General features: G+C 71.4%; 395 protein-coding genes and 1 tRNA gene (1 of these 396 only partly in view). 235 read left to right on the forward strand and 161 right to left on the reverse strand.

Annotation, left to right across the window (positions count from 1 at the left end):
- Positions 1 to 640, reverse strand: the 5' portion of a protein-coding gene (locus ACIOD2_RS11310; RefSeq protein WP_400536666.1) for a TIGR03619 family F420-dependent LLM class oxidoreductase. Its footprint begins 140 nt before the window's first position; 640 of the gene's 780 nt are visible here — the first part of the coding sequence; its start codon is at positions 638 to 640; its stop codon lies off the left edge, out of view.
- Positions 640 to 1,407: an alpha/beta fold hydrolase gene (locus ACIOD2_RS11315; RefSeq protein ID WP_400536667.1), complete on the reverse strand. Its 768-nt coding sequence runs from the start codon at positions 1,405 to 1,407 to the stop codon at positions 640 to 642. The genes ACIOD2_RS11310 and ACIOD2_RS11315 overlap by 1 nt, the downstream gene beginning before the upstream one ends.
- A 52-nt stretch (positions 1,408 to 1,459) precedes the next feature.
- Between ACIOD2_RS11315 and ACIOD2_RS11320 the strand changes: the two genes are divergently transcribed.
- From ACIOD2_RS11320 to aroA, 17 genes are all read left to right on the forward strand, one after another.
- On the forward strand, positions 1,460 to 1,810 hold the full coding sequence (locus ACIOD2_RS11320; RefSeq protein WP_400536668.1) for a MerR family transcriptional regulator: 351 nt from the start codon (positions 1,460 to 1,462) through the stop codon (positions 1,808 to 1,810).
- Positions 1,811 to 1,907: 97 nt separating this feature from the next.
- Positions 1,908 to 2,774 (forward strand): peptide chain release factor N(5)-glutamine methyltransferase, encoded by an 867-nt coding sequence (prmC, locus tag ACIOD2_RS11325; RefSeq protein ID WP_400536669.1) that lies wholly within the window; start codon positions 1,908 to 1,910, stop codon positions 2,772 to 2,774.
- Between the two features lie 231 nt (positions 2,775 to 3,005).
- Complete coding sequence (locus tag ACIOD2_RS11330; RefSeq protein ID WP_400536670.1) at positions 3,006 to 4,979, forward strand: M6 family metalloprotease domain-containing protein; 1,974 nt, start codon at positions 3,006 to 3,008, stop codon at positions 4,977 to 4,979.
- A gap of 69 nt (positions 4,980 to 5,048) precedes the next feature.
- A complete protein-coding gene (locus tag ACIOD2_RS11335) occupies positions 5,049 to 5,699 on the forward strand; it encodes an L-threonylcarbamoyladenylate synthase (RefSeq protein ID WP_400536671.1) in 651 nt (216 codons plus the stop codon).
- A gap of 74 nt (positions 5,700 to 5,773) precedes the next feature.
- Positions 5,774 to 6,928: a glycosyltransferase family 4 protein gene (locus ACIOD2_RS11340; protein WP_400536672.1), complete on the forward strand. Its 1,155-nt coding sequence runs from the start codon at positions 5,774 to 5,776 to the stop codon at positions 6,926 to 6,928.
- Positions 6,929 to 7,027: 99 nt separating this feature from the next.
- The gene (locus ACIOD2_RS11345) at positions 7,028 to 7,477 is read left to right on the forward strand and encodes a hypothetical protein (RefSeq protein WP_328449525.1); all 450 of its coding nucleotides are present in this window, start codon (positions 7,028 to 7,030) and stop codon (positions 7,475 to 7,477) included.
- A 532-nt stretch (positions 7,478 to 8,009) separates the two neighbouring features.
- Complete coding sequence (gene atpB, locus ACIOD2_RS11350) at positions 8,010 to 8,795, forward strand: F0F1 ATP synthase subunit A (protein WP_400536673.1); 786 nt, start codon at positions 8,010 to 8,012, stop codon at positions 8,793 to 8,795.
- A 55-nt stretch (positions 8,796 to 8,850) separates the two neighbouring features.
- Positions 8,851 to 9,111: an ATP F0F1 synthase subunit C gene (locus ACIOD2_RS11355; RefSeq protein WP_155541270.1), complete on the forward strand. Its 261-nt coding sequence runs from the start codon at positions 8,851 to 8,853 to the stop codon at positions 9,109 to 9,111.
- A gap of 44 nt (positions 9,112 to 9,155) precedes the next feature.
- Positions 9,156 to 9,701, forward strand: a complete 546-nt coding sequence (locus tag ACIOD2_RS11360) for a F0F1 ATP synthase subunit B (RefSeq protein WP_400537996.1) — start codon at positions 9,156 to 9,158, stop codon at positions 9,699 to 9,701.
- 6 nt (positions 9,702 to 9,707) lie between these two features.
- The gene (locus ACIOD2_RS11365) at positions 9,708 to 10,532 is read left to right on the forward strand and encodes a F0F1 ATP synthase subunit delta (protein WP_400536674.1); all 825 of its coding nucleotides are present in this window, start codon (positions 9,708 to 9,710) and stop codon (positions 10,530 to 10,532) included.
- A gap of 57 nt (positions 10,533 to 10,589) precedes the next feature.
- The gene (atpA, locus tag ACIOD2_RS11370) at positions 10,590 to 12,230 is read left to right on the forward strand and encodes a F0F1 ATP synthase subunit alpha (RefSeq protein ID WP_400536675.1); all 1,641 of its coding nucleotides are present in this window, start codon (positions 10,590 to 10,592) and stop codon (positions 12,228 to 12,230) included.
- A gap of 11 nt (positions 12,231 to 12,241) precedes the next feature.
- Complete coding sequence (locus tag ACIOD2_RS11375; RefSeq protein ID WP_400536676.1) at positions 12,242 to 13,180, forward strand: F0F1 ATP synthase subunit gamma; 939 nt, start codon at positions 12,242 to 12,244, stop codon at positions 13,178 to 13,180.
- Complete coding sequence (gene atpD / locus ACIOD2_RS11380) at positions 13,180 to 14,607, forward strand: F0F1 ATP synthase subunit beta (protein WP_323322809.1); 1,428 nt, start codon at positions 13,180 to 13,182, stop codon at positions 14,605 to 14,607. The genes ACIOD2_RS11375 and atpD overlap by 1 nt, the downstream gene beginning before the upstream one ends.
- Before the next feature lie 114 nt (positions 14,608 to 14,721).
- On the forward strand, positions 14,722 to 15,087 hold the full coding sequence (locus ACIOD2_RS11385; protein WP_400536677.1) for a F0F1 ATP synthase subunit epsilon: 366 nt from the start codon (positions 14,722 to 14,724) through the stop codon (positions 15,085 to 15,087).
- 25 nt (positions 15,088 to 15,112) lie between these two features.
- Entirely contained in the window at positions 15,113 to 15,547 is a 435-nt protein-coding gene (locus ACIOD2_RS11390) for a DUF2550 domain-containing protein (RefSeq protein WP_400536678.1), read from the forward strand.
- 70 nt (positions 15,548 to 15,617) lie between these two features.
- Positions 15,618 to 15,938, forward strand: coding sequence for a putative quinol monooxygenase (locus ACIOD2_RS11395; RefSeq protein WP_400536679.1), 321 nt, complete (start codon positions 15,618 to 15,620; stop codon positions 15,936 to 15,938).
- A gap of 10 nt (positions 15,939 to 15,948) precedes the next feature.
- Positions 15,949 to 17,187, forward strand: a complete 1,239-nt coding sequence (gene aroA / locus ACIOD2_RS11400; protein ID WP_400536680.1) for a 3-phosphoshikimate 1-carboxyvinyltransferase — start codon at positions 15,949 to 15,951, stop codon at positions 17,185 to 17,187.
- Here the strand turns inward: aroA and ACIOD2_RS11405 are convergent.
- Positions 17,184 to 17,759, reverse strand: coding sequence for a cob(I)yrinic acid a,c-diamide adenosyltransferase (locus ACIOD2_RS11405; RefSeq protein WP_400536681.1), 576 nt, complete (start codon positions 17,757 to 17,759; stop codon positions 17,184 to 17,186). The genes aroA and ACIOD2_RS11405 overlap by 4 nt on opposite strands.
- A 61-nt stretch (positions 17,760 to 17,820) precedes the next feature.
- On the opposite strand from ACIOD2_RS11405, the gene murA reads away from it, so the two are divergent.
- Entirely contained in the window at positions 17,821 to 19,095 is a 1,275-nt protein-coding gene (murA, locus tag ACIOD2_RS11410; RefSeq protein ID WP_400536682.1) for a UDP-N-acetylglucosamine 1-carboxyvinyltransferase, read from the forward strand.
- Between the two features lies 1 nt (position 19,096).
- Here the strand turns inward: murA and ACIOD2_RS11415 are convergent, their stop codons facing one another.
- Entirely contained in the window at positions 19,097 to 19,690 is a 594-nt protein-coding gene (locus ACIOD2_RS11415; protein ID WP_400536683.1) for a TetR/AcrR family transcriptional regulator, read from the reverse strand.
- A gap of 94 nt (positions 19,691 to 19,784) precedes the next feature.
- On the opposite strand from ACIOD2_RS11415, the gene ACIOD2_RS11420 reads away from it, so the two are divergent.
- The 5 genes from ACIOD2_RS11420 (at position 19,785) to ACIOD2_RS11440 (ending at position 23,191) form a co-directional block, all read left to right on the forward strand.
- Entirely contained in the window at positions 19,785 to 20,222 is a 438-nt protein-coding gene (locus ACIOD2_RS11420) for a nuclear transport factor 2 family protein (protein WP_400536684.1), read from the forward strand.
- Positions 20,215 to 21,033 carry an NmrA family NAD(P)-binding protein gene (locus tag ACIOD2_RS11425; RefSeq protein ID WP_400536685.1) on the forward strand — a complete coding sequence of 273 codons (819 nt, stop codon included), beginning with the start codon at positions 20,215 to 20,217 and terminating at the stop codon, positions 21,031 to 21,033. The genes ACIOD2_RS11420 and ACIOD2_RS11425 overlap by 8 nt, the downstream gene beginning before the upstream one ends.
- Positions 21,030 to 22,220, forward strand: a complete 1,191-nt coding sequence (locus ACIOD2_RS11430) for an alpha/beta hydrolase family protein (protein ID WP_400536686.1) — start codon at positions 21,030 to 21,032, stop codon at positions 22,218 to 22,220. The genes ACIOD2_RS11425 and ACIOD2_RS11430 overlap by 4 nt, the downstream gene beginning before the upstream one ends.
- Before the next feature lie 117 nt (positions 22,221 to 22,337).
- Positions 22,338 to 22,847, forward strand: a complete 510-nt coding sequence (locus ACIOD2_RS11435) for a DUF6232 family protein (protein WP_400536687.1) — start codon at positions 22,338 to 22,340, stop codon at positions 22,845 to 22,847.
- Positions 22,844 to 23,191, forward strand: coding sequence for a hypothetical protein (locus ACIOD2_RS11440; RefSeq protein WP_400536688.1), 348 nt, complete (start codon positions 22,844 to 22,846; stop codon positions 23,189 to 23,191). The genes ACIOD2_RS11435 and ACIOD2_RS11440 overlap by 4 nt, the downstream gene beginning before the upstream one ends.
- A 28-nt stretch (positions 23,192 to 23,219) precedes the next feature.
- Here ACIOD2_RS11440 and ACIOD2_RS11445 read toward each other — a convergent pair whose 3' ends face one another.
- Together ACIOD2_RS11445 and ACIOD2_RS11450 are read right to left on the reverse strand one after the other, a co-directional pair.
- Positions 23,220 to 23,843, reverse strand: coding sequence for a LysE family translocator (locus ACIOD2_RS11445; protein WP_400536689.1), 624 nt, complete (start codon positions 23,841 to 23,843; stop codon positions 23,220 to 23,222).
- The gene (locus ACIOD2_RS11450) at positions 23,843 to 24,472 is read right to left on the reverse strand and encodes a LysE family translocator (protein ID WP_400536690.1); all 630 of its coding nucleotides are present in this window, start codon (positions 24,470 to 24,472) and stop codon (positions 23,843 to 23,845) included. Before ACIOD2_RS11450 ends, ACIOD2_RS11445 begins: the two co-directional genes overlap by 1 nt.
- A 422-nt stretch (positions 24,473 to 24,894) precedes the next feature.
- On the opposite strand from ACIOD2_RS11450, the gene ACIOD2_RS11455 reads away from it, so the two are divergent.
- The 3 genes from ACIOD2_RS11455 (at position 24,895) to ACIOD2_RS11465 (ending at position 28,068) form a co-directional block, all read left to right on the forward strand.
- Positions 24,895 to 25,416, forward strand: coding sequence for a PH domain-containing protein (locus ACIOD2_RS11455; RefSeq protein WP_400536691.1), 522 nt, complete (start codon positions 24,895 to 24,897; stop codon positions 25,414 to 25,416).
- Positions 25,417 to 25,475: 59 nt separating this feature from the next.
- Entirely contained in the window at positions 25,476 to 25,967 is a 492-nt protein-coding gene (locus ACIOD2_RS11460; protein ID WP_400536692.1) for a hypothetical protein, read from the forward strand.
- 85 nt (positions 25,968 to 26,052) lie between these two features.
- Positions 26,053 to 28,068: a protein meaA gene (locus tag ACIOD2_RS11465; RefSeq protein WP_400536693.1), complete on the forward strand. Its 2,016-nt coding sequence runs from the start codon at positions 26,053 to 26,055 to the stop codon at positions 28,066 to 28,068.
- Here ACIOD2_RS11465 and ACIOD2_RS11470 read toward each other — a convergent pair.
- Positions 28,061 to 28,600, reverse strand: a complete 540-nt coding sequence (locus tag ACIOD2_RS11470) for a cysteine hydrolase family protein (RefSeq protein ID WP_400536694.1) — start codon at positions 28,598 to 28,600, stop codon at positions 28,061 to 28,063. The two genes, ACIOD2_RS11465 and ACIOD2_RS11470, sit on opposite strands and share 8 nt — an antisense overlap.
- A gap of 71 nt (positions 28,601 to 28,671) precedes the next feature.
- Between ACIOD2_RS11470 and ACIOD2_RS11475 the strand changes: the two genes are divergently transcribed.
- From ACIOD2_RS11475 to ACIOD2_RS11490, 4 genes are all read left to right on the forward strand, one after another.
- Positions 28,672 to 29,634, forward strand: coding sequence for a GlxA family transcriptional regulator (locus ACIOD2_RS11475; RefSeq protein ID WP_400536695.1), 963 nt, complete (start codon positions 28,672 to 28,674; stop codon positions 29,632 to 29,634).
- A complete protein-coding gene (locus tag ACIOD2_RS11480; RefSeq protein WP_400536696.1) occupies positions 29,631 to 30,404 on the forward strand; it encodes an enoyl-CoA hydratase-related protein in 774 nt (257 codons plus the stop codon). Before ACIOD2_RS11475 ends, ACIOD2_RS11480 begins: the two co-directional genes overlap by 4 nt.
- A gap of 72 nt (positions 30,405 to 30,476) precedes the next feature.
- A complete protein-coding gene (locus tag ACIOD2_RS11485; protein WP_400536697.1) occupies positions 30,477 to 30,977 on the forward strand; it encodes a TetR/AcrR family transcriptional regulator in 501 nt (166 codons plus the stop codon).
- Positions 30,974 to 31,447 carry a DUF2867 domain-containing protein gene (locus tag ACIOD2_RS11490; protein WP_400536698.1) on the forward strand — a complete coding sequence of 158 codons (474 nt, stop codon included), beginning with the start codon at positions 30,974 to 30,976 and terminating at the stop codon, positions 31,445 to 31,447. The genes ACIOD2_RS11485 and ACIOD2_RS11490 overlap by 4 nt, the downstream gene beginning before the upstream one ends.
- Here the strand turns inward: ACIOD2_RS11490 and ACIOD2_RS11495 are convergent.
- Positions 31,419 to 31,964 (reverse strand): NUDIX domain-containing protein, encoded by a 546-nt coding sequence (locus ACIOD2_RS11495; RefSeq protein WP_400536699.1) that lies wholly within the window; start codon positions 31,962 to 31,964, stop codon positions 31,419 to 31,421. The genes ACIOD2_RS11490 and ACIOD2_RS11495 overlap by 29 nt on opposite strands.
- A 36-nt stretch (positions 31,965 to 32,000) precedes the next feature.
- Here ACIOD2_RS11495 and nucS point away from each other — a divergent pair, with 36 nt between their 5' ends.
- From nucS to ACIOD2_RS11545, 10 genes are all read left to right on the forward strand, one after another.
- A complete protein-coding gene (nucS, locus tag ACIOD2_RS11500; RefSeq protein ID WP_328449579.1) occupies positions 32,001 to 32,660 on the forward strand; it encodes an endonuclease NucS in 660 nt (219 codons plus the stop codon).
- Positions 32,661 to 32,873, forward strand: a complete 213-nt coding sequence (locus ACIOD2_RS11505; protein WP_400536700.1) for a DUF1653 domain-containing protein — start codon at positions 32,661 to 32,663, stop codon at positions 32,871 to 32,873.
- A gap of 345 nt (positions 32,874 to 33,218) precedes the next feature.
- Positions 33,219 to 33,995, forward strand: coding sequence for a hypothetical protein (locus ACIOD2_RS11510; RefSeq protein ID WP_400536701.1), 777 nt, complete (start codon positions 33,219 to 33,221; stop codon positions 33,993 to 33,995).
- 197 nt (positions 33,996 to 34,192) lie between these two features.
- Positions 34,193 to 35,887, forward strand: a complete 1,695-nt coding sequence (locus ACIOD2_RS11515; protein ID WP_400536702.1) for a sodium:solute symporter family protein — start codon at positions 34,193 to 34,195, stop codon at positions 35,885 to 35,887.
- A gap of 10 nt (positions 35,888 to 35,897) precedes the next feature.
- Positions 35,898 to 36,209: a hypothetical protein gene (locus ACIOD2_RS11520; protein WP_400536703.1), complete on the forward strand. Its 312-nt coding sequence runs from the start codon at positions 35,898 to 35,900 to the stop codon at positions 36,207 to 36,209.
- A 47-nt stretch (positions 36,210 to 36,256) separates the two neighbouring features.
- Positions 36,257 to 37,261 carry a DUF3558 domain-containing protein gene (locus tag ACIOD2_RS11525; protein WP_400536704.1) on the forward strand — a complete coding sequence of 335 codons (1,005 nt, stop codon included), beginning with the start codon at positions 36,257 to 36,259 and terminating at the stop codon, positions 37,259 to 37,261.
- 67 nt (positions 37,262 to 37,328) lie between these two features.
- Complete coding sequence (gene dhaK / locus ACIOD2_RS11530) at positions 37,329 to 38,330, forward strand: dihydroxyacetone kinase subunit DhaK (protein ID WP_400536705.1); 1,002 nt, start codon at positions 37,329 to 37,331, stop codon at positions 38,328 to 38,330.
- Complete coding sequence (gene dhaL / locus ACIOD2_RS11535; protein WP_400536706.1) at positions 38,330 to 38,959, forward strand: dihydroxyacetone kinase subunit DhaL; 630 nt, start codon at positions 38,330 to 38,332, stop codon at positions 38,957 to 38,959. The genes dhaK and dhaL overlap by 1 nt, the downstream gene beginning before the upstream one ends.
- The gene (gene dhaM / locus ACIOD2_RS11540; protein WP_400536707.1) at positions 38,956 to 39,630 is read left to right on the forward strand and encodes a dihydroxyacetone kinase phosphoryl donor subunit DhaM; all 675 of its coding nucleotides are present in this window, start codon (positions 38,956 to 38,958) and stop codon (positions 39,628 to 39,630) included. The genes dhaL and dhaM overlap by 4 nt, the downstream gene beginning before the upstream one ends.
- A gap of 118 nt (positions 39,631 to 39,748) precedes the next feature.
- Entirely contained in the window at positions 39,749 to 41,518 is a 1,770-nt protein-coding gene (locus tag ACIOD2_RS11545; protein ID WP_400536708.1) for a 3-hydroxyacyl-CoA dehydrogenase family protein, read from the forward strand.
- On the opposite strand, the gene ACIOD2_RS11550 is transcribed toward ACIOD2_RS11545, so the two are convergent.
- From ACIOD2_RS11550 to ACIOD2_RS11560, 3 genes are all read right to left on the reverse strand, one after another.
- The gene (locus tag ACIOD2_RS11550) at positions 41,519 to 42,007 is read right to left on the reverse strand and encodes a hypothetical protein (protein WP_400536709.1); all 489 of its coding nucleotides are present in this window, start codon (positions 42,005 to 42,007) and stop codon (positions 41,519 to 41,521) included.
- 113 nt (positions 42,008 to 42,120) lie between these two features.
- A complete protein-coding gene (locus ACIOD2_RS11555; protein ID WP_400536710.1) occupies positions 42,121 to 42,549 on the reverse strand; it encodes a nucleoside deaminase in 429 nt (142 codons plus the stop codon).
- Positions 42,546 to 43,388 carry an LLM class flavin-dependent oxidoreductase gene (locus ACIOD2_RS11560; protein ID WP_400536711.1) on the reverse strand — a complete coding sequence of 281 codons (843 nt, stop codon included), beginning with the start codon at positions 43,386 to 43,388 and terminating at the stop codon, positions 42,546 to 42,548. Before ACIOD2_RS11560 ends, ACIOD2_RS11555 begins: the two co-directional genes overlap by 4 nt.
- Positions 43,389 to 43,481: 93 nt before the next feature.
- Here ACIOD2_RS11560 and ACIOD2_RS11565 point away from each other — a divergent pair, with 93 nt between their 5' ends.
- Together ACIOD2_RS11565 and ACIOD2_RS11570 are read left to right on the forward strand one after the other, a co-directional pair.
- Positions 43,482 to 43,946, forward strand: a complete 465-nt coding sequence (locus ACIOD2_RS11565) for an Lrp/AsnC family transcriptional regulator (protein ID WP_392758958.1) — start codon at positions 43,482 to 43,484, stop codon at positions 43,944 to 43,946.
- Positions 43,930 to 44,454, forward strand: coding sequence for an adenylate kinase (locus ACIOD2_RS11570; protein WP_400536712.1), 525 nt, complete (start codon positions 43,930 to 43,932; stop codon positions 44,452 to 44,454). Before ACIOD2_RS11565 ends, ACIOD2_RS11570 begins: the two co-directional genes overlap by 17 nt.
- Before the next feature lie 16 nt (positions 44,455 to 44,470).
- On the opposite strand, the gene ACIOD2_RS11575 is transcribed toward ACIOD2_RS11570, so the two are convergent.
- Positions 44,471 to 44,947, reverse strand: a complete 477-nt coding sequence (locus ACIOD2_RS11575; protein WP_400536713.1) for an Lrp/AsnC family transcriptional regulator — start codon at positions 44,945 to 44,947, stop codon at positions 44,471 to 44,473.
- A 58-nt stretch (positions 44,948 to 45,005) separates the two neighbouring features.
- On the opposite strand from ACIOD2_RS11575, the gene ACIOD2_RS11580 reads away from it, so the two are divergent.
- On the forward strand, positions 45,006 to 46,124 hold the full coding sequence (locus tag ACIOD2_RS11580) for a trans-sulfuration enzyme family protein (RefSeq protein ID WP_400536715.1): 1,119 nt from the start codon (positions 45,006 to 45,008) through the stop codon (positions 46,122 to 46,124).
- Here ACIOD2_RS11580 and ACIOD2_RS11585 read toward each other — a convergent pair.
- Positions 46,121 to 46,330: a zinc ribbon domain-containing protein gene (locus ACIOD2_RS11585; RefSeq protein WP_400536717.1), complete on the reverse strand. Its 210-nt coding sequence runs from the start codon at positions 46,328 to 46,330 to the stop codon at positions 46,121 to 46,123. The two genes, ACIOD2_RS11580 and ACIOD2_RS11585, sit on opposite strands and share 4 nt — an antisense overlap.
- A 45-nt stretch (positions 46,331 to 46,375) precedes the next feature.
- Here ACIOD2_RS11585 and ACIOD2_RS11590 point away from each other — a divergent pair, with 45 nt between their 5' ends.
- The 3 genes from ACIOD2_RS11590 (at position 46,376) to ACIOD2_RS11600 (ending at position 49,306) form a co-directional block, all read left to right on the forward strand.
- Positions 46,376 to 47,500, forward strand: coding sequence for an alkaline phosphatase family protein (locus tag ACIOD2_RS11590; RefSeq protein WP_400536719.1), 1,125 nt, complete (start codon positions 46,376 to 46,378; stop codon positions 47,498 to 47,500).
- An 89-nt stretch (positions 47,501 to 47,589) separates the two neighbouring features.
- The gene (locus ACIOD2_RS11595; protein WP_400536721.1) at positions 47,590 to 48,690 is read left to right on the forward strand and encodes an NAD/NADP octopine/nopaline dehydrogenase family protein; all 1,101 of its coding nucleotides are present in this window, start codon (positions 47,590 to 47,592) and stop codon (positions 48,688 to 48,690) included.
- Positions 48,691 to 49,000: 310 nt separating this feature from the next.
- Positions 49,001 to 49,306 (forward strand): hypothetical protein, encoded by a 306-nt coding sequence (locus ACIOD2_RS11600; protein WP_400536723.1) that lies wholly within the window; start codon positions 49,001 to 49,003, stop codon positions 49,304 to 49,306.
- 31 nt (positions 49,307 to 49,337) lie between these two features.
- On the opposite strand, the gene ACIOD2_RS11605 is transcribed toward ACIOD2_RS11600, so the two are convergent.
- Entirely contained in the window at positions 49,338 to 49,877 is a 540-nt protein-coding gene (locus ACIOD2_RS11605) for a GNAT family N-acetyltransferase (RefSeq protein WP_400536724.1), read from the reverse strand.
- Here ACIOD2_RS11605 and ACIOD2_RS11610 point away from each other — a divergent pair.
- Positions 49,876 to 50,637, forward strand: a complete 762-nt coding sequence (locus ACIOD2_RS11610) for an alpha/beta fold hydrolase (protein ID WP_400536726.1) — start codon at positions 49,876 to 49,878, stop codon at positions 50,635 to 50,637. The genes ACIOD2_RS11605 and ACIOD2_RS11610 overlap by 2 nt on opposite strands.
- On the opposite strand, the gene ACIOD2_RS11615 is transcribed toward ACIOD2_RS11610, so the two are convergent.
- Positions 50,625 to 51,452, reverse strand: coding sequence for a phosphotransferase (locus ACIOD2_RS11615; protein WP_400536728.1), 828 nt, complete (start codon positions 51,450 to 51,452; stop codon positions 50,625 to 50,627). The two genes, ACIOD2_RS11610 and ACIOD2_RS11615, sit on opposite strands and share 13 nt — an antisense overlap.
- Positions 51,453 to 51,588: 136 nt before the next feature.
- Between ACIOD2_RS11615 and ctaD the strand changes: the two genes are divergently transcribed.
- The 4 genes from ctaD to ACIOD2_RS11635 all read left to right on the forward strand — a co-directional run bounded on the left by ctaD (position 51,589) and on the right by ACIOD2_RS11635 (position 55,917).
- Positions 51,589 to 53,370, forward strand: coding sequence for a cytochrome c oxidase subunit I (gene ctaD / locus ACIOD2_RS11620; protein ID WP_400536730.1), 1,782 nt, complete (start codon positions 51,589 to 51,591; stop codon positions 53,368 to 53,370).
- Positions 53,371 to 53,490: 120 nt separating this feature from the next.
- Positions 53,491 to 54,720 (forward strand): phosphoserine phosphatase SerB, encoded by a 1,230-nt coding sequence (serB, locus tag ACIOD2_RS11625; RefSeq protein ID WP_400536732.1) that lies wholly within the window; start codon positions 53,491 to 53,493, stop codon positions 54,718 to 54,720.
- Positions 54,717 to 55,496, forward strand: coding sequence for a peptidyl-tRNA hydrolase (locus ACIOD2_RS11630; RefSeq protein ID WP_400536734.1), 780 nt, complete (start codon positions 54,717 to 54,719; stop codon positions 55,494 to 55,496). The genes serB and ACIOD2_RS11630 overlap by 4 nt, the downstream gene beginning before the upstream one ends.
- A 16-nt stretch (positions 55,497 to 55,512) precedes the next feature.
- On the forward strand, positions 55,513 to 55,917 hold the full coding sequence (locus ACIOD2_RS11635; protein WP_392758985.1) for an OsmC family protein: 405 nt from the start codon (positions 55,513 to 55,515) through the stop codon (positions 55,915 to 55,917).
- Between the two features lie 4 nt (positions 55,918 to 55,921).
- Here ACIOD2_RS11635 and ACIOD2_RS11640 read toward each other — a convergent pair whose 3' ends face one another.
- From ACIOD2_RS11640 to ACIOD2_RS11650, 3 genes are all read right to left on the reverse strand, one after another.
- The gene (locus ACIOD2_RS11640; RefSeq protein ID WP_400536736.1) at positions 55,922 to 56,263 is read right to left on the reverse strand and encodes a hypothetical protein; all 342 of its coding nucleotides are present in this window, start codon (positions 56,261 to 56,263) and stop codon (positions 55,922 to 55,924) included.
- 160 nt (positions 56,264 to 56,423) lie between these two features.
- Complete coding sequence (locus ACIOD2_RS11645) at positions 56,424 to 58,475, reverse strand: ATP-dependent DNA helicase (RefSeq protein ID WP_400536738.1); 2,052 nt, start codon at positions 58,473 to 58,475, stop codon at positions 56,424 to 56,426.
- A gap of 113 nt (positions 58,476 to 58,588) precedes the next feature.
- Positions 58,589 to 59,176 (reverse strand): biotin transporter BioY, encoded by a 588-nt coding sequence (locus tag ACIOD2_RS11650; protein ID WP_400536740.1) that lies wholly within the window; start codon positions 59,174 to 59,176, stop codon positions 58,589 to 58,591.
- Positions 59,177 to 59,426: 250 nt separating this feature from the next.
- Here ACIOD2_RS11650 and ACIOD2_RS11655 point away from each other — a divergent pair, with 250 nt between their 5' ends.
- Positions 59,427 to 60,044, forward strand: a complete 618-nt coding sequence (locus ACIOD2_RS11655) for a choice-of-anchor P family protein (RefSeq protein ID WP_400537998.1) — start codon at positions 59,427 to 59,429, stop codon at positions 60,042 to 60,044.
- Here the strand turns inward: ACIOD2_RS11655 and ACIOD2_RS11660 are convergent, their stop codons facing one another.
- The 3 genes from ACIOD2_RS11660 to ACIOD2_RS11670 are packed head-to-tail and all read right to left on the reverse strand — an operon-like array spanning position 60,045 to position 62,569.
- Complete coding sequence (locus ACIOD2_RS11660) at positions 60,045 to 60,689, reverse strand: bifunctional 4-hydroxy-2-oxoglutarate aldolase/2-dehydro-3-deoxy-phosphogluconate aldolase (RefSeq protein ID WP_400536742.1); 645 nt, start codon at positions 60,687 to 60,689, stop codon at positions 60,045 to 60,047.
- A complete protein-coding gene (locus ACIOD2_RS11665; protein ID WP_400536744.1) occupies positions 60,686 to 61,255 on the reverse strand; it encodes an isochorismatase family protein in 570 nt (189 codons plus the stop codon). Before ACIOD2_RS11665 ends, ACIOD2_RS11660 begins: the two co-directional genes overlap by 4 nt.
- A gap of 12 nt (positions 61,256 to 61,267) precedes the next feature.
- Positions 61,268 to 62,569 (reverse strand): nicotinate phosphoribosyltransferase, encoded by a 1,302-nt coding sequence (locus ACIOD2_RS11670; protein ID WP_400536746.1) that lies wholly within the window; start codon positions 62,567 to 62,569, stop codon positions 61,268 to 61,270.
- Between the two features lie 74 nt (positions 62,570 to 62,643).
- Here ACIOD2_RS11670 and clpS point away from each other — a divergent pair, with 74 nt between their 5' ends.
- The 3 genes from clpS to ACIOD2_RS11685 are packed head-to-tail and all read left to right on the forward strand — an operon-like array spanning position 62,644 to position 64,477.
- Positions 62,644 to 62,943, forward strand: a complete 300-nt coding sequence (gene clpS, locus ACIOD2_RS11675) for an ATP-dependent Clp protease adapter ClpS (RefSeq protein WP_103348337.1) — start codon at positions 62,644 to 62,646, stop codon at positions 62,941 to 62,943.
- The gene (locus tag ACIOD2_RS11680; RefSeq protein WP_400536748.1) at positions 62,940 to 63,497 is read left to right on the forward strand and encodes a DUF2017 domain-containing protein; all 558 of its coding nucleotides are present in this window, start codon (positions 62,940 to 62,942) and stop codon (positions 63,495 to 63,497) included. The genes clpS and ACIOD2_RS11680 overlap by 4 nt, the downstream gene beginning before the upstream one ends.
- Complete coding sequence (locus tag ACIOD2_RS11685; protein WP_400536750.1) at positions 63,494 to 64,477, forward strand: P1 family peptidase; 984 nt, start codon at positions 63,494 to 63,496, stop codon at positions 64,475 to 64,477. The genes ACIOD2_RS11680 and ACIOD2_RS11685 overlap by 4 nt, the downstream gene beginning before the upstream one ends.
- Here the strand turns inward: ACIOD2_RS11685 and ACIOD2_RS11690 are convergent.
- Positions 64,474 to 64,854, reverse strand: coding sequence for a hypothetical protein (locus ACIOD2_RS11690; RefSeq protein WP_400536752.1), 381 nt, complete (start codon positions 64,852 to 64,854; stop codon positions 64,474 to 64,476). The genes ACIOD2_RS11685 and ACIOD2_RS11690 overlap by 4 nt on opposite strands.
- Before the next feature lie 71 nt (positions 64,855 to 64,925).
- Between ACIOD2_RS11690 and ACIOD2_RS11695 the strand changes: the two genes are divergently transcribed.
- The 3 genes from ACIOD2_RS11695 (at position 64,926) to ACIOD2_RS11705 (ending at position 66,626) form a co-directional block, all read left to right on the forward strand.
- Positions 64,926 to 65,333, forward strand: a complete 408-nt coding sequence (locus ACIOD2_RS11695) for a Mov34/MPN/PAD-1 family protein (protein WP_400536754.1) — start codon at positions 64,926 to 64,928, stop codon at positions 65,331 to 65,333.
- Positions 65,334 to 65,399: 66 nt separating this feature from the next.
- A complete protein-coding gene (locus tag ACIOD2_RS11700) occupies positions 65,400 to 65,672 on the forward strand; it encodes a MoaD/ThiS family protein (RefSeq protein WP_323322686.1) in 273 nt (90 codons plus the stop codon).
- A gap of 3 nt (positions 65,673 to 65,675) precedes the next feature.
- On the forward strand, positions 65,676 to 66,626 hold the full coding sequence (locus ACIOD2_RS11705) for a PLP-dependent cysteine synthase family protein (protein WP_400536756.1): 951 nt from the start codon (positions 65,676 to 65,678) through the stop codon (positions 66,624 to 66,626).
- Position 66,627: 1 nt separating this feature from the next.
- Here the strand turns inward: ACIOD2_RS11705 and ACIOD2_RS11710 are convergent, their stop codons facing one another.
- A complete protein-coding gene (locus ACIOD2_RS11710) occupies positions 66,628 to 67,461 on the reverse strand; it encodes an MBL fold metallo-hydrolase (RefSeq protein WP_400536758.1) in 834 nt (277 codons plus the stop codon).
- Positions 67,462 to 67,470: 9 nt separating this feature from the next.
- Between ACIOD2_RS11710 and ACIOD2_RS11715 the strand changes: the two genes are divergently transcribed.
- On the forward strand, positions 67,471 to 68,178 hold the full coding sequence (locus tag ACIOD2_RS11715; RefSeq protein ID WP_400536760.1) for an aspartate/glutamate racemase family protein: 708 nt from the start codon (positions 67,471 to 67,473) through the stop codon (positions 68,176 to 68,178).
- A 1-nt stretch (position 68,179) separates the two neighbouring features.
- Here the strand turns inward: ACIOD2_RS11715 and ACIOD2_RS11720 are convergent, their stop codons facing one another.
- Positions 68,180 to 69,022: an arylamine N-acetyltransferase gene (locus tag ACIOD2_RS11720; RefSeq protein ID WP_400536762.1), complete on the reverse strand. Its 843-nt coding sequence runs from the start codon at positions 69,020 to 69,022 to the stop codon at positions 68,180 to 68,182.
- 554 nt (positions 69,023 to 69,576) lie between these two features.
- On the opposite strand from ACIOD2_RS11720, the gene ACIOD2_RS11725 reads away from it, so the two are divergent.
- Genes ACIOD2_RS11725 through rdgB form a run of 5 tightly spaced genes read left to right on the forward strand, consistent with a single transcriptional unit; the run spans position 69,577 to position 73,246 of the window.
- Positions 69,577 to 70,239, forward strand: coding sequence for a rhomboid family intramembrane serine protease (locus tag ACIOD2_RS11725; RefSeq protein ID WP_400536764.1), 663 nt, complete (start codon positions 69,577 to 69,579; stop codon positions 70,237 to 70,239).
- Positions 70,236 to 71,042, forward strand: coding sequence for a glutamate racemase (murI, locus tag ACIOD2_RS11730; RefSeq protein WP_323322675.1), 807 nt, complete (start codon positions 70,236 to 70,238; stop codon positions 71,040 to 71,042). Before ACIOD2_RS11725 ends, murI begins: the two co-directional genes overlap by 4 nt.
- A gap of 29 nt (positions 71,043 to 71,071) precedes the next feature.
- Positions 71,072 to 71,839, forward strand: a complete 768-nt coding sequence (locus ACIOD2_RS11735; protein WP_400536766.1) for an MBL fold metallo-hydrolase — start codon at positions 71,072 to 71,074, stop codon at positions 71,837 to 71,839.
- Between the two features lie 25 nt (positions 71,840 to 71,864).
- On the forward strand, positions 71,865 to 72,641 hold the full coding sequence (rph, locus tag ACIOD2_RS11740; protein ID WP_400536768.1) for a ribonuclease PH: 777 nt from the start codon (positions 71,865 to 71,867) through the stop codon (positions 72,639 to 72,641).
- Positions 72,638 to 73,246 carry an RdgB/HAM1 family non-canonical purine NTP pyrophosphatase gene (gene rdgB / locus ACIOD2_RS11745; RefSeq protein WP_400536770.1) on the forward strand — a complete coding sequence of 203 codons (609 nt, stop codon included), beginning with the start codon at positions 72,638 to 72,640 and terminating at the stop codon, positions 73,244 to 73,246. Before rph ends, rdgB begins: the two co-directional genes overlap by 4 nt.
- Here rdgB and ACIOD2_RS11750 read toward each other — a convergent pair.
- Genes ACIOD2_RS11750 through ACIOD2_RS11770 form a run of 5 tightly spaced genes read right to left on the reverse strand, consistent with a single transcriptional unit; the run spans position 73,243 to position 79,575 of the window.
- Positions 73,243 to 76,044: a transcriptional regulator gene (locus tag ACIOD2_RS11750; RefSeq protein ID WP_400536772.1), complete on the reverse strand. Its 2,802-nt coding sequence runs from the start codon at positions 76,042 to 76,044 to the stop codon at positions 73,243 to 73,245. The genes rdgB and ACIOD2_RS11750 overlap by 4 nt on opposite strands.
- 45 nt (positions 76,045 to 76,089) lie before the next feature.
- Positions 76,090 to 76,635 carry a hypothetical protein gene (locus tag ACIOD2_RS11755; RefSeq protein WP_400536774.1) on the reverse strand — a complete coding sequence of 182 codons (546 nt, stop codon included), beginning with the start codon at positions 76,633 to 76,635 and terminating at the stop codon, positions 76,090 to 76,092.
- A 53-nt stretch (positions 76,636 to 76,688) separates the two neighbouring features.
- On the reverse strand, positions 76,689 to 77,867 hold the full coding sequence (locus ACIOD2_RS11760) for an ABC transporter permease (protein ID WP_400536776.1): 1,179 nt from the start codon (positions 77,865 to 77,867) through the stop codon (positions 76,689 to 76,691).
- Complete coding sequence (locus ACIOD2_RS11765; RefSeq protein ID WP_400536778.1) at positions 77,864 to 78,535, reverse strand: ABC transporter ATP-binding protein; 672 nt, start codon at positions 78,533 to 78,535, stop codon at positions 77,864 to 77,866. The genes ACIOD2_RS11760 and ACIOD2_RS11765 overlap by 4 nt, the downstream gene beginning before the upstream one ends.
- Positions 78,532 to 79,575 carry an HlyD family efflux transporter periplasmic adaptor subunit gene (locus ACIOD2_RS11770; RefSeq protein ID WP_400536780.1) on the reverse strand — a complete coding sequence of 348 codons (1,044 nt, stop codon included), beginning with the start codon at positions 79,573 to 79,575 and terminating at the stop codon, positions 78,532 to 78,534. Before ACIOD2_RS11770 ends, ACIOD2_RS11765 begins: the two co-directional genes overlap by 4 nt.
- Positions 79,576 to 79,654: 79 nt before the next feature.
- Here ACIOD2_RS11770 and ACIOD2_RS11775 point away from each other — a divergent pair, with 79 nt between their 5' ends.
- Positions 79,655 to 80,347 (forward strand): response regulator transcription factor, encoded by a 693-nt coding sequence (locus tag ACIOD2_RS11775; RefSeq protein ID WP_400536782.1) that lies wholly within the window; start codon positions 79,655 to 79,657, stop codon positions 80,345 to 80,347.
- The gene (locus ACIOD2_RS11780) at positions 80,337 to 82,100 is read left to right on the forward strand and encodes an ATP-binding protein (RefSeq protein ID WP_400536784.1); all 1,764 of its coding nucleotides are present in this window, start codon (positions 80,337 to 80,339) and stop codon (positions 82,098 to 82,100) included. Before ACIOD2_RS11775 ends, ACIOD2_RS11780 begins: the two co-directional genes overlap by 11 nt.
- Here ACIOD2_RS11780 and ACIOD2_RS11785 read toward each other — a convergent pair.
- The 6 genes from ACIOD2_RS11785 to ACIOD2_RS11810 form a co-directional block, all read right to left on the reverse strand.
- Entirely contained in the window at positions 82,063 to 83,076 is a 1,014-nt protein-coding gene (locus ACIOD2_RS11785) for a trypsin-like serine peptidase (RefSeq protein ID WP_400536786.1), read from the reverse strand. The two genes, ACIOD2_RS11780 and ACIOD2_RS11785, sit on opposite strands and share 38 nt — an antisense overlap.
- A 76-nt stretch (positions 83,077 to 83,152) precedes the next feature.
- Entirely contained in the window at positions 83,153 to 83,626 is a 474-nt protein-coding gene (gene bcp, locus ACIOD2_RS11790; protein WP_400536788.1) for a thioredoxin-dependent thiol peroxidase, read from the reverse strand.
- Between the two features lie 24 nt (positions 83,627 to 83,650).
- Positions 83,651 to 84,190: a hypothetical protein gene (locus tag ACIOD2_RS11795; RefSeq protein ID WP_400536790.1), complete on the reverse strand. Its 540-nt coding sequence runs from the start codon at positions 84,188 to 84,190 to the stop codon at positions 83,651 to 83,653.
- Positions 84,191 to 84,383: 193 nt separating this feature from the next.
- Positions 84,384 to 84,566, reverse strand: coding sequence for a hypothetical protein (locus ACIOD2_RS11800; protein ID WP_328449668.1), 183 nt, complete (start codon positions 84,564 to 84,566; stop codon positions 84,384 to 84,386).
- Positions 84,567 to 84,884: 318 nt separating this feature from the next.
- Positions 84,885 to 85,772 carry a hypothetical protein gene (locus ACIOD2_RS11805; protein ID WP_400536792.1) on the reverse strand — a complete coding sequence of 296 codons (888 nt, stop codon included), beginning with the start codon at positions 85,770 to 85,772 and terminating at the stop codon, positions 84,885 to 84,887.
- 963 nt (positions 85,773 to 86,735) lie between these two features.
- The gene (locus ACIOD2_RS11810) at positions 86,736 to 87,620 is read right to left on the reverse strand and encodes an AraC family transcriptional regulator N-terminal domain-containing protein (RefSeq protein WP_400536794.1); all 885 of its coding nucleotides are present in this window, start codon (positions 87,618 to 87,620) and stop codon (positions 86,736 to 86,738) included.
- A 118-nt stretch (positions 87,621 to 87,738) separates the two neighbouring features.
- On the opposite strand from ACIOD2_RS11810, the gene ACIOD2_RS11815 reads away from it, so the two are divergent.
- Positions 87,739 to 88,821, forward strand: coding sequence for an aldo/keto reductase (locus ACIOD2_RS11815; RefSeq protein WP_400536796.1), 1,083 nt, complete (start codon positions 87,739 to 87,741; stop codon positions 88,819 to 88,821).
- On the opposite strand, the gene ACIOD2_RS11820 is transcribed toward ACIOD2_RS11815, so the two are convergent.
- Positions 88,815 to 89,585, reverse strand: coding sequence for an NAD(P)-binding domain-containing protein (locus ACIOD2_RS11820; protein WP_400536798.1), 771 nt, complete (start codon positions 89,583 to 89,585; stop codon positions 88,815 to 88,817). The genes ACIOD2_RS11815 and ACIOD2_RS11820 overlap by 7 nt on opposite strands.
- Positions 89,586 to 89,593: 8 nt before the next feature.
- Positions 89,594 to 90,511 (reverse strand): helix-turn-helix domain-containing protein, encoded by a 918-nt coding sequence (locus ACIOD2_RS11825; protein WP_400536800.1) that lies wholly within the window; start codon positions 90,509 to 90,511, stop codon positions 89,594 to 89,596.
- Positions 90,512 to 90,581: 70 nt separating this feature from the next.
- Here ACIOD2_RS11825 and ACIOD2_RS11830 point away from each other — a divergent pair, with 70 nt between their 5' ends.
- On the forward strand, positions 90,582 to 91,526 hold the full coding sequence (locus tag ACIOD2_RS11830) for an NAD(P)H-binding protein (protein WP_400536801.1): 945 nt from the start codon (positions 90,582 to 90,584) through the stop codon (positions 91,524 to 91,526).
- 143 nt (positions 91,527 to 91,669) lie between these two features.
- Here ACIOD2_RS11830 and ACIOD2_RS11835 read toward each other — a convergent pair.
- A tRNA-Leu gene (locus tag ACIOD2_RS11835) sits at positions 91,670 to 91,743 on the reverse strand.
- 121 nt (positions 91,744 to 91,864) lie between these two features.
- Here ACIOD2_RS11835 and ACIOD2_RS11840 point away from each other — a divergent pair.
- A complete protein-coding gene (locus ACIOD2_RS11840; protein ID WP_247056962.1) occupies positions 91,865 to 92,086 on the forward strand; it encodes a DUF3618 domain-containing protein in 222 nt (73 codons plus the stop codon).
- Positions 92,087 to 92,089: 3 nt separating this feature from the next.
- Here the strand turns inward: ACIOD2_RS11840 and ACIOD2_RS11845 are convergent, their stop codons facing one another.
- The gene (locus ACIOD2_RS11845) at positions 92,090 to 92,539 is read right to left on the reverse strand and encodes a hypothetical protein (RefSeq protein ID WP_400538000.1); all 450 of its coding nucleotides are present in this window, start codon (positions 92,537 to 92,539) and stop codon (positions 92,090 to 92,092) included.
- 217 nt (positions 92,540 to 92,756) lie between these two features.
- Positions 92,757 to 93,314 (reverse strand): TetR/AcrR family transcriptional regulator, encoded by a 558-nt coding sequence (locus ACIOD2_RS11850; protein ID WP_400538002.1) that lies wholly within the window; start codon positions 93,312 to 93,314, stop codon positions 92,757 to 92,759.
- A gap of 116 nt (positions 93,315 to 93,430) precedes the next feature.
- On the opposite strand from ACIOD2_RS11850, the gene ACIOD2_RS11855 reads away from it, so the two are divergent.
- Entirely contained in the window at positions 93,431 to 94,888 is a 1,458-nt protein-coding gene (locus ACIOD2_RS11855; RefSeq protein ID WP_400536803.1) for a flavin-containing monooxygenase, read from the forward strand.
- A 68-nt stretch (positions 94,889 to 94,956) separates the two neighbouring features.
- On the opposite strand, the gene ACIOD2_RS11860 is transcribed toward ACIOD2_RS11855, so the two are convergent.
- From ACIOD2_RS11860 to ACIOD2_RS11870, 3 genes are all read right to left on the reverse strand, one after another.
- Positions 94,957 to 95,427 (reverse strand): helix-turn-helix domain-containing protein, encoded by a 471-nt coding sequence (locus ACIOD2_RS11860; RefSeq protein ID WP_326958311.1) that lies wholly within the window; start codon positions 95,425 to 95,427, stop codon positions 94,957 to 94,959.
- A 202-nt stretch (positions 95,428 to 95,629) separates the two neighbouring features.
- Positions 95,630 to 97,285 carry an LCP family protein gene (locus tag ACIOD2_RS11865; RefSeq protein ID WP_400536806.1) on the reverse strand — a complete coding sequence of 552 codons (1,656 nt, stop codon included), beginning with the start codon at positions 97,283 to 97,285 and terminating at the stop codon, positions 95,630 to 95,632.
- A gap of 319 nt (positions 97,286 to 97,604) precedes the next feature.
- On the reverse strand, positions 97,605 to 99,758 hold the full coding sequence (locus ACIOD2_RS11870; protein ID WP_400536808.1) for a phospholipase: 2,154 nt from the start codon (positions 99,756 to 99,758) through the stop codon (positions 97,605 to 97,607).
- A 154-nt stretch (positions 99,759 to 99,912) separates the two neighbouring features.
- Here ACIOD2_RS11870 and ACIOD2_RS11875 point away from each other — a divergent pair, with 154 nt between their 5' ends.
- Positions 99,913 to 100,713: a hypothetical protein gene (locus tag ACIOD2_RS11875; protein WP_400536810.1), complete on the forward strand. Its 801-nt coding sequence runs from the start codon at positions 99,913 to 99,915 to the stop codon at positions 100,711 to 100,713.
- Between the two features lie 284 nt (positions 100,714 to 100,997).
- Here the strand turns inward: ACIOD2_RS11875 and ACIOD2_RS11880 are convergent, their stop codons facing one another.
- Together ACIOD2_RS11880 and ACIOD2_RS11885 are read right to left on the reverse strand one after the other, a co-directional pair.
- Positions 100,998 to 102,398: a GGDEF domain-containing protein gene (locus tag ACIOD2_RS11880; protein ID WP_400536812.1), complete on the reverse strand. Its 1,401-nt coding sequence runs from the start codon at positions 102,396 to 102,398 to the stop codon at positions 100,998 to 101,000.
- A gap of 365 nt (positions 102,399 to 102,763) precedes the next feature.
- Complete coding sequence (locus tag ACIOD2_RS11885) at positions 102,764 to 103,972, reverse strand: MFS transporter (protein ID WP_400536814.1); 1,209 nt, start codon at positions 103,970 to 103,972, stop codon at positions 102,764 to 102,766.
- 385 nt (positions 103,973 to 104,357) lie between these two features.
- On the opposite strand from ACIOD2_RS11885, the gene ACIOD2_RS11890 reads away from it, so the two are divergent.
- Positions 104,358 to 105,257 carry an SDR family NAD(P)-dependent oxidoreductase gene (locus tag ACIOD2_RS11890; protein ID WP_400536816.1) on the forward strand — a complete coding sequence of 300 codons (900 nt, stop codon included), beginning with the start codon at positions 104,358 to 104,360 and terminating at the stop codon, positions 105,255 to 105,257.
- 70 nt (positions 105,258 to 105,327) lie between these two features.
- Here ACIOD2_RS11890 and ACIOD2_RS11895 read toward each other — a convergent pair whose 3' ends face one another.
- Positions 105,328 to 107,184, reverse strand: a complete 1,857-nt coding sequence (locus ACIOD2_RS11895; RefSeq protein ID WP_400536818.1) for an AMP-dependent synthetase/ligase — start codon at positions 107,182 to 107,184, stop codon at positions 105,328 to 105,330.
- Between the two features lie 172 nt (positions 107,185 to 107,356).
- Between ACIOD2_RS11895 and ACIOD2_RS11900 the strand changes: the two genes are divergently transcribed.
- From ACIOD2_RS11900 to ACIOD2_RS11920, 5 genes are all read left to right on the forward strand, one after another.
- Positions 107,357 to 108,013 (forward strand): transcriptional regulator, encoded by a 657-nt coding sequence (locus ACIOD2_RS11900; RefSeq protein WP_400536820.1) that lies wholly within the window; start codon positions 107,357 to 107,359, stop codon positions 108,011 to 108,013.
- 701 nt (positions 108,014 to 108,714) lie between these two features.
- Complete coding sequence (locus tag ACIOD2_RS11905; protein WP_400536822.1) at positions 108,715 to 111,255, forward strand: nitrate- and nitrite sensing domain-containing protein; 2,541 nt, start codon at positions 108,715 to 108,717, stop codon at positions 111,253 to 111,255.
- Positions 111,255 to 111,674, forward strand: coding sequence for a roadblock/LC7 domain-containing protein (locus ACIOD2_RS11910; protein WP_284745731.1), 420 nt, complete (start codon positions 111,255 to 111,257; stop codon positions 111,672 to 111,674). Before ACIOD2_RS11905 ends, ACIOD2_RS11910 begins: the two co-directional genes overlap by 1 nt.
- Positions 111,671 to 112,042, forward strand: a complete 372-nt coding sequence (locus ACIOD2_RS11915; protein ID WP_247056937.1) for a DUF742 domain-containing protein — start codon at positions 111,671 to 111,673, stop codon at positions 112,040 to 112,042. The genes ACIOD2_RS11910 and ACIOD2_RS11915 overlap by 4 nt, the downstream gene beginning before the upstream one ends.
- The gene (locus ACIOD2_RS11920; protein ID WP_400536825.1) at positions 112,023 to 112,625 is read left to right on the forward strand and encodes a GTP-binding protein; all 603 of its coding nucleotides are present in this window, start codon (positions 112,023 to 112,025) and stop codon (positions 112,623 to 112,625) included. Before ACIOD2_RS11915 ends, ACIOD2_RS11920 begins: the two co-directional genes overlap by 20 nt.
- Positions 112,626 to 112,646: 21 nt before the next feature.
- On the opposite strand, the gene ACIOD2_RS11925 is transcribed toward ACIOD2_RS11920, so the two are convergent.
- The gene (locus tag ACIOD2_RS11925) at positions 112,647 to 113,102 is read right to left on the reverse strand and encodes a DoxX family protein (protein ID WP_400536827.1); all 456 of its coding nucleotides are present in this window, start codon (positions 113,100 to 113,102) and stop codon (positions 112,647 to 112,649) included.
- Between the two features lie 132 nt (positions 113,103 to 113,234).
- Here ACIOD2_RS11925 and ACIOD2_RS11930 point away from each other — a divergent pair, with 132 nt between their 5' ends.
- Positions 113,235 to 113,702, forward strand: a complete 468-nt coding sequence (locus ACIOD2_RS11930; protein ID WP_400536829.1) for an NUDIX domain-containing protein — start codon at positions 113,235 to 113,237, stop codon at positions 113,700 to 113,702.
- Here the strand turns inward: ACIOD2_RS11930 and ACIOD2_RS11935 are convergent.
- Positions 113,692 to 114,339 carry an HAD family hydrolase gene (locus ACIOD2_RS11935; protein WP_400536831.1) on the reverse strand — a complete coding sequence of 216 codons (648 nt, stop codon included), beginning with the start codon at positions 114,337 to 114,339 and terminating at the stop codon, positions 113,692 to 113,694. The two genes, ACIOD2_RS11930 and ACIOD2_RS11935, sit on opposite strands and share 11 nt — an antisense overlap.
- Positions 114,340 to 114,368: 29 nt before the next feature.
- Positions 114,369 to 114,890, reverse strand: a complete 522-nt coding sequence (locus tag ACIOD2_RS11940) for an O-acetyl-ADP-ribose deacetylase (protein WP_400536833.1) — start codon at positions 114,888 to 114,890, stop codon at positions 114,369 to 114,371.
- A gap of 57 nt (positions 114,891 to 114,947) precedes the next feature.
- Between ACIOD2_RS11940 and ACIOD2_RS11945 the strand changes: the two genes are divergently transcribed.
- Entirely contained in the window at positions 114,948 to 115,379 is a 432-nt protein-coding gene (locus ACIOD2_RS11945) for a hypothetical protein (RefSeq protein WP_400536835.1), read from the forward strand.
- On the opposite strand, the gene ACIOD2_RS11950 is transcribed toward ACIOD2_RS11945, so the two are convergent.
- From ACIOD2_RS11950 to ACIOD2_RS11960, 3 genes are all read right to left on the reverse strand, one after another.
- Positions 115,376 to 116,173: an alpha/beta fold hydrolase gene (locus tag ACIOD2_RS11950; RefSeq protein ID WP_400536837.1), complete on the reverse strand. Its 798-nt coding sequence runs from the start codon at positions 116,171 to 116,173 to the stop codon at positions 115,376 to 115,378. The two genes, ACIOD2_RS11945 and ACIOD2_RS11950, sit on opposite strands and share 4 nt — an antisense overlap.
- 29 nt (positions 116,174 to 116,202) lie before the next feature.
- Positions 116,203 to 116,841 carry a DUF998 domain-containing protein gene (locus ACIOD2_RS11955; RefSeq protein ID WP_400536839.1) on the reverse strand — a complete coding sequence of 213 codons (639 nt, stop codon included), beginning with the start codon at positions 116,839 to 116,841 and terminating at the stop codon, positions 116,203 to 116,205.
- Positions 116,842 to 116,938: 97 nt separating this feature from the next.
- Complete coding sequence (locus ACIOD2_RS11960) at positions 116,939 to 118,060, reverse strand: metallophosphoesterase (RefSeq protein ID WP_400536841.1); 1,122 nt, start codon at positions 118,058 to 118,060, stop codon at positions 116,939 to 116,941.
- A gap of 74 nt (positions 118,061 to 118,134) precedes the next feature.
- Between ACIOD2_RS11960 and ACIOD2_RS11965 the strand changes: the two genes are divergently transcribed.
- Positions 118,135 to 118,407: a DUF6412 domain-containing protein gene (locus ACIOD2_RS11965; RefSeq protein ID WP_400536843.1), complete on the forward strand. Its 273-nt coding sequence runs from the start codon at positions 118,135 to 118,137 to the stop codon at positions 118,405 to 118,407.
- Positions 118,408 to 118,470: 63 nt separating this feature from the next.
- Positions 118,471 to 119,148 (forward strand): YidC/Oxa1 family membrane protein insertase, encoded by a 678-nt coding sequence (locus ACIOD2_RS11970; RefSeq protein ID WP_400536845.1) that lies wholly within the window; start codon positions 118,471 to 118,473, stop codon positions 119,146 to 119,148.
- Here ACIOD2_RS11970 and ACIOD2_RS11975 read toward each other — a convergent pair.
- Positions 119,131 to 119,544, reverse strand: a complete 414-nt coding sequence (locus tag ACIOD2_RS11975) for a DUF1992 domain-containing protein (protein ID WP_400536847.1) — start codon at positions 119,542 to 119,544, stop codon at positions 119,131 to 119,133. The two genes, ACIOD2_RS11970 and ACIOD2_RS11975, sit on opposite strands and share 18 nt — an antisense overlap.
- 109 nt (positions 119,545 to 119,653) lie before the next feature.
- On the opposite strand from ACIOD2_RS11975, the gene ACIOD2_RS11980 reads away from it, so the two are divergent.
- A complete protein-coding gene (locus ACIOD2_RS11980; RefSeq protein WP_400536849.1) occupies positions 119,654 to 120,454 on the forward strand; it encodes a TetR/AcrR family transcriptional regulator C-terminal domain-containing protein in 801 nt (266 codons plus the stop codon).
- A 57-nt stretch (positions 120,455 to 120,511) separates the two neighbouring features.
- Here the strand turns inward: ACIOD2_RS11980 and ACIOD2_RS11985 are convergent, their stop codons facing one another.
- The 3 genes from ACIOD2_RS11985 to ACIOD2_RS11995 form a co-directional block, all read right to left on the reverse strand.
- Positions 120,512 to 120,787 (reverse strand): hypothetical protein, encoded by a 276-nt coding sequence (locus ACIOD2_RS11985; protein WP_400536851.1) that lies wholly within the window; start codon positions 120,785 to 120,787, stop codon positions 120,512 to 120,514.
- Positions 120,784 to 121,935, reverse strand: coding sequence for a lytic transglycosylase domain-containing protein (locus ACIOD2_RS11990; RefSeq protein ID WP_400536853.1), 1,152 nt, complete (start codon positions 121,933 to 121,935; stop codon positions 120,784 to 120,786). The genes ACIOD2_RS11985 and ACIOD2_RS11990 overlap by 4 nt, the downstream gene beginning before the upstream one ends.
- A 205-nt stretch (positions 121,936 to 122,140) precedes the next feature.
- On the reverse strand, positions 122,141 to 123,043 hold the full coding sequence (locus ACIOD2_RS11995; protein ID WP_400536855.1) for a LysR family transcriptional regulator: 903 nt from the start codon (positions 123,041 to 123,043) through the stop codon (positions 122,141 to 122,143).
- 102 nt (positions 123,044 to 123,145) lie between these two features.
- Here ACIOD2_RS11995 and ACIOD2_RS12000 point away from each other — a divergent pair, with 102 nt between their 5' ends.
- Both ACIOD2_RS12000 and ACIOD2_RS12005 read left to right on the forward strand, forming a co-directional pair.
- A complete protein-coding gene (locus tag ACIOD2_RS12000) occupies positions 123,146 to 123,841 on the forward strand; it encodes an SDR family oxidoreductase (protein WP_400536857.1) in 696 nt (231 codons plus the stop codon).
- A 90-nt stretch (positions 123,842 to 123,931) separates the two neighbouring features.
- A complete protein-coding gene (locus ACIOD2_RS12005; RefSeq protein ID WP_400536859.1) occupies positions 123,932 to 124,495 on the forward strand; it encodes a hypothetical protein in 564 nt (187 codons plus the stop codon).
- Here the strand turns inward: ACIOD2_RS12005 and ACIOD2_RS12010 are convergent.
- Positions 124,492 to 124,932: a GNAT family N-acetyltransferase gene (locus tag ACIOD2_RS12010; RefSeq protein WP_400536861.1), complete on the reverse strand. Its 441-nt coding sequence runs from the start codon at positions 124,930 to 124,932 to the stop codon at positions 124,492 to 124,494. The genes ACIOD2_RS12005 and ACIOD2_RS12010 overlap by 4 nt on opposite strands.
- Before the next feature lie 132 nt (positions 124,933 to 125,064).
- Between ACIOD2_RS12010 and ACIOD2_RS12015 the strand changes: the two genes are divergently transcribed.
- The 10 genes from ACIOD2_RS12015 to ACIOD2_RS12060 all read left to right on the forward strand — a co-directional run bounded on the left by ACIOD2_RS12015 (position 125,065) and on the right by ACIOD2_RS12060 (position 135,523).
- Positions 125,065 to 125,292 carry a hypothetical protein gene (locus ACIOD2_RS12015; RefSeq protein ID WP_400536863.1) on the forward strand — a complete coding sequence of 76 codons (228 nt, stop codon included), beginning with the start codon at positions 125,065 to 125,067 and terminating at the stop codon, positions 125,290 to 125,292.
- A gap of 409 nt (positions 125,293 to 125,701) precedes the next feature.
- Positions 125,702 to 126,583 (forward strand): SIS domain-containing protein, encoded by an 882-nt coding sequence (locus ACIOD2_RS12020; RefSeq protein ID WP_400536865.1) that lies wholly within the window; start codon positions 125,702 to 125,704, stop codon positions 126,581 to 126,583.
- Between the two features lie 7 nt (positions 126,584 to 126,590).
- The gene (locus ACIOD2_RS12025) at positions 126,591 to 127,496 is read left to right on the forward strand and encodes a 1-phosphofructokinase family hexose kinase (RefSeq protein WP_400536867.1); all 906 of its coding nucleotides are present in this window, start codon (positions 126,591 to 126,593) and stop codon (positions 127,494 to 127,496) included.
- A gap of 3 nt (positions 127,497 to 127,499) precedes the next feature.
- Positions 127,500 to 128,354 carry a ketose-bisphosphate aldolase gene (locus ACIOD2_RS12030; protein ID WP_400536869.1) on the forward strand — a complete coding sequence of 285 codons (855 nt, stop codon included), beginning with the start codon at positions 127,500 to 127,502 and terminating at the stop codon, positions 128,352 to 128,354.
- A gap of 126 nt (positions 128,355 to 128,480) precedes the next feature.
- A complete protein-coding gene (locus ACIOD2_RS12035; protein ID WP_400538004.1) occupies positions 128,481 to 129,857 on the forward strand; it encodes an ABC transporter substrate-binding protein in 1,377 nt (458 codons plus the stop codon).
- Complete coding sequence (locus ACIOD2_RS12040; protein WP_323322564.1) at positions 129,857 to 130,810, forward strand: sugar ABC transporter permease; 954 nt, start codon at positions 129,857 to 129,859, stop codon at positions 130,808 to 130,810. The genes ACIOD2_RS12035 and ACIOD2_RS12040 overlap by 1 nt, the downstream gene beginning before the upstream one ends.
- 10 nt (positions 130,811 to 130,820) lie before the next feature.
- Entirely contained in the window at positions 130,821 to 131,750 is a 930-nt protein-coding gene (locus tag ACIOD2_RS12045) for a carbohydrate ABC transporter permease (RefSeq protein ID WP_400536871.1), read from the forward strand.
- A gap of 6 nt (positions 131,751 to 131,756) precedes the next feature.
- Positions 131,757 to 132,818, forward strand: a complete 1,062-nt coding sequence (locus ACIOD2_RS12050; RefSeq protein WP_400536873.1) for an ABC transporter ATP-binding protein — start codon at positions 131,757 to 131,759, stop codon at positions 132,816 to 132,818.
- Positions 132,815 to 134,635, forward strand: a complete 1,821-nt coding sequence (locus ACIOD2_RS12055; RefSeq protein ID WP_400536875.1) for a DUF5107 domain-containing protein — start codon at positions 132,815 to 132,817, stop codon at positions 134,633 to 134,635. Before ACIOD2_RS12050 ends, ACIOD2_RS12055 begins: the two co-directional genes overlap by 4 nt.
- Positions 134,636 to 134,737: 102 nt before the next feature.
- Positions 134,738 to 135,523, forward strand: a complete 786-nt coding sequence (locus ACIOD2_RS12060; RefSeq protein WP_400536877.1) for a DeoR/GlpR family DNA-binding transcription regulator — start codon at positions 134,738 to 134,740, stop codon at positions 135,521 to 135,523.
- A gap of 219 nt (positions 135,524 to 135,742) precedes the next feature.
- Here the strand turns inward: ACIOD2_RS12060 and ACIOD2_RS12065 are convergent, their stop codons facing one another.
- The 4 genes from ACIOD2_RS12065 to ACIOD2_RS12080 form a co-directional block, all read right to left on the reverse strand.
- On the reverse strand, positions 135,743 to 136,579 hold the full coding sequence (locus tag ACIOD2_RS12065) for an SGNH/GDSL hydrolase family protein (RefSeq protein ID WP_400536879.1): 837 nt from the start codon (positions 136,577 to 136,579) through the stop codon (positions 135,743 to 135,745).
- 72 nt (positions 136,580 to 136,651) lie between these two features.
- Positions 136,652 to 138,154 (reverse strand): alpha/beta hydrolase, encoded by a 1,503-nt coding sequence (locus tag ACIOD2_RS12070; RefSeq protein ID WP_400536881.1) that lies wholly within the window; start codon positions 138,152 to 138,154, stop codon positions 136,652 to 136,654.
- 81 nt (positions 138,155 to 138,235) lie between these two features.
- A complete protein-coding gene (locus tag ACIOD2_RS12075) occupies positions 138,236 to 139,645 on the reverse strand; it encodes an MDR family MFS transporter (protein ID WP_400536883.1) in 1,410 nt (469 codons plus the stop codon).
- Between the two features lie 90 nt (positions 139,646 to 139,735).
- Entirely contained in the window at positions 139,736 to 140,731 is a 996-nt protein-coding gene (locus ACIOD2_RS12080; RefSeq protein WP_400536885.1) for a LacI family DNA-binding transcriptional regulator, read from the reverse strand.
- 95 nt (positions 140,732 to 140,826) lie between these two features.
- Here ACIOD2_RS12080 and ACIOD2_RS12085 point away from each other — a divergent pair, with 95 nt between their 5' ends.
- Complete coding sequence (locus tag ACIOD2_RS12085; protein ID WP_400536888.1) at positions 140,827 to 142,317, forward strand: FGGY-family carbohydrate kinase; 1,491 nt, start codon at positions 140,827 to 140,829, stop codon at positions 142,315 to 142,317.
- A 32-nt stretch (positions 142,318 to 142,349) separates the two neighbouring features.
- On the opposite strand, the gene ACIOD2_RS12090 is transcribed toward ACIOD2_RS12085, so the two are convergent.
- On the reverse strand, positions 142,350 to 142,679 hold the full coding sequence (locus tag ACIOD2_RS12090; protein WP_400536890.1) for a hypothetical protein: 330 nt from the start codon (positions 142,677 to 142,679) through the stop codon (positions 142,350 to 142,352).
- Between the two features lie 507 nt (positions 142,680 to 143,186).
- Here ACIOD2_RS12090 and ACIOD2_RS12095 point away from each other — a divergent pair.
- A complete protein-coding gene (locus ACIOD2_RS12095; protein WP_400536893.1) occupies positions 143,187 to 146,321 on the forward strand; it encodes a TIM-barrel domain-containing protein in 3,135 nt (1,044 codons plus the stop codon).
- A 988-nt stretch (positions 146,322 to 147,309) separates the two neighbouring features.
- Here ACIOD2_RS12095 and ACIOD2_RS12100 read toward each other — a convergent pair.
- Positions 147,310 to 147,777 (reverse strand): GNAT family N-acetyltransferase, encoded by a 468-nt coding sequence (locus ACIOD2_RS12100; RefSeq protein ID WP_400536895.1) that lies wholly within the window; start codon positions 147,775 to 147,777, stop codon positions 147,310 to 147,312.
- A 69-nt stretch (positions 147,778 to 147,846) separates the two neighbouring features.
- On the opposite strand from ACIOD2_RS12100, the gene ACIOD2_RS12105 reads away from it, so the two are divergent.
- Positions 147,847 to 148,443, forward strand: a complete 597-nt coding sequence (locus tag ACIOD2_RS12105; RefSeq protein WP_400536897.1) for a TetR/AcrR family transcriptional regulator — start codon at positions 147,847 to 147,849, stop codon at positions 148,441 to 148,443.
- Between the two features lie 359 nt (positions 148,444 to 148,802).
- Here the strand turns inward: ACIOD2_RS12105 and ACIOD2_RS12110 are convergent, their stop codons facing one another.
- A complete protein-coding gene (locus ACIOD2_RS12110; protein WP_400536899.1) occupies positions 148,803 to 149,768 on the reverse strand; it encodes a helix-turn-helix domain-containing protein in 966 nt (321 codons plus the stop codon).
- A gap of 51 nt (positions 149,769 to 149,819) precedes the next feature.
- On the opposite strand from ACIOD2_RS12110, the gene ACIOD2_RS12115 reads away from it, so the two are divergent.
- Positions 149,820 to 150,203: a cupin domain-containing protein gene (locus ACIOD2_RS12115; protein WP_400536901.1), complete on the forward strand. Its 384-nt coding sequence runs from the start codon at positions 149,820 to 149,822 to the stop codon at positions 150,201 to 150,203.
- Here ACIOD2_RS12115 and ACIOD2_RS12120 read toward each other — a convergent pair.
- Positions 150,196 to 151,086, reverse strand: coding sequence for a LysR family transcriptional regulator (locus ACIOD2_RS12120; RefSeq protein WP_400536903.1), 891 nt, complete (start codon positions 151,084 to 151,086; stop codon positions 150,196 to 150,198). The two genes, ACIOD2_RS12115 and ACIOD2_RS12120, sit on opposite strands and share 8 nt — an antisense overlap.
- A 132-nt stretch (positions 151,087 to 151,218) precedes the next feature.
- On the opposite strand from ACIOD2_RS12120, the gene ACIOD2_RS12125 reads away from it, so the two are divergent.
- The 8 genes from ACIOD2_RS12125 (at position 151,219) to ACIOD2_RS12160 (ending at position 158,348) form a co-directional block, all read left to right on the forward strand.
- Complete coding sequence (locus tag ACIOD2_RS12125; protein WP_400538006.1) at positions 151,219 to 152,640, forward strand: MFS transporter; 1,422 nt, start codon at positions 151,219 to 151,221, stop codon at positions 152,638 to 152,640.
- A 14-nt stretch (positions 152,641 to 152,654) separates the two neighbouring features.
- Entirely contained in the window at positions 152,655 to 153,542 is an 888-nt protein-coding gene (locus ACIOD2_RS12130; protein ID WP_400536906.1) for an SDR family oxidoreductase, read from the forward strand.
- 11 nt (positions 153,543 to 153,553) lie between these two features.
- Positions 153,554 to 154,552: a YncE family protein gene (locus tag ACIOD2_RS12135; RefSeq protein WP_400536908.1), complete on the forward strand. Its 999-nt coding sequence runs from the start codon at positions 153,554 to 153,556 to the stop codon at positions 154,550 to 154,552.
- 40 nt (positions 154,553 to 154,592) lie between these two features.
- Positions 154,593 to 155,096 (forward strand): winged helix-turn-helix transcriptional regulator, encoded by a 504-nt coding sequence (locus tag ACIOD2_RS12140; protein ID WP_400536910.1) that lies wholly within the window; start codon positions 154,593 to 154,595, stop codon positions 155,094 to 155,096.
- A 69-nt stretch (positions 155,097 to 155,165) separates the two neighbouring features.
- Positions 155,166 to 155,657, forward strand: a complete 492-nt coding sequence (locus ACIOD2_RS12145; RefSeq protein ID WP_400536912.1) for an SRPBCC family protein — start codon at positions 155,166 to 155,168, stop codon at positions 155,655 to 155,657.
- Complete coding sequence (locus ACIOD2_RS12150) at positions 155,654 to 156,691, forward strand: LLM class flavin-dependent oxidoreductase (protein WP_400536915.1); 1,038 nt, start codon at positions 155,654 to 155,656, stop codon at positions 156,689 to 156,691. Before ACIOD2_RS12145 ends, ACIOD2_RS12150 begins: the two co-directional genes overlap by 4 nt.
- A 17-nt stretch (positions 156,692 to 156,708) precedes the next feature.
- Positions 156,709 to 157,245 (forward strand): dihydrofolate reductase family protein, encoded by a 537-nt coding sequence (locus ACIOD2_RS12155; RefSeq protein ID WP_400536917.1) that lies wholly within the window; start codon positions 156,709 to 156,711, stop codon positions 157,243 to 157,245.
- Entirely contained in the window at positions 157,242 to 158,348 is a 1,107-nt protein-coding gene (locus tag ACIOD2_RS12160) for an epoxide hydrolase family protein (RefSeq protein WP_400536919.1), read from the forward strand. The genes ACIOD2_RS12155 and ACIOD2_RS12160 overlap by 4 nt, the downstream gene beginning before the upstream one ends.
- On the opposite strand, the gene ACIOD2_RS12165 is transcribed toward ACIOD2_RS12160, so the two are convergent.
- Entirely contained in the window at positions 158,345 to 158,674 is a 330-nt protein-coding gene (locus ACIOD2_RS12165; RefSeq protein ID WP_400536921.1) for a hypothetical protein, read from the reverse strand. The genes ACIOD2_RS12160 and ACIOD2_RS12165 overlap by 4 nt on opposite strands.
- Positions 158,671 to 160,194, reverse strand: coding sequence for an AMP-binding protein (locus tag ACIOD2_RS12170; protein ID WP_400536923.1), 1,524 nt, complete (start codon positions 160,192 to 160,194; stop codon positions 158,671 to 158,673). The genes ACIOD2_RS12165 and ACIOD2_RS12170 overlap by 4 nt, the downstream gene beginning before the upstream one ends.
- 81 nt (positions 160,195 to 160,275) lie before the next feature.
- On the opposite strand from ACIOD2_RS12170, the gene ACIOD2_RS12175 reads away from it, so the two are divergent.
- Positions 160,276 to 161,142, forward strand: a complete 867-nt coding sequence (locus ACIOD2_RS12175) for a hypothetical protein (protein WP_400536925.1) — start codon at positions 160,276 to 160,278, stop codon at positions 161,140 to 161,142.
- A gap of 177 nt (positions 161,143 to 161,319) precedes the next feature.
- A complete protein-coding gene (locus ACIOD2_RS12180; protein ID WP_400536927.1) occupies positions 161,320 to 161,646 on the forward strand; it encodes a nitroreductase/quinone reductase family protein in 327 nt (108 codons plus the stop codon).
- A 136-nt stretch (positions 161,647 to 161,782) separates the two neighbouring features.
- On the opposite strand, the gene ACIOD2_RS12185 is transcribed toward ACIOD2_RS12180, so the two are convergent.
- Genes ACIOD2_RS12185 through ACIOD2_RS12205 form a run of 5 tightly spaced genes read right to left on the reverse strand, consistent with a single transcriptional unit; the run spans position 161,783 to position 166,465 of the window.
- Positions 161,783 to 162,631: a TIGR03620 family F420-dependent LLM class oxidoreductase gene (locus ACIOD2_RS12185; protein ID WP_400536929.1), complete on the reverse strand. Its 849-nt coding sequence runs from the start codon at positions 162,629 to 162,631 to the stop codon at positions 161,783 to 161,785.
- Between the two features lie 41 nt (positions 162,632 to 162,672).
- Positions 162,673 to 163,362, reverse strand: coding sequence for a TetR/AcrR family transcriptional regulator (locus ACIOD2_RS12190; protein ID WP_400536931.1), 690 nt, complete (start codon positions 163,360 to 163,362; stop codon positions 162,673 to 162,675).
- 28 nt (positions 163,363 to 163,390) lie between these two features.
- Complete coding sequence (locus ACIOD2_RS12195) at positions 163,391 to 164,335, reverse strand: phosphotransferase enzyme family protein (RefSeq protein WP_400536933.1); 945 nt, start codon at positions 164,333 to 164,335, stop codon at positions 163,391 to 163,393.
- A gap of 11 nt (positions 164,336 to 164,346) precedes the next feature.
- Entirely contained in the window at positions 164,347 to 165,537 is a 1,191-nt protein-coding gene (locus tag ACIOD2_RS12200) for a pyridoxal phosphate-dependent aminotransferase (RefSeq protein WP_400536935.1), read from the reverse strand.
- Between the two features lie 19 nt (positions 165,538 to 165,556).
- On the reverse strand, positions 165,557 to 166,465 hold the full coding sequence (locus tag ACIOD2_RS12205) for a hypothetical protein (RefSeq protein ID WP_400536937.1): 909 nt from the start codon (positions 166,463 to 166,465) through the stop codon (positions 165,557 to 165,559).
- Between the two features lie 200 nt (positions 166,466 to 166,665).
- On the opposite strand from ACIOD2_RS12205, the gene ACIOD2_RS12210 reads away from it, so the two are divergent.
- Complete coding sequence (locus ACIOD2_RS12210; protein WP_400536939.1) at positions 166,666 to 166,965, forward strand: YciI family protein; 300 nt, start codon at positions 166,666 to 166,668, stop codon at positions 166,963 to 166,965.
- A gap of 308 nt (positions 166,966 to 167,273) precedes the next feature.
- Here the strand turns inward: ACIOD2_RS12210 and ACIOD2_RS12215 are convergent, their stop codons facing one another.
- The 4 genes from ACIOD2_RS12215 to ACIOD2_RS12230 form a co-directional block, all read right to left on the reverse strand.
- Positions 167,274 to 167,669: an NUDIX domain-containing protein gene (locus ACIOD2_RS12215; protein WP_400536942.1), complete on the reverse strand. Its 396-nt coding sequence runs from the start codon at positions 167,667 to 167,669 to the stop codon at positions 167,274 to 167,276.
- 15 nt (positions 167,670 to 167,684) lie between these two features.
- Positions 167,685 to 169,355 carry a hypothetical protein gene (locus tag ACIOD2_RS12220; RefSeq protein WP_400536944.1) on the reverse strand — a complete coding sequence of 557 codons (1,671 nt, stop codon included), beginning with the start codon at positions 169,353 to 169,355 and terminating at the stop codon, positions 167,685 to 167,687.
- A gap of 81 nt (positions 169,356 to 169,436) precedes the next feature.
- Entirely contained in the window at positions 169,437 to 169,799 is a 363-nt protein-coding gene (locus ACIOD2_RS12225; RefSeq protein ID WP_400536946.1) for a VOC family protein, read from the reverse strand.
- 36 nt (positions 169,800 to 169,835) lie between these two features.
- Positions 169,836 to 170,252 carry a hypothetical protein gene (locus ACIOD2_RS12230; RefSeq protein WP_400536948.1) on the reverse strand — a complete coding sequence of 139 codons (417 nt, stop codon included), beginning with the start codon at positions 170,250 to 170,252 and terminating at the stop codon, positions 169,836 to 169,838.
- A gap of 103 nt (positions 170,253 to 170,355) precedes the next feature.
- On the opposite strand from ACIOD2_RS12230, the gene ACIOD2_RS12235 reads away from it, so the two are divergent.
- The 3 genes from ACIOD2_RS12235 to ACIOD2_RS12245 all read left to right on the forward strand — a co-directional run bounded on the left by ACIOD2_RS12235 (position 170,356) and on the right by ACIOD2_RS12245 (position 174,696).
- Positions 170,356 to 171,504: a serine hydrolase domain-containing protein gene (locus ACIOD2_RS12235; protein WP_400536950.1), complete on the forward strand. Its 1,149-nt coding sequence runs from the start codon at positions 170,356 to 170,358 to the stop codon at positions 171,502 to 171,504.
- A gap of 330 nt (positions 171,505 to 171,834) precedes the next feature.
- Positions 171,835 to 171,996: a hypothetical protein gene (locus ACIOD2_RS12240; RefSeq protein WP_400536951.1), complete on the forward strand. Its 162-nt coding sequence runs from the start codon at positions 171,835 to 171,837 to the stop codon at positions 171,994 to 171,996.
- A gap of 90 nt (positions 171,997 to 172,086) precedes the next feature.
- A complete protein-coding gene (locus ACIOD2_RS12245) occupies positions 172,087 to 174,696 on the forward strand; it encodes a CHAT domain-containing protein (protein WP_400536953.1) in 2,610 nt (869 codons plus the stop codon).
- A 371-nt stretch (positions 174,697 to 175,067) separates the two neighbouring features.
- On the opposite strand, the gene ACIOD2_RS12250 is transcribed toward ACIOD2_RS12245, so the two are convergent.
- Complete coding sequence (locus tag ACIOD2_RS12250) at positions 175,068 to 175,988, reverse strand: alpha/beta fold hydrolase (RefSeq protein WP_400536956.1); 921 nt, start codon at positions 175,986 to 175,988, stop codon at positions 175,068 to 175,070.
- A 269-nt stretch (positions 175,989 to 176,257) separates the two neighbouring features.
- Here ACIOD2_RS12250 and ACIOD2_RS12255 point away from each other — a divergent pair, with 269 nt between their 5' ends.
- The 11 genes from ACIOD2_RS12255 (at position 176,258) to ACIOD2_RS12305 (ending at position 186,998) form a co-directional block, all read left to right on the forward strand.
- Positions 176,258 to 176,953, forward strand: coding sequence for a GNAT family N-acetyltransferase (locus ACIOD2_RS12255; RefSeq protein ID WP_400536958.1), 696 nt, complete (start codon positions 176,258 to 176,260; stop codon positions 176,951 to 176,953).
- A 102-nt stretch (positions 176,954 to 177,055) separates the two neighbouring features.
- Entirely contained in the window at positions 177,056 to 177,655 is a 600-nt protein-coding gene (locus ACIOD2_RS12260; RefSeq protein ID WP_400536960.1) for a hypothetical protein, read from the forward strand.
- Between the two features lie 73 nt (positions 177,656 to 177,728).
- Positions 177,729 to 179,066 carry a DUF2252 domain-containing protein gene (locus tag ACIOD2_RS12265; protein WP_400536962.1) on the forward strand — a complete coding sequence of 446 codons (1,338 nt, stop codon included), beginning with the start codon at positions 177,729 to 177,731 and terminating at the stop codon, positions 179,064 to 179,066.
- 108 nt (positions 179,067 to 179,174) lie between these two features.
- Positions 179,175 to 180,497, forward strand: a complete 1,323-nt coding sequence (locus ACIOD2_RS12270) for an MSMEG_0569 family flavin-dependent oxidoreductase (RefSeq protein WP_400536964.1) — start codon at positions 179,175 to 179,177, stop codon at positions 180,495 to 180,497.
- Entirely contained in the window at positions 180,497 to 181,333 is an 837-nt protein-coding gene (locus ACIOD2_RS12275; protein WP_400536966.1) for an amidohydrolase family protein, read from the forward strand. The genes ACIOD2_RS12270 and ACIOD2_RS12275 overlap by 1 nt, the downstream gene beginning before the upstream one ends.
- A 4-nt stretch (positions 181,334 to 181,337) precedes the next feature.
- Entirely contained in the window at positions 181,338 to 181,850 is a 513-nt protein-coding gene (locus tag ACIOD2_RS12280) for an MSMEG_0572/Sll0783 family nitrogen starvation response protein (protein WP_285484086.1), read from the forward strand.
- Positions 181,851 to 181,860: 10 nt separating this feature from the next.
- Complete coding sequence (locus ACIOD2_RS12285) at positions 181,861 to 182,931, forward strand: MSMEG_0568 family radical SAM protein (protein ID WP_400536968.1); 1,071 nt, start codon at positions 181,861 to 181,863, stop codon at positions 182,929 to 182,931.
- 1 nt (position 182,932) lies between these two features.
- Positions 182,933 to 184,303 carry an MSMEG_0567/sll0787 family protein gene (locus tag ACIOD2_RS12290; RefSeq protein WP_400536970.1) on the forward strand — a complete coding sequence of 457 codons (1,371 nt, stop codon included), beginning with the start codon at positions 182,933 to 182,935 and terminating at the stop codon, positions 184,301 to 184,303.
- Positions 184,300 to 185,130 carry a carbon-nitrogen hydrolase family protein gene (locus tag ACIOD2_RS12295; protein WP_400536972.1) on the forward strand — a complete coding sequence of 277 codons (831 nt, stop codon included), beginning with the start codon at positions 184,300 to 184,302 and terminating at the stop codon, positions 185,128 to 185,130. Before ACIOD2_RS12290 ends, ACIOD2_RS12295 begins: the two co-directional genes overlap by 4 nt.
- Complete coding sequence (locus tag ACIOD2_RS12300; protein WP_392759197.1) at positions 185,131 to 185,961, forward strand: carbon-nitrogen hydrolase family protein; 831 nt, start codon at positions 185,131 to 185,133, stop codon at positions 185,959 to 185,961. It begins immediately after the preceding gene.
- Positions 185,961 to 186,998 (forward strand): MSMEG_0565 family glycosyltransferase, encoded by a 1,038-nt coding sequence (locus ACIOD2_RS12305; protein ID WP_400536975.1) that lies wholly within the window; start codon positions 185,961 to 185,963, stop codon positions 186,996 to 186,998. The genes ACIOD2_RS12300 and ACIOD2_RS12305 overlap by 1 nt, the downstream gene beginning before the upstream one ends.
- Here ACIOD2_RS12305 and ACIOD2_RS12310 read toward each other — a convergent pair whose 3' ends face one another.
- Positions 186,999 to 187,457: a hypothetical protein gene (locus ACIOD2_RS12310; RefSeq protein ID WP_400536978.1), complete on the reverse strand. Its 459-nt coding sequence runs from the start codon at positions 187,455 to 187,457 to the stop codon at positions 186,999 to 187,001. It abuts the gene before it with no gap.
- A gap of 282 nt (positions 187,458 to 187,739) precedes the next feature.
- Between ACIOD2_RS12310 and ACIOD2_RS12315 the strand changes: the two genes are divergently transcribed.
- The 5 genes from ACIOD2_RS12315 to ACIOD2_RS12335 are packed head-to-tail and all read left to right on the forward strand — an operon-like array spanning position 187,740 to position 191,781.
- A complete protein-coding gene (locus tag ACIOD2_RS12315; protein WP_400536980.1) occupies positions 187,740 to 188,930 on the forward strand; it encodes a PP2C family protein-serine/threonine phosphatase in 1,191 nt (396 codons plus the stop codon).
- The gene (locus tag ACIOD2_RS12320) at positions 188,927 to 190,480 is read left to right on the forward strand and encodes an ATP-binding protein (RefSeq protein ID WP_400536982.1); all 1,554 of its coding nucleotides are present in this window, start codon (positions 188,927 to 188,929) and stop codon (positions 190,478 to 190,480) included. Before ACIOD2_RS12315 ends, ACIOD2_RS12320 begins: the two co-directional genes overlap by 4 nt.
- A complete protein-coding gene (locus ACIOD2_RS12325; protein ID WP_400536985.1) occupies positions 190,477 to 190,917 on the forward strand; it encodes a response regulator in 441 nt (146 codons plus the stop codon). Before ACIOD2_RS12320 ends, ACIOD2_RS12325 begins: the two co-directional genes overlap by 4 nt.
- A 46-nt stretch (positions 190,918 to 190,963) precedes the next feature.
- Positions 190,964 to 191,323 carry an STAS domain-containing protein gene (locus ACIOD2_RS12330; protein ID WP_400536987.1) on the forward strand — a complete coding sequence of 120 codons (360 nt, stop codon included), beginning with the start codon at positions 190,964 to 190,966 and terminating at the stop codon, positions 191,321 to 191,323.
- Between the two features lie 32 nt (positions 191,324 to 191,355).
- On the forward strand, positions 191,356 to 191,781 hold the full coding sequence (locus tag ACIOD2_RS12335; protein WP_400536989.1) for an ATP-binding protein: 426 nt from the start codon (positions 191,356 to 191,358) through the stop codon (positions 191,779 to 191,781).
- Positions 191,782 to 191,841: 60 nt separating this feature from the next.
- Here the strand turns inward: ACIOD2_RS12335 and ACIOD2_RS12340 are convergent, their stop codons facing one another.
- The 5 genes from ACIOD2_RS12340 to ACIOD2_RS12360 all read right to left on the reverse strand — a co-directional run bounded on the left by ACIOD2_RS12340 (position 191,842) and on the right by ACIOD2_RS12360 (position 197,615).
- Positions 191,842 to 193,464 carry a phospholipase C gene (locus tag ACIOD2_RS12340; protein WP_400536991.1) on the reverse strand — a complete coding sequence of 541 codons (1,623 nt, stop codon included), beginning with the start codon at positions 193,462 to 193,464 and terminating at the stop codon, positions 191,842 to 191,844.
- A 29-nt stretch (positions 193,465 to 193,493) separates the two neighbouring features.
- Entirely contained in the window at positions 193,494 to 194,651 is a 1,158-nt protein-coding gene (locus tag ACIOD2_RS12345) for a Dyp-type peroxidase (RefSeq protein ID WP_400538008.1), read from the reverse strand.
- A gap of 89 nt (positions 194,652 to 194,740) precedes the next feature.
- Positions 194,741 to 195,898, reverse strand: a complete 1,158-nt coding sequence (locus tag ACIOD2_RS12350; protein WP_400538010.1) for an EfeM/EfeO family lipoprotein — start codon at positions 195,896 to 195,898, stop codon at positions 194,741 to 194,743.
- A 210-nt stretch (positions 195,899 to 196,108) separates the two neighbouring features.
- Positions 196,109 to 196,885 (reverse strand): ArsR/SmtB family transcription factor, encoded by a 777-nt coding sequence (locus ACIOD2_RS12355; protein WP_400536994.1) that lies wholly within the window; start codon positions 196,883 to 196,885, stop codon positions 196,109 to 196,111.
- Between the two features lie 79 nt (positions 196,886 to 196,964).
- Positions 196,965 to 197,615: a hypothetical protein gene (locus tag ACIOD2_RS12360; protein ID WP_400536997.1), complete on the reverse strand. Its 651-nt coding sequence runs from the start codon at positions 197,613 to 197,615 to the stop codon at positions 196,965 to 196,967.
- Between the two features lie 300 nt (positions 197,616 to 197,915).
- Between ACIOD2_RS12360 and ACIOD2_RS12365 the strand changes: the two genes are divergently transcribed.
- Together ACIOD2_RS12365 and ACIOD2_RS12370 are read left to right on the forward strand one after the other, a co-directional pair.
- Positions 197,916 to 198,719 (forward strand): hypothetical protein, encoded by an 804-nt coding sequence (locus ACIOD2_RS12365; protein ID WP_400537000.1) that lies wholly within the window; start codon positions 197,916 to 197,918, stop codon positions 198,717 to 198,719.
- A complete protein-coding gene (locus tag ACIOD2_RS12370; RefSeq protein WP_400537002.1) occupies positions 198,716 to 200,422 on the forward strand; it encodes a serine/threonine-protein kinase in 1,707 nt (568 codons plus the stop codon). The genes ACIOD2_RS12365 and ACIOD2_RS12370 overlap by 4 nt, the downstream gene beginning before the upstream one ends.
- 5 nt (positions 200,423 to 200,427) lie before the next feature.
- Here the strand turns inward: ACIOD2_RS12370 and ACIOD2_RS12375 are convergent, their stop codons facing one another.
- Positions 200,428 to 200,850 (reverse strand): hypothetical protein, encoded by a 423-nt coding sequence (locus tag ACIOD2_RS12375; RefSeq protein WP_400537005.1) that lies wholly within the window; start codon positions 200,848 to 200,850, stop codon positions 200,428 to 200,430.
- A 285-nt stretch (positions 200,851 to 201,135) separates the two neighbouring features.
- On the opposite strand from ACIOD2_RS12375, the gene ACIOD2_RS12380 reads away from it, so the two are divergent.
- From ACIOD2_RS12380 to ACIOD2_RS12425, 10 genes are all read left to right on the forward strand, one after another.
- Positions 201,136 to 201,693 (forward strand): AAA family ATPase, encoded by a 558-nt coding sequence (locus ACIOD2_RS12380; RefSeq protein ID WP_400537007.1) that lies wholly within the window; start codon positions 201,136 to 201,138, stop codon positions 201,691 to 201,693.
- 714 nt (positions 201,694 to 202,407) lie between these two features.
- Positions 202,408 to 204,183 carry a chitinase gene (locus ACIOD2_RS12385; RefSeq protein WP_400537010.1) on the forward strand — a complete coding sequence of 592 codons (1,776 nt, stop codon included), beginning with the start codon at positions 202,408 to 202,410 and terminating at the stop codon, positions 204,181 to 204,183.
- Positions 204,184 to 204,229: 46 nt separating this feature from the next.
- Positions 204,230 to 204,973: an IclR family transcriptional regulator gene (locus tag ACIOD2_RS12390; RefSeq protein WP_400538012.1), complete on the forward strand. Its 744-nt coding sequence runs from the start codon at positions 204,230 to 204,232 to the stop codon at positions 204,971 to 204,973.
- Positions 204,974 to 205,045: 72 nt separating this feature from the next.
- Complete coding sequence (locus ACIOD2_RS12395; RefSeq protein ID WP_400537012.1) at positions 205,046 to 206,197, forward strand: 4-hydroxybenzoate 3-monooxygenase; 1,152 nt, start codon at positions 205,046 to 205,048, stop codon at positions 206,195 to 206,197.
- 254 nt (positions 206,198 to 206,451) lie between these two features.
- A complete protein-coding gene (locus ACIOD2_RS12400) occupies positions 206,452 to 208,074 on the forward strand; it encodes an FAD-dependent oxidoreductase (protein WP_400537014.1) in 1,623 nt (540 codons plus the stop codon).
- 47 nt (positions 208,075 to 208,121) lie between these two features.
- The gene (locus tag ACIOD2_RS12405; RefSeq protein WP_400537017.1) at positions 208,122 to 209,177 is read left to right on the forward strand and encodes a LacI family DNA-binding transcriptional regulator; all 1,056 of its coding nucleotides are present in this window, start codon (positions 208,122 to 208,124) and stop codon (positions 209,175 to 209,177) included.
- A 76-nt stretch (positions 209,178 to 209,253) separates the two neighbouring features.
- Positions 209,254 to 210,561 carry an ABC transporter substrate-binding protein gene (locus ACIOD2_RS12410; protein WP_400537020.1) on the forward strand — a complete coding sequence of 436 codons (1,308 nt, stop codon included), beginning with the start codon at positions 209,254 to 209,256 and terminating at the stop codon, positions 210,559 to 210,561.
- Positions 210,558 to 211,442, forward strand: coding sequence for a carbohydrate ABC transporter permease (locus ACIOD2_RS12415; protein ID WP_400537023.1), 885 nt, complete (start codon positions 210,558 to 210,560; stop codon positions 211,440 to 211,442). The genes ACIOD2_RS12410 and ACIOD2_RS12415 overlap by 4 nt, the downstream gene beginning before the upstream one ends.
- The gene (locus tag ACIOD2_RS12420; protein ID WP_400537025.1) at positions 211,432 to 212,259 is read left to right on the forward strand and encodes a carbohydrate ABC transporter permease; all 828 of its coding nucleotides are present in this window, start codon (positions 211,432 to 211,434) and stop codon (positions 212,257 to 212,259) included. Before ACIOD2_RS12415 ends, ACIOD2_RS12420 begins: the two co-directional genes overlap by 11 nt.
- A 9-nt stretch (positions 212,260 to 212,268) precedes the next feature.
- Positions 212,269 to 214,176: a hypothetical protein gene (locus tag ACIOD2_RS12425; protein ID WP_400537028.1), complete on the forward strand. Its 1,908-nt coding sequence runs from the start codon at positions 212,269 to 212,271 to the stop codon at positions 214,174 to 214,176.
- A gap of 93 nt (positions 214,177 to 214,269) precedes the next feature.
- Here ACIOD2_RS12425 and ACIOD2_RS12430 read toward each other — a convergent pair whose 3' ends face one another.
- A complete protein-coding gene (locus ACIOD2_RS12430; protein WP_400537031.1) occupies positions 214,270 to 216,009 on the reverse strand; it encodes a sensor histidine kinase in 1,740 nt (579 codons plus the stop codon).
- Positions 216,010 to 216,043: 34 nt separating this feature from the next.
- On the reverse strand, positions 216,044 to 216,739 hold the full coding sequence (locus tag ACIOD2_RS12435; protein WP_400537034.1) for a response regulator transcription factor: 696 nt from the start codon (positions 216,737 to 216,739) through the stop codon (positions 216,044 to 216,046).
- Between the two features lie 158 nt (positions 216,740 to 216,897).
- Here ACIOD2_RS12435 and ACIOD2_RS12440 point away from each other — a divergent pair, with 158 nt between their 5' ends.
- Positions 216,898 to 220,053, forward strand: a complete 3,156-nt coding sequence (locus ACIOD2_RS12440; protein WP_400537037.1) for a GH92 family glycosyl hydrolase — start codon at positions 216,898 to 216,900, stop codon at positions 220,051 to 220,053.
- Positions 220,054 to 220,139: 86 nt separating this feature from the next.
- Here ACIOD2_RS12440 and ACIOD2_RS12445 read toward each other — a convergent pair whose 3' ends face one another.
- Complete coding sequence (locus ACIOD2_RS12445) at positions 220,140 to 221,006, reverse strand: esterase/lipase family protein (protein ID WP_400537039.1); 867 nt, start codon at positions 221,004 to 221,006, stop codon at positions 220,140 to 220,142.
- Positions 221,007 to 221,173: 167 nt separating this feature from the next.
- Here ACIOD2_RS12445 and ACIOD2_RS12450 point away from each other — a divergent pair, with 167 nt between their 5' ends.
- The 3 genes from ACIOD2_RS12450 to ACIOD2_RS12460 all read left to right on the forward strand — a co-directional run bounded on the left by ACIOD2_RS12450 (position 221,174) and on the right by ACIOD2_RS12460 (position 223,270).
- Positions 221,174 to 222,244: a PucR family transcriptional regulator gene (locus ACIOD2_RS12450; protein WP_400538014.1), complete on the forward strand. Its 1,071-nt coding sequence runs from the start codon at positions 221,174 to 221,176 to the stop codon at positions 222,242 to 222,244.
- Between the two features lie 100 nt (positions 222,245 to 222,344).
- Entirely contained in the window at positions 222,345 to 222,827 is a 483-nt protein-coding gene (locus tag ACIOD2_RS12455; RefSeq protein WP_400537042.1) for a hypothetical protein, read from the forward strand.
- A gap of 8 nt (positions 222,828 to 222,835) precedes the next feature.
- Complete coding sequence (locus tag ACIOD2_RS12460; RefSeq protein WP_400537044.1) at positions 222,836 to 223,270, forward strand: hypothetical protein; 435 nt, start codon at positions 222,836 to 222,838, stop codon at positions 223,268 to 223,270.
- A 1-nt stretch (position 223,271) separates the two neighbouring features.
- Here the strand turns inward: ACIOD2_RS12460 and ACIOD2_RS12465 are convergent, their stop codons facing one another.
- Positions 223,272 to 224,903, reverse strand: a complete 1,632-nt coding sequence (locus ACIOD2_RS12465; RefSeq protein WP_400537046.1) for a DUF885 domain-containing protein — start codon at positions 224,901 to 224,903, stop codon at positions 223,272 to 223,274.
- Positions 224,904 to 224,967: 64 nt separating this feature from the next.
- Complete coding sequence (locus tag ACIOD2_RS12470) at positions 224,968 to 227,565, reverse strand: glycoside hydrolase family 3 protein (RefSeq protein WP_400537048.1); 2,598 nt, start codon at positions 227,563 to 227,565, stop codon at positions 224,968 to 224,970.
- 269 nt (positions 227,566 to 227,834) lie between these two features.
- Here ACIOD2_RS12470 and ACIOD2_RS12475 point away from each other — a divergent pair, with 269 nt between their 5' ends.
- Positions 227,835 to 228,257: a GNAT family N-acetyltransferase gene (locus tag ACIOD2_RS12475; protein WP_400537050.1), complete on the forward strand. Its 423-nt coding sequence runs from the start codon at positions 227,835 to 227,837 to the stop codon at positions 228,255 to 228,257.
- Between the two features lie 458 nt (positions 228,258 to 228,715).
- Here the strand turns inward: ACIOD2_RS12475 and ACIOD2_RS12480 are convergent, their stop codons facing one another.
- Positions 228,716 to 229,249, reverse strand: a complete 534-nt coding sequence (locus ACIOD2_RS12480; protein ID WP_400537052.1) for an Lrp/AsnC family transcriptional regulator — start codon at positions 229,247 to 229,249, stop codon at positions 228,716 to 228,718.
- A 77-nt stretch (positions 229,250 to 229,326) separates the two neighbouring features.
- Between ACIOD2_RS12480 and pdhA the strand changes: the two genes are divergently transcribed.
- From pdhA to ACIOD2_RS12505, 5 genes are read left to right on the forward strand one after another with little or no spacing between them, the layout of a single operon-like run.
- Positions 229,327 to 230,403, forward strand: a complete 1,077-nt coding sequence (gene pdhA, locus ACIOD2_RS12485; protein WP_400537054.1) for a pyruvate dehydrogenase (acetyl-transferring) E1 component subunit alpha — start codon at positions 229,327 to 229,329, stop codon at positions 230,401 to 230,403.
- Positions 230,403 to 231,398, forward strand: a complete 996-nt coding sequence (locus ACIOD2_RS12490) for an alpha-ketoacid dehydrogenase subunit beta (protein ID WP_400537056.1) — start codon at positions 230,403 to 230,405, stop codon at positions 231,396 to 231,398. The genes pdhA and ACIOD2_RS12490 overlap by 1 nt, the downstream gene beginning before the upstream one ends.
- Positions 231,391 to 232,575, forward strand: coding sequence for a dihydrolipoamide acetyltransferase family protein (locus ACIOD2_RS12495; RefSeq protein ID WP_400537058.1), 1,185 nt, complete (start codon positions 231,391 to 231,393; stop codon positions 232,573 to 232,575). The genes ACIOD2_RS12490 and ACIOD2_RS12495 overlap by 8 nt, the downstream gene beginning before the upstream one ends.
- A gap of 55 nt (positions 232,576 to 232,630) precedes the next feature.
- The gene (locus tag ACIOD2_RS12500; protein WP_400537060.1) at positions 232,631 to 233,200 is read left to right on the forward strand and encodes a hypothetical protein; all 570 of its coding nucleotides are present in this window, start codon (positions 232,631 to 232,633) and stop codon (positions 233,198 to 233,200) included.
- Entirely contained in the window at positions 233,197 to 234,195 is a 999-nt protein-coding gene (locus tag ACIOD2_RS12505; protein WP_400537063.1) for a hypothetical protein, read from the forward strand. Before ACIOD2_RS12500 ends, ACIOD2_RS12505 begins: the two co-directional genes overlap by 4 nt.
- On the opposite strand, the gene ACIOD2_RS12510 is transcribed toward ACIOD2_RS12505, so the two are convergent.
- The 5 genes from ACIOD2_RS12510 to ACIOD2_RS12530 form a co-directional block, all read right to left on the reverse strand.
- Entirely contained in the window at positions 234,192 to 235,337 is a 1,146-nt protein-coding gene (locus ACIOD2_RS12510; RefSeq protein WP_400537065.1) for an NAD(P)/FAD-dependent oxidoreductase, read from the reverse strand. The genes ACIOD2_RS12505 and ACIOD2_RS12510 overlap by 4 nt on opposite strands.
- The gene (locus ACIOD2_RS12515) at positions 235,334 to 235,654 is read right to left on the reverse strand and encodes a bifunctional 3-phenylpropionate/cinnamic acid dioxygenase ferredoxin subunit (protein WP_400537068.1); all 321 of its coding nucleotides are present in this window, start codon (positions 235,652 to 235,654) and stop codon (positions 235,334 to 235,336) included. Before ACIOD2_RS12515 ends, ACIOD2_RS12510 begins: the two co-directional genes overlap by 4 nt.
- A gap of 185 nt (positions 235,655 to 235,839) precedes the next feature.
- Positions 235,840 to 237,507, reverse strand: a complete 1,668-nt coding sequence (betA, locus tag ACIOD2_RS12520) for a choline dehydrogenase (protein WP_400537070.1) — start codon at positions 237,505 to 237,507, stop codon at positions 235,840 to 235,842.
- A 9-nt stretch (positions 237,508 to 237,516) separates the two neighbouring features.
- Entirely contained in the window at positions 237,517 to 239,085 is a 1,569-nt protein-coding gene (locus ACIOD2_RS12525) for an amino acid permease (protein ID WP_400537073.1), read from the reverse strand.
- A 35-nt stretch (positions 239,086 to 239,120) separates the two neighbouring features.
- The gene (locus ACIOD2_RS12530; RefSeq protein WP_400537075.1) at positions 239,121 to 240,587 is read right to left on the reverse strand and encodes an aldehyde dehydrogenase family protein; all 1,467 of its coding nucleotides are present in this window, start codon (positions 240,585 to 240,587) and stop codon (positions 239,121 to 239,123) included.
- Positions 240,588 to 240,687: 100 nt separating this feature from the next.
- On the opposite strand from ACIOD2_RS12530, the gene ACIOD2_RS12535 reads away from it, so the two are divergent.
- Together ACIOD2_RS12535 and ACIOD2_RS12540 are read left to right on the forward strand one after the other, a co-directional pair.
- Entirely contained in the window at positions 240,688 to 241,266 is a 579-nt protein-coding gene (locus tag ACIOD2_RS12535) for a TetR/AcrR family transcriptional regulator (protein WP_400537076.1), read from the forward strand.
- 285 nt (positions 241,267 to 241,551) lie between these two features.
- On the forward strand, positions 241,552 to 242,673 hold the full coding sequence (locus tag ACIOD2_RS12540) for an aromatic ring-hydroxylating dioxygenase subunit alpha (protein WP_400537078.1): 1,122 nt from the start codon (positions 241,552 to 241,554) through the stop codon (positions 242,671 to 242,673).
- Here the strand turns inward: ACIOD2_RS12540 and ACIOD2_RS12545 are convergent.
- Positions 242,670 to 243,317, reverse strand: a complete 648-nt coding sequence (locus tag ACIOD2_RS12545) for a GntR family transcriptional regulator (RefSeq protein ID WP_400537080.1) — start codon at positions 243,315 to 243,317, stop codon at positions 242,670 to 242,672. The two genes, ACIOD2_RS12540 and ACIOD2_RS12545, sit on opposite strands and share 4 nt — an antisense overlap.
- Positions 243,318 to 243,372: 55 nt before the next feature.
- On the opposite strand from ACIOD2_RS12545, the gene ACIOD2_RS12550 reads away from it, so the two are divergent.
- The 7 genes from ACIOD2_RS12550 to ACIOD2_RS12580 are packed head-to-tail and all read left to right on the forward strand — an operon-like array spanning position 243,373 to position 251,715.
- Entirely contained in the window at positions 243,373 to 244,602 is a 1,230-nt protein-coding gene (locus ACIOD2_RS12550; protein ID WP_400537082.1) for a sarcosine oxidase subunit beta family protein, read from the forward strand.
- A gap of 9 nt (positions 244,603 to 244,611) precedes the next feature.
- Positions 244,612 to 244,890, forward strand: coding sequence for a sarcosine oxidase subunit delta (locus ACIOD2_RS12555; RefSeq protein WP_400537084.1), 279 nt, complete (start codon positions 244,612 to 244,614; stop codon positions 244,888 to 244,890).
- Positions 244,887 to 247,424: a 2Fe-2S iron-sulfur cluster-binding protein gene (locus ACIOD2_RS12560; protein WP_400537086.1), complete on the forward strand. Its 2,538-nt coding sequence runs from the start codon at positions 244,887 to 244,889 to the stop codon at positions 247,422 to 247,424. Before ACIOD2_RS12555 ends, ACIOD2_RS12560 begins: the two co-directional genes overlap by 4 nt.
- A complete protein-coding gene (locus tag ACIOD2_RS12565; RefSeq protein ID WP_400537088.1) occupies positions 247,414 to 247,887 on the forward strand; it encodes a sarcosine oxidase subunit gamma in 474 nt (157 codons plus the stop codon). The genes ACIOD2_RS12560 and ACIOD2_RS12565 overlap by 11 nt, the downstream gene beginning before the upstream one ends.
- The gene (purU, locus tag ACIOD2_RS12570) at positions 247,884 to 248,726 is read left to right on the forward strand and encodes a formyltetrahydrofolate deformylase (protein ID WP_400537090.1); all 843 of its coding nucleotides are present in this window, start codon (positions 247,884 to 247,886) and stop codon (positions 248,724 to 248,726) included. Before ACIOD2_RS12565 ends, purU begins: the two co-directional genes overlap by 4 nt.
- A gap of 10 nt (positions 248,727 to 248,736) precedes the next feature.
- Positions 248,737 to 251,172: an FAD-dependent oxidoreductase gene (locus ACIOD2_RS12575; protein ID WP_400537092.1), complete on the forward strand. Its 2,436-nt coding sequence runs from the start codon at positions 248,737 to 248,739 to the stop codon at positions 251,170 to 251,172.
- A gap of 3 nt (positions 251,173 to 251,175) precedes the next feature.
- Positions 251,176 to 251,715 carry a cyclodeaminase/cyclohydrolase family protein gene (locus ACIOD2_RS12580; protein ID WP_400537094.1) on the forward strand — a complete coding sequence of 180 codons (540 nt, stop codon included), beginning with the start codon at positions 251,176 to 251,178 and terminating at the stop codon, positions 251,713 to 251,715.
- On the opposite strand, the gene ACIOD2_RS12585 is transcribed toward ACIOD2_RS12580, so the two are convergent.
- Positions 251,705 to 252,100: a hypothetical protein gene (locus tag ACIOD2_RS12585; RefSeq protein ID WP_400537096.1), complete on the reverse strand. Its 396-nt coding sequence runs from the start codon at positions 252,098 to 252,100 to the stop codon at positions 251,705 to 251,707. The two genes, ACIOD2_RS12580 and ACIOD2_RS12585, sit on opposite strands and share 11 nt — an antisense overlap.
- A gap of 150 nt (positions 252,101 to 252,250) precedes the next feature.
- Between ACIOD2_RS12585 and ACIOD2_RS12590 the strand changes: the two genes are divergently transcribed.
- Positions 252,251 to 253,729, forward strand: a complete 1,479-nt coding sequence (locus tag ACIOD2_RS12590) for a trypsin-like peptidase domain-containing protein (protein WP_400537098.1) — start codon at positions 252,251 to 252,253, stop codon at positions 253,727 to 253,729.
- Between the two features lie 3 nt (positions 253,730 to 253,732).
- On the opposite strand, the gene ACIOD2_RS12595 is transcribed toward ACIOD2_RS12590, so the two are convergent.
- Entirely contained in the window at positions 253,733 to 254,107 is a 375-nt protein-coding gene (locus ACIOD2_RS12595) for a MarR family winged helix-turn-helix transcriptional regulator (RefSeq protein ID WP_400537100.1), read from the reverse strand.
- A gap of 101 nt (positions 254,108 to 254,208) precedes the next feature.
- On the opposite strand from ACIOD2_RS12595, the gene ACIOD2_RS12600 reads away from it, so the two are divergent.
- A complete protein-coding gene (locus tag ACIOD2_RS12600) occupies positions 254,209 to 255,666 on the forward strand; it encodes an MFS transporter (protein WP_400537102.1) in 1,458 nt (485 codons plus the stop codon).
- 71 nt (positions 255,667 to 255,737) lie between these two features.
- On the opposite strand, the gene ACIOD2_RS12605 is transcribed toward ACIOD2_RS12600, so the two are convergent.
- Positions 255,738 to 256,193, reverse strand: a complete 456-nt coding sequence (locus tag ACIOD2_RS12605) for a carboxymuconolactone decarboxylase family protein (RefSeq protein ID WP_400537104.1) — start codon at positions 256,191 to 256,193, stop codon at positions 255,738 to 255,740.
- 46 nt (positions 256,194 to 256,239) lie between these two features.
- Between ACIOD2_RS12605 and ACIOD2_RS12610 the strand changes: the two genes are divergently transcribed.
- Positions 256,240 to 257,646, forward strand: coding sequence for a PLP-dependent aminotransferase family protein (locus tag ACIOD2_RS12610; RefSeq protein WP_400537105.1), 1,407 nt, complete (start codon positions 256,240 to 256,242; stop codon positions 257,644 to 257,646).
- A 7-nt stretch (positions 257,647 to 257,653) separates the two neighbouring features.
- Here the strand turns inward: ACIOD2_RS12610 and ACIOD2_RS12615 are convergent, their stop codons facing one another.
- Positions 257,654 to 258,454: a hypothetical protein gene (locus tag ACIOD2_RS12615; protein WP_400537107.1), complete on the reverse strand. Its 801-nt coding sequence runs from the start codon at positions 258,452 to 258,454 to the stop codon at positions 257,654 to 257,656.
- Positions 258,455 to 258,715: 261 nt separating this feature from the next.
- Between ACIOD2_RS12615 and ACIOD2_RS12620 the strand changes: the two genes are divergently transcribed.
- Both ACIOD2_RS12620 and ACIOD2_RS12625 read left to right on the forward strand, forming a co-directional pair.
- Complete coding sequence (locus ACIOD2_RS12620) at positions 258,716 to 260,296, forward strand: substrate-binding domain-containing protein (RefSeq protein ID WP_400537109.1); 1,581 nt, start codon at positions 258,716 to 258,718, stop codon at positions 260,294 to 260,296.
- Between the two features lie 7 nt (positions 260,297 to 260,303).
- On the forward strand, positions 260,304 to 262,058 hold the full coding sequence (locus ACIOD2_RS12625; protein ID WP_400537111.1) for a hypothetical protein: 1,755 nt from the start codon (positions 260,304 to 260,306) through the stop codon (positions 262,056 to 262,058).
- 4 nt (positions 262,059 to 262,062) lie between these two features.
- Here ACIOD2_RS12625 and ACIOD2_RS12630 read toward each other — a convergent pair whose 3' ends face one another.
- Entirely contained in the window at positions 262,063 to 262,713 is a 651-nt protein-coding gene (locus ACIOD2_RS12630) for a class I SAM-dependent methyltransferase (protein WP_400537113.1), read from the reverse strand.
- 143 nt (positions 262,714 to 262,856) lie between these two features.
- On the opposite strand from ACIOD2_RS12630, the gene ACIOD2_RS12635 reads away from it, so the two are divergent.
- Positions 262,857 to 266,864 (forward strand): alpha-(1->3)-arabinofuranosyltransferase, encoded by a 4,008-nt coding sequence (locus tag ACIOD2_RS12635; RefSeq protein WP_400537115.1) that lies wholly within the window; start codon positions 262,857 to 262,859, stop codon positions 266,862 to 266,864.
- Between the two features lie 43 nt (positions 266,865 to 266,907).
- On the opposite strand, the gene ACIOD2_RS12640 is transcribed toward ACIOD2_RS12635, so the two are convergent.
- Entirely contained in the window at positions 266,908 to 267,855 is a 948-nt protein-coding gene (locus ACIOD2_RS12640; RefSeq protein ID WP_400537117.1) for a hypothetical protein, read from the reverse strand.
- A gap of 311 nt (positions 267,856 to 268,166) precedes the next feature.
- Complete coding sequence (locus tag ACIOD2_RS12645; RefSeq protein ID WP_400537119.1) at positions 268,167 to 269,372, reverse strand: polysaccharide biosynthesis protein; 1,206 nt, start codon at positions 269,370 to 269,372, stop codon at positions 268,167 to 268,169.
- A gap of 70 nt (positions 269,373 to 269,442) precedes the next feature.
- On the opposite strand from ACIOD2_RS12645, the gene ACIOD2_RS12650 reads away from it, so the two are divergent.
- Positions 269,443 to 271,134: a hypothetical protein gene (locus ACIOD2_RS12650; RefSeq protein ID WP_400537121.1), complete on the forward strand. Its 1,692-nt coding sequence runs from the start codon at positions 269,443 to 269,445 to the stop codon at positions 271,132 to 271,134.
- 3 nt (positions 271,135 to 271,137) lie between these two features.
- Positions 271,138 to 271,320, forward strand: a complete 183-nt coding sequence (locus ACIOD2_RS12655; RefSeq protein WP_323322329.1) for a hypothetical protein — start codon at positions 271,138 to 271,140, stop codon at positions 271,318 to 271,320.
- Positions 271,321 to 272,249: 929 nt separating this feature from the next.
- On the opposite strand, the gene ACIOD2_RS12660 is transcribed toward ACIOD2_RS12655, so the two are convergent.
- The gene (locus ACIOD2_RS12660; protein ID WP_400538016.1) at positions 272,250 to 273,497 is read right to left on the reverse strand and encodes a glycosyltransferase family 4 protein; all 1,248 of its coding nucleotides are present in this window, start codon (positions 273,495 to 273,497) and stop codon (positions 272,250 to 272,252) included.
- A 173-nt stretch (positions 273,498 to 273,670) separates the two neighbouring features.
- Here ACIOD2_RS12660 and ACIOD2_RS12665 point away from each other — a divergent pair, with 173 nt between their 5' ends.
- Positions 273,671 to 274,366 (forward strand): class I SAM-dependent methyltransferase, encoded by a 696-nt coding sequence (locus ACIOD2_RS12665; protein ID WP_400538018.1) that lies wholly within the window; start codon positions 273,671 to 273,673, stop codon positions 274,364 to 274,366.
- 1 nt (position 274,367) lies between these two features.
- Here ACIOD2_RS12665 and ACIOD2_RS12670 read toward each other — a convergent pair whose 3' ends face one another.
- Positions 274,368 to 275,435 carry a DUF3068 domain-containing protein gene (locus ACIOD2_RS12670; RefSeq protein WP_400537123.1) on the reverse strand — a complete coding sequence of 356 codons (1,068 nt, stop codon included), beginning with the start codon at positions 275,433 to 275,435 and terminating at the stop codon, positions 274,368 to 274,370.
- Positions 275,436 to 275,677: 242 nt separating this feature from the next.
- Here ACIOD2_RS12670 and ACIOD2_RS12675 point away from each other — a divergent pair, with 242 nt between their 5' ends.
- The gene (locus ACIOD2_RS12675; RefSeq protein ID WP_400537125.1) at positions 275,678 to 276,193 is read left to right on the forward strand and encodes a hypothetical protein; all 516 of its coding nucleotides are present in this window, start codon (positions 275,678 to 275,680) and stop codon (positions 276,191 to 276,193) included.
- Here ACIOD2_RS12675 and ACIOD2_RS12680 read toward each other — a convergent pair.
- Complete coding sequence (locus tag ACIOD2_RS12680) at positions 276,190 to 277,299, reverse strand: pentapeptide repeat-containing protein (RefSeq protein ID WP_400537127.1); 1,110 nt, start codon at positions 277,297 to 277,299, stop codon at positions 276,190 to 276,192. The two genes, ACIOD2_RS12675 and ACIOD2_RS12680, sit on opposite strands and share 4 nt — an antisense overlap.
- A gap of 12 nt (positions 277,300 to 277,311) precedes the next feature.
- Positions 277,312 to 277,719, reverse strand: a complete 408-nt coding sequence (locus tag ACIOD2_RS12685; protein WP_400538020.1) for a RidA family protein — start codon at positions 277,717 to 277,719, stop codon at positions 277,312 to 277,314.
- A gap of 86 nt (positions 277,720 to 277,805) precedes the next feature.
- On the opposite strand from ACIOD2_RS12685, the gene ACIOD2_RS12690 reads away from it, so the two are divergent.
- Both ACIOD2_RS12690 and ACIOD2_RS12695 read left to right on the forward strand, forming a co-directional pair.
- Positions 277,806 to 278,279 (forward strand): MarR family winged helix-turn-helix transcriptional regulator, encoded by a 474-nt coding sequence (locus ACIOD2_RS12690; RefSeq protein ID WP_400537129.1) that lies wholly within the window; start codon positions 277,806 to 277,808, stop codon positions 278,277 to 278,279.
- A gap of 110 nt (positions 278,280 to 278,389) precedes the next feature.
- A complete protein-coding gene (locus ACIOD2_RS12695; protein WP_400537131.1) occupies positions 278,390 to 278,908 on the forward strand; it encodes a hypothetical protein in 519 nt (172 codons plus the stop codon).
- On the opposite strand, the gene ACIOD2_RS12700 is transcribed toward ACIOD2_RS12695, so the two are convergent.
- The 4 genes from ACIOD2_RS12700 to ACIOD2_RS12715 form a co-directional block, all read right to left on the reverse strand.
- Positions 278,905 to 279,111 carry a helix-turn-helix transcriptional regulator gene (locus ACIOD2_RS12700; protein ID WP_247056639.1) on the reverse strand — a complete coding sequence of 69 codons (207 nt, stop codon included), beginning with the start codon at positions 279,109 to 279,111 and terminating at the stop codon, positions 278,905 to 278,907. The two genes, ACIOD2_RS12695 and ACIOD2_RS12700, sit on opposite strands and share 4 nt — an antisense overlap.
- Positions 279,111 to 279,590, reverse strand: coding sequence for a DUF2975 domain-containing protein (locus tag ACIOD2_RS12705; protein ID WP_400537133.1), 480 nt, complete (start codon positions 279,588 to 279,590; stop codon positions 279,111 to 279,113). Before ACIOD2_RS12705 ends, ACIOD2_RS12700 begins: the two co-directional genes overlap by 1 nt.
- A 50-nt stretch (positions 279,591 to 279,640) precedes the next feature.
- Positions 279,641 to 280,819, reverse strand: coding sequence for a PucR family transcriptional regulator (locus tag ACIOD2_RS12710; protein ID WP_400537135.1), 1,179 nt, complete (start codon positions 280,817 to 280,819; stop codon positions 279,641 to 279,643).
- Between the two features lie 105 nt (positions 280,820 to 280,924).
- Positions 280,925 to 281,554: a class I SAM-dependent DNA methyltransferase gene (locus ACIOD2_RS12715; RefSeq protein ID WP_400537137.1), complete on the reverse strand. Its 630-nt coding sequence runs from the start codon at positions 281,552 to 281,554 to the stop codon at positions 280,925 to 280,927.
- Between the two features lie 161 nt (positions 281,555 to 281,715).
- On the opposite strand from ACIOD2_RS12715, the gene ACIOD2_RS12720 reads away from it, so the two are divergent.
- Positions 281,716 to 283,698, forward strand: a complete 1,983-nt coding sequence (locus ACIOD2_RS12720; protein WP_400537139.1) for a glycosyl hydrolase family 28-related protein — start codon at positions 281,716 to 281,718, stop codon at positions 283,696 to 283,698.
- Between the two features lie 100 nt (positions 283,699 to 283,798).
- Positions 283,799 to 284,266 (forward strand): nitroreductase family deazaflavin-dependent oxidoreductase, encoded by a 468-nt coding sequence (locus ACIOD2_RS12725; protein WP_400538022.1) that lies wholly within the window; start codon positions 283,799 to 283,801, stop codon positions 284,264 to 284,266.
- On the opposite strand, the gene ACIOD2_RS12730 is transcribed toward ACIOD2_RS12725, so the two are convergent.
- Positions 284,256 to 284,789 carry a GNAT family N-acetyltransferase gene (locus ACIOD2_RS12730; protein ID WP_323322308.1) on the reverse strand — a complete coding sequence of 178 codons (534 nt, stop codon included), beginning with the start codon at positions 284,787 to 284,789 and terminating at the stop codon, positions 284,256 to 284,258. The genes ACIOD2_RS12725 and ACIOD2_RS12730 overlap by 11 nt on opposite strands.
- 85 nt (positions 284,790 to 284,874) lie before the next feature.
- Here ACIOD2_RS12730 and ACIOD2_RS12735 point away from each other — a divergent pair, with 85 nt between their 5' ends.
- Both ACIOD2_RS12735 and ACIOD2_RS12740 read left to right on the forward strand, forming a co-directional pair.
- Positions 284,875 to 285,456: a YdeI family protein gene (locus ACIOD2_RS12735; RefSeq protein ID WP_400537141.1), complete on the forward strand. Its 582-nt coding sequence runs from the start codon at positions 284,875 to 284,877 to the stop codon at positions 285,454 to 285,456.
- Positions 285,457 to 286,001: 545 nt separating this feature from the next.
- Positions 286,002 to 287,354, forward strand: coding sequence for a pyridoxal phosphate-dependent decarboxylase family protein (locus ACIOD2_RS12740; RefSeq protein WP_400538024.1), 1,353 nt, complete (start codon positions 286,002 to 286,004; stop codon positions 287,352 to 287,354).
- Here ACIOD2_RS12740 and ACIOD2_RS12745 read toward each other — a convergent pair.
- The gene (locus tag ACIOD2_RS12745) at positions 287,348 to 287,740 is read right to left on the reverse strand and encodes a hypothetical protein (RefSeq protein WP_400537143.1); all 393 of its coding nucleotides are present in this window, start codon (positions 287,738 to 287,740) and stop codon (positions 287,348 to 287,350) included. The two genes, ACIOD2_RS12740 and ACIOD2_RS12745, sit on opposite strands and share 7 nt — an antisense overlap.
- 144 nt (positions 287,741 to 287,884) lie before the next feature.
- Here ACIOD2_RS12745 and ACIOD2_RS12750 point away from each other — a divergent pair, with 144 nt between their 5' ends.
- Positions 287,885 to 289,102 carry a glycoside hydrolase family 18 protein gene (locus ACIOD2_RS12750; RefSeq protein WP_400537145.1) on the forward strand — a complete coding sequence of 406 codons (1,218 nt, stop codon included), beginning with the start codon at positions 287,885 to 287,887 and terminating at the stop codon, positions 289,100 to 289,102.
- Between the two features lie 47 nt (positions 289,103 to 289,149).
- On the opposite strand, the gene ACIOD2_RS12755 is transcribed toward ACIOD2_RS12750, so the two are convergent.
- A complete protein-coding gene (locus ACIOD2_RS12755; protein ID WP_400537146.1) occupies positions 289,150 to 290,289 on the reverse strand; it encodes an MFS transporter in 1,140 nt (379 codons plus the stop codon).
- A gap of 64 nt (positions 290,290 to 290,353) precedes the next feature.
- On the opposite strand from ACIOD2_RS12755, the gene ACIOD2_RS12760 reads away from it, so the two are divergent.
- A complete protein-coding gene (locus ACIOD2_RS12760; protein WP_400537148.1) occupies positions 290,354 to 290,722 on the forward strand; it encodes a MerR family transcriptional regulator in 369 nt (122 codons plus the stop codon).
- Between the two features lie 61 nt (positions 290,723 to 290,783).
- Here the strand turns inward: ACIOD2_RS12760 and ACIOD2_RS12765 are convergent, their stop codons facing one another.
- Positions 290,784 to 290,936 (reverse strand): hypothetical protein, encoded by a 153-nt coding sequence (locus ACIOD2_RS12765; RefSeq protein WP_400537150.1) that lies wholly within the window; start codon positions 290,934 to 290,936, stop codon positions 290,784 to 290,786.
- Positions 290,937 to 291,107: 171 nt separating this feature from the next.
- Between ACIOD2_RS12765 and ACIOD2_RS12770 the strand changes: the two genes are divergently transcribed.
- Positions 291,108 to 291,278 (forward strand): hypothetical protein, encoded by a 171-nt coding sequence (locus tag ACIOD2_RS12770; RefSeq protein WP_400537152.1) that lies wholly within the window; start codon positions 291,108 to 291,110, stop codon positions 291,276 to 291,278.
- Between the two features lie 764 nt (positions 291,279 to 292,042).
- Here the strand turns inward: ACIOD2_RS12770 and ACIOD2_RS12775 are convergent.
- The 3 genes from ACIOD2_RS12775 to ACIOD2_RS12785 form a co-directional block, all read right to left on the reverse strand.
- Positions 292,043 to 292,993 carry a LuxR C-terminal-related transcriptional regulator gene (locus ACIOD2_RS12775; protein WP_400537153.1) on the reverse strand — a complete coding sequence of 317 codons (951 nt, stop codon included), beginning with the start codon at positions 292,991 to 292,993 and terminating at the stop codon, positions 292,043 to 292,045.
- Positions 292,994 to 293,189: 196 nt separating this feature from the next.
- Positions 293,190 to 295,943, reverse strand: a complete 2,754-nt coding sequence (locus ACIOD2_RS12780) for a BTAD domain-containing putative transcriptional regulator (RefSeq protein WP_400537155.1) — start codon at positions 295,941 to 295,943, stop codon at positions 293,190 to 293,192.
- A 279-nt stretch (positions 295,944 to 296,222) separates the two neighbouring features.
- Positions 296,223 to 296,648 carry a DUF5709 domain-containing protein gene (locus ACIOD2_RS12785; RefSeq protein WP_400537157.1) on the reverse strand — a complete coding sequence of 142 codons (426 nt, stop codon included), beginning with the start codon at positions 296,646 to 296,648 and terminating at the stop codon, positions 296,223 to 296,225.
- Between the two features lie 99 nt (positions 296,649 to 296,747).
- Between ACIOD2_RS12785 and ACIOD2_RS12790 the strand changes: the two genes are divergently transcribed.
- Positions 296,748 to 297,572, forward strand: a complete 825-nt coding sequence (locus ACIOD2_RS12790) for a cyclase family protein (protein ID WP_400537159.1) — start codon at positions 296,748 to 296,750, stop codon at positions 297,570 to 297,572.
- Here the strand turns inward: ACIOD2_RS12790 and ACIOD2_RS12795 are convergent.
- From ACIOD2_RS12795 to ACIOD2_RS12810, 4 genes are all read right to left on the reverse strand, one after another.
- The gene (locus tag ACIOD2_RS12795) at positions 297,569 to 299,887 is read right to left on the reverse strand and encodes a putative bifunctional diguanylate cyclase/phosphodiesterase (protein WP_400537161.1); all 2,319 of its coding nucleotides are present in this window, start codon (positions 299,885 to 299,887) and stop codon (positions 297,569 to 297,571) included. The genes ACIOD2_RS12790 and ACIOD2_RS12795 overlap by 4 nt on opposite strands.
- An 87-nt stretch (positions 299,888 to 299,974) precedes the next feature.
- On the reverse strand, positions 299,975 to 300,796 hold the full coding sequence (locus ACIOD2_RS12800; protein WP_400537163.1) for an ABC transporter permease: 822 nt from the start codon (positions 300,794 to 300,796) through the stop codon (positions 299,975 to 299,977).
- Complete coding sequence (locus tag ACIOD2_RS12805) at positions 300,786 to 301,685, reverse strand: ABC transporter ATP-binding protein (protein WP_400537165.1); 900 nt, start codon at positions 301,683 to 301,685, stop codon at positions 300,786 to 300,788. The genes ACIOD2_RS12800 and ACIOD2_RS12805 overlap by 11 nt, the downstream gene beginning before the upstream one ends.
- A complete protein-coding gene (locus tag ACIOD2_RS12810; RefSeq protein ID WP_400537167.1) occupies positions 301,594 to 302,181 on the reverse strand; it encodes a hypothetical protein in 588 nt (195 codons plus the stop codon). Before ACIOD2_RS12810 ends, ACIOD2_RS12805 begins: the two co-directional genes overlap by 92 nt.
- Positions 302,182 to 302,297: 116 nt before the next feature.
- Between ACIOD2_RS12810 and ACIOD2_RS12815 the strand changes: the two genes are divergently transcribed.
- Positions 302,298 to 302,918: a sulfotransferase family protein gene (locus ACIOD2_RS12815; protein ID WP_400537168.1), complete on the forward strand. Its 621-nt coding sequence runs from the start codon at positions 302,298 to 302,300 to the stop codon at positions 302,916 to 302,918.
- A 27-nt stretch (positions 302,919 to 302,945) separates the two neighbouring features.
- On the forward strand, positions 302,946 to 303,572 hold the full coding sequence (locus tag ACIOD2_RS12820; RefSeq protein ID WP_400537170.1) for a TetR/AcrR family transcriptional regulator: 627 nt from the start codon (positions 302,946 to 302,948) through the stop codon (positions 303,570 to 303,572).
- A gap of 85 nt (positions 303,573 to 303,657) precedes the next feature.
- Here ACIOD2_RS12820 and ACIOD2_RS12825 read toward each other — a convergent pair whose 3' ends face one another.
- From ACIOD2_RS12825 to ACIOD2_RS12835, 3 genes are all read right to left on the reverse strand, one after another.
- Complete coding sequence (locus ACIOD2_RS12825; RefSeq protein WP_400537172.1) at positions 303,658 to 303,810, reverse strand: hypothetical protein; 153 nt, start codon at positions 303,808 to 303,810, stop codon at positions 303,658 to 303,660.
- 398 nt (positions 303,811 to 304,208) lie between these two features.
- Positions 304,209 to 306,392, reverse strand: coding sequence for an ATP-binding protein (locus ACIOD2_RS12830; RefSeq protein ID WP_400537174.1), 2,184 nt, complete (start codon positions 306,390 to 306,392; stop codon positions 304,209 to 304,211).
- Positions 306,393 to 306,578: 186 nt separating this feature from the next.
- The gene (locus ACIOD2_RS12835; protein ID WP_400537176.1) at positions 306,579 to 306,737 is read right to left on the reverse strand and encodes a hypothetical protein; all 159 of its coding nucleotides are present in this window, start codon (positions 306,735 to 306,737) and stop codon (positions 306,579 to 306,581) included.
- A 433-nt stretch (positions 306,738 to 307,170) separates the two neighbouring features.
- Between ACIOD2_RS12835 and ACIOD2_RS12840 the strand changes: the two genes are divergently transcribed.
- Positions 307,171 to 307,968, forward strand: a complete 798-nt coding sequence (locus tag ACIOD2_RS12840) for a hypothetical protein (protein ID WP_400537178.1) — start codon at positions 307,171 to 307,173, stop codon at positions 307,966 to 307,968.
- On the opposite strand, the gene ACIOD2_RS12845 is transcribed toward ACIOD2_RS12840, so the two are convergent.
- Entirely contained in the window at positions 307,961 to 310,717 is a 2,757-nt protein-coding gene (locus ACIOD2_RS12845; protein WP_400537180.1) for a TIR domain-containing protein, read from the reverse strand. The genes ACIOD2_RS12840 and ACIOD2_RS12845 overlap by 8 nt on opposite strands.
- A gap of 349 nt (positions 310,718 to 311,066) precedes the next feature.
- Between ACIOD2_RS12845 and shbA the strand changes: the two genes are divergently transcribed.
- A complete protein-coding gene (gene shbA, locus ACIOD2_RS12850) occupies positions 311,067 to 311,708 on the forward strand; it encodes an RNA polymerase sigma factor ShbA (protein WP_400538026.1) in 642 nt (213 codons plus the stop codon).
- Between the two features lie 3 nt (positions 311,709 to 311,711).
- Here shbA and ACIOD2_RS12855 read toward each other — a convergent pair whose 3' ends face one another.
- Positions 311,712 to 312,014: a cupin domain-containing protein gene (locus tag ACIOD2_RS12855; protein WP_400537182.1), complete on the reverse strand. Its 303-nt coding sequence runs from the start codon at positions 312,012 to 312,014 to the stop codon at positions 311,712 to 311,714.
- A 174-nt stretch (positions 312,015 to 312,188) separates the two neighbouring features.
- On the reverse strand, positions 312,189 to 315,755 hold the full coding sequence (locus tag ACIOD2_RS12860) for a BTAD domain-containing putative transcriptional regulator (RefSeq protein ID WP_400537184.1): 3,567 nt from the start codon (positions 315,753 to 315,755) through the stop codon (positions 312,189 to 312,191).
- A 90-nt stretch (positions 315,756 to 315,845) separates the two neighbouring features.
- On the opposite strand from ACIOD2_RS12860, the gene ACIOD2_RS12865 reads away from it, so the two are divergent.
- On the forward strand, positions 315,846 to 316,715 hold the full coding sequence (locus tag ACIOD2_RS12865; protein WP_400537187.1) for an alpha/beta fold hydrolase: 870 nt from the start codon (positions 315,846 to 315,848) through the stop codon (positions 316,713 to 316,715).
- A 4-nt stretch (positions 316,716 to 316,719) separates the two neighbouring features.
- Positions 316,720 to 317,103 (forward strand): glyoxalase, encoded by a 384-nt coding sequence (locus ACIOD2_RS12870; RefSeq protein ID WP_400537189.1) that lies wholly within the window; start codon positions 316,720 to 316,722, stop codon positions 317,101 to 317,103.
- Between the two features lie 195 nt (positions 317,104 to 317,298).
- Here the strand turns inward: ACIOD2_RS12870 and ACIOD2_RS12875 are convergent, their stop codons facing one another.
- Positions 317,299 to 317,664, reverse strand: a complete 366-nt coding sequence (locus tag ACIOD2_RS12875) for an RNA-binding S4 domain-containing protein (RefSeq protein ID WP_400537191.1) — start codon at positions 317,662 to 317,664, stop codon at positions 317,299 to 317,301.
- A gap of 207 nt (positions 317,665 to 317,871) precedes the next feature.
- Here ACIOD2_RS12875 and ACIOD2_RS12880 point away from each other — a divergent pair, with 207 nt between their 5' ends.
- Complete coding sequence (locus tag ACIOD2_RS12880) at positions 317,872 to 319,428, forward strand: GMC oxidoreductase (RefSeq protein ID WP_400537193.1); 1,557 nt, start codon at positions 317,872 to 317,874, stop codon at positions 319,426 to 319,428.
- A gap of 30 nt (positions 319,429 to 319,458) precedes the next feature.
- Here ACIOD2_RS12880 and ACIOD2_RS12885 read toward each other — a convergent pair whose 3' ends face one another.
- Both ACIOD2_RS12885 and ACIOD2_RS12890 read right to left on the reverse strand, forming a co-directional pair.
- Positions 319,459 to 319,944 (reverse strand): carboxymuconolactone decarboxylase family protein, encoded by a 486-nt coding sequence (locus ACIOD2_RS12885; protein ID WP_400537195.1) that lies wholly within the window; start codon positions 319,942 to 319,944, stop codon positions 319,459 to 319,461.
- On the reverse strand, positions 319,941 to 321,017 hold the full coding sequence (locus ACIOD2_RS12890) for a dihydrodipicolinate reductase (protein ID WP_400537197.1): 1,077 nt from the start codon (positions 321,015 to 321,017) through the stop codon (positions 319,941 to 319,943). Before ACIOD2_RS12890 ends, ACIOD2_RS12885 begins: the two co-directional genes overlap by 4 nt.
- 115 nt (positions 321,018 to 321,132) lie before the next feature.
- Here ACIOD2_RS12890 and ilvD point away from each other — a divergent pair, with 115 nt between their 5' ends.
- Positions 321,133 to 322,824 (forward strand): dihydroxy-acid dehydratase, encoded by a 1,692-nt coding sequence (gene ilvD / locus ACIOD2_RS12895; RefSeq protein WP_400537199.1) that lies wholly within the window; start codon positions 321,133 to 321,135, stop codon positions 322,822 to 322,824.
- On the opposite strand, the gene ACIOD2_RS12900 is transcribed toward ilvD, so the two are convergent.
- Both ACIOD2_RS12900 and ACIOD2_RS12905 read right to left on the reverse strand, forming a co-directional pair.
- Positions 322,803 to 324,176, reverse strand: coding sequence for a class I adenylate-forming enzyme family protein (locus tag ACIOD2_RS12900; RefSeq protein WP_400537201.1), 1,374 nt, complete (start codon positions 324,174 to 324,176; stop codon positions 322,803 to 322,805). The genes ilvD and ACIOD2_RS12900 overlap by 22 nt on opposite strands.
- A gap of 13 nt (positions 324,177 to 324,189) precedes the next feature.
- Entirely contained in the window at positions 324,190 to 324,603 is a 414-nt protein-coding gene (locus ACIOD2_RS12905; RefSeq protein ID WP_400537203.1) for an SsgA family sporulation/cell division regulator, read from the reverse strand.
- A gap of 390 nt (positions 324,604 to 324,993) precedes the next feature.
- Between ACIOD2_RS12905 and sigK the strand changes: the two genes are divergently transcribed.
- The 4 genes from sigK to ACIOD2_RS12925 all read left to right on the forward strand — a co-directional run bounded on the left by sigK (position 324,994) and on the right by ACIOD2_RS12925 (position 328,699).
- Complete coding sequence (gene sigK, locus ACIOD2_RS12910) at positions 324,994 to 325,590, forward strand: ECF RNA polymerase sigma factor SigK (RefSeq protein ID WP_400537205.1); 597 nt, start codon at positions 324,994 to 324,996, stop codon at positions 325,588 to 325,590.
- Entirely contained in the window at positions 325,587 to 326,309 is a 723-nt protein-coding gene (locus ACIOD2_RS12915) for an anti-sigma factor domain-containing protein (RefSeq protein ID WP_400537207.1), read from the forward strand. The genes sigK and ACIOD2_RS12915 overlap by 4 nt, the downstream gene beginning before the upstream one ends.
- 33 nt (positions 326,310 to 326,342) lie before the next feature.
- On the forward strand, positions 326,343 to 327,923 hold the full coding sequence (locus ACIOD2_RS12920) for a molybdopterin-dependent oxidoreductase (protein ID WP_400537209.1): 1,581 nt from the start codon (positions 326,343 to 326,345) through the stop codon (positions 327,921 to 327,923).
- A gap of 104 nt (positions 327,924 to 328,027) precedes the next feature.
- On the forward strand, positions 328,028 to 328,699 hold the full coding sequence (locus ACIOD2_RS12925; protein WP_400537211.1) for a fasciclin domain-containing protein: 672 nt from the start codon (positions 328,028 to 328,030) through the stop codon (positions 328,697 to 328,699).
- 60 nt (positions 328,700 to 328,759) lie between these two features.
- Here ACIOD2_RS12925 and ACIOD2_RS12930 read toward each other — a convergent pair whose 3' ends face one another.
- Together ACIOD2_RS12930 and ACIOD2_RS12935 are read right to left on the reverse strand one after the other, a co-directional pair.
- Positions 328,760 to 329,761 (reverse strand): LLM class flavin-dependent oxidoreductase, encoded by a 1,002-nt coding sequence (locus ACIOD2_RS12930; protein WP_400537213.1) that lies wholly within the window; start codon positions 329,759 to 329,761, stop codon positions 328,760 to 328,762.
- Positions 329,762 to 329,843: 82 nt separating this feature from the next.
- Positions 329,844 to 330,515: a TetR/AcrR family transcriptional regulator gene (locus ACIOD2_RS12935; protein WP_400537215.1), complete on the reverse strand. Its 672-nt coding sequence runs from the start codon at positions 330,513 to 330,515 to the stop codon at positions 329,844 to 329,846.
- Positions 330,516 to 330,613: 98 nt separating this feature from the next.
- Between ACIOD2_RS12935 and ACIOD2_RS12940 the strand changes: the two genes are divergently transcribed.
- Complete coding sequence (locus tag ACIOD2_RS12940) at positions 330,614 to 331,582, forward strand: NAD(P)-dependent alcohol dehydrogenase (RefSeq protein ID WP_400537217.1); 969 nt, start codon at positions 330,614 to 330,616, stop codon at positions 331,580 to 331,582.
- Here ACIOD2_RS12940 and ACIOD2_RS12945 read toward each other — a convergent pair.
- Positions 331,569 to 332,411, reverse strand: a complete 843-nt coding sequence (locus tag ACIOD2_RS12945) for an aldo/keto reductase (protein WP_400537219.1) — start codon at positions 332,409 to 332,411, stop codon at positions 331,569 to 331,571. The two genes, ACIOD2_RS12940 and ACIOD2_RS12945, sit on opposite strands and share 14 nt — an antisense overlap.
- Positions 332,412 to 332,511: 100 nt before the next feature.
- Between ACIOD2_RS12945 and ACIOD2_RS12950 the strand changes: the two genes are divergently transcribed.
- On the forward strand, positions 332,512 to 333,357 hold the full coding sequence (locus ACIOD2_RS12950) for a helix-turn-helix transcriptional regulator (protein ID WP_400537221.1): 846 nt from the start codon (positions 332,512 to 332,514) through the stop codon (positions 333,355 to 333,357).
- A 22-nt stretch (positions 333,358 to 333,379) separates the two neighbouring features.
- Here ACIOD2_RS12950 and ACIOD2_RS12955 read toward each other — a convergent pair whose 3' ends face one another.
- Both ACIOD2_RS12955 and ACIOD2_RS12960 read right to left on the reverse strand, forming a co-directional pair.
- Positions 333,380 to 334,315, reverse strand: coding sequence for an alpha/beta hydrolase family protein (locus ACIOD2_RS12955; RefSeq protein WP_400537223.1), 936 nt, complete (start codon positions 334,313 to 334,315; stop codon positions 333,380 to 333,382).
- A gap of 630 nt (positions 334,316 to 334,945) precedes the next feature.
- Positions 334,946 to 335,533: a QsdR family transcriptional regulator gene (locus ACIOD2_RS12960; RefSeq protein ID WP_323333726.1), complete on the reverse strand. Its 588-nt coding sequence runs from the start codon at positions 335,531 to 335,533 to the stop codon at positions 334,946 to 334,948.
- A gap of 138 nt (positions 335,534 to 335,671) precedes the next feature.
- Between ACIOD2_RS12960 and mdlC the strand changes: the two genes are divergently transcribed.
- Positions 335,672 to 337,258: a benzoylformate decarboxylase gene (gene mdlC, locus ACIOD2_RS12965; RefSeq protein WP_400537225.1), complete on the forward strand. Its 1,587-nt coding sequence runs from the start codon at positions 335,672 to 335,674 to the stop codon at positions 337,256 to 337,258.
- Positions 337,259 to 337,351: 93 nt separating this feature from the next.
- Here mdlC and ACIOD2_RS12970 read toward each other — a convergent pair whose 3' ends face one another.
- Positions 337,352 to 338,359 (reverse strand): ABC transporter substrate-binding protein, encoded by a 1,008-nt coding sequence (locus tag ACIOD2_RS12970; RefSeq protein WP_400538028.1) that lies wholly within the window; start codon positions 338,357 to 338,359, stop codon positions 337,352 to 337,354.
- Between the two features lie 601 nt (positions 338,360 to 338,960).
- Here ACIOD2_RS12970 and ACIOD2_RS12975 point away from each other — a divergent pair.
- Positions 338,961 to 339,584 carry a DsbA family oxidoreductase gene (locus tag ACIOD2_RS12975; protein ID WP_400538030.1) on the forward strand — a complete coding sequence of 208 codons (624 nt, stop codon included), beginning with the start codon at positions 338,961 to 338,963 and terminating at the stop codon, positions 339,582 to 339,584.
- Here the strand turns inward: ACIOD2_RS12975 and ACIOD2_RS12980 are convergent.
- Together ACIOD2_RS12980 and ACIOD2_RS12985 are read right to left on the reverse strand one after the other, a co-directional pair.
- Positions 339,581 to 339,763: a hypothetical protein gene (locus ACIOD2_RS12980; RefSeq protein ID WP_400537227.1), complete on the reverse strand. Its 183-nt coding sequence runs from the start codon at positions 339,761 to 339,763 to the stop codon at positions 339,581 to 339,583. The two genes, ACIOD2_RS12975 and ACIOD2_RS12980, sit on opposite strands and share 4 nt — an antisense overlap.
- A 142-nt stretch (positions 339,764 to 339,905) precedes the next feature.
- Positions 339,906 to 340,892: a LacI family DNA-binding transcriptional regulator gene (locus ACIOD2_RS12985; RefSeq protein WP_400538032.1), complete on the reverse strand. Its 987-nt coding sequence runs from the start codon at positions 340,890 to 340,892 to the stop codon at positions 339,906 to 339,908.
- 206 nt (positions 340,893 to 341,098) lie between these two features.
- Here ACIOD2_RS12985 and ACIOD2_RS12990 point away from each other — a divergent pair, with 206 nt between their 5' ends.
- Genes ACIOD2_RS12990 through ACIOD2_RS13020 form a run of 7 tightly spaced genes read left to right on the forward strand, consistent with a single transcriptional unit; the run spans position 341,099 to position 348,098 of the window.
- Positions 341,099 to 341,923, forward strand: coding sequence for a carbohydrate ABC transporter permease (locus tag ACIOD2_RS12990; protein WP_400538034.1), 825 nt, complete (start codon positions 341,099 to 341,101; stop codon positions 341,921 to 341,923).
- The gene (locus ACIOD2_RS12995; RefSeq protein WP_400537229.1) at positions 341,923 to 342,786 is read left to right on the forward strand and encodes a carbohydrate ABC transporter permease; all 864 of its coding nucleotides are present in this window, start codon (positions 341,923 to 341,925) and stop codon (positions 342,784 to 342,786) included. Before ACIOD2_RS12990 ends, ACIOD2_RS12995 begins: the two co-directional genes overlap by 1 nt.
- 34 nt (positions 342,787 to 342,820) lie before the next feature.
- Entirely contained in the window at positions 342,821 to 344,158 is a 1,338-nt protein-coding gene (locus ACIOD2_RS13000) for an ABC transporter substrate-binding protein (RefSeq protein WP_400537231.1), read from the forward strand.
- Complete coding sequence (locus ACIOD2_RS13005; protein ID WP_400537233.1) at positions 344,155 to 345,615, forward strand: alpha-N-arabinofuranosidase; 1,461 nt, start codon at positions 344,155 to 344,157, stop codon at positions 345,613 to 345,615. Before ACIOD2_RS13000 ends, ACIOD2_RS13005 begins: the two co-directional genes overlap by 4 nt.
- Positions 345,608 to 347,341 (forward strand): beta-galactosidase family protein, encoded by a 1,734-nt coding sequence (locus ACIOD2_RS13010; RefSeq protein WP_400537235.1) that lies wholly within the window; start codon positions 345,608 to 345,610, stop codon positions 347,339 to 347,341. The genes ACIOD2_RS13005 and ACIOD2_RS13010 overlap by 8 nt, the downstream gene beginning before the upstream one ends.
- 49 nt (positions 347,342 to 347,390) lie before the next feature.
- A complete protein-coding gene (locus tag ACIOD2_RS13015; RefSeq protein WP_400537237.1) occupies positions 347,391 to 347,525 on the forward strand; it encodes a hypothetical protein in 135 nt (44 codons plus the stop codon).
- A gap of 45 nt (positions 347,526 to 347,570) precedes the next feature.
- The gene (locus ACIOD2_RS13020; RefSeq protein WP_400537239.1) at positions 347,571 to 348,098 is read left to right on the forward strand and encodes a hypothetical protein; all 528 of its coding nucleotides are present in this window, start codon (positions 347,571 to 347,573) and stop codon (positions 348,096 to 348,098) included.
- Position 348,099: 1 nt separating this feature from the next.
- Here the strand turns inward: ACIOD2_RS13020 and ACIOD2_RS13025 are convergent, their stop codons facing one another.
- Entirely contained in the window at positions 348,100 to 348,975 is an 876-nt protein-coding gene (locus ACIOD2_RS13025) for a MurR/RpiR family transcriptional regulator (protein WP_400537241.1), read from the reverse strand.
- Between the two features lie 127 nt (positions 348,976 to 349,102).
- Between ACIOD2_RS13025 and ACIOD2_RS13030 the strand changes: the two genes are divergently transcribed.
- From ACIOD2_RS13030 to ACIOD2_RS13040, 3 genes are read left to right on the forward strand one after another with little or no spacing between them, the layout of a single operon-like run.
- Positions 349,103 to 350,494, forward strand: coding sequence for an MFS transporter (locus ACIOD2_RS13030; RefSeq protein WP_400537243.1), 1,392 nt, complete (start codon positions 349,103 to 349,105; stop codon positions 350,492 to 350,494).
- Positions 350,491 to 350,928 (forward strand): GAF domain-containing protein, encoded by a 438-nt coding sequence (locus tag ACIOD2_RS13035; RefSeq protein ID WP_400537245.1) that lies wholly within the window; start codon positions 350,491 to 350,493, stop codon positions 350,926 to 350,928. Before ACIOD2_RS13030 ends, ACIOD2_RS13035 begins: the two co-directional genes overlap by 4 nt.
- Positions 350,925 to 352,136, forward strand: coding sequence for an amidohydrolase family protein (locus ACIOD2_RS13040; protein ID WP_400537247.1), 1,212 nt, complete (start codon positions 350,925 to 350,927; stop codon positions 352,134 to 352,136). Before ACIOD2_RS13035 ends, ACIOD2_RS13040 begins: the two co-directional genes overlap by 4 nt.
- On the opposite strand, the gene ACIOD2_RS13045 is transcribed toward ACIOD2_RS13040, so the two are convergent.
- The 3 genes from ACIOD2_RS13045 to larB form a co-directional block, all read right to left on the reverse strand.
- Positions 352,133 to 353,206, reverse strand: a complete 1,074-nt coding sequence (locus ACIOD2_RS13045; RefSeq protein WP_400537249.1) for an aldo/keto reductase — start codon at positions 353,204 to 353,206, stop codon at positions 352,133 to 352,135. The two genes, ACIOD2_RS13040 and ACIOD2_RS13045, sit on opposite strands and share 4 nt — an antisense overlap.
- Before the next feature lie 88 nt (positions 353,207 to 353,294).
- Positions 353,295 to 354,500 (reverse strand): nickel pincer cofactor biosynthesis protein LarC, encoded by a 1,206-nt coding sequence (gene larC / locus ACIOD2_RS13050; RefSeq protein ID WP_400537250.1) that lies wholly within the window; start codon positions 354,498 to 354,500, stop codon positions 353,295 to 353,297.
- Positions 354,497 to 355,192 carry a nickel pincer cofactor biosynthesis protein LarB gene (gene larB / locus ACIOD2_RS13055; RefSeq protein WP_400537251.1) on the reverse strand — a complete coding sequence of 232 codons (696 nt, stop codon included), beginning with the start codon at positions 355,190 to 355,192 and terminating at the stop codon, positions 354,497 to 354,499. The genes larC and larB overlap by 4 nt, the downstream gene beginning before the upstream one ends.
- A gap of 195 nt (positions 355,193 to 355,387) precedes the next feature.
- Here larB and ACIOD2_RS13060 point away from each other — a divergent pair, with 195 nt between their 5' ends.
- From ACIOD2_RS13060 to ACIOD2_RS13135, 16 genes are all read left to right on the forward strand, one after another.
- Positions 355,388 to 356,212: an ExsB family transcriptional regulator gene (locus ACIOD2_RS13060; protein WP_400537253.1), complete on the forward strand. Its 825-nt coding sequence runs from the start codon at positions 355,388 to 355,390 to the stop codon at positions 356,210 to 356,212.
- Between the two features lie 341 nt (positions 356,213 to 356,553).
- Entirely contained in the window at positions 356,554 to 358,404 is a 1,851-nt protein-coding gene (locus ACIOD2_RS13065) for a BTAD domain-containing putative transcriptional regulator (protein ID WP_400537255.1), read from the forward strand.
- Positions 358,405 to 358,560: 156 nt separating this feature from the next.
- Entirely contained in the window at positions 358,561 to 360,231 is a 1,671-nt protein-coding gene (locus tag ACIOD2_RS13070) for a class I adenylate-forming enzyme family protein (protein ID WP_400537257.1), read from the forward strand.
- A 29-nt stretch (positions 360,232 to 360,260) separates the two neighbouring features.
- Positions 360,261 to 361,313 carry a 3-deoxy-7-phosphoheptulonate synthase gene (aroF, locus tag ACIOD2_RS13075; protein ID WP_400537259.1) on the forward strand — a complete coding sequence of 351 codons (1,053 nt, stop codon included), beginning with the start codon at positions 360,261 to 360,263 and terminating at the stop codon, positions 361,311 to 361,313.
- Positions 361,314 to 361,338: 25 nt separating this feature from the next.
- The gene (locus ACIOD2_RS13080) at positions 361,339 to 363,306 is read left to right on the forward strand and encodes an FAD/NAD(P)-binding protein (RefSeq protein ID WP_400537261.1); all 1,968 of its coding nucleotides are present in this window, start codon (positions 361,339 to 361,341) and stop codon (positions 363,304 to 363,306) included.
- On the forward strand, positions 363,303 to 364,655 hold the full coding sequence (locus ACIOD2_RS13085) for an adenylosuccinate lyase family protein (protein ID WP_400537263.1): 1,353 nt from the start codon (positions 363,303 to 363,305) through the stop codon (positions 364,653 to 364,655). Before ACIOD2_RS13080 ends, ACIOD2_RS13085 begins: the two co-directional genes overlap by 4 nt.
- The gene (locus tag ACIOD2_RS13090) at positions 364,652 to 365,752 is read left to right on the forward strand and encodes a branched-chain amino acid aminotransferase (RefSeq protein ID WP_400537265.1); all 1,101 of its coding nucleotides are present in this window, start codon (positions 364,652 to 364,654) and stop codon (positions 365,750 to 365,752) included. The genes ACIOD2_RS13085 and ACIOD2_RS13090 overlap by 4 nt, the downstream gene beginning before the upstream one ends.
- Entirely contained in the window at positions 365,749 to 366,351 is a 603-nt protein-coding gene (locus ACIOD2_RS13095) for a disulfide bond formation protein DsbA (RefSeq protein WP_400537267.1), read from the forward strand. Before ACIOD2_RS13090 ends, ACIOD2_RS13095 begins: the two co-directional genes overlap by 4 nt.
- Before the next feature lie 10 nt (positions 366,352 to 366,361).
- Positions 366,362 to 367,612 carry an ATP-grasp domain-containing protein gene (locus ACIOD2_RS13100; RefSeq protein ID WP_400537269.1) on the forward strand — a complete coding sequence of 417 codons (1,251 nt, stop codon included), beginning with the start codon at positions 366,362 to 366,364 and terminating at the stop codon, positions 367,610 to 367,612.
- An 89-nt stretch (positions 367,613 to 367,701) separates the two neighbouring features.
- A complete protein-coding gene (locus tag ACIOD2_RS13105) occupies positions 367,702 to 368,925 on the forward strand; it encodes an ATP-grasp domain-containing protein (protein ID WP_400537271.1) in 1,224 nt (407 codons plus the stop codon).
- The gene (locus tag ACIOD2_RS13110) at positions 368,922 to 370,175 is read left to right on the forward strand and encodes an MFS transporter (protein ID WP_400537273.1); all 1,254 of its coding nucleotides are present in this window, start codon (positions 368,922 to 368,924) and stop codon (positions 370,173 to 370,175) included. Before ACIOD2_RS13105 ends, ACIOD2_RS13110 begins: the two co-directional genes overlap by 4 nt.
- Before the next feature lie 14 nt (positions 370,176 to 370,189).
- Positions 370,190 to 371,533, forward strand: coding sequence for a hypothetical protein (locus ACIOD2_RS13115; protein ID WP_400537275.1), 1,344 nt, complete (start codon positions 370,190 to 370,192; stop codon positions 371,531 to 371,533).
- Between the two features lie 15 nt (positions 371,534 to 371,548).
- Positions 371,549 to 372,223: a cyclase family protein gene (locus ACIOD2_RS13120; RefSeq protein WP_400537277.1), complete on the forward strand. Its 675-nt coding sequence runs from the start codon at positions 371,549 to 371,551 to the stop codon at positions 372,221 to 372,223.
- A complete protein-coding gene (locus ACIOD2_RS13125; protein ID WP_400537279.1) occupies positions 372,216 to 373,385 on the forward strand; it encodes a DUF362 domain-containing protein in 1,170 nt (389 codons plus the stop codon). The genes ACIOD2_RS13120 and ACIOD2_RS13125 overlap by 8 nt, the downstream gene beginning before the upstream one ends.
- Positions 373,382 to 374,728, forward strand: coding sequence for an anthranilate synthase component I family protein (locus ACIOD2_RS13130; RefSeq protein WP_400537281.1), 1,347 nt, complete (start codon positions 373,382 to 373,384; stop codon positions 374,726 to 374,728). Before ACIOD2_RS13125 ends, ACIOD2_RS13130 begins: the two co-directional genes overlap by 4 nt.
- Positions 374,725 to 375,327 (forward strand): anthranilate synthase component II, encoded by a 603-nt coding sequence (locus tag ACIOD2_RS13135; RefSeq protein WP_400537282.1) that lies wholly within the window; start codon positions 374,725 to 374,727, stop codon positions 375,325 to 375,327. Before ACIOD2_RS13130 ends, ACIOD2_RS13135 begins: the two co-directional genes overlap by 4 nt.
- 15 nt (positions 375,328 to 375,342) lie before the next feature.
- Here ACIOD2_RS13135 and ACIOD2_RS13140 read toward each other — a convergent pair whose 3' ends face one another.
- Positions 375,343 to 375,609 (reverse strand): hypothetical protein, encoded by a 267-nt coding sequence (locus tag ACIOD2_RS13140; protein WP_400537284.1) that lies wholly within the window; start codon positions 375,607 to 375,609, stop codon positions 375,343 to 375,345.
- A gap of 154 nt (positions 375,610 to 375,763) precedes the next feature.
- Positions 375,764 to 376,369, reverse strand: coding sequence for a TetR/AcrR family transcriptional regulator (locus ACIOD2_RS13145; RefSeq protein WP_400537286.1), 606 nt, complete (start codon positions 376,367 to 376,369; stop codon positions 375,764 to 375,766).
- 55 nt (positions 376,370 to 376,424) lie between these two features.
- Here ACIOD2_RS13145 and ACIOD2_RS13150 point away from each other — a divergent pair, with 55 nt between their 5' ends.
- Entirely contained in the window at positions 376,425 to 376,970 is a 546-nt protein-coding gene (locus tag ACIOD2_RS13150; RefSeq protein WP_400537288.1) for a GNAT family N-acetyltransferase, read from the forward strand.
- Between the two features lie 136 nt (positions 376,971 to 377,106).
- Here the strand turns inward: ACIOD2_RS13150 and ACIOD2_RS13155 are convergent, their stop codons facing one another.
- Positions 377,107 to 377,859 carry a nitronate monooxygenase gene (locus tag ACIOD2_RS13155; protein ID WP_400537290.1) on the reverse strand — a complete coding sequence of 251 codons (753 nt, stop codon included), beginning with the start codon at positions 377,857 to 377,859 and terminating at the stop codon, positions 377,107 to 377,109.
- A gap of 117 nt (positions 377,860 to 377,976) precedes the next feature.
- On the reverse strand, positions 377,977 to 378,462 hold the full coding sequence (locus ACIOD2_RS13160; RefSeq protein ID WP_400537292.1) for a MarR family winged helix-turn-helix transcriptional regulator: 486 nt from the start codon (positions 378,460 to 378,462) through the stop codon (positions 377,977 to 377,979).
- 61 nt (positions 378,463 to 378,523) lie between these two features.
- Here ACIOD2_RS13160 and ACIOD2_RS13165 point away from each other — a divergent pair, with 61 nt between their 5' ends.
- The 3 genes from ACIOD2_RS13165 to ACIOD2_RS13175 all read left to right on the forward strand — a co-directional run bounded on the left by ACIOD2_RS13165 (position 378,524) and on the right by ACIOD2_RS13175 (position 380,979).
- Positions 378,524 to 379,747: an MFS transporter gene (locus ACIOD2_RS13165; RefSeq protein WP_400537294.1), complete on the forward strand. Its 1,224-nt coding sequence runs from the start codon at positions 378,524 to 378,526 to the stop codon at positions 379,745 to 379,747.
- Positions 379,748 to 379,765: 18 nt separating this feature from the next.
- On the forward strand, positions 379,766 to 380,350 hold the full coding sequence (locus tag ACIOD2_RS13170; RefSeq protein ID WP_400537296.1) for a nitroreductase family protein: 585 nt from the start codon (positions 379,766 to 379,768) through the stop codon (positions 380,348 to 380,350).
- 128 nt (positions 380,351 to 380,478) lie between these two features.
- Entirely contained in the window at positions 380,479 to 380,979 is a 501-nt protein-coding gene (locus tag ACIOD2_RS13175; RefSeq protein WP_400537298.1) for a hypothetical protein, read from the forward strand.
- A gap of 39 nt (positions 380,980 to 381,018) precedes the next feature.
- Here the strand turns inward: ACIOD2_RS13175 and ACIOD2_RS13180 are convergent, their stop codons facing one another.
- Complete coding sequence (locus tag ACIOD2_RS13180) at positions 381,019 to 382,056, reverse strand: hypothetical protein (RefSeq protein ID WP_400537300.1); 1,038 nt, start codon at positions 382,054 to 382,056, stop codon at positions 381,019 to 381,021.
- A 90-nt stretch (positions 382,057 to 382,146) separates the two neighbouring features.
- On the reverse strand, positions 382,147 to 382,509 hold the full coding sequence (locus ACIOD2_RS13185) for an STAS domain-containing protein (protein ID WP_400537302.1): 363 nt from the start codon (positions 382,507 to 382,509) through the stop codon (positions 382,147 to 382,149).
- Between the two features lie 172 nt (positions 382,510 to 382,681).
- Here ACIOD2_RS13185 and ACIOD2_RS13190 point away from each other — a divergent pair, with 172 nt between their 5' ends.
- Positions 382,682 to 383,632 carry a methanogen output domain 1-containing protein gene (locus tag ACIOD2_RS13190; protein ID WP_400537304.1) on the forward strand — a complete coding sequence of 317 codons (951 nt, stop codon included), beginning with the start codon at positions 382,682 to 382,684 and terminating at the stop codon, positions 383,630 to 383,632.
- A gap of 110 nt (positions 383,633 to 383,742) precedes the next feature.
- Here ACIOD2_RS13190 and ACIOD2_RS13195 read toward each other — a convergent pair whose 3' ends face one another.
- The 8 genes from ACIOD2_RS13195 to ACIOD2_RS13230 form a co-directional block, all read right to left on the reverse strand.
- Positions 383,743 to 385,299 (reverse strand): SpoIIE family protein phosphatase, encoded by a 1,557-nt coding sequence (locus tag ACIOD2_RS13195; RefSeq protein WP_400537306.1) that lies wholly within the window; start codon positions 385,297 to 385,299, stop codon positions 383,743 to 383,745.
- Complete coding sequence (locus ACIOD2_RS13200; RefSeq protein WP_400537308.1) at positions 385,296 to 387,056, reverse strand: ATP-binding protein; 1,761 nt, start codon at positions 387,054 to 387,056, stop codon at positions 385,296 to 385,298. The genes ACIOD2_RS13195 and ACIOD2_RS13200 overlap by 4 nt, the downstream gene beginning before the upstream one ends.
- On the reverse strand, positions 387,053 to 388,084 hold the full coding sequence (locus ACIOD2_RS13205) for an ATP-binding SpoIIE family protein phosphatase (protein ID WP_400537310.1): 1,032 nt from the start codon (positions 388,082 to 388,084) through the stop codon (positions 387,053 to 387,055). Before ACIOD2_RS13205 ends, ACIOD2_RS13200 begins: the two co-directional genes overlap by 4 nt.
- On the reverse strand, positions 388,081 to 388,491 hold the full coding sequence (locus ACIOD2_RS13210) for an anti-sigma regulatory factor (RefSeq protein WP_400537312.1): 411 nt from the start codon (positions 388,489 to 388,491) through the stop codon (positions 388,081 to 388,083). Before ACIOD2_RS13210 ends, ACIOD2_RS13205 begins: the two co-directional genes overlap by 4 nt.
- On the reverse strand, positions 388,488 to 388,892 hold the full coding sequence (locus tag ACIOD2_RS13215) for an STAS domain-containing protein (protein WP_400537314.1): 405 nt from the start codon (positions 388,890 to 388,892) through the stop codon (positions 388,488 to 388,490). The genes ACIOD2_RS13210 and ACIOD2_RS13215 overlap by 4 nt, the downstream gene beginning before the upstream one ends.
- On the reverse strand, positions 388,892 to 389,749 hold the full coding sequence (locus ACIOD2_RS13220) for an STAS domain-containing protein (protein ID WP_400537316.1): 858 nt from the start codon (positions 389,747 to 389,749) through the stop codon (positions 388,892 to 388,894). Before ACIOD2_RS13220 ends, ACIOD2_RS13215 begins: the two co-directional genes overlap by 1 nt.
- A gap of 454 nt (positions 389,750 to 390,203) precedes the next feature.
- Positions 390,204 to 390,593 carry a PaaI family thioesterase gene (locus ACIOD2_RS13225; RefSeq protein WP_400537318.1) on the reverse strand — a complete coding sequence of 130 codons (390 nt, stop codon included), beginning with the start codon at positions 390,591 to 390,593 and terminating at the stop codon, positions 390,204 to 390,206.
- Positions 390,590 to 391,168: a TetR/AcrR family transcriptional regulator gene (locus tag ACIOD2_RS13230; RefSeq protein ID WP_400537320.1), complete on the reverse strand. Its 579-nt coding sequence runs from the start codon at positions 391,166 to 391,168 to the stop codon at positions 390,590 to 390,592. Before ACIOD2_RS13230 ends, ACIOD2_RS13225 begins: the two co-directional genes overlap by 4 nt.
- Positions 391,169 to 391,231: 63 nt before the next feature.
- On the opposite strand from ACIOD2_RS13230, the gene ACIOD2_RS13235 reads away from it, so the two are divergent.
- The 5 genes from ACIOD2_RS13235 to ACIOD2_RS13255 all read left to right on the forward strand — a co-directional run bounded on the left by ACIOD2_RS13235 (position 391,232) and on the right by ACIOD2_RS13255 (position 396,955).
- On the forward strand, positions 391,232 to 392,434 hold the full coding sequence (locus ACIOD2_RS13235) for an MFS transporter (RefSeq protein ID WP_400537322.1): 1,203 nt from the start codon (positions 391,232 to 391,234) through the stop codon (positions 392,432 to 392,434).
- Positions 392,431 to 393,579: a glycoside hydrolase family 1 protein gene (locus tag ACIOD2_RS13240; RefSeq protein ID WP_400537324.1), complete on the forward strand. Its 1,149-nt coding sequence runs from the start codon at positions 392,431 to 392,433 to the stop codon at positions 393,577 to 393,579. Before ACIOD2_RS13235 ends, ACIOD2_RS13240 begins: the two co-directional genes overlap by 4 nt.
- Positions 393,576 to 394,778, forward strand: coding sequence for a serine hydrolase domain-containing protein (locus tag ACIOD2_RS13245; protein WP_400537326.1), 1,203 nt, complete (start codon positions 393,576 to 393,578; stop codon positions 394,776 to 394,778). Before ACIOD2_RS13240 ends, ACIOD2_RS13245 begins: the two co-directional genes overlap by 4 nt.
- A complete protein-coding gene (locus ACIOD2_RS13250; RefSeq protein ID WP_400537328.1) occupies positions 394,775 to 395,719 on the forward strand; it encodes a glycoside hydrolase family 130 protein in 945 nt (314 codons plus the stop codon). The genes ACIOD2_RS13245 and ACIOD2_RS13250 overlap by 4 nt, the downstream gene beginning before the upstream one ends.
- Positions 395,720 to 395,887: 168 nt before the next feature.
- Entirely contained in the window at positions 395,888 to 396,955 is a 1,068-nt protein-coding gene (locus tag ACIOD2_RS13255; protein ID WP_400537330.1) for a fatty acid desaturase family protein, read from the forward strand.
- Here ACIOD2_RS13255 and ACIOD2_RS13260 read toward each other — a convergent pair.
- Positions 396,947 to 397,390 carry a DUF5994 family protein gene (locus tag ACIOD2_RS13260; RefSeq protein ID WP_400537332.1) on the reverse strand — a complete coding sequence of 148 codons (444 nt, stop codon included), beginning with the start codon at positions 397,388 to 397,390 and terminating at the stop codon, positions 396,947 to 396,949. The two genes, ACIOD2_RS13255 and ACIOD2_RS13260, sit on opposite strands and share 9 nt — an antisense overlap.
- A 144-nt stretch (positions 397,391 to 397,534) precedes the next feature.
- Here ACIOD2_RS13260 and ACIOD2_RS13265 point away from each other — a divergent pair, with 144 nt between their 5' ends.
- The 3 genes from ACIOD2_RS13265 to ACIOD2_RS13275 are packed head-to-tail and all read left to right on the forward strand — an operon-like array spanning position 397,535 to position 400,222.
- Entirely contained in the window at positions 397,535 to 398,686 is a 1,152-nt protein-coding gene (locus tag ACIOD2_RS13265) for a N(5)-(carboxyethyl)ornithine synthase (protein ID WP_400537334.1), read from the forward strand.
- A 29-nt stretch (positions 398,687 to 398,715) separates the two neighbouring features.
- Positions 398,716 to 399,438 carry a GAF and ANTAR domain-containing protein gene (locus ACIOD2_RS13270; protein ID WP_400537336.1) on the forward strand — a complete coding sequence of 241 codons (723 nt, stop codon included), beginning with the start codon at positions 398,716 to 398,718 and terminating at the stop codon, positions 399,436 to 399,438.
- A gap of 46 nt (positions 399,439 to 399,484) precedes the next feature.
- Entirely contained in the window at positions 399,485 to 400,222 is a 738-nt protein-coding gene (locus ACIOD2_RS13275) for a GAF and ANTAR domain-containing protein (RefSeq protein WP_400537338.1), read from the forward strand.
- A 4-nt stretch (positions 400,223 to 400,226) separates the two neighbouring features.
- On the opposite strand, the gene ACIOD2_RS13280 is transcribed toward ACIOD2_RS13275, so the two are convergent.
- Complete coding sequence (locus ACIOD2_RS13280; RefSeq protein ID WP_400537340.1) at positions 400,227 to 400,580, reverse strand: hypothetical protein; 354 nt, start codon at positions 400,578 to 400,580, stop codon at positions 400,227 to 400,229.
- Positions 400,581 to 400,814: 234 nt separating this feature from the next.
- On the opposite strand from ACIOD2_RS13280, the gene ACIOD2_RS13285 reads away from it, so the two are divergent.
- Positions 400,815 to 401,123 (forward strand): hypothetical protein, encoded by a 309-nt coding sequence (locus ACIOD2_RS13285; protein ID WP_400537342.1) that lies wholly within the window; start codon positions 400,815 to 400,817, stop codon positions 401,121 to 401,123.
- Positions 401,124 to 401,866 lie beyond the last annotated feature (743 nt).

Raw genomic sequence — 401,866 nt, forward strand, 5'->3', positions numbered from 1 at the left:
GCATCCGCGCCGTGGCCCGGACGAGCCGGTCGCCGGCCAGCGACCGCAGGGTCGCGGCGCGCTCCCCGAAGTCGGCGGGGGACAGCCCGGCGCTCTGCCAAGCCGAGCCGATCCGGGCGGCGCGCCGCAGCGCGACCACGGAGTTGCCCCCGACGGTGATCGGCACCGGGCCCGCCGGCCGCGGCTCGAAGTACCCGCCGCCGGGGCCGCGGCCGGTGCGGAACAGCTCCCCGAGCAGGTCGAGGGTGGTGTCGGTCCGCCTGCCGCGGGCCGCGAAGTCGGCCCCGACCTCCGCGAACTCGGGCTCGTTCCAGCCGGTGCCCACACCGAGGTCGAAGCGGTGCCCGGCCAGCCGGTCGAGCGTCGCGACCTGCTTGGCCAGCGCGAACGGCTCCCGCAGCGGCACGATCAGCACCGACGTCCCGAGCCGGATCCGGCTGGTCAGCGCGGCGATGTGGGCGAGGGTCACCAGCGGCTCGTAGACGCCGCCGAAGACGTCCCCGAACGCGCCGGGCGGGATCAGGTGGTCGGGCAGCCACGCGGTGCGGTAGCCGAGGTCCTCGGCGACGCGGGCCAGCTCGGCGGGGCGGCCGGGCGGCAGGTCTGCCTGCTCGTTCGGCAGCACGACTTCGAGGTCCATCAGATCCTCCCGAGGAATTTTTCGATCGCGGCGAGCCACTCGTCGCGGGCTTCGGCACCGATGTCGTGCCCGGCTTCGATCTCGACCAGTTCGGCGCCGGGAATCCCGGCGGCCAGCTCCCGCGACAGCGCGGGCGACGCGAGCCCGTCGAGGGTGGTGGCGACGACGAGCGCAGGCACGGCGATCCCGGCCAGCTCGGCGCGGGTGTCGACCTCCGCGACCAGGCCGACGTGCTCCGGGCTGCCGTCGGGGACGAACGCGGCGAGCCGGTCGACAGCCGTTTCCAGCTGCTCGGGCGTCAGGGCTTCGAGGTGGTCGCGGCCGGTCGCGACCAGCGTGAGGAACTTCGCCAGCAGCTTCCGGTCGTCGTGCAGCAGTGCCGCCCAGACGTCGACGGCGAGCCGGATCCGGTTGTCGAGCCGGGCGAACCCGCTGGTCAGGATCAACCCGGTGACGCGGTCCGGGTGCCGGGTCGCAGCCCGGACGGCCACGGCGGTGCCCAGCGAGTAACCGAGGACCGTGAAGCGTCCGAGGCCGGCGTCGACGGCGATCGCGACCAGCTCGTCGGCGAGTTCGTCCAGGTCGAGCGGGGTCTCGCTGCGCGGCGTCGCGCCGGAGCCGGGGTAGTCGGGGCCGACGACGGTGTGCGTCCGCGCGAGATCGTCCAGGATGGCGCCGAAGTTGCCCTCGACGCTGCCGCCCCCGCCGTGGGCGAGCAGCAGGCCGGGGCCCGACCCGCGGACGACGTGGTGGAAATGTTCGGTCATGCCGGCGACGTTAGGTCTTCACATCGGTGTGAAGGTCAACCCCGGGGGTCGGATGCGGATCGGCGAGCTCGCGGAACGGACGGGTGTCAGCACGCGGCTGCTGCGCTACTACGAGGAGCAGGGCCTGCTGGTGGCCTCGCGCGACGGCAACGGCTACCGGTGCTACGACGGGGAGGCGCTCGTGCGCGTCCGGCAGATCCGCCGGCTCCTCGGCGCCGGGCTGAACACGGAGGTCATCGCGTCGGCGCTGCAGTGCGCGCGCGGCGAGGAGGCCCACCTGGACCTCTGCCCGGAGCTGGCGGAGGTGCTGCACCGCGAGCTGACGGCGATGGACGACCGGATCGGGACGCTCCAGCGCCGTCGCAGCGCCCTGGCCGGGTACCTGACCGAAGAGGGCGGATGACCGCCCGCTCGATACGCTGGACGGCGCGGGACCGGCGCGTGTCCTGACAGGGGAGTTCCGCCTGGTGTGCCAGGCTTGACGAGGTGAAGGACGACGAGTGAATCGGCAGCCGCTGCGCCTGGCCATCATCGAGGCCACCCGCATTCTCGAACGCGCGGGTGTCGCGTCGCCGCGGTTCGACGCCGAGGTGATCGCCGCGCACGTGCTCGGGGTCGAACGCGGGCGGCTGCCGATGGTGCCGCTGGTCGACCCGCCGGTCATCGAGGCCATCGGGCAGCTCGTCCAGCAGCGCGCGAAGCGCATCCCGCTGCAGTACCTCACCGGCTGGGCCGCGCTGGGTGACATCACCGTCGCGGTCGGGGCCGGGGTGTTCGTGCCGCGGCCGGAGACCGAGCTGCTGCTCGAATGGGGCGTCAAGTTCCTGCAGGGCCGGGAGTTCCCGGTCGTGGTCGACCTGTGCACCGGCTCCGGGGCGCTCGCGCTCGGCGTCGCGCACGCGCGCCCGGACGCGGTCGTCTACGCGGTGGACGTCGACCCGCAGGCGCTGGCCTGGGCGCGGCACAACGCGGACGTCCACGCCGACGCCGGGGACACCCCGATCCGGCTGTACTCCGGCGACATCGCCGACCCGACGATGTTCGCCGAGCTCGACGGCCTGGTCGACCTGGTGCTGTGCAACCCGCCGTACGTCCCGGACGGCACGCCGGTGCCGCCCGAGGTCGCCGAGCACGACCCGCCGCGCGCGGTGTTCGCCGAGGAGAGCGGCCTGGCGGTGATCCGCCACGCGATCGCGGCGGGCGCGCGGCTCCTGCGTCCGGGCGGCGGCCTGGCCATCGAGCACGACGACACCCACGGCTCGGCGGTCCCGGCCCTGGTCCGCGCCCGCCGGGTGCTCACCGGCGTCGAGGGCCACCTCGACCTGGCGGGCCGCGCCCGCTTCGTCACGGCGAAGCGGCTGGGCTGAGCAGCCCCCGTTTTCCACGCTACCGCCGGCCACCGACAGTTCCCGGTGCCCGACAGCTGCGCGGCCGGACTTGTCCACAGCGCCGGGTCGGGGCCTGACAAACCGGCCAGACTTTCGTCGTGGGGCAAGCGGGTGGACCCTCGCTTCGAGGCAGAAGCCAGACAGCGCGGCTCAATACGGTCGATCACGGGAAACCGCCACCCCCGCCGGTTCCCAGTGAAGGAGCCGCAGATGCGCGCCAGAACCCCGAAAGCGCTCGCCCTGCTCGCGGCCGTCGTCGTGCTGTCCGGTCTCGGTGCCGGGACCGCCGCCGCCGAGCCGCTCACCCGTGACTGGCCCGCCCCGATCGACGCCGCGCACTGGGAGAACCAGGACCACATGACGTGGTCCGACTACAAGAAGGTGCCCGGGACGAACTGGGCCGACCCCTCCCTCAAGCCGACGCAGCGCACCTTCAAGGGCGCTGTCGTCCTCGCCGACTACCCCGACCAGGACTTCGTCGTCACGAAGGCACCGAGCTCGACCGTGTTCGGCAACCCCGGCCCCGCCGCCGCGAACATCCCGCGCGCGAACGTCGCGCAGTACTACCAGGACTTCCTCAACAAACCCGAAGCCCTCAACAACGGGCACACCATCAACGAGTACTGGATGGAGGACTCCGGCGGCCGCTTCGGCGTGCAGCTGACGGCGTTCGGGCCGTACCGGATGCCCGGGCAGTCCTACGAGTACGGCATGGAGTTCCAGCCGGACGCGTGCCCGCCGTCCGCGAACTGCGACCGCGACATCCGCACGGACGCCGGGAACGCCTGGCGCGCCGACGTCGGTGACGCGGCGAACCAGTTCGACTTCGTCTTCTATCTCTCCGCCGGCCAGGACGAAAGCTCGACCTGGCAGGAGTTCGGCGAGATGAAGTTCGGCACCAAGGAGAACGTCCCGGACGCGTTCGGCCCGCCGAACCACGACCTGCCGAACTACGCCGCCACCCGGTACGTCCCGTGGACGTCGTGGGCGTCGGCCGCCAGCATCTGGCCCAACGCCGGGAACGGCAGCTCGGTGCAGGCCGAAAGCTCCGGGCAGTCGACCTACGCCCACGAGTTCAGCCACATCCTCGGCATCGGCGACAACTACAACAACCCGTTCGGGATCCCACCGTGGCGGGACTACTCCGGCGCCTGGGAAATGCTGTCTCGCGGCACGTTCAACGGTCCCGGCGGCCCGCACACCCGCTGGCAGATCCCGGCGACGCAGGGCAGCTCGATGGGTGCCCAGCACATGCTGCGCAACAAGATGAAGCTCGGCATCGTCGACCCGGCCGACGTCCTGCAGCTCGACCGCAACCAGCTGGCGGCTTCCGGGCCGGTGTCGGCGCGCATCACCGCCCGCGAGGCCGACCCGCAGCCCGGCGCGTTCACCGGGCTGAACATCAAGCTCACCGGCGGCGACAAGAGCCCGAAGTGCGACAAGGCGACCGACCCGTTCTGCGACGGCGGCGGGTACGACAACTACACCCTCGAGGTCGTCGACCGGATGGGCGCGGACTCCTTCTCGCCCGACTCCGGCGTGCTGCTCGCCAAGACGAAGGACAAGGACAACGCGCCCTTCGAGTGGGTGATCGACGCCAACCCGGCCGACATCGGCATCACCGACTACACCAAGCCGGACGGCACCCCGGTGAAGATCACCATCGGTGACTACCGCCAGCTCAACGACGCCCTGTTCAAGGCCGGCACCGAGGCGGCGAGCCCGTACGAGTACACCGACCAGGCCAACCGGCTGAAGTTCCTGGTCACCGACCTCGCCCGGGACCGCAAGGGTGTGCTCTCGTACACCGTCACGGTCGCTTCGCTCGACGGCGCGGGCAGCCAGGCGCGCGGCGCGGCGGTGACCCCGGCGCTGCCGGCGTTCGCCCGCGGCGGGCTCGCGACCTGCGACTTCGGCCTGTTCAACACGGGTTCGGCGAAGGGCGCGAAGGCGCCGTACGACACCGACACCTACCGGCTGAGCGTGGCGACCGACGCCAAGGGCTGGCAGGTCCGGCTCCCGAACGAGCTGGCCACGGCGAAGTTCGGCCAGCACGTGACGGTGCCGGCCTACGCCAAGCGCGGCCCGGGCGGCGACCTCGCGGCCCGCGTCAAGCTGACCGCGACGTCGGTGAGCGACCCGTCGAAGACGGCCACCGCGACCTGCGCGGCGTTCGGCTTCTGATCCCCGCCCTCGTGGGTGGTGAGGAGGGTTCCGACCCTCCTTACCACTCACGAGGCTAGGCTTGCCGCCATGAGCGTGGTCTACGACTGCAGCAAGCGCGACTCCCGGGCCGACGGACTCTCCGCGGCGGCCGGCGCGGTCCGGTCGAGCAGGCTGGTCGTGCTGCCGACCGACACGGTCTACGGCATCGGCGCCGACGCGTTCGACGCGGGCGCCGTCCAGGCGCTGCTGCGCGCCAAGAACCGCGGCCCGGACATGCCGGTGGGCGTGCTCGTCGGCTCCTGGTCCACTGTGGACGGTCTGGTGCTCGGCGTGCCGCCGCAGGCGCGTGCGCTCATCGAAGCGTTCTGGCCCGGCGATCTGTCCATTGTGCTCCCGCACGCGCCGAGTCTGCAGTGGAACCTCGGCGACGCGCGCGGCACCGTGATGCTCCGGATGCCGCTGCACCCGGTGGCACTGGAACTCCTGCGCGACGTCGGCCCGATGGCCGTCTCGAGCGCGAACGTCTCCGGCCGCCCGCCGGCGAGCACCGCGCAGGACGCGCAGGAACAGCTCGGCGACTCGGTCGCGGTGTACCTCGACGGCGGCTCCAGCGGCGAGGCCGTCGCGTCGAGCATCGTGGACCTCACCGGCACCGAACCGGTGGTGCTGCGCGAAGGCGCCGTGAGCAAGGACGCCATCGCGGAGGTGCTCGGTGTCCCCGCGGAATCGTTGGCGTGAAGCCGGATCAAGGCGCCCGGCGCGGCACGATAGCGTGTCGCGGGTGACCCCGACCCCGCGAGCGTGACGCACCCGTGCCGCCCACATCCGGTCTTCTCCCGATCCGGGAATACATCCTCGTCGCGCTGACCGCGACGGCCGTGACCTACCTGCTCACCGGCGTCGTGCGCCGGATCGCGATCCGCGTCGGCGCGATCGCGAACCCCCGCGCGCGCGACGTGCACGTCGCGCCCATCCCGCGGATGGGCGGGATCGGCATCCTCCTCGGCGTCGCCGGCGCGATGGGCCTGGCCCACCAGCTGCCCGCGCTGTCACACGGTTTCGACGCCTCGTTCGACTCGGTCGGCGTGCTGCTCGCCGCCGCCGTCATCTCGCTGATCGGCGCGCTGGACGACCGGTTCGAGCTGGACGCCTGGACGAAGCTGGCCGGCCAGGTCATGTGCGCCGGGATCCTGGTCATCTTCGGCGTGCAGTGGGTGTCGTTCTGGGTGCCGTGGGGCGGCACCGGCGGCTCGTTCGGCTCGGTGCTGGTGCTCGACAAGAACCAGGGCGCGCTGCTGACCGTCGTGATGGTCGTGGTGATGGTCAACGCGATGAACTTCGTCGACGGCCTCGACGGCCTGGCCGGCGGCCTCGGCTTCATCGCGGCGGCGGCCACGTGCGCGTTCTCGCTGGGCCTGCTCGACAGCTCCGGCGGCGACGTCGGCACGTACCCGCCCGCGCTGATCGCGGCCACCCTCGCCGGCGCCTGTCTGGGGTTCCTCCCGTACAACTTCCAGCCCGCCAAGATATTCATGGGCGACTCCGGGTCGATGATGATCGGCCTGATGCTCGCGGGCGCGACGACGTCGGCGTCCGGGCGCGTGCCCTACCCGCAGTTCAGCGGCAAGGACGCGATCGCGCTGCTCTCGCCGCTGGTGGTCGTGGCGGCGGTGCTGTTCGTGCCGATGCTGGACCTGATCATGGCGGTCGTGCGCCGCACCCGCCGCGGGGAGAGCCCGTTCGCGGCCGACAAGATGCACCTGCACCACCGGCTGCTGGAGATCGGGCACTCCCAGCGCCGCGCGGTGCTGCTGATCTACTTGTGGGCCGGGATCCTGGCGTTCGGCGCGGTCTCGGTGACCCTGTTCGACGACGCCGCGGCGCTCTGGATCATCGGGGTCGGCCTGGTGTTCGCGGTGGGGGTCTCGATCATCCCGCGGCTGCGTTCGCGCAACCGCCTCGGCTGAACCCGGCCCGCGGCCGTGGCCGGACGTCCGGGCGGGTGGCCGGGACCCCGTGCCACCAGGGTCTCTACACTCGGGGACGAACCGAGCAGGGAGCCGACCGTGAGCGAGACCGAAACCTCGACCGAAGCGCAGGAGAACCCGCACGCCAAGGTGGTGCTGCAGGCGGCCCGCGCCATGACGAAGGCTTCGCTGCTGGTGACCCCGCCGGCGGTGCTGGTCTGCATCGTGCTGTTCAGCATCCTCAACGGCATGCCGGGCTTCTGGGGCTCGCTCGTCGGCGGGGCGCTGGCGATGCTGGCCTCGCTTTCGACCCTGGGCATGATGCGCTTCAGCGCCGGCCAGGACCCGATGTTCGTCATGGTGATCGCGCTCGGCGGCTACGTCGTGAAGGTCGTCCTGCTGTTCGGCGCGCTGACGCTGCTGAAGGGCGTCACGGCGCTGCACCCGATGTCGCTCGGCATCACCATGATCGTGGCCATCCTGCTGGCCGCCGCGGCCGAGTTCGCCGCCTTCCGCAAGACCAAGATCCCGACGATCATCCCGTCCTGACGGCTGTCCGGTTTGCCGGGCAGGTCCGTTACTCAGGGTGAGTCCGCGTGCGGCCGCCCGGGTGTGACCGGGACCACAGTCGTGCGCTTGCGCGCGGCCTCCGGAAAGGTCCCGGAGGGCTCGCCTGCGGCGTTCCGGACGCGGTCCCGGCCGGCGCCGGACCTGGGTCCCGGGTCGACCCGGGACCTAAGTCCTGGGCTGATCGGTTGGTATGGAGTACGCCTGTACGGCACTGATTGACCTGCTGGTATGGTCCGCGTCAAGGGTGGCGGCCTCGGCCGCACGCTCCCTAAGACGAACCGCGATCAGCAGTGTGGCGACCGTGTAGTTCCGCCTCTTCCGCCGCTGGTCCGAAGTAGACCGTGGGCAGTGTTCACGCGAGACAACCCCGTGTGCAGAACGTGAAGCCGTGTTCATCGCACAGTGGGGCAGCCGCCTCCGACGTCCCGATGCGTATCGGGTACGTTAAGTCCAGATCGTGACGATTCCCCCGGCGGAGTGAACGCCGGCCGGGAGAACCGGAAGGAGCCCAGTGGGCGCGCTGGTATTGGCCGAGGGTGCTGTGTTCGCACCGCCCGGCGCCGAAAGCTTCGAGTTGCCGCCGTTGTTCGGCGATGTCACCAAGCCGATGCTGCTCGTCGTGCTTTCGGTGGTCATCATCGCGACGTACTTCCTGCTGGCGACCCGCAAGCTGCAGGTCGTGCCCGGCAAGGGGCAGTTCGTCGCCGAGTCGATCTACGACTTCAGCCGCAACAACATCGCGCGCGAACAGATCGGCTCGAAGGACTTCAAGCGGTATGTGCCGCTCGTTTTCTCGTTGTTCACTTTCGTACTGGTGAACAACCTCTACGGGATCATCCCGTTGCTCCAGTTCCCGACCATGGCGCGATTCGGTTTCCCGGTCGCCCTGGCGGTCCTCGTCGTCTACCCGGTGTACCACTACGCGGGCTTCAAGAAGCACGGCTTCGCCGGCTACTTCAAGAAGGAACTCGCGCCCCCGGGTGTGCCGAAGGCGGTCCTGCCGCTCTTCTCGCTGATCGAGTTCGCGGAGAAGTTCTTCCTCAACCCGCTCACGCTCGCCATCCGTGTTTTCGCCGCCATGTTCGCCGGTCACCTGATCCTGGCGGTGTTCACCCTCGGCGGCACCTTCCTGCTGACCGAGACGTCGAGCTGGGCGCTGAAGCCGGTTTCGATCGTGGCCTGGATCTTCGCCATCGGGATGACCTTCCTCGAGGCCTTCATCCAGGTGCTGCAGGCCTACATCTTCGCCCTGCTTTCGGCGGGGTACATCGGCGCCGCGCTGGCGTCGGAGCACTGAGAACACAAGCCCCCGATCCACGCGAGCGCGTGGACCGAAGTGAAGGGAAACGCACGTGAGCAACATCGTTCTGGCCCAGGCCGCCGCCGAGCAGGCCGCCAACATCAACCCCGGCCTCGCCGCCATCGGTTACGGCCTCGGCGCGATCGGCCCGGGCATCGGTGTGGGTCTGATCTTCGCCGCCGTCATCAACGGCACCGCGCGTCAGCCGGAGGCCCAGGGCAAGCTGCAGGGCATCGGCTTCTCGACCTTCGTGCTGACCGAGGTTCTGGCCCTGATCGGCATCGTCATCTACTTCATCGCCTCCGCCGCCTGAGTCAGCAGCTCATCGCTTAAGGAGACGCCGTGCTGAAGAGTGCAATGCTCCTCGCCGCAGAAGGCGAGACGCACAACCCGATCATCCCCGACATCTCGGAGCTGATCCTCGGCATCGTCGCCTTCCTGATCCTGCTGTTCATCCTCAAGAAGTACGTCGTCCCTCGCTTCGAGGCCGCGTACGAAGAGCGTGCGCAGAAGATCGAGGGTGGCATCGAGAAGGCCGAGAAGGCCCAGGCGGAAGCCGAAGCCGCGCTGGCGCAGTACAAGGCGCAGCTGGCCGAAGCCCGGTCCGAGGCCGCGAAGATCCGCGACGACGCCCGGCTCGAAGCCGAGCAGATCAAGGCGGAGCTGCGGGCCGACGCCGAGGCCGAGTCCCAGCGGATCGTCGCCCAGGGGCAGGCCCAGCTGCAGGCCCAGAAGGCGCAGATCATCGCCGAGCTGCGGGCCGACATGGGCCGCAACGCCGTGGAGCTGGCCAGCCGCATCGTCGGTGAGTCGCTCGAAGACGAGGCGCGCCGTCGTGGCACCGTCGACCGGTTCCTCGCGGAACTGGACACCGCCGGTGCCGCTGGTGGAGCGGGGAAGTAGACCCGAATGACGCTGCATGCTGCGAGCCGTGAAGCGCTCGGCCTCGCCGAGGAACGCCTCGGCGAGGTTCTGGCCGACGCGGGAGCCGACGCGGCCACGGTCGGCGACGAGCTGCTCTCGGTCGTCGACCTGCTGGACCGGGAGATCGGTCTGCGCCGGGCGGTGAGTGACGCCTCGGCGACGCCGGAGTCGCGCACCACGCTGGTGCGCCGGCTGTTCGACGGCAAGCTGTCCGAACCGGCACTGAAGGTGCTCGACGCCGTGGCGGGCAGCCGCTGGTCCAGCCCTCGTCAGCTGGTCGACGGGCTCGAGTCGCTCGGTCACTCCGCGCTGCTCACCGCCGCCGAGAAGACCGGCAACATCGACGCCGTCGAGACCCAGCTGTTCCAGGTCTCGCGCGTCGTGGCCAACCACCCGGAGCTCGAGACCGCGCTGTCGGACCTCGCCGGTCCCGCCGACGCGAAGCGTTCGCTGGTGCGCGGGCTGTTCGCCGACAAGGTGGACGTGGTCACCGAGACCCTCGTCGAGCAGGTCGTCCGCCGGGCCAAGGGCCGCGGTGTCGGCGCCGGGCTCGACGCGCTGGTCAAGCTGGCCGCGGAACGCCGTCAGCGCTCGGTCGCCTACGTGACCAGCGCGAGCCCCCTGACCGACGAGCAGACCGCCCAGCTGGGCGCGAAGCTCGACACCATCTACGGGCGGTCGATCGCGCTGCACGTCGAGGTCGATCCCGGTCTCGGCGGCGGGCTCGTCGTCCGCGTCGGCGACGAGATCATCGACGGGAGCGCGGCGGGTCAGCTCGCTGCCCTGCGCAGGCGGCTGGCCCGGGCCTAGTCCCCGGCCACACAAGACTTTGCATACTGGCAAGAACGAAGCGAGAGCGGGAAGAACATGGCCGAGCTGACGATCTCCTCGGATGAGATCCGTAGCGCGATCGAGAACTACGTCTCGAGTTACGCCCCGGACGTGAGCCGGGAAGAAGTTGGCGTCGTGATCGACGCGGGTGACGGTATCGCCCACGTCGAGGGCCTCCCCTCGGCCATGGCCAACGAGCTGCTCGAGTTCCCCGGCGGCGTCCTGGGCGTCGCACTGAACCTGGACGCGCGCTCCATCGGTGCCGCGATCCTCGGCGACTTCGAAAGCATCGAAGAGGGCCAGCAGGTCAAGCGCACCGGCCAGGTCCTGTCCGTGCCGGTCGGCGACGGCTACCTCGGCCGCGTCGTCAACCCGCTGGGTGCCCCGATCGACGGTCTCGGCGACATCGAGACCGTCGACCGCCGCCCGCTGGAGGTCAAGGCCGCTTCGGTGGTCGAGCGCCAGCCGGTGTCGGAGCCGCTGCAGACCGGCATCACCGCCATCGACGCGATGACCCCGATCGGGCGCGGCCAGCGCCAGCTGATCATCGGTGACCGCAAGACGGGCAAGACCGCCGTCGCCGTGGACACGATCATCAACCAGAAGTCCAACTGGGACACCGGCGACGAGAAGAAGCAGGTCCGCTGCATCTACGTCGCGATCGGCCAGAAGGGCTCCACGATCGCCGCGGTCAAGAAGTCCCTCGAGGACGCGGGCGCGATGGAGTACACCACCATCGTCGCCGCCCCGGCTTCGGACTCGGCCGGCTTCAAGTGGATCGCGCCGTACACCGGCTCGGCCATCGGCCAGCACTGGATGTTCGAGGGCAAGCACGTCCTCATCGTGTTCGACGACCTGACCAAGCAGGCCGACGCGTACCGCGCGATCTCGCTGCTGCTGCGCCGCCCGCCGGGCCGCGAGGCCTTCCCCGGCGACGTCTTCTACTTGCACTCCCGTCTCCTCGAGCGGTGCGCGAAGCTCTCGGACGAGCTGGGCGCCGGCTCGCTGACCGGGCTGCCGATCATCGAGACGAAGGCCAACGACGTGTCGGCCTACATCCCGACGAACGTCATCTCGATCACCGACGGCCAGTGCTTCTTCCAGTCGGACCTGTTCAACGCCGGTCAGCGCCCGGCCATCGACGTGGGTATCTCGGTTTCCCGCGTGGGTGGTGCCGCGCAGGTCAAGGCGATGAAGTCGGTCTCCGGCTCGCTGCGCATCGACCTGTCCCAGTACCGCGAGCTGGAGGCGTTCGCCGCCTTCGCCTCGGACCTCGACGACGCCTCCAAGGCGCAGCTCGAGCGCGGTGCCCGGCTGTACGAGGTGCTCAAGCAGCCGCAGTACTCGCCGATCCCGGTCGAGGAGCAGGTCTGCACGGTGTGGCTGGGCACGAACGGCCACTACGACTCGGTCCCGACCGAGGACGTGCGCCGCTTCAACCACGAGTTCCTCGACTCGGCCCGCCGCAAGCACGACGACGTCCTGGGCGCGATCCGCGACTCGGGCAAGTTCGAGGACGCGACCGCCGACAAGCTGGTCGCCGCGGTGAACGAGTTCAAGAAGGAGTTCACCACCTCCGAGGGCAAGTCCCTGGTCGAGTCGGACGCCGACGCGATGGACTCCGACAAGGTCGGGCAGGAGACCGTCAAGGTCAACAAGCCCGCCCCGAAGAAGTGAGCTGATAGCTCATGGCCGCACAACTCCGGGAACTTCGGTCGCGCATCAAGGCGACCAAGTCGATCGGCAAGATCACCAAGGCGATGGAGCTCATCGCCACCGCGCGCATCACCAAGGCGCGGGCGAAGGTCGCCGCTTCCCGGCCGTACGCCGACGAGATCACCAAGGTGCTCTCGGCGCTGGCCGGTGCGGCGGCCAACCTCGACCACCCCATGCTGGTCGAGCGCCCGAACCCGAAGCGGGCCGCTGTCCTGGTCGTGACCAGTGACAAGGGCCAGTGCGGTGGTTACAACTCCAACGTGCTCCGCGCGACCGAGGAGCTCCTCGCCCTGCTCCGCAAGGAGGGCAAGGAAGCCCGGGTCTACGTGACCGGCAACAAGGGGCTGAACTACTACCGGTTCCGCAACCGCGACGTGGTGGACGGCTGGACGGGCTTCTCCGACCAGCCGGGCTACACCGACGCGGTCGCGGCCGGTGAGGCCCTGGTGGAGTCGTTCATGTCCGGCGTCGACGACGAGCACGGCAACGCCGACGGTATCGAGGGTGTCGACGAGATCCACATCGTCTACACCGAGTTCGTGTCGATGCTGACCCAGCGTCCGATCGCCAAGCGCGTCGCGCCGCTCGAGGTCGAGTACTCCGAAGGGGAAGAGGAGAAGCCCGCCGGGCTGCTCCCCAGCTACGAGTTCGAGCCGAGTGCCGACAAGCTGCTGGACGCGCTCCTGCCGAAGTACATCAACACGCGGCTCTACGCGGCGTTGCTCGAGTCGGCGGCGTCCGAGCTGGCCGCCCGCCGGACGGCCATGAAGGCCGCGTCGGACAACGCGAACGACCTGGTGGGGAACCTGACGCGGGAGATGAACCAGGCCCGCCAGGCGCAGATCACCCAGGAGATCTCCGAAATCGTCGGTGGCGCGAACGCGCTCACCGCAGCAGGAAGTGATGATTGATGACCAGTACTGAAGCCCCGCGCGCCAAGGGGCGCATCGTGTCGGTGACCGGTCCGGTCGTCGACGTCGAGTTCCCGCGCGGTTCCGTGCCCGACCAGTTCAACGCGCTCAAGGTCGAGATCGAGTTCGAGCAGCTCCGCAAGACCGTGACGCTCGAGGTCGCCTCCCACCTGGGTGACAACCTCGTCCGCACCATCTCGCTGCAGCCGCAGGACGGTCTCGTCCGCGGTGCCGAGGTCACCGACACCGGCGGCCCGATCACCGTTCCGGTGGGCGACAAGGTCAAGGGCCACGTCTACAACGCCCTCGGCGAGTGCCTCGACGAGCCCGGCTACGGTGACGACCTCGAGCGCTGGGGCATCCACCGCAACCCGCCCTCCTTCGACCAGCTCGAAGGCAAGACGGAGATGCTGGAGACCGGCCTCAAGGTCGTCGACCTGCTCACCCCGTACGTCCAGGGTGGCAAGATCGGCCTGTTCGGCGGTGCCGGCGTCGGCAAGACGGTGCTCATCAAGGAGATGATCACCCGTGTCGCCCGGAACTTCGGTGGTACGTCGGTGTTCGCCGGGGTCGGCGAGCGCACCCGTGAGGGCAACGACCTCTTCCTGGAGATGAGCGAAGACGGCGTCATCAACGACACCGCCCTCGTGTTCGGCCAGATGGACGAGCCGCCGGGCACGCGCATGCGCGTCGCCCTGTCCGCGCTGACCATGGCGGAGTACTTCCGCGATGTGCAGAACCAGGACGTGCTGCTGTTCATCGACAACATCTTCCGGTTCACCCAGGCCGGTTCCGAGGTGTCGACCCTGCTGGGCCGGATGCCTTCGGCCGTGGGTTACCAGCCGACGCTGGCCGACGAGATGGGCCAGCTGCAGGAGCGGATCACCTCGACCCGAGGCCGTTCGATCACCTCGATGCAGGCGATCTACGTCCCCGCGGACGACTACACCGACCCGGCCCCGGCCGCGACGTTCGCCCACCTGGACGCCACCACCGAGCTTTCGCGTGGTGTCTTCCAGAAGGGCATCTTCCCGGCGGTGGACCCGCTGGCGTCGACGTCGACGATCCTCGACCCGGCCATCGTCGGTGAGGACCACTACCGCGTGGCCTCCGAGGTCATCCGGATCCTGCAGAAGTACAAGGAACTGCAGGACATCATCGCGATCCTCGGTATGGACGAGCTCTCGGAAGAGGACAAGCTCACCGTCCAGCGCGCCCGCCGGATCGAGCGCTTCCTCTCGCAGAACATGCTGGTCGCGGAGGCGTTCACGCAGATCCCGGGCTCGACGGTGCCGCTGTCGGAGACCATCGAGTCGTTCGACCGCATCGCCAAGGGTGACTTCGACCACTACCCGGAGCAGGCGTTCCTGGGTATCGGTGGCCTCGAAGACCTCGAGAAGAAGTACAAGGAAATCACCAAGAAGTGACTTCCCTGAGGCGGCGGGGGCGGTGTCCACTGTGGACTCGAGCCCCCGCCGTTCTCATACCGGGATACGGACCTATTACACTCGGTGGTAACACCCCGAGCGAAGGAGTGCTACGTGGCTGAGATGTCCGTGGAGCTGGTGGCTGTCGAGCGCCGTCTCTGGTCGGGTACCGCCACTTTCGTGGTGGCCCAGACCACCGAAGGCGAAATCGGCATCATGGCCGGTCACGAGCCCGTGCTCGGGCAGCTCGTCGAGGGTGGCGTGGTCAAGGTGACGACCACCGAAGGCGAGTCGGTGTTCGCGGCCGTGCACGGCGGTTTCCTTTCGGTCACCGGCACCGGGGTGAGCATCCTCGCGGAGAGCGCCGAGCTCTCCGACGAGATCGACGTAGAAGCGGCGAAGGCGGCCCTGACCGGGGACGACGAGACCGAGCGGGCGAGGGCCTCGGCCCAGCTCCGCGCAGCAGGTCAGTCGGCCTGAGCGAGCGACGGGCAGGAGCCGGGCCGTGCAGATCACCGTGGTGGTAGTCGGGCTCCTGATCGTGCTCGTGGTGCTGGCCGGCTGGTACGGCCAGCGGTGGATCCGGATGCGCCGCGGCGGGGGCGTGAGCGTCGCGCTGCGGTGGCGTCCGGACAGCGCGCGGGCCAGCTGGCACCTGGGGCTCGGCCGGTACGAGGGTGACGAGTTCGTCTGGTACCGCGTGTGGAGCCTGCGCAGCGGCCCGGACCGCGTCTTCCAGCGGGCGAGCATGCAGATCGCCGACCGCCGTGACCCCTCCGGCACCGAGGCCTACGCCGTCCCCGAAGGCGCCATCGTGCTGCGCTGCGAGTCCGAGACCCAGGAGGCGATCGAGATCGCCATGGGCCCGGGTGCGCTCACCGGCTTCCTCTCGTGGCTCGAATCGGCCCCGCCCGGGCGACGTCTCCCGCGCGCTTCCTGACACCGGCTGTCTCAGGTGCTGTCTCAAACCGAGACAGCCATGGCGGCCGTTTTGGCCTACGGTTGAACGCATGATCTTCATCGTGGTCAAGTTCCCGGTCAAACCGGAGCACGCCGAAGCCTGGCCGGACATCGTGGCGGACTACACCAAGAACACCCGCGGCGAGGCGGGCAACCGGTTCTTCGAGTGGTCCCGCAGTCTCGAAGACAAGAACACGTACGTGCTGGTCGAAGGCTTCGAGGGCCAGGACGCCGCCGTCGCGCACGTCGGCTCCGACCACTTCAAGTGGGCCGTCGCGAACCTGGGTGCCTACATCTCGGACAACCCGCAGATCATCAACGTCCAGGACGCCTCCGACTGGGGTCCGATGGCGGAGATCTCGCCCCACTAAACTGGGGTTCGTGACTCTCGTCGAGATCCCCGGCTCCAAGTCCGTCACCGCTCGCGGCCTGTTCCTCGCGGCGGCCGCGCACGGCACCACCGTGCTCGGCCGTCCGCTGCATTCGGACGACACCGAGGGCTTCGCCGAGGGGCTCGTGAAGCTCGGCTACCAGGTGGACCGGCAGCCGGGCGCCTGGACGATCGAGGGCCGGCCGTCCGGACCGGGTGTCGCCGAGGCGGACGTCTTCTGCCGCGACGGCGCCACCACGGCCCGCTTCCTGCCCGCGCTCGCCGCGGCCGGCACCGGCACGTTCCACTTCGACGCCTCCGACCAGATGCGCCGCCGCCCGCTGGGGCCGCTGACCGGCGCGCTGCAGGAGCTGGGCGTCGACCTGACCTTCGAGGGCGAGCCGGGCCACCACCCGCTGACCGTCCGCGCGAACGGCGTCAAGGGCGGCGACCTGACCCTGGACGCGGGCCTGTCGTCGCAGTTCCTGACGGCGTTGCTGCTGCTCGGGCCGCTGACCGCGGAGGGGCTGCGGATCACGGTGACCGACCTCGTGTCGGTGCCGTACGTCGAGATCACGCTGGAGATGATGCGGCGCTTCGGCGTCGACGTCCGCCGTGAGGGCAAGACGTTCATCGTCCCGCCGCGGCCGTACCAGGCGTGCGACTACCCGGTGGAGCCCGACGCGTCGACGGCCAGCTACTTCCTGGCCGCGGCGGCGGTCACCGGCCGCACGGTGACCATCCCCGGCCTCGGTTCGTCGGCGCTGCAGGGGGACGTGCGGTTCGTGGACGTCCTCGAGCAGATGGGGGCCCACGTCCAGCTCGAAGAGGACTCGGTGACCGTCGCGGGCCCGTCGGAAGGCCTGCGTGGGGTCACGGTGAACATGCGCGACATCTCCGACACGGTCCCGACGCTGGCGGCGATCGCGCCGTTCGCGTCCGGCCCGGTGCGGATCGAGGACGTCTACAACACCCGCATCAAGGAGTGCGACCGCCTGGACGCGTGCGAGGAGAACCTGCGCGCACTGGGCGTCTCCGTGGAGACGGGCCGCGACTGGATCGAGATCCAGCCCGGTGTGCCCACCGGTGCGCTGGTCAAGTGCCGCCGCGACCACCGGATCGCGATGGCGTTCAGCATCACCGGCCTGCTGGTCGACGGCGTCACGCTGGACGACCCGGAGTGCGTGAAGAAGACGTTCCCCGGCTTCCACCAGGCCCTGCGGTCGCTGCGCGACAGCTGGGGGATCTAGGCGGGCTGCCCGCCCGGCTGCCAGAGCACGTCACCTTCGGGGTTGGCCAGCCGGGCCAGGATGAACAGCAGGTCCGAGAGCCGGTTGAGGTACTTCACCGCGATCGGGTTCGTCGTCTCCGGCTCGGCCTCGTACAGCTCCCACGCCGAGCGCTCCGCGCGGCGGGACACCGTGCGCGCCTGGTGCAGGAACGCCGCGCCCGGCGTGCCGCCCGGCAGGATGAACGACGTCAGCTTGGGCAGGCGGTCGTTGAAGTCGTCGCACCAGCCTTCGAGCCGCTCCAGGTACTTCTCCGTGATGCGCAGCGGCGGGTACGGCGGGTCGTCCTGGATCGGCAGGCACAGGTCGGCGCCGACGTCGAAGAGATCGTTCTGCAGGGTGCGCAGGACGCCGGTGATCTCGTCCGGCAGCGCGCCCATCGCGACGGCCAGCCCGATGACGGAGTTCGCCTCGTCGGTGTCGGCGTAGGCCCCCAGCCGGGGGGACGTCTTCGGCACGCGCGACCCGTCGCCGAGCGCGGTCGTGCCGTTGTCGCCGACCTTGGTGTACACGCGGTTGATGCGAACGACCATGAAGCCACCATAGCGGCCCCCGCCCGGGCCGAATCCGGGCGAGAGGGCATGATTGGCGGCCATGAGCGAGCACTTCGACGTGCATGGCGGAGCCCGGCTGGTCGGCGAGGTCGACGTGGTCGGCGCGAAGAACAGCGTGCTGAAACTGATGGCCGCCGCCCTCCTCGCGGAGGGCACCACGACCATCACGAACTGCCCGCAGATCCTCGACGTCCCGCTGATGGGCGACGTGCTGCGGAGCGTCGGCTGCGAGGTCGTCATCGAGGGCGACACCGCCACGATCACGACGCCCGCCGAGCTTTCGCACCGCGCGGACTCGGCGGCGATGGGCAAGCTGCGCGCGTCCGTCTGCGTGCTGGGGCCGCTGGTCGGCCGGCTGAAGCAGGCCGTCGTGGCGCTGCCGGGCGGTGACGCGATCGGCTCGCGGCCGCTGGACATGCACCAGAACGGCCTCCGCAAGCTGGGCGCGACGAGCACCATCGAGCACGGCTGCGTCGTCGCCAAGGCCGACACGCTGGTCGGCGCGCAGATCTGGCTGGACTTCCCGAGTGTCGGCGCGACCGAGAACATCCTGATGGCCGCCGTCCTCGCCGAGGGCACCACGGTGATCGACAACTGTGCGCGCGAGCCCGAGATCGTCGACATCTGCACGATGCTGGTGGAGATGGGCGCGAAGGTCGAAGGCGCCGGCACGTCGACGCTGACCGTGCACGGCGTGGAGCAGCTGCACCCGACCCAGCACAGCGTGATCGGCGACCGGATCGTCGGCGCGACCTGGGCCTTCGCGGCGTCGATGACCCGCGGCGACCTGACCGTGCGCGGGGTCAACCCGCACCACCTCGACCTGGTGCTGAACAAGCTCGAGCTGGCCGGCGCCGAAGTCACCACGTTCGGCGACAAGGGTTTCCGGATCGTGCAGCCCGAGCGGCCGCAGGCGGTCGACTGGGTCACCCTGCCGTACCCGGGTTTCGCGACCGACCTGCAGCCGTTCGCGGTCGCCCTGTCGGCGGTCTCCGAGGGCACGTCGATGATCACGGAGAACGTCTACGAGGCGCGCTTCCGCTTCATCGAGGAGATGATCCGGCTCTCCGGCGACGCCCGCACCGACGGCCACCACGCGGTGGTCCGCGGCGTCGAGCGGCTGTCGAGCGCACCAGTCTGGGCGTCGGACATCCGCGCGGGCGCGGGGCTGGTGCTGGCCGGCCTGTGCGCGGACGGCGTCACCGAGGTCTGGGACGTCTTCCACATCGACCGCGGCTACCCGCACTTCGTCGAGAACCTGAACCGCCTGGGCGCGAACATCAAGCGCGTCAGCGGCGAGCCCGACCGGACCTGAGTCAGCCGTCCTGCGCGCCCAGCGCGCGCAGGACGTACTCCACCAGCTGCTCCAGGTAGTCCGGCTCCACCGGGGCCCGGCGGACCACCATGCGCCAGTAGATCGGCGCGCCCAGGACGTCCATCGCCATCTCGACGTCCAGGTCCGCCGGGATTTCGCCCCGGTCCATCGCGCGGCGCAGCATCACCTCCGCGCGGTCGCGCCGGGGGCCGCCGATGCTCGTGCGCGCGCTTTCGGCCATCTCCGGGTTGCGCGCGCCCTCGGCGACGAGGTCCGGCAGGATCCGCGAGAACAGCGGGTGCGTGAGCCAGTCGATCATCCCCTGCAGCGTCACCCGCAGGTCGCCGCGCAGCGAACCGGTGTCCTCGAGGACCGCGCGTGACACGCTGAACTCCGCGACGACCGCGGTGATCATCTCGTGCTTCGACGTCCATCGCCGGTACAGCGCGCTCTTGCCGACCCCGGCCCGCTTCGCCACGGCTTCCATCGACAGCCGCCCGTAACCCTGTTCGGCGAGCTCGTGCAGCACCGCGTCCGTGATGGCCAGGGTGACTTCGGGCTGGAGGACCGCGGCGCCGGTCGGGGTGCGTGCCATGAGGCGCAGTCTAGCTGGTGGACGGGACGGTACCGTCCCGTCTATATTGACGTCGGGACGGTACCGTCCCGTCCAAACGTTCTAGGAGGCACCCGTGCGACCGAGCGAACTCGTCGAGCACGCGCTCGACCTGCTGGTGAAGCACGACATGGCCGGGTTCGCCGGGCTGTGGGCCGAGGACGGCGTCCTCGAGTTCCCGTTCGCCGCGGCGGGCTACCCGCCGCGCGTCGAGGGCCGGAACGCCATCGCCGACTACCTGCGTGGCTACCCGGACCTGCTCGACGTCCGGGCGATCACGGCGAAGACCGTGCACGAGACCGCCGACCCGGCCGTGGTGGTCGTCGAGATGACCGCGGCCGGTGTTGTCGTGGAGACGCAGAAGCCGTACGAGCTGTCCTACATCGCCGTGCTCACCATCAACGACGGCGAGATCCGGCGCTACCGCGACTACTGGAGCCCGCTCGCCGCGGCCGAGCTGATGGGGGGCGTCGACGAGCTGACGTCGGCGTTCGCCGGGAGCGACCGTGGCTGACGTCCTGGTCCTCGGCGGCACCGGCACCACCGGGAGCCGGGTGGTCGCGGGCCTGCGCGAACGCGGTGCCACGGCACGGGCCGCCACCCGCAAGGTGCACGAACCCGGCCATGTGCGCTTCGACTGGACCGACCGCGCCTCGCAGGTGGCTGCGCTGCAGGACGTCTCCGCGGTGTACCTGCTCGCCCCGATCGGCGAGGCCGAGCCGGCGCGCCTGGTCGCGCCCTTCCTGGCCGACGCGCTCGACGCCGGCGTGCGCCGGGTCGTGCTGCTCAGCTCGTCGGCGATCACCGAAGACTCACCCGGGCTCGGCGAGCTGCAGCGCCTGGTGCGCACGGCGCCGGAGTGGGCCGTGCTGAAGCCGTCGTGGTTCATGCAGAACTTCACCGGCGAGCACGTGGTCGCCCAAGGTGTGCGGGACGGCGAGATCGTCACCGCGACCGGCGACGGCCGGGTCGCGTTCGTCGACGCGGGTGACATCGCGGCGGTCGCCGTCCGCGCGCTGACCGACGCCGAACCGCACAACACCGAACACGTGCTCACCGGTCCTTCGGCCCTGAGCTACGCCGAGGCCGCAGAGATCGTCACCGCGCACACCGGACGTCCGGTGCGCCACCGCCCGGTGAGCACCGCCGAATTCGCCGCTTTGGTTGCGGCGTCGGGAGTTCCCGCGGAGTTCGCCACCGTCCTCGCCGCGCTCGACGAGGACATCCGGCGCGGCACCGAAGACCGCGTCACCCCGGCCGTCGAAGAGGTCACCGGCCGGCCCGCCCGAACGTTTCGCACTTTTGTGGAGGAGGAAATCCGATGAAGCAGCTCATGTTCACCGAGGACCCGCAGTTCTGGTTCGAAACCCTGCGCCTGTTCGGCCACGCGGCCTACGGCGGCTCGGACTTCGGCGAGGTGCTCGCCGCGGCGTCGACCGTCACGCCGGGGGACTACGACAGCTGGCACGACGCCTACCGCCGCCTGGCCGACCGGCTCTACGCCGAGGCGGCCGACGCGAGCCCGGTCACCGCGCGGGACCTGCTGCTGCGCGCGTCGACGTACTACTTCTCGGCGGACTTCTTCCTGCACGGCGACCCGGCGGACCCGCGGATCGCGGCGGCCTACGACCGCAGCGTCGAATGCTTCCGGCGCGCCGGTGTCGCCGAGCCGGTCGAAATCCCGTACGAGGGAACGGTTCTGCAGGGCTACTTCTACCGCGCGCCCGGCGCCGGGCCGAAGCCGGTCGTGGTCATGCACAGCGGTTTCGACGGCAGCGCCGAGGAACTCCACTTCTTCGGCGCGGCGTCCGGCGCCGAGCGCGGCTACCACGTGCTGACCTTCGACGGCCCCGGCCAGCCGTCCGCGATGCACCGCGACAAGCTCGTGTTCCGGCCGGACTGGGAGCACGTCGTCACCCCGGTGGTGGACTTCGTGCTCGGGCTCGACGGTGTCGACCCGGAGCGGATCGCCTTGCTGGGCGTGAGTTTGGGTGGCGTCCTCGCCCCGCGCGCAGCGGCGTTCGAGCCGCGGCTGGCGGCGGTCATCGCGGTCGACGGCGTCTACGACGCGGGCTCCGCGGTGACGTCGATGCTGCCCTGGGACCGCGACGAGATCGTCCGCCGCGCTCGGGCGGAGCAGGACGAGGAGTTCGACGCACTGCTCGCCGCCGGCCGGCAGGCGAACTCGACGCTGCGCTGGGCGTGCGACCACGGCCGCTACGTCCTGGGCGCGGCGTCCGACCGCGAGTTCGTCGCGAAGTACCTCGAGTACACCCTCGACGGCGGCATCGCGGAGAAGATCACGTGCCCCACGCTGATCTGCGAAGCGGCGGACGACCTGTTCTTCGGCGGCGAAACGGAAACCGAGCCGCGCCGGCTGCACGCGCACGTGAACGCTCCGAAGACGCTGCTGACGTTCACCGCGGAGGAAGGCGCGGACGCCCACTGCCACGTCGGCGCCCAGCGCCTCGCGGCCGGCCGCATCTACGACTGGCTGGACCGCACGCTCTGACTCTGGGCCGAACAGGTGACGGCCGAATGCCGTAGTAACAAAGAATCAGGGGTGCCGACTATGAGCGGGTATCGAGGAGGTCGCACCAGGCGATCCACGTGACCGGAAAGCACCGAAATGGCAGAGGAAACCGGCGACACCCGTGTCGTGATCAATCATCGAACCCTCCGGATCGGGCGGGAGAACTATGCGCTGAACAACATCGCCCGCGTGCAGGTGATCGGCGTCAAGCCGCCCCCGGACGCCGGCCAAGGAAACGCGAAGCTCGGCTGCATGTCGGCGTTCGGGGTCTTCCTCCTGTTCTCGATCCTGACCGCGAGCACGCAAAGCGGCGCACTGGCGACGATCGGGTTCGTGGCGGCGATCGCCGTGGGGATCCTGGTTTTCATCAAGTCGAAGAAGGCGTATACGCCGCGCTACGCGCTCATGCTGGAAAGCACGGGAAACCCGAAAGCCGGCCTCATCTCCCCGGATCGGGAGAGCCTGGAGTGGGTTTCCGATCGGATTGTCGACGCCATCGAGAACCCGCCGGAGACGGAGCAGTCCTACACGGTGAGCAATGTTTTCCTGGGTGATCAGTTCAACCAGTACGGCGACGGCAACATCGGCCGGATGGTGAACCCGTGACGATGTGGGGCGGCGACCAGATCAACCAGTACGGCAACGGCAACATCGGCAAGATCGACCAGCGTTCGGGCGACGGGCGCAACCAGGTCAACGACGCCGAACGGGCCGGCGCCTCCGCCGAACTGACCGCCTTCATCGCCCACCTGCACGAGGTGGGGCTGCTTTCGCCCGACGGTGACCCGGTGGACCCCTCGGCCATCGAGGCGGAGATCGTGAAGGAGAAGTCCACGCTGCGGAAGGTGGCGAACGTGATCGGCCGGGGCGCGAAGGAGGCGTTGGCCAAGACGGTGAACCACGTCGTCGTCCCGCTGCTGTTGAAACTGGTCGAGAAGCAGCTTCGCTGAGTCCGCCGCGTGCCGAGCGCGGCCCCGGTCAGCCTTCGAGGGCCAAAGCCGCGCCGAAGCCGAGCAACGCGGTACCCGTCACGCCGTCCATCGCGCGGCGCACCTTGCGCCGCTGCAGCCAGCCCCGCACCCGGTGCACGAACAACAGCAGCAGCACCTGCCACACCACACCCAGCGCCGCGACCGTGTACGCCAGCAGCAGCGAGTCCCCGAACCCCGACTCGGGGGTCAGGAACTGCGGCAGCACCGACAGGTAGAGCACGATCACCTTCGGGTTGGTGATGTTGGACAGGAACCCCTCCCGGAACCGCCGGCTCCGGGAGGCGCGGGCGCGGCGGACGTCGTCCAAGGCCTCGTAGTCGCCGCGCCAAGCGCCGCGCAGGGCCTGGATGCCCAGGTACACCAGGTAGGCCGCGCCGAGCCACTTCACCGTCTCGAACACCGGCTGGTAGCGGGTGATCACCGCGCCCAGGCCGAGCGCGGCCGCCGTGCCCTGCAGGAAGTTCGCGACGCTGATCCCGGCGCACGCCCAGCCGCCGCCGCGCGCGCCGCCGGTGAGGGCGTTCTTCAGCACCACCATCGTGTCCGGGCCCGGCATCATCGCCAGCAACGCCATCATCGCCGCGAACCCGGCGTAGGTGCTCCACGTCATCAGGACTCCAGGGCGAGGACGGCGCCGAAGCCGACCAGGGCGGTGCCGGTGACGCCGTCCAGTGTGCGACGGACCCGCCGCCGCCCGAGCCACGCGCGCACCCGGTGCACGAACACCAGCAGCACCAGCAGCCACAGCCCGCCGAGCACCGCGACGGTGTAGGCCAGCGCGAGCGCGTCCCACGTCGTCGTGCGCACCGGGTCGAGGAACTGCGGCAGCACCGACAGGTACAGCACCAGCACCTTCGGGTTGGTGATGTTGGACAGGAACCCTTCGCGGAACCGGCGGAAGCCCCCGCCGCGACGTCGTTGCTGCGTCTGCTCGACGACGTCGTAGTTCCCGCGGAACGCACCGCGCAGCGCCTGGAAACCGAGGTAGACGAGGTAGGCCGCGCCGACCCACTTGAGGGCGAGGAACACCGGCTGCGACTTCGCGATGAGCACGCCGAGCCCGAGCGCGGCGGCGCTGCCCTGAACGACGTTCCCGGTGACGATGCCGAGCGACGCGAGCAGCCCGCCGCGGAATCCGCCGGAGAGCGCGTTCTTCAGCATCACCATCGTGTCCGGCCCCGGCGCCAGCACGATCAGGACCACGATGACCAGGTAACTCCCGTACGAACTCCACGTCACGGCTGCCCACGCTAACCGACGGGTATCGGTCCGGTCTCGCGGATTTCCGTCACACCGTCCGGCGCGTAGTTTGTCCGTGTGTACCGGGGGGAACTGAGGCTGCAAGCCGGCGAAAACCTGCTGTGGCAGTGCTCGCCGCGACCCGAACCGCCCGAGGAGCGGAACAAGGCGGTGCTGGTGGCGCTGACCTCCGGCCGTATGAACGAGCTGCCGGAACCCACGCTGGAGATGCACGCCGACGGCACCGGCACGATCGTCTTCGCCGGCGCCGAAGATCGGCGCCTGCACCGGACCATCCCCATCGACCGCTACGCCGAACCAGATCTCCGGCTCCGCGAGGTCAACCACGACAGAGGGTGTTCGCGCACGTACAGCGTGCTCGGGATTCGGCGCCGGGCACCTCGGCAGAGTAGTGTTCGGCCATGTCAGCAGGGGAAATCGATCTTCTACCCGGTGAGCGCGTGCTCTGGGCGGGAGAGCCGGTCCAGCGCCCGTTGTACATCGCCGCCGACGGGGTGATCGCCCCCGCCGGACTCGTTCTCGCCGCCGTCGCGCTGTGGTTCCTCCTTACCCAGGTGCACGAAGGCGCCGGCACGCTTGCCGGGCTGATCGTGCTCGTGGTCGGCGTGTACGGCGCGATCGGCCGTTCCGCCGTCCGCTACCTCGCGCTCGGCCGGACGACCTACGCCGTGACGGACAGCCGGATCATCGCGCGGTCGGGCCTGTTCCGGCAGAAGGAACTCGCCAGCGAACTGGCCACCCTGTCGCCGCCGGCCCTCAAGCGCGGCGGCACGGGCACCGGCACGATCAGCTTCGGCGACACCGGATCGGTGACGCTGATCGGCGTCGGCGAGCCCAAGCGGGTCCGCGACCTGCTCACCAAGGCCATCGACGAGGCCCGGGCGCGCCAAGCCCCGCCGGAGGCGGACACCTCGGCCGCCTGAGGGCAACCGGTACGGCCTTCTCGAGCGTCAGCCCGGCAAAGAGCGCTGGGGAGGCCGCCGTGGAAGAGCCGATCATCGTTGTGCAGCCGGGTGAGCTGCTGCTGTGGTCGGGGCGCCCGCAACGGGTCGTCCCGGTCGGCGGGGAGTGGTGCCGCCTCGTTGTCGGCTCGATCCTGGTGGCAGTGATCATCTCCTTCGCCGGACTGTACGTGCTTCCCGTGCTCGTGTGGTTCGTGATCGTCTGCGGGCCGGTGGCCTTCCGGCTGTGGACGACGTATCGCGCGGTGTACGCGGTGACCGATCAGCGGGTCGTCGTGGCCGACCGCATCTCGGGCCACATCCGCAAGTGGATGGACGTGACCACCCCGGAGGTCTCCTCGCTCCGCGGCGACGGCGTCGGCACGCTCACCTTCCACCCGCTGTTCGAGACGGTGGACATCCTCGGCTTCGGCTTACCGAAGCAGAACCCACAGCGTCCGATCGCGCTGTTCGCTGTGCCGGACGCCAGGCAGGTCCAGGCGCTGATCGTGCGGGCTCTGATCGCGGACTGACTCACCCGGACGTGTCCGATTCCACTCCGCCACACAAGTTACCGGCCGGTACACTCGTTGGGTCGTCCAGTGCCGGAGGTGCACAGTGCCGTACCCATCCGACCACGAGCGGGATCGCCCCTGGGTGATGCGCACGTACGCGGGCCACTCCTCCGCCGCCGCGTCGAACGAGCTCTACCGGCGCAACCTCGCGAAGGGGCAGACCGGCCTCTCGGTGGCGTTCGATCTGCCGACCCAGACCGGCTACGACCCGGACCACCAGCTGAGCCGCGGTGAGGTCGGCAAGGTCGGGGTGCCGATCTCGCACATCGGCGACATGCGGCGGCTCTTCGACGGCATCCCGCTCGCCGAGGCCAACACGTCGATGACGATCAACGCGCCGGCCATGTGGCTGCTCGCGCTGTACGTCTCCGTGGCGCGCGAGCAGGCCGAGACCGAAGGCCGGGACGTCGACGAAGTCCTCGCGAAGCTCACCGGCACCACGCAGAACGACATCATCAAGGAGTACCTGTCCCGCGGGACCTACATCTTCCCGCCGGGTCCGAGCCTGCGGCTGATCACCGACATGATCGCGTGGACCGTGCACCACGTGCCGAAGTGGAACCCGATCAACATCTGCAGCTACCACCTGCAGGAGGCCGGCGCGACACCGACGCAGGAGGTCGCGTACGCGCTGTGCACCGCGATCGCCGTGCTCGACGCCGTCCGCGACTCCGGGCAGGTCGAGCAGGCCGACATGGCCAAGGTCGTCGCGCGGATCTCGTTCTTCGTCAACGCCGGCGTCCGGTTCGTCGAGGAGATGTCCAAGATGCGCGCGTTCACCGCGCTCTGGGACGAGATCACACGGGATCGTTACGGCGTAACGGATCCGAAGGCGCGCCGGCTGCGCTACGGCGTCCAGGTCAACTCGCTCGGGCTTACCGAGGCCCAGCCGGAGAACAACGTCCAGCGGATCGTGCTGGAGATGCTCGCGGTGTCGCTCTCCCGGGGCGCGCGGGCCCGCGCGATCCAGCTGCCGGCGTGGAACGAGGCGCTCGGCCTGCCCCGGCCGTGGGACCAGCAGTGGGCGCTGCGGATGCAGCAGGTCCTCGCCTTCGAGACGGATCTGCTGGAGTACGAGGACATCTTCGACGGTTCCCACGTCATCCAGGCCAAGGTCGACGAGATCATGGCCGGCGCGCGCGAGGAGATCGCCCGCGTCCAGGACGTCGGCGGCGCGGTCGCCGCGGTCGAGAGCGGCTACATGAAGTCGCAGCTGGTCGGGTCGCTGGCCGAATACCGCCGCGGCATGGAGAACGGCGAGCGGGTCCTGGTCGGGGTCAACAAGTTCGCCACGACCGAGCCGTCGCCGCTGCAGGCCGAAGGCGCGAAGGCGATCGAGACGATCGACCCGGCCGTCGAGAAGGAAGCTGTCGCGGCGCTCGAAGACTGGCGCAGCCGGCGGGACAACGACGCCGTCGCGCGGTCGCTGGCCACCTTGAAGGAGACGGCGCAGACGTCCGCGAACCTCTTCGAGGCCACTGTGGACTGTGCGCGGACCGGGGTGACCACCGGCGAGTGGGCCGGCGCGCTGCGCGAGGTGTTCGGCGAATACCGGGCGCCCACCGGGGTTTCCGCGGCCGCCGCCGGTGGTGGCGACCCGGGGATCGAGCGGGTCCGGGAGCGCGTCCGTGCCACCGAGGCGGAACTGGGCGAGCGGCTGCGGATCCTGGTCGGCAAGCCGGGCCTCGACGGGCACTCCAACGGCGCCGAGCAGGTCGCCGTCCGCGCCCGCGACGTCGGCTTCGAGGTCGTCTACCAGGGCATCCGGCTGACGCCCGAGCAGATCACCGCGGCCGCCGTGCAGGAGGGCGTGCACGTCGTCGGGCTGTCGGTGCTGTCCGGCTCGCACCTGGAGGTCGTGCCGCACGTCGTCGACGGCCTGCGGGCCGCGGGCGCGGGGGACGTCCCGGTGATCGTCGGCGGCATCATCCCGCCCGACGACGCCGCGTTGCTGACCGAACGCGGCATCGCGCGGGTGTTCACGCCCAAGGACTACGAGCTGACCGACATCATGGACGGCATCGTCTCGCTCATCCGGGAGCGGCACGGCCTCAGCTGAGATCGGCCAGGATGTCCTTTGTGGACTTGACGGTGGCGAACTGGTTGGCCAGGTTCGCCGCCGTGACGCGGTACAGCTCGTCGGCGGTCACCTCCGGGAGGTCGAAGGTGAACGTGGCGTCGAGCGCGAAAGTCACGTCGTAGCCGAGGTTCCCGCCCATCCGCGCGGTGGTCTCGCAGCAGAAGTTCGTCTGGATGCCGGCGAGCACGAAGCTCGTGATGCCGCGCTTGCGCAGCCACGCGTCGAGGTCGACGTCGCCGAGGAACGCCGAGTTGACCTGCTTGCCAAACACCAGGTCCGGGCGGGCGCCGTCGAGTTCGGGTTTGAAGTCGTTGCCGGGCTGGCCGGGCCGCAGCGACGACTTCGGGCCCGTCGAGTCGTGGTGCACCAGCACCACCGGGAGCCGGCGCTCCTGCCAGGCGTCGAGCAGGGCCTTGATGTTCGCTTCGGCGCCGGGGTTGTTGCGCGGACCCCAGACAGGCTCGTCGAACCCGCGCTGGACGTCGATCAGGATGAGTGCCGTTTCGGTCATGACGTCGAGCTTCCTTGGTTCACGACGTCCGGGGGAGTGGCAGAAGACGCGCGATGCGGTACTTTTCTGCCATGCGCACGATCGGCGTCCTGCTCCTGCCCGGTACCCGGATGTTCGACCTCGCGGTGATCGGCGAGGTCTGGGGCCAGGACCGCACCGACAGCGGGATCGGCCCGTTCACCCTGCGACTGTGCAGCCCAGGCCGGGTCCGCACGGCCGTCTCGCCGTTCGGTGACGTCGCGGCGACCCACGGGCTGGCCGGGCTCGACGGTTGCGACCTCGTGCTGGCACCGGGCCGCGACGACCCGCTCGCTCCGGTGCCGTCGGCGGCGGCCGCAGCGCTGCGGCGGGCCCACCGCGCGGGGACGACGGTGGCCGCGTTGTGCTCGGGCGCGTTCACGCTGGCCGCCGCCGGCCTGCTCGACGGCCGCGCCGCGACCACGCACTGGCGTGACTTCGACACCCTGATCGTCGCCGCGCCGCGCGCCGACCTCCAGCGCGACGTGCTCTACACCGACGACGACGGCGTCCTGACCTCGGCGGGTGTGGTCGGCGGCCTCGACCTGTGCCTCTACCTGGTCCGCCGCGACCACGGCGCGGACGTCGCCGCCGCGCTCGCGCGCCGCCTGGTGATGCCGCCGGCGCGGGAAGGCGGGCAACGCCAGTACGTCGACAACCCCTTGCCGCCGTCGAACGCCCAGCCGGGCATGGCGTCCACAATGGACTGGGCGCTGGCCAGGATCGGTGACGACATCGGTGTCGAGGACCTGGTCGGGCACGCGCGGATGAGCGAGCGGACGTTCCACCGGGAGTTCGCCGCGGCCACCGGCGTGACGCCGGGACGCTGGCTGCGCGTACAGCGCGTCCGATACGCGCAGCGGCTGCTGGAGACGACCGAGCTGCCGGTCGAGCGGGTCGCGCAGCGGTCCGGGCTGGGCACCGCGGCGAACCTGCGGCGGCGGATGCGCGCGGAGGTCGGCGTGGGTCCCGACAGTTACCGGCGCACGTTCAGAAGAGTTACCGTCGAGGCATGACCGAGTACGAGCACATCCTGGTCAAGCGCGACGGCGACACCGTCACGATCACCATGAACCGCGCGGCACGGCGCAACTCGCTGTCCGCCGAGCACCTCGCGGAGCTGCTCGCCGCGTTCCACGAGGCCGGGACGTCCGACGCGACCGGCATCGTGCTGGCGGGCGCCGGGCCGGTGTTCTCGGCCGGGCACGACTTCGGCGACGTCGCCGCGCGCGACCTCATGGGCGTGCGCGAGCTGCTGACGCTGTGCACGGACCTGATGCGCACGATGCAGTCGGTCCCGCAGGTCGTCATCGCGCGGGTGCATGGCCTGGCCACGGCCGCGGGCTGCCAGCTGGTGGCCTCCTGCGACCTCGCGATCGCCGCCGAATCCGCGGGCTTCGCGCTGCCGGGCGGCAAGGGCGGCTGGTTCTGCCACACACCGGCGGTCCCGGTGGCGCGCTCGATCGGCCGCAAGCGCCTGATGGAGCTGGCCCTGACCGGCGACGTCGTCGACGCCCCGACCGCACTCGACTGGGGCCTGGTGAACCGGGTCGTCCCGGACGAGCAGCTGGACGACGCCGTCGCGGAGCTGCTGGCGCGAGCGACCCGCGGCAGCCGGGCGAGCAAGGCGATGGGCAAGGTGACCTTGTACGCCCAGCTGGATCGTCCCGAGGCCGACGCGTACGCGATCGCGCTGGAGGTCATGGCCTCGGCGTCCCAGCTGCCCGGTGCCCGCGAAGGCATGGCTGCGTTCCTCGAGAAGCGCAAGCCCTCCTGGCCCGACTGACCCGAAGCGGCACTTTCACGTGAAAGTGCCGCTTTCGTGCCCGACGGCCGTACCATACGGTATGGTATGGCCATGGTGAGCAAGCGGGACTGGCTGGACGCGGGGCTGACGCTGCTGGCGGAGCAGGGCGCGCCGGCGGTGACGATCGAGCGGCTGACCGAGCGGCTCGGCCTGTCGAAAGGCAGCTTCTACCACCACTTCCGCGGCATCGGCGGCTACCGGACGGCGCTGCTGGAGCACTTCGAAGCCGAGCGCACCACGCGGTTCAAGGACGAGGCCGAGCGCGTGCAGGGTGACCGGCTGCGCACGCTGATGAAGCTCGTCCTCGCGCCCGGGCCGGGCCCCGAGCTGGAGATCGCCGTCCGGGCGTGGGCGCTGCAGGACGCTGAGGCGCGGGCGGTCCAGGAGCGCGTCGACCGGACCCGCGCCGACTACCTGACCGAGGTCTGCGGCGACGCGGAGCTCGGGCAGGCGCTGTACCTGGTCGTCGTCGGCGCCGGGCAGGTCGTGCCGCCGCTGTCGGGCGACCGGCTCAAGAGCGCGCTGGAACTCGTACTGGGGAGACGATCATGACCGAGCTCGAGCCCTTCCTCGACGGCGCCGACTACGTCGAGTTCAAGGAGATCGAAAGCGAGAACAGCCTGCGTGAGTTCGTCGCGGGCGTCTTCGGCTGGAGTCCCGGATGGGTGAAGTTCCTGTTCGGCGTCCGGTACCTGCTGGCCCGGGCGCTGCGCCTGGAGACGGCGCGGGTGCCGCGCCGCCGCCGGTCCGCGGACATCGGCTTCGAGCCCGGTGACGCGGCCGGGCTCTTCACTGTGCGGGCGGGCGACCCGGAGCGCTACCTGGTCGTCGGCGCGGACGACAGTCACCTGAGCGGGTACCTGACGGTCGAGGTGGTTCCCAGTGCGCGCCGCCGGTTCCGGGTCGGCACGATCGTGCACTTCCACAACCGTGTCGGGCCGGCCTACTTCGCGCTGATCAGGCCGTTCCACCACCTGGTCATCCGCGGGATGCTCAGGGCCGGAGCCGCTCGGCCAGCATGAGCTGGGCCCACGCGGCGATCGACTGGGCGTCGGTGATCCCGCCGGTGAGGATCAGTTTCTCGATTTCGTCACGCGAGAACCAGGCGCTGCGCATGTCCTGCTCTTCGAGCTCACGCTCCGGCTCGCCCTCGGTGAGCTCGGTGGCGAGGAACACCCAGCCGCGCTGGCTGCTCATGCCGGGCGCGACGTCGAGCTGGCCGAGCGTGACCATCGAGCCGGCGCGCAGCCCGGTCTCCTCGCGCAGCTCGCGGGCCGCGAGCTCCTCGGGCGGCACGTCGGCCAGGTCCGGCGCGGTGCCCTGCGGGAACTCCCAGCGGCGCTCGCCGATGGGGTAGCGGAACTGCTCGACCAGCCGGAACCGGTCGCCGTCCTGGGCGACGACGAGCGCGTACGCCGGTTTGTCGATCACGCCGTAGATGCCGGCCGAGCCGTCGGGGCGGCGGATTTCGTCCTCCCGCACGGTCATCCAGTTGTTCCGGTACACCTCGCGGGACGCGACACGCTGAATGGGGTCCACCCGACCAGTATCCCGGACCTGTCCTACCCTCCTCGGGTGCGTCTCGTGATCGCGCGGTGCCAGGTCGACTACGCCGGCCGGCTCACCGCCCACCTGCCGATGGCCACCCGGCTGCTGCTCGTCAAGTCCGACGGTTCGGTGTCGGTCCACTCCGACGACCGCGCGTACAAGCCGTTGAACTGGATGAGCCCGCCCTGCTGGCTGATCGAGGACGGCAAGATCTGGATCGTCGAAAACAAGCAGGGCGAGAAGCTGGTGATCTCGATCGAGGAGATCTTCCACGACTACTCCCAGGCGCTGGGCGCGGAACCGGGCCTGCAAAAGGACGGCGTCGAGGCGCACCTGCAGGAACTGCTGGCCGAGCACATCAAGACCCTCGGCGACGGCTACACCCTGGTCCGCCGCGAGTTCCCCACGCCGATCGGCCCGGTCGACATCATGGCCCGCGACGCCGACGGCAAGTCGGTGGCGGTGGAGATCAAGCGCCGCGGCGAAATCGACGGCGTCGAGCAGCTGACGCGCTATCTGGAACTCCTCAACCGCGACCCGCTGCTGGCCCCGGTGCAGGGGGTGTTCGCGGCCCAGATCATCAAGCCGCAGGCGCGAACCCTGGCGGAGGACCGCGGAATCCGCTGCCTGACCCTGGACTACGACGAGCTGCGCGGCATCGAGTCCGACGAGTTCCGGCTGTTCTGAGTGGTCGAGCCGGGGCGCTACGTCCACTACAAGGGCAACGAGTACGAGGTGCTCGGCGTGGCGTCGCACAGCGAGACCGAAGAGCAGCTGGTGGTGTACCGCGCGCTCTACGGCGCGATGGGGCTGTGGGTCCGCCCGGAGGCGATGTTCACGGAGACCGTCGAAACACCGAGCGGTCCGGTGCCGCGGTTTCGCCGGCTCGGTTGCCCATGAGGGCGGTCTTCGGTGCGATACCGAATCGATGCCTTATTCGTGTATCTGATTCTGCGGCTATTACTCCGGCCGGGGAATTGTTTACGAGATAGCACTCGTTGCGGTGGGCCGTTCATTTCATCCGGTTATCTTAATGCGCTGTTCGGGTGAGGGGCGGATCCATTTCGTCCCGCTCGTGGGATACTCGATTCGAGGGGTTCCGCCGGTGGGTCCGGCGTGGCCGGAGGGTGGGGCGCTCGGCAGTCTTTCTTTGCCGTGCCAACGTTTTCTTTCCGCCTTGAGCTTGGTGTGCGCATGTTCTCCGGTCGGCGTGCGCGCGTTTTCGCCTGCACGGAGGAGGAAGTCATGCGTTATCGCCCGCTCGGTTCCGATCCGCTCGACCCGCGGCTGGGCCGGTTCATTCCGGACGACTGGGAGCACGTCGAACGGTATCCGCTGTCCGCGCTCGCGGACGACGACCGGCCGACGCGGTCGCCCGTGGTCATCGGGGTCAACTGGTACTCCGCGTTCGACAAGCCGGAGAAGGACGAGAAGTCCGGCGAGTTCTTCATCGCGAAGGCGGGCGCCGCCGCGCTCGGCCGGGTCCGCGGTGGGCACTGCGTCTGCCTCGAACCGGGCGGCACCCCGGACACCGACGCCAACTACGCGTTCTACGACCAAGGCGCGGAAGGCGCCTGCGTCGGCTTCGGCTGGTCGCGCTGCATGTCGCTCTTCAACGGCGGCGAGTACACCGCCCGCTGGCTCTGGGACGCGGCCAAGAAGCGTGACGAGTGGCCCGAGACCAACCCCGGTGACGACAACGGCACGTCGGTCCGCGCCGGCGCCGAGGTGCTCAAGGACGCCGGGCACGTTCTCTGGGACGACTCGTACAAGAACGACGACTGGGAGGCGCGGGAGAAGTACGTCCCCGACGCCAAACAGGGCATCACGGCCTTCCGCTGGGCCAAGTCGGTCGACGACGTGCACGCCGTCCTCGCCAACCCGCGGGCCGACGAGCTCGGCGCGGTGCCGCTGCTCAACTCGTGGGGCCCGGGCTACCCGCACCGCACCTACCTGCCCGACGACGTGCTCGCCCGGCTGATCGAAGAGGAGGGCGAGATCGCCGTCCCGACCGATCGATGATCCACAACTGAGTCGCTCCCGCGGCGTCGAGGGCGCGTTTCCGCTGGTCAAAGGCCAGGAAACGCGCCCTCTGTGCACAATGGACAGGTCAGCGTGCCGACCCTGAATCCATGCAGTACTGTCCGGATCCGACGGGACAGTGGTGATTCCTGTCGGTTGTTGTCCAGTTTGAAAAGTACAGCCGGGAGGTGGGTCGGGTGCTTCTCGCCGATGCGAACCTGCGACTCGACGCCAACGCGATCGACTACGTCGAGTTGGCGTTCTATTTCGTCCTGGTGCTCGGCATCGGGTACCTGGCACGACGGCAGGTGTCGAGCAGCCTCGACTTCTTCCTGTCGGGCCGTTCGCTACCCGCCTGGGTGACGGGCCTGGCGTTCATCTCCGCGAACCTCGGCGCGGTCGAGGTCATGGGCATGTCCGCCAACGGCGCCCAGTACGGCCTGCCGACCGTCCACTACTTCTGGATCGGCGCGATCCCGGCGATGCTGTTCCTCGGCATCGTGATGATGCCGTTCTACTACGGCTCCAAGGTCCGCAGTGTTCCCGAGTTCATGCGCCGCCGCTTCGGCAAGCCGGCGCACCTGCTCAACGGCATCAGCTTCGCCGCCGCTCAGATCCTGATCGCGGGCGCGAACCTGTTCCTGCTGGCCAGTGTCGTGAACCTGCTGCTGGGCTGGCCGATCTGGGTGTCGATCATCATCGCCGCCGTGATCGTGCTCTCCTACACCGCGCTCGGCGGCCTCTCCGCCGCGATCTACAACGAGGTCCTGCAGTTCTTCGTGATCGTGATCGCGCTGGTGCCGCTGACGATCATCGGCCTGGTGAAGGTCGGCGGCTGGAACGGCCTGGTCGACAAGGTCACCAACAGCCCGGGCGGCACCGCGCAGCTGCACTCCTGGCCCGGTGACAACCTCACCGGCTTCGGCAACAACATCCTCTCGATCCTCGGCATCGTGTTCGGCCTGGGCTTCGTGCTCTCGTTCGGCTACTGGACGACGAACTTCGTCGAGGTCCAGCGCGCGATGGCGTCGAAGAGCATGTCCGCCGCGCGGCGCACGCCGATCATCGGCGCGTTCCCGAAGATGCTGGTCCCGTTCATCGTGATCATCCCCGGCATGATCGCCGCGGTCACCGTGTCCGAGTACGTCAAGGACAAGCAGGTCCTGCTCGACGGCGGCACCGCGGAAAGCGGCGTCACGTTCAACAACGCGCTCCTGCTGCTGATGCGCGACCTGCTGCCCAACGGCATGCTCGGCATCGCGATCGCCGGCCTGCTGGCCTCGTTCATGGCCGGCATGGCCGCGAACCTCAGCTCGTTCAACACCGTCTTCACGTACGACATCTGGCAGACGTACGTCCAGAAGGACAAGCCGGACGGCTACTACCTGCGGCTCGGGCGCATCGTGACGTCGGTCGGCACGGTCCTCGCGATCGGCACCGCGTTCATCGCGTCGAACTCCGGCAACATCCTGGACTACCTGCAGGACCTGTTCTCGTTCTTCAACGCGCCACTGTTCGCGACGTTCATCCTGGGCATGTTCTGGAAGCGGATGACGCCGCACGCGGGCTGGAGCGGCCTGCTGCTCGGTACCGCGTCCGCGATCACCGTCTGGGGCCTGTCCCAGGCCGGGGTGATCGGCCTGAGCGGCCAGGGCACCAGCTTCGTCGCCGCCGGTACCGCGTTCGTCGTCGACATCGTGGTGAGCGTCGTGGTGTCGCTGGCCACCAAGCCGAAGGCGGACGAAGAGCTGGTCGGTCTCGTCTACTCGCTGACCCCGAAGTCGACGCGGCAGCACGACAACACCGGCGAGAACTCGGGCTGGTACCGCAAGCCGGGCCTGCTCGCGGGCATCGTGCTCATCCTGACCATCGCCCTCAACGTCATCTTCTAGGAGGTCCGTCATGGCTACCGAGTCCGGCGCGCGTCCCAAGAAGGCCGGCGCTTTCGACATCCGGCTGATCATCGCCCTGCTGATCGGCGTCTACGGCGTCATCCTCACGGTGATGGGCATCGGCTTCACCTCCGACGCCGAGCTGCAGAAGGCGGCCGGGGTGAACATCAACCTGTGGGCCGGCATCGGCATGCTGGTGGTCGCCGCGCTGTTCTTCACCTGGGCGCAGGTCCGGCCGCTGGTCGTGCCGGCGGAGCCCGAGGCGACCGAGGCGACCGAGGCCGACGAGACCACCGGCACCACACCCGCGGCGGGGGAATAGCCGGGTTGTCCGGACAGCGGCACGATCGTGCCGCTACCGTGCATCGCGTGCTCCCTGACGTTCGGCGCCGCCGTCTCCCGAAGCTGTTCCTGCTGGTCACCGCCCTCACGCTGACACTGACCGCGTGCGGGCAGGACCTCGGCAGGTCCAACTTCGCGCGGACGACGGTGCCCGCCGCGGCGGGCACCGGCCAGGTCTCCGACGGCCCGATCACCGACGCCGCGGTGGCCGCGAACGTGCTGCGCACGGTCAAGCCGTGCCAGTTCCTCACCAAGGACGCCCTCGGCGCGCTCGGCCTCGGCACGGTCGAGGAGGACCCGACGCCGTCGTCGATCGCCTACGACCGCTGCGCCAACAAGGTGAAGGACCCCGGCGGCAAGGAGATCCGGCTCGACTTCGAGATCGGCAACACCCTGCTGCCGCGGGCGGACAAGACGACCGGGCAGGTCGGCGGGCTGCCGCTGCGCGTCGACAAGACCGACGACTCCGACTGCACGGTCGCGGCGATGACGGCCCTGAACCCGGACACCGCCCTCACGCTGACGGTCGCCTACCCGGGTGACCCGTGCCGTCCCGGGCAGACGGTGCTGGACGCCGTCGTGCAGAAGCTGCACAACTCGCCGGAGAAGTACTCGACGCCGCCGGGCACCCTGCTGACCGCCGACCCGTGCACGATGGCGGAGTCCTCAGTGGTCGCCTCGGCCGCGCCGTCGCCGAAGCAGGCGCCGACGGGCCTGCACAGCTGCGACTGGGCGAGCAACGCCGCCAACCCGACGGTGTCGGTCGAGTTCCTGCCGGGCCTGCCCCCGCTCGTGGGTGACGGTTTCTCCAAGGTGGACCTCGGTGGCGGGATCACCGGCTTCCAGAAGAAGGGCACCTCGAGCTCGGCGGAGTGCGAGGTGGAGTGGCAGCACCGGCCGTGGCAGGGCGACGACGTCGAACTGGCCCAGGTCCGCTACCGGAACTACAACACCAAGCCGGACACGGACGACGCGTGCGGCAAGGCCGTCACCGTCGCGAAGAACGTCGTCACGAAGCTCCCGAAACCCTGACCTGGCGTACGGCCGCGCGGAGATGTAGGAAGAGGGCACCCACCCGCCGATGTTGCCGGAGGTTGCCGTGAAGAAGATCATCAACGATCCGGCGAACGTGGTCGTGGAGTCGCTGCGGGGCCTCGCCGCCGCGCACGCCGACATCCTCCGCGTGCAGGAGGACCCGGACGTCGTGGTCCGGGCCGACGCCCCGGTCGCGGGCAAGGTCGCCGTGATCTCCGGCGGCGGATCCGGGCACGAGCCGCTGCACGGCGGGTTCGTCGGCCTCGGCATGCTCGCCGCCGCCGTCCCGGGCGCGGTGTTCACCTCGCCCACCCCGGACGCCGTGCAGGCCGCCGTCACCGCGACGACCGGTGACGCCGGTGCCCTGCTGATCGTCAAGAACTACACCGGCGACGTGCTCAACTTCGAGACGGCCGCCGAGCTGGCCGCCGCCGAGGGCCTCGAGGTGCGCAGCGTCGTGATCGACGACGACGTCGCGGTCAAGGACTCGACCTACACCGCGGGCCGCCGCGGGGTCGGCGGCACGGTGCTGCTGGAGAAGATCACCGGCGCGGCCGCCGAGCGCGGCGACTCGCTCGACGCGGTGACCGCGCTGGCGCAGAAGGTGATCGGCCAGGTGCGCTCGATCGGCGTCGCGCTGACCGCGCCGACCGTGCCGCACGCCGGCACCCCGAGCTTCGAGCTGGCCGACGACGAGATCGAGTTCGGCATCGGCATCCACGGTGAGCCCGGCCGCGAGCGGATCTCCCTCGAACCGGCCGACGCGCTGGTCGAGCGGCTGGTCGAAGCGGTCGTCTCCGACCTGCCGTTCGCCTCCGGGGACAGGGTGCTGCTGTTCACCAACTCGATGGGCGGCACCCCGCTGGTCGAGCTGTACCTGGCGCACGGCATCGCCGAGCGACTGCTGGCCGAGCGTGGGATCGTGGTCGAACGCCGGCTGGTCGGCCCGTACATCACCAGCCTCGAGATGCAGGGGATGAGTCTGACGTTGCTCAAACTGGACGACGAGCTGACCGAGCTCTGGGACGCACCGGTCAACACCGCGGCCCTGCGGTGGGGGCTCTGATGACCTGCAAGTCCGAAGGGGTCGCGGCGGCCGTGCGCGCCGCCGCGGCGGTGGTCGCCGAGCACCGGGCCGAGCTGGTCGAGCTCGACCGCGCGATCGGCGACGGCGACCACGGCGAGAACCTGAACCGCGGCTTCACGGCGGTCGTCGCGGCGCTCGACGCGGCCGAGCCGGATACCCCGGGCGGTGTCCTGAAGCTCGTCGCGACCACCTTGATCTCCAAGGTCGGCGGCGCGGCGGGCCCGTTGTACGGCACGGCTTTCCTGCGTGCCTCGGCCAAGCTGGGCACGACCGCCGAGCTCGACGTGCCGGCATTGCTGGACGCCCTGCGCGCCGGCCTCGAAGGTGTCCAGGCCCGCGGGAAGGCCGTGGAAGGCGACGCGACCATGGTCGACGCCCTGATCCCCGCGCTCTCGGCCGCGGAGAAGGTGGCCGAGGACGGTGGCGACGTCGCCACCGTGCTGACCGCGGCCGCCGACGCGGCCGACAGCGGCGCCGAGTCCACAGTGGAGCTGGTGCCGCGCAAGGGCCGGGCGTCCTACCTGGGCGAGCGCGCGGTGGGCCACATGGACCCGGGCGCGCGGTCGTCGGCGCTGCTGCTGCGGGCGTTCGCGGGAGCCGCCCGGTGAGCGTCGGCATCGTGCTCGTGTCGCACAGCGCGAAGATCGCGGAAGGCCTCGCCGAACTGGCCGCCCAGATGGCCCCGGACGTCACGATCGTGGCGGCCGGCGGCCTGCCGGACGGTGAGATCGGCACGGACTACGACGAGGTCGTCGCGGCCACCCAGCGTGCCGACTCCGGTGCCGGGGTCGTCCTGCTCTACGACCTCGGCAGCGCCCAGATGACGGCCGAGCTGGCCGTCGAATCGCTCGCTGACCCCTCGGCCGCCCTCGTCGCCGACGGCCCGCTGGTCGAGGGCGCGATCGCCGCGGCCGTCGCGGCGCAGGCCGGGCAGGACCGCAAGGCCGTGGCGGAGGCCGCGGCCGGGGCCGGGTTGCCCGAGGACCTCATCCCCGCACCACCCGTCACCGGTGGCGCCGACGAGATCGAGCTGGAGCTGCACAACGAGGTCGGGCTGCACGCGCGGCCGGCCGCGGTGCTGGTGCGCACGCTCAGCGCGTTCGACGCCGAGGTGAAGGTCCGGCTGGGCGAGCAGGAGGCCGACGGGCACAGCGTGCTGGCGCTGATGTCGCTCGGTGCCCGCCAGGGTGACCGGATCCGGCTGCTGGCGAGCGGCCCGCAGGCGGCCGAGGCGCTGGCGAAGGCGAAAGAGCTGGTGGACGGCAATTTCGGCGAGTGACCCCGCGTCGCCGACCGGGTGACGTGCGCGGTTCTGACTCGATTCCGTCTGGGCTTCAGATGGCGGCGCGTGGCAGTATCGGGGCAATTACCGGCGAGTAACATCACTGGAGGCCTCGATGGCGCGGGACATCTCGACAGTCGGAGTGGTCGGCCTCGGCACGATGGGGGCCGGTATCGCCGAAGTGCTCGCGCGCAGCGGCCTCGACGTCGTCACGGTCGAGCTCGACGAGACGGCGGTCACCCGGGGCCGCGGGCACCTGGAGCACTCCACCGAACGCGCCCTTTCCGGCGGCAAGCTCGACGAAGCCGGCCGGGAGGCGCTGCTGGGCCGGATCCGGTACAGCACCTCGCTCTCCGATCTGTCCGATGTGGACCTCGTGGTCGAGGCGATCCCCGAGAGCCTGGCCGCCAAGGCCGACGTGTTCGCGCAGCTGGACAAGATCACCCGGCCGGAGGTCGTCTTCGCGTCCAACACGTCGTCGCTGTCGATCACCGAGATCGGCGTGCACACCGCGCGCCCCGGCAAGGTCGTCGGCATGCACTTCTTCAACCCGGCGCCGGTGCAGAAGCTCGTCGAGATCGTGAAGACCGTGGTCACCGAGCCGGAGGTGGTCACCGACACCGTCGCGTTCGCCGAGCGGCTGGGCAAGGTGCCGGTGGTGATCGGCGACCGGGCCGGGTTCATCGCCAACGCGCTGCTGTTCGGCTACCTCAACCACGCGGTGCGGATGTACGAGCAGCGCTACGCCACGCGTGAGGACCTCGACGCCGCCATGCGGTTCGGCTGCGGTTACCCGATGGGCCCGCTCGCGCTGCTCGACCTGATCGGGCTGGACACCGCCAACGAGATCCTCGACACGATGTACCACCAGTCCCGCAACCGGCTCCACGCCCCGGCGCCGCTGCTCAAGCAGATGATCACGGCGGGCCTGCTCGGCCGCAAGACCGGCCGCGGCTTCTACACCTACGACGCGCCGGACTCGCCGAACGTGGTCGCGGACGCCGCGGTGACGTCCACTGTGGACGGAGTCGCGCCGAGGCCGGTCGCGAAGGTCGGGGTGGTCGGGACCGGGACGATGGCCACCGGCATCGCGGAGGTCTTCGCCAAGCGCGGCCTCGACGTGGTACTGCGCGCCCGGAGCCTGGAGAAGGCGCAGGCGTCGGTGGCCAAGGTGAAGAAGTCGCTCGACAAGGCCGTGGTCAAGGGCAAACTGTCCGAAGAGGACGCGGCTCTCGCGTTGGCGCGGATCACGCCGGTCACCGATTTCGAAGCCCTCGCCGACGTCGACCTGGTCGTCGAGGCGGTGGCCGAGGAGCTTTCGGTGAAGCAGGCGGTGTTCGCGGCGCTGGACGAGGTCGTCCGCCCCGGCGCGATCCTGGCCACGACCACGTCGTCCCTGCCGGTGATCGAGTGCGCCGCGGCGACCTCCCGGCCGTCCGACGTGGTCGGTCTCCACTTCTTCAACCCGGCCCCGGTGATGAAGCTGGTGGAGGTGGTGTCGACGATCGCGACGGCCCCGGACGTCGTCGCCACGGCGAGCGCGGTCTGCCAGGCGGTCGGCAAGCACGCCGTCCACTGTGGAGACCGCGCCGGCTTCATCGTCAACGCGCTGCTTTTCCCGTACCTCAACGACGCGGTGAAGATGCTGGAGGCCCACTACGCGGGAGCCGACGACATCGACACGGCGATGAAGGTCGGCTGCGGCCTGCCGATGGGTCCCTTCGAGCTGCTGGACGTCGTCGGCCTCGACGTCTCGCTGGCCATCCAGCGGACGCTCTACAACGAGTTCCGCGAGGAGGGGTTCGCGCCGGCGCCGCTGCTGGAGCACCTGGTCACGGCCGGGCGGCTGGGGCGGAAGACCGGGAAGGGCTTCAAGGACCACTGATCATTTTCCCAGGCTCAGCGCGACGTTCCCGTCCCGCGCGTCCTCGGGCCGCACCATGATCCGGCCGCGGTGCGAGACCTCGACCAGGTAGAACTCCTCGCCCGCGGGGACGTTCGGCGCGGACAGGGTGAACACGCAGGTGCCCATGCCCGCCGGTCGTCCGGTGCCGAGCGCGCCCTGGGAGAGCACGTTGCCGGCGGCGCCGTAGACCGTGACCGCGGCGCCGCCGGTGATGTCCGCGTAGCCGCCGGAGCCGGCGCACGTGCCGAACCCGTCCCCGCCGCCGGTCAACGTGTACGTGCCTCGGAGATCGAACGTCTCCGGACCGGCGGGGCCGCCGGAACCGGCCAGGTCGAGGCCGGCCCACAGCACACCGACCAGCGCCGCGCCGCCCGTGGCCGCGAGCAGCAGGTGCCAGGGTCTGCTCCTGGTCCGCACCCGCGGGGAAGCCGGGGCCACGTCGGGTTCCGGTTCGTACAGGTCGGTCAACGGGCACCTCCGGTCGGCACGATCGGCGGGTCCGTTCGCGCGAGGGAGGTCGTCCGGGAGGAGGCGCTCGTTACCCCGTGCGCCGGATCGTGCTCGGTTGGCGCAACGCCTCGCTACTTGTAGTACCCCTCGACCGGGACGCGGGCCTCGTCGAACAGGGCGGGGCCTTCCAGCTTGTGGCCGCCCCAGGTGACCGGCGGGCGCAGGGTGAGGAACTGCTCGGTCGACAGTGCGTAGACGACCCGGCCGAGCCCGGACCGCTCGATCGCGCCGGCGCACATGCCGCACGGCTGGGTGCTGGTGAACATCGTGGTCGTCGCCGCGACCTCCGGGGCCAGGTTCTGCGCCGCCCAGCGGGCGAGCTTCAGCTCCGGGTGCGCCGTGATGTCGTTGTCGGTGAGCGAGGTGTTGCGATCCTCGACGAGGACCCGGCCGTCGGCGTCCGCCAGCAGGGAGCCGAACGGCGGGTTGCCGTGCACCTCCCGCGCCTCGCGGGCCAGCTCGATCGCCCGCCGCAGCAGGGTTTCTTCGGTGTCCTTCACAGCTTCTCCTTCCAGGACGCGGCAATCGCCGCGAGGTCTCGCCAAGGTGCCTCCGGGTGGAGGGTTTCCGCCGGGTCGCCGTCGAACGGGTCGAGCACGACGGTGTCCGCGCCCATCGCCCGCAACTGTGTGAGGTCGTCGAGGACCTGGTCGAGCGTGCCCTCGCCGGCGCGCCGGTCCGGTCCGGTCACCGGCGTGTCCGTCAGCCGCAACAGGATCCGCGGCGCGAACGCCGGCACCGGCTCGTCGCCGGCCAGGCTCTTCAAGCGTCCCAGCCCTTCCCGCAGCCCGGACATGGTCAGCCGCAACGGGTGCCACGCGTCGCCGAGCGCGATGGCGCGGCGCAGCCCCGCGTCGCTGTGCCCGCCGAGCCAGATCGGGATCGGGCCTGCGCGGTAGTCGTCGTGCTCCGCCCAGGCCGCGCGGATCGCCCGCAGGTACTCGGTGGTGAGCTTCCCGCGCTTCTCGAACGGGACGCCCAGCGCGTCGAACTCCTGCTTGGCCCAGCCGATCCCGGCGCCGAGCACCAGCCGGCCGCCGCCGCTGAGCTGGTCGAGGTTGGCCGCCATCCGGGCGACCAGCAGCGGGTGGCGGTAGGGCACGACCAGCACGGTGGTGCCCAGGCGCACCCGGTGCGTGATGCCGGCCAGCCACGACAGCGTCGTGAACGGCTCGTAGAACGGCGCCGGGTACTGGGCCGCGACGTCCGGGGTGATCGCGACGTGGTCGGACACCATCAGCAGGTCGTAGCCGAGGCCCTCCACGGTCTGCGCCCACGAGCGCAGTGCGCCGGGATCCGTGCCGGGGCCGAAGTTGGGGACGTTCACGCCGATCTTCACCCGACAAGGCTATCGAGGTGAAAGCGCTGATCGGAAGGGATCGATCACGGCGTTCCCCGGCTTCGGCCGTGGATCTCGCGGTATATTCGGCGGATGACCGAGAGTCTCGATCCGACCGACTGGGCCATCCTGGTCGAGCTCCAGCGGGACGCCCGGCTGCCCCTCACCGAGCTGGGCCGCCGGGTGAACCTCAGCGCGTCCGCCACGACGGAACGCCTGCGCCGGCTCGAATCCACCGGCGTGATCACCGGCTACCGCGCGGACATCGACCTCGGCAAGGTCGGTTACGCGGTGCTCGCCGTCGTCCGGCTCAAGTACCCGGGCAGCCGCCACGAGCCGTTGCACAAGCTGCTGGCCGAGCGCTTCGAGATCCTCGAATGCGTGCGCACCACCGGAGACGACTGCTACACGCTCAAGGTCGCCGCGGCGTCGATGGCTCACCTCGAGCAGACGATGGACGAGCTGGCCCAGTTCGGCAGCACGACCACGAGCATCGTCTACAGCCAGACACTGCCCTACCGAGGACCGCAGGAGCCCGCCCGTGACCTCGATTCCTGACCGGATCGTCGTCTACGGCGTCACCGGCTCGGGCAAGTCGACGCTCGCCGCGCGGATCGCCGAGCGCACCGGCCTGCCGTACCACTCCGCGGACGACCTGACCTGGGAGCCGGGCTGGGTCGCGGTGCCCGACGAGGAGCAGCGCCGCCGCATCGCGGAGGTCTGCGCGGGGGAGCGCTGGGTCCTCGACGCCGCCTACGGCAGGTGGAGGGACGTCGTGCTGCCCCGCACCCAGCTCATCGTGGGGCTCGACTACCCGCGCTGGCTTTCGCTGGGCCGCCTGGTGCGCCGGACGGCCGTGCGCTCGGTGACCCGCGAGCGGATCTGCAACGGCAACGTCGAGTCGTTCCGCCAGATGTTCTCCGCGGACTCGATCATCCGCTGGCACTTCGCGTCATTCGCGCGCAAGCGGGCGACCATCCGGGGCTGGGCCGCCGAACCGCCGTGCCCTGTGGTCCTCCGCATGACGTCCCCGCGCCAGACGCGCCGCTGGCTCGGGACGCTGTGACGTCAACGGCCGGACGTCACGCGCCCGGCGGCAGCAGCGGGCCGCCGCTCCAGTGCTGGAACACGAGGTTCGTGTGCACGCGGGCGACCTCGTCGCGGGCGGTCAGCTCGTCGAGCACCAGCCGCTGCAGCTCGCCGGCCGAGCTGGTGGCGACGTGCGCGAGGAAGTCGTCCGGCCCGGTCAGGTGGTAGACCGCGCGGACCTCCGGCAGGGACAGCAGGTGCTCGATGAACGGGTCCACCAGCGGCCGCCGGTGCGGGCGCACCTGGACGAACAGGAACGCCTCCAGCGGCCGCCCGAGCTTCGCTGCGTCGACCGACGCGTGCTGCCCGGTGATCACCCCGGTGTCCCGCAGCCGCGCCACCCGGTCCAGGCACGTCGACGGCGCGAGGCCGACCGCGGCCGCGAGGTCCTTGTTGGTGATCCGGGCGTCGTTCTGCAGCATGCGCAGAATGTCAAGATCAACCGGACTGAGTTCGACGTTCTCGGACATCGGCGAATGATATCCGAGACTGTTGCCTTGGATCCGGTGAAAGATCGAGCATGCTCGTATGACTTCCGCGCTGCGCACCCGAGCTGTCCACGCCGGCCGTGACGATCTCACGGACCTGGGCGTGCACGCCGCTCCGCTCGACCTGTCCACGACCTACCCGTCCCGTGACAGTGCCGGCGAAGCCGCGCGGATCGACGAGTTCGCCGCCGGTGGCGAGCTCGCCGGCCTGCCGATCTACGGCCGGGTGGGCAACCCGACCGTCGACCGTTTCGAGCGGGCGCTGGCCGAGCTCGAAGGCTTCGACCACGGCGTCGCGTTCGCCAGCGGCATGGCCGCGGTGTCCGCCTGCCTGCTTTCCGCGGTGGCGCAAGGGAAACGGCACGTCGTCGCCGTGCGCCCGCTGTACGGCTGCAGTGACCACCTGCTCGAGTCGGGCCTGCTCGGCACCGAGGTCACCTGGGCCGCGCCGGACGCCGTCGCCGCCGCGCTGCGGCCCGACACCGGTCTCGTGTTCGTCGAAACCCCGGCGAACCCGACGCTCGCCGAGGTCGACATCGCCGCGCTCGCTGCTGTCTGTGGCGACGTGCCTCTGTTGGTGGACAACACCTTCGCGACGCCGGTGCTGCAGCGCCCCGGCCGCCACGGCGCCCGGATCGTGCTGCACAGTGCGACGAAGTTTCTCGGCGGCCACGGCGACGTGATGGGCGGGGTCGTCGCGTGCGACGCCGAGGAAGCCGCCCGGTTGCGGCAGATCCGCTTCGCCACCGGTGGCGTGTTGCACCCGCTCGCCGGATACCTGTTGCTGCGCGGGCTTTCCACGCTGCCGCTGCGCGTCAACGCGTCGTCGGCGACCGCGGCGACGCTCGCCGAACGGCTCGCCGCCCACCCGGCGGTGACGGCCGTCCACTACCCGCGGCTCGGCGGGCCCCTGGTGGCGTTCGAGGTCGACGGCGACCCGCACGCCGTGATCGGCGCCGTCCGGCTGATCACGCCGGCCGTCAGCCTGGGCAGCGTCGACACGCTGATCCAGCACCCGGGGTCGATCAGTCACCGGATCGTCGACGCCGGCGACCGTCACGACGCCGGGGTGTCCGAGCAGCTCGTCCGGCTTTCGGCCGGGCTGGAGGACGTCGAGGACCTCTGGCACGACCTCGACCAGGCGCTGAAGGCGGTCTAGCCGCAGCAGCCGCCACCACAGCACCCGCCGCCACCGGCCGGGGCCGCGCCACCGCTCGCGGCCCCGGTGAGGGCGACCGTGGTGAGCAGCTTGACGGTGTCGTGGTGGCCCTCCGGGCAGGCGGCCGGCGCGCCGGATTCGCTCATCGGGCGCAGGAGCTCGAAGGTCTCGGTGCACTCACGGCAGCGGTAGGCGTAGGTCGGCATGCACGGATTATCGCCGGGCCGGGCCCCGGATGGGAAGCTGGGCGCGTGCAGCCCCCTTCGCTCGCCGACGTCGCGCACCTCGGCCAGGTCGTCCCGTCCCTGCTCGCCACGCTCGGTGTCCCCGGCTGCGCGAACACCCTCGCGCTGCCGGAGGCGCGGAGCGCGGCGGTCCTGCTGGTCGACGGGCTCGGCTGGGAGCTCCTGACCGAGCACGCCGCGGACGCCCCGGTGCTGACGGAGCTCGCCACCCGGACGTTGCGCGTGGGCTTCCCGTCGACCACCGCCGCCGGGGTGGCCGCGATCGGGACCGGGCTCGCGTCCGGTGAGCACGGCATGGTCGGCTACACCTTCGAGATGCCGGGCAACGGCGTCCTGAACGCCTTGCGCTGGCGCAGCCACGAGGACGGCAGCGACCTGCGCGGCGCCCTCCCGCCGCGTGAGGTGCAGCCGCTGCCGACGACGTTCGAGCGCGCCGCCGAGGCCGGGATCGACGCCGCGGTGGTGTCTTCCGCGCAGTACGCCGACACGGCGTTGACGCGGGCGACCCAGAGCGGCGCGCGCTACGCCGGGGTGCACGCGCTCGGCGACCTCGCCGCCCGGACCTTGTCGGTGCTCGAAGGGCGGGCGTTCTGCTACGCCTACCACAACGAACTCGACCTGCTGGGGCACGTGTACGGCCCGGGTTCGCTCGCGTGGCGGATGCAGCTGCGGCAGGTCGACCGGCTTGTGGAGTCCCTTGTGGACGGTCTGCCGGCCGGTGCGCTGCTCGCCGTCGTGGCCGACCACGGGATGGTCACCGTCGAGGACAAGCTCGACCTCGAGGACGTGCCGGAGCTGCTGGACGGCGTCCGGACGTTCGGGGGTGAGGTCCGGGCCCGGCACGTCTACGCCGAGCCGGGTGCCGCCGCCGACGTCCTCGCCGCTTGGCGCGCGGTGCTGGGCGAGCGGGCGTGGGTGCGCTCGCGGGAGGAGGCCGTCGCCGAGGGGTGGTTCGGCCACACGGTCAGCGACCGGGTGCTGCCGCGGATCGGTGACGTCGTGGCCGCGGCCCGGGACCGGTTCGGGATGGTGCGCGGGCTGGCCGAGGCCGTCGAGACGTCACTGGTCGGGCAGCACGGTTCTCTGACCACCGCCGAACAGCTGGTGCCGCTGGCGATCGCCCGGGGGTGACCCGATTGCGGGAATGGGCGGCCGCGGGAACTTTCGGGTGAGTGGTGCCGACCTGTCCACTACGTGCCGGACTGACGGGAGTGGGCGGAATGAGCGTGCTGGACGGGATCGGGGTCGTCGGGGCGGGTGGTGAGGGCCGGGCCGTGGCGGCGTGGCTCGCCGCGCGGGATCTGCCGGTGCACCTGTACACGCGGGATCCGGGCGCCGTGGGGGAGATGGTGCGGCGCCGGGAGATCGTCGCGAGCGGGACGCTGTCCGGGCGGTTCCCGCTGCGCGCGGTGACCGGCGACCCGGCCGGCCTCGCCGGGCGCGCGGTCGTGCTGGTCGCCACCGTGACCACCGCCTACCCGGAGGTCGCCGCCCGGCTCGCGCCGTACTTGAGCGCCGGGCAGGTCGTCGTGTTGTTCTCGAGCAAGCTGTGCGGGAGCGTCGAGTTCGCGCACGCGCTGGCCGGCGCCGGGGCACCGCACGTCGACGTCGTCGAGACCGACGCGCTGTTCGCCGCGCGGCCGTGCGGGACCGGTGGGGTGACCGTGCTCGGGACCAAGGGCTGGAACCTCGTCTCCGGCAGCACCTCCGGCGCGGTCGAGCGGCACGCCGGGCTGCTGCGCGAGTGGTTCCCGATGCTGGAGGTCGCGCGCAACCCCGTCGAGCGCGGGTTGCACGACTTCGGGGCCGTCGCGCACGTGCCGATCGCGCTCGCCAACCTCGGCGCCATCGACCGCGCCGAGGAGCTGCTCTTCTACGTCGAAGGGGTTTCCTCGCGCACGATCGCGTTGCTGGAGCGCACCGAGGCGGAGTTCGCCGCCGTGGCGCAGGCGTACGGCGCCCGGCTGCTGCCGATGACCGAGGTCCTCGACCGCTACTACGGCTGCCCGGCCACCACGCTGCTCGACGCACTGCGGACGGTGAAGCCGTATCGGACGATCGCGGCTCCGACCAGCCTCGACCACCGGTTCCTCACCGAGGACATCCGGTCCACGCTCGTGCCGCTGCAGGCATTGGCGAGGTGCGCCGGGGTCGCCACGCCGATGGTCGACGCCGCGATCACGATCATGTCCGTGCTGAGCGGGGAGGACTTCCGCCGCACCGGGCGGACGCTGCGGCGGCTGGCCTGGGACGGCCTCGGCCACGACGGGATCCTGCGCCGCTTGCGGGCCGGCGACCGGGAGACGGACCGGGCCGCCTAAGCCACGGCCGCCCGTGCCCAGGCGGGCATCACACGTGACGGGAGGAGCATCACGTGTGATTGGAGAGGCATCACGCGTGATTGGGAGGTCGACTCGCGTGATTGCGGAGTCAACTCGCGTACCTAGGTAGACGACTCGCGTACCCAGATGGACGACTCGCGTGCCTGGATGGACGACTCGCGTACCCAGGTGGACGACTCGTGTGCCTGGATGGTCGGTTCGTGTGGCTGGAGGGTTGGTTCGGGTGGCTGGGGCGACACGGGTGGGTGCGCTGGACCGTGGGGGTGTGCGGGGCGGTTAACGTTCGGGGGTGCCTCGACGTAACCGTCCTGGGCCCCGGTCGGGCGGTGGGCCGCCCGAGCGGGAGCTGGGTGCTGCCACCGGGTGGGCGCGTGCCGAAGCCGCGGACGACGGCGAGTGGCTGGTGCGGACCGTGCCGGGGGCGCAGGCCACGAAGTTCTACCGCTGTCCCGGCTGCGACCACGAGATCCGGCCGGGCACGCCGCACCTCGTCGTCTGGCCCGCCGACGAGACCGGGTCCGTCGCCGACCGGCGGCACTGGCACCGGCCCTGCTGGGACGCCCGGGCCCGGCGGCGGCCGAACCGCCGCCGATGATTCGCTCTGGAGTTGTCAAACAACGCCCGGCTCAGCGCCGGTAGTGCCGCGACAGCGCGCCCTCGTACACCTCCTCCGTGTACTCGGTGAAGCCGAGCCGCTCGGCCACCCGCAGCGACGGCTTGTTGTCCACGTTCACGCTCGCCAGCACCGGCAGGGACGCCTGCTCGCGGGCGCACCACTCCAGTACCGCGCTCCCGGCTTCGACCGCGTAGCCCTTGCCCCACGCGGACGGCCGGAACCGGTAGCCGAGGTTGAGCACCTTCTCGCCCTGGAAATCGCGCATCCGCACGCCGCACACGCCGATGACCTCGGTGCCGCCCGGTTCGGTCACCGCCAGGTAGCCGAAGCCGTGCTCGGCCCAGTGCGCCAGCCAGGCCGAGAACATCTCCGACGCCTGCCGGACGCCGGGTGGGTCGGGGTGGAAGCGGTTGGTGCGCGGATCCGTGTGGATGTCGACCATCGCCTGCCGGTCCGCCTCGTGGAGCGGACGCAGCAGCAGCCGGCCGGTTTCGATGTCGGTGAACACGTCGGCGAAGCTAGCGCGGGGGTCCGACAAAATGACGCGCATGACCGAACTGCCGCTGGTCCTCCTCCACGCCTTTCCCCTGGACGCCCGCATGTGGAACGCGGTGCGCGAACCCCTCGCTTCACACCTTCGGGTGATAACGCCGGACCAGCGCGGGCTCGGCCGCTCGCCGCTGCCGGAGTCCGATCGCGAGCCGAGCATCGAGGACGCCGCGCGGGACGTGATCGCCCTGCTCGACCGCCTGGACCTGGACCGCGTGGTGCTCGGCGGCTGCTCGATGGGCGGCTACCTCGCGATGGCCGTGCTGCGGCTGGCGCCGGACCGGGTCGGCGGGCTCGTTTTCGTCGACACCAAGGCCACGGCCGACACGCCCGAGGCCGCGCAGAGCCGCCTGGACGTCGCCGTGCGCGTCGAGCAGGAGGGCACCGCGGGCTGGCTGGCCGAGGCGAACCTGCCGAACCTGCTGGCCGAAGCGACGCGGGAGCAGCGGCCCGGCGTCGTCGAGACGGTCCGGGAGATCATCGAATCGCAGCCACCAGCCGGGATCTCGTGGACCGCGCTGGCGTTGCGGACCCGGCCGGACTCCCTCGACCTGCTGCGGGACGCCGGTGTCCCGGCGCTGGTCGTCGTCGGGGAGGAGGACCGGATCACCCCGGTCGAGGCCGCGAGCGCGATGGTCGAGGCCATGCCCGGCGCCACGCTCGTGGTGCTGCCCGGTGCCGGCCACCTGACGCCGCTGGAGGACCCGGCGGGTGTCGTCGAAGCGATCCTCTCCTGGTACCCGGCAACTCACGAGAAGTAGGCAGTGAGCGCTTCGCGTGCTTCGGGAAGGCGGTGCGGGAACCGCTTCGCGATGAGGAAGCGCCACGCGACGGCGAAGAGTTCTCGCAGCTGTATGCAGGCTTCGAGCGGGACGTCCGCCGCGCCGGGGTAGGCGGCGAGGTACTCCGGGCCGCCCTGCCGGGCCAGGATCCCCAGGTCCCAGCCGAGGGGCCCGCACCAGGTGTCCTCGAAGTCCAGCCAGCAGGGCCCGGCCTCGGTGGCGATCAGGTTGCCGGGGTGCGCGTCGCCGTGCAGCGGCTGCACGGCGACGTCCGGCAGGGCGGCCTCGATCCGGGCGGCCTCGGCGCGCAGCCGGGGCGCCGCGCCGTCCATCGCGCCGCCGTGCCGGTCGAGCATCCGGCCGAGGTCGTCGAGCGGGCCGCGGCGGGGCAGTTCGCCCGGGTACTCCCGCAACGCCGAATGCAGCCGGGCCAGCGAACCGGCGACGACGTCCGGTGCGTACCGGTGGTCCGGATCGTGCGGTGTGTGGTGCCAGAGCGTGACCGGCAGGCCGTTCGCGAAATGCGGTCCGGCCGGGGGATCCGCGGCGGGTGAGACGACGAGCACACCACGTTCGGTGAGGTACCGCGAGACGGCCACGTCGCGGGCCAGCCAGGCCGCCGGCTCCGGCCGGGCGAGCAGCGTCGTCGCGGGCACCCTCGCGACCAGCGGACCCAGTCTCACCAGCACGTTCGAGCGTTCGTGCAGCACCTCCGGGGAGTGCTCCGGCAACCCCAGCCGGGTGGTCACGGCGAGGGCCGCCCGCACCGCCGCCAGGGTGTACTCGTCGGCCATGCGCCGATCTTGCCAGCCGGTGCGCGCGACTGTCGGTAGCGAGGGCTACGATCCCTCCAAGCCGTCGGACCGGGTGTTCCCGGGCTCCGGTGGCACGACGATGACCACCACAAGGTTTCAAGTGTTGGAGGCAGGAGTGACGGCCGTAGCCCCCAAGCCGATCGCGACGCGCCCGTACCCCGCGCACGAGTCGGTCAAGGGTTCGTACCTGCTGCGGTTGTTCCGCACGACGGACCACAAGCAGATCGGGATCATGTACCTGGTCACGTCGTTCGCCTTCTTCATGGCGGGCGGCGCGATGGCCATGCTCATCCGGACCGAGCTGGCGCGACCCGGGCAGCAGTTCCTTTCGCAGGAGCAGTACAACCAGCTCTTCACCATGCACGGCACGGTGATGCTGCTGCTGTACGCGACGCCGATCCTCTTCGGCTTCGCGAACTTCATCCTCCCGCTGCAGATCGGTTCGCCGGACGTCGCGTTCCCGCGGCTCAACGCGTTCTCCTACTGGCTGTACCTCTTCGGCGGCCTGATCGTGCTGTCGGGCTTCCTGACGCCGGGTGGCGCCGCCGACTTCGGCTGGTTCGCCTACACCCCGCTGTCGGACGCGATCCACTCGCCGGGCGTCGGCGCGGACCTGTGGATCTCCGGCCTGGTGGTCTCCGGTCTGGGCACCATCCTCGGCGCGGTCAACATGGTCACCACCGTGGTCTGCCTGCGCGCGCCGGGCATGACGATGTACCGGATGCCGATCTTCACCTGGAACATCCTGGTGACGTCGATCCTGATCCTGCTCGCCTTCCCGATCCTGACCGCGGCCCTGATGGGCCTGCTGGCGGACCGGCATCTGGGCGCGCACGTGTTCGACCCCGAAAACGGCGGGGTGATCCTCTGGCAGCACTTGTTCTGGTTCTTCGGGCATCCAGAGGTCTACATCGTCGCTCTACCGTTCTTCGGGATCGTGTCGGAGATCTTCCCGGTCTTCAGCCGCAAGCCCATGTTCGGCTACAAGAGCCTGGTCTGGGCGACGCTGGCCATCGCGGCGCTGTCGGTCGCGGTGTGGGCGCACCACATGTACGCCACCGGCGCCGTGCTGCTGCCGTTCTTCTCCTTCATGACGTTCCTGATCGCGGTCCCGACCGGCGTGAAGTTCTTCAACTGGATCGGCACGATGTGGAAGGGCCAGCTGTCCTTCGAGACGCCGATGATCTTCTCGATGGGCTTCATCGTCACGTTCCTCTTCGGCGGCCTGACCGGCATCCTGCTGGCCGCGCCGGCGATCGACTTCCACGTGTCGGACAGCTACTTCGTCGTCGCGCACTTCCACTACGTGCTCTACGGCACGATCGTGTTCGCCACCTTCGCCGGCATCTACTTCTGGTTCCCGAAGATCACCGGCCGGATGATGGACGAGAAGCTCGGCAAGTGGCACTTCTGGACCACGTTCATCGGCTTCCACGGCACGTTCCTCGTCCAGCACTGGCTGGGTGCGGAGGGCATGCCGCGGCGGTACGCGGACTACCTGACCAGTGACGGCTTCACGACGCTGAACACGATCTCCACGATCGGCGCGTACATCCTCGGTGCCTCGACGCTGCCGTTCATCTGGAACGTCTTCAAGAGCTACAGGTACGGCGAGATCGTCACGGTGGACGACCCGTGGGGTTACGGCAACTCGCTCGAGTGGGCGACGTCCTGCCCGCCGCCGCGGCACAACTTCACCGAGCTGCCCCGGATCCGGTCCGAGCGGCCGGCGTTCGAGCTGCACTACCCGCACATGATCGAGCGCATCCACAAGGAGGGCGAGATCGGGTTCTTCGGCAAGCAGAAGCTGAACAGCCACGGCTCGGCGCCGTCGCAGGTGCTCACCGAGAAGCTCATGCCGGGTGACCACAGCAAGGACAACTCGGGCGAGCAGTAGAACACCCCGAACGAGTGAGAGCGTGTGCCCGGCTTTTGTGAAGCCGGGCACGCGCTCTACTTATGTCCAAGGCCGGACCGGCAGACTGATCGTGCAGCGTTGCCGAGCGAGGGATGACCAGTGACCCAAACCCCCGTCCTGATCACGACGACCGGCCCCGACAAGCCCGGCGTCTCGTCCGTGCTGTTCGCCGTGCTCACCAGGCACGACGTCGACGTGCTCGACGTCGAGCAGGTCGTCATCCGCGGGCAGCTCGTGCTCGGGGTGCTCGCCGGGGTCTACCGCGACCCGGAGGGGCTGCAGGAGTCCGTCGAGCAGGCGATGGCGTCCGTCGGCATGGACGTCGACGTCAAGATCGGGGCGGCGATCGGCGCGGACCCGTTCGCGCTCGGCCGCCGCGACTCCACGCACGTGCTGGTGGTGCTGGGCCGCCCGGTGACCGCCCGGGGCTTTTCCGAGGTCGCGCGCCGGCTCGCGGCGCTCGGGGTGAACATCGACGGCATCCGCAGCGTCGCCGACTACCCGGTGACCGGCCTGGAGCTGTACGTCTCGGTCGACGAGGACACGCCCGACGCCGACGCCGCGTTGCGGTCGGTGCTCGCCGACGCGGCGGTCGAGGTGGGCGTCGACATCGCGGTGGAGCGGGCCGGGATCACGCGGCGGGCGAAGCGGCTGGTGGTCTTCGACGTCGACTCGACCCTGATCCAGGGCGAGGTCATCGAAATGCTGGGCGCGCACGCCGGGGTCGAGCCGGAGATCCGCGAGATCACCGAAGCCGCGATGCGCGGCGAGCTGAACTTCACCGAGTCGCTGGAACGGCGCGTCGCGCTGCTGGCCGGGCTGCCGGCGACGGCGATCGACGAGGTCGCCGCGTCGATCGAGCTGACGCCGGGCGCCCGCACGACGATCCGCACGCTCAAGCGGATGGGGTTCCGCACCGGGGTGGTCTCCGGCGGGTTCACGCAGGTCATCGGCAGTCTGGTGAAGGACCTCGGCCTGGACTTCGCGGCGGCGAACGAACTCGAGATCGTCGACGGCAAGCTCACCGGCCGGGTGGTCGGCGAGGTGGTCGACCGCGCGGGCAAGGCGAAGGTGCTTCGCCGCTTCGCCGGCGAGTACGACATCCCGCTGGAGCAGTGCGTCGCGGTCGGCGACGGTGCCAACGACATCGACATGCTGTCCGCGGCCGGGATGGGCGTCGCGTTCAACGCGAAGCCCGCGCTGCGCGAGGTGGCGGACACCGCCCTTTCGCACCCCTACCTCGACGCCGTGCTGTTCATGCTCGGTCTCACCCGCGGCGAGGTCGAAGCGGCCGACGCCGCCGACGGACTCGAGCTGATGCGTCCGTGAGCAGCGTTCTCGACCCGTTGGGTGCCCGCTACGCCTACTGGCTCGGCTTGCCGCCCGAGGACACTTCGGACACCTCCGACGAGCTGCCGGAGGAGGTGCGGGCGATGCCGGTCATCCTGCGCATCGAACGCGCCGAGCCGCCGGGCCGCACGCCGCTGCTGGAGGCCGCGGCGGCGGCCGCGCTGGCGGTCTGCCTGGACAAGCGGGCCGAGCCCGAGGGCGAGTGGGCCGAGCCGATGCACGCGTGGCTCGACAACCGGATCCGCAAGGTCGCGCGGCGGGCCCGGGGCGCGCACTGGGCGGCGGTGCAGGACCTGCCGGGCATCACCGTCGAGGTCGACGGCGCCGAGGCGCGGGCCCTGGTGCCGGGCCTGGTCACCGAAACACCCAAAGAGGTGGCACGGCTCCAGATTTCCGGCAGCGAGCTGCCACCGGACGAGCCGGGCCCGATCCCGGACGGCGTCCCGCTGCTCCTGCTCAACCCGCAGGTCCCGATGACCGTCGGCAAGGGCGCCGCGCAGGTCGGCCACGCCACGATGATCCTCGCGGCGTTGCTGGACGACGAGCAGCTCGCCGGCTGGGCCGCCCAGGGCTACCGGACCGCGGTGCGCACGCCGAGCGTGGCGCGGTGGAAGGAACTGCACCCGGGTGACGACCCCGAAGGCGCCTGGCGGCGCGACCGCGTCATCGCCGTGCGGGACGCCGGGTTCACCGAGGTCGACCCGGGCACCATCACCGTTCTTGCCCAGTGGGACCCGGAACAAGTGTTGTCCTGACCCGGTTGGAGCCGACATGGGACTCGAAGTACAGCGTGACGGCCAGCATTCCTTCGTCGGGCGCAACGACCGCGGCGCCGAGGTCCGGCTGGGCCGGACCGGTGCCGAAGGGGCGTTTTCGCCCGCCGAGCTGCTGCAGATCGCGGCCGCGGGCTGCAGCGCGGTGACGGCCGAAGAACTGATCACCCGGCGGGTGGGCGAGGACGCGAAGTTCCGCGTCAACGTCACCGCCGATCGGCGTGAAGGCGCTTCCGAGCTGGACGCCGTGCACGTCGCGTTCGATGTCGACGTGTCGACTTTGGCGGAGGATCAGCGGGAAGCCCTGGCCGGTGCCGTGGACCGTGCGATCGAGCGGCTCTGCACGGTGAGCCGGACGCTCAAGAAGGGAATCCCGGTGACGGAGGAGTTCCCGACCGCGTAGGCGGTCAGTTCTCGCTGGATTCCCAGACCACGTACGCCTGGTCCGCGTCGGTCGTCATGGCTTCGATGAACTTCTCGTTGTCGAAGCCCGGCAACGCCTGCAGGCGCTCGATGAGCGCGTCCGCCGCCGGGTCACCGCTCGGCACCGCGGTGCCCTTGCCGTCGGCGCCCACCAGCATGAAGAAGACGTCTTCGTTCCAGGGGCCGTCAGGGATGACTCTGACCATCACCGAGGACAAGGTGGACCACGTGACGGCCTCTTCGCTGCCGTCCGCTAGGCGCCGCCGCACTCCGGTGTCATCGACACTGACAGTCCGGGACTGTGCGCTGGACGAATCCTGGGTCAACCGGTGCTCCCTTTTCGCTGTGCCGCTTGTGCTGATCCGACCACAGCCACGGCCGAACGACTTCGCCGCGGCGGTTGCGTTCTGCGTGGGGCGGCGGCCTGCTTTTGGTCGGATCAGTACTAGGGTTGCTTCACCGTACCGGTCGGTGTTGTGGACCGCGTCACGCGGGCGCGGCTGCGTCCAGCCGGCGCAGGGCGTCGCGCGCCACCTTCGGATCCATCGTGGGCCAGAACGGCGGCAGCGACGCACGGAGGAATCCGCCGTAGCGGGCGTTCGCCAGCCGCGAATCCAGCACCGCGACGACCCCGCGGTCGGTCACCGAGCGGTGCAGCCGGCCGGTGCCCTGCGCCAGCAGCAGCGCCGCGTGCGTGGCCGCCACGGTGAGGAATCCGTTGCCGCCGCGGGCTTCCACGGCACGCTGGCGGGCCGAGGACACCGGGTCGTCCGGGCGCGGGAACGGGATCCGGTCGACGACCACGAGCTGCAGTGACGGCCCGGGGACGTCCACGCCCTGCCAGAGGCTGAGCGTGCCGAACAGGCAGGTCCGGACGTCCTCGGAGAACTTCTGGACCAGCAGCGACGTCGCGTCTTCGCCCTGGCAGAGGATCGGGAAGTCCAGCCGCTCGCGCATCTCCTCGGCCGCCTGCTTGGCCGCGCGCATCGAGGAGAACAGGCCCAGCGTGCGCCCGCCCGCCGCCTCGATCAGCTCGGCCAGTTCGTCCATTGTGGACGAGGCGAGGCCGTCACGCCCTGGTGGCGGCAGGTGCTTGGCCAGGTAGAGGATCCCGTTGCGCTGGTGGTCGAACGGCGAGCCGACGTCGAGGCCGATCCACTTCGGGCCGGTGTCCGCGTCGGACGGTGCTTCCTTGTCCGTCGCGGCTCCCGGCGCCTTCTCGACGCGCGCCGCGCCCGGCGGCAGGCCCCACTGGCGGGCCATCGTGTCGAACGTGCCGCCCAGCGTCAGCGTGGCCGAGGTCAGGATCGTGGTGTGCAGGTTGAAGACGCGCTCGCGCAGCAGGCCGGCGACGCCCAGCGGCGCGACCTTCAACGCGGGCGGGCGCGGGTTGGACGAGAACTTGTCACCCGCGAGCCACACGACGTCGCGCTGGTGCGCCTGGTCCTCGTCGAACGCCTCCAGCAGCCGGACCGCGGTGTCGTGCACCTCGTCGAGCAGGGTGCGCGCCAGCTTGCGCGCGGTGGCCCCCTCGACGTCCTCCTTGCGGTCCGAACCGAGCGCGGAGATGCACGCGTGCGCGGCGTCGCGGACCGCCGGGATGGCGCCCTTCAACGCCTGTGGCAGCGCGTCCATCCGGCCGGGAGGCAGGTCGTCGACGATCAGGGCCAACCCGTCACCCGCTTCGAGCAGGCGGTCGGCGACGTCGGCGTCGATCAGCTTGCCGCAGCGGCGGGCGGCGGACGCGCACATCGCGCTGGTCAGCTCGCCGGTGGCGACCGAGGTGACGCGGTCGACCAGGTCGTGGGCCTCGTCGATGATCACGACGTCGTGGTCCGGCAGGACCTGGTAACCCTGCAACGCGTCGATGGCCAGCAGCGCGTGGTTGGTGATGATGACGTCGGCCCGGCCGGCCTCGGCGCGGGCCTTCTCGGCGAAGCAGTCCGTGCCGATCGGGCAGCGGGACGCGCCGAGGCATTCCCGTGCTGTCACGGACACCTGGCGCCACGCCTGGTCCGTCACGCCCGGGACGAGCTCGTCGCGGTCGCCGGTTTCGGTGTCCGACGCCCACTCCCGCAGCCGCGTGACCTCCTTGCCGAGGCGCGAGACCGCGAACGGGTCGAAGAGCTGGGCGTCCTCCGGCTCGTCCGGCGCGCCGGAATCCAGCCGGTGCAGGCACATGTAGTTGCGGCGGCCCTTGAGGATCGCGAAGGTCGGTTCGCGGCCGAGGGGCTTCTTCAGCGCCTTCGCGAGCCGGGGGAGGTCGCGGTCGACGAGCTGGCGCTGCAGCGCGATGGTGGCCGTCGACACCACGACCGTGGCTTCCTTCTCGACGGCGTGCCGGATCGCGGGCACCAGGTAGGCCAGCGACTTGCCGGTGCCGGTGCCGGCCTGCACGGCCAGGTGCTCACCGGTGCGGATGGCGCGGCCGACCGCGTCGGCCATCTCGACCTGCCCGGGCCGCTCGGCTCCGCCCACCGACTCCACCGCGTGGGTCAGGAGTTCGAGGACGCCGGGGAAGTCAGTTCGAGCGGGCACAGCGACACATTAGCCGCCACGACCGACAGGATCGGTGATCCGTCGCGAACGGGCCACTCGCGCCGTCGTGTAGGCGGCGAAGGGCCCGCCACCGTGATGGCGGGCCCTCACCGTCAGTCTTCGGTGCGGCGCGAGACCAGCTTCCACGTGAGCGGCAGCAGGCCGGCGGCCACGACGATCTTCAGCGCGTCGCCGATCAGGAACGGCGTGACGCCCTTGGCGAACGCCGTCGACAGGTCGAACCCGGTCGAGGCCATCAGCCACGGCACGCCGAACGCGTAGATCACGACGTTGCCGAGCACCATCGTGCCCGCGGTGCGCAGGGGCGTCCGGTCGCCGCCGCGCCCGGCGAGCGCGCCGACGAGGGCGCCCGCGAGCACGAACCCGACGATGTAGCCGGCGCTCGCGCCGGACAGGCCCGCGGTGCCGTTCTGGAACCACGGCACGCCCACGGCGCCGACGAGCAGGTAGACCAGCATCGACGCGGCCCCGCGCGACATGCCGAGCGAGGCGCCGACGAGCAGCGCGGCGAACGTCTGGCCGGTCATCGGCACCGGGCTGCCCGGCACCGGGATGACCAGCTGCGCGGCGGCGCCGGTGAGCACGGCACCGCCGGCGACCAGCGCGATGTCGCGGACGAGCGTGCCGGGCACGAGGTCGGCCAGCACGGGCCGCTTGGCGGCGAAGGACAGCGAAGACACAGAACCTCCCGAGTTGGGTCCGAGGCGTGGTCCGGTCGGCCACCCCGGTCCAGCCTCACACGCGATGATCGAGGTTAACGCTGGTTATCTCCCCGAGTACCGCTCGAGTTGCGTTCCTCACCGGCCACTCGTCCGGGTGGACCCGCGCGGACGGCCGTGCGCGCCCGCCGATCGGCGAAGAGGCTGGCTGCGAACCGTCACGGAACGAGGAGGCCGGTGCATGCGAAACGCCAGGAAGAGGACGATCCGGTTGCTGGCCGTGACGGCGCTGGCCGGCCCGCTCCTGGTCGCCGCGGCGCCCGTGACCTCCACCGGCTGGGCGGCCACCGGCTCGGTCGACGTGACGATCGACAACGAGCACGTCGTCACCGGTGACCTGGCCAAGTGCACCGCCGACGGCCCGGCGAGCGCCCGGACCGACGGCGGCGCGACGGGGGACGTCGCGACGTTCGGGATCGGGGAGTCCGGCTGCGGGCGCTCGGGTGAGGTGGCCATCGCGCAGGCGTCCGGGCACCGCTTCGAGGCGTCGGTCCTCAAGCGCTACGGCGGCCCGGTGATCACCGTCCGGACGTTCTCGGCGAAGTGCGCGACGTCCGCCACCGGCAGCGGTGGCGAGGTGGCGATCGGCACCGTCACCGGTATCTCCGTGCCCGCCGAGATCCCGCCGAACGACCGGATCGTCATTCCCGGCGGCCCGGCGGGCACCGCGCTGGCCACGGTGATCCTCAACGAGACGGTGACGCCCCAGCCGCCGGACGGCAGCCTGGTGACGCACGCGCTGCACATCGTGCTGTTCCCGCAGGGCGGGCCGGCGAGCGGCGACATCTACCTGGGCACGGCCGCCTGCGACCCGTTCGGCAAGAAGTAGCTACGCGGTCTTGAAGCGGCTTGCCGCGGCGACGAACTCGCCCGCCCGGGTCGCCAGGTCCGGGAGGCTGCCGGCCGACGTCAGGGCGTCACCCAGCAACGGGGTCGCCGCGGCGACCGCGATCGCGCCCGAGCGCAGGTAGCTCTCGACGTCGGACAGGTGGACGCCGCCGGTCGGCACCAGCGGCACGTCCGGCAGCGGGGCGCGGACCGCGCGCAGGTAGGCGACCCCGCCGACGGCCGCGATCGGGAACACCTTCACCGCGGCCGCGCCGAGGCGCCAGGCCTGGTCGATCTCCGTCGGCGTCAGCGCGCCGCAGATCACCGGGACGCCGAGGGCGTCCGCGCGTTCCAGGACGGCCGGGTTGACCGTCGGGGTGACCAGGTAGCGCGCGCCCGCGTCGACCGCGATGTCCACATCGGACGCCTCCCGGACGCTGCCCGCGCCGACCAGCGCGTCTTCGCCCAGGGCCAAGCGCAGGGCGTTGATCGCCGCGGGGGCGCCCGGCGTCGTCAGGGTGGCTTCGAGCAGGCGGATGCCCGCCGCGTGCAGGACGACGCCCGCGTCGGCGAAGCGCGACGCGTCGGAAGAACGCAGGATCGCGACGAGCCGGTGTTCCGCCAGAGCGGCCTTCAGGTCCTTCATCCGACGTGCGCCGTCCCCGTGTGCGTGACCCCGGCCTCGTCGAAGTCCCGCAGCGCACTGTCGACCGAAGACTGGGCGATCCCGGCCGTGTGGTCGAGCAGCACGCGGACGCCGAACCCGGCCCGCGCCGCGTCCAGGGCCGTCGCGCGCACGCAGTAGTCGGTGGCGATGCCGACGACGTCGACGTCGGTCACGTCGTGCTCGCGCAGCCAGGTCTCCAGGGACTTCCCGTCCCCGGACGCGCCTTCGAAGCCGGAGTACGCCGCGCTGTACTCGCCCTTCGAGAACACCGCGCCGATCGGGGCGACGTCGAGCGCGGGGTGGAAGGACGCGCCGGGCGTGCCCGCCACGCAGTGCGGCGGCCAGCTCGCGACGAAGTCGGGCGTCTCGCTGAAGTGGTCACCCGGGTCGACGTGGTAGTCGCGGGTGGCCACGACGTGCGAATAGCCGCCGGTCGCCGACAGCGCGGAGATCGTCTCCGCGGCCGCGGCGCCGCCGGCGACCGCGAGCGAGCCGCCTTCGCAGAAGTCGTTCTGCACGTCCACCACGATCAGCGCGGTTGCCATGGTGACCTCCGGTCAGAGGAACAGGGTCGGGATCGCCGGGTCGCCGTGCGAGAGCTTGAGGCCCTCCCACGGCAGGCTGACCAGGCCGCGGCGCAGCCGCTGCCGCGCGTCGTCGAGCGTAGGCAGGTCCGGCTCGACCCGGCCAGCCCGGATCAGCGGCAGCTGCAGCGGCCGGTCGTTCGGCTCCGGCTCGGGTGCGGCCCCCGACGTCGTCCAGACGACCTCTTCGACCGCCGTGCCGGTGCCGCGGTGGCGCCGCAGCGCGGACTTGCGCCCGCCGCGGGACTCCTTGTGCGCGCTGCGCTTGGCGACCGGCTTGCCGTCGACCTCGACCAGCTTGTAGACCATGCCCGCGGTCGGCGCGCCGGACCCGGTGACCACCGAGGTGCCGACGCCGTACGCGTCCACCGGCTCGGCGCGCAGCGCGGCGATGGCGTGCTCGTCGAGGTCGCCGGAGACGACGATCCGGGTGTCCTTGGCGCCGAGGGAGTCCAGCTGCTCGCGGGCGCGGCGGGCGAGCGGGCCGACGTCACCGGAGTCGATCCGGATCGCGCCGAGCTCGGGGCCCGCGACGCGGACGGCGGCCTCGATGCCGGCGGTGATGTCGTAGGTGTCGACCAGCAGGGTCGTGTCCGGGCCCATCTTGTCGACCTGGGAGCGGAAGGCCTCCTCCTCGCTGTCGTGCAGCAGCGTGAAGGCGTGCGCGACGGTGCCGCGGGTCGGGATGCCGTAGCGGCGGCCGGCCTCGAGGTTGGACGTCGTCGCGAAGCCGGCCAGGTAGGCGGCGCGCGCGGCCGCGACGGCGGCCCACTCGTGCGTGCGGCGCCCGCCCATCTCGATGATCGGGCGGCCGTGCGCGGCACCCGACATCCGGGCCGCGGCCGAGGCGATCGCGCTGTCGTGGTTGAGGATCGACAGGACCAGCGTCTCCAGCAGCACGCACTCGGCGAACGAGCCGGTCGCGGTCAGGATCGGCGAGCCGGGGAAGTACAGCTCGCCCTCGGCGTACCCGTCGATGTCGCCGGAGAACTCGTAGTCCGCGAGCCAGGCCAGCGTCGTGTCGTCGACCACCGCGGTGGCCTCGAGCTGCGCCAGCTCGGCGTCGGTGAAGCGGAAGTCCGCGATCGCGTCGAGCACCCGGGCGGTGCCCGCGACGACGCCGTAGCGGCGGCCGTCCGGTAACCGCCGGGCGAACACCTCGAACACACAAGGACGCTCGGCTGTCCCGTCGGCCAGCGCGCTGCCCAGCATGGTCAGCTCGTAGTGGTCGGTGAGCAGCGCGGTGCTGGCCGTGGCCGGCTCGGGTGAACCCATGCCGCCACCCTATTCACCCACATGGCCGGACCTGGCGCGGCGTACCCTCGCGCCCCCGTGACACCATGGGGTGCATGTCCACGCCTGTCGCATCCGAGCAGACGCAGGTCGAACCGGCCGGTGCCGAGGTCGCCGAGTCGGACACACCGTGGCGGACCGTGGTGTGGAACGACCCCGTCAACCTGATGTCGTACGTGACGTACGTCTTCCAGAAGCTGTTCGGGTACAGCCGCGACCACGCCACCAAGCTGATGCTGGACGTGCACCACAAGGGCAAGGCGATCGTGTCGTCGGGCAGTAAGGAAAAGGTGGAGGTGGACGTGGCGAAACTCCACGCGGCGGGCCTCTGGGCCACCATGGAGCAGCCCTCGTGAACGGTTGGCGACGCAAGGGCGCGGTCATCCACGCCGGGTTCGAGCAGCAGGAAGCGGCCGTGCTGCGCGGCCTGGTCAGCCAGCTCGAGGACATGCTCACCGCGCGCGCCGAAGAGGCGCCGCAGGACGAGCTCGCCGAGCTGACCGGCATCCGCACCGGCCCGACCGAGTCGCCGGACGACCCGGTGCTCTCGCGGCTGCTGCCCGACTTCCACCGGCTCGACCCGGACAACCCGACCCGCGAAGACCTCGACTCGGCGTCGGCGATGCGCTCGCTGCACGAGCCGGAGCTGCTGGACATCAAGGTCGGCGTGGCCAAGATCGTGCTCGACACGCTGCCTCGCGACGGCGGCAACGTCCGGTTGACCGAGGAGCAGGCCGACGCCTGGCTGGCCGCGCTCAACGACGTCCGGCTGGCGCTGGGCACCGCCCTCGACGTCACCGAGGACATGCCCGACGAGCTGCCCGAGGACGACCCGCGCGCGCCGCACCTCGGCGTCTACCACTGGCTGACCTGGGTGCAGGAGACGCTGATCCAGGCGCTGACCGGATGATCACCGACGTTCCCGGCGTACTGGTCGGGCACCACGAGCGGCTCGGGGACGGCTGGGCGACCGGGACGACGGTGGTGCTCGTGCCGGACGGCGCGGTCGGCGCCGTCGACCAGCGCGGCGGCGCGCCCGGGACCCGCGAGACGAACCTGCTGGAGCCGGAGAACCTGGTCCAGCGCGTGAACGCGGTCTGCCTCTCCGGTGGCAGCGCGTACGGGCTGGCCGCGGCCGACGGCGTCATGCGGTGGCTCGGCGAGCGGAACCTCGGCTTCCCGGTGGGCGCGCAGCCGCACGAGGTCGTGCCGATCGTGCCCGCGGCGGTGCTGTTCGACCTGCCGCGCAGCGACTGGGGCAACCGGCCCGACGCGTCCTTCGGCTACGCGGCCTGCTCCGCCGCATCCGCGGGCCCGGTGGTCCAGGGCACGGTCGGGGCCGGCGCGGGTGCGGCCGTCGGGTCGCTGAAGGGCGGCATCGGCACGGCGAGCGAGGTCGTGAGCGAGTTCACGGTCGGGGCGCTGGCGGCGGTCAACGCCGCGGGCGAGGCCGTCGACCTCACGACGGGCCGGGCGTACGCCGCCGACCACGGCGACTTCGGCGTCACGTGGCCTTCGCGGCCCGCCGACCTGCCGTCCCGGCGGACGGACCTGAACACGACGATCGGGGTCGTCGCGGTCGACGCGGCGCTGTCCAAGGCCGAGGCGCGGCGGCTCGCGGTCGCGGCCCAGGACGGGCTGGCCCGGGCGGTCCGCCCGGCCCACACGATGTTCGACGGCGACACGGTGTTCGCGCTGGCCACGGGCGCGCGGGAGCTGCCCGAGGCGAGCGGCCCGTTCGGCGCCGCGGTGCGCGCGGGGGCACTGGACGCGCTGTGCTCGGCGGCGGCGCGGGTGTTCGCCAGGGCGATGGTCCACGGCCTGCTGGCCGCGACCACGGCCGGCGGCGTCCCGGCCTACCGCGAGGTCTGGCCCGAGGCGTTCGGCTAGAGGTCCGGCAGCGGGTCTTCGGGCAGGCCCTCACGGCTGCCTTCGAGGTTGGCGGCCCGGACGGCGCTGACGTACTCCTCGTCGATCTCCAGGTGCAGCCCCGCGACGGTGAGCACCGGGCCGAGCGACGGGTGGACCTCGACCGGCCCCATCTCGGTGTGCCGCGGCAGCCGGTCGTAGACGGTCTTCGGCGTGTAGCGCCGGAAGCGGCCGCCGTAGAGCACGGTGATGCCGCGGTCGGTTACCACGACGAAGAACGCGGCCCGGGTGCGGACGCCGTTGACGTACAGCGAGATGCCCGGGATCAGGTACTGGATCCGCTCGCCCTTCTCGAGGAACTCGCGGCACCGTTCACGGGCTTTCGAGGACATCGGCATGCCCTGATTGTCCCGGTGAGCGCAATATCTCAGATTCTGGACAGCTTGTGTCCACCACCTAAGATGGTGGTGTGCTCCGGATCCGCCGTGAACTCGTCGACGAGATCGTCGCCCACGCCCGCCGTGACCACCCCGACGAGGCGTGCGGGGTGATCGCCGGGCCGGAAGGCTCGGATTCACCCGAGCGGTTCATCCCGATGCTCAACGCGGCTCGGTCGCCGACGTTCTACGAGTTCGACTCGGGCGACCTGCTGAGGCTTTATCGCGAGATGGACGCCAAGGACGAAGAGCCGGTGGTCATCTACCACTCGCACACCGCCACCGAGGCGTACCCGTCGCGGACCGACGCGTCGATCGCGGCCGAGCCCGGCGCGCACTACGTGCTCGTGTCGACCCGGGACCCCGAAGTGCACGAGTTCCGGTCGTACCGGATCGTGGACGCCGAGATCACCGAGGAGCCGGTCGAGATCGTCGGCTGAGCCCGCTCGGAACAAACCGCGCGCCGCAGGCGTCTGCGTGTAGGAACCCACCGGAGGTAAGAACCCATGGCCGTGACCGTCTCCATCCCGACGATCCTGCGCACCCACACCGGCGGCGAGAAGTCCGTCGAGGCGAAGGGCGCGACCGTGCTCGAGGTCATCGACGACGTCGAGGCCCGGCACGCCGGCCTCAAGGCGCGCCTGGTGAAGGAGGAGAAGCTGCACCGCTTCATCAACGTCTACGTCAACGACGAGGACGTGCGCTTCGCCGGCGGCCTCGAGGCCGAGGTCAAGGACGGCGACACGCTGACCATCCTCCCCGCCGTGGCCGGTGGCTGATCGATGGCTCGCTTCGAGTCCCTGCTCGACGCGCTCGGTGGCACCCCGCTGGTCGGGCTGCCCCGGCTCTCGCCGACGCACGACGTGCGTCTGTGGGCGAAGCTGGAGGACCGCAACCCGACCGGCTCGATCAAGGACCGCCCCGCGCTGGCCATGATCGAAGCCGCCGAGCGTGAGGGCAAGCTGCGGCGCGGCTCCACGATCCTGGAGCCGACGTCGGGCAACACCGGCATCTCGCTGGCCATGGCCGCCAAGCTCAAGGGCTACGGGCTGGTCTGCGTGATGCCGGAGAACACCTCGACCGAGCGCAAGCAGCTGCTGCAGGCCTACGGCGCGCGGATCGTGTTCTCCCCGGCCGCGGGCGGCTCGAACGAGGCCGTGCGGCGGGCGAAGGAGCTGGCGAAGGCGAACCCGGAATGGGTGATGCTCTACCAGTACGGCAACCCGGCCAACGCCGACGCGCACTACCGCGGCACCGGCCCCGAGCTGCTCAAGGACCTGCCGACGCTGACGCACTTCGTCGGCGGCCTCGGCACGACCGGCACGCTCGTCGGCTGCGGGCGCTACCTGCACGAGGCGAAGCCGGACGTCCAGATCATCGCGGCCGAACCGCGCTACGGCGAGCTGGTGTACGGCCTGCGCAACCTCGACGAGGGGTTCGTCCCGGAGCTGTACGACCCCAGCGTGCTCAACGGCCGGTACTCCGTCGGCGCGTACGACGCGCTGCGCCGGACGCGGGAGCTGCTGGAGCACGAAGGCATCTTCGCGGGCATCTCGACGGGCGCGGTGCTGCACGCGGCACTGGCCGTCGCCGAGAAGGCCGCGGCCGCGGGTAAGCCGGCCGACGTGGCTTTTGTCGTCGCCGACGCGGGGTGGAAGTACCTGTCGACGGGGGCTTACGCGGGCTCGCTGGACGAGGCCGCCGAGCGGCTCGACGGGCAGCTCTGGGCCTGACCTACTCGGTCTTCCAGAGCTCCGGGAGGGCGAGGTCGACGTCGTCTTCGGCGGCGAGCCGCTTGAAGGTGTCCATGGTCGTGTCCAGGTCGTCGAACAGCTTCGGGAGCAGCTTCAACGGCTTGGACAGCGGGCGCCAGAACGCGTCCCAGTGCACCGGGCGGACGGTCCGCGGCCCGAGCGCGCCGACCGTCTCGCGCCAGTACTCCTCCCGCCACTCTTCGGACTGCTTCCCGGCCGCTCCGGCGCCCAGGTAGACGACGTCGGCCGAGTAGCCGGCCAGCGCGCCCGGGACGAAGTTCGCCGACGGGTGGACCAGGACGTTCCCCGCGGGGTGCGCGATGTGGAACGAGTAGCAGCGGCCGGTCTTGAACGCACTCGCCTTCGCCGGCACCCGGACGGGTCCGGTGATCTCGCCCGGCACCCGGTCGCCGTCGCTGTGACGGGCGTCGACGCCGGTCACCGTGAACTCGCCGAACTTCACCGGCTCACCCGGCACCAGCTCGTGGAACGGCTCGGCGGCGAGCTCGTAACCCTCCTGGACCCGGCGCGTCGACGGCGAGCCGCAGAGCGTGGCGCCGGTCAGCTGGGCGACGACCGGCGCGTCCAGGACGTGGTCCACGTGGGAGTGCGACACCAGGACCGCGTCCAGCTTCGTGACTTCGAGCTTCCGCAGGCACTCGTCGATCCGGCTTCGGGACGGCGAGACCCGGGTGGCCATCTTCAGCAGCGACGGGCGTGAGAAGAAGCCGTCGACGAGGATCGCCGACGTCCCGTCGCCGACCAGGACGTTGGACACCCCGGCGAACGTGGTGCGGATCTTCCGTTCGGGCATGCTGACAGCATGAAGGTCATCGGGCTGCTCGGCGGGATGAGCTGGGAATCGTCCAGCGAGTACTACCGGCTGATAAACGAACGGGTGAAAGCCGCGCTCGGGGGCTTCCACTCGGCCTGCACGGTGCTGTATTCGGTGGACTTCGCCACGATCGAAGCGATGCAGGCCGAGGGGCGCTGGGACGACGCGGGCGCGGAGCTGAACCGCGCCGCCCGCGCGCTCGAGGCGGCCGGTGCCGACTTCGTCGTGCTCTGCACCAACACCATGCACAAGGTCGCCGACCGGCTGACCGACGGGCTGGGCATCCCGCTGCTGCACCTCGCCGACGCGACGGCGGCCGCCGTCACGGCCGCCGGGATCCGCCGGGTCGGCCTGCTCGGCACCGGGTTCACCATGAGCCAGCCGTTCTACCGCGACCGGCTCGCCGCGCACGGCCTCGACGTTCTCGTGCCGGACGAGGGCGACCGCGACCTCGTGCACCGGGTCATCTACGACGAGCTGGTGCTCGGCGTCGTCAAACCGGAGTCGCGCGAGGCCTACCGGGGCGTGATCGCGCGGCTCGTCGAGGCCGGGGCCGAAGGCGTGATCTACGGGTGCACCGAGATCGAGCTGCTGGTGGGTCCCGAAGACAGCGCGGTGCCGACCTTCCCGACGACCCGGCTGCACGCCGAGGCCGCCGTCGACTACGCCCTCGGAAAGGCTCCGCTGCCCGCTTGAGTCACACGGCGACCACCGGCCCGCCGCTCGCGTGCGCTTCGTGCTGGGCGACGAGGTTGCGCCACAGCCGGTCGCGCTCCTCGGCCGTGAACAACGCCGACGGGATCCCGAAGACGTCCCCCGCCGCCGTCCACCAGGCTTCGGGTGAGTCGACGAGTTCCTTGGCGCCGTGGCGGTTCAGGGTGAGCGCCCGCAGGGTGTCGACGCCCGCCGCGTCCCGCCGCTGGATGACGCAGACCCGCACGAACCCGGACTCCGGCGCCGTCGACAGCCACGCGTGCTTCTCGGTGAAGTCGGCCATCTCGGCCGGGCCCGGCGCGAAGTCGAAGCCCACGAAGCTGCCCGACGGGTCGTGGTCGAAGCGCCAGCCGCCCGGCGCCACCTCCGACGGCCGCAGCCGGTAGGTGTGCGGGCCTTGCGTGTAGGTGCCTTCCCGTAGGGGGAGCGGCTCGTGGATGCCGTCACCCAGCCCGGCGTCCACCAGCCACGACGCCGATGGGTCCTCCGGCAGGCCCGTGACGGTCAGGGCCAGGTGGTTCCGGTCCAGGTTCGGCGCGTCGGCCGCGCTGCCCTGCACCCCGCCCAGGTGCCGCGTGACGTTGTAGCCGAGCTCGCGCAGCAGCGCCGAAAAGGCGCCGTTGAGGTGGTAGCAGTAACCGCCGCGGCCGCGCAGGATCCGCGCCAGCGACGCCGACGGCTCCAGCGGGGTCGGCCGGCCCAGCTGAACCTCGATCGCCTCGTACGGCACGCGCTCGACGTGCGCCGCGTGCAGCCGCCCCAGCGCGGCCAGGCCCGGCGGCTCCGCGTCGAGGCCGAGCCGCTGCAGATATCCGGTGACATCCATGGCCCGAACGCTAGCGGCGGGCACCGACAAAAACCGGATCTCCGGCCCGGCGCCCGAAGGTGGCCTTGGGTGCGTGGGACGCACCCGAGGCGGCCTTCGGTGCGTGGGACGCAACCAAGGCCGCCTTGGGGCGCGGTGCTGGCCCGGCCGTCGGCGACCTCGAGCGCTCGGCAGGAGCGGGTGGGTATCGGCAAAACCCCGGATCTCCGGCGAACCGGCGCCTGCCTTGGTGTGGGACGCACCCAAGGTGGCCTTCGGTGCGTGGGACGCAACCAAGGCCGCCTTGGGGCGCGGTGCTGGCCCGGCCGTCGGCGACCTTGGGTGCTCGGCGGGAGCGGGCGGGCACCGGCAAACCCCGGATCTCCGGCGAACCGGCGCCCCAAGGCGGCCTTCGGTGCGTGAGACACAGCCAAGACCGCCTTGGGCGCGGTGCCGGGCGCCGGCCGTCGGCAACCGCAGTCGTGTGAACACGAGCGGGCGGGCACCGGCAAAAACCCCGGATCAGGGATTTCACCCGAGGCGGCGGCGCCGGACCCGGACGTAGCCTCGAAGACGTGAGCACCTTGCCTGTGACCCCGGACCCGGCTTCCGACACCGCGACCGACGCCCGCAAGCGCGTGCTGCCGGCGAAACCGAAGGCGGCCGCGCTCGTCGCGTTGTCCTTCACCCTGCTGCTCTACCTGGTCGAGCTGGCCGACGTGATCCTGCCCGGCGACCTGACCCAGGGCGGCATCCACTCGCGCGAGCTGTCCGGCCTGGACGGCGTGCTGTTCGCGCCCGTGCTGCACGCCGGCTGGTCGCACCTGTTCGCCAACACGGTGCCGGTGCTGCTGTTCTCCTTCCTCGCGATGGCCGCCGGGATCGGCCGGTTCGCGCTGGTCACGGCCATCATCTGGCTCGTGTCCGGGCTCGGGGTGTGGCTGATCGGGCCGGCGAACGCGGTCACCGTCGGCGCGTCCGGGCTGGCCTTCGGCTGGCTCGCCTACCTGCTGGTCCGCGGTATCTTCAACCGCGCGGCCGGGCAGATCCTGGTCGCCGTCGTGCTGCTGGGCATCTGGAGCGGGATGCTGCTGGGCCTGCTGCCGGGCAACACCGGCGTCTCCTGGCAGGGGCACGTCTTCGGCGCGCTGGCCGGTGTCCTGGCGGCCTGGCTGACCGGCCGCACGGGGAAGTCGCGCAAACCCGCTCCCGCGGCCACGGGTAACCTCGGGGTGTGACCCTGCCGCTCGCTGATGCCCCGATCGGTGTGTTCGATTCCGGTGTCGGCGGCCTGACGGTCGCCCGGGCGATCCTCGAGCAGCTGCCCGCCGAGCAGCTCCGCTACGTCGGCGACACGGCGCACAACCCGTACGGCCCGCTCCCGATCGCCACCGCCCGCAGCTACGCGCTCGCGGCGCTCGACGAGATCGTCGAGAGCGGGGTGAAGGCTCTGGTGATCGCCTGCAACACGGCGTCGGCGGCCTGCCTGCGCGACGCGCGCGAGCGCTACGACGTCCCGGTGATCGAGGTCGTCCTGCCGGCCGCGCGCCGCGCCGTCGTCGCGACGCACACCGGGCGGGTCGGCGTGATCGGCACCGAGGGCACCGTCCGGTCGCGGGCCTACGAGGACGCCTTCGCCGCGGCGCCGGGCATCTCGCTCACCAGCGTCGCCTGCCCGCGGTTCGTGGACTTCGTCGAGCGCGGCATCACCTCGGGGCGGCAGGTGCTCGGGCTCGCCCAGGGGTACCTGCAGCCGCTGCTGGACGCCGAGGTCGACACGGTCGTGCTCGGCTGCACGCACTACCCGCTGCTGCAGGGGGTGCTGCAGATCGTGATGGGCCAGGAGGTCACCCTGGTGAGCAGCGCCGACGAGACCGCGAAGGACGTCGTCCGCGTGCTGACCGAGCGGGACCTGCTGACGACCAGGGAAACCCCGCCGCGGCACGAGTTCCTGGCCACCGGCTCGGCCGAGCCGTTCACCCGGCTCGCCCAGCGTTTCATGGGCTTCGCCCCGGGTGTCCTCGCTCCCACCACCGCGTGATCACGCCTTCGGGCGCTTAGGGTGGCGAAGTGCGACTGACCATCCTCGGGTGCTCCGGCAGCATCCCCGGGCCGAACGCCGCCGCGTCCGGTTACCTGGTCGAGGCCGAGGGCTTCCTGCTCGGCCTCGAACTGGGCAACGGCACGCTGGCGCAACTGCAGGCCGTGGCCGACCCCTTCGACCTCGACGCGCTCGTGCTCACCCACCTGCATCCCGATCACTGCGCCGACGTCAGCGCACTCACCGTCCTGCGCCGCTACCACCCGGCGCCGCCCTACCCGGCCCGGCCGCGGCTGCTGCCGCTGTACGGGCCTGACGACGCGCCCGTCCGGCTCGCGAACGCGTACGCGCCCAACGAGACCGAGCGGGCCGGCACGGACCTCTCCGACGTCTACGCCTTCCACCCGCTGCGGCCCGAGCCGTTCCGGATCGGGCCGTTCGAGGTGCTCGCGGTCGAGGTCGACCACCCGACCCCGGCGTTCGGCCTGCGCGTCTCCTACGGCGGCCGGATCCTCGCCTTCACCGGTGACACCGGCCCGTGCCGGGCGCTGAACGAGCTCGCCGACGGCGTCGACCTGCTGCTCGCCGAGGCGTCCTGGACGGACTCGGCGGAGCGCCCGGCGGGGGTGCACCTGTCCGGCAAACAGGCGGGTGAACTGGCGCGCGACGCCGGTGTCGGGCGGCTGCTGCTGACGCACATCGCGCCGTGGACCGACCCGGGAGCGGTGCTGGCCGAGGCCGCGGCCGAGTTCCCCGCGGCCGAGGTCGTCAAGCAGGGTGCCGTCTACGACGTCTGAGCGGTGCGGTCCTAGAGTGCTCTTCGTGGCTCGAAAAGATGGCAGGAACGACGACCAGCTCCGCGACATCAAGATCACCCGGGGGTTCCAGCAGTGGCCGGCGGGCTCCGTGCTGATCGAATTCGGCAACACCCGGGTCCTGTGCGCCGCGAGTGTCACCGAAGGGGTGCCGCGCTGGCGGGCCGGCTCCGGCCTCGGCTGGGTGACGGCCGAGTACGCGATGCTGCCGTCCGCGACGAACACCCGCAGTGACCGCGAATCGGTCAAGGGCCGCATCGGCGGCCGCACCCACGAGATCTCCCGGCTGATCGGCCGCTCGCTGCGCGCCTGCATCGACCTGGCCGCGCTGGGCGAGAACACGATCGTCATCGACTGCGACGTCATCCAGGCCGACGGCGGCACCCGCACGGCCGCGGTGACCGGCGGTTACGTCGCGCTCGCGGACGCCATCACGTGGCTGGCCGCGGCGAACCGGCTCAACGACCCGCAGCCGCTGTCGTCGTCGGTGGCCGCGGTGAGCGTCGGCGTCGTCGACGGTCGCGTGCGCCTCGACCTCCCGTACGAGGAGGACTCGCGCGCCGAGGTCGACATGAACGTGGTCGCCACCGACGCGGGCACCCTGATCGAGGTCCAGGGCACCGGCGAGGGCGCCACCTTCGCCCGGTCCACTTTGGACAAGATGCTGGACCTGGCCCAAGCCGGCTGCGAGGAGCTGACCCGGCTGCAGAACGAGGCGCTGGCGCTGCCGTACCCGGGCGAGCTGCCGGAGCCGCGTCCGGACAAGAAGAAGGGCTCGAAGTGACGAAGCTGCTTCTGGCCACCCGCAACGCGAAGAAGCTCGGCGAGCTTCGCCGGATCCTGCTCGCCGAGGGAATCTCCGGCATCGAGGTCCTCGGTCTCGCGGACGTCCCCTCGTTCCCCGAGGCGCCGGAAACCGCGCCGGACTTCGAGGGCAACGCGATCGCGAAGGCCCGCGACGCGGTGGCGGCCTGTGGTTTGCCGGCCATCGCCGACGACTCGGGCATCGCGATCGACGCGTTGAACGGCATGCCGGGCGTGCTGTCGGCCCGCTGGTCGGGCGGCCACGGCGACGACGACGCCAACCTGAACCTGGTGCTGGCCCAGCTCGGCGATGTCCCGGACGAGCGCCGCGGCGCCCAGTTCGTCTGCGCGGCGGCTCTCGTTTTGACGTCCGGTGAAGAGACCGTCGTCCGCGGCGAGTGGCGCGGAACCATGGTCCGGGAACGCCGTGGCACCAACGGGTTCGGTTACGACCCGATCTTTCGGCCGGACGGCGAGACCCGGACCTCGGCGGAGATGGAACCGTCCGAAAAGGACGCCGTCTCGCACCGCGGAAGGGCGCTGCGGGCGTTGCTCCCGGCGCTGCGGGAGCTGGCGGAGGGCTAGCCTCCTGTCGTTTGTGGACGGTCGTCTTCGCCTGGCGGGCGGACGGTCTCCAGGCGCCACGCCTCGCGGAAGGCGCTGATGGTGAGCCAGGCGAGCCGGGCGTTCACCGGGAACAGCTGGCGCACCGAGGTGAGGGTGTCGAAGGACGTGTCGCCTTCGGTGCGGCCGAGGTCGAGGGACCGCGGGGTGAAGGAGGGGCCGAAGACCTCCAGGACCGTGCCCAGGTAGTAGAGGTACCCCAGGGTTTCGAGCTGCAGCCGGTGCAGCGCCGCCGTTTCCGGCGTCGGCCCGCCCGCGACCGGCGGGTGCGCGGCCGCGTGCAGCAGCTTCGCCGGCTCGGCGACGGCGTGCGCGTCGATGTGGCGGACGAGGTCGCTGACGAGGACCTCGTCGTACGCGCCGCGGGTCACGACCGTGCGCAGGGCGCCGCGTTTCTCCAGCAGGTCCTGCTCGACGAGACGGCGCGTGACGCGGTCGAGGGAACCGCTGTCGCCGACCAGCTGCCGTGCGACGCGGATGAGCTCCCGCGGCAGCCCGCCGGCCAGGCAGTGGCACAGGCAGATGAACGGCTCGGGCAGGCCGAGGACGCGGCCGGTCAGCACCTGCCGCGCGTCGCCCAGCTTGAGGTACTCCACGCGGAAGATGACGTCGAAGGCGCTGTCGAACGCGTCCCGCACCGGCAGGCCCCGGCGCTCGAACGAGGCCAGGGCGTCCTCCGACACGGAGACGAGGAGCAGGAAGCCCGGGACGTCGAGGGTCAGCAGTGCCTTCACCTCGTTGACGAAGTCCTGGGCCGCGTCGGGGGCGACGATCTTGTCCAGCTCGTCGAGGATGATGACCACCGCCGGGCTCGAGACCTCCGGCTCCCGGGCGACGCACGTGATCGTCAGGTCGAGGAAGTCGCGGAACCCGCGGATGATCTCCGGGTACGTGCGCGGCTGCCGGGTCGTCTCCCGTGCCCTGGTGGTGGTGGCCTCGACGCCGATCGGCAGGCCGGCCTTGCCCGACCAGCCCGCGGTGTGCTTCTGCTGGAACTCGATCTCGGCGAGCCGGTGGGTGGCGATGGTCCGCAGCTCGGCCAGGCTGCCGGGCGCCGTCCCGGTGTGCTCGGCCGCCGGTGTGGCGGCCGAGCCGGGACGGCGGCGGGCGGCCATCGCGGCCAGCCCGGCCACCGCGACCACGGACACCACCGGCCACCACATCGAGGTGAGCCACACCCGGAAGTCGAACTTCGGGTCGCGCAGCGCGAACGTGCCGGCGAAGCCCAGTCCGAGCCACGCCACCACCACCGCCGCGAACGGCCACAGCCGGCGAAGCCGGGCACGACGAGCCGGCCAGGCGCTGGGCGGCTTCGCGCCCGTGGGGGCCCGGCCGGCGCAGAAGTCGATCACCGCCGCGCACATCCGGGCGTAGAGGTACAGCGTGAACTCGCGGACGTCGTAGCGCACCGGGACGCTCTCGAGCAGCGCGACGTGCACCCCACCGGTCTTCAGCAGCTGGCCGGCCTGGTAGGCCTCCAGCAGGGTGGACTTCCCGACGCCGCGTGGCCCGGCCATGCCGACCGCGCCGCCGCTGATCCCCGCCAGGAGCGACTTCAGCCGGATGCCGGCCGCCGTGTCCGTGACCACCCGGTCACCGGCCCGCATCTGGCCGAGCGAGCCGCGCTCGAGCTCCGGCAGCACCGTGCTGAACGGCGGCTCCAGGACCGCGTTGAGGTGGTGCCGCACGCTGCGCTCGACGGGTGCCGCGGCCGCGGCCGACCACGCTTGGTCGGCGGCCTCCTGCTCGCGCCGCAACTCGTCGTGTCGCTGTTCCCACGCCCGGCTGCCGTACCGCGCGACGTCGTCCGACAACGTGAGCGGTGCCAGCCTCGTACTCAGCGACAGCGGTCCACCGAGCGCCGTACCCGCGAGCAGGAGCGCGTCCAGCGACAGCCAGACGACCCATTCGGGCCACGGCAGCGGGATGACACCGGTCAGCGCCGGAGCCAGGAGCACGGCCACGACGACCGTGACGAGCAGCTCCCGGCGGACGACGGCCGGCGCGAGGCACTTCGACCGCGGCTTCGTCTGGGTGGGCTCGTTGACGATGCTGTAGACGATCCAGGTCACGAACCAGGCCAGCAGGGCCACGACGACCCAGACCACGACCGCCAGGACCGGGCCCATGCCCTCGTCCGACGACCTCCAGAGCCGCCAGAGGGACAGCGCGTACGTCGTGGGAACCCCGAGCACGAGCAGCCAGCCGCCGCCGTCAGTGACCGTCTCACCGGCGAGCCTCCGCCCGGCCCGCACCACGACCCGGCTGGTCAGCCACATCAGGAAAAAGCCGGCCACCACGATCGCCACCGAGGTCCAGACGTGCCCGGACGTGCTCATCGGCACCTGGAGCAGCTGCCAGAAGACCAGGGGGACCAGCACGCCGATGCCGAAGACCAGCCCCAGGCCGGCGTGGGCGCGCTTGTCCCGTACGTCCGGCAGCCGCCGGGCCGAGGGCTCCGGCCGCCGTTCGTGCGCGGCCAGGTCCCGGCGGGCCTGCCGCAGCCGGGAGATCTGCTCGTTGGTTTCGCTGAGGAAGGTCGCCGCGTCCTCGGTCACGCGGTCCTTGATCTTCGTGCGCGCCGTTTCGCGATCGGCCGCGTGGATGCTCCGGTCCAGCCGATCCTCGAACCTGACCAGCACCTGCTCGGCCAGCATCGGGATCCGGGCGTACAGCTCTTCGACCAGCTCGTCGGGGCCCTGGTCCGCCGGGACGGTGAGCTCGGCGACGTCGGCGGGGATCTGGCTCGGCACGGACACGGGACAAAAGCCTATCGGGATGTCACACGTCCGAATGGGCGAATTCTACTTGTCACTCGGGCCGAGGATCGCCACTTCGCAGTCGTGTTCGATCTTGTCCGCGTTCGGCGGCTGGGTGTCGCTTCCGTACGTCCACGGGGACTCGTCGTTGTCCGGGGTCTCCACCACGTGCATGCCCTTGTCGTTCATGCACTGCACCCACTTGTGCATGTTGTCCTGGTAGGCCGGGTTCTCGCGGTCCATGCCCCACGGCAGCAGCGGCAGCTTCGGCCGGCACGCGTCACCCGCGGCCTTGTGGTCCGCGCTCCACTTCTCCGCGCCCTCGATGGTGTTCGGCTGGGTGTCGACGTCCGCGTCGTGGTCCTTCATGCACGTGCGCCACGGCTCGATCAGGCGCTGGGACTCCTCCGCCGTCTCGTCGACGCGGTGGCGGGGGCGGCCGCCGTCCGCGTCCGTCGACGGGGGAGCGGAAGTCGACGGCGAGGACGCGGGTGTCGAGAGTGAAGCCACCTGGGGTGCCGCGGGAGGTGGGGACGAGCACGCGGCCACGCCGAGAGCCAGCACCAGGAGCACAACCAACCGAAATGCCATGGGACGAGCATGACCGGCGCTTTTCAGGAACTCGTCAGCACGGCGTGAGCGACTCATGCCAGCGCCTGCGTCGGCGGCATCCGGGCGGCGCGCAGCGACGGGTGCAGGCCCGCCAGCACCCCGACGACCAGCGCGCCGAGCACCCCGCCCAGCACGGACAACGGCGGGATCACCGGCGGCCAGCCCTGGTACGTCGCGTAGCCCCAGGTCACGAGCACGCCGACGGAAGTCCCGGCGAGGCCGCCGAGGCCGGACAGCGCCACCGCCTCCGTCAGGAACTGGTCGCGGATCTGGCCTCGCGTTGCCCCCAACGCGCGTCGCAGGCCGATTTCGCGTCGGCGTTCCAGGACCGAGATGAACATCGTGTTGGCCACGCCGACGCCGCCGACCAGCAGCGCAACCCCGGCCAAACCCAGGAACAGCGCGGAGAACGCCGTCTGCGCCGCCTGTTTCGCCGCCAGCGCGTCCGACGGCCGCGACACCTGGACCAGCCCGGGCAGCTCCGGGTTCAGCGTCGCCGGGAGCACCGCGCGGACGTCGGTGATCGCGTCCTCGCGGGACTTCACGTAGACCACCGTCGGGTGGCCGTCGAAGCCCAGGAACCGTTTCGCCGAGCCCCAGCCGACGACGACCGCGCGTTCGACGTCCGGGGCCAGCGGCATCGGCGCGAGGACCCCGGTGACCGTGTACCAGGTCGTGCCGATCATCACGACCGGTGGCGGCTGACCCGGGACCAGGTAAGGGATCCCGAGCCGGGACGCCGCGACGTAGCCCAGCGTCACCACGGGCAGGTCCGAGGTCTCGAACCGTCCTGATTGGACACTGCCGTTCAGTGCGTCGAGCAGATCCGGCGAAGCGGCCAGCACCGAAAGGCCCGAGCCGTCCTGGGGATCCGTGCGGTCGGACCGGCGGACGACGGCGTGGGTGTTCGCGACGGCCGCCGCCGTGGTCACCGGGCCGATCCGCCGGACACTGCCCAGCGCCGACTCCGGCAGCACCACCGGCGGCGTCTGGTTCGGCTGCGGCTCGGCGCGGAGCATGTTCGTGCCCAGCGCCGTCAGCTTGTCCAGCAGCGCCGCCTGGCTGGACGCCGGGATGCCGGTGACCACGATCATCGTCGCGATGCCCAGTGCGATCCCGAGCGCGGACAACGCCGCCCGCAGCCGCCGGGTGCGGATGCCGAGCAGGCCGAGGGACAGCACGTCCACCAGCGAAAGACGCACTGCTTTCATGCCGAATCCCGCACGATCCGGCCGTCGCGGAACTCGACGCGCCGGGGCAGCCGCGCCGCGATGTCCCGGTCGTGCGTGATGACCGCGAGCGTCGTGCCGTCGGCGTGCAGCCCGGTCAGCAGGTCCAGCACGGCCTGGCCGTTCGTGGTGTCCAGGGCGCCGGTCGGCTCGTCGGCCAGCACCAGCGCCGGGTCGTTGACGACGGCGCGGGCGATCGCGACGCGCTGGCGTTCACCGCCGGAGAGCTCGTGTGGCCGGTGCGCGACGCGGTGCGCGAGCCCGACCCGGCCGAGGGCCTCCAGCGCCAGCGGGCGACGCCGCTTGCGCGGCACGCCCGCGTACAGCAGGCCGGTCGCCACGTTGTCCACAGCGGACAGTCCGTCGGTCAGGTGGAACTGCTGGAACACGAACCCCAGCCGCCTTCCGCGCAGCGCGGACAGCTGCCGGTCGGACAGGCGCGTGACGTCTTCGCCGTCCAGCTCGACCGTTCCCGACGTCGGCAGGTCGAGCGTCCCGGCGATGTGCAGCAACGTCGACTTGCCGGAGCCGGACGGCCCGACGATGGCCAGGAGTTCGCCGTCGGACACGGTCAGCGTGACGTCGTCGAGCGCGACCACGTCCCCGGGATAGCGCTTGCTCACCCCGCGCAGGGCCAGCACCGGCGTCACGACGTCGTCACCACCCGCAGGCCTTCGGTGACGCCCGCGCCGCGGATCTCGACGAGGTCGCGCGCGAACATCCCGGTCTCGACGGCCTTCAGCGTCCCGTCCGGCAGCTGCACGGCGTACCCGCCTTCGCGCAGCGCGATCAGCGCGCCGACCGGAACCGCGAGCACCCCCGCGTGCGTCTCGGTCGCGATCCGCACCTGCACCGCCGCGGAATCGAGGTCCGCCACGGACTGCGGGTCGTCCGGCGTGACCACGACGTTCACCTTGGGCGGTCCCTGGCCCTCCGCGACGTCCGTGCTGACCGACGTCACCTTCGCCGGGACGCCCTTGCCGTCCGGCCGCACCACCGAGACCGCCGCGCCGGTCTTGATCGCCGCGACGTCCGAGGCGTCCACCGGCGCGACCACCACCTTCGTCGTGGACGTGACCGTGAGCAGCGGTTCCGCGACCGGGTCACCGGGCTGCGCGGTCACCGAGTTGACCCGAACCGGGCCGGCCAGCACCGCGACCTGGCCGACGTCGAGGGTGCCGGTCTCGTCCAAGCCGGCCTTCTTCTGCCACTTCTTCAGGGTTTCGGCGAACGTGAACGTCTTCGGGTGCCCGATCTTGTACCCCAGCGCGGTCAGGTTGGCGGCGACCATCGTGACGTCCGGACCGGTCAGGTCCGGGTTGTCGAGCTTGCGGAACAACGGCGTGTCACCGAAGAACACCGGCACCGGGTGACCGTCCACTGAGTACAGCGGCTTGCCGCGCTGGGCGACGTCCCCGATCGCCGGCAGCTTCGTCACGGTCCCGGCGCCGGTGCCCTTCAACGGCTGGGGCGTGCCGAAGCCGAGGGTGCCGGTGAAGGACTGGGTGTTCGCGAGGTCGGTCTTGCGGACGGCGACGGTCTGCACCGCGGGTGGCGGCGCGGCCGTGGCGGCGGTACCGCGCCCGTGCCGGACCACGAAGAACGCCGTGGCCCCCAGCAGGACCACGACGACGGCGGTGACCAGCAGCCACACCCACCGGCGCCGGCCACCCGATCGGGTTGTGCTCATGGCGTCACCCTCACAGCGGAATGTCAGGGACCCATGAGGAAATCGTGGTCTTCCGGTAGCCGCGCTTATGCTCGGGATCATGTGCGCCCACATCGTGCTGGCCGAGGACGACGCCAAGCAGGCCGAACTCGTCCGGCGCTACCTCGAGCGGGAGCGGCACACCGTGGTCGTCGTCGCGGACGGCACCGCCGCGCTGGACCTGGTCCGCCGGCACCCGCCGGACCTGCTGGTGCTCGACGTGATGCTGCCCGGCACGGACGGCCTCGAGATCTGCCGCACGCTGCGGGCCGAGACGGACCTGCCGGTGCTGATGCTCACCGCACGCTCCACAGAGGACGATCTGCTCGCCGGGCTCGACCTCGGCGCCGACGACTACGTCACCAAGCCGTTCAGCCCGCGCGAGCTGATGGCGCGGATCCGCACGCTGCTGCGTCGCGCCGCCCCGGCCCGTCCCGGCGGCACGACCCGGGTGGGCACGCTGACGGTCGATCCGCTGCGGCACGAGGTGACCGCCGACGGCCGGGCGATCGACTGCACACCGGGCGAGTTCCGGCTGCTGGAGCTGATGGCCACCCAGCCGGACCGGGTGTTCACCCGCGGCCAGCTGCTGGAGCACCTGCACGGCTTCGACCGCTACATCACGCAGCGCGCGATCGACGTGCACGTGATGAACCTGCGCAAGAAGATCGAGGCCGACCCGCGGCGCCCGGCGCGACTCGTCACGGTCTACGGCGTCGGCTACAAGCTGACCGCGGGCGCCGATGCGCCGTAGCCTCCTCCTGCGGTTGTTCGTGCTCTCGGCGCTGGTCGCGGTGGCCTCGATCGCCGCGACCGCGTGGCTCGCCGCGCGCACGACGTCCGGTGCGATCCAGCAGGAGCAGGGCCAGGCGCTCGCCGACGACGGCAACATCTACCGCGGCCTGCTGAAGTACGCCGCGACCCACCCGAACTGGCACGACGTCGCCACCGAGGTGCGCGGCACCGCGTCGATCACCGGCCGCCGCATCGCGCTGACGCTGACCGACGGCACGCCCGTCTTCGACTCGGCCACCGACGGCCGGCCGCTGCCGCTGCGGCCCTCGATCGTCGTCGACCCGCTGCAGGTCGACTCCGGGCTGGGGCAGGAGACCACCGCCGACCGGATCGACCCGGACGCCGTCGGCCCGTACGCGCTGCCCGACGCCGACCGCACCCGTCTCGGCGCGCTCGCCCAGCGGGTTCTGCGGTGCGTGCAGGCCCGCTCCGGGGTCGGCACCGTCGTGACGTCGCCGGGCGGGCACCCGCGGATCGAGGGTGCCGACCCGTTCGTGCTGTCGTCGTGCAACGGCAGCACGCTCAGCCTGCCGACGAAGACCGAGCAGGCCGCGCTGGACCAGCTGTCGACGCTGGTCAGCGCGTGCCTCAACCGCGGGCCCGAGCCCAAGCCGCTCGCCCAGGTGCAGGTGCTGCTCGACTTCACCTGGGTGCAGAAGGGCGTGGTGCGCGACGCCGAGTCGAACCAGGCCGTGCAGTCGTGCCTGAGCGCGGCAAGGCGGGAGCAGCTGACACCGTTCGTCGCGCCCGCCGCGTCGCTCTACCTCACCGCGCCGGGTGGCGAAGCACCGGCGGGATTCACGTTGTCGCCCGAGAACAAGGTCCGCCTGTTCGAGGTCGCGGGCGGGATCCTGCTGCTGACCCTGCTGGTCACGGTGCTCGCCGGGGTGCGGCTGATCCGGCCGCTGCGCGCGCTCACCGGCGCGGCGAAGCGGATGGAAGGCGGCGAGAGCGGCGCCCAGGTCAAGGTGCGCGGACGCGACGAGATCGCCCGGCTCGGGACCGCGTTCAACGCCATGTCCGCCAGCCGTGAACGCCTGGAGGAGACGCGCAAGGCGATGGTCAGCGACATCGCGCACGAGCTGCGGACGCCGCTGAGCAACATCCGCGGCTGGCTGGAGGCGACGCAGGACGGCATCAGCCGGCTCGACGACGAGCTGGTCGACTCGCTGCTCGAGGAGGCCGTCCACCTGCAGCACATCGTCGACGACCTGCAGGATCTGGCGCTCGCCGACGCCGGTGCGCTGCGGCTGCACCCCGAGCCGGTGGACGCGGCACACCTGCTGGCCCAGGTCGTGGCGGCGCAGAGCCCGGCGGGCGTCGCGCTGTCGGTCGAAGCACCGGACGCCCTCGAGGTGACGGCCGATCCGGTGCGGCTGCGCCAGGCCGTCGGCAACCTGGTGTCCAACGCCGTCCGGTACACCCCGGCCGGCGGTGCGGTGGTGGTCCGCGGCCGCCGGGACGGCGACGACGTCGTCATCGAGGTCGCCGACACCGGCGCCGGGATCGACGCCGCCGACCTGCCGCACGTGTTCGACCGGTTCTGGCGGGCCGACAAGGCGCGGACCCGGGGCACCGGCGGCAGCGGCTTGGGGCTGGCCATCGTCAAGAAACTGGCGGAGGCCCACGGCGGCGCGGTCGCCGCGGCCTCCGCACCGGGTCAGGGCTCGACGTTCACGCTGCGGCTGCCCGCCGGTACAGCGGCTGGGTGATCGCGGTCGTGAACTGCGGGCCGAAGAGGTAGCGCGTGCAGTCCGGCGTCTGGTCGAGGCAGAGCGAGCCGTCGGCGTGCAGGTACCAGGCCTCGGTGTTGACACCGACGACCACGCCGTAGCCGGTCTTCTCGGAGAACGCCGTCAGCCGCGGGCCGCCGCTGGCGCCGCCGCCCATGTCGCACGGCACGCCCCACTGGCCGCGCGGCACCGGCACCTCGTCGTTGCCCGGGTTCTCCTTCGGCGCGCCCCAGCAGTGCGCGACGCGCTGGCCGGTGAACTCCGGACGGCCCTGGTGACCGGGCTGTTTCGCGGCGCGCGGGTAGCCGAACTCCTGGGCCGGCCGGTTTCCGGGCAGGCCGATGCCGAGCGGCTGGGCGGCCCGGGTGACGTCGGCGGCGCGGCGGCCGTGGTCGTCCGGGTTCAGCACCAGGAACGCCTGGTCGTGGCCGCTCTGCTGGTCGTCGGTCACCCAGGTCGTGTCGGCGAAGGCCGTCCGGGCGACAAAAGCGCCGTACGGGCGGGTGTTGTCGCGGAAGCCGGGGACGAACAGCAGCTTGTCCGTCCACTGTGGATCGTTGCCGATCAGGTCCATGGTGTGCACGCAGTGCCCGCCGGTGACGATCGTGCTGCGGTTGGCCGCGGCGACGAGTGTCGCGGTGCAGCTTTCGTCTTCACCGCGGTCGACGAAGAACAGCCGTCCGATGGTGCGGTCGACGGCGGTGCCGACGGGGAAACCGGCGCCGTCCGGGCCGTCCTGCGGTGGTGCTTGGCCGGTGACCGGCCCGGTCGGCATCGCCGCGATGCGTTCGGGCGTCCAGTAGCCGAGCACGGCCTGGCGCTGGGCGGCGGTCACCGCGAGGTCGTGCGTGACGACGGTGCCGGCGGTGTCGGCGGCTTGCGCGGGTGTCGCCCCGAGCGTCGCCGCGGCCAGCACGGCCGCGGCGAGCACCGGGATCTTGGTTGCCTGGAACAAAAGAACCTCCCTTTCGTGACCCGGGCAGCGTCCCGAAAGGGTGTGTGGAACCGATGAGCGAGCGGTCAGGCGGTGATCAGGCGGCCAGGCCGAGGTCCCGGATCAGCTTCGCCACGTGGCCGGTCGCGCGGACGTTGTAGAAGGCGTGGGCGATCTTGCCGTCGGCGTCGACGACGAACGTCGAGCGGATCACGCCCATGTACTTCTTGCCGTAGTTCACCTTCTCGCCGTACACGCCCCACTCGGTGATCACGGTCTTCTCCGGGTCACCCAGCAGGGGGAACGTCAGCTCTTCCTTCTCGACGAACTTCGCGAGCTTCGCCTGCTTGTCCGGCGAGATGCCGACCACCTGGTAGCCGGCGTCGTTCAGCTCGGCGAGGTTGTCGCGGAAGTCGCAGGCCTGCTTGGTGCAGCCCGGCGTGCTCGCCGCCGGGTAGAAGTACACGACGACGGACTGGCCGCGGAAGTCGCGCAGCGACACCTCCTTGCCCTCGCTGTCGGGCAGGGTGAAGTCCGGGGCGTCGTCACCCGGGGAGAGGCGATCGGTCATGCGTCGAGCCTAACGGGCGCCGGCTCAGGCGGTTCCGCAATACGTGACCACGGCTTCTTCGGTCGTGCTCGGCCGGATCCGCAGCCGGAGCTGAGTCTGGTCCTGGGGCATCGCGAAGGCGAAGGTGACGCGCACCGAACGGCCCGGCGGGATGTCCTTGCCCGCGTCGGCGATGCCGGTGAAGCCCTGCGTCGTGTCGACGACCTGCTTGACGGCCGTGCCCTGCGCGGTGGCCGTGACCGTGAGGCCCGAGAGCTTGTACGTCGCGGAGCCGGCGTTCGTCAGCTGGACGTCGAAGGCCGCGCCGCGCGGGCTCTGCGGGTACGCCGACAGGCTGGGCTTGAACGACTGGGGTGAGCCGACCGAGATGGTGACGCCGCTGGCGAACCGGTGGTCGGCGCCGAACTTCAGGTCGTTGCCCGCCTGCGCGGCCGCGGCGCCCGCGGGGGAGCCGCCCGCGCCGAGCGCGGCGGTGCCTTCCTGCGCCGAAGGGACCCCGCACGCCACCGCCAGGCCCAGCAGTCCTGAGGTGAACATGATCTTGCACGTGCGCGCGAGCGCCATCGCGGGTACTCCAGTCGGCGGTTCGGGGGATGCCGTTCGGCAGCGGGGTGTGCCGGGCGAACGCGCTCCACTCTGGCCGTGATCGCTCGGGGTTACGAGGCGCCACGGGGGGTTGTCGCGCACCTGGTGCCGCCCCGTGGCCAATCCGTGACCGGAACGGCACGGGTGGTGACAATCACCACCTACATGCCACTTAAACGGCGAGTGCGAACAGCAGGATGAAGATCGCCACCCCGGCCACCCAGGCGGCCATGAGCCAGCCGAAATCGCGGACCGGGTCGACCGCGCGGCTCTCCTCGCCGGGCACGTAGACGCCGCGTTCCTCGAACCAGTCCGCCCAGCGGGCGAACCAGCCCAGCGGGTTCCGCGACGCCATGGTTCACCTCCGGGTACGGGCTTCCCCGTCACCCTACGGGTTCGGCGCCGGAGACCGGAAGGCGCGTGATGATCAGGAGTTTCGCTCCGGCCGGCCGCTCATTCGAGCGCGTTCGACGCCATCGATCGGACGTCGTGGACGACGGCGGGCCGAGCCCGTGCCACCCCGAGTGGTCCGGTCGCCGGGCGGCGCCTCGGTAACCGGACCCGATCGGTGTGACAGAGGCGGTCGCGCTGGGTGATCCCCTCACCGCCTGCGATTCGATGTCCCACGGTCGAGTGAACCTCGGCGTCACTCGTGTAGAGCTTTCCCGGGGCCTCAGACGACCCCGTTGCGCTGCAGCACCGACACGGCACGCACCGTGGCGTACCCGCGCCATTCGAGCTCGGCCGCGGGCGAGTAGCTCGCGAAGTCGACCCGCCAGCCGCCGTCGTCCTGCTGCTCACCGGCGAGCCGCCGCAGCTCGGCGTCGATGACGTCCTGCTTGAACAAGGCGCGCACCGGGCGGTCCGGCAGAGGTGCGAAGTCGAGGGCGCGCAGGGTCTCGCCCTCGGATCCCCCGGCCACCGCGGCCAGGCCGTCGGCCGGGACGAACGCGCCGAGGTGGTCCAGCAGCTCGCCCGCCTCGGGGTGGAGGTCGTGGGCCGCGTCGGCGAACTGCACCGCGAACGAGAGCGCGATCGCGTGCGGCGCCTCGGAAAGCGCCCGGATCGCGTCGAAGCAGTACCGCGTCGCGCCGGCCAGCCAGGGGTGTTCGCGCACGGCCCGGTCGTGGCGCGCGACGCGCAGGGCGACGGCGGCCGCGAAGGCCGTGCTCTGCAGCGTGGCTACCTCCGGGTCGGACTGGACCCAGAACGGCGCGCAGCCGGCCGGGTCGGCCACCGGCAGCGCGAACGGCAGCCCGCCGTCGGGACGGGAGGCGTCCGCCAGCCAGTCACAGAGCCGGGCCGCGTGCGGCGAGGTGTCCGGAGCGACGTCCTCGAAGACCTCGAAGGCGTGCAGGGCGCCGCCGGGCTGGCTTTCCGGCGCCCGCAGGTCCGGCTCCAGTCCCCAGCCGTAACCGCCGTCGGGATTGCGATAACCGTCGACGGCGGCGAGCACGGCTTGCGCGTCCGTCTTGCCCTGCAGCAGCTCGAAACGGCGTCGGTCGAGGAGCCGGGCGTGCGTGGCCATGAAGGACGCCGCGGCGGAGAGGTTCGCAGTCACCCGGCCAGGGTCGCACCCACCGGGGCGGCGGTCTTGAACGGATCGGCGCGTCAGGGGGTTGTGCCTGAGTGGGCGGCGTCGCTGGTCCGGATCCGGTGGTGCTTCGGCCGGCGGCGGGTGGGCGGTCGGATGCGCCGGTCAGGCAGCCGCGGTGGCTTCGCTCGGGCGGTAGCGCTTGAGCGGGCGGCGTCGGTGCGTCCGGATCCCGGCGGTGCTTCGGCGGGCCGGCGGTCGGCGTGAGCGGCAGCTGCGGCGCTTCGCGTGGGTGGGTCGTGACTGAGCGGGGGATTTCGGTGTGTCCCGGTCAGGCGGCCCTTCGGCCGGAAGCGGAGCCGGCGAGTGGGCGGTCGGATGCGCCGGTCAGGCAGCTGCGGTGGCTTCGCGCGGGCGGGTCGCGCTTGAGTGGGCGGCGTCGGTGCGTCCGGATCCGGCGGTGCTTCGGCCGGCGGCGGGTGGGCGGTCAGCGTGAGGCGGCAGCTGCTGTGGTTTCGCGTAGGTGGGTCGGGCTTGAGTGGGCGGCGTCGCTGGTCCCGATCCGGCGGTGCTTCGGCCCGCGGCGGGTGGGCGGTCGGCGTTAGCGGCAGCTGCGGCGGCTTCGCGTGGATGGGTCGCGACTGAGTGGCGACGTCGTCGCGTCCGGGTCCGGCGGTGCTTCGGCCCGGCGGGCGGGGTCGGCGTGAGGCGGGGTTCGCGTGGGTGGGTCGTGCCTGAGTGGGCGATATCGCCGCGTCCTGATCCGGGGCGCTTTGGCGGGCGGGGGTCGGCGTGAGGCGGCAGCTGCGGTGGCTTCGCATTGGCGGATCGCGGCCGAGCGGGCGGCGTCGCTGCGTCCGGAACCGGCGAGTGGGCGGTTGGTGTGGAGCCGGATGCGCTGCTTCGGGCAGCTATGGCGGCGCCGAGCGGGCGGCGCCGCCGCGTCCGGATCTGGCGGCACAGCGGCGGGCGGGCGGTCGACTACGCCGATCAGGGCAGCTGCGGCGCCGGCGCCGCGGCCTCGCGCAGCCTGGCCGCGTCCTGGCCGGGCGGGGCGCCGAACAGGCGCCGGTACTCGCGGTTGAACTGCGATGGGCTGTCGTAGCCGACCAGGTGCCCGACACCCGCGACGTCCCCCGCGTCGGCGACCAGCAGGGACCGCGCCTCCTGCAGCCGGATGCGCTTCTGGAACTGCAGCGGGCTCATCGACGTCACCGCGCGGAAGTGCCGGTGGAACGCCGACGGGCTCATTCCGGTCAGCCGCGCCAGCTCGTCGATCCGCATCGGCTCGGCGTAGTTCTCGCGGACCCAGCGAATCGCCCGGCTGACATGCGACAGGCTGCTGTCGGCCAGCCCGATCTGGCGCAGCAGCGCGCCGTGCGGGCCGGTGAGCAGGCGCCAGAGGATCTCCCGCTCGATCAGCGGGGCCAGCACCGGCGCGTCCGCGGGGTGGTCGAGCAGGCGCAGCAGCCGGGCGACGGCGTCCAGCAGGTCGTCGCCGGCGTCGCCGGTCGCGATGGGGGACGTGTCGCGCGGCCACTGCTGGGGCGGCGTCTCCAGCAGCAGCGGCGCGATGGCCGCGGGCCGCAGCTCCAGGCCCATGCCCAGGGCCGGCGTCTGCGGCGAGGCGCCGACGAAGTGGCCGGTCACCGGCAGGTCCGTGGTGACGAGCAGGTACTGCCCGGCCCGGTATTCGTGCAGCTGCTCGCCGAGCAGCAGGCGCTTCCCGCCCTGCGCCATGACGACCAGCAGCGGCTCGGTCAGCGAGTGGTGCGGCTCGGCGGAGTCCACTTTGGACAGCAGCAGGCCCGGCACACGCGTCCGCAGGTCGGGGTGGGCGTGCGCGGCGATGAGGTCGCGGATCTCGTCGAGCATGCCCTCAAGAGAACCAAGGTCGGCAGGATTGTGCAAGAGGTCGAGTGGATCGATCTACCGCTGAGCTGGCGAATCGCGTTTCCTGGTAGTAGCCAATCCGACACGCAAGGAGCGTTTCATGTCACTCGACCAGTACGTGACCCTCGGCCGGTCCGGACTCCGCGTCAGCCCGTTCGCCCTCGGCGCGATGACCTTCGGCGAGGACCCGGGCGGCGCCGGCTGCAGTGTCGAGGAGTCCGAGAAGATCCTCGCCTCCTACCTCGACGAGGGCGGGAACTTCGTCGACACGGCCAACTTCTACACCAACGGCCACTCGGAGAAGATCCTCGGCGACTTCTTCGCCGCCCAGCCGGGCCGGCGGCAGCACGTCGTGCTCGCGTCGAAGTTCTTCGGCAACATGTTCCCCGGCGACCCGAACGGCGGCGGCGCGGGCCGGGCGTCGATCATCGCCCAGCTGGAGCAGACGCTGCGGCGCCTGCAGACCGACTACCTCGACCTCTACTGGATGCACAACTGGGACCGCGCCACGCCGATCGAGGAGACCATGCGGACCCTCGACGACCTGGCGCGCGCGGGCAAGATCCGCTACGTCGGCTTCTCCAACACCCCGGCGTGGGTCACCGCGCAGGCCCAGACGACCGCGCAGCTGCGCGGCTGGACGCCGCTGATCGCGCTGCAGGTCGAGTACTCGCTGCTGGCCCGCACGGTCGAGGGTGAGCTCGCGCCGTTCGCACGGGACCAGGGGATCGCGCTGACGCCGTGGAGCCCGCTGAAGAACGGCTTCCTGTCCGGCAAGTACCGCCGCGGCGCCGACACCCCCGACTCGGCCCGCACGGCGTACGTCGGCGGCCCGAGCGAGGCGGAGTTCGACGTCATCGACGTCGTCGCCGCGATCGCCGACGAGCTCGGCACGACGTCCGCGGCGGTGTCACTGGCCTGGCTGCGCGCCCGCCGGGGCACGGTGGTCCCGATCGTCGGCGCGAGGCGCCTGGAGCACCTGACCGGCAACCTCGCAGCGCTGGAGATCGCCCTGTCGGCCGACCAGCTCGCCCGGCTGGACGAGGTGTCGGCGCCGACGCTGGACTACCCGGCCCCGATGCACGGTGCCCAGCGCGCGATGCTCCAGTTCGCGGGCACCACGGTGGACGGCGAGCCGTCGACGGTCTACCCGCCGCTGCTGCAGAGCGACGTCCGCTACTGACCGCTCACCCGGGCCAGGACGGCGTCGAGGCTGTTCCGGACGCTGTCGCGCAGGCCGTCGCCACGCAGGTCGGCCAGGAACTGCTCGTTGATGCCGCCCGGCGTCATGTGCTTCCCGGCCAGGTCCTCGAGCGTGCCGGGGTGCGTGAGCAGCGTCCGGCCCAGCTCGCCGAAGACGTGCGCCACGTAGGCGTCCGCCTCTTCGGGCGCGACGCCGTGCTCGGTCATCCAGTGCGCGATGGTGGCCAGCTGGTCGAGGTGCGCGGCGAAGGTGGCGGTCGCCGTGGAGAACGTGGCCAGGGCCGCCTCGTCCCGCGGGACGACGACGTCGCCGACGCTCTCGAACAACGCCCGGGCAACGACGTCGTCCGGGTAGACGGCGGTGCGGCCGGCTCGCCGGCTCACGGTCGGCAGCGGGATGGACCGGACCTGCCGGGCGGCCGGCGCGGTCCACTCCCGCAGCTGCTCCAGCGACACCCCGGCCAGCACGCTGACCACCACGTGCGCCGGCCGGAAGACGAGACCGGTCAATACGTCTTGCGCGACCTGCGGGCGTACCGCGACGACGATCGTGGTGGTGCTGTCGAGCACTTCCTGGTTGGTGCCGCACACCCGCACGTTCGGGAACCGGGCGGCCAGGGCGTGCGCGACGTCGTGGTTGCGCGGCGACAGGAAGACGTCCGGCGGGTCGGCGACATCGGTGCCGAGACCTTCGACGATCGCGGCGGTGATCTCGCCGGTGCCCACGAACCCGTACGACTGCATGGCGAACCCTAACCGCGGAACGTGCGGCGGTAGGCGTCCGGGGCCACGCCGACCGTGCGGTGGAAGTGGCGCCGCAACGTCGTCGCCGTGCCCATGCCGACCGCCTCCGCGATGGCGTCCACGCTGCTCGCCGACGTCTCCAGCAGCTCCTGCGCGCGGCGGATGCGCTGGGTCAGCAGCCACTGCAGTGGGGTGGTGCCGGTGACCGCGTGGAAGTGGCGGGTCAGGGTGCGGGCGCTCATGTTGGCCTGCCGCGCCAGGTCGTCGACCGACAGCGGCCGGTCCAGCCGCTCGGCCGCCCACGGGAACAGCTCGGTCAGCGGGTGGTCGGCCCGGTCGGGCACCGGGGCCGGGACGAACTGGGCCTGTCCGCCGTCGCGGTGCGGGGGCACGACCAGGAGGCGGGCGATCGTGTTGGCGGCGGCCGAGCCGTGGTCGGTGCGGACCAGGTGCAGGCACAGGTCCATCGCCGCGGCCTTGCCCGCCGAGGTCAGGACGCTGCCGTTGTCGACGTAGAGCACGTCCGGGTCGACCTGGATGCCGGGATAACGCGCGGCGAGTGCGCCGGTGTGGGCCCAGTGGGTCGTCGCGCGCAGGCCGTCGAGCAGGCCGGCGGCGGCCAGCACGAACGCGCCGGTGCACAGCGACGCCACCCGCGCGCCCCGCGCGTGGGCCTCGCGCACGGCGTCGAGCAGGTCGGCCGGCGGATCCACGTCGACGTCGGCCCAGCCCGGCACGAGCACCGTGTCGGAGCGGGCCAGCCGGTCGAACCCGTGCTCCGGCTCCAGCCGGAACCGGCCGACCATGACCGGGGCCGAGCCGCAGACGGCGAAGTCGTACCGAGGGTTCTCGCCGAAGACCTCGGACGCGATGGCCAGCTCGAAGGACAGCATCCCGTCGGTCGCGGCGAGCGCCACAGTCTTCATGTCCGGAATTGTACGCATGATGGCGTTCCGGACACTGGTAGCGCGACGCCACCGTCGTGAGGATGGCTGTATGACATCGGTACTGGTTTACGGCGCCTACGGGCACACCGGGCGTTTTGTGGTGGCCGAGCTGCGCGAACGCGGGTTCGAGCCGATCCTCTCCGGCCGTGACGCGGCGCGCCTGCCGGGCGGCCGGGTGGCGACGGTCGACGACCCGGCGTCGCTCGACCGCGCGCTGGAGGGCGTGGCCGCGGTGATCAACACGGCGGGGCCGTTCGCGGAGACGGCCGCGCCGCTGATCGAGGCGGCGCAGCGGGCGGGTGTGCCCTACGTGGACGTCGCGGCCGAACTCGAGGCCAACGTCGACACCTTCGCGCGCGCCGCGGACGGCGTCGTCGTCCCGGCGATGGCGTTCTTCGGCGGCCTCGGCGACCTGCTGGCCACCGCGGCCATGGGCGATTGGACGAGCGCGGACGAGATCCACGTCGCGTACGGCCTGAGCGGCTGGCACCCGACGGCGGGAACACTCGCCGCGGGCCGCGTCTCGCACTCGCGGCGTGGTGGCAGGCGCATCCGGTTCGCGGACGGCCGCCTCGAGTACCACGACGACGCGCTGCCGAAGCTGACTTGGCCGTTCCCCGAGCCGCTGGGTCCGCAGCCGGTGCTGGGCGAGTTCACGATGGCCGACGTGGTGACGATCCCGAGCCACCTGGCGGTCCCGTCGGTGACGACGTACATGACGGTCGTTGCGGCCGCGGGCCTGTCGGCGGCGCAGGAGCGCGAGGGAGCGCCGGAGACGTTCGTGGTCGACGTCCTGGTCCGGTCGGGCGGGGAGGAACGCCGCATCACGGCCCGCGGCCAGGACATCTACGCGGTCACGGCGCCGCTCGCGGTGGAGGCGGTGGAGCGGATCCTGACGGGCCACACCAAGACGAAGGGCGTCGCGTCGGCGGGGGAGCTGTTCGACGCCCCGGACTTCCTGAAGGCGCTGGCGCCCCACGTCACGATCGACTGAGCTCGGGGGAATCAGTGCTGGGGAATCGAGTGGGCCCGGAGAGGCCTGCCCGGGTTCCACCGGCGGGTGTGGCACGTTTGAGGCACGCGCCGTCTCGGGCGGTTGGTACCTGTGGGGATCGTCGCAGTTCAGACCAACCTGAGTGGGCCCGGAGAGACTCGAACTCTCACTGGCACGGACCTAAACCGTGTGCCTCTGCCAATTGGGCTACGGGCCCTGCGCATCCGGAAGCGTAGCGTGCTGCGGCGTCCGCCACGCCGGGCCGTGGCCGGTGCGGGGTCCCGGCGGGGGGCCAGCTAACGTTGGCGCCGGCAGTCCCTTGCGGCGGAGGAGGACACGTGGCCCGCGACCCCGAGACGATCGAGCGTGAGATCGAGCAGGCTCGAACCGCCCTGGCGGCGACGCTCGACCAGCTGACCGTCAAGGCCGACCCGAAGAAGCTCGCGGACGCGGCCAAGAACGGCGTGCGCGCCAAGCTGGACAACCCCAAGGTCAAGTACCCGCTGATCGGCGCGGGCGTCCTCGTGCTCGCCCTGCTGGTGCGCAAGCTCCTCAAGTAGCGCTCAGGCGCGAGCCGGCTTGGCCGGAGCCTTGCTCTCGACCTCGGGGGCGGGCTCGGCCACCGGCTTAGCCTCCTCGACCGCCTTCGGCAGCTGCTTGCCCGTAGGCAGCGCAGGCTTCTTCTCCACCGCCTTCGCCGGCTTCTCGTCGGCCTTCTCCGCGGTCTGCTGCTTCGGCACACTGCCGGGCGGCGGGACCTCGAGCGGCGGGAGCTTCGGGAGCGTCAGCCGGGCGGTCATGTAGGTGCTGGTGAAGTCCAGCGCACTGCCGTTGATCAGGTGGACCACCGTGTTCCGGCCCTCCCCGCCGAGCTCCTCGACCAGCTGGTCGGCCCGGTCCCGCGCGGCGATGATGCCCGGCGCCCTGGCGGTCAGCTCCTTGCCGTGGCCGCTGACCGTGATCGCCCAGTCGGCGTCCTGTTGGACGTACGTCGCCGTGATCGCTTCCACCATCTGCCTCACGCCCCTCTCCCTCTCCGGCAAAACCCTCACGCGTACGTGACCCGGTCACCGCGTCGCTATGACGTGGTTTCCGCCACCCTGTGCACGGCCGCGCAAGTCCAGCATTCCTTTGTACCGTGTCATCGATACCGTAGAGCAACTCTGTGTCACAAGACACGGAGCGCAATGTGCGCTGAGTAACGACCGAATGGCCTAATGCACGAGCAGATTACCGTGCACGGCCCCGAAGTCCAGCCCAGAGGACGGCCATCGCGTACTCGGTGGCCATTTCGGGGGTCACTTCATCGTGGCGCTCGCACCAGATCGCGAGGCGTTCGCACGCTCCGACGACGAATTCCGCGGCCGCCTCGGCCTGTAGCTCGTCATCTCCGGTGAAATATCCGCTCATCAGTGCGGCGATGAGGTCGGTCTGCTGACGGCGGGTTTCTTCGACCTCGTCGGCGGCCGGCGTGCCGATCAGCGCCATCTCGTGCCGCAGCAATGACCACGCCTCGCGCCGCTCCCGGATGAACACGAAGAACGCCAGCAGACCGCGCCGCAGGGCGTCCTCGGCGCTGGTCGCGCCGACCATCGCCTGCTCGGTGACCTCGCGCAGGATCGCCCGCGACTCCTGGATGCACGCCAGGAGCAGGCCTTCCTTCGAGTTGAAGTACTCGTAGAGCATCGGCTTCGAGACGCCCACCAGCTCGGCGATCTCGTCCATGGACGCCGCCGCGTAGCCGCGCGCCGAAAACACCTGCTCGGCGACCTCGATCATCTGCCGCATCCGCTCGGCCCGGGGCATGCGCTTGCGTTTCGCGGTGGTCACGGGCAACACTCTACCGGTAGTAACCTACTCTGAGTAAGCTGGACGACGGGTAACAGGCAATCGGGAGGCGTGCCATGGGCAACCGCACGGAGACCGGGGTCGTCATCGTCGGGACCGGGTTCTCCGGTCTCGGCATGGCGATCCAGCTGCGCAAGGAGGGGCGCGACGACTTCGTCATCCTCGAGAAGGCCGACGACGTCGGCGGCACCTGGCGCGACAACAGCTACCCGGGGTGCGCCTGCGACATCCCGTCGCACATGTACTCGTTCTCCTTCGAGCAGAACCCGGGCTGGTCACGGGCCTACTCGCAGCAGCCGGAGATCTGGCGCTACATGCGCGAGGTGGCCGACAAGCACGACCTGCGCCGGTTCGTCCGCTTCGGCCAGGAGATGACCGGGGCCCGCTGGGACGCCGACGAGAACCGCTGGCACGTCGCCACGAGGGGCGGCGACGAGTTCGTGGCGGGCGCGCTGGTCGCCGGCGTCGGGGCGCTGCACCTCCCGCAGATCCCGGAGCTGCCGGGCATCGAGACGTTCGCCGGGCCGGCGTTCCACTCCGCGCGCTGGCGCCACGACGTCGACCTCGCGGGCAAGCGCGTCGCGGTGATCGGCACCGGCGCCAGCGCCGTCCAGTTCGTGCCGAAGATCGCGCCGGACGTCGAGCGGCTGACGCTGTTCCAGCGCACGCCGCCGTGGATCATGCCGAAGGGCGACCACGAGATGTCCGGCCGCGCGCGGGCGCTGTTCAAGGCGTTCCCGCCGGCCCAGCGCGCCTACCGCAACCTGCTCTACTGGATGCTCGAGGCGCGCGCGATCGGCTTCAACGGCCAGTCGTGGGTGATGAAGATCGGCCAGCGCCTGGCCAAGCGCAACATCGACGGCGCGATCAAGGACCCGGCGCTGCGCCGCAAGGTCACCCCGGACTACACCATGGGCTGCAAGCGCGTGCTCATCTCCAACGACTACTACCCGGCGCTGGCGCGGGACAACGTCGACGTCGTGACCGAGGGTGTCCGGGAGGTCCGCGAGCACAGCGTCGTCGACGCGGCCGGGGTCGAGCACGAGGTCGACGCCATCGTCTACGGCACCGGGTTCCACGTCACCGACGCCTTCGACGACCTGGAGATCGTCGGCCGCGACGGCCGCAACCTCGGCAAGGAGTGGGCGACCGAGGGGATGCGGACGCACCTCGGGATCACCGTCGCCGGGTTCCCCAACCTGTTCTTCCTGCTCGGCCCGAACACCGGCCTGGGCCACAACTCGGTGGTGTTCATGATCGAGGCGCAGATCTCGTACGTCGCCGAGGCGCTGCGGCTGGCGGCCGGGCGCGCGCTCGAGCCTAGGCCCGAGGCGCAGGAGCGGTTCAACACGCAGATCCAGCGCAAGCTCGCGAAGGGCATCTGGACCCGCGGCGGCTGCAAGAGCTGGTACCTCGACGCGAAGGGCGTCAACCGGACGATCTGGCCCGGGTTCACGTGGCGCTACTGGCTGGACACGCGGAAGGTGCGGCGCGAGGACTACCTGGTGGGCTGACGATCTGCCGTGAAGGGCACCCTCATGGCCTTGACCGCCATGGGGGTGCCCTTCACGGCTTTCGGGGATCAGCGGGAGACGTAGCGGCGGAGGCTGGCGATCAGGTCCACGGTCGGCAGCTCGCACAGCTCCGCCATCCGCTCGAGGGCCGGCAGGTCGAGGGCGACCTCGCCGGGACCGTGGTCACCGGCGGTGCGCAGGCGGTCTTCGGCCCAGCGGCGCAGGGGGAGCAGCTCGGGCGGGGCGTCGGCGACGACCTTGCGCAGGTCGACGCGGACCCGGCCGGGCTCGTCGACGAAGACCCGGCGGTGCACCTTGGCCAGCAGGTCCTGGGGCAGCTCGTCCATCGCGACGCACAGCTCCACCAGCCGCACCACGGAACACTGTCTGGTGCCCAGTTCGTAGGTGGCCAGCGTCTGCAGCGAGATCTCGCTCTGCAGGTGCTGGTTGAGCTCCTTGCGCGTCCAGCCTCGGCTGCGCCTGAGCTTGCGGAGCTCGTCCCCGAGTATCCGCTGGTAGTCCTCGGCGTCGATCAGCACATCAATGTCCCCTGCCGTGTTCCTCCCACGGCACCTTCACGGAGGTGACAGTTTCCGTGCAGGTGCACCCTCACGTGTATGTAAGTGCGCAGGTGCCCGCGCATTACGCGGATTCGGGCATGTCTTTGATACCGATTGCGCGAGTTAGGCCGATCGGGTTAACAGCAGATGACAAGATCGTGCAACTTGCAGGGGCCGTTGCTCAGTTGACGCAGGGGACGCCTTCGGCGGTGATCGGCTTTTCCTCGTCGGCGGGCGGCGGCGCGGGCGCCTGGGACGTCGCGCCCCCGGCGCTGGAGCCGGCGTTCGAGTCGGCCGAGCTCGGCGGCTCGTAGTCGGCGCCGAGGAACACCATCACGTGCCCGGCCTGGACGCTCTTGTCCTCCTGGACCGTCGGCGAGCCGCCGAGCGCGTCCGCGACCTTCTGGCCGGTGTCCTTGCCACCCTTGGGCACCCAGATCACGGTGGTCTTGCGCGAGGTCGAGTTCGCCGTGTCACCCGAGGTGAAGCCCTTGGCCGAGAGGGCCTTGGCGACGGTCGCGGCCAGGCCGGTCTTGCCGGAGGCGTTGCGGACGTCGACCGTGGTCGCCTTGTTCGCGCTGTCGGCCTGGTCGGCGGTCGGCGTCGTCTGGCCCGGCTGCGGCCCGGCGAGACCCTGGACGAAGTCCTTGACCTCGGCCGGGTCGACCTGGATGGCCGAGCCGTCTTCGGGGGTCTTGTAGTCGACGTTCTTCACCGGGATGGTGCGGAACTCGAGCTGGCCGCCGGTCAGGCCCTTCATCTGCTGGGCGAACCCGAAGATGTCCCAGTTCTGGTTGAGCACGACCGACTTCTTGATCGCGTCGATCAGGTCGGTGAGCTTGCCCGGGTTGGTCAGCGTGCCCGCCGAGAGCACCTTGCGCGCCATGCCGGCCATGAACACCTGCTGCCGGACGACCCGGTCGAGGTCGCCGTTGGGCAGGCCGTGGCGCTGGCGGACGAACTCGAGCGCCTCGACGCCGGAGATCGTGTGCTGGCCCTTGGTGAAGTTCGCGCCGGAGTACTGGTCCTTGACGGTGTTGTTCAGGCAGACGTCGACGCCGCCGACGGCCTTGGTGATGTCGCTGAAGCCGAGCAGGTTGACCGCGGCGTAGTTGTCGATGGTCGACCCGGTGAGCTTCTCGACGGTCTGGATCAGCTCCTTGGCGCCGGCCTGGTTGGCCTGGACGTCGAGCTGCTTGGGATCGGTCACGCCCTGCTTCTGCAGGTCCTTGCGGGCCGAGAGCATCGCGCGGGCGTACGCCGAGTTGATCTTGTGCTTGCCGTAGCCGCCGGGGATGTCGACGTAGGTGTCGCGCGGCAGCGAGATCGCGACGGCCTTGCTGCCGTCGTTCGGGATGTGCACGAAGATCAGCGAGTCGGTGTTGAGCTCGCCGTCGGACTCGCCGGCCCGCAGCTCGTCGAGCACCTCGCGCGACAGGGGGTTGCCCTGGGCGTCGGTGCGGCTGTCCAGGCCGACCAGGAGGATGTCGCGGGCGCCGTCGGCGGGCTTGTCGCCACCACCGCCGTCGCTGATCACGTTCGCGTAGTTCAGCCCGTTGACCAGGCCCTGCATCGCGGCCCACGCGTAGCCGGTCAGGCCCATCACCAGCAGCGAGACGACGGTCAGCGCGATCTTCGCGCCCCGGAAGGAGTTGCGGCGCGCCCGCGCCGGCGGCCGGCGCTGCGGCTCGATGCGGCGTGCGTCCACCGGCTCACGGCGAGGTGCGGGACGGCGCGGCGGCGGGGTGCCGCGCCGGGCGTCGGCCCGGCCGGGCTCGTCCTGCCAGGGCCGAGCGGGGCGGCGGCCGCCTTGCCCGTTCCGAGGCGGGTGATCCACGCGGGCGACTCCTCACTGCTCGATCGACGGTGCTAACCGGTGGGGCTACAGGATGGGACGCATGGTGCCTTCCCCTGGTTGCCGTAGCGTTACACATCCCCCTGTGGATGTGGCGTGCACCACCCATTTTCCCGCACGGCCGCCGGTTTCGCCTGGTCAGGGCACCGCGCTCGCCGGAGGCCGCGGCGCTCGCCGCGAACCGGCTTCGCATCCGGGTGCCGGAGATCCCACGAACGAGTGAACGCCGGGCCCAGCTTTCGCTGGGAAAGATGCGTCTCCGGGGTCCGCGGACGCACCTTTCCTGGCGAAAGCTCGCCCCTCAGGGGGCCGCGTTGGCGGCGCTGCGGGCGGGCAGGAGGGTGCCGGCCGCCGCGAGGAGGGCGAACACCGCCGTCGCCGCGTGGAGGGTCACGCCCAGCAGGCCCGGGGTTCCGCCGTCGGCCGCGAAGAGCAGGGACGGTGCGCACGCCAGGGCCGTGGCCAGCCAGGTGCCCGTCGCCGCGCTCGCGCCGATGCGGATCGTGTGCAGCAGGAAGACCCCCAGCAGCAGGTGCACCAGGCTCTGGATCGGGTCGAGCCGCAGGCCGAGGATGTCCGCGTCCGCCGCGACGCCGCCGAAGCGCGTGAGGGCGAAGCCGAACACCCCGAGCGTCGCGTAGCCGATGCCGAGCGCGGCCGCGGCCCTGGTCAGCACCGCCGTCCGGCGGCCGGGGTGCTCCGCCGCGCGCGGGCGGCCGTCGCCGTGGGCGTGCCGCTCGAACCACCAGAACACCAGCGCGCCCGGGACCGCGAGCAGGCCGACCGCGACCAGCGTGCGCGGCCGGACCAGCCAGGTCAGTCCGTCGGCGATCCGGCCGGGCAGGTAGACGACGGCCACCAGCAGCAGCATCGCCGCGAGGAACGCCAGGTACAGGCTCATCGGCGCGCGCAGGACGAACCGGCACGCCCGGACGACACGAGGCCGCGAGCCGAGCCGGACCAGCGGGCCCGCCAGCAACCCGAGCAGGCCGAGCTGGACCAGGCCGAGCAGCAGCACACCCCACGGCGGCGCGGAGAACGCGGCCGGGGCGCCCGGGCTGCCGAGCAGCACCGGCGGCCCGCCCCGGACGACGCTGACCGCCGCGAGGCCCGCGACACCGGCGAAGGCCGCGAAGCCGAGAAGACGTCGAGACGGCCGTACGCCGTCAGCGTGCGCGAAGGCGAGTTGCTGGGCGAGGAGCGCGAGAGCGAACGTCGCCGCGTAGCGGGGCAGCGGCGAGCCCGCCCAGCTCGCGGCCAGTTCGCCGCCGACGACCAGCACGAGCAGGCCGGCCGCGGCCGCCACCGGGGCCCGGCGGTGCAGCGCCAGCAGCGGCGGCGCGCAGACGATCGTCAGCAGGTAGACCCCGAGCAGCCAGAGCGGGTGCAGCGCGATCCGCATCACCGTGGCGGTGGTGCCCGCCGGGATGCCGAGCAGCTCGAGCGCGAGCGGCGTCAGCAGCGCGACGACGGCGAAGATCAGCGCCGGGCGCAGCAGCGGGCTGGCGCGTTCGGCCAGGTAGTGGCGGTAGCCGCCGCCCGACTCCTGCTCGGTGCGCCAGCCGGCCGCGTTTGCGTGCCCGCCGGCGAAGAAGATCAACGGCGTGAGCTGGGCGAGCCAGGTCAGCGGCCACAGGGCCGGTTCGGGCGCGCCGGCCCAGTCCGCGAGCGCCGTCACGGACTCGCCGAGCAGCAGGAGGACGACACCGCAAGCACCGAGCAGCGCCCAGCGGCTGACCGACGCGGGTACCGGCGCGGGGCGCGGCAGCGGCATCGCGCGGCGGGCGTACAGCCAGCCGCGCAGCCGGAAGACCAGCAGGCAGGCGATCACCAGCACCCCGGCGACCATCGGGCCGATCGGGTCGCCGACCGGCGGGCCCCACCGCTGGTGCCAGGAGTTGACGACCAGCCCGGCCGAGTAGAAGGACGCGACGACCCCGCAGGTGCCCGCCGAGTCCATCGGGTTGAGGTCGCAGGCGTGGTGCATGTCGTAGGAGAGCCGGTCGTCCAGCGCCTCGCGGACCTCCGGGCCGAGCGGGTGGCCCTTGCGGTCGGCGTAGCGCAGCAGGTCGTAGCCGAGGTCGTGGGCCTTGCACGGCACCGCGTAGTCCCACTTGGTGTTGTCGTCGCCCCAGGGCGTCGAGCAGCCGCCGTCGACGTGCACCGCGCGGACCGTGCCGTCGCGGGCCGGCATCGACCCCGGCGTGACGCCGCTGAGCGCGGTGAAGTCCTTCGGGAGCGACGCCAGCGCGTCCGGGTGCGGGCCGGGGTGGACCAGGGCCTCGATCGCGTTCTGCGCGGCCAGGACGTCCCCGGTGGGCGGGCCCTGGTCGGGCGGCGACGGCGGGCGCGAGGCGATCAGCCCGAACGCGAACACCACCAGCAGGACCAGCAGCAGCCAGCCGGACGTCGACCAGGGTCGGCGGACACGCGGCGGCTCGGTCGGGGCTGGCATGCGTCAAGGGTGCCAGCCCCGCCGCCGGGCCGACACGGGGCTAACCCCCGGGCGCGCGGTGGGGGTTGCCCGATCGGCTGCCCGTTCTCGCCTTCCGCGGCCGGGCCGCGGTGCGGAGACTCGGGGCGGGGGCGCGGCGACCAGGAGGCGTGACGTGGGCTCGGTTCCCGTGGAGAACACCGTGCGCGCGCTGCGCCGGCTCGCTCCCGGCGCGTCCCTGCGGACGCCGCGTGACGCCGACGTCCGGATGCTCGCCCGGGCCCTGCGCAAGGTGGAGCCGGGGACGCTGGCGCGCTGCTGCCCTGCGGAGGTCGCGCGCGTGGCGCTGGCCGATCAGGTGCGCGCGCTCGACCGGGCCTCGACGGGCTTCTTCGGCGCCGGTCCGCCGGAAGCGGCACGGTTGTGTGCCGGACCGGGTCTGCGTGCCGCGGCGCTGGCTTGGGCGGAGGCGGTCGGTCACCGGGCCTTGAGCGACTTCTTGCGAGGCGTCCCGCCGGTCGCTTCGGCCGACGACGGCCGCCGTGCGGCGGAGCTGACGGTCGCCGCGCTGCTGCCCCGCGCCGACCGGCTGCCGGGCGAGGTGGGATCGCCGAGGGGCGGCGCGATCCTCGAGGTCCGCGGGATCCGGGTGGGGCCGAGCGGGTTCCGCGTCGACGTCGACGCGGACCCGCCGGTGGAGCTGACGGCGGGGCCGACGCTGCGGGCCCTGTGGTGGAACGGCCTCGACCGGGTGACCGACGATCTGGGGTACGAGTACCTGATCCTGGCGAAGGACCCGGCCGGGACGGGGACGGTCCGCCACTGGTGCCACCCCCGCCCGGCGTGGGGCGCGCGGGTGCTGCGGCTGGAGTCCGCGGGCTACCGAGGCGAGCGTTTGCGGCTGAGCCCGGCGGGGGCGGGGACCTCGGCGGAGGTGCTGGTGAAGGCCCAGCTCACGGTCCGGCTGGAGGCCTGAGCTTCGAGACTTGCCACGGTGTGCAGTCGGCGGTCGGGGGCGCCGGCAGGCGGTTCGCCCCGGTGGCTCGCGGTCTGGCCTTCGCGAGGAGACTGCTCGCCCAGGGCGCGGCTTGCGATTCGCCGGGGGAGCTTGACCTCCACGAAACAGGCCGCTCATCCGGAGCGAAGCTTCCGGTCCGGCGGCTCGAGCCGCCGGGGGCGAGCATTCCGTGAAGGCCACCTTGAGGGACTCAGAGTCCCTCAAGGTGGCCTTCACGGCTTTGAGACGAGGGGGCCCGAGAATCAGGGCGCGGGCAGCTCGTCCGGGGTGTCCGGGGCGAAGCTCACCTGGTCACGGCCGTTCTCCTTCGCCAGGTAGACCGCCGCGTCGGCGGCCTGCAGCAGGCGCTCCAGGGTCTCGCCGTGCCTGGGGTAACGCGCTACGCCGATCGAGGTCGTGCGGTCGGCGATCGTGGCCGGGTCGCCGCGCTTGTCGGTGGTCACGATGTGTGACTTCGCGATCGCGATGCGGATGCGCTCGGCCGCGTCGCGGGTGGCCTCTTCGTCGATGTCCGGCAGCAGAATGAGGAATTCCTCACCGCCGAAACGGCCGACCGAGTCACTCGGTCTGGTCACCTCGTCGAGGGTTTGCGCAACAGTGCGCAGCACGTCGTCACCCGCCGGATGTCCATAGGTGTCGTTAATCCACTTGAAGTGGTCGAGATCGACCATCAGCAGCGCCAGCTGATCACCCGATCGAGCAGTCCGTTCCAGTGCTCGCTCCGCTGTCTCCGACCAGCCGCGCATGTTGAGAATGCCGGTTTTCGGATCCGTCCGGACGTCGTTCTGCAGCTGATCGAGTTCGGCGAGGCGATTGAACACGACCGTGACCACGGCCATCACCGCCACCATCGGCGGGACCACGGCGAGCAGGATCGCGGTCACCGCGCCGAGGCCGATGGTGATCGCTTCGAGCATGTTGTCGGCCGGGCTGCCGAGGACGTTGCGAACCGTGGGCTCGGAGGACATGCCGAGCGCGAGCGCCCCGCCGACGTAGACGATCTGGATCGCCTCGTAGATCGCGCCGGTGAGGACGATCGCGCCGAACTCGTACAGGAAATCGGTCCAGCCGGTGCCCAGCAAATGCGGCCCGAGTGCCGTGTACGTGACGTGCGCGAGGACGCCGGCGAGGCCGTGCGTGATCGACGAGAAAATGAAGTTGTGCGCCGGGCGGCGGGCGATGAACCAGTGCTGCAGCCGAATGACGAAGATGACCAGGAGAATCAACGGCGCGGGCAGGATCAGCGCGGCCGAAAACGTCCACACCGCGGTGAGGTCGATGAGGACCGTCTTTTTGCGGTTCCGGCGCCTTTCTTCCTGGCGCTGGGTCAGCTGGATGTGAATGGTGGCGCCGGCGGCGAGAATTCCGAAATTGATCCAGTCTCGCGGCACGAGTGCCGGTGAACGGGTGAGCGAAACGGCGAGCACGGCGAGGGCGATCGCCTCGCTGGTGAGGATGAAGGCGACGACCCGCGGACGGCGGCGCCAGAGCGCCCAGTTGCGGGGCGAGTACGGGTGGTCGCGCCAGACCGTCCCGGGTGGACCACCGGCCGTGGTCGCGGCGTGGTCCGGTTGGCGGCGCGACGATGCGCGCCGTCGTGCGCCGCGGCCGCCCGTCACGGCGTCGTCTGGTCCGGGATGCAATTGGTCACCTCCTTTCCAGCCTACTTGGGGTGTTGAGTAATCTCATCGGTACCTGCCAGAGTGGTTCACGCATTCCGCTGCCGGGTATCATCCCACTGCAACGGAACTGCCGCGCCCTCGGCGGAACTGCCGGGAACGTGGACCAAAGGCATCTTCAGGCTCCCCACACGGAGGTGGCACCGTTGAGCAACCGCGATCTCTGATGCGTCGGCGAATTGTCGTCCCTTGATTACTACGAGAGGTGGCTCCTGTGCGCAACCGCGACCTGTGACGAGTGCGAATCCCATTCACGATCTTGACTTCACGGAGAGGTGGCTTCCGATGGCGAACCGTGACCTCTGAACCCCGGTCCTTGCACCCTCGAGTCACGACGGGCGGGCTTCCGTCCCGCCGACCCGGCGCCAGGCGAGCGCGACCGGGACGGCCAGCAGCAGGCCCACCGCACCGGCGAGCGCGATCGTGGCGTTCGCGGAGCCGGCCCACTGCGCGACCAGCCCGCCGATCCCCACGCCCACCCCCTGGGCGACCCGCAGCCCGGTCCGGTACAGCCCGCCGGCGCTGCCGCGGATGTCGTTGGGGACCCACGTGATGAACGTGGCCGACACCGTGATGACGTACGCACCCGTCGCGCCGGCCAGCGCGAGCAGGACCAGCGCGAGCACCAGGCCCGGCCGCAGCGCGAAGGCCGCCAGCGCGGCCAGCGGCAGCGCGGCCAGCACTCCCAGCAGCTTCCGGCGGTGTTCCGTCGAGACGTACCGCGACAGCAGGAACGTGCCGAGCACGAACCCCAGCGGGTCGGCGGCCAGCAGCCAGCCGACGGCCTGGTCACCCTCGCCCAGCTGCGCCGCGAGCGGCGCGGCGAGGCCCTCCGGGATCACCGCCAGGCCGACCAGCCAGGACAGGTAGAGCAGCACCCGCAGCCGTTCGTCGCCGAAAACCTGCCGGACGGCGCCGAACCACGGGGCGCCCCCGTCCCCGGCCGCCGCGCGCCGGAGCACCAGCAGCTGCACAGCGGCCGCGGCCACCAGGAACGTCAGCGCGTCGATCGCCAGGGCCCACGACGTGCCGATCGTCGTCACCAGCAGGCCGCCGACGGCGAGGCCGCCCAGCATGGCCGTGTTGTTGGTGATCCCGCGCAGGTCCTGGCTCTGCAGGTAGACGTCGTCGTCGGTGAAGATCTCCCGGCCCAGCGCGTTCTGCGCGGCGTTGCCCGGCGCGTTCGCCAGCCGGGCGAGGACGAACAGCACGAACAGCCACGCCATCGGCATACCCGGGATGGCCATCAGCCCGATCAGCACGGCCTGCGCGAGCGACCCGGCGGCCAGCACCGCCCGCCGCGGGAAGCGGTCGGCGAGCTGGGACAGGCCCAGGCCGCCGGCGAGCGCGGGCAGGAACGTCAGCGAGTAGACGATGGCCGAGAGCAGCGGCGACCCGGTCCGGTCGAACACGAGGATGGCCAGCGCGACGATGGTGAGCTGGTCGCCCAGCATCGACTGCGTCTCCGCGAACCACAGCGCGCGGAACTCCCGGTTGGCCAGGACGGCCCGGAGCCGGGGTGTCGCACGGGTCGTCACCTCGTCACCACCGTCCCCCGATCGAGTGAATATGGACCGCCCCGCATTGTGCCTCGCCAGTGACGACCCGGTCCGGGGGCGTCACATTCACGGCCTCCGGCAGCACTAACAGTATGCCGCCGACTACGCGCCGATGTACGGGGAACGACGTACTACTGCACCCTTGAGCCGATCGGGTTACGCCGCCTGACCGGCGACGGACGGTGGCTTTGACCGGTGCGCGGGTATCTCCGGACTGATCGAACCCGACTCGTTCGGCGCAAGGCGGCGGCCGTTCGTCGTCGTGGCGATGCCCCGTTGGGCCGAACGGGCCAAGACTGGACTCAGGACCGGCCGGGGTGGACGGGCCGCCGCGCCGACGGCGCCGCAGATCGGGGAGATGACGATGGACGACTTGATGCAGGGCAAGGCGGTCGTGGTGACCGGCGCCGGGCGGGGGCTGGGCGAGGCGTTCGCGGTGCACGTCGCACGGGCGGGCGGGTCGGTGGTCGTCAACGACGTCGACGTCGAGCTCGCCGAGCGGACGGCGCAGAACATCCGGGACCACGGCGGCCGGGCGGTGGCCAGCGGTCACAGCGTGGCCGAGGCGGGCGAGGCGCAGGAGATCGTCGACCTGTGCGTCAAGGAGTTCGGCGGGATCGACGGCCTGGTCAACAACGCCGGCCTGAACTACGAGGCCCTGCCCTGGGAGGACGACGCCGACCAGGCCCGCGAGCTGGTCCAGGTGAACGTCCTGGGCGTCGTCAACACCGGCCTGGCCGCGATCAAGGCGATGGTCGACGCGGGCACCGGCGGCTCGATCGTCAACATCTCCTCCGGTGCCTCGCTCGGCCAGCGCAAGCTCGGCGTGTACGCGGCGAGCAAGGGCGCGGTCGCGTCCCTGACCTACTCGTGGGCCCTGGACCTCGAGGACGTCGGCATCCGCGTCAACGCCGTCTGCCCGCTCGCGCACACCCGGATGGTCTGGAAGTCCGAACGCTCCCTGCGCGCCTGCCCGCCGGACCGCACGCCGTCGCGGATCGCGCCGGTGGTGCTGTTCCTGCTCGGCGAGGGTTCGCACGGCATCACCGGCCAGATGATCCGCTGCAACGGCCCGCAGCTGCACGTCATGGGCCAGCCGTTCCTCAAGCAGCCGATCCTCGAGCGCCCGGTCTGGGACACCGAGACGGTGCAGAAGGCGTTCGACGAGGTCTTCAGCGCCCACCTGGAGAACTACGGCCTGGAGAAGCGCGTCCCGCCGCGCCTGCGCAAGTGGACCGACACCACCTCGCCCCGCACCGCCTGAGGCGTCACTTTCACGTGAAAGTGACCACCTGGGGGCGTCACTTTCACGTGAAAGTGACGCCCTTCGGCGGTCAGGAGCCGGCGGTGGGGGCCGGGTCCCGGACGGCCGCGTAGAGCGCTTCGATGTCGGTCGAGTAGCGGTCGTTGATGATCCGGCGCTTGAGCTTCAGCGTCGGGGTCAGCTCGCCGGACTCGGGCGTCCACGCCTTCGGGAGCACGTGGTAGCGCTTGATCTGCTCGATCCGCGCCAGCCTGCTGTTGGCCGACTCGACCGCGCGCTCCAGCTCCGCGCGGACCGCCGGGTGCTCGGCCAGCTCCTCGGGCTTGGCGTCGACGCCGTTCGCGGCGGCCCAGCCCGGGGCGATCTCGTCGTCGAGGACGATCAGCGCCGTGACGTACGGCCGGTCGTCGCCGATCGCGACGGCCTGGCCGATCAGCGGGTGCTCCTTGAGCAGCCCTTCGATCCGCGTCGGGGCGATGTTCTTGCCGCTCGAGGTGATGATCAGTTCCTTCTTGCGGTCGGTGATCGTCACGAAGCCGTCTTCGTCGATCGTGCCGATGTCGCCGGTGGCGTACCAGCCCTCGGCGTCGGTGGCGTCGGCGATCGTGCCGTCCTCCTGCAGGTAACCGAGGAAGACGATCGGGCCGCGGACCAGGAGCTCGCCGTCTTCGGCGACGCGGACGTCGATGTCGGCGAGCGGCTTGCCGACCGTGCCGGCGCGGAACGCGGCGCCGGAGTTCGACGTCGCCGCCCCGGTCGTCTCCGACAGGCCCCAGACCTCGGAGATCTCGATGCCGAGGCCGGCCAGGAAGTAGATGATCTCCACCGGCAGCGCGGCCGCGCCGCTGGAGGCGACGAGCACCTTGTCCAGCCCGAGCAGCGCGCGGACGGGGGCGAGGGCGGCCGCGTCGGTCTGCGCGATCTGCTCGGCCAGCTCCGGCGGCACCGGCTGCCCGGCACTGCGCAGCTTGTAGCCCTTCTGCAGCAGCTCGTTCGCCGCGAGCAGCGCCGTGCGGCGGTCCTCCGGCACGCCGCCGAGCATGTTCTTCAGCCCGGCGACCATCTTCTCCCAGACGCGCGGGACGCCGAAGAAGCTCTGCGGGTGCACCTTGCCGAGCGCGCCGACCACGCCGGACGGGTCGGCGAGCGTGTGCACGTGCCCGGCCCAGACGATCGGCAGGTAGACCGACAGCTCCCGCTCGGCGATGTGCGCGAGCGGCAGGTACGCGATGTTCGTCGCGTGCATCGGCGGGTTGTGCAGCACCGTCACCGCGTACGCCTGGTGGATCGCGTTGCGGTGCGACAGCACGACGCCCTTCGGGTCACCGGTGGTGCCCGAGGTGTAGATCATCGACAGCGGGTCGTCCGGCTGGATGCCCTGCCACGACTGTTCGAACGCCTCGGGGTCGGCGGCAAGCGCTTCCCGGCCGCGTGCCCGGAGGTCGGCCAGCGAGACGAACCGGTCGTCGCCGTCCGGGATCGCTTCGGCGTCCATCACGACGATGTGGCGCAGCGCCGGGAGGTCGTCGAGGACCGGCCGCCAGCGGGCCAGCTCGGTCTCGCCGCCGAGGATCACGACCGGCGCCGCGCTGTGCCGCGCGACGAACCGGATCTGGTCCGGGCTGAGCGTGGCGTAGGCGGTGCACGGGATCGCGGACAGGTGCGTCGCGGCGAGGTCGGCGACGATGTGGTCCGGGCAGCCGGGCGCCATGATCAGCATCCGGTCGCCCCGGGCGAGGCCGAGCCCGGCCAGGCCGCGGGACACCTCGGCGATGGCGGTGCGGAACTCCAGCCAGCTGAGCGTCGGCTGCCCCTCGATGTCGAGCGAGGTGATCGCCGGCAGGTCGGGATAGTCGACCGCGTTGCGGTGCAACAGGCGCGGGATCGTCTGACCTTCGGCCTGCTCGGCGACGGACGGGGTGGTCAACACTGGCCTCCTGGTGGTCCGGATGGCCACACTTTAGGGGCTTCGCAGGCTGGTGGATAGAGAATCGCGGCCAGGTCAAATGTCTCCTTCATCCGGTTTCGGCCGGTCAGCTCCTCACGACCGTCCACAATGCACTCGGGCGGCCGCACCCGAAAGTCGGTTGAATGGGGTGATGACCCGACAGGCTCGCGAACTGCTCGACCAGATCCAGTCCGAGCTCGCGTCCCGCGACGACGACAACCGGCTGGTGCCGCTGATCACCGCCGGCCGGGCGCCGCGGCGGGTGTTCGCCGCGCTCGCCGCGGAGGAGAAACGGATCACGCTCAGTGATTGGCGGAGCTTCCACGCGCTGGCCGCGCGGGCCGACGAGCCGAACGCGCGCACGTTCTTCGGCGGTCTCGCGCCGGGGGAGCAGCAGGCCAACCTGATGCTGGACGCGCTGATCGCCGCGGCTGGTCCAGACCACGGGGAAGAGCGCCCGCGCGCGGGCTGCCAGGCGTACCCGGCCTACGTGGCGTGGCTGGCGCTGAACGGCGAGTCGTCGGCGGCCGTCGCCGGGATCTTCGCCAACTTCTCCGCCTTCGGCCGGTACTGCGCGGACGTCGCGGCCGGCATGCGGGCGCACTACGGCTTCGACGACGCGGCCTGCGCGTTCTTCGACTTCTTCGCCGCGGACGTCCCGGAGATCGAGGAGCAGGCGCTCGCCGCGATCCAGGCCGGCATCGACGCGCACCGGCTCGACGTCCACGAGGCGCTGCTCTACGCCCGGCTCTTCCAGAGCTACGAGCTGCAGTTCTGGAACACCCTCGCCGACGAGTTCCCGGGCTGAGGATTCCCTTGGCGGGCAAGGACTTCCGGCGCCGACGGCAGCGTCTCCCGGCTGTCGGGCCCCGGAGGCCGGTAATCGAATTCTTCGACGGCGCGCTATTCCATTCGGACCAGCGTGTTCCGGAACCGGTTCCGGCGCTAGCGGAGACCCGCTGAACGCCCACTTCGCGGAATGGTGGGAATTCCGGCCCGCCCTCCGGTGAATCCGTGGTGCCGGCCGGGAATCGTGCGCATTTCCGCTTTCCGGGAGCCGTCCGGCCCGGACGAAGGGGTGGCGAGGCCCGGCTGTGTCGTACCCGTGATGTTTCTCACCGAACGATTCGGCGCCGCCGTACGTAGCGACCCCCAGGTCGGCGGCCGGTTCGACCGGCACCGGTACCAGCGTGCACCCGTGGCGTGAAAGAGAAGCCGCCCTGGGACGAACCTCACGACTTTCGGTGGTGGACTTTCCAAGCGCAGGCAGCGAGTGTGGATGGGTCACCGTTTCCAAGATCACGTTATCGCCACGGACTTGACGTGCCCTGAAGGGCTGCCTAACGTCGTCGCGGGCGAAGCAGACCACGGTGATGTTGATCCGGCTGGTCGGAATCCGGGTGTTGACCGCCTCGGGCGACCCGAAACCATGTACTGCCGGAAGGAAAACGGACCCAGGTGAAGCAGATTTCTCTTCGACGCAACCGGGGATCCTCGATTCGGAAGCGCGTGCTCACGATCGCGCTCATCCCCAGTGTCGCGCTGTTGCTCGTCGGCGTGGCACTCGCAGGTTACCTGATTTACGACGCCGTCACGGGCCGTGACTACGTGAACCGGATCCGGGGTTCGGAAGCTCCGTCGATCCCGTTCTTCGGCGCGCTGCAGCAGGAGCGCCTGGCGACCCTGAGCCTCCTCGCGGGGCAGGGCAACCAGCGCGCGGTGCTCGCGGCCGTCCGCCCGAAGACGGACCAGAACGCCGCGAAGACGATCGAGTACCTCAAGGACAGCTTCGCGGGCTACGACGACACCCCGCCGAGCGTGCAGAAGAACATCGCCACGTTCTTCGCGCTCTACCAGCAGCTGCCGCAGACCCGCCAGGCGGTCGACAGCGGCCAGATCCAGATCAGCCAGGCCTTCACCTTCTACAACAAGATCATCGACCAGTTCACCGACGGCCTGGCCGGGCTGGCGCAGAACGCGCGTGGTGCGCAGAACGCGTTCGACCGGCTGACCGCCATCCCGATGTTCACCGCCGCGGAGGCGATGCAGCGCAGTGACGCGCTCGCCGCCGCGGGGCTGGCCGCGGGCGGGCTGACGAACGACGACTTCCGCACCTACGTCGGCCAGGTCGGTGCCTACCACGCGCAGCTCGACGCGTCGGCGCCGAAGATGATCCCCGACGTCAAGGCCAAGTACGACCAGCTGCTGGCGAGCCAGCCGTGGCAGATCGTGAACCAGGTCGAGACCGCGTTCCTGCGCGGCGACCTGACCAAGCTGCCGGTGCCGCAGGACCAGTGGCGCACCGCGGCGCGGCAGGTCGGTGACGCCCTGTCGGGCATCTTCGTCCTGCAGAGCTCGAACGCCAGCCAGGCCGCGATCAACGACGCCGACTCGACGTTCACCGAGTCGCTGATCGCCGGTGTGATCGCGGTGCTGTTCGCGGTCTTCGTCGTCTTCGTCGCCGTCCGGCTGTCGAACCGGCTCATCGGCCGGCTGCACCGGCTGCGGGAGGACACCCTCGACGCGGCCGAGGTCCGGCTGCCCGAACTGGTCGCCAGGGTCCAGGCGGGTGAGCCCGTCGACCTCGAAGAGGGCGGGCACTTCCTCGACCACGGCACGGACGAGATCGGCCAGGTCGCCGACGCGTTCAACAAGGCGCAGCAGACGGCCATCGCGGCCGCCATCGACGAGGCCAAGACCCGGGAGGGCACCAAGACGGTGTTCCTCAACATCGCGCACCGCAGCCAGGTCATCGTGCACCGCCAGCTCAAGGTGCTCGACCAGGCCGAGCGCAAGCAGGAGGACCCGGAGCAGCTGGACACGCTGTTCCAGCTGGACCACCTCTCCACCCGCGCCCGCCGCAACGCCGAGAACCTGATCATCCTCGGCGGCGGGCAGCCGGGACGGCAGTGGCGCAACCCGGTCGGGCTGGCCGAGGTGGTCCGCGGCGCGTCCGCCGAGACCGAGGACTTCGCCAGGGTGAAGACGGCGGCGCTGCCGCAGATCGCCATCCGCGGCCCGGTCGTCGGCGACCTCGTGCACCTGCTGGCCGAGCTGATCGACAACGCGACGTCGTTCTCGCCGCCCCAGTCGCGGGTCGAGGTCCGCGGCAACGTGGTCGGCAAGGGCGTCGTGATCGAGGTCGAGGACCAGGGCCTCGGGCTCGAGCCGGACCAGACCGAAGAGATCAACACGCTGCTGTCCGACCCGCCGGACTTCGGCATCATGGCGCTGTCCGACGAGCCGCGCCTCGGCCTGTTCGTGGTCGGCCGGCTGGCCGCCCGCCACGGCATCCAGGTGCACCTGCGCGAGTCGGCCTACGGCGGCACCCGGGCCATCGTCCTGGTCCGCACCGACCTGCTCGCCCCGCTCACCGAGCTCGAGCCGGAGCAGCCGATCACCCCGCCGAAGCCGGAGCTCGTGCCGAACCCGGCCGACGGGGAGCTGCCGAACGACGAGGTCAGGCAGCTGCGGCGGCAGCCGCGCCGCCCGGCTCGCCACCGCACCGAGCCGTCCGCCGCGCCGCCGATGCCCACGCAGCCGGCCCCGGTGCTCGCGCCCGCCCCGGCCCAGCCGTCGTCCGCGCCGACGCCGGTCGGGACCGTCTCCGAGCCGGTCAGCCAGCCCACGCAGGTCCAGCCGGTGAGCCAGCCGGCCAGCCAGCCGACCCAGGCCCAGCCGGCCGCCGCGGTCCGCCCGCCCGCGCCCCCGGTCCGCGGCTCGCGCCCGGCCCGCCCGGCCGCGCAGCAGCCGGTGTGGCCGCCGCAGGAGCCCCGGCCGGAGCCCCGGCCCGCGGTGTCGGAGTCCCGGCCGCAGCAGCCGCGGCGTCCGGAGGCACCCGGCCGCCCGCCGTTGCCGCAACGGCGACGCCAGCAGAGCCTGGTTCCCCAGTTGCGGGAAGATAGGCCGGCACAGCAGGAGCGCGAAGAGGTTCGGCTGGACTCCCCGGAGGCAGCCCGCAGCCGGTTGTCCGCCTTCCAGCAGGGCACCCGCCGGGGCCGCGACGAGGAACCAGCCGAGAACGACGACACGTACGGAGAGCGCGAGTAATGGCCAACTCAGGCGTCAGTGAGCTCGACTGGCTGCTGGACGACCTCGTCAAGCGGGTCGCCGGGGCGGACCGCGCGGTGGTCCTGTCCTCGGACGGCCTGCTCATCGGGAGGTCCGGGAACCTCTCCGAGGAGGACGCCGAGCACCTTTCGGCGGTGGCTTCGGCGTTCCAGAGCCTGGCGCGCGGTACCGGACGGCACTTCGGCGGCGGCAACGTCCGCCAGACGATGGTCGAGATGGACCACGCGTTCCTGTTCGTGACGGCGGCCGGACGGGGTGCCTGCCTGGCCCTGCTCGCCCGCGAGGACGCGGACATGGGCCTCGTGGCCTACGAAATGAACCTGATGGTGAAGCGGGTCGGCCAAGTGCTCACCTCCGCGCCGCGGACCGGTGCCGGCGTACTGCCCACGTCGCCATGAGTGCCAAGCACGAAGCCTGGTTCGACGACGAGGCCGGCCCACTGGTCCGGTCCTACGCCGTCACGGGTGGGCGCACGCGGTCGGACACGCTGGGGCTCGACCTCATCACCCTGGTCGTCGCGCTGCGCACGGCGCACGAAGCGGGCATGCTCGAACCGGAGTACGCGCGGATCGTCGCGCTGTGCCAGCGGCCGGTGTCGGTGGCCGAGGTCGCCGCGCGGGTCGACCTGCCGTTGCCCGTGGTGAAGGTGATGTTGAGCGATCTCATCGAGCAGAACCTGGTGCTGTTCCGTACCGCGGCGCCGGTCAACGAAACTCCCAACAAACACGTACTCCAGGCGGTTCTTGATGGCATCCGGAAACTCTGAGCCCCGGCGGAACCTGACCGCGACCGCGGTCAAGGTACTGATCGCCGGCGGCTTCGGAGTCGGCAAGACCACGATGGTCGGTTCGGTGAGCGAAGTGCCGCCGTTGCGCACCGAGGAAGTCATCACCACCGCGTCCGAGGGCGTCGACGACCTATCGGGCATCGAGCAGAAGACCACCACGACGGTCGCGCTCGACTTCGGCCGCATCACGATCAACCCCGACCTGATCCTGTACCTGTTCGGCACGCCCGGGCAGGACCGGTTCTGGTTCATGTGGGACGAGCTGGCGGAGGGCGCGCTCGGCGCCGTCGTGCTGGCCGACACCCGGCGGCTGGACAGCTGCTTCGCGGCGGTCGACTTCTTCGAGCGGCGCAACCTGCCGTTCGTCGTCGGCGTGAACTGCTTCGACGGCGGGTACCGCTACGGCACCGAGGAGGTCCGCCAGGCGCTCGACGTCGGCATGGACGTCCCGCTGCTGCTGTGCGACGCGCGGGAGCGGGAGTCGACGAAGCAGGTGCTGACCAGCCTGATGGAACACGTGATGGCGCGGTCCGACCTGGCGGCCGCCCAAGGCGGCTACTGATCGGACCGCGTCCGCGGTCCCTCAGCGGCGTCGCTTGACGAGCGTGTCGAGCGCGAACGCGCCCGGGCCGACGACGGCGAAGAGCAGGAAGACCCAGGAGTAGACCGCGGCGGGCTCGCCCATGTTCTGCAGCGGCAGCAGGCCCATCGGGGCGTGCACGGTGAAGTAGGCGTAGGCCATCACGCCGGACAGCAGCAGCGCCGCGGGCCGGCTGGCCAGCCCGACCAGCAGCAGGACGGCGCCGAGCAGCTCGAGCGCGCTGCCCCACCAGCCGGGGAACGAACCGAACGGGGCGCCGCCGCCGTGGCCGTCGATCCCGCCGAAGAACCCGAATCCCTGAAGGCCGTGGAAGCCGAACAGGAACGAGATCACGATCCGGCTGGCGGAGATGACCGCGCTGGTCAGCGGGCTGAACCGGGTGCGCGCGGTCGCGGTCTGGGACGGGGTGGTCTCGGTGGCGGTGGCGATCGTGTTCATGGCCGGGCCTTCCTCTGGTGACGTTCTTCCCTGGTGCTGAAGCGTCGAGTGGGCTCCTCGCGGATCGACAATGCCTCGAGAAAACCTCGACCGGGTTCTCCGGTGGGCCCGGCGGCCCGGCAGACTGGGCGGATGGCGGGCAAACGCAGTGCCGGGCTCCTGCTCTTCCGCGGGCGCGGCGAGGACGTCGAAGTGCTGCTCGGGCACATGGGCGGGCCGTTCTGGGCGAAGAAGGACGCGGCCGCGTGGTCGCTGCCCAAGGGCGAGCTCGACCCGGACGAGCCACCGGAGAAGGCGGCGCGGCGCGAGTTCGAAGAGGAGCTGGGCCTGCCCGCGCCCGACGGTGACTACGCCGAGCTGGGCGAGGTGAAGCAGTCGGGTGGCAAGGTCGTCACGGCTTGGGCGGTCGAGGCCGACCTCGACCCGGCGGCCGTCGTGCCCGGGACGTTCAGCATGGAGTGGCCACCGCGTTCCGGGAAGCAGCAGGAGTTCCCCGAGCTGGACCGGGTGGAGTGGTTCGGGCTGGACGCCGCCCGCGAGAAGCTGCTCAAGGGCCAGCTGCCGTTCCTCGACCGGCTGACGGCGCTGCTCAACGGCTGAGTAGCGCCTCGAGCGGCTTGGCCGTGAAGGACGGCAGCACGACATCGGCGGCCCCGAAGTCGAGGCTTTCGGTGATCGCGTTGGGCACCGCGACGCAGGTCAGCCCGGCGGCCTTGGCCGAGGTCACGCCGTGCGGGGTGTCCTCGAAGGCGATGGTCTCCCCGGCGCTGGTGCCGAGCGCGTCGAGCGCGGCGAGGTAGAGGTCCGGCCGGGGCTTGGCGGCGTGCCGGTCACCGGTGCAGACGGCGTCGAAGTAGCCCGCGATGCCGAGCCGTTCGAGGTGCGGGTTCACCCAGGCCCCGGACGAGCTGGACGCGACGGCCAGCTTCAGGCCGTGCCCCCGCGCGGCCTCGAGGTAATCGAGGACGCCGTCACGCGGCCCGAGCGTTTCGAGGAGCTCGAAGACCCGGGCCTTGGTGACCGGGCGCAGCGCCTCGGTGTCGACGCCGGGCACCTGTTCGGTGAGCAGGGCGAACATCGCGGGCGTGGTGTGCTGGGTGCCGATGACGGCGTACCAGGCTTCCAGCGGCAGCTCGGCCCCGTGGTCGCGGAAGGTCTCCTGCCAGGTGCGGAGAACGGCGGACTCGGTGTCGGCGAGCGTGCCGTCGAAGTCGAAGACCAGGGCGCGGGTGGGCACGCCCTGCACCCTGCCTGGTCGGTGATCGCTCAGGCAAGGGAGTTGTGACGCGCGCGAAAGGCCCGCATGGCTTCGTCGCCGCGGAGCGCGAAGACGATTTCCTCGACGTCGGTGCCGGTCGTGGTGACGGTGGCCAGCGCAATCTCGGCCGCAGACTCCAGCGGCCACCGGTAGATCCCGGTGGAGATGGCCGGGAAGGCGACGGTCTTGGCTTGCAGCTCGTCGGCGACCTTCAGCGAATTCCGGTGGCAGTCGGCGAGGAGCCCGGACCGGTCCTCGGAAGCGGACCACACCGGCCCGACGGTGTGCACGACCCACTTCGCGGGCAGCTTCCCGGCGATGGTGGCGACGGCTTGCCCGGTCTTGAGCCCGCGCCCGTAGTGCCCGGCCCGCAGCTTCCGGCACGCGGCGAGGATCTCGGGCCCGCCCTTCCGGTGGATCGCCCCGTCGACCCCGCCCCCGCCGAGCAGGGAGGAGTTGGCGGCGTTGACCACGACGTCGACGTCGAGGGTGGTGATGTCGGCCTCGACGATCCGGATGGACGGGCTCATGGTGACCATGTTCCCGGGGTTGTCCACCGGTAATCGCGGCGGTGGCAGACTCCCGGCGTGCTGCTGACGTGGATCGCCGAGCTGGGCGCCGAGGATTTCCTGGTGGAGCCCGCGGATCCCGTCGCGGAAGCGCGGCACAACACGTGGTCGCCGAGCGCCGGCCCGGTCGCCGTGCCCACCGGGGAGGTCGTTGCCGCGTTCGAAGCGGTCACCGAGGTGCTCGCCGGCCGTCTGACCGGCGTGACCCTCTACGTCTGGCACGACGAGCAGGTCGGGGCGCTCCGGTGTTCGGTCTCCTCGCGTGCCCCGGAGGTGTTGCCCTTCGGAGGCTCGTACCGGCTGGCCGGCGACCTGACGCCGATCGTCGACGCGTTCCTCGCCGACCCGCATCCGGGCGCCGTTCTCTGGAATGAGCTGGAAGACGCGCCGGACGGAGTGGACGAGCCAGAGCCGCCGCCGTTCCCCGTCTGGGCGCGGGTGCTCCCTTAGCTGCGGAAGAACGCCGTCAGCACCGGGGCCAAGGCCGCCGCCTTCACGATGTGCGTCTGGCCCGGCAGCGTCTCGTGTCGCGCCGACGGGAGAGCTTGAGCCAGCGATGCCACCCCGTTGCGCATCCACTCCGGGCTCTTGCCGCCGTCGACGGCCAGTGTCGGGATCTTCACCTCCGGCCACGCCGCCGGTGGCAGCGGGTTGCCCGACTGGTGGTCGCCGACCACCGCCGTGTCGTACGGGATCGTGTGGGCCACGCGCTTGAGCTTCGACCAGAACGGCATGATCCGCATCAGCGCGACCGTCACGCCACCGAGGCCGACGCCTTCCGTCATGAACATCTTGACCGCCTTGCCGCGCTTGCCCGCCGCCACGGCCTCGTCGAGCCGGGTCGCGTAGTCGGGCTTCACCGGCGTGCGGGTGTGGTCGAGGATGAACGGCGGCTCGTACAGCGCCAGCTTCGTCACCGGCAGCCCGCGGTCCACCGCCTCCAGCGCCAGCGCCGCACCCGACGAAATGCCGAACAGCAGCGCCGAGCCGCCCGCTTCCTCGACCAGCGCGTCGAGGTCCTCGACCTCCCGCTCGACCGTGTACGGCGCGGTGTCCGTGCTCTCGCCGCGGCCACGCCGGTCGTAGGTGTACACCGTGAAGTGCGCGGCCAGCTCCTTCGCCAGGTCGTCGTTGGGCGACGAGCCGCGGTAGCACATCGCGCCGTCCACCAGGACGAGTGCGGGGCCGGTGCCGGCGCGGGTGTAGGCGATCTTGGTGCCGTCGGCGGAAACCGTCGTGCTCATGGGAACTTCTCCTTGTCCGGTAGGGGGTTTCAGCGCCGCGTCAGGTGGGCCGAGGTGGTCGCGAGCCAGGTCCAGGCGACGATGACGGCCGCCCAGAAGCCGAGCGTCACGGCCGGGCTCGTCGAACCGGACGCTACGCCCGCGAAGCCGATGAGGAAAAGCAAGCCGCTGATCCGCGAGTACCAGGCCCGCCCGCGGCCGAGCTGCGAGCCGATGACGAAGCACGCCGCGACCAGGCAGAGGAAGCCGATGCCGCCGCTGACGAAGTGCAGCGTGCCGTGCCAGCTCACCGACGCCGGCGGCCCGGCGGGCGTGCCGAGCGGGAAGCCGTCCTGGGGGTCGGCCCGGAAGACGCCGGCGCAGATCAGGCTGACGCCGTAGACCGCGAGCAGTCCCGGCCCCCACCGGCCGGGCAGCGACCGTCTGATCCCGGCGGCGGCCGCCAGCGTCAGCAGGCCGCTGACCACGAAGTTCGTGATCTGGATGAAGCCGAGCGAGCCGTCCGACAGCAGGCTCGCCGGGTGCCGCGTGAGGTCGAAGCCGGCCCGCGTCAGGCCCTGGACCAAGCCGGTCAGGACGAAGACGGGCCCGGCGAGGACACCGCAGGCGAGCAGGGCGCGGGTGCCGGACGCGGAGGCGGTGCGAGCGGGGCCGAGTGTCGTGGTCATGCCGCACAGCCTGGCATCCGAGTGTAAAAACCGTCAAGACAAAAAAATATGTCGGTGACGCCGGAGAGAGGCCGCCCCGGGATCGAGGCGGCCTGACTCAGGCGCGGCGCAGGGTGAGGAGCGTGATCTCGCTCGGCGCGAAGACCCGGAACGGCGGCCCCCAGAACCCGGTGCCGCGGCTGTTGTACACCTGCGTCGGCCCGAATCGCTTGAGGCCGGACAGCATCGGCTGGTCGATCCGCACCAGGAAGTGGAACGGCCAGATCTGCCCGCCGTGCGTGTGCCCGGAGATCTGCAGGTCGATGCCCGCTTCCCGGGCCTGCACGACCTGCTTCGGCTGGTGCGCGAGCAGCACCACCGGCACCTCGGACGGCACGCCGTCGAGCGCCGCGGGCAGGTCGGGGCCGTGGCCGGGCAGGCCGGACGACGCGCCCGTCGGGTCGTCGATGCCGGCGAACACGATCCGGTCGCCGCCGCGCTCCAGCAGCGTCGAGCGGTTGTGCAGCGGATCCCAGCCCAGCCCGGCCATGTGGTCGAGCCAGCCCTGGGCCTCGCCGAAGTACTCGTGGTTGCCGGTGATGTAGAACCGCCCGAGCTTGGCCTGGACGCCGCCGAGCGGGTCGACCTGCTTGCGGCGCCGTGCCACCGAGCCGTCCGCGAGGTCACCCGCGTGGCAGACGACGTCCGCGTCCAGCGCGTTCACCGCCGCGACGACCTTCTCCGACCACTTCGTCCGGTCGATCGGCCCGAAGTGGGTGTCGGTCAGCACCGCGACGCGCAGCCCGTCGAGCGCCGGGCCGAGCCGCGGGATGACGACGTCGGTCGCCTTCACCGGCGGCACGCGCATCGCGACGCGGTTGCCGTACACCAGCAACGAGACGGCCACGAGCGCCGCCGCGCCCGCGACGATCCGCGACCGCGCCGGGTCGTCGACGCCCAGGAGCGCGACGCGCAGCACCAGGCTCAGCACCGACCACGTGAACAGCACCCAGCTGACGGCGAGCAGCGTGTCGCCGAGGCGGGCGGCGCCGTCACGCTGGCGCTTGCCGTGGCCGAAGACCATCGCGACGGGCATCGTCACCAGGCCCAGCGCGAAGAGCGCGGTACCGGCGACGAAGCCCGCGGTACCCCACTCCGGCGCGAGAACGAGCGTCCACCACGGGACGGCGAACAGCAGAAGCAGCGCCAGAATCGGCACCGCGAGCAAAGGGCCTCTCATCGAACCAGGTTACAGCCCATCGGGCTGTTAGCACTTCCGCTACGCTGGGAGCGGAAGGAAGGGGGATCGCCGTCGTGAACACGTTGCTCGAGCTGGCGTTCCCCGTGCTGATCAGCCCCACCGCGCTGGTCGCCTTCGCCTCCCTCGCCGCCGCCAGCCTTCTGGTCGTCCTGCTGGTCGGCAGCACCCAGCGCAGCGAACTCGCGCTCTGGTCGGTGCCGGCCCGCAGCCGGGTCGCCGCCGCTCGCCGCCGCGCCCGCCGGGCCGAGTCCATCCGGCTCCGCGATCCAGGAGCGCCTGGACGCAGCAGGCCACGAGCACCCGGTTTCCGCAGCCTGGCTGCGTAGGAACCCCTTTCACGCAGCCATTCCGCGTATCCCTTTCCTTCTCACTCATGCGGAGTGCTGCCCATGTTCGGCTTTCTCGACGTGCCCGTCGCCGGCGCGTACCACCTGATCCACTGGCTGCTCGCGGCCACGGCGTTCACCGGCCCGCTGGCCGCGGCCCTGGCCATCGTCCTGTTCACCCTCTCCGTGCGGCTGCTGCTGCACCCGTTCGCCCGGGCGGCGGTGCGCGGCGAGCGCGCGCGGGCCGCCCTGATGCCCGAAATCAAGGCACTGCAGACCAAGCACGGCCGGGACCGGGAACGCCTGGCCGCGGAGATGACGAAGCTGCAGCAGGAGACCGGCACGTCGATGTTCGTCGGCTGCCTGCCGATGCTGGCGCAGCTGCCGTTCTTCATGGTGATGTACCGGCTCTTCACCACGCCGGCGATCGGCGGCGAGCCCAACTCGCTGCTCGGCGCGACGCTGTTCGGCACGCCCCTGGGCGCGCACGGCCTGGCCGGCAGCCCGCTCGTCTTCGTGATCGCGGCCGGGCTCGCCGTCGTCGCGTGGTTCTCGGTGCGCTGGCAGGACCGTCAGCGCGCGGCCGGCGCGGCCGACGTGCCGGGCGGGAAGCTGCTGCGGCTGCTGCCCTACGGCACGGTGCTCGCGACGCTCGTCGTGCCGCAGGCCGCCGGGATCTACCTGCTCACGACGACGGCGTGGAGCGCGGCCGAACGGGCGTTGTTACGGCGTGGCGCGTGAGCGGCGCCAGTCGTCGAGCGTCTCCTCGACGTCGACCAGCGCGACGGTGAGCGGCGGGCCGGACTGGTGGTTCAGATAGGCCTGACGGATCCGCTCGTTGAGGTCCTCGACGAGCTCCCGCACCCGCCGTTCGGTCCGCTCACCGGCGAGCTTGCCGGGCAGGTCCTGCACTTCGCGCTTGAGCGCCAGCGCGGGCGGCAGCAACACCGTGGTGTCGTGGCCCTCGGCCCGGACGCGCCGCAGGACCCAGTCGGTCGCGGCGTCGTTGCCGGTGGGCGGCGGCAGCGGCTTGCCGGTGCCGGGCAGGTCGTCGAACTCGCCCCGGTCCTTCGCCTCGCTGATCTGGCGGTCGACCCACCAGCGGAAGGAGACCTTGGGCGGCTTGCGTCCGGTCATGGGTTCCAGGGTAGGCGGACGCGCGTCCGGATTCACGGGACCAACGTCCTGAACGGCCAGGTGAGCGCGGTCCGGCGGGTAGGATTCGCGGGAGGAGCGAGGGGAGCGCATGACCGCCGAACGCAGTGGTGCCGAGAACATCGACCGCACGCTCGGACTGCTCTGGCGCGCCCGGGGCGGGGCCGGCGAACCGACGAGGGGACGGCGTCCGACGCTGTCGGTCGAGCGGATCGTCGCGGCGGCGATCGCGGTCGCGGACGCCGACGGGCTGGCGGCCGCGTCGATGCACCGCGTCGCGAAGGAGCTCGGCGCCGGCACGATGACGCTCTACACGTACGTGCCCGGCAAGGCCGAGCTGGTGGACCTGATGGTGGACGACGTGCTCGTCGAGCGGCGGCTGCCCGGGCCCGGTGAGCCGCGCCCGGTCGGCTGGCGCGAGCAGGTCGCGCTGTACGCGTCGCGGACCGGCGAGGCCTACCGGAAGCACCCGTGGCTGTGCGAGGTCTCGCGGGTGCGGCCGCCGCTGGGGCCCGGCCAGCTGGCCGGGCAGGAGTACCTGCTGTCCATTGTGGACGCTCTGGGGCTGCCACCGCGGCAGGCCGTCGCGGCGGCCAACGGCATCGGCACGTACATCGACGCGAACGCGGCGCTGGGCGCGGAGAACACGCGCCTGGAACGCAGCACGGGCCAGTCGACCGAGGCGTGGTGGCACCAGCGCTCGTCGTTCTGGGAGAACCACTTCGTGGTCGACGCCCACCCGTCGATCAACCGCATGTGGCTGGGCGGCGGCTTCGAGCAGACCGCCGAAGCCCAAGGTGACGCGGCGTACGAGTTCGGCTTGAACCGCATGCTCGACGGCATCGAGGCCCTCGTGAGCGGCGACCAGCAGTCCCGTACCTCAAAGCCGTGAAGGCCACCTTGAGGGACTCAGAGTCCCTCAAGGTGGCCTTCACGGACTTGGGTGATCTCAGCGGCGGGTGGCGCGCAGCCACCTCGAGCGGCGGCGTTCCTGGGCCGGCACCGTCGGCTCGGCCGGGGTGGTGTCGCCGCGGAGGAGGTCGCGGCAGGTCGGGTCGAACCGGCCCGGGGCCTCGATCATCGGGGCCGCCAGCACCACGTGGCCGCAGATCGCGCGGAACCGGCCGTCGTGGCGGCCCGTCGCGAACTCGTCCTCGGTGACGGCATGGGTGTAGCCGTCGGTGTCGCAGCGGATGTGCACCAGGAACGGCTCCATCGGGCTCATCCCGTCGGGCTGGTCGTGGTGGTGGTGTCGGTGGGCGTCTCCGCCGAGCCGGCCGGGGTGGTCGGTGTCGTCGACGGCGGCGGGGTGGTCGTGCTGGTCGTCTCCGGCGGTGTGCTGGTCTCCGGCGGCGTGGTCGGGGTGGTGGACGACGACGGTGAGGTCGTCGGCGTGTCGGACGTCGGCGACGTCGAGGTGGTCGGACTCGTCGAGGTGCCCGGGTCCACGGGGAGCGACTCCGGCGGGCCGGTGACCGCCGGCGGGGCCGGGGTGCCGACCGGGCCGCCGGCGGCGGCGTTGTCCGGGGCGTTCGGCGTGCCGATCGGGATGTCGCTGTCGGGCAGCTGCGCCACGCCGCCGCGGTAGGCCGTGGCCCACGCCATCACGGTGTCCACATAGGACTGCGAGTTGTTGTAGCGGCGGACCGCGATGCGCTGGCCGGCGTCCGTCGAGAGGTCGAGCCCGCCCGAGCAGAGGTACCGCGCGCTGGCCAGGGTCTCGTCGTAGACGTTGTTCGGGTTCGAGACGCCGTCGCCGTTGCCGTCGGAGGCGTAACCGCGCCAGGTCCCCGGGATGAACTGCGTCGGGCCGACCGCGCGGTCCCAGACCGGGTCGCCGTCGTACTTGCCGCCGTCGGTGTCCGGGATCGCGGCGAACGCGCCCGCGCCGTTGAGCACCGGGCCGAGGATCGGCTCCAGCGTGTCACCGGCCGCGTTGACGTACCCGCCGCGGGCGTGGTTCGACTCGATCCGGCCGATGCTCGCGATCAGGGCCCAGTCGATGTGGCAGCCCGGCTGCTCCTTGTTCAGGATCTCGGCGGCGTTCTTGTACGCCTTGAGCATGCTGGCCGGGATGCCGAGCGGCCCGGAGATGCCCGCCGATCCGGCGTGCCCGCCGGGCACGACCAGTGGCATCGGCACCGGCGGCTGCGGCAGGCTGCCGTCCACGGCGATCGGCGGCATGACGACGTTCGGCGGCTGCAGCGGCGCGGCCTGGTCGGGCAGCGCGTCACCGGACCTGGCGACCACGACCGGCGCGGGCAGGCCGCCGGCGGTCAGCGTGGGCAGCACGACGAGCGCGCCGCCGGCGAGCGCCGCGGCGGCCCGGCGAACGGAACGCGCGCTCTTGCGACGTGGCCGGTGCTTCGGCATGGTCGTCCCCGCTTCCCTCGATCTTCGCTGATCGCCTCACCCGATCGGCCCCACCGCCGGTACTGGCCGGTAGGAGCAAGCTAGCCGATGTAAGCAAACTTTGGCGAATGGCACAGCGAAATCCGGGTCTCTGGGAGAAGTTCGTCCTGTTGGCACAAAACTATCGTCGGAAATCTGTCACATTCACCAGGACTTAACGGGTCGCTCAGGAGAGTTTGTCCAGTAGCGGGGCCGGGACAGCGATCCCGCGGTGACGCACGTCCGAACAAAACCGCCGGACGAGCGAATCCGACGGCGTTGCGGTGAACGTGACGACGTCGCGGTGCAGTGCGGGCCGCAGCCGCCGCAGCGCACCCGCGAACGTCCGGGTCAGCGCGGTCGTCGGGACCAGGGCCACGCCCAGGCCCGCCGCGGCCAGCTGGGCCGCCGTCGCCGCCTGCTTCGTCCGCATCACCGCGTCCAGCACCGTGCCGTGCTCCGCCGCCACGGCGTCCAGCCAGCCGCCGAGGCCGTTGTCCGGGTGGTAGTGGACCACCGGCAGCCCGGCGAGGTCCGCGATCGGCACCGGCGCGCGGCCGGCGAGCGGGTGGTCCGCGGCCAGCGCCAGCACGACCTCCTCGTGCCCCACCACCTCGGTGTGCCCGGTCCACCGGCTCGGCCGCGGCCCCACCGCGACGTCCGCTTCGCCGGTCTCCACGGCGGTGACCAGCGCGTCCGCGCTCGTCGTCTCGACGAGCGCGATCAGCACGCCCGGCCGCTGCCGGTGCCAGGCCCGCAGCACCGGCGCCAGCAGGCCGGCCGTCATGGTCTCCGCGCAGGCGATCCGGAGGGTGCCGTCGCCACCGCCGGCCACCGCGCGGCCGGTGCGGACCACCCGTTCGGCCGCGGCCAGTGCCGCCCGCGCGTCGGCCAGCACCGCCCGGCCCGCCGCGGTCGGCCGGACCCCGCGTGGCAACCGTTCGAGCACCGGCGTGCCCAGTTCGCGTTCGAGCGCGCCGATCTGGTGGGACAGCGCGGGCTGCGAGAGGTGCAGCCGCGCGGCCGCTTCGGTGATCGAACCCGCGTCCAGCACCGCGACGAGGCACTCGAGGGCGCGCAGCGTAGGCATTCGCCGATTCTATCGCAGCCATCGAAAACCTTCGGATCACGACGGGAAGGTTCCGGCGCCGCCACGCGCTGAACCCGGTGTGCGAGACGAAAGGAGCACATGATGTCTTGGGAGAAAAAGCGGCTGGTGATCGTCGGCGGCGGTTCGGGTATCGCGCGCCGGATAGCGGTGGACGCGGCCGCGGCGGGCGCGGAGGTCGTGTTCGCCGGGCGGAATCCGGCGGAGTTCACCGAATCCGGAATTCGCACTGAATTCGCGGATCTCGGTGACGAATCGTCCCTGAAAGCGCTTGCCGAGAAGGTGGGTGAACTCGACTACCTGATCACCCTCGCGGCGGCACCGGCGAACGGGCCGGTCACGACGCTGGAGCGGGACGCGGTCACCCGGGCCTTCGACGCCAAGGTGATCGGCCCGATGATGCTGGCCAAGCACTTCGCGCCGCGATTCCGCGAAGGTGGTGCCATCGTGCTGTTCTCCGGTGTCGCCGCGTGGCGCCCGTTGCCCGAGCGGGCCGTGATGGCCACGACCAACGGCGCGGTCGCGTTCCTCGCCGAAGCGCTCGCGGTGGACCTCGCGCCGGTGCGCGTCAACGCGGTGTCACCGGGCATCGTCGACTCGGGTGCGTGGGACAGGCTGGGCGCGGCGAAGGACGAGTTCTTCCGCCGCACGGCGGAAACGAATCCGGCGCGCCGGATCGGCACGACCGCGGATGTCTCCGCGGCCACCCGGTCACTGCTGTCGAATCCGTTCGTCACGGGCACGACTCTGCACGTCGACGGCGGCGCCCGGTTGTCCTGAACCTGATCCTTTACAGGGCTCGCCGCTGTTCCTATGATCGGCCGACCGGACGCGCCGCCGCCGTTCGGCCGGCCCAGGGTGGAGGGTGGCATGGCACGTCGGGCTCCGCGTCGCGAGCAGGTCAGCGTCGCCGAGTTGCTCGTCCGGTCCACCGTCCGGGAGGACGGGCCGGCGCGGCACCGGCAGCAGTCCCCGCGGGCGCGCGCTCTCGCCCGCGTCCGGGTGTTCTCGGTGGTCGCCGGGGCGCTCGCGCTGACCGGCGGGGTCGCCGCGGCGGTGTCGCAGCCGTACGAACACGCCGCCGGGGCGGTGTGGCCGCCCGTCGGGCTGGACCCCGTGCCGGTCGCGCTGACGCCGACGCCGGTGGACGCCGTCGTTTCCCCGGGAACTCCGGAATCCGCGGTGCCGACCCCTCGTTCGGGAGGAATTGCTCCGGCCGTCGCCAAGCGCGAAGCGAATTTCGGAAAAGCACCCGTCAAGAAAGCCGAGCCGCCGAAAAAGGTGACGCCGGTGCGGCACGCGATCCCGGACGTCCCGGCCTGGTCGCGCAGCCACACCGCGAAACCGGACCGGCACGCGGTCCGGACCGCTGCCCACCGCGACAGCGGGCACGGCCACCACCGCGGCGGCGGTGGCGGCCGGCACCGCCGTTAGGACCCGAGCGGTATCTGGTACTGCATGAACCCCTTGTCGAGCGCGACCTGGTCGTAGAGCCGGCGCGCGGTCGAGTTCGACGTCTGCGTGTGCCAGTAGACGCGGACGCAGCCCCGGGTCCGCGCCCAATCGGCGACGGCTTCGATCAGTGCCCGGCCGGCCCCGTGACCGCGGGCTTCGGGCGCGGTGAAGAGGTCCTGCAGGTAACAGACGTCGGCCGACGTCGTGCTGACGTGCGTGAAGAAGTGGACGATGCCGACCAGGTCGCCGTCGAGCCGCGCGCCCAGCGCGTGCATCCGCTCGCCGCTCGAGAACTCACGCCACGCGCGGTCCACGAGGTCCGGCGCGAGTGTCCTGCCGTAGAACGTGTTGTAGCCGGCGAAGAGGTTTTCCCAGGCCACACGGTCGGTTTCGGTCAAGGCCCCAGTGGTGATCATGCTTGAGGCTAACGCGCGGCCTGACCCGTTCGATGAATTCCGTGGACACAACTGGCGAGTAAGGTGACGAACCCGAATTTGATTCATAGAATCAGCGCCATCCCGCAAGGCAGCTACTCCCGGAGGTTCCCGATGGCGCGCACGGCACCCCGTGCCAGTGGCAAGGCTGTCACGGTCAGCGAGCTGTACCTGCGGCCGGACGTCCACGGCAGACGCCGGCCCGAAGATCTCGAAGTGCTCGAACTCGCCTACCGCATGCGCCGCCGCATCGGTCCCGAGCCGGTCGTGACCCCCGCGCCGTCGTCGCGCTCCCGCGCGCTGGCCGCGGTGACCGGGCTGCTGCGCCGCAAGCCGCGGTAAGCCGCCGCCCCTCGTTCCACCGCAGGCCACCCTCGCCGAGGGTGGCCTTTTTGCTGCGCCCGGCGCCGTGGGTCGCGGCGGATCGGCTGGAGGCTGCGGGCGCCCGGTCTTCTCTTGCTCGCCGCCGCGTGCCGCATGCGTCGGCGGGTCGGCTGCGCGGCGCCTGGTCTCGCCGCGGTCGCCAGGCGCTGCGCCGCAAGCCGCGGTAAGCCGCCGACCCTCGTTCCACCGCAGGCCACCCTCGCCGAGGGTGGCCTTTTTGCTGCGCCCGGACCGCGGTGACCCATGCCCTCTCGCGCACTTCTCTGCGCGGATCCTGTCCGAAGTTGCACGATACGACGATTGACGACGCACAAAACTGCACCTAACGTGACAGCTGTTGCGCACAACTGGCACGAACGGGGAGTTCATGAGCGGGACCTTCATGGCGGCGGAGATCGCGAGCCAGCCCGGCTGCTGGCGGGACGCGGCCGCGCTGGCCTCGGCGAACGCCGGGCTGTTGCCGGCGCCGGGCGCGCGGGTGGCGATCGTCGGCTGTGGGACGTCGTGGTTCGTCGGCCAGGCGTACGCCGTGCTGCGCGAAACCGCCGGGCTCGGGGAGACCGACGCGTTCGCCGCGTCCGAGTTCCCGGCCGGGCGGGCCTACGACCACGTGCTCGCGCTGAGCCGCTCGGGCACCACGACCGAGGTGCACAGCCTGCTCGCACGGCTGCGCGGCCGCACCCCGACCACGGCCATCACCGGCGTGCCCGCCGAGATCGCCGGGGCCGCGGACACCGTCGTCGACCTGTCCGCGGTGGACGAGCGCTCGGTCGTGCAGACCCGCTTCGCCACCACCGCGCTCGCGATGCTGCGCGCGCACCTCGGTGAGGACCTGACCGAGGTCGTCGCGCAGGCCGAGCGGGTGCTGGCCGAGCCGCTGCCGGAGTCGCTGGTCGGCGCCGGGCAGTTCAGCTTCCTCGGCACCGGCTGGTCGGTGGGCATCGCGAACGAGGCGGCGCTCAAGTTCCGCGAGGCGTGCCTGCTGTGGACGGAGTCCTACCCGGCGTGGGACTACCGGCACGGCCCGATCAGCATCGCCGAGCCGGGCCGGGTGACCTGGATGTTCGGCAGCGCGCCCGACGGGCTCGCCGAGGACGTCCGCCGCGCGGGTGGCACGTTCGTCGAGAGCGGCCTCGACCCGCTCGCCGACCTGGTGCGGGCCCAGCTCGTCGCGGGCGCGATCGCCCGGCGCAAGGGCCTCGACCCGGACAACCCGCGCAGCCTCACCCGCTCCGTCGTGCTGACGTGAGCCCGCCGTGATCGTCACGGTGACGCCGAACACCGCGCTCGACGTCACGTACACAGTGGACAGCCTGGTCCCGGACGGCGTGCACCGGGCGCGCGACGTCCGGCGGCGGGCGGGCGGCAAGGGCGTGAACGTCGCCCGCGTGCTGCACGCGCTCGGGGCGGACGTCGGCGCGATCGCCACGGCGGGCGGCGCGACCGGCGCCGCGGTCGCGGCGGAGCTCGGCGTGGCGGGACTGGCCGCGGAGCTGGTGCCGATCGCCGGGGAGACCCGCCGGACCACGACCGTGCTGTCCGCCGTGGACGGTTCGGTCACCTTGTTCAACGAGCCGGGCCCGGTGCTCAGCGGTCCGGAGTGGACGGCGCTGGCCGAGCGGGTCCGCCGGCGCGAGCCGGACGTCCTGGTCTGCTCCGGCAGCCTGCCGCCGGGCGCGCCGGAGGACGGCTACGCCCAGCTGATCGCCGGGACGACGGCCGTCCTGGACACGTCCGGTCCGGCGCTGCTGGCCGGGCTGGCCGGGCGGCCGGCCGTGGTCAAGCCGAACGCCGAAGAGCTGCGCGAGGTCACGGGCCTCGACGACCCGGTGGCCGCGGCCGGTGAGCTGCGCCGCGCCGGGGCGCGCGCGGTCGTCGTCTCGCTCGGGGCCGAAGGCCTGCTGGCGGTCACCGCCGCGGGCGTCTGGCAAGCGACACCGTCCACTGTGCTCAGTGGCAACAGCACCGGCGCGGGTGACGCCGTGGTCGCGGCGCTCGCGCTCGGGCTCAGCCGGCGCGAACCGTGGCCGGACATCCTGCGCCGGGCCGTCGCGCTGTCCGGCGCGGCCGTGCTCGGGCCGCTCGCCGGGGACGTCGATCTCGCGCACTACCACCGCGAACTGGGGCTGGTCGCCGTGCGCGCCCGGCCGGAACAGGAGTGAACGATGCCTCTGGTGAGCACCGGGGAGATCGTCGGCGCCGCCGCGGCGGCGAGGCGCGGCTGCGGAGCGTTCAACGCCATCCAGCTGGAGCACATCACCGCGATCGTCGACGGCGCGGCCGCGGCCCGGGCGCCGGTGATCGTGCAGCTCAGCCAGAACGCCGTGCGCTACCACGGTGCGCTGGCGCCGATCGGCGGTGCGGCGCTGGCCGCGGCCCGCGAGGCGGAGCCGGACGTCGCCGTGCACCTCGACCACGCCGAGTCCGCCGATCTCGTGCGGGAGGCCGTCGGGCTCGGGTTCGGCTCGGTCATGTTCGACGCGTCCAAACTGGACTACGCCGATAACGTGCGGGCCACCCGGGAGATCACCGCGTTCTGCCACGACCACGGCGTCTGGGTCGAGGCCGAGCTGGGTGAGGTCGGTGGCAAGGACGGCGTCCACGCGCCGGGTGCGCGCACCGACCCGGACGAGGCGGCGGAGTTCGCCGCCGCCACCGGGGTCGACGCGCTCGCCGTCGCCGTCGGCAGCTCGCACGCGATGCTGACCCGGGACGCCGCGTTGGACTTCGAGCTGATCACCCGGCTACGGGACCGGGTGCCGGTGCCGCTGGTGCTGCACGGTTCTTCCGGGGTGCCCGACGAGGGCCTGGCCGACGCCGTGAAAGCCGGGATGACGAAGATCAACATCGCCACCCAGCTCAACAAGGTGTTCACCGCGGCCGCCACGGGCGACTGGCGTGCGCACCCGGACCGGGTCGACCCGCGCAAGTACCTGGGGGCCGGGCGGGACGCCGTCGCCGTCGAAGTGCGGCGGTTGCTCGGTGTGCTCATGCTGGTCACGGAGGGCGGACCCAAGTGACGGTTGAGCAGATTTTGTTCCATTGAGTGTTGACAGATGCGTGAAACCTAACAAAACTGCGCAGCAACGCGCAGAAGTTGCGTGAAACTCGAGCTCTGGTGGTGGCGGATGCGGCGAAGCAAGGTCATGGCGTGTGCGGTGGGGGCCTCTCTCCTGCTGGCCGGCTGCGGCGGGGGCGCGGACACGGACAGTGGCACCGGTGAGAACGCGCTGCCCGGCGTCGACCAGTACCTCAACGCGCCCTGCCCGGAGGCGGCGGTCAAGCCCGCCACGGACAAGGAACTCACCTACTGGGCGATGTGGACGGCCGACGAGCCGCAGGGCAAGGTCCTGCAGAAGGCCTTCAAGTGCTTCCAGGAGAAGACCGGCGTCAAGGTCAACGTGCAGTGGCTGGGGCGCAAGGCCTACACGCAGAACCTGGTGCCCGCGCTGAACACCGACGCGGTGCCGGACCTGTTCGACCAGGACGTCAGCAAGGTCGGCGCGGCGATCATGACGCCGGGCGGCACGCAGAGCGTCGACGACGTCTTCGCGATGAAGGTCGGCGAGGGTGACAAGACCGTCAAGGACGTTCTTTCGCCCAGCTCGTACGACTTCCCGCAGAACAAGGACCACGAGGGCCACAACTTCATGGTCCCCTACACCGTCCAGTCGAGCGCGTGGTGGTTCAACAAGGACGCCGCCGGTGACGTCCAGCAGCCGAAGACGATGGACGACCTGACCGCGCTGTTCGACAAGGCGAAGGCCGACGGCAAGGCCGCGATCAGCCAGGACGGCGACATCCCGTTCTACAACATGTACTTCTTCACCCAGCTCGCCGAGCGCTACGTCGGCTCGGGCGGGCTGAACAAGGCGGCGTCCGACAAGACCGGGCAGCTCTGGAAGACCGACCCCGGTTTCCTCAAGGCCGCCACCGAAACCGCGAAGCTGCCGAAGTACTTCATCGACGGCTGGGACGCGGCGAAGTTCCCGCAGGTGCAGCAGCGCTGGGCGGACGGCGACTCGCGCTACCTCTACGTCGGCACCTGGGCGCCGAGCGAGACGCGCGAGTACCTCGACAAGCAGGGCGCCGGGACGAAGATCAACTACGGCTCGTTCCAGTTCCCGATGCCGGCCGGCGCCACGCACGACACCGTCGAGCAGATGTCGATCGGTTTCGCCGTCACCAAGAAGGCCAAGCACGCCGAGGCGGCCAAGGCGTTCATCGCCTACTTCCTCAACAAGGACATCCTCTCGGGCATCCCGGCGGTGGCCGACAACCTGGTGCCGCGCGCCGACCTCGCCGTGCCGGACGACCTCAAGCAGGTCAAGGCCGCGATGGACGACACGAAGAAGGAGCACGTCCTGCAGTACGACGGGATCGACGGCATCGCCGGCGGCAAGTGGCAGACCGACGTCTTCGACCCGGCCGACACCTCGCTGCTCAAGGGTGAGCTGAACCCCCAGCAGTTCGTCGACCAGCTCGCCGCCAAGGGCGCCGACTTCTGGAAGAACCAGAGCTGATGGCCACGGTCACGACGACGGCGGCGCGGGCCCGGGGGACCCGCGCCGCCGGGGCTGCGCACCTGCGCCGCAAGAAGCGGCTGTTCTGGCCGTTCGCAGCGCCGGCTTTGGTGCTGTACCTGGCGTTTCTCGTGCTGCCGACGCTCGCGACCGTCGTACTGAGCTTCACCAGCTGGGCCGGTGCGGGGGACACGCCGAAGCCCAACGGCGTCACCAACTACACGCAGATGTGGGCGAGCGACTCGTTCCAGTACGCCTTCCGCAACACCCTGGTGTACGTCTTCCTCGGCGGCATCGGCACGTTCGCGCTGGCGTTCCTGTTCACCATGGTGCTGCGGGACATGCGCGGCGGCAAGGTCGTGCGGGCGATCCTGTTCTTCCCGAACATCGTCGCGCCGGTCGCGCTGGGCATGTTCCTCGGGTTCGTCTTCAAGTACCAGCCGGGAAAGCAGGGCCTGGCGAACTACGTGCTGGAGCACATCGGCGCGGACGCGGCGAAGTTCCTGGCGCCGGCCAACGTGACCGGCGTGGTGACGGCGTCGCTGATCTGGGCCAGCTCGGGCTTCTACATCACCATCCTGATGGCCGCGGTCGACCGGATCCCGCCGTACCTCTACGAGGACGCCGAGCTGGGCGGCGCGTCGCCGTGGCAGAAGTTCCGCAACATCACGCTGCCGATGACCTGGGACGTCGTCGGTGTCGCCGGTGTCTTGTGGACGATCAACGCGCTCAAGATCTTCGAGCTGGTGTTCGTGCTGGCCGGGCCGGGCACGTACGCGCCGCCGAACCAGGCGTGGACGCTCGGGATCTACGTGTTCGACCGGACCTTCGGCTCGAACGGCACGCCCGACTTCGGTGCCGCCTGCGCCTGCGCGGTGGCGATGATCGCGCTGGTGTCGATTCTCGTTGTCCTGCTGCGCCGGTTGATGCGCCGTGACGCGATCCAGTTCTGAGGGAGACCCGATGACCGTCACCGACGCCGCCGCGCCGGCGCGTCCGGCCGCGAAGCCGCCGCGCAAGGTGCCGCGCAAACCGCGCCCGGCGCCCGGCTCGCGGAAGCTGAGCCCGTTGCGGCTGCTGGGTTCCGTGATCGTCTGGGCGTTCACCGCGGGCAACGTGCTGGTGCTGTACTGGCTGCTCACGGCGTCGTTCAAGACGCCGGTGGAGATCTTCACCAAGCCGTTCGCCCTGCCGTACCAGTGGTTCCACGTCGGCAAGCCGTTCCGGAACTTCATCTACGCCTGGAACAACGCCGGGTTCGGCGACGCCGTGCTGACGACGGTCGTGCTGGTCGGGCTGGCGACGTTCGCGACGGTCGCCGTGTCCGCGCCCTGCGCGTACGCGCTGACCCGGCTCGGCGTGCGCGGGTCCGGGCCGCTGACGAACGTCGTCGCGATCGGCATGGGCGTCCCGTTCCAGACGGTGATCATCCCGCTGTTCGTCACCATGAGCAAAGCCCACCTGGACAACGAGTACGGCCTGTTCCTGCTCTACGTCGCCTTGTCGATCCCGTTCACGGTGTTCCTGCTGACCGGGTTCTTCCGCTCGCTGCCGGACGAACTGGAGGAAGCGGCCTCTTTGGACGGTGCCTCGCCGACGCGGACGTTCTTCTCGGTCATGCTGCCGCTCGCGCGCGGTGGCCTGATCACGGCGTTGACGCTGAACGCCATCGGCCTGTGGAACGAGACGCTGCTGGCGATCGTGTTCCTCAAGGACCAGGCCCACTTCACGCTCTCGCGGGCGCTGTTCACCTTCTACGGCGCCGCGAGCTACCAGTCGGAGTACGGCGGCCTGATCGCCGGCGTGGCGATCGTCGTGCTCCCGATGCTCGTGCTCTACCTCGTGCTCGCCCGCCGGATCATCACCGGCCTGACGCTCGGCGCCGGAAAGTAGGACCTGATGGCCACCGTGAGTTTCCAGGACACGACCCGGTTCTACGCCGGGGTCGAGCGGCCCGCCGTCGACGGGCTCGACCTCGAGGTCGCCGACGGCGAGTTCCTCGTGCTGGTCGGGCCGTCCGGCTGCGGCAAGTCGACCACGCTGCGGATGCTGGCCGGGCTGGAGGGCGTCGACGACGGCTCCATCCACATCGGCGACCGGGACGTCACCGAGCTGCCGCCCAAGGACCGGGACATCGCGATGGTGTTCCAGAACTACGCGCTCTACCCGCACATGTCGGTCGGCGAGAACATCGGCTTCCACCTGAAGCTGGCCAAGATGCCGAAAGCCGAACGCGAACGCCGGGTGCAGGAAGCCGCGAAGGTGCTCGACCTGACCGAGTACCTCGACCGCAAGCCCGCGAAGCTGTCCGGCGGGCAGCGTCAGCGCGTCGCGATGGGCCGGGCGATCGTGCGCGAGCCGAGTGTGTTCCTGATGGACGAACCACTGTCCAACCTGGACGCCAAACTGCGGGTGCAGACGCGCACGCAGATCGCGTCGCTGCAACGGCGTCTCGGCGTCACCACGCTGTACGTCACGCACGACCAGGTCGAGGCGATGACGATGGGCGACCGGGTGGCGGTGCTCAAGGACGGCATCCTGCAGCAGGTCGACACGCCGATCGGGCTGTTCGCGCGGCCGGTGAACGTGTTCGTCGCCGGGTTCATCGGCTCACCCGCGATGAACCTACTGGAGACCACTGTGGACAGTGACGGCGCGGTTGTCGGCGGTACGCGCCTGCCCTTGACTCCGGCGCAGCGCTCGGCGCTGACCGGGCCCGGCATCGTCGTCGGCGTGCGGCCCGAAGGCTGGACGATCGGGGACGGCGGGTTCGACGCGATCGTCGAGGTCGTCGAGGAGCTGGGCAGCGACCAGTACCTGTACTGCCGCGACGGCGACCGGGTGCTGACGGTCCGCACGCCGGGCATGTCGCCGTGGCAGCGTGGTCAGGCGATCGCGCTGGCGCCGCAGGTCGGCTCGGTGCACCTGTTCGACGCCGCCACCGGTGACCGGCTGTCATGACCCGCCTGTACCGCACCACGCTGGTGCTGCCCGCGGCCGAGCTGGGACCCGAGAACCCGCTGCCGCCGCTGGTGAAGCCGGAGGCCGTCGCCTCGGTGTCCAATGTGGATGAACTCCCGCCGGATCTTGCGGCCGGGCTGGACTACGGGCGACTGGACACCGTGCTGCCGTGCCGTCTTCAGGACGGGTATTCGCGCTCGCGCACCGAGCGGGAGCTGCCCGCGCTGGTGCTGGAGAACGACCGGGTGCGGGCGACCATCCTGCCGACGCTGGGCGGACGGCTGTACTCGCTGGTCCACAACGGACGTGAGCTGCTCTACCGCAACCCGGTGTTCCAGCCCGCGAACCTCGCCCTGCGGGACGCCTGGTTCGCCGGTGGGGTCGAGTGGAACCTGGGCAGCACCGGGCACACGACGCTGACGTGCGCGCCGATGTTCGCGGCTTCCGTCGAAGGTCCGGACGGGACACCGGTGCTTCGGCTGTGGGAGTGGGAGCGCACCCGCGACCTGCCGTACCACCTGGACTTCTGGCTGCCGGAGGACTCCGACTTCCTGCTGGTGGGCGTCCGGATCCGCAACCCGCACCCGCACGACGTCCCGGTGTACTGGTGGTCGAACATCGCCGTGCCGCAGACGCCGGACACGCGCGTGCTCGCGCCCGCGACGCAGGCCTGGCACTACGGCTACTCCGGGCGGCTGGACCTGGTCGACGTCCCGGGCGCGCTGACCTACCCGGCGCGGGCCGAGTCCGCCGCCGACTACTTCTTCGAGTGCTCGAAGCCGTGGATCGCCGCGATCGACGGCGACGGGCGTGGCCTGCTGCAGACGTCGACCGAGCGGCTGCGCGGCCGGAAGCTGTTCCTGTGGGGCGAGTCCGCGGGCGGGCGTCGCTGGCAGGAATGGCTGGCGCCGGGCGCAGGCGGCTACCTGGAGATCCAGGCCGGGCTGGCCCGCACGCAGCTGGAGCACCTGCGGCTCCCGGCGGGCGAGTCGTGGGACTGGCTGGAGGCGTACGGCCCGATCTCGGCCGACCCCGCGGTGGTCCACGGTGACGACTGGCAGGCGGCGACCGACGCCGTCGTCACGCCGGTTCTGGCCGGATACCACGACGAATGGCGGAAGATCCTCGACGTCGAGCCGGAGTCGTTGCTGGCCACGGGGTCCGGCTGGGGTGCGCTGGAGGCGCGCCGGATGCCGACGTGCCTGCCGGGGACGCCTTATCCTTCGGAATCACTGGGGCCGGAGCAGGAGCCGTGGCTGTCCCTGCTGGACGGTACGCCGCCGGAGGGTGACCCTCGGGCCGTGCCGCCGTCGACGCTGGTCAACCGGTACTGGACCGATCTGCTGGAGCACACGCCGGACAACTGGCTGACCTGGTACCACCGGGGTGTCGCGCGCTGGGCGGCCGGACGTCACGACGCGGCGCGGGAGGCGTGGACGGCCTCGGTGGCTTCGGCCGAGAACGCCTGGGCGTTGCGGTGCCTGGCTGTGGCCACCGACGACCCGGTCGAGGCGGCGCAGCTGTACGAGCGGGCGGTGAAACTGGCTCCTGACGTGGAATCGCTGCAGGTCGAAGCGGTCACGGCGCAGCTGGCGGCCGGACGCACGCCGGAGCTGCCCGCGGAACCGACGGGACGGCTCGCGTTGCTGGCCGCGCGGGCGCGGCTGGCGCTGGGTGACGTCTCCGGTGCGCGGGCCGTGTTCGACGCCGGGTTCGAGGTGGCGAACATCCGCGAGGGCGAGACGTCGTTGTCCGACACCTGGGCGGCGCTGTCGTCCGATCCGCTGCCGGAGCGCTATGACTTCCGGATGAAGTAGGCGGCGTGCCGCGCGCGAGCACCGGTGATTGTGCAGCATAATGCTCGAAACGGTGGTCAACAGCGCACCTCTTTGTGCACAGGAAGCTAGGGAGTACCGCCGATGGCCCGGCACGAACGGCTGAGCACCCTGCTGGACATGCTGGGACAGCGGGAAAAGATCGACGTCGAGGACGTGGCCGGGGAGCTGAACGTCTCCGCGGCGACGATCCGCCGCGATCTCGACCATCTGGCGGAGCAGCAGCTGCTCACGCGCACGCGGGGTGGCGCCGTCGCGAACGACCTCGCCTACGACCTGCCGCTGCGCTACAAGACTGCCCGGCACGTCCCGGAGAAGCAGCGGATCAGCGCCGCCGCGGCCGCGTTCGCCGCGAAGGGCATGGTGGTCGGGCTCAACGGCGGCACGACGACGGCCGGCGTCGCGCGGGCCCTGACGATGCGCTCCGACCTGTCCGGCCGCGGTGACGCGCCGGGCATCACGGTCGTGACGAACGCGCTGAACATCGCGCACGAGCTGGCGGTCCGCCCGAACGTCAAGATCGTGGTGACGGGCGGGGTGGCCCGCCCGCAGTCGTTCGAACTGAGCGGGCCGCTGGCCACGCGGGTGCTCAGCGAGCTGACGATCGACCTGCTGTTCCTGGGTGTCGACGCGTTCGACCCGGACGCGGGCGCGTTCGCGCACCACGAGGGCGAGGCGAGCATCAACCGCCTGATGGTGGAGCGCGCCGAGCGCGTGGTGGCGGTGGCGGACGGTTCGAAGCTGGGCCGCCGCGCGTTCGCCCGCATCTGCGAGACGACGCAGGTCCACGCGCTGGTGACGGACACCGAGGCCGACCCCGAGATCGTGCGCGCGTTCGAAGCGGCCGGTGTTGAGGTGCAGTCCGTGTGAGGGTGGGCGCCGGGTGTTCGCGCGCGTTTGCGGCGGCCCAGGTGCGCGCTTGGTGACGGGCCGCCGTAGCTGTCCGCGCGTTCGGGGCGGCTGGTGTTGAGGTGCAGACCGTCTGAGGGTGGCCGCGGGCGTTTGGGACGGCCCAGGTGCACGCCTTTAGTGACGGGCCGCCGAAGCTGTCCGCGCGTTCGAAGCGGTCGGTGTTGAGGTGCAGGCCGTCTAGCGCGCCAAGGTGAGAGCCGCCGTCAAAACCCGGTGGCCGGCCGCTGTCGGGTGGACGTCACAGCCGCCCGTTGGCAGCTTGATCAGCAGGCCCGCCGCGCACGGGTCGCCGCCTGTGCGGAGGGACGCCAGGCGGAACGCCGTGAAACCGTCGGCGATCTTCCCGTGGTAGCGGCGGGTCACCTGCGTCAGCGCCGCGTTGATCGCCTGCACCTGCTTGACCTGCACCGGGTCGCGGTAGTCCAGCGAGTAGTACGACACGAGCACGACGTCCCCGCGGTAGTGGGCGCGCACCGCGCCGAGGATCGTCGCGACGTTGCGGCTCACCTGGTTCAGCGCCGCCTGGAAGTCCGTGCCGGTGCACTGGTCCGGGGTCGTCGCCTGGCAGACGAACATGTCGTTGGCGCCGATGTTCAGCGTCACCAGCTTGGTATCCCGGTGGGTGCGCAGGTACCGCGTGGCGTAGTCGATCTGCGTACCTGCGTACGTCACGTGCAGCGGGAACGTCGTCCGGTAGCCGACCGGGGAGCCGACGGAGTTCTCGCAGCCGTTGCTCTGCGCGCCGGCCTCCAGGAAACTCCCGGTCGTCTCACCGGGACACGACGCGTTCGCGAGCCGCAGTCCGCGCAGGGACGCGTAGTTCTCCGCGTAACCACGGAAGTTCGCCGCGTTGAGGTAGTCCGAAACCGGTGTCACGGCGCCCGGCCGGTAGCCGAACGCCACCGAGTCGCCGAGGGCGAGATAAGTGCGGCCGCCGGCGTCCGCGGGGGCCGTGGCCAGCCCGGTCAGCGTGACCGCTATCGCCGTGCTCGCGAGGAAAGTCCTGAACCGCATGACGGTCTCCCTTCCCCGCGACGCTGCGAGGCCGGAACCGATTGTGCCGGTCCCGGCCCCGCAACGGAAGCGTCAGAAGCCGATCGCCGACGGCGCCTTCGGCCCGGCGATCCGGGCCTGGGGCGCGTCCGGCTCCACCGCGGCGCAGTGCGTGCCCCTGGCCGGGAGCTTGCCGGTGATCAGGTAGTCGTCGGCCGCCTTGGTGACGCAGTCGCTCTTCTTGAAGTAGGCGCCGTGGCCCCAGCCGTCGTAGGTGAGCAGCGTGTTGCCGCTCTGCCGGGCCACCGTCTGCGACCACGCGTACGGCGTCGCCGGGTCGTACTCGCTGCTCAGCACCAGCAGCGGCGGTGCGCCGTGCACCTGCAGCGGGTGCTGCGGGTTGCTCGCCTTCTCCGGCCAGCCGATGCAGCCGGTCACCGCCTGCCAGCCCAGCGAGTTGAGCTTGACGTCCGGGGCGAACGCCGCCACCGCGCGCCGGTAGGTCTCGAGCTCGGCGTAGTTGTGCACCGGCAGGCGCCAGTCGTCGCAGAACACGCTCTGGAACACGGTGTTGACCGGCGTCTCGTCCCGCAGCTTCGCCGACGCGGCCGCCGGTGTGCCGTCCGCGAAGGACTTCAGCGTCTTCGCCAGCTGGTCCCAGCTCGGGCCGTAGAACGCGCCCTGGAAGATCGACGCGAGGGTCAGCGGCGTGATCGCCTCACCGCTCTGCGGTTCCTTCAGCTCCCCGCGCGCGGCCTTGTCCTGCAGGGCCCGCGTCACCTTCGAGACGTCCTGGCCGTGCAACGCACAGGCCGGCGTCCGGCCGCACCACGCGGCGAACTCGCCGAACTCCGCCTGCACGGACTTGGTTTCGCTGAGCAAGAAGTCCCACGCGCCCTGCTGCGAGTGGTCCATGTTGCTGTCCAGCACGAGCGCGCGGACCTTGTCCGGGAACAGCTCGGCGTACTGCTGGCCCATCAGCGTGCCGTACGAAACGCCGTAGTAGGTCAGCTTCTTCTCGCCGAGCGCGGCGCGGATCGCGTCCATGTCCCGCGCGACGGTCTTGGTGTCGGCGAAGCTCGCCAGCGGCCCGGTGAGCCGGGAGCAGCTCTCGCCGACCTTCCGGTTGTACTGCGCGAGCTGCTCGAACTCGGCCTGGTTGGCCGGCACGGCCGGGTGATCGGCGATGACCTCGTCGAGGCCGCACTTGATCTGCGTGCTGTCGCCGATGCCGCGCGGGTCGAAGCCCACGGTGTCGAACCGCTTCGTGACGTCGGCCGAGAGCGACCAGCCGGCCTTGACCTCGCCCACGCCCGAGCCGCCGGGGCCGCCCGGATCCATCAGGACCGCGCCGATCCTGGCCTGCGGATCGGTGGCCTTGCGCCGGGCGAGCGCGACGCTCGTGGTGCCCCTGTCCGGGTGGCCGTAGTCGATCGGCACGGTGACCGTGCCGCAGTCGACGCCGGGCGCGTCCGCGCACGGCTGCCAGTCGATCGTTCCCGCTGTCGCGGCCGACGCCGGCGCCGCGGCCAGCAGGCTTCCGGTGACCGCCGTGACCGCCACGGCTGTCAGCAGCCGCTTTCCTACCCCCAGCATAACCAGCCTTCCGTTACCGACAGTGGTTGATCGGCTCCAGGAAATCACCAATCGGCTGATCGCGCCAGGATCGCCGGTGGGTCATGTCGTGGCGTCCACTGTGGATGATCGTTCCGCGCGCCGGAGCCAGGCCGTGGCGAAGGTGCCGAGCACGCAGAGCGCACCCAGGACGCCGAACGCCCAGCCGAACCCGGTCGCCGGGCCGGTGGTGAGCCCGCGTGAAAGCACGATGACGCACAGCGCGCCGCCGACCGCGCCGCCCACGCGCAGCACGATGTTGACCAGCGCCGTCGCGTGGCCCAGCTCGCTCGCGCCGACCGACGCGTACGCCGCCGTCGACGCCGGCATGATCGACAGGCCCAGCCCGGCGCCGCGGACCACCAGCAACGCCTGGGTCAGCCACATCGGCGTCTCCGGGCCGAGCCAGGGCATCGGCACCGTGCTCGCCAGCACCACCAGCGAACCGGTGAGCGAGACGGTGCCGCCGCCGTAGCGGTCGGTCAATCGCCCGGCCACCAGCACGAACACCGTGGTGGCCAAGCCCATCGGCGCGAGCAGCACGCCGGCTTCGGCCGGGCCGGCGCCGAGGCGGACCTGGAACCACAGGGGGAGCAGCAGGACCGCGCCGAACATCCCGGCGCCCGCGAGCAGCACGGACGCCAGCGCCGCGCCCATGACCGGCCGCGAAGCCAGCCTCAGCCGCAGTACCGGATGCGGCGCGCGCAGCGACCACCACGTGAACACCGCGAGCGCGACGGCGCCGGTCACCGCCAGCACGACGTTCAGCGGGCCGGCGGACCCGGGCGCGCCGAGTTCGGTGAGCGCGTAGACGACCAAGGGCAGGCCGAGTGACACCAGGATCAGCCCGGGCCAGTCCATCGGCGGCGGCTGCCGACGGTCGCCGCGCGGCACGAACCGCAGCGCCAGCCCGAACGCGACCAGCCCGATCGGCAGGTTCAGCCAGAACAGCACCGGCCACGAGAAGTGCGCGAGCAGGAAGCCGCCGACGCTCGGCCCGACCACCGGCGCGAGCCCGACCACCAGGCCCAGCGTGCCCATGGTCCGCCCGAGCCGTTCCGGCCCGACGGCCAGCCCGATCACGGTCTGCCCGGCCGTGACCATGACCCCGGCGGCCATGCCCTGCACCGCGCGCACCCCGATCAGCGTGGTCGCGCCGGGCGCGAGCGCGCACGCCGCCGACGTCAGCAGGAACGCGGCGAGGGCGCCGAGCCACAGCCGTCCCGCGCCGAACCGCCGGACGAGCCACGGGGTCAGCGGGAGGGCGGCGGAGAGACCGAGCAGGTAAGCGGTGGCGACCCACTGGATCTCGACGAGCCCGACCCCCAGGCTCAGCCGCAACGACTCCAGCCCGACGGCGACGATCGAGCCGTCCATGTTCCCGAGGAAACCGCCGAGCGCCATGACCCCGGAGGCGATCCAGACGGCACGGGGAATCGGCGGCAGCGCGGTCCGCTCGTGGAGATCACTCATGGATCGACGGTAAAAGCTCAAGAAAGGTCGAAGTCAACTGTGTGACCGCACGGCCTCTCGAGGTACCCAACGCCGCCTTGGCGCTCGAGGTCAGCGGGTCGAGCTGCCGCGGACGATGAGCTGCGCCGCCAGTGTCGTCGTGGTTGTCGCGTGGGTGCGGCCGGTGCCGACGCGGTCCAGCAGGAGCCGCGCCGCGAGCTGGCCCATCGCGTGCGCCGGCTGGGCGACCACCGTCAGGGCCGGTGAAATCAGCGTCGCCCACGGGGCGTCGTCGAACGAGACGATGCCGATGTCGCGGCCCGAAGCCAGGCCCAGCTCGGCCAGCGCCTGCAGTGCGCCGACCGACATCGTGCTGCTGGACACCAGGAGCGCGTCCGGCGGCGCTGCCTCCTTCAGAAGCTGTTTCGCCGCTTCGTATCCGCCGGTTTCGCGGAATTCGCAGCGGCGCACCAGCTCCGGCGAGTATTCCCGGCCTGCCTCGCGCAGGGCGTCGCGGTAGCCGTCGAGGCGGTCGTCCGCGGTGGTGATGCCCGGCGGGCCCGCGATGCAGGCGATCCGCTCGTAACCGCCGTCGATCAGGTGCCGGACGGCGTCGCGGGCCGCGACGCGGGAGTCGACGAGCACGGCGTCGCAGTCCGCCGAATCGAGGCGCCGGTCGACGGTCACGATCGGCGTGCCGTGCGCGAGCAGGGGACCGACGTCGCTTTCGCCGGTGGTGGGCGACATGATCACGCCCGCCCGCCGTTCCCGCGCCGCGACCTCGACGTACCGGCGTTCCTTCGCCGTGTTCTCGTCGGAGTTGCAGAGCATCACCGAAAACCCGGCGGCCTGCGCGGTGTCCTCGACACCGCGCGCGATCGCCGTGAAGAACGGGTTTTCGACGTCGGAGATGATCAGCGCGAGCACGGCCGTCTCGCGGCGGCGCAGGCTGCGCGCCAGCCCGTTCGGCGTGTAACCGAGCTCCGCCACGGCGTCGGCCACCCGCTCGGCCAGCGCCGGGTCCACAGTGGACTTACCGTTGAGCGCGCGGGAAACGGTCGCGGTGGAGACGCCGGCCAGGGCCGCCACGTCGGAGATCGTCGCCACGCGCGTCCTCGTTCACCTGAGTTTGACAGTGCTCCTGGCACACCATAGCTTGGTGGTAATCGATTTCCGGCACAAGTGGTCCTGCGGAGGGGCGGATGACGGGGCTGCTGCTGGGGGTGGACATCGGCACGTCCGGCTCGAAAGGCGTGCTGGTGGACGCCGACGGCGCCGTGCTGGCCCGGTCCGTCCGCGAGCACGGCGTCTCGACACCGCGCCCCGGCTGGGTGGAGCACGACGCCGAAACGGTCTGGTGGGCCGACTTCACCGCCATCGTCGCGGACCTGCTGCGCGCCGCCGGCGGCCGAGCCCTCGCCGGGCTCGGGGTCAGCGGCATCGGCCCGTGCCTGCTGCCCGCCGACGAGCACGGCGACCCGCTGCGCCCGGCGATCCTCTACGGCGTCGACACCCGGGCCGGCACCGAAATCGCGGAGCTGAACGAAGAGTTCGGCGCCGGCGAGATCCTGGCGCGCGGCGGTTCGCCGCTGACCAGCCAGGCCGTCGGGCCGAAGGTGCGGTGGCTGGCCCGGCACGAGCCGGACGTCTACGCGCGCACGAAGAAACTCCTGATGGCGAGCTCGTTCCTGGTGCACCGGCTCACCGGCCGGTACGTCCTGGACCACCACTCGGCGAGCCAGTGCACGCCGCTGTACGACCTCGCGGCCGGCGAGTGGGCGAAGGATTGGGCCGAGCGCGTCGCGCCCGGGCTCGCGTTGCCGGATCTGCTGTGGCCGAACGAGATCGCGGGTGAGGTCACCGAGGCCGCGGCGTCGCTGACCGGCCTGCCTCGTGGCCTGCCGGTCACCGCCGGGACGGTCGACGCCTGGGCCGAGGCCACCAGCGTCGGCGTCCGCGAGCCGGGTGACGTGATGGTCATGTACGGCAGCACGATGTTCCTCATCCAGGTGCTCACCGAACCGCGCCCGCACCCCGGCCTGTGGGGTACCCGCGGGGTCGTCCCGGGCAGTTTCACGCTGGCCGCGGGGATGGCGACGTCCGGCGCGGTCACCGACTGGCTGCGCAGGCTCGTGGGCGGCGACTACGCGGACTTGGTCGCGGAGGCCGCGGAGGTGCCGGCGGGCAGCCGCGGGCTCCTGCTGCTGCCGTACTTCGCGGGAGAACGGACGCCGCTGTTCGACCCGGACGCGCGGGGTGTGCTCGCCGGGCTGACGACCACGCACGGCCGCGCCGAGATCTACCGCGCGGCGCTCGAGGGCATCGCGTACGGCGTACGGCACAACCTGGAGGCGATGGCGTCCGCGGGGGGAGCGGCCGGGCGGCTGGTCGCCGTCGGCGGCGGGACCCGGGGCGGCTTGTGGACGCGCATCGTCTCCGACGTCACGGGCCTGCCTCAGCAGATCCCGGCCGAGACGATCGGCGCCTGCCTCGGTGACGCGCTCCTGGCGGCGGAGGCCACGGGCGCCGCGATCGACCCGGCCCGCGCCAACCCGATCGCGACAACGGTGACACCGGATCAGGCGAATGTCACGCGGTACCAGGAGTTCTACGAGCACTACCGGTCGCTGTACGAGGCGACGGCGAAGACAGCGCACTTCCTCGCAGCTCAGCAGCGTGAGGCGGCCGGGTAGCTCGACGTGTCAACGTTGTCGGCCGGCAGTCGTCACTCAGGTGGTGGCAGCCGGCGTACGGCGGCGCCGTGCCAACGTTGTCGGCCGACCCGGCTGCGGTAGTCCTCCAGCGCGGCCACCGACTCGGTGACCTGCTCGAAGGACGGCAGCGCGCGCACGTTCGCGACCAGCGTCATGTCCTTGCGCGGGATTTCGACGAAGCACACGTCGACTCCGGAGCGTGACGCTCTGGCGGCCACTTCGGCCTGCCACGTCGGCAGATCGCCGTCGTCGCCCAGCCACTCGTGCAGGTACACGCACCACTTGCCGCGCAACAGCTCGTCGGCGATCGCGTCCTGTGCCACCAAGTACGGTTCTGTCACTCGGTCGGACACTGCTTGTCCTGGTTGAACCACGGCATGACATCCCTCCTGCACCCGACGGCGACCCGACCGCCGGTAAGCGCTCTCTCTACGGTCACCTCCCCGATCCCGTCGAGCAGCACGAGCCCCGATGGCCGATCCCCAGCCTTCGGTGGGCTGTCAACTTACAGCGCAAAGTGTTTAACAGCAAGCACTTCACGAGTTGCTGACAACTTGCGTGCACCGGCGTCGTGCGGATGCACGTGCTGCTGCACATCGGGGAACGCGCATCGGAACCTGAAGTGTGGCAACGGGAAACATCGCCCGGATTCGTCCTGAATGGACGGAGATATGCGATCTGCAAGTTGCAGATGGGGTGAGCGCTAAGACGCCGTTCAAGTACGCGTTGTGACCGCACCGACGGAAGTCGGGAGTGCGGCCCTCGGAACCGGTTCAGCGGGTGACTTTGCGCGAAACGTGCGCTATACAGAGGCCAACATGCGTATTGATGCGCGAAAGGTGTCAGTAATGAACAGAGTTGCGCAGTCGCTCTGGTGTCTGGCGACAGTCGCCGTCGTCGGGCTCTCGCCCGCCACGGCGTACGCCGACCCGCCCGCGGCGCCCTCCGGGCAGCTCGGCGACCTGACCGGGATTTCCGCCGACGGCACCACCGTGACGCTGGCGTCGGGGAGCGCGGCGGTACGCGTGAGCTTCCCGGCCGACGGTGCCGTCCGGGTCTGGCTCGCCCCCGACGGGTCCTTCACCGACCCGGCCGGCAGCAGGATCGTCCTCCCGAAGACCACGCCCCCGGCCACGCCGAAGCGCGTCGACAAGGGCGCCTACTGGGCCATCTCCACCCCGAAAGCGACATTGCGGGCGTACAAGCACCCGCTGAAGTTCGCCCTCTACGACGGCGCGGACCGCAAGCAGCTCTGGGCGGAGTCCGCGCCGCTGTCGTGGACCGGCTCGACGACCACGCAGAGCCTGACCCGGACCGGGTCGGAGCAGTTCGTCGGTGGCGGTGAGCAGAACGGCCGCTACAGCCACCGCGACCAGACGATCAAGATCTTCGCCGACGACAACTGGAACGACGGCGGTGCGCCCAACTCGCAGCCGTTCTACGCCTCGACCGCGGGCTACGGCGTCCTGCGCAACACCTTCGCGCCGGGCAGCTACTCGTTCACCGACCCGGTCGAGACCACCCACGACGAGCGCCGCTTCGACGCCACCTACGTCGTCGGGAACACCCTCAAGGACGTCATCGGCGGCTACACCGACCTGGTCGGCAAGCCCTTCATGCCGCCGATCTACGGCCTGGAAACCGGCGATTCGGACTGCTACCTCCACAACGCCAACCGCGGCGAGCGGCACACGCTCGACGCGGTGAGGGTGGCCGACGGTTACGCCGCGAACGACATGCCCAACGGCTGGATGCTGGTCAACGACGGCTACGGCTGCGGCTACGAGAACCTGCCGCAGACCGGTGAGGGCCTGCGCAAGGACAACATGCAGCTCGGGCTGTGGACCGAGAACGGCGTCCCCAACCAGGCCGAAGAGGTCAAGGCCGGGGTGCGGGTGCGCAAGCTGGACGTCGCCTGGGTCGGCCCGGGGTACCAGTTCGCGCTCGACGCCTGCGACACCGCCCACAAGGGCATCGAGGACAACAGCGACGCCCGCGGCTTCGTCTGGCAGCCGGTGAGCTGGGCCGGCGCCCAGCGCTGCGGCGTGCTGTGGAGCGGCGACCAGTCCGGCTCGTACGACTACATCAAGTGGCAGATCCCGACGTACGCGGGCGCGACGACGTCCGGCATCGCGTACAACACCGGCGACATCGACGGCATCTTCGGCGGCAGCCCGCAGACCTACGTCCGCGACCTGCAGTGGAAGTCCTTCCTGCCGACCGCGATGACGATGGACGGCTGGGCGTCGTCGGACAAGCAGCCGTGGCAGCAGGGCGAGCCGTACACCTCGATCAACCGCAAGTACCTCATGCTCAAGGAACGCCTGCTGCCCTACACCTACAGCTACTCGGCGCAGGCGCACCAGACCGGCGTCGGCCAGGTGCGGCCGCTCGCGCTCGAGTACCCCGACGACCCGAACGTCTGGACGGACAAAGCGAAGTACGAGTTCCTGTCCGGCACGGACTTCCTGGTCGCGCCGGTGTACGAGAAGTCCAACGTCCGCAACGGCATCTACCTGCCCAAGGGCACCTGGGTCGACTACTGGAGCGGCAAGACCTACACCGGCCCGACCACGGTCAACGGTTACGACGCGCCGCTCGACACGCTCCCGCTGTTCGTCCGGGCCGGCGCCGTGGTGCCGATGTGGGCCGACGGCACGAAGTCGTGGCAGACGCGGGACAAGGGTGAGCTCGACCTCGACGTCTACCCGCAGGCCAAGGGCAGTTTCACGCTCACCGAGGACGACGGTGTCACCCGCGGCTACCAGCGCGGGGAACAGGCGAAGCAGACGTTCACCGTGGACGCGCCCAAGTCCGGGCCGGGCACGGTGACGGTCGGGATCGGCGCGAGCGCCGGGACCTACCCGGGTAAGCCGGCCGCGCGGAACTACCAGCTGTCCGTCCACACGGGAACGAAGCCGGCGCTTGTCCAGGCGGGCACGGGGATCCTGCGCCAGTACGGCAGCAAGGCCGAGCTGGACAAGGCGCCTTCGGGCTGGTGGTACGACCCGGCCGCGCACGGTGTTGTGCGCGTGAAGACCGGGCAGGTCGGAGCCGGTGACCGGCAGGACGTCCGGCTCTTCGGGGTCAGTGCCGTCGGCGGGTTCTTCCCCGAGGACGACAACGGCACGACCACCCTGACCATGCCGTCGCTCGCCGCGCCGGGGCAGGCCACCGCGGCGACGGTGAGCTTCACCAACGGCACCCCGCTGCCGGTCCGGGACGTCGCGTTGTCGGTGCAGGGCACCGGGTTCCGGGCCGACGTCCCGGCGTTGCCGAAGCTGGTCCGGCCGGGCCAGACCGTGAAGGTGCCGGTGACGCTGACCCCGGACGCCGGGCTGAAACCGGCGGACTACCAGGTCACCGCGTCCACGTCCTACCGCGCGCGGCTGGACACGCACCAGGCCGTGGACTCGTCCACCGTGACGGTGCCGTACGCGTCCCTGGCGGCGGCCGCGTCGAACGTCGGTGTCACCGACGCGGGCCATGTGACGGCCGGCGATCTCGACGGCGGGGGTAGCAGCTTCCGGGCGGACGGCCTCGCCGACGCCGGTCTCAAGCCGGGAGCGGCGTTCTCGGCTCTGGGTGCGTCGCTGACCTGGCCGGACGCCCTCGGTGCGAAGCCGGACAACGTCGTCGCGGCCGGTCAGACCGTCGCGGTGAAGGGAACCGGCTCGAAGCTGGTGCTGGCCGGCACGGGCACCGGGACCGCGAAGGGCACGGTCGTCGTCCAGTACGCCGACGGCAGCACCAGCCAGGCCGATCTCGGGTTCCCGAACTGGTGCTGCGCCGACCCCGCCCAGTACGGCGCGACGACCGTCGCGACCGTGCTGGGTAAGAACACTCGCACCGGCGCGGCCTACCCGACCACGCCGTACCGGGTGTTCGCGAACTCCGTCCCGCTGACCGCGGGCAAGGAGGTCATGGCGGTGACACTGCCGTCGAACGCGGCGTTGCACGTGTTCGCCGCGAGCGTCGCCTGAAGCAGGTTCGGTGAGCCACCGAAGTAGGCGCCGTCCGTGACGAACAGCGTGTCGTCACGGACGGCGACCGCGGTCGGGTTGGCCAGTCCGTCCTCAATGGACAGAATGGTCCTGACGCCGTCGCGGCCGATGGTCACGACCCGGTTCTCCTGGTTGATCGCCGCGACGACGGTGTCGCCGTGGAAGGCGAAGTCGTCGACCGGGCCGAGGCCCGACGTCACGACCCGGCCGGGGCCGCCGTGCAGCGGGAAGCGGACCAGCGTGCCGCGGTCCAGGTTGGACACCCAGAGCGCGCCGTCGTGGACCTTGACGCCGTTGGCGCCGAAGCCGCTCACCGGGGCGAGCAGGTCGCCGGTCGCCCAGGCGGTGACGTGGCCCCGGGCAACCCGCCAGACCGTGGAGTTGAACGAGTCGGCCACGTAGATGTCGCCGGTGGCCGGGTCGCGCGCGACGCCGTTCTGGAAGCCGGACGGCGGCAGTTTCGCGACCTGTACCGGCGGTTCACCGGCCCTGACCCGGTAGAGGCCGGTGGCCGCGGTGCCGGTCGAGACGGCGACGTACAGGTCGCCGCCGGGTGCGCGGACGATGCCGCCGAGGAACAGTCTCTTGTGGACGACCGGGACGTCGCCGTCGTCGGGTACCGGGATCCGTCCGATGACGGTGACTTGGCCGTCGCGGGCGACCCGGCCGATCTCGCCGGTGTAGGCGAAGGTCAGGTCCGCGGCGCCGTCGGGCTCGAGGGTGATGTTCTCCGGCTGTTGGTCGAGGGGCACGATCCTGGGTGCTGCGTCGGCGGTGGTTGCCGACAGGGTGAAGGCGGCGGTCGCGGCCAGCGCGACGCCGATGTGCTTGATGCGCAAGGGAAAACTCCGTCTGAATCGGGAGCGGCGGCCCGACCCTGGGCTCGCCGTGCCTTCGACGGTAGGCCCGGTGCGTGCTCGCGGGCCAATAGCTCAGCCTGGCGCTGCCATCGGAAAACCGATGGCGCTCAGAGATCCCGGGCGAAGCAGCGCGAAACCGGTTCGCCGCGATAAGGCCCGTAAGCCTCGATCGGCTCGTAGCCTTCGCGCTGGTAGAAGCGCATCGCGTCCGGCTGCCCGGTGCCGGTTTCCAGCAGCAGCCGCGGAATCCCGAGTTCCCGTGCGTGGTCTTCGAGCGCGCGCAGCAGGGCGGTCGCGACGCCGGTGCCGCGAGCGGACGGGTCGACGTACATCCGCTTGATCTCGGCGGAGTCCGGTCCGAGCGGCCGGAGCCCACCGCAGCCGACGGCGGTGCCGTCGCCGTCGCGCGCGACGAGGAACACGGCCATGGTTTCGGCGGTCGGGAGCGCGCCGGGCTCGTGGTGGTCGGTGCCGTAGCGGGCGTCGAGCTCGACGCGCTGGGCTTCGCGCAGCCGGACCGCGTCGGGATCGTCCCAGCTCACGGCCTTGATCGCGACGGTGTCGAGGTTGGTCACGGGCAACCCTCCGTTTCGTAACAAGCGTTACCGTAGCACCTGTTACGCTACCGGGAAAGGAGGTTCCGGGTGCCGAGACAGCGCGACGTGGGAGCGCAGCGGGAGCTGCTGTCGAACGCGGTGTGGCAGGTGCTCGCCGAGGCGGGGCTGCCGGGCCTGACGCTGCGCGCGGTCGCCGAGCGCGCGGGCTGCACGACGGGCCTGGTGCTGCACGCGTTCCCGACGAAGAAGGCCCTGCTGCTGCACGCACGCGACCTGCTGTACGAGCGCACGGCGATCCGTGCGGACGCGGCGGAAGCGGCGGCGGCGTCTCCGTCCGGTGCCCTGACGGCGGTGCTCGGCTGCGCGGCGGACCTCACTCAGGGCCACCAGGAGGAGTCCCGCGTCTGGGTCGGCTTCCTGGCCGCGGCCCTGGCCGACGACGACCTCGCGGAACGGCACCGAGCGGCGAACCACTCGTTCCTGGCCCGGGTCCGGCGCCTGATCGCGGCCTGCCGTCCGGAGTGGACGGACGATCGCCTGGACCTGACCACAAAAAGCCTGGTGGCGCTGGTGGAGGGCCTCAACGTCCTGGCCGCGGCCGACCCGCGCGCCTATCCGGCGCGGCTGCAGGAGGACGCCTTGGCCAAGGCGCTCCAAGACGTCGTGGGTGGTAACTCGGGTTAGAACCCTCATCGCCGCTCACGAGAGCCGCGCCGACGCGGCGCCGGGTCGGTCGGAACTGGTGTGATCAAGTCCCGAACCGGCGAGTTCCGGCTCCGAACCCGCTATGCCGCCGGGCCGAAGCGGCGGCGATAGGCGCTCGGGGCTTGGCTTGCGCGACGGCGCGGGTCGCCTGTTGTGCTGGGTCGGGCGGATCCGGCGTGATCTAGCCCCGAATCGGCGGGCCCGCCCCAGCCATGCGAGTTTCGGGCCCGGTCACGCGAGGTCTGGCCCTGGTCACGCGAGTTCGGGCCCAGCCACGCGAGTTTCGGCCCCGGTCACGCGAGTCACGGGGCAGTCATGTGAGTCCAGTCCCGAACCGGCTACGCCGCCGGGCCGAAGCGGCGGCGGTAAGCGCTCGGACTCAGGCCCGTGTGCCGCCTCAGCTGCAGCCGCAGGTTCGCCGCCGTGCCGAAGCCGCTCGCCTCCGCTACCCGGTCCAGCCGCAGCTCGCCGCGCTCGATCAGGCGGCAGGCCAGCGTCACCCGCTCTGTGGTCAGCCAGGCCAGCGGTGTCGTCCCCAGCTCCGCGCGGAACCGGCGGTGCAGCGTCGCCGGGCTGGTCGCGGCGTGAGCCGCCAGGCCGGCCACCGTCAGGGGCGTGGCGAGCCGTGACCGGGCCCAGGTCAGCAGCGGTGCCAGCGAGGTGTCCGGCACCTCCGGCACCGGCCGGGTGATGAACTGCCGCTGCCCGCCGTCGCGGTGGCCGGTGAACACCAGGCGGCGGCTGACCGCGTTGACGACCTCCGCGCCGTGGTCGCGGTGGATCAGGTGCAGCCCGAGGTCGAGCGCCGCCGCACTGCCCGCCGCCGTGAGGACGTTGCCGTCCTCGACGAACAGGACGTCCGGTTCCAGGTCCACGGCCGGGAACCGGGAGGCGAAGTCGTCGGCCCAGCGCCAGTGCGTCGTCGCGCGGCGGCCGTCGAGCACGCCGGCGAAGGCGAGCGTGAACGCGCCCGTGCAGAAGCTCACCAGCCGCGCGCCGCGGTCCGCCGCCCGCCGGACCGCCGCCAGGACCTCGGGTGACGGCGCGGCCAGCGGATCCGGCCGGTTGGGCACGATCAGCGTGTCCGCGGTGTCGGCGACGTCGAGGCCGCCGACGCCCGACAGCGTGAACATCCCCAGGTGCATGGCGACTTCCGGGACGGGCGCACAGAGTGCGAAGTCGTACCACGGCCGCTCCAGCTCGGGCCGCCGCAGCCCGAACAGCTCGGTCGCGACGCCCATTTCGAACGGGTTCGAGCCGTCGTCCACCAGCACCACGACCCGGTGAGAGAATTCTTGCGGCATGTGCGATTCCTAGCACTCGTCCGCGCGGAACACCAAGCGCAGGATCGACCCATGAACCCGATCGACCTGACCGAAGTCCTGGCGAGCTTCGACGCCGCCTGGAGCCCGCGGATCGTCACCCGCGTCAACGACTACGACATCCGGCTCGCCCGGTTCGCCGGCGAGCACGTCTGGCACGTCCACGAGGACACCGACGAGTTCTTCCTCGTGCTCGACGGCGAGATCGAGATCGGCCTGCGCGACCCGGCGGAACGCGTGGTGACGCTCAAGAGCGGCCAGGTCTTCGTCGTCCCGAAGGGCACGTTCCACAAGCCGTCGTCGAAGGCGGGCGCGAGCGTCCTCCTGGTCGAACCGGCCGGCACGCTCTCGGTCGGCGACGAGCACGACGAGGTCCCGGACCACGTCGACGTCACGACGGGACACCTGATCAGCTGAGCGCGGCCCGCAGCGTCTCCCGCAGCCAGCGCTGTGCCGGGTCGGCGTCAAGGCGCGCGTGCCAGCGCAGGACGACCTCGACCGACGGCAGCGGCGCGGGGATCGGGAACCAGCGCAGGCCGAGGGCCTCGCCGTACTGCTCGGCGAGCCGCTGCGGGACGAGCCCGACGTACTCGCTCGACGACACCAGCAGCGCGGCGACCGCGGACGTGGGCACGACCGCGGCGACGTGCCGCTGCAGGCCTTCGGCTTCGAGGACGTCGTCGAGCGGCCCGCGGGCGAGGCCCCGGCGGGACGCCGAGACGTGCGGGTGCCGGCACAGCTGCGCGAGCGTCGGCCGCCGTCCCAGCGAGCTGCCGGCGCGGACGATGCCCACCACCCGTTCGAGGTAGAGCCCGGCGGTCCGGATGTCCGGCGCCGGGGCGTCGCCCGCGCCGATGTCCAGGTCGATCGAGCCGTCGCGGAGCGCTTCGGAGCTCTCGGTGCCTTCCGCGACGAACCGCAGGACGACGCCCGGGGCCGCCGCGGCCGTGGCGGCCACCGCCGCGGCCGCCAGGGTCGCCGCGACGCCGTCGTTGATCCGGATCGTGAAGGTGCGTTCCAGCTCGGCGACACGCAGCTCGCGGCCGGCGCCGGCCAGCGCGGCCGCCTCGTCGAGCAGGGAGCGCACCCGCGGCGCGGTCCGCAGCGCGAACGGCGTCGGCGCCATCCCGCGGCCCGCGCGCACCAGGATCGGGTCGTCCATCGCCCGCCGCAGCCGCCCCAGCGCCCGGCTCGTCGCCGGGATCGACAGGTGCAGCCGCTCGGCCGCGGCCGTCACGCTGTTCTCCCGCAGCAGCGCGTCGAACACGCGCAGCAGGTTCAGGTCCAGTAGGTCGGCCACAGTTGCATCGTACGCAAAAAGTCATTGCCAATCTTGCGTGGCACGACTGGTCTCGGACTTCCTACCGTCATTCGTATGACAACCACCTCGACCCGCGGCCCCGCCGTCACGCACCGCGGCCTCCTCACCGTCATGTGCGCCTGCGTGGTGCTCGTCGTCGGGATGGTCGCCGCGATCAACCTCGCCGTCCCGATGCTCGCCGCGAGCGCGCTGCACCCGTCCGCGTCCGCACTGGTCTGGATCGTCGACACCTACGTGATCTTCTTCGCCTGCCTGGTGATCCCCGGTGGCGCCGCGGGCGATCGCTTCGGCCGCAAGGGTGTCCTGCTGGCCGGCCTCGGGCTGTTCGCGGCGGGCGCGCTCGTGTCGGCGGTCGCGCCGGACGTCGTCGTCCTGCTCGCCGGCCGGGCGCTCACCGGGGTCGGCGCCGCCGCCGTGCTGCCCAACACGCTCGCCGTGCTGCTGCACGCCGTTCCAGCCGAGCGCCGGGGCGCGACCATCGCGACCGGGGCGTCGATGACCGGAATCGGCGGCGTCATCGGCAACGTCGGCGGCGGTGCCGTCCTGACGGGCGGGTCGTGGCGGTGGCTGTTCGCCGCCGCCGTGCCGATCTCGCTGGGCCTCGCCGCGCTCGTGGCACGCGTCGCACCGGTGTCGTCCCGTCACGACCGCCGGCTCGACCCGCTCGCCGCGGCGCTGCTCGTCGGCGCGACGGTCGCCCTGCTCCTCGGGATCGTCCAAGGTCCGGAAGCGGGCTGGGGCAGCCCGCTCGTGATCGGCGGTTTCGCTTGCGCCGCAGTGCTTTTCACGGCCTGGGTGCTCGTCGAACTGCGCTCGGATCACCCGCTGCTCGATCCGCGGCTGTTCCGCATCGCGGGCCTGCGCAGTGCCTGCCTCGGCATGACGGCGATCTTCTTCGGGATGTTCGCGCTGTTCTACGTCAACGCGTCGTTCCTGCAGTACGCCAAGGGGTTCAGCGTCCTGGGGACCGGGCTCGGGATCCTCCCGCTGACCGTCCCGATCATCGTCGGCGGCCGGCACGTCGGCCTCCTGACCCGGCGCGTCGGCCTCGACGCCACGATCGCCCTCGCGTTCGCCTTCGTCGGCGGCGGGCTGCTCGGCCTGTCGACGACCGGCGCGCAGACGCCGTACGCCGGGTACGCGGCGTGGCTCGTGGTGACTGGCATCGGCGTGACGCTCTCGCTGCCGACGCTGTCCGGCGTCATCGCGGGTTCCCTGCCGCCGGCCCAGGCCGGCGTCGGCACCGGCCTGCAGTCCACCACCCGCGAGTTCGGCAGCGCGCTGGGTGTGGCCGTCATCGGCACGGTGTTCACCGGCCGGTTCGCCGAAGCGCTGCCGTCGGACGTCCCCGCGCACACCGTGGCCCAAGCCCTCGCCATCGCACCCGGCCGCGCGCACGACGTCGTCACGGCGTTCGTTTCGGCCACCAGTCTCGGATTGCGGGTGATCGGCGTGACCGTGCTCGTCCTCGGCGGTCTGGTCGTCCTGGAATCCCTGTTCGCCCGCGGACGCAAGCCGCGGACCACCAAGTAAGAAGGAGCAACACCATGCACGTCTTCGTCACCGGAGCCACCGGGTGGATCGGCTCGGCCGTCGTCGACCAGCTGCTCGACGCCGGGCACGAGGTCACCGGGCTCGCCCGCTCGGACGCCTCCGCCGAAATCCTCGAGAAGAAGGGCGCCGGCGTGCGGCGCGGCGGCCTCGACGACCTCGACGGCATCCGCGCCGGGGCCGACCGCGCCGACGCCGTCGTCCACCTCGCCAACAAGCACGACTTCGCCCACCCGGAGGTGAGCAACCGGGCCGAGCGGGACGCGGTGCGGGCCATCGGCGAGACCCTCGTGGGCTCGCGACGGCCGTTCGCCGTCGCGGCCGGGCTCGCGTTCCTCGCCCCCGGCCGGGTGGCCACCGAGCAGGACCGCTCCCCGTTCCACGGCCTCGACTCCCTGCGCGGCGGCAGCGAAAACCTCGCGCTGGAGTTCGCGGACCGCGGTGTCGGCACGGTGATCGTGCGGTTCGCGCCGACCGTGCACGGCGAGGGTGACCACGGCTTCCTGCCCGGACTGGTCGCGACCGCTCGCACGAAGGCCCTCGCGGGGTACGTCGGCGACGGCACCAACCGCTGGGCCGCGATCCACCGGGACGACGCCGGCGCCGTCGTGCGGCTCGCGCTGGAGAAGCAGCTGCCGGCGGGCACCGTCCTGCACGCCACCGCCGAAACCGGCATCCCGATGCGTGAAATCGCCGAAGCGATCGGCCGCGGGCTGGATGTGCCCGCCGCCTCCGTGCCGGAAGATCGGGCGGGTGCGCACTTCGGCTGGCTGAGCAAGTTCGCCGGGGCCGACATGGCCGCCGCGAGCGACACCACCCGTTCGCTGCTCGGCTGGACGCCCGGTGGCCCGACCCTCGCCGAAGACCTCGGCAGCTACCTCTGAAGGGAGAATCCGTGACCGACTACCCGCGTCCCGGCGACCGGCTGGCGGTGGTCGACCAGAGCGGCTCCACCGTCACCCTGCTCGACGCCGTCGACCACCACGTCCAGGCGGTGCTGCCGGTGCCCGCCGAGCCGCACGAGCTGTGCTTCGACCCCGCGCACCGGCTGCTGTACTGCACCAGCGCGTACCACCACGGCCACTACGACGAGAACGACGGCCGCAACCACCAGGTCACCGTGATCGACCCGGACGACGGCGAGATCGTCGAGGTGCTCGACATCTCGCCCGAGCACGGTCCGCACGGCATGGCCCTGGACGCCGGCCGCGGCCTGCTGTACGTCAGCGTCGAAGCCGGTCCGGCGGGCCCGGGCGGCGTCGTCGTCCTGGACACCGCCACCCGGAAGGTGCTCCGCCGCGTCGGCACCGAAGCACCCGGACCGCACTGGTTCGTCACGGACCCGGACGGCGTCCACGGTTACGCGGCCAACAAGGAGGCGCCGTTCGTCTCCGTGGTCGACCTGGGGACCGGTGAGCTGGTCGCCAAGGTCGCCGTGCCCGGGAGCGAGGGGATCGCGGCCGCTCCGGACGGCTCGGTCGTGGCCGTCGCCGCGCCGAAGGCCGACGGCCGGTCGGCCGCCCAACCCGGGGTGCGGCTGATCGACACCCGGACCGCCGAGGTCGTCCGGACCCTGCCGACCGAGCACTTCGTGGTCCCGGTGCACTGGACGTCGACCGGCCTGCTGCTGGTGGGTGAGCTGCTCGACGGCGCCGGCCGGGTGTCGGTGTGGGCGGGGACGTCGCCGGTCTCGGTGGAGCTGGTGGGACAGGCGGACGTCGGCGCCTTCCCGCTCACGATCCGGTCGTCGCCGGACGGCACCCGGGTGTACGTCGCGGCCGTGTTCGGCTCGACGGTGACCGTGCTCGACGTCGGAGATCCGGCGCGACCGGCGGTCCTCGACAGGCTCGAGATCCCGCACGCCCACGGCCTGGCCTACATCCCGGCGCCCTGACCTGCTGAGTCCTTCGTCGAAACGGCGTATCGTCAGCCCCATGAAACGGACATCGTTCGCGCAGTGGCCGTGCTCGATCGCGCGCACCATGGATCTGCTGGGCGACTGGTGGACCCCGCTGGTGCTGCGTGACGCCTTCTACGGCGTCCGCCGCTTCGACGAGTTCCAGCAGGCGCTGGGCATCGCGCGCAACACCCTCGCCGACCGGCTCAAGCGGCTGGTCGACGAGGGGATGCTGGAGAAGGTCGCCTACCAGACCGAGCCGGTGCGCTACGACTACGTGCTCACCGACAAGGGCCGCGACTTCTACCCGGTGCTGCTCGCGATGACCCGCTGGGGCGACCGGTGGCTCGCGGCCGAGGCCGGGCCGCCGATCACCGTGCACCACCTGGCCTGCGGGCACGACACGCACGCCGAAATCGTCTGCGCCGAGTGCGCGCAGCCGATGACGCCGGACGACACCAGGATGCGCCGTGGCCCCGGTTTCCCGGCGCGGCTGGCGCAGCGGCCGGACGTCGAGGAGCGGTTCGCACGGCAGGAGTGAGATTGACACCGTAGGTCTGCCTACGCAACTATCGTGGTCAGAGGCTCACCGAGAGGAGTGGCGACCACGATGGAGTGGACAGGCGCACGGTACGCGGACAAGCCGACGGCGGAAGTCTCGACCTGGATCGACGCCGCGCCGGAGGTCGTCTGGCCGGTCGTCTCCGACATCGGGCTGATGCCTTCCCTGAGCGCCGAACTGCAGTCGGTCGAATGGCGCGAGGTCGGCCGGACGTTCGTGGGCAAGAGCAAGCACGACGCGTTCGGCGAGTGGGAGACGACCTCGTACGTCGTCGAGTGCGAGGAACCGCGGGTGTTCGCCTGGGCGGTGCAGGATCCGGCCGAGCCGAGCTCGGTCTGGCGGTTCACCCTCGAGCCCGACAACGGCGGCACCCGGCTCTCGCAGTGGATGCAGATGGGCCCCGGCCGGTCCGGCCTCTCGTTCGCCATCGACCGGATGCCCGACAAGGAACAGAAGATCGTCTTCGTCCGGCTGCGGGAGTTCGAAACCGCGATGACCGGGAACCTCGCCGCGATCAAGGACCGGGTCGAAGGCTCGTGAAGACCGCGACGACCGTCGAGTTCTCGAAGGACACCCGCACGACGCTGGACTTCGTGCTGGAGGCGGAAAAACTCGGCCTCGACGTCTGCTGGGTCGCCGAAGCGTGGGGCTCGGACGCGCCGTCCGCGCTCGGTTACCTCGCCGCCCGCACCGAGCGGATCCGGCTCGGCTCCGGCATCATCCAGCTCGGCACGCGCACGCCGGTGGCGATCGCGCAGGCCGCGCTGACGCTCGCCGACCTCTCCGGCGGCCGGTTCGCCCTCGGGCTCGGCGCGTCCGGGCCGCAGGTGATCGAGGGCCTGCACGGGGTGCCGTTCGCCAAGCCGCTGACGCGGATGCGCGAGACCGTCGAGATCATCCGCCGGGCGTTCGCGGGGGAGAAGATCTCCTTCTCCGGCAAGGCTTTCGAGATCCCGCTGCCCGGCGAAGCGCGTCCGATGCGGCTGTCGGCCGAGCCGAACCCGGACATCCCGATCTACCTGGCCACGCTCTCGCCGAAGCTCCTCGAGCTGACCGGCGAGGTCGCGGACGGCTGGCTCGGCACCAGCTTCGTCCCCGAAGGCGCCGACGCGTATTTCAGCCACCTCGACGCCGGGCTTGCGAAGTCGGGCCGTACGCGTGCGGACATCGACGTCTGCCAGGGCGCCGAAGTCGCCTTCGCCGCCGACGAAGACGAGCTGCGCACGATGGTCGGCGGCCGCAAGAAGGAACTCGCCTTCAGCCTCGGCGGGATGGGCTCGGCCACCACGAACTTCTACAACAACGCCTACAGCCGCCAGGGCTGGGCGGACGTCGCCGCCGAGGTCCGCGAACGCTGGCAGGCGGGCGACCGCGACGGCGCCACCGCGCTCGTCACCGACGAGATGGTGCTCGGCACCACGCTGATCGGCACCGAAGAGATGGTCCGCGAACGGCTGCGCGTCTGGCGCGACGCCGGAATCGACACCGTCCGGCTGTACCCGGCCGGTGAAACGCTCGAAGCGCGTCTCACGACGCTCGGCCGTGCGCTGGAACTGGTGAAGCACTTGCCCTGATGGTCCATAGTGGGTCCATGCGCAAGCTCGTGGCGAACTTGTTCATCTCCTTGGACGGCGTGGTCGAGGCGCCCGACAAGTGGTCACTGCGGTACTGGAACGACGAACTCGGCCGCGCGGTCGGCAGCGGGATGGCCGCGGCCGACGCGATGCTGCTCGGCCGCGTCACCTACGAGGGCTTCGCGGAGTCCTGGCCGGGGCAGGAAGACGAGGGCGCCGAGTTCATGAACAGCGTCCGCAAGTACGTGCTGTCGTCGACGTTGTCCGACGTGAGCTGGCACAACTCGGTCCTGCTGACCGGCGACCCTGCCGAAGCCGTCCGGGAGCTGAAGGCAGGGCCCGGCGGCGACATCATGACCAGCGGCAGCACCGTCGCCGTGCGCTGGCTGCTGGCCGAAGGCCTGGTCGACGAGCTGAACCTGCTGCTGTACCCGGTCGTCGTGGGGCACGGGAAGCGGCTGTTTCCCGAGGAGGGGCCGAACTTCCCGCTGGTGCTCAAGAAGTCGGCCACCTTCGGCAACGGCGTCGTCCAGCTGACCTACGTCCCGGCATGATCACGCCGTTCCGGATCGACGTCCCCGACGCCGACCTCGCCGACTTCCGCGCGCGCCTGCGCCGGACCCGCTGGCCCGAGGCCGAGCCGGTGGACGACTGGAGCCAGGGCACACCGCTGGGCCTGCTGCGCGAACTGTGCGAATACTGGGCGTCCGGCTACGACTGGCGTCGCGCGGAGGCCCGGTTGAACGGATTTCCGCAGTACCGCACCGAAATCGACGGCTTGGGTATCCACTTCCTGCACGTGCGTTCGCCTGACCCGTCGGCGTTGCCGCTGATCCTCACGCACGGCTGGCCCGGCTCGATCGTCGAGTTCGGCAAGGTGATCGAGCCGCTCTCGCGGGAGTTCCACCTGGTGATCCCCTCGCTGCCGGGTTACGGCTTCAGCGACAAGCCGTCGGCACCCGGCTGGGGCATCGAGCGGATCGCGGCGGCGTGGGCGGAGCTGATGGCCCGCCTCGGCTACTCCCGTTACGGCGCCCAGGGCGGCGACTGGGGAACGTCGATCACGACGTCACTGGCCCAGCAGGACGCGGCCCACCTAGCGGGCATCCACCTCAACCCGCCGATCGCCGCCCCCGACCCGGCGACGTTCGGCGACCTCACTCCCGGGGAGCGCGCCGCGCTGGACGCACTGAAGCACGCGCAGCGCTGGGAGGACGGCTACTCCGTCCAGCAGTCGACACGCCCGCAGACCCTGGGCTACGGCCTCGCCGACTCCCCGGCGGGCCTGTGCGGCTGGCTGCTGGAGAAGTTCCACGCCTGGTCCGACGGCTTCCCGTTCACCCGCGACGAGCTGCTGGACAACATCACGCTGTACTGGCTGACGGGCACGGCGACGTCGTCCGCGCGGCTGTACTGGGAGAGCATCCGCCAGGTCCAGCGGTGGTTCGCCGAGGCGACCGACGACACGGTGGACGTCCCGACGGGCTGTTCGATCTTCCCGGCGGAGATGCCCCGGCCGTCACGCCGGTGGGCGTTGCGGAGGTACCCGGACATCCGGCACTGGAACGAGCTGGACCGGGGCGGGCACTTCGCGGCGTTCGAGCAGCCGGAGCTGTTCGTGGACGAGGTGCGGACCTTCTTCCGCCTGGTCCGCTAGCGCTTGAAGCCCTTCGGATCGGCCAGGTAGCGGTCCAGGTCCGGATCTTCGTGCAGCTCGGTGAACCCGTCCTCGACGTCCTCCCCGAGTTCACGGCACAGCCGGTCGAAGGCCGCCCGGACATCGGCGTTGAACCGCCGGCACCGCGCCTCCCGCCACGGGCCGGGGTCCGGCGGGTAGTCCCAGTTCATCGACTCGTCGTACTGGGCCACGAGGCCGTCCAGCTCCGCGCGCAGCTCAGGTCCGAGTGGCAGCTGCTCCAGGTCCGCCGGGCCGACGTCGGCCCAGAGCACCGCGCCCGAGCCCGCGTCGAAGAAGAACCTCAATTCACCCCTCGCCCCTGGTCCTTCCAGAACGGCTCCCGCAGCTTGAACTTCTGGATCTTCCCGGTCGCCGTCCGCGGCAGCTCGTCGAGGAACTCCACGCGCTTCGGGCATTTGTACCCCGCCAGGTACTCCCGGCAGTGCTTGATCAGCTCCTCGGAAGTGACGGTCTCGGAGGTGACCACCAAAGCCGTGACCAGCTCGCCCCACTTCTCGTCCGGGACGCCGATCACCGCCACCTCGCGCACCGCCGGGTGCGAGTTCAGCGCGTCCTCCACCTCGATCGACGACACGTTCTCGCCGCCCGAGATGATCACGTCCTTCTTGCGGTCCGCAATCGTCAGGTAGCCGTCCTCGAAAGAACCGCCGTCACCCGTGTGGAACCAGTTCCCCTCCTGCACCCGCGCGGTCTCGTCCGGGTTCTCCCAGTAGCCGTCGAGGTTGTGGTTCGACTGCGCGAGCACCTCGCCGTCGGTGTCGACGGAGATCCGGACGCCCAGCGCGGGCGTGCCGGCCCGGCCCAGCAGCTTCGCCTGCTCGTGCGGGTCGAGGTCGGCCCACTCGCTGCGCATCCGGTTGACGGTGAGCAGCGGCGCCGTCTCGGTGAGGCCGTAGATCTGGATGAACTCCCAGCCCAGCTCGGCCCGCACGCGCTCGATCGTGCGGGTCGGTGGCGGCGCGCCGGCCACGACGATCCGGACGCGGTCGCGGCCGGGGATCTCACCCTCCCAGGTGGCGGCGCCGTCCAGCGCCGCGGTGACCACCGCGGGCGCCGCGCACAGGATCGTGACGCCGTGCTCCTCGATGCGCCGCAGGATCTCGGTGCCGTCGACCTTCCGCAGCACGATGTGCCGCCCGCCGAGCCCGGTCACCGCGTACGGCATGCCCCAGCCGTTGCAGTGGAACATCGGCAGCGTGTGCAGCAGGACGTCGTTGTCGCTCAACGTCGTGTGCAGCCCGAAGACGGCCGCGTTGAGCCAGATGTTGCGCTGGGTCAGCTGCACGCCCTTGGGCCGCGCCGTCGTGCCCGAGGTGTAGTTGATCGTCGCGGTGGCCGACTCGTCACCCGCCCACGGCCGCGGGTCGCCGTCGCCGCCCCAGAGCGTCTCGTCGTCGCGGCCCAGCACGAAGACGTGCTTCGCGGTGACGGTGTCGAGCAGGGACTCCAGCTCGGGGTCGACGATCAGCACCTCCGCGCCCGAGTGCTCCACGATGTACTTCACCTCGGCCGGCGCGAGCCGGAAGTTCACCGGCACCAGCACCCGGCCCCAGCCGGAGACGCCGAAGAACGACACGAGCAGGCGGGCGGCGTTGTGCGACACCATCGCGACGCGCCCGCCGACCGGCACGCCCAGCGCGTCGAGGTGGGCCGCCTGCGCGCGGGCCCGCCGCGCCACCTCCCGGTAGGTGAGCGAACCCCAGCTCGGCGCGGGCTGGTTCGGCTCGTCGACCACCGCGACGCGGTCCGGGTACACCGTTTCCGCGCGGTCGAGGAAGTCCCGGACACCCAGATCGAAGAACACGCGCCTTCCCTTCGTCGCCCCTGTCCCGATGATGACTGTTCGCAGGTGCTCGCACCAGTCCGATGTGGTTGGCTGGCGGTGATGGATTTCGACACGGTGGCCGGCGAGCTCTACGGGGGTGACCTCGCGGAGTTCGTCGGCGCGCGCAACGCGGCGGCGAAGGCGGCGAAGGCCGGGGGCGACGCCGACCTGGCGGCGAAGATCAAGGAGCTGCGGAAGCCGACCGCGGCCGCGGCGATCGTCAACCGGCTGGCCCGGGACGACCCGGATGAGCTGCGTGAGCTGGCCGAACTCGGCGACGAGCTGCGGGACGCGCACACCCGCCTGGCCGGCGACGACCTGCGTGCGCTGACCCGCAGCCGCGGCGAGCTGGTGCGCCGGATCGTGCGTGGCCTGGACAGGATGAGCGACACGGTCGCGCGGGAGGTCGAGGCGACGCTCGAAGCCGTCGCGGCCGACCCGGACACGGCCGCCCTCGCGCTGGCCGGGCGCCTGACGTCGGTGGCCCACCAGGACGCCGACCAGTGGTTCACCCTCGCCGCGAGCGCACCGGCCGCGTCGACCGGCAAGCGCCCGGCGAAGCTGGTGGAAAAGGCCGAACCGGCGCGGCCGAAGCGGTCGCCCCGGACCGAGAAGACCGAAAAGGACCGTCGGCGCGAAGAGGAAGAACGCGCCGAGCGGGAGCGCGTCCGCGCGGACCGTGAGCGCCTGCGCAAGGAGGCCGCCGAGCTGGCCAAGGAGCGGGCGGTCGTCGAGCGCGACCTGGTCCGCACCGAACGCGCGGCCGAGCAGGCCACGGCCCGCGTCGAAGACCTTCGCACCCGCTTGGCGGAGGCCGAAGAACGCGCCGAGCGCGCGACGGCGGAGTTCGAAGCGGCGAAGGAAGCCTACGAGCAGGCCGACGAGGCCGCCAACGAAGCCCAGAAAGCCGCCGACGCCGCGCGCTGACCCGTGCTAATCTGGGGCCGCGCCCCGGATGGGCCTACGCACGGAGGTAGTGGCTACTCAGCCCTCTTGAGATCGACACGTCGGTGTCTCTCCTCTTTCCCCTGCTGTGGGACAAGTGTGCCTCCGTCGTGCCCTCTCACGCCTCCGATCACTCCACATCGGAAGGACCACGCGAGTTTGATCCAGCTCACCACGACCGGTGCCCGCACCGGCCGGAAACACCGTGTCACCTTGGGAGCCCTGCACATCGGCGGACAGCTGGTGGTCGTCGCCTCGGCGATGGGCCTGCCCCAGCACCCCGCCTGGTACCACAACATCCGCAAGAACCCTTTGGTGACCGTGGAAACCGGCACCGAGACGTTCGAGGCGATGGCGGCCGTCGCCCCCGACCGCGACGCGCTGTTCGCCAGGGTCGTCGAGCAGCAGCCGGGTTTCGCGGACTACCAGGCCCGGACGACCCGGGTGATTCCGGTGATCGTCCTGCACCGCCTCGACCGGGTCTGACGACGTCGTAGCGCGGTTGCAGGAAGAGATCCACCAGCTCGCCGCCGAAACCGATGTGGCCGGGCTGCGTGCGGAACTCGATCGACTGTTGTCCGTTTTGGACGGTCACGTCGGCGGGGAACCCGTGCCTGACTGATCAGAGCAGCACGCCGGCGAGGATCCGGTGGTGCTCGGCCTCCGCCTCCGGCGTGGGGCCGAGCACCTGGACGGCCACGTGGTCGGCCCCGGCGTCCACATGGGACAGCAGGCGCTTCGCGATGCTCTCGGGCGAGCCGTGCAGGACGAGGTCGTCGATCAGGCGGTCACTGCCGCCACCGGCGACGTCCTCCTCGGTGTACCCGTGGCGCCGCAGGTTGTTCACGTAGTTGCGCAGCCCGAGGTACGGCTCGCGCACGAACGGGCGGCCGATCGCGCGCGCCGCCACCGGGTCCTCGTCGACGACCACTTTCTGTTCCGGCGTCAGCAGTTTGCCCGCGCCCAGCACCGACCGCGCGTGCCGCGTGTGCGCGACCGGCACGAGGTAGGGGACCGCACCGGCGGTGCGGTCCGCGGCGAGCTTCAGCACACGATCGCCGAGCGCGGCCAGGATCCGGGCGTCGGCGGGGACACCGGCCGCGTCCAGCCGGTCGAGGTAGTCGACGATCTTGTCGTACGGGCTCTGGTACGCCGCGACGGACTCCGGGTGGCCCACGCCGATGCCCAGCAGCAAGCGCTTTCCGTACCGGCCCGCCAGCCGGTGGTACGACTCGGCCAGGGTTTCCGGTTCGTCGGCCCACATGTTCACGACCGCCGTCGCCACGGTGATCCGCTCGGTCGAGGCCAGCACGTCCTCGACGAACGCGAGGTCGCCGATCGACGCGCTGCCGGTGCCGAACCAGACCGTGCCGTACCCGAGCTTGTCGGCCGCGACGGCGTGCGCCTTGCGAGTCGCGTCGTCGCGGTGCGGGGCCAGGAACACGCCGAACCGGTTCACTACATTCGCCATACGGATCAATGTAGCAAATGTAGCGTCAGGTTGTCAGTCCGCTAGCTCGCGAGACGGTGCAGCCACTCCCGCAGCAGCTGCCGCTCGGTGGTCGTCAGCGCGTCGACGTCGTCCGCGAGCGCGGTCGACAAAGCGACAGCGAGCGCGCCCGTTGACGACCCGGCGGCCGGGCCGTCGGTGAGCAGCCCGGCCAGCACGGAGTCCCGGACCTGCGCGGACATCGCCAGGTCGCGGGCCCCTTCGGGCTGGGCGATCAGGCTGAGGGTGACCCCGCTGTTCGCCGCCGCGAACTGCCGCGCGGCCTCCGTCGCCTCGACCCGCAGCCGCCCGGCGCGGGCGAGCGGCGTGAACAGCTCGAGCAACATCGCTTCGGCGCTGCTGGTGAGGTTGCACGGCACACCGGGCTCGATCTGGCCGTAGAGCAGCACGTAGAACGCCGGGTTCTCGAGGCCGTACGCGACGTGCCGGTCCCAGCCCTCCCGGATCCGCGCCACCGGGTCGCCGCCGGTCTCCGGCGCCTGGACGTACTGGGTGAAGCCGTAGTTCACCACGGCGTCGAGCAGGCCCTGCTTGCTGCCGAAGTGGTGGTAGAGCGTCGGGGCCTGGACGCCGGCGCGCTCGCAGATCGCCCGCGTCGACACCGGCCCGCCGTCCGCTTCGTGCAGGAGCTGCCCGGCGGCCAGCAGGAGGCGGTCGCGGGTACTGGTGGCGTTGCTCGATCGTCCGGCCATGTAGCAATTGTAGCGGTGAGTTGTAACGTCAGGGGTGACCGTCGAGCTCGCGCAGCCGCAGCTGGACCCGGCGAAGGCCGACGAAGGCGTTCAGCACGGCCGGATCGGTCGCGAACGTCGCCGGCCGCACCGACCGGTACCCGTCCAGCAGCGCCTCCCGCAGCTCCGCGTGGTGCGGCAGGTGAGCGAACGCGTCGACGGTCACCGCCAGGTCGTAGGCGTAGTGGCCGAACCCGCAGTCGTCGAAGTCGACCACCCGCACGCGGCCCCGGTGGAACAGGTAGTTCTCCTGGTGCAGGCCGCCGTGGACGAGCCCGAACACGTCGGCGCCGAACCCGAGCGCGGACCGCACGGCCCGGACCCGCCCGAGCGCGGCGCGGACGCCCTCGTCGCCCCCGGCCAGCGCGACCGCCCGGTCGACGACGGTGTCCGAGAAGCCGTCCACCTGCGCCCGGCCGAACGCCGTCAGGTCATCGGCCCGGCCGCGGTCGAGGCCGTTCATCCGGGCGCCGTGCCGGTGCAGCCGCGCGGTGAACTCGCCCAGCCGGTACAGCTGCGGCGCGCTGAGCCGCTCGTCGAGGAACCGGCCCTCGAGCCAGCGGTACAGCACGCAGGTGCGCGGCTCGGGCACGGCCGGGTCGGCGACGACGGTGGCCGCCTGCCGCTCCCGCGTCGGGACCGGCCGCGGCACCGCCAGGTCCGTCTCGCGGGCCAGCGCGGCGAGCCAGGCCATCTCGGACCGCACCTGCGCGAAGCTCGGGCCGTCCGGCCGCTCGATCCGCAGCACGTACCGATGGCCGTCCGCGCCGTCGACCCGGAACGCCGTGTTGCGCCCGCGGGGCAGCGGCGTCAGCCTCGCCACCGGGACGTCGTACTCGGTCAGTGCCGCTTCGGCCAGCCTCCGCAGCCGGCGGGTGCGCCCCGCGCGGTCGAGCTCGGCGAACGGCCGGGTGTTCGCCTGGAAGTCGGCCATCGACCACGTGGTCAGCTGATCGACCGTTCGGGTTCGCGGGAGTGCGAGACGAGCTCGATGGTCGGCGTGTGGCGCCCACCGCCGAGCCGCTCGACCCCGCGCAGTCCCTCGACCAGCCGCTCGACCTCGGTGTCCGGCCGCACCCCGAAGCGCATGAACTGGCTGGTCATGCCGATCTTGTTGCCGCACTGGCGCACCAGCAGGTGGTGCTCGGTGAGCAGGTAGTCGCAGAGCTCGGCGCCGTCGACCGAGCCGGGCAGCTTCACGAGCAGGAAGTTCGCCTGCGACGGGTACACCGTCAGCTCCTGGAACTGCCCGAGCTGCGAGTTCATCATGAACCGGTCGAGCGCCAGCCGCTTGAGGCTCTCCTCGTACTCCGCGCGGCGCTCGGCGAGCATGAAGATCACCGTCTCGGCCAGGGAGTTCAGGTTCCACTTCGGCAGCGCGGCCGACAGCTTCCGGGTCAGCGCCGGGTTCGACACCTGGTAGCCGAACCGGATCCCGTGCAGCCCGAAGTTCTTCCCGAGGCTCTTCAGCACGATGACGTTCGGCCGCACGACGGCTTCGGCGGCCACCGACGGGGTCATCTCGACCTCGACGAAGTCGATGAACGACTCGTCGATCACCACGAGGTCGAGGTCTTCGAGGGCGTCCATGAACCGGATGACCTCGCGCCGTGGCAGGTAACCGCCGTCGGGGTTGTTCGGGTTGCACAGCACCGCGACCCGGGAGCCGCGGCGCTTGATGAACTCGATGTACTCGTCGACGCGCAGCTCGAAGTTGTTCGCTTCCTTGAGCAGGAACATGTCGACGCGCTTGCCGGTCTCCAGCGGCTGGTCGGTCCAGCGGCCGAACGTCGGGATCGGCACCGCGATGCTGGAGTCCACCAGCAGCTGGTCGATCCAGGTGATCAGCTCGGTGGAGCCGTTGGCCAGGGAGATCGTCGACGGGTTCAGCCGGAGCACGTGCGCCAGCTGCGCGGTGATCGCGCCCGCGTCGCTCGGGTAGAACTTGAGGATCGTGCGGAGGTTGCGCTCCAGCTCCCCGAACATCTCGTCGGTCGGGAAGTAGGGGTTGCACGGGATGCAGAAGTCCGCGAGATCGTCCCCGTGCTGGCCCATGGCCCGCATGACGGAGAAGAACGACGGGCTGTGTGCCTGACTCTGCTGGAAAAGGCCGCTCGTGGTCATGCCGTGCCGCACGTGGTCTCCGTCCGCCGTTTTACCGGCCCCTTGCCTTCCCATCGGAGATACGTACGAATCGGATTCCCGGTTCAATGCCGCTCAGCGCGTACAGGCCGGTGCCGGCCAAAACGGCCGCCGACACGGCGGACAGCGCGAGCACCGGCAGCGGCGCGGTGAACGGCGACACGCCGGTGAACGACTCGACGCCGATCACGGCGGTGAGCACGGCGTCGGCTGTGACCGCGAGCTTGACGACGCGCATCCGGTGGGCCTCGGGCCAGCGGGTGAAGGTGAGCAGCCACGCCAGTCCGGGTAGCACGAGGATCGCGTGCATCGCGACCGCGTGCAGCGGCTTGAGCGAGCCGGCGGTCGTGTAGGCCAGCTGCGGGTCGCCGCCGCGGGCCTCGACCACGCCGCGGGCGATCATCACGGCGCCGGTGGCCAGCGCGACCACCAGCACGACCAGGCCGGCCCGGATGGCGAGACGCAGGCTCGGCGCGCCCGGGCCGGGCGCCACGAGCGCGGCGGCGGTGAAGCCGATGACGGTCAGGATGAGCACCCCGCCACCGCCGGCGAGCGTCATCGACACGACGTTGTCGAACGGCGTCTCGAAGTTGAAGTGCGACGGCACCCCGCGCCAGGACTGCATGCTGACCAGCGCGACCTCGACGATGCTGGCCACGCTGAACGCGCCGAGCAGCACCGCGCGCCACCGCGGCCGGACGGTGAGGAACGACGTCGCCCAGGCGACCGAGGCCAGCGTCAGCCCGAACGACAGGCCGAACGTGACGGCCTTGCGCATCGACACGGGCCCCAGCCACGAGCCGCCGGTGCCGAGGAGCACGATCGCGTGCACGAGGCCGCTCACGAAGAGCGCCGCGCCGACGGCGTAGGCGGCTCGTTCGGCGGGCCGGCCGTCGTGCCAGATCCGGGTCAGTGCGTTCATGCGCCGAGTCTCGCGTGTTCCGCCGCCGCTCGCGTCGGCCCGGCGTCGACTCCCTGTCGTACGCCGATCTACGTACGGTGGATTCAGAAAGCCGTCGTAAAGAATTGTGCGGTTTCTTGACCGGAATATTGCCGAATGCGGTGTCCGGTGCCACTCGGCAGGCGGATGCGGGGCAGCCCGGGGAGTTCTACTATTGAATCATGTACATCGCACTGCTGACCTACACGGCACCCGAAACAGAAGTCGACTACGCGCTCCCGGACCATTCGGCCTGGGTGCGCACCCAATTCACGAGGGGGCTTTTCCTTGTTTCCGGAAAGGGAACCGGCGCGGCCGACCAGGTGATCCTCACCCGCCCGGTCCTGCGCGGCAAGCTCGACGCGGTCCTCGCCGGCGACCCGTTCGTGGTCCAGCGCCTCGCCCGTTACAACGTCATCGAATTCACCGCCACGCGCACGGCACAGGAACTGGTGGCGATCAACGAGGTCCTCGCCTCCTGAGAGAAGCACGCCCCGGCCAGGTGGCCCGCAACGCAGCCCGCCACCTACCGGCGAAAAACGACGCCCTCCCGGGCCTGCTCGCCGCCACCCTCCCGCCCGCCGCGCCGCGGTTTTTGTCGGTGCCTTCCGGTAGCGTGGGAACCGGGGGCAGCGCCCATCACGTTCCCGCGATTCCCCTTGCGCCACAACGGAAATCGCGTGCCGAACCCCATTCTCGACATCACCCGATTTAGCGATGATCTTCGCACGTGTGTTCGGGTAACGTCGGTGTCGTGACCAGATCGATCCGCCTGCCCGGCAGAGGCAGGCTACGAAGACAGCAGCCGGCGAAAGTGCTCCGGCAGCTCCAAAGCGCGTGCCTCCGCCGGGGTCAGCCACGCGAAGTCGTCGTGCTCTTCCGGATTGAGCACCACTTCGCCCGTGCCCGTTTCCTCGGCCGTGTAGACGAACGCGTGGACGAGCAGCGGCCGTCCCGTGATGTCCGGCCACGAATCGCGGCTGCGCTCCCCCTTGATCCGGACCGTCAGCCCGGTTTCCTCCGCCGCTTCGCGCACCGCTGTGGTCTCGAACGGTTCACCCGGTTCCGCCGTCCCGCCCGGCAGTTCCCAGCGCCCGCCGAGGAAGACGCCGGGCGCGCGGCGGAGGAACAGCACCTCGTCACCGCGGGCGATCCAGCAGTACGCGAGGTGCTTGTGCTCGGTCATGCGCGCGATTCTCGCTCAGTTGGTCTTCGACGTCGGCAGGTGGGCACCCAGGTACCCGACGTAGACCGTCCCCGTGCCGTCGGTGTCGTCGAGGAAGTGCAGCCGCGGGGCCGGCGACTTGAAGCGCTCCAGCGCGATGTGGGCGCCGAAGTAGTCGCGGCCCGCCGGGTTCGTCCGCGGGTCGACGCGGAAGGTGCGGGCCTGGCGCAGCCGTTCGTTGGTGGTGACGGTGTCCGACTCGGCCAGCGCGATGATGTTGGCGCTGATCAGCGAGCCCGGCTGGCCGGTGCGGGCGAACGCGAGCACGTCCGACAGTTCGGGCCCGGGATCCTGCCCCGCGTCGAGCAGCGAGCGGCGAGCCCCCGCGTAGGCGTCGAGCGTGCGGAGCGCGTCCCAGGCCTTCCGGCGCCAGGCGGCCGCCTTCGGGTGGTGGTCGAGGATCGCCGTCGGCGCGGGCTCGGCCGTGATCGCGAGGTGCTTGAGCGTCGCGGTGGCCGCGCCGATCAGGTCCGCGAAGCTCGGGAAGTCGGCCGGCGGGCACCCGGCGTCGGCGACCTCGGCACCCGCGTCGTGGTAGCGGGTCAGCGTGCCGGCCAGCAACCCGTTGGCGCGCCTGAGTTCGTCGCGCTCGGCCTCCATCTCGTCGAAGGCGCGCGCGTAGTCGTCCACCGCCTCCTGCAGCCGTGCCAGCTGCTCCTGCAGGCAGGCGACGTCGATCGCCGACAGCTCCTCGAGCCGCCGCCGGAGCGCCTTCATCTCGCGCGCCGCGCGTTCCCGCTCTTCGGCGCCCGCTTTGGCCTTCTTGCGCAGGATGGTGATCACCCCGCGCGCCTCCGCCAGCTCGCGCTCGACGCGGTCCAGCTTTTCGGTCAGCCCGGCATCGGGTTCCTCGTCCGGCGGCGCGAACGGATCCGCCGCGTACCAGGCCCGCACACTCGGCACCTCCGCCCACTCCTCGGGCAGCGGCGTCCGGCTCCGCGTCTGGATGAACCGCGTGATCGCGCCCTCGAGCGCTTGGTGCGCCAGCGGGCTGGCCGGGTCGACGAAGTCCGGCAGTTCGTCGCACGGTGGCACGAACAGCCGCGCGCCCAACGGCACCGCGCAGCCGAGCGGGAGGTGGCTGTTGAGGGTGCGGCGGAAGCGGTCGTCGACGTCGAACACGTTCACCAGCCCCGGCCAGCCCTCGACCGGCTCGGTCGGCGGCTCGGTGAGCACCAGCACCGCCGATGTCCGCCACGGCGCCACGAGCGCCTCGGCGAGCAGATCCGCGACGCGGTCGCACTCCTCGCGGGACCAGCCGCGCATCGACAGCACCGGCCCCTCGATCGGGATCTCGTCGCTGCCGCTGGCGCCCAGCTCCTCCAAGCCGATCCGCCGCGCCGGTGCTTCGTGGCAACTGCGCCACGGCCGCGTGCACGCCGCCGCCAGCAACCACGCCACGCGGTCCTCGCCGGCGCGGTAGCACAGCGAAAGCAATACCTGAACGGAGTAGCGGTCTTCGTGGCCCGGCCACGCGAACTTGAGGTCGCACCGGCGCGATCCGCCGTCGTCGGACGAGCCGAGATCGGTGATGGCGTAGTCGTCGTGCTGCCGCTGGCGGGTGATCAGCCTGCTGCGCAAGGCGTCCAGGGGGCGCTTTCCCTCGACGGGGACCAGTCCGTGGTGCCAGATCCGGTGCACCCCCACAGGACTCACTCCGTTCGCCGGGAACCGGTACCTCAAGCGAACATAGCGGATCCTGTGACCGGGCGAACGCGGGGCGTCACCTCATTTGCGCGTCCAGAGACAGAACGGATGCCCGGCCGGATCGAGGTACACGCGAACCTCCTCCTGGGGCTGGAACGCGGCCAGCCCGGCACCCGCGTCGATGGCGGCCGAGCCGGCCGCGTCGAGGTCGTCGACCTCGATGTCCAGGTGCATCTGCATCTGCCGGCCACCGTTCGCCTGCGGCCATTCCGGTGGCACGTGGTCGGGCTCCAGCTGGAACGACAGACCGGGGCCGCCGTCGTCGGGGCGCAGCGTCACCCACTCCGGCTCGTCGGTCTTGATCGGCCAGCCGAGCAGGGTCGCGTAGAACACGGCGAGCGCACGGGGATCCCGTGCGCCGAGCACGGTCGAAGTCAGCTTCATGAACGGTGGTTACCCGCGGGCCGCGGCGATCTACCGTCAGCGTCCGGTCTGGGTGTCGAAGTAGGCGTACGGCGGGCCGGCGTCGCCGAACGACGACGTCGCGAACACCGCGGCGCCGGACAACGCGAGCAAGATCGTGAGCACGCCGAGAGTCGCGCCGATCCGGCCCGGCCCCGGGGTGGTGCGCGCACCGGCGTACACGCCGAAGACCAGTGCCAGCACGCTGATCGGCAGCAGCGCGAACCACAGCGCGCCGAGCACCAGCACGAACGCGTGCACGACCCACGAGTACGTCCACGCGGCCACGACCTGCGGCCGGACGATCAGCCAGGCCGCCCAGGTCGCCACCGCCAGCGTCAGGCCGGACGAGCCGATCGCGACGGCCGAGATCCCGAGGCCGCGGCCTCGTGGCTTGGTTTCCGTGGACTCGGTTTCGCAGTCGGGTTCCCCCATGGCCGGGATATCACCTCCGGGCGGCTTCGTGTTACCCGGAATACCCCGGCGCCGCACCGGCTTGCACCTTGGCGCAGGCGTAGTGATCACTGAGGGAGCCGCCATGTCGTCCGAGCACATCCAGGGAACCGTCGCCGACGGGTACGAGTCCGTCCGGGAGGAGTTCGCCGCCGTCGCGACCGGCGAGGGCGGGGACTACGCCGCCCAGCTCGTCGCGCACGTCGACGGCGAGCGCGTCGTCGACCTGTGGACCGGCCCGGAAATCACCGCCGACTCGCTGACCGGGGTGTTCTCCTCCACCAAGGGCGCCGCGCACCTGGTGGTCGCGCTGCTGGTGCAGGACGGCGTGCTGGACCTCGACGAGCGCGTCAGCCACTACTGGCCCGAGTTCGGCGCCGCGGGCAAGGCCGGGATCACGGTGCGGGACCTCCTCGCGCACCGCGCCGGTGTCGTCGGCGCCGACGACGGGTTCACCGCCGAAGAGCTCGCCGACGACCGGGTCATCGCCGAGCGTCTCGCGCCGCAGAAGCCGTACTGGCGCCCGGGGACGGCGTTCGGCTACCACGCCTTGGTGATCGGCGCGCTGACCGGCGAGGTCGTCCGCCGCGTCACGGGCCGCAGCATCCAGGAGCACTACGAGGAGCGCGTCCGCGAGCCGTACGCGCTGGACTTCTACCTGGGCCTGCCCGAGGAGCTGGAGCCGCGGTTCCTGACCACGCTGCCGATGCTGCCGACGCCGGAGCAGCTGGCCGAGCTGGAGGCGAACGCGACCGGGCCGGACAGCATCACGGCGATCGCGTTCAACCGCAACCACCCGAAGGCGCCGGAGCTCTGGGACCTGCCGAACATCAAGACGATCCGCCGGCTGAGCCCGGCCTCGGTCGGCGGCGTCGCCTCCGCACGCGGCCTGGCGGGCATGTACGCGGCGGCGATCAGCGGCCAGGAACCCCTCCTGGCAAAGGAAACCGCGGCGGACTTCGCCCAGATCCACTCGATCGGCGACGACCTCTCGACCCGAGGAGGCAACGCGTTCGGGCTGGGATTCGCGGCCGTGGGGTACGACTACCCGGTGCTGGGCCAGGGAGCGTTCGGCCACAGCGGCGCGGCCGGTTCGCAGGCGTTCGCGGACCCGCGCAGCGGCCTCGCGTACGGCTACAACCGCCGCCGGTTCGCCTTCCCCGGCGGCGCGGCACCGGAGAACACCCGCCTGGTCCGCGCAGTCCACACAGCGGTGGTGACCAAGCGCGGCTGACCCCGCACGCGGCACAGGGAGAAAAGGCGCTCTGTCACGATCCGTACCCGGACGCACACGTAGATCCGCATGGTCCCGAGCGCCGTACCCCACTCGGCGGCGATGCACGCCCTGATCAACGCCGTTACAGGGTTCACTCGTTAGGACGTTTCGACCGGTGCATCTGGCCTCTTCACGCCAGTCGAACTGACTTTCTGTAGTGAAAACTCTCCCGATCAATGCTTTGTTGTGCAACTATTGGGCCGTTCGCGGGGAGAGGGCCCCGCGAGGGGGACTCACCGTCACCGGTCAGCGTCCCCATGCAGATCCCCAGGGGAGAGGAGATCGACCATGTCGACGCCCACGGACACCAAGCCCGAAGAGGCTCCGGAGCCGACCGAGGAGCCGACCACGCCGTTGGTCCAGTGGACCGACGAGGACGGCAAAGTCCACGACGGCCACCCGGTCCACACCGAGTGCAGCGGCAACTGCTATCAGGTCATCAAGGGCTGAGCTCGCTCGGCTTCGTCGCCCGCCTGCTGATCTTCGACCGGTAGGCGGGCTTCTTTCTGCCATCGGCTGTGCTGTCATAGGAGAGTGCCTGTGACAAACCTGGACCCGTCCGAACTCATCGCCAGGGTCCGCGATCTCCAACGAGCGGCGACCGACGCCTCGTGCGTGGCCCGCTTCCACGAGGGCGTCCGGCTGCTTCGCCGGGGAATGGCGCTGCTCGACTCGATCCACCCGGTGGAGGCCGGCTACCGCACCGAGTGGCTCGTCGCACGCATCAGACTCGCGTCCACGCTGGCCGCGATGTCGTCGGAGATCACCGGGGACGTCGCCGCCGGCCTGGCCGGGCTGGACGACGTCCGCCTCCTGATCAACGCGATCGAGGATCCGGTGCTGCAGGCCGAGCTCAACGGCGCGCTCAACCACAACTACGGGCTGCGGCTGATGACGGTCGGGCGCAACGAGGACAGCATCGAGCACTTCAGCCAGTCGCTGGCCGACAAGGAGTTCCGGCTGGCGAACGGTCCCGACCCGCACGCCTGGATGGGCGCGTTCGTGCAGACGCTGTCGACGCGGGGCTGGGCACACACCCGGCTCGGCAACGTCGTCGAGGCCCAGGGGGACCTGACCCGCTCGATCGAGATCGCCGAGCGGCACGAGCTGCACGCCGAGGCCGCCGACGTCCGCCGGATCCTCGGCACCCTGGCGCTGCGGACCGGTGACGTCCCGGAGGCACTGCGCCTCTACGACGAAGGCGAACGCACGTACCGGGACCTGGAAATGGACGTTCCGCCGCCGCTGCGGCTCGAGCGTGCCCAGGCGCTGATGGCCGCCGGGCTGGCCGACGAGGCGAGTGATCACCTCGACGAGGCCATGGCGGCGATGCTGCAGGACAACAGCGTCGGCCGGGAGCTGGCGCAGGCCGAGCTCCAGCGCGCCTCGGCGGCGCTGATGAACGACGAGGTCGACCTGGCCCGGCAGATGGCCGCGTCGGCGCGGCGGCGCATGCTGCGCGCGGGCTGCCGGACCTGCGTCGCCAACGCGACGATCATCGGGCTGCGGGCCGACACCCGCGAGGCGCTGAGCACCGGCGTGGTCGCCGCCGGCCTGCCGGCGCGCGCGATCCGGATCGCCGAGAAGATGCCGCTTCCCCGGCTCGCCGAGCAGGCCGCCACCGCGCGGATGCTGGCCGTCCGGCTCGACGTCCGGCGCGGGAACCTCAAGCGCGCCGCCGAAACCCTCGCCCTGGTGCCGCGGCCCGGGCAGCTCACCCCGATCGACTACCGGATGCTGCGCCGGCTCTGCCGGGCCGAGCTGGCCGTCGCGCAGGGGAACCGGGCCAAGGCACTCACCGAGATCCGGTCCGGGCTGACCGAGCTCGACGCCGTCCGCGACCGGATGGGCGGGCTGGACCTCGTGTCCGGGACCGCGCTGCACGGTCAGGAGCTCGCCGACCTCGCCGTCAAGCTCGTCCTCGAACGCAGCGACGCCCGGCGGCTGTTCGTCTGGCTGGAGCGGACGCGGGCGCAGACCTACCGCTACGAGCCGCTGTCCGCCGGGACCGCCCCCGAGCTGGCGGCGCGGGTGGCCGAGGTCCGCGGTCTCGGGCAGGCCATCCAGGAAGCCCAGCACGACGGGCACCCGAGCGCGAGCCTGCGCGCCAAGTACAACGAACGGCTCCGGGAGGCGCAGCGCCTCGGGTGGCACACCGGGCGCTGGGGCCGGCCGCGGCCGGTCGCCGGGCTGAACGAGGTCGTGGCGCGGCTGGGCGAGCGTGCCATGGTCAGCTTCGCCGCTTCCGGTGACGAGCTGGTCGCCGTGGTCGTCGCGGGTGGTGAGTGCCGGCTGGTGCGGCTCGGCTCGGCCGGGGACGCCGCCGAGTCGGCGCGGGTGCTCAACGTCGACCTCGACGCGCTCGCGCCGGACAACCTGCCCGAACGGCTCGCCGAGGTCGTCATGGCTTCGGCGCGCAAGCAGGCCGACCGGCTCGACGCGCAGCTGATCCAGCCCCTCGAAGAGCTGTTCGGCGACCGTGACCTGGTCATCGTCCCCACCGGGCCGCTGTACGCGGTGCCGTGGGGCGTGCTGCCGGGCCTGCGGGGCCGTCCGACGGTCGTCGCGCCGTCGGCGACCGCGTGGCTCGCCGCCGAGCTGACGAAGTCGCCGCGGGCGCGCAAGATCGTGCTCGTCCGCGGTCCGGGGCTGGCCGGTGCTCGTGGTGAGCTCGAGAAGCTCACCACGCACTACCGCACCGCGACGACGATGACCGGCGCGAAAGCGACCGTGAAGTCGGTGCTGCGCGCGATGGACGGCGCGAAGCTGGCCCACTTCGCCGCGCACGGCGCGCACGAGCCGGAGAACGCGCTGTTCTCCCGCCTCGAGCTGGCCGACGGCTCGTTGTTCGGGCACGAGATGGCCGGGCTGCGGCAGCCGCCGCGGCAGGTCGTGTTCGCCGCGTGCGAGCTGGCGCTGAACCGGATCCGCCCGGGCGACGAGGCCCTCGGGTTCGCCAGCGCGCTGCTGGCGAGCGGCTCCCGGACGGTGATCGCTCCGCTGTCCCGGGTCGGTGACCTGGCCTCGGCCGCCGCGATGGACGACTACTACCGGGCCCTCGCGGTCCGCGACAGCCCGGCATTGGCCCTGGCCGACGCGATCGCGGTCGACCCGTTCCGCCGCCCCTTCGTCTGCCTGGGTGCCGGCTAGCCGCCACCCGGTGCCGGAAGCGCCGACACACGTGATTGAAGGGACGACACGGCGAGCGCGGTGCCGGGACCTCGTGTCGACCCGCCTGATGGGACGGTCGACTCGCGTGATCGAAGGCTCGACGCCCGTGATGGAGAGGTCGACACCGGTGTTTGAGGGCCGACTCGCGTGATGGAGAAGTCGACTCGCGTGATGGGGAAGCCGACACGTGTGATTGAGGGGTCGACACGCGTGTTTGAGGGGTCGACTCGTGTGATGGGGAAGCCGACACGCGTGATTGAGGGGTCGACACGGCGAGCGTGTGCCCGGAACTCGTGTCGACTCGGCAATCACGCGTGTTGACTCGGCAATCACGTGAGTCGGCGCGCTGATCACGTGACGGAGGGGTCGGCGGCTTCCAGGCGGGTCACCATGTCGTCCAAGGTGAGGCGGGCGGGCTTCGTGCCGGTGACGAACTCGTTCAGCAGCCGGCAGAACCGGTCCGGGTCGGCCACGTGGGGGAAGTGCTTCGTGTTCTCCAGGACCGTCAAGCGGCTGTCCGGCAGGACCTCGGCCGTCCGGTGGCCGTGGGCGACCGGGATGAGCGGGTCGCGCTCGCCCCAGATCAGCAGCATCGGCACGTCCGCGGCCAGGTAGAGCTTCTCGACGGCGCTGGCGCGCTGGCCGCGCAGGTCGAGCAGGCCGCGGGCGATGGAGAGGAACGCGCGCCGCCGCGCCGGGTCGGCGAGTGAGCCGAAATGCCGGGCCAGCTCCCGGGTTTCGGTCTTCGGCGAGAAACCCAGGAGCCGTCCGACGCGGGTCGCGGCGCGGGCGACGGCGACCGTCGCCGGGTTGATCGTCAGGGCCAGCGTGAGCTGGGCACCCGGCAGCGTCGCGGCCCGCAGCACCGGGCTCACCTCGCGGCCGAGGCCGCCGCTGTCGACCAGCACCAGCCGGTCGCACATCTCCGGGAACTGGTAGGCGAACTGCAGCGCGATGCCCCCGCCGAGCGAGTGCCCGACGACGGTCGCGTGCCGGACGCCGGACACCGCCAGCACGTCCCGCACGACGCTGGCCATCGAGCCGAGCCCGTAGTCCGCGCGCGGTGCGTCGGACTCGCCGTGCCCGGGCAGGTCGAGGGCCAGGACCCGGCGGTTCAGCGGGGCGGACCGCTCGAGGACCGGCCGCCACGTCTCGGCGCTGCCCGCGATCCCGTGCAGCAGCACGATCGCCTCGTCGGTCTCGCCCGCCGCCTGCTCGTGCAGCAGGATCCGGCGGCCGTGCAGGGTGATGTGGCGGGTCTGGAGGGTCATCGGCGGCCTTTCTCGCGGACCCGAAACCAGGGTGCTCCGGGGCCGGCGACCACCGCCGGCCCCGAATCCGGGCCCCACGTGACAAGAACTGACCGGGAAAGGCGTTCCCCGGTACTGGTTTTCCGGGGGTACCCGCTGTTCGTGCCGACATACCCCCGGTATCCCTCGAAAGCATGTCGTCCCACGCGGGTTTCCCCGCCGAGTGGACCGGTCCGGGCACCGCGGATTGGCTCTGGGGACGGGGGACCGTCCGCTTTAGGCTGCCGGGCATGACCGGATTGCTCACCGTGCGCCTCCAGCAGGCCTGTGCCAACGCCACCGCGATGTGGGCCACCCTCGCCCGGGCGCGGGGCCACGACGTCCGGGAGCACGACGGGTTCGTCGTCATCGACGGCCCGGCCGGCGCGCGGGTCATGGTGACCACGCCCGAGCCGGGTGACGCCCTTGCGGAGACCGCTCGCGGCCTGCGGGACGCCGGCCGCGGCCTGGTCGTCGAGGATGCCTTCGCCACGCTCGACCTCACGGGGATCGGGCTGACCGCGCGGCAGCTGCCGGTGATGGTGCGCGAACCCGCGCCCGCACCCGAGCCGGCCGGTGTCACCCGCGTCGAGAGCCCGGCGGACCTGGTCCGGGCCGGGGGCATCGTCGTCGAGGGCTTCCCGCTGGAGCACTACCGCGCCGACGACGCCTTCCCGGCGTCGCTGCTGGAGCAGGACGGCCCGGCGATCTTCACCCGCGGCGACGCGGGCGCGTGCCTGACCATGGCCCACGGCGGGGTCGGCGGCGCCTACTGGGTGGCGACGCTGCCGGAACACCGCTCGAAGGGGGTCGGCCGGGCGCTGATGCACGCGGTGCTGCGGCACTTCGACGGCCTGCCCGTCACGCTGACCGCCGCCCGGCCCGGCAAACCGCTCTACGACTCCCTGGGTTTCGTCACCGTCGGCGACGCGAACTGGTGGCGCTGACGGCCGCCGTCGGCTTCTCTCGGCACACGGTGAGCTCCGGCCTGTAGTCGCCCAGTAGGGTGACCCCCGTACACGGCCGGGCCGACTTGTGGAGGTCTTCCGATGGCACGCACGGGCGGTGAGGGCGAACTCCCCTCGGTCGCCGAACTGGTGAACCTTTCGCAGACGAAACCGCTGATGATCCGCGGTGAACTCGACGCGAGACTCGCCGAGGAGCTTGCCGCGGAACCCGAACGCGACCCCAGACCCGACCCGCTCGCGATCCTCGACGCCGAGCTGGCCGCCGAAGAGCCCGTTGACGATCGCCCGCTCGACGCGCCGCCCGCCGGCCCGCCGCGGCGCACGCAGCCGTTCGTCATCGGCGCCGTCGCGGCCGTCGCGCTCGGGCTCGCCGCCGTGGTGCTCTTCCAGCCGCACGAGGTCGGCGGCACGGCCGTGCCGCCGCCGGGTGCGGCCGCGCCGCCTCCGCAGCCGACCTCGAGCGAAGCCGTCGCGACGTTCAGCGCCTCGGCGGCGCCGCCCCCGCTCACCGCCGGGCTGCAGGACACGCCGGTCAAAACGACGAGCCGCCCCGCCGCGGGACGCAAGCCCGCGAACCCCGTGACGACGTCGTCGACCCCGGCGCCCGAGGACCAGTGGCGCGACATGGTGAGCTCCGCGATCAGCTCCTGGCAGCACGGCCACGGCAGGCCCGGCCGCTGATCGGCCGAAGTGACAGTGCCACGTTCGCCGTCACGTTGACCGGGGTTCACCTCCACCCGGTAGCTGTGGGCGAATGCGCCGAACCGCCGTCGGGACCCTGGTCGTAGCCGCCCTCCTCGTCACCGCCGCTCCCGGGGAGGCCGCCGGTCTCACCCGGGACCCGGTCTCCGTGCTCTACGACCGGGACCACGCGCTGCACGTCCTCAACGGCGGCGCGACCGACGACGAGCTGACCCTGCGGACGCAGACGCTCGCGTCGAGCGCCTGGGCGTTCTTCCGCGGTACCTCGCCGCTCTACTACCGCGACCTCGGGGAGCTGCCGGCGTCCGCGTACGCGACGGCGGGCGGCGACGTCTGGCTGACCGGTGACGCGCACCTGGAGAACACCGGCGCCGACCGCGGGGCCGACAACGAGGAGCAGTTCGCGCTCAACGACACCGACGACGCCTGGCGCGGCTCGTGGACGTGGGAGCTGCGCCGCGAGGCCGTGTCGATCGTGCTCGCCGGCCGCGCCGACGGCCGGAGCGCGAGCCAGATCGCCACCGACGTCGACACGTTCGTCGCCGAGTACGCCCAGTGGATCGCGAAGTTCCACGGCACCGACGACGAGCTGAGCTGGCGGCTGACGTCGGGCAACACCTCCGACCTGGTCGGCGACCTGATCGACGACGCCGCCGGCGACAAGCGCGCCGACCTCGTCGCGAAGTGGACCACCGGTGGCCACTTCAAGGCCGACCCGGAGCTGCAGATCGTCTCCGCGGCGACGCGCACGCAGATCGTCAACGCCGTCGCCGCCTACCGGAGCACCGCGGGCAAGCCGCTCAAGGCGTCCGAGGCCGTCGTGAAGGACGTCCGGCGCCGGACCGGTGCGGGCACCGGCAGCCTCGGCCGGTTCCGCTGGTACGCCCTGGTCGAGGGCGACACGTCCTCGGCGTCCGACGACCGGATCCTCGAGCTGAAGCAGGAAGTCGACCCGGCGCCGAAGCAGCTGGCCCCGAACGCCACGACACTCACCGGCGGGCAGCGGCCCGCGCTCGCGCTGCGGTGGCTGGCCAACCAGTCCGATCCGCTGGCCGGCTGGGCGAGTGTCGGCAGCACGCCGGTGCTGGTGAAGGAGAAGTCGCCGTTCGCCGAGGACCTGGCGATCGGCGACCTGACGTCGTCGGCGATCTGGGACGACTCGGTCCGCGACGTCGGGCGGCTGCTCGCCGCCGCGCACTCCCGCGCGGACCAGGACCTGTCCGGCACCGGGCTGAGCTACTCCGCGGACGCGGCCATCGACGGCGCGATCACGTCGGTTTCGGGGCTGCAGAACGAGACCCGGACGTTCGCGACCGGTTACGCCGACCAGGTGACCCGCGACTGGCAGGCGTACGTGACCGCGAAGAACAGTGGCCGTCCGCTGTTCTGAGCGGTGTTAAGCGCACGCCCGGAGAAGCGTTACCCAACGCTGGTCTGGTAACACGCCGATGTTCCGGATGAAACCGTCCGGAAATGGTTCGCCGTTGCACTGATCGGCATGAACTTCGAGCTCGACGGCCTGCATCGGCCGGTGATCGTGGTCGGCGGCGGCCAGGCGGGACTCTCGATGTCCCATTGCCTGACCTCCGCCGGGGTCGGGCACCTCGTGCTCGAACGCGAGCGCGCGGGGCACGAATGGCGGACCCGCCGCTGGGACAGTTTCTGCCTGGTCACGCCGAATTGGCAGTGCCGGCTCCCCGGTTTCCCCTATCCGGGTGATGATCCGGACGGGTTCATGGTCCGGGACGAGATCGTCACCTACCTCGAGTCGTACGTGAAGGCGTTCGACGTCCCGCTGTGCGAGGGCGTCGAAGCGAAGCGGCTGCGGCAGCTGCCCGGCGGCGGGTTCCGGCTGACGACGTCGGCCGGCGAGCTGACCGCCGACCACGTCGTGCTGGCCACCGGCCCGTACCAGGTGCCGTTGAAGCCGCGGCTGGCCGAGCGGCTGCCGGAGGGCGTCGTCCAGCTGCACTCGGCGGAGTACCGCAACCCGGAGCAGCTGCCCGACGGCGAGGTCCTGGTCGTCGGCACCGGGCAGTCCGGCTGCCAGATCGCCGAGGACCTGCACCTGGCCGGGCGGCGGGTGCACCTCGCCGTCGGGTCGGCGCCGCGCGTCGCACGACGTTACCGCGGCCGGGACGTCGTGGCGTGGCTCGACGAGATGGGTTACTACGGCAGGGGAATCGACGAGTTCGCCGACGCGGACGCCGTGCGGTTCCGCGCCAACCACTACGTCACCGGACGCGACGGCGGCCACGACATCGACCTGCGTGCGTTCGCCGCCCAGGGCATGCAGCTCTACGGCCGGCTGAACAACGTCCGGAACGGACAGTTGTCGTTCGCGGACGACCTGCGCCGCAACCTCGACGCGGCGGACGCCGTCTCCGAGGGCATCAAGGACTCCATTGACGCCTACATCGCGAAACGCGGGGTGGCCGCGCCGAAGGAGGACCGCTACAAGCCGGTCTGGGAGCCGCAAGACAGCCAACGCACTCTCGACGCGGAAGCGCTTTCCGCGGTCGTCTGGAGCACCGGCTTCGGCCGCGACCACCGCTGGATCGACGTCCCGGTGTTCGACGGCAAGGGCTACCCCACGCACCACCGCGGCGTCACCAGCTGCCCCGGCCTGTACTTCCTCGGCCTGCCCTGGCAGCACACCTGGGGCTCCGGACGCTTCTGCGGGGTCGCCGCGGACGCCGAGTACCTGGCCCGGCGGATCACCGACGTCGGACGCGGCGGCGACGTCCGGTGGCTGTCCGGCACGCCGGTCAGCACCTACCCGGCCGACGACGACTGGGTCGCGCCGCGGACGGTGGCCTGATGCGCTGGACCAACGACGCCCACCGGCACCTCGGCGTGCTGCCCGCGTATCCGTTCTACGGCGGGCCGCCGGTCGCGCCGGCGATCGGCAGCCGCGCGACGATCGGCGAGCTACTGTCCGATTTGGACCGTGAGGGTACCGAACGCGCTTTGGTGATCCCGAACTACGGCATCCCCGATCCGGCCGTCGCCTTCTCTTTCAACGAACTCTGCGTCGAGGCGGCGGGAAAGGACGACCGGATCAGCGCCGCGCTGTGGGTGTCGCCGCGAGCCGAAGACGCCGACCGGACCGACAACGCCCTGAAGCTGGCCGGCGAACCAGGCGTGCGCGCGCTCAAGCTCAGCTTCCTGCTGGGTGGCAAGGCGTCCGATCCGGCGTGCAAGCCGCTGCTCGACAAGATCTTCGCCACGGCGAGGGAGCACGACCTCGTCGTGCACGTCCACACCTCGCCGGGCGCGGCGTCGGACATCGACGAGGTCGGCAAGCTCGTCGACACCTACGCCGACGACGTCAAGCTGCACCTCGTGCACTTCGGCGGCGGGATGAGCGGGCACATCAAGCTCGTCGGCGGCCGCTTCTTCGACTGGATCGCCGCCGGGAAACAGGTCTACACGGACCTGTCCTGGGCGATCGGTTTCACTCCCCGCTGGCTCGTCGAGGAGATCTCACGCCGGGGCCTCGGCCACGACCGCGTGCTGTTCGCCTCCGACGAGCCCTGGGGTGATCACGAGGGCGAACTCGCCAAGCTGGCCGCCGCGGCCGGCGACGGCGAGCTCGCCGACCTGGTTTTCCGCGGCACGTTCGACGTGCTGTACGGACCGAAGAAAGGGAAATAGACCGATGGCAGAGCTGACCGACACCGAAAAGACCAGCCTCGACGAGATCCCGCACCCGTCGCTGCCGCAGGGGTCCAACCTGTACGGCGGGACCAAGGTCTTCCCGGACTACCAGGCCGAACCCGGCCAAAGCTACTTCACGCTCGTGCACGGCATCGCGCACGAGTCGTCGGTGAGCTTCGTGGCGATCCTGCAGGCGACCCGCGCACTGCGGAAGGGCTTCGAAGCCGCGATCTACTTCTACGGCCCGGGTTCGCTGAACTGCCTGGCCACGCGCGGCTTCCCGACCACCGGCAACGCCGCGTTCCCGGGCGAGCTGAACATCAACGACCAGCTCAAGACGTTCATCAGCGAGGGCGGCAAGGCCTACTGCTGCCGCTTCGGGCTGTCGCTGCACGGCGCGCGCGAAGAGGACCTCATCGAGGGCGTCATCCCGACGCACCCGCTGGACGTCCAGGACGCGCTGATCCACTACGCGCGCAAGGGCGCGATCATCAACTCCACCTACATGTTCTAGGGAGCGGTCTGTGCGCGTTGGCATCGAAGAAGACCTGGAAACCCGCGCCGACATCGCCGTCCGCGGGGTGCGCGCAGACGCACCCGTACAGCGCAGCAAGGGCGCCGGGCCGAGCGACGACGGCCACCTGGTGGTCGACGGTGCCAACGCCACGCTGCCGCTGAACCCCGAGAGCCCGTACGTCGTCCGCGACGGCCGGATCTTCCGCGAGACGATCGACCTGGGCCTGAGTGTCGCCCCGGTCGGCCGGCCGCGGTTCTACGACCTGTCCACAACGGACGGTGTGCCGTACCGGAAGATAGCTCTGCTGCACGGCAAGGACGTCCTCGCGACGACGGTCGTCCAGACGTGCATCCGGTACACCGAGGACCAGCGCTGCCGGTTCTGCACCATCGAGGAGTCGCTGCGGGCGGGGTCCACCGTGGCCGCGAAAACCCCGCAGCAGCTCGCGGAGGTCGCCGAGGCGGCGGTGCGCCTCGACGGCGTCCGGCAGATGGTGATGACCACCGGCACGACGTCCGGGCCCGACCGCGGCGCGCGGCACCTCGTGCGCTGCGTCCGCGCGGTGCTCGACGCCGTGCCGGGCCTGCCGATCCAGGTGCAGATCGAGCCGCCGGGCGACCTCGGCGTGCTCCAGGAGCTGCACGGCGCCGGGGCGACGTCGATCGGCATCCACGTCGAGTCGCTGGACGACGACGTCCGGCGGCGCTGGATGCCGGGCAAGTCGACCGTGCCGATGGCGGAGTACGAAGCCGCGTGGGCGGAAGCGGTCCGGGTGTTCGGCCGCAACCGCGTCTCGACGTACCTGCTGATCGGCCTCGGTGAAGACCCGGACTCCCTTGTGGAGGGTGCCGGGCGGCTGATCGACATGGGCGTCTACCCGTTCGCGGTGCCGATGCGGCCGATGGTCGGCACGCTGGCCCGGCGGGACGGCGCGACCGCGCCTTCGCCCGCGCTGGTCGCCGACGTCACCGGACGGATCGCCGCGCTGCTGCGGGCGGCCGGGATGACCGGTGCCGACCAGGAAGCGGGCTGCGCCGCGTGCGGTGCGTGCGGCCTGCTCAGCGCGGCGGGTGGCTGAGATGGACCACGACATCCTCGCGTTGCTGGGTGACGTCCGCAGTGTCGCGGCGCGCCCGGCGTTCAGCATCGGCGAAGCCGACCACAGTGGACTGACCGCGTACCGCACGTTGCGGCACGAAGCTTTTGTGGCCCGGCAAGGACTTTTCGCCGGGCACGATCTCGACGACCACGACACCGACCCGCGCTCCCTGATCCTGGTGGCCCGGGACGCGGCAGGCGGAGTACTGGGCGGTGTCCGGCTAGGCCCGGCGACCGACGGTCCCGACATCGGCTGGTGGAAGGGCGGCCGCCTGGTCGTCGCGCCCGGCTCGCCGGCCGGGATCGGCTCCGCGCTGGTCCGCGCGGCCTGTGCGCGGGCCGAGTCCCAAGGCGCGCTGCGGTTCGAAGCGACCGTCCAGACGCGCACCGAGCGCATGTTCACCCGGCTCGGCTGGCAACGCGTGCGGCCGGTGACCGTCGCCGGGCACGACCACGTGCTGATGCGCTGGCCGATCGGCAGGATCGCCGCGCTGGCGCGTTCGACCAAGGCCGCGCTCGGCCCGCTGCTGCACGGAATGACCGGTGTACCCGGCTTTGTCGGCGACGACGGTGTCCCGCTGCCCGGCACCGACGTCGTCGCGGCGTGCGACGCGATCATCCCGTCCATGGTCGAGCGCGACCCGGAATGGGCGGGCTGGTGCTCGGTCCTGGTCAACCTCAACGACCTGGCGGCGATGGGCGCCACCCCGACCGGCCTGCTCGACGCGCTGGGTGCGCGTGATGCGTCGTTCGCCGCACGAGTCCTCAGTGGACTGCGGAAGGCGAGCGAGGCCTACGGTGTCCCGGTACTCGGCGGGCACACCCAGTTCGGCGTCCCGGCATCGCTGTCCGTGACGGCGTTGGGGCGCACCGAAGACCCGGTGCCCGGTGGCGGCGGCAAGCCGGGTGAGCGCGTCTGGCTCACCGCCGACCTCGGCGGAGGCTGGCGGCCGGGCTACACCGGACGTCAGTGGGATTCGACGAGCTTCCGCCGCACGCCGGAGCTGCGGGAACTCATCGGCTCGGTCGCGAAGGCCCGGCCGGGAGCGGCCAAGGACGTCTCGATGGCCGGCATCGCGGGCACGCTCGGCATGCTCGCCGAGGCGTCCGGCTGCGGCGCGGTCCTGGACGTCGACCAGGTGCCCCGGCCGCGCGGAGCGTCCACAGGGGACTGGCTGACCTGCTTCCCCGGCTTTGCGATGCTCACCACCGGCACACCCGCGCCCGCGGGGCCGGCGGTCACCGCGGACTGCGGCGAACTGGTCGCGGGCAGCGGCGTCACGCTGCGTTGGCCCGACGGCGAATCGACGCCCGCCATCGACGGCGGCGTCACCGGATTGGGGAACTCATGACGACGCTCAGGATGGCCGCGGTCGCCGCGCCGTTCGACCGCGATCTCGAGGGCGACTTCGCCCGCATCGAAAAGCTGATCGGGGAGGCGAAGGCCGAGGGTGTGCGGCTGCTGGCCTTGCCGGAAGCCGCACTCGGCGGTTACCTCGCCAACCTCGACGGCGGTGCCGAAGGGCCGCCCTCGCTGGCCGTCGACGGCCCGGAGGTGCAGCGGCTGGCCGCGCTGGCCGGAGATCTCGTCGTCACGGCGGGGTACTGCGAGATCGCCGGCGGCCGGCGTTACAACTCCGCGGTCTGCGTGACCGGCGACGGCGTCCTCGGCAACCACCGCAAGGTCCACCAGCCGCTGGCCGAAAACGCCAGTTACGGCGCCGGCCGCGGGTTCGCCGCGTTCGACACGCCGGTCGGGCGGCTCGGCATGATGATCTGTTACGACAAGGCTTTCCCCGAATCCGCGCGGGCGCTCGCCCTCGACGGCGCCGAGGTCGTCGTCTGCATGAGCGCCTGGCCCGGCAGCCGCACCAACGCGGCGGCGGACCTCGCGCAGGACCGCTGGAAACGCCGGTTCGACCTCTTCGACCGGGCCCGCGCACTGGAGAACCAGATCGTCTGGGTCTCGGCCAACCAGTCCGGCACCTTCGGCGACCTGCGGTTCGTCGCCGGCGCCAAGATCGTCGACCCCGGCGGCGAGATCGTCGCCGACACCGGCGTCGCCGAAGGGATGGCGATCGCCGAGTTCGACGTCCAGGCCGCGCTGGCCACCGCGCGGCGGTCGATGGGACACCTGGCGGACAGACGGCCCGACGCCTACCCGGTTAGTGTCCCGTGAATGGGGCAGATCCGGATCGCCGCCGTCGCCGCGCACTTCGGCCGCGACCTCGACTTCGACCTGCAGCGCATCGCGACGCTGATCGACCACGCGCGCTCGTCCGGCGCGGCGTTGCTGGTGCTGCCGGACGCGGCCCTCGGCGGTTACCTCGCCGACCTGCGCCATCCGGACCCGGAGGCGCTCCCGCCGGCCCTCGACCCCGACGGCCCGGAGCTGAAGACCGTGCGTTCGCTGGCCGGGGAGATGGTCGTCTGTGTCGGCTACTGCGAAGCGGACGGGCCGCGCCGCTACAACTCCGCGGTGTGCGTCACCGGTGACGGCGTGCTCGGCCGGCACCGCAAGGTCCACCAGCCGCCGGGGGAGAGCATCGCCTACGAGCCGGGCGCCGAGTTCGCCGCGTTCGACACGCCGGTCGGGCGGCTGGGCATGCTGATCGACTACGACAAGACGTTCCCCGAGTCGGCCCGGTCCCTGGCGGTGGACGGCGCGGACATCGTCGCCTGCCTCAGCGCGTGGCCGACCAGCATCACCAACCGCGCGCCGCGGATGGCCCAGGACCGCCAGTCGCGGTTGTTCGACCTCTACGACCAGGCGCGGGCGGCGGAGAACCAGGTGGTGCTCGTGTCGTCCAACCAGACCGGCGCGATGGGCGGGATGCGGTTCCTCGGCCAGGCCAAGGTCGTCGGGCCGGGCGGCGAGATCCTGGCGCGGACGTGGTCCAAGGCGGGCATCGCGGTCGCCGAACTCGACGTCGAGCAGGAACTGGCGAACGCCCGTCGCGTGCTGCACCACCTGGGGGAACGGAAACCCGAGGTCTACCGGGAGGCCTGATGCGCATCGCCCTGCTGAGCTACTCGACCAAACCCCGCGGCGGGGTCGTGCACACGCTCGCGCTGGCCGAGGCCCTCGCGGCCCTCGGTGAGGACGTCACGGTCTGGACGCTCGGCCGCGGCGGCGACGCCGGGTTCTTCCGGCCGGTGGACCCGCGAGTGCGGCAGGCGATCGTCCCGTTCCCGGACGTCCCCGGCGAGAGCGTCGGCGAGCGGATCCTGCGGTCGATCGCGGTGCTGCGCGCGGCGTTCACCCCGGACGCCTACGACGTCGTCCACGCGCAGGACTGCATCAGCGCGAACGCCGTCGACCACTGCGTGCGCACGATCCACCACCTCGACACCTTCACCACGCCGGAACTCGCGGCCTGTCACGAACGCGCGATCGTCCGGCCGTACGCACACCTCTGCGTCTCGGAGTCCGTCGCCGCGGAGGTCCGTGACGGCTGGGGCATCGAGGCGACGGTCATCCCCAACGGCGTCGACTACGACCGCTTCGCCAACGCTCGCCCGGATACCGGCCGAGGACGTTATGTGTTGGCAGTGGGCGGGATCGAGCCGCGCAAGGGTTCGCTGGACCTGCTGGAGGCGTACGCGCTCCTGGCCGACCCGGCTGTCCGCCTGGTCATCGCCGGCGGCGAGACGCTCTTCGACTACCGCGACTACCGGACGCTTTGGGAGAAACGCGCGGCAGAGCTGGGCGTCGAGCCGGACGTCCTGGGCCCGGTCGCCCACGACGAGCTGCCGTCATTGATGGCGTCCGCGGCGGTGTTCGCCTTCCCCTCCACCAAGGAGGGGTTCGGGCTGGCCGCGATGGAGGCGCTGGCCGCCGGGGTGCCGGTGGTGACGCGCGACCTGCCGGTGCTGCGCGAGGTCTTCGGCGGCGTGGCCCGGTTCGCGGCCGACCCGCCCGGTTTCGCGCGCGAGCTGCGTGCCGCGATGGCGGACACCGACCCGGCGCCCGGGCGAGCGCTGGCGCGGCTATACACCTGGCCGGCCGCGGCCGAGGCACACCGGAGGTTCTACGGCGCCCTGTGATCAGCGGCGCCGGGCGAAGTACGGGGCGGCGTCCGTCCGGAACATCATCGTGAAGCCCGCCAGCGACAGGCCCAGCGCGAGCAGGAACGCCAGTCCCCGCACCAGGTCGCCGGTGCCGTGGGCGGACGAGGCGACGACGGAGAACAGCTGCAGCACCAGGTCGAAGACGCCGACGGCGCCGGCGATCGCGAGCACGACGCGCGCCCAGCCCACGCCGCTGTACACGCCGTACACCAATGACGCCCACAACCCGGCCGCGATCACGAACGCGAGCACCGCGACCGGGGCCGGCAGGGTCGCCGCCAGCAGGGCGTCGCGGTCACCGGCCCCGCTCGTCCCCAGTGCTGGCGTGGCGTGCCCGCCGAGCAGCCGGCCGAACAGCGAGCCGAGGAACCAGCACGCCGTCGCACCCCACCACGCGAAGGCCGCGTGCCGGACCGGAACGGGCGGTTCGGGCATAACACCAGGGTAGGCGCGGAGACCCGGTAACCGATCCGGCCAAAGGAGGCCGGCTTCCCCGCGGCACGGAACCGTTGCCACGAAGTCATCCGGCCGTGACCGTGGCCGGATCGGTCGTGAACGGCACGGTAACGGGACCGCGGCGAGCCGAACCGTTGTGCACCGGGCGGGACACCGGGGTGCTATAAATCGCTACCCCTGCCGGGGCCGTGCGGTCGTAGGCGGCCGCGACCGGTGCCGCTAGGGTGATCGTCCGAAGGTGCCGCTGAACGGGAGAAACCGGTGACCGCCGACTCATCGTGGGATCCCAGCACCCGCTTGCGCGTGCTGCTGATCGAGGACGACGACGGTGACGCGTTATTGGTCGACGAGATGCTCGCCGACACCTCCGTTCCGGTCGCCCTCGAACGCGTCGAGACCCTCACCGCCGCCCTCGCGGCCCCGCTGACCGCCGACTGCGTCCTGCTCGACCTCCAGCTGCCCGACGCGATCGGGCTCGGCGGGCTCACCCGCCTCGCCCAGCACGCGCCCGGTGTCGCGGTCGTGGTGCTGACCGGCCAGCACGACCAGGCCACCGGCGTCGCCGCGGTCGCCGCCGGTGCGCAGGACTACCTCGTCAAGGACCAGGTCGACGGGCCGCTGCTGGTGAAGGCCCTGCGCTTCGCCCGCGAGCGCAAGCGCGCCGAGCAGGTCGAGCAGCAGTTCCTCCAGCAGCAGCTGCTCGCCCGCGAGAACGCGCGGCTCGAGCGCGGCCTGCTGCCCAGCCCGCTGCTGCACGACCCGCACCTCGAGCTGGCCTCCCGCTACCGGCCCGGCCGCAACGGATCGCTGCTCGGCGGCGACTTCTACGACGCCATCGAGCTCGACGACGGCAGCCTCCACATGATGATCGGCGACGTCTGCGGCCACGGCCCGGACGAGGCCGCGCTCGGCGTCGCGCTGCGGATCGCGTGGCGCTCGCTGGTGATGGCCGGCCTGCCGATGGCCGACGTGCTGAGCATGGTCGAGCGGGTCCTGGTGCACGAGCGGATCGAGCCGCTGTTCGCCACCGTCTGCATGGTCGTCGTCGCGCCGGACCGAAGATCCCTGCGCCTGTCGCTGGCGGGGCACCTGCCGCCGCTGCTGCTCACCCCCGGCGACGGGCACCTGCTCTCCGGCGAACGCCTCGGCGTCCCGCTCGGCGTCGTCGAAGGCACGAAGTGGGAGGCCCTCGACGTGCCGCTGGAACCGGGCTGGTCCCTGCTGCTCTACACCGACGGCGTGTTCGAAGGCCGCGTCGGCGCCGGGTCCGAACGCCTCGGCCACGAGCGGATGGCCGACCTCGTGCTCGACATCCGCCACCAGGACGGCCTCGGTGGCCGCGCACTCCTCGACGAACTGATCGCCCGCGCCGAACGCCTCAACTCCGGCCCGCTGGACGACGACGTCGCCCTCGCTCTGCTCAACCACATCCCCGGGGAGAACGGCCGATGACCGGCACTGTGCGCGGCTGGCCGATCCGCCGCTGGCTGACCCTGCTCGCCCTGGTGGAGGCGGTGCTGCTGCTCGCGGCCCTGGCCGGCGGCGCGGTCGCGATGAGCAATCTCACCGACGCCCGCAACCGCCTGCTCGACGTCATCGGCGCCCAGCGGCTCGCCGCGATCCAGCTGTCGACGGCGCTGCTGAACCAGGAGACCGGCGTCCGGGGTTACCAGCTCGGCCGGCAGCCGGACTTCCTCGCGCCGTACAACGACGGCGTCCGCTCGCAGGCCGACGCCGTCAACCAGCTGCGGCAGCTCGGCGCGTCCCCCGGCACGCAGATCGGTGACGACCTCGACCGCGTCCTGGCGGCCGCGTCGGCCTGGCAGGCGACGGTCGCGCCCACCATCACCCCGGCCGCGCCGGCGGTCACCCCGGCGCAGGCCGACCGCAGCCGGACCCAGTTCGACGCCGTGCGCGTCACCCTCGACGCCCAGGCCACCCACCTCACGACGCTGCGCGCCGAGGGCCGCGCCGACCTCGACAGCGCGGCGAGCTTCCTGACCGCGATGCTCATCGCCGTCGCGGTGCTCATCGTGCTGCTGTTCGTCCTGCTGTTCCTCGGGCTGCGGCGCGTCATCACGCAGCCGATCCTGCGGCTGGCCGACGAGGTCCGGCAGGTCGCCGACCAGGACATTCACCGCCCGGTCCGGGGTGACGGGCCGATCGAGCTGGTCCAGCTGGGCAGCGACGTCGAGGCCATGAGGCAGCGGATCCTCGACGAGGTGGCCGAGCTGGAGCGGGCGCACGCGCTGCTGGACCGGCGGACGCACGAGCTGGAGCGGTCCAACGCCGACCTGGAGCAGTTCGCGTACGTCGCTTCGCACGACCTGCAGGAACCGCTGCGCAAGGTGGCGAGCTTCTGCCAGCTGCTGCAGAAGCGCTACCAGGGCCTGCTCGACGAGCGCGGCGAGCAGTACATCGAGTACGCCGTCGACGGCGCCAAGCGGATGCAGGTGCTGATCAACGACCTCCTGGCGTTCTCCCGCGTGGGCCGGAACCCGGGGGAGCACGTCGTGGTCCCCGCGGGCGAGCTGGTCGACGGCGCGCTCGCGAACCTCGAGGTCGCGCTCTCGCTCAGCGGCGGCCGGGTGGTCCACGACGACCTGCCCAAGGTCAGCGCCGAGCCGGCGCTGCTGACGGCCGTGTTCCAGAACCTCATCGGCAACGCGCTCAAGTTCCACGGCGAGGCGCCGGCGGAGGTGCGGGTCACCGCGGAGCGCGACGGCGACGACTGGGTGTTCTCGGTGCAGGACAACGGGATCGGCATCGAGGCGGAGTACGCCGAACGGATCTTCGCGCTGTTCCAGCGGCTGCACAGCCGCAGCGCCTACCCGGGCACGGGGATCGGGCTGGCCATGTGCCGCCGGATCGTCGAGTACCACGGTGGCCGGATCTGGCTCGAGACCGAGGGCGTCGACGGTGACACCAAAACGGGCGCAACTTTCCGGTTCACCCTGCCCGCTCGGCTCGAGCGCGGCGACGACGAAGGGGGCGACGCGTGAGCGAGACGCTGGCACCGATCGACATCCTGCTCGTCGAGGACGACCCGGGCGACGTGCTGATGACGCAGGAAGCGTTCGAGCACCACAAGATCCGCAACGCGCTGCACATCGCGAGCGACGGCGTCGAGGCGCTGCAGTTCCTGCGCCGTGAGGGGCGCTTCGCCGACGCGCCGCGGCCGGGGCTGATCCTGCTCGACCTCAACCTGCCCCGCAAGGACGGCCGTGAGGTCCTCGGCGAGATCAAGCAGGACCCGGCGCTGCGGACGATCCCGGTGGTCGTGCTGACGACGTCGGAGGCGGAGGAGGACATCCTGCGCAGCTACGACCTGCACTGCAACGCCTACGTCACCAAGCCGGTCGACTTCGAGAAGTTCGTCGAGGTCGTCCGGCAGATCGACGACTTCTGGGTCACCGTGGTGCAGCTCCCGCACCGGTGAGTTCCGGCGTGGCGCGGTGGCGGTGATTGGGGCACGATAAGGGGCCGTGAGCCCTTCTTCCCGGGATCTCCCCCCGACCGAGCTGGCGGCCACGCTCGACTGGCGGGGTGAGTGCGCCGTGCTGTCCGTGGCGGGCGAGATCGACCTGCTCAGCGCCCCGGAGTTCGAGGAGGTCGTCGGCAGCGTGCTCGCCGACGGACCCGAAGTGCTGGTGGTCGACCTGCGCGAGGTGACGTTCTTCTGCTCGGCGGGCCTGCAGGTGCTCGCGTCCGCGCACCGCAAGCTGGCGGAGCGCGCGCTGCGGGTGGTGAGTGATTCGCCGGTGACGTCGGGCCCGCTGACGACCACCGGGCTCGACACGTGGATCGGCGTCCACCCCACCGTCGACGAAGCCCTCCGGACGTGACGGCCCCGGGGCAGGGGAGAAAGGCGAACCCGATGCACGAATCCGCCGGGTCGGCGGCCCCGTTCCGCCGTCACGGCGTCGCGGCCGCGCCCGCGGCCCTCCGGCGCCTGCGGCACGACCTGACGGCGTGGGTCCTGGCGGCGGGCGTCGAGCCGGACCGGGCCCAGGACATCGTGCTGGCGAGCTACGAAGCCCTGGCGAACGTGGCCGACCACGCGTATCACGGTTCGGGTTCGGGCTCGGTGGACCTCGACGCGGCGATCCACGCGGACCGCATCGAGGTGGTGATCACCGACCACGGCCAGTGGCGGCCCCCCGTTCCCGACCCCCGCCCGGTGTCCCTGCGAGGGCGCGGGTTGATGTTGCTGCGGGCCAGCGCGGACCGGGCGGACATCTCGTCCGGCGAAGAAGGCACGGTGGTCACGCTGGCCTGGGACCGGGACGCCCTGCGGAGCTGAGGCCGCGCACAAGACGGGCCCGCGGCCAACCGGCCACGGGCCCATCCAGCTCCGAGAGAGCTACCGGTGCGCCACCGCCCCGGTCTTCGGGTCGAGCGGCAGCTTGCCCGCCTGGGGCCACCAGAAGTCGAACATCCCCGACAGCGAGTTCGCCCGTGCGTCGAACGAGCTGTCACCGACGCGGCCGGCGAACCAGTTGTCCTCGATGAACTTCAGCACCGAGGTCTGGTCCGTCTGGGTGTGGTCGACGTGGTTCACCTTGCTGTACGGCGAAATCACCAGCAGCGGCAGCCGCGGGCCGTACCCGCAGCGGTCCTGGTAGCCGCCGAGCGCGGCCGGCTTGCCCGTGCACACCGCCTGGTCCTGCGAAGCGTCGTGCGAGCCGTTGACGACCTTCGAAGCCACGTGGTCGTACCAGCCGTCCGAGTCGTCGTAGGCCAGGACGATGGCCGTCGAGCGCCAGTCCGGGGACTGCTGGATCTTGTTGATCTCGCCGACCACGAACTGCTGCTCGTCCAGCGGGTCGGAGTAGCCCGCGTGGCCGTCCTGGTACTCCGGCGCCTTCAGGAAGCTCACTGCGGGCATCGAGCCGGCCTGCAGCGAGTCGTTGAAGTCCGAGACGTCGTACTGGTGGTTCGCGCGGTCGGTCTGGCCGATCGCCTGCACCGAGGACGGCGGCAGGTGCTTCGGGTTCGCCGTCGACTTGTAGTACTGGAACGGCTCGTGGTGCGGGCTGTAGTCCACCGCGGCCGCGCCGCCGACGTTCGCGTGGGTCGCGCCGCAGACCGCGTAACCGTTGGCCGAGCCCGTCGGGCGGAAGCCGCCCTGGAACCAGCCCCACGTCACGTGACGCTGGTTGAGCAGGTCACCGACGTTACGGCCGTGCATGGTCGCCAGGTTGTCCGTGCTCGTGTGGTTCTTGTCCGAGCAGTCGTCCCACGCCGGGTCCGGGTCGTTGATCATCGTGCCGATGCCGTTCGCGTCCGGCGACTGGACCGCGTAGGCGTCGCTGACCGGCTCGTGCGTCACCGAGTTCACGGCCTGGACGCCGTGCGTGTTGCCGGAGATCAGATCGATCGCGCCGGGGCTGGACGGCCCGAACACCGTGTTGAACGAGTTGTCGTTCAGCGCGTAGTGCTGCGCGTAGTTCCACATGCCCGTGACGGTGTTGCCGTCGTAGTAGTCCATCACCAGGCCGGGCTCGCCGAAGAGCACCGGCTGGCCGGTGCACTTGTCCGTCTCGGTCTTCTCGACGAACTTGTCCATCTTGCCGCCGTTGAAGGCGGCCTGCTCCGCGCCGTAGTTGTGGTTCTGGTCGCAGGTCAGGGCCTGCTCGTGGGTGAGCCGCTTCGGGTTGTAGGCGTTCGGGTTGTCGGTCAGCAGCTTGTGGTCGAGCCCGTTGACCTTCGGGGTGTTGCGCGCGGCCTGGAACGGGGTGCCGTCCGTGTTCGCCGCGTTCGGGTAGGTGCCGAAGTAGTGGTCGAACGCGATGTTCTCGCCGAAGATGACCACGACGTGCTTGATCGGCGTCGCGGTCGGGATCCAGTGGGCGGGGAACAGGTTCAGCGGCTGGGCTTCCGCGGTGCTCGCCGCGGAACCGGTGACGACGGCCAGCAGGGCGACCGAGGCGAGAGCCCCGGCGCCGAGCAGGCCCCGCCGCCGGCGGCGGATTCTCGTGTCCACAGTGGATTCCTTTCGTGGTGGGTTCGCAGTCAGGCGAGCAGAGAGCGGCCGAAGTGGTCGTCCGGGCCGGTTACGCCGGGCAGCGCGAAGAAGTAGCCGCCACCGAACGGGGAGATGTAGTCGACCAGCGGCTCGTCGGCCAGCCGGGTCTGGACCGCCTCGAACTGGCGCTCCAGATCCTGCTGGTAGCAGACGAACAGCAGGCCCATGTCGAGGTTGCCGTTGCTGTCGACGCCGCGGTCGTAGTTCACCGCGCGGCGCAGGATCCGGCTGTTGTCGGTTTCCGGGGTGCGGGGGTTGGCCTTCCGGATGTGGCTGGTCAGCGGGATGACCGTGCCGATCGGGTCTTCGGCGTAGCGCGGGACGTCCCTCTCGTCGGTGCCGTCGAGCGGGGCGCCGGTGTCACGGCGGCGGCCGAACATGTTCTCCTGCTCGGTCAGCGAAACCCGGTCCCAGAACTCCACCAGCATCCGGATCAGCCGGACCACCTGGTAGCTGCCGCCCGCCGCCCACGCGGGTTCGCCGCCGCCGGAGGTCCACAAGAGACTGTCCAGTTCGGACCCTTCCGGATTCGAAGTGCCGTCCTTGAAGCCCATCAGGTTCCGCGGGGTGCCGGACGGGCGCGGCGGCGAGCTGAACCCGTTCATCCGCCAGCGCAGCTGCATGCCGCCGCGGGTCGCGCGGGTGATGTCGCGCAGCGCGTGCAGCACCGTGTCGTTCGCGTTCGCCGAAAGCGTGAGGCTCAGGTCGCCGTGGCACTGGGCCGGGTCCAAAGCGTCGTTCGGGAACATCCGCATCGGCTTCAGCTTGGCGGGCTTGAGCTTCGCCAGTCCGAACCGGTCGTCGAACAGCGACGCACCGGCGCCGAGGATCACGCCGAGGTCGCCACCCGGCACGACCGGGCCGAGCACCCCCGAGTCGGCGGGCGGCCCGGTGATCCCGAGGGCCGCGGGCGCGCCGCCGCCGGTGAGGAACCGCGCCCGGTCGGTGATGGTGCGGAAGAGGTCGGTCAGCTCGGCCTTCGACTCCGCGACGACGTCGAACGAGGCGACGATCGTCTGGGTCGGCGGCGTCCGCAGGATCGCGGCCTGGTTCGCCCCGTGGAACGGCACCGGCGACGTGCTGTCGGTGACTCCGGCGGACGCCCCGAGCCCGGCCCCGGCGGCGACGGTCAGCCCGGCACCCATCGCGGCCCGGCGCAGGAAGGAACGGCGAGGCAGGCCGGCGGGGGTCTGGGTTGCGGCCGGGTGCGGCACGGGGCAGCGAGGCTGGTCGCTCACGAGACCCTCCTCGGCTCGGCGATCGCCGCGATCGGGGCCAGCAGCTCGGTCAGCTCGCTCACGTCCGCGTTGAGCTTCTGCCGCTGCTTCGTGTCCAGCTGCGCCAGCGGGGTCCATGACCCGTCCGGGCGGTGGGCGGCGTCCAGGGCCGTCTGCGTGCGGGTCAGCCAGCTGTCCAGCTTCGGCAGCTGCTGGTAGCGCGGGGTGAGCAGCGGGCGCAGGACGTCCAGCACGGCCCGGGTGCCGTCGAGGTTCGCCCGGGCGGTGGCGAGGGTGGTGCCGCTGCCGTAGTCGGTGCGGCCGGTGAGTTCGAACTGCAGCGTGTTCTCCATGATCTCGTGCGCGCGCAGGGCGAGGTCGTTGCCGTCGACCTGGCTGTCGCCGAAGGCCGACTGCAGGGTGTGGGCGTCGGTGTCCAGCTGGTCGGCGACACCGGCGAGCGCGCCGAGGTCCTCGCCGTGCCAGAGGCCGGACTCGAGCCGGTGGAACCCGGTGAAGCCCTCGTCGGCGGTGCCGCCGGGGAGGCCGTCGGCGGTGCCGTTGAGCGCGCCGTCGGAGTCGCCGAACGCGTCGTACGCGGCACCGAGCCGCTCGTAGGTCAGGTGCGCGGTCAGCCAGGCCGACTCGCTCGCGGTGCGGTCGCCGCCGTGGACGGCGTTCTTCAGCGCGCCGGTGTTCGCGACCAGCTCGCCGAGGCCGGTGGTGACGTGCGCCTGGTAGGCCTTGAGCGGGCCGAGCAGGTCGTTGTGCGTCACCGGCGCGACACCCGGCCCGGTGCGCTCGGCACCGCCGCTGACCTGCGCGACCGGCCCGACGATCGCGCTCGCGTCCTCGGGCAGGCAGCGGAACGCGTAACTGCCGTTGCCGAGGTTGACCTGCAGCGGCCGGGTGGTCGCCGGGCCGAGCCCCTCGACCTCGCCGTAGATCACGCCGGTGGCGGGGTCGATGAGGTCGACCTCGGCGGTCACCGAGCCGGTGTTGTGCAGGAGGAACGTCTGCGGGCCGGGTTTCGGCGCCGACCAGCCGGTGCCGCAGGACGAGCGGGAGATCGCGATCTCCGGGTCCTGCGCCTCGGCGTCGCGTGGCCAGAACACCACGGCGGCGCCGGCCACGACGGCGAGGGCGACCACCGCCACGATCCAGCGAGTACGCACTGACCCCGGCACGCACGCTCTCCCGTCACTCGATCGGACCATTCCCGGTCACGGATTATGCGAGCCTAACGCCCGGAAAACCGCATCCGATGGGGCCGTGAGGAGGGAATTCACCCGGACTTCAGCCGGCCGCCCACGAAAGGGGGAGAATCCGGACGTTTCCCTGTGGGAGAAGTGTCGCGTTCGAACGGTTCGCCCGATAAGTCGTGGTCAGGTAAGTGGAGCGCCGGTCTCCAGGAGCGTCTTCAGGCTCGACAGCAGTGCGGGCCAGCCCTCGCTGCACATCGACCGGGTGGTGCTCTCGTCGTCGAAGCCGTCGTGCAGCACCGTCAGCTTGACCTTTTCCCCGTGCGGTTCGATCGTGAACGAGACCTTGCTGCGCTTTTCGCCGCGCAGTTTCGCCAGGGTTTCGTCGTCGACGCCCGCGCCTTTCGCCCATTCCTGGGTGAAGGTGTGCCAGGTGTAGGAAAGCCGGTGGAAGGGATCGGATTCGAGGACGACCTGGTCGGGGTCGCTCGTTTTCGCGCCGCTTTCCGCCCAGACCATCGGCGACCCCTTTTTCCAGTCCGTCTCGAAGGAAACACCCCAGTACTGCCGGGTGAACGCCGGATCGGTAAGCGCTTGCCAGAGCTTTTCGGGCGTGGTGCTGATGTAGGTCGTGTACGCGAATTCGTTCATCGGTGCGGACTCCAGTGCTCGTTTGAGATCGGCCAGCGCGCCGGCCCGGTGGCGGTCGTAGCGCGTCATCCAGCGCTCGGCGATCCCGTTGATCGGCGCGGCGTCGAGGTGGTGCAGCTTTTCCCGGCCCCGCCAGGTCGTCGTGACCAGGCCGGCCGCTTCGAGCACGGCCAGGTGCTTGCTCACCGACTGCCGGGCCATGTCCAGTCCCGCGCACAGTTCCCGCAGGGTCTGGCCGTTGCGCTCGTTGAGCACGTCCAGCAGCTGACGGCGGCTGGGATCGGCCAGCGCCTTGAAGACCTCGTCCATCGCGCCTTCCTCGTGACATGCAGCCGTCCGGCTGCCTATTTACGATAGGCAGCCTAACGGCTGCATGTCAACGGGGTGGTTACGGGAAGCGGACCACCGCGATACCGGCCAGCACGAAGAACACCAGGATCACCAGGGTGCTCGTCTGCCCGCCGGACGAGTGGGTCACGACCTGGTCGACCGTGCCGGTCAGGCGCACCCCGCAGTCGGCGACCACCGTGTGCGGCCCGGCCTCGATCCGGGTGAACTGGACCGGCGCGGTGAAGGCGCCGGTGCTGTCGGTGTAGGCCGAGCCGACCTCGGTGCCGTCGGCCGTCAGCGTCACCGTCCGGCCCGGCTGGCAGCCTTTCCCGGACGCCGACAGCTCGTCACCGGGCTGGACGCTCGGCCGGTCGAGCACCAGCTCACCCGGCTTGGGCTCGGTGCTGGTCGTCGTCGGCGGCGTGCCGGGCGTGGTGGGGGTGGTCGACGTCGGCGGGGTGGTCGTGGTGGTCGGCGGGGTGGTCGTGGTGGCGGGCGTGGTCGTGGGGCCGCCGGGCTTGGACGGCTTGGTCGTGACGGGCGGCGTGACCGGGGTGGTGGTCGGCGGCGGTGGCGGGGTGGTGGTCGTCGTGCCGGTGACGACGAACGTGCCGCTGGCCGTCTCCTTCTGGCTCGTGCAGGTGGCGGTGACCGTGTACGAACCCGGCTTCGCGGTCGTGGGGACGGCGGTGGGGAACTGGCCGCTCACCGCCGGGGCCGCCTTGGACCCGAGCGAACTGCCCGCCCAGAGGAAATTGATGACCCGGCAGGTCGGGAATCCGTTCCAGGAAATGGTGAAAGAGCTGCCCGCCGGACCACTCGAAGGTTTCAAACCAACCGACGGAGGAACCTGTGCGTTACTCGTGCCCATTAGCGCGAGCAGGAGCAATGCCCCGGCCACGGTGCCGAAAAACAACCGAACCACGTAACGCATCGGAACGTCCCTCCCCGGGTGTGTGGTCGCTGTAGCATTCCGCACGAGTCGGATTAAGCAAGTAGGGGATGCCCAATGGGACGTGTCATCGCGGCGGGGGTTGCGTTGGGTTTGTGCATGGTGCTGCTCGGCGCGCCACCCGCCTCGGCGGAGTCCGGTTCGCTCGGGCTGGACGTGTCGATCGACGACCGGCCGATCGCGGACGCCACCGTCGCGATCGACCCGGCGAACCAGGTCAAGCTCGAGGTCGTGGCCACCAACACCGGCAACGCGCCGGTGAAGGTCCGCAGCGTGCGCCTCTCCGGCGTCGCCCTGGCGCTCACCTTCTTCGCCTACGACACGACCGCGCCCTTCGAGGTGCCGGCGCGGGGCCGGGTGACCCGGACGTTCGTGCTCGACCTCGGTGACCTGTCCGGGCAGGCGACCGGGCTGCTGCCGTCGTCGGTCGAGCTGCTCGACGCCCAGCGCGCGACGCTCGGCGAAGCCACCACCGTCGCCGACGTCCGCGGCTCGTTCTGGTCGGTCTACGGCGTCTTCGGCCTGGCGATGCTGGTGCTCACGATCCTGGCCTGGCTGACGGCGCTGCTCGCACTGGCGCGCCACCGCCTGGCCGCCAACCGCTGGCGCCGCGGCCTGCGGTTCCTGCCCGCCGGGTTCGGCACCGGCCTGGTCGCGGTGATCACGCTGTCCGTGCTGCGGCTGGTGCCGCCGGAACCGGCGATCGAGATCCCGGTGGTGCTCGGCGCCGCGGCGATCGCGTTCCTGCTGGGCTACCTGACGCCGAACCCGGTGAAGCCGGCCCCCGAACCCGTCTACGAGGGCACTGGTGACGCCACCGTCCGGATGCGCGTCCCCGCGACCCGGGACGTCACCCGATGAGCGCACCGGCGGACCTCGTCGCCGCGCTCCCGCAGTACGACATCGGTGCCGAGATCGGCGAAGGCGGCATGGGTGTCGTGTTCGCCGGGACGCACCGGACGCTGGGCCGCAGCGTCGCGATCAAGCAGCTGCCCTGGGACGTGCTCAACCACGCCGCGAGCAGCGAGCTGTTCGACCGCGAGGCCCGGGTGCTGGCCAGCCTGGACCACCCGCACATCGTGCCGGTCTACGACTACGTCCGCACCGGCCGCGAGCACCTGCTGGTGATGGAACGGCTCGACGGCGGCACCGTGCACAGCCGGTTCCACGGCGGCGGCGTCAGCGGCGAGCAGGCCTGCGCGATCGGCCTGGCGATGCTCGCCGGGCTGCACGCGGCGCACCGGGCCGGCGTGCTGCACCTCGACGTCAAGCCGCGGAACCTGCTCTTCACCACGCAAGGCGTGATGAAGGTGGCCGACTTCGGCATCGCGCGCGTCATCAGCGAAGGCGCCACGCTCGTCACGCACGGCGGCGAAATCCTCGGCACCCCGGCCTACATCGCGCCGGAGCAGGCGATGGGCAACGCCCTGAGTCCGGCGGCCGACGTCTACGCGGCCGGCACGGTGCTCTACGAGCTGCTGTCCCGGCAGCTGCCGTTCGACAACACCCGCGGCGCGATCAGCATGATGCGCCAGCACATGTTCACCGACCCGCGGCCGATCGCCGGGGTGCCGATCCCGATCGCGGGGGTGATCATGCGCAGCCTGGCGCGTGAGCTCGATGCGCGTTACCGGGAAGCCGAATCCTTCGCCGCCGACCTGGCGAGCGCCGCCACCGCCGTCTACGGCCCGGGCTGGCTCGAACGCGCGGGCGTGCCGGTGCTGCACCTGACACCCCGGGTGATCGCCGGGCTCAACTCGCCGACCGCTCCCGCGCCGCCGGCGGAGGCCCGGACGCGGCCGGTCCAGCGCCCGTCCGCGCCGGACCCGACGCTGTCCGCGACGCGGGTCCCGCGGCAGCCCGAGCCCGAGCCGCGCCCGGCGTCCACCCTGTGGTTCCGGCTCGCGGCGGCCGCCGCCGCGATCGTGCTGGTGGTGCTCGCGCTGCTCAACCCGGAACGGCTGCCGCACCAGGCGCCGTCCACGCTGAAACTGGGCGACGCGCCCGTGTCGGCGCCGGTCGAGGTGGACCTCAGCAAACCGCTGACGGTGACCGGTCCCGGCAACCCCGGCCGGGTCGCGCTGGACCTTGCCGCGGCCGGGATCCCGCTCGGCTCCGCCGAGACGACGTCCAAGGCCGCGGGCAACGGGTTCACCGCCCAGCTCGAACTGCCGGGCCTGGCGCGGTGGATCGTCGGCGGCGCGGTCACCGCGACCATCCAGACCGGGACCGTCACCCAGACGTTCACGCTGCTCACGTCGCAGCACCCGCTGGCCAGCGCGATGGGCGCGGGCAGCCTGATCCTGGCGCTGTTCGCGCTCGCCTACCTGGAGTCGGTGCTGCGCAACATCCGCAACGGCCACCGCGGGCGGGGTTCGCTGTTCGCCGGGCCGGTGCTCGGGATCCTGTTCGGCGCGGCGCTGTGGCTGTGTCTCTCGGTGCTGCGCGTGCACGAACCGTCACCGGGCTTCGGTGCCGGGTGCGCGGTGGCGGGCGCGGTCGCGGCCGGGTTCGTCGTGGTGGCGGTCCGGCGGCGGCACGCGTCCACAGTGGCCGGTCGTTAGGAGATTCAGTCGACCATCCGCACGGTGACGTGCGGGCTGTAGGACTTGCGCCGGCTCCAGCCGAGTTCGGCGCACAGGCTCAGCTGGATCGAGCGGTCGGCGGGTGCCCAGTAGCCGGTGCGGACGAAGTAGCCCTCCATCGTGTTGAGCGCGCCGAGGCTCTTGCGCGCCGAGCACATTTCCCAGCCCCACTGGCGCCCGGACTTCTCGACGCCGTTGCGGCGCACGGACAGCCGCGGATTCCCGACCGCGCGGATGTCGGCGTCCCCGTGGGCGACGTAGACGACCCCGTCGATCTTGTAGAACCGGTTGTTGTCCAAGAGGGTCACCTGACCGGAGAGGGTGACCTCGACCCGGCCGCCGTCGTCGCCGGTGAGTGTCCAATCGAGACAGTATTCCTGGAGTGGGAGTTCCAGCGACTGGGTCATGATGCCTTTCCCCTGTTCTGGCCGTGGCGTCCCTTCCAGAAGATAGGGATTTTCCGGACGCCGGGAAGAGGCGCGGGCGATCTTCACCCGAAGCGGTTCCGGCGTCTCGGATGCCCTGTCACGCATGGGTTTTCAGGCGAGTGGGTGACGCCGGACACGGCACGTGAGAACCGGCCCCACCGCGGAGTGGTGCTGCCCCGCCGAGCGCGGACGGTCACCCCCGATGTCACGTTCCGTGAGGTGAAAGTAAAGGAACCATTACCTTCGACCGGGCGTTGTCGGAGCATGAGCGAGCCCACTGTCATCGAGCTCGGACCGCGTGACCTGCTCGTCGTCGCCGGGCTGCCCGGCGCGGGCAAGACCACGATGCTCCGCCACGCGGCGGAGGGCATCCCGGTGCTCGACTCCGACCAGGTCCGGGCGAGGCTGGCGACGGTCCTGCCGGAGGCCGTGCCGTACCGCTGGTACCGGCCGCTGGTGCACGCGGGCCACCGGCTGCGGATCGTCGGGCGGGCCATCTCGGCCGACGGCCCATTGGTGGTCCACGAGCCGTCGACGAGGGCGTCGACCCGTGCGCTGCTGGCTCTGGTCGGCAGGCTGACGGGCCGTTCGATGCGGCTGCTGTTCCTCGACGCCACGGCCGAGCAGGCCCTGGAGGGGCAGCGCAGCCGCGGCCGGATGGTGCGGCCGCGGTCGTTCGAGCGGCACGTCCGCCGCACGGGGAAGTGGCGGGAGGAGCTGCTGGCGGAGCAGGTCCCGCCAGGGTGGCGCAGTGTCCGGGTGATCGACCGGGCCGGGGCCCGCCGCACTCGCCTGGTGGCGCGGTTGCTGGTCGGCTGCTGAGGAGGTCATGCGCGCGAGGTGGCGCGGTGTCCGGGTGGTCGACCGGGGCGGGGTCCGCCGCACGAGGCTGGTGGCGCGGTTACTGGTCGGCTGCTGAGGAGGTCATGCGCGCGAGGTGGCGCGGTGTCCGGGTGGTCGACCGGGCTGGGGCGCGCCGCACGAGGCTGGTGGCGCGGTTGCTGGTCGGCTGCTGAACGGGGTTGAGGTTTCGCGCGGAGCTGAGGTAGCCGATCGGGCGGGTGCTGGGGTGCTGCTTCGGGTTGCGCGGGGTTCGCGTGGTCGACCGGGTGGGTGTGGCCCCAGCGGCGCGGGGTCGAGGTGGTCGACTGGCCGGACCCTGTCGTGCCGGCTCGAGTAGTGCCGGGAGCGGGATCTCGACCGGGCGGATGCCTGCCGGAACGGCTGGCCGCGCGGCTGCTGACGGAGGGTGCGGCCGCGGGCGGTGCGGTGCAAGGCTCGGAGTGTCGGCCGTGCTGGTCTGGAATTCCGCCCGGGCGGGCGCTCCGAGTGATGCAGGCCCTGGCGGCGAACCGGGCGAACTGCAAGGCGCGGCCCCGGGTGGCGCGCCGCCCAGGCGATCAACCGAACCGGCCCCGCGCACTCGGCCGGTGCGCCCGCCGCATCCGCACCCTGCTCGTTGGTCTGGACATTTTACCTATTGGTCTAGACAATACAGTTCTCCGCGGTGCGACCGCGTCCCCACTGGAGGACCCGATGAGGCGTTCCAGATTCTCCGTTGCACTCGCCGCCTTCGCGCTGGCGCTCTCCGGCCTGGTGGCCGGCGGAAGCACCGCCGATGCGGCCAACCTGCTCACCAATCCCGGTTTCGAAGCCGGCTCGCTTTCGGGGTGGACGTGCTCCGGCGGCACGGCCGTGACGACCCCGGTGCACTCCGGCGGTTACGCGCTCGCCGCCACCCCGGCCGGTTCCGACTACGCCCAGTGCGCGCAGACCGTGTCCGTGCTGCCGAACACCACCTACACCGTTTCCGCGTGGGTCCGCGGCAACCCGGTCTACCTGGGCATCACCGGCGGCGCGTCGACCTGGTCGGGCAACGCGGGCGCCTACAACCAGCTTTCGCTGTCCTTCACCACGACCGCCAGCCAGACGTCGGCCCAGCTCTACCTGCACGGCTGGTACGGCGCCGGCACCTACTACGCCGACGACGTCGTCCTCGACGGGCCCGGTGGCAGCACCCCCGGCACGCCCGGTGCACCCGGGAACCCGGCAGTAGGCGCCGTCACGGCCTCCTCCATCGCCCTGAGCTGGGGTGCGAGCGCCGGCACCGTCACCGGCTACCGCGTCTACGAGGGCAGCACGCTGCGCACGACCGTCACCGGCACGAGCGCCACCTTCACCGGCCTCACCGCCTGCTCGACGCACAGCTACACCGTCGCCGCTTACAACACCGCCGGCGAATCACCGCGCAGTGCGACGGCGACCGGTAGCACCACCGGCTGCGTCGACACCGGCCTGCCGAAGCACTCCCTGATCGGGTACCTGCACTCGAGTTTCGCGAACGGGTCCGGGTACGTCCGGATGGCCGACGTCCCCGCGGCCTGGGACATCATCGACCTGTCCTTCGGCGAGCCGACGTCGGTGACCTCCGGCGACATCCGCTTCAACCGCTGCTCGGCCGCCGAGTGCCCGAACGTCGAGAGCGACGCCGACTTCATCGCCGCGATCCGCGCGAAGCAGGCGCAGGGCAAGAAGGTGCTCATTTCCATCGGCGGCCAGAACGGCCAGGTCCAGCTGACCACGACCGCCGCGCGCGACGCCTTCGTCAGCTCCGTCTCGGCGATCATCGACAAGTGGGGGCTCAACGGCCTCGACGTCGACTTCGAGGGCCACTCGCTGTCGCTCAACTCCGGCGACACCGACTTCCGCAACCCGACCACGCCGGTGATCGTCAACCTGATCTCCGCGCTGAAGACGCTGAAGGCCAGGTACGGCTCGGCCTTCGTGCTGACGATGGCGCCGGAGACGTTCTTCGTGCAGGTCGGCTACCAGTTCTACGGCGGCTCGGGCGGCGGTGACGCGCGGACCGGCGCGTACCTGCCGGTGATCAACGCGCTGCGCGACTCGCTGACCGTGCTGCACGTCCAGGACTACAACTCCGGCCCGGTGATGGGCCTGGACAACCAGTACCACAACATGGGCGCCGCGGACTTCCCGATCGCGATGGGCGACATGCTCAAGGCCGGCTTCAGCGTCGCGAACACCGGCCAGTTCTTCCCGGGCTTGCGGCCGGACCAGATCGCGGTCGGGCTGCCGGCGGCGGTCAGCGCCGGCAACGGCTACCTCGCGCCGTCCGTCGTCCAGACGGCGGTGACCTGCCTGGCCAAGGGCACCGGCTGCGGCTCGTACACGCTGCGCGGCGGCGCGTCGCCGGCGCTGCGGGGGCTGATGACGTGGTCGATCAACTGGGACAAGTACTACAACTGGGAGTTCCAGAACAGCCACGAGCCGTTCCTGAACGCCCTGCCGTGACGTCGCAGTGTGCCCCGCCACCAGGTGGGGCACACTGCCTGACGTGGTGAAACCGGCCCATGGTGAGTCCGTGCTGTCGCGCGTCGTCCGCATCTTCGAGACGTTCGAGCCGGACACCCCGGCCCTGCGCGTGTCGGACGTCGCGCGGCGCGCGGACCTGCACGTCGCGACGGCGTCGAGGCTGATCGACGAGCTGGTCGGGCACGGCTGGCTGCGCCGGGACCCCGATCGGCGGGTGCGGGTGGGCGTCCGGTTGTGGGAGCTGGCGTCGCGCGCGTCGCCGACGCTCGGGCTGCGGGAAGCCGCGTTGCCGTTCATGGAGGACCTGCACGCCGTGGTCGGGCACCACACGCAGCTCGCGGTGCTGGAAGACCGCGAGGTGCTGTTCGTCGAGCGGCTTTCGGCGCCCGGCGCGATCGTCAACGTGACGCGCGTGGCCGGGCGGCTGCCGCTGCACGCGTCGTCGTCCGGGCTCGTGCTGCTCGCGCACGCACCGTTCGAGCTGCAGGAACAGGTGCTGGCTTCGCCCCTCGAAGCCTTCCGCCGCACCAAGCTCACCGAACCGGCGCGGCTGCGGCGGTTCCTCGCCGACGTCCGCCGCGACGGCTACGCCTACTGCGCGGGCTTCATCGACGAGGAGACGACCGGCATCGCGGTGCCGTTGCGGGGCTCGGACGGCGAGGTCGTCGCGGCGCTCTCGGTGATCGTGCCCAACGACCGGAGCGCGCGGATGCAGATCCCGGCGCTGCTCGCCGCGGCGCGGGGGATCTCGCGGACAATCTCTCATTGAATGAGAATGCCCTGGTGCAGGGCGTCGTATCGGCGTCATCCTCGGGGTTCGGTCACCGAAAGGACGTTCCGCGTGCGCACCCAGGTCGTCATCGTCGGCGCCGGCCCGGCCGGGCTGCTGCTGTCCCACCTGCTCGGCCTCGAGGGCATCGACTCGGTGCTGCTCGAACGGCAGACCCCGGAGTACGTCCAGGCCCGCATCCGCGCGGGCATCCTCGAAGCCGGCACGGTCGAGCTGCTCCGCGACACCGGCCTCGGCGACCGTCTCGACGCGGAAGGCATGGAACACCGCGGGATCCACCTGCAGTGGCCGGGTAATCGGCACCACCTGGACTTCGTCGACCTGACCGGCCGGTCCGTGACGGTCTACGGCCAGACCGAGGTGACCAAGGACCTGATGGCCGCACGGGAAAAGGCCGGGCGGGCGGCGTTCTACTCCGCTTCCGACGTCGAGCTGCACGACGTCACGGAGTCGCCGTTCGTGACCTTTGTGGACGGTGACGGGCACGCGCAGCGGATCGACGCGGACGTCGTCGTCGGCTGCGACGGGTTCCACGGGCCGAGCCGCTCTTTCGTGCCGCGGCACCAGGTGTGGGAGCGGGCCTACCCGTTCGCGTGGCTGGGGGTGCTGGCCGACGTCGCGCCGTCGACGGACGAGCTGATCTACGCCTGGCACCCGGACGGTTTCGCCATGCACAGCATGCGTTCGCCGCACGTCAGCCGGTTCTACCTCCAGGTGGCGCCGGACGAGGACATCGACGGGTGGAGCGACGACCGGATCTGGACGGCGTTGTCGCAGCGGCTCGGCGTCCCGGGCTGGACGCTGCACACGGGACCGATCACGGAGAAGAGCGTGCTGCCGATGCGCAGCTTCGTGACGACCCCGATGCGGCACGGAAACCTTTACCTGGCCGGGGATGCGGCCCACATCGTCCCGCCGACGGGCGCCAAGGGCCTGAACCTCGCGGTGGCCGACGTCGCGCTGCTTTCCACGGCGCTCACGGCTTCCTTCCGGGGTGACGACGACCTCGTCGACGCCTATTCCGACACGGCGTTGCGGCGGGTCTGGCGCTGCACGCACTTCTCGTGGTGGATGACGTCGATGCTGCACCGCCACGGCGACGACTTCGACGCGCAGCTCCAGCTCTCCCAGCTCCAGCGCACGGTGACGTCGGAAGCCGCGGCCACGGAACTGGCCAACAACTACGCCGGCCTCCCGCTCTGACCGCGTGATCAGAACGCCAACTCGCGTGATCGAAGGGTCGACACGCGTGATCGGGGAGCCGACACGCGTGATTGAAGGGTCGACACGGCGCACGACCTCAAGGCCGGCCGTGTCGACCTCCTGATCACGCGTGTCGACCTCTGGATCACGTGTGCCGGCCCTTCGATCACGTCGTCGGCGGGGCTTGACGCACGGCACCCGGCTCGCGCAGTATGCCCTGAGTAATTCGTATTACTCGGGCACCGGGAAGGCTCATGAGGGAACTGGACACGGAGATTCTGGTGGTCGGCGGCGGGCTCGGCGGGGTCGCCGCGGCTCTCGCCGCCGCCAAGGCCGGGCGGCGCGTGGTGCTCACCGAGGCGACCGACTGGCTCGGCGGGCAGCTGACCGCGCAGGCCGTGCCGCCCGACGAGAACCCCTGGATCGAGCGGTTCGGGTCCACGCGCACCTACCGTGAGCTGCGGGAAGGCATCCGCGGTTACTACCGGCGTCACTACCCGCTGCGGGCCGAGGCCGCGCGGCAGGCCGAGCTGAACCCCGGGGCCGGGAAGGTCAGCAAACTCTGCCACGAACCGCGCGTCGCGCTCGCCGTCGTCGAGAGCCTGCTCGCGCCGCACGTCAGCGCCGGGCGGATTCGCGTCCTCCTCGAACACCGGCCCGTCGATGCCGTGACCAGCGGAGATCGCGTCGACGCCGTGACCCTCGAAGACCACCGAGGTGAGCGGGTCACGGTGAAAGCCCAATACGTCCTCGACGCCACCGAGGACGGCGACCTGCTGCCGCTCACCGGCACCGAGCACGTCACCGGTGCGGAAGCGCAGAGCGAGCACGACGAACCCCACGCCCCGGTGGAAGCGGATCCCGCCAACCTGCAGGGGATCACCTACTGCTTCGCCGTTTCGCACCACGAGGGCGAGCACCACGTCATCGACCGGCCCGAGATGTACGGCTTCTGGCGCGACTACCAGCCGGACTTCTGGCCCGGCCCGCTGCTCGGCTTCGTCGCCCCGGACCCGCGGACGCTCGAGCCGGTCAAGCGCACCTTCGTGCCGAACCCGGCCGGCGACCCCCTGTCCGTCAGCGCCGACCAGAGCGCCGACGCGGGGGACAAGGAACTCTGGGCGTTCCGCCGCATCCTCGCCCGCGGCCTGCACGCCGACGGCGCCTTCGACTCCGACATCACCCTGGTCAACTGGCCGCTCAACGACTACTGGCTCAAGCCCGCGCTCACCATCCCCGGGCACGCGGACGAAGCCGTCGTCGCAGAAGCGCACCACGAAGCCAAGCAGCTGAGCCTGTCCGTCCTGTACTGGCTGCAGACCGAGGCGCCCCGCGCGGACGGCGGCACCGGCTTCCCCGGCCTCAGGCTGCGGCCCGACGTCACCGGCACCCGGGACGGCCTCGCGAAGTCGGCGTACGTCCGGGAAGCGCGGCGCATCAAGGCGGTCACCACTGTCACCGAGCACGACGTCTCGGCCGAGATCCTCGGCGTCGACGGCCGGGTGCGGCGCACGGACGCCGTCGGGGTCGGGAGCTACCGGATCGATCTGCACCCGTCGACCGGCGGTGACAACTACGTCGACGTCGCGAGCGTGCCGTACGAGATCCCGCTCGGCGCGCTGCTGCCCGTCCGGGTGAACAACCTGCTGCCCGCGGGCAAGAACATCGGCACCACGCACATCACCAACGGCTGCTTCCGGCTCCACCCGGTCGAGTGGAACATCGGTGAGGTCGCCGGGACGCTCGCCGCGTTCGCCGTGCGCGAGAGCGTCGAACCGCGGGCCGTGCAGGCCGACGGCCGGCTCTTCGAGGAGTTCGCGCGCGAGCTCGACGCCGCCGGCGTGGAGCGCCGGTGGCCGGAAGTGCGGGGGTACTGAAATGCCACCTGTAAGGTCCGCGGGAGTCGCGCTGGAGGGAGTCATCGATGACGGCGGGTTCGGGCCGGGTCACGCAGGCCCAGGTGGCACGCCTGGCCGGCGTCTCGCAGGCCGTCGTCTCGATGGTCCTGAACGGCTCCGACAGCCTGCGCGTCACCCCCGAGACCCGCGAACGCGTGCAGCAGGTGCTCCGCGAAACCGGGTACACCGTGGACATCATGGGCCGCCGCCTGCGCGGCAAGTCCAACCAGATCCTCGGTGTGTTCACCTACGAGTCGGTGTTCCCGTCCGGCGTGGCCGACTTCTACCGCCCGTTCCTGCTCGGCATCGAGGAGGAGGCCGAGGCCCAGGGCTTCGACCTGCTGCTGTTCACCAGCGGTGGCCGCCGCGACGGGCGCCGCCGCATCTACGACCAGGGCACGAACCGGCTGCGCATCGCCGACGGCTCGATCCTGCTCGGCCGGCACAACGACCCGCAGGAGCTCGCGCAGCTCGTCGAGGAGCAGTTCCCGTTCGTGTTCGTCGGCCGCCGCGAGTCGCCGACCGGGCCGATCAGCTACGTCGGCGCCGACTACGTCGCGGCCACCCGTGAGGTCCACGAGTGGTTGTGGGGGCTCGGGCACCGCAAGGTCGGCCTGCTGAGCGTCACCGAGGAGAACGAGCCGACCCTCGACCGGCGCTCCGGCTACGAGGCCGCGGCGCGCAAGCACCGCCGTCCGCCGCTGGTATTCCTCGCCGACGACCCGGCGCTCGCGCTGCGGCAGGCGCTCGACGAGGGGGTCACCGCGCTGCTCGTCGAGAGCTCGGCGATGGCCGACGGCATCCTGGCGTACGCGGACGACCTCGGCGTGCGCGTGCCCGACGACCTTTCGCTCGTGGTGCTGGGTGACGCCGACCCGACGCAGCAGCCGTCGGCGCACGCGGTGCCGAGCACGCCCACCGACTGGTCGATGTTCCGCATCCCGCGCCACGAAATGGGCGTGCACGCGGTGCGCGTCCTGGTCGAGCTGCTGGCGGACCCGAAACCCCGGCAGCTGCTGCTGCCGTGCACGTTCCACGAGGGTGCCACTGCGGCGCCACCCTCCACAGTGCACACTCGATAACCAGGCGCACTGGCTGTTGACAGCTACTGAACGAGACGTTTACCGTCGCTGCTAATTCGAATAACCAGGAGGCACTGTGGCCTACCAACGAGTGGCCTACCGCCGAGCCCGGCTGCTGATCGCCGCGGCGTTGTCCGCCGTCGCCCTGGCCTCGACCGCCTGCTCGGGCGGCGCCGGCGACGACACGAACATCGCCCTGCGCATGACGGTCTGGACGACGGACAAGAACCAGCTCGCCCTCTTCGATTCCATCGCCGCCGAGTACCGCAAGTCCCACCCCGAGGTCGCGTCGGTGAAGTTCGACGTCGTCCCCGGCGACACCAGCGCGTACTCGGCCGCGCTGACCACCCAGATGTCCGGTGGCAACCCGCCCGACCTCGCCTGGATCCTCGAGCGCGACGCCCCGGACTTCGTCCAATCCGGCGCGCTCACCGACCTCAAGCCGACGCTGTCCGCGACCGCGGGTTACAACGTCGGCGAGCTGGTCCCGTCCGCCACCAAACTGTGGACCAAGGACGACAGCCTGTTCGCCTACCCGTTCTCGACGTCGCCGTTCGGCATGTTCTACAACAAGAACCTGCTGACCCAGGCGGGAATCACCGAGACCCCGGACCAGCTGCTCGCGAGTGGACGGTGGACCTGGGACGCCGCCAAGCAGATCGCCACCCAGGTCGCCGCGCGCGACACCGGCAAGGCCGGGCTGGTGGTCCGCGAGTTCGAGTACAAGCAGTGGGTGCTGCTCGCCTCGGTGTGGCGCGGCTTCGGCGCCGACGCCTGGGGCCCGGACGGCAAGACGTGCGGCTTCGCGACGCCGGAGATGACGTCCGCGATGACCTTCCTGCACCAGGCGATCTTCACCGACAAGGCGCTGCCCGGCCCGGGCACGACGGCGGACTTCTTCGCCGGCGAGTCGGGCCTGACCATCGCCCAGATCAGCCGCGCCGGACTGCTGAAGGCCAAGCCGTTCGACTGGGGCATCGTCCCGCTGCCCGCCGGGCCGAAGGCGAACGCGCAGGTCATCGGCCAGGCCGGGATCGGCGTGCCGGTCAAGGGCAAGCACGCCAAGGCCGCGGCCGACTTCCTGGCGTTCTTCACCAACCCGGCCAACTCCGCGAAGCTCGGCCAGTACTTCCCGCCGGCGCGCGACAGCCTGATCAACGCGGCGACCCTGGCCAAGGCGAACCCGTTGTTCAGCCAGGAACAGCTGCAGAACGTCGTGGTGAACGGGATCAAGACCGGTTCCGTGCTGCCCTCGCACACCGGCAGCGCGCGGATCGCGTCCCTCGTCCAGTCCGCTTTGGACCCGATGTGGAAGCCGGACGCGAACGTGCCCGCCGCGCTGGCCGGGGTGTGCCAAGCCATCGACCCGGTGCTGAGCCAGTGACCCTCAGTTCGAAGAAGCGCGAGGAGCTCGCGGGGTGGATCTTCATCGCCCCGCAGGCCCTCGGCTTCCTCGCCTTCGTGGTGGCGCCGCTGGCCGCGGTGGTCTGGTACAGCTTCCAGGACGTCAACCTGCTGGCCGGGACGTCGTCGTTCGCCGGTGCGGGCAACTACGCGCAGCTGCTCGACGACCCGGTCGCGCCGAAGGTCGCCCGCGCGACGGCGATCTTCTGCGTCGGCCTGGTCGTGCTGAACCTCGTGCTGGCGCTTTCGCTCGCGTTGCTGCTCAACCTGAAGCTGCGCGGCACCACGGTGTTCCGGACGGTGTTCTTCTCGCCGGTGGTCATCACCCTCGTCGCGTGGACGATCGTGTGGAACTTCCTGCTGCAGGACAACGGCGGGATCAACTCGCTGCTGCAGACCGTCGGGATCGACGGGCCGAACTGGCTGCGCGGCAACGGAACCGCGATGCTTTCGGTGATCGTGGTGCAGGTGCTGAAGAACGTCGGGCTCAACATGGTGCTTTTCCTTGCGGCCCTGCAAGGCATCCCGTCGTCCATCATGGAAGCGTCGCAATTGGACGGTGCCGGGCCGTGGCGCCGGTTCCGGTCGGTGATCCTGCCGATGATCAGCCCGACCACGCTGCTCACCGCGATCATCACGGTCGCCGGCGCGCTGCAGGTGTTCGCGCAGATCCAGGTGCTGACCCTCGGCGGCCCCGCGGACAGCACCAACGTCCTGGTCTTCTACTTCTACCAGCAGGCCTTCGCCAACCACGACCTCGGTTACGGCGCGGCGCTCGCCGTGGTGCTGTTCCTGGTGATCCTGGTGCTGACGCTGCTGCAGTGGCGGATGCGGAGGCGGTGGGTCTTCCATGAGTCGTAGGGCCAAGATCGCCTGCTACGTCGTGATGGTCGTGCTGGCGGTGCCGTTCGTGTTCCCCACCTGGTGGATGATCACGGCGTCGCTGCTGCCGGCCAACGAAGTGCTCGCCTACCCGCCGAAGCTCTTCCCGAGCCAGCCGCAGTGGGAGAACTACAAGACCGCGTTCACCGACTTCCCGTTGGCGCAGCAGTACTTCAACAGCCTCTACATCGCGGTGCTGGTCACCCTGGGCACGATGTTCTTCTCGTCGCTGGCCGGGTACGCGTTCGCCCGCATCCGGTTCCGCGGCGAGAAGTTCTTCGGGCTGATCCTGATCGGGCTGATGGTGCCGAGCGAGGTCACGATCATCCCGCTGTTCCGGGTGGTCGACGACCTCGGCCTGACGAACACGCACTGGCCGCTGATCGTCGTGCCGATCTTCGGTGCGCCGAGCGTGCTCGCGACGTTCGTGATGCGGCAGTTCTTCATCACGATCCCGGGTGAGCTGGAGGAGGCGGGCCGGCTCGACGGCCTGTCGCGCTTCGGGCTCTACCGGCGCGTCGCCTTGCCGATCGCCAAGCCCGCGCTGGCCGCGGTCGCGATCTTCACCTTCCTCAACACGTGGAACTTCTTCCTCGAACCGCTGGTCTACCTGACCGACAAGGACATGTTCACGCTGCCGGTGGCGCTGACGCAGTACGTCGACGTCTACGGCGGTCACCTCTGGAACGTCCAGCTCGCCGCCGCGACCACCACGGTCGTGCCGGTGCTGATCGTCTTCATCATCGCGCAACGCCAGTTCGTCGAAGGGCTCGCCCAAAGCGGCCTCAAGGGCTAGGAGGCAGTCGTGATCGATCGCAGAACCTTCCTCGGCGGAGCCGCATCCGCCGCGGTACTCGGACTCGCGGGTGCACAGGTGGCGTCGGCCGCGGTACCGCCGCCGGCCGGGCCGTACCCGCCGCTCGCCCCGCTCCCGCCCGGTGCCCCGGTGCGGCGGCTCTTCACGCCCGCGGAGCAGCGGTTCGCGCCCTACCTGGCGATTTTGCCGGGCCTTGTCAACGATGTCAGCACCGATCCGGCCACGCTGGGCTTCATGGGCGGCGGCTGGTGGCGGACGCCGAGTGAGCCCTACAACGCGCGCGTCCAGGAGCACGTCTACACCCTGAGCTGGTTCTACGCGAACCGGCGGCCGTGGAATCCGTACTATTTGGACGGTGCACTGCGGAACCGCCTGGAAGCCGTGCTGGTGCACTACCTCGACCTGCAGCACGCCGACGGTTCCTGGCCGGAGTACTCGATCGACGAGAAGTCCAAGGCCGCCACCGGGTTCGGCCTGGGTTACCTCGCGAAGACCCTCGCCAACCTGCGGCAGGCCCGCGCGCTGCCCGCCCGGCGCGCCGAGCTGGAGGCGTCGCTGCGGCAGGGGATGACCTGGTTCCTCGACCCGGCCAACCCGATCTGGGCGCACCCGATCGAATACGCCAACCAGAACACGTCCGGTCTCTCGTCGGCGCAGCTGGCGTTGAAGCTGACGCCGGACGCCGGGCTGAGCCGGAAGCTGGCCGACCGCATCGAGTTCCTGGCCGCGAACGGGCAGAGCCCAGCCGGGTTCTTCTACGAGCCGACCGGGATGGACGTCAACTACAACTTCGAGGTGATGCTCCCGGAGCTCGCCGAGATCTACGCGCTGACGCGGAACCGGACCGTAGTCGAGATGGCCCGGAAGTTCGCGGACTGGTTCGGCTACAACGTCGTCCGCGAACCGGACGGCTCCGGCTCGCTCACCTACGTCGCGACGTCCAGCCGCACCCACGTGTCCTACTACGACGACGTCATCCCCGATCCCGACCGGACCAATCTGGCCTCGCTGTTCGTCCCGGAAGTGCCGTCGCTGGGCGCGTTCTTCACCACCCGCGAGGACCGGGCCGAGACCCGGCGCCGGTGGGCCGCTACGCCGGGCCCGGCGATCGGACCGGCCAAACAGGACACCTCACCGCGCATCCTCGCCCACGTCTCCTACGGCGAGGCGTTCCCGTCACGCGGCGCGAAGCAGGCCGCCATCCGGCAGCTGCCGTACCTGCGCTCCGACGACTTCGCCGTGCAGCGCCGGGACGACGGGCTGAACCAGATCTACTGCTACGTCCGGCGTCCGCAGCTGTACCTCGCCGGGTTCTGGGGGACCCGGCCCTCGACCTACGTCCGCGGCGCGCAGGGCCTGCTGTGGCACCCGCGCGCGGGCATGGTCGTGCACTCGCAGCAGGAGGACACCCAGTGCTGGGCGAGCGTGCTGCCGAACGGGAGCCCGGACGCCCGCGGCCTGCTCGACGCGGAGTTCTTCGTCGGCGACCGGGCGTGGGACGGCCACCGCGTCCAGCCCGGCTCGGCGCCGGTCGTCGTCCGGTACCACCTGGACAGTCGCATCCGGACGGACCTCACCATCACGCGGGACACGGTGAGCCGCGCGGTCCAGGGCACGACCCCGCTCACCGAGCAGATCCCGCTGGTTCTGCACCCGGGTGACCACGTCACCTTCACCGACGGCACCCCGGTCGCCCACGGCACGAACGCAGCCGCGACGGCGTCCGGCCTGACGATCCGCCGCGGGGGAACGACGATCACGATCGGCTGGGGCACTCAGCTGGCTGCGACCGTCGCCGCCACCGACGTCACCTTCCTGCGCGACGGCGCCCGTCGGCTGCACGTGCTACGTGTCCCGCACCCCGGCGCCCTCTCCACGGAGATCCGCCTTCGGTAACCGGACCGTGAACGTGGACCCGGAGTCCACTTCGGACTGGACGCCAATCGTGCCGCCGTGGTTCTGCGCGACGGCGCCCGCCGGTTGCACGTCCTACATGTCCCGCACCCCGGCAGTCTCACCACGGAGGTCCGTCTTCGGTAGCCGGACGGTGAACGTCGATCCGGAGTCCACTTCGGACTCGACGTCGATCGAACCGCCGTGGGCCTGCACGAGGTGGCGCACGATGGCGAGGCCGAGCCCGCTGCCGCCGGTCTGGCGGCTGCGGGACTTCTCGGCCCGCCAGAACCGGTCGAACACGTGCGGCAGGTGCTCGGCCGCGATCCCGGTGCCGGTGTCCGCGACCGCGAGCACCACCTCGTCCACAGTGGACGAGACGTGGATCCTCACGCGGCCGCCGGCCGGGGTGTGCCGGATCGCGTTGCCCACCAGGTTGCCCATCACCTGGCGCAGGCGGACCGGGTCGGCCGTCAGCCGGGCTTCCCCGGCGGCCTCGACGCCGAGCGTGACGCCGGCCGCGGCGGCCCGCTCGGCGTGCGCGGCCGCGACCTGGCCGGCCAGCTCGGCCGCGTCCACCGGCTCCGGGTAGAGGCGCAGGTGCCCGGCGTCGGCCGCGGCCAGGTCCTGCAGGTCCTCGACGATGTGCTGCAGCAGCACGGTTTCCTCGAGCAGGGACGCGGACAGGGCCCGGTCGAACGGCAGGTGCCCGTCCTCGGCGGCCTCCAGCCGGCCGCGGATGACGTTGAGCGGGTTGCGCAGCTCGTGCGCGATGTCGCTGACCATCGCCTTGCGCTGCTCCTCGATGCGCTCGCGGCGCGCGGTGAGGTCGTTGAACGCGGTGGCGAGGTACCCGACCTCGTCACGGGACTTCACCGGCGCCGGCCGGTCCTGCTCGGCCGCCTCGGTCAGCGCCCGCAGCGGGCGGGACAGCCGGGTCGAGACCAGCACGGTGATCGCCACGGCCAGCGCCAGCACCCCGCCGGTCACCGCCAGGATCCGCGTCAGGTTCTCCCGCGAGAGCGTGAACGTCGGCACCGGCGAGTCGCCGGGCCCGAGCGTGAACAGCAGCGCGGCCGGCGCGACGTACGGCGCGAGCTGCTCGCGCCGGGCCGTGTCGACGCAGGTGCGGTACGGGCCCTGGTCGGGAGCGCCGAGCGCCTCGAAGTCGAGGGTGAGCTTCACCTGCTCCGCACCTTGGCGCTGGAGACAGGTGTTCACGGCGTCGTTGAGGCTGGTGAGCGCGGCCTGCTCGGTCGGCGTCGGGTCCGCGAGCTCGTAGAACCCGCACTTGGCCGCGAAGTAGCGGGCGGTGACGGGGTCGGGCGCGCTGATCTGGGGCCGGCCGCTCGGCGAGTCCTGCACGTCGCTGCGCAGGCCCATGTCGTCGAGGCACAGGACCGCCTTCTTGGCCAGGGCGGCGACGTCGTCGTGTTCGCGGGGGGTCAGCCGGAACGGCCCGACCGCGCGCGGGTCGATGCCGCTGGTCCCGGCACCGGGCAGCAGCACCGGGTCGACGTGCAGCGGGTCCACCGACGCGCTCGCCTTCACCGGCAGCGTCACCGGCGAGCCACCGGAGTCGGCGAGCACCCGCCGGTCGACCGTGGTCACGACGATCCGGCGCCCGGTCTCGCCGGCCAGCGCCCGCAGCTTCGGCCCGGCCTGGTCCCAGGTGTGGTTCACCGCGGCGAAGCCGAGCAGCTCGGTGTAGATCGTCGCGTCGTCCGACAGGGCCTGGCCCTGCTCCTGCTGGATCGCCCGGGTCGTGGTCTGCACCGCGAGCCACGCCGTCGCGGCGATCGAGCCGAGCGCGATGAGCAGGGAGACGGCGGACAACCGCAGGACCAGGCTCCGGCGTCGCGGGAACCGGCTACGCACTGTTCTCGGCGACGAGCTTGTAGCCGACGCCGAAGACGGTCAGCAGGTACTGCGGCTTCGCCGGGTCCGGCTCGAGCTTCTTGCGCAGGTTGAGCACGTGGACGTCGATGATCCGGGTGCTGACGAATCGGTCGTCGCCGCGGGTCAGCTCCAGCAGCTGCCGCCGGGTGAACACCCGGCCGGGCTGCTTGATCAGCGTCTCCAACAGCAGGAACTCGCCGGGCGTCGTCTCCACCGGGCGGCCGTCGACCGACACCTCGTGCCGCAGCGGGTCGAGCCGCAGCCCGCCCGCGCGCAACGCCGTGTCGGCCGGTTCGCGCCGGGCGGCGGTCCGGCGCAGGAGCGTTCTCACGCGGGCCATCAGCTCGCGCGGGCTGTAAGGCTTGGTCAGGTAGTCGTCGGCGCCCAGGTCCAGGCCGAGCAGCAGGTCGTCCTCGGTGGCCCGGGCGGTGAGCATCAGCACCGCGACGTCGGACTCGCCGCGCAGGATCCGGCAGACGTCCAGGCCATCGACCTTCGGCATCATGACGTCGAGGACCAGCAGGTCGGGGCGGTCGCGGCGGGCCTCGTCGAGGGCGGCCCGGCCGTCGGGGGCCAGCACCACCGTGTGGCCTTCGCTCTCGAGGTAGAGCCGGAGGACCTCGGCCTGCTTCTCGTCGTCCTCGGCGACCAGTACACGTGCGCACACGGCGTAGACAGTAGGCGTCCTGACACGGCAACCACCCGATCCTGACCGGATCTTCATACCTCGGGGGAACGGGTCAAGTCTTTGTCAAAGTGTTGACCCGGGGCCTGCTCGCAGGCAAAGGTCGGATGTTCAGGCAGTGCAGCCTCGGGAGGCATTCGGTGCGAGTCAGATTCATGGCGGCGATCGTCGCGACGGCGGTGATCGGGGTTCCAGCTGTCGCTTCGGCGGCGCCGACAACGATGTCACCGGGAACTCCGCTGGTCAGCGACCCGGCGGCGTACGTCGACCCGCTGATCGGGACCGGCAGCGGCGGCAGCTCGGTGGGGGAGATCAACAACTTCCCCGGCCCGGCGGCGCCGTTCGGGATGATGCAGTTCTCGCCGGACACCCAGGGCGCGTACGCCGGCTACCAGTACCACAGTGATCAGATCCGAGGTTTCAGCCTCGACCACGCCTCGGTCGGCTGCAACGCGTTCGGTGACGTGCCGATCCTGCCGATCACCGGCGACGTCGGCAGCACGCCCTGGGACCGCACCGAGCACTTCACCCACGACGACGAGAAGGCCGAGCCCGGCTACTACGCCGTGACGCTCGCCGACTCGAAGGTCCGCGCCGAGCTGACCGCGACCACCCGCACCGGGCTCGCCGCGTTCACCTTCCCGGCCGGCGCGAACGCGCAGGTGCTGGTCAAGGGCGGCGCCAGCCTCGCCGGGAACTCGAAGGCCGACCTGAAGATCACCGGTGACCGCGAGGTCAGCGGCTCGGCCACCACCGGCAACTTCTGCGGCAAGCCGAACAAGTACACCGTCTACTACGACATCACGTTCGACCAGCCGTTCACCGCGCACGGCACGTGGGACGGCTCGTCGGTGAAGCCGGACACCGACAGCGTCGACTCGCCGAAGGCGGGCGCCTACCTGACGTTCGGCTCGCAGAGCCTCGTGCACGCCAAGGTGTCGATGTCCTATGTGGGCGTCGACGGCGCGAAGGCCAACGCGGCCGCGGAAGTCCCGGGCTTCGACTTCACCGCCGTCCGGAAGTCCACAAGGGACAAGTGGACGCAGGCGCTGGGCAAGATCCGGGTCGCCGGTAAGGACGCCGCGCAGCTCAAGACGTTCTATACCTTCCTGTACCACTCGCTGATGCACCCGAACACGTTCGACGACGCGGACGGGCGCTACATCGGCTTCGACGACCAGATCCGCACGTTGCCCCAGGGGCGGCACCAGTACGCGAACTTCTCCGACTGGGACACCTACCGCTCGCTCGCGCCGTTGCAGGCCATGCTGTTCCCGAAGGAAGCCAGCGACATGGCGCAGTCGCTGACGAACGACGCCGTGCAGGCCGGCTGGTGGCCGCGCTGGCCGATGGCGAACGACTACACCGGCCAGATGACCGGCGACAGCTCGGTCGCGCTGATCTCCAACCTCTACGCGTTCGGCGCGCGGGACTTCGACGTCAAGACGGCGCTGAAGTACTTGGTCAAGGGCGCGACATCGGTGGACAACACGCCCGGTGCGTACCAGGAACGCAAGGGCATCGCGGACTACGTCGCTCGCGGGTACATGCCGAACAACGACGCCTCGCGTGGTGACCACGCCCGCGTCGGCGCGTCGATCACCCTGGAGTGGGCCATCGACGACTTCGCCATCGCGCAGCTCGCGCAGGGCATCGGCGATCGCGACGTCGCGCGCGAGTTCACCCAGCGCGGCCAGAACTGGCAGAACCTCTTCAACCCGCTCACCGGGTACATCCAGCCGCGCGGGCAGGACGGCCGGTTCCCGGACGGCCCGGCGTACGTGCCGCCGCCGCCCGGCATGTTCGGCCAGGACGGCTTCGACGAGGGCAACGCCGCGCAGTACACCTGGCTGGTCCCGCAGGACCCGGCCGGCCTGGTGACGGCGATGGGCGGCCCGGACGCCGTTTCAAAGCGGCTGGACACGTTCTTCCAGAAGCTCAACGTCGGCCCGAACGAGCCGAACATGTGGGCCGGCAACGAGCCCGACTTCGGCGTGCCGTGGCTGTACAACCACGTCGGGCAGCCGTGGAAGACCCAGCAGGTGGTCCGCGAGATCGCGACGACGCTGTTCAGCGCGACCCCGGACGGCGAACCGGGCAACGACGACCTCGGCGCGCAGTCGTCGTGGTACGTCTGGGCCGCGCTCGGCATCTACCCGGCGACGCCGGGCACGCCGGACCTGGTCGTGCACAGCCCGCTGTTCGAGCGCGCGGTGCTGTCCCTCCCCAATGGACGGACGATCGACATCCGTGCACCGAAGGCTTCGGCGACCACGCCGTACGTGCACGACCTGTCGTTGAACGGCCGCGACTGGGACCGCACCTACCTGCCCGCGAACACCGTGCGGGACGGCGCCCGGCTGGACTTCTCGCTGCAGTCCACTCCGGACAAGCGGTGGGCGGCGAACTCGGCACCACCGTCCTATCAGGACAAGGAGAAGCCGTTCCTGACGTCGGTGACCAACCAGGTCGTCGTCGAGCCGGGCACGTCCGGCGAGGTCACGGTGAGCGGGCAGCGGCTCGGCGGGCACGACCGCGGCCTGGACGTCACGGCCAAGGCGCCCGCCGGCCTCACGGTCACGGGTCCGCGGCAGCTCCGGCTCGACGACCGGACCGGCAGCGGCACCGCGAAGCTGAAGGTCTCGGTGGCGGCCGGGACGCCTGAGGGTTACTACCAGGTGCCGGTGACCGTCCGGGGCGGCTCGACGTCGGTGCCGGGGTCGGTGATCGTGCTGGTCGCGCCGAAGGGCGGGCTCGCGGCGGCGTACTCGAACGTCGGCATCTCGGACGACGGTGACGTCGGCTCGGCGGACATCGACGGCGCCGGGAACAGCCTCTCCCGGCAGGCCCTGGCCACGGCCGGCCTGGTCGGCGGGAAGCCGACCCAGGCGGCCGGCACGACGTTCACCTGGCCGGCCGCGCCTTCGGGCCGTCCCGACAACGTCGTCCCGGCCGGGCAGACGATCCAGGTGAGCCCGGCGGCGCGGCTGTCGTTCATCGGCACGGCCTCGAACGGCGACCACCAGGCCAAGGCCACGGTCACCTTCACCGACGGCACCACCGGCCAGGCCGACCTGTCCTTCGGCGACTGGGTCTTCCCGGGCGGCGGCACCGACCCGGTGTTCGGCAACACGCTCGTGGCGCGCGCCGACCACCGCAACCAGCCGGGCGGCCCGGGCGGCGGCGCGTCGGTCTACGCGACGGCACCGTTCGACGCCCCGGCCGGCAAGCAGATCGCCTCGGTGACCCTGCCGACCGACCCGAACCTGCACGTGTTCGCCATCGGCCTCGGCTGAGCACACCGTCCAGAAGTCCGTGAAGGCCACATTGAGGGACTCAGAGTCTCTCAATGTGGCCTTCACGGACTTGAGCGAGGAGCAGGTCAGCCGGGGGAGCCGACCGCGCAGATCCGGATGGGCGCGGCGTGCGCCGGGTCCAGGGCGTTGCGGACCAGGTGCCAGACGTTGAGGTCGTAGGCCTCGCCGATGTGCCCGACCGGGTCGAACGGGCACGAGTCCTGGACGTAGCGGTTGTGCACGCCCGGCTCGCGGATGAACGACGTCTCGGTCGGCGTCACCAGCTCGTCGTAGCGCGAAGTGATGATCGTGTAGTCGATGCCGGGCTGGGCGACCGGGCCGCTGTTCAGCGCGACGATCGCCGCGCCGCCGTCCAGCTCGTCGGCGAAGATCGGCAGGCCGATCGTCTTCACGACGTTGTCCCACGTGCTCTTGCCGAGCAGCGTGTAGGCCAGCGTCAGGAGCCCGGACGCGTTGGCGCCGTGCGTCGGCGGCGCGATCGCGACGACCTTGCCGATCTCACTCTGGATGCCCTGCATCTTGGCCAGGTAGATCGACTGCAGGCCGCCTTCGGAGTGGCCGACGACGTCGACCTTCGCCGCGCCGGTGGCCGCGCGGACCTTCTCGACGTAGTTCTTGATCTCCAGCGACGACTCCGCGACCGGCTTGAGCCCGCCCACGAACGGGAACTGCGGGTAGGCGCCGTAGGTCAGCGAGAACGTGCAGTAGCCGCGGGCGGCCAGGTCGGCCTGCAGGAAGTTGAGGTCCTCGTAGTAGGTGGCGAAGGTGCCGTGGAGCAGCACGACCGGGTTCGGGTGCGCGGCGCTCGGGCGGCAGCCGAAGTCGTTGTTGCCACCGCCCGTGGTCGCGGCCTGGGCCGGCGCCGCCACGCCCAGGGCGAGCAGGCTCGCGATCCCGAGCCCGGCCAGCCATCGTTTTGTTCCCCGCGCCATTGCGAAGTCCCTTCGGTCTGGTTGTTCTGCACAGCATGAGGCACAAGATCAAGGCTGTCTGCTGGCAGGAAGCGCAGAAAGTTGCCGTGGCCGTTTGTGCATGGTGACAATGTGGCATGGATCCGGTGGCAGAGCTGTTCCCTCGATCGGGTGAGATTGCCAGCGTGATGATCACTCGGTGCGCGGCCGAGATCCCCGAATATCGGCTCCTGCCCGCGAGTGTGCTGGAGGGTGACCTGGTCGCCAACGCGACCGCGGTGTTCGAGCTGTTCCTCACCACCGTCGCCGAAGGCCGGCGCCCGACCGAGGTGGAGCTCGCGCTGCCGATCGCCTGGGGTGCCGAGCGCGCGCGGGACGGCCTGCCGCTCGAAGCCGTCCTCAAGATCTACCCGCTCGCCGCGAGCGTCGCCTGGGAGCAGGTCACCGGCGACCGGGCGCTGCTCGGCGCGCGGATGCTCGACTTCCTCGGCGAGGTCATGCCGCGCGTCGCCGAGGCGTACCTGCGCGAGCGCGACGACCTCGACTGGGAACAGCGCGAAGACCGGCAGAACCTCGCGTCGAGCCTGCTCGCCGGCCGTCCGGTGCGCCACCGCGAGCTGCCTGCGGGGTTCGACGTCGTCGTGTTCCACCTGCCCACGCCGCCGACCCTGCCGCCGGAAGCGGGCAGCCGGGCGGCGACGGACCTCTTCCGCGCCGTCCGGTCCGATGTGGACAGTCAGGTCCTGGTGACCTTCAAGGGGGACGGCGGGGTGCTGCTGGTCCCGGACGGTGTCGCGGCCGACGCCGTGGCCGCGCGGATCGACGAGATCTGCGGCCGGCGCTGCACCGCCGCCGCGGCCCGGGCGGAGACCCACGCGGACATCCCCGCGGCGCACTCCGAAGCCGTGGAAGTCCTGGAACTGGCGGAAAACCTGCGTCGTCCCGCCCGGCTCTACCGGCTGGCCGACCTCGCCATCGAGTACCAGCTGGCGCGCCCGGGCCCGGCGCGCGACGCGCTCGCGCGGGTGCTGGCCCCGCTCGAAGACCACCCGCACCTGATCGACGCCCTGCGCGCGTTCGTCGTTTCCGGGTACAACCGCGGGGAAGCGGCGAGTGCGTTGAGCATTCACCGCAACACGCTCACCTACCGGCTGGGCCGGATTCAGCTGCTCACCGGGTACGACGCGACGCAGGCCGCGGACGCCCGGCACCTGGCCGCCGCGATGACGGCCTACGACATCATCCGGCAGAACGTCTGAATCCAACGGGGTAACGCTTGGGTCGCGTTCCCGGGAAAGCGTTGCAGAATGGGCCGGGCGGCCGATTCCTGGGTGGCGAACACGGAAGAAGTTGATTCCCATGAAAGCTACCGGAATTCTCGTCGCCGCCCTGGTCCTGGTGGGTGTGACGGCCTGCGGCGTGCCCGTGGCGGGCACGCCGGTACCGGTCACGGTGACCCCGCAGGCGGCGACGACCAGCGTAATCGCCGTCCCCGCACCGCAAACCGTCTACGTGCAGCAGCCGCCGGTGTACGTCGCCCCGGTGGACACGTCGGCGGCCCAGACGGTGATCGCCTACTACGACGCGCTCAACCGCCGTGATTTCGCCACGGCGTGGTCACTCGGCGGCAGCCGCATCGCCGGCGGTGGCGGATACACCAAGTACGTCAACGGTTTCGCGACGACTTCGTGGGACACGCTGACCGTCACCGACGTCCGCGGGAACACCGTGTACGTCGTGCTTTCCGCCGTTCAGACCGACGGGAGCACCCGCGTGTTTTCCGGTTCCTACACCGTTTCCGGCGGAGTGCTCGCCGGCAGTCACATGACCCGGACGAAATGAGCAGGACCATGCGTATTCTCCCCGCGGCCGCCGCGATTTCCGCGGTGCTCGCCCTGGCCGCGTGCGGGCTCCCCGTGCGCACGGTCGCCGCCCAGGCCCCGGCCCCGAGCACGGCGACCGTCACCGCTCCGAGCACGCCGACCGTCACCGCGCCGGTGCCCCAGACGGTCGTCGTGCCGGCGCCGCAGACCGTCTACGTCCAGCCGAAGAACCCGGGCGTCGCGGCGACGAGCCAGTGGTACGCCCAGCCGAGCTGGTACAACGCCCAGCCGTGGATCTCCATCTCCAACTCGGGCAGCCAGACGCCGTGCCAGTGGTTGTACGCCCGCGGGTACACCTATGCCCAGGCCTACGCGGCCTGGGCGCAGAACGGCTACCCGGCCAGCTGGTCGGCCACCGGCGACGGCTACCCGTGCCAGAAGTCCTACGGCATGCAGCACTGAGTCAAACGGAGGCGACCCAGTCGCGGACGACGTCGCCCAGCACGGTGAGCGGCACCGGCCCACCGCCGAGGACGACGTCGTGGAAGTCCTTGATGTCGAAGGAATCCCCGAGCTCGGCTTCGGCGAACCGGCGCAGGCGGACGATCTCCAGCCGTCCGGTCATGTAGGCCAGCGCCTGGCCCGGGCATTCGATGTACCGGTCCGTTTCGGACTGGACCTCGACCTCGCTGAGCACCGTGCGGGTGCGGAGGAAATCGACGCACTGCTCGCGCGTCCAGCGCAGGGCGTGCAGGCCGGTGTCGACCACCAGCCGCGCGACGCGGGTCGAGTCCGCCGCCAGCATGCCGAGGCGCATCAGGTCGTCGGAGTACAGGCCCATCTCGTCGGCGAGCCGCTCGGAATAGAGCCCCCAGCCTTCGCGGTACGCCGTCACGGGTGCCAGGGTCCGCAGCTGGGGCAGCCCGGTCAGCTCCTGGGCCAGCGAGACCTCGAAGTGGTGGCCGGGCACGGCTTCGTGGAACGCCACCGACTCGGCGAGGAACCGGACGCGCGTGCGCACCTCGTGGGTGTTGGTGAAGTAGGTGCCCGGCCGTGAACCGTCGAGCGCGGGCGGCAGGTAGTAGGCCGGCGCGGCGACGGGCGCCTCCGCCTCCGGGGCGGCCCGCACGACGCACTCGGCCTTGGGCAGGCGCGGGAACCAGTCCGCCGCCACCGCGGTCGCGCGGGCGACGGCGGCGCGCGCGTTCTCGAGCATCTCGTCGGCGTCGCGCCAGCGGAGGGTCTCGTCGGTCCGCAACCGGTCGCGCACCGCGGCCGGCTCGGCCAGCCCGAACGCGCGGCCGCCGATCTCGGCGTACTCGGCTTCGAGCCCCGCGAGCACGTCCAAGCCCAGCTGGTGCAGCTCTTCGGGGGTGCGCTCGGTGGTCGTGTGCATGCGCACCAGGGACGCGTACGTGGCTTCGCCGTTCTCGATCCAGCAGAGGCCGGGCCGACCGTCCGGCCGCCCGTGCCCGGCGATCTCGGTGGCCAGGAAGTCGCGGTAGCGGACCACCGCCGGCCGGATCTCCTCGGCCACCAGCCGATCGCGGCGCTCGCCGCGGTCCCCGGTCAGCGGCTGGGGAAACGGCGTTTCCTGCGCGAGGAAGCGATCCAGATAGGCGATCGCGCTGCCCGCCATCCGCTCGACCGGCTGCCGGCCCGCCCGGAGGCCGTCGTGCTGGCGTCCGGCCAGCGTCGCGTAGAACGCGGGGAGCGCCGCCAGGCGGGTCAGGAAGTCCTCTTCGGCCCGGTCGCCGGACAGCGTGAGCTTGGTGAGGAACGACAGCTGCTTGATCCCGGCCGCCTCCATCGGAGCGGCCAGGGTGAACTCCACGAGCCGGGCGTCGAGCCGCGCGAGCACGGCTTCCGCCTGCTGGGCGACGACACCGAGCGTCACGCGGTCCGGGTCGTCCGACGCCTGGGCCCGGGCGAGGACGTCCGCGGCCCGCGCCCGCAACCGCCCCTGGGCCGCTTCGCCGAGATCGGGCAGTTCGGCGTCGTGCCCAGGGATACCGGTGAAGGTCGCTTCCAAGGGCGCGAAGGTGCCCAGGACGTCCAGCAGTTCGTCGGCGAGCGCGGCCGCGTCGGCAGTCATCCCGCCATCCTGGCCGAAAACGAACCGGGCCGGGAGCGGAATCCGCTCCCGGCCCGGCCGGTGCTCAGGTCAAGCTCGAACAGGGTCTTGCGTCAGGATCCTTGGCCCCGTTGGGGACCCACCGCACGTTCGCGAACGACGCCTGGAACGCGGCGTCCGTGTAGACCAGGAACGGCGTGTTGATGTGCTCGAAGTCCAGCCCGTTGTTGAAGCAGGACAACGGGATCTTCACCGTGGTCTTCGCGCCGCCCGCCAGGTCGGTGAACAGCTTCGTCGCGTTCACCTCCGAGAAGCAGGGGTAGACGCAGTGCATGCTGATCACCGTCCGGTTGACCGGTGCCTGCTGCACGATCGTGTCGAACTCCAGCGCCCCGTCCGCGTTCAGGTAGCTGCGCAGGTCGTTCGTGCCCGCCGTGTTCTGCATGTAGAGCTGAGCCGCTCCGGTACCCGTCCAGGTCGCCTTCAGGCCGTCGCCCTGCACGTTGACGTCCGTCGGGACGGTGTTGATCTCGGGGTGGTCGGCCGTGCCGTCAGGGCCGATCACGGTGCCGCCCCAGTTCGAAGCCGAGCCGATCTGGCTGGTGTACGGCGCGACGTCGGTCCGGTCGTAGATCGACAGGTCCTCGGTCGCCGTCCCGCCGCCGCCGGTGGACCCGCAGGTCGCCGGGCCGGGGGTCTCGTCCAGCTGGCCGATGGTGACGCGCTGGCCGGTCTTCAGGCCGTAGCCCAGCTTGAACAGCGGGTCGTAGTCCGGGGACCACGGGTTGAGCGGCGACTGGCACGCGCTCTTCGGCCACGAGTAGGACAGCGTGCCCTGGTAACCGGTGCCGTCCTTGCCCTTGACGAGCATGTCGGCGACGCCGCCGCCCTCGGTGCCGGGCAGCCAGGCCGCGACGAACGCGTCCGAGCGGTTGATCTCGTGGTTCATGTACAGCGGGCGGCCGCCGACGTAGACGGTGACGACCGGGGTGCCCTTGCCGCTGACCTTGTCCAGCACGGCCGCGTCCTCGGGGTAGAGCTTCGAGGCCTCCAGCGTCTTGCGGGTCAGGTCGCCGACACCCTCGGCGTACGGCGTCTCACCGATCACGGCGATGACGGCGTCGTAGCCCTTCGGGTCCACCGTGCCGGTGGCGTCGAAGGTGACGTTGGCGTCGCCGAGGTCCTGCTTGATACCGGTCAGGATCGAGGTGGCGTTCGGGAAGTCGGCGTTGGTGTTGCCGGTGCCCTGCCAGCTCAGCGTCCAGCCGCCGGTCTGGTTCGAGATGTTGTCGGCGCTCTTGCCGACCACCAGGACCTTGGACTTCGGCTTGAGCGGCAGCACGTTGCCGTTGTTCTTCAGCAGCGTCTGCGACTCGCGGGCCGCGTCGCGGGCCAGCCAGTTGTCCTTCAGCGCCTCGTCCGAGTTGGCGTAGGAGCGGTCGGACGGCTTCTGCGACTCGAAGAGGCCGTCGCGCACCTTGACGCGCAGGATGCGGGTGACCGCGTCGTCGATCCGCGACATCGGGATCTGGCCGCTCTGGACCTGGGCGATCGTGTTGGTGATGAACGCCTTCCAGTCCGCGGGCACCATCACGATGTCGATGCCGGCGTTGATCGCCTGCGGGCACGAGGAGTTGGTGCAGCCGGGGACCTGGCCGATGGCGTTCCAGTCGGACACGACCAGGCCGTCGAAGCCGATCTTGCCCTTGAGGATCTCGTTCATGGCCTTGCTGCTGCCGGTCAGCTTGCCCTCGTTGATGCCGAGGTCCGGGTTGGTCCAGCTGTTGAACGACACCATCACGGTCTGGGAGCCGGCGGCGAGCGCGCCGTAGTAGCCCTGGCCGTGGAGGTTGATCATGTCGGCCTCGGACGAGGGGTTGACGCCCTGGTCCTGGCCCTTGATCGTGCCGCCGTCACCGATGAAGTGCTTGGCGGTGGCGATCACGCCGTTGTAGCCGATGCGGCTGGTGGCGCCGTCCTGGAGGCCGTTGATGTCCTCGTAGCCGTAGGAGCGGGTGATCCGCGGGTCCTCGGAGTAGCCCTCGTAGGTGCGGCCCCAGCGGTCGTCCTGGACGACGGCCAGCGTCGGCGAGAACGCCCAGTCCTGGCCGGTCGAGCGGACCTGGCGGGCGGTGGCGCCGGCGACGTCGCGGACCAGGCACGGGTCGTGCGCCGCGCCGAGGCCGATGTTGTGCGGGAAGACGGTGGCGCCGTAGACGTTGTTGTTGCCGTGCACGGCGTCGATGCCCCAGATGACGGGGATCTTCGTGCGGCTGGTCTTGGAGGCGTTCCAGTAGGAGTCGGCGAGGTTCAGCCAGTCCTTCTGGGTGGCGTACTTGTTGCCGCCGGGCCACGCGCCGCCGCCGTTGAGGACGGTGCCGATGGAGTACTGGCGGACCTCGTCGGGGGTGATCGAGGTGATCTCGGGCTGCGTCATCTGCCCGACCTTCTCCTCGAGGGTCATCCCCGCGAGGATCTGGGCGACGCGCGCCTCGTCACCGGCCTTGCCCTTGAGCTGGCTGTCGACCTTGGGCCAGTCCGCCAGGGTCGGCAGGCTGTTCTCGATCTTGGCGCAGCCGTTCTTGTCGAGGGCGGGCTTCCCGATGACGGGCTGGGCCGCCTGGGGGGCCTGGGCCTGCAGCGGAGCGGCCTGCGCGACCCCGCCGAGCAGACTCAGGCTCATCAGCGTGACGAGCGAACTTCGGCGCGCACGTGACCACGCGCGTGATCTTCTGGCCATGGTCTGGTCCATTCTCGAGGGCGGCGGACCGGCCGATCCTCACCGGGCAAAGGGGACGGCGTCAATAGTTTCTAGGCCGTATGCTCTTCGTTAATTTTCGCCATAAAATAAGAGTCGTCCGGTTGGTGGTACCGCAATACCGCGCAGGTCGGGCCGGGTCAAGGGTGCGCGCGGGCAGCGGTTCTGCCCGCCGGGCCTGTCACCATGGCGGGATGGACATCCGCCGCGTCACGACGTCCGCTCCGGCGCTGGCCGCCGGCCACCTCTTCGACGACCCGCCAGTCCCTGCGGCCTTGTCGCGGTTCCTGGCCTCGGAGGGCCACCACCTGCTGATCGCCTACGTCGACGACGTCCCGGCGGGCATGGTGACGGGCGTCGAGATGACCCACCCGGACAAGGGGACGGAGATGTTCCTGTACGAGCTGGGCGTGTCGTCGTCGTTCCAAGGCCGTGGCATCGGCTCGGCCTTGGTGACGGCGTTGGCCTCCCTGGCCCGTTCGCGCGGGTGTTACGGCATGTGGGTGGTCACCGAGGAGGACAACGCCGCGGCCCAGGCGACCTACCGCCGCGCCGGCGGCGCCTCGACGGGCCGCCAGGTGGTCCTGGAATGGACCCTCACCCCGCCCACCCCCTGACCCGACCCTCCAGGCACACGAGTCGACCCTCCGGGTACGCGAGTCGACCCTCTAATCACGCGACTCGACCCTCCAGGCACGCGAGTCGACCCTCCGGGTACGCGAGTCGACCCTCTAATCACGCGAGTCGACCCTCCAATCACGCGAGTCGACCCTCCAGACACGGGTGATGCCCCCTCAATCACGCGTGATGCCCCGCTGGTCACAAGTGATGCCCCGTGGATCACGTGCGCCGACCGCCCGGGAGGGCCGACCGTCCGGGAGGGCCGGCCGGGCGCCCGGCCGGCGTGCTCGAACCCGGATCTCGCGTGCTCGAACCCGGATCTCGCGTGCCCGGATTCGGATCTCGTGTGATCGGAGGGGCATCTCGCGTGACTGGGCGGGTATCTCGTGTGATTGGAGGGGCATCACCCGTGTCTGGAGGGTCGACACACGTGATTGGGGGGTCGACACGGTCGTCAGGCCAGGACCGAGCCTGGGAGTTCCTCGAAGATCAGCCACGTCCGGGTCGACCGGACTCCCTCCAAGGCCTGGAGACGCTCCAGGACCACGTCACGCAACGTCGTGTTGTCTGGCGTCCGGACCAGCAGGAGGATGTCGAAGTCGCCGCCGACCAGGGTTACGTGGTCGACGTACGGGATTTCGTGCAGGTCGGTGGCCATCGTGCGCCAGGAGGTCTGCTCGACCGTCACCATGATGTAGGCCGACGTGCCCAGGCCCGCGCGGCGCGGGTCGATGCGGGCGCCGAAGCCGGTGATCACGCCCTCCGCCATCAGGCGCTCCAGCCGCGCGTACGCGTTCGTGCGCGAGATGTGCAGCCGCTCGGCCAGGGCCCGGATCGCGAGGCGGCCGTCCGCGGACAGCTCCGCCAGCATCGCGCGGTCGACCTCGTCGAGGGGCGCGACCGTCCGTCCCGGGGGACCGCCCTGCGCCGGAGCGGAAAAAGACGTTTGGTCACCAGAAGGCACCGTAGAGGACTGTTTGTCGCTCATTTCCCGCAACTCTTGAACACACAACCGCCGAGAACCACCATCTGAGCATCATATGTCTGCGAGAGGTGGTGTGCGTCATGGCGACGGAAACCCTGCTGCCGTCCGCGTCGCCGGTGCGGTTCGTCGCCGAGGACGGGACGCGGGCCGATCAGCACGGCCCCTACGAAGAGCCGGCCGAAGCGCGGCTCAAGGAGGCCTACCGGCTGATGGTCCTGGGCCGCCGGTTCGACGTCCAGGCGACCGCGCTCACCAAGCAGGGCCGCCTCGCCGTCTACCCCTCCAGCGCCGGCCAGGAGGCCTGCCAGGTCGCCGCCGCGCTCACCCTGGCCAAGCAGGACTGGCTCTTCCCGACCTACCGCGACTCCGTCGCCCTCATCGCCCGCGGCCTGAAGCCCGGCGAAGTCCTGACGCTGCTTCGCGGCGACGCGCACTGCGGCTACAACCCCGCCGAGACGCGCGTAGCGCCTCAGTGCACTCCGCTCGCTACGCAGACTCTGCACGCCACCGGCCTCGCGCACGCGATGCAGCGTCGCGGTGAGGACGGCGTCGCGCTCGCGCTCATCGGCGACGGCGCCACCAGCGAGGGCGACTTCCACGAGGCCCTCAACTTCGCCGCCGTCTTCAAGGCGCCGGTCGTGTTCTTCGTGCAGAACAACCGGTACGCGATCTCCGTGCCGTTCGAGAAGCAGAGCGCCGCGGCCGCCTTGGCGTACAAGGGGATCGGCTACGGCATGCGCTCGGAGCAGGTCGACGGCAACGACGCCGTCGCGGTGCTGAGCGTCCTCGACGACGCGGTGAAGCACGCGCGGGACAAGAACGGCCCGGTCCTCGTCGAGGCCCACACCTACCGGATCGACGCCCACACCAACGCCGACGACGCCACCCGCTACCGCGAAGCCGACGAAGTCGCGAAGTGGCGCGAAGCAGACCCGGTGACCCGGCTCGAGACCTACCTCAAAGCCCAGAAAGCCCTGAGCGACAACGAAATCGAGCAGTTCCGCAGCGACGCCGAAGACTTCGCCCAGACCGTCCGCGACACACTCAACGCCGAGCCCGAGCTGGACCCGCTCTCGCTGTTCGACCACGTCTACGCCGAGCCGACCCGCCACCTCGAAGCGCAGCGGGCCGCTCTCAAAGCCGAGCTGGAGGCCTGATGACGACCACGATGGCGCAGGCGCTCAACGCCGCCCTGCGGGACGCGCTCAAGGACGACGACAACGTGGTCGTGTTCGGCGAGGACGTCGGCGCGCTCGGCGGCGTCTTCCGGGTCACCGACGGCATCACCGCCGACTTCGGCGAGGACCGCTGCTTCGACACCCCGCTGGCCGAGTCCGGCATCGTCGGGTTCGCCGTCGGGATGGCGATGGGCGGCTTCCGCCCGGTCGTCGAGATGCAGTTCGACGCCTTCGCCTACCCGGCGTTCGAGCAGATCACCTCGCACGTCGCGAAGCTGCGCAACCGCACCCGCGGCGCGCTCTCGCTGCCGATGGTCATCCGGATCCCCTACGCCGGCGGCATCGGCGGGGTCGAGCACCACTGCGACTCCAGCGAGGCCTACTACACGCACACGCCGGGCCTGCGCGTCGTCACGCCGGGCACCGCGCAGGACGCCTACGACCTGCTCCGCGACGCCATCGACTCGCCGGACCCGGTCGTCTTCCTCGAGCCGAAGTGCCGCTACTGGTCGAGCGAAGAGGTGAGCTTCACGCGCAGCGGCCCGGCCATGGACAAGGCCGTGGTCCGCAGGGCAGGCAAGGACGTCACGCTCATCGCGTACGGCCCGATGGTCGCCACCGCCCTGGAAACCGCCGAGGCCGCGAAGGAGGAGGGCTGGGACGTCGAGGTCGTCGACCTGCGGTCCTTGAGCCCGTTCGACGACGAGACCGTGACGGCTTCGGTGCGCCGCACCGGCCGCGCGGTGGTCGTCCACGAGGCCGCCGGCTTCGGCGGCTACGGTGCCGAGGTCGTTGCTCGCGTCACGGAGCAGTGCTTCCACCAGCTGCACGCGCCGGTGCTGCGCGTGACCGGCCTCGACATCCCGTTCCCCGCGCCGAAGCTGGAGCGCCACCAGCTGCCGGACGTCGACCGGATCCTCGACACCATCGCGCGCCTGCAGTGGGCCGACACCCCGGTGGTGGCCGGTGCCTGACTTCCTGCTGCCGGACCTCGGCGAGGGCCTGACCGAGGCGGCGATCCTCAACTGGCACGTCAAGGTGGGCGACACCGTCGGCATCGACCAGATCGTCGTCGAGGTCGAGACGGCGAAGGCCGCGGTCGAGGTGCCCGTGCCGTTCGCCGGCGTGGTGTCCGCGCTGCACGGGGAACCCGGCCAGCTGCTGCCGGTGGGCGCGCCGCTGCTGAGCGTCGGCGGGTTCGCCGAGCCGGGCGTCACGACCTCATCAGGGAGCGGCAACGTCCTGATCGGTTACGGCACGGCGCCGACCACACGCCGCAAGCGCGTCCGGCGGGTCGAGGCGCCCGTCGTGAAGGTCGCGGCCCCCGGGGTGATCTCGCCGTTCGTCCGGAAGATGGCCGCGGACAACGGGATCGACCTCGCGAAGGTCACCGCCACCGGCCCGGACGGGATCATCCGGCGCGCCGACGTCGAGGCGGCGCTGGCCAAGCCGGAGAAGCCGGTCGCGAAGGGCAAGCGGATCCCGCTCACCGGCATCCGCAAGGTCGTCGCCGACAAGCTCACGGCGTCGCGGCGGGAGATCCCCGAGGCCACGGTCTGGGTGGACGTCGACGCGTCCGGGCTGGTCGCCGCGCGGGCGGCCCTGAACGCCAAGACGGACCGGCCCGTCAGCCTGCTCGGGCTGATCGCGCGGTTCGCCGTCGCGGGGCTGAAGAAGTACCCGGAGCTGAACTCGCGCGTCGAAGGCGACGAGATCGTCCTGCTGGACGAGATCCACCTCGGCTTCGCCGCGCAGACCGACCGCGGGCTCGTGGTGCCGGTCGTGCGCGACGCCGGTGACCTGTCGACGCGGGACCTGTCGGCGGCGATCGGCGACCGCGCCCGTACCGCGCGCGACGGCAAGCTCGCCCCGACCGACCTGACCGGCGGGACGTTCACCGTCAACAACTACGGCGTCTTCGGTGTCGACGGCTCGGCCGCGATCATCAACCACCCCGAGGCCGCGATCCTCGGCATCGGCCGGATCATCGACCGGCCGTGGGTGGTCGGCGGCGAGCTGGGCGTGCGGAAGGTCTGCGAGCTGACGCTGGCGTTCGACCACCGCGTCTGCGACGGCGGCACGGCGGGCGGGTTCCTGCGGTTCGTCGCGGACTGCGTCGAGTCACCGGTGACCGCCCTCGGTGACCTGTAACGACTCACCGGCGGCCTTGGCCGGAAGTGACGGTGGTGGCACTTAAAGTGTTCGCGTGACGACTCCAGCCCAGCACGACCGCGACCAGGCGGCGGCGCGCGTGGACCGGCTCAAGCAGGACCTGGCGGGCCGGCTCGGCACGGCCCCGGAGCCCGGTGCCGAGGACCCCGAGCCGATGGACCGGCTCGTGGCGGCGGCCACCCGGCTGCTGGACGCCGAGACGGACCTCGACGAGGCCGTGCACCGGCTGGTGTCGGCGGAGCTCGGCGCCCGCCACGCGGCGACGCAGCGCGCGGTCGTGTTCTTCGCCGCCGGGCCGGTGCTCGCCGGGCTCGTCTCGGGCGCGCTCGTGCTGTTCGGCGTGCTGTCACCCGGGTGGCTGCCGCTGCTGGTCCCGCTGTTCGCGGCCGGGATGTGGGTCGGCTTCGCGCCGGTGCGGAAGGTGCCGGCGGTGCTGCGTGAGCGGACACGCGCCGCATGGGCGGGCACGCTCGCCGCGGTGTTCCTGGTGGCGGCGCTGCTCCCGTGGCCGTCGACGACGGCGACGGTGGTGTGCACGGTGCTGGCCGTGCTCGGCACCGCGGCGGCGATCGCCTGGCTGGTGCGCGAAAGCCGGATCCCGTGACGCGCGGCTACGCCACCTACGGCGACGACCCCGACTTCGAGGCGGAGTACGCGGACTACGCCGAGCCGGCCGACGACACGCGCCGCGACCTCGACGAGCTGTTCGCGGCGGTCGACGGGCTGCGCACCGCCGTCCAGGACGCCGACAACCGCGACGCCGGCCTGCGCCAGGAGTTCACGGCCCTCGCCGACCGGCTCGGCCCCGGCGCGTCCCAGGAGCACCGGGTCGACCAGCTCAGCCGCCGGCTCGAACGGCTGCAGCAGCAGGTCCAGGCCCTGGAGCGCGCCGTGCGTGTGTCGGACGGGGTGCCGCGGGCCGACCTCGACGACGTCGGCGCGGAGACGCGGGCCCTGGCGGCGCAGGCCGCGCGCTGGGACGTCCTGCACAAGGAGCTGGTGACGAAGGAGCAGCGCGCCCGCCACGAGCAGGAGATCGCGCGGCTGGACTCGGTGCGCGCGGCCCAGGCCCAGTGCGACGCGGACCTGCTGGAGGTCATCCGCCGCCTCGCGGCAACGGACCACGGTTCCCGCTCCCGCGGCGACGCGGAGTCGTCGCTGCGAGCGTTGAGCACCCGGCGCCGCACCCTGCTGGACGACGAGATCCCGGCGGCCGCCGACGCGGCGGAGCAGGCCCGGCTGGCGTTGCGCGAGGCGGACGCGGTGGACGCCCGGGTGCTGCCCCAGCTGGAGCGCGCGGAGCGAGCGTGGCACGACCTGCAGGTCCGCCTGCGAACCCGGATCACGGACGCGATCGGTTCGAACGCCTTGCTGCCGATGTGGTTCAGCCACGCGCTCGGTGTCGCCCCGCCAAGCGGCACGTCGGGCGACGCGTGGATCCGCACGGCGGCCTCGGTGCTCGCGTATCGGGTGACGTTCGGGATCAAGGACCAGGCGCTGCCGCTGGGGCCACCGGCGACGGACGGGGCCGACACGACGGAGCGCCGCTGGACCTGGCGGGCCCGGCTGGAGTCCGATTTGGACGAACTGTCCCTCTAGACCGCGGCCGGGCGGCGCAACGCCTGACGCCGCAAGCGGTTGAACAGCTTCGCGTTGTTCAACGCGAACACCCCGACCGTCGCCCCGTCACGCTGGTAAGTCGCCACGAACGACTCATCCTCAGGGCCGCCCTCCACGAAGGTGACGGCATCGTCCGGGCGCGGGTGCCCGGCCAGCTGCAACGTCCCCGCGTACTGGTCCGACCAGACGTACCCGCTCGGGACGTACGTGCGCTCGGTCCGCCCGGCCAGGAGGTTGCCCACCGCGACCGGGGCCTGCTCCGACGCGTTCGTCCAGTGCTCGTGGCGGCGGCCCACGCCGTCAGCGTGGTACCGCGCGACGTCGCCGATGGCCACCACCTGGGGTAGGTCCGTCACCAGGCCCGCGTCCGTGTGGACGCCGTTGCCGACGGTCAGGCCCGAGCCCGCCAGCCAGTCCGTCGCTGGGGTCATGCCGACGCCCACCACGACCACGTCGGCCGGGACCACCGAGCCGTCGGCCAGGTGGACGCCGGACTCGGACAGGCTGGAGACGGCGACTCCGCAGCGCAGGTCCGTGCCGTGGTCGGCGTGCAGCCGGGCGCACACCGCCGCCAGCTCCGGGCCCAGCACCGGGGCCAACGGCGCGTCCAAGGCTTCCAGGACGACCACGTCGAGGCCGAGAGAACGGCACGTCGAGGCCACCTCGGCGCCGATGAACCCGGCTCCGACGATCGCCACGCGCACGCCGGGGACCAGGGCGGCCCGCAGCGCCAGGGCGTCGTCGATCGTCCGCAGCGTGTGGGCGCGCTCGAAGCCCGGCAGGGTGCGCGCGCGGCCGCCCGTCGCGATGACGACGCCGTCCGCGTGCACCGAGCTGCCGTCCGAGAGGTGCACCCGGCGAGCTGCCGGGTCCAGGGACGTCGCGCGGACGCCGAGGCGGAAGTCCAGGGCCAGCGACGCGAGGTCGCCGGCGTCGAGCAGCTCCAGCGCGGCGCGGGACGTCGTCCCGGCCAGGAAACCCTTGGACAGCGGCGGCCGGTCGTACGGCAGGTGCGCCTCGTCGCCGATCAACACCACGCCGCCGTCGTAGCCCTGCGCGCGCAGCTCCTGCGCGGCGCGGACCCCGGCCAGTGAGGCGCCGACGACCGCGACGCGCTTCACGCGGCGTCCTCGCGGGCCACACCCTGGACGTAGATGACGCCCTCGTCGACCACGACCGCGTACGTGCGCACCGGTTCCTTCGCGGGCAGGCAGCTCGGCATGCCGGTGCGCAGGTCGAACAGCGCCGCGTGCAGCGGGCACTCGACGAAGCAGCCCTCGAGCCAGCCGTCGGCCAGCGAGGCGTCCTGGTGGGTGCACGTGTCGTCGATGGCGTACAGCTCGCCGTCCTCGGTGTTGAACACCGCGATGGCGGGAGTCCCGGGGATCCGGACGGACTCACCCGGTGGTAGCTCGTCGACGGTGCATGCGCGAATCATGACGCCTCCGCTAACTGTTGCGCATTGAGGAACATCGACTGTGATCCGCAACAAAGTCTGAGTGCCGTGCCAAGCGTCGTCAAGGGGGTACGCCCCGGTAGTTTTTGTTACCCGGTAACGGAGAATCCGGGCACCACGATGCGCCCGTACCGGGGATGGTGGCACGGGCGCAGGTGGGGCGGGCGCTAGCGGGCGGCGGCTTCCCCGTGGCGGTAGAACGCCTGCTTGAGCGGCGCGAGCGGGGTGTTGCCGAGGATCAGGTCCGCGGCCTTCTCCGCGGTCATCATCACCGGCGCGTAGATGTTGCCGTTCGGGATGTAGGGCATGACCGACGCGTCGACGACGCGCAGGCCTTCGGTCCCGTGTACCCGCATCGTCTGCGGATCGATCACGGAACCCTCGTCCACGCCCATCTTGGTCGTGCACGACGGGTGCAGCGCCGTCTCGGCGTCCTTGGCGACCCAGTCGAGGATCTCCTCGTCGGTCTCGACGGACGGTCCCGGCGAGATCTCCCCGCCGTTGTAGCGGTCCATCGCGGACTGGTTGAGGATCTTCCGCGCCACCCGCACGGCTTCGACCCATTCGCGACGGTCGTTTTCGGTGGACAGGTAGTTGAACTTGATCGCCGGGTGCTGCCGCGGGTCGGTCGAGGTGAGCTTCACCGAGCCGCGGGTGTCGGCGTACATCGGGCCGACGTGCACCTGGTAGCCGTGCCCCTCCGTGGGCGCCGAACCGTCGTAGCGGATCGCCACCGGCAGGAAGTGGAACATCAGGTTCGGGTACTTCACCTCGTCGTTCGACCGGACGAACCCGCCGCCTTCGAAGTGGTTGGTCGCGGCCGGGCCGTTCCGCAGGAACAGCCACTGCGCGCCGATGGCGGGCCGCTTCCACTTCGCCAGCGACGGCTGCATCGACACGGGTTCCTTGCAGGCGTACTGGATGTACACCTCCAGGTGATCCTGCAGGTTCTCGCCGACGCCCGGCAGGTCCTTGACGACGTCGATGCCGAGCTTCTCCAGGTCGGCCGCGTTGCCGACGCCGGACAGCTGCAGCAGCTGCGGGCTGTTGATCGCCCCGCCGCAGAGGATGATCTCCTTGCCGTACACCTCACCCGGCACGCCCCGGCCTTCGCTGTACTCGACGCCGATCGCGCGGGTGCCGTCGAAGAGGATCTGCGACACGAACGCGTGCGTCTTCACCGTGAGGTTGGGCCGGTGCTCCACCGGGTGCAGGTAGGCGCCGGCCGCGGACAGCCGGCGTCCTTTCCGGACGTTGCGGTCGAACGCCGCGAAGCCCTCCTGCCGGTAGCCGTTGACGTCGTCGGTGCGCGGGTAACCCGCTTCCTCGGCGGCGTCGAAGAAGGCCTGGAACAAGGGGTTCGACGCCGGGCCGCGTTCCAGCTCCAGCGGTCCGTCGTGGCCTCGCCACTGCCCGTCCGGCGCGTCGGCGAGGCAGTTCTCCATGCGCTGGAAGTACGGCAGGCAGTGCGCGTAGTCCCATGTGGACATACCGGGGTCGCCGGCCCAGCGTTCGTAGTCCATCGGGTTGCCGCGCTGGAAGATCATCCCGTTGATGCTCGACGAGCCGCCGAGCACCTTGCCGCGGGCGTGGTAGATCCGGCGCCGGTTCATGTGCGGCTCGGGCTCGCTGCGGTAGCCCCAGTCGTAGAACTTCGACCCGATCGGGAAGGTCAGCGCGGCCGGCATGTGGATGAAGACGTCCCACTTGTAGTCGGACCGGCCGGCCTCCAGCACCAGCACCTTGTTGTTCGGGTCCGCGGACAGCCGGTTCGCCAGCGCGCAGCCCGCCGAGCCACCGCCGACGATGACGAAGTCGTAGGTATCGGAACTCATGGGGCCTCCTCAGCCGGGTAGTGAATCCGGGGCGTCGTCGGGCATGTGCTCGGGGCTCGTGTGCGACGAACCCCAGGTACCGCGCCGGATGTAGAGCATGATCCCACCGACCACCACGATCAGCCCGGTGACGATCACCGCGCCCCACTGGAAGTACCAGTGGTCGTCGCCGTAGACCTCGGCGCGCGGCCAGATCAGGTTGACGGTCATCCCGGCGCCGTAGACGACGGCGACCGCGTTCACCAGCGTGCCCCAGCGGCCGAGCTTGAAGTACGGCCCGTGGTCGGGGCGCGGCCAGCCGCGGCGCAGGCGGCGGATCAGCATCGGGCCGGTGACCATCAGGTAGGGGATGTAGAACAGGATGATCGCGGTCGAGGTCAGGATGAAGAACGCCCGCTGGTTGCCCAGGTTGATCAGCAGCACCACGATCGTGAGGCCGCCGGTCAGCAGCGCCGGCACGACCGGCGTCTTCGAGCGCGGCGACACCTTGGACATCGCCTTGCTGAACGGCAGCCGCCCGTCGCGCGACATCGCCCACGTCATCCGGATCGCCGCCGTCTGCACGGCCAGGCAGCACACGGTGATCGCGATCGCCGAGCAGATCAGGAAGGCGTCACCGAGTCCCTCGCCGAGGGTGCTCTTCAGCAGGTACGGCATGCCGGACGTGCTGAGCTCCTGCGCGTTGAGGTCGCCGACGGCCATCATGCCGACCAGCATCATCAGGCCGCCGACGATGAACGCGGCGGTGATCGCCCGCAGGATGGCGCGCGGCGCGTGCCGCCGCGGCTGCGTCGTCTCCTCGGCCAGCGAGCCCGCGGTGTCGAAGCCGTAGAAGACGTACGCGCTCATGAGCGACGCCACCAGGAACGCCCCGAGGTACCCGAACGTGTGACCCTCGCCGGTGCCGTGGGTGTCGAAGACGATGCCCGGGCCGCGCTTGATGTGGATGGCCAGCGCGATCACGAGCAGCACGCTCGCGCCGAGCTCCACCGCGACGCCGAAGTTGTTGATCTTCGCCATCAGCTTGACGCCGATGATGTTCACGACCGTGGCGAACACGACCAGGATGAGCGCCAGGATGATGGCGTTCTGCGCGCCGCCCGGCGTCGACGTCAGGCCGGCGTCGGCGTCGGTGCCGACGATCTGGAACGCGGTCGACACCTGCGGCAGGATGATCTGGTAGGCCACCGCGACGGCCGCGGCCGTGACGATCGCGCCGATGATCATGATCCAGCCGGCCAGCCACGACGTCCTGGGCTTCGCGATCTGCTTCGCCCACTGGTACACCGAACCGGCGAGCGGGAACTGCCCGGCGAGCTCGGCGAAGCACAGCGCGACGGCGGCCTGGCCGATGAAGACCAGCGGCCACGTCCAGATGAACGCCGGCCCGCCCGAGCCGAAGCCGAAGAAGAAGAGCTGGAACACGCCGGTCAGGATCGAGATGTAGCTGAACCCGGCGGCGAAGCTGGAGAAGGAGCCCAGGGAACGTTCGAGTTCCTGGCGGTAGCCGAACTTCTCCAGATCGGAGCTGTCGTCCGGGGCAGGCCCCCCGCCCGCCGGCTTTTCCTGAGTGGTCATGGCAACGTCCTCACGTGGTGGGGTGGGGGAGGGTTTCAGCCTTTGAACCAGTGCTGCGGAACGGGATCGATGTTCTGGTAGACGTGCTTGCTCTCCTGGTACTCCGCCAGCCCGGACGGTCCGAGCTCGCGGCCGATGCCGGACCGGCCGAACCCGCCCCACTCCGCCTGCGGCAGGTAGGGGTGGTAGTCGTTGATCCACACGGTGCCGTGGCGCAGGGCCCCGGCGACCCGCTGGGCGCGGGACGCGTCCGACGTCCACACGGCTCCGGCGAGCCCGTACTCGGTGTCGTTGGCCAGCGCGATCGCGTCGGCCTCTTCGGTGAAGCGTTCGACGGTGACGACCGGGCCGAAGACCTCTTCCCGGACCACCGCCATGTCCCTGGTGCAGTCGGAGAACACCGTCGGGCGCAGGAAGAAACCGCTTTCGTACTGCGCGCCTTCGGGCCGTTTGCCGCCGGCTCGGAGCGTTGCGCCTTCGTTGAGAGCGCTTTCGATGTAGCCCTCGACCTTGGCGCGGTGCTGCGCCGAGACGAGCGGGCCCGTCTCGGTCTCGGGATCGAAGCCGTCGCCGACGCGGATCGCCTCGGCGCGCGCGGCGAGGTCCGCCACGAACCGGTCATGGATGCCATCCTGGACGATCAAGCGCGCGCCCGCCGAGCAGACCTGTCCCGAATGGACGAACGCGGCCATCAGCGCGTAGTCGAGCGCGGTGTCGTAGTCGGCGTCGTCGAAGACCACGTTCGGGTTCTTGCCGCCGAGTTCGAGGGCGACCCTGCGGACGCCCTTCGCGGCGGCCGTCATGATCTTCTCGCCGGTCGCGTAACCGCCGGTGAAGGAGACCAGGTCGACGGCGGGGTGCTCGACCATCGCGGCGCCGACGGTCCCGGTGCCGAGCAGCAGGTTGACGACCCCCGGCGGCGTCCCGGCCTCTTCGAGCAGGGCGACCAGCTTGATCGTGGTGAGCGGCGTGACCTCGCTCGGCTTCAGCACGACCGTGTTGCCCGCGGCCAGCGCCGGGGCGACCTTCCAGGACATCTGGAGCAGCGGGTAGTTCCACGGCGCGATCAGGGCGCAGACGCCGACCGGCTCGTGGACGATCCGGCTGACGACGGACGCGCTGCCCGCGTCGACCATTCGCCCGGCGTCCTTGCCGGCGAGGTCGGCGTAGTAGCGGAAGACGTTGGTGACGTCGTCGATGTCGATGCGGCCCTCGCCCAGCGTCTTGCCGGTGTCGAGGCTCTCGGTGCGGGCCAGCTCCTCGCGGTCGCGGACCAGCAGGTCGGCGACGCGGCGGAGCAGTTCGCCGCGCTCGGTGGCGGTCGTCTTCCGCCACGGGCCGTCGTCGAAGGCCTTTTCCGCCGCTCTGACGGCGGCGTCGACCTCCTCGCGACCGGCTTCGGCGACCTTCTCGATCACCTGGCCGGTGGCGGGGTTCAGCACGTCGGAGGCGGTGCCCCCGGACGCGTCCGTCCAGATCCCGTCGATGTGCAGGTCTTTCATGCGGCCCCTTCCGGACTCGGTAGTGGCTGCTCGGCGCGTTGAGTGCGTACATTTGTACGCGAGACGTGTACAGATGTCCACAAGGAGGGTTTCGGCAGCGATGACGAAGAGTGAATCCGCGGGGACCCGACGACGTGGCCCCAACGATCCCGACCGGCGCGCGCGGATCGCCAAGGCGGCGATCGAGGTGGTCGCGCAGCGGGGCATCGACGGGCTCACCCACCGCGCGGTCGCCGCGAAGGCCGACGTCCCGCTGGGCTCGACGACCTACCATTTCGCGACGCTGGACGACCTGCTGGAAGTGGCGCTGCACGAGGCCGCGGAGAAGAACGTCCACGCGCTGAAGGAGTGGGAGGCCGCGCTCCCGCCGGACGCCGACTTCGCCGCGGCGCTCGCCGACCTGGTCATGGGGTACATCAACGAGCAGTACCGGGACACGGTCGTCGAGTACGACCTGTACGTCGCGGCCCTGCACCGTCCCCGGCTCCGCAAGGCGAGCGCGGCCTGGGACGACGCCCTCACCGAGCTCTACGGCATCCGCACCGACCCGCTCACCGGCCGTCTCCTGGCCGGCTTGTTCTGTGGCCTGCTCATGCAGGCGGCCCTGGCCGACCCCCGCCCGACCCGGGAAGAGATCGAGACCCTCTTCCGCCGCGCCATCCACGGCCCCGCTGTGTGATCAGAACGCCGACACGCGTGATTGAGAGGTCGACACGCGTGATTGAAGGGTCGACACGGCAGGGGCTGGGTGTGTCGACGCTCTGATCACGCGTGTCGACCTTCCAATCACGCGAGTTGACCCGGCAATCACGTGTGTCGTCCGGAACGGGTCGGGAGTCTTGGCGGGCGTTGAAAAACTTGGGTTGACATCGCTGCTCGGCGGCAGTCACTCTGTTCCGGAGTGAGCAACAAGACGCGTTCTGCGCAACTACTCCCGAACTGATCCGCGGAGAGGACCACGCCGGTGACCGCAACCGATCTCCCGCCGAGCCTGCTCGCCACGCTGCCCGGCACCTACTACACCGATCCGGCGATCTTCGCGCTGGAGCAGTCGAAGATCTTCGAGGCGGACTGGTTCTGCGCCGTGCGCAGCGCGGACCTCGCCGGCCCCGGCGCGTTCGAGACGGTCCAGGTCGGCAAGGAGAGCGTGCTGGTCTCGCGGGGGCGGGACGGCAAGCTGAACGCGTTCCTCAACGTCTGCCGCCACCGCGGCGCGCGGCTGTGCACCGACGAGTCCGGCACCGTGAAGCGCGCGTTCCAGTGCCCGTACCACGCCTGGACGTACGGCCTCGACGGCAAGCTGATCGCCGCGCCCAACCTCACCGGCATGCCGGACGTCGACCGCACGACGTTCGGCCTCACCCGCGTCCACCTGCGCGAGTGGCTCGGTTACGCCTGGGTCTGCCTGGCCGACGAGCCGCCGCCGTTCGACGGGAGCGTCGTCGCCGCGGTCACCGAACGGCTCGGCGGCGAGAGCGCGATCGAGGCGTACGGCGTCGACGGCCTCGCGCTGGGCAAGCGCATCGAGTACGACGTGAAGGCGAACTGGAAACAGATCATCGAGAACTTCATGGAGTGCTACCACTGCGCGACGATCCACCCGGAGCTCACCGAGGTCCTGCCGGAGTTCGCCGACGGCTACGCCGCGCAGTACTACGTCGGCCACGGCGCGGCGTTCGGCGGTGACGTCCAGGGCTTCACCATCGACGGCAGTGAAGGCGTCGACCGGCTGCCCGGCGTCACCGAGGACCAGGACCGCAAGTACTACGCGATCACCATCCGGCCGCAGGTTTTTGTCAACCTGGTGCCGGACCACGTGATCCTGCACCGGATGTTCCCGCTCGCCCCGGACCGGACGCTGGTGCGCTGCGACTGGCTCTACCTGCCCGGCGTCGTCGAGTCCGGGCGGGACCTGACGCGCTCGGTCGAGCTGTTCCACCGCGTCAACCTGCAGGATTTCGAGGCGTGCGAACGCTGCCAGCTCGCGATGGACTCGCGCTCCTACGCCGGCGGCGGGGTGCTCGTGCCCAGCGAGCACCACATCGGCGAGTTCCACGACTGGGTCCGCGCCCGGCTCGGTCTCTAGATCAGGGCCCGGATGGCCGTCTCGAACCCGGCGACGTGCTCGAGCGTGAGCGCGGCGGCCTTCTCGGCGTCACCCTCGATGATCGCGGTGAGGAGCGGGACGTGCTCGTCGACGTGGCCGGCCATCCCCGGCAGCCGGGGCACGAACACGCACCAGATCCGCGTCGCGAGGTTGTCGTACCGGATCAGCGTGTCCTCGAGGAACGGGTTGTGCACGCACCGGTAGATCGCCCGGTGCAGGGCGAGGTCGGTGCGGAGCAGCTCGGCGTTGTCCCCGGCCGGGACGCCGACGTCGAGCTGCGCGCGCAGCTCGGTGAGCGTGGCCCGGTCGGCCGCGGTCGCGCGCTCGGCCGCGGCGGCCGTGGCCATCGGCTCCAGCGTGCGCCGGACCTCGGAGATGTGCGTGAGGTCGGAGATGTTGACGTCGGTGGCGAACGTGCCCCGCCGCGGGTAGGCGACGACGAGCCGCTCGGACTCGAGGCGTTTCAGCGCTTCGCGGATCGGCGTGCGGCCCATGCCGAGGGTGGTGCCGAGCCACTCCTCGTTGATGGGGTCGCCCGGCCGGATGTCGAGCATGACCAGGCGATCACGGACGAAGAGGTACGCCTGTTCGGCCAGCGATGGGGGATTGACCGGTGGGTTCACGCCGCTTAGCCTACATCGACAATTGATATATCAGAAGTCGACCAGGAGGACTCGGATGCCTCGCACCCCCGGCGCGGACCTGCCGGACCACCCGGACTTCCTCTGGGACGACCCGGAACCCCGCAAGAGCTACGACGTGGTCGTCGTGGGCGGCGGCGGGCACGGCCTCGCCACCGCGTACTACCTGGCGAAGGTACACGGCATCACGAACGTCGCCGTGCTGGAGAAGGGCTGGCTCGCGGGCGGGAACATGGCCCGCAACACCACGATCATCCGCTCCAACTACCTCTGGGACGAGAGCTCCGGCATCTACGAGCACTCCCTCAAGCTGTGGGAGGGCCTCGAAGAGGACCTCGGTTACCCGATCCTGTTCAGCCAGCGCGGGGTGCTGAACCTCGCGCACAGCCTGCAGGACGTCCGCGACAGCGTCCGCCGCGTCGAGGCCAACAAGCTCAACGGGATCGACGCCGAGTGGGTCGACGCCGACGGCGTCAAGGAGCTGTGCCCGATCGTCAACACCTCGCCGGACGTCCGCTACCCGGTGCTCGGCGCGACCTACCAGCCGCGCGCGGGCATCGCGAAGCACGACTACGTGGCCTGGGGCTTCGCCCGCGCTGCGCACGCGATGGGCGTCGACCTCATCCAGAACTGCGAGGTCACCGGCATCTCGACGGTGAACGGCCGGGTCACAGCGGTCGAGACCAGCCGGGGCCGGATCGCCGCGGGCAAGGTCGCGTTGTGCGCCGCCGGGCACTCGTCGGTGCTGGCCCGCATGGTGGGGCTCGACCTGCCGCTCGTGTCGCATCCGTTGCAGGCCCTGGTGTCCGAGCTGCTGGAGCCGATCCACCCGACGGTCGTGATGTCGAACGCCGTGCACGTCTACGTTTCCCAAGCGCACAAGGGTGAGCTCGTGATGGGTGCCGGCATCGACAGCTACAACGGCTACGGCCAGCGCGGCTCGTTCCACATCATCGAGCAGCAGATGGCCGCCGCGCTGGAGCTGTTCCCGGTGTTCGCGCGGGCGCACCTGCTGCGGACGTGGGCCGGCATCGTCGACGTCAGCCCGGACGCGTCGCCGATCGTCGGGCTGACGCCGGTCGAGAACCTGTTCCTCAACTGCGGCTGGGGCACCGGCGGTTTCAAGGCCACGCCCGGTGTCGGTGACGTCTTCGCGGCCACCATCGCGCGGGGCAAACCGCACGAGTACGCCGAACCGTTCACCTTGGACCGGTTCACCACCGGTGCCCTCGTCGACGAGCACGGCGCCGCCGCCGTCGCGCATTAGGAGTCTTTGATGCAACTGATTCCCTGCCCGTGGTGCGGGCCGCGTGAAGAGGCCGAGTTCCACTACGGCGGCCAGGCCCACGTCGCCTACCCGGAGGACCCGGCCGCACTGTCCGATGAGGACTGGGCGAAGTTCGTCTTCTTCCGCGCCAACCCGAGCGGGCCGCTCGCCGAACGCTGGAGCCACACCGCGGGCTGCCGCCGCTGGTTCAACGCCGTGCGCGACACCCGCACCCACGACCTCCTGGCGGTCTACCGCCTCGACGAGCCGAAGCCGGTGATCCCGTGACCCGACTTTCCGGCGTCCCGCTCAAGTTCACCTTCGACGACCGCGAACTGACCGGTTTCCTCGGCGACACCCTGGCTTCCGCGTTGCTGGCCAACGGCATCCACCAGGTCGCGACCAGCATCAGGTACGGCCGGCCGCGCGGCATCGTCGCGGCGGGTGTCGAGGACTCGAACGCCCTGGTGCAGATCGAAGCGCCGTTCCCGGAGCCGATGCTGAGCGCGACCACCGTCGAGCTGTACGACGGCCTGGTCGCCCGCGGCCTGCCCGGTCAAGGCCGCTTGGCGACCGAACCGGACCCGGCGCGCTACGACGCCAAGCACGCTCACTGTGACGTCCTGGTCGTCGGCGCCGGACCCGCCGGTCTGGCCGCCGCCCGCGCCGCCTCTGGTCGTGTCCTGCTGGTGGACGACCAGCCCGACGGCGAGGCTCCGGAGGGTGTCCGGTTCCTCTCGCGGACCACGGCGTTCGGCATCTACGACGACGGGTTCGTGCTGGCCTTGGAGCGCCGGGGCGAGCCCGCGGCTCCCGAACGGATCTCGCGGCAGCGGGTGTGGCGGATCCGGGCTCGGAAGATCGTGCTGGCCACCGGCGCCCACGAGCGGCCGATCGTGTTCCCGGACAACGACCGTCCCGGCATCATGCTCGCCGGTGCCGCACGGACGTACCTGAACCGCTACGGCGTCCTGGCCGGGCAGCGCGTGGTTGTCTTCACCACCAACGACAGCGCGTACGACGCCGCGTCCGACCTGGCGGCGGCCGGGGCCGAGATCGTGCGGATCGTCGACGCTCGTGAGGGCTACGGCGTCATCGGCACCGACGGGGACTCCCACATCACCGCCGCCCACGTCGCGCCGCTGGGGTCGCTGGAGGGGGAGCGGATCCCCTGTGACCTGCTGCTCGTGTCCGGTGGCTGGAACCCGGCCGTCCACCTCTACAGCCAGGCCCGCGGCAAGCTGCGGTACGCGCCGGAGCTGGGTGCGTACGTCCCGGACGGCGACCTGCCGACGGTGAGCGTCGTCGGCGCGGCCGCGGGAGAAGGGCTGCCGGAGGCCAAGATCCTCTGGCAGGTGCCCGCACCGGAGTCCGAAGTGGACACCCGGTTCGTCGACCAGCAACGGGACGCGACCGTCTCGGACGTCCTGCGGGCCACCGGCGCCGGGTTGCGCTCGCTGGAGCACATCAAGCGCTACACGACGATCGGGACCGCGCACGACCAGGGCAAGACGTCCGGCCTGCTCGCCGCGGGCATCACCGCCGAGGCGCTCGGTGTCGACCTGTCGACACAGCGGCCCACGACGTTCCGGCCGCCGTACACGCCGGTGTCGTTCGCCGCGCTGGCCGGGCGCAACCGCGGTGAGCTGCACGATCCCGTGCGGGTCACCACGATCCACCCGTGGCACGTCGAGCACGGTGCCGAGTTCGAGAACGTCGGCCAGTGGAAACGGCCGTGGTACTACCCGCAACCCGGCGAATCGATGCACGACGCCGTCCTGCGGGAATGCCGGGCGGCACGCACCGACGTCGCGGTGATGGACGGGTCCACCTTGGGCAAGATCGACGTCCAGGGCCCGGACGCCGGCGCGTTCCTCGACATGCTCTACACGAACATGATGAGCAACCTGCGCGTCGGCCGGATCCGCTACGGCGTGATGTGCGGGGTCGACGGCATGGTGCTCGACGACGGCACGGTCATCCGCGTCGCCGAGGACCGCTTCCTCGTCACCACCACGACCGGCAACGCGGCGATGGTCCTCGAGTGGATGGAGGAGTGGCTGCAGACGGAATGGTCGCACCTCAACGTCTTCGCGACGTCGGTCACCGAACACTGGGCCACGATCCCCCTGGTCGGCCCGCGCTCGCGAGAGGTGCTGGGCACGCTCGCACCGGGTCTTGACGTGTCCAACGACGCCTTCGGGTTCATGACCTGGCACGACGCCGAGGTCGCCGGGATCGCCGCCCGCGTCTGCCGGATCAGCTTCTCCGGCGAGCTGGCCTACGAGATCAACGTCCCCTCGTGGTACGGGCTCACGCTGTGGGAGTCCATAGTGGACGCCGGAGCGACGCCGTACGGCACCGAGACCATGCACGTCCTGCGCGCCGAGAAGGGCTACCCGATCATCGGCCAGGACACCGACGGGACGGTGACACCGCAGGACCTCGGCATGTCCTGGGCGGTGTCCAAGAAGAAGGTGGACTTCCTCGGCAAGCGGTCGTTCGCCCGTACGGAGAACAACCGGCCGGACCGCAAGCAGCTCGTCGGCCTGCTGCCCGTCGATCCGTCGGTGCTGCTGCCGGAGGGTTCGCAGATCATCGAGTCCGAGGTTGTGCCCGAACCGCCGGTGCGGATGCTCGGCCACGTCACCTCCAGCTACCACAGCGCTGCGCTGGAACGGACCTTCGCGCTCGCCTTGGTGCGTTCAGGACGCGAGCGCGTCGGCGAAACGCTGTACGTCCCGGTCGGCGACCAGGTGGTGCCGGTGACCGTGACCGAATCCGTGCTCTTCGACAAGGAAGGAGCCCGCCGTGACGGCTGAAGCGGTCGAAGAACCGTTCCGCACCCAGCTCACCGTGCGCCTCCGCCACGGTCACACCTTGCTCGGCGTCCCCCTGCCCGAGCCGTGCACGTTCACCAGCGGCAACGGCGTGGACCTCTTGTGGATGGGCCCCGACGAGTACCTCGTGCTCGCCGAACCCGGCCGTCAAGCCGAACTGGAAGCGTCACTTTCACGTGAAAGTGACGCGGTGGTCGACGTCTCGGCGCAGCGGGTGACCGTGCAGCTGAGTGGGGCGCACGCGCGGGACGTGCTCGCCCACGGGTGCTCGATCGACCTTGACGAGTCGGTGTCGCCGCCCGGGACCTGCGTGCAGACTTTGTTCGCCCGCACCGGGATCGTGCTCATGGTCCGGGAAGACGGCTTCACGATCCTCGTGCGGCAGTCGTTCTCCGGGTACTTCAAGGCCTGGCTGGCCGACGCGAGTCTGGAGTACGCCTCATGACCTTCACCTTGACGCTCAAGTGTCCGGAACGTTCGGGCATCGTGCACGCCGTCACGACGTTCCTCGTCGGGCAGGGCTGCGACATCGTCGAGCACCAGCAGTTCGACGACGACGTCCGCGGGTCCCTCTTCCTGCGCACGTCGTTCACCGCACCGGACGAGACCACAGTGGACGAATTGCGCCGCGACTTCGCTGTCGTGGCCGGGGGCTTCGGGATGGAGTTCGACCTCTCCGACGGGACGCCGCCGCGGCTGCTGGTCATGGTGTCGAAGTTCGGGCACTGCCTCAACGACCTGCTGTTCCGCTGGCGCGCGGGCAGCCTCGGTGCGGACATCGCGGTGGTCGTGTCCAACCACGAGGACCTGCGGCCGATGGCCGAGGCGGCCGGGGTGCCGTTCGAGCACGTCCCGGTGACGCCGGAGACCAAGGCGGAGGCCGAGCAGCGGCTGCTCGACCTGGTCGGCGAGTACCAGGCCGATCTCGTCGTGCTCGCGCGGTACATGCAGGTGCTGTCCAACGACCTGTGCCTCAAGCTCGAAGGCCGCGCGATCAACATCCACCACTCGTTCCTGCCCGGGTTCAAGGGCGCCAAGCCCTACCACCAGGCCTACGACCGCGGTGTGAAATACGTCGGCGCGACCGCGCACTACGTCACGCCCGACCTCGACGAGGGCCCGATCATCGAGCAGGAGGTCGCGCGGGTCGACCACACGTACTCGCCGCGCGAGCTGGTGACCGTCGGGCGTGACGCCGAGGCGCTCGCCCTGTCCCGCGCGGTGCGCTGGCACTGCGAACGTCGCGTCCTGCTCAACGGCAACAGCACCGTCGTTTTCCGATAGGAGTTCCGCCATGACCGCACCGAAAGTCGTGATCATCGGCGCCGGCATCGTCGGCGCGAACCTGGCCGACGAGCTCACCGCCCGCGGCCGGTCCGACGTCACCGTGCTCGACCAGGGCCCGCTGCCGCGCACCGGCGGGTCGACGTCCCACGCGCCCGGCCTGGTGTTCCAGACCAACGCGTCCAAGACGATGACGCAGTTCGCGAAGTACACCGTCTCGAAGTTCCTCGAGCTGGGCTGCTTCAACCAGGTCGGCGGCATGGAGATCGCGACCACCCCGGCCCGCTGGGAGGACCTCAAGCGCAAGCACGGCTGGGCGACGTCGTGGGGCGTGCCCGGCGAGCTGATCGACGCCGGCGAGTGCGTCCGCCGCTGGCCGCTGCTGGACGGCTCGCAGGTTTTCGGCGCGCTGTACGTGCCGACCGACGGGCTGGCGCTGGCCGCGAAGGCCGTCGGAGTCCTCGCGGAGCGGGCCACCGCGCGGGGCGCTCGCTTCGTTGGGTCCACAAAGGTCACTGACGTGCTGCAGGAAGGCGGGCACGTCACCGGCGTCCGGACCGACCAGGATGACTTCCCGGCGGACGTCGTCGTGTCGTGCGCCGGGTTCTGGGGCCGCGAGATCGGTGCCATGGTCGGGATGGACGTCCCGCTGCTGCCGCTGGCGCACCAGTACGTCAAGACCGGCCGGATCGACGAGCTTGTCGGGCGCAACACCGAAGAGGTCGAAGCGAGCCTGCCGATCCTGCGCCACCAGGACCAGGACCTGTACTTCCGCGAGCACGTCGACCGCATCGGCATCGGCTCCTACGCGCACCGGCCGATGCCGGTCGAGGAGTCCACTTTGGATCCTTCGGTGACCGACAGTGCCATGCCGTCGATGCTGCCGTTCACCGAAGAGGACTTCGCGCCGTCGTGGGAGCAGAGCCAACTGCTGCTGCCCGCGCTGCGGCAGGCGAAGGTCGAGGAGGGCTTCAACGGCATCTTCTCCTTCACCCCGGACGGCCAGTCGCTGGTCGGCGAATCCGCCGACGTCCGCGGGTTCTGGCTCGCCGAAGCGGTTTGGGTGACACACTCCGCGGGCATCGCCAAGGCCGTCGCGGAGCTGCTGGTCGACGGCCGGTCGGAGACCGACCTGCACGAGGTCGACGTCCACCGGTTCGAGGACGTCCAGCTCGCGCCGTCGTACGTGCACGAGACGGCGCAGCAGAACTTCGTCGAGGTCTACGACATCCTGCACCCGTTGCAGCCCAAGCTTTCCCCGCGCGATCTGCGCGTGACGCCGTTCCACGTGCGGCAGCGTGAGCTGGGCGCGGTGTTCCTGGAGGCCGGCGGCTGGGAGCGGCCGCACTGGTTCGAGGCCAACGCGCCGCTGCTGAAGAAGCTGCCGCACGACTGGCTGCCGCCCGCGCGCGACGGCTGGTCCGCGCAGTTCCACTCGCCGATCGCGGCGGCCGAAGCCTGGCACACAAGGAACAAGGTCGCGCTCTACGACATGACCCCGTTGAAGCGGGTGGAAATCTCCGGCCCGGGCGCGCTGGAGTTCCTGCAGTCGCTGACGACCAACCAGCTCGACAAGTCCGTCGGGTCGGTCACCTACACGTTGATGCTGGACGAAGCTGGCGGTGTCCGGAGCGACGTCACGGTGGCCCGGCTTGGCCCGGATCTCTTCCAGGTCGGCATCAACGGCGGCATCGACGTCGACCACTTCCTGAAGCACAAGCCGGACGGCGTCCAGGTCCGCGACACCACGGGTGGAACGTGCTGCATCGGTGTCTGGGGGCCGCTGGCCCGGGACCTCGTGCAGCCGTTGAGCCAGGACGACTTCTCGCACGCCGGGCTGAAGTACTTCCGGGCGCGCCGGGCGCGGATCGCCGGGGTGCCGGTCGTCGCGATGCGACTGTCCTATGTGGGCGAACTCGGCTGGGAGGTCTACACCGGCGCGGACAACGGCCTGCGGTTGTGGGACGCGCTCTGGGCGGCCGGGCAGTCCCTGGGGGTCATCGCCGGCGGGCGCGCGGCGTTCAACAGCCTGCGCCTGGAGAAGGGCTACCGGTTGTGGGGCACCGACATGACCACCGAGCACGACCCGTACGAGGCCGGGGTCGGCTTCGCGGTGCGGCCGGCCAAGGGTGACTTCCTCGGGCGTGACGCGATCGAAGGCCGGAGTGAGGAGACGGCGGCACGGCGGCTGCGGTGCCTCACGATCGACGACGGCCGGACCGTGGTGCTGGGCAAGGAACCGGTGTTCGTCGACGGCGCCCCGGCCGGGTACGTCACGAGCGCGGCGTACGGCTACACGATCGGGAAGCCGATCGCGTACGCCTGGCTCCCGGCGTCGGCGGACGTCGGCAGCGGGGTGGAGATCGAGTACTTCGGCCGCCGGGTCCCGGCGACGGTGGCCGCGGAGCCCCTGTTCGACCCGGCCATGGAACGGATCCGGAGGTGAGTCATGCGTGACCAGATCATGAGCGACTTCCTGAAAGCCCTCGCGTCGCGCGACGCGGCACCCGGCGGCGGAGCGACGGCCGCACTGCACGTCGCGCAGGCCGCGGCCCTGGTGGCCCGCTGTGCCGAGGACCGCGACGTCGTGGCCGAGGCGCAGGCGCTGAGCATGCACGCGCTGCGGCTGGCGGAGCAGGACGCGCACGCGGTCACCATCGTCAGCCGGGCTTCGCGCAACCCGGACGCGCTGCTCGACGCCCGGCGAGGTGCGTGTGTGCCGCCCGCGGACGTGATCGCCGCGGCGGCGGTGGTGCTGGACCTGGTGGAGCGGGTGCCGCCGGAACCTCAGGTGATGACGGACCTCGCGGCCGCGGCCGAAGCGGCTCGCGCGGCCGCGGTGACGGCCCGGGTGAGCATCGAGGCTCAGCTGGCGGGACTGCCGGAAGACACGACGCTGCGGGAAGTCGTCGCGAGCGTCAGCGGAATCCGCGAGCGCGCCGACCGCGTCACCGAAGGGATCCGGTCGGGGGTGGCGCTCAGTCGGTGAAGTCGCCGTTCATCGACTGGGTCCCGGCGCCGTCCCCGCCGCCGCTGCTGCTGGTCTGGAGCCGCCCGTCCACCTTCGCCGTCGCGTTCACCGAGCCGTCCGAGTACTGCATGACGACCTGGTACTCGTGCTTGCCGGTGTGCGCGGGGAAGCTGAACGTGCGGCTCCACGGCAGCTTCACGTTCTTCTCCTCCGTCGTCTTCCCGTCGACGGTGCAGGTCAGCGTGGTGACGACGGCCGTGCCCGAGACGTCGAACGCCAGCCGGTGCGGTTCCTCCGCCACCGACGTCGACCCCGAAGAGGCCGGTGACGGCGTCCCGCCGGTGGTGCCGCTGCAGCCGGCGGCCAGGAAAGCGGCCGCGACCAGCACGGCGGTGCGCTTCATGCGGTAGAGGGTAACGTCGATCACACGGGACCGGTCCCGGCGTTCGGGTGGGTACATCCACAGCAACTCCATGGAACCGGACAAGGAAATTCTCAGGAACGCGGCGTTTGCTGGCAGGGCGAAGACTTGCCGAGGGCTGGGAGCAAGGGCATGAGCGAGTACGACCGGCGGCCGCAGGGCGGCGACTATCCCCACGGCCAAGATCCCTATGGCCAGGATGCGTACGGGCAGCAGTTCTACGGCCAGGGCCAGGGGGAGTATCCGCAGGGCTACTACCAGCCGGGTTACTACCAGCCGCAGCCCCAGGACCAGCCGCGCGACCAGTGGGGCCGCCCGTACCCGCCCCAGTACACCCAGCCGCACGCCCAGCCGCAGTACGGCCGTGAGGGGCACCCTTATGGCTCTTACGGCCATGAGGGTGCCCCTCACGACGCGTACCGCCCTGAAGGTGCCCCTCATGGCTTTTACGGCCAGGAGGGTCCCGGGTACGGCTACCCGCCGGCCGCGTACCAGCCGCCGCCGCGCAAGCGGAGTCCGCTGCGCGCGCTGACCGTGGCCGTCGTCGCGATCGCGCTGGCCGTGGTGGCCGGGCTCGGCATCGGGCACCTGATCTCGGCGAACAGCCCCAGCGCCTCCGGCAACCAGAACTTCGGCTTCTCCGGGCAGCCCAGCGCGTCGGCCACGGTGCTCGACGCCGACGCCGTGGCCGCGAAGGTCAACCCGGCCATCGTCAACATCAACACCGAGCTGGGCCTGCAGGGCGCGGCCGCGGCGGGCACCGGCATCGTGCTGACCGCGGACGGCGAGGTGCTGACGAACAACCACGTCGTGGCCGGCGCGACCAGCATCAAGGTCACCAGCATCGGCACCGGCGACACCTACACCGCGCACGTCGTGGGCTACGACCGCAGCGAGGACGTCGCGGTCATCCAGCTCGAGGACGCCTCCGGGCTGCCGACGGCCGCCATCGGCGACTCGTCGAAGGTCAAGGTCGGCGACCAGATCCTCGGCCTGGGCAACGCGGGCGGCCGCGGCGGCGACCCGGTGCCCGCGCCGGGCACGGTCGCCGCGCTGGACCAGTCGATCACCGCGTCGGACGAGTCCAGCGGGTCGTCCGAGCAGCTCACCGGCCTGATCCAGGTCAAGGCGAACATCGAGTCGGGTGACTCAGGCGGGCCGCTGGTCAACGCGGACGCGCAGGTCATCGGCGTCGACACCGCCGCGTCGACGGGCTACCAGCTCAACGGCCGCCGCAGCGGCGCCGGCGGCCAGGGCTTCGCGATCCCGATCAACCAGGCGGTCGACATCGCGCACCAGATCGTCGCGGGCACCGCGTCGGACAAGATCCACATCGGCAAGACGGCGTTCATCGGCGTCTCGGTGGCGGACGGCCAGGGCGGCGGCGCCCAGGTCCGCGACGTCGTCGCGCGCGGGCCGGCGCAGCAGGCGGGTCTCGCGGCCGGCGACGTCATCACGGCCATCAACGGCCAGGCGATCGACTCGGCGACCACCCTGACGAACGTGATGGACACCCACCACCCGGGCGACCAGCTGACGCTGACGGTGTCGGGCGCCTCCGGGGCTTCGCAGCAGCTGCCGGTGACGGCGGCCGAAGGCCCGGTCGGCTAAGGCTCAGCGCAGGGTCTCGTTCAGTACCTCGCGGTGCGTCTGCTTGGCCGCGAGGTACTTTTCCTGTCCGGCGTCGGTGATCGTCACGAAGATGCCGCGCCGGTCCGCGTCGCACAGCGCGCGCTCGACCAGGCCTTCCTTCTCCAGCCGGGCGACCAGCCGGGAAGTGGCGCTCTGGCTCAGGTGGATCGCGCCGGTGAGGTCGGCCGAGCGGCACTTGAAGTCGCAGGTGGCCAGGCGCTCCAGCGCCTCGAACTCGTTGGCGCCGATCCCGTGGCGCTCCTGCAGACGGCACTCGAGCGTGCTGAACACGGCCGAATAGCGGGCCAGCAGCTCGTGCCACTCCTCGACCAGGCCTTGCTCAGCGACGTCGCTCACGGCGACCAACTTAGCATGCACGGGCATCAGATGCAAACGCATAAGATACTCTTACATAAGATGCTTAGACATTAAATGCGTATGCATGTACTGTCGCCGTCATGAGTTCTTCCGCGTACCTGTCCACCACCTCGACCCGGTGGGACGCGCGCCTCTGGGGTGTCCTGCTCACGGTGTCCATCGTCATCGGGCTCGACGCGCTCGACGTGTCGATGGTCGGCGTCGCCCTGCCCGCCATCCAGGCCGACCTGGGCCTGTCCACCGCCGCGCTGCAATGGGTCGTCAGCGGCTACGTGCTGGGTTACGGCGGGCTGCTGCTGCTCGGCGGGCGCACCGCCGACCTGCTCGGCCGCCGCCGCGTCTTCCTCGTCGCGGTCGCGGTGTTCGCACTGGCCTCGCTGCTCGGCGGCCTCGTCGACGACGGCGCGCTGCTCATCGCGAGCCGGTTCATCAAGGGGCTCGCCGCCGCGTTCACGGCGCCGGCCGCCCTGTCCATCATCACCACGACGTTCCACGAAGGCCCCGCCCGCAACAAGGCGATCAGCATCTTCGCCGTCTTCGGCGCCAGCGGGTACTCCGCCGGGCTGGTCTTCTCGGGGCTGCTGACCGAGGTCGGCTGGCGCTGGACGTTCCTGCTCCCCGCGCCGATCGCCGTCTTCGCGTTCGTCGCCGCCTGGAAGCTGATCCCGTCCTACCGCCGCGAAGAGGGCCGCGGGTACGACTTCCCGGGCGCGATCACCGGCGCTCTCGGCTCGTTGCTGCTGGTGTTCGGCGTCGTCGAAGCCCCGCAGGTCGGCTGGGCCTCGCCGCGCACGCTGATCACGTTCGTGGTCGCCATCGCGCTGCTCACGGCGTTCGTCCTCATCGAGAAGCGCAGCGCACACCCGTTGCTGCGCCTGGGAATCCTGCGCTCGGGCCCGCTGGCCCGCGCCAACCTCGGCGGCGCGCTGTTCTTCGGCGCGTACATCGGCTTCCAGTTCGTCGTGATGCTCTACCTGCAGCGGGTCCTGGGCTGGTCCGCGCTGCAGACCGCGCTCGGGTTCCTGCCGGCGGCGCTGATCGTGGCGTTCGGCTCGCCGCGCATCGAGCCGCTGATCGACCGCGTCGGCACGCCCCGCACGATCTTCGCGGGCGTCGTCGCGCACGTCCTCGGCTACGCGCTGTTCCTGCGGGTCGACGAGCACTCGGGGTACGCGGCCTTCGTCCTGCCCAGCATGGTCCTGCTCGGCATCGGCTTCACGCTGGCGTTCTCGTCGCTCAACATCCAGGGCACGAACGGCATCTCGGACGACGAACAGGGCCTGGCGGGCGGCTTGCTCAACACGTCACTGCAGGTCGGCGGCGCGATCGGCCTCGCGGTCGTGACGGCGGTCCTGACCGCCAACGGCGGCGGTGAGGCGTCACCCGCCGCGCTGCTGACCGGGTTGACGCCGGCGCTGAGCGTGGTCACCGGCATCGCGGTGCTGGGCCTGCTGGTCGCGATTTCCGGCCTGGTGGCCCGGAAGCGCGTGGCCGAGGAGCCGGTCGTCGAGGAGGATCTGCTCGCTCTCGCGGACTGAGGGGGATACGCGGAAGAACCACCATCGCGGGGGATGGTGGTTCTTCCGCGTTTCTTTTCGCGATTTCCGGATCACGCCACCCGCTCGTCCGTGCCGGGCACCTTCGCCGTGGTGATGGCGATGCGGTTCCACGTGTTGCTGGTGAAGATGAGCGCGAGCAGCTGGGCGAGCTCTTCCTCGTCGAACTGGCCGGCGGCTCGCGTGTAGACGTCGTCGGGGACACCGCCCGTCGAGATCAGCGTGACGGCGTCGGTCAGGGCCAGCGCGGCCAGCTCCTGCTCGCTGAAGAAGTTCGCGGCCTCGTGCCACACGGCGATCATGTGCAGCCGCTCCTCGCTCTCGCCGGCCTTCCGGGCGTCCGAGGTGTGGATGTGCAGGCAGTAGGCGCAGCGGTTGAGCTGCGCGGTCCGGATCTGGACCAGCTCCACCAGCGCGGGGTCGAGCCCGGCGCGGGCGGCGGCGTCGAAGCCGATCAGGGCCTTGAAGGCCTTCGGCGCGGTCTTGGCGAAGGTGATGCGGTGCGTCATGAGCAAAATCTAGAGCCGAAGTGACCGCCGTGTAGGGTGCATTTCTGTGCCGGAATCGTGGGTCAATCTGGGGGAGCGGCTGGGTGCCGACCTGCACCTCGAGCTGTCCGGCACCGGCAGCAAGCGGGCCGTGCTCATCACCGCGCTGCGGGACGCCGTCCGCACCGGGCGGCTCGCCCCGGGCACCCGGCTGCCGCCGTACCGCTCGCTGGCCGCCGACCTGGGGCTCGCCCGCAACACCGTCGCCGACGCCTACGCCGAGCTGGTCGCCGAAGGCTGGCTCACCGCCGTCCAGGGCTCCGGGACGCGGGTCGCCGACCGCGCGGAACCGGTGGCGCCGGCCCGGACGCCGAAGAAGGCGCCGGGGCCGCCGAAGCCGCGGTACAACCTGCGCCAGGGCCAGCCGGACGCGACGTCGTTCCCGCGCACCGAGTGGCTCGCCGCCGCGCGGCGCGCGCTGAACGTCGCACCGCACGACGCGTTCGGCCCCGGCGACCCGCGCGGCCGCCCGGAGCTGCGGGAGGCGCTGGCCGGGTACCTCGCACGCGCCCGCGGGGTGCGGACGACGCCGGACCGGATCGTCGTGTGCTCCGGGTTCGCGCACGCGCTGCGGCTGCTGTTCCCCGCGGTGCTGCCCGGCCCGCTGGCCGTGGAGTCCTATGGCCTGGCCTTCCACCGTTCGATCTTCACGGCCGCCTCCGTGCCGACGATTCCCTTGTCACTGGACGAAAACGGCGCGCGCGTCGACGAGCTGACCGCGGACGTCCGCACGGTGCTGCTCACGCCGGCGCACCAGTTCCCGACGGGCGGGCCGCTGCACCACGACCGCCGCACCGCCGTCGTCGGCCACGCCCGTGCGACCGGCGGGCTGGTCATCGAGGACGACTACGACGGCGAGTTCCGCTACGACCGCAAGCCGATCGGCGCGGTCCAGGGGCTCGACCCGGAACACGTCGTCTACGTCGGCTCGGTCAGCAAGAGCCTCTCACCCGCGCTGCGGCTCGGGTGGCTGGTGCTGCCGGAACACTTCGTCGGCGCCGTGCTCGCGGTGAAGGGCGAGCGCGAGGCCTGGGCGGGCGTGCTGGACCAGCTGACGCTGGCCGAATTCGTCGAATCCGGCGCGTACGACAAGCACATCCGGCGGATGCGGCAGCGCTACCGCCGTCGCCGCGACCTGCTGGTCGCCGCGCTCGCCGCGCAGGCGCCGCACGTGGTGCCCACCGGCGTCGCCGCCGGCCTGCACGCCGTGCTGCGCCTGCCACCGGGCACCGAGAGGTCCGCGGTGACGGCCGCGACGTGGCAGGGCCTCGCGCTCGACGGCCTGGCCGCCTTCCGGCACCCGGCGAGCACGATGTCCACAATGGACGGACTGGTGGTCGGGTACGCGACCCCGGCCGAACACGCCTACGCCGCGGCCGTGGACGTGCTGTGCCGCGCCCTGCCGCCCGCGTGAACGCGTGCTATCCGACGATATCGATCTCGAACGGGTCCGTGGAGCTGTAGGTGACGTCCGCCCACACCGCGCCCGGCAGGTCGTACCGCCGGTGCGAAGTCAGCTTCGAGTTGTACCCCGAGGTCTGGGCCGGGTTGTGCCCGACGCCGTTGTGGTCGTTGCCCCACGCGAAGATGTCGCCGATCCACATCGGCTTCGAGAAGCCGTCGCCGCCCAGCCGCGGGCGGACGATCACGGCCGCCCCGGGGCTGCCGGACAGGAACACCCGCACCGTGTTCTGGTCGGGGTTCGGCGGGGTGACGGTGATGCGCTCCATGATCTCCACTCCAGTCGAGTCGGAACCCTTGCCGTCCACTCCGGGCCAGAAGTCGACGACCGACGAGACGTCGTAACCCGGGGCGACGTCGCCGCGGTACTGCTTGGCGACGGCACCGTCCGGGATGGTCGGATCGCCGTTGTAGTGCGCGATCCAGTAGTGCGGTTCGGCGACACCGGCGGACGAGAACGCCGAACGCACCGACGGCCAGGTCGAAAGGTTGCAGTAGACCGTCGGGTCCGCGCCCGCCGCGCGTCGCATCCGGACCCAGCCCGGCGCCTCGGCCGGGGTGGCGTCACCGGGTTCGACGTCGAGGACGTGCCCGTCGTTGGTGCTCGCCTTCTTGACGATCGTGACCTTGACCGCGTTGGGGAACCGGGCCCAGTCGGCGGCCGACCAGGGTTCCAGCTTGATCTTGTCGATGTATCCCGCGACCAGTTGTCCGCCGGCGGGGATGTTCGCGGCCGTGACCGCGTCGTACATCGTGCGCACGGGTCGAGTCTCCGTTCGGTGCCTCATCGCCGGTTTCGGGGACGGCGAAATCGTCTCCGCGATCCGCCATCGTGCTGTTACCCATGTGGGACGGGCGTCAAGCGAAAATGTTACGCAGTTCCTGTCTGTCACCAACTCGGCGGCACCACGCAATTCCTTCACCACGAGCTCATCCGGCGACGGTGACTTTCCGCTATCGGCTCTGGCTTCCCGCTCACCCGGCTGGCAAGCTGCAGACTCTTTACGAGGGAAGGTACGTGCATGGCGGCACACCCGGCGTGGGCCCGGCGCATCGACGCGCGGGTCGTCGTCCTCAGCGTGCTGCTCGTGGTGGCCCTGCTCGCCTGGTTCGGCGTGGACTACCTGAAGAACCGGCTGGCGAACGGCGGCTGTGACACCACGACACCGGTCCGCATCACCGCGGCGCCGGACGTCGCGCCGGTGCTCACGGCGCTGGCCCGGTCCGTGCCGGAACCCGACTGCTACACCGTGGAGGTCACGGCCAGTGCGTCCACGGCCACCGCGGCGGCCCTCGAGGCCAACGGCGCGAACGGGCCCGACGTCTGGGTGCCGGAGTCGAGCACCTGGCTGCTGCAGGCCCGCGACGGCGGCGCGTGGAACCTGCCGGAGACCGGTCAGTCGGTGGCGAGCTCACCCGTGGTCCTGGCGCTGACCGACGAGGTCGCGAAACAGGCGGGGTGGCCGGCGAAGTCACCGTCCTGGTCGGACGTCGTCGCCGGCAGCCCGGTCGGGCTGCCCGACCCGGGCCGCGACCCGGCTGCGATAGCCGCGTTGATCGGCCTGCAGCAGCTCACGAAGGACGCGCCCGACCCGGCCGCGGCGTTCACCGAGGAGATCCGCAGGCTTTCGGCGGTGAAGGAGCCGTTCACGGCGTCACCCGCGTCGGAACAGTCCGTGCTGGCGCGCAAGCTCGTTGCCGCGTATCCCTCCGTCGGAGTGCCCAGTTTCGACTACCCGTACGTCGTGCTGCCGCGGGCGTCGGACGCGTCGCGCTCGGCGGCCGAGCGGTTCCTGCGGCTGCTGCTCGACCAGACGGCCACGAAGGCCTTCGCCGACGCCGGGTTCCGGACGCCGGCCGGGCAGCTGCTGGGCGACCGGCCGCCGGACACCCGCACGAGCTCCGCGTCGCGGCCGGTCGGCCCGCCTGCGCCCGAAGCGATGTACGGCGTGCTGCAGGCCTGGGCCGGGGCCAACCTGAGCGCCCGCGTCCAGGTGCTGCTCGACGTTTCCGGCTCGATGGCCGCGACCGTGCCCGGTACCGGCCGCAGCCGGATGGCGCTGACGCTGGAGGCCGCGACGCAGGGCCTCGGGCTGTTCAAGCCGACGACCGAACTCGGGCTGTGGCTGTTCTCCACCAAGCTCGAGGGCGACCGCGACTACAAGGAACTGCTGCCGATGCGGTCCATCGCGGACCAGCTCGCGCAGGGCGGCCTGGCGACGTTGCAGGCGGTCAAGCCGAAACCCGGCGGCGCCACCGGACTGTACGACTCGATCCTCGCCGCGTACCAGAACGCCCGGCAGAGCTGGAAACTCGGCCGGATCAACGTCGTCGTCGTGCTCACCGACGGCCGCAACGAGGACAGCGACTCGATCGGGCTGCCCGGCCTGCTCGCCGAGCTCGGCAAGCTGCAGGACCCGCGCAAACCGCTGCCGGTGATCGGGATCGGCATCGGCCCGGACATCGACGCCAAGGAACTGCAGCAGGTTTCGGCCGCGACCGGCGGCGAATCGTTCACCACGCCGGACCCGCGCAAGATCTCGGACGTCTTCTACCAGGCGCTGAGCAAGCTCATGTGCCAGCCACCGGCGTGCAAGAAGTGAGGACCCCGTGCTCGAGGAACTGACCGAAGAGCCGCGGGTGCGCCGGAGAGTGCCCGCGGTGGTGCTCGCCGCGCTCGTCGCGGGCCTGGTCCCGTTCGTGCTGCACACGTGGGCGGCGCTGCACGGGAATTTCGCCCAGGACGACTTCGTCGTGACGTACCGGGCCGCCGCGGCCGGGCCGTTCGACCTCGGGTTCCTGTTCCAGGACTACCACGGGCACCTGACTCCGGGCGGGTTCTTCCTCGCCGCGGTGCTGACCGCGTGGGCGCCGTTGAACTTCCCGCTGCTGGTGGTGCCGCTGCTGCTCATGCGGGCGCTCACGACGGTCCTGTTCTGGTGCCTGCTCGTGCGCTGTTTCGGCCGCCGGTGGGCGATCCTGGTGCCGTTCACCGTGTTCACGGCCTCGACGCTGCTGCTGGTCCCGACGCTGTGGTGGGCCTACGGCGTCCAGATCGTGCCGGTCGTGCTGGGGACCGTCGGCGCGCTGCACGCGCAGGTCCGGTACTTCCAGGACGGTGGCCGCTGGTGGCTGGGCACCTTCGCCTGGACGCTCTTCGGGCTGGCGTTCTACGAGAAGGCCGCGGTGATCCCGCTGGTGCTGGCCGGGGTGAGTGTCCTGCTCGGACAGTCCTTCCGGGACCGGGCGCGCTACTGGGCCGGGCACGCCCTGCTGCTGGCCGCGTTCGTCACCGGCTACCTCACGTTGACCTCGAGCCAGGTGACCCCGGGCGGCACGCCGATGTCCGCCGGGTCGGTCGCGGACCTGACCGGCCGGATGCTCGGCGACACCCTGCTCCCGGGCCTCGCGGGCGGCCCGTGGTCCGGCCCCGGGCCGGGCGCGACCTGGGCGCCGTCGCCGTTCGCGGTCGTCGTCGTGGTTTTCCTGGCGGCCTTGGGCGTGCTGATCGCCGGGGTGCGCACGGGTGGCCGCCGGGCGTGGCGGGCGTGGGCGTTGTTCGGGGTCCTGCTCGCCGTCGACGTCGCGCTGCTGGCGCTGACCCGGCTGCGTGAGGTCGGCCCCGCGGCCGGTGACGATCCGCGGTACCTCGCCGAACTGGCGCTCCCGGCCGCCCTTTGTGGAGCGTTCGCTTTCCTGGCACCCGGGGAAGTTGCGCCGTCCGGCGGAAAGCGGGAACGGCCGATCGCCCTAGCCGCCTGCGTGCTTCTGCTCGCGAGCTCCACGGTGGGCTTCCTGCAGCTGTCGCCCGGGATGCGGTTCGAGCACGCCGGCCAGTACGTCGCGAACGTCCGGGCCGCGCTGGCCGAAGACCCGGATCTCGTCTTCTACGACAACTTCGTCCCGTCCGACGTGGTGTTCGAATGGTTCGGGGCGGACTCCTTCGCGTCGCGTGTGGTCGGCCTGCTGCCCGGCGCGCACTTCGACCAGCCGACCAGCCGGATGCACCTGCTCGACGCGGACGGCGAACCGCACCGGATCACCGGCGTCGCCCCGGTTTCCCGTGGCGTCACGGGTCCGGTGCCGAACTGCGGATACACGATCGGCGAGACGCTCGTGCGGATCCCGCTCGACACCGCGGTGCTGGGCCGGTACCTGCTCAAGGTGGACTACTTCACCTCGGACGGCGGGGAAGGCCTGATCGACCTCGAGGGCAAGCGGACGCCGGTCTGGTTCCAGGCCGGGCTGCACTCGATGTTCCTGCCGGTGGACGGCCTGTTCGACCACATCGGCGTGCAGCTGTCGAGCCCGGGCGCGCCGGTGTGCCTGGCCAGGATGGAGGTCGGGAAACCGCTGACCCAGTAGGAGTTCAGTACGGGTCGTACGGGCTGTCGTGGCCCAGCAACCGCGCCACCGGCCGCAGCCGCAGGCGCAGCAGCACCTTGATCCCGACGTTGCGGGCGAACCACGGCAGCTGGGCGAGCACCCGGAGCCGGTCCGCCGTGGACGGTGGGGAAAGCCGGAACCGCGCCAGCGACGTCGCGCGGTCCACATAGGTGTACCGGCGTCCGAAGAGGACTTTCGCGATCGTGCCGAGCGTGACGCCGATCGAGGAAAAGCAGTCGTGGACCAGGATTTCCGCACCCGGCGGCAGGTGCTCCGACCAGCGCAGATCGTCGGTGTAGGTCCAGTAGTCGTGCTTGCCGTCGATGTAAAGCAGCTGTATGGGCCGGTCCCAGTCAGGGCGCAGTGCCGTGCTGTAACCGGCGACGAGCTCGACGACGTCGTCCAGCCCGGCCTCGCGGATGTTGCGCTCGAACAGTTGCCGCGTCGGCGATCCGCCGAAGAGCCGGCCGTCGACGAACGGGTCGACCGCGATCACCGTGGCCCCGGCCGTGCGCGCGGCCGCGCCGAGCACGATCGTCGAGCGGCCCTGGTGGCTGCCGATCTCGAGGATGACGTCGCCCTTTTCCAGGCGGCGCGCGGCGTCCCAGAGCGCTTCGCCCTGTGCGCGCGTCATCCAGCCCTTGACGGGCTCGGCCGAAGCCCAGGCGTCTTCGAACGCCGTTTCGTCGGAAGAGATGGCACACCTGCCGGGGAGTTCGGGAAACCGGGGAAAATCGTCGGCACATGGTAGCCAGGTTTCGGCCTAGTATCTACCGGATGGTAACCGCCACCCGCGAACGAACCCGGGACGACGCTCCGCCCTCGGAGCGCACCCGGAAGTTCTCGCCGGGCGGTTTCGTGCGCCGGCCCAGCACGTGGATCGTGCTGGCGCTGACCACGTTGTCGTTCCTGCAGATGCCGGGGAAGACGACGTTCGACACCAAGCTCGACCTGGCCGTCGACCCGCTCGCGTTCCTCGGCCGCGCGCTGCACCTGTGGAACCCGCAGGCGACCGCGGGCGAGCTGCAGAACCAGGCGTACGGCTACCTGTTCCCGATGGGCCCGTTCTTCGCGCTGGGCCAGGCCGCCGGGATACCCGCGTGGGTCACGCAGCGGCTGTGGGGCGCGCTGCTGCTCTCGGCCGCGTTCGGCGGCGCGCTGCTGCTGGCCCGCGCGATGAAGATCGGCACCGAGCGCACCCGGCTGATCGGCGCACTCGGGTACGCGCTCGCGCCGCGCATGCTGACCGAAATCGGCGGTCTGTCCGCGGAGATGCTGCCCGCGGTGCTGCTGCCGTGGGTGCTGGTGCCGCTGGTGCGCGCCGGGGTGACCGGCTCGCCGCGGCGCGCGGCCGGGCTGTCCGCGATCGCCGTGCTGTGCATGGGCGGTGTCAACGGCGCGATGGTCGTGATGGCCCTCGTCCTGCCGGGACTGTGGCTGCTGACGCGCAAGTGGACCCGCGAGCACGTCCGGCTCGTCGTCTGGTGGGCCGTGTTCGTCGCCGGCGCGACGCTGTGGTGGATCCTGCCGCTGCTGCTGCTCGGCGAGTACAGCCTGCCGTTCCTGGACTACATCGAGTCCGCGACGAACACGACCGCGCCGATGTCACTGTTCGAGGTGCTGCGCGGGACGAACCAGTGGGTCGCCTACGTCGTGCAGGGCACCCCCTGGTGGCCCGGCGGCTGGTCCCTGATCGACAACCCGGTGCTGATGCTCGCGACCGGGCTCGTCGCCGGCGTCGGCCTGTTCGGACTGACGCGGCGTGGCCTGCCGGAGCGGCGGTTCCTCGTGCTGGGCGTCGTCACCGGCCTGACCCTGCTGACGATCGGGTACGTCGGCACGCTCGACAGCCCGGTCGCGGAGCAGGTCCGCCACCTGCTCGACGGGCCGCTGGCCCCGCTGCGCAACGTCCACAAGTTCGAGCCGGTGCTGCGGCTGCCGCTGATGCTCGCGTTCGTGCACGGCATTTCCAGCCCGGTGCGGGTGAAGTCCGCGCGCCGGTTCCTGCGGCCTGCGCTGGGCCTGCTGCTGATCCTGGTGATGGCCGCGCCCGCGTGGCTGCTGAACCTGCGCTCCGGCCCGGGCTGGGACGAGGTGCCGGGCTATTGGTACGACGCGACGGGCTGGGTCGCGAAGGCCGACCCGAACGCGCGGACGCTGCTGCTGCCGGCGACCGGCTTCGGCGAGTACGACTGGGGCCGCACGGTCGACGAGCCGGCGCAGGCGATCGCGAAGAGCCCGTGGGCGGTGCGCAACCAGGTGCCGCTGGGGTCCGAAGGAAACACCCGGCTGATGGACTCCGTCGACGCCGCGCTGTCGGACGGCCGCGGCGACCCCGGGCTGGCCGCGCTGCTCGCGCGGTCCGGCTACCGGTTCCTCATGCTGCGCAACGACATCGACCGGGAGCGCACCGACGCGCCGTCCATCGCCACCCTGCGTGCGGGACTGGCGGGGTCACCGGGCATCGGCAAGGCCGCGACGTTCGGGCCGCTGGAGATCTACGAGGTGCAGCGGCCCGTGCCGCTGGCCACCGCTACGTCCACAAAGGACGTCCCGACGGTCAGTGGCGGCCCGGAGAACCTGATCCCGCTGATCGACTCCGGCCAGCTCGACCCGGCGACGCCGACGGTGCTCACCGGCGACGGCGGCTCGCCGGGCGGGCCGCGCCTGGTGACCGACGGGCTGCGCCGAGCCGAGCGGAACGTCGGCGGCGTGCGGGACAACCTCAGCCAGACCCTCACCGCGGGTGAGGCGTTCCGGCAGCAGCGCGCGGCCGGTGACGTGCTGCCGTTCCCCGGGCAGGAGCACCAGACGGTGGCCGCCTACCGGGGGATCCGCTCGGTGACGGCATCGACGGCCGCGTCGTTCGCCGACGCCTTCGGCGGCTCCGACCCGAGCCACCAGCCCTTCGCCGCGATCGACGGCGACCCGCGCACGGCGTGGCAGTCGTCGTCGTTCACCGGCCCGGTCGGGCAGTGGCTGGAGGTCGAGCTCGACACCCCGCGCCTGGTCACCGCCGTCGACCTGCAGATGGTCGACGACCTGCGCGTCGGCTGGCCGGCGACCCGCGTCCGGATCACCACCGACAACGGCTCGGTCGACCAGCAGGTCATCCGCGGCGCGGGGGCGCACAGCTACCCCGTCGCGGCGGGTGTCACCACGAAGGTGCGGATCACGTTGCTGTCGCTGGTGGTCGGGCGGCAGGACGGCAACGTCGGCATCGCCGAGCTGAACATCCCGGGCACCGAGCCGCAGCGCGCGCTCGAGGTGCCCGCGGACCTGCCGACCGGCGCGGCGCCCGGGTTCGCGTTCACACGCGGCGCGCAGCCGCGGTACGCGTGCCTCCCGTCCGGCGGCGCGGTGCGCTGCGACGCGACGTCCGCCCGCGACGGCGAGGAACCCGACGGCATCCGGCGGCTGTTCAGCACCCCGGCGGACGCGACGTTCCTGCTCGGCGGCTCGGTGCTGCCCGCAGGCGGCGGCAAGAACCCGGTGTCCCTGCCGGGGGTGACGGTGGCTTCGACGTCCCAGCTCGGCGGCGACCCGGCGGCGAGCGGGTTCGCGGCGGTCGACGGCGACCCGGGCACGACGTGGCGTCCCGACGTCACCGACCTGCGGCCGACGTTGACGCTGGGCTGGACCGCGCCGAAGCGGATCACGGGGCTGCACATCGGGGTTTCGCCGTCGAGCGGGGCGAAGGCGCCGCGGCAGGTGGAGCTGGTCGGCAAGACGGGCAACCGCACGGTGCAGCTCGACGAGAGCGGGTCCGGCTCCTTCGAACCCCTGGACACCGACCAGCTGCAGCTCGTCGTGCCCGGCGACGACGACGATCCGGCGGCCCGCGCGGTGGTCGGCATCGGCAGCCTGGAACTGTCCGGCACCGATGGCCTCCTGCCGGGGCCGGACCCGGCGTTCACGGTGCCGTGCGGCGCGGGCCCGAACGTCCACCTGGACGGCCTCGACTACCGGACGTCGGTGACGGGCACGCTGTCGGACATCATCGACCACCGGCCGCTGCCGCTGACGATGTGCCGCGACTCCGAGGGTGGCATCGAACTCGCGCCGGGCGGGCACGAGCTGCGCACGGACCGCTCGGACTCGTTCGTGGTCCAGGACCTGTGGCTGCGGCCTTCTTCTGAAGTCGCCCCCGTTGCGCACCGGGCGGTGCAGATCGGCAAGTGGGACGCGACGTCGCGATCGGTGACGGTGGCCCCGGGCGACGAGTCGGTGCTCGCGGTGCCGGAGAACGCGAACGCGGGCTGGGTGGCCACTTTGGACGGCAAGCAGCTGGCCCGGACCCGGGTGGACGGCTGGCAGCAGGCATGGATCGTCCCGGCCGGTGCGGGTGGGGTGGTCTCGCTTTCGTTCACGCCGGATGCTTCGTACCGCACTGACCTGCTGATCGGGGGTCTTGCGGTGCTGCTGTTGCTGGTGGGGGTGGCCTGGCCGGCTCGCCGCCGCCCGTTCCCGGTCTTGGCCGGGGGCTCGGTCTTGGTGCCGGTTTTGCTGATCGGGCTTTTGGTTGCTTTGGGCGGGATGCTGCCGGTGGTGCTGTTGATCGCCTGCCTGCTGGCTCGGCAGTTCTCGGAACGGGCGCCGCGGTTCTTGGCCCTTGGCGGAATGGTGCTGGCGGCTGCGGTCTCGGTGACCGGGCGGGTCTTGGGGCATGGGCAGGACTGGGCTTATGGGCCGGTGACGCAAGCCGCGCTGTTGCTGGCTGCCGCGGCGACGGTGGCTACGTGCATTGATTGGTTTGCGCGGAAGTCGCCTGGGGCGGCGGTTTGAGGATGGAGGATTTGGGACGTCAGGTGGCCAGAATCCTCCATCGTCAACCCCGGGCGTGCACGGCTGGGCGGGGTCGGCCGCAGGCGATCCTGTAGGCCGCTCGCAACTCGGTGAGCACCTTCTGCGGCTCACCGCGGAGCCGGGCGGGCAGGGTCTGGAGCACGACCACGCCCGCTCTCAGGTAACGCGTGTTCCGGGCGAGCGTCCCGGCGTGGTCGCCAGGCCCGGCGTGATGGCTGCGGGAGTCGATTTCCCAGGCGAGACCGACCTCGTCCCACCAGGCGTCCGGGGTGGCGATGTAACGGCCGCCCGGGGTGAACAGCTTGACGTTCCATCGGCACCCGGGCAGTGCCGCGCGGCCGAGCAACCGCCACGCGTCCACCTCGGCCACCGAGCGGGCGCCGCCGAGCAGTGGAGCCAGAGCACGGGCGGGCAGGGTTCTTCCCGCACGCTTGCCGTCCGCGAGCTCGCGTGCGAAGGCTTCCGGGGTACAGCGGTGCCGCTGGATCGCCTCGGCCATCATCGCGACGACGGCGTCGTGGTTGCGCGTGCGCCGCGCGGCGTCGATCACCGCCCGGTGCGCCGGAACCACCGGGACCTCGCGAAGCAGCTGGGCAGGAGGCAGCCGTGTGGTCCGTTCGACGTGGACGAACGCCGTACTGCCGACCCGGCGGTCCGCGGGTACGAGGATGTGGACATCCGTGGGTGCGGGGGCGCCGTGGAGCCCGTGCCGGTGCATCGCGTGGATCCCGGTCAGCACCGCGCCGTCACGGCCGTGCAGCAACGCGGCCCGGATCCGGTGTTCGTCGGTCGGCTCACCGTTCTCCAGCAGCACGATCCCCGGCAGCAGGCGTTGCCACGGACCATCACGCTCGCATCGCCGGGCGATCGTTCGTCGTGGGACACCGACGCTCTCCAGCAGGCTCGCGCGGACCACCCGCGGACCGTCACCTGCCACCATCGGGTGGTGGATCCAGTCTCCTCTTCGCACCCCTCCAGGATGAAACGATCTTCATCGGAGGGAAAGCGAAACGCACGAACGGTCCGTTCGTGCTCAGCCTGCGCTGGGCGCATCTCCACCAAATCCGGGTCGCCCACGCAGCACCGCCACCGTGGCCCGCATCGGATCGTCACCTGGCGGCGGAGACGTGCGCCGTCGCGAACGGTCCGTTCGTGCTCAGCCCGCGCGCTGGGCGCACCTCCACCAAATCCAGGTCGCCCACGCAGCACCGCCACCGTGGCCCACATCAGACCGTCACCCGGCGGCGGAGACGTGCGCCGTCGCGAACGGTCCGTTCGTGCTCAACCGGTGCGCCGGGACCGGAGCTCCACCAAAGCCCCCGCCACCGCCAACCCTCCGGCACAGCAAGCAGCCACCGTCACCACCTGGATCGCCGAGCCGTGCAGCCAGGCCGGGATCAGCACGGCCTCCACCGCGACCGCCGCCCACATCAGCACCGTCACCCGGCGGTCGCCGTCCGCCAGCCGCGCGTACAACAGGATCTGCACCAACGCCAGCATCGACCCGGCCAACGCGAACGGCCACAACGGCATAGTGCTTCCGGCGTAACGCACCCCGCCGATCAGCGGCAGCAACCGGGACCCCAACACCAGAGTCACCAGGACCACAACCGCGTCCAAAGCAGCGCAGATACCCAATGCCACCGGCAACGCACGACGACGGTCCGAGACCACGGCGAACCGCGGCAGGACCAAGACTCCCACCGCCTGCGGCAGCCAGTACGCGATCTTCGTGACGATCGCGCCCAGGGCGTACTCGCCCGCCTCCGCCGCGGGCAGGGTGTGGCGGGCCAGGACCAGGTCCAGGTTCACCAGCAGCACCAGCGCCAGCATCGCCTGGGCCGTGTGGAGGACGTCGCGGCCGTGGCGGTCGGACCAGCGGGGGCGCGGGCGGCCGCAGATCTGCCAGCTCGCCGTCACCACCGCCAGTGAGCCGATCGCGGTGCCGGCCAGGGCGCCCGTCGTCGAGCCCGAGATGAGCAGGCCTGCCAGCGAGCCGCCGACCTTGCCGACGCCCTCCAGGGCGATCAGCCCGGCCAGTGTCGCGAAGCGGTGGCTGCCCTGCAGGAGCCCGTGAAACAGCCCCAGCAGCGTCAGCGGGCCGAGTGACGCCGTCACCAGCAGCGCCGGCGCCAGCGAGCCCAGGTGCAGCAGGAGGACCAGCAACGGGCTGAGCGTCAACGCCGCCGTCGCGACGATCCCGCTCGTCACGAGCCCCAGAGCGAACAGCGGCCCCTGGGAAAGCGAAGGCGAGCGGGCCACCCGCAGCGCCACCACCGTCTGCAGCGCCATCGCCGGGACGACGCCGATCACCAGCACCGCCAGCAGCGAGCTCAGCTCACCGAACGCCCCCGGCACGAGGATCCGCGCCGCCGCGAGGCTCAGCACGTAGCTGCCCGCGTTGTTGCCCGCGAGCGCGAGCGAGACGAGGATCGCCGCGATCCGGTTGCCGGTCCGCGCCGGTCCGGCTTCGGTGTCTACGCTCAACGACGGGCTCCCATTACCGGCGAGTAATGAGCAGCGACGATAACCGCGCGGGGAACGGAAAGGAAGGGCCGTGGACGCACCGGGCAGGCGGCTGGCCCTTCCCGCCGTCTCCGCCGCGCTCGCGTTCGCCGTCTGCGCGCCCTTGCTCGGCCGCGGGTTCGTCCTGAGCTACGACATGGTGTTCGCGCCGCGGCTGTCCTTCGTGCCGGACGCCTTCGGGATCGGCGCCACGCTGCCGCGGTCGGTGCCGGCCGACACCGCCGTCGCGCTCGCGACCACCGTGCTGCCTGGTGACATCGTCCAGAAAATCGTGCTGCTGCTGGCGATCTTCTTCGCCGCGTACGGCGCGGGCAAGCTCGTCCCGACCGAGCACACCGGCACCCGGCTGGTCGCCGCGACCGCGTACGCCTGGACGCCGTACCTCGCGGAACGGCTGTTCATCGGCCACTGGCCGCTCCTGCTGACGTACGCGAGCCTGCCGTGGATCGTCGCGGCCGGGCTCGCCGCCCGCGAGCACGAACCGAAAGCGCTCCTGCGGCTCGTGCTCGCCTGCGCGCCCGCGGTGCTGACGCCGCCGGGCGGGGTGCTCGCCGCCGCGGTCGCGGTCGTGGCCGCCGGGTCCCGCCGGATCCCGGCGACGCTGGGCATCTCCGTACTGCTCAACCTGCCGTGGCTCGTCCCGACGTTCCTCAACGCCGGCGGCACCTACTCCGACCCGGCCGGCGTCTCGGCGTTCAGCGCCCGCGCCGAAAGCTGGGGCCCCGCGCTGCTCAGCGTCCTCGGCCTCGGCGGGATCTGGAACTCCGAGACCGTGCCCGGCAGCCGCGCGATGCCGCTGATCCCGGTGCTCGTGCTCGTCACCGTCGCGATCGCGCTGGCCGGCCTGAAACCGCTCGCCGCGCGCTGGGGCACACCGCCGGTCCGCGCGCTCTTCCTCCTCGGCGTCGCGGGGGTCCTGCTGGCGTCGCTGGCGACGCTCCCGTTCGGCGAAACACTGCTGGACGTGGCGACGCGGCACCTCCCCGGCGCCGGACTGCTGCGTGACGCGCAGAAGTGGGTGGCCTGGTGGGCGTTGCCGCTCGCGATGGGCTTCGCGCTCGCGATCGAAGCCGCGGCCGCGAAACTGCGGACGCAACCGGGACGCGCGGGGCTCGTCGCGGCGGCGGCGCTCTTCCCGATCCTCACCATGCCGGATCTGGCGTGGGGCGGCTGGGGCCGGCTCGCCACCGCGCAGTACCCGGACGACTGGCGCGCGGTGTCCGAAGTGCTCGGTGCCGACGATCGTCCCGGTGACGTCCTGGCGCTGCCGCTCTCGGCGTTCCGCGGCTTCGCGTGGAACGGCGATCGCACGCAGCTGGACCCGGCGCCGCGCGCGCTCCCGAAACCCGTGCTGACGGACGACACCCTGCAGGTCGGCACCGAGCGGATCGCCGGCGAGGACCCGCGGATCGGCGACGTCCGCGCCGCGACGTCCGCCCAGGAGCTCACCGGCGCCGGGATCGGCTGGATCCTCGTCGAGCACGGGACTCCCGGCGACGTCGACCCGCGGCTGCTCGCCGGCGCGACGCAGGTGTGGTCGGGGGAATGGCTGACGCTGTACCGGACCCCGGGTGAGGCACCGGTGAAAGCCGTTGCGTGGGCCTCGGCCTTGGCGGCGGACAGCGTAGTGCTCACGTCGCTCTGCGTCGCACTGTTGTGCCGCATGTTACCGATGCGTACATTGGGCCGCGGCAGGATTTTCCCGCCGCGGAAGAAGGAGTGACACGTGGGCACGCTCATCGGCGTGGTGGCCGCCGTCATCATCGGAGGCGGGTTGGCGACGGGCGCGGGCTTCGCGTTGATCGAAAGCGGTGACCCCGACAGCACCGCCGCGGTCCAGCAGCAGCTCAACCAGCAGGTGAAGTACAACCCCGCGGACCACCCGGCCAAGTTGTACGGGAACCGCTGACGCGCATGACGCAGTTCGCCTCCGATCACGCCCACCGCGTGGTCGGGCTCTACGGCGACCCCACCGTCTCCTGGAGCATCCTCCTGGAGGCGGATCTCTTCTCGGCCCCGGAACCGGAAAAACTCCGCGCGCGGCTCGCGGCCGCCCTCCCGCGGTACCCGCACCTCGGCCCCGCGCCGGCCGTCGAACAGGCCCGAGGCGCCGAGTTTTCCGAGGTACGCGCGCGGTTCGCCGCCGAACCCTACGACCGGGGCGCGCCTTTGGTGCGCGTCGCCGTCCGCACCGATCAGCCGGCGTTGCTCGTCGCCGCCCACCACGGCGCGCTCGACGGCCTCGGCCTGCTCGCGCTGCTCGGGTTCCTCCTCGACGTCCCGGTTTCCTCCGCGGCACGCGGGATCGGGGAGCGCACCGGCGGCGGGAAGCCGTTCCTCGTTTCGGCCGTCCAGCGGCTCGCCGAGGCGCTTTTCGCGCCGCCGGGCCGGATCGTGCCCGATCGGGACGCCGAGCGCGCGGGTGACGTCTTCGAGGCCCGGCGGATGCCCCGGCTGCGGCTGAGCGCCGCGGGGTTCGTCGCGGCCGCCACCCACGCGACCGGACGCTGGAACCGCGCGCACGGCGCCCGCACGGCCCGGGTCGTGGCCGCGCTGGGGGCGTCGTGGCGCCCCGGTGCCGCATCGGAACCCGTGCACGACAGCGCGTTCTTCCGGCTGCGGCTGCCGTCCGATCCGGACTCCGCCGGGGTCGCGGACGTCCTGCGCGCGCAGCCGCCCGAGCCCGACTTCCCCGCGCGCAGCAGCAGGATCGCCCGGCTGGGCACCCGGTTGCTCGCGAGCCGGCTCGGCTCGACGTTCCTGGTGTCGAACCTCGGTGTGGTGTCCACCGGGGACACCGTCCGCTCGATCGCCTTCTACCCGGCGGCGAGCGGCCGCTCAGGCGTGGCGTTCGGCGCGGCGACCACGGGGGACACCACCACGGTGACCGTGCGGGCCCGCCGCAAGGACTTCGGCGCGGCGGCCGCCGGACGGCTGGCCGAGCAGTTCCGGGACGCGGTGCGGGACCAGGCCGGGGCGGCTCAGGACCCGGGGCCGCGGCGCCGGGACGCCGGCGACGTCCCGGACCAGTGACGCGAACTCGCCGACACTCCGGTCCCAGCTGTAGTTCCCGGCCCGTGCGGCCCCGGCCAGGCCCATCTCGGTGCGGCGCAGCCCGTCGGCGAGCAGCCCGTCGACCCGGTTCGTGAAGTCCTCGAAGTCGTCGGCCAGCAGGCCGGTCCGGCCGTCCACGATGGACTCGGCGACCCCGCCGGCGGCGCGGTAGGCGACCGAGGGCACGCCGTGCGCGGCCGCCTCCATGATGACGATGCCCCAGCCCTCCTTGACCGACGGGCACAGGTGCAGCCACGAGCGCGCCAGGATCTCGTGCTTGGCCTGCTCGTCGACCCAGCCGTGCAGGGTGACGCGGTCCGCGACGCCGCGCTCGGCCGCGTGCGCCCGCAGCACCTCGTCCCACGGGCCCTGGCCGACGACCTCCAGCCGCAGCTCGGGCCAGCGCCGCGCGAGCCGCGCGACGACGTCGATGGCGTGCTCGATCCGCTTGTGCGGCACCAGCCTGCTCACCGCGACCAGCGTGGGCGCACTGTCCCGTTCGGACGCCACCGGCGGCGGCGCGTCGAGTCCGTTCGCGACGACCGCGACACGCTCGCGGCCGACGCCCAGCTCGGCCAGCTCAGCCTTGGTGACCTCGGAAACCGTGACGTAGCGGCACTTGCGGAACAGCCACGGCGCCAGCCGCGACTCGATCCACCAGCCGACCCGGCCCAGCGTCTCGCCCAGCGCGCTGATCCACTGTTCCTTGTGGACGTGGTGCACGAGCACCAGCACCGGGCAGCCGGCCACCAGCCGGGCGAAGAACGGCATCCCGTTCTGCACGTCGACCACCAGGTCCGCGCGCGCCCGCCGGATCGCCCGCAGCGCGTGGACGTAGACACCGAACTTGTTGCCGCGGCGCCGGTAGCGGACGCCGTCACGCCATTCGCCCGCGGTCGCGCCCGGGTAGGCCGCGCACTGGATCTCGACCCGGTAGCCCGCTTTCGCGAGTCCTTCGGCCATCCGCTCGACGTACCGCTCGGACCCGCCGCCCTCGGGGTGGCCGGTGTCGCGCCAGTTGACCAGCAGCACACGAGGACGATCCATCGGGTTATCCAAACTGTAGCGACGATGCTAGGTTACCGGTGCGTACACGGTATGCGTACACAGTAGATGAACGTATTTCGGAAAGCGATGGTTCAATGGCAGTGAATCCGGTCGTCGCCCCGAACGCCGAGCCGCACCGCGCCACGCTCCGCCGTTCCGTGACGCTCTTCCGCACTTTCCTGACCGAGCAGACCGACCCGGACGGCTTTTACTCGGCACTGGCCGCCGACTCCGTCCGGCAACTGGCGGCGCACACTCCGCTGTCCGGGCGAACGATCCTCGACGTCGGCGGCGGTCCGGGGTATTTCTCGGACGCCTTCCGCGCGGCCGGCGCGTCCTACCTCGGGGTCGACCCGGACGTCGGCGAGCTGTCCGCGCGCGGCGAGCCGGGGGAGAACATGATCCGCGCGAGCGGCACGGAACTGCCGGTGCGCAGCGGATCCGTGGACGTCTGCTACTCGTCGAACGTGCTGGAGCACGTGGCGGAGCCGTGGGTAATGCTGGACGAGATGTGCCGGGTCACCAAGCCCGGCGGCACCGTCTTCGCGTCGTTCACGCCGTGGTATTCCCCGTGGGGCGGTCACGAGACCGCACCGTGGCATTTCCTGGGTGGTTACTACGCGCGTCAGCGGTATTTCCGGAAGCTCGGGAAGCAGCCGAAGAACAAATTCGGTGAAAGCCTGTTCCCGGTTTCGGTCGGGGCCGCGCTGCACTGGGCGAAAACGACACCGCTGGCCGAGCTGGTGGCCGGGTACCCGCGTTATCACCCGAGCTGGGCGATGTGGATCGTGCGGGTCCCGGCCCTGCGTGAACTGGCTTCCTGGAATCTGGTGCTGGTCCTGCGGCGCCGCTGAGTCAGCGGCCGGCGCCGACCGGTTCCCGCCGCCGCGGCGGGACCGGCGGCTCGGCCCGGCGCCGCCGGGCCAGCAGCACGATCGAGGCGATGATCAGCACGCCGCCACCGATGCCGAACCAGAGCGGGCCGGTGCTGGACAGCAGTTCCAGCTTGCCCTTGTTCGCGTTCACCTGGTCCGCCATCTTCGCGACGGTTTCCGGGCTGTAGGCCAGGGTCCCGTCGAACACCACGGTCGACGTGCCGCTGGTCCCGACGCGCAGCTCCTGGTGCTGCTGTTGCTGCTGCTTGACCTCGATCCCGGTGACCGGCTCCACCCACAGCGTGTTCACGCCGCGGTAGTAGAGGTCGGCCTTGACCGTCGGATCGGTGGAGCCGACCAGCGAGCCCGGGACGTCCTTCGAGCCCAGCTTGGTGTCCGGGATGTTCTGGACGAACTTGTAGGCCTCGATCCCGTCCACGGTCTCGGTGCCGGAGTACTTGGCCGTGACGGCCGCGCCGGTGTTGTCGTCGTAGACCTTGTAGTCCTGCTGCTCGGTACCGAACGGGAACTTGAAGTTCAGGCCGGGCTGCGCCTTGAGCTCGTTCGTCTCCGGCGGCTTGTCGCCTTCCTTGGCGGCCTTGTCCTGCAGCTCGGTCACGTAGCTGCTCTTGATGTCGCACTTCGGGTCGGTTTCGCCGTGGGGCTCGTACCCCTCACCGGTGCGGCGGTCGAAGCAGACCTGGCGCTTGCTCGCGCTGAGCACGGTGCCGTCGGCCTTGTCGGTGACCTGCACGGCCAGCAGCCAGACCGCGTAGTCGGTGTCCTCACGCATTTCCGGTGCCGCGAAGTTCGCCTGCACGTGGGCGGTCGCGACCAGGTCAGCGTCCTTGCGGATCTCCGAAACCGGGCCATCACCCTTGTCCGTCACGGCGAGCACCTGGCTCGCGGTGCCCTCGAGGATCGACGTCGAGTCCTGGTCGAGTGGCACCTTGGCGAGCTTGGGGTAGACGTAGGCCGGGAGGAGCACCGCTCCGGCGACCGCGAAGACCCCCAGTGCCAGCAAGATCAGGCCGAAAGCGCGTCGCAACGGTCCTCCTGGTTTCACGCAAATTACCGGGCGGTAATCAGGTGCCCGGATAGTGGCCCGCGCCACGCCGGGCGTCAAAGTGTGACTCGCGGTCACAGACACCGCGTACGGCCGGAAGGCGGCATGTACGCCGCCGTTCGCACCAAACGACCAAACATGTTTGTTCCCGGGCACAACGGGCGTGGGCCCACCATCGGACGATCCTCACTCCGCCGCGCGGGACAGCAAGGAGAACCCCTCTTTTGGCGCAGGATCCTTCGGCGGTCGCGATCGCGGCCACCGCACGCTGGCGGGCCAGGATCGTGGCGGCGGCCGCGAGCGTGGGAGTCAGCCTCTCGGACCCCTCGGCGGGCATCCCCGGCATCCGCACGCTCGTCTGCGGCCGCGGCGACCTCGCCCGGTTCGTGCCCCGCCTCGGCCACGACGGCGAACCGCCCACCCCGGCGATCGGCGCGCACTCCGACTCGATCGCCGACCGCGAGCTGCGCGACGCCGTGGCCGACGTCGCCGCCCTGCTTTCGTTGCACGGCAACGTGGTACTCGACCTCGACGCCGGTTTCCGACGGCGCCGGGTACCCCGGCCGGACGTGGTCGTCTCGGCCGGTGCGGACCGTCCCCAGTGGACGGAGCCGGCGGTGACGCTCCCGGTGGGCACGGACCGGCGCGGGGGTCCGCTCACGGTGGCGCTCACCGCCGGTCCCGGCTTCGAGGGCACGCTGCTGGAACTGGCGAGGCTGGTGGAGGTGGACGCGGCTTAGCCCGGCTTCGCGATGTCCGGGACGCCTCGCCGGAACTTCACGTCGGCCAAGGCGGGCGGGCTGGAGAAGCGCGTCCCCTCGAAGCCGGCCTCCTCGGCGAAGTCGGCTTCCTCGAAATCGGCGGCTCCGGCGAACGAGGCTCGGCCGAAATCGGCGTGTTCGCTGAAGGTGGCCAGGGTGAACACGGCATCCTCGGCGAAGGCGCTTTCCCTGAAGACCGCCGCGCCGGTGAAGTTCGCGCCGGTGAACCGGGCTTCCTTCGAGAAGCGCGTTTTGCCGAACCACGCCGTGCTGCCGACGACCACGTTGGGAAACCGGGCGCCGGCGGTGAACGTCGCGTCGTCGAACGTCGCGCTGCGGGCGAAGTTCGCGTAGTCGAACCAGGCGTCGCCGACGAAGGTGGCGCCGGTGAAGTTGCCGGTGCGGAAGTGGCAGCCGAGCAGGGAGAAGTCGATCAGCGTGGCGCCGCCGAGGTCCAGGTCGATGTCAGGCCAGAACGTGGGGTCGTTCCGCCGGGGGCCGCGGCCGGGGTTGAGGTTGTACTCCAGGATCCGCTGCACGGTCAGCCGCACTTCGCGTTCCTGCCGCGCCTCCCCGCCCGGCCGCGAGGCGGGCCGCAAACCCGGCCGTCGGCCCGGCGCCAGCGGGCGCCGCACCGGATTCTTCGTCGGCGCCGGTTCGTCGTAGGGCATCCGCAGGTACGCGCAGAGCACGTTGACCACCGTCTGCCGCTGGGCCGGGTTGTCCTGGGCCACGCGCTCCAGCGCGTAACAACCGCCGTGGCGGATCGCGGCCTTGTCGGATCCCAGCTGCTCCACCGCCTTGAGGTACAGCTCGGTGAGTCGCCGCTCGGTGGCGTCGTGCTCGGTGGTCCACTGCCGGCGTCCGGTGAGCACCAGCGCGACGATGCCGCCGGTGCCGGCGCCCACCGTCAGGCCCGTCTTGATCAGCTCGATCCGGTTCGCGGGGGTGTCCGCGTCGACGAACACCAGCAGCAGCGTGACCGCGGCCGCGGCGATCACCGCCACCGGCACCACGATGACGAGGATCCGCCACCACCACGTCGCACCGCGCCGGCGCCACCCCTCGTTCCTGAGCACCTTCACCGGCGCAGTGTCTCAGTCCACGATGGCCGTCGCGCGGATCTCGACCCGCATGCCCGGGGCGCCCAGCGCCGCGACGCCGAGCTGCGTCCAGATCGGCGCCCGGTCGCCCATGCGCTTGCGGAACTGCTCGACCATCACGTTCGTGTGGTCGTCGCCGATGGTGTCGGGGGCCGTGGGGATGTGGAACGAATCCACCGCGACGACGTCGGCCCAGCTCGCGCCCGCCGTGGCGAGCGTGCGCTCGACGTTCTCGAAGGCCTGGACGATCTCCTCTTCGAGGGACTCGGGGAAGACCGTGTTGTCGTCCCAGCCGCCCTGGCCGGAGATCTCGACGCGGTCGCCGATCCGGACCGCCTGGGTGTAGTGCAGGGCGTCCAGGTGCTTGGGGCCGTAGCCGGGGGTGACGAAGAACTCGGGCATGACGTTCCCTTCGATTGACTTCACGCTTGAAGTAAACGTATCAGACTTCAAGCGTGAAGTCATCCGCGGCTGGGTAGAGTTCCCGCATGGCTTCCGACGAGGACGAGCCGCGCTGGCTGACGCCGTCCGAAAAGGACGCTTGGACCGGCCTGATCTCGCTCGCCCTGCTGCTGCCGGGCAAGCTGGAGGCGCCGCTGCAGCAGGAGGCCGGCGTCACGCTCTTCGAATACCTGACGCTGAGCCAGATGTCGGAGGCGCCGGGACGCCGGCTGCGGATGAGCGAGCTGGCCTACCTGGCCAACGGTTCGCTCTCGCGACTGTCCAACGTGGTCAAGCGGTTCGAGCAGCGGGGCTGGGTGGAGCGCTCGCCCGACCCCGACGACGGCCGCTACACCCTGGCCGCGCTCACCGATGCCGGCTACGAGGTGGTCGTCGCCGCGGCGCCGACGCACGTGCGGGCCGTGCGGCAGCTTGTGCTCGACCCGCTCTCCGCGGCCGATCAGCAGGCGCTGGCCCGGATCGCCGAGAAGCTGCGGGTGCGGCCGGTCGACCTGGCCTAGAGCGATCCTTCGAGCAGTGCCGGGTCGGCCGGGGCCGGGCAGTTCGGCCGCGAGGGCAACCCGGATGGCCCTCCGAGCGTAAGCCCGGCAAAGAAACCCGGGGGGTCGCCGTGGATGTGCCGCCGAACGTTCTGCTGCCGGGTGAGCGGCTGCTGTGGTCAGGGCGGCCACAGCGTCTCATCCTTGCCCGGTTCGACTGGTACCAGTTCGCATTCGGCCTGCTCTGGGGGATCGTGACCATCGTGGTCCCGGTGGCCAGGCACCAGCCGCTGTCGTTCTTCGCATGGGCTGTCGGGATGAGCGGTGTCGCGTTCGTCTGGGTGCCGGTCGCCATCAGGTTGCGAGGGCGGCGCGGTGTCGAGTACTTCGTGACCGACCGGCGGATCGTGCTGGCCGATCGCTTCTCGGGAAGGACGCGCGCATCGGCGTATCTCGGCACGCTGCCGCCGCCGGTCGCCCGGATCCGGCGGGACGGCAGCGGAACCATCGTCTTCGGCGGGTTCTCGCGCGGCCCCTTGACGTTCGTTCCTTCGTCGGGGCCCCTGGTGTTGACGGGACTGGTCGCCGTGCCGGAGGCCGGGCGTGTCCGGGACCTGATCGCGTGGGCACAGGCCGGGCAGGCGTCCTAGTCGTCGACCCACTCCAGCAGGTCGCCGGGCTGGCACTCGAGGACCCGGCACATGGCTTCCAGGGTGCTGAACCGCACGGCCTTGGCGCGGCCGTTCTTCAGGACGGCGACGTTGGCCGGTGTCAGCCCGACCTTCTCGGCGAACTCCCCGACACTCAGCTTGCGCTTGGCCAGTTCGACGTCGATGCGCACGACGATCGCCATCAGATGACCGCTTCCATGTCGGTGCGCAGCGTGGTGGCCTGGCGCAGCAGGGCGCGCATGACGACCATCAGCAGGCCGATCACGGTGATCCCGACGGTCACCAGGAACAGCAGCATCGGCATCCCCGGGTCGTCCGCGTTGAAGCCGACGAAGATCAGCATGCCGACGAAGACCAGCCACGCGGCGGCCACGGACCAGACGATCGCGTCGACCCACTTCAGGGCCGCGATGGTGAAGATCCGGTCCTTCTTGACCAGCGTCAGCAGCTTCCACGTCGCGACGACGACGACCTCGACGCACAGCACCAGGAACACCGCGATCGCGGTCAGCGGCCACCGCAGCGGCGCGTCGTGCGGGTTCTGCGACGTCGTGTACGCGATCCCGCCGGGTAGCGAGAGCGTCTGGAACACGACCAGGACGACGAAGAGCACGACGAGGAACACCCGGAGCGCGGCAACGGCGCGTCTTTCGGAGAGCATGCGACGACTATCGCCGGTTATCTATCGAAAGTCAATCGGTAGCTGTCGATCTACGATGGTTCTGGATCAAGCCGGACCGACTCGAGGGCGACGTACAGCTCACCGATGTCGACCGGGTCGGTCAGGTCGCGCTTGGTGAGGTCCTGCACGCGGCGCAGGCGGTAGCGGACGGTGTTGGGGTGCACGAACAGCCGGTCCGCGGCCTCCTTCGCCGAGCCGTGGCCGGTGAACCACGCGAGCAGCGTGTCGAGCAGGACCTTGCGCTCGGCGCCCGGCAGCGTCAGCACGCCCGACAGCGCGGAACGCACGACATCGCGGGCCATTCCCGGCGCGGCCGCGACCAAGGTGGTCACCGGCGAGTCGCCGAACACCACCACCCCGGCGGTCGCCGACGGCAGCGAGCGGCGGGCGATCCTTGCGCGGTGCAGCGCGTCCGGGACGTCCGGGAACCCGGCGAACGGCCGGCTCAGCCCGGCCGCGACCGGCAGCGAGCCCAGCACTTCCCGCAGCCGCCGGAGGTCCTCGATCCGGTCGATCGCGACCAGGCCCGCTTCGCCGCCGGGCCGCCACGCCGAGCGCCAGCGGCGCGCGCGCATCAGGGCTTCGACCGTGTCCTGCCCGTCCCGCTCGACGCGCTCGGTGACGACGGCGACGAACATGCCCGCCGTCGGCAGTCCCAGCTCCCGCGCCGCGGCCTCCATCTCGGGCTGGCCCGCGAGCCGGCCGCGCAGCAGGTCGTCCAGCCGCTGGACGTTCGCGTGCGACGGCTCGGCCGCGACCTGGTCGTACGCCGTGGTCAGCGCGTCCGAGTAGAGGTCGATCGCCTTCCAGACGTAGGAGTTGATCTCGATCGTCCGGGTGGAGTTGAGGAACTCGGGGCCGGCCAGCTCCAGCAGTGCCTCGTAGACGAACGTGCCGCCGATCCGGAACGCGCGCAGCACGGCCGGCAGCGGGATCCCTTGGCGCGCTTGGACGAGCCCGGTCTTGCGGGCCGCGTCGAGGGCCAGGCCGCGGCCTTCGGCCAGCGCGGTCAGGGCGCGTTCGAGGTTGGCGTGGCAGACCTGCCGCAGCTCGTCCGGCGCGACGTGCTCGACCTGCCGGTAGAACTCGTCCTCTTCGCTGAGCAACCGGGCCAGGCGATCGGCGAACTCCGGCAGCCTGCCCAGCATCTCGCGCACCAGCTCACGGTGTTCGCGAGGTACCGGCCTGGCCAGAGCTTCGATGCCCATCCCTCACTTTAGCTCGGGTTCCGGCGGCCTGGATACGCACGAACTTGAGCAAAATTCATATCCGTCGGGTGATCTTCCCGGTGAGGGGTTGACGCCACGACTGACTCACGAAACCCGGCGCGCGACGAGGTAGAGCTGCTCCTCCGGCCGTACGTCGGGGTGGTCCGAGGTGTAGAGAACCTGTTCCCGGTAGACGACTTCCAGGCCGGCCGCCTCGAGCCGCGCCACGAACGCCTCCGGCGGGTAGCTGCTGGCCCGGATGGGGTGGCCCAGGAAGCTGAACTCGATGCCGTCCACGTCCGCGGCGACCGTGCCGAGCACGAAGTACCCACCCGGCGTGAGCCACCCGGCCGCCTGCACCAGCACCGCGTCGAGCTCGGCGCGGGTCATCTGCAGCAGGGAGAAGAACGCCGCGACCAGGTCGCGGCTCCCGGCCGGGAGGGTCAGCGTGCGGAGGTCGGCCTGCTCGAACCGCGCGGCCGGCACCTGGTCGCGGGCGATCCCGACCATCTTCGCCGACACGTCGTACCCGGTGACCTCGTGCCCGGCGCCCGCGAGGGTCTCCGCGACCGGTCGTCCGGTGCCCGAACCGAGGTCCGCCACCGTGGCGCGCTCGGGCAGCCGTTCGAGCAGCCAGGCGAGCACGGCCTGCTGGCCGGGCTGGTCGGGGAAGGCGGTTTCGTAGTCCTTGCCGAGCGCGTCGAAGACTTCGGCGGCGGATTCGGGGCGAGTCATGGACCCACCTTGCCAGACGTCCGATTGCGCAACTTCTGTATTGATACCTGCAAGTACCGAGTAAGTTCGGGCAAAATCGTGGCAACACCTTGTGGTGAAGGCGAAGCGCGACCTACTCTTCCGGGCACTCTTCAGGGCACCCGAGCGAAACGAGGTCCGCGATGGCGCGACGCACCTTCGGAGCCGTGCTGGTCGCGGTCCTCACCCTGCTTTCCGTGGCCGCTCCGGCGTCGGCCGCCACCGACCGGCCCGTGGTGACGCGGGCCGCGCTCGATCCCGCGCTGGTCGCCGGGCGCGGCGCCACCGTCGGCTTCGCCGAGCAGGAGGCGGAGAACGCCCGCACCGACGGCACCGTGATCGGCCCGGACCGCTCGGCCTACACGCTGCCCGCCGAGGCGTCCGGCCGTCGCGCGGTGAAACTCGCGCCCGGGCAGCACGTCGAGTTCACGCTGCCCGCCGCGGCCAACGCCATCACCGTCCGCTACAGCATTCCGGACGCGCCCCACGGCGGCGGGATCACCGCACCGCTGGACGTCGCCGTCAACGGCGGCCACCGGCAATCGATGACGCTGACCTCGCAGTACGCGTGGCTGTACAACCAGTACCCGTTCACGAACGACCCGGACGCGGACCTGCTGCACCCGGACTGGTGGATCACCGAGTGCGCGTGCGTGCCCGCGGCGACCACCCCGACGCCGGTCGTCACGAAACCCTTCCGTCCCAACCACTTCTACGACGAGCAGCGGCTGCTGCTCGGCAAGACCTACCGCGCGGGCGACAAGGTCCGGCTGACCGTCCCGGCCGGGACGCCCGCCGCGTGGACCGTCGTCGACCTGCTCGACTCCGAGCTCGTCGCGCCGCCCCGCGTCGACCTCGTCGCGGCGAACGTCCTGCTCTTCGGCGCCGACCCGACCGGCAGGCGTGACTCGGCCGACGCGATCGACCGCGCGATCGCCTTCGCTCGCCGGGCTCATCTCAAGGTCTACCTGCCGCCCGGCACGTACCAGGTCAACCGGCACATCATCGTCGACGGCGTGACGATCGAGGGCGCCGGCAACTGGTACACGATCGTCAAGGGCCACGAGGTCAAGCTGGACACCCCGGCGCCGGACGGCTCGGTGCACACCGGTGTCGGGTTCTACGGCAAGGACGCGGCCGCCGGCGGCAGCCACGACGTCCACCTCTCCGGCTTCGCGATCGAGGGTGACGTCCGCGAACGGATCGACACCGACCAGGTCAACGCCATCGGCGGCGCGCTCAGCGACTCCACTGTGGACGGTCTGTACCTGCACCACACCAAGGTCGGCCTGTGGTTCGACGGCCCGATGAAGAACACGCGCATCACGAACAACGTCATCGCCGACCAGATCGCCGACGGCCTGAACTTCCACACCGGCGTCACGGATTCCGTGGTGTCGAACAACTTCGTCCGCAACACCGGTGACGACGGCCTCGCGATGTGGTCGGAGAAGATCGAGAACGCGCGGAACACGTTCAGCCACAACACCGTCCAGACACCGGTGCTGGCCAACGGGATCGCGCTCTACGGCGGCACCGACACGACCGTCTCGGCCAACCTGGTCGCCGACCCGATCCGCGAGGGCAGCGCGATCCAGGTCGGCTCGCGCTTCGGCGCCGAGCCGTTCACCGGGTACGTGCGGATCACCGGCAACACGACCGTCCGGGCCGGGACCTACGAGCTGAACTGGCAGATCGGCCTCGGCGCGCTCTGGTTCTACGCGCTGGAGCGCAACATCGACGCCGACGTCCAGGTGACCGGCGACGCCTTCCTCGACAACACCTACAACGCGATCATGCTGGTCAGCGACTTCCCGGTGAAGGACCTGTACTCGATCAACGGGCTGAAGTTCGCGGACCTGCGCGTCGACGGCGCCGGGACGTCGGTGCTGAGCGCCCGCGCGGCCGGGTCGGCGTCGTTCCGCAACGTCGACGCCCGCAACGTCGGCGCGGTCGGCGTCAACAACTGCGGCTCGTTCAACTTCCCGCCGACGGGCTCGGAGTTCTCGCTGACCGACCTCGGCGGCAACGACGGCGGCTGGCTCGCTCCCTGGCTGCTGCCGAACACGATCACCTGCGACGACCGGCCGCCGGTCGTGGCGCCGCCCGCCCCCGCCACCTGGTGAGTGCCGCCCGGGGTCGTGAGTGGCAATGAGGGTGCCAACCCGAATCACCACTCACGACCGGCCGCGGCAGACCGGCGGCTAGGGTTCACGCGTGGCTGGGTTGAGGGGTGTGTTCGCGGGGTTCGGCAAGAGCAAGGCGTTCGCGGTGCTGGGGCGGGCGCTGATGCCCGCCGACCGGGTGCTGCTGCGGATCAGCGGCGGCCGGGTCGGCGTCGGCACCGCGGTCGGGCTGCGGACATTGCTGCTCACCACGATCGGGCGGCGCAGCGGCGAGCCGCGTCAGGTGCCGCTGCTCTACGTCGAGCGCGCCGGCGGGTACGTCGTCATCGGCTCCAACTGGGGCGGCGAGGCGCATCCCGCGTGGTCGGCGAACCTGCTGGCGCAGCCGAAGGCGACCGCCGCGATCGGCGGCCGGACGGCCGACGTCACCGCGCGGCTGCTGACCGGCGACGAGCGTCAGGAGATGTGGGACGCCGTCGCGGAGTACTGGCCCGCCTACGACCGCTACGCCGTGCGGGCCGAGCACCGCGAAATCCGCGTGTTCCTGCTGGAGCCGCTCAGTCCATGAGGTCGGTGTGCCGGATCCGGTACACCTGCAGCCGCAGGTTGTAGTACTTGTCGGTCTCGCCGACCCACTGCATGCCGAGGCGCTTGGCGACGGCGATCGCGCGGGTGTTGTTCGGCCGGGCGACCGCGAACAGCTCGTCGGTGTCCTGCGTGAACGCCCACTGGATGAGCGCCTGCGCCGCCTCCGACGCGTAACCCTGGCCCCAGACGCCAGGGCTGAGCTGCCAGCTCAGCTCGAGGTCCTCTTCGTACGGCGGGAGCAGCCGGATGCCGAGGCCGCCGATCACGGCGCCGTCCTCCTTGCGCTCCACGGCCCAGCGCCCGCGCGGCGGCCAGAGGTTGGGCTGCGCCTCCTGCCACGCGTTCAGCACGGCCCGCATCGCGCCGACGTCGCCGACGCGGTCCATGGCCGGGGTCAGCCAGTGCGTGACGTCCTCCGCGCCGTAGATCTCGAAGGCGGCTTCGGCGTCGTCCACCGTCCAGTCCCGGATCACGAGCCGGTCGGTGCTGAGCGCAGTCTCCATATCAAGACGCTACGCCCGGGGACGCCCGATTGTTCCCTCCGCAAAGTGCTCAGAAGGTGAACACTTCACCCCCGATGATGTGGGTATGGAGACTCTGGAAGGCATCGAGGTGCTGAAGGTCACGTCGGTCGCGCAGTGGCGGGAGTGGCTCGCGTCGCGCGGCCCGGCACGCGCGGTGTGGCTGGTGATCCGGCGCAAGCACAGTTCTTCGCCGGGCGTGCTGGTGCACGAGGCGATGGAGCAGGCGCTGTGCTTCGGCTGGATCGACAGCAAGGCGCTTCGGCGCGACGCGGAGAGCACGTACCTCTGCCTCACACCGCGGAACCCGAAGAGCACGTGGAGCCGGGTGAACCGCGAGCGCGTCGCCCGGCTGACCTCCGCGGGGCTGATGACACCACCCGGGCAGGCGATGGTCGACCTCGCCCGCCGCACGGGGACCTGGGACGCACTGGCCGAGGCCCAGGACGGCATCGTCCCGCCGGATCTGCGGCGGGCGTTCGACCCGGTCGCGGCCGCGCACTTCGCCGCGTTCCCGCCGTCGTCGAAGCGGCTGATTTTGGAGTGGATCGCGAAGGCGAAGCGCCCGGAGACGCGACAGCGCCGGATTGCCACGACTGTGGAGCTGGCGCGTGAGAATGTGCGGGCCGCGCACCCGAAGGCGGCTTAGGGCCGGGTGTGTGGACTGCTTGGCCGCGCCACCTAGCGGCGCCTTAACTGCTGGGCCGGTTCGCCGGTGCCCGCGGCGGATGACCGTGGAGCTGGCCCCGGGAAACCTACGGGCCGCGCATTCGAAGGCGGCTTAGGGCGGGGCCGGTCGCGGGTCGCCGGCGGCCTGGCTGAGCGGCCGGTTGCGCAGCTGGCCTCGGGAAACGTGCGGGCCGTGTATCTGAAGGCGGCTCGGGGCGGGGCCGGTCGCGGATCGCCGGCGGCCTGGCTGAGCGGCCGGTCGCGCAGCTGGCCCCGGAAGCGTGCGGGCCGCGCATCCGAAGGCGGCTTAGGGGCGGGCCGGTCGCGGATCGCCGGCAGCGTGGCTGAGCTGCCGGTCGCGCAGCTGGTCCCGGGAAACCTAGGGGCCGCGCATTCGAAGGCGGCTTAGGGGCGGGCCGGTCGCGGATCGCTGGCGGCCTGGCTGAGCGGCCGGTCGCACAGCTGGCCCCGGAAACGTGCGGGCCGCGCACCCGAAGGCGGCCTAGAGTCGGGCCCGTGGACGAGATGCGTGAACTCCTGGCCCGTGCCGCCGCGCTGGCCGCGGACCACCGGGACGGCCTGGCCGAGCGGCCGGTCGCCCAGGCCGTCGACACCGCCGCCCTGCGCGCCGGCTTCGGTGGGGCGCTGCCGAAGGACCCGAGCCCACCGTCCGAAGTGCTCGAACAGCTCGCCCGGGCCGCCGAACCCGGGTTGACCGCCACCGCCGGGCCGCGGTTCTTCGGCTTTGTCATCGGCGGGTCGCTGCCCGCCGCCACGGCCGCCGAGATGCTCGCCGCCGGGTGGGACCAGAACGCCTTCAACGCCGTCCTTTCACCCGCCGCCGCGGCCGCGGAGGACGTCGCGGGCGGGTGGCTCAAGGAGCTGCTCGGCATCCCGGCCACCGCGACCACCGGGTTCGTCACCGGCGGGCAGGCGGCGAACACCGTCGGGCTCGCCGCGGCGCGGCACCACGTGCTCGCCGCGGCGGGCTGGGACGCCGAGCGTGACGGGCTCTTCGGCGCCCCGCGCGTCCGCGTGGTCGCGAGCGCCGAGCGGCACGCGACGATCGACCGCGCGCTGCGGCTGCTGGGGATCGGCACGAGCGTCGTCGAGGAGGTGGCCGCCGGTCCCCAAGGCGCGATCGACGTCGCCGACCTCGCCCGCGTGCTGGCCGCCGGGTCCGGCCCGGCGATCGTCTGCCTCCAGGCGGGCAACGTGAACACCGGCGCGTGCGACGACCTGCGCGCCGCCCGCGAGGCCGCCGGCGACGTCTGGGTGCACGTCGACGGCGCGTTCGGGCTCTGGGCCAGGGCGAACCCGGCCACGGCGCCGCTGATCGACGGCGTCGAGCTGGCCGACTCCTGGGCGTGCGACGGGCACAAGTGGCTGAACGTGCCCTACGACTCCGGTTTCGCCTTCTGCGCCCACCCGGACGCCCACGCCGCGGCCTTCGCCAACCGCGCGGCCTACCTGACCGGCGCGGGGGAGGTGTCCGGCATGGGCGACCTGACGCCGGAGTCGTCGCGGCGCGCCCGCGGGTTCGCCGTCTGGGCGGCGTTGCGCGAGCTGGGCCGCGACGGTGTGGCCGAACTGGTCGACCGCTGTTGCCGCCTGGCCCGCCGCTTCGCCGGCTCACTGGCGGAAGGTGGCGCGGTGATCGGCAACGACGTCGTCCTCAACCAGGTCCTGGTTTCCTTCGGCGATGACGCCCGTACCAACGCGGTGATCGCTGCGGTTCAAGACGATGGCACGTGCTGGCTCGGCGGAACCACCTGGCGCGGCCGCCGTTATCTGCGGATTTCGGTGTCGAACTGGTCCACGACGGAAGCCGACGTCGACCGTTCGGCGGCGGCGATCCTGCGGCTCGCGAGTCAGTGACCTTCGCGCACTGAAAGCGGATCCCGCCGCCAGGCGATCGTCTTCGTCTTGCCGGTCGGCCAGGCCGACGAGAGCCGCCGCCGCACGCTGCCGAGCGCGCCCAGCTTGACCAGGTCGACCCGGGAACCCTGTGCCGCCAACGAGGTCACCTCGGTGGTGGTGAGGGGGACGATGTCGAAGAACTGGGCGTCTTCGCCGCCGGTGCCGTCGACGAACTCGGTGAAGATCGAGGCGAACGCCTGGCCGCATTCCGGACATTCGCGCAGGGAAACGCCGAAGTGGGACCGTTCGACCAAGCGGTGGGTTTCCCGAAGGCGGGTCGTGCAGAACGCCATCGCGGTCAGGGCGTCTTTGCCGTAGCAGCGGGCGCAGCCGAACTCCGTCATCCGGGGATCTTCGCACACCGTGAATCCGGACCCGGCTGCGACACGACCGGGAAATCTGTTTGCCGCAGACCTTTCGCTCTGTCCGCAGTGGTCTGGACCTGTTAGCCTCAGCGCGTCCGACCGGCCGTAGCCGAAGGGAACCCTGTGCTCCGCATGAGAAAACGCTTTGCCGTGGCCGCGTTGGCGCTCGCCGCGGCCGCCGTCGTGGCGCCACCCGCGGAAGCCGGGCCGTCCCACGGCGGTCAGTCCCAGGACAAGGTGATGGCCTACTTCGCCGACTGGGACGTCTACGCCCGCAACTACCACGTCAAGGACATCGAGACGTCCGGGTCGGCCGCGAAGCTGACCCACATCAACTACGCCTTCGGCAACGTGACCGGCGGCGGCTGCGCGGTCGGCGACCCGTGGGCCGACCACGACATGCCCTACGACGCCGCCGGCAGCGTCAACGGCCAGGCCGACAGCGGCACCCTTCACGGCAGCTTCAACCAGCTCCTCGAGCTGAAGAAGCTGCACCCGAAGCTGAAGGTGCTCTGGTCGTTCGGCGGCTGGACCTGGTCGAGCGGCTTCACCGAGGCGGCGAAGAACCCGGCCGCGTTCGCCGAGTCCTGCTACAACCTCGTCAACGACCCGCGCTGGGCGGGCGTCTTCGACGGCATCGACATCGACTGGGAGTACCCCAACGCCTGCGGCCTGACCTGCGACACCAGCGGGCCGAAGGCGTTCACCGGTCTCGTGAAGGCGCTGCGCGCGAAGTTCGGGCACCAGCTCGTCACGGCCGCCATCACCGCGGACGGCTCGCGCAACGGCAAGATCGACGCGAACGACTACGCCGGGGCGAGCCGCTACCTCGACTGGTACAACGTGATGACCTACGACTACTTCGTCGCCGGGGGCAGCCCGACCGGGCCCACCGCGCCGCACTCGCCGCTGCGGTCCTACCCGGGCATCCCGACCGCCGGGTTCTACGCCGACGCGGCCATCCAGAAGCTGCGCCACCAGGGTGTGCCGTCGTCGAAGATGCTGCTGGGCCTCGGGTTCTACGGCCGCGGCTGGGACGGCGTCACGCAGAAGCAGCCGGGCGGCACGGCCACCGGTCCGGTGACCGGCACGACGACCGGGGAGGACGGCGTCGAGAACTACAAGGTCCTCAAGACGACCTGCCCGGCCAACGGCAAGGTCGCGGGCACGGCGTACGCCAAGTGCGGCTCGCAGTGGTGGAGCTACGACACCCCCGAGACGGCGGCGGCCAAGGCCGGTTACGCGAAGTCGCAGGGCCTGGGCGGGGTGTTCGCCTGGGAGCTGTCGGGTGACACCACCAACGCGGAACTGCTGCGGGCCATCTCTTCCGGCCGCTGCTGAAAAGCTGGAGGGCCCGGGTGGCGAAGCCGCCCGGGCCCTTCGTCCATTCACGACTGCCGCGGGAACCCGTGCCGCCGCGCGCCGACGACCACGGCGAGCACCGGCACCAGGAGCACCAGCAGCGTCCACGGGAACACCGTCGGCCCGGAGGTGTCGAGCAGGATCCCGCCGGCCACGCCGCCCGCGGCCATCGCGGCGTTCCACAACGTGACGAGCATGGCCTGCGCGTTGTCCGCCGCCTCGCCACCCGCGTTCCCGGCCGCGGTCTGCAGCAGCGTCGGGACGCCGCCCCAGCCGAGGCCCCACAGCGCGACGGCGACGTAGATCAGCGCCGGACTGCCCGCCAGCAGGAGCACGGCGGCCACCGCGACCAGGACCGTGCTGAGGATCGTGAGCCGGCGCAGCGCCCGGTCGATCCGGGCGCCGACGATCCCGATGCCCGCCATCGACGCGACGCCGAAGACCAGCAGGACGACGTCCACCGAGCCACCCAGCCCGGCGTGGCCGAGGAACGCGGCGACGTAGGTGTAGAGCACGGTGTGGGCCAGCACGAACACGAGCGTCACGACCAGGACCGGCGCGACGCCGGGCACGGTGAGCGTGCGCAGTACCGGCAGCCGCCCGCCGCGGGGCTGCCCCGGGTGGTCCGGGACGCCGGCGGCGATCCACCCGAGCAGCACGAGCGCGATCACCGACATCACGCCGAACGCCGAGCGCCAGCCGAACAGTCCACCGAGGAACGTCCCGGCCGGGATGCCCAGCGACAGCGCGAGCGGGATGCCCGCCATCACGACCGCGATCGCCTTGCCCTCACGGCCGGCGGGCGCCAGGCGGCGCGCGTACCCGGCCAGCAGCGCCCAGACGACACCCGCCGCGACCCCGGCGACGAACCGGGCCACCATCGTCAGTGCGTAGTCCGCGGACAGCGCCGTCACCGTGTTGGCGACGGCGAACCCGGCGACGCCGGTCAGCAGCAAGCGTTTGCGCCGCCAGGCCGACGTCGCCGCGGACAGCGGGATCGCGGTGAGCGCGGTGCCGAGCGCGTAGATCGTCACGGCCTGGCCGGCGGCGGACTCGCCGACGCCGAGGCCGGCGCTCATGCCGGGCAGCACGCCCGCGGGCAGGGCCTCGGTGAGCACCGTGACGAAGGCGGCGGTGGTCAGGGCGAGCAGAGCGGGAGTCCTCATGCCGTTATGCTCGAACACTCACATGGATGTGATGGTCCAGTCCGGCGGACGTGAGGTGGCGCACATGCGGATCGGCGAGCTCTCCGAGCGCACGAGTACGTCCCGGCGGCTGCTGCGGTACTACGAGGAGCAGGGTCTCATCATCGCCTCCCGCGGCGCCAACGGCTACCGCGACTACGACGAGACCACCGTCGACCGGGTGATCCAGGTCCGCGGGCTCCTGGACGCCGGCCTGCCGACCCGGATCATCAAGCAGATCCTGCCGTGCCTCGACAAGCCCCGCGCGATCTACTTCCCGGACGCGACCCCGGAGATGCTGGCGACCCTGGAAGCCGAGCGCGACCGCATGGCCCGCCGCGCGGAATGCCTGCTGCGCAACCGGGACGCGATCTCGGAGTACTTGGACGCCGTCCGCGAGTACAACCGCGTCTGACCCCAAAGCCGTGAATGGCCCATTGAGGGACTTCAAGTCCCTCAATGGGCCATTCACGGCTTTACGAGGGCAGCGCCGCCTCGGCCGGGGCGGCGGCGGTCGCCGGGGCCTGCACCCAGTGCAGGGTGTCGGCCTCCGGCCACCAGCCCGCCGGGTCCGGGCGGGGACGGGCGCCCTCCTCACCCCACCAGCGCGGGGGCGCCTCGTCACCCATGTCCTCGACCGTAGGAGAGCGGTGCGGCCGTCCGCACCGGTCGGGTCCGGCCAACGTCCGGTTCCGGTCACCCCGGCGGTGGCCGGTACCGGACAGTGGCCGAAGCCGCCCCTGCCGGAGCCGTCCGGATGGCCCTACCTTGGCCCGGAGATCCCTTCGCGAAAGGACGACATGATCAAGCGAGTGCTGGCCGGGCTGGTGGCGACGCTGGCCTTCGGCGCCCTGGGCGCACCGATGGCGGCGGCGGCACCGGGCAACGGCGGCCCGGCGGTCCGGCCCCCGGGCACCGACTGCGTGTGGATCTGGACCCAGGGCCCGCCCCAGTGCCGGAAGGTGGAGTAACGCTCGGCAGGCGCTCAGCCCGGCCCGGGTTTCGTGGCAAGCGGCGCCCGCCGGTCGTGAGGGGCACCTTCAGGGACATCAGAGCCATGAGGGTGCCCCTCACGGCTTCGGTCTCGGGTTGGGCGAGCGTCCCGGTTCAGGTGGGTCGGTCGGGTGATCCGGGCTGGGCCGGGCGGTGGCCGGCTCGGCCGGTGTCCGCCGGATTCAGCCCGGCCCGTTGGGTTTCCGCAGCCGCCCGGGCGATCCGCCCCGGCCAGGTGCCCGGGCGATCCGGCTCGCCCAGGCCGGAAGCGGAGCAACCCGCTCAGCCCAGCCAGCCCAGCCGGGTCGCCCAGGCCGGAAGCGGAGTAGCGCTCGGCAGGCGCGCAGTCCGGCCGGGTTTCGTGGCAAGCGGCGCCCGTCGGTCGTGAGGGGCACCTTCAGGGACATCAGAGCCAGGAGGGTGCCCCTCACGGCTTTCGGTCCCGGGTAGTCGAGCGCCCCGGTTCAGCGAGTCGGCCGGGTGATCCGGACGGGACTGGGCCGGGCGGTGGTCGGCTCCGCCGGATTCAGCTCGCCCGTTGGGTTTCCGCAGCCGCCCGGCCGGGTGCCCGGGCGATCCGGCTGGCCCGCCAGGCCGGAAGCGGAGTAGCGCTCGGTGGACACTCAGCCCGGCCGGATTTCGCGGCAAGCGGTGCCCGCCGGTCGTGAGGGGCACCTTCAGGGACATCAGAGCCATGAGGGTGCCCCTCACGGCTTCGGTCCCGGGAAGCGGAGCAACCCGCTCAGCCCAGCCAGCCCAGCCGCGTCGCCGCGAACACCGCGGCCACCCGGTTGTCGGCCTGCAGCGCCTCCAGCAGGCCCTGGACGTGCCGGCGGACCGTGCGCTCGCTGACTTCGAGGTGACGGGCGATCGCGCCGTCGGTCATCCCGGTTGCCAGCAGGTCCAGCACCTTCGCCTGGGTCGGGGTGAGCCCGTGGCGCGGGTGCGCGCCGTCCACCGCCACCGCCTGGCTCCAGACCAGCTCGAACAGCATCCGCAGGGCCGCGACGATCGTCGGGCTGCGGACGAACAGGGCGCCGTCCATCCCGCTCGGGTCCAGCGGCACCAGCGCGGAGTGGTGGTCGGCCACCACCATCTTCATCGGCAGCTCCGGCGCCACCCGCATGGCCCACCCGGCCGCGACGCTGGCGTCCACGACCTCCTTCGCGCCGTCGAACTCCAGGGCCGCGCGCTCGTAGACGTTGCGCAGCCGCACCCCGCGCTCGGTCACCGCGTCCGGCAGGCGCATCACCGTGCCGGCGTCCGGCTTCCGCTTGAAGTGCCGGGTGGTGAAGGTGAGGAACTCCTCGCGCGCGGACAGGCACAGCTCCAGCGACAGCGAGCCGATGCGCTGCGGGTCGGTCAGCACCTCGACGGCCGAGTCCCCGCTGCCGCCGTGCGCGGCGCGGTACACCGCCTGCAGCATGTCCAGCTGCTGGCGCGCCGCGACGATCTGGCGCTGCTGCTCCACCAGCCGCTGCTGCGCGCCCAGGATGGCGTGGTCGACGGCGCGCACCGGCTCCATCGGCGCGATCACCGGGTCTTCGCGGTAGTCACGGCGCACGAAACCCTGGTCGAACAGCTCCCGCATCTCCGGGCTCTCGGCCCGCGGGTCGTCCAGCGGGAGCGGCCCGGTGCGCACCATCGTGTCGTACAGCGCGCCCGCGCCGGGCGTCAGCAACCCCTCGAGCATCCGTCCTCCTCCGGCAGCAGCGGGGACGAGGACGGCCGGATCCGGCCGTTGTCCGCTCTGCCCCCTACCCCACGCGCCGGACGGCGGAAAGGATTAGGCCGGTCATCGGATCGGACGCGGAATTTCGCCGCCGGACCCTCGAGGGGTGGGCCCGGCGGCGGGCCGGACCCGTCGTGGGGGCGGGTCCGGCCCCGCGTCAGGCCAGCGCCATGAAGCACGCGTCGATCTCGTCGAAGCGCGCGCCTTCCGGGGTGGCCCGGTAGATGTCGAGCGCGCTGTGCAGGGCCTGGCGCGCGTCGTCCTCGCGGCCGACGAGGCGGTAGCAGTCCCCGAGCGCGACGAGGAAGAAGGCCGCGTGCCGCCGGTTGCCGATGGTGCGCAGCAGCGCCACGGCCCGCTCCAGGTGGGCCACGGCGGCGGCCCACTCGCCGTCGCGCAACGCGACGAAACCCAGGTTGCCGACGGCGTGCGCGACACCGTCGGGGTCGTCGTGCGCCTGGGCCAGCGCGACCGCCCGGTCGAGCCAGTCCCGGCCCTGTTCCCGGTCGCCGGACTGGAAGTGGCAGAACCCGATCAGGTCGAGCGTCTTGACGTAGAGGCGGGGATCGTCGTGCGGTTCGATCAGGGTGAGCACGCGCTCGCACTGCTCGAGTTCGGCGCGCAGGTCGCCGGAGTACTCCCACGCGCCCGCGAAGACGTGGCGCAGGTGCGCCTGCTGCAGCCGGTCGCCGGCCCGCTCGGCCAGCAGCAGGGCCTTGGGCAGGTTTTCGAGCGCGACCTCGGGGTGACCGGAGAAGATGCTGGCGCTGGCGAAGATCCGGTGCGCGCACAGCTGGGCGTGGACGTCGCCGAGCTGCTCGGCGGCGGCGAGCGCGGCCCGGCCCGCCGCCTCCCGCTCCCGCAGGTGACCCTGGCGGGCCCGGAACTCGTTCAGCAGCCACGCCAGCTGCCAGACCTGGGCGTGCCGGCCGTGCTCCACCGCGAGCTCGATGGTGGCGGTCAGGCACGCGTGCTCGGCCGCGAACCAGCTCAGCGCTTCGGCGTGGTCCCCGAACCGCCGCGGTTCGACGCCGGGCAGCGGCGGTGCGAGCCGGATCGGCGGGTCGCCCGGCAGGAGCGCGGCCTGGCCGTGCCAGGAGGTCCGGAGGTAGAAGTCCGTCACCCGGCGCAGGGCGGCGTCGCGAGTGTCCGCGGACAGGGTGCGCGCGGCCTCTTCGGTCCCGAAGAGCCGGACCAGGTCGTGCATCCGGTACCGGTCGTCGGGCGTCCTGGTCAGCAGGTGCGCGTTCTCGAGCGTGCGGACCAGCACCCTGGTCGCCGCGAGCGTCCGGCCCGCCAGCGCCGCCGCGGCCGGCAGGCCGATGTCCGGCCCGGGAGCCGGCGCGAGCAGGCCGAACAGCTCCGCGGCTTCGGGTGGCAGGTGCCGCATGGACCACGAGAACACCCCGCGCAGGCTCGATCCGGCTTCGCCGGTGTCGAACCCGTCCAGCCGGCTCGCGTGGTCGCGCAGCTCGTCGGCCAGCAGCGCCAGCGGCAGGTCGGGGGAGGTGACGGCCCGGGCCGCGACGATGCCCAGCGCCAGCGGCAACCCGGCGCAGAGCCGGATCAGCTCGTCGACCGTGCCGGTCTCGGCGGCGATCCGGGCCGCGCCGAGGTGCCGGCCGAGCAGCTCCCGCGCCTCTCGCGCCGGCAGCAGGTCCAGGGAGATCGACCGGGCTCCGTGCGTGGCGACGAGCCCGCCGAGCCGGTGCCTGCTGGTGACCACGACCCGGCAGGCCGCGGTGCCGGGCAGCAGGGGGACGACCTGCTCGGCGTCGGCGGCGTTGTCGAGCACGATCAGCACGCGTTTCCCGGCGAGCAGGCTGCGGTACATGGCGAGCTGAGCGTCGGGATCCGACGGCACCGCGGCGCCGTCGGCCCCGAGTGCGTGCAGGAACCCGCGTACCGCCACCGAAACCGGCATCGGCTCGGCGACCGGATCGAAGCCGCGCAGGTTCACGTACAGCTGCCCGTCGGGGAAGTCGCCGAGCTTCCCGGCCGCCCAGTGCAGCGCCAGCCACGTCTTCCCGATCCCGCCCGCCCCGCCGATGGCCGAGATCACCACCGGCTCCGCGGATTCCCCGGCGGCGTCGAGCGCCGCGAGCAGTTCGGCGCGGCCCACGAAGGACGCCGGAGCCGCCGGGAGCTGCCGGGGCACCGGCCGGACGTCGGCGGTGCGGGCCCGCGGATCGCCGCGCAGGATCCGCTCGTGCACCCGCCGGATCCCGGGACCGGGATCGGCGCCGAGCTCCTCGGCGAGCAGCCGCCGGATCCGGTCGTACTCGCGCAGGGCGTCGCCCTGCCGCCCGGCGCCGGCCAGGGCGAGCATCAGCTGCCCGCGGAGCCGCTCGTCCAGCGGGTGCGTCCCGGCCAGGCCGGCCAGCTCGGGGATCAGCTCGCCGGCCGCGTCGCCGCGCAGCCCGATGTCGGCGAGGTCGAGCCGCGCCGCGAACCGCCGGCTCTCCAGCACCCCGCGCAGGTTCGCGAACCACGGTGTGTCCAGGTCGCCGAACGGTTCACCGGTCCACAGGGCCAAGGCCCGCGTGAGGAGATCGGCCGCCGTCCGGTCGTCACCGGCGGCACCGGCCTCGCCGAGCAGCCGGCGGAACACGTGCAGGTCGACGGACTCGGGGTCCGCCGACAGGAGGTAACCGCCCGAGCGCCGCGTGATCGCCGCTTCGGGGAGGTCGCCGAGCGACGTCTTGAGCCGGGACACGTAGCTGTACAGGGCATCCCGCGGGTGGGCCGGCAGGCGCTCACCCCAGATCCGCTCGGCGAGCGTGTCCGCGGGTACGAGCTGGTTGACGTCGGTCAGGAGCGCGGTGAGCAGGCCCCGCAACCGCGGCCGGCGGATTTCCAGCGGCCGCGCACCGGCCTGGACCTCCAGCGGGCCCAGCAGTCTGAACCGCAACGGTTCCACGCCACCTGTCTCCCGCGCTCGTCCGGGCGCTCACTGTAACCGAGGCGGGAAAGGCGCCGGAAAGAATCGCGCAAGGTGTGTCCGGCACCGTGGGTGTCGTCGCCGGTGCCCGCCACGAACCGCCGAGGGGGCGGTTCGTGTTCCCCGTACCACGACCGCGGGCCGGATCGTCTTCCCCTGCCGAAGGCCGTGCTCCGCGGCCCATCGACGATCCGGCGGGTGGCAGGACCGGCCCGGGAACCCTCGAACACCCGGGTCGGGCCTGTCACCTCACCAGCGGCGGGACGGGTCGATCACGTGGACCGCGGCCTCTTCGGCCGAGGCCGCGCCGCCGTCGACGCCCTCGTCCGTGGCGTACAGCTCCTCGTCGGCGTCTTCGCCGAAACCCTCGTCCGTGGCGACCAGCCGGCCCGCGCGGACGTCGCCGACCTCGTCGTCGACCAGTTCGCCGTCGGTGTCCTCGCTGTCGCCGAGGCCGTCGTCGTCCGCGTCGTCGGCCAGGTCCGGGACCTCGCGGGCGAGCCGGCCCTCCCAGCTCTCACCCTCCGCGGTCTCGTGCGCGGTGGTGCCCCAGCCTTCGGTCGCCTGCGCGCGTTCCGGCGGTGAATAACCCTCCGCCAGCTCGTCGCGGTCGTCCAAAGTGTCCTCGGGGTCCAGAACGCCGTTGTCGGCGTTGTCTTCGATGTCGTCGTCCATGGCCCCCATCTTCGCGCAACTCCTTGGCCGCACCGGGTCTGGGTGATATCACCGTGCAGGCCGCCGCACGGGCGGTGTTCCGGTGAAAGGTGATTCCCCATGCCGATGAGACGCAGGGTGCTGGCCGCGGGGCTGGCCGGGGTGTTCGGCGCCGCCGTGTCCGGGCGGGCCGCGCAGGCCGCGACGGCGCCGGCGGTGCGGCTCGACCAGCTGAACCTGGTCAACCTGTCGCACGTCAACGACCCCGCCACGACCAACGTGTTCCCCGGCGACCCGGCCTTCTCGCTGGAGACCATCGCGACCATCCCGGCCGACGGCTACTACCTCCAGTTCGTCCGCGAAGGCGAGCACACGGGCACGCACTGGGGCGCGCCCGGCCACTTCAACACCGGGCAGCCCCTCGCCGACGAGATGGATCCCGCGGATCTATTCCGGCCCGCCGTCAAGATCGACATAAGAGCGAAGGCCGCGGCGAACGCGGACTACGGCGTCACGATCGACGACCTCAAGGCCTGGGAGAAGCGCCACGGCCGGATCCCCGACGACGCCGTCGTCGTGCTCTGGACCGGCTGGGACGCCAAGTGGGGCACCCCGGCCTACCCGAACACCGGCGCCGACGGCGTGCTGCACCAGCCGGGCTTCTCGATCCCGGCGGTCAAGTGGCTGATCGACACCGGCCGCCTCGGCCGCCGCGGCGGCACCGGCACGGACACGTTCAGCCCGGACGTCGGCACCGACGAGACGTACACCGTGTCGAAGCTGGTCTACCAGCGCCACCGGATCAGCCTGGAGATCCTGGCGAACCTCAAGGCCCTGCCGACGACGGGGGCCTGGGTGCTGGCGGGCGGCCCGATCAACCGCAAGGGCGCCGGCTCCACGGCGACGATCTTCGGCGTGCTCCCACCGGGGGTGCGCGCGGACTAGCTCGCCGAGAGCGGCGTCGCGCCCGACAGGGTCAACGCCGACAGCGGGGCCGGGCGGCCGAACCGGTAGCCCTGGGCGGTGGTGCAGCCCGCCCGGGTGATCAGTTCGGCCTGCTCGGCCGTCTCGATGCCTTCGGCGACGACCGCCAGGTCGAGGTCGGCGCACAGCCCGACCAGCGACCGGCACAGCGCCGCGTCGCGCTCCGGCTGGACGCCCGTCGTCAGCGCGCGGTCCAGCTTGATCAGGTCGACCGGCAGCGCGTGCAGCACGGTCAGCGAGCTGTACCCGGCCCCGAAGTCGTCCAGCGCCACGCGGACGCCGAGGGCCTGCAGCCGCCGGATCGCGTCGGCGCCGGCGGCGAGGTCCGGCACCGGCACGGTCTCGGTGATCTCGACGACGAGCCGTTCCGCGGGCAGCCGGTAGCGCGCCAGGCTCGCGCTGACGCTCTGCTCGAGCGCGGGCGCGCCGAGCCGGCTGGCGCAGACGTTGACGTGCACGGTCAGGTCCAGCCCGGCCGCGGTGATCTCGCGGCAGGCCAGATCCAGCACCAGCGCGTCCAGCTCGGCACCGAGGCCGGCGCCCTCGACCGCGCGGACGAACGTCTCGGGCGAGACGGCCGTGCCGTCCGGTGCGCTCCAGCGGGCCAGTGCCTCGACGGCGACGGGCGTCTCGTCGGGCAGCCGCACGATCGGCTGGAACACCAGCCCGAAGCCCTCCGGGACGCCGCCGGCCGCGCGGCGCAGCGCCGACGGGAAGTCCGGCGGGCCGTCCTGTGACGGCCGGTAGACGACGGTGGTGTCCTTGCCGAGGCGCTTGCCCGCGTACATCGACGTGTCCGCGCGGCCCAGCAGCACGTCGGAGGTGACCAGCGGCTCGGCCGGGTCCGGCACCACCAGCCCCATGCTGGCGCGGACCGGGACGAGCGTGCCGTGCACCGCGAACGGCCGCCGCAGCGCGCCGCGGATCCGGTCGGCCACCGCCTGTGGCGCGTCGACCTCGCCCTCCAGCAGGATGGCGAACTCGTCACCGCCGAGGCGCGCGACGGTGTCGGTCGAGCGCACGCAGCCCAGCAGCCGCTGCGCGACGGCGTGCAGCAGCAGGTCGCCGCCCGCGTGCCCGAACCGGTCGTTGACCTCCTTGAAGTCGTCGAGGTCGACGAAGATCAGCACGAGCGGGTGGCGGGCGTCGGCGCCTTCGGCGACGGCCAGGTCCAGCCGGTCGCCGAACAGCGCGCGGTTGGCCAGCCCGGTGAGCGGGTCGTGGAAGGCCTGGTGGGTCAGCTGCTGCTGGCCCTCGTACACCCGCCGCAGCAGCAACCGGTTGTCCAGCACGGAAAGCAGCTGCCGGGCGAGCACGAGGAACACCACGAGCACGCCGACGAACACCTCGACGCCGTCCGGCCCGGCCCCGCCGATCAGCTGCACGGTGATCAGCAGCGCCACCGCGGTGACCGGGATGTAGGGCAGCGCCAGCTGCCACCAGTCGACGCCGCCGGCCTGGCCCGCGTCATCGCGCCGCCGCGTGGTGGGCGTGACGAGCAGGGCGTAGGCGATGAACAGCGGGCCGAGCACGAACCCCGCGTCGGCCCACGGTTTCATGCTCTCCGCGCCGATGCTGACGAGGTAGGCGAACACGCTGTCGGAGCAGGCGAGCGCGACGATGCCGAGGGCGAGCAGCAGCAGGTTCTTGCGGTAGGGCCGGTCCACCCGGTCGAACACCACCAGCAGCACCGCCACGACCACGACGACCAGGTCCGACAGCGGGTAGGCGATGGCCACGGCCCACGAGCCCGCGTCCGGCGCGGTGGCCCGGACCAGCTGCCCGAGCGCCGCGGTCCAGGTCAGGATGAACAGCGAGCCGGTGACGACCAGGCCGTCGAGCACCACCGCGATCCCGAAGTGCGCGGTCCACTGCGCGGGCTGCCAGCGCTCGCGGTCCGGCCGGATCCGCGCCCTGGCCAGGGTGAACAGCGCCGCGAGCGCGAAGACCGGGAAGCTCAGGTACCCGACGTCGGCCAGCGACGGCGAGGGCAGGCCCCGGCCGTCGACCAGCTGGTACCACGACCAGACGCACTGCCCGAGCGACCAGCCGGCCATGCCGAGCGCGATGAGCAGCCGCCACCAGCGCTGGTGGCCGCGGAAGCGCCGGGCGACCAGGCAGCCGCAGACGACCGCGGCCACGCCGGCGCTCAGCTGCATGGCGTCGTCGATCCACAGCGCGAAGGTGTCGCCCCAGAACGCGAACCCGTTGACGACGATCACCGCCGCCGTGACGACGACGAGCAGGATCGCCACCGGGTACCGCCGCACTGTCATGGCACCTCACGTGGTCAAACCCGGTCCGTCGAACTGAGAAACACTACACCGGACTCGACCGGGGACCGGCTCACCGCACCGGCACCATCAGGCGATGTCACGCCGGTGGAGCAGCCAGCCGCCGAGGACGGCGAAGACGACCACGTACCCCGCGAGCACGGCGGTGGCCTGCCCGGATCCGACGATCTGCTCGACACCTGGAGCGCTCGCCCCGAAGGACGCCACGAGCGCGCCCGCGTTCGGCCCGGGCAGCACCTTCTGCAGCTCGGCGACCCACGTCAGCAGCGGCGCGGCGATCGACGCGAGCAGGTTCTGCACGGCGAGCAGCCAGACCAGGCCCAGCCCGATCGGCAGCGCGACCGAGCGCAGGCCGACCGCCAGCAGCACGCCGAGCGCGCCCCACATCGTCGCCACCAGCCAGCCGGCGCCCAGGCCCAGCAGGATGTCGGACGCGCTGGGCCAGACCAGCGCCTGGTTCTGCAGCGAGGCGACGAGCGCGCTCGCACCCGCTGTCGCGGCGAACAGCACGAGCACGACGGCCAGGCCCGCCACCGCGACGACGACCAGCTTCGCGCCGAAGACCTTGACACGCGAAGGGTTCTGCACCAGCACCGTCTTCCACGTGCCGAAGCCGTATTCACTGCCCGCGACGAGCACGCCGAAGATCAGCGCGAGCGCGCCGACGAAGATCGGCAGCCCGCCGAGGGCGCTGCCGACGAACGCGTCCGGCAGCATCGCGCTCAGCCCGCGTCCGGCGCCGGGCCCGCCGGAGGCCGGTGGCCCGTCCAGGCCCGCGTAGGGGACGGCGTAACCGAAGGTCAGCGACAGCACGACGGCGACGGCCAGCAGCAGCCAGCTCGCGGGACGGCGGGACTGCTTGAGGAGCTCGGCTCGGATGTCACGCAGCATCGGGGGTACCTCCGGTCAGGGCGAGGAACGTCTGTTCCAGGTCGGGTTCGTGCCAGCGCAGCTCGGTGACGTCGAGGCCGGCGGCGACCAGCCCGGCGTTGATCCGCCCGGCTTCGCCGGGGTCGACGTCGAGTTCGAGCGCGGCGCCGTCGGCGTGGACGCGGTCCGCGCCGAGCAGCCGGCCGAGGTGTTCGCGCGCCTGCTCCAGCGGGCCGGCGACCACGCGCAGTGCGCCGCCCGAGCGCAGGTCCGGCACCGTCGTCTCGGCGACGAGCCGGCCGCGGTCGAGCACGCCGACGCGGTCGCAGATCTGCTCGACCTCGGTCAGCAGGTGGCTCGACAGCAGCACGGTGCAGCCGTCCGCGGCGAGCTTGCGCAGGGTGACGCGCATGTCGGCCATGCCCGCCGGGTCGAGGCCGTTGGTCGGCTCGTCGAGCACCACCAGCTCGGGGTCCTTCAGCAGCGCGGCCGCGAGGCCGAGCCGCTGCTTCATGCCGAGCGAGTACGTCGAGTACTTGTCCTTGGCCCGGTCGGCCAGGGTGACGACGTCGAGCACGTCCTCGACGCGGGTGCGGTGCACCCCGGCGTGGTCGGCCAGGATCCGCAGGTTCGCCCGGCCCGAGAGGTACGGGTAGAAGGCGGGGCCCTCGATGAGCGCGCCGACGCGGGCGAGGCTGGCGGCGCCGGGTGCGTCACCGAAGAGCCGGACCTGACCCGAGGTGGGGCGGATCAGGCCGAGCAGCATCCGCAGCGTCGTCGTCTTGCCGGCGCCGTTCGGGCCGAGGAAGCCGTAGACCTCACCGGCGTGCACCGACAGGTTCAGCTCCGCCACCGCGGCGGTCGTTCCGTAGCGTTTGGTCAGGGCGATCGTTTCGACGGGCAGGTTCACGGGTCTCCTTCCGGACGCGGCCCCACGGCTTGAAGACCGAGAGGACGCTGGCGAACAGCAACAGGCTGGGGGCGACGATCACGGGGTAGAGCAGGCCGGCCGGGTCGCCCTGCGGGGTCTGCCCGGCGGCGAGCTGGCGGCCGTACTCGGCCGCGTCGTACAGCCCCGGGCGCAGCGCGAAGAGGATCAGCAGGGCCATCAGGACGTTCACGGCCAGCTTCACGGCCACCCACCAGTAGCGGACGAGGCCGTACTTCGTGCCGAGGCCGAGCACGACGCCGGTGGCGAGCGTGAGGACCGCGGCGATCAGCATCGGCCACACGGCGAAGAGTTCGAGCGCCTGCAGGCTCGTGGCGACAACGGCGGCGTCGTCCGAGATCAGCGCGGTGGCGACCAGGATGCCGAGGACCGCGTCGATCCCGATCCACAGTCCACCCGAGACGATGTGGGCCACCAGGTACCCCTTGCGGGCCCGGGCGCCGAGGCGACTGGTCATGGGTCCCTCCTTTTCGACGCTCCTCATCCTCGGGATTCGCGGCGCCGCGGTCGTCCCGCTGCGGACGGCTTTCGCGCGTACGCCGAGGCGCGTACGCGGTGTGCCAGGATGCGTAGATGGTCGAGGTGATCGGCGCCGGATTCGGCCGCACAGGCACGATGTCCGTGCGCGCCGCCCTCGAGGCCTTGGGCCGCGGGCCGTGTCACCACATGGCCGACGTCCTCGGCGAGCCGGCCGCCACGGTGCGCTGGACGGCCGCGCTGCGCGGCGACCGCGAGGCCCTGCGCGCCGCCGTCGCCGGATACCGGGCCACGGCGGACTTCCCGGGCTGCCTGCTGTGGCGCGAGCTGCTGGACCTGTTCCCGGACGCCAAGGTCCTGCTGAGCGTCCGGGATCCGGAGAGCTGGTACCGCAGCGCGGTCCGGACCATCTTCGACCCGGTGCTGGACCAGGTTTTCGCGAAGCTGGGCGCCGAAACCACCGAGTTCGTGGCGGCGCTGGCCGAGCACGGTTACCGCCACACCGGCCGCGACGCCGCGATCGCGTGGTTCACCCGCCACAACGCCGAGGTCGCGGCGGCGGTCCCGGCGGAGAAGCTGCTGGTGTACGAGGTGCGCGAGGGCTGGGAGCCGCTGTGCGCGTTCCTGGGCGTGGACGTGCCGCCCGAGTCGTTCCCGCGGGTCAACGACTCAGGGGACTTCACAGGCACCGTGGAGCGCTTTCTCGACGGCGGCTGATCGTCAAGGGCCCGATAGACTGAATCGGTGACCGAAGCGAAGGAGCGGACGCGGGAGCGCATCTCCCGCCGCGGCGTCGACAAGTTCACCGAGCGCCGGGCGCAGCTGGCCGAGTCGGCGCTGCAGACGCTCGCCGAGCTCGGGTACGCGCGCACCAGCCTGCGGGAGATCGCCCAGAACTCGGACTTCTCGCACGGCGTGCTGCACTACTATTTCGCCGACAAGGTCGAGCTGCTCACCCACTGCGTACGGCAGTTCGAGGAGGTCTGCGTAACCCGCTACGACGAGCTGGTGGCCCGCGCCCGCACCGCCGAAGAGCTGGAGCACGACTTCGCGGCAGCGATGGCCGGCACCCTGCGCACGGACGCGAAGATGCATCGCCTCTGGTACGACCTGCGCAACCAGAGCCTCTTCGACGAGTCCTTCCGCGCCGACGTCCTGGAGATCGACCGGCGCCGCGAAGAGATGATCTGGCACGTGGTCTCGCGCTACGCGGAACTGGCTTCGCTCCCGGTCAACGTCTCGGCGCCGGTGGCGTACGCCCTGTTCGACGGCCTGTTTCAGCAGGCCCTGCTGCATCACCTGGCGGGCTCGGCCGCGTCCTCGCTCGAGCAGGATGTTCCGGCGGTGCTGGCCCGCGTGGTGACCCGGTAGTTCCGCCTCCCGAGGTGTCGATGGAGGATTCGGGACGCTGGGCGTCCAGAATCCTCCATCGACGAGGGCCGTGGCCCGTTCGTCGTTAGGTGGGCTGATCGCGGCGCCCCCGCGGCGCCGGCACGACAAAGGCGATGACGGTGGCGGCCAGCCCCACGAGCAAGGGCAGGTGCACCGCGGTGGGCGCGGCGGTGACGAGGAACAGCCGCAAGGTCCCGGAAATCAGCAAACGCCACATCCTCGGGCTCATGATCAACAAATACCCGTGGAGGTCAGCGCCGAAGCCGCTCGATCAGGTGTAGCGCCTGGCGGCCTGCTTGCTGGGGATCGGCGCCTCGGTTGCCCCGTTCGAACTCGCCGGGTCCGGGGAACCTCGGCCGCGCCTGGATTCGCCGAGCTGGGTTCCGGCTCGCCTCATAGCCGCCGGATCAGCTGTACCCCGGCTGCTCGGGTTCGCCACGGTCGGTGGTGGCCGGGGAGCGCCGGCCTCAACCCCGCTCGATCCGGTTCGTCCTGGCCGACCCAGGTTCGCTGTGGTCGGTGGCGGAGTGTGCCTGTGCCGGACTCACCAGATCCGGACCCCGGCCGCGCTTGGGTTCGCCGAGGTGGGTTCAGGCTCGCCTCAAACCCGCTGGATCAGCTGTTCCCCGGCCGAACCCGGGTCTCACCGACCACCACCGGATCCAGGCCCGGATCCGTCTCATCAGCCCGGGCCCAATACCCCGCCGCCTCCGCCGCCAACCCGCGGGCCGACGCGACATTGCCCAACCCCGTGTAAGCCCGCGCCGCCTCGTGGTCGCTTTCGCACGCCTCCGCCCGGGCCGCCGCCTCGCGGTAGGCCGCCGCGGCCTGGTCCAGCTCGCCCGTGTGGAACCGGGCCCAGCCCAGGCAGTTCAGGGCCAGCACAGCGTCGTGCTCCAAGCCGAGTTCGTCGAACACCGTCAGCGTGGCCGCCGCGAGCTCCGCCCCTGCCGCGGCCTCGCCCAGCGCGACGCGCACCAGTGCGATGCCGCGCCTGGTGATGGCGGCGCTGCGGCGGTTGCCGATCTGCTCGTAGAACTCCAGCGCCGTAAGGAAATCCCGCAGGGCCGACCCGTGCTCTCCGCGGTAGTGGTCGGCCCAGGCGTGGTGGGCCAGCGCGGTGTTCTCGCCGTGGCGGTCGCCGATCGCGCGGTACTCCCGCAGTGCTTCGTCGTAGCACTCGGACGCGCCGTCGATGTCGCCCCGGTCGACCAGGGCGATGCCGAGGTTGGCCGTCGTGGTCGCCACCGCCCAGCGGTCGCCCGCCTTCTCGGCCGCGGCGCGGGCCCAGCGGTGCGTCGTGATCCACTCGTCCCACAGCTTCGCGAGGAAGAAGTACCCGCGCAGGAAGAACGCCAGCTGCCAGCAGCGCTCGTGCTCGCCGAGCTCCCCGGCCCGGCGGCACAGCGCGACCAGGTTCGGCCACTCCGCGCGGAACCACGCGACGCCCTCGAGTGGCGCCGGCTCGAGCAGGCCGGCGGGGTAGGTGACCACAGGGCGGTAGCGCTGCGGGGTCAGCACACGGTCGGCCTGTTCGGCGCTCCGGACGGCGAACGCCGCCAGCCGCCCGAACGCCGCCTGCCGCTCCTCGGGTTCGAGTGCGGCTTCGCCGGTCTCGGCGGCGAACGCGCGGAGGAGGTCGTGGAAGCCGTACCGGTCGGCGGCGGGCTGGGTGACCAGGTACGCGTCGTGCAGGCGGTCGAGCAGCCGGTCGGTCTCCCGCGGTGCGAGCCCGGCCAGCGCGCTCGCCGCGTGGAGGTCGAGGTCGCCGCCGGGGTGCAGCGCGAGCAGGCCGAACAGCCGGGCCTCGGCGTCACCGAGCTGCCTCGCCGACAGCCGGAAGGCCGCGGACAGGCTGCGTTCGCCGTCGTCCAGCTCGCCGAGGCGCTCGGCTTCGACGGCCAGCCGCCGGTCCAGTTCGGCGACGTCCCACGCCGGGTGGGCCCGCAGCCGCGCCGCGGCGATCCGGACGGCGAGCGGGAGCCGGCCGCAGCGGTCGGCGACGCGGGCCGCGTCGGCGGCGTCCGCTCCGGTGAGCGCGGCGAACAACCCCGCCGCCGCGTCGGCGGGTAGGACGTCGAGGGAGACGTGCCGGGCCTCGTCGAGTGCGCTGAGACGCGACCGGCTGGTGATCAGCACCCGGCACTTGGGTTCGGCCGGCAGCAGCGGCCGCACCTGCGCCGCGTCGGCCGCGTTGTCCAGCACCAGCAGCAGGCTCCGCCCGCGCAGCCGGGAGCGGTACGCCGCCGCCCGGTCGTCCGGGTCGGCCGGGATCCGTTCGGCGGGCACGCCGAGCACCCGCAGCAGGCGATCGTGCAGGGCCGCCGGATCCACCGCGCCGTCACCGTGCCCACGCAGGTCGACGAACAGGCAGCCGTCGGCGAACCCCGCCTCGAGCCGGTGCGCGCAGCGGACGGCCAGCGCCGTCTTGCCGACGCCGCCCATCCCGGAGACCACGCACACGCCGCCGTCGGCTTCCAGCGCGTCGCGCACCGCTTGCAGTTCTTCGGCGCGGCCGGTGAAGTCCCCGGTCGCGGCCGGCAGCCCGGACGCCCGGACGTCGGGACGGGTGCGCCGCCGCGCGGGCTCGCGGGGCAGCAGCGCGGTGAGCGCCCCGGCCGCGTCCAGCTCGGCCTCGCACAGCGCGGCCAGCGCCTGATTCGGTGTGGTCAGCCCGGTTTCCACTTTGCTCAGATAGCCCTTGCTGTAGTGGACGCGCTCCGCGAGACCGGTGAGGGAGAGCCCGGCGGCCCGGCGGAGGCGGCGCAGCTCCGCGCCGAACGTCGCTCGCTCGCCCATCCGCATCCACCCCCGTCGCAGAAGCATTATGACGCCGCCGGAACGCCGTCGTGGGTGGCCGGCCGGGTCCGCGGACCCGGCCGGCCGCTGTGCGCACAGCCCGTGTTCGTCACGCATGGCCCCGTCCTCAGCCGAAGACGACGGTCAGCAGGGCGAGGAACAGCCCGATCGCGTGGGTCTGCATGGTTACCGCACCTCCTCTCCGTGTGCGGCGACCACGGTGGTGACTCGCTCCGCGGGGACCGGCTCCTCCTGGTGGCCCAGCAGGAGACCGGCCACGAGGGCCGTGCCCGCCACCCAGAAAGCCAGCCGCAGGAGCAGCGAAAACGAACAGAACACCTTCATTTCGACTCCTTCGACAACGCGCGCCAGGGCAGCACTCGGCAACACGGGAACGCCCGTGGTCTTGTGGTTTTTGCCGCGGAATCACTGCGGCTCACCAAGAATGCGGTGGCCTCGAACGGCTCGACAAGGAGTTTCCTGTTTCCGCTAACGCGAGGAAAGGAAACCGCGTGATAACGATCCGTATGCCGTACCATGATCGACTGGACATGGGCCGCGGTGCTGACGAGTATTGACCCCCGTGCGCGGAACGGCGAGGGGAGGAACGGTGGTCCTCAGAGCGGCGGATGTGGTCGGCGAGCTGAAGATTCTCCGTAAGGGGAGGGGAATTTTCACCACACCACTCGGCGATCGGGTCGGTCCGGCGCTGCGCGCCATATGCGGCATTCTGGAAGATGACGACCAGGCCGAGATGCAGCGTAAACTGTCCGGTCGTTTGCGGCCACTCGCGGAAGCGCTGCCGGAGGACCTGAAGGTCGTCCTGCTCGCCGCGTTCGCCCTGCACGAGAAGGCGCGGAAGCCGTTCTACCAGGAACGGGTGCGCTGGGCCGCGATCACGCTGCAGCGCGACGACCGGACGGTCCGCCGTCGCATCGACGAAGGGATCGAACAGATCGCCGCAATGGCGGTCAATGACGCCGAACCCGATCCCGGGCCGCGGTATCCGAGCCGCAGCTGGCACACCGAAGAACTGCGGGTGGCGCTGACGCTGGGGCAGCCGGCGGCCGAGGCGTTCGAATTCCGGCGAGTCGTCGCGGACGCCGACGAAATCACCGAGCTGGATCTGGCGCTGACGCTGAGCGCGGCGGCCCAGTCGGGCGAATCCGTGCACGAGTCGGATCTGCAGGTGGACGTCTTCCACGGTGGTGTGCTGACCAGCCGGGCGATGGAGTCGAGTGACCGGATCGGGTTGGCGTTGCGGTTGCCCGAGCCGCTGCGGCGCGGTGAGCAGCACGAAATCGCGTTGCGGTTCCGGGCGAGCATCCGGGAACCGCACTACGTGTGCGTGCCGCGTCATCCGTGCGATCTGTTCGACCTGCACGTCAAGTTCGGCGACCGGGTGCCGGAGCACATCGTGCTGCTCGAAAAGGCGTTCCAGGACGACGCTCGTGACACGTCCGCGCGGGGGACGGCGCTGACCGCCGACGACTCCGGTGAGGTGCACGTCCGGTTCCGGAACCTGGCGCCCGGTTTCGCCTACGGCATCCGCTGGCAGCCCGCGGACGTCAACTGACGCCGGCCCGGCCCGGCCAGATCACCCGCTCGACGGTGAAGAGCGCGGACACGAACGGCTGAGGCAGCCGCACGACCTGCTTGGCCGCCTGGGCCTTGGCCGCCAGTTCCGTGCTGACGCCGGGCGCGTCGGCGACGTCGCGGGCGGCACCGTCGACGAGTTCGGTCGCGCGGCGGCGCGGGCCGTCGCTCAGCGCGAGCGCGATCCCGAGGTCGAGGCGGCTCTCGAGGGTTTCCGGGTGGGTCCGGCCGAGCAGGCGGATCTGCGGTTCGAGGACGCTCTCCAGCAGTTCGGCCTGGCGGCCGAACTCGCGCAGCTGCCCGTGCGCCAGGCCCATGCCGTGCCGGATCCGGTACCTCAGCGGGTGATCCCCGCCCAGCACCCGCAGCACGACCTGCTCGGTCGCCGACAGCACGGCCAGTGCGCGTTTGGGTTGGCCGAGCGCCAGCAGCGCCCGGTCGGCGAGCCCGGTCGCCGTCAGGGTCAGCGGGTTTTCGGTGCCGTAGCGGCGTGCGTAGCCCTCCGCGAGCTCGCGCAGCGCGGCCGCCGAGCGTTCCCAGTCGGCCGGGGCGGCGCGCAGGTCGGCCAGGTCGAGGGCCACCATCGCGTCGGCGCGGACCAGCTCCGCCTCGGCGCAGCGGGCGTGCCGCTCCCGGCCCGCGGCGTGATGAGCCGTGACGACCTCGCCGGCGACCTCCCGCGCGCGTCCCGGTTGTCCGGTCAGCTGCAGGCTTCGCGCGTACTCGAGGCGGACGGCCGCGGCGAGTTCGCCGGGTGCGTCCCGCGCCTCCGCCAGCACCGGTTCGAGGAGCGCGACGGCATCCCGCGGCCGGCCGCGGAGCCGGTGGGCGAGGGCCGCGGCGGCGGCGAACCGGTAGCGCTCCTCGCCGTCCTCGGGCAGCCGGTCACCGTTGGGGCGCCAGAACGTCCGGTCGGCTTCGGCGTAGTCGCCCTGGCAGTCGAGGGCCTGCGCCGCGGTCAGCCCGGCGGCGTGCAGCTCCGCGTCGCCGTCGGCCAGCGCGAGCGCCTCGCGCGCGTGCCCGGCGGCCTCCGCGTACAGCCCGCAGGCGATCTCGACGCGGGCCGCGCCGGTGTAGTCCGCCGACGTCCCCTCGCCGGTCGAGAGGATCACGGCGTGGATCTCGCCGGCCGTGGCCGGGTCGCCCTGGGCCTCGTGCGCGGCCGCGATCGGGCGCAGCAGCCGCACCCGGTGGGCCGGCGCGCTCTCGGCGACGACGCGGGCGTGCTGCAGCAGGAAGTCGCGCGGTCCGCGATCGGCGGCCAGCCAGCTGAGCAGGACTTCGGCCGCGCGAGCCGGGAGGTCGCCCGGGGCGGGGCCGGTCCGCGCGACCTCGAGCGTGAGGGCCTGGAACCGCAGTTCGCCCGCGTTTTCCGTGGCGAGGCCGCGGGTGACGAGCTCCGCGGCCGCGTCCTCGATCCCGCCCAGCACCTCGGAAGCTAGCGCCAGGGGGATCGGGACGGGCGCGAGCACCGCGCCCAGCCGGACCAGCTCACGGGCCTGGCCGCCGAGCACGGCGAGCAGGTCACGGACGGCCTGCGGCGCCGTGTCGGGCAGGGCGTCCAGCACCTCGCCGGTCAGCGCGCGGGACCGGTGCCGGACGGTGAAAGCGGTGGCGCGCAAGGTGATCGGGTGGCCGTCGCAGCGGTCGGCGAATCGCCGGACGGCCGCGCGCTCGGCGTCGTCGGACGGCTCCCGGAACTCCGAGAACAGCCGCACGCTCTCCTCGGGGGTGAGGCCGGCGAGGTCGGTGATGTCCACGTTCGCCGCGGCCCACGGGCCGGACCGGCCGGTGACCAGGGTGCGGGCGTGGTCACCGGGCAGCACGAGCCGGTCGAGGACGGCGGGCGGCAGGCCGGCCGGGACGTCGTCGACGAGCACCAGCACCTTCTCGCGGGCCGCGCCGATCCGGTCGGCGAGCAGGGCGCGCAGGCGGTCGAGGTCCAGGCCGGACACGTCCGTGCCGAGCCGCCGCGCGGCCGCGCGCGCGAGCCCGAGGTGGAACTGCGCGAGGAAGTCGTCCGGGTCGTGGTGGCCGAACGGGCCGGTCCGGATGACGCCACCGGGGAAGGCGTCGCGGAACAGCGCGGCGTACCGCTCGGCCAGCGCCGTCTTGCCGACGCCGGGCAGCCCGCGCACGACGGCCACCGGCCGCGCGCCGGTGGTGCCGCCCGGGAAGAGGGCGCTGTGGACGGCCCAGAGTGCCGGGTAGCGGCCGACCGGCCGGCCCGGGACCGGTGCTCCGGTGGGCGCCCCGAGCGGGCCGTCCGTCGCGGCCACTTTCCGGCGCACTTTCGCGACCAGGTCAGGCAGGTTCGCCGTGGTCACCGGGCCGGTGAAGAACGGCGTGCCCGCCAGTTCGGCCGGCGCGAGGTGCGCGGTACCGGATTCGGGATTGAGCACCAGCACGCGGTCCGCCGGATCGCCGTGGCGCCGGGCGGCCGCGAACGCCGCCGTCAGTTCCCATTGGCAGGCGTATCGGGTCGGCAGCAGGCGGGAATAGCAGGCGAGAAGCACCCGGGAACCGGCGATCGCCTCGGCGATTTCCCCGGTGATCTTGTCGAAATCGTCGATTCGAGCGGGCCGGAAAACGCGCAGCCCGCCGGCCAGCAGCGCTTCTTCGATCCGTTCGGCCGCCGCGTCGTCCGGGGCGGCCCGCGGGGAACACAGGAACACGTCGAACCGGTCCGCCGCACGGGTAACGGGCAGGCCGGGATCGGGATCCGTCATCGGGCACACTCTCCGGCGGCGTTCAATGGGTGATCATCGGTTCAGGTCCTGGAAGTAGGGGACATTCACGGGCGGAGCATCGTCGCGGGGCTTGATTTCGCTACCGGTTCCCGCGATACGGTGTGAACTGTCAAGAATTTGACCAGTGTGCGCCGGTGGTGACCGCCGGGTAACTCCAGTGGGCCGTTTCTGGTTAACGGACAATATCTGGACAAGAAGCCCGGTCGTGCAACGCTGCTGGTCAACGCCTCGATATCCGATTGTCGGAACAGAAATCGGGTTCCTGCGCAGAACGCTTTTCCGCCATCGGCGGGGCGGTGGCGGAACGAGGAGGGAACCCATGGAAACCATGGCGTCGGAGACGGTCCTGGCGGACGATGTCGACGGTTACACCGTGCTTGGCCGGCTTCCCCGGCCGGAGGGGAAGCTGACCAAGGAGGACCTCGACCCGGTGGTCGCGGCGGCGCGCACCGGGGACCCGGAGGCGATCCAGGCGCTGCTGCGGCTGATCAAGCCGACGGTCGCCCGCTACTGCCGCGCCCGGATCGGCGGCCGTGACCTGTCGTACCTCTCGGCCGACGACGTCGCGCAGGAGGTCCTGCTCGCGGTGCTCAAGGTGCTGCCGGGTTACCAGGACCGCGGCGGCTCGTTCCTGTACCTCGTGCGGGCGATCGCGGCGAACAAGGTCGCCGACGCCTTCCGCTCGGTGGCGCGCGACCGCTCGAAGCCCGTGTCGGAGCTGCCGGACCGGCCGCTGGGCGGCAACGAGCCGGAGAACCACGTGCTGGAGATGGACCTCGGCGCGCGGCTGGGCCGGCTGATGGCGACGCTGCCGCCGCTGCACCAGGCGATCCTGTCACTCCGGGTCGTCGTCGGCCTCTCGGCGAACGAGACGGCGGAGGCGCTGGGCATCTCGGCGGGCAACGTCCGCATCACGCAGTACCGCGCGCTCACCAAGCTGCGCGGCATGATCGGCGACGGCGAGGTCTGAGCCTCACTCCAGCCATTCGGTGACGAAGTGGTCGTTCTCGTGGATGTGCACGGCCTCGTAGACCCCGGGCCCGAGCACGGCGAACTTGTGCGGCGTGCCGGCCGGGACGACGAGCACGTCCCCGGCTTCGCCGTCACGCTCCTCGTCACCGATGGTGAACCGGGCCCGCCCCCGGATGATGACGAACGTCTCGACGTACGGGTGCCGGTGCAGCCGCGGCCCGGATCCGACGACGTCGCTGCTCTCGCGGATGACGGAGATCCCGGACCCGACGTCGCGCCCCTCGAAGTTCTCGCTGTCGCTCACCCGTCCCAGGGTAGGCGTCCGGCGCGGGGCGCGGTGGCGGATTTCCGCAGGTGGTGCCGACTCTCTGGACACGCGAGCCGTCCCTCTGGGTACGCGAGTCGTCCGTCCGGGTACGCGAGTTCGCCGTTCCGGTACGCCGTACCTGGGAGTCGGTTCGCGTGCCTGGAGGGTCGGTTAGGTGAGGGACTTGATCCAGTGGGGGGCGTTGCAGCGGCGGGCGACGTGCAGGGCTGTGCGGTAGTGGGCGGTGGCGGGGAGGCCGAGCGCGGTGGCCAGTTCGGCCAGGTAGAACGCCACTGGGCGGAGGGTCAGCAGGCCGCTGCCCGCGCCTGCCAGCTCGGCCTCCGCGGGGAGGAGGGCGTCGTACAGGTGTGTCATGGCCGGGATGTCGTTGGCGGCGATGGCGGTAAGGGCCTGGAGGCACAGGTGGGCCTCGTACAGGAGGTCGTGCGGGGCCTCGCCGACGTAGTCCATTGTGGACTCGTCGCGCTGGACGCGGTGGCACAGCAGGGCGAAGTCGAGGATGCCGTCCTCCAGGCCGGTCATGCCCGTCCCCGGGAGGCGGGCCGCCGCCGCGCGGAAGAGGGCCTCCGCCGCCGGGTCGCCGGTGATGCTCGCCCGCAGCGCGCGGTACCACTGCGTGAACACGCCGACCAGCGGCAGGTCGTGCACCTCCGCCAGGCGGTCGGCCGTGGCGGCGTGGGTGTCCGCCGCGGGCAGGTCGGCCAGCGCCGAATACGCCTGGACCAGCACCAGGTGCCCCAGCACCTCGAACGTCACCAAGCCGTGTGACGCGGCGACGTCGACCAGTTCACGCCCGATCCGCGCCCGCTCCGGCGCGAGGCCGGCCCGGTCGAACGCCTGCATGAAACGCGCGTTGAGCGCGAACGCCAGCAGCGCCGGGTCACCCAGCTCCCGCGCCAGTGCTTCGGCTTCCCGAGCCGCCTCCCGGCCGCGGTCGCCGCCGGTGTTGCGCAGCTCCAGCGCGAGCGTCGCCAGCAGCCGCGCGCGCTCGGCCCGCCGCTCCGGTGGCAGCGCGACCAGGGTCTTTTCGGCGACCGCGACGATCCGCGCGGCCAGCTCCGGGTCGTCGCTGGCCGTCCAGATCGCCGGGACGTCGAACGCGCCCAGCATCGACGCCGTCAGCACCGGGTCGCCGAGCTTCTCCGCCAGCGTCACGGCCTCCGCACGGTGCTCGCGCGCCTCCGCCAACGAGCCGGTGACGGCCAGCGCCCGCACCAGACCCATGATCAGGTCCAGCCGCTCGCGGACGTCGTCGCCGGCGCGATCCAGCGCGGCCCGCCACAGCCGTGCCGCCTCGTGCGGGGCCACCCGGCGCTCGGCGCGTTCCGCCGCCTGACGCGCGTAGCGCACCGCGGACGGGCTGTCGGCCAGCAGGAAGTGGTGGGCCAGCGCGTCGACGTCGTCAGGCCGCAGCCGTTCCAGCGCCTCGCCGGCGGCGGCGTGCCAGCGAGCCCGGCGCGTGCGCGAAAGATCGTGGTAGAGCGTGTCCCGCACCAGGTCGTGCGCGAACCGGACCCGGCCCGGCGCGGGCTCGACCAGGAACCCGGCCCGGACGGCGGCTTCGACGTCGTCGAGAACGTCGGCGCCGGAGACCGAACCAAGTAGGACGAGGTCGACGTCCCGGCCGAGCACCGACGCCCGGCGCAGCACCTCCTGCGCGGTGGCGGGCAGCCGGGAGGTCCGGTGGCGGACGACGTCGCGGACACCGGGAGGCACGTCCGCCGACGCGTCGGTGTCGAAGAGCCGGGCGAGCTCCCGCACGAAGAACGGGTTGCCGCCGCTGCGCCGGTGGATCGCCGCCGCGGCCGGGGCGGGGACGTCGTGGCCGAGCGTCGCGCGCACCAGGTCGCGTACGTCGTCCGCGGGCAGCCCGCCGAGGTAGACGCGCGCGGGCTCGGCGCGGGCGACGCGGCCGAGGAACTCCGCCAGCGTGGGCGGCAGGTCGGTGCTGCGGTGCGTCCCGACGACGAGCACGTGCCGCACGGAAGGGTCGGCCACGACGGAAGCCAGCAGGGTGAGGGTTTCCGCGCCCGCCCACTGCAGGTCGTCGAACACGAGCAGCAGCGGGGCGGTGCGGCCGAGCGTGGCCAGGTGGGCGGCGACCGCCTGGTGCCGCCGGAACCGCGCCGCGACGGGATCACCGCCCGGCTCAGGATCGAGCGAGGGCACGCGACCCGGCAGAGCCGGCCCGGCCGCGGCCGGGCCGCCGCCGACGACAGACTCGCCGCTCGTGGCTGGCCCGCTGCGTACGGTCGGCCCGCCGCTCGCGGCTGGCCTGCTGCCTACGGTCGGTCCGCCGCTCACAGCTGATCCGCTGCCCGCGGCCGACCCGCCGCCCCCGGCTGATCCACTGCCTACGGTCGGCCTGCCGCTCACGGTCGGCCCGCTGCCCGCGGTCGGCCTGCCGCCCATGGTCGGCCCGCTGCCCGCGGTCGGCCTGCCGCCCATGGTCGGCCCGCTGCCCGCGGTCGGCCTGCCGCCCATGGTCGGCCCGCTGCCTGCGGCTGGTCCGCTGCCCGCGGTCGGCCCGCTGCCCGCGGCTGACCCGTTGCCTGCGGTCAGCTCGCCGCCCATGGTCGGTCCGCTGCTCACGGTTGGCTCGCTGCTCACGGTTGGCTCGCTGCCCGCGGTTGGCCCGCTGCCCACGGTCGGTCCGCTGCTCGCGGCTAGTCCGCTGCCTGCGGCCGACCCGCTGCCCGCGGCTGGTCCGCCGTCCACGGTCGGCCCGGCCAGTCCTTCCAGGATCCGAGTCCACGGCCACACCGGCGGCAGGCCCTCGTCGTCCGGGCTGGCGCCCCACGCCGTCGTCCAGCCTCGTGCGGCCAGCCGTGCCGAAAACGCCTCCGCCAGCGCTGTCTTGCCCGCGCCCGCTTCGCCGGAGATCAGGGCCAGCCGCAGCCGGCCGCCGCTTGCGGTGCGGGATTCCGTCTCCAACTGGGCCAGCTCGTCCGCACGCCCCACCAGCAGCGGGACGGACACCGGCGCCGGCAACGCGACCGGGGCCTGCGCCAGGATGTCGGCCTCCGCCTGCCGCAGGCCGGGACCGGGGTCGACGCCCAGCTCGGTGGCCAGCACTTGCCGCGCCCGGCGCAGCGCTCCCAGCGCGTCACCCTGCCGCCCGGCCCGGTAGAGGGCCAGCGCGAGCAGCCGCCAGCCGTCCTCGCGCAACGGCCAGGCCTCGACGTGCGCCTCCAGGTCCGGCACGGCTTCCGCCGCGCGGCCCAGTTCCAGCAGCGCCGCCGCCCGCCGCTCGACGCCCAGCAAACGCAGCTCCTCGAGACGGTTGATCTCACCGCGCGCCCAGGGCTCGTCCGCGAACTCCGCGTACGCGGGCCCGCGCCACCGGCCGAGCGCTTCGTCCACTTGGGACAGTGGGGCGCCGGGCGTGGTCACTGCGGCCTCGAATGTCCAGGCGTCGACGGACTCCGCGCGCAGCGCGTACCCCGGTCCCGAAGTGACCAGCAAGGTGGCCGGGGTCCGCGGCGGCCGGTCGGGCTCCAGGGCTCGGCGCAGCGCGGCCACGAACGTCTGCAGCGCGCCGACCGCGCCGTCGGGTGGGTCCGGCCACAGGTCGCCGACCAGGACGTCCACCGGCACGACCCGGCCGCGCGCGATCAGCAGCCGCGCCAGGACCGCCCGGTGCCGCGGCCCCTTGAGCGCCACGGGACCCCGCTCGTCCTCGGCCACGAGCGGACCGAGCACGCCGAACCAGACCATGCACGCACTGTAACGCGCTCACTCGGTGCTGACCGGACGCTGATCGGCCTGACGCAGGCTCAAGGGGTCAACCACCCCGAAAGGACTTCCATGCCGATCCCCGGATTCGACTACCAGCGCGTCACGGTCGGTGACGACACGGACCTGAACGTCGCTGTCGGCGGCTCCGGCGCCCCGATCGTGTTGCTGCACGGCTTCCCGCAGACGCACCTGATGTGGCGGCACGTCGCTGCCGACCTCGCCGCCGACCACACCGTCCTCGTCCCGGACCTGCGTGGTTACGGCGACAGCGACAAGCCCGCGGACACCGGCGAGACGTACTCGAAGCGCACGATGGCCGCCGACGTCGTCGCCCTCGCCCGCGCCTTCGGGCACGAGCGGTTCGCCCTCGCCGGCCACGACCGCGGTGCGCTGGTGGCCATCCGCGCCGGCCTCGACCACCCGGACGCCGTCGCCCACCTGGCGATCCTCGACGTGCTGCCGACGCTGGACATGTGGGACGTCCTGCACGGCGTCAGCGCGGCCGTCGCCTTCCACCTCTACCTGATGGCCCAGCCGCCGGGCCTGCCGGAGACGCTCATCGCCGGCGCGCCCGACGCGTTCTTCGGGCACTTCCTCGACGCCTGGACCCTCGCCCCGGACGCGATCCCGGCCGGCGTCCGCGCCGAGTACCTGCGGGCCTCCCGCGAGGCCGTGCCGTCGATCGTGGCCGACTACCGGGCGAGCGCGACGGTCGACGTCGAGCACGACACGGCGTCGCGGGCGGCCGGCGACCGGCTCGGCATGCCGGTCACCGTGCTGCAGCAGGACTGGGGTGCCGCGCTCGGCTACGACGCGACGGCGCTCTGGCGCCCGTGGGCGGCCGACCTGCGCCATCGCACGGTGTCGTCCGGGCACTTCATGGCCGAGGAGGCGCCCGCCGACGTCGTGAAGGAGCTGCGCGCGCTGGTGGCACGCTGAAGGCATGACCTTCGGCCTGCACCACGTCCAGCTGGCGATCGAGCCGGGCAGCGAGGACCGCTGCCGGGAGTTCTACATCGGCGTGCTCGGGTTGACGGAAATCCCGAAACCGCCCGAACTGGCCGCCCGCGGCGGGCTCTGGGTGCGGGCCGGCGGGCTGGAGCTGCACCTCGGCGTCGAGGCGGACTTCCGGCCCGCCCGCAAGGCCCACCCGGGCATCCTGGCCGACGACCTCGACGCGCTGGCCGCCCGGCTCGAGGCGCACGGAAGTGCCGTCGAATGGGACGACGGCTTTCCGGGCCACCGCCGGTTCTACACGACCGACTGCCTCGGCAACCGCCTGGAGTTCCTGACCCCCGACGCTTCCGCCCGGACCCCAAGTCCGTGAATGGCCCATTGAGGGACTCAGAGTCCCTCAATGGGCCATTCACGGCTTTCAGCGGGTCGCCCCGGCGCCACCGCCGGCCGAGCCGCCGGATCCGCCGGATCCGCCGGGTGACCCAAGTCCGTGAAGGCCACCTTGAGGGACTCAGAGTCCCTCAAGGTGGCCTTCACGGCTTTTGAGCAGTGGGGGGAGCGGGCGTCAGGAATCCTGCGAGCGGAACGCGTCCAGCACGCGGCGCTCCCTTTTGGTCGGTCGGCCCGCGCCGCGATCGCGGCGGGCGACCGGGATCGCCGACTCCGGGGGTGGCTTCGGGGTGCGGTCCACGAAGCACGTCGCGGCGTCCGGGGCGCCGACGCGTTTCTGGATCACCCGTACCACGTCGAGGATTCTGGTTGTTCCGTCGATCCGGAAGCGCACCTCGTCGCCCGGTACCACGGTCGTCGCGGGCTTCGCGGGTTTGTCGTTGACGCGCACGTGCCCGCCCCGGCACGCGGCCGCGGCGTCCGGTCGGGTCTTCGTCAGCCGGACCGCCCACAGCCAGCGGTCCACTCGGGTCGACTCCACAGTCGTCCATCATGGCCCATTCGCGCCAATACTGCGTCGTGCCCGGAGGTTACTCGCGGGTATATGTCGACTTGTCTGTACCTTTGAGCTATAACGTGTTCTAAATACCTCAACGGTGAGGAACATCACATGAGCGACAAAGCCATGGGGAGAACAAGTTCTGGGGCACTTTCCCGCCGTCTTTTCATTGCAGGAACAGGTTCTATCTTGGCCGGTGCGGCTCTCGCCGGCCGAGCCGCCGGTGCGACGCCCAGAGCGGCCGGTCCCATCTCCGACGGGGCGCGCGTCCCGGCCCTGGTGATCGGCTCGGGGTACGGCGGCCAGGTCACCGCGCTCCGGCTCGCACAGGCCGGCGTCGACGTCCAGCTGGTCGAAATGGGCATGGCCTGGGACACGCCGGGTTCCGACGGCAAGATCTTCGCCAACACGACCACGCCCGACCAGCGCTCGTTCTGGCTGCGCACCCGGACGAAGCAGCCGCTGTCCAACTTCCTCGGCTTCCCGATCGACAAGGACATCCCGAAGTACACCGGCATCCTCGACGCCGAGGAGTTCAGCGGCATCACCGTGTACCAGGGCCGAGGGGTCGGCGGCGGCTCCCTCGTCAACGGCGGCATGGCCGTGACGCCGAAGCGGGAGAACTTCGGCGCGATCCTCCCGACGGTCGACGCCAACGAGATGTACAACACCTACTACCCGCGCGCCAACGCCGGTCTCGGCGTCGGCCTGATCGACCCGGCGTGGTTCGACACCGCCGAGTGCTACCAGTACGCGCGGGTCGGCCGGAAGCAGGCGCAGCGGTCCGGGTTCCCGTTCGTCTTCGTTCCGGACGTCTACGACTGGAACTACATGAAGCAGGAGCAGGCCAACACCGTGCCGCGCTCCGCGCTGGCCGGGGAGATCCTGTACGGCAACAACTACGGCAAGAAGTCGCTGCAGAAGACCTACCTGCCGCAGATCCAGGCGACCGGCCGCGTCACCATCTCGCCGCTGCACCGGGTGGCGAAGGTGACACCCGCGTCCGGCGGCGGTTACACCGTCACGATCGAGCAGCTGAACACCACGGGCGACGTGACGGTGACCAAGGTCGTGACGGCGGCCAAGGTGTTCTTCGCGGCGGGCAGCGTCGGCACCAGCAAGCTGCTCGTGAAGCTCAAGGCCACCGGCGCGCTGCCGAACCTCAACGGCGAGGTCGGCAAGAACTGGGGTGACAACGGGAACGTGATGGTCGGGCGGGCCAACCAGATCTGGGACCCGACCGGCAGCCTCCAGTCGTCCATCCCGTGCGGTGGCATCGACAACTGGGCGGCGGGCGGCGCGTTCGCGGAGGTCGCGCCGCTGCCGACCGGGATCGAGACGTGGGCGTCGTTCTACCTGTCCATCACGAAGAACCCGAACCGCGCGCAGTTCAGCTGGAACCCGGCGACGCAGAAGGTCGACCTCAACTGGCAGACCGCCTGGAAACAGCCGGGCATCGACATGGCGAAGAGCATCTTCGACAAGATCAACTCGAAGGAGGGGACGATCTACCGGACCGACCTCTTCGGCATCTACAAGATCTGGGGCGACCATCTGACCTACCACCCGCTCGGCGGCGCGGTGCTCAACAAGGCGACCGACAACTACGGCAGGCTCGCCGGGTATCAAGGCCTGTACGCGATCGACGGTTCCCTGATCCCCGGCAACACCAGCGTCAACCCGTTCGTCACCATCACGGCTTTGGCCGAACGGAACATCGAAAAGATCATCGCCACGGACTTCTGACCTGAAGGTCGTGAGGGGCGAACCCGCCCCTCACGACCGGTGGGACGGCAGCACGCAGGCGACGTCGAGACCCAGGACGTGGTTGAGCCGCCCGAAAGCCAGCCACGAACCGAGGCTCATGCTCAGCTCGACGACCTCCTTCTGGCTGTAGTACTTGGCCATCCGCTTCCAGAACTCGTCGTCGATGCTGTGGTGGTCGAGTGCGTACCGCTCGGCGTACTCGGCCGCCAGGCGCGTCCGTTCGTCGAACAGATCCGTGGTGCGCCAGTCGGAAACCGCGTCGGCGAACTCCTCTTCGACCTTGACGCCGTCGCGTTCGGTGCGCCAGTCGAGGCAGAAGACGCAGCCGTTGATCTGCGCGATCCGCAGCCGCGCGGCCTCGAACTCCCGCAGCCCCAACGTGGTGTGCGAGTAGACCGCCAGCGAAAACTGCGAGGCGGCGATCCCGATGCCGGGCACCATTTCGCCCCACACGTAACCGATCGGGTCCTTGCCCTCGGGGATGTCGATGTTCACGAGCGCCTCCTTCCGAGCTTGCCGGCTGCCGGGCGCAGCGGGACGTCGAGTGCGTCGTAGAGGCCGGGGGCCGCGCCGGCCAGCCAGTCGATCGCGCCGACGAGACGGCCGACCGCGGTGGCGTTGCCGCCCGCGGACCGGTTTTCGCCTTCGTCGCTGGATTCGATGCTGACCTCGATCCGCGGCCGGCCTTCGATGATCACGCGGTGGGCGCCGTCGCCGCTCGGCGGCGTCGGCCAGTCCGGCGCGCACGACGGGTGGATGCGGGTGACGTGCTCGATGACGATCCGCGGCTCGCCGTCGACGATGCCCTGCACCTCGAACCGGACCGCGCCCTGGGTGCCCTTTTCGAACTCGCCCATCGTCCGTGTGGACACGGTTTCTTCGAGGGGACGCCGGTGCAGCGTCTCGCGGAGTTCGTCCACCTCGACGCCGAGGCCGCGCGCGATCAGCCGGACCTGCCCGCCCCAGACCATCGACGGCACGCCGGTCATCAGCATCGGCGGGTCGTAGTCCAGCGGCTGGCCCATGCCGACCAGGTACCGCACCGAGTCGGGCTGCTCGTAGGTCGAGTAGTCGAAGATCTCCTGGCAGCGGATGACGTCGACGTCCGTGCCGAGCCCGCTGATCAGCAGCGGCAGCACGTCGTTGCCCCAGCCGGGGTCGACGCCGGAGACGAACAGCGAGCCGCCGCCGTCCTTGATCGCGGCCAGCACCGGGTCCCGCAGCTCCGGGGGCGCGTTGCGCTGGTCGTAGAGCGGGTACAGCGCCGGCGTCACGACGATCGCGCCCGCGCCGACCGCGCGCACGATGTCGGCCAGCGCGTCGTCGAAGCGGACGTCGCCCGAAGCGGCGTACACGACCGCGCGCGGGCTCGCCGCCAGCACCGCCTCGACGTCGTCGGTCGCGGTGACACCCAGGTCGCCGACGCCGGCGAGCGCGCCCGCGTCCTGGCCGACCTTGTCCGGGTTGTGCACCAGCACGGCCGTGAGCTTCAGCTCCGGATGGGCCTCGACGGCCCGGATTGCCGCACGGCCGACGTTGCCCGTGCCCCACACCACTGTGGCGATCATTTCGCCGAGTTTTCGCCGGTTCGCGAAGGTCCGGGAAGGAAATCGTTCCGGTGAGCGGACCGCGTGGACGCGAGTAGCATGCAGTGCGTCCGAACGTCGTATCGGAAGGCGCGTCATGACGATCGACCCGAAGCCCCGCAGCCGCACCGTGACCGACGGGATCGAGGCCGCACCCGCCCGGGGCATGCTCCGGGCCGTCGGGATGGGGGACGGCGACTGGCGCAAGCCGATCATCGGCGTCGCCAGCTCGTGGAACGAGATCACGCCGTGCAACCTGTCCCTCGACCGGCTGGCGCAGGCGTCGAAGGAGGGCGTGCACGCGGCCGGCGGCTACCCGCTGCAGTTCGGCACGATCTCGGTGTCCGACGGCATCTCCATGGGCCACGACGGGATGCACTTCTCGCTCGTCTCCCGCGAAGTCATCGCCGACTCCGTCGAGACGGTGATGCAGGCCGAACGCCTCGACGGCTCGATCCTGCTGGCCGGCTGCGACAAGTCGCTGCCCGGGATGCTGATGGCCGCCGCGCGCCTCGACCTGGCGTCGGTCTTCCTCTACGCGGGTTCGATCGCGCCCGGCTGGGTGAAGCTCACCGACGGCACCGAAAAGGACGTCACGCTGATCGACGCCTTCGAGGCGGTCGGCGCGTGCCGGGCGGGGCGGCTGAAGACCGCTGACCTGGACCGCATCGAACGCGCCATCTGCCCTGGTGAAGGCGCTTGCGGCGGGATGTACACGGCGAACACGATGGCGTCGGCCGCCGAGGCGATGGGGATGAGCATGCCGGGGTCGGCCGCGCCGCCGTCCGCGGACCGCCGCCGTGACAACTACGCGCACCTGTCCGGCGAGGCCGTGGTCGGGCTGCTCGAGAAGGGCATCACCGCGCGCGACATCCTGACGCGCGAAGCGTTCGAGAACGCCATCACCGTCGTCATGGCGCTCGGTGGCTCGACCAACGCCGTGCTGCACCTGCTCGCGATCGCGCACGAGGCGAAGGTCGCGCTGGACCTCGACGACTTCAACCGCGTCGGCGACCGCGTCCCGCACCTGGGCGACCTGAAGCCGTTCGGCAAGTACGTCATGAACGACATCGACCGCCACGGCGGCATCCCGGTGCTGATGAAGGCGCTGCTCGACGAGGGCCTGATCCACGGCGACGCGCTCACGGTGACCGGCAAGACCGTCGCCGAGAACCTGGCCGAGCTGGACCCGGAGCCGATCGACGGCGAGGTCCTGCGCAAGCTGGACAACCCGCTGCACCCGACCGGCGGCATCACGATCCTGCGCGGCTCGCTCGCGCCCGAAGGGGCCGTCGTGAAGTCCGCGGGCTTCGACACGTCCAACTTCGAAGGCCCGGCGCGGGTGTTCGAGCGCGAGCAGGAGGCGATGGCCGCGCTGAACGAAGGCCACATCGAGGCCGGCGACGTCGTCGTCATCCGCTACGAAGGCCCCAAGGGCGGGCCGGGGATGCGCGAGATGCTCGCGATCACCGCGGCGATCAAGGGCGCCGGGCTCGGCAAGGACGTCCTGCTGCTGACCGACGGCCGGTTCTCCGGCGGCACGACCGGCCTGTGCATCGGCCACGTCGCGCCCGAGGCCGTCGACGGCGGGCCGATCGCGTTCGTCCGGACCGGCGACCGGATCGCCGTCGACATCAAGGGCCGCAGCATCGACCTGCTGGTCGACGCGGCCGAGCTGGCCCGGCGGCGGGAGGGCTGGGAGCCGCTGCCGAACAAGTTCCCGGAAGGCGTGCTGGGCAAGTACGCCAAGCTGGTCCGGTCGTCGTCCTACGGCGCCGTCACGACCTGAGCGAGGGCGCGCTTGTCGACCTTGCCGACCTCGGTGAGCGGCAGCGCGTCGGTGAAGGAGACGCTCGCCGGGACGTAGTGCTCCTGGCCGAACGCGCTTCTCGCGTGTTCTTTCAGGTCGTCTTCGGTCACTTCGCCGGACGTGACGACGACGGCGTGCAGCACCTGGCCGTCCACGGTGTGCCTGCCGAACACGGCGGCCGCGCGGACCGCCGGGTGCGTCGCGAGGGCGTGCTCGACGACGGTCGAGGGCACCTTGGTGCCGTGCTCACCGACCACGACGACGTCGTCCACGCGGTCGAGCAGGTAGAGGTACCCCTCGCCGTCGAAGCGGCCGAGGTCGCCGGTGCGCAGCCAGCCGGCGCCGATCTCCGGGCCGCCGAGGTAACCGTCCATCATGGACAGTCCGCGCACCTCGACCTCGCCGTCGGTGAGCCGGGCCTCCATGCCGGGCACGATCCGGCCGACCGAGCCGAGCCGGTCCGGGTGGTCGATGAGTTCGGCGGCGGAGATGCTCGCGATCATCGGGGCCTCGGTCAGGCCGTATCCCTGGCCGACCACCGGGCCGAAGACGTCGAGCGCCTGCGCGAGCCGGTGCGGCGGCAGCGGCGCGGCGCCCAGCGACAGGGATCGGACGCTGCTGACGTCGGTTTCCTTTAATGCGGGGTGGTCCAGCACCGCGGCCAGCCGGGGCGGGGTCAGGGAGAGCGTGTCGATCCGGTGCTCCTGGATCGCTTCAAGGACGGCGCCTGCGTCGAAGCCGTCCTGGAGCACCAGGGTGTCGCGGCGCAGGAGCGTGCCGAGCACGGTGGCGTGGCCGGTCATGTGCGTCATCGGCGCGACGAGCAGCGTGCGGCCGGGGCCGTCCGGTGACGGCGCGAAGATGTAGGCCATGCCGTCGTAGATGCCGCTGTGGCGGATGAGCTTGGGGGTGCCGGTGGTGCCACCAGTGGGGAAGAGGACACGGACGGCGTCGGGCGGCCGCAGCTCCTGGGGCTCGCCGTCGAGGTCGTCGAGCGTGCGGACGTCGCCGGCGGGCCACTCGTGCGGCCGGTCGGTGACGACGGTGGTGACGCCCGCCGCGGCGGCCGCGGCCAGGCGGTCCTGGCGTGGTGCCGACGCGGCGACCAGCAGCACGGTCGCGCCGCGCAGGAGCGCCGCGAGCTGGACCAGCAGGGTCTCGGGCCGGTTCCGGACGTCCACGGCCACGACGCCGACCTCGCCCAGGCCGCCGTGCAGTCGCCGCAGGCGGTCCCGGGCCTGGTGGTAGGTCGTGACGCCGTCCTGGCGGAACAGGACGCGGTCGCCGCCGTCGTCGAGGGCGGCCAGGACGGTCGTCAGGAAGAAGCTCACCCGGCGAAGGTACTCAGTCTTGGTAAGAGAGCTTCTCGAGTTCGGTGTCGAAGTCGAACCAGTCGCTCTCGCTGCCGGCTGGGATGACCTCGTACGTCGTGTCCAGGAAGGCGGCGATCTCCTTCGCGGGCGCCTCCAGGACGGCGGCGCCGTCCGGGGAGGTCAGCTCCACGGTGACCAGCTCGGGGTTGCCGGCGGGCCCGATGCGCACGTCACCGTCGCCGCAGCGGGCGAGCAGGCCGTCGGCGAGCAGGTCGCGCCCGAACAGCCAGCGGACGGCACTGACCCCCGCGTGGAGCACGACGGCGACCGCGTACGGGTCCCGGGTGTCGTACTCGAGCTCGGCCGGCACCGGCCTCGGCCCCGCTCCGAAGGTGCGGAGGGCGAAGTCGACGCTCGTGCTGGTCACGCTGTGCGGCTCGGCCATGGGGTGGCCCCTCACGTCTCGTCGGTTCTGTCGATCTTGCTCTGGAGATAACCCATGGTGAGGTTAACTCCTTCTCAATGCGAAATAGTTTCACTCCATAGAGGGACCAAGAAGTGCTAAAGGTCACCGTGCGCGTGAAAAAAGGGCAATCGGTAACGCTCTAACGTGAAGGATCCCGAGCGACTTTCACAAATCCGTCAGAGCGGACCGAGCACGAGCCACCAGGCATTCGGAGCCGCCGGACCCGCGGATGGGTCGCCGGCCCGTACTTGGCCCACCCGGGTGGGACACCCCACCTCCTCACCCCGCAGACCAGTCCGCCGCGGCCCCCGGCGGCGAATCCCCCGTACAAGCCGGAGGGCTTGGTGGGTGACGTGGAGGTTGCCGGGGATGGGTGAGCGTGGGCGGCTGCGGCTGCATGCGGAAGAGGCTCCGGTCGCCGCGGCCAGTGCGGAAGAACTGCTGCGCCGGGTCGGGGCCGGGGACGAGACGGCGTTCGCGTCGCTCTACGACCTGATCGCGGGTCCGGTGCTGGGCTTGGCCACGCGGGTGCTGCGCAACCACGCGCAGGCCGAAGAAGTGGCTCAGGAGGTTCTGGTGGAGGTGTGGCGCAAGGCCACGAGGTTCGTCCCGGAGCGCGGCAGCGCGCTGTCGTGGGTGCTGATGATCGCCCACCGCCGGGCCGTGGACCGCGTGCGCTCCCACCAGGCCGTGCTCGACCGGGAGGACAAGGTCGGCCGGATGGACGTGCAACGGCCGTTCGACGAGGTCACCGAGTCCACAATGGCCAGTCTCGACCAGGAACGCGTGCGGCAGTGCCTGTCCGCGCTGACCGAGCTGCAGCGCGAGTCCATCGTGCTGGCGTACTACAACGGCTACACCTATCCCGAGGTGGCCGAAGTGCTGAAGGTGGCACCGGGCACCGTCAAGACCCGGATCCGGGACGGGCTCATCCGGCTGCGTGACTGCCTGGGGGTGGATCGATGACTGCCGAGCTGCACACGCTGACCGGCGCCTACGCGCTCGACGCGGTGTCCGATGTGGAGCGTGCCGAGTTCGAACGGCACCTGGGGGAGTGCCCCGCGTGCCGCCAGGAGGTGGAGGAGCTGCGGGCCACCGGCGCCCGGCTCGCCGCCGCCGAGGCGGTCGAGCCGCCGGCCGAACTGCGGGCCCGCGTCCTGGCCGAGGTGACTCGCACCCGCCAGCTGCCGCCCAGGGTGACGGCGGCCGCCGTGCCCGGCCGGGCCCGGACCTGGCAGGTGCGTGCCGCGCTGTTCGGGGCCGCCGCGGCGGCCGTGGTCGCGGTCGTGTTCGGCGTGCACACCGCCGCCAGCGACCGGCAGCTCGACGCCGCCCAGCAGGAACAGGCGTCGCTCAACTCGGTGCTGACCGCGCCGGACGCCTCGACGCTCAAGGGTTCCGGCCTGGCCGGCGCGACGCTCGTGGTGTCGCGGGACCAGGGCAAGGCCGTCCTGCTCGCCTCCGGGTTCCCGGCGCTGGACAAGGGCCACGCCTACCAGGTGTGGTTCACCGGCGCCGACGGCACGCGGTCGGCGGGGCTGATGCAGCCGGAGTCGCCGCACCAGATGCGCCCGATGCTCGCCGCGATCCCGCCGGGCACCGACCACATCGGGATCACCGTCGAGCCCGCGGGCGGTTCCGCGGCCCCCTCGACGGCACCCGTCAGCACGATCTCCCTGACCTGATTCCCCTTACGTGACAACAAGATTGGGCACCCCATGAGCACGTCCACGGCCGCCGAGGCGGCCCCGGCCCCCGGCCAGGCGCCGGATCCCCGGTTGCCCCGGTGGCAGGCCGTCGTGCTGGGTGTACTGGCGCTCGCGGCGGCCCTGGCGGCGGGACACCTCGTCGCCGGGCTCGTCGGGATCAACGCCTCGCCCTACCTCGCGGTCGGCAACGGCGCCATCGACCTGACCCCGATCCAGCTCAAGGACTTCGCCGTCCGCACGTTCGGCACGTACGACAAGCTCGTGCTGCTGTCCGGCATGGCCGTGGTGATGGTGGTCGTGTCGGCGGTCGCGGGGTTCGTGTCGCGGCGCAAGCCGTGGCCGGGCCTCGTGATGATCACCGCGTTCGGCCTCGTCGGTCTTTTCGCGGTTTACGAGCGCCCCGACCTCAGCACCGTCGCGTTGCTCGCACCGCTGGCGAGCCTGATCGCCGGGGTCGCGACGTTCGGCATCCTGCACCGGCTGGCCCTGCGGGGCGCGGCCGCAACCGTGACCGACGGCGGTTCGTCGAGGCGGACGGTGCTGCTGGCCGGCGCCGGGGTGGTCGTCGGCGCGGGGCTCGCCGGGGTCGGCGGGCAGCTGCTGGCCGGCAGCCGCGACGCCGCGTCGTCCCGGGCCGCGGTCGGCAAGCTCGTGCCGGTCCGGACCGCGCCGATGATCCCGGCGGACGCCGACTTCGCGAAGCTGGGGACGCCGACGTTCCTCACCCGCAACTCCGACTTCTACCGCGTGGACACGGCGTTGTCGCTGCCGCAGGTGCGGACCGAGGACTGGAGCCTGCGGCTGCACGGCATGGTCGACCGCGAGGTGACCTACAGCTACGGCGACATCCGCAACCGGCCGCTCGTCGAACGCACCATCACCATGACGTGCGTGTCCAACGAGGTCGGCGGGACGTACGTGTCCACTTCGAACTTCATCGGCGTCGACCTGGCCGACCTGCTCGAAGAGGCCGGGGTGCGCCCCGGTTCCGAACAGCTCTACTCGACGAGCGTGGACGGCTGGACCTCGGGCAGCCCGGTCGCCGCCGCGATGGACCGCGACCGCGGCGCCATGCTCGCGATCGGGATGAACGGCGAACCGCTGCCGATCGAACACGGCTTTCCGGCCCGCCTGGTGATTCCCGGGTTGTACGGCTACGTGTCGGCGACAAAATGGGTGACCGATCTCGAGGTGACCACCTGGGCCGCGCGTCAGGCCTATTGGCTGAAACGCGGCTGGAGCAAGGAAGCGCCGATCAAGACGGAATCGCGGATCGACACCCCGAAGGGTTTCGAAACCGTCCCGTCCGGAAAGGTCCGCATCGCCGGGATCGCCTGGGCGCAGCACACCGGCCTCGAAAAGGTCGAAGTGAGCATCGACAACGGGCCGTGGCGCGAAGCCATGCTGACCCAGCAGGTCAACCTCAACACGTGGCGCATGTGGTGGGCCGAGTTCGACGCGACCCCGGGCGGCCACCAGGTCGTCTGCCGGGCGACCGACAATTCCGGCTACACCCAGACCGACATGCGCGCCGGAACCGTTCCCGACGGCGCGACCGGGTGGCACAGCATCGCTTTCACCGCACAGTGAGCCGTGTCACCCGATCGGACCCAATCCGTTTTCCGTCCGGCCCCGAATGACTCACAACAAACAGTTCGGATGAACTGACCAAGCCGCTTATTGGAGTGATTTTCGTGACCAAGCTTCGTGTCGCAGGAATTGGCGTCATCGCCGTCGCCGCGCTGTCGCTGACCGCGTGCAGCGGCAGCGACACCGCTTCCTCGGGCAGCTCCAGCGCCCCGGCGCCGTCGTCCTCGATGGCCGCCCCGTCGTCCAGCGCCGACCAGGGCGCCTCGAACGGCATGACCACCAACGCCGACGTCTTCGGCCCGGCCTGCTCGCAGCTGCCGCAGGGCACCGCCCCGGGTTCGCTGGACTCGATGGGCCCGCAGCCCGTCGCCTCCGCCGCGTCGACCAACCCGCTGCTGACCAAGCTGGTCGCGGCCGTCAAGGCCACCAACCTGGTGGACACGCTCAACAGCCAGCCGGCCATCACGGTGTTCGCCCCGGCCGACCCGGCCTTCGCGGCGCTGGGTGACGCCAAGTTCAACGAGCTGGCGGGCAAGCCGGCCGAGCTGGCGCCGATCCTGCAGTACCACGTCGTCGGCAAGCGTTACGACGCCAAGGGCCTCGCCGCCGCCGGTTCGCTGGACTCGCTGAACACCGCGGGCGGCCCGCTGAAGATCGAGGGCACCGGTGACAACATGACCGTCAACGGCGCGAAGATCCTGTGCGGCAACATCCCCACCAAGAACGCCACGGTCTTCGTGATCGACAAGGTGCTGACCCCGGGCACCAACAAGTAAGTCCGCTCCCGGACCAGTCCACAGTGGCCTCTTCTGAGGCCACTGTGGACTTTCCGCGTCTCAGGGACGGCCCAGCTCCGGGCCGAGCTTCGTCGCGATGTCGGTGAGGATCTGGACGTAGTCCTCGTGCTCGAAGGTGAACGGCAGCGCGAAGGCCACCTCGTCGATCTCCTGGAACGCGGCGTGAGCGTGCAGCCGCTCGGCGATCTCGGCCGAGGTGCCGACGAAGTCGGGGGAGAACAGCATCCGCGCCGGCCCCTGCGGCGCTTGGGTGCGCGGCAGCCGTTTCGCGGCGAACTCCTCGTACTTGGCGCGCTGCTCGGGTGTCGCGCTGTCGGTCGGGACCACGACGAGTCCCTGCGAGACCCGCGCGTGCTCGCCGTCGGGGTGGGCGGCGCGGAAGGTCCGGATGTGCGAGAGCTGGATGTCGGCGAAGTCGGTGCCTTCTTCGGCCTTCACCACGCTGCTGGTCAGGAAGTTCATCCGGTGCTCGCCGGCCCACTGGGCCGAGCGCAGGCTCGCGCCGCCGTACCAGAGCCGGTCGCCGAGCCCGGGCGCCTGCGGCTGGACGCGGTCGGAGAACACCTCGAAGCCCTCGGTACCGCTGAACCCGGTGGCCGGCTCGCCGCGCACGAAGCCCAGCAGCCGCCGGACACGCTCGTAGCTGAAGTCTTCGGCCTCCGCGGTGTCCGGGTAGAGCGCGGGCTTGACCTCGTCCCAGCGCATCGGCGGCCCGACGCTCAGTCCCGGGTTGAGCCGCCCGCCCGAGAGCAGGTCGACGGTGGCCAGGTCCTCGGCGAGCCGCAGCGGGTTCTCCCAGCCGAGCGGGATCACGGCGGTGCCGAGGTGGATCCGGCTGGTGCGCTGCGAAGCGGCGGCCAGCACCGCGACCGGCGACGAGATGCCGTACTGCAGGTGCCGGTGCCGCACCCAGGCGCTGTCGAAGCCGAGCTGCTCCCCGAGCTCGATGATCTCGAGGGTCGACTCGTGCCCCCGGCGCGGGTCGGCCGCGTCGAACAGGCCGATGGTCAGGAAGCCGAGCTTCCGCAGTGGTCGCGACACCGGTTTCCTCCACGATCCGGGACGGGTTGACGCTCCCGATTCTGCCCCTTGGACGCGGTCGTCCCACCTGGTGAGCGACGCGTTAGCGCAGGCGGTCCAGGCCGTCGAGGATGATGTCCAGGCCGAACTCGAACTCCTCCTGGTCGTCGCACCAGCCCAGGGTCGAGTCCGGGTCGTCGTGGGCTATCTCGCTCAGCATGCCCACCAGGTTCGGCAGCTGCCCGGCCAGCTCCGCCAGCGCGTCCGGTGGCGCGTCCGCGCTTTCGGACGGGTCGAACAGCTCCTGCGAGAACCCCAGCGCGCGGCTGCCCAGCGCGTGCAGCGAGTGGTGGACCAGGTCGTACGAGAAACCGCCCTCGCGCATCAGGCCGACCAGGGCGTCGTAGTAGCGCAGGACCGCCAGGCTCTTCGACGAGCGCGTCTCGAACAGCTCCGGCGCCCAGGGGTGCCGGAGGAACACCTCGCGCGCGGTCAGGATCCGTTGCCGCACCGCGGCTTTCCAGCCTTCCGGAGGGTGGACCCGCGCGACGGCCTCGTTGATCTCCTGGGCCACCGCGTCGACGATGCCGTCGAGCACGTCTTCCTTCTTGGCCACGTGGTAGTAGAGCGACATCGCCTCGGCGCCGAGCTCCTCCGCGAGCCGCCGCATCGTCAGCGCGCGCAGGCCGTGCTCGTCCGCCAGTGCGACCGCCGCACGCAGCACGCGCTCGCGGCTGAGCGGGGTCCGCGGGCGCGGGTCGGCTTCGGTGGCCACCGCAAGATCGTACAAGGTAAGGCTGGCGATCAACGGCCTTACAGCGTACGGTCGCCTTACGACGTACGACTTACGCCGTAAGAACCCGGGGAGACGCCATGAAAGCGCTGGTCCTGCACGCGTACGGCCCACCCGAGAGCCTGACCTTCGAAGACGTCCCCGACCCGGTGCCCGCCGCCGGGGAGGTGCTGGTCCAGGTGCTCGCGACCTCCGTGAACCCCTACGACTGGCACTACATGCGCGGCGAGCCGCGGATCGCGCGCCTGATGCCCGGCGGCCCGCGCCGCCCGCACGCCACGATCCTCGGTTGCGACCTGGCCGGCCGGGTCGAGGCGGTCGGCGAGGGCGTGACGGCGTTCCGGCCCGGGGACGACGTCTACGCGCTGCTGCCGCACGGCGCTTACGCCGAGTACGTCAGCGTTCCCGAAGACCTGCTCGCCCCGAAACCCGCGAACCTGTCCCACGCGCAGGCGGCGGCGATGCCGATGGCGGCCGTCACCGCGCTGGTCGCCCTGCGCGGGGTGGAAGCCGGGCAGAAAGTACTGGTCAACGGCGCCTCCGGCGGTGTCGGCACCTTCGCCGTCCAGCTGGCCAAGGCGCTCGGCGCGCAGGCCGACGCCGTGTGCGGCACGGCCAACGTCGAGCTTGCCCGCTCGCTCGGCGCGACCGAGGTGACCGACTACCGCAAGGAGGACTTCACGCGCAGCGGCCGCCGCTACGACGTCGTGCTGGACATCGCGGGCCGCCGGTCGCTCCCGGCGTGCCGCCGCCTGCTGGACCGGACGGGCGCCTTCGTCGTCGTCGGCGGCCCGGCCGGGCGCTGGGTGCAGCCGGCCGGGCACGTGTTCGCCGCGCTGGCCGCCGGGCCGTTCGCGCGGCGGCGGGTCGTGCTCGCCGACGCGGTGGGCTGCGACAAGAAGGCGGCTTTGGGTGAGCTGGCCGGGTACGCCGAGTCCGGCGCCGTCACCCCGGTGATCGACCGGACCTACCCGTTCGACGACCTCCGCGAGGCCATCGCCTACCAGGAAATGGGGCACGCCAAGGGAAAGGTCGTCATAACCCGGTGATCGCCGCGAGCTCTTCGCGGCTCAGGACGACGTCCTGCGCGGCGAGGTTCTCCCGCACGTGCGCGAGCGACGTCGTCCCGGGGATCGGCAGGACGGCGGCCGAGCGGTCGAGCAGCCAGGCCAGCGCGACCTGGGAGACGGTCGCGCCCTGCCGGGCGGCGATCGGCTCGAGCGCCCGGCGGACCGCCGCCGGCCCGGCCGTGTCGGTCGGCTCTCCCGGCGTGCTGAGCGAGACCGGCTGCCACGGGACGAAGACCGCACCGGCCTCGGTGGCGGCGTCGAGCAGCGGCTGTTCGTGGCGGTCAACGACGTTGTAGTGCGCGGTGACGGCGGAGATCTCGACGATCGCCTGGGCGGCCCGCAGCTGCTCGAGGGTCACGTTCGACAGGCCGATCTGCTCGATGACTCCTTCCGAGCGCAGCTCGGCGAGGGTGCCGACCTGCTCTTCGAACGACGCGTCCCGCGCGTAGCCGCTGTGCAGGTAGTAGAGGCCGATCCGCTCGACGCCGAGGCGCCGCGCGCTCAGCTTCGCGGACTGCCGCAGGTACTGGCGGTGGCCGAGCGCGGCGATCGTCGAGATCTCGGGGCCGCTGCGGACGAAGCCGCCCTTGGTCGCGATCAGCAGGTGCTCCGGGTACGGGTGCAGCGCCTCGCGGATCAGGAGTTCGTTGGTGTGCGGGCCGTAGACGTCGGCGGTGTCGATCAGCGTCACCCCGGCGTCGACGACCTGGCGCAGCAGCTTGATCCCGGCTTCCCGGTCGGGGTAGTCGCCCCAGTGGCCGGGGCCGGTGAGGCGCATCGCTCCGTAACCGATTCGTGGACTGGTCATGACTCCACCGTCGGCCGGGCGGCCGGGTCCGGCCAGGGAGGGATCTGCCTATGCAGGTCCGTACCAGGCAGGACGGCGCTGGGCAGCGGAGACTGGAGGCATGGATGGCACCGAACTGGGCGAGTTCCTGCGGGCCCGCCGCGCCGCGCTCGACCCGCGGCGGGCGGGGCTGCCCGACGACGGCCGGCCGCGGCGGGTGCCCGGCCTGCGGCGGGAGGAGCTGGCGCAGCTCGCGCACGTGAGCACCGACTACGTGGTCCGGCTGGAGCAGGGCCGCACGCGGCGGGTGTCGCGCACGATCCTCGACGCGCTCGCGGACGCTCTCCGGCTCGCTGCGGACGAGCGCGCGTACCTGTTCACCCTGGCCGACGTCGCGCCTCGCACCCCGGCGCGCCCGCCGGCCGCCGACCAGGTCGCGGGCCCGTTGCGGCGGCTGCTCGACGGCATGCCGGACATCCCGGCGCTGGTGCTGAACGGCCGTCAGGACGTGCTGGCGTGGAACCGCGCGGCCGTCGCGCTGCTGATCGACTTCGGCGCGCTGCCGCCCGCCGAGCGCAACCTGATCCGGCTGACGTTCCTCGATCCCGGGTACCGCTCCCGCTACGCGGACTGGCCGCGGGCGGCGCGGGCGTGCGTCGAGGTGCTGCGGATGGAAGCGGGCCGCGACCCGGCCGACCCGGTGCTGGCGGCGCTGGTCGGGGAGCTGGTGCTGAAGGACGCGGAGTTCCGGTCGTGGTGGAGCAGCCACCAGGTGCGCGGGCCGCGGGAGCTGACCAAGACGTACGTGCACCCGGTGGCGGGCGCGGTCACCCTGGACGTCCAGCAGTTCTCGGTGGAGACGCACCCGGGCCAGCGGCTGGTGGCCTACACCGCCGAACCCGGGTCCGATTCGGAGGCCGCGTTGCGGTTCCTGCTGCAGTGGGCCGCCGAGCCCGCGGGACGCTGACCGCGGGCCCGGCGAACCGGGCTCAGCCCGAGTGCGGGCAGTTGCCCCGGTAGTCCGAGATCGTCGTGCTCGTACCCGGGATCGGGCAGAGGAACTGCTCGTACCGGGTGTCGTTGTCGATGAACCGCTTGAGCCAGGACAGCGTGTACTTCGCGATCGTCGTGTTCGACGAGTTGGGCGCGAAGTGGCTGGCACCACGCAGTTCCAGGTACGCCTTGTCCAAAGAGGACGGCAGGCTCGTGTAGAACGGGATCGAGTGCGACGCCACCGGCGCGACCGTGTCGGCCTGGGCCCCGACGACCAGCGTGGGTACCCGCACGGTCGACCAGCTCTTCGTCAGGTTCCAGCCGGTCAACGGGATGGCCGCCTGCAGGGACGGCCGCGAGCGCGCTGCCTCCAGCGTGCCGCCGCCGCCCATCGAGTGGCCGACGACGCCGAGCCTGCTGCTGTCGATCCGCGACCGCACCGAGCTCTGCTGGGTCAGGTAGTCCAGCGAGGCCAGCAGCTGACGGCCCCGGCTGTCGGGCTGGTCGCTCGTGGTGATCGTGTCGATCGTGAACACCACGAAACCCTGCGACGCGAGCCGCGGGCCCAGCCAGGAGATGCTCGACTGGGTGGCCGTGAAGCCGGGGGCGATCGAGATCGCGCCGAACGTGCCGGCGGTGGTGCTGGTCGGGTAGTAGATGGTGCCGCCGCCGAAGCCGGACACCGCGAGCCGGGACACCGTGGTGGTGCTGGTCGCGAAGCTGCCGCGGCTGGCTTCGATGCTGGACGTGGTCGGTGCCGGACCCCGTTCGTAGGGGTTGTCGGCGGCCGTCGCCGGCGCGACGACACCGGCGGCCAGCGCCAGCGCGGCGGCCACCACCGCGGTGGCCTTGCCCCGCCAGCCGTGGTGGCGGCGGGCGGAGATTTTCTCACCCGAGCCAGACGACGTCGGCGGGCTGGTGAGTACGGACATGGATCGCTCTCTTTCCCCGGGCAGGCGAAAAGCACGCCCGGATACGGACGGGCAGACCGATGGAACCGTGGCACGGCAAGGGAACGCATGCCGCGTGCGAGGAAGCGGGGGTAGTCGCTCCCGTCGCCTCATGAAACACTTAGGCGAAATGTTCCACAACGGCCGAACGGGTGAGGGGTGTCCGATTGCTGGTGAATGACTGACGGCCCGGTGCGGGCCCCGGCCGGCGGGCACGCCGTGTCGACCCTTCGATCACGCGTGTCGACTGCTCGATCACGTGTGTCGGCGCTTCCGTCACGCGTGCCGGCGCTTCCGTCACGGGGCATCGCCCGGAAGTTTCCGGGGCACCTGCGGGGGCCCTCGGCGTTCGTCGATGGAGGATTCTGGTCACCCAGCGTCCCAAATCCTCCATCGACGCCAGCGTGGAACAGGTTCGCCGCCCTCGGCGCGCCAAGGCGCCTTGGACCAGCTTGTCGAGCAGCGTGGTCGCGACGGTCCGCGCACGGATCGTGGTCGACCGGCTTCCGGGGTGCCACAACCGCGCCGCTTCCGCAGGCCGCTTGCCCGCCGCCGGTGCACAACTTGTTCGCGTGGGCCAGGGCGCTCGGGCGAGGGGCAGCCGATCCCGGTTCAGCGCTCCAGGGCGCCTTGGACCAGCTTGTCGAGCAGGGTGGTCGCGACGGTCAGCTCCACCGACCGCGCCGCAAGCACATCCGAATACAGGAACGACTCACCGAGCCGGACCACGGCGAACGCCAGGTCCGGCAGCGGGACCAGCGGCGTCAGCCCGGCGGCTTCGGCGTCGGCGCGGAACAGGTCGACGTGGGCGTCGACCAGGGCGGGCTGGACGCCTCCGCGCGGGTCGGTCAGCACGCGCAGGGCGACCGTCGACTCGGTCTCGAACAGCTTGCGCATGCCCTCGTTGCCGGCGACCTCGCGGCGGTAGTCCTCCATCACCCACAGGCAGCGCAGCCGCCCGGCCGGGTCGCGGACCGCGTCGCCGTGTTCGGCGTGCCAGCGGTCGAGTGCCTGCTGCCAGGTCCGGTCGGACAGCAGCCGCAGGCCGGCGCCCATCAGCTCGTCGCGGTTGCCGACGCGGCGGAAGAACGTCGTGCGCGAGATCCCCAGCTCGGCCGCCATCCGGCCCAGGTCGAGGCGGGTGCCGGCGAACAGGAGCCGGGCCGCGTGCCGGACGATGTCGTCGGTCGAGACAGTCACCGGGCGCAGCCTAGCGCCTCACCCGCCCGGCTCCGGTCCCGCATCGACCGTCCATTGTGGACCATGGCCGGGAGCGACGGAGGCTTCAGCCGCCCTTTGGGGGCTTTCCTTCGCGAAGCTAAGCGTTATTCTGTCGGCATGATCAAGCGCACGGTGCTGGACGCCACCCGCGAGCTCCTCCGGGAACTCGGTCTCACCACAGTATTCGGCAATCCCGGCACCACCGAGGTGCCCTTCCTCGCCGACTGGCCGGACGACTTCTACTACATCCTGGGGCTGCAGGAGGCCTCGGTCGTCGCGATGGCCGACGCCTACTCCCAAGCCACCCGTCAAGCCGTGCTCGTCAACCTGCACTCCGCGGGCGGCGTCGGGCACGGCCTCGGCAGCCTCTTCACCGCCTACCGCAACCGGACCCCGCTCATCATCGTCGCGGGGCAGCAGAACCGGGCGCTGCTCCCGCACGATCCCTTCCTCGGCGCGATCGACGCCGCCGAGTTCCCCAAGCCGTACGTGAAGTGGTCGATCGAGCCCGCCACCGCCGAGGACGTCCCGGCCGCGATCGCCCGCGCTTACCAGGTTGCGACGCAGGCACCGTCCGGTCCGGTCTTCGTGTCCGTCCCGGCCGACGACTGGACCGCCACCACCGAACGCCCGATCGTCAGCCGGCCGCGCATCCGCGGCTTCGCGCCGGACCCCGAGGCGGTCGAGGAGCTCGCCGCCGCGCTCGCCGCCGCCGAACGGCCCGCGTTCGTCGTCGGCAGCGCCGTCGACCAGGACACCGCCGTCGAGGAGGCCGTCGCGCTCGCCGAGCGGGTCCAGGCCGGGGTGTTCGCCGCGCCGATGTCCTCCCGGTGCTCGTTCCCCGAGAACCACGCCCTCTTCCAGGGCTTCCTCGAACCCGAACGCGGCTCGATCTCGGACAAGCTGGCCCCGTACGACCTCGTCGTCGTGCTCGGCGCGCCCGCGTTCACCTACCACGTCGACCGCGGCCGGGGTGAGGCTCCGCTGCCGCCGCTGTTCCTCCTCAGCGACGACGAGCAGATCCTCGCGCGCGCCGCCGAAGGCACCGGGATCCGCGCCACGCTGAAGCTCGGCATCCGCGCCGTGCTGGACGCGGTCGCTCCCGGTGAGCGGCTCGCACCGTCGCCGCGCACGCGGCCCGTGAAGCCGAGCGGGGAGAAGCTGACCGGCGAGTTCGTCTACTCGACACTCGCGGATCTGTTGCCGGACAACGCGATCGTCGTCGAGGAGGCGCCCAGCCACCGCGGCGTCCTGCACGAGCACCTGCCGATCACCTCGACCGACACGGGTTTCCTGACGGTCTCCAGCGGCACGCTCGGTTACGGCGTCCCGGGTGCGGTCGGGGCGGCGCTCGCCCGGCCGGACCGCAAGGTCGTCGGCGTGGTCGGCGACGGCTCCAGCATGTACGGCATCCAGGCACTGTGGACGGCCGCGCGCCAGGAGCTCCCGGTGACGATCGTGATCCTCGACAACACCGAGTACGCGGCGGTCCGCATCTTCGGCGAGTCGATCGACGGCGGGAAGCTCCCGGGCACCTCGCTGGGCGGCATCGACTTCGCCGCGCTGGCCTCGAGCATGGGCTGCCAGAGCGTGACGATCACCGAGCCGTCGGGCCTGGCCGCCGGCCTCGCCGCGGCCCTGGACGACAAGCGCCCGACGCTGGTGCACATCCGCGTCACCTCGGCGGAGAAGTCGCTGTACTGACACCGAGACAAAAGGGCCGGCCTGGCCGGTTTCCTCCCGAAGGGGAAGGAAACCGGCCAGGCCGGCCGATTTTTGGAGCGGGTGCGCGTTACCTCAGTTGGTCGCCTGGGGGGCGATCATCGACGCGGCGTCCACCGGGGACGTGATCGCGCCCATCTGGAGCATCAGGTCGGGCACGCGCTGGAGGCGCCGGGGGTCCAGCTTCGCGGTGAAGGCGGGGAGGTTGAGCAGCTTCGCCGTGCCTTCGTCGATCTTGGCGTACTTGACCAGGATCGGCTCGATCTTGGACCGGTCCGAAGCCGTGTCACTGGTGGCCTTCGCCAACGCGCGCTGGAAGGCGGCGAGGGTCTTCGGGTTGGCCTGCACCCACTTCTTGGTCGCGGCGTAGCCCGACAGCGGGAAGTCCTGGGTGGCGCCGGAGTTGACGTCGACCACCGGGATCGCGCCCGCGGACTTGGCGGCCTGCGAGAGGAACGGTTCGGGCAGCAGTGCCGCGTCGACCTGACCCCCCGAGAGTGCCGCCGCGACGTTCGGGAACGGGATCGAGACCCAGTTCACCTTGTCGATGGGAACGCCGTGGTCCTTCATCAGGGACTTGGCCAGCAGGTCGCTCGCCGTGTTCTTGGCGGTCATCGCGATCCGCTTGCCCTCGAGGTCCTTGATCGTCTTCACCGGCGAGTTCGGCACGGTGACGATCGCGAAGGACTTCGGGCTGATGGACGTCGCGTCCGAGACGAACTGGAGGTCGGCCGCGCCGGTGCTCTTCGCGACGAAGAACGGCATGTAGCTCGAGATCGCGATGTCGACCTCGCCGGAAATCGCCTTGGTCATGGACGCCTGGCCACTCGCGGCCGGGACGGCCTCCACGTCGAGGCCTTCGGCCTTGAAGTAGCCGCCGTCCTGGCCGAGCCACAGCGGGGCGGTGTCGATGGTGGGCAGGATCGCGACCTTGATCTTCGTCTTCTCCAGGCCGCCCCCTGTCGACGAGGTGTTCGAGCTGTCCGAGCCGAGGGCGCTGCAGCCGGTGAGGGCGGTGGCAGCTGCGACGGTGAGGGCGAGCCCGAGCGCGGCGCGGCGAGTGCGAACCCGGCCACCGCTCATGGCGTTTCCAAGCAAGGCCTGCTCCTTGAAGAAAGTGTCGATTCGGGGACCGAATCAGGTGGGAGTACGTGACTCATTCTCGGGGGAGTCACGCGGGCCACTGTAGAGGCGGTGACCACCCACTCACAACGGGTGGGATCAATACTCAGGAGGGTGACACGCGTCACTTTTTTGCTCTCTGGGCTAGACCGGTTACTCCAGTCGTTGTAGCAGTTCACCCAGTGTAGGACCAAGATCTTGAATATGAGATGTCAGAAGCTCCGGGTGATCGAACTCCGCGGAGTTGGCCTGGGTGAGCAGGATCTCGGCGCTGCCGACCATTCAGGACACTCCCTCACCCGGGGGAGGCGAGCAAGGTCTCACCCATCGTGGTCTCTTGTGGACCCTGGGTAGCCACTGTCCGGACGGGACGGATTTCCCGAGACGCTCCGGACGAAAAGCCGGAGATGGCGCTCGAATAACGCGCTTATTTCACTTTGCTGTCGACTCGGACACGCGCGGACGTCCCCCGCAGGTCGCCGACGGTTACGTTGAGGTACGTGGCGCGCCGTGGTTACGGTGGTGGGAGTTCCCGATCAAGGAGTGCGTCGTGCGCGTCGACATCTGGTCCGATCTCGTCTGCCCGTGGTGCTACCTCGGCAAGCGCCGGTTCGAGCAGGCCGTGGCCGAGCTCGGCGTGGACGTCGAGGTGGTGCACCACTCGTTCCAGCTCGACCCGTCGTTCCCGCGCGGGACGTCGCGGCCGACCCGCGAGCTGCTCTCGGAGAAGTACGGCCGGACGCTCGAAGAGGCCGACGAGATGGAAGCGCAGATGGAACAGCGCGCCGCGGCCGACGGGCTCGAGTACCACCTCGACGGTGTCCACATGGGAAACACGGTCGACGGGCACCGCCTGGTCCACCTCGCCGCCGAGCGCGGCGTGGCCGACGAGGTCGTCGATCGCTTCTATCGCGCGCACTTCACCGAACGGCGCTCGCTGTTCGACCGCGACTCGCTCGTCGAGCTGGCCGCCGAAGCGGGCCTGGACGCCGACGAGGCCCGCGCCGTGCTCGCGTCGGACGCCTACGAAGCCGAAGTCGAGGCGGACGGTGAGCAGGCGCGGGCCCTCGGGGCGACCGGGGTGCCGTTCTTCGTGATCGACAGCCGGTTCGGGGTCGCCGGCGCTCAGACACCGGAGGTCTTCACCCAGGTGCTGCGCCGGGCATTGGAGCCCGCGGCCGGTTAGCGGCGGCGACGCCGGCTGAAGCGCGACCGGTCGGTGGCGACACCGGCCAGGTGCAGTGCGACGCACAGCAGCCCGGCGGTGGTCAGGGTGCTCGTGGTGATGATCGGGCCGAGACCGAACCCGGCGAGCTCCATGATCAGGGCGAGCCCGAAGAGCACTGCGGCGACGATGGCGAGCATGACGTCCTCGTTTCTTGATGGGACACGTCTGAATGGTCCCAACCACTACGGCATTTGCGTTACCGGACAACGGAATCGCCGTCCGGCTGGTGGCCAGTAGTTCCCCCTGGGCGCCGCGGTCAAACGAGGTCTCGAAGCCGGACTATTCCGGCGGCGGTGCGGTGCTGGCGCGGACGACCAGTTCGGTCGGGACGGTCACCGGCGCGCCCGCTTCGACGTCGGCCGCGATCTCGGCGAGCAGGGCCGCCACCGCGTGGCGGCCGACCGCCTCGAACGACTGCCGGATCGTCGTGAGCGGGGGCCAGAAGTGGGCGGACTCGTCCATGTCGTCGAACCCGACGACACTCACCTCGCCCGGCACGCTGCGGCCGGCTTCGTGCAACGCGCGCAGCAGGCCGAGCGCCATCTGGTCGTTCGCCGCGAACACCGCCGTCACCGCGGGGTCCGCCGCGAGCCGCTGTCCCGCGCGGTAGCCCGACTCGGGGGTCCAGTCGCCGGTCGACATCGGGGGAACCGGACGGCCGGCACCCTCCAAAGTGGCCTGCCACGACTTCCGGCGCCGCTCGGCGGCGTAGGACTGCGGCGGGCCGGCGATGTGCCAGACCGTGTGGTGCCCGAGGCCGAGCAGGTGCCGGGTCGCCTGCGCCGCGCCGTCGGCCTGGTCGGTGTCGACGACCGGGTAGTCGTACCGCGCGCTGGAGTCGATCACCACCACCGGCAGGCCGTGCGGCAGCTCGATCTCGCTCTGGTCGAGCTGGTGCTGCTCGATGAGGATGACGACGCCGTCGACGGACTGCTCGTTGAGCTTGCCGAACGCCCCGGTGACCTCACCCTGCGTCGGCCGCGTCACCGGCATCAGGATGATCGAGAACCCTTCGGCGACGACCGCGGCGGCGATGGCGTCGAGCGTGCGGCTGTTCCCGAACGTCGGCAGCGCCGAGATGATCACGCCGATGCTGCGGAACTTCCCGTTGCGCAGCGCGCGGGCGGCGCTGTTGGGCCGGTAGCCGACCCGGCGCATCGCGGCCAGGACCCGCTCGCGCGTCGTGTCGTCGACGTTGGTCCGGCCGTTCGCCACCCGGGAGACCGTCTGGCCCGACACGCCCGCCTCGCGGGCCACGTCCGCCATCGACGGTCCACGGCGGGCGGATGCTGCCGACACGGGTGACTCCTTGGCTACCTGGACATGTTTACGTCAACACGTTACCCTCCGGTCGTCCATGTTGACGTAAACATCAGCACGAACCCGCCGGAGGGACGATGACGTCCACAGTGGCCCCACTGACTCGCCGGAGACGGCGGCAGTGGCGTGGCTGGCTCTTCGTCGCCCCGTTCATGGTCGTGTTCGCGCTGACGTTCCTCGCGCCGATCGCCTACGCGTTCGGGCTCAGCCTCTTCCGCGACCAGGCCTTCTTCGGCGGGACGACGTTCGTGGGCGGCGCGAACTACGCCGACGTGCTCGCCGACACGAAGTTCTGGGAGTCCTTCCTGCGGGTGCTGCTGTTCCTCGCCGTCCAGGTGCCGGTGATGCTGCTGCTCGCGCTGGTCGCGGCGCTGGCGATCGACAGCGCGCGGCTGCACGCGGCCGGGTTCTTCCGGATCGTGATCTTCCTGCCCTACGCCGTGCCCGCCGTGGTCGCCGCACTGATGTGGGGCTTCATCTACGGCGACCACTTCGGACTCGCGGCGGACCTGAACCACCTGCTCGGGCGCGACGTCGTGAAACCGTTGTCGGACCACTGGATGCTCGCCTCGATCGGCAACGTCGTCACCTGGGAGTTCGTGGGCTACAACATGCTCATCTTCTACTCCTCGCTGAAGGTGATCCCGAAGGAGCTGTTCGAGGCCGCGGCGATCGACGGCGCGGGCGCGTTCCGCACGATCTCGAGCATCAAGCTCCCGGCGCTGCGGGGCGCGATCGTGATCGCCACGATCTTCTCGATCATCGGCAGCTTCCAGCTGTTCAACGAGCCGAACATCATGCGCACGCTGGCGCCCAACGTGATCGGCACGTTCTACACGCCGAACATGTACGCCTACAACCTCTCCTTCGGCGGGCAGCAGTACAACTACTCCGCCACGGTCGCGATCGTGATGGGCGCGATCACCGCCGTCATCGCCTACGTCGTGCAGCTGCGCGGCTCCCGGAAGGGGATGTGATGACGGCGGTTTCGGTGACCCGGCCGCGGCGGTCCCGCGTGCTCACCACGGTCATGGCGCTGTACCTGCTCTACACGCTGGTCCCGCTGCTGTGGCTGGTGATCAACGCGACCAAGACGCAGGACGCGCTGTTCAGCAGTTCGGGCCTGGCGTTCGGCGGCCCGTTCGCGCTGTTCGACAACATCGGCGAGACGTTCACCTACGACAACGGCATCTTCCTGCGCTGGCTGGGGAACACGCTGCTCTACGTCGGGGTCGGGGCCGGCGGCGCGACGATCCTCGCCACCGCGGCCGGCTACGGGATGGCCAAGTACCGCTTCCCCGGCCGCAAGGCGGTCTTCGCCGTCGTCCTCGGCGCGGTGGCGGTGCCGGGCACGGCCCTCGCGGTGCCGACGTTCCTGATGTTCAGCAAGCTCGGCCTGACGAACACCCCGCTGGCCATCATCATCCCGTCGCTGATCAGCCCGTTCGGCCTCTACCTGATCTGGGTGTACGCCACCGACGCCATCCCCGACGAGCTGATGGAGGCGGCGCGGATCGACGGCGCGGGCGAGCTGCGGATCTTCTTCACGGTGACGCTGCGGCAGCTCGTCCCCGGCATCGTCACCGTCGCGCTGTTCACGATGGTGTCCACCTGGAACAACTACTTCCTGCCCCTGATCATGCTCAGCGAACCCAAGTGGTACCCGCTGACCGTCGGGCTGAACCAGTGGAGCGCGCAGGCTTCGGGCGCCGGCGCGCGGCCGGTGTTCAACCTGGTGCTCACCGGCTCTTTGCTCACCATCATCCCGCTCGTGGTCGCTTTCCTTCTCCTGCAACGCTTCTGGCAGTCCGGTCTCAGCGCGGGCAGCGTCAAGCAATGAGCACAACCGTCACACCGTCGTGAAGGGACACCCGATGTCACGCATCCGTAGTCGCGCCAAGGCGTTCGGCGCCGTCGCGCTGGCCGCCCTGCTGGCCGTGGGCTGCTCGTCCGGAAGCTCCTCCGGGCCCGCCGCCGCGACCGGCACCCAGGACTCCGTCGACGCCGCGCTCAAGGCCGGCGGGGAGATCACCTACTGGAGCTGGACGCCGTCGGCGAAGGACCAGGTCGCGGCGTTCCAGAAGGAGTTCCCGAACGTCAAGGTCAACTACGTCAACGCGGGCACGAACAAGGACGAGTACACCAAGCTGCAGAACGCGATCAAGGCCGGCTCCGGCGCCCCCGACGTCGCGCAGGTCGAGTACTACGCCCTGCCGCAGTTCGCGCTGACCGACTCGCTCGCCGACCTCGGCCAGTTCGGCTTCCAGTCGTTCGAAAAGGACTACAGCGCCTCGACGTGGGCTCAGGTCAAGAGCAACAACGGGCTCTACGGCCTGCCGCAGGACTCCGGCCCGATGGCCTTGTTCTACAACAAGGAGGTCTTCGACAAGAACGCCATCACCGTGCCGAAGACGTGGGACGAGTACGTCGCCGCGGCCAAGAAGCTGCACGCGGCCGACCCGTCGAAGTACATCACGTCCGACACCGGTGACCCCGGCTTCGCGCTGAGCATGATCTGGCAGGCGGGCGGGCACCCGTTCACCGCGGACGGCCGGAACGTGAAGATCAACCTGGCGGACGCGGGCTCGAAGAAGTGGACCACGCTGTGGAACCAGCTGGTTCAGGGCAAGCTGCTCGCCCCGGTCAAGGAGTGGTCCGACGACTGGTTCCGCGCGCTGGGCGACGGCACCATCGCCACCCTGGTCACCGGCGCCTGGATGCCCGGCAACTTCAAGTCCTCGGTGCCCGGCGGCGCCGGGAAGTGGGCGGTGGCGCCGATGCCGACCTACGACGGGCAGCCGGTCACCGCGGAGAACGGCGGCAGCACGCAGTCGGTGCTCAAGCAGAGCAAGAACCCGGCGCTGGCCGCGGCGTTCGTGCGCTGGCTCAACCACGGCAACGGCGTGAAGCCGTTCATCGAAAGCGGTGGTTTCCCGGCCACCACGGCCGACCTGAGCTCGCCCGCGTTCGTCGACGAGGCCGTGCCGTACTTCGGCGGGCAGAAGGTCAACCAGGTACTGACGCAGGCGTCGAAGGACGTCGCGAAGGGCTGGAGCTACCTGCCGTACCAGACCTACGCCAACAGCGTCTTCACCGACACCGTCGGCCAGGCCTACCTGAACGGCACCAGCCTCGACGCCGGGCTGGCCGCGTGGCAGAAGGCGCTGGTCGACTACGGCAACCAGCAGGGTTTCACGGTCAGCGCGGGATGAGCGTCCGGATCGAGGGTTCCGTGGGTGAGGCCGTCGGTCCCGTCCCGCGTCGCCTGTTCGGTTCGTTCGTCGAGCACCTGGGCCGGGCGGTGTACACCGGGATCCACGAACCGGGACACTCCACTTCGGACGGTCGCGGGTTCCGGGGTGACGTGCTGGAGCTGGTCCGGGAACTCGGGCCGACGGTGGTCCGCTACCCCGGTGGCAACTTCGTCTCGGCGTACCGCTGGGAGGACGGGGTCGGGCCCGAGCGGCCGGTCCGGCTCGACCCGGCCTGGCACAGCGTGGAGTCCAACCGGTTCGGGCTGCACGAGTTCGCCGCGTGGGCCGACGCCGCGGACGTCGAGGTGATGTACGCGGTCAACCTCGGCACCCGCGGCGTCCAGGAGGCCGCCGACGTCCTCGAGTACTGCAACCACCCCGGCGGCACCGAGCTGAGCGAGCGGCGGCGCGCGAACGGCGCCGACCGCCCGTTCGGCTTCCGCTTGTGGTGCCTGGGCAACGAGATGGACGGCCCGTGGCAGATCGGGCACAAGACCGCCGACGAGTACGGCCGGCTGGCCGCGGAGACCGCGCGGGTGATGCGGATGATCGACCCGGACGTCGAGCTGGTCGTCGCCGGGAGTTCGAACGCCGAGATGCCGACGTTCGGCGAGTGGGAACGCACGGTGCTGCGGCACACGGCCGGGCTCGTCGACCACATCTCGCTGCACGCCTACTACCAGGAACACGACGGCGACACCGGCAGCTACCTCGCGAGCGCGTCGGCGCTGGACGCCTACATCCGGACGGCCGCGGGCATCATCGACGAACTGGGGCTCGAGGTCGGGATCAGCGTCGACGAGTGGAACGTCTGGGACCAGCGCCGCTGGAACTCGACCGAACAGCCCGAGCTCGTCGCGAGTGGGTGGCCGGAGCACCCGCGGTTGCTGGAGGAGACCTACACCCTGACAGACGCGGTGGTCGTCGGCTCGCTGCTGAGTGCGTTGCTGCGCAACGTCGACCGGGTCACGATGGCCAACCAGGCGCAGCTGGTGAACGTCATCGCGCCGATCCGCACCGAGCCCGGCGGCGCGGCGTGGCGGCAGCCGACGTTCCACCCGTTCCGGCTCGTTTCGTCGCTGGCTCGGGGTGTCAGCCTCCGGCTCGGCTTCGAGGGCGAGCGGATCCGCACCGCTCGGCACGGTGAGGTCGACCTCGTCGACGTCGCCGCGACTCTCGACGGGTCCGCCGGCGCAGTGTTCCTCACGAATCGTGCCCCTATTGCCGGCACTGACGTCGAGATCCGGCTCCGCGGCGCGCGGTTCGAGGTGGCCGCCGCCGAAACCCTTTCCGAGGCGGGGCCGGTGCCCTTGCCCGGTGCCGCCGCGACGTCCGACGCGAAAGGAACCACCATCACCGTGACGCTGCCCCCGCGGTCCTGGTCCGTGCTCCGGCTGGCGGCCCCGGATGCCTGAGTTCGCCATCGGGGACACCGACTTCCTGCTCGACGGCCGCCCGTTCCGGATCCTGTCCGGCGCGCTGCACTACTTCCGGGTGCACCCGGACCTGTGGGCCGACCGGATCGACAAGGCGCGGCGGATGGGGCTCAACACCATCGAGACGTACGTGCCGTGGAACGCGCACGCGCCCGAACCCGGCACCTTCGACGTCACCGGCGGGCTCGACCTCGACCGGTTCCTGCGGCTGATCGCCGACGCCGGGATGTACGCGATCGTGCGGCCCGGTCCGTACATCTGCGCGGAGTGGGACAACGGCGGCCTGCCGGCGTGGCTGTTCCGCGATCCCGAGGTGGGCGTTCGCCAGTTCGAGCCGCGGTACCTCGCGGCCGTGCGGGAGTACCTGACGCGGGTGTTCGAGGTCGTCGTGCCGCACCAGGTCGACCGCGGCGGGCCGGTGCTGCTGGTGCAGGTCGAGAACGAGTACGGCGCGTTTGGCGACGACAAGCGGTACCTTCAAGCGCTGGCCGAGTACACGCGTTCGGCCGGGGTGACCGTGCCACTGACCACAGTGGACCAGCCGGACATGCTCGAAGTCGGCGGTCTGGACGGGCTGCACCGGACGGCGTCGTTCGGCTCCGGCGCGGCGGCGCGGCTGGCTCTTCTGCGCGAGCACCAGCCGACCGGGCCGCTGATGTGCAGCGAGTTCTGGAACGGCTGGTTCGACAACTGGGGCGCCCACCACCACACGACGTCGGCCGCCGACGCCGCGGCGGAGCTGGACACACTGCTCGCCGCGGGCGCGTCGGTCAACCTGTACATGTTCCACGGCGGCACCAACTTCGGGCTCACCAGCGGGGCCAACGACAAGGGCGTCTACCAGCCGATCGTCACGTCCTACGACTACGACGCGCCGCTGGACGAAGGCGGCGACCCGACGCCGAAGTACCACGCGTTCCGGGAGGTGATCGCCCGCTACCACAAGGTGCCCGACACGGTCCCGCCCCCGGCACGGCCCGCGCCGACGCCGTCGGCGGTGCTGGGTGCCCCGGTGCCGTTGCTCGACGCCCCGGAGCGCTGGGGCACGTGGCGGTCCTTCGACGAGCTGCCGGTGTTCGACGACCTGTCCCCGATGCCGCGGCTGGCGTTGCTGCGGACCTGGGTCGACGGGCCGGGGGTGCTGGTGTTCGGCGAGGTCCGCGACCGCGCGACGGTGTTCCTGGACGGCGTCCGCGTCGGCACGCTGCTGCGGGAGCACCACGAGCGCGCCCTCCCGCTGCCGGGCGGTCCTGGTGAGCTGCTGGTGCTGGTCGAGGACGAGGGCCGCGTCGACTACGGCCCGCGCATCGGCGAGCCGAAGGGCATCATCGGCGGCGCGTCGGTGGACGGCTCGCCGTTGCTCGGCTGGGAGGTGCTGCCGATCGACCTGGCCACGCTGCCTACTGGGCGTTCCTCGCAGGTCGTGGGGCCGGTGGCCGGTCCGGTGCTGCTGCGCGCTTCGGTGGACGTCTCCGCGCCGGCCGACCTGTTCCTGGACACCGGCGAGTGGGGCAAGGGAATGGCGTGGTTCAACGGTTTCCCACTGGGCCGCTACTGGCGGCGCGGGCCGCAGCGGACGCTGTACGTGCCGCGGCCGGTCGTCCGGGCGGGGGCCAACGAGCTGGCGGTTTTGGAACTGGACACGTTGCTGGACCCGGCGGCCAGGTTCGTGCCGCGGCCACTGCTGGGGCACACCGAAGCGTGAGCGGGGAAATTCGGTGGCGGCGGGACCGGCCGGCCGGTCCACTGGCGTGGTGACCCCATCGCTGACCGACCGCGGCGCCCGGCTGCGCGACGACGACCGCCACGAAGAAGCCCTCCCGCTGCTGCGGGAGGCGGTGGCCGCCGGCGTCGCGTCTGCTGGCTTTCACCCTGCTGGAGACCGGTGACTGCGAAGCGGCCGAGGAGGTGCTCGTGACCGCGGCGAGACGCGGTTGGCCGGGCACGCCGGAATCGCCGAGTCGGCGTACCGGACTGCGCTCGCGACCGGGGACGGCGAAGCCGCCAACGACTTCGGGGTGTTCCTGCGCGGGCAGGAGCGGTTCGACGACGCGATCGCAGTGCTGACCGCGGCGGTCCGAGCCGGGGATACGCCGGCCGCCGGCAACCTCGTCCACCCGTACCTGGAGGATCTCGCGGACGTCGACACCGCCGAGCGGCTCGCTCGCGAGCACCTCGACGAGCGCCGGCCGAGCACGTACGGCGTGCTCGCGGCGCGGGGAAACCTGGTCGAAGCCGAGGAGGCGCACCGGAGGTCCGTCGAACTGGCCGCCGAGCGTGAGTTCCGGCTGGCGAAGGAGAACGACGAACCGGGCTGGGGGTACGAGCTGGGGCAATTCCTGGTGGTGCGAGGACGGCCGGACGAGGCCGGTGACGTCCTGGCGCACGCGTCGGCGTGGGGCGACCTCGAAGCACGGGCCCTGCTCGAAGACCTCGAAGACCTCGAAGACCTCGAAGCCTGAGTCAGGGTTTTCCGGAGGGGCGCCGGTGCAGGAGGTCGAAGCGGGACCACATCGCCTCCGCCGCCTCGATGGACTTGCCCGTGCGGGCCGGGTCCACCGCGGCCAGCTGGGCGACGATCGCCTGGACCAGGGCCATGCCCGCGGTCAGGGACGGGAAGAACGTGACGCCCTCGGCCGGTACCAGCAGCACGCTCTCCGCCGCGCCGGCCAGCGACGGGCTGGCCGCGTCCGTGACGGCGAAGACCCGCGCGCCCCGGCTCTTCGCTTCCTCCGCCGCCAGGACCGTGCTCTCGTACAGGCGCCAGAAGCTGATCGCCACCAGCACGTCTTCGCCGGTCAGCTTGGCCGTCGTGTTGGCCAGTTCCGCGTCGCCCGCCGTCACCGCGTGGACGTCGTAGCCCGCGAGACGCGCGTTGTGCGCGAACGCGATGCCGACCGCCGCGTAGCTGCCGTCGGCGATCACCACGGTCCGGCGGGCCGCCGCGATCGCCCGGGCGACCTCGCGGATCAGCTCCTCGTCGATCCGGCGGTTGAGCAGGGCGAGGCTGTCGAGGTCGCGGCTCAGGGACGCCGAGCCCGGCGAGTCGACGCCGCGGTGTTCCTCGGCGACCTGCGGCGCGCTCAGCGACGACAGGTACCGCGCCCGCAGCTCCTGCTGCAACGCCGGCCAGCCGGCGAAGCCCAGCGCCTGGGCCGTGCGGGTCACCGTCGCGATGTTGACGCCGGCGAGCTGGGCCAGCTCGGCCGTCGAGCCGAACGACGCCCGCCTCGGCTGGGTCACCAGCACGTCGAGCACCGCCGCCGACTTCGGCCGCAGCCCCCGCTCCGGCAGCCGGTCCCGGAGCCATCCCTCGAAACCGTCGTCGGTCTCCGCCACCTGAGCCCCTCCCTTGACCGCGCCACCGTAACGCAGGGTGCACACATGCAAAGAACGTTGCAGATCTGCTGAAGTGCAGTATACGTTGTCCGCACTCGCGCAGCCCGGATCACGGAAGGTGCTCCTCATGACGCTGCTGGCACGACTGGACCGGCTCCCGCTGAGCCGTCCGCACTACAAACTGCTGCTCATCGGCGGGCTCGGGTACACCTTCGACGGCATGGACTCCGCGGTCGTCGCGTTCCTGCTGCCCAGCGCGAAAACCGCGTGGGGACTGGACAACGGCCAGCTCGGGCTGATCGGCTCGGCCACGCCGTTCGGCTTCCTCTTCGGCGCGATCGCGGCCGGCCTGCTCGGCGACCGCATCGGCCGCAAGAAGGTCATGATGTACGCGCTGGCCTTCTACGCCCTGTTCTCGGTCATCGCGTCCTTCTCGCCCAACTACGAGGTCTTCCTCGGCGCCCGGGTGCTGGCCGGGGCCGGTGCGGGCGCCGAGAGCGCGATCATCGCGCCGTTCCTGTCCGAGTTCGTTCCCGCGAAGCGGCGCGGCTGGTTCGTCGGCGCGCTCGCCGGGTTCTTCTCCTTCGGCTTCGTCGCGGCCGCGCTGATCGGGCGGTTCGTCGTGCCGTCGTTCGACGAGGGCTGGCGGGTCGCGCAGCTGGTCACCGCGCTGCCGATCGTCATGCTCCTGTGGTGGCGCCGGTCGCTGCCCGAATCGCCGCGCTTCCTGCTCGCGCAGGGCCGGGACGCCGAAGCGGAGACGGTCGTCGCCCAGCTCGAACGCGACGTCGAGAAGGCCACCGGTACCGCGCTCCCGCCGGTCCCGGCCGCCGACACCCAGCCCGTGACCGAGACGCCGAAGGTCAACCTCCTCAGCGCGCTGAAGTTCCTGTGGAGTCCCGCGATGGCGCGCCGGACGGCGGTGATCTGGGCCGTCTGGTTCGTGATCACGTTCTCCTACTACGGGTTCTTCTCGTGGATCCCGACGCTGCTGGTCGAGCGCGGGATCACCGTCACCAAGAGCTTCGAGTTCTCGATCATCATCTACCTGGCCCAGGTGCCCGGGTACTTCTCGGCGGCCTGGCTCTCGGAGCGGCTCGACCGCAAGCACACCATCGCGCTGTACCTGGCGGGCTCCGCGGTGAGCGCGTTCTGGCTGAGCCAGATGTCCGCGCCGTGGTCGATCACGCTGGCCGGCGCGGTGCTCTCGTTCTTCCTCAACGGCACCTACGCCGGGGTGTACTCCTACACGCCCGAGGTGTTCCCGACCTGGATCCGGGCCAGCGGCACCGGCCTGTCGAGCGCGTTCGGCCGGGTCGGCAGCATCCTGGCGCCGACGATCATCGGCCTGTCCTCGGCGAGCCTCGGGTTCGCCGGCGTCTTCGGCCTGACGACGATCGTCCTGGCCGCCGGGGTGGTGTGCGTGGTCGTGTTCGGCCTGTCCACCGCCGGGCGCTCGCTCGAAGAACTGACCGAACACGGTGCGCCCGCGGCCACCGCCAAGGAGATGACGAAGTGAAGCTGTCCACAGTGGAGGAACGGGTGCGCGACGCGATCGGCGTGCGGCTGTTCACCGTGCTCGCGTGGGTGCCGGAACGCCAAGCGCTGCGGCGGGTGCACAGCAGCCATCCCGCGGAGTACCCGGTCGGCGGGGAGAAGACCGTCGAGGTCGCCGCGGGCTGGCTCGCCCGGTGCGTCACCGCGCAGGAGCCCTACCTCGGGCCGGACCGCGCGGCGGTGCGCGAGATCTTCGCCGACCACGCGCTGATCGACGCGCTCGGCTGCGGCGCCGTGATCAACGTGCCCGTCGTCGCGGACGGCCGGACGCTCGGTGTGCTCAACATCCTCGACGCGGAAGGCCGCTACGACGAGGATTCGGTGGTGACGGCCGCGTCGCTCGCGCCGCTGGCCGTGCCCGCGCTGCGTGAACTCGAGGAGGAGAAGAACCGGTGACTGGATCGCTGCTGCTGCGCAACGCCAAGCTGCTCGACCCGCTGACGGGGGAGTACACCGAGGGTGACCTGCGGTGCGCCGACGGGCGGATCGCCGAGGTCGGCCCCGGGCTGGCCGCGGCCGACGTGCGCACCGAGGACCTGCGCGGCGCCGTCGTGCTGCCCGGGCTGATCGACGCGCACGTGCACGTCAACGCGTCGACGGCGGACCTCGGCTCGCTGTCGTCGGCGTCACCGTCCTATGTGGCCGCTCAGGCCGCCCGCACCATGAGCGAGATGCTCGACCGCGGCTTCACCACCGTGCGCGACGCCTCGGGCGCCGACTACGGCCTCGCCGACGCGCAGGCCGAAGGGCTGTTCCGCGGGCCGCGGCTGCTGTTCTGCGGCAAGGCGCTGAGCCAGACCGGCGGGCACGGCGACAGCCGGACCCGCGGCACCCACGTCCGGGACGACCACCAGTGCTGCGCGGGCCTCAGCCGGGTCGCCGACGGTGTCGACGCGGTCCGCGCCGCCGCCCGCGACGAGCTGCGCAAGGGCGCCCACCACATCAAGGTGATGGCGTCGGGCGGCGTCGCCTCCCCGACCGACCGCATCGACTCGACGCAGTACTCCGCCGACGAGCTGCGCGCGATCGTCGAGGAGGCGGAGGCGGCCAACCGGTACGTCGCCGCGCACGCCTACACCGCCCGCGCCGTGAACCGGGCCCTGGAGCTGGGCATCCGGTCGATCGAGCACGGCAACCTCCTCGACGACCGCAGTGTCGAGCTGTTCCTCGAGCGGGACGCGTACCTGGTGCCGACCTTGGTGACGTACTGGGCGCTGAAGGAGGAAGGCCGCGAGCACGGCCTGCCGGAATCCAGCTGGCGCAAGGTGGACGAGGTCCTCGGCGCGGGCCTGGCGGCTTTGGACCGCGCGGCACAGGGCGGTGTGAAGCTGGTCTACGGCACCGACCTGCTCGGCGGCATGCACCGTCACCAGAACCACGAGTTCCGCCTGCGCGCCGAGGTCCAGGCACCGCTGGAGGTCCTCCGCTCGGCGACGTCGACCGCCGCGGACCTGCTGAACCTCACCGGGGAGATCGGCACCCTCGCCGTGGGCGCGCACGCGGATCTGCTCGTGGTGGAGGGTGATCCGTTGGCGGATGTCGGCGTTTTGGCCGAGCCGAAGCACTTCCGGCACGTTGTGCAGGGCGGGGAAGTGGTTTCCTAGATCCAGTTCCGCACCCCCGGCGCGTACCCCTCCGGCTTGTCACCGATCTTCAGGCCCGGCGTGACGATCCAGTTCTGGTACTCCGGCGTGAACATCCGGTAGACCGACGCGGGCGGGACCGCGCTCGCCTCGTCGAGCAGCGTGCGCAGCTCGGCGGGGATCTCGAAGTCGAGGGCCGCCATGCTCGCGCCGAGCTGCTCGGCGCTGCTGGCGCCGACGATCGCGGACGCGATGCCCGGCTGGGTGGCGACCCAGTTGAGCGCGACCTGGGCCATCGTCACGCCGAGCTTGCCCGCGACCTCCTCCAGCGGCTTGAGCAGCGCCCAGTCCCGCTCGGTCCAGGTCTGCGCGTCCGGGTCGGCGTACCGGCCCTCGGTCCCGGTGCGGTACTTGCCGGTCAGGAAGCCGCCGGCCAGCGGGCTCCACGCCGTGACGCCGAGGCCGAGCGTCTGTCCCAGCGGGACGTGCTCGGTCTCGATCTCGCGCTGCACCAGCGAATACGGCAGCTGGACGTTGATCACCGGCGTGAGTGCGTTGGCCTCGGCGAACGTCTGCGCCCGCGAGGCGTACCAGGCGGGCACGTCCGACAGCCCGGCGTAGCGGATCTTGCCCGCGCGGACGAGGTCGTCGAACGTGCGCATCACCTCTTCGACCGGGGTGAGCCGGTCCCAGGTGTGCAGCAGGAAGAGGTCGACGTAGTCGGTGCCCAGGCGGCGCAGCGAGGCCTCCAGGGCGCGGACCATGTGCTTGCGCCCGTTGCCGCCCGCGTTCGGGTCGCCGTCGGCGACGCTGTTGGTGAACTTGGTGGTGAGCACCACCCGGTCGCGGGCGTTCGCCTCGGTGATGAGCTTGCCGAGGATGGTTTCGCTTTCGCCGGCGGTGTAGAAGTCCGCGGTGTCGATGAAGTTGCCGCCGTCGTCGAGGTAGCGGCGGAAGATCGGGCGGGCCTCGCCCTCGGTCTTCCCGTAGGCGGCGTGGAAGCCGCCGGTGCCGAAGTTCATCGTGCCCAGGGCGAGCCTGCTGACGCGCAGCCCGGAGCGGCCGAGGAGGTAGTACTGGTCGAGTGACATGGGGGAGCGCTCCTGTGGAAGGAAATCTTGTGGACTTCCTCAGGGTGCCGAGACGTTTTTGGACCGGCAAGTCCAGACGAGAGCCGGGTCACCGTGGCCCCGGTTCCGCCCATCGCCCCGCCGCCGCGCGGACCTCCTCCAAGACCTGCCTCAGCGGCTGCCCGGTCGCCTCCGCCGCGGCCCGCACCTCTTCGTACTCCGGCTGCGCCGTGACCACGACGCCGTTCAGGTACCCCCGCTTCACGCTGACCGCCTGGCCGCGGTGATCCACCGTCACGCTGTCGCGCGGCAGAGCGCGCCGCTCCACCGGGGACAGGCGGACCCCCAAAGTCGACGTGTGGGCGAAGACCGCGGCGCACACGCCGTCGACGCGGTCGTCGGCCGTCAGGACCGTGAGGACCACGCCCGCCCGGCCCTTCGGCGCCGTCACCGGGGCGCACCAGGCGTCCGCGGCGCCCGCTCCGCGCAGGGCCGACAGGACCTCCGGCCACAGCCGGGGGTCGAGGTCGTCCACCGTCGTCTCGATCACCGTCATCGCCGTGCTCACCCACGACGGCGCCGCGCCGGTGCCCGCGCCGACGACCACGCGGACGATGTTCGCGTGCCCGGGCGGGTCGGCCGTGCCCGCGCCGACACCCACCTTTTCCGGTACGCACGAAGGCATCGGGCCGTACGCGCCGGCCAGCGTGACCAGTAACGCCGCGCCCGTGGGCGTGCACAGCTCGCGCGCCGCGGGGTGGGCGGCCACCGGGGCGGCCGCGCCGGTCAGCAGGGCCAGCACCGCCGGCGGCGGGACGGTGAGCCTGCCGTGCGCCGCCGTCACCGTGCCGCCGCCCACCGCGATCGGCGACACCGTGACGTTCGCTTCCAGCAGTCCGAGCGCCTCCAGCCCCAGCGCGCAGCCGACGATGTCGACGATCGCGTCCAGCGCGCCGACCTCGTGGAAGTGCACCTGCGCCGCTTCGATGCCGTGCACGGCGGCTTCCGCTTCGGCCAGCCGGCCGAACACCGCCGTGGCGAACCGCTCCGCCCGGGCGGGCAGCCCGGCGCCCGCGATCAGGTCGAGGATCTCCGGCAGGTGCCGGGCGTGCCGGGTCTCCGGCGCCTCGACGAGCACCTGCCGGGCCCGCAACCCGTGGCGCCGCACCACTTGCTCGGTGAGGCGGACGTCGTCGACCGGCAGCTTGGCGAGGCCCGCGACGATCCCGCCGAAGTCCGCGCCGGCGTCGACCAGCGCGGCCAGCAGCATGTCGCCCGCGCAGCCGTTCCCGGCGTCGATCCACCCGACGGTCACGACGCCACCGACTGACGCGCGACGCGGGCCGCGGCGACACCGGCGCCGAAGCCGTTGTCGATGTTGACCGTCACCACGCCGGGCGCGCAGCTGTTGAGCATCGTGAGGAACGCGGTCAGCCCGTCCATGTGCCAGCCGTACCCGACGCTGGTCGGCACAGCGATCAGCGGCACCCCGCAGAGTCCGCCGAGGACGGTCGGCAGCGCGGCCTCCATCCCGGCGATCGCCACGATCGCGTCGGCGCCGGCGATCCGGTCGCGTTCGGCCAGCAGCCGGTGCAGCCCGGCGACCCCGACGTCGACGACGAGGTCCGGTTCCGCGCCGAACACCGCCACCGTCGTCGCGCATTCGCGGGCGACGGGCAGGTCCGAGGTGCCCGCGCACACGACGGCCACCCGGCCGCGGGGCGCGGGTGGCTCCCCGAGGGTGACCGTGCGGCCGGCGTCGTCGACCCGGGCGCCGGGAAGCCGTTCCCGGCACCGGGTGCGTGCTTCCCCGCCGACCCGGGTCGCGAGTACCGCCCGTCCGGGATGTTCCTGGTGCAGCCGCGCGAGCGCAGCCACTATCTGGTCGGGAGTTTTGCCCGCACCGAACACCACTTCGGGATCGCCCGTCCGGACCACCCGGTCGAGGTCCAATCGCGCAAAGCCGAGATCCGCGGTGGTTGCCGCCGTTCCATCAGTCGATACCACAGTCGACACGTTAGTGTTCGTCCGCTACACATGTAAACTGCGCCGGGGGACAAGCGCACGAATACAGCAATGTGTTGACTGCGCGGGACCGCCGCGATCGACTTACCGCACGCAAGACGCCTCGAGCGGAGGAACCGTGCTCTTCTATTGCCGAAAATGGATCATCGGACCCGTGCGACCAGTGGGGACGCGCTAATGGACGCGGGGCGGGCCGGCCGGCTGCTGAGCCGGTTGCAGGAGCTCGACGGCGTGGCCGTCGCCTTCTCCGGCGGCGTCGACTCGGCGCTCGTGCTGGCGGCCGCGCTGCGGGCACTGCCGGGTGATCGCGTGCTGGCCGTGATCGCCGATTCGCCGAGCCTGGCGCGCGCCGAGCTCGCCGCCGCCCGGGAGCTCGCGGCCGGCCTCGGCGCGGAGCTCGCGGAGGTGCCGGTGGCGGAGCTGGAGGTGCCCGGTTACCGGGCGAACACGGGCGACCGCTGTTACTTCTGCAAGCGCACCGTGCTGAGCGCGGTCGGGGAGCTGGCGGCGCGGCGCGGCCTCGCGCACGTGGCCACCGGAACCCACGCGGACGACCACCGTGCGTTACACCGGCCTGGCCTGCGGGCCGCTCGCGAGCTGTCGGTGGTCGAGCCGCTCGCCGACGCCGGCCTGGGGAAACAGGACGTCCGGGCGCTCGCGGCCGAGTGGTCACTCGCCGTGGCCGAAAAGGCGTCGACGCCGTGTCTCGCGTCACGTATCTCGGTCGGTGTGCCGGTCTCTTTACGGAGGCTGGGTCTGGTGGAACGGGCCGAGATCGCGGTGGGGGCCCGGCTTGCCGGAGCCGGCGTCCACCCGCGTGATCTGCGTGTCCGCCTGCTCGGCGAGGGGTTCCGGGTCGAGCTCGACCCGGCCGCCCGTGACGCCGTCGACGCCCGGCCCGGACTCGCCGGGGCGGTGCTCGCGGCGCTGGGCGAGCTCGGGCTGACCGGCCCGGGTGCGGTGGCGGCCTACCGGGCGCCCGCGCTCGCCCCGCCTGCCTAGGACCGCGCACCCGGATTGTTCCCGGCGCGTTCCCCGATGTGTCCCCGTTGTGTCCCGATGTGTTCCCCGGTGTTCCCACGGTGTTCCCGAATGCGACGAAAGAACCGGCAACCGGAGTCCCTGCTATCCCGTTAATGTCATTCGTCCGTCAATTGCGACGGATCGCACACGGTCCGCGTCGATCTTGAGGGCGCGATCATGAATTAGTCACGCCGAAGCAATGCCGAGAACACCGAACTGCTTCTCCCGCCTTGCCAAGCGCATTTTTCAGCTATTGTTCCTGAGTTCTGCACGCGGGCCGCTGCGAGCGGTGACCGTGCGCGTACGGTGGGGGAGGTCCTGTGTACTTCAAGGTGCTCGGCACGTTGCGGGTCCAGCGTGACGGGGAGCGGGTCGATCTCGGCGGGCTCCGGCAGCAGCGGCTGCTCGTGATGCTCCTGCTCAACGCCGACAAGGTGGTCAGCGCCGAGCGGCTGCTCGAAGCCATGTGGGACGGCGAACCGCCGGTGACGGCGCGGCGGCAGCTCCACAACGCCGTGGCCGCGCTCCGGCGCAGCTTCGCCGCCGCCAAGCACCTCGTCGTCAAGGACGGCCCCGGCTACCGCATCCAGGTGGACCAGCAGGACATCGACGCCCACCGCTTCACCGCCATGGTCGCCTCGGCGTCCGCGGCGGCGGCCGCCGGGCGCGCCACCGCGGCCGTGGAGCTGCTGGAGTCGGCGCTCGCGCTGTGGGAGGGGCCCGCGCTGTCCGGGCTGCACAGCCCGGTGTTCGAGATCGCCGCCGCCCGGTTCGAGGAAAACCGGTTGTCCGCAACCGAACGGCTCATCGGACTGCGCCTGGACGGCGGAGACGCCGCCGCGCTCGTCCCCCAGCTGGGCGAGCTGGTCTCGCAGCACCCGCTGCGGGAGGAGACCCGGAAGCTGCTGATGCTGGCGCTGCACCGGTGCGGCCGCAAGGCGGACGCGCTCACGACGTACGAGCAGTGCCGCCGGATGCTGCGGGACGAGCTCGGGGTCGACCCCGGTGCGAGCCTGCGGGAGCTCTACGAGCGCATCCTGCGCGACGACCGGCCGCGCACCGCGGCCCCGGCGCCGTCCCGGGCCGCCGGGCACAGCAACCGCTCCTTCCTTCCCTACGACACGGCCCACTTCACCGGGCGCGCCGAGGAGCTGCGGTTCCTCACCGGCTGCCGCTCGGCGGCCGGGACCGCGCTGAGCATCCTCGCCCTCGACGGCATGCCCGGCGCCGGCAAGACGACACTCGCCGTGCGGCTGGCCCACCAGCTGGCGCACCGGTTCCCGGACGGGCACCTGTTCGTCGACCTGCACGGGCACTCGGCCGACCAGGAACCCCTCGGCCCGGACGCCGCGCTGGAGCGGCTGCTGCTGGACTTCGGCGTCGCGCGGGAGCAGATCCCGCACGACAGCAGGCACCGCGCCGCGCGCTGGCGGGCCGAGCTCGCCGAGCGCCGGGTGCTGGTGGTGCTGGACAACGCCCTGGACGCCCGGCAGATCCGGCCGTTGCTGCCCGGGACCGGGAAGGCGCTGGTGATCGTCACGAGCCAGCGGCGCCTCGCCGGGCTCGACGGCGTGACGTCGCGCTCGCTCGACGTGTTCTCCCCGGCCGAGGCGGCGGCGCTGTTCACCCGGATCGCCGGGCTCGGCCGCACCGGCGCCCGGCCGGACGTCGTCGCGGAGATCGTGTCCCTGTGCGGGTTCCTGCCGCTGGCCGTCAGCATCGCCGCGTCCCGGTTCCACAACCGGCCCGCGTGGACGCTCGAGCACCTGGTGACCCGCCTGCGCGACCGCGCGAACCGGCTCGGCGTGCTGTCCCTGGACGACCGCAGTGTCGCCGCGCAGTTCGAGGCGTCCTACCGGAAGCTCTCGGCCGGGCAGCGCCGGCTGTTCCGCGTGCTGGGCGGCACCACGCACCCGGGTGAGGAGTTCGACGCCGGCACCGCCGCGCTGCTGCTGAACCAGCCCGTGCCCGACGCGGAGCGGCTGCTGGAAGAGCTCTTCGACGCGCACCTGGTCCGGCAGCGGACCGCGGGCCGGTACCACTTCCACGAGCTGGTGCAGGACCACGCCCGGGCCAAAGTGGACGAACGGGATCCGGGTGACGGCCTGCGGACGACGTTCGGCCGCACCGCGCTGGCGTCGGTGACCAAGCTGGAGTGCAGCTTCGGCTGAACCGCTTGGCCGGCAACACCATCGCACTCCGATGCACCACCGATGGGCGGGCGAGGCCGGGCCGATGGCCGCGCCCGGCAGGCTGGGTACCGGAGCCGGTCGGCCGGACCGCTCCCGCCGCCGTCGCCGTCGTGGGCCCGCACAGAGAGCGAAAACATGGAGTTCACCCACAAGACCGTCCTGAGCCCCGAGTTGCGTGCCCGAGTGCTGCGAGACCCGGACATCGGCGGTGGCAACCTGCTTCCCTCGATGCTCGAGCTCAACCCGTACCCGGACGAGCCGTTCATCCACTCGCTGACGCCGATCCCGTACACCGACGGGGAAACCCGGCACTGGTTCAGCCTGCGCGACCTCGACCACCTCGTGCAGAGCTGGTCGGTCTGGTACCTGGAGCAGGGGGTGCGGCCGCACGACCGGGTCGCGGTCTTCCCGCCCGACTCCATCCAGTACTTCCTGCACCTCTCGGCGCTCGCGCAGATCGGCGCGATCTCGATGCTCATCAACAGCAAGGCGCCGCGGGAGAGCGCGGTCGCGCTGATCGAGCGCAGCGGCGCGCGGGGGCTCTACACCGACCAGGAGCGGCTCGACCGGATCGCCCCCGACCTCGACCGGCTGAACCTGCGGTGGGTCAAGACGATGGAGGAGCTGCCGGCCCTGCCTTCGGCGGTGCTGCCCGACGCGGACCGCTTCCGCCACCACCCGGACGACCCGGTCGGCCTGATGCACTCCTCGGGCACCACCGGGCTGCCGAAGCCGGTGATCCACACGCACAAGACGATCCTCGACGGCCCGAAGTGGCGGGCCGTGAACTACCAGGAAGAGCCCGACGCCGTCATCCTCAACGCGCTCCCGCAGTCGCACCAGGGCTGTGTGTCGTTCAACGCCTACACGGTGCTCGGCGGCCAGCCGACGGTGGTCTGGCGCGACGTGTCCGGTCAAGAGCTCGCGAGCGCCGTCGAGGAGCACAAGCCGAGCATGGTGATGGCGTTCGGCCACGCCTACCCGGAGCTGGCCGCGATCGAGACGCCGAAGGGCGCGCTCGACTCCGTCAACATCTGGGTGTCCATGGCGGACGCCATCCACGAGCGGCACCTGAAGAACATCCTCGCGCGGCGCTCGCCCGGCCTCCCGCCGGCGGCCTTCCTCGACCGGCTCGGCACCACCGAGCTCGGCTGGGGTGTCCTCATGCAGCCGCGGACCCTGGCGACCGAGCGCGACGACCGCTGCGTCGGCAAGTCGGTCGGGTACGCCGAAGTCGCCATCGTGCGGGAGAACGGCACGCTCGCGGAGCCGGGTGAAATCGGCCTGCTCGGGGCGAAGCCGCCGTCGATGACGGTCGGGTACTGGGGCAACCAGGACACCTACTACCGCAGCAAGCTCGCCGGCTACTGGCTGACCGGCGACGTCGCCTACCAGGACGGCGACGGCCTCTTCTACCAGGTCGACCGCGCGGTCGACGTGGTACACACCGCGGCCGGTCCCGGTTATTCGGTGCAGATGGAGGAGCTGATCCTCAACGAGGTGGCCGGCGTCGAGGACTGCACGGTCATCGCCGGCGGGTTCGGCGAAGAGAAGGTCGCCGTCGCGGTCGTCACCGGGGACGGCGTGGACCCGGAGAAGGTGCTGTTCGCGGCCAACGAAGCCCTGCGGACCCACGGGAAGCCGGAGCTGTCCGTCGTCGAGGTCGCGAGCGGCGACGGCGACTTCCCGCTCGGTGTCACGGGCAAGTCGCTGAAGCGCTACCTGCGCGACAAGTACAAGGACCTCGCGGTCTACGTCCGTGACCGCCGGGGCAAGAACCTCGCCACGAGCGATGCGCTCGGGTGAACCCCACTCTCCGAGAGAAGACGACCGTCGTGACTGACCAAGACCTGCTGCTCGTGTTCGACGAGACCGTGACCCGTGCCGGGGTCGACCGCTGGCTCCGGCACCTCGAGTCGGCCGGCGCGCCGACGCAGATCTACCGGCTCGGCGCCGGCCACGTGCTCCCGGTGTCCACGATGGACGCCGCGGGCACGGTGGACGCCGTCGCCGCCGCGGGGCCGGACCTGCCGGTGCCGACCCGCCGCGTGCCGCGGGAGGGCCAGGCCTGGCTGGGCCGCCGTGAGCTGCGCCCGGGCGGCACCCACGTGTCACTCGGGCCGGTCACGATCGGCGACGGCTCGGTGGCGGTGATCGCGGGGCCGTGCGCGGTCGAGAACCCGGAGCAGATGAACGCGACGGCGGAGCTGGTCGCCGCGCACGGGGCCGTCGCGCTGCGGGGCGGGGCCTTCAAGCCGCGCACCTCGCCGCACGCGTTCCAGGGCCTCGGGTTCAGCGGGCTCGAGCTGCTCGTCGAGGCCCGGAAGCGGACGGGACTGCCGTTCGTCACCGAGGTCGTCGACGCGGAGCACGTCAAGCGGCTGGCCGAGGTGGTCGACGGGTTCCAGATCGGCGCCCGGAACATGCAGAACTTCGCGCTGCTGAGCGCGGTCGGCCAGAGCGGCCTGCCGGTGGTGCTCAAGCGCGGGTTCGGCTGCACCGTCGAGGAGACGCTCGCCGCCGGCGAGTACCTGCTCCTCGAAGGCAACGACCAGGTCATGTTGTGCGAACGCGGGATCCGCACCTTCGAGCCGTCGGCGCGGTTCACCCTCGACCTCACCGCGGTGGCGCTGTGGAAGCAGCGCACCCACCTGCCGGTGATCGTGGACCCGAGCCACTCCGGTGGCCGGCCCGAGCTGGTCGAGCCGCTGTCGCTGGCCGCCGTCGCCGCGGGGGCGGACGCGTTGCTGATCGATGTCCATGTCCAGCCGGAGCAGGCGTTGTGCGACGGGAACCAGGCGCTCAGACCCGAGCAGTTCGCCGGGCTCATGGAGCGGCTCGCCGGCGCCGCGGCCGGCCTCGGCCGCCGTCTGAGCGGCGGTCACTAGTTCGGGAGCGGAACCGGAGTGAACTGTGTTCGGTGAGACGTCGGAGATCGCCGTCGTGGGCCTCGGCCCGCGCGGCCTGTCGGTCGCGGAACGGCTGTGCGCCAACGCGGGGGAGCTCGTGCCGCGCGGCGGCGCGCTCGTCGTCCACCTCGTCGACCCGGAGGTGTTCGACGGCGGGCGGGTGTGGCGCAGCAGCCAGGACCGCCTGCTGCTGATGAACACCGTCGCCAGTCAGGTGACCATGTTCGTCGACGAGACGGTCGCCTGCGCGGGGCCGGTGGTCCGCGGGCCGAGCCTGTACGAGTGGGCGCGGTCAATCGCGCTCCTCGGCAGCCCGAAGGTGCCGGACGGTGTCCGCGCCGAGGCCGAGGCGCTGGGACCGGACGACTACCCGTCGCGCGCGTTCTACGGCAGCTACCTGCGGTGGACGCGGCGGCGGATCGCGCGGCTCGCGCCGCCGTCGGTCCGGTTCGTCCCGCACCGCGCGCGGGCGGTCGACGTCCGGGACACCGGCGGCGGCCGGCAGGAGGTCGTGCTGGACGACGGCAAGACGCTCGGCGGGCTGCGGGCCGTCGTGCTCGCCCTCGGGCACCAGTCGCACGAGCTCGGTGCGGCCGAAGCGGACCTGAGCCGCTTCGCCGTCCGCCACGGCCTGCGGTACCTCGCGCCGGACAACCCGGCCGACGTGGCGCTGGCGGACGTGCCCGCGGGCGAGCCGGTGCTGCTGCGCGGGATGGGCCTGAACTTCTTCGACCACCTGGCGTTGTTCACCCTCGGCCGCGGCGGCGAGTTCACCCGGGGCCCAGACGGCGTGCTCGCCTACGTCCCGTCCGGCCGGGAGCCGCACCTGGTCACCGGGTCGCGCCGCGGGGTGCCCTACCAGGCCCGCGCGCGCAACGAGAAGGGCCCGTTCGGCCGGCACCGGCCACGCTACCTGACCCCGGCGGTGATCGCGCGGCTGCGCGACGGCGGGCCCGCCGACTTCCGCCGGGACGTCTGGCCGCTGATCGACCAGGAGGTCCGCACGGTCTTCTACGCGACGCTCGTGCGGGACCGCCGGTGCGTCTGCGACGTCGACGAGTTCATCACCGCGTTCGGCGCGGCCGAGCCCGCCGAAGTGCCGCTCGCCGGCGAACCCCTGGCCATCCGGGAGAGCGACGCCCAGCGCAACGTGCTCACGAAGTTCGGGCTGGACCCCGAGCACAGCTGGGACTGGCGGAAGGTCGCGGTGCCCTACACCGCGGCCGACCTGACCTCGACCGCCCGGTTCCGCCGCTGGCTCCGGTCCTATGTGGACGAAGAGCTGCGGGAGGCGGAGCTGGGGAACGTGACCGGTGCGCTCAAGGCCGCCCTGGACGTGCTGCGCGACCTCCGCAACGAGATCCGGCTGGTCGTCGACCACGGCGGGCTCTCCGGTGAGTCCTACCGAGACGACCTGCAGCGCTGGTACATGCCGCTGAACGCCTACCTGTCGATCGGGCCGCCCGCCGAGCGGGTCGAGCAGTTCGGCGCGCTGCTGGACGCGGGGGTGCTCGAAGTGCTCGGCCCGGACCTGCGGGTCGAGGGCGCCGACGGCCGGTTCGTCGCACGCTCGGCCGCGTGCCCGGACGTCACCGCGTCGGCCACGACGCTGATCGAGGCGCGGCTGCCGGAAACGGACCTGAGGCGGACGACGGACCCGCTGCTGCGGGCCCTGCTGGAGCGCGGCGAGTGCCGGTCGTACCACATCCCGGACTCCGGCGGCGGCGAGTACGTCACCGGCGGCCTGGCCGTCACCCGGCGGCCGTACCACGTGCTGGACGCCGAGGACCGGCCTCACCCGCGCCGGTTCGCGTTCGGCGTCCCGACGGAAGCGGTGCACTGGGTGACGGCGGCGGGCATCCGTCCCGGCGTCGACTCGGTGATCCTCGGTGACGCCGACGCGATCGCCCGCTCCTGCCTGGAGCTGGTGGCGGACCGCGCGGAACTCGGCGATTTCGAGAGGACGGCATGAGCACCGACCACGGGATTCTTGCCCCGGCCTGGGCGGCGACCGGCGCGGCCGAGCTCGTCGGGGACCACGCTCTCCTGACCGCGATGCTCGACACCGAGGTCGCGCTCGCCGAGGCGCAGGCCGAGCTGGGCGTGATCCCCGCTACGGCGGCCGCGGCCATCCGGGCGGCGGCCGATCCCGTGAACCTCGACCCGGCGGCGCTGGCCGAAGGGGTGCGCGAGACGGCGAACCCGGTAGTGACCTTCGTCGGGCAGCTCACCGCGGCCGTCGATCCGGCCGCCGCCGAGTACGTCCACCGCGGCAGCACCAGCCAGGACATCCTCGACACGGCCCTGATGCTGCTGTGCGCGGCGACCTTCGACCGGATCACGCGGGACCTGCTGGCCTGCGCGGAAAGCCTGGCCGGGCAGGTGCGACGGCACCGGGACACGCCGATGGCCGGGCGCACCCTGACCCAGCACGCCGTGCCCGTCACCTTCGGGCTCAAGGCGGCGACCTGGCTGCACCTCGTGCTCGACGCCGTCGAGCGGGTGCGCCGGGCCCGCGCGGCCCTGCCGGTGTCGCTGGGCGGCGCGGCCGGCACGCTCGCCGCGTACCAGGAGTACGCCGGCGGCGACGTCGAGGGCACCCTGCGGCTGCCCGATCTCGTGGCCGCGCGGCTCGGCCTCGCCCCGCAGTCCCTGCCGTGGCACGGGATCCGCACGCCGCTGGCCGACGCCGCCTCGGCGCTGCTGGTCACCACGGGCGCGCTCGGCAAGCTCGCCGAGGACGTCCTCGTGCTGTCCCGGACCGAGATCGGCGAGGTCACCGAGGAGCAGGCGCCGGGCCGCGGGGCGTCGTCGGCGATGCCGCAGAAGCACAACCCGGTGTACGCCACCCTGGTCGCGACCGCGGCCCGGCAGCTGCCGCCGGTCGCCGTCGTGCTGTTCCAGTCCATGGCGGTGCCCGACGAACGGTCGTCCGGCGGCTGGCACGCGGAGTGGCAGCCGCTGCGGGACGCCCTGCGCATCGCGGCCGGCGCCGCCGCCAACGCCGCCCGCCTCGCCGGGGCGCTGCACGTCTCGCCCGAGGCGATGGCGGCCAACCTGCGGCTCACGCGCGGCGCGATCGTCTCCGAACGCGTCAACGCCGTGCTGGCGCCGACGCTCGGCAAGGTGGCCGCCAAGCGCCTGCTGGCGGCGGCTTCCGCCGAGGCCGAGCGCACCGGGGCGGACCTCGCCGCCGCGCTCGGGTCCGAAGTGGACGTTCCGGCCGGGCTGCTCGACCCGGCCGCCTACACCGGCCTGTCCGGGCCGCTGGCCGACCGGGCCGTCGCCCGCTTCGAAGAAGTCTTCAAGGAGTTCGCATGACCACGCTCGAGTTCACCACCGACCGCGTCGAGCCGATGCCGGCCGAGCAGCGCGAAGAGCTGCTGAGCATGCCCGGGTTCGGCTCGCTCTACTCCGACCACATGGTCACCGCCCGCTGGGACGCCGCGAACGGCTGGCACGACGCGCGGAGCCGGCCGCTCGCGGAGTTCTCGCTGCACCCGGCGACCATGGCGTTCCACTACGGACAGACGGTCTTCGAGGGCCTGAAGGCGTTCTGGCGCCCGGACGGGCAACGCGCGCTGTTCCGCCCGGAAGACCACGCGCGCCGGTTCGCCCGCTCGGCCCGCCGGATGGCGATGCCCGAACTGCCCGAAGCGGACTTCGTCGCCGCGGTGGAGGCGCTGCTGCGGGTCGACGGCGCCTGGGTGCCCCCGGCCCGTGGTCACAGCTTCTACGTGCGGCCGTTCATGCTCGCCGCCGAGACGCACCTGAGCAACCGGCCCGCCGAGGAGTACCTCTTCGCGGTGATCGGCAGCCCGGCGCGCCCGGCGGCCGGCGCGGAACCGAAGCCGATCCGGCTCTGGGCGTCGCCGGAGTACGTCCGCGCCGCGGACGGCGGCACCGGCACGATCAAGTGCGGCGGCAACTACGGCGGGTCCTACATCGCCCAGCGGGAGGCCGTGGCCCACGGCTGCGACCAGGTCGTCTGGCTGGACGCGCGCGAGCGCCGGTACGTCGAGGAAGTGGGCGGCTCCAACCTGTTCTTCGTCGAGGGCGACCGGCTCGTCACCCCGCCGCTGAGCGGCACGCTGCTGGCCGGGATCACCCGCGACTCGATCCTGCGCCTCGCCGGGCGCCTGGGCATCGAGGTCGCCGAGGAGCCGGTCACGCTCGAGGACTGGGAACGCGGCTGCCGCGACGGCCGGATCACCGAGGTGTTCGCCTGCGGCACCGCGCGGGCCATCGCGCCGGTCGGGCACGTCGTCACCCCGGACCGGGACTGGCCGACCGGCCCCACGGGCCCGGTCACCCGGCGCCTGCTGAAGGCCCTGCTCGACATCCAGTACGGCGAAACCCCCGACGAGTTCGGCTGGCTGCGGCTGGTCGGCACCGAGGCCGTGGAGGACCCCCGATGAAGCCCAAGGTCGACTTCTACTTCGACCCGGCCTGCCCGTTCGCCTGGATCACCTCGCGGTGGATCCTCGAAGTCGAGCAGCACCGCGAGATCAGCCTGCGGTTCCGGGTGATGAGCCTGGGTGTGCTCAACGAGGACCGCGAGATCGAGCCCTGGTACCGGGAGTTCTGCGACCGCGCGTGGGGCCCGGTCCGGGTCTGCGTCGCCGCCGCCCGGGACCACGGCGAGGAGGTGCTGCGCGACCTCTACACCGCGCTCGGCACCCGGATCCACAACGGGAAGAACAAGGACTACCCCGTGGTGGTCGCGCAGGCGCTGGCCGAGGTCGGGCTCCCGGCGTCGCTCGCGGACGCGGCGGAGAGCACCGACTATGACGAGGCCCTGCGCAAGAGCCACGCCGAGGCGCTCGAGCCGGTCGGCGCCGACCTCGGCACCCCGGCGATCCACCTCGACGGCGTCGGGTTCTTCGGCCCGGTGCTCAACGCGATCCCGCGGGGCGAAGACGCCGTCAGCCTCTTCGACGGCGCGGTGGCGATGGCCCGCGACCCGCACTTCTTCGAGCTGAAGCGGGCCCGTACGCCCGGCCTGAACTACGAGTGAGGAACGGACGATGAAACGCATCGGGTTCGTGGAGTCGAACAGGTCCGGGTCGGGGTTCGACGCGCTGCGGGCGGCGCGGCGGCTGGGCCTGCACGTCACCTTCTTCAGCTGCGGGCTGGACCGCTACCACGCGACACCGGGCGGCACCGAGGTGCTCGAGGGCTGCGTCGACGAGTTCGTGTCCTGCGCGACCCACGAGGTCGGGCCGCTGCTGGCGGCGGTGAAGGAGGTCGACGCGCGGCAGCCGCTGGACGCCCTGCTCTCGGTCGCCGAGTACGAGGTGATCCCGGCCGCCGAGGCGGCCCGTCAGCTGGGCCTGCCCGGTCCCGACCCGGCCGCGATCCGGATCGCCCGCAACAAGGCCGAGCAACGGCGGCGGTGGGCCGAACGCGGGGTGCCCGTCCCGGAGTTCCACGCCGTCACGACGCCCGAAGAGGCCGTGCGGGCCGCCGAGAAGGTCGGGTTCCCGTGCGTGGTGAAGGCGGTGGACGAGACCAGCGGCGCGCACGTCGTCCGGTGCACGACCGCGGCCGACGTCGTCGAGACGTACACCACGATCCGGGCGGACGCGACCAACCGGCGCGGCCAGGCCCGGCCGCCGGAGGTGCTCGTCGAGGAGTGCCTGGTCGGCTTCGAGGTGAGCATCGAGGTGCTGGCCGAGGCGGGCGCGGTCCGCGTGCTCGGGGTGACCGACAAGCTGCTCGGCGGCCGCGACCGGTTCATCGAGCTGGGGCACAACTTCCCGTCGGCGCTGCCGGACCGGGTGCGGACCGAGCTGGAGACCGCCGCGGTGGCGGCGACCACGGCGGTGGGCTTCGACCTCGGCATCGCGCACGTCGAGCTGAAGTACACGGCTGAGGGCCCGAAGCTGATCGAGATCAACCCGCGCCCGGCGGGTGACCAGATCACCGAGCTGATGGACCGCAGTTTCGGCCTCTCGACGATGGAGCTGCTGCTGCGCCAGTACCTCGGCGAGTCGGTCGGCGCGGTCGACGTCCGCCCGGTCCGCGGCGCGGCGATCCGCTACCTGACGGCGCACCCGGGTGTCGTCGACGGCGTGACCGGCGTGGACATCGCCGCCGCCGTGCCGGGGGTGGCCGAGGCGGTGGTCGCCGTAGTCCCCGGCTCGCGGGTGAACCGCTTGCGCGTCAACGAAGACCGGGTCGGCCACGTCCTGGCGACGGCCGAGACCTCCTACCTGGCCGGGCGGATCGCCGAGGCCGCGGCCCAGCAGATCACGGTGCGCACCCACCGGGACTGACCGGCTGATGTGCGGCTGATGCTCCGCCGATGGCGGCGTCGGCGAGCCTTGACCCACCGAAGCCTTCACGCCCACGGGAGAGAGACGATATGCCGAACCTGGTCATGGTGATGCCCTACCAGGCATACATCGAAAAGGCCCAGGCGGAGGGCTTCCGGATCTTCGCGATCTGGGACCCGGCCGAAGCCGGGCGGCTGTTCGGCGCGCAGGCCCCCGCTTACCTCCGGAAGGTCGAAGAGCTCGCCGACGGCTTCCGGCTGGTCGACTTCACCGACTCGGCCGCCTACGCCGACGCGATTCGGGAAGCGGTAAGCGAAACTGGTGCCGACCACGTCTGGCACGTCGGCAGCGAGGAGAGCATGCAGCTCGCCTACGACGTGGCCGACGAGCTCGGGAAGGCCGTCAACTCGCCGGCGTCCGTGGCGCTGCTCAACGACAAGCTGGCCATGCGCACCCTGTTGCGGGACAAGGGAATCTCGTCGGTGCGGTTCGCCACGGCGTCACGCTGGCCGGACGTCGAGGGGCTGCTGGGCGACTTCACGCTGCCGGTGGTCGTCAAGCCGGCCGCGCTGTCCGCCAGCCGGGGTACCTTCCTGCTGACCGACCCGGCGGACCTGCCCGCCTGGGGCGCGGAGCTGGGCGCCCTCGGCTACGACGGGCCGCTGCTCGTCGAGGAGTACCTGCGCGGCCCCGAGTTCAGCGTCGAGACGATGACCGTGCGCGGTGAGCACCACGTGCTCGGCGTGACGCGCAAGCTGCTCGGCCCGCTGCCGCACTTCGTCGAGCGGGGGCACCTGTTCGGCGAGCCGGAGACGCCGGAGACCCGGCAGGTCGCCGACCTGGCCGTGGAGCTGCTCGACGCCACCGGCTACCAGTGCGGCCCGGCGCACACCGAGGTCATCCTGACCGCGGGCGGCCCGCGGATCGTCGAGTCCCAGGCCCGCCTCGGCGGCGACAAGATCCCCGACATCATCCGGCTCGGCCGCGGTTACGACGTCAAGCGCGCGATGTTCGCCGCGCTGGCCGGGCGGACGCCGTCACCGATCCCGCCGGGCGGCGTCGGGCACATCGCCTACTTCGCCTTTCCCACCGGGGTCCTCCGCTCGGTGTCCGGTGTGGACGAAGCCCGGGAGCTGGACTTCGTCGACACCCTGAACTTCCCGTTCTCCGCCGGCGACGTCCTGCCGGAGACGGTCAGCTCCAAGACCCGCCACGGTTACGTGATCCTCACGGCTTCGGAAGACGCCGCGGAGGCGACGGCTCGCGCGGACCGCGTCCACGCCCTGATCGAGGTCGAGGTCGAAGCCCGATGAGGACCTTCTTCGCGCTGCACCGCAACGTCCGGCTCCGGATCGGGCTGGCCTTCGTGCACAAGCTGATCGACGCGATGATCCTGACGTTCATCGCGATCTACCTCGCCGCCCACGTCGGGGTCGCCCTCGCCGGCGCCCTGATCCTGGTGTTCGCCGTGTTCGCGGTGTTCGGCATGCTGGTCGGCGGGCACCTGTCGGAACGGCGGGGACGGCGGCCCGTGCTCATCGTCGGCGACCTCGTCGGCACGGTGTTCCTGGTCCTGATGGCCGTGGCCTACTTCGCCGACTGGGGCGCGCTCGCCGTCTACTTCTGTTACGCCGTGGTCAAGTTCGGCACGAACCTGGCGCTGCCCGCCAACGACGCGACGATCATCGACGTCACCCCGCCCGCCGACCGCAAGTACGTCTACACGGTCAACTACTGGGTGATCAACGTCGCGCTCGGCAGCGGCGCGCTGCTCGGCGCCTTCCTCTACAGCTCGCACTTCGGCGCGGTGATCCTGGGCGGGGCCGCCGGAATGGCGTTCGCGCTGCTCGTCACCGTGACGCTGGTGGCGGAGACCAAACCGGAAACCCCGGCCCCGTCGGCGAAACTCACCGGGCTCGCGCAGTTCGTCCAGGGCTACAAGGTGGTACTGGTCGACGCGACCTTCCGCCGGCTGATCATCGCGGCCACGCTGATCCTGACGCTCGAAGGCCAGCTGAGCACGTCGATCGGGATCCGGCTCTCCACGGACTTCCCGGAGCAGACCGTCTTCCCGTTCGGTGACGTCACCGGCGTCGAGATGCTCGGGGTGCTCAAGGCGGTGAACACGGTGCTGGTCGTCGTGTTCGCGCTCGTCGTCAACACGATGCTGCGCCGGATGCCCGACCGGGTCCGGCTGTACGCGGGCATCACCCTGTACGCGGGCGGCTTCGCGGTGCTCGTGGTCAGCCACGACGCCTGGCTGCTGCTGGCCGCCTGCGTCGTGCTGACCATCGGCGAGCTGATGAACCTGCCGGTGCAGCAGGCGCTGCTGGCGGAGCTGGCCCCGGAGGAGGGACGGCCGCGGTATCTGGCCGCGTACTACCTCCACATCCGGTTCGGCCAGGTCGTCAACTCGCTGCTCATCAGCCTCGGCGCGGTGGTGAGCACGCAGGGGATGGCCGGGATCTACCTGCTCTTCGGCGTCGTGATCATCCTGCAGTACCGGGTGATCCTCAACCGCCGCGCGGCGCGTCCCGCCGCGGACCACTCCGTCTCCGTCTGATCAGGGAGAAAACCATGTCGGCAAAGGCGAACCGGGTCACCGAGGCCTACCTCGCGGACTGCGCCGCGCCGGAAAGCGGGCTGCGCCACGCGCTGGCGAACCTCGACGTGTCGGCGACCAAGCGCGCGGCCTGGCCGCGGCTGCTGCCCCGGCCGGTGGTCGTCGACGAGGCGGAGTACCGGGCGTTCGGCCGGGACCTCGTCACCGTCTTCGACCTCGTCACCAGCCTGCCGCGGCGGCTGTTCGACGGCGACTTCGAGCGGTTCCGCACCTCGCTCGGCCTCGACGACGTCCACACCACGCTGATGTGCCGCCTGCTCGGTGAGGGGCCGCCGCCGCTGTACGGCCGCGCGGACGTCTACTACGACGGCGAGGCGTTCAAGCTGCTCGAGTACAACATCGGCAGCGCGCTCGGCGGCCTCGACATGGTGGGCACGCTGCCGAAGGCGTACCTGAAGGTCCCGGCCGTCGCCGAGTTCGCCGCCGAGCACGGCCTCGGTTACCTGGACATGGGCTCCGACCTCGCCGAAGCCCTGCGCAACGCGGGCAAGACGATCGGTGCGGGCGAGCCGGTCGTCGCGATCCTCGAAGGCCCCGGCGGGATGACGACCTACGGGCACCAGCGCCGCGCGATCGGGGAGCTGCTGGCCGAGCAGAACGTCACCTGCCTCGTCGGCGAGATCGGCGACCTCGAGTTCCGGGACGGCAAGCCGTACCTGGACGGCACCGGGGTCGACGTCATCCTCCGCTACTACGGGCTGGAGGAGATGCTCGAAGCGCCCGACGGCGTCGAGCTGCTGGAGCCGGTCTTCCGCGCGCACGAAGAGGGCGCCGTCGTGGTCTGGACGCCGACGAACGTCTACAGCAACAAGGGCACGCTCGCGATGCTGTCCGAGTTCTCCGCCGACACCACGGTGTTTTCCGCCGAGGAACGGGCCGCGATCGACCGGGTGCTGCCGTGGAGCCGCATGCTCGGCCGTCCCGGCGCCGGCCCGGACGCCGGGCGCATCGAGGAGTGCGTGCGGCGCCAGGACCAGCTCGTGTTCAAGCCGACCGGCTCCTACGGCGGCAAGGGGGTCGTCATCGGCCAGGAGGTCGACGCCGCGACCTGGCGGGACACCCTCGACGCCGGTTCGCGGACCGGCTCGCTCGTCCAGGAGATCGTGCAGCCGAACCTGGAGACCGTCATCGACCCGCAGAGCGGCGAGAGCTCCGAGTGGTACGCGCTGTGGGCCGCCTTCATGACCCCGTCCGGTCTGTCCGGCGGCGGGGTGCGCGCGATCCCGCCCGGCGGGACCACGGTCATCACCATGATCAACAACCCCGACGTCCGCAACACCTGCCTGTTCACCTGCTGAGTAAGGAGCACGGCGATGACCCGACTCGTCGACCTGACCCACGGCTTCTACGATGGAATGCCGTCCTACCCCGCCGACTGGTTCCCGAAGTTCGCCAGCGAGCGGTCGATGACCCCCGAGACCGACCCGTACGGCACCAAGCGCACCTTCTCCTACCTGCACGTCTTCCCGCACAACGGGACGCACATGGAGTACCGGCTGCACTTCTTCCCCGGCGCCGAAGGCATCGACGAAGTCCCGCTGGAGACGCTGATCGGCCGTGCGGTCGTCGCGGACCTGTCGCACAAGGGCGAGCTGGACGAGGTGACCGGCGACGACCTGGAGAAGACGCTGCGGCCGGTGTGGCAGCGCGGTGACCGGCTGCTCGTGCGCACCGACTACCTGCGCCACAACTGGGGCCGGCCCGACTACTGGGACCGCCCGCCGTACCTGACGCCGTCCGCGGCGGAGTGGGCCATCGAGAACGGCGCGAGCCTGTTCGGCCTGGACTGCCTCACCGAACGCCCGGGTGACGCCGAGTCCCCGGTGCACCACGCCCTGCTCGCCGCCGGGATCCCGCTGCTGGAGTACGTCACGAACATGCACGAGCTGACCAAGCAGGTCGTCCAGCTGTTCGCGCTGCCGACCAAGGTCGCCGGCGCCGAGGCCGCGCCCACCCGCGTCATCGCGCTGGAGGAGACCGATGACTGAATCGGTCGCCCTCACGGCGGTCGACGGCGAACCCGGCGTCCCGGACGGCCTGCACCGGCTGCTCGACCTGCTCGGCGCGCCACTGGCCGGGCTGCGCGCCGGTGACGAGGTGCTGATCAAGCCGAACCTGTTCCAGACGGCGCCCGGGTTCCACGTGAGCCCGGCGCTGCTGGCGGCGATCGCCAAGGTCGTCGCCGAGCACGGCGCGCAGCCGGTGATCGCCGAGCGCACGCACGCGATCTACGAGATCCTGCGCGACCACGAGGCCGCGAAGTACGCCCGCGTCGTCAGCTTCGACGACCTGCCGCTGCGCATCACCGGCATCGAGGGCGCGACGTCGCTGCGGGTGCCGATCGCCGTGCCCGAGCTGATCCTCGACTGCGACTTCTTCATCGGCGTGCCGCAGCTGCGCACGCACGCGAGCGTCGTCTACTCGAACGCGATGAAGAACCTGGTCGGGCTGCTGCCCGGGTACACCACCCGGATCGTGCACATGGCGGGCGTCGACGAGTCCACTGTGGACCTGAACGTGATGCGGCCGCAGGACCTGGTCGTCTGCGACGGGACCACGGTGATCGAGGGCAACTACCCGATGGACGGTACGGCGCGGGAGGTCGGTTTCCTGGCCGCGAGCCGCAACGCCGTCGCGCTCGACGTCGCGGTCGGCACCCTGGCCGGGTTCGACCCGGAGAGCGTCGCCTACCTGCGGGACGCGCACGGGCGCGGCATGGGACCGCTTTCCCTGTCGGAGATCGAGCTGCTGGGGACGCCGCTGGCGGACCTGGCGTTCGACATGGTCAAGGCGCCGGTCGAGATCGTCGTGCCCCGCGAGGGAATCCACGTGTACGCCGAAAACGCGTGCCCGGCGTGCAGCCGGTTCGTCGCCGGGGCGATGAAGGCGCTGGCCGGCGAGCTGCGCGAGTGGGACGGGGAGATGACGGTCATCTCCGGACCGCAGGTCGAGATGCCGCCGCTGCGCGGAGTGGTGATGCTCGTCGGGAACTGCCTGTACGAGAGCCGTGACCTCGGCATCTTCGTCGAAGGGTGCCCGCCGCGGGCGATCCAGCTCGCCGCGTTCCGCTACGGCATGGGCAAACCCGTCGGCGCCCACGAGCGGACGCAGTTCCGGGTGCCGCCGAGCCTGGTGGGCGGGGTGCGATGATCGAGTCCGCGTTGTCCCCGGGTGACCGGCTGCACCGGCACGTCGTGGCGCTGGCGTCCGATGTGGACCCGGTGGCGGCCGCGGCGGCGCTGCGGTCCGCCGGGCGCGTCATGCTCACGGCCGGGGCCGGTGGCACGTCGGCGGTCCTGGCCGCCGGGGAGCTGGCCGTCCTTTCGCACCCGGGCGGTGACGGCCACGCCCCGCTGGCGGTCGCGGTGAATCTGCTGACCGGGCTGGACCTGCCGCCGGAGACCGCCGACGCCGAGCAGGCCTGGTACGGCTTCCTGGGCTACGACGCCGTGCGGGACTTCGAGCGGCTCCCCAGCAGGCACCCGGAATCCGGCCGTCCGGTGTACGAGTTCTTCCTGCCCGAGGTGCTGGTCCGGTTCGCCGACGGCCAGGTGATCGGCCGGGGTGTCACGCCCGCCGCCGCGCGCGCCGCCGCCGAGCGCGTGGCCCGGACGCTGAACGCGGCCGGTGCCGCGCGGCTGGGCCCCGTCTCCGTCGGCGCCGGCCGGTTCGGCTTCGCCTACGACGAGTACGTCGACGCGGTGCGCCGCGCCCAGCGCCACATCCTCGACGGCGACGTCTTCCAGCTCGTGCTGTCCAACGCCTGGACCGCACCGGCCACAGTGGACGGTCTGTGCGTCTACCGGCGGCTCACCGGGATCAACCCGTCGCCGTACCACTTCTGGTACGCCGGGCCGCGGTTCGAAGCCGTCGGCGCGTCCCCCGAGCCGTGCCTGACGCTTTCCGGCGGCCGTGCGCTGATCCGCCCCCTTGCCGGCACCCGCCCGCGCGGGCACGACGGCGCCGCGGACCGCGCCGCCGAGGACGAGCTGCGGTCGTCGGTCAAGGAGCTGGCCGAGCACCGGATGCTCGTCGACCTCGCCCGCAACGACCTCGGGCGGGTGTGCCGGCCGGGCAGCGTTTCGGTCGGCCGGCTGATGGAGGTCGAGCGGTACTCGCACGTGATGCACCTGACGTCGGACGTGTGGGGCCGGCCGCAGGGTGAGCGCGGGACCGACGAGCTGATCCGGGCGACGTTCCCGGCCGGCACCATGACCGGCACGCCGAAGGTGCGCGCGATGGAGATCATCGACGACCTCGAGCCGTCGCGGCGGTGGCTCTACTCGGGCGCGGTCGGCTCGTTCGGACCGTCCCATGTGGACCTGTTCCTGACGATCCGCAGCATGGTGTTCTGCGACGGCGAAATCCGCCTGCAGGCCGGCGGCGGCATCGTCCACGACTCGGACCCGGCGGAGGAACACGCCGAGTGCCTGGCGAAGCTCGGCTCCGGGGCCCGCGCCCTGGGGGTATCGGTGGAAGGGAACGCCGCGTGATCTGCGTCATCGACAACTACGACTCGTTCGTCTACAACCTGGTGCAGTACCTGGGAAACCTCGGCGCGGAGTGCGTGGTGCACCGCAACGACGAGGTGACGGTCGAGCAGGTCGCCGCGCTCGACCCGGAGCTGGTGCTGATCTCGCCGGGCCCCGGCGACCCGGCGGACGCGGGCATCTCGGTCGAGCTGGTGCGGACGCTGGCCGGCCGCTTCCCGATCCTGGGGGTCTGCCTGGGCCACCAGGCGATCGGCGCGGCGTTCGGCGCGCGCGTCCGCCACGCCGTGGAACCCATGCACGGCAAGTGTTCCCCGCTCGCCCACGACGGCCACGGTGTCTTCGAAGGACTGCCGAACCCGCTGACGGTCGCGCGGTACCACTCGCTGGTCCTCGAGCCGAGCACGATCCCCGCCGAGCTGGTCGTGACGGCCTGGTCCGGCACGGGCGAGATCATGGGCGTCCGCCACCGCACGCTGCCGATCGAGGGCGTCCAGTTCCACCCGGAGTCGCTGTTCACCGAGGAAGGGGTGGCGATGGTGGCGAACGCCGTGCGCGGCCTGCGGAGCCGGGACTCGGAGCAGGGCTTGATCGTCGCCTGACTCTTGTGCCCGGCCTCAGGCGAGTTCGGCCGAGACGACCGACGGGAGGGCGCGCAGCCGGTCGAGCAGGCCGTCGATCTCGTCGCCGGGGAGCAGGAGCGCGCAGGCCAGGTTGCTCTCGCGGACGCCGTCGCGGACGTCGACCGACAGTTCGTGGATGACGCGGCCCTGTTCGGACAGCGCGCCGACCAGGGCGGGGATGCCCTCGGCGCCGCCGGTGAAGTAGGTGGCGATCCGGCGGCGGACCAGCATGGAACGGGTGGCGAAGGACGTGGGGGCCATGACGGATCTCCAGAGCTGAGGTAGCTGACGGGATCCGGGCCAGGCCCCGGGAGGTCGCCAACGCTGCGCGCCGGCGACCTGGTTCAGCCGGCGCGCCGGGTTACGAGTCGCGAGGACGTCATCAGGCGCTGCACGGCGACAGGCTAACACGAGATCACCCGCCTGCCCGGAAGTGCGGCGCCACCAGGGTGTTCAGGTGATCGTCGAGCAGCTCGACCTGCCTTTCGGGCGGGAACGCGCGGGGGTCGAACAGGGCCTGCACGACCAGCCCGAGCGTGAAGGACAACGCGCCCTCCGCGATCCGCGCGGGATCACCCGGCCGCAGCTCGTTTCGCCGTTGCGCGTCGGCGACGAGGCCGCTCAGCCGTTCGCGGCTCCGCCCGTACTTCCGCGCGTACGCGTCACTCAGCACCGGGTCGGCCAGTGCCGTGTCCCATGAGGACACCCAGATCCGGTTGCCGGTGACGGTGTCTCCGGTCAGCGGCAGGACGTCCAGCAGCAGCGCCCGCACCCCGGCCAGCCCCGGTCCGGTGGCGCGGCGCGCGCGGGCGCCGGTGCGTTCGTCGAGCAGGTCGAGCGCGTGGGTGAGCAGCTCCTGCTTGCCGCGGAAGTAGTGGGTGAGCAGGCCGGTGGTGGCGCCGAGCTCGGCGGCGACCGCGCGCAGGGTCAGCCCGCCGAAGCCGTGCGCGGTCAGGACCCGCCAGACGGCTTCGGAGACGTCACGGCGGCGGGCCTCGTGGTCTCCCTTGGTGCGGGGCACGGTGATAGCATAACAAGCGTTGTGTGAATTGGGGGTCACCGTGTTCTCTCTGCAGTTGAAGGAAAACGCCCGGCTCGAGCCGCTGGAGCCGTGGCAAGCCGAGGAGTTCGCCGCCCACCTAGACCGGGCGCGCGAGCACATCCGGCCGTGGGTCGGCGCCTTGTTCGTCGCCGACGGCGTCGAAGGTGCTCGGGCAACCCTGCGCCGGTACGCCGAAAGCCAGGCCGCGGACGGCGGCCGGATCTTCGGAATCCGCCTGGACGGCGTGCTCGTCGGCGGCGTCCTGTTCGTGGACATCGACGCCGCGCGGGGCTCGTGCGAGGTCGGCTGCTGGCTGGAACCGTCGGCGGTGGGTCATGGCTTGATCACGCGAGCGTGCGCGGCCCTGCTGGACTGGGCGTTCACGACGCGCGGCCTGCACCGCGCGGAGTGGCGCTGCCGCGCGGACAACACCCGCAGCTCCGCGGTGGCCGAGCGCCTGGGCATGGTCCGCGAAGGGGTGCTGCGCGAGCACTGGCCGTACGAAGGTGTCCGCTACGACAAGGAAATCTGGGCCATCCTGGCCCGCGACTGGACCACCCGCTCTGCCGGCTCCGCCTGAAAGCCGTGAGGGGCACCTTCAGGGACATAACGTCCCTGAAGGTGCCCCTCACGGCAATCGAGCCCGACGCCGTTGGCCGTGAAGGCCACCTTGAGGGACTCAGAGTCCCTCAAGGTGGCCTTCACGGACTTGCGGCTCAGGCCCCGGCCACCTCGGGTAGCCGCGTGGCTTCGACCGCTCGCCGCATGGCTGCCGCCGTGGCGGGGCTGTCCTGCGCCGTCGCGATCGCCGTGTTGACCAGGACCGCGGCCGCTCCGAGGGCCATCGCGTCCGAGACGTGCTCCGGTGTGCCGAGGCCGCCCTCGACGACGATCGGGACGTCCGTCGCGTCGATGACCGCCCGGACGGCTTCGGCGTCCAGGACGCCCTGCGCGCTGGCCACCGGTGAGGCCATCACCCTCAGGGCCACGGCGCCGAGGTCGACCAGTCGCGTCGCCAGGTTCACGTCCGGCCGGATGAACGGCAGTACGGCGAACCCGTCGGCGACCAGGGTGGCGGCCGCGGCTGCGGTGGGCTCGCCGTCGGGCAGGTTGTCCGGGGTGCGGACGTCCAGCTTGATCACCTCGATGCCGAACGAGTCCCGCAGCCGCTTCGCGGTGTCCACGGCTTCCCCGGCCGAGTAGGCGAACGACGTCGTCCCGATCCAGCCGAACCGGGACAGGTCCACCACTTCGTCGAGGTCCGAGAGCAGCAGGCTGGCCCGGTCCCCGGCAGGGTCGTAGGTGGTGATGAACACGTCGCAGCCGCCGGCGGCCAGGACGTCGGCGACCAGCCGGGGGTCGGCGTACTGCTCGATCCCGACGATCAGCCGGGATGTGAAGGAGACCCCGCCGGCCACCAGCCAGGGTCGTCCGGCGGGGGCGTCGGCCGGACTGTTCGTGTCGCGCACGATCCTCCTCGTCAGATCGGTGACTCGACACCGGCGACCGCCGGCGCCCACCGGCGAGGATGCCGCATCCTGGTCTGGACCAATACGGCGACCCGGGATTCGGCGACGATTAAAGTATCAATTGTCAGGGTTTTCGGTCTGGTCGAGGACGTGCTGCTCCAGTCGTTCGAGCATTTCGAGGAGCAGCATCTTCTCCGCGGCGCCCAGTACGCCGAACGTCCGGTCGGCGTGTGCGCTGTGCAGCGCCTTGATCTCCGCCAGGTGCTCGTGACCCTTCTCGGTGATCCGCAGCCGGGTGGAGCGCCGGTCGTCCGGGTCGTCGTGCCTGGTGAGCACGCCTTCCTGTTCCAGGCCGTCGACCAGGGAGGTGATCGAGCGACCGGTCACGCCGAGCTGCTTCTTGAGGTCGCCCATGCGGGGCGAGCCGGCTTCCTCGACGGCCAGCATCAGCAGGACGCGCGGTGTCGACCAGCCACGTTGCTGGTACGGCCGGCCGGCGAAGCGGCGCAGGGTGTGCGTGGCCCGCATCAGCGCGTTCGCCAGATCGGCGCCGGACGGCACCCGCTCGCCGCGGCCCGCCGTCGCCGGAATCTCCCTTGACATGCCCCTCAGGATACATTCAATCTGGATAGACGAAATTGACACTAATCTGGGGGAGTTCACCTTGACCACGTCCGTCGACGCCGGTCCGTGGCAGAGCCGCACCTTCACGCTGCAGCTCGCCGGCACCGTCGTCTCCACACTCGGCTCCTCGGCCGCACCGGTAGCGATGGCCTTCGCGATCCTCGACGCCGGCGGGTCCGGCTCGGCGGTCGGCATCGTCTCGGCCGCGGGCACCATCCCGGCCGTCCTCTTCTTCCTGGTCGGCGGCGTGGTCGCCGACCGGCTGCCACGCCACCTCGTGATGATCGGCGCCGGCCTGGTCAGCGCGCTCGCGCAGGCGCTGTTCGCGATCGTGGTGTTCACCCACTCCGCCCGGCTGTGGGAGCCGGCCGTCTTCGCCGCGATGAACGGCCTCGCGATGGCCTTCTACATGCCCGCCGCCGAGGGCCAGCTGATGCGCTCGGTCGACCGGAAGCACGCGAGCAAGGCGTTCGCGATCTTCCGCACCGGGCTCAACGGCGCCCAGGTCGCCGGGGCCGCCTGCGGTGGCCTGCTGGTCGCCGCGGCCGGGCCGGGCTGGGTGCTGGTGATCGACGCCGCGACCTTCCTCGTCGCCGCCGGGCTGCGGGCGCTCATGCGGGTGGAGGGCACCGTCCGGCGGCGCACCGGCCTGGTGACCGAGCTCAGGGAGGGCTGGACCGAGTTCGCCGGCCGTCGCTGGCTGTGGAGCGCTGTCGTGCAGTCCGCGGTGGTCAACGCTCTGGGGGTGGGCGCGTTCGCCGTGCTCGGCGCGGTGGCCGCCGACCGTTACCTCGGCGGCGCGGCCGCGTGGGGCCTCGTGCTGGCCTGCGACGCCGCGGGCATGGTCCTCGGCGGGCTCGTCATGGTCCGGCTGCGGCCGCGGCGCCTGCTGGTCTCGGCGGTGTCGGCGCTCTTCCTGCTCGCGCTGCCACTGGCCGCCCTGGCGGCGCACGCGCCGCTGGTCGTGGTGGGCGCGGCCGCGCTGCTCGGCGGCGTCGGCGTCGAGGTCTTCGGCGTCAACTGGATGACCACGCTGCAGCAGGAGATCCCGCACGAGAAGTTCTCCCGGGTCGCGGCCTACGAGGCGGTGGGCTCGTTCGGCCTGGCCCCGGCCGGGGCCGCGCTGGCCGGACCGGCGGCCGACCGCTTCGGCGTCGGCCCGGCCCTCTGGCTCGCTTCGGGCGCCATCCTGGCGGCGACGGTGTTCGTGCTGTCGGTACCGGACGTCCGCCGCATCAAAAGAACAGCCGGGGACGGTCGGTGAAAGCTAGGGTCTTCGATCATGGAGTTCCAAGACGTCGTGCGCCGGCGGCGCATGGTGCGGGAGTTCGGGCCCGATCCCGTCCCCGCCGAGAGCCTGGACCGCATCCTCGGCAACGCCACCCGCGGGCCGTCGGCGGGATTCTCGCAGGGGCAAGCGTTCCTGGTGCTCGAAGGCGAAGCCCTGGAACCCTTCTGGACGGTGGGTTCCGACGCCGTCCAGGAATCGGTGCGCAGCGCGCCGCTGGTGATCGTCCCGCTGTCGTGCAAGCGGGTGTACCTGGACCGCTACGCCGAGCCGGACAAGGGCTGGGCCGACCGCGACGAATCCCGGTGGCCCGTGCCGTTCTGGCACATCGACACCGGGATGGCGGCGCTGCTGATCCTGCAGACCGCGGTGGACGAAGGCCTGGGCGCGCTGTACTTCGGCATCGTGCCCGCGCAGGTGGCGCCGTTCCGCGCGCTGTACGGCGTCCCGGACGACCAGGAGCCGATCGGGGCCATCGCCATCGGGTACCCGGCGGAGACCGTGCCGGTCGACCGGGACCGGTTCAAGCGGCGCCGGAAGCCGCCGGCCGACGTCGTGCACCGCGGCCGCTGGAGCTGAACTCGCCGACCGTGGAATTCGTGGTGACGCGGGTCACCGTTGCCGGTTTCCGGTGTCCGATTGGGCCGGTCGAGTCGGCCTTTCGCATTCGGCTAGCGACCGCCGAACGGCCGTGCCAAGTTGATCCCATGAGCGAATACCCGAGTTATCCGGCTTCGTCCGACCCATCCCCTTCCGGGGCCGCCGCGCAGGCCCGGCCCAGCACCATCGAGGGCGCGTTCTGGGCCTTCATCGCCTCGACCGTGATCAGCCTGCTCAGCGGGATCCTGGTCTTCGGCAACAGGGACGCCCTCGCCGACGCCACCCGGACCAGCAGCCAGCAGAGCGGCAGCAGCCTCACCGAGGCGCAGATCGACCAGCTCGTCACCATCGGCATCGTCGTGGCCTTGGTGATCGCCGTCGTGATCGCCCTGCTCTACCTGCTGTTCGCCTTCAAGCTCCGGGCCGGGCGCAACTGGGCGCGCATCGTGCTCACCGTGATCACGGCGCTGCAGCTGCTGTCGGTCCTGGTCGGCCAGAGCACCTGGGCGGGCTACGTCAGCGTCCTCGCCGCGGTGGTCGGCGTGGTGCTGTCCTTCATGGCCCCGTCGAACGCCTACATCAACGCGTCGAAGACCATCCGCAGCTGAAGCCGTGACCGCGCCGCCGCCGACCCGGCGGCGCGGTCTTCACGCCGGCAGCGCGTCGTGGATCGCCCGGGCGGCCGCGGCGAGGTCCCCGGCCGGCGGGTGCTCGGCGTGGTATTCGAGCAGGACCCGCTCGCGGCCCGCGTGGAACAGGATCAGGCTCCGTCCGCCGACGGCGGGCGAGGCGCAGCTGTGGTCGCCGACCGGCACCGGCAGCGCCGTCCAGCCCGGCTCGTTCCCGCACAGGAACTGGGCTTCCGCGACGGCGGAGTCCGCGTGCCGGTAGATCGTCTGCGTGACCGTCACGGTCTCCTGCGCCGCGGACGCTCGGGTGCAGCTCATCTCGATCCGGTCGCCGGAGACCGAAAACGCTTCGCGCGCGGTGCGCGACTCGCCCACTTTGCCGTCCGTGGGCCGGCCGGTGAGGGTCGTGAAGAGCGCGACCGGCAAGGCGTCACAGGGTTTGGCCGGCAGGTCGTACGGCGCCGGGTAGCGGTACCCGGGCGCCGGTTTCGGTCCGGCGGCGAGGTTCGCGGCGACGCCGTCGACCAGCTTGGCCAGCATCGCCTCGCCGCCCACCAGCCCGGTGTGGGTGACCTTCAGCCCGGCCATCGGGAAGTCCACTTCGACGTCGTCGAACCCGGCGCCGGGGTGCCGGTCGTAGCGGATGCCGTGGCTGGTGGCGGATCCGGTGACGCGGTGGCCGGACACGGTCAGCAGCACCATCGGGACCAGGTCGGGGACCGGGGTGCCGACCGGGCCGCCGCAGGAGGTCTCCCCGGGTGCCTTCCCGGGCTCCGGTCCGTCCGCGGCGAACAGCGAGGCGTACTTCAGGCCGGCCGCGGTGACGACGTCCGGGGTCAGGACGGCGCACGCGTCGAACCCGGTGGCCGCCCCCGAGCCGGCGATGATCTGGAGGTCCACCAGGGCCGGTTCCGGTGGCGGCGGCGGGCTCGCGGCCGGCAGCCCGGCGCCGGAGACGAGCCAGGCCACGATCGCGACCAGCGCGACCACCACGACGGCCGCCAGTGACCCGAGAAACTTCCAGTTCACCGGCGCATCGGCGGACGGCTCGGTCATCGATCCTCCCCAGCGCGATGAGCAGCAGCTCACCCTACCGGGACGGCCGGAGCACGCCGCGCCGTGTGGTGTCCCAAGTGGACTGCCGCGTCAGGCGACGGCCTGACGGGCGGCGTCGACGTCCGGGTGGATCTCCAGCAGCTGGGTCAGCCCCAGCAAGGACAGCGGCCGGAGCACGGCACGCTGCGCGGTGGCGATCACGAACCTCGTGCCGGCCGCCTCGGCGGTGCGGTGGGCGTGGATCAGGGCGGTCAGCCCGGTGGAGTCGCAGAAGGTCACGCTGGCCAGGTCGGCGACCACGGGCCGCCCGGCCTCGACGGCGGTGGCCAGCTGCTCGGTCAACCGGCCGGACACGGCCGCGTCGATCTCGCCGGCCACCTTGAGCACCGTCGCGGCGCCGGTGGAGGTCAGTTCGATCGAGAAGTTGAGGCGGGCGGGCGGGCCTTCGAGCACGGGAACTCCTCCGGGTCAGTGCGGGCCGGGTGGCGGCCACGCATGACTGGACCACGGCTGGGTTCTAGGCCGCATGGACACGACGGTAGCAGCCCCCGGCGGCGGCGGCCGTGTGCCGGGGAGGCGCGGCCGGAGAGCGTACGGTGTGGGGGGCTACCGAGGAGGTCCTGGCGTGGATTGGTTCCTTGACCGGCAGGACCGGGCGTCGGCGTCCCTGCTGCGACGCGAGATCACCGCCTTCCTCTCCCGCCACACGGTGGACCAGGCCGAGGAGATCGACGACGCCGCGCTGATCGTGGCGGAGCTGCTCGCGAACGCCTACGACCACGGGCAGGGCGACATCTGGGTGTCCCTCCAGTGGACCGAGGCCCAGCCCGTGCTCGAGGTGCACGACATGGGCGCGGCGTTCGCGCTGCCGCGGGAGGCGCCCACCGCGGAGCAGTCCCGCGGCCGTGGCCTGTGGATCGTGTCTCAGTTCTCGTCCGAGCTGGCGGTGGCGGCGAAGCGCGCCGGCGGGAAGTTCGTCCGGTCCGTGCTGCCGGTGGTCCGCCCGCGTGAGCTGACGCTCGACCTGCCCGCGCGTCGCGTCAGCCCGCTGCCCGCGCTGTCCGAAGCCCGGCCCGAGGGCGGGTTCGGCCGCGAGAGCTTCCTGCGCGCCCTGGTCGTCCAGCTGTCGACGGCCATCGAGCAGCAGCAGGGCCCGGAAGCGGCGCAGCGCGCGATCGCCCAGGTCGCGGCCGACATCGGCGGCCAGATGGAGCAGGAGTACCGCGACGCCGCCGGGACGCCCGCGGCCCCGCTGGAGCCCGCCCAGATCGCGGAGTGCCTGGTCCGCCTGAAGGCGGCGATCGGCGGCACGTTCCAGGTGGTCGAGGTCACCGAGGACCGGCTGGTCTTCGTGAACTCCGACTGCCCGTTCGGCGCCGCGGTACGCCAGTCGCCGTCCCTGTGCCGCATGACGTCCTCGGTGTTCGGCGGCATCGCGGCCCGCAACGTGGGCTCGTCGGCGGTGACGCTGGAGGAGCGCATCGCCATGGGTGACACGCAGTGCCGGGTGGTGGTCCACCTGGGCGCGGCCGCGGCCAAGGCGGAACGCGCGCACCGCTACAGCGCAGCGCCCTGACCAGGAGTTTTGCGCTTCCAAGTCCGTGAATGGCCCATTGAGGGACTCTAAGTCCCTCAATGGGCCATTCACGGCTTTACGGTGCGGCAGCGGGGCGAGCCGCCGTGCGCTCAGCGGCGTCGGAAGGCCAGCAGCGCGATGTCGTCTTCCGCGGCTTCGCCGAAGCGCTCCAGCAGCTCGTCGCACAGGGTCTCCAGGTCGGCGTCGTGGACGACCGCCGTGCGCAGCGACTCCATGCCGTCGTCGATCACGATGCCGCGGCGCTCGATCAGGCCGTCGGTGACGAGGAGCACCAGCGTGCCGGGCTCCACGGTCAGCGCCGTGGCCGGTGGCCGGGGCAGGCCGATGCCCAGCAGCGGGCCGGCGATCTCGACGTAGCGGGCGCCGGTCGCGTCGGCGAGCAGCGGCGGGATGTGGCCGGCGTTCGCGATCTCCACCGCGCCCGACGCCGGGTCGATCGCGATCAGGCAGAGCGTGGTGAGGCTGCGCGGGTGGTAGCGGCGCAGCACGGCGTCCAGCCGGTGCAGGATCTCCACCGGGCCGTGCCCTTCGACCGCGTACGCCCGCAGCGCGTGCCGGACCTCGCCCATCACCGTGGCCGCCTCGATGGAGTGCCCGACGACGTCCCCGACGGCGATCAGGAGCCGGCCGCCCAGGTCGGACACCTCGTAGAAGTCGCCGCCGATCTCCACGTTGTCGCTCGCGGGCGCGTACCGGGCGGCCATTTCCAGCTCGGGCCGGGCCGGCAGCTCCCGGGGCAGCAGGCTCTGCTGCAGGGTCAGGGCGAGCTGGTGCTCTTCGGTGAAGTTCCGCATCGCCTCGCACGCGAGCGCGGTCGCCTGGCCCAGCTGCAGCAGCAGGTTGCGGTCGTCCTCGGACCGGATCGCCCGCGACGCCACCGTGATCGCGACGGGCAGCTGCGACGGGTTCGGGAAGGCCAGGGCCACCGTCGAAAGGCCGTCCGGGGCCGGGAAGACGGAGGACGCCGGCGCACCGTCACCGGCCGTCTTCGTGACCTGCTCCAGCGCGCGCGGGGTGTCCGCGCGGACGGCCGGCGGCTCGTCGGGGCCGCCGGTGGTCGCGGAGCGCACCAGGCCGCGGTGGCTCGCGCTGACGACCGAGGCCGGCCCCTCGAAGATCGTCGCGGCGCCGGCCGCCGCCGCGACGAGGACGTCGTCGAACGTGCGGGCGCTGTTCATCGCGAGGGTGGCGCGGGTCAGCCGGCCCAGCCGCAGCGCCAGCCGTTCGGCGTGGGTCCGGGCCCGGTAGTACCGCAGGGCGGCCTCGACGGTGGCCACCAGCTCACCCGGGTCGACCGGTTCGACGAGGTACCCGTCCGCGCCGCGGTCCAGCCCGGTGGTGCGGTCCTCGACCTCGATGGCCGTGGCGGAGATGTGGATGACCGGCATCGCGGCCGTGCGCGGGTCGCCCTTGACCCGCTCGCAGACCTCGAACCCGCTCATGTCCGGCAGGTTGACGTCCAGCAGGACGAGGTCGAGCTCCTCCTCGGCGACGGCGGTCAGCGCCTCCCGCCCGGTCTTGGCTTCGGTGACGCGGTAGCCGTTGCGGCGCAACCAGCTGCTCGTGAGGTACCGGCTCGCTTCGAGGTCGTCGACGACCAGGATGCTGGCCCGTCCGGCCGTGGTGTCGTCTTCGGGGGAACTCATCTGGGCACCGTCCTGGCCACGACCGCGAATGCTTCTCCGATGGCAAGTTTGAGCGTCTCCGGCGTGACCTGCGACTTGAGCAGCAGGCCCGCCCGCAGCCCGGCCCCGGTGAGGTCCAGTCCTTCCGGCGCCGACGAGGTGACCACGACCACGGGGATGTCGCGCTGCTCGGGTTTCTCCCGCAGCACCTGGAGCACCTCCTTGCCGTTCATCCCCGGCATGAACAGGTCGAGGAAGATCAGGCCCGGCCGGTGCTCGTCGATCGCCTCGATCGCCTCCCGCCCGTCCGAAGCGTGCCGGACGTCGGCGGAGACGCCGTGGACCAGCCGCGCGAGCCGGTCGCGGAATTCGGCGTCGTCGTCGACGATCAGCAGCGAGTCGACGCCGGCCGGGGTGGCCCGGCGCGGGTCGGGCCGTGGCAGCGCGAGCACGACGGTGGTACCCCGGCCGTGCTCGCTCGACAGCGTCAGCCCGCCGCCCAGGATCTCCGCGAGCCGGCGGGCGTACGGCAGGCCGAGCCCGGTGCCGGCGACGCCGATCTGCAGGTCGTTCTGCACCTGGTGGAACTCCTCGAAGACCCGCTCCTGGTGGTCGTCCGGGATGCCGATGCCGGTGTCCGAGACGGTGAACCGGACGTTGTCCTCGTCGGCGTCGATGGCCAGCCGGACTTCGCCGCGTTCGGTGAACTTGAGGCTGTTGGACAGCAGGTTGCGCAGGATCCGGACGAGCATCGTCTCGTCGGTGATCACCGGCGGCGCCGGGTCCGGCTCTTCGATCACCAGCTTGACCTCGCGTGAGGTCATCGTCGAGCGCAGCGCGCCCCGCAGCTGCAGGCAGATCGCGGTCAGGTCGACCTGGGTCGGTTGCGCGACCAGCCGGCCGGACTCGGCCTTCGCCGTGTCGAGCAGCTCGTTGACCAGCGAGAGCAGCGTCGAGCCGGCGTCGTTGACGAGCTCGACCTGACGCCGCTGGTCGTCGGTGAGCGGGTCGGCGCCGGGGCCGGTGAGCAGCCGCGCGAGACCGATGACGGAGTTGATCGGTGCCCGCAGCTCGTGGCTGATGTTGGACCAGAACCGGGTCTTCGCCTCGCTGGCCGCCTTGAGCTGGCTCGACTTCTCGTTCAGCTCGGCGTAGAGCGCGACGACGCCGCGGTTGGTTTCTTCCAGCTCTTCGGAGAGTTCCTTGTAGAGCGCCACGACACCGTGGTTGGTCTCCTCGAGCTCTTCGTTGAGCCGCATCAGTTCCTGGCTCTTCACTTCGAGGGTTTCCAGCGTTTCGAGCAGCTCCTGGTTCTGCGCCCGCAGCTCGTCCATCGGGGTGCTCACCCCGCGCTGTTCCAGGACCTCGCGCAGCCGGACGAGATCGGCGGCCGCGGGGGTGTGCGCCGCGGGGGAGCGCAGCTTGTGCAGCGAGACGACGTGCTGGCCGCCGTCCTGGCTGACGCGCACGCCGTCCATCAGCCGGTCCGCGGTGTCCCGGCCGGTCCGGAGCACCGCCTCGGCCGCGCCGCCGTGCCAGCCGAACTCGACGACGAGCGCGGGCGGCGCCTCCTGGAGGACGAACCGGACGGTGGCCTTCACCCCGGCGTGCACCAGGTCGCGCCCGATGTCGCTGAGCACCGTGGCGACCCGGACCTGGTCCTGGCCCTCCAGGCCCACCGCGGCGGCCACCTCGCGGCCGCACCGGCGGACGGTGAACACGTCGGTCTCCGCGCTGACCGGCAGCCGGATGAGCTCGTCGCGGGCCCGGCCGGTCATGGGCGTGGCTTGCCGACCAGCACGCCGGCGTCGTCGTTGCGGACCCCGGCGTCGCGCAGCAGCGCCGCCGCGATCGCGAGGGGAGTGGCGGCGAACAGGCGCTCGCGGCCGTCGACGCTCCACCGCTCGGTGAGGCCGTCGGAGTGCAGGACCACGGTCGCGCCGGGCGGCAGCTCGTAGTCGAACGAGCGGATCGTGCGGGCCTGGTGCCCGGCGACCCCGGGCGCCGAGATCATGCCCTGCTTGCGCCCGCCGGCGATGACCGAGCCGGCGATGTTGCCCAGCCCGGCGAACCGGACCGTGCCGGCGGCGACGTCGACGTCCGCCACGGCGACGGCGCCGCCGCGGGTCCGGCGAAGGCCTTCGTGGATCTGCTTCACCATCACCTCCGGCGGGTCCGTCGGGCGTGCGCGGAAGAGGTCGGCGGCGGCCCGGGAGGCCGCGGCCGCCAGCGGGCCGTGACCCGACCCGTCACACATCATCAGCCGGAGCCGGCCGGGCCCGCTGTGCACAGCGTAGGTGTCGCCGCAGACGTCCTCACCCCCGATCGGGCGGGTGATCCCGGCCGTGTCGGCCTCGGGGATCTCGTCGAGCGGGGCGCGCCCGGGGTGGAACCGCGCGGTCACGACGGTGCCGCGGCCGGGTTCGGAGAGCACCGAGGTCGCGTCGGCCAGCCGGCGGACGGCACCCATGCCGACCCCGAGCGTCCCGGTGGTGGACTCGCCGTCCCGGCCCGAGGCGACGGCGTCGGTCATGCCGGGGCCGCGGTCGATCGCCACGACCTCCACCGCGGCCTGGGTGATCGCCCGGACGGACCGGACGACCAGGACGCCTTCGGTGGCGTGCTTCACGAGGTTCGTCGCGAGTTCGGTGACGGCGAGCCCGACCTCGGCCACCCGGACCTCGCCGAAGCCCAGCTGGGCGGCGAGCGTGGCCGCGGTACGCCGGGCCCGGCCGTGTGCCGTGTCGTCCTCGACCCGGATCCAGGCGAAGTCCTCGGTGACCGGCAGGCAGCCGGCGGTGGTCATCGGGCCCACTTGACGACGGTGATGTCCGTGCCGCGGCCGACCTCGGTGTCCAGGTCGAACTGGTCCACCAGGCGCTTGGCGCCGCCGAGCCCGAGGCCGAGGCCCTTGCCGCTGCTCCAGCCGTCGGCCAGGGCCACGGTGACGTCCGGGATGCCGGGGCCGTCGTCGTGGAAGCTGGCCCGGACGCCCTTGCGCCGGCCGTCGGCGACCTCCTCGACGCTGGCCGTCCCGCCGCCGCCGTAGATCAGGGTGTTGCGGGCGAGCTCGCTGGTGGCGGTGACCAGCTTGGTCTGGTCCACCAGGGAGAGCTTGACCTGCAGCGCGTAGGAGCGGACGAGCTGGCGGACCCGGACGACGTCCTGGTCGGCCCGGATCACGATCTCCTCCGGCTCGCCGGCGGCGGTCATCCGGTCACCCGGACGGAATCATCGTCCGACGCCCCCTTGTTCCGCGCGGCGGTGAGCGAGTCGAGGACCTTGATCCCGCGGTCGAGGTCGAGCGCGGTGCGCACACCGCCCAGGGTGAGGCCGAGCTCGACCAGCGTGATCGCCACCGCGGGCCGCATGCCGACCACGACCGTCTCGGCGTCGAACAGCTTCGACAGCGAGGCGATGGTCGCGAACATCCGGCCGATGAACGAGTCGACGATCTCGACCGCGGAGATGTCGATGACCACGCCGGACGCACCGGTCGTGCTGATCTTGTCCGCGAGGTCCTCCTGCAGCGCCAGCACGCTCTGGTCCTGCAGGTCGATCTGGATGGAGACCAGCAGCATGTCGCCGATCTTCAGGATGGGGACACGGTCCATCAGGCGGTCCGTTCACGGGATCGGCGGCTCACCACGACGCCTTCGCGGTGCAGGGCGTGCCGGAGGGCGTCGGCCAGGGTGGCCTTCGTGGTGATGTCGCCGAACTCGATGCCGAGCGCGACGATCGTCTGCGCGATCTGCGGCCGGATGCCCGAGATGATGCACTCGGCACCCATCAGCCGCGCCGCCACGACGGTCTTGAGCAGGTGCTGCGCGACCTGCGTGTCGACGGCCAGCACCCCGGTGATGTCGATGATCGCGTGCTCCGAGCCGGTCTCGACCAGCGCCTCGAGCAGCTTCTCCATCACGACCTGGGTGCGCGCGGAGTCGAGGGTGCCGACCAGCGGCACCGCCAGCACGCCTTCCCACAGCTTCACCACCGGCGTGGTCAGCTCGAGCAGCTGCTCGGACTGCTCCCTGATGATCTCCTCGCGGGCGGAGGCGTAGGTCTCGAACGTCCACAGCCCCAGCGCGTCGAGCAGGTTCGAGAAGGTCAGCACCTCGCGGAAGACCTGGGGGTTGTCGTCCTTCTCGGTCAGCTCGGAGACGGCCTGCTTCAGGGCGAACACGCCCGCGGCGGTCTCGGACGGGCTGAAGCCCTGCCGCGCGCGGGCGCGCGAAAGGTCGGCCAGCTGCGCCTTGAGCTCGGTGTACTCGGGCTGGGACAGGTCGCCGTCCAGGGTGAACACGGCGGTGATCGCGGTGTACAGCTCGCCGAAGTCGCGTTCGAGCTCGGTGGTGGTCAGCCGCCCCCGCAGCGCCGAACCGGCGAGCTCGGTCCAGCGGCGGACCAGGCGTTCCCGCTCCGTTCCGAGCAACTCAGCCAGCCGTTGGGGCTGCCCGTTTTCGGCTACCACAGTTTCTCCTCGCGACGTCCTCGTGTGGTGCTGACATTAGCCGGTCACCCCGGCGCGGCTCCGTGTCACAAGGCGTAATCCCACCCGCCGTCCCACCGCCCCTAAGTTGGTCCAAGATTCACGGCCCGCGCCTGGACCGCCCGCCCGCCCCTCGCGCGCCCCCGCCCGGCGGCCGCCGTTGTTCGCAATTTTCCGCCGCCGAACCGACCCTCCAGGCACGCGTGTCGTCCTCCCAATCACGGGTGTCGACCCTTCAATCACGAGTGATGCCTCTTCAATCACGGGTGATGCCTCTTCAATCACGGGTGATGCCGGTTCAAGCACGCGAGGTGGCCGACATCTCGCGTACCCAGAGGGTTAGTTCGCGTACCCAGGGGGTCGGTTCGCGTGCCTGGAGGGTCGACTCGCGTGATGGGAGGGACGACACGCGTGATTGGGGGGACGACACGGCGGGTCAGCGGCGCAGCAGGACGACGCTGGCCCGCGCGATCGTCTTGTCGCCTGACGTCACCCGGCAGGACATGAAGACCGCGCGACGGCCGACGCGGTCGGCCGTCGCCTCGATCTCCAGCCAGCTGCCGACGGCGGCGGTCGAGAGGAAGTCGACCGTGGCGCTGACCGTCTGGACGACCGCGCCCTCGCCGATCGCCCGGCGGGCCATCCGGCCGGCGGCGACGTCGGCCAGTGTCATCAGGAAGCCGCCGTGCACCGTGCCCAGCACGTTCCGGTGCTCGTCGCGGACGTGGACGCCGAGGACGCCCTCGTCGTTGACGTGGATCGGGCCCACCTGCGCGACGAACGGCGAGGACACCAGCAGCTCGAAGCCCGGCGGCGGGGTGCTCACCGCGCCGCCTGGAGGAGCTTCGCGAGCCGGTCGAGGTCGTCTTCGAGGTCGATCGACGGGTCGAGCAGCCACTGGGTCTGCAGACCGTCGGACGCCGCGATCAGGATCCGCGCGGCGAAGTCCGCGTCGACCGGCGGCGGGCTCTCGCGACGCGGGGACCGGCCGAACTTCCGGGCGAGGATCTCGCGCAGCTCGCGGTAGCGGCGCGTGAAGAAGCCGTGGGCCGCGTGGGCCGGGTCGGGCGCGGCCGCGGCCATCTCGAGGAAGAGCCGGACCAGGCCGGGTGTCTTGGCGCTGTGCGCCGTCACCCCGGCGAGGTCGTCGAGGGGGCCGTCCGGGTCGAACGTCGCGCGGTCGGCCGCGTCGCGCTCGGCGAGGATCGCCACGAACAGCTCGTCACGGGCCGGGAAGTAGTGCAGCAGCCCGCGCTCGCTCAGCCCGGTCCGCTTCGCGATGGCCCGTAGCGACGGCCCGGCGCTGTCGCTCTCGGCGTAGGCGGCCAGTGCCTCCCGCAGGATCTGCTGCCGCCGGGCGATCCCCTTGGCGTACGGACCGCGACGTGTCGGTTCGGGCATGTCTCGAAGGTACCCGGGATCTGAAAACCCAGCATCACTGGGTTTTCGTGTACGGTCCTGAGCGTGACGATCGATACGGGCACCGTGCGGCTCGGCCGGCTCGGGCCGTTCCTGCTGCTCGGCCAGCTGGCCTGGGCCGCCCCGGGCGCGGCGAGCGGCACCCTGCTCGCCGCGCTGCTCGCCGACGTCACGCCCGCGCACAAGGTCGGCGTCTTCACCGCCTACGCCGTGGCCGGCGCGGTGACCAGCGCCGTCGGCACCGTGCTCGGCGGGCTCCTCTCGGACCGGACACGCAGCAGGCTGGGGCGCCGTTCGCCCTGGCTGCTCGGCTCGGCGGTGCTGGCCGCGGTCGCCCTCGCCGCGGCCGGGCTCACGGACGACCTCGTGCTCGTCGGCGTCTGTTACGCCCTGTTCCAGCTCGGGGTCGGGACGTGGGTGGCGGCCCTGTCCGCGCTGATCCCCGACCACGTGCCGGCCGGCGCGATCGGCCGGGCGTCCGCGTTCGCCGGCTTCGGGTACCTGCTCGGGCAGACCGCCGGCGGGGTCGTGGCGGGGGCGCTGGTGACGACGCCGTCGCGCGGGCTGATCCTGGTCCCGTGGCTGATGGTGCTCGTCGCGGTCGTGCTCGCGGTCGCCGTGCCCGGCCGCGACAACCGGGACGAGCCCCGGCGGGTCGCCCGCCGCGCCCTGGCGCTCCCGGCCTCGCGCGACTTCTGGCTCGCCTTCGCCGGCCGGTTCCTGTTCATCCTGGCGATCCTGATGATCACGACGTTCCAGCTCTACCTGCTCACCGACTACCTGGGCCTGTCCACCGCCGACGCCGGCCGGGTCGTCGGACTGGCGACGCTGCTGGTGGGTGTGCTCTCGGCCGTCTCGGTGATCGTCGCGGGCGTGCTGGCCGACCGGCTCGGCCGGCTGAAACCCGTGGTCGGCGGGGCGCCGGTGCTGCTGGCGCTCGGCCTGGTCCCGCTGCTGGCCGCGCCGAGCCTGGCCACCGAGCTGGTGTTCTTCGGGATCGTCGGGCTCACGCTCGGCGCGTACCTCTCGGTCGACCAGGCCCTGATGGTCGCGGTGCTGCCCGACCCCGGCACGGCCGCGCGCGACCTCGGCGTGCTGAGCATCGGCTCGACGCTGCCCGGCGTCGTCGCGCCGATCGCCGGCGGCCTGCTCGCCGGCGCGGTGGGCTACCTGGCGATCTTCGTGGTCGCCCTCGTCCTGGCGGTGGCCGCGGCCGCTGTCGTCCTCGGCATCAGGAGTGTGCGATGACCTTTCCGCCCGGCTTCCTCTGGGGTGTCGCGACCGGCGCCCACCAGACCGAAGGCGGCAACGTCGCCAGCGACTGGTGGTACCGCGAGAACAAACCGGACTCGCCGGTCGCCGAGCGGTGCGGTGACGCCGTCGACAGCTACCACCGCTGGCCCGAGGACCTCGACCTCACCGCGGGCGCGGGCTTCACCGACTACCGGTTCGGCATCGAGTGGTCCCGCGTCGAACCCGCCGACGGCCACATCTCGCACGCGGCCGTCGCGCACTACCGCCGGATCGTCGAAGGCGCACGGGAACGCGGGCTCCGTCCACTCGCGACACTGCACCACTTCACGCTGCCGCTGTGGTTCTCCGCCACCGGCGGCTGGCTGCGCCCCGACGCGACCGAGCGGTTCCTGCGGTACGTCGACGCGCTCGCACCCGTCCTCGACGCCGGGGTCGAGCGCGTCGAGACCGTCAACGAGCCCAACATCGTCGCCATCTTCCCGAAACTCACCACGGCCGGGGAGCTGGCCAACGGTCTGCCCGAGCCGGACGCGGCGACGACGGACGCGATGATCGCCGTCCACCGGTCCACTGTGGACCGGCTGCGGGCGAACCACCCCGGCCTGCTCGCCGGCTGGGGCGTGTCGGTCCAGGACTACCAGGCCGAACCCGGCGCCGAGGCGGCGTTGGAGGCCTACGCCGAGCCGCGCGACCAGGTCTTCCTGCGGGCGAGTGCGGGCGACGACTTCGTCGGCGTCCAGACCTACACCGGCGGACGCCTGCGCGCGGACGGCACGGTCGCCGGGAACCCGGCCGCCGAACGCACGCAGACCGGCTGGGAGTACACCCCCGCCGCGCTGGGCGGCGCGGTGCGGCGGGTGGCACGGGTGGTCGGCGACCTCCCGATCATCGTCACCGAAAACGGCGTCGCGACGGCGGACGACACCCAGCGCATCGCTTACACGACCGGCGCGCTGGAGTCGTTGCGCGCCGCGATGGACGACGGCGTCGACGTCCGCGGGTACTTCCACTGGAGCCTGCTCGACAACTGGGAATGGGGTCACTGGGGCCCGACGTTCGGCCTGGTCGCCGTCGACCGCACGACGTTCGCGCGCACGCCGAAACCGTCCCTGAAGTGGCTGGGCGGGCTCGCGCCGTGACCCCCGAAGACGTCAACCTGTCGTCAGCGGGCCTCGACCGGGCCGACGCCGCCGTGCGGCAGAAGATCGACGACGGCGTCATCGCCGGTGCCGTCACCCTCGTGGCGCGCCACGGCGAAATCGTGCGCACCACGGCGATGGGCCTCGACCGCCGGTTCCCGCGCAAACCCCTGCGGACCGACACGATCTTCCGGATCTTCTCCATGACCAAACCGGTCACCGGCCTGGCCATGGGCATCCTCGCCGACCGAGGCCTCTGGAAGCCGGACGACCCGATCGCCGACCACCTGCCCGAGCTGCGGGACCTGCGGGTCGCCACCGGGTTCGACGACCACGGCCGCCCGGTGCTGGCCGATCCCGAGCACCCGCCGACCATGCGCGAGCTGCTGACGCACACCGCGGGGTTCGGCTACGGCTGGGACAAAACCGACCCGCTGACCCGGCTCTACCGCGCCGAAAAGCCGTTCCGGGCCGCGAACCTGGACGACTTCGTCGCGCGCCTGAGCCGTCTTCCGCTGGCGTACCAGCCGGGGACGAGCTGGCGCTACAGCCTGTCGATGGACCTGCAGGGCGCGATCATCGAGCGGCTCGGCGGCCAGTCGCTGCCGGACTTCTTCCACGAGCACATCTTCGCGCCGCTGGGCATGGCCGACACCGCGTTCCACACCCCGCCGGGGAAACGGCGGCGGCGGGCCGCGCTGCATTACACCGGCGGCCCGTTCCGGCTGCTGCCGATCCGGAACCCGCTCTACCGTGACCCCACGGCCCCGCCGGAAGCGGCGTGGGGTGGGATGGGCCTGGTCTCGACGATCGGCGACTACGCGAAGTTCGCCCAGCTGCTGCTCAACCGCGGCGAGTGGCACGGGCGGCAGCTCGTCAGCGCCGAGGCCGTCACGGCGCAGATGACCAACCAGCTGCCGGAAGCGTTGCTGGAAAAGGGTTTCCACGCCGGGCACATGGACCTGCGGCCGGGGTTCGGCTACGGCTACGACGGCGCCGTGTTCCACGACCCCGCCTTAGCCGGCTCGCCGGTCGGGCGCGGCACCTACCAGTGGGACGGCGCGGCGGGCACGTGGTTCTGGGTCGATCCCGAGCACGACCTGCTCTACGTCGGGATGATCCAGCTGCTGTCGTACCAAGCGCCGCCGCTGCAGAAGATCACCCAGGCCCTGCTCGCCGACGCCCTGCTCGACCGGTGACCGCGACGTTCCCGCTCGGGCCGTTCGAGCCGAGCCCGGCCAACCCGATCCTGCGCCCGCGCGGTGACGGCTGGGAGTCGGCGAACCTCTACAACCCCGCGGCGATCGTCGTCGGCGACCGGGTCGCGCTGCTCTACCGCGCGCACGCGGCCGACCGCGTCTCGCGCATCGGGCTCGCCTGGAGCGACGACGGCGTCCGGTTCTCCCGGGAAGACGACCCGGTTCTCAAGCCCGAACACGACTACGAACGCGCCGGGTGCGAAGACCCCCGGATCACCCGCGTGGACGACACGTTCTACCTGACGTACACGGGATTCGACGGCACGCAAGCCCAGCTGTGCCTGGCGACGTCGGCCGATCTGCGTGACTGGACGAAGCACGGCCCGCTGTTCCCCGGCTTCAACACCTGGCGGACCCTGCCGTACGGACCGGACCGGCCGTGGAGCAAGGCCGGCGTGATCCACCCGGAGAAGCTCGGCGGCCGGTACTGGATGTGGTTCGGCGAGGGCACGATCCACGCGGCGACGTCCGAGGACCTGCTGCACTGGACGCCGGTCGCCGGCGACGAGCACCCGATGCACACGCCCACCCCGGGCGAGTGGGACGCGACGCTCGTCGAGATCGGCGCCCCGCCGGTCCGCACGGACGGCGGGCTGCTGGTGTTCCTGGTCAACGGCGCCACGGCGACGTCCCCGAGCGAGGTGCACTACCGCTGCGGGCAGATCGCCGTGGCGGCCACGGATCCGGCGAAGGTCGTCGCGCGCACGACCGAACCGTGGCTGCGCCCGACCAGCTTCGAGGACACCCACGGCATGGTCTCGAACGTCACGTTCGTCGAAGGGCTGGTGCAGTTCCGCGGCCGGTGGTTCGCCTACTACGGCCAGAGTGACACGACCGTCGCCGTCGCCGTCACGCCATCACATCCACGGGTGCCGGCCTGAACCCTTGGCCACCAGGTCTCCGGTGCGCCACGTTACGCGCGTGTGGCGCCGCTGGAAACGATCCGGGACCACCCACCTGGCCGAGCGCGGGCGCGGCGGACGCGCCTACGCTGGGGGCTCGCCCCGGACCACGGCGACCGCAGTCGAACGGCCCGAGGAGAGCGCTTGATGACCACCACCCACAGGGAACTCGATCCCGTCGAGATCGAGCAGATCGGCACGGCGCTGGACAAGCTGCGCACCCGCGTCACCGGGGAGCTGGGCGCGGAAGACGCCGACTACATCCACAACGTCGTTGCCGTGCAACGGTTCTGCGAGGTGTCCGGCCGCCTGCTGCTGTTCGCCGGCTGGTTCCCGCCCGCGTGGCTGGGCGGGGTGACGGCGCTCGCGGTGTCGAAGATCCTCGACAACATGGAGATCGGCCACAACGTCATGCACGGCCAGTACGACTGGATGAAGGACCCGGCGCTGAACTCGCGGACCTTCGAGTGGGACATGGTCTGCCCCGGTGAGCAGTGGCGCCGCTCACACAACTTCATGCACCACACCTACACGAACATCCTCGACAAGGACCGCGATGTCGGTTACGGCATCCTGCGGATCACCGAGGACCAGCCGTGGCACCCGTACTACCTCGGCAACCCGCTCTACGCCGCGGCGCAGGCGGTGTTCTTCGAGTACGGGATCATGCTGCACGACCTCGAAGTCGACCGGATCGTGCAGCGGCGGCGAAGCTGGCGGGACGTCCTCCCGCTGCTGAAGCCGATGCTGCGCAAGACCGCGCGCCAGGCCGGGCGCGACTACGTCGTCTACCCGCTGCTCACCGGGCCGCTGGCGCCCCTGACGTTGACGGCGAACGTCACCGCCAACGTGATCCGCAACCTGTGGGCGTTCTCGATCATCTTCTGCGGCCATTTTCCCGACGGCGCCGAGGTTTTCTCCGAGGAGGAGAGCGAAGGCGAGAGCCGGGGCCAGTGGTACCTGCGCCAGATGCTGGGTTCGGCGAACATCACCGGCAGCCCGCTGTTCCACGTGCTGTCCGGGAACCTCAGCCACCAGATCGAGCACCACCTGTTCCCCGACCTGCCCAGCCACCGGTACCCGCAGATCGCCGGCGAAGTGCGGGAGATCTGCGAAGACCACGGCCTGCCCTACAACACGGGATCGCTGTCGCGGCAGCTCGGCTCGGTCGTCCGCAAGATCTTCCGCCTCGCCCTGCCGAGCCGTCTACTTTAGACGGTCGAGCAACGTCTCGACGGTGTCGGTGTTGTCGCGGTGCGCGGCGGTCATCTGCACGTCGTGCGCGACGTCCGGGTCGGTGTCCGACGGGACGGTCAGCAGCGTCACCCGGTGCCGGTCCGAAGCGCCGATCACGGTCACCGTTCCGGGGCGCTGCGAGCGGAACCCCTCCAACCGGACCCGCTCGCCGTCGTACACGATCCGGCGCGGTGGCTCGGAAAAGTCGCCGAGGTGGAACGTGACCCGTTCGATCCGGCCCAGGCGGACGGCCAGTACGGCGAACAGTTCCGGCAGCTCGCCGACCAGGTCGGCCGACCGCGGCCACCACGCGCCGTCGACGTACCCCGTCGTGGGTCCCTTCGGTTTCAACCGCAGCCGGAGCGCGTGCTCTTCGGCCGCGGGGGCGGTGACTGTGTGTGGGCCCGACGTCATGCCGGTGCTCCCGTCTCTGGCCGCCGATCGCGGCCGGACTGCGCCCGAGGACGGCGCGGGCTCGAGCGCCCGCGCGCGAAGTGCTCTCGGTCACCTCGAACCCTACACCGTGTGTTAAGACTGGGGTCTAGCAAAGGGGCCCTCGTGGACCAGCTCACCCTCGGCGTCGTCTCGCGCTCCCGCAAGGAGAACGAACGCCGGCTTCCCATCCATCCCCGCCACTTCGAGCGGATCGATCGCGATCTGCGCGAGCGCATCTTCCTCGAACACGGCTACGGCGCGGACTTCGGCGTCGCGGACGAACAGCTGGCCGGCCTCGTCGGCGGCCTGCGCACGCACGAGCAGCTCGTCGCCGAATGCGACGTCGTGCTGCTCGCCAAGCCGTTGCGGGAGGACGTCGCCGAACTGCGGCCCGGCCAGGTGCTGTGGGGCTGGCCGCACTGCGTCCAGGACACCGAGCTGACGCAGCTGGCGATCGACAGCAAGCTGACGCTGATCGCCTTCGAGGCGATGAACCACTGGAACCGCGACGGCTCGTTCGGCCTGCACGTCTTCCACAAGAACAACGAGCTGGCCGGCTACTGCTCGGTGCTGCACGCGCTGCAGCTGGCCGGCGCGACCGGGGACTACGGGCGGCGGCTCAAGGCGGTCGTGATCGGCTTCGGCGCGACGGCACGCGGTTCGGTGACCGCGCTCAACGCGCACGGGATACACGACGTGCACGTCCTCACCGGCCGCGGGATCGCCGCGGTCGGCTCGCCGATCCACTCCGCGACGATGGTCCACTTCGACCACGACGTGAACAACCCGGGCGACCTCCGGCGCAGCCACGCCCGGACCGAGCGGGGCCGGGTGCCGCTGGCCGGGTTCCTCGCCGAGCACGACATCGTCGTCAACTGCGTCCTGCAGGACACCGCCGAGCCGCTGACGTTCCTGATCGAGGAGGACCTCGCCGCCTTCGCGCCGGGCAGCCTCATCGTCGACGTCTCCTGCGACGAGGGCATGGGCTTCAGCTGGGCGAAGCCGACGACGTTCACCCATCCGGCGTTCACCGTCGGGAACGGCATCACCTACTACGCGGTGGACCACAGCCCGTCCTACCTCTGGAACTCGGCCACGTGGGAGATCAGCGAGGCCCTGCTGCCGCTGCTGCGCCCGGTGCTCGGCGGACCGTCCGCATGGGACGGTCACGAAACCGTCCGGCGTGCGGTGGAAATCCGCGACGGTGTCGTCGAGAACCCGGCGATCCTGGCCTTCCAGCATCGCTCGCCGGTGTACCCGCACCTCGCGGGGTAGGGTTCCGGTAATGCGGTGGCGGGAGGTCGGTGGCTGAGCTCGACGCTTTGCGCGTCAGCGTCCTCGCCGCGCTCGCGGAAGGCCGGCCGGGCAGCGGTGTCGACACGGTCGGCCGGGTCTGCCGGGCGTTCGTCCGGCTGCTCCCGGTGGACGGCGCCGCCGTGTCGGTGATGGCCGACGAGGGGCACCGCGAAGTCGTCTACACGAGCGACCCGGTGAGCGCCGCGCTGGCCGAACTGCAGTTCACCCTGGGCGAAGGGCCGTGTTTCGAGGCCTACTCCCTGGGCGGCCCGGTGCTGCACCCCGATCTCACGGCCGAGCTGCCGTCGGCCTGGCCGGTTTTCGCCGCCCAGGCCGCCGAGCAGCCGGTCGCGGCGCTGTTCACCTTCCCGCTGCAGATCGGGGTGGTGCGCGTCGCGACCCTGGACACCTACCGGGCGACGCCGGGGTCGCTCACCGCGGCCGAGCTCGCCACGGCGCTGCAGGTGGCCGACATCGCCGCGCTGGCCCTGTCCGGCCTGCTCGGCGGCGACCGGTGGCTCGACGGGGACGGCCGGTGGATGGAGGGGGCCGGGATGCGGCACCGGGAGGTGCACCAGGCCACCGGGATGCTGATCGCGCAGCTGGACCTGCCCGCCGCGGAGGCGCTGGCCCGGATGCGGGCCTACGCGTTCGGCCACGGCCGCGCACTGCGCGACGTCGCCGCTGACATCGTCGCCCGGCGGCTCAGGTTGGACCTGGAGCCCCGGTGAGGACCACCATGAAGAGAACCGACGAGCAAACCAGGAGATGGTGGGCATGGCCGACCGTGAACGACAGGTGACCCGGACGTTCGTCGCACTGGCCGACACGCTCGTCGACGATTTCGACGTCGCCGACCTGCTGCACACGCTGGTGCTGCGCTGCGTGGACCTGCTCGACGTCGCCGCGGCCGGCCTGACGCTGGTCGACGAGCGCGGCAGCCTGCAGGTACTCGCTTCGTCCACCGAACAAGCCCGGCTGCTCGAGCTCTTCCAGCTCAGCATCGACGAGGGCCCGTGCGTGGAGTGCTTCGCGGGTCACGCGCCGGTCTTCGTGGCCGACGTCGCCGCGCAGGCCACCCGGTGGCCGCGGTTCGCCGCCGAAGCCGCCCGCCAGGGGTTCGCCTCGGTGCACGCGCTGCCGATGCGGCTGCGCAAGCAGACCATCGGCGCGCTGAACCTGTTCGGCACCCGGCCGGGCGACCTCCGGCCCGACGACGTCGACCTGGCGCAGGGGCTGGCCGACACCGCGACGATCGGCATCCTCCAGGAGCGCGCCGTCCGGCACGGGGAGACGATGTCCGAGCAGCTGCAGACGGCGTTGAACAGCCGGGTGACCATCGAACAGGCGAAGGGCGTGCTCGCGGTGACCGGCGGGCTCACCATGGACGGCGCCTTCGGTGCGCTGCGGGGGTACGCCCGCAGCAACAGCCTCCGGCTGAGCGACGTCGCCCGCGCGCTGGCCGAGCGGGCGCTGGATCCCGCCATCGTGCTGGCGCGGCAGAGCCGGCGGTAAGCGCTCAGCGCCTGGTCAGGTACGGCGCCGGATCGCCGCCGGCCCGGGCGCCGCTGTCGAGCCAGCGGACGAAGCCGCGGCGGTCGCGCCGCTCGATCTCGTCGAGGTAGTCCTGCCGGCGCTGCACCGTGCTCCGGCGGGCCGGGGCGTCCCGCGCGACGAGCAGCTGGAAGTAACTGCGCCGCCAGGCCGTGCAGAGTTCGTCGGTGCTCAGTTCGGCGACCGGCCGGGACGGCGGGGGTTGCGTGACCGCGGCGATGACGTCCTCGGCGGCCGGGCCGAGGCCGCTGTGCTTTCGCCGCCGGGGGCCGATCGCCGCGAGGACGGCGGCCGCCGCCCGGATCACGCGTGTGAGCATGGTTCGCCTCAGCCGTTCGGGGCGGCGCCGGCCGCCGTCGGAAGAACGAGCGCCGAGGTCCAGGGCGTCACGACGACCTTAGCCGAACCCCGGCCGGGTGACATCTGTCCTCAAAGGACTCCGGTGTGAACCACCCACCTGGCTGAGGGCCACGCGCCCCGCCCAGGCCTAGGCTGGATGGGCGCGCCCCGGACCCCGGCGCCCGGGACACCGTCGACTGAGCGGGGTGACGAGATGGCCGAGGGCTACCCACCGGGCTGGCAGGTCCGTTACCGGGGGCGCGGGGACCGAGCGGGCGCCTCCCGCGAACGCATCGGCACGATCGCCGGCCCCAGCCTGCGCGACGAGCACACCAGCACCACGTGGGTCCGCGTCCGCCCGTTCTGCGCCACCCCCGACACCCCGCTGCGCCTGATCCGCGCGGCGGACATCCTCGACGCCCGCCCCCCGGGCGAGCCGATCCCCCCGACCCCGCTGCCCGAGGTGGTGGAAGACCACCGCACGGTAGTGGTCGAGCTACCGAGCCGCGGCCCGGCGACTTAGCGGCCGGTCACCGGACGTTGGGGCGGGTGGGGTCGCGAGTGTTCAGGAGGGTTGGAACCCTCTTTGCCACTCACGACCACCGCTGGGCTCCGCGGCTTTGGCGTGTACCCGGTGGTCGGTCTGAGTGTTCAGGGGGGCGACTCGCGTGCTTGGGCGGTTGGCTCGCGTACCTGGATGGTCGGCTCGCGCGCTTGAATAGTCGGCTCGCGCGCTTGAATAGTCGACTCGCGTGCCTAGACGGACGACTCGCGTGCCTGGAGGGTCGACTCGCGTGATTGCGAGGTCGACTCGCGTGATGGGGGAGACGACTCGTGTGGTTGGAGGGTCGGCTGGCGTGCTTGAAGGGTCGGTTCGCGTACCTGCGTGGTCGACTCGCGTGCCTGGAGGGACGACACGTGTGATTGCGAGGTCGACTCGCGTGATGGGGGAGACGGCTCGTGTGGTTGGAGGGTCGGTTCGCGTGGTTGGAGGGTCGGTTGGCGTGTCTGGGTGGTCGACTCGTGTGCCTGGATGGACGACTCGCGTGATTGCGAGGTCGACTCGTGTGATTGGGGAGTCGACTCGTGGTTGGAGGGTCGGTTGGCGTGCCTGGGCGGACGACTCGCGTACCTGGATGGACGACTCGCGTGCCTGGAGGGTCGACTCGTGTGATTGCGAGGTCGACTCGCGTGATGGGGGAGACGACTCGTGTGGTTGGAGGGTCGGCTGGCGTGCTTGAAGGGTCGGTTCGCGTACCTGCGTGG

This window comes from Amycolatopsis sp. NPDC088138 (assembly GCF_044741685.1).
Lineage (GTDB): Bacteria > Actinomycetota > Actinomycetes > Mycobacteriales > Pseudonocardiaceae > Amycolatopsis.

Excerpts from the sequence above, each read along its gene's own strand:
- ACIOD2_RS13070 (WP_400537257.1), top strand. The coding sequence starts at position 358,561 with ATGGAGTTCACCCACAAGACCGTCCTGAGCCCCGAGTTGCGTGCCCGA.
- ACIOD2_RS12210 (WP_400536939.1), top strand. The coding sequence starts at position 166,666 with ATGTACATCGCACTGCTGACCTACACGGCACCCGAAACAGAAGTCGAC.
- ACIOD2_RS12255 (WP_400536958.1), top strand. The coding sequence starts at position 176,258 with ATGACCGGATTGCTCACCGTGCGCCTCCAGCAGGCCTGTGCCAACGCC.
- atpA (WP_400536675.1), top strand. The coding sequence starts at position 10,590 with ATGGCCGAGCTGACGATCTCCTCGGATGAGATCCGTAGCGCGATCGAG.
- atpD (WP_323322809.1), top strand. The coding sequence starts at position 13,180 with ATGACCAGTACTGAAGCCCCGCGCGCCAAGGGGCGCATCGTGTCGGTG.
- ACIOD2_RS11580 (WP_400536715.1), top strand. The coding sequence starts at position 45,006 with ATGACTTCCGCGCTGCGCACCCGAGCTGTCCACGCCGGCCGTGACGAT.
- ACIOD2_RS12290 (WP_400536970.1), top strand. The coding sequence starts at position 182,933 with ATGGACCACGACATCCTCGCGTTGCTGGGTGACGTCCGCAGTGTCGCG.
- ACIOD2_RS13000 (WP_400537231.1), top strand. The coding sequence starts at position 342,821 with ATGTCACGCATCCGTAGTCGCGCCAAGGCGTTCGGCGCCGTCGCGCTG.
- ACIOD2_RS12265 (WP_400536962.1), top strand. The coding sequence starts at position 177,729 with ATGCGCCGAACCGCCGTCGGGACCCTGGTCGTAGCCGCCCTCCTCGTC.
- ACIOD2_RS12525 (WP_400537073.1), bottom strand. The coding sequence starts at position 239,085 with ATGACCACTCAGGAAAAGCCGGCGGGCGGGGGGCCTGCCCCGGACGAC.
- ACIOD2_RS12260 (WP_400536960.1), top strand. The coding sequence starts at position 177,056 with ATGGCACGCACGGGCGGTGAGGGCGAACTCCCCTCGGTCGCCGAACTG.
- ACIOD2_RS13030 (WP_400537243.1), top strand. The coding sequence starts at position 349,103 with ATGACGCTGCTGGCACGACTGGACCGGCTCCCGCTGAGCCGTCCGCAC.
- ACIOD2_RS12795 (WP_400537161.1), bottom strand. The coding sequence starts at position 299,887 with ATGACAGTGCGGCGGTACCCGGTGGCGATCCTGCTCGTCGTCGTCACG.
- ACIOD2_RS12175 (WP_400536925.1), top strand. The coding sequence starts at position 160,276 with ATGGATTTCGACACGGTGGCCGGCGAGCTCTACGGGGGTGACCTCGCG.
- ACIOD2_RS12305 (WP_400536975.1), top strand. The coding sequence starts at position 185,961 with ATGCGCATCGCCCTGCTGAGCTACTCGACCAAACCCCGCGGCGGGGTC.
- ACIOD2_RS11970 (WP_400536845.1), top strand. The coding sequence starts at position 118,471 with ATGTTCGGCTTTCTCGACGTGCCCGTCGCCGGCGCGTACCACCTGATC.
- ACIOD2_RS11960 (WP_400536841.1), bottom strand. The coding sequence starts at position 118,060 with ATGAGAGGCCCTTTGCTCGCGGTGCCGATTCTGGCGCTGCTTCTGCTG.
- ACIOD2_RS11315 (WP_400536667.1), bottom strand. The coding sequence starts at position 1,407 with ATGACCGAACATTTCCACCACGTCGTCCGCGGGTCGGGCCCCGGCCTG.
- ACIOD2_RS12735 (WP_400537141.1), top strand. The coding sequence starts at position 284,875 with ATGGAGACTCTGGAAGGCATCGAGGTGCTGAAGGTCACGTCGGTCGCG.
- ACIOD2_RS12605 (WP_400537104.1), bottom strand. The coding sequence starts at position 256,193 with ATGACGCACCGCATCACCTTCGCCAAGACCGCGCCGAAGGCCTTCAAG.
- ACIOD2_RS12585 (WP_400537096.1), bottom strand. The coding sequence starts at position 252,100 with ATGAAGCGCACCGCCGTGCTGGTCGCGGCCGCTTTCCTGGCCGCCGGC.
- ACIOD2_RS12115 (WP_400536901.1), top strand. The coding sequence starts at position 149,820 with ATGAACCCGATCGACCTGACCGAAGTCCTGGCGAGCTTCGACGCCGCC.
- ACIOD2_RS13085 (WP_400537263.1), top strand. The coding sequence starts at position 363,303 with ATGAGCACCGACCACGGGATTCTTGCCCCGGCCTGGGCGGCGACCGGC.
- ACIOD2_RS12720 (WP_400537139.1), top strand. The coding sequence starts at position 281,716 with ATGGCGCGACGCACCTTCGGAGCCGTGCTGGTCGCGGTCCTCACCCTG.
- ACIOD2_RS13275 (WP_400537338.1), top strand. The coding sequence starts at position 399,485 with ATGGCCGACCGTGAACGACAGGTGACCCGGACGTTCGTCGCACTGGCC.
- ACIOD2_RS12445 (WP_400537039.1), bottom strand. The coding sequence starts at position 221,006 with ATGGCGCGGGGAACAAAACGATGGCTGGCCGGGCTCGGGATCGCGAGC.
- ACIOD2_RS12990 (WP_400538034.1), top strand. The coding sequence starts at position 341,099 with ATGGTCGTGTTCGCGCTGACGTTCCTCGCGCCGATCGCCTACGCGTTC.
- ACIOD2_RS12825 (WP_400537172.1), bottom strand. The coding sequence starts at position 303,810 with ATGTGGCGTTTGCTGATTTCCGGGACCTTGCGGCTGTTCCTCGTCACC.
- ACIOD2_RS11920 (WP_400536825.1), top strand. The coding sequence starts at position 112,023 with ATGGCATCCGGAAACTCTGAGCCCCGGCGGAACCTGACCGCGACCGCG.
- ACIOD2_RS11825 (WP_400536800.1), bottom strand. The coding sequence starts at position 90,511 with ATGAAGACTGTGGCGCTCGCCGCGACCGACGGGATGCTGTCCTTCGAG.
- bcp (WP_400536788.1), bottom strand. The coding sequence starts at position 83,626 with ATGACCGATCGCCTCTCCCCGGGTGACGACGCCCCGGACTTCACCCTG.
- ACIOD2_RS12160 (WP_400536919.1), top strand. The coding sequence starts at position 157,242 with ATGATCACGCCGTTCCGGATCGACGTCCCCGACGCCGACCTCGCCGAC.
- ACIOD2_RS11760 (WP_400536776.1), bottom strand. The coding sequence starts at position 77,867 with ATGAAAGCAGTGCGTCTTTCGCTGGTGGACGTGCTGTCCCTCGGCCTG.
- ACIOD2_RS11335 (WP_400536671.1), top strand. The coding sequence starts at position 5,049 with ATGAGCGTGGTCTACGACTGCAGCAAGCGCGACTCCCGGGCCGACGGA.
- ACIOD2_RS12065 (WP_400536879.1), bottom strand. The coding sequence starts at position 136,579 with ATGCGGTTCAGGACTTTCCTCGCGAGCACGGCGATAGCGGTCACGCTG.
- ACIOD2_RS11925 (WP_400536827.1), bottom strand. The coding sequence starts at position 113,102 with ATGAACACGATCGCCACCGCCACCGAGACCACCCCGTCCCAGACCGCG.
- mdlC (WP_400537225.1), top strand. The coding sequence starts at position 335,672 with ATGATCAAGCGCACGGTGCTGGACGCCACCCGCGAGCTCCTCCGGGAA.
- ACIOD2_RS12620 (WP_400537109.1), top strand. The coding sequence starts at position 258,716 with ATGGCGGCACACCCGGCGTGGGCCCGGCGCATCGACGCGCGGGTCGTC.
- ACIOD2_RS13110 (WP_400537273.1), top strand. The coding sequence starts at position 368,922 with ATGAGGACCTTCTTCGCGCTGCACCGCAACGTCCGGCTCCGGATCGGG.
- ACIOD2_RS12745 (WP_400537143.1), bottom strand. The coding sequence starts at position 287,740 with ATGACGGAGTTCGGCTGCGCCCGCTGCTACGGCAAAGACGCCCTGACC.
- ACIOD2_RS12205 (WP_400536937.1), bottom strand. The coding sequence starts at position 166,465 with ATGAACGCACTGACCCGGATCTGGCACGACGGCCGGCCCGCCGAACGA.
- ACIOD2_RS12535 (WP_400537076.1), top strand. The coding sequence starts at position 240,688 with ATGACGAAGAGTGAATCCGCGGGGACCCGACGACGTGGCCCCAACGAT.
- ACIOD2_RS13095 (WP_400537267.1), top strand. The coding sequence starts at position 365,749 with ATGAAGCCCAAGGTCGACTTCTACTTCGACCCGGCCTGCCCGTTCGCC.
- ACIOD2_RS12370 (WP_400537002.1), top strand. The coding sequence starts at position 198,716 with ATGAGCGCACCGGCGGACCTCGTCGCCGCGCTCCCGCAGTACGACATC.
- ACIOD2_RS11870 (WP_400536808.1), bottom strand. The coding sequence starts at position 99,758 with ATGCCAGCCCCGACCGAGCCGCCGCGTGTCCGCCGACCCTGGTCGACG.
- ACIOD2_RS11545 (WP_400536708.1), top strand. The coding sequence starts at position 39,749 with ATGGCGCGGGACATCTCGACAGTCGGAGTGGTCGGCCTCGGCACGATG.
- ACIOD2_RS13105 (WP_400537271.1), top strand. The coding sequence starts at position 367,702 with ATGCCGAACCTGGTCATGGTGATGCCCTACCAGGCATACATCGAAAAG.
- ACIOD2_RS12945 (WP_400537219.1), bottom strand. The coding sequence starts at position 332,411 with ATGACCAGTCCACGAATCGGTTACGGAGCGATGCGCCTCACCGGCCCC.
- ACIOD2_RS12755 (WP_400537146.1), bottom strand. The coding sequence starts at position 290,289 with ATGAGGACTCCCGCTCTGCTCGCCCTGACCACCGCCGCCTTCGTCACG.
- ACIOD2_RS11615 (WP_400536728.1), bottom strand. The coding sequence starts at position 51,452 with ATGGCCGACGAGTACACCCTGGCGGCGGTGCGGGCGGCCCTCGCCGTG.
- ACIOD2_RS12055 (WP_400536875.1), top strand. The coding sequence starts at position 132,815 with ATGACCCGCCTGTACCGCACCACGCTGGTGCTGCCCGCGGCCGAGCTG.
- ACIOD2_RS12250 (WP_400536956.1), bottom strand. The coding sequence starts at position 175,988 with ATGACCCTCCAGACCCGCCACATCACCCTGCACGGCCGCCGGATCCTG.
- ACIOD2_RS11480 (WP_400536696.1), top strand. The coding sequence starts at position 29,631 with ATGACCGAGTACGAGCACATCCTGGTCAAGCGCGACGGCGACACCGTC.
- ACIOD2_RS11950 (WP_400536837.1), bottom strand. The coding sequence starts at position 116,173 with ATGAGCACGACGGTTTCCGCCGACGGCACCAAGATCGCCTACACCCGC.
- ACIOD2_RS12865 (WP_400537187.1), top strand. The coding sequence starts at position 315,846 with ATGCCGATCCCCGGATTCGACTACCAGCGCGTCACGGTCGGTGACGAC.
- ACIOD2_RS12950 (WP_400537221.1), top strand. The coding sequence starts at position 332,512 with ATGGATGGCACCGAACTGGGCGAGTTCCTGCGGGCCCGCCGCGCCGCG.
- ACIOD2_RS11455 (WP_400536691.1), top strand. The coding sequence starts at position 24,895 with ATGTCAGCAGGGGAAATCGATCTTCTACCCGGTGAGCGCGTGCTCTGG.
- ACIOD2_RS12345 (WP_400538008.1), bottom strand. The coding sequence starts at position 194,651 with ATGGGTGCCGGGCTGACCGTCGCCGCCGGGGCCGGGCTCGGGGCGTCC.
- ACIOD2_RS13045 (WP_400537249.1), bottom strand. The coding sequence starts at position 353,206 with ATGTCACTCGACCAGTACTACCTCCTCGGCCGCTCCGGGCTGCGCGTC.
- ACIOD2_RS13090 (WP_400537265.1), top strand. The coding sequence starts at position 364,652 with ATGACCACGCTCGAGTTCACCACCGACCGCGTCGAGCCGATGCCGGCC.
- ACIOD2_RS11415 (WP_400536683.1), bottom strand. The coding sequence starts at position 19,690 with ATGGCACGCACCCCGACCGGCGCCGCGGTCCTCCAGCCCGAAGTCACC.
- ACIOD2_RS12085 (WP_400536888.1), top strand. The coding sequence starts at position 140,827 with ATGACGGGGCTGCTGCTGGGGGTGGACATCGGCACGTCCGGCTCGAAA.
- ACIOD2_RS12280 (WP_285484086.1), top strand. The coding sequence starts at position 181,338 with ATGGCAGAGCTGACCGACACCGAAAAGACCAGCCTCGACGAGATCCCG.
- dhaL (WP_400536706.1), top strand. The coding sequence starts at position 38,330 with ATGACCTGCAAGTCCGAAGGGGTCGCGGCGGCCGTGCGCGCCGCCGCG.
- ACIOD2_RS11445 (WP_400536689.1), bottom strand. The coding sequence starts at position 23,843 with ATGACGTGGAGCACCTACGCCGGGTTCGCGGCGATGATGGCGTTGCTG.
- ACIOD2_RS11665 (WP_400536744.1), bottom strand. The coding sequence starts at position 61,255 with ATGGCAACCGCGCTGATCGTGGTGGACGTGCAGAACGACTTCTGCGAA.
- ACIOD2_RS12590 (WP_400537098.1), top strand. The coding sequence starts at position 252,251 with ATGAGCGAGTACGACCGGCGGCCGCAGGGCGGCGACTATCCCCACGGC.
- ACIOD2_RS13180 (WP_400537300.1), bottom strand. The coding sequence starts at position 382,056 with ATGACCGAGCCGTCCGCCGATGCGCCGGTGAACTGGAAGTTTCTCGGG.
- ACIOD2_RS11395 (WP_400536679.1), top strand. The coding sequence starts at position 15,618 with ATGATCTTCATCGTGGTCAAGTTCCCGGTCAAACCGGAGCACGCCGAA.
- ACIOD2_RS12145 (WP_400536912.1), top strand. The coding sequence starts at position 155,166 with ATGGAGTGGACAGGCGCACGGTACGCGGACAAGCCGACGGCGGAAGTC.
- ACIOD2_RS12015 (WP_400536863.1), top strand. The coding sequence starts at position 125,065 with ATGGCGCGCACGGCACCCCGTGCCAGTGGCAAGGCTGTCACGGTCAGC.
- ACIOD2_RS12870 (WP_400537189.1), top strand. The coding sequence starts at position 316,720 with ATGACCTTCGGCCTGCACCACGTCCAGCTGGCGATCGAGCCGGGCAGC.
- ACIOD2_RS11510 (WP_400536701.1), top strand. The coding sequence starts at position 33,219 with ATGCGTTATCGCCCGCTCGGTTCCGATCCGCTCGACCCGCGGCTGGGC.
- ACIOD2_RS13200 (WP_400537308.1), bottom strand. The coding sequence starts at position 387,056 with ATGACCGGCCGGGCCCGCGACGAGCTCATCCGGCTGCCGGTCAGCGCG.
- ACIOD2_RS12685 (WP_400538020.1), bottom strand. The coding sequence starts at position 277,719 with ATGCCCGAGTTCTTCGTCACCCCCGGCTACGGCCCCAAGCACCTGGAC.
- ACIOD2_RS12770 (WP_400537152.1), top strand. The coding sequence starts at position 291,108 with ATGATCAAGCGAGTGCTGGCCGGGCTGGTGGCGACGCTGGCCTTCGGC.
- sigK (WP_400537205.1), top strand. The coding sequence starts at position 324,994 with ATGGGTGAGCGTGGGCGGCTGCGGCTGCATGCGGAAGAGGCTCCGGTC.
- ACIOD2_RS12020 (WP_400536865.1), top strand. The coding sequence starts at position 125,702 with ATGAGCGGGACCTTCATGGCGGCGGAGATCGCGAGCCAGCCCGGCTGC.
- ACIOD2_RS12835 (WP_400537176.1), bottom strand. The coding sequence starts at position 306,737 with ATGAAGGTGTTCTGTTCGTTTTCGCTGCTCCTGCGGCTGGCTTTCTGG.
- ACIOD2_RS12920 (WP_400537209.1), top strand. The coding sequence starts at position 326,343 with ATGAGCACGTCCACGGCCGCCGAGGCGGCCCCGGCCCCCGGCCAGGCG.
- ACIOD2_RS11575 (WP_400536713.1), bottom strand. The coding sequence starts at position 44,947 with ATGTCCGAGAACGTCGAACTCAGTCCGGTTGATCTTGACATTCTGCGC.
- ACIOD2_RS12800 (WP_400537163.1), bottom strand. The coding sequence starts at position 300,796 with ATGCTGCGTGACATCCGAGCCGAGCTCCTCAAGCAGTCCCGCCGTCCC.
- ACIOD2_RS12740 (WP_400538024.1), top strand. The coding sequence starts at position 286,002 with ATGCGTGAACTCCTGGCCCGTGCCGCCGCGCTGGCCGCGGACCACCGG.
- ACIOD2_RS11985 (WP_400536851.1), bottom strand. The coding sequence starts at position 120,787 with ATGAGCCCGATGGAGCCGTTCCTGGTGCACATCCGCTGCGACACCGAC.
- ACIOD2_RS12710 (WP_400537135.1), bottom strand. The coding sequence starts at position 280,819 with ATGGGCATCGAAGCTCTGGCCAGGCCGGTACCTCGCGAACACCGTGAG.
- ACIOD2_RS11405 (WP_400536681.1), bottom strand. The coding sequence starts at position 17,759 with ATGGTCGTTCGCATCAACCGCGTGTACACCAAGGTCGGCGACAACGGC.
- ACIOD2_RS12455 (WP_400537042.1), top strand. The coding sequence starts at position 222,345 with ATGAAAGCTACCGGAATTCTCGTCGCCGCCCTGGTCCTGGTGGGTGTG.
- ACIOD2_RS13005 (WP_400537233.1), top strand. The coding sequence starts at position 344,155 with ATGAGCGTCCGGATCGAGGGTTCCGTGGGTGAGGCCGTCGGTCCCGTC.
- ACIOD2_RS12300 (WP_392759197.1), top strand. The coding sequence starts at position 185,131 with ATGGGGCAGATCCGGATCGCCGCCGTCGCCGCGCACTTCGGCCGCGAC.
- ACIOD2_RS11520 (WP_400536703.1), top strand. The coding sequence starts at position 35,898 with ATGGCTACCGAGTCCGGCGCGCGTCCCAAGAAGGCCGGCGCTTTCGAC.
- ACIOD2_RS12060 (WP_400536877.1), top strand. The coding sequence starts at position 134,738 with ATGGCCCGGCACGAACGGCTGAGCACCCTGCTGGACATGCTGGGACAG.
- ACIOD2_RS12550 (WP_400537082.1), top strand. The coding sequence starts at position 243,373 with ATGCCTCGCACCCCCGGCGCGGACCTGCCGGACCACCCGGACTTCCTC.
- ACIOD2_RS12765 (WP_400537150.1), bottom strand. The coding sequence starts at position 290,936 with ATGGGTGACGAGGCGCCCCCGCGCTGGTGGGGTGAGGAGGGCGCCCGT.
- ACIOD2_RS12155 (WP_400536917.1), top strand. The coding sequence starts at position 156,709 with ATGCGCAAGCTCGTGGCGAACTTGTTCATCTCCTTGGACGGCGTGGTC.
- ACIOD2_RS12380 (WP_400537007.1), top strand. The coding sequence starts at position 201,136 with ATGAGCGAGCCCACTGTCATCGAGCTCGGACCGCGTGACCTGCTCGTC.
- ACIOD2_RS12125 (WP_400538006.1), top strand. The coding sequence starts at position 151,219 with ATGTGCGCCTGCGTGGTGCTCGTCGTCGGGATGGTCGCCGCGATCAAC.
- ACIOD2_RS12010 (WP_400536861.1), bottom strand. The coding sequence starts at position 124,932 with ATGATCACCACTGGGGCCTTGACCGAAACCGACCGTGTGGCCTGGGAA.
- ACIOD2_RS11595 (WP_400536721.1), top strand. The coding sequence starts at position 47,590 with ATGAGCGTGCTGGACGGGATCGGGGTCGTCGGGGCGGGTGGTGAGGGC.
- ACIOD2_RS12940 (WP_400537217.1), top strand. The coding sequence starts at position 330,614 with ATGAAAGCGCTGGTCCTGCACGCGTACGGCCCACCCGAGAGCCTGACC.
- ACIOD2_RS11955 (WP_400536839.1), bottom strand. The coding sequence starts at position 116,841 with ATGACCACGACACTCGGCCCCGCTCGCACCGCCTCCGCGTCCGGCACC.
- ACIOD2_RS11470 (WP_400536694.1), bottom strand. The coding sequence starts at position 28,600 with ATGACCGAAACGGCACTCATCCTGATCGACGTCCAGCGCGGGTTCGAC.
- ACIOD2_RS12215 (WP_400536942.1), bottom strand. The coding sequence starts at position 167,669 with ATGACCGAGCACAAGCACCTCGCGTACTGCTGGATCGCCCGCGGTGAC.
- ACIOD2_RS12995 (WP_400537229.1), top strand. The coding sequence starts at position 341,923 with ATGACGGCGGTTTCGGTGACCCGGCCGCGGCGGTCCCGCGTGCTCACC.
- ACIOD2_RS11845 (WP_400538000.1), bottom strand. The coding sequence starts at position 92,539 with ATGGTGGAAGCGATCACGGCGACGTACGTCCAACAGGACGCCGACTGG.
- ACIOD2_RS11855 (WP_400536803.1), top strand. The coding sequence starts at position 93,431 with ATGGGCAACCGCACGGAGACCGGGGTCGTCATCGTCGGGACCGGGTTC.
- ACIOD2_RS11755 (WP_400536774.1), bottom strand. The coding sequence starts at position 76,635 with ATGGCATTTCGGTTGGTTGTGCTCCTGGTGCTGGCTCTCGGCGTGGCC.
- ACIOD2_RS12460 (WP_400537044.1), top strand. The coding sequence starts at position 222,836 with ATGCGTATTCTCCCCGCGGCCGCCGCGATTTCCGCGGTGCTCGCCCTG.
- ACIOD2_RS11940 (WP_400536833.1), bottom strand. The coding sequence starts at position 114,890 with ATGAGCCCGTCCATCCGGATCGTCGAGGCCGACATCACCACCCTCGAC.
- ACIOD2_RS11705 (WP_400536756.1), top strand. The coding sequence starts at position 65,676 with ATGGCTCGCTTCGAGTCCCTGCTCGACGCGCTCGGTGGCACCCCGCTG.
- ACIOD2_RS11690 (WP_400536752.1), bottom strand. The coding sequence starts at position 64,854 with ATGCCGATGTCCTCGAAAGCCCGTGAACGGTGCCGCGAGTTCCTCGAG.
- ACIOD2_RS11475 (WP_400536695.1), top strand. The coding sequence starts at position 28,672 with ATGCGCACGATCGGCGTCCTGCTCCTGCCCGGTACCCGGATGTTCGAC.
- ACIOD2_RS12915 (WP_400537207.1), top strand. The coding sequence starts at position 325,587 with ATGACTGCCGAGCTGCACACGCTGACCGGCGCCTACGCGCTCGACGCG.
- ACIOD2_RS11490 (WP_400536698.1), top strand. The coding sequence starts at position 30,974 with ATGACCGAGCTCGAGCCCTTCCTCGACGGCGCCGACTACGTCGAGTTC.
- ACIOD2_RS12575 (WP_400537092.1), top strand. The coding sequence starts at position 248,737 with ATGACCGCACCGAAAGTCGTGATCATCGGCGCCGGCATCGTCGGCGCG.
- ACIOD2_RS13205 (WP_400537310.1), bottom strand. The coding sequence starts at position 388,084 with ATGACCACCGCCGGCTGCCTGCCGGTCACCGAGGACTTCGCCTGGATC.
- ACIOD2_RS12270 (WP_400536964.1), top strand. The coding sequence starts at position 179,175 with ATGAACTTCGAGCTCGACGGCCTGCATCGGCCGGTGATCGTGGTCGGC.
- ACIOD2_RS11710 (WP_400536758.1), bottom strand. The coding sequence starts at position 67,461 with ATGCCCGAACGGAAGATCCGCACCACGTTCGCCGGGGTGTCCAACGTC.
- ACIOD2_RS12890 (WP_400537197.1), bottom strand. The coding sequence starts at position 321,017 with ATGATCGCCACAGTGGTGTGGGGCACGGGCAACGTCGGCCGTGCGGCA.
- ACIOD2_RS12490 (WP_400537056.1), top strand. The coding sequence starts at position 230,403 with ATGACGACCACGATGGCGCAGGCGCTCAACGCCGCCCTGCGGGACGCG.
- ACIOD2_RS12185 (WP_400536929.1), bottom strand. The coding sequence starts at position 162,631 with ATGGCGAATGTAGTGAACCGGTTCGGCGTGTTCCTGGCCCCGCACCGC.
- betA (WP_400537070.1), bottom strand. The coding sequence starts at position 237,507 with ATGAGTTCCGATACCTACGACTTCGTCATCGTCGGCGGTGGCTCGGCG.
- ACIOD2_RS11360 (WP_400537996.1), top strand. The coding sequence starts at position 9,156 with ATGCTCCTCGCCGCAGAAGGCGAGACGCACAACCCGATCATCCCCGAC.
- ACIOD2_RS11320 (WP_400536668.1), top strand. The coding sequence starts at position 1,460 with ATGCGGATCGGCGAGCTCGCGGAACGGACGGGTGTCAGCACGCGGCTG.
- ACIOD2_RS11700 (WP_323322686.1), top strand. The coding sequence starts at position 65,400 with ATGGCCGTGACCGTCTCCATCCCGACGATCCTGCGCACCCACACCGGC.
- ACIOD2_RS12130 (WP_400536906.1), top strand. The coding sequence starts at position 152,655 with ATGCACGTCTTCGTCACCGGAGCCACCGGGTGGATCGGCTCGGCCGTC.
- ACIOD2_RS12030 (WP_400536869.1), top strand. The coding sequence starts at position 127,500 with ATGCCTCTGGTGAGCACCGGGGAGATCGTCGGCGCCGCCGCGGCGGCG.
- ACIOD2_RS11990 (WP_400536853.1), bottom strand. The coding sequence starts at position 121,935 with ATGCCGAAGCACCGGCCACGTCGCAAGAGCGCGCGTTCCGTTCGCCGG.
- ACIOD2_RS12470 (WP_400537048.1), bottom strand. The coding sequence starts at position 227,565 with ATGAGCCTGAGTCTGCTCGGCGGGGTCGCGCAGGCCGCTCCGCTGCAG.
- ACIOD2_RS11365 (WP_400536674.1), top strand. The coding sequence starts at position 9,708 with ATGACGCTGCATGCTGCGAGCCGTGAAGCGCTCGGCCTCGCCGAGGAA.
- ACIOD2_RS12385 (WP_400537010.1), top strand. The coding sequence starts at position 202,408 with ATGAGGCGTTCCAGATTCTCCGTTGCACTCGCCGCCTTCGCGCTGGCG.
- ACIOD2_RS12475 (WP_400537050.1), top strand. The coding sequence starts at position 227,835 with ATGGACATCCGCCGCGTCACGACGTCCGCTCCGGCGCTGGCCGCCGGC.
- ACIOD2_RS12700 (WP_247056639.1), bottom strand. The coding sequence starts at position 279,111 with ATGGCGATCGTCGTGCGCATCGACGTCGAACTGGCCAAGCGCAAGCTG.
- purU (WP_400537090.1), top strand. The coding sequence starts at position 247,884 with ATGACCTTCACCTTGACGCTCAAGTGTCCGGAACGTTCGGGCATCGTG.
- ACIOD2_RS12050 (WP_400536873.1), top strand. The coding sequence starts at position 131,757 with ATGGCCACCGTGAGTTTCCAGGACACGACCCGGTTCTACGCCGGGGTC.
- ACIOD2_RS12635 (WP_400537115.1), top strand. The coding sequence starts at position 262,857 with ATGGTAACCGCCACCCGCGAACGAACCCGGGACGACGCTCCGCCCTCG.
- ACIOD2_RS12140 (WP_400536910.1), top strand. The coding sequence starts at position 154,593 with ATGAAACGGACATCGTTCGCGCAGTGGCCGTGCTCGATCGCGCGCACC.
- ACIOD2_RS12040 (WP_323322564.1), top strand. The coding sequence starts at position 129,857 with ATGGCCACGGTCACGACGACGGCGGCGCGGGCCCGGGGGACCCGCGCC.
- ACIOD2_RS12320 (WP_400536982.1), top strand. The coding sequence starts at position 188,927 with ATGACCGGCACTGTGCGCGGCTGGCCGATCCGCCGCTGGCTGACCCTG.
- ACIOD2_RS11995 (WP_400536855.1), bottom strand. The coding sequence starts at position 123,043 with ATGCCTACGCTGCGCGCCCTCGAGTGCCTCGTCGCGGTGCTGGACGCG.
- ACIOD2_RS12400 (WP_400537014.1), top strand. The coding sequence starts at position 206,452 with ATGAGGGAACTGGACACGGAGATTCTGGTGGTCGGCGGCGGGCTCGGC.
- ACIOD2_RS12955 (WP_400537223.1), bottom strand. The coding sequence starts at position 334,315 with ATGTCCGTACTCACCAGCCCGCCGACGTCGTCTGGCTCGGGTGAGAAA.
- ACIOD2_RS13240 (WP_400537324.1), top strand. The coding sequence starts at position 392,431 with ATGACCTTTCCGCCCGGCTTCCTCTGGGGTGTCGCGACCGGCGCCCAC.
- pdhA (WP_400537054.1), top strand. The coding sequence starts at position 229,327 with ATGGCGACGGAAACCCTGCTGCCGTCCGCGTCGCCGGTGCGGTTCGTC.
- ACIOD2_RS13175 (WP_400537298.1), top strand. The coding sequence starts at position 380,479 with ATGAGCGAATACCCGAGTTATCCGGCTTCGTCCGACCCATCCCCTTCC.
- ACIOD2_RS11485 (WP_400536697.1), top strand. The coding sequence starts at position 30,477 with ATGGTGAGCAAGCGGGACTGGCTGGACGCGGGGCTGACGCTGCTGGCG.
- ACIOD2_RS13160 (WP_400537292.1), bottom strand. The coding sequence starts at position 378,462 with ATGTCAAGGGAGATTCCGGCGACGGCGGGCCGCGGCGAGCGGGTGCCG.
- ACIOD2_RS13115 (WP_400537275.1), top strand. The coding sequence starts at position 370,190 with ATGTCGGCAAAGGCGAACCGGGTCACCGAGGCCTACCTCGCGGACTGC.
- ACIOD2_RS11610 (WP_400536726.1), top strand. The coding sequence starts at position 49,876 with ATGACCGAACTGCCGCTGGTCCTCCTCCACGCCTTTCCCCTGGACGCC.
- ACIOD2_RS12195 (WP_400536933.1), bottom strand. The coding sequence starts at position 164,335 with ATGGCCGACTTCCAGGCGAACACCCGGCCGTTCGCCGAGCTCGACCGC.
- ACIOD2_RS11900 (WP_400536820.1), top strand. The coding sequence starts at position 107,357 with ATGACCCGACAGGCTCGCGAACTGCTCGACCAGATCCAGTCCGAGCTC.
- ACIOD2_RS11930 (WP_400536829.1), top strand. The coding sequence starts at position 113,235 with ATGGCGGGCAAACGCAGTGCCGGGCTCCTGCTCTTCCGCGGGCGCGGC.
- ACIOD2_RS11685 (WP_400536750.1), top strand. The coding sequence starts at position 63,494 with ATGATCACCGACGTTCCCGGCGTACTGGTCGGGCACCACGAGCGGCTC.
- ACIOD2_RS12240 (WP_400536951.1), top strand. The coding sequence starts at position 171,835 with ATGTCGACGCCCACGGACACCAAGCCCGAAGAGGCTCCGGAGCCGACC.
- ACIOD2_RS12035 (WP_400538004.1), top strand. The coding sequence starts at position 128,481 with ATGGCGTGTGCGGTGGGGGCCTCTCTCCTGCTGGCCGGCTGCGGCGGG.
- ACIOD2_RS12985 (WP_400538032.1), bottom strand. The coding sequence starts at position 340,892 with ATGGCGGACGTGGCCCGCGAGGCGGGCGTGTCGGGCCAGACGGTCTCC.
- ACIOD2_RS12815 (WP_400537168.1), top strand. The coding sequence starts at position 302,298 with ATGGTCGAGGTGATCGGCGCCGGATTCGGCCGCACAGGCACGATGTCC.
- ACIOD2_RS11330 (WP_400536670.1), top strand. The coding sequence starts at position 3,006 with ATGCGCGCCAGAACCCCGAAAGCGCTCGCCCTGCTCGCGGCCGTCGTC.
- ACIOD2_RS11770 (WP_400536780.1), bottom strand. The coding sequence starts at position 79,575 with ATGAGCACAACCCGATCGGGTGGCCGGCGCCGGTGGGTGTGGCTGCTG.
- ACIOD2_RS12275 (WP_400536966.1), top strand. The coding sequence starts at position 180,497 with ATGCGCTGGACCAACGACGCCCACCGGCACCTCGGCGTGCTGCCCGCG.
- ACIOD2_RS12830 (WP_400537174.1), bottom strand. The coding sequence starts at position 306,392 with ATGGGCGAGCGAGCGACGTTCGGCGCGGAGCTGCGCCGCCTCCGCCGG.
- ACIOD2_RS11435 (WP_400536687.1), top strand. The coding sequence starts at position 22,338 with ATGGCAGAGGAAACCGGCGACACCCGTGTCGTGATCAATCATCGAACC.
- ACIOD2_RS12075 (WP_400536883.1), bottom strand. The coding sequence starts at position 139,645 with ATGAGTGATCTCCACGAGCGGACCGCGCTGCCGCCGATTCCCCGTGCC.
- ACIOD2_RS13210 (WP_400537312.1), bottom strand. The coding sequence starts at position 388,491 with ATGACCGCCGCCGGCGAGCCGGAGGAGATCGTGATCCGGGCCGACCAG.
- ACIOD2_RS13060 (WP_400537253.1), top strand. The coding sequence starts at position 355,388 with ATGGACGCGGGGCGGGCCGGCCGGCTGCTGAGCCGGTTGCAGGAGCTC.
- ACIOD2_RS11815 (WP_400536796.1), top strand. The coding sequence starts at position 87,739 with ATGTCACTCGACCAGTACGTGACCCTCGGCCGGTCCGGACTCCGCGTC.
- ACIOD2_RS12355 (WP_400536994.1), bottom strand. The coding sequence starts at position 196,885 with ATGGACGAGGTCTTCAAGGCGCTGGCCGATCCCAGCCGCCGTCAGCTG.
- ACIOD2_RS12365 (WP_400537000.1), top strand. The coding sequence starts at position 197,916 with ATGGGACGTGTCATCGCGGCGGGGGTTGCGTTGGGTTTGTGCATGGTG.
- ACIOD2_RS12515 (WP_400537068.1), bottom strand. The coding sequence starts at position 235,654 with ATGATTCGCGCATGCACCGTCGACGAGCTACCACCGGGTGAGTCCGTC.
- ACIOD2_RS11660 (WP_400536742.1), bottom strand. The coding sequence starts at position 60,689 with ATGAAGGACCTGAAGGCCGCTCTGGCGGAACACCGGCTCGTCGCGATC.
- ACIOD2_RS12760 (WP_400537148.1), top strand. The coding sequence starts at position 290,354 with ATGCGGATCGGCGAGCTCTCCGAGCGCACGAGTACGTCCCGGCGGCTG.
- ACIOD2_RS13010 (WP_400537235.1), top strand. The coding sequence starts at position 345,608 with ATGCCTGAGTTCGCCATCGGGGACACCGACTTCCTGCTCGACGGCCGC.
- ACIOD2_RS11795 (WP_400536790.1), bottom strand. The coding sequence starts at position 84,190 with ATGGCGCTCGCGCGCACGTGCAAGATCATGTTCACCTCAGGACTGCTG.
- ACIOD2_RS13215 (WP_400537314.1), bottom strand. The coding sequence starts at position 388,892 with ATGGACCGTGTCCCCATCCTGAAGATCGGCGACATGCTGCTGGTCTCC.
- ACIOD2_RS11910 (WP_284745731.1), top strand. The coding sequence starts at position 111,255 with ATGGCCAACTCAGGCGTCAGTGAGCTCGACTGGCTGCTGGACGACCTC.
- ACIOD2_RS12785 (WP_400537157.1), bottom strand. The coding sequence starts at position 296,648 with ATGGACGACGACATCGAAGACAACGCCGACAACGGCGTTCTGGACCCC.
- ACIOD2_RS12970 (WP_400538028.1), bottom strand. The coding sequence starts at position 338,359 with ATGAGCGGTGGCCGGGTTCGCACTCGCCGCGCCGCGCTCGGGCTCGCC.
- ACIOD2_RS12225 (WP_400536946.1), bottom strand. The coding sequence starts at position 169,799 with ATGAAGCTGACTTCGACCGTGCTCGGCGCACGGGATCCCCGTGCGCTC.
- ACIOD2_RS12005 (WP_400536859.1), top strand. The coding sequence starts at position 123,932 with ATGGCACGTCGGGCTCCGCGTCGCGAGCAGGTCAGCGTCGCCGAGTTG.
- ACIOD2_RS12375 (WP_400537005.1), bottom strand. The coding sequence starts at position 200,850 with ATGACCCAGTCGCTGGAACTCCCACTCCAGGAATACTGTCTCGATTGG.
- ACIOD2_RS12790 (WP_400537159.1), top strand. The coding sequence starts at position 296,748 with ATGCCGATGAGACGCAGGGTGCTGGCCGCGGGGCTGGCCGGGGTGTTC.
- ACIOD2_RS11430 (WP_400536686.1), top strand. The coding sequence starts at position 21,030 with ATGAAGCAGCTCATGTTCACCGAGGACCCGCAGTTCTGGTTCGAAACC.
- ACIOD2_RS11670 (WP_400536746.1), bottom strand. The coding sequence starts at position 62,569 with ATGGGTTCACCCGAGCCGGCCACGGCCAGCACCGCGCTGCTCACCGAC.
- ACIOD2_RS11975 (WP_400536847.1), bottom strand. The coding sequence starts at position 119,544 with ATGACCGGACGCAAGCCGCCCAAGGTCTCCTTCCGCTGGTGGGTCGAC.
- ACIOD2_RS12110 (WP_400536899.1), bottom strand. The coding sequence starts at position 149,768 with ATGCCGCAAGAATTCTCTCACCGGGTCGTGGTGCTGGTGGACGACGGC.
- ACIOD2_RS12705 (WP_400537133.1), bottom strand. The coding sequence starts at position 279,590 with ATGCTCTCCGAAAGACGCGCCGTTGCCGCGCTCCGGGTGTTCCTCGTC.
- ACIOD2_RS13285 (WP_400537342.1), top strand. The coding sequence starts at position 400,815 with ATGGCCGAGGGCTACCCACCGGGCTGGCAGGTCCGTTACCGGGGGCGC.
- ACIOD2_RS13195 (WP_400537306.1), bottom strand. The coding sequence starts at position 385,299 with ATGAGTTCCCCCGAAGACGACACCACGGCCGGACGGGCCAGCATCCTG.
- ACIOD2_RS12690 (WP_400537129.1), top strand. The coding sequence starts at position 277,806 with ATGGCTTCCGACGAGGACGAGCCGCGCTGGCTGACGCCGTCCGAAAAG.
- ACIOD2_RS12555 (WP_400537084.1), top strand. The coding sequence starts at position 244,612 with ATGCAACTGATTCCCTGCCCGTGGTGCGGGCCGCGTGAAGAGGCCGAG.
- ACIOD2_RS11830 (WP_400536801.1), top strand. The coding sequence starts at position 90,582 with ATGACATCGGTACTGGTTTACGGCGCCTACGGGCACACCGGGCGTTTT.
- ACIOD2_RS12980 (WP_400537227.1), bottom strand. The coding sequence starts at position 339,763 with ATGCTCGCCATCGTCGCCGCAGTGCTCTTCGGGCTCGCCCTGATCATG.
- ACIOD2_RS12095 (WP_400536893.1), top strand. The coding sequence starts at position 143,187 with ATGAACAGAGTTGCGCAGTCGCTCTGGTGTCTGGCGACAGTCGCCGTC.
- ACIOD2_RS13260 (WP_400537332.1), bottom strand. The coding sequence starts at position 397,390 with ATGACGTCGGGCCCACACACAGTCACCGCCCCCGCGGCCGAAGAGCAC.
- murA (WP_400536682.1), top strand. The coding sequence starts at position 17,821 with ATGAGCGAGCACTTCGACGTGCATGGCGGAGCCCGGCTGGTCGGCGAG.
- ACIOD2_RS11820 (WP_400536798.1), bottom strand. The coding sequence starts at position 89,585 with ATGCAGTCGTACGGGTTCGTGGGCACCGGCGAGATCACCGCCGCGATC.
- ACIOD2_RS11375 (WP_400536676.1), top strand. The coding sequence starts at position 12,242 with ATGGCCGCACAACTCCGGGAACTTCGGTCGCGCATCAAGGCGACCAAG.
- ACIOD2_RS13125 (WP_400537279.1), top strand. The coding sequence starts at position 372,216 with ATGACTGAATCGGTCGCCCTCACGGCGGTCGACGGCGAACCCGGCGTC.
- ACIOD2_RS12070 (WP_400536881.1), bottom strand. The coding sequence starts at position 138,154 with ATGCTGGGGGTAGGAAAGCGGCTGCTGACAGCCGTGGCGGTCACGGCG.
- ACIOD2_RS12235 (WP_400536950.1), top strand. The coding sequence starts at position 170,356 with ATGTCGTCCGAGCACATCCAGGGAACCGTCGCCGACGGGTACGAGTCC.
- ACIOD2_RS12420 (WP_400537025.1), top strand. The coding sequence starts at position 211,432 with ATGAGTCGTAGGGCCAAGATCGCCTGCTACGTCGTGATGGTCGTGCTG.
- ACIOD2_RS12600 (WP_400537102.1), top strand. The coding sequence starts at position 254,209 with ATGAGTTCTTCCGCGTACCTGTCCACCACCTCGACCCGGTGGGACGCG.
- ACIOD2_RS12045 (WP_400536871.1), top strand. The coding sequence starts at position 130,821 with ATGACCGTCACCGACGCCGCCGCGCCGGCGCGTCCGGCCGCGAAGCCG.
- ACIOD2_RS12860 (WP_400537184.1), bottom strand. The coding sequence starts at position 315,755 with ATGGTCTGGTTCGGCGTGCTCGGTCCGCTCGTGGCCGAGGACGAGCGG.
- ACIOD2_RS12730 (WP_323322308.1), bottom strand. The coding sequence starts at position 284,789 with ATGGAGACTGCGCTCAGCACCGACCGGCTCGTGATCCGGGACTGGACG.
- ACIOD2_RS11980 (WP_400536849.1), top strand. The coding sequence starts at position 119,654 with ATGACCGCCGAACGCAGTGGTGCCGAGAACATCGACCGCACGCTCGGA.
- ACIOD2_RS12775 (WP_400537153.1), bottom strand. The coding sequence starts at position 292,993 with ATGCTCGAGGGGTTGCTGACGCCCGGCGCGGGCGCGCTGTACGACACG.
- clpS (WP_103348337.1), top strand. The coding sequence starts at position 62,644 with ATGTCCACGCCTGTCGCATCCGAGCAGACGCAGGTCGAACCGGCCGGT.
- ACIOD2_RS13230 (WP_400537320.1), bottom strand. The coding sequence starts at position 391,168 with ATGCCCGAACCGACACGTCGCGGTCCGTACGCCAAGGGGATCGCCCGG.
- ilvD (WP_400537199.1), top strand. The coding sequence starts at position 321,133 with ATGACGATCGACCCGAAGCCCCGCAGCCGCACCGTGACCGACGGGATC.
- ACIOD2_RS11715 (WP_400536760.1), top strand. The coding sequence starts at position 67,471 with ATGAAGGTCATCGGGCTGCTCGGCGGGATGAGCTGGGAATCGTCCAGC.
- ACIOD2_RS11635 (WP_392758985.1), top strand. The coding sequence starts at position 55,513 with ATGGGACTCGAAGTACAGCGTGACGGCCAGCATTCCTTCGTCGGGCGC.
- ACIOD2_RS12335 (WP_400536989.1), top strand. The coding sequence starts at position 191,356 with ATGCACGAATCCGCCGGGTCGGCGGCCCCGTTCCGCCGTCACGGCGTC.
- ACIOD2_RS11780 (WP_400536784.1), top strand. The coding sequence starts at position 80,337 with ATGCGCCGTAGCCTCCTCCTGCGGTTGTTCGTGCTCTCGGCGCTGGTC.
- ACIOD2_RS12405 (WP_400537017.1), top strand. The coding sequence starts at position 208,122 with ATGACGGCGGGTTCGGGCCGGGTCACGCAGGCCCAGGTGGCACGCCTG.
- ACIOD2_RS12530 (WP_400537075.1), bottom strand. The coding sequence starts at position 240,587 with ATGAAAGACCTGCACATCGACGGGATCTGGACGGACGCGTCCGGGGGC.
- ACIOD2_RS11585 (WP_400536717.1), bottom strand. The coding sequence starts at position 46,330 with ATGCCGACCTACGCCTACCGCTGCCGTGAGTGCACCGAGACCTTCGAG.
- ACIOD2_RS11605 (WP_400536724.1), bottom strand. The coding sequence starts at position 49,877 with ATGCGCGTCATTTTGTCGGACCCCCGCGCTAGCTTCGCCGACGTGTTC.
- ACIOD2_RS12810 (WP_400537167.1), bottom strand. The coding sequence starts at position 302,181 with ATGACCAGTCGCCTCGGCGCCCGGGCCCGCAAGGGGTACCTGGTGGCC.
- ACIOD2_RS11850 (WP_400538002.1), bottom strand. The coding sequence starts at position 93,314 with ATGCGGCAGATGATCGAGGTCGCCGAGCAGGTGTTTTCGGCGCGCGGC.
- ACIOD2_RS11565 (WP_392758958.1), top strand. The coding sequence starts at position 43,482 with ATGACCGAGAGTCTCGATCCGACCGACTGGGCCATCCTGGTCGAGCTC.
- ACIOD2_RS11800 (WP_328449668.1), bottom strand. The coding sequence starts at position 84,566 with ATGGCGTCGCGGAACCCGCTGGGCTGGTTCGCCCGCTGGGCGGACTGG.
- ACIOD2_RS12715 (WP_400537137.1), bottom strand. The coding sequence starts at position 281,554 with ATGACTCGCCCCGAATCCGCCGCCGAAGTCTTCGACGCGCTCGGCAAG.
- ACIOD2_RS12630 (WP_400537113.1), bottom strand. The coding sequence starts at position 262,713 with ATGACGCGCGCACAGGGCGAAGCGCTCTGGGACGCCGCGCGCCGCCTG.
- ACIOD2_RS13130 (WP_400537281.1), top strand. The coding sequence starts at position 373,382 with ATGATCGAGTCCGCGTTGTCCCCGGGTGACCGGCTGCACCGGCACGTC.
- ACIOD2_RS12580 (WP_400537094.1), top strand. The coding sequence starts at position 251,176 with ATGCGTGACCAGATCATGAGCGACTTCCTGAAAGCCCTCGCGTCGCGC.
- ACIOD2_RS11810 (WP_400536794.1), bottom strand. The coding sequence starts at position 87,620 with ATGCTCGACGAGATCCGCGACCTCATCGCCGCGCACGCCCACCCCGAC.
- ACIOD2_RS13280 (WP_400537340.1), bottom strand. The coding sequence starts at position 400,580 with ATGCTCACACGCGTGATCCGGGCGGCGGCCGCCGTCCTCGCGGCGATC.
- ACIOD2_RS12465 (WP_400537046.1), bottom strand. The coding sequence starts at position 224,903 with ATGACTGCCGACGCGGCCGCGCTCGCCGACGAACTGCTGGACGTCCTG.
- ACIOD2_RS12295 (WP_400536972.1), top strand. The coding sequence starts at position 184,300 with ATGACGACGCTCAGGATGGCCGCGGTCGCCGCGCCGTTCGACCGCGAT.
- ACIOD2_RS12230 (WP_400536948.1), bottom strand. The coding sequence starts at position 170,252 with ATGGGGGAACCCGACTGCGAAACCGAGTCCACGGAAACCAAGCCACGA.
- ACIOD2_RS12000 (WP_400536857.1), top strand. The coding sequence starts at position 123,146 with ATGTCTTGGGAGAAAAAGCGGCTGGTGATCGTCGGCGGCGGTTCGGGT.
- ACIOD2_RS12450 (WP_400538014.1), top strand. The coding sequence starts at position 221,174 with ATGATCACTCGGTGCGCGGCCGAGATCCCCGAATATCGGCTCCTGCCC.
- ACIOD2_RS11775 (WP_400536782.1), top strand. The coding sequence starts at position 79,655 with ATGTGCGCCCACATCGTGCTGGCCGAGGACGACGCCAAGCAGGCCGAA.
- ACIOD2_RS12190 (WP_400536931.1), bottom strand. The coding sequence starts at position 163,362 with ATGGCCGGACGATCGAGCAACGCCACCAGTACCCGCGACCGCCTCCTG.
- ACIOD2_RS12480 (WP_400537052.1), bottom strand. The coding sequence starts at position 229,249 with ATGAGCGACAAACAGTCCTCTACGGTGCCTTCTGGTGACCAAACGTCT.
- ACIOD2_RS13140 (WP_400537284.1), bottom strand. The coding sequence starts at position 375,609 with ATGGCCCCCACGTCCTTCGCCACCCGTTCCATGCTGGTCCGCCGCCGG.
- ACIOD2_RS13255 (WP_400537330.1), top strand. The coding sequence starts at position 395,888 with ATGACCACCACCCACAGGGAACTCGATCCCGTCGAGATCGAGCAGATC.
- ACIOD2_RS11890 (WP_400536816.1), top strand. The coding sequence starts at position 104,358 with ATGGACGACTTGATGCAGGGCAAGGCGGTCGTGGTGACCGGCGCCGGG.
- ACIOD2_RS12905 (WP_400537203.1), bottom strand. The coding sequence starts at position 324,603 with ATGGCCGAGCCGCACAGCGTGACCAGCACGAGCGTCGACTTCGCCCTC.
- ACIOD2_RS13120 (WP_400537277.1), top strand. The coding sequence starts at position 371,549 with ATGACCCGACTCGTCGACCTGACCCACGGCTTCTACGATGGAATGCCG.
- ACIOD2_RS12310 (WP_400536978.1), bottom strand. The coding sequence starts at position 187,457 with ATGCCCGAACCGCCCGTTCCGGTCCGGCACGCGGCCTTCGCGTGGTGG.
- ACIOD2_RS12845 (WP_400537180.1), bottom strand. The coding sequence starts at position 310,717 with ATGACGGATCCCGATCCCGGCCTGCCCGTTACCCGTGCGGCGGACCGG.
- ACIOD2_RS11915 (WP_247056937.1), top strand. The coding sequence starts at position 111,671 with ATGAGTGCCAAGCACGAAGCCTGGTTCGACGACGAGGCCGGCCCACTG.
- shbA (WP_400538026.1), top strand. The coding sequence starts at position 311,067 with ATGGCGTCGGAGACGGTCCTGGCGGACGATGTCGACGGTTACACCGTG.
- ACIOD2_RS13170 (WP_400537296.1), top strand. The coding sequence starts at position 379,766 with ATGGAGTTCCAAGACGTCGTGCGCCGGCGGCGCATGGTGCGGGAGTTC.
- ACIOD2_RS11720 (WP_400536762.1), bottom strand. The coding sequence starts at position 69,022 with ATGGATGTCACCGGATATCTGCAGCGGCTCGGCCTCGACGCGGAGCCG.
- ACIOD2_RS13100 (WP_400537269.1), top strand. The coding sequence starts at position 366,362 with ATGAAACGCATCGGGTTCGTGGAGTCGAACAGGTCCGGGTCGGGGTTC.